The sequence below is a fragment of the Diaphorobacter ruginosibacter genome (genome assembly GCF_014395975.1).
In the GTDB taxonomy this organism is placed as follows: domain Bacteria; phylum Pseudomonadota; class Gammaproteobacteria; order Burkholderiales; family Burkholderiaceae_C; genus Diaphorobacter_A; species Diaphorobacter_A ruginosibacter.
The window spans coordinates 2,275,533-2,735,874 of record NZ_CP060714.1 but is presented as its reverse complement, the minus strand read 5'-3'; the positions used below and the strand labels follow the sequence as shown (position 1 = coordinate 2,735,874).

Annotated in this window: 392 protein-coding genes, 7 tRNA genes, 5 pseudogenes and 3 riboswitches (1 of these 407 running past the window's edge); of the genes and pseudogenes, 205 read left to right on the top strand and 199 right to left on the bottom strand. The window is 64.0% G+C overall.

Annotated elements, in window-relative coordinates; all coding sequences use genetic code 11:
• Positions 1-697, bottom strand: partial view of an ABC transporter ATP-binding protein gene (locus tag H9K76_RS12320; protein ID WP_187595728.1) — the 5' portion only. 680 nt of this gene lie to the left of the window's left edge; only the first 697 of its 1,377 coding nucleotides appear in the window; the start codon lies at positions 695-697; the stop codon falls past the left edge of the window.
• Complete coding sequence (locus H9K76_RS12315; RefSeq protein ID WP_187595727.1) at positions 687-1,514, bottom strand: ABC transporter permease; 828 nt, start codon at positions 1,512-1,514, stop codon at positions 687-689. Before H9K76_RS12315 ends, H9K76_RS12320 begins: the two co-directional genes overlap by 11 nt.
• A gap of 262 nt (positions 1,515-1,776) precedes the next feature.
• Between H9K76_RS12315 and H9K76_RS12310 the strand changes: the two genes are divergently transcribed.
• Positions 1,777-2,664 carry a DNA/RNA non-specific endonuclease gene (locus H9K76_RS12310; RefSeq protein WP_187595726.1) on the top strand — a complete coding sequence of 296 codons (888 nt, stop codon included), beginning with the start codon at positions 1,777-1,779 and terminating at the stop codon, positions 2,662-2,664.
• A 23-nt stretch (positions 2,665-2,687) separates the two neighbouring features.
• Here the strand turns inward: H9K76_RS12310 and H9K76_RS12305 are convergent, their stop codons facing one another.
• Complete coding sequence (locus tag H9K76_RS12305) at positions 2,688-3,695, bottom strand: zinc-dependent alcohol dehydrogenase family protein (protein ID WP_187595725.1); 1,008 nt, start codon at positions 3,693-3,695, stop codon at positions 2,688-2,690.
• A 174-nt stretch (positions 3,696-3,869) separates the two neighbouring features.
• On the opposite strand from H9K76_RS12305, the gene H9K76_RS12300 reads away from it, so the two are divergent.
• Positions 3,870-4,226, top strand: coding sequence for a winged helix-turn-helix transcriptional regulator (locus H9K76_RS12300; RefSeq protein ID WP_187595724.1), 357 nt, complete (start codon positions 3,870-3,872; stop codon positions 4,224-4,226).
• A 263-nt stretch (positions 4,227-4,489) separates the two neighbouring features.
• Here the strand turns inward: H9K76_RS12300 and H9K76_RS12295 are convergent, their stop codons facing one another.
• Positions 4,490-4,999 (bottom strand): flavodoxin family protein, encoded by a 510-nt coding sequence (locus H9K76_RS12295; RefSeq protein ID WP_187595723.1) that lies wholly within the window; start codon positions 4,997-4,999, stop codon positions 4,490-4,492.
• A gap of 79 nt (positions 5,000-5,078) precedes the next feature.
• Positions 5,079-7,421: a 5-methyltetrahydropteroyltriglutamate--homocysteine S-methyltransferase gene (gene metE, locus H9K76_RS12290; protein ID WP_187595722.1), complete on the bottom strand. Its 2,343-nt coding sequence runs from the start codon at positions 7,419-7,421 to the stop codon at positions 5,079-5,081.
• A gap of 75 nt (positions 7,422-7,496) precedes the next feature.
• On the opposite strand from metE, the gene H9K76_RS12285 reads away from it, so the two are divergent.
• On the top strand, positions 7,497-8,423 hold the full coding sequence (locus tag H9K76_RS12285) for a LysR family transcriptional regulator (protein ID WP_187595721.1): 927 nt from the start codon (positions 7,497-7,499) through the stop codon (positions 8,421-8,423).
• Between the two features lie 202 nt (positions 8,424-8,625).
• Here H9K76_RS12285 and H9K76_RS12280 read toward each other — a convergent pair whose 3' ends face one another.
• Positions 8,626-9,462 (bottom strand): SEL1-like repeat protein, encoded by an 837-nt coding sequence (locus tag H9K76_RS12280; protein WP_187595720.1) that lies wholly within the window; start codon positions 9,460-9,462, stop codon positions 8,626-8,628.
• Positions 9,463-9,742: 280 nt separating this feature from the next.
• On the opposite strand from H9K76_RS12280, the gene H9K76_RS12275 reads away from it, so the two are divergent.
• Positions 9,743-11,362: an ABC-F family ATP-binding cassette domain-containing protein gene (locus tag H9K76_RS12275; RefSeq protein WP_187595719.1), complete on the top strand. Its 1,620-nt coding sequence runs from the start codon at positions 9,743-9,745 to the stop codon at positions 11,360-11,362.
• A gap of 51 nt (positions 11,363-11,413) precedes the next feature.
• Here the strand turns inward: H9K76_RS12275 and H9K76_RS12270 are convergent, their stop codons facing one another.
• Positions 11,414-11,941: a P-loop nucleotide/nucleoside kinase family protein gene (locus tag H9K76_RS12270; protein WP_187595718.1), complete on the bottom strand. Its 528-nt coding sequence runs from the start codon at positions 11,939-11,941 to the stop codon at positions 11,414-11,416.
• Positions 11,942-12,269: 328 nt separating this feature from the next.
• Between H9K76_RS12270 and H9K76_RS12265 the strand changes: the two genes are divergently transcribed.
• Positions 12,270-13,391 carry a high-affinity branched-chain amino acid ABC transporter substrate-binding protein gene (locus H9K76_RS12265; RefSeq protein ID WP_187595717.1) on the top strand — a complete coding sequence of 374 codons (1,122 nt, stop codon included), beginning with the start codon at positions 12,270-12,272 and terminating at the stop codon, positions 13,389-13,391.
• 213 nt (positions 13,392-13,604) lie between these two features.
• Here H9K76_RS12265 and H9K76_RS12260 read toward each other — a convergent pair whose 3' ends face one another.
• Both H9K76_RS12260 and H9K76_RS12255 read right to left on the bottom strand, forming a co-directional pair.
• The gene (locus tag H9K76_RS12260) at positions 13,605-15,056 is read right to left on the bottom strand and encodes a TIGR01777 family oxidoreductase (protein ID WP_246474988.1); all 1,452 of its coding nucleotides are present in this window, start codon (positions 15,054-15,056) and stop codon (positions 13,605-13,607) included.
• Positions 15,057-15,063: 7 nt separating this feature from the next.
• A complete protein-coding gene (locus H9K76_RS12255; protein WP_187595715.1) occupies positions 15,064-15,720 on the bottom strand; it encodes a DUF4166 domain-containing protein in 657 nt (218 codons plus the stop codon).
• Positions 15,721-15,846: 126 nt separating this feature from the next.
• Between H9K76_RS12255 and H9K76_RS12250 the strand changes: the two genes are divergently transcribed.
• The gene (locus H9K76_RS12250; protein ID WP_187595714.1) at positions 15,847-17,703 is read left to right on the top strand and encodes a sensor histidine kinase; all 1,857 of its coding nucleotides are present in this window, start codon (positions 15,847-15,849) and stop codon (positions 17,701-17,703) included.
• On the top strand, positions 17,700-19,109 hold the full coding sequence (locus H9K76_RS12245; RefSeq protein ID WP_187595713.1) for a sigma-54-dependent transcriptional regulator: 1,410 nt from the start codon (positions 17,700-17,702) through the stop codon (positions 19,107-19,109). The genes H9K76_RS12250 and H9K76_RS12245 overlap by 4 nt, the downstream gene beginning before the upstream one ends.
• A 35-nt stretch (positions 19,110-19,144) precedes the next feature.
• On the opposite strand, the gene H9K76_RS12240 is transcribed toward H9K76_RS12245, so the two are convergent.
• Positions 19,145-20,350 carry an MFS transporter gene (locus tag H9K76_RS12240; RefSeq protein ID WP_187595712.1) on the bottom strand — a complete coding sequence of 402 codons (1,206 nt, stop codon included), beginning with the start codon at positions 20,348-20,350 and terminating at the stop codon, positions 19,145-19,147.
• Between the two features lie 563 nt (positions 20,351-20,913).
• Here H9K76_RS12240 and H9K76_RS12235 point away from each other — a divergent pair.
• The 3 genes from H9K76_RS12235 to hrpA are packed head-to-tail and all read left to right on the top strand — an operon-like array spanning position 20,914 to position 27,067.
• Entirely contained in the window at positions 20,914-21,753 is an 840-nt protein-coding gene (locus H9K76_RS12235; RefSeq protein ID WP_187595711.1) for an RNA ligase family protein, read from the top strand.
• Positions 21,754-21,788: 35 nt separating this feature from the next.
• A complete protein-coding gene (locus H9K76_RS12230) occupies positions 21,789-22,946 on the top strand; it encodes an AAA family ATPase (RefSeq protein ID WP_187595710.1) in 1,158 nt (385 codons plus the stop codon).
• Positions 22,947-22,993: 47 nt separating this feature from the next.
• A complete protein-coding gene (hrpA, locus tag H9K76_RS12225) occupies positions 22,994-27,067 on the top strand; it encodes an ATP-dependent RNA helicase HrpA (protein WP_187595709.1) in 4,074 nt (1,357 codons plus the stop codon).
• A 132-nt stretch (positions 27,068-27,199) separates the two neighbouring features.
• Here the strand turns inward: hrpA and H9K76_RS12220 are convergent, their stop codons facing one another.
• Positions 27,200-28,111 carry a bestrophin family protein gene (locus H9K76_RS12220; protein WP_187595708.1) on the bottom strand — a complete coding sequence of 304 codons (912 nt, stop codon included), beginning with the start codon at positions 28,109-28,111 and terminating at the stop codon, positions 27,200-27,202.
• Positions 28,112-28,213: 102 nt separating this feature from the next.
• Here H9K76_RS12220 and H9K76_RS12215 point away from each other — a divergent pair, with 102 nt between their 5' ends.
• Positions 28,214-28,726 carry a hypothetical protein gene (locus H9K76_RS12215; protein ID WP_187595707.1) on the top strand — a complete coding sequence of 171 codons (513 nt, stop codon included), beginning with the start codon at positions 28,214-28,216 and terminating at the stop codon, positions 28,724-28,726.
• Between the two features lie 11 nt (positions 28,727-28,737).
• Here H9K76_RS12215 and H9K76_RS12210 read toward each other — a convergent pair whose 3' ends face one another.
• The 3 genes from H9K76_RS12210 to lexA form a co-directional block, all read right to left on the bottom strand.
• On the bottom strand, positions 28,738-29,247 hold the full coding sequence (locus H9K76_RS12210) for a HugZ family pyridoxamine 5'-phosphate oxidase (protein ID WP_187595706.1): 510 nt from the start codon (positions 29,245-29,247) through the stop codon (positions 28,738-28,740).
• Positions 29,248-29,434: 187 nt separating this feature from the next.
• Complete coding sequence (locus tag H9K76_RS12205; protein WP_187600815.1) at positions 29,435-29,869, bottom strand: hypothetical protein; 435 nt, start codon at positions 29,867-29,869, stop codon at positions 29,435-29,437.
• A 144-nt stretch (positions 29,870-30,013) separates the two neighbouring features.
• Entirely contained in the window at positions 30,014-30,700 is a 687-nt protein-coding gene (lexA, locus tag H9K76_RS12200; protein WP_187595705.1) for a transcriptional repressor LexA, read from the bottom strand.
• Between the two features lie 90 nt (positions 30,701-30,790).
• On the opposite strand from lexA, the gene H9K76_RS12195 reads away from it, so the two are divergent.
• Positions 30,791-31,789, top strand: a complete 999-nt coding sequence (locus tag H9K76_RS12195) for an asparaginase (RefSeq protein ID WP_246474986.1) — start codon at positions 30,791-30,793, stop codon at positions 31,787-31,789.
• A gap of 38 nt (positions 31,790-31,827) precedes the next feature.
• Here H9K76_RS12195 and H9K76_RS12190 read toward each other — a convergent pair whose 3' ends face one another.
• The 7 genes from H9K76_RS12190 to H9K76_RS12160 form a co-directional block, all read right to left on the bottom strand.
• Positions 31,828-33,075 carry a DMP19 family protein gene (locus H9K76_RS12190; protein WP_187595704.1) on the bottom strand — a complete coding sequence of 416 codons (1,248 nt, stop codon included), beginning with the start codon at positions 33,073-33,075 and terminating at the stop codon, positions 31,828-31,830.
• A gap of 227 nt (positions 33,076-33,302) precedes the next feature.
• Positions 33,303-33,959, bottom strand: coding sequence for an adenylate kinase (gene adk / locus H9K76_RS12185; RefSeq protein ID WP_187595703.1), 657 nt, complete (start codon positions 33,957-33,959; stop codon positions 33,303-33,305).
• Between the two features lie 152 nt (positions 33,960-34,111).
• A complete protein-coding gene (gene kdsB / locus H9K76_RS12180) occupies positions 34,112-34,915 on the bottom strand; it encodes a 3-deoxy-manno-octulosonate cytidylyltransferase (protein WP_187595702.1) in 804 nt (267 codons plus the stop codon).
• On the bottom strand, positions 34,912-35,094 hold the full coding sequence (locus H9K76_RS12175) for a Trm112 family protein (protein ID WP_187595701.1): 183 nt from the start codon (positions 35,092-35,094) through the stop codon (positions 34,912-34,914). Before H9K76_RS12175 ends, kdsB begins: the two co-directional genes overlap by 4 nt.
• Before the next feature lie 35 nt (positions 35,095-35,129).
• Entirely contained in the window at positions 35,130-36,146 is a 1,017-nt protein-coding gene (gene lpxK, locus H9K76_RS12170) for a tetraacyldisaccharide 4'-kinase (protein ID WP_187595700.1), read from the bottom strand.
• 4 nt (positions 36,147-36,150) lie between these two features.
• On the bottom strand, positions 36,151-36,576 hold the full coding sequence (locus H9K76_RS12165; protein ID WP_187595699.1) for an ExbD/TolR family protein: 426 nt from the start codon (positions 36,574-36,576) through the stop codon (positions 36,151-36,153).
• 26 nt (positions 36,577-36,602) lie between these two features.
• Positions 36,603-37,235: a MotA/TolQ/ExbB proton channel family protein gene (locus H9K76_RS12160; protein ID WP_187595698.1), complete on the bottom strand. Its 633-nt coding sequence runs from the start codon at positions 37,233-37,235 to the stop codon at positions 36,603-36,605.
• A gap of 375 nt (positions 37,236-37,610) precedes the next feature.
• Between H9K76_RS12160 and xseA the strand changes: the two are divergent.
• The 7 genes and pseudogenes from xseA to H9K76_RS12125 all read left to right on the top strand — a co-directional run bounded on the left by xseA (position 37,611) and on the right by H9K76_RS12125 (position 47,273).
• Positions 37,611-38,926: pseudogene (gene xseA / locus H9K76_RS12155) on the top strand (exodeoxyribonuclease VII large subunit).
• Positions 38,927-39,112: 186 nt separating this feature from the next.
• Positions 39,113-39,694 carry a superoxide dismutase gene (locus tag H9K76_RS12150; protein WP_187595697.1) on the top strand — a complete coding sequence of 194 codons (582 nt, stop codon included), beginning with the start codon at positions 39,113-39,115 and terminating at the stop codon, positions 39,692-39,694.
• Between the two features lie 375 nt (positions 39,695-40,069).
• Entirely contained in the window at positions 40,070-41,077 is a 1,008-nt protein-coding gene (locus H9K76_RS12145; RefSeq protein WP_187600612.1) for an aldo/keto reductase, read from the top strand.
• Positions 41,078-41,362: 285 nt separating this feature from the next.
• Positions 41,363-43,591, top strand: coding sequence for an NADP-dependent isocitrate dehydrogenase (locus H9K76_RS12140; RefSeq protein WP_187595696.1), 2,229 nt, complete (start codon positions 41,363-41,365; stop codon positions 43,589-43,591).
• A gap of 367 nt (positions 43,592-43,958) precedes the next feature.
• Positions 43,959-45,029: a zinc ribbon domain-containing protein gene (locus H9K76_RS12135; RefSeq protein ID WP_187595695.1), complete on the top strand. Its 1,071-nt coding sequence runs from the start codon at positions 43,959-43,961 to the stop codon at positions 45,027-45,029.
• A gap of 65 nt (positions 45,030-45,094) precedes the next feature.
• On the top strand, positions 45,095-45,769 hold the full coding sequence (locus H9K76_RS12130; protein ID WP_187595694.1) for a hypothetical protein: 675 nt from the start codon (positions 45,095-45,097) through the stop codon (positions 45,767-45,769).
• Between the two features lie 97 nt (positions 45,770-45,866).
• Positions 45,867-47,273, top strand: a complete 1,407-nt coding sequence (locus H9K76_RS12125) for a zinc ribbon domain-containing protein (RefSeq protein WP_187595693.1) — start codon at positions 45,867-45,869, stop codon at positions 47,271-47,273.
• A gap of 75 nt (positions 47,274-47,348) precedes the next feature.
• Here H9K76_RS12125 and H9K76_RS12120 read toward each other — a convergent pair whose 3' ends face one another.
• Together H9K76_RS12120 and H9K76_RS12115 are read right to left on the bottom strand one after the other, a co-directional pair.
• A complete protein-coding gene (locus H9K76_RS12120) occupies positions 47,349-47,846 on the bottom strand; it encodes a DUF192 domain-containing protein (RefSeq protein ID WP_425489702.1) in 498 nt (165 codons plus the stop codon).
• Between the two features lie 214 nt (positions 47,847-48,060).
• Positions 48,061-48,279, bottom strand: a complete 219-nt coding sequence (locus H9K76_RS12115; RefSeq protein ID WP_187595692.1) for a hypothetical protein — start codon at positions 48,277-48,279, stop codon at positions 48,061-48,063.
• Between the two features lie 358 nt (positions 48,280-48,637).
• On the opposite strand from H9K76_RS12115, the gene icd reads away from it, so the two are divergent.
• On the top strand, positions 48,638-49,897 hold the full coding sequence (gene icd / locus H9K76_RS12110) for an NADP-dependent isocitrate dehydrogenase (protein WP_187595691.1): 1,260 nt from the start codon (positions 48,638-48,640) through the stop codon (positions 49,895-49,897).
• Positions 49,898-50,068: 171 nt separating this feature from the next.
• On the opposite strand, the gene H9K76_RS12105 is transcribed toward icd, so the two are convergent.
• The 6 genes from H9K76_RS12105 to H9K76_RS12080 form a co-directional block, all read right to left on the bottom strand.
• Positions 50,069-50,144, bottom strand: a tRNA-Asn gene (locus H9K76_RS12105).
• Positions 50,145-50,202: 58 nt separating this feature from the next.
• Positions 50,203-50,278 (bottom strand) — tRNA-Asn (locus H9K76_RS12100).
• Between the two features lie 59 nt (positions 50,279-50,337).
• Positions 50,338-50,413: transfer RNA gene (locus tag H9K76_RS12095), tRNA-Asn, on the bottom strand.
• A 58-nt stretch (positions 50,414-50,471) separates the two neighbouring features.
• Positions 50,472-50,547 (bottom strand) — tRNA-Asn (locus H9K76_RS12090).
• A 67-nt stretch (positions 50,548-50,614) separates the two neighbouring features.
• A tRNA-Asn gene (locus tag H9K76_RS12085) sits at positions 50,615-50,690 on the bottom strand.
• Positions 50,691-50,803: 113 nt separating this feature from the next.
• Entirely contained in the window at positions 50,804-51,268 is a 465-nt protein-coding gene (locus tag H9K76_RS12080) for a YbaN family protein (RefSeq protein WP_187595690.1), read from the bottom strand.
• An 85-nt stretch (positions 51,269-51,353) separates the two neighbouring features.
• Between H9K76_RS12080 and def the strand changes: the two genes are divergently transcribed.
• Complete coding sequence (gene def / locus H9K76_RS12075; RefSeq protein ID WP_187595689.1) at positions 51,354-51,893, top strand: peptide deformylase; 540 nt, start codon at positions 51,354-51,356, stop codon at positions 51,891-51,893.
• A gap of 30 nt (positions 51,894-51,923) precedes the next feature.
• Here the strand turns inward: def and H9K76_RS12070 are convergent, their stop codons facing one another.
• Positions 51,924-54,566, bottom strand: coding sequence for a [protein-PII] uridylyltransferase (locus tag H9K76_RS12070; protein WP_187595688.1), 2,643 nt, complete (start codon positions 54,564-54,566; stop codon positions 51,924-51,926).
• 86 nt (positions 54,567-54,652) lie between these two features.
• Positions 54,653-55,471: a type I methionyl aminopeptidase gene (map, locus tag H9K76_RS12065; RefSeq protein ID WP_187595687.1), complete on the bottom strand. Its 819-nt coding sequence runs from the start codon at positions 55,469-55,471 to the stop codon at positions 54,653-54,655.
• 391 nt (positions 55,472-55,862) lie between these two features.
• Here map and H9K76_RS12060 point away from each other — a divergent pair, with 391 nt between their 5' ends.
• The 9 genes from H9K76_RS12060 to egtB all read left to right on the top strand — a co-directional run bounded on the left by H9K76_RS12060 (position 55,863) and on the right by egtB (position 69,792).
• Positions 55,863-57,029 carry an imelysin family protein gene (locus tag H9K76_RS12060; RefSeq protein ID WP_425489575.1) on the top strand — a complete coding sequence of 389 codons (1,167 nt, stop codon included), beginning with the start codon at positions 55,863-55,865 and terminating at the stop codon, positions 57,027-57,029.
• A gap of 5 nt (positions 57,030-57,034) precedes the next feature.
• Positions 57,035-58,546, top strand: a complete 1,512-nt coding sequence (locus H9K76_RS12055) for a di-heme oxidoreductase family protein (RefSeq protein ID WP_246474983.1) — start codon at positions 57,035-57,037, stop codon at positions 58,544-58,546.
• Positions 58,543-59,715 carry an imelysin family protein gene (locus tag H9K76_RS12050; RefSeq protein ID WP_187595685.1) on the top strand — a complete coding sequence of 391 codons (1,173 nt, stop codon included), beginning with the start codon at positions 58,543-58,545 and terminating at the stop codon, positions 59,713-59,715. The genes H9K76_RS12055 and H9K76_RS12050 overlap by 4 nt, the downstream gene beginning before the upstream one ends.
• 2 nt (positions 59,716-59,717) lie before the next feature.
• Complete coding sequence (locus tag H9K76_RS12045) at positions 59,718-60,968, top strand: DUF1513 domain-containing protein (RefSeq protein WP_187595684.1); 1,251 nt, start codon at positions 59,718-59,720, stop codon at positions 60,966-60,968.
• A 134-nt stretch (positions 60,969-61,102) separates the two neighbouring features.
• The gene (gene purL, locus H9K76_RS12040) at positions 61,103-65,098 is read left to right on the top strand and encodes a phosphoribosylformylglycinamidine synthase (RefSeq protein ID WP_187595683.1); all 3,996 of its coding nucleotides are present in this window, start codon (positions 61,103-61,105) and stop codon (positions 65,096-65,098) included.
• 124 nt (positions 65,099-65,222) lie between these two features.
• Positions 65,223-66,233, top strand: a complete 1,011-nt coding sequence (locus tag H9K76_RS12035; protein ID WP_187595682.1) for a DUF808 domain-containing protein — start codon at positions 65,223-65,225, stop codon at positions 66,231-66,233.
• A 148-nt stretch (positions 66,234-66,381) separates the two neighbouring features.
• Entirely contained in the window at positions 66,382-66,999 is a 618-nt protein-coding gene (locus H9K76_RS12030) for an OmpW/AlkL family protein (RefSeq protein WP_187595681.1), read from the top strand.
• A 551-nt stretch (positions 67,000-67,550) separates the two neighbouring features.
• Positions 67,551-68,450, top strand: a complete 900-nt coding sequence (egtD, locus tag H9K76_RS12025; protein ID WP_246475523.1) for an L-histidine N(alpha)-methyltransferase — start codon at positions 67,551-67,553, stop codon at positions 68,448-68,450.
• A 10-nt stretch (positions 68,451-68,460) separates the two neighbouring features.
• On the top strand, positions 68,461-69,792 hold the full coding sequence (gene egtB / locus H9K76_RS12020) for an ergothioneine biosynthesis protein EgtB (protein ID WP_187595679.1): 1,332 nt from the start codon (positions 68,461-68,463) through the stop codon (positions 69,790-69,792).
• 14 nt (positions 69,793-69,806) lie between these two features.
• On the opposite strand, the gene H9K76_RS12015 is transcribed toward egtB, so the two are convergent.
• The 3 genes from H9K76_RS12015 to H9K76_RS12005 all read right to left on the bottom strand — a co-directional run bounded on the left by H9K76_RS12015 (position 69,807) and on the right by H9K76_RS12005 (position 73,962).
• Positions 69,807-71,090, bottom strand: a complete 1,284-nt coding sequence (locus tag H9K76_RS12015; protein WP_187595678.1) for an O-acetylhomoserine aminocarboxypropyltransferase/cysteine synthase family protein — start codon at positions 71,088-71,090, stop codon at positions 69,807-69,809.
• Between the two features lie 171 nt (positions 71,091-71,261).
• Positions 71,262-71,948: a 3'-5' exonuclease gene (locus H9K76_RS12010; protein ID WP_187595677.1), complete on the bottom strand. Its 687-nt coding sequence runs from the start codon at positions 71,946-71,948 to the stop codon at positions 71,262-71,264.
• 10 nt (positions 71,949-71,958) lie between these two features.
• Positions 71,959-73,962, bottom strand: a complete 2,004-nt coding sequence (locus H9K76_RS12005; RefSeq protein WP_187595676.1) for a peptidase U32 family protein — start codon at positions 73,960-73,962, stop codon at positions 71,959-71,961.
• Positions 73,963-74,238: 276 nt separating this feature from the next.
• On the opposite strand from H9K76_RS12005, the gene H9K76_RS12000 reads away from it, so the two are divergent.
• The 21 genes and pseudogenes from H9K76_RS12000 (at position 74,239) to H9K76_RS11900 (ending at position 94,755) form a co-directional block, all read left to right on the top strand.
• Positions 74,239-74,775 carry a cupin domain-containing protein gene (locus H9K76_RS12000; RefSeq protein WP_187595675.1) on the top strand — a complete coding sequence of 179 codons (537 nt, stop codon included), beginning with the start codon at positions 74,239-74,241 and terminating at the stop codon, positions 74,773-74,775.
• Between the two features lie 14 nt (positions 74,776-74,789).
• The gene (locus tag H9K76_RS11995) at positions 74,790-75,659 is read left to right on the top strand and encodes an alpha/beta fold hydrolase (RefSeq protein WP_187595674.1); all 870 of its coding nucleotides are present in this window, start codon (positions 74,790-74,792) and stop codon (positions 75,657-75,659) included.
• Between the two features lie 17 nt (positions 75,660-75,676).
• Positions 75,677-76,483 carry an IclR family transcriptional regulator gene (locus H9K76_RS11990; RefSeq protein ID WP_187595673.1) on the top strand — a complete coding sequence of 269 codons (807 nt, stop codon included), beginning with the start codon at positions 75,677-75,679 and terminating at the stop codon, positions 76,481-76,483.
• Positions 76,484-76,540: 57 nt separating this feature from the next.
• Positions 76,541-77,341, top strand: coding sequence for an aspartate dehydrogenase (locus H9K76_RS11985; protein ID WP_187595672.1), 801 nt, complete (start codon positions 76,541-76,543; stop codon positions 77,339-77,341).
• A 68-nt stretch (positions 77,342-77,409) separates the two neighbouring features.
• Positions 77,410-78,399 carry a Bug family tripartite tricarboxylate transporter substrate binding protein gene (locus H9K76_RS11980; RefSeq protein WP_187595671.1) on the top strand — a complete coding sequence of 330 codons (990 nt, stop codon included), beginning with the start codon at positions 77,410-77,412 and terminating at the stop codon, positions 78,397-78,399.
• A gap of 389 nt (positions 78,400-78,788) precedes the next feature.
• A complete protein-coding gene (locus H9K76_RS11975) occupies positions 78,789-79,565 on the top strand; it encodes an SDR family oxidoreductase (protein WP_187595670.1) in 777 nt (258 codons plus the stop codon).
• Between the two features lie 16 nt (positions 79,566-79,581).
• Positions 79,582-80,118 carry a cupin domain-containing protein gene (locus H9K76_RS11970; RefSeq protein ID WP_187595669.1) on the top strand — a complete coding sequence of 179 codons (537 nt, stop codon included), beginning with the start codon at positions 79,582-79,584 and terminating at the stop codon, positions 80,116-80,118.
• Positions 80,119-80,129: 11 nt separating this feature from the next.
• Positions 80,130-80,990, top strand: a complete 861-nt coding sequence (locus H9K76_RS11965; protein ID WP_187595668.1) for an IclR family transcriptional regulator — start codon at positions 80,130-80,132, stop codon at positions 80,988-80,990.
• On the top strand, positions 80,983-81,783 hold the full coding sequence (locus tag H9K76_RS11960) for an SDR family oxidoreductase (protein WP_187595667.1): 801 nt from the start codon (positions 80,983-80,985) through the stop codon (positions 81,781-81,783). Before H9K76_RS11965 ends, H9K76_RS11960 begins: the two co-directional genes overlap by 8 nt.
• On the top strand, positions 81,776-83,440 hold the full coding sequence (locus tag H9K76_RS11955; protein ID WP_187595666.1) for a thiamine pyrophosphate-binding protein: 1,665 nt from the start codon (positions 81,776-81,778) through the stop codon (positions 83,438-83,440). Before H9K76_RS11960 ends, H9K76_RS11955 begins: the two co-directional genes overlap by 8 nt.
• Before the next feature lie 23 nt (positions 83,441-83,463).
• Entirely contained in the window at positions 83,464-84,954 is a 1,491-nt protein-coding gene (locus tag H9K76_RS11950) for an aldehyde dehydrogenase (RefSeq protein ID WP_187595665.1), read from the top strand.
• 12 nt (positions 84,955-84,966) lie between these two features.
• Positions 84,967-85,928, top strand: a pseudogene (locus H9K76_RS11945) (VOC family protein).
• Positions 85,929-85,946: 18 nt separating this feature from the next.
• Positions 85,947-86,936, top strand: a complete 990-nt coding sequence (locus H9K76_RS11940) for a Bug family tripartite tricarboxylate transporter substrate binding protein (protein ID WP_187595664.1) — start codon at positions 85,947-85,949, stop codon at positions 86,934-86,936.
• A gap of 64 nt (positions 86,937-87,000) precedes the next feature.
• On the top strand, positions 87,001-87,222 hold the full coding sequence (locus H9K76_RS11935) for a recombinase-like helix-turn-helix domain-containing protein (RefSeq protein WP_187595663.1): 222 nt from the start codon (positions 87,001-87,003) through the stop codon (positions 87,220-87,222).
• 51 nt (positions 87,223-87,273) lie between these two features.
• The gene (locus H9K76_RS11930) at positions 87,274-88,302 is read left to right on the top strand and encodes an aromatic ring-hydroxylating oxygenase subunit alpha (RefSeq protein WP_187595662.1); all 1,029 of its coding nucleotides are present in this window, start codon (positions 87,274-87,276) and stop codon (positions 88,300-88,302) included.
• Positions 88,299-89,258: a PDR/VanB family oxidoreductase gene (locus tag H9K76_RS11925; protein WP_187595661.1), complete on the top strand. Its 960-nt coding sequence runs from the start codon at positions 88,299-88,301 to the stop codon at positions 89,256-89,258. The genes H9K76_RS11930 and H9K76_RS11925 overlap by 4 nt, the downstream gene beginning before the upstream one ends.
• Before the next feature lie 54 nt (positions 89,259-89,312).
• Complete coding sequence (locus tag H9K76_RS11920) at positions 89,313-90,353, top strand: porin (protein ID WP_187600609.1); 1,041 nt, start codon at positions 89,313-89,315, stop codon at positions 90,351-90,353.
• Positions 90,354-90,398: 45 nt separating this feature from the next.
• Positions 90,399-91,676 carry an MFS transporter gene (locus H9K76_RS11915; RefSeq protein WP_187595660.1) on the top strand — a complete coding sequence of 426 codons (1,278 nt, stop codon included), beginning with the start codon at positions 90,399-90,401 and terminating at the stop codon, positions 91,674-91,676.
• 182 nt (positions 91,677-91,858) lie between these two features.
• The gene (locus H9K76_RS11910; RefSeq protein WP_343066205.1) at positions 91,859-92,194 is read left to right on the top strand and encodes a hypothetical protein; all 336 of its coding nucleotides are present in this window, start codon (positions 91,859-91,861) and stop codon (positions 92,192-92,194) included.
• Between the two features lie 3 nt (positions 92,195-92,197).
• Positions 92,198-93,610 carry a tRNA adenosine(34) deaminase TadA gene (gene tadA, locus H9K76_RS11905; RefSeq protein ID WP_246474979.1) on the top strand — a complete coding sequence of 471 codons (1,413 nt, stop codon included), beginning with the start codon at positions 92,198-92,200 and terminating at the stop codon, positions 93,608-93,610.
• A 101-nt stretch (positions 93,611-93,711) separates the two neighbouring features.
• Positions 93,712-94,755 (top strand): LD-carboxypeptidase, encoded by a 1,044-nt coding sequence (locus H9K76_RS11900; protein WP_425489701.1) that lies wholly within the window; start codon positions 93,712-93,714, stop codon positions 94,753-94,755.
• A gap of 20 nt (positions 94,756-94,775) precedes the next feature.
• Here H9K76_RS11900 and H9K76_RS11895 read toward each other — a convergent pair whose 3' ends face one another.
• From H9K76_RS11895 to H9K76_RS11870, 6 genes are all read right to left on the bottom strand, one after another.
• Positions 94,776-95,105, bottom strand: a complete 330-nt coding sequence (locus H9K76_RS11895; protein ID WP_187595658.1) for a helix-turn-helix domain-containing protein — start codon at positions 95,103-95,105, stop codon at positions 94,776-94,778.
• Positions 95,089-95,346, bottom strand: a complete 258-nt coding sequence (locus tag H9K76_RS11890) for a type II toxin-antitoxin system RelE family toxin (RefSeq protein ID WP_187595657.1) — start codon at positions 95,344-95,346, stop codon at positions 95,089-95,091. Before H9K76_RS11890 ends, H9K76_RS11895 begins: the two co-directional genes overlap by 17 nt.
• A gap of 177 nt (positions 95,347-95,523) precedes the next feature.
• Positions 95,524-96,825 carry an NCS2 family permease gene (locus H9K76_RS11885; protein ID WP_187595656.1) on the bottom strand — a complete coding sequence of 434 codons (1,302 nt, stop codon included), beginning with the start codon at positions 96,823-96,825 and terminating at the stop codon, positions 95,524-95,526.
• 160 nt (positions 96,826-96,985) lie between these two features.
• Positions 96,986-99,418 carry a xanthine dehydrogenase molybdopterin binding subunit gene (gene xdhB / locus H9K76_RS11880; protein ID WP_187595655.1) on the bottom strand — a complete coding sequence of 811 codons (2,433 nt, stop codon included), beginning with the start codon at positions 99,416-99,418 and terminating at the stop codon, positions 96,986-96,988.
• A 29-nt stretch (positions 99,419-99,447) separates the two neighbouring features.
• Entirely contained in the window at positions 99,448-101,103 is a 1,656-nt protein-coding gene (gene xdhA, locus H9K76_RS11875; RefSeq protein ID WP_187595654.1) for a xanthine dehydrogenase small subunit, read from the bottom strand.
• Between the two features lie 127 nt (positions 101,104-101,230).
• A complete protein-coding gene (locus tag H9K76_RS11870) occupies positions 101,231-102,154 on the bottom strand; it encodes a LysR family transcriptional regulator (protein ID WP_187595653.1) in 924 nt (307 codons plus the stop codon).
• 88 nt (positions 102,155-102,242) lie between these two features.
• Here H9K76_RS11870 and H9K76_RS11865 point away from each other — a divergent pair, with 88 nt between their 5' ends.
• From H9K76_RS11865 to H9K76_RS11845, 5 genes are all read left to right on the top strand, one after another.
• Complete coding sequence (locus tag H9K76_RS11865; protein WP_187595652.1) at positions 102,243-103,118, top strand: HpcH/HpaI aldolase/citrate lyase family protein; 876 nt, start codon at positions 102,243-102,245, stop codon at positions 103,116-103,118.
• Between the two features lie 107 nt (positions 103,119-103,225).
• Positions 103,226-104,230, top strand: coding sequence for a tripartite tricarboxylate transporter substrate binding protein (locus tag H9K76_RS11860; RefSeq protein ID WP_187595651.1), 1,005 nt, complete (start codon positions 103,226-103,228; stop codon positions 104,228-104,230).
• Positions 104,231-104,295: 65 nt separating this feature from the next.
• Positions 104,296-105,453 (top strand): CoA transferase, encoded by a 1,158-nt coding sequence (locus H9K76_RS11855; protein ID WP_187595650.1) that lies wholly within the window; start codon positions 104,296-104,298, stop codon positions 105,451-105,453.
• 88 nt (positions 105,454-105,541) lie between these two features.
• Positions 105,542-106,246 carry a YebC/PmpR family DNA-binding transcriptional regulator gene (locus H9K76_RS11850; RefSeq protein ID WP_187595649.1) on the top strand — a complete coding sequence of 235 codons (705 nt, stop codon included), beginning with the start codon at positions 105,542-105,544 and terminating at the stop codon, positions 106,244-106,246.
• A gap of 20 nt (positions 106,247-106,266) precedes the next feature.
• Positions 106,267-106,716 (top strand): hypothetical protein, encoded by a 450-nt coding sequence (locus H9K76_RS11845; RefSeq protein ID WP_187595648.1) that lies wholly within the window; start codon positions 106,267-106,269, stop codon positions 106,714-106,716.
• A 98-nt stretch (positions 106,717-106,814) separates the two neighbouring features.
• On the opposite strand, the gene H9K76_RS11840 is transcribed toward H9K76_RS11845, so the two are convergent.
• Positions 106,815-107,414, bottom strand: a complete 600-nt coding sequence (locus H9K76_RS11840) for a TetR/AcrR family transcriptional regulator (protein WP_187595647.1) — start codon at positions 107,412-107,414, stop codon at positions 106,815-106,817.
• Between the two features lie 290 nt (positions 107,415-107,704).
• On the opposite strand from H9K76_RS11840, the gene H9K76_RS11835 reads away from it, so the two are divergent.
• From H9K76_RS11835 to H9K76_RS11820, 4 genes are all read left to right on the top strand, one after another.
• On the top strand, positions 107,705-108,640 hold the full coding sequence (locus H9K76_RS11835) for an adenylate/guanylate cyclase domain-containing protein (protein ID WP_187595646.1): 936 nt from the start codon (positions 107,705-107,707) through the stop codon (positions 108,638-108,640).
• Positions 108,641-108,791: 151 nt separating this feature from the next.
• Positions 108,792-109,235, top strand: a complete 444-nt coding sequence (locus H9K76_RS11830; protein ID WP_187595645.1) for a DoxX family protein — start codon at positions 108,792-108,794, stop codon at positions 109,233-109,235.
• Between the two features lie 83 nt (positions 109,236-109,318).
• A complete protein-coding gene (locus H9K76_RS11825) occupies positions 109,319-109,735 on the top strand; it encodes an OsmC family protein (protein WP_187595644.1) in 417 nt (138 codons plus the stop codon).
• A gap of 7 nt (positions 109,736-109,742) precedes the next feature.
• Positions 109,743-110,639, top strand: coding sequence for a pirin family protein (locus H9K76_RS11820; RefSeq protein ID WP_187595643.1), 897 nt, complete (start codon positions 109,743-109,745; stop codon positions 110,637-110,639).
• Between the two features lie 44 nt (positions 110,640-110,683).
• On the opposite strand, the gene H9K76_RS11815 is transcribed toward H9K76_RS11820, so the two are convergent.
• Positions 110,684-111,427: a sulfurtransferase gene (locus H9K76_RS11815; RefSeq protein ID WP_246474977.1), complete on the bottom strand. Its 744-nt coding sequence runs from the start codon at positions 111,425-111,427 to the stop codon at positions 110,684-110,686.
• Between the two features lie 99 nt (positions 111,428-111,526).
• Complete coding sequence (locus H9K76_RS11810; RefSeq protein ID WP_187595641.1) at positions 111,527-113,200, bottom strand: SulP family inorganic anion transporter; 1,674 nt, start codon at positions 113,198-113,200, stop codon at positions 111,527-111,529.
• A 189-nt stretch (positions 113,201-113,389) separates the two neighbouring features.
• On the opposite strand from H9K76_RS11810, the gene H9K76_RS11805 reads away from it, so the two are divergent.
• Positions 113,390-113,896, top strand: coding sequence for a BON domain-containing protein (locus tag H9K76_RS11805; protein ID WP_187595640.1), 507 nt, complete (start codon positions 113,390-113,392; stop codon positions 113,894-113,896).
• 55 nt (positions 113,897-113,951) lie between these two features.
• Entirely contained in the window at positions 113,952-115,190 is a 1,239-nt protein-coding gene (locus H9K76_RS11800; RefSeq protein WP_187595639.1) for a PLP-dependent transferase, read from the top strand.
• A 27-nt stretch (positions 115,191-115,217) separates the two neighbouring features.
• Here the strand turns inward: H9K76_RS11800 and H9K76_RS11795 are convergent, their stop codons facing one another.
• The gene (locus H9K76_RS11795; protein WP_187595638.1) at positions 115,218-115,856 is read right to left on the bottom strand and encodes an arylesterase; all 639 of its coding nucleotides are present in this window, start codon (positions 115,854-115,856) and stop codon (positions 115,218-115,220) included.
• 69 nt (positions 115,857-115,925) lie between these two features.
• Here H9K76_RS11795 and H9K76_RS11790 point away from each other — a divergent pair, with 69 nt between their 5' ends.
• A complete protein-coding gene (locus H9K76_RS11790; RefSeq protein WP_187595637.1) occupies positions 115,926-116,636 on the top strand; it encodes an ABC transporter ATP-binding protein in 711 nt (236 codons plus the stop codon).
• Positions 116,637-116,646: 10 nt separating this feature from the next.
• On the opposite strand, the gene sstT is transcribed toward H9K76_RS11790, so the two are convergent.
• Entirely contained in the window at positions 116,647-117,858 is a 1,212-nt protein-coding gene (gene sstT / locus H9K76_RS11785) for a serine/threonine transporter SstT (RefSeq protein ID WP_187595636.1), read from the bottom strand.
• 215 nt (positions 117,859-118,073) lie between these two features.
• Positions 118,074-118,685, bottom strand: coding sequence for a TetR/AcrR family transcriptional regulator (locus tag H9K76_RS11780; RefSeq protein ID WP_343066203.1), 612 nt, complete (start codon positions 118,683-118,685; stop codon positions 118,074-118,076).
• A gap of 153 nt (positions 118,686-118,838) precedes the next feature.
• Between H9K76_RS11780 and H9K76_RS11775 the strand changes: the two genes are divergently transcribed.
• Genes H9K76_RS11775 through H9K76_RS11765 form a run of 3 tightly spaced genes read left to right on the top strand, consistent with a single transcriptional unit; the run spans position 118,839 to position 122,083 of the window.
• Positions 118,839-120,455, top strand: a complete 1,617-nt coding sequence (locus tag H9K76_RS11775; protein ID WP_187595634.1) for a 4-hydroxyphenylacetate 3-hydroxylase family protein — start codon at positions 118,839-118,841, stop codon at positions 120,453-120,455.
• Between the two features lie 51 nt (positions 120,456-120,506).
• Complete coding sequence (gene rlmB / locus H9K76_RS11770) at positions 120,507-121,256, top strand: 23S rRNA (guanosine(2251)-2'-O)-methyltransferase RlmB (protein ID WP_187595633.1); 750 nt, start codon at positions 120,507-120,509, stop codon at positions 121,254-121,256.
• A gap of 35 nt (positions 121,257-121,291) precedes the next feature.
• The gene (locus H9K76_RS11765; protein ID WP_425489570.1) at positions 121,292-122,083 is read left to right on the top strand and encodes an SIR2 family NAD-dependent protein deacylase; all 792 of its coding nucleotides are present in this window, start codon (positions 121,292-121,294) and stop codon (positions 122,081-122,083) included.
• A gap of 26 nt (positions 122,084-122,109) precedes the next feature.
• On the opposite strand, the gene H9K76_RS11760 is transcribed toward H9K76_RS11765, so the two are convergent.
• The 3 genes from H9K76_RS11760 to H9K76_RS11750 form a co-directional block, all read right to left on the bottom strand.
• Complete coding sequence (locus H9K76_RS11760) at positions 122,110-122,559, bottom strand: DMT family transporter (protein WP_187595632.1); 450 nt, start codon at positions 122,557-122,559, stop codon at positions 122,110-122,112.
• Between the two features lie 97 nt (positions 122,560-122,656).
• A complete protein-coding gene (locus tag H9K76_RS11755) occupies positions 122,657-123,232 on the bottom strand; it encodes a chromate transporter (protein WP_187595631.1) in 576 nt (191 codons plus the stop codon).
• Positions 123,229-123,858 (bottom strand): chromate transporter, encoded by a 630-nt coding sequence (locus H9K76_RS11750; RefSeq protein ID WP_187595630.1) that lies wholly within the window; start codon positions 123,856-123,858, stop codon positions 123,229-123,231. Before H9K76_RS11750 ends, H9K76_RS11755 begins: the two co-directional genes overlap by 4 nt.
• 172 nt (positions 123,859-124,030) lie before the next feature.
• Between H9K76_RS11750 and H9K76_RS11745 the strand changes: the two genes are divergently transcribed.
• Positions 124,031-124,897 carry a fumarylacetoacetate hydrolase family protein gene (locus tag H9K76_RS11745; RefSeq protein ID WP_187595629.1) on the top strand — a complete coding sequence of 289 codons (867 nt, stop codon included), beginning with the start codon at positions 124,031-124,033 and terminating at the stop codon, positions 124,895-124,897.
• A gap of 287 nt (positions 124,898-125,184) precedes the next feature.
• A complete protein-coding gene (locus tag H9K76_RS11740; RefSeq protein ID WP_187595628.1) occupies positions 125,185-125,517 on the top strand; it encodes an SMR family transporter in 333 nt (110 codons plus the stop codon).
• Between the two features lie 30 nt (positions 125,518-125,547).
• On the opposite strand, the gene H9K76_RS11735 is transcribed toward H9K76_RS11740, so the two are convergent.
• From H9K76_RS11735 to H9K76_RS11715, 5 genes are all read right to left on the bottom strand, one after another.
• A complete protein-coding gene (locus H9K76_RS11735; RefSeq protein ID WP_187595627.1) occupies positions 125,548-126,159 on the bottom strand; it encodes a GAF domain-containing protein in 612 nt (203 codons plus the stop codon).
• A gap of 143 nt (positions 126,160-126,302) precedes the next feature.
• Positions 126,303-127,616 carry a type II toxin-antitoxin system HipA family toxin gene (locus H9K76_RS11730; protein WP_187595626.1) on the bottom strand — a complete coding sequence of 438 codons (1,314 nt, stop codon included), beginning with the start codon at positions 127,614-127,616 and terminating at the stop codon, positions 126,303-126,305.
• Positions 127,617-127,643: 27 nt separating this feature from the next.
• A complete protein-coding gene (locus H9K76_RS11725; protein ID WP_187595625.1) occupies positions 127,644-127,943 on the bottom strand; it encodes a helix-turn-helix transcriptional regulator in 300 nt (99 codons plus the stop codon).
• Positions 127,944-127,990: 47 nt separating this feature from the next.
• Positions 127,991-129,415: a dihydrolipoyl dehydrogenase gene (locus H9K76_RS11720; RefSeq protein ID WP_187595624.1), complete on the bottom strand. Its 1,425-nt coding sequence runs from the start codon at positions 129,413-129,415 to the stop codon at positions 127,991-127,993.
• A gap of 116 nt (positions 129,416-129,531) precedes the next feature.
• Complete coding sequence (locus H9K76_RS11715; RefSeq protein ID WP_187595623.1) at positions 129,532-130,137, bottom strand: IMPACT family protein; 606 nt, start codon at positions 130,135-130,137, stop codon at positions 129,532-129,534.
• A gap of 178 nt (positions 130,138-130,315) precedes the next feature.
• Between H9K76_RS11715 and azu the strand changes: the two genes are divergently transcribed.
• The 3 genes from azu (at position 130,316) to H9K76_RS11700 (ending at position 133,906) form a co-directional block, all read left to right on the top strand.
• Complete coding sequence (gene azu / locus H9K76_RS11710) at positions 130,316-130,789, top strand: azurin (protein ID WP_187595622.1); 474 nt, start codon at positions 130,316-130,318, stop codon at positions 130,787-130,789.
• 269 nt (positions 130,790-131,058) lie between these two features.
• The gene (locus H9K76_RS11705) at positions 131,059-131,268 is read left to right on the top strand and encodes a hypothetical protein (RefSeq protein ID WP_187595621.1); all 210 of its coding nucleotides are present in this window, start codon (positions 131,059-131,061) and stop codon (positions 131,266-131,268) included.
• Positions 131,269-131,458: 190 nt separating this feature from the next.
• The gene (locus H9K76_RS11700) at positions 131,459-133,906 is read left to right on the top strand and encodes a YgiQ family radical SAM protein (protein ID WP_187595620.1); all 2,448 of its coding nucleotides are present in this window, start codon (positions 131,459-131,461) and stop codon (positions 133,904-133,906) included.
• A gap of 65 nt (positions 133,907-133,971) precedes the next feature.
• Here H9K76_RS11700 and H9K76_RS11695 read toward each other — a convergent pair whose 3' ends face one another.
• The 6 genes from H9K76_RS11695 to H9K76_RS11670 form a co-directional block, all read right to left on the bottom strand.
• Complete coding sequence (locus tag H9K76_RS11695; RefSeq protein WP_187595619.1) at positions 133,972-134,790, bottom strand: (2Fe-2S) ferredoxin domain-containing protein; 819 nt, start codon at positions 134,788-134,790, stop codon at positions 133,972-133,974.
• On the bottom strand, positions 134,787-135,569 hold the full coding sequence (locus H9K76_RS11690) for an ABC transporter ATP-binding protein (RefSeq protein ID WP_246474973.1): 783 nt from the start codon (positions 135,567-135,569) through the stop codon (positions 134,787-134,789). Before H9K76_RS11690 ends, H9K76_RS11695 begins: the two co-directional genes overlap by 4 nt.
• Complete coding sequence (locus H9K76_RS11685) at positions 135,566-136,651, bottom strand: FecCD family ABC transporter permease (protein ID WP_187595617.1); 1,086 nt, start codon at positions 136,649-136,651, stop codon at positions 135,566-135,568. The genes H9K76_RS11690 and H9K76_RS11685 overlap by 4 nt, the downstream gene beginning before the upstream one ends.
• A complete protein-coding gene (locus H9K76_RS11680; protein ID WP_246474972.1) occupies positions 136,648-137,703 on the bottom strand; it encodes an ABC transporter substrate-binding protein in 1,056 nt (351 codons plus the stop codon). Before H9K76_RS11680 ends, H9K76_RS11685 begins: the two co-directional genes overlap by 4 nt.
• A 71-nt stretch (positions 137,704-137,774) precedes the next feature.
• A complete protein-coding gene (locus tag H9K76_RS11675; protein ID WP_246474971.1) occupies positions 137,775-139,919 on the bottom strand; it encodes a TonB-dependent receptor in 2,145 nt (714 codons plus the stop codon).
• Positions 139,920-140,070: 151 nt separating this feature from the next.
• A riboswitch (cobalamin riboswitch) is annotated at positions 140,071-140,314 on the bottom strand.
• Between the two features lie 105 nt (positions 140,315-140,419).
• Positions 140,420-141,106, bottom strand: a complete 687-nt coding sequence (locus H9K76_RS11670) for a pyridoxamine 5'-phosphate oxidase family protein (protein ID WP_187595616.1) — start codon at positions 141,104-141,106, stop codon at positions 140,420-140,422.
• Between the two features lie 96 nt (positions 141,107-141,202).
• On the opposite strand from H9K76_RS11670, the gene H9K76_RS11665 reads away from it, so the two are divergent.
• Entirely contained in the window at positions 141,203-142,000 is a 798-nt protein-coding gene (locus H9K76_RS11665) for an AraC family transcriptional regulator (RefSeq protein ID WP_187595615.1), read from the top strand.
• Between the two features lie 21 nt (positions 142,001-142,021).
• Here H9K76_RS11665 and H9K76_RS11660 read toward each other — a convergent pair whose 3' ends face one another.
• From H9K76_RS11660 to H9K76_RS11585, 16 genes are all read right to left on the bottom strand, one after another.
• On the bottom strand, positions 142,022-142,315 hold the full coding sequence (locus H9K76_RS11660; protein ID WP_187595614.1) for a DUF1294 domain-containing protein: 294 nt from the start codon (positions 142,313-142,315) through the stop codon (positions 142,022-142,024).
• Between the two features lie 314 nt (positions 142,316-142,629).
• On the bottom strand, positions 142,630-142,821 hold the full coding sequence (locus tag H9K76_RS11655) for a 2-hydroxymuconate tautomerase (protein ID WP_166069436.1): 192 nt from the start codon (positions 142,819-142,821) through the stop codon (positions 142,630-142,632).
• A gap of 93 nt (positions 142,822-142,914) precedes the next feature.
• The gene (gene dmpH, locus H9K76_RS11650; protein ID WP_187595613.1) at positions 142,915-143,703 is read right to left on the bottom strand and encodes a 2-oxo-3-hexenedioate decarboxylase; all 789 of its coding nucleotides are present in this window, start codon (positions 143,701-143,703) and stop codon (positions 142,915-142,917) included.
• 23 nt (positions 143,704-143,726) lie between these two features.
• Positions 143,727-144,512 carry a 2-oxopent-4-enoate hydratase gene (gene dmpE, locus H9K76_RS11645; protein ID WP_187595612.1) on the bottom strand — a complete coding sequence of 262 codons (786 nt, stop codon included), beginning with the start codon at positions 144,510-144,512 and terminating at the stop codon, positions 143,727-143,729.
• Between the two features lie 6 nt (positions 144,513-144,518).
• Positions 144,519-145,400 (bottom strand): alpha/beta fold hydrolase, encoded by an 882-nt coding sequence (locus tag H9K76_RS11640; protein WP_187595611.1) that lies wholly within the window; start codon positions 145,398-145,400, stop codon positions 144,519-144,521.
• Complete coding sequence (locus tag H9K76_RS11635) at positions 145,381-146,835, bottom strand: 2-hydroxymuconic semialdehyde dehydrogenase (RefSeq protein WP_187595610.1); 1,455 nt, start codon at positions 146,833-146,835, stop codon at positions 145,381-145,383. The genes H9K76_RS11640 and H9K76_RS11635 overlap by 20 nt, the downstream gene beginning before the upstream one ends.
• A 30-nt stretch (positions 146,836-146,865) precedes the next feature.
• Positions 146,866-147,327, bottom strand: a complete 462-nt coding sequence (locus H9K76_RS11630) for a GlcG/HbpS family heme-binding protein (protein ID WP_425489568.1) — start codon at positions 147,325-147,327, stop codon at positions 146,866-146,868.
• Between the two features lie 47 nt (positions 147,328-147,374).
• Complete coding sequence (locus H9K76_RS11625) at positions 147,375-148,265, bottom strand: SphA family protein (RefSeq protein ID WP_187595609.1); 891 nt, start codon at positions 148,263-148,265, stop codon at positions 147,375-147,377.
• Positions 148,266-148,312: 47 nt separating this feature from the next.
• Positions 148,313-149,257, bottom strand: a complete 945-nt coding sequence (locus H9K76_RS11620; protein ID WP_187595608.1) for a catechol 2,3-dioxygenase — start codon at positions 149,255-149,257, stop codon at positions 148,313-148,315.
• Between the two features lies 1 nt (position 149,258).
• A complete protein-coding gene (locus H9K76_RS11615) occupies positions 149,259-149,624 on the bottom strand; it encodes a 2Fe-2S iron-sulfur cluster binding domain-containing protein (RefSeq protein ID WP_187595607.1) in 366 nt (121 codons plus the stop codon).
• A gap of 15 nt (positions 149,625-149,639) precedes the next feature.
• Positions 149,640-150,713, bottom strand: coding sequence for an NADH:ubiquinone reductase (Na(+)-transporting) subunit F (locus H9K76_RS11610; RefSeq protein ID WP_187595606.1), 1,074 nt, complete (start codon positions 150,711-150,713; stop codon positions 149,640-149,642).
• Between the two features lie 45 nt (positions 150,714-150,758).
• The gene (locus H9K76_RS11605) at positions 150,759-151,115 is read right to left on the bottom strand and encodes a phenol hydroxylase subunit P4 (RefSeq protein WP_187595605.1); all 357 of its coding nucleotides are present in this window, start codon (positions 151,113-151,115) and stop codon (positions 150,759-150,761) included.
• Entirely contained in the window at positions 151,112-152,695 is a 1,584-nt protein-coding gene (locus H9K76_RS11600) for an aromatic/alkene/methane monooxygenase hydroxylase/oxygenase subunit alpha (protein ID WP_187600375.1), read from the bottom strand. The genes H9K76_RS11605 and H9K76_RS11600 overlap by 4 nt, the downstream gene beginning before the upstream one ends.
• Positions 152,696-152,743: 48 nt before the next feature.
• The gene (locus tag H9K76_RS11595; RefSeq protein WP_187600374.1) at positions 152,744-153,046 is read right to left on the bottom strand and encodes an MmoB/DmpM family protein; all 303 of its coding nucleotides are present in this window, start codon (positions 153,044-153,046) and stop codon (positions 152,744-152,746) included.
• Positions 153,047-153,077: 31 nt separating this feature from the next.
• Complete coding sequence (locus tag H9K76_RS11590; protein ID WP_187600373.1) at positions 153,078-154,073, bottom strand: ferritin family protein; 996 nt, start codon at positions 154,071-154,073, stop codon at positions 153,078-153,080.
• A gap of 50 nt (positions 154,074-154,123) precedes the next feature.
• Positions 154,124-154,336 (bottom strand): phenol hydroxylase subunit, encoded by a 213-nt coding sequence (locus H9K76_RS11585; protein WP_246475480.1) that lies wholly within the window; start codon positions 154,334-154,336, stop codon positions 154,124-154,126.
• 304 nt (positions 154,337-154,640) lie between these two features.
• On the opposite strand from H9K76_RS11585, the gene H9K76_RS11580 reads away from it, so the two are divergent.
• From H9K76_RS11580 to ygiD, 3 genes are all read left to right on the top strand, one after another.
• A complete protein-coding gene (locus tag H9K76_RS11580; protein WP_187600372.1) occupies positions 154,641-156,356 on the top strand; it encodes a sigma-54-dependent Fis family transcriptional regulator in 1,716 nt (571 codons plus the stop codon).
• Between the two features lie 5 nt (positions 156,357-156,361).
• Positions 156,362-157,111, top strand: coding sequence for a GntR family transcriptional regulator (locus tag H9K76_RS11575; RefSeq protein ID WP_187600371.1), 750 nt, complete (start codon positions 156,362-156,364; stop codon positions 157,109-157,111).
• 112 nt (positions 157,112-157,223) lie between these two features.
• Complete coding sequence (ygiD, locus tag H9K76_RS11570; RefSeq protein WP_187600370.1) at positions 157,224-158,156, top strand: 4,5-DOPA-extradiol-dioxygenase; 933 nt, start codon at positions 157,224-157,226, stop codon at positions 158,154-158,156.
• A gap of 140 nt (positions 158,157-158,296) precedes the next feature.
• Here the strand turns inward: ygiD and H9K76_RS11565 are convergent, their stop codons facing one another.
• Positions 158,297-159,493, bottom strand: a complete 1,197-nt coding sequence (locus H9K76_RS11565; RefSeq protein WP_187600369.1) for an amino acid aminotransferase — start codon at positions 159,491-159,493, stop codon at positions 158,297-158,299.
• 180 nt (positions 159,494-159,673) lie between these two features.
• On the opposite strand from H9K76_RS11565, the gene uvrB reads away from it, so the two are divergent.
• The 10 genes and pseudogenes from uvrB to H9K76_RS11515 all read left to right on the top strand — a co-directional run bounded on the left by uvrB (position 159,674) and on the right by H9K76_RS11515 (position 168,778).
• On the top strand, positions 159,674-161,755 hold the full coding sequence (gene uvrB / locus H9K76_RS11560; protein ID WP_187600368.1) for an excinuclease ABC subunit UvrB: 2,082 nt from the start codon (positions 159,674-159,676) through the stop codon (positions 161,753-161,755).
• A 270-nt stretch (positions 161,756-162,025) separates the two neighbouring features.
• Positions 162,026-162,562 (top strand): Fe-S cluster assembly transcriptional regulator IscR, encoded by a 537-nt coding sequence (gene iscR, locus H9K76_RS11555; protein WP_187600367.1) that lies wholly within the window; start codon positions 162,026-162,028, stop codon positions 162,560-162,562.
• Positions 162,563-162,682: 120 nt separating this feature from the next.
• A complete protein-coding gene (locus H9K76_RS11550) occupies positions 162,683-163,903 on the top strand; it encodes an IscS subfamily cysteine desulfurase (RefSeq protein ID WP_187600366.1) in 1,221 nt (406 codons plus the stop codon).
• A gap of 80 nt (positions 163,904-163,983) precedes the next feature.
• Positions 163,984-164,397: a Fe-S cluster assembly scaffold IscU gene (iscU, locus tag H9K76_RS11545; protein ID WP_187600365.1), complete on the top strand. Its 414-nt coding sequence runs from the start codon at positions 163,984-163,986 to the stop codon at positions 164,395-164,397.
• Between the two features lie 5 nt (positions 164,398-164,402).
• Positions 164,403-164,726, top strand: a complete 324-nt coding sequence (gene iscA, locus H9K76_RS11540) for an iron-sulfur cluster assembly protein IscA (RefSeq protein WP_187600364.1) — start codon at positions 164,403-164,405, stop codon at positions 164,724-164,726.
• A gap of 272 nt (positions 164,727-164,998) precedes the next feature.
• Entirely contained in the window at positions 164,999-165,523 is a 525-nt protein-coding gene (hscB, locus tag H9K76_RS11535; protein ID WP_187600363.1) for a Fe-S protein assembly co-chaperone HscB, read from the top strand.
• Positions 165,524-165,658: 135 nt separating this feature from the next.
• Positions 165,659-167,532, top strand: a pseudogene (hscA, locus tag H9K76_RS11530) (Fe-S protein assembly chaperone HscA).
• 61 nt (positions 167,533-167,593) lie between these two features.
• A complete protein-coding gene (gene fdx / locus H9K76_RS11525; RefSeq protein ID WP_187600362.1) occupies positions 167,594-167,932 on the top strand; it encodes an ISC system 2Fe-2S type ferredoxin in 339 nt (112 codons plus the stop codon).
• On the top strand, positions 167,932-168,663 hold the full coding sequence (dnaQ, locus tag H9K76_RS11520) for a DNA polymerase III subunit epsilon (protein ID WP_187600361.1): 732 nt from the start codon (positions 167,932-167,934) through the stop codon (positions 168,661-168,663). Before fdx ends, dnaQ begins: the two co-directional genes overlap by 1 nt.
• A 40-nt stretch (positions 168,664-168,703) precedes the next feature.
• A tRNA-Val gene (locus H9K76_RS11515) sits at positions 168,704-168,778 on the top strand.
• 51 nt (positions 168,779-168,829) lie between these two features.
• On the opposite strand, the gene H9K76_RS11510 is transcribed toward H9K76_RS11515, so the two are convergent.
• From H9K76_RS11510 to potE, 3 genes are all read right to left on the bottom strand, one after another.
• Positions 168,830-171,118: an Orn/Lys/Arg family decarboxylase gene (locus H9K76_RS11510; RefSeq protein WP_187600360.1), complete on the bottom strand. Its 2,289-nt coding sequence runs from the start codon at positions 171,116-171,118 to the stop codon at positions 168,830-168,832.
• A 150-nt stretch (positions 171,119-171,268) separates the two neighbouring features.
• Positions 171,269-171,409 carry a hypothetical protein gene (locus H9K76_RS23670; RefSeq protein ID WP_246475478.1) on the bottom strand — a complete coding sequence of 47 codons (141 nt, stop codon included), beginning with the start codon at positions 171,407-171,409 and terminating at the stop codon, positions 171,269-171,271.
• Entirely contained in the window at positions 171,376-172,602 is a 1,227-nt protein-coding gene (gene potE, locus H9K76_RS11505; RefSeq protein ID WP_246475476.1) for a putrescine-ornithine antiporter, read from the bottom strand. Before potE ends, H9K76_RS23670 begins: the two co-directional genes overlap by 34 nt.
• A 719-nt stretch (positions 172,603-173,321) precedes the next feature.
• Here potE and H9K76_RS11500 point away from each other — a divergent pair.
• A complete protein-coding gene (locus tag H9K76_RS11500) occupies positions 173,322-173,933 on the top strand; it encodes a tetratricopeptide repeat protein (protein WP_187600359.1) in 612 nt (203 codons plus the stop codon).
• 137 nt (positions 173,934-174,070) lie between these two features.
• On the opposite strand, the gene H9K76_RS11495 is transcribed toward H9K76_RS11500, so the two are convergent.
• Positions 174,071-174,144: transfer RNA gene (locus H9K76_RS11495), tRNA-Gly, on the bottom strand.
• Between the two features lie 89 nt (positions 174,145-174,233).
• Here H9K76_RS11495 and H9K76_RS11490 point away from each other — a divergent pair.
• A complete protein-coding gene (locus tag H9K76_RS11490; protein ID WP_246475474.1) occupies positions 174,234-175,493 on the top strand; it encodes a hypothetical protein in 1,260 nt (419 codons plus the stop codon).
• A gap of 367 nt (positions 175,494-175,860) precedes the next feature.
• On the top strand, positions 175,861-177,015 hold the full coding sequence (locus H9K76_RS11485; RefSeq protein WP_187600358.1) for a GGDEF domain-containing protein: 1,155 nt from the start codon (positions 175,861-175,863) through the stop codon (positions 177,013-177,015).
• Between the two features lie 83 nt (positions 177,016-177,098).
• Here the strand turns inward: H9K76_RS11485 and H9K76_RS11480 are convergent, their stop codons facing one another.
• Complete coding sequence (locus H9K76_RS11480) at positions 177,099-178,589, bottom strand: NAD-dependent succinate-semialdehyde dehydrogenase (protein ID WP_187600357.1); 1,491 nt, start codon at positions 178,587-178,589, stop codon at positions 177,099-177,101.
• A gap of 316 nt (positions 178,590-178,905) precedes the next feature.
• Between H9K76_RS11480 and alaS the strand changes: the two genes are divergently transcribed.
• The gene (gene alaS, locus H9K76_RS11475) at positions 178,906-181,530 is read left to right on the top strand and encodes an alanine--tRNA ligase (RefSeq protein WP_187600356.1); all 2,625 of its coding nucleotides are present in this window, start codon (positions 178,906-178,908) and stop codon (positions 181,528-181,530) included.
• Between the two features lie 253 nt (positions 181,531-181,783).
• On the opposite strand, the gene H9K76_RS11470 is transcribed toward alaS, so the two are convergent.
• Positions 181,784-182,863 (bottom strand): YeiH family protein, encoded by a 1,080-nt coding sequence (locus H9K76_RS11470; protein ID WP_187600355.1) that lies wholly within the window; start codon positions 182,861-182,863, stop codon positions 181,784-181,786.
• A gap of 232 nt (positions 182,864-183,095) precedes the next feature.
• On the opposite strand from H9K76_RS11470, the gene H9K76_RS11465 reads away from it, so the two are divergent.
• A complete protein-coding gene (locus H9K76_RS11465; RefSeq protein ID WP_223196290.1) occupies positions 183,096-184,022 on the top strand; it encodes a LysR family transcriptional regulator in 927 nt (308 codons plus the stop codon).
• A gap of 34 nt (positions 184,023-184,056) precedes the next feature.
• Here H9K76_RS11465 and H9K76_RS11460 read toward each other — a convergent pair whose 3' ends face one another.
• The 5 genes from H9K76_RS11460 to H9K76_RS11440 form a co-directional block, all read right to left on the bottom strand.
• On the bottom strand, positions 184,057-185,070 hold the full coding sequence (locus H9K76_RS11460) for a GGDEF domain-containing protein (RefSeq protein ID WP_187600354.1): 1,014 nt from the start codon (positions 185,068-185,070) through the stop codon (positions 184,057-184,059).
• A 51-nt stretch (positions 185,071-185,121) separates the two neighbouring features.
• The gene (gene trmB, locus H9K76_RS11455; protein ID WP_425489700.1) at positions 185,122-185,856 is read right to left on the bottom strand and encodes a tRNA (guanosine(46)-N7)-methyltransferase TrmB; all 735 of its coding nucleotides are present in this window, start codon (positions 185,854-185,856) and stop codon (positions 185,122-185,124) included.
• 40 nt (positions 185,857-185,896) lie between these two features.
• On the bottom strand, positions 185,897-186,874 hold the full coding sequence (gene gluQRS, locus H9K76_RS11450; protein ID WP_187600352.1) for a tRNA glutamyl-Q(34) synthetase GluQRS: 978 nt from the start codon (positions 186,872-186,874) through the stop codon (positions 185,897-185,899).
• Between the two features lie 124 nt (positions 186,875-186,998).
• On the bottom strand, positions 186,999-188,123 hold the full coding sequence (locus H9K76_RS11445; RefSeq protein WP_187600351.1) for an NAD(P)/FAD-dependent oxidoreductase: 1,125 nt from the start codon (positions 188,121-188,123) through the stop codon (positions 186,999-187,001).
• A 183-nt stretch (positions 188,124-188,306) separates the two neighbouring features.
• Entirely contained in the window at positions 188,307-189,251 is a 945-nt protein-coding gene (locus H9K76_RS11440; protein WP_187600350.1) for a LysR family transcriptional regulator, read from the bottom strand.
• Positions 189,252-189,380: 129 nt separating this feature from the next.
• Here H9K76_RS11440 and H9K76_RS11435 point away from each other — a divergent pair, with 129 nt between their 5' ends.
• A complete protein-coding gene (locus H9K76_RS11435; RefSeq protein WP_187600349.1) occupies positions 189,381-190,082 on the top strand; it encodes a pirin family protein in 702 nt (233 codons plus the stop codon).
• A gap of 73 nt (positions 190,083-190,155) precedes the next feature.
• Here the strand turns inward: H9K76_RS11435 and H9K76_RS11430 are convergent, their stop codons facing one another.
• The 12 genes from H9K76_RS11430 to H9K76_RS11375 all read right to left on the bottom strand — a co-directional run bounded on the left by H9K76_RS11430 (position 190,156) and on the right by H9K76_RS11375 (position 199,392).
• Positions 190,156-190,914: an arginyltransferase gene (locus H9K76_RS11430; RefSeq protein WP_187600348.1), complete on the bottom strand. Its 759-nt coding sequence runs from the start codon at positions 190,912-190,914 to the stop codon at positions 190,156-190,158.
• A complete protein-coding gene (gene aat / locus H9K76_RS11425) occupies positions 190,911-191,663 on the bottom strand; it encodes a leucyl/phenylalanyl-tRNA--protein transferase (RefSeq protein ID WP_187600347.1) in 753 nt (250 codons plus the stop codon). The genes H9K76_RS11430 and aat overlap by 4 nt, the downstream gene beginning before the upstream one ends.
• 125 nt (positions 191,664-191,788) lie before the next feature.
• Positions 191,789-192,127, bottom strand: coding sequence for a YggL 50S ribosome-binding family protein (locus H9K76_RS11420; protein WP_187600346.1), 339 nt, complete (start codon positions 192,125-192,127; stop codon positions 191,789-191,791).
• 102 nt (positions 192,128-192,229) lie between these two features.
• Positions 192,230-192,694 (bottom strand): SRPBCC family protein, encoded by a 465-nt coding sequence (locus H9K76_RS11415; RefSeq protein WP_187600345.1) that lies wholly within the window; start codon positions 192,692-192,694, stop codon positions 192,230-192,232.
• A gap of 77 nt (positions 192,695-192,771) precedes the next feature.
• Complete coding sequence (locus H9K76_RS11410; RefSeq protein ID WP_187600344.1) at positions 192,772-193,368, bottom strand: putative pterin-binding protein; 597 nt, start codon at positions 193,366-193,368, stop codon at positions 192,772-192,774.
• 202 nt (positions 193,369-193,570) lie between these two features.
• Positions 193,571-193,954 carry a hypothetical protein gene (locus H9K76_RS11405; protein WP_187600343.1) on the bottom strand — a complete coding sequence of 128 codons (384 nt, stop codon included), beginning with the start codon at positions 193,952-193,954 and terminating at the stop codon, positions 193,571-193,573.
• A gap of 167 nt (positions 193,955-194,121) precedes the next feature.
• Positions 194,122-195,021: a 3-hydroxyisobutyrate dehydrogenase gene (gene mmsB / locus H9K76_RS11400; RefSeq protein ID WP_187600342.1), complete on the bottom strand. Its 900-nt coding sequence runs from the start codon at positions 195,019-195,021 to the stop codon at positions 194,122-194,124.
• 67 nt (positions 195,022-195,088) lie between these two features.
• Complete coding sequence (locus tag H9K76_RS11395) at positions 195,089-195,511, bottom strand: DUF488 domain-containing protein (RefSeq protein ID WP_187600341.1); 423 nt, start codon at positions 195,509-195,511, stop codon at positions 195,089-195,091.
• A 38-nt stretch (positions 195,512-195,549) separates the two neighbouring features.
• Positions 195,550-196,005: a TfoX/Sxy family protein gene (locus H9K76_RS11390; protein WP_187600340.1), complete on the bottom strand. Its 456-nt coding sequence runs from the start codon at positions 196,003-196,005 to the stop codon at positions 195,550-195,552.
• A gap of 17 nt (positions 196,006-196,022) precedes the next feature.
• On the bottom strand, positions 196,023-197,189 hold the full coding sequence (locus H9K76_RS11385) for an acyl-CoA dehydrogenase family protein (protein ID WP_187600339.1): 1,167 nt from the start codon (positions 197,187-197,189) through the stop codon (positions 196,023-196,025).
• Positions 197,190-197,210: 21 nt separating this feature from the next.
• Entirely contained in the window at positions 197,211-197,660 is a 450-nt protein-coding gene (locus tag H9K76_RS11380; protein ID WP_187600338.1) for a lysozyme inhibitor LprI family protein, read from the bottom strand.
• Between the two features lie 208 nt (positions 197,661-197,868).
• On the bottom strand, positions 197,869-199,392 hold the full coding sequence (locus H9K76_RS11375; protein ID WP_187600337.1) for a CoA-acylating methylmalonate-semialdehyde dehydrogenase: 1,524 nt from the start codon (positions 199,390-199,392) through the stop codon (positions 197,869-197,871).
• A gap of 163 nt (positions 199,393-199,555) precedes the next feature.
• Here H9K76_RS11375 and H9K76_RS11370 point away from each other — a divergent pair, with 163 nt between their 5' ends.
• From H9K76_RS11370 to mdtD, 3 genes are all read left to right on the top strand, one after another.
• Positions 199,556-200,458, top strand: coding sequence for a LysR family transcriptional regulator (locus H9K76_RS11370; RefSeq protein ID WP_187600336.1), 903 nt, complete (start codon positions 199,556-199,558; stop codon positions 200,456-200,458).
• Between the two features lie 257 nt (positions 200,459-200,715).
• The gene (cycA, locus tag H9K76_RS11365; protein WP_187600335.1) at positions 200,716-202,179 is read left to right on the top strand and encodes a D-serine/D-alanine/glycine transporter; all 1,464 of its coding nucleotides are present in this window, start codon (positions 200,716-200,718) and stop codon (positions 202,177-202,179) included.
• Positions 202,180-202,296: 117 nt separating this feature from the next.
• Entirely contained in the window at positions 202,297-203,694 is a 1,398-nt protein-coding gene (gene mdtD / locus H9K76_RS11360) for a multidrug transporter subunit MdtD (protein ID WP_246475473.1), read from the top strand.
• A 51-nt stretch (positions 203,695-203,745) separates the two neighbouring features.
• Here mdtD and H9K76_RS11355 read toward each other — a convergent pair whose 3' ends face one another.
• Entirely contained in the window at positions 203,746-205,599 is a 1,854-nt protein-coding gene (locus H9K76_RS11355) for an ABC transporter ATP-binding protein (protein WP_187600599.1), read from the bottom strand.
• Positions 205,600-205,984: 385 nt separating this feature from the next.
• Between H9K76_RS11355 and H9K76_RS11350 the strand changes: the two genes are divergently transcribed.
• The 6 genes from H9K76_RS11350 to H9K76_RS11325 all read left to right on the top strand — a co-directional run bounded on the left by H9K76_RS11350 (position 205,985) and on the right by H9K76_RS11325 (position 219,386).
• Complete coding sequence (locus tag H9K76_RS11350) at positions 205,985-209,146, top strand: bifunctional diguanylate cyclase/phosphodiesterase (protein ID WP_187600333.1); 3,162 nt, start codon at positions 205,985-205,987, stop codon at positions 209,144-209,146.
• Between the two features lie 32 nt (positions 209,147-209,178).
• Positions 209,179-209,502: a YnfA family protein gene (locus H9K76_RS11345; RefSeq protein ID WP_187600332.1), complete on the top strand. Its 324-nt coding sequence runs from the start codon at positions 209,179-209,181 to the stop codon at positions 209,500-209,502.
• Between the two features lie 150 nt (positions 209,503-209,652).
• Positions 209,653-213,180: a chromosome segregation protein SMC gene (gene smc, locus H9K76_RS11340; protein WP_187600331.1), complete on the top strand. Its 3,528-nt coding sequence runs from the start codon at positions 209,653-209,655 to the stop codon at positions 213,178-213,180.
• Positions 213,181-213,234: 54 nt separating this feature from the next.
• Entirely contained in the window at positions 213,235-214,338 is a 1,104-nt protein-coding gene (locus H9K76_RS11335; protein ID WP_187600330.1) for a cell division protein FtsZ, read from the top strand.
• 195 nt (positions 214,339-214,533) lie between these two features.
• Positions 214,534-216,633 carry an NAD-dependent DNA ligase LigA gene (gene ligA / locus H9K76_RS11330; protein ID WP_187600329.1) on the top strand — a complete coding sequence of 700 codons (2,100 nt, stop codon included), beginning with the start codon at positions 214,534-214,536 and terminating at the stop codon, positions 216,631-216,633.
• A 29-nt stretch (positions 216,634-216,662) separates the two neighbouring features.
• Complete coding sequence (locus tag H9K76_RS11325; RefSeq protein ID WP_187600328.1) at positions 216,663-219,386, top strand: penicillin-binding protein 1A; 2,724 nt, start codon at positions 216,663-216,665, stop codon at positions 219,384-219,386.
• A gap of 38 nt (positions 219,387-219,424) precedes the next feature.
• Here the strand turns inward: H9K76_RS11325 and H9K76_RS11320 are convergent, their stop codons facing one another.
• Positions 219,425-219,988: an NUDIX hydrolase gene (locus H9K76_RS11320; protein ID WP_187600327.1), complete on the bottom strand. Its 564-nt coding sequence runs from the start codon at positions 219,986-219,988 to the stop codon at positions 219,425-219,427.
• A gap of 90 nt (positions 219,989-220,078) precedes the next feature.
• Positions 220,079-220,774, bottom strand: a complete 696-nt coding sequence (locus H9K76_RS11315) for a fumarylacetoacetate hydrolase family protein (protein ID WP_187600326.1) — start codon at positions 220,772-220,774, stop codon at positions 220,079-220,081.
• 163 nt (positions 220,775-220,937) lie between these two features.
• Here H9K76_RS11315 and maiA point away from each other — a divergent pair, with 163 nt between their 5' ends.
• Together maiA and pgeF are read left to right on the top strand one after the other, a co-directional pair.
• Positions 220,938-221,606 carry a maleylacetoacetate isomerase gene (gene maiA / locus H9K76_RS11310; RefSeq protein WP_187600325.1) on the top strand — a complete coding sequence of 223 codons (669 nt, stop codon included), beginning with the start codon at positions 220,938-220,940 and terminating at the stop codon, positions 221,604-221,606.
• Between the two features lie 7 nt (positions 221,607-221,613).
• Positions 221,614-222,444, top strand: coding sequence for a peptidoglycan editing factor PgeF (pgeF, locus tag H9K76_RS11305; protein WP_187600324.1), 831 nt, complete (start codon positions 221,614-221,616; stop codon positions 222,442-222,444).
• Here pgeF and H9K76_RS11300 read toward each other — a convergent pair.
• Complete coding sequence (locus H9K76_RS11300) at positions 222,361-222,699, bottom strand: hypothetical protein (protein WP_187600323.1); 339 nt, start codon at positions 222,697-222,699, stop codon at positions 222,361-222,363. The two genes, pgeF and H9K76_RS11300, sit on opposite strands and share 84 nt — an antisense overlap.
• A 130-nt stretch (positions 222,700-222,829) precedes the next feature.
• Between H9K76_RS11300 and H9K76_RS11295 the strand changes: the two genes are divergently transcribed.
• From H9K76_RS11295 to phbB, 3 genes are all read left to right on the top strand, one after another.
• Positions 222,830-224,548: a PHA/PHB synthase family protein gene (locus H9K76_RS11295; protein WP_187600322.1), complete on the top strand. Its 1,719-nt coding sequence runs from the start codon at positions 222,830-222,832 to the stop codon at positions 224,546-224,548.
• Between the two features lie 258 nt (positions 224,549-224,806).
• Positions 224,807-225,988: an acetyl-CoA C-acetyltransferase gene (locus H9K76_RS11290; protein WP_187600321.1), complete on the top strand. Its 1,182-nt coding sequence runs from the start codon at positions 224,807-224,809 to the stop codon at positions 225,986-225,988.
• Positions 225,989-226,150: 162 nt separating this feature from the next.
• A complete protein-coding gene (phbB, locus tag H9K76_RS11285; RefSeq protein ID WP_187600320.1) occupies positions 226,151-226,888 on the top strand; it encodes an acetoacetyl-CoA reductase in 738 nt (245 codons plus the stop codon).
• 1,002 nt (positions 226,889-227,890) lie between these two features.
• Here the strand turns inward: phbB and H9K76_RS11280 are convergent.
• Positions 227,891-229,909, bottom strand: coding sequence for an ABC-F family ATP-binding cassette domain-containing protein (locus tag H9K76_RS11280; RefSeq protein ID WP_187600319.1), 2,019 nt, complete (start codon positions 229,907-229,909; stop codon positions 227,891-227,893).
• 399 nt (positions 229,910-230,308) lie between these two features.
• Here H9K76_RS11280 and H9K76_RS11275 point away from each other — a divergent pair, with 399 nt between their 5' ends.
• A complete protein-coding gene (locus H9K76_RS11275) occupies positions 230,309-231,100 on the top strand; it encodes a ferritin-like domain-containing protein (protein ID WP_246475471.1) in 792 nt (263 codons plus the stop codon).
• A gap of 15 nt (positions 231,101-231,115) precedes the next feature.
• Here H9K76_RS11275 and prmB read toward each other — a convergent pair whose 3' ends face one another.
• The 9 genes from prmB to dusA form a co-directional block, all read right to left on the bottom strand.
• Entirely contained in the window at positions 231,116-232,030 is a 915-nt protein-coding gene (prmB, locus tag H9K76_RS11270) for a 50S ribosomal protein L3 N(5)-glutamine methyltransferase (RefSeq protein ID WP_187600318.1), read from the bottom strand.
• Positions 232,027-233,199 carry a succinyl-diaminopimelate desuccinylase gene (gene dapE, locus H9K76_RS11265; protein WP_187600317.1) on the bottom strand — a complete coding sequence of 391 codons (1,173 nt, stop codon included), beginning with the start codon at positions 233,197-233,199 and terminating at the stop codon, positions 232,027-232,029. Before dapE ends, prmB begins: the two co-directional genes overlap by 4 nt.
• 29 nt (positions 233,200-233,228) lie before the next feature.
• Positions 233,229-234,392 (bottom strand): PilT/PilU family type 4a pilus ATPase, encoded by a 1,164-nt coding sequence (locus tag H9K76_RS11260; RefSeq protein ID WP_187600316.1) that lies wholly within the window; start codon positions 234,390-234,392, stop codon positions 233,229-233,231.
• 76 nt (positions 234,393-234,468) lie between these two features.
• Positions 234,469-235,302, bottom strand: a complete 834-nt coding sequence (dapD, locus tag H9K76_RS11255; protein ID WP_187600315.1) for a 2,3,4,5-tetrahydropyridine-2,6-dicarboxylate N-succinyltransferase — start codon at positions 235,300-235,302, stop codon at positions 234,469-234,471.
• A gap of 22 nt (positions 235,303-235,324) precedes the next feature.
• A complete protein-coding gene (gene dapC, locus H9K76_RS11250) occupies positions 235,325-236,527 on the bottom strand; it encodes a succinyldiaminopimelate transaminase (protein WP_187600314.1) in 1,203 nt (400 codons plus the stop codon).
• A gap of 111 nt (positions 236,528-236,638) precedes the next feature.
• Positions 236,639-237,382 (bottom strand): electron transport complex subunit RsxB, encoded by a 744-nt coding sequence (rsxB, locus tag H9K76_RS11245; protein WP_187600313.1) that lies wholly within the window; start codon positions 237,380-237,382, stop codon positions 236,639-236,641.
• 57 nt (positions 237,383-237,439) lie between these two features.
• Entirely contained in the window at positions 237,440-238,759 is a 1,320-nt protein-coding gene (locus tag H9K76_RS11240; protein ID WP_187600312.1) for a polyhydroxyalkanoate depolymerase, read from the bottom strand.
• Between the two features lie 233 nt (positions 238,760-238,992).
• Positions 238,993-240,096, bottom strand: coding sequence for a GTP pyrophosphokinase (locus tag H9K76_RS11235; protein WP_187600311.1), 1,104 nt, complete (start codon positions 240,094-240,096; stop codon positions 238,993-238,995).
• A 142-nt stretch (positions 240,097-240,238) separates the two neighbouring features.
• Positions 240,239-241,297 carry a tRNA dihydrouridine(20/20a) synthase DusA gene (gene dusA, locus H9K76_RS11230; protein WP_187600310.1) on the bottom strand — a complete coding sequence of 353 codons (1,059 nt, stop codon included), beginning with the start codon at positions 241,295-241,297 and terminating at the stop codon, positions 240,239-240,241.
• Between the two features lie 449 nt (positions 241,298-241,746).
• Here dusA and H9K76_RS11225 point away from each other — a divergent pair, with 449 nt between their 5' ends.
• The 3 genes from H9K76_RS11225 to H9K76_RS11215 all read left to right on the top strand — a co-directional run bounded on the left by H9K76_RS11225 (position 241,747) and on the right by H9K76_RS11215 (position 246,482).
• Positions 241,747-245,439, top strand: a complete 3,693-nt coding sequence (locus H9K76_RS11225; RefSeq protein WP_187600309.1) for a vWA domain-containing protein — start codon at positions 241,747-241,749, stop codon at positions 245,437-245,439.
• 186 nt (positions 245,440-245,625) lie between these two features.
• Positions 245,626-245,955: a GlpM family protein gene (locus tag H9K76_RS11220; protein WP_187600308.1), complete on the top strand. Its 330-nt coding sequence runs from the start codon at positions 245,626-245,628 to the stop codon at positions 245,953-245,955.
• 128 nt (positions 245,956-246,083) lie between these two features.
• Complete coding sequence (locus tag H9K76_RS11215; protein ID WP_187600307.1) at positions 246,084-246,482, top strand: BLUF domain-containing protein; 399 nt, start codon at positions 246,084-246,086, stop codon at positions 246,480-246,482.
• A gap of 56 nt (positions 246,483-246,538) precedes the next feature.
• On the opposite strand, the gene H9K76_RS11210 is transcribed toward H9K76_RS11215, so the two are convergent.
• Positions 246,539-248,389 (bottom strand): AMP-dependent synthetase/ligase, encoded by a 1,851-nt coding sequence (locus tag H9K76_RS11210; RefSeq protein ID WP_187600306.1) that lies wholly within the window; start codon positions 248,387-248,389, stop codon positions 246,539-246,541.
• A gap of 169 nt (positions 248,390-248,558) precedes the next feature.
• On the bottom strand, positions 248,559-249,194 hold the full coding sequence (locus tag H9K76_RS11205) for a GntR family transcriptional regulator (protein WP_187600305.1): 636 nt from the start codon (positions 249,192-249,194) through the stop codon (positions 248,559-248,561).
• Between the two features lie 357 nt (positions 249,195-249,551).
• On the opposite strand from H9K76_RS11205, the gene scpA reads away from it, so the two are divergent.
• The 9 genes and pseudogenes from scpA to H9K76_RS11160 all read left to right on the top strand — a co-directional run bounded on the left by scpA (position 249,552) and on the right by H9K76_RS11160 (position 261,381).
• Positions 249,552-251,720, top strand: a complete 2,169-nt coding sequence (gene scpA, locus H9K76_RS11200) for a methylmalonyl-CoA mutase (protein ID WP_187600304.1) — start codon at positions 249,552-249,554, stop codon at positions 251,718-251,720.
• The gene (meaB, locus tag H9K76_RS11195; protein ID WP_187600303.1) at positions 251,717-252,730 is read left to right on the top strand and encodes a methylmalonyl Co-A mutase-associated GTPase MeaB; all 1,014 of its coding nucleotides are present in this window, start codon (positions 251,717-251,719) and stop codon (positions 252,728-252,730) included. The genes scpA and meaB overlap by 4 nt, the downstream gene beginning before the upstream one ends.
• 55 nt (positions 252,731-252,785) lie before the next feature.
• Positions 252,786-254,318, top strand: a complete 1,533-nt coding sequence (locus tag H9K76_RS11190) for an acyl-CoA carboxylase subunit beta (protein WP_187600302.1) — start codon at positions 252,786-252,788, stop codon at positions 254,316-254,318.
• 29 nt (positions 254,319-254,347) lie between these two features.
• On the top strand, positions 254,348-255,010 hold the full coding sequence (locus H9K76_RS11185; protein ID WP_187600301.1) for a hypothetical protein: 663 nt from the start codon (positions 254,348-254,350) through the stop codon (positions 255,008-255,010).
• A gap of 110 nt (positions 255,011-255,120) precedes the next feature.
• A pseudogene (accC, locus tag H9K76_RS11180) lies at positions 255,121-257,168 on the top strand (acetyl-CoA carboxylase biotin carboxylase subunit).
• 118 nt (positions 257,169-257,286) lie between these two features.
• Positions 257,287-258,186, top strand: coding sequence for a LysR family transcriptional regulator (locus tag H9K76_RS11175; RefSeq protein WP_223196303.1), 900 nt, complete (start codon positions 257,287-257,289; stop codon positions 258,184-258,186).
• Between the two features lie 167 nt (positions 258,187-258,353).
• Positions 258,354-259,340 (top strand): Bug family tripartite tricarboxylate transporter substrate binding protein, encoded by a 987-nt coding sequence (locus tag H9K76_RS11170; protein ID WP_187600299.1) that lies wholly within the window; start codon positions 258,354-258,356, stop codon positions 259,338-259,340.
• Positions 259,341-259,411: 71 nt separating this feature from the next.
• The gene (locus H9K76_RS11165; RefSeq protein WP_187600298.1) at positions 259,412-260,602 is read left to right on the top strand and encodes a CaiB/BaiF CoA transferase family protein; all 1,191 of its coding nucleotides are present in this window, start codon (positions 259,412-259,414) and stop codon (positions 260,600-260,602) included.
• Positions 260,599-261,381 (top strand): enoyl-CoA hydratase, encoded by a 783-nt coding sequence (locus H9K76_RS11160; protein WP_187600297.1) that lies wholly within the window; start codon positions 260,599-260,601, stop codon positions 261,379-261,381. Before H9K76_RS11165 ends, H9K76_RS11160 begins: the two co-directional genes overlap by 4 nt.
• A gap of 38 nt (positions 261,382-261,419) precedes the next feature.
• On the opposite strand, the gene H9K76_RS11155 is transcribed toward H9K76_RS11160, so the two are convergent.
• Entirely contained in the window at positions 261,420-262,688 is a 1,269-nt protein-coding gene (locus tag H9K76_RS11155) for an MFS transporter (RefSeq protein WP_246475468.1), read from the bottom strand.
• Between the two features lie 140 nt (positions 262,689-262,828).
• Here H9K76_RS11155 and H9K76_RS11150 point away from each other — a divergent pair, with 140 nt between their 5' ends.
• The 7 genes from H9K76_RS11150 (at position 262,829) to bioB (ending at position 271,977) form a co-directional block, all read left to right on the top strand.
• Complete coding sequence (locus tag H9K76_RS11150; RefSeq protein WP_187600296.1) at positions 262,829-263,671, top strand: YdcF family protein; 843 nt, start codon at positions 262,829-262,831, stop codon at positions 263,669-263,671.
• A gap of 81 nt (positions 263,672-263,752) precedes the next feature.
• The gene (locus H9K76_RS11145) at positions 263,753-264,223 is read left to right on the top strand and encodes a VOC family protein (protein WP_187600295.1); all 471 of its coding nucleotides are present in this window, start codon (positions 263,753-263,755) and stop codon (positions 264,221-264,223) included.
• A gap of 33 nt (positions 264,224-264,256) precedes the next feature.
• Entirely contained in the window at positions 264,257-264,676 is a 420-nt protein-coding gene (locus H9K76_RS11140; protein WP_187600294.1) for a PaaI family thioesterase, read from the top strand.
• A 189-nt stretch (positions 264,677-264,865) separates the two neighbouring features.
• Entirely contained in the window at positions 264,866-266,788 is a 1,923-nt protein-coding gene (locus H9K76_RS11135) for a PrkA family serine protein kinase (protein ID WP_187600293.1), read from the top strand.
• Positions 266,789-266,845: 57 nt separating this feature from the next.
• Entirely contained in the window at positions 266,846-268,144 is a 1,299-nt protein-coding gene (locus H9K76_RS11130; RefSeq protein ID WP_187600292.1) for a YeaH/YhbH family protein, read from the top strand.
• The gene (locus H9K76_RS11125; RefSeq protein ID WP_187600291.1) at positions 268,141-269,757 is read left to right on the top strand and encodes a SpoVR family protein; all 1,617 of its coding nucleotides are present in this window, start codon (positions 268,141-268,143) and stop codon (positions 269,755-269,757) included. The genes H9K76_RS11130 and H9K76_RS11125 overlap by 4 nt, the downstream gene beginning before the upstream one ends.
• Positions 269,758-270,912: 1,155 nt before the next feature.
• The gene (gene bioB / locus H9K76_RS11120) at positions 270,913-271,977 is read left to right on the top strand and encodes a biotin synthase BioB (RefSeq protein ID WP_187600290.1); all 1,065 of its coding nucleotides are present in this window, start codon (positions 270,913-270,915) and stop codon (positions 271,975-271,977) included.
• Between the two features lie 75 nt (positions 271,978-272,052).
• On the opposite strand, the gene H9K76_RS11115 is transcribed toward bioB, so the two are convergent.
• Genes H9K76_RS11115 through H9K76_RS11105 form a run of 3 tightly spaced genes read right to left on the bottom strand, consistent with a single transcriptional unit; the run spans position 272,053 to position 275,563 of the window.
• On the bottom strand, positions 272,053-272,766 hold the full coding sequence (locus H9K76_RS11115) for a sulfite exporter TauE/SafE family protein (RefSeq protein ID WP_187600289.1): 714 nt from the start codon (positions 272,764-272,766) through the stop codon (positions 272,053-272,055).
• Complete coding sequence (locus H9K76_RS11110; RefSeq protein ID WP_187600288.1) at positions 272,763-274,202, bottom strand: amidohydrolase family protein; 1,440 nt, start codon at positions 274,200-274,202, stop codon at positions 272,763-272,765. The genes H9K76_RS11115 and H9K76_RS11110 overlap by 4 nt, the downstream gene beginning before the upstream one ends.
• 20 nt (positions 274,203-274,222) lie before the next feature.
• Entirely contained in the window at positions 274,223-275,563 is a 1,341-nt protein-coding gene (locus tag H9K76_RS11105; protein ID WP_187600287.1) for a uracil-xanthine permease family protein, read from the bottom strand.
• Positions 275,564-275,585: 22 nt separating this feature from the next.
• Here H9K76_RS11105 and H9K76_RS23585 point away from each other — a divergent pair, with 22 nt between their 5' ends.
• Both H9K76_RS23585 and H9K76_RS11100 read left to right on the top strand, forming a co-directional pair.
• Positions 275,586-275,720, top strand: coding sequence for a hypothetical protein (locus H9K76_RS23585; RefSeq protein WP_281394199.1), 135 nt, complete (start codon positions 275,586-275,588; stop codon positions 275,718-275,720).
• A 117-nt stretch (positions 275,721-275,837) separates the two neighbouring features.
• On the top strand, positions 275,838-276,872 hold the full coding sequence (locus H9K76_RS11100; protein ID WP_187600286.1) for a LacI family DNA-binding transcriptional regulator: 1,035 nt from the start codon (positions 275,838-275,840) through the stop codon (positions 276,870-276,872).
• Positions 276,873-276,898: 26 nt separating this feature from the next.
• On the opposite strand, the gene H9K76_RS11095 is transcribed toward H9K76_RS11100, so the two are convergent.
• Positions 276,899-277,978 (bottom strand): tyrosine-type recombinase/integrase, encoded by a 1,080-nt coding sequence (locus tag H9K76_RS11095; protein ID WP_187600285.1) that lies wholly within the window; start codon positions 277,976-277,978, stop codon positions 276,899-276,901.
• An 89-nt stretch (positions 277,979-278,067) separates the two neighbouring features.
• Here H9K76_RS11095 and H9K76_RS11090 point away from each other — a divergent pair, with 89 nt between their 5' ends.
• From H9K76_RS11090 to H9K76_RS11080, 3 genes are all read left to right on the top strand, one after another.
• A complete protein-coding gene (locus H9K76_RS11090; RefSeq protein WP_187600284.1) occupies positions 278,068-279,072 on the top strand; it encodes a DNA-binding protein in 1,005 nt (334 codons plus the stop codon).
• Positions 279,073-279,265: 193 nt separating this feature from the next.
• Positions 279,266-280,000, top strand: coding sequence for a response regulator transcription factor (locus tag H9K76_RS11085; protein WP_246475467.1), 735 nt, complete (start codon positions 279,266-279,268; stop codon positions 279,998-280,000).
• Between the two features lie 116 nt (positions 280,001-280,116).
• On the top strand, positions 280,117-281,805 hold the full coding sequence (locus tag H9K76_RS11080) for a sensor histidine kinase (protein WP_246475466.1): 1,689 nt from the start codon (positions 280,117-280,119) through the stop codon (positions 281,803-281,805).
• Between the two features lie 30 nt (positions 281,806-281,835).
• Here H9K76_RS11080 and H9K76_RS11075 read toward each other — a convergent pair whose 3' ends face one another.
• The gene (locus H9K76_RS11075; protein WP_187600282.1) at positions 281,836-282,225 is read right to left on the bottom strand and encodes a nuclear transport factor 2 family protein; all 390 of its coding nucleotides are present in this window, start codon (positions 282,223-282,225) and stop codon (positions 281,836-281,838) included.
• Positions 282,226-282,404: 179 nt separating this feature from the next.
• Positions 282,405-283,328: a LysR family transcriptional regulator gene (locus H9K76_RS11070; protein WP_187600281.1), complete on the bottom strand. Its 924-nt coding sequence runs from the start codon at positions 283,326-283,328 to the stop codon at positions 282,405-282,407.
• Between the two features lie 62 nt (positions 283,329-283,390).
• On the opposite strand from H9K76_RS11070, the gene H9K76_RS11065 reads away from it, so the two are divergent.
• From H9K76_RS11065 to gloA, 3 genes are read left to right on the top strand one after another with little or no spacing between them, the layout of a single operon-like run.
• Positions 283,391-284,311 (top strand): EamA family transporter, encoded by a 921-nt coding sequence (locus tag H9K76_RS11065; protein WP_187600280.1) that lies wholly within the window; start codon positions 283,391-283,393, stop codon positions 284,309-284,311.
• A 53-nt stretch (positions 284,312-284,364) separates the two neighbouring features.
• Positions 284,365-285,141 (top strand): SDR family NAD(P)-dependent oxidoreductase, encoded by a 777-nt coding sequence (locus H9K76_RS11060; RefSeq protein ID WP_425489693.1) that lies wholly within the window; start codon positions 284,365-284,367, stop codon positions 285,139-285,141.
• A 51-nt stretch (positions 285,142-285,192) separates the two neighbouring features.
• Positions 285,193-285,609, top strand: a complete 417-nt coding sequence (gene gloA, locus H9K76_RS11055) for a lactoylglutathione lyase (RefSeq protein ID WP_187600278.1) — start codon at positions 285,193-285,195, stop codon at positions 285,607-285,609.
• Between the two features lie 118 nt (positions 285,610-285,727).
• On the opposite strand, the gene eda is transcribed toward gloA, so the two are convergent.
• From eda to H9K76_RS11025, 6 genes are all read right to left on the bottom strand, one after another.
• A complete protein-coding gene (gene eda, locus H9K76_RS11050) occupies positions 285,728-286,372 on the bottom strand; it encodes a bifunctional 4-hydroxy-2-oxoglutarate aldolase/2-dehydro-3-deoxy-phosphogluconate aldolase (RefSeq protein WP_187600277.1) in 645 nt (214 codons plus the stop codon).
• Positions 286,363-288,168 carry a phosphogluconate dehydratase gene (gene edd / locus H9K76_RS11045; protein ID WP_187600276.1) on the bottom strand — a complete coding sequence of 602 codons (1,806 nt, stop codon included), beginning with the start codon at positions 288,166-288,168 and terminating at the stop codon, positions 286,363-286,365. Before edd ends, eda begins: the two co-directional genes overlap by 10 nt.
• Before the next feature lie 142 nt (positions 288,169-288,310).
• On the bottom strand, positions 288,311-289,330 hold the full coding sequence (locus tag H9K76_RS11040) for a TRAP transporter substrate-binding protein (RefSeq protein ID WP_187600275.1): 1,020 nt from the start codon (positions 289,328-289,330) through the stop codon (positions 288,311-288,313).
• 80 nt (positions 289,331-289,410) lie between these two features.
• Entirely contained in the window at positions 289,411-290,691 is a 1,281-nt protein-coding gene (locus H9K76_RS11035; RefSeq protein WP_187600274.1) for a TRAP transporter large permease, read from the bottom strand.
• A 30-nt stretch (positions 290,692-290,721) separates the two neighbouring features.
• Positions 290,722-291,246, bottom strand: coding sequence for a TRAP transporter small permease (locus tag H9K76_RS11030; RefSeq protein ID WP_187600273.1), 525 nt, complete (start codon positions 291,244-291,246; stop codon positions 290,722-290,724).
• A complete protein-coding gene (locus H9K76_RS11025) occupies positions 291,243-291,848 on the bottom strand; it encodes a gluconokinase (protein WP_246475465.1) in 606 nt (201 codons plus the stop codon). The genes H9K76_RS11030 and H9K76_RS11025 overlap by 4 nt, the downstream gene beginning before the upstream one ends.
• A gap of 181 nt (positions 291,849-292,029) precedes the next feature.
• Here H9K76_RS11025 and gntR point away from each other — a divergent pair.
• A pseudogene (gntR, locus tag H9K76_RS11020) lies at positions 292,030-293,057 on the top strand (HTH-type transcriptional regulator GntR).
• Positions 293,058-293,132: 75 nt separating this feature from the next.
• On the opposite strand, the gene H9K76_RS11015 reads toward gntR, so the two are convergent.
• Positions 293,133-293,675: an OmpA family protein gene (locus H9K76_RS11015; RefSeq protein WP_187600272.1), complete on the bottom strand. Its 543-nt coding sequence runs from the start codon at positions 293,673-293,675 to the stop codon at positions 293,133-293,135.
• Positions 293,676-293,748: 73 nt separating this feature from the next.
• On the opposite strand from H9K76_RS11015, the gene H9K76_RS11010 reads away from it, so the two are divergent.
• From H9K76_RS11010 to pdxH, 3 genes are all read left to right on the top strand, one after another.
• Positions 293,749-294,342, top strand: a complete 594-nt coding sequence (locus H9K76_RS11010) for a gamma-glutamylcyclotransferase (protein ID WP_187600271.1) — start codon at positions 293,749-293,751, stop codon at positions 294,340-294,342.
• Between the two features lie 83 nt (positions 294,343-294,425).
• Entirely contained in the window at positions 294,426-294,956 is a 531-nt protein-coding gene (locus H9K76_RS11005; RefSeq protein ID WP_187600270.1) for a superoxide dismutase family protein, read from the top strand.
• An 82-nt stretch (positions 294,957-295,038) separates the two neighbouring features.
• The gene (pdxH, locus tag H9K76_RS11000; protein WP_187600269.1) at positions 295,039-295,689 is read left to right on the top strand and encodes a pyridoxamine 5'-phosphate oxidase; all 651 of its coding nucleotides are present in this window, start codon (positions 295,039-295,041) and stop codon (positions 295,687-295,689) included.
• A gap of 32 nt (positions 295,690-295,721) precedes the next feature.
• Here the strand turns inward: pdxH and H9K76_RS10995 are convergent, their stop codons facing one another.
• The 5 genes from H9K76_RS10995 to msrA all read right to left on the bottom strand — a co-directional run bounded on the left by H9K76_RS10995 (position 295,722) and on the right by msrA (position 301,283).
• On the bottom strand, positions 295,722-296,657 hold the full coding sequence (locus tag H9K76_RS10995; RefSeq protein ID WP_187600268.1) for an AEC family transporter: 936 nt from the start codon (positions 296,655-296,657) through the stop codon (positions 295,722-295,724).
• Between the two features lie 83 nt (positions 296,658-296,740).
• Entirely contained in the window at positions 296,741-297,643 is a 903-nt protein-coding gene (locus tag H9K76_RS10990; protein ID WP_246475464.1) for a hypothetical protein, read from the bottom strand.
• A 359-nt stretch (positions 297,644-298,002) separates the two neighbouring features.
• Positions 298,003-300,078, bottom strand: coding sequence for a TonB-dependent receptor domain-containing protein (locus tag H9K76_RS10985; protein ID WP_187600267.1), 2,076 nt, complete (start codon positions 300,076-300,078; stop codon positions 298,003-298,005).
• Positions 300,079-300,251: 173 nt separating this feature from the next.
• Positions 300,252-300,656 (bottom strand): hypothetical protein, encoded by a 405-nt coding sequence (locus tag H9K76_RS10980; protein ID WP_187600266.1) that lies wholly within the window; start codon positions 300,654-300,656, stop codon positions 300,252-300,254.
• A gap of 81 nt (positions 300,657-300,737) precedes the next feature.
• Positions 300,738-301,283: a peptide-methionine (S)-S-oxide reductase MsrA gene (gene msrA, locus H9K76_RS10975; RefSeq protein WP_187600265.1), complete on the bottom strand. Its 546-nt coding sequence runs from the start codon at positions 301,281-301,283 to the stop codon at positions 300,738-300,740.
• Between the two features lie 116 nt (positions 301,284-301,399).
• Here msrA and H9K76_RS10970 point away from each other — a divergent pair, with 116 nt between their 5' ends.
• The 4 genes from H9K76_RS10970 to H9K76_RS10955 all read left to right on the top strand — a co-directional run bounded on the left by H9K76_RS10970 (position 301,400) and on the right by H9K76_RS10955 (position 304,653).
• Positions 301,400-302,050 carry a TetR/AcrR family transcriptional regulator gene (locus H9K76_RS10970; protein WP_187600264.1) on the top strand — a complete coding sequence of 217 codons (651 nt, stop codon included), beginning with the start codon at positions 301,400-301,402 and terminating at the stop codon, positions 302,048-302,050.
• Between the two features lie 46 nt (positions 302,051-302,096).
• Complete coding sequence (locus tag H9K76_RS10965; RefSeq protein ID WP_187600263.1) at positions 302,097-302,807, top strand: protein-L-isoaspartate O-methyltransferase family protein; 711 nt, start codon at positions 302,097-302,099, stop codon at positions 302,805-302,807.
• Positions 302,808-302,841: 34 nt separating this feature from the next.
• Positions 302,842-303,183, top strand: coding sequence for a rhodanese-like domain-containing protein (locus tag H9K76_RS10960; RefSeq protein ID WP_187600262.1), 342 nt, complete (start codon positions 302,842-302,844; stop codon positions 303,181-303,183).
• Positions 303,184-303,291: 108 nt separating this feature from the next.
• Entirely contained in the window at positions 303,292-304,653 is a 1,362-nt protein-coding gene (locus tag H9K76_RS10955; RefSeq protein ID WP_187600261.1) for a TolC family outer membrane protein, read from the top strand.
• A 38-nt stretch (positions 304,654-304,691) separates the two neighbouring features.
• Here H9K76_RS10955 and H9K76_RS10950 read toward each other — a convergent pair whose 3' ends face one another.
• The 3 genes from H9K76_RS10950 to H9K76_RS10940 form a co-directional block, all read right to left on the bottom strand.
• The gene (locus H9K76_RS10950) at positions 304,692-307,409 is read right to left on the bottom strand and encodes a bifunctional acetate--CoA ligase family protein/GNAT family N-acetyltransferase (RefSeq protein ID WP_187600260.1); all 2,718 of its coding nucleotides are present in this window, start codon (positions 307,407-307,409) and stop codon (positions 304,692-304,694) included.
• A gap of 222 nt (positions 307,410-307,631) precedes the next feature.
• On the bottom strand, positions 307,632-308,939 hold the full coding sequence (locus H9K76_RS10945) for a 3-deoxy-D-manno-octulosonic acid transferase (protein ID WP_246475463.1): 1,308 nt from the start codon (positions 308,937-308,939) through the stop codon (positions 307,632-307,634).
• An 82-nt stretch (positions 308,940-309,021) separates the two neighbouring features.
• Complete coding sequence (locus H9K76_RS10940) at positions 309,022-310,446, bottom strand: phosphomannomutase/phosphoglucomutase (RefSeq protein ID WP_425489692.1); 1,425 nt, start codon at positions 310,444-310,446, stop codon at positions 309,022-309,024.
• A 100-nt stretch (positions 310,447-310,546) separates the two neighbouring features.
• Here H9K76_RS10940 and H9K76_RS10935 point away from each other — a divergent pair, with 100 nt between their 5' ends.
• The 4 genes from H9K76_RS10935 (at position 310,547) to H9K76_RS10920 (ending at position 316,701) form a co-directional block, all read left to right on the top strand.
• The gene (locus H9K76_RS10935; RefSeq protein WP_187600258.1) at positions 310,547-312,079 is read left to right on the top strand and encodes a DNA-3-methyladenine glycosylase 2 family protein; all 1,533 of its coding nucleotides are present in this window, start codon (positions 310,547-310,549) and stop codon (positions 312,077-312,079) included.
• 42 nt (positions 312,080-312,121) lie between these two features.
• The gene (locus H9K76_RS10930) at positions 312,122-312,661 is read left to right on the top strand and encodes a methylated-DNA--[protein]-cysteine S-methyltransferase (RefSeq protein ID WP_187600257.1); all 540 of its coding nucleotides are present in this window, start codon (positions 312,122-312,124) and stop codon (positions 312,659-312,661) included.
• A complete protein-coding gene (locus tag H9K76_RS10925; protein WP_187600256.1) occupies positions 312,658-313,578 on the top strand; it encodes a DMT family transporter in 921 nt (306 codons plus the stop codon). The genes H9K76_RS10930 and H9K76_RS10925 overlap by 4 nt, the downstream gene beginning before the upstream one ends.
• 141 nt (positions 313,579-313,719) lie before the next feature.
• Entirely contained in the window at positions 313,720-316,701 is a 2,982-nt protein-coding gene (locus tag H9K76_RS10920) for a bifunctional diguanylate cyclase/phosphodiesterase (protein WP_187600255.1), read from the top strand.
• A gap of 61 nt (positions 316,702-316,762) precedes the next feature.
• Here H9K76_RS10920 and H9K76_RS10915 read toward each other — a convergent pair whose 3' ends face one another.
• Both H9K76_RS10915 and H9K76_RS10910 read right to left on the bottom strand, forming a co-directional pair.
• Entirely contained in the window at positions 316,763-318,655 is a 1,893-nt protein-coding gene (locus H9K76_RS10915) for a propionate--CoA ligase (RefSeq protein ID WP_187600254.1), read from the bottom strand.
• Between the two features lie 398 nt (positions 318,656-319,053).
• Complete coding sequence (locus H9K76_RS10910; RefSeq protein ID WP_187600253.1) at positions 319,054-319,659, bottom strand: isochorismatase family protein; 606 nt, start codon at positions 319,657-319,659, stop codon at positions 319,054-319,056.
• Between the two features lie 437 nt (positions 319,660-320,096).
• On the opposite strand from H9K76_RS10910, the gene H9K76_RS10905 reads away from it, so the two are divergent.
• From H9K76_RS10905 to H9K76_RS10890, 4 genes are all read left to right on the top strand, one after another.
• Entirely contained in the window at positions 320,097-320,663 is a 567-nt protein-coding gene (locus H9K76_RS10905; protein WP_187600252.1) for a C40 family peptidase, read from the top strand.
• Positions 320,664-320,979: 316 nt separating this feature from the next.
• The gene (locus H9K76_RS10900; protein WP_187600251.1) at positions 320,980-321,231 is read left to right on the top strand and encodes a GlsB/YeaQ/YmgE family stress response membrane protein; all 252 of its coding nucleotides are present in this window, start codon (positions 320,980-320,982) and stop codon (positions 321,229-321,231) included.
• A 221-nt stretch (positions 321,232-321,452) separates the two neighbouring features.
• Complete coding sequence (locus H9K76_RS10895) at positions 321,453-323,975, top strand: DEAD/DEAH box helicase (RefSeq protein WP_187600250.1); 2,523 nt, start codon at positions 321,453-321,455, stop codon at positions 323,973-323,975.
• Between the two features lie 55 nt (positions 323,976-324,030).
• On the top strand, positions 324,031-324,522 hold the full coding sequence (locus tag H9K76_RS10890; protein ID WP_187600249.1) for an EVE domain-containing protein: 492 nt from the start codon (positions 324,031-324,033) through the stop codon (positions 324,520-324,522).
• Positions 324,523-324,588: 66 nt separating this feature from the next.
• On the opposite strand, the gene H9K76_RS10885 is transcribed toward H9K76_RS10890, so the two are convergent.
• The gene (locus H9K76_RS10885) at positions 324,589-326,016 is read right to left on the bottom strand and encodes an aldehyde dehydrogenase family protein (RefSeq protein WP_187600248.1); all 1,428 of its coding nucleotides are present in this window, start codon (positions 326,014-326,016) and stop codon (positions 324,589-324,591) included.
• 61 nt (positions 326,017-326,077) lie between these two features.
• On the bottom strand, positions 326,078-326,962 hold the full coding sequence (locus tag H9K76_RS10880) for an NAD(P)-dependent oxidoreductase (RefSeq protein WP_187600247.1): 885 nt from the start codon (positions 326,960-326,962) through the stop codon (positions 326,078-326,080).
• Between the two features lie 304 nt (positions 326,963-327,266).
• Between H9K76_RS10880 and H9K76_RS10875 the strand changes: the two genes are divergently transcribed.
• Positions 327,267-328,073, top strand: a complete 807-nt coding sequence (locus H9K76_RS10875; RefSeq protein WP_187600246.1) for a hypothetical protein — start codon at positions 327,267-327,269, stop codon at positions 328,071-328,073.
• Positions 328,074-328,165: 92 nt separating this feature from the next.
• Here the strand turns inward: H9K76_RS10875 and H9K76_RS10870 are convergent, their stop codons facing one another.
• Together H9K76_RS10870 and H9K76_RS10865 are read right to left on the bottom strand one after the other, a co-directional pair.
• Positions 328,166-328,804, bottom strand: a complete 639-nt coding sequence (locus tag H9K76_RS10870; RefSeq protein ID WP_187600245.1) for a CoA transferase subunit B — start codon at positions 328,802-328,804, stop codon at positions 328,166-328,168.
• A 2-nt stretch (positions 328,805-328,806) separates the two neighbouring features.
• A complete protein-coding gene (locus H9K76_RS10865; RefSeq protein WP_187600244.1) occupies positions 328,807-329,514 on the bottom strand; it encodes a CoA transferase subunit A in 708 nt (235 codons plus the stop codon).
• Positions 329,515-329,608: 94 nt separating this feature from the next.
• On the opposite strand from H9K76_RS10865, the gene H9K76_RS10860 reads away from it, so the two are divergent.
• Positions 329,609-330,154 carry a LuxR C-terminal-related transcriptional regulator gene (locus tag H9K76_RS10860; protein WP_187600243.1) on the top strand — a complete coding sequence of 182 codons (546 nt, stop codon included), beginning with the start codon at positions 329,609-329,611 and terminating at the stop codon, positions 330,152-330,154.
• A 75-nt stretch (positions 330,155-330,229) separates the two neighbouring features.
• Here the strand turns inward: H9K76_RS10860 and H9K76_RS10855 are convergent, their stop codons facing one another.
• On the bottom strand, positions 330,230-331,510 hold the full coding sequence (locus tag H9K76_RS10855; protein WP_187600242.1) for an NAD(P)/FAD-dependent oxidoreductase: 1,281 nt from the start codon (positions 331,508-331,510) through the stop codon (positions 330,230-330,232).
• Between the two features lie 180 nt (positions 331,511-331,690).
• Here H9K76_RS10855 and H9K76_RS10850 point away from each other — a divergent pair, with 180 nt between their 5' ends.
• Both H9K76_RS10850 and H9K76_RS10845 read left to right on the top strand, forming a co-directional pair.
• Entirely contained in the window at positions 331,691-333,142 is a 1,452-nt protein-coding gene (locus H9K76_RS10850; RefSeq protein ID WP_187600241.1) for a catalase, read from the top strand.
• Between the two features lie 148 nt (positions 333,143-333,290).
• Positions 333,291-333,908, top strand: coding sequence for a tRNA-uridine aminocarboxypropyltransferase (locus H9K76_RS10845; protein ID WP_187600592.1), 618 nt, complete (start codon positions 333,291-333,293; stop codon positions 333,906-333,908).
• A gap of 57 nt (positions 333,909-333,965) precedes the next feature.
• Here H9K76_RS10845 and H9K76_RS10840 read toward each other — a convergent pair whose 3' ends face one another.
• Positions 333,966-334,859: a transporter substrate-binding domain-containing protein gene (locus H9K76_RS10840; RefSeq protein ID WP_187600240.1), complete on the bottom strand. Its 894-nt coding sequence runs from the start codon at positions 334,857-334,859 to the stop codon at positions 333,966-333,968.
• A 110-nt stretch (positions 334,860-334,969) separates the two neighbouring features.
• Positions 334,970-336,025, bottom strand: a complete 1,056-nt coding sequence (locus tag H9K76_RS10835; RefSeq protein ID WP_187600239.1) for a D-cysteine desulfhydrase family protein — start codon at positions 336,023-336,025, stop codon at positions 334,970-334,972.
• A gap of 185 nt (positions 336,026-336,210) precedes the next feature.
• On the opposite strand from H9K76_RS10835, the gene H9K76_RS10830 reads away from it, so the two are divergent.
• On the top strand, positions 336,211-336,804 hold the full coding sequence (locus H9K76_RS10830; RefSeq protein WP_187600238.1) for a peroxidase-related enzyme: 594 nt from the start codon (positions 336,211-336,213) through the stop codon (positions 336,802-336,804).
• A gap of 41 nt (positions 336,805-336,845) precedes the next feature.
• Here the strand turns inward: H9K76_RS10830 and H9K76_RS10825 are convergent, their stop codons facing one another.
• Both H9K76_RS10825 and H9K76_RS10820 read right to left on the bottom strand, forming a co-directional pair.
• On the bottom strand, positions 336,846-338,612 hold the full coding sequence (locus H9K76_RS10825) for a phosphoethanolamine transferase (protein ID WP_187600237.1): 1,767 nt from the start codon (positions 338,610-338,612) through the stop codon (positions 336,846-336,848).
• Positions 338,609-339,322 (bottom strand): phosphatase PAP2 family protein, encoded by a 714-nt coding sequence (locus tag H9K76_RS10820; protein ID WP_187600236.1) that lies wholly within the window; start codon positions 339,320-339,322, stop codon positions 338,609-338,611. Before H9K76_RS10820 ends, H9K76_RS10825 begins: the two co-directional genes overlap by 4 nt.
• A 167-nt stretch (positions 339,323-339,489) precedes the next feature.
• Here H9K76_RS10820 and H9K76_RS10815 point away from each other — a divergent pair, with 167 nt between their 5' ends.
• From H9K76_RS10815 to H9K76_RS10790, 6 genes are all read left to right on the top strand, one after another.
• Positions 339,490-340,167, top strand: a complete 678-nt coding sequence (locus H9K76_RS10815; RefSeq protein WP_187600235.1) for a winged helix-turn-helix domain-containing protein — start codon at positions 339,490-339,492, stop codon at positions 340,165-340,167.
• Positions 340,167-341,525 carry an ATP-binding protein gene (locus H9K76_RS10810; RefSeq protein WP_187600234.1) on the top strand — a complete coding sequence of 453 codons (1,359 nt, stop codon included), beginning with the start codon at positions 340,167-340,169 and terminating at the stop codon, positions 341,523-341,525. Before H9K76_RS10815 ends, H9K76_RS10810 begins: the two co-directional genes overlap by 1 nt.
• A 179-nt stretch (positions 341,526-341,704) precedes the next feature.
• Positions 341,705-343,411: an electron transfer flavoprotein-ubiquinone oxidoreductase gene (locus H9K76_RS10805; protein WP_187600233.1), complete on the top strand. Its 1,707-nt coding sequence runs from the start codon at positions 341,705-341,707 to the stop codon at positions 343,409-343,411.
• 291 nt (positions 343,412-343,702) lie between these two features.
• Positions 343,703-344,671, top strand: coding sequence for an ABC transporter substrate-binding protein (locus H9K76_RS10800; protein ID WP_187600232.1), 969 nt, complete (start codon positions 343,703-343,705; stop codon positions 344,669-344,671).
• A 112-nt stretch (positions 344,672-344,783) separates the two neighbouring features.
• Positions 344,784-345,671: an ABC transporter permease gene (locus tag H9K76_RS10795; protein ID WP_187600231.1), complete on the top strand. Its 888-nt coding sequence runs from the start codon at positions 344,784-344,786 to the stop codon at positions 345,669-345,671.
• 35 nt (positions 345,672-345,706) lie between these two features.
• Positions 345,707-346,501: an ABC transporter ATP-binding protein gene (locus H9K76_RS10790; RefSeq protein WP_187600230.1), complete on the top strand. Its 795-nt coding sequence runs from the start codon at positions 345,707-345,709 to the stop codon at positions 346,499-346,501.
• 125 nt (positions 346,502-346,626) lie between these two features.
• Here H9K76_RS10790 and H9K76_RS10785 read toward each other — a convergent pair whose 3' ends face one another.
• Genes H9K76_RS10785 through H9K76_RS10775 form a run of 3 tightly spaced genes read right to left on the bottom strand, consistent with a single transcriptional unit; the run spans position 346,627 to position 352,512 of the window.
• A complete protein-coding gene (locus tag H9K76_RS10785) occupies positions 346,627-348,096 on the bottom strand; it encodes an efflux transporter outer membrane subunit (RefSeq protein ID WP_246475459.1) in 1,470 nt (489 codons plus the stop codon).
• Positions 348,097-348,145: 49 nt separating this feature from the next.
• Positions 348,146-351,334: an efflux RND transporter permease subunit gene (locus H9K76_RS10780; RefSeq protein ID WP_187600228.1), complete on the bottom strand. Its 3,189-nt coding sequence runs from the start codon at positions 351,332-351,334 to the stop codon at positions 348,146-348,148.
• Between the two features lie 14 nt (positions 351,335-351,348).
• Positions 351,349-352,512 (bottom strand): efflux RND transporter periplasmic adaptor subunit, encoded by a 1,164-nt coding sequence (locus H9K76_RS10775; RefSeq protein WP_187600591.1) that lies wholly within the window; start codon positions 352,510-352,512, stop codon positions 351,349-351,351.
• Positions 352,513-352,872: 360 nt separating this feature from the next.
• Between H9K76_RS10775 and soxR the strand changes: the two genes are divergently transcribed.
• From soxR to H9K76_RS10760, 3 genes are read left to right on the top strand one after another with little or no spacing between them, the layout of a single operon-like run.
• Positions 352,873-353,382: a redox-sensitive transcriptional activator SoxR gene (soxR, locus tag H9K76_RS10770; RefSeq protein WP_187600227.1), complete on the top strand. Its 510-nt coding sequence runs from the start codon at positions 352,873-352,875 to the stop codon at positions 353,380-353,382.
• Positions 353,383-353,429: 47 nt separating this feature from the next.
• Entirely contained in the window at positions 353,430-353,996 is a 567-nt protein-coding gene (locus H9K76_RS10765; protein WP_187600226.1) for a dihydrofolate reductase family protein, read from the top strand.
• A gap of 11 nt (positions 353,997-354,007) precedes the next feature.
• A complete protein-coding gene (locus H9K76_RS10760; protein WP_187600224.1) occupies positions 354,008-354,448 on the top strand; it encodes an acetyltransferase in 441 nt (146 codons plus the stop codon).
• 54 nt (positions 354,449-354,502) lie between these two features.
• Here H9K76_RS10760 and H9K76_RS10755 read toward each other — a convergent pair whose 3' ends face one another.
• Positions 354,503-355,981, bottom strand: a complete 1,479-nt coding sequence (locus H9K76_RS10755) for an MFS transporter (protein WP_187600223.1) — start codon at positions 355,979-355,981, stop codon at positions 354,503-354,505.
• Positions 355,982-356,100: 119 nt separating this feature from the next.
• On the opposite strand from H9K76_RS10755, the gene H9K76_RS10750 reads away from it, so the two are divergent.
• Positions 356,101-356,991 (top strand): LysR family transcriptional regulator, encoded by an 891-nt coding sequence (locus H9K76_RS10750; RefSeq protein WP_187600221.1) that lies wholly within the window; start codon positions 356,101-356,103, stop codon positions 356,989-356,991.
• Between the two features lie 302 nt (positions 356,992-357,293).
• Positions 357,294-358,706 carry an amino acid permease gene (locus H9K76_RS10745; protein ID WP_425489699.1) on the top strand — a complete coding sequence of 471 codons (1,413 nt, stop codon included), beginning with the start codon at positions 357,294-357,296 and terminating at the stop codon, positions 358,704-358,706.
• A gap of 192 nt (positions 358,707-358,898) precedes the next feature.
• Here the strand turns inward: H9K76_RS10745 and H9K76_RS10740 are convergent, their stop codons facing one another.
• Complete coding sequence (locus H9K76_RS10740; protein WP_187600590.1) at positions 358,899-359,363, bottom strand: Lrp/AsnC family transcriptional regulator; 465 nt, start codon at positions 359,361-359,363, stop codon at positions 358,899-358,901.
• A 393-nt stretch (positions 359,364-359,756) separates the two neighbouring features.
• Between H9K76_RS10740 and H9K76_RS10735 the strand changes: the two genes are divergently transcribed.
• The 16 genes from H9K76_RS10735 (at position 359,757) to H9K76_RS10660 (ending at position 377,901) form a co-directional block, all read left to right on the top strand.
• Positions 359,757-360,737, top strand: a complete 981-nt coding sequence (locus H9K76_RS10735; protein ID WP_187600217.1) for a TRAP transporter substrate-binding protein — start codon at positions 359,757-359,759, stop codon at positions 360,735-360,737.
• A gap of 84 nt (positions 360,738-360,821) precedes the next feature.
• Positions 360,822-361,316: a TRAP transporter small permease gene (locus H9K76_RS10730; protein WP_187600216.1), complete on the top strand. Its 495-nt coding sequence runs from the start codon at positions 360,822-360,824 to the stop codon at positions 361,314-361,316.
• Positions 361,313-362,590: a TRAP transporter large permease gene (locus tag H9K76_RS10725; RefSeq protein WP_187600214.1), complete on the top strand. Its 1,278-nt coding sequence runs from the start codon at positions 361,313-361,315 to the stop codon at positions 362,588-362,590. Before H9K76_RS10730 ends, H9K76_RS10725 begins: the two co-directional genes overlap by 4 nt.
• A gap of 13 nt (positions 362,591-362,603) precedes the next feature.
• Positions 362,604-362,711, top strand: a riboswitch (glycine riboswitch).
• Between the two features lie 15 nt (positions 362,712-362,726).
• A riboswitch (glycine riboswitch) is annotated at positions 362,727-362,838 on the top strand.
• Between the two features lie 54 nt (positions 362,839-362,892).
• A complete protein-coding gene (gene gcvT, locus H9K76_RS10720; protein WP_187600212.1) occupies positions 362,893-364,029 on the top strand; it encodes a glycine cleavage system aminomethyltransferase GcvT in 1,137 nt (378 codons plus the stop codon).
• Between the two features lie 118 nt (positions 364,030-364,147).
• Complete coding sequence (gene gcvH / locus H9K76_RS10715; RefSeq protein ID WP_187600210.1) at positions 364,148-364,522, top strand: glycine cleavage system protein GcvH; 375 nt, start codon at positions 364,148-364,150, stop codon at positions 364,520-364,522.
• A gap of 117 nt (positions 364,523-364,639) precedes the next feature.
• The gene (gene gcvP / locus H9K76_RS10710; protein WP_187600208.1) at positions 364,640-367,537 is read left to right on the top strand and encodes an aminomethyl-transferring glycine dehydrogenase; all 2,898 of its coding nucleotides are present in this window, start codon (positions 364,640-364,642) and stop codon (positions 367,535-367,537) included.
• Positions 367,538-367,678: 141 nt separating this feature from the next.
• Positions 367,679-368,392 carry an RluA family pseudouridine synthase gene (locus H9K76_RS10705; protein WP_187600206.1) on the top strand — a complete coding sequence of 238 codons (714 nt, stop codon included), beginning with the start codon at positions 367,679-367,681 and terminating at the stop codon, positions 368,390-368,392.
• 194 nt (positions 368,393-368,586) lie between these two features.
• The gene (locus tag H9K76_RS10700) at positions 368,587-369,711 is read left to right on the top strand and encodes a high-affinity branched-chain amino acid ABC transporter substrate-binding protein (protein ID WP_187600204.1); all 1,125 of its coding nucleotides are present in this window, start codon (positions 368,587-368,589) and stop codon (positions 369,709-369,711) included.
• Positions 369,712-369,892: 181 nt separating this feature from the next.
• Positions 369,893-370,816 (top strand): high-affinity branched-chain amino acid ABC transporter permease LivH, encoded by a 924-nt coding sequence (gene livH / locus H9K76_RS10695; RefSeq protein ID WP_187600202.1) that lies wholly within the window; start codon positions 369,893-369,895, stop codon positions 370,814-370,816.
• Positions 370,816-372,084, top strand: coding sequence for a high-affinity branched-chain amino acid ABC transporter permease LivM (locus tag H9K76_RS10690; RefSeq protein ID WP_187600200.1), 1,269 nt, complete (start codon positions 370,816-370,818; stop codon positions 372,082-372,084). Before livH ends, H9K76_RS10690 begins: the two co-directional genes overlap by 1 nt.
• Positions 372,081-372,845 (top strand): high-affinity branched-chain amino acid ABC transporter ATP-binding protein LivG, encoded by a 765-nt coding sequence (gene livG, locus H9K76_RS10685; protein WP_187600198.1) that lies wholly within the window; start codon positions 372,081-372,083, stop codon positions 372,843-372,845. Before H9K76_RS10690 ends, livG begins: the two co-directional genes overlap by 4 nt.
• A 14-nt stretch (positions 372,846-372,859) precedes the next feature.
• Complete coding sequence (locus tag H9K76_RS10680) at positions 372,860-373,561, top strand: ABC transporter ATP-binding protein (protein ID WP_187600589.1); 702 nt, start codon at positions 372,860-372,862, stop codon at positions 373,559-373,561.
• 399 nt (positions 373,562-373,960) lie between these two features.
• Entirely contained in the window at positions 373,961-374,722 is a 762-nt protein-coding gene (locus H9K76_RS10675; protein WP_187600197.1) for an SDR family NAD(P)-dependent oxidoreductase, read from the top strand.
• 129 nt (positions 374,723-374,851) lie between these two features.
• Positions 374,852-376,036: a beta-ketothiolase BktB gene (gene bktB, locus H9K76_RS10670; RefSeq protein WP_187600195.1), complete on the top strand. Its 1,185-nt coding sequence runs from the start codon at positions 374,852-374,854 to the stop codon at positions 376,034-376,036.
• 174 nt (positions 376,037-376,210) lie between these two features.
• Positions 376,211-377,209, top strand: a complete 999-nt coding sequence (locus H9K76_RS10665; RefSeq protein WP_425489691.1) for a Bug family tripartite tricarboxylate transporter substrate binding protein — start codon at positions 376,211-376,213, stop codon at positions 377,207-377,209.
• A gap of 176 nt (positions 377,210-377,385) precedes the next feature.
• Positions 377,386-377,901: a bacteriohemerythrin gene (locus tag H9K76_RS10660; RefSeq protein WP_187600193.1), complete on the top strand. Its 516-nt coding sequence runs from the start codon at positions 377,386-377,388 to the stop codon at positions 377,899-377,901.
• Positions 377,902-377,972: 71 nt separating this feature from the next.
• Here H9K76_RS10660 and H9K76_RS10655 read toward each other — a convergent pair whose 3' ends face one another.
• From H9K76_RS10655 to H9K76_RS10645, 3 genes are all read right to left on the bottom strand, one after another.
• Positions 377,973-378,413 carry a universal stress protein gene (locus H9K76_RS10655; protein WP_187600191.1) on the bottom strand — a complete coding sequence of 147 codons (441 nt, stop codon included), beginning with the start codon at positions 378,411-378,413 and terminating at the stop codon, positions 377,973-377,975.
• 140 nt (positions 378,414-378,553) lie between these two features.
• Entirely contained in the window at positions 378,554-379,303 is a 750-nt protein-coding gene (locus H9K76_RS10650) for a 2OG-Fe dioxygenase family protein (RefSeq protein WP_187600190.1), read from the bottom strand.
• 113 nt (positions 379,304-379,416) lie between these two features.
• The gene (locus tag H9K76_RS10645) at positions 379,417-379,833 is read right to left on the bottom strand and encodes a hypothetical protein (protein ID WP_246475513.1); all 417 of its coding nucleotides are present in this window, start codon (positions 379,831-379,833) and stop codon (positions 379,417-379,419) included.
• A gap of 533 nt (positions 379,834-380,366) precedes the next feature.
• Here H9K76_RS10645 and H9K76_RS10640 point away from each other — a divergent pair.
• Complete coding sequence (locus H9K76_RS10640; RefSeq protein WP_187600187.1) at positions 380,367-381,374, top strand: D-2-hydroxyacid dehydrogenase family protein; 1,008 nt, start codon at positions 380,367-380,369, stop codon at positions 381,372-381,374.
• A 107-nt stretch (positions 381,375-381,481) separates the two neighbouring features.
• On the opposite strand, the gene H9K76_RS10635 is transcribed toward H9K76_RS10640, so the two are convergent.
• From H9K76_RS10635 to H9K76_RS10620, 4 genes are all read right to left on the bottom strand, one after another.
• Positions 381,482-382,609: a branched-chain amino acid ABC transporter substrate-binding protein gene (locus H9K76_RS10635; protein WP_187600185.1), complete on the bottom strand. Its 1,128-nt coding sequence runs from the start codon at positions 382,607-382,609 to the stop codon at positions 381,482-381,484.
• A 354-nt stretch (positions 382,610-382,963) separates the two neighbouring features.
• Positions 382,964-383,563: a hypothetical protein gene (locus H9K76_RS10630; RefSeq protein WP_187600825.1), complete on the bottom strand. Its 600-nt coding sequence runs from the start codon at positions 383,561-383,563 to the stop codon at positions 382,964-382,966.
• A gap of 2 nt (positions 383,564-383,565) precedes the next feature.
• Positions 383,566-384,003, bottom strand: coding sequence for a DNA polymerase III subunit chi (locus H9K76_RS10625; RefSeq protein ID WP_187600183.1), 438 nt, complete (start codon positions 384,001-384,003; stop codon positions 383,566-383,568).
• A 22-nt stretch (positions 384,004-384,025) separates the two neighbouring features.
• Entirely contained in the window at positions 384,026-385,585 is a 1,560-nt protein-coding gene (locus tag H9K76_RS10620) for a leucyl aminopeptidase (protein WP_187600181.1), read from the bottom strand.
• Between the two features lie 23 nt (positions 385,586-385,608).
• Here H9K76_RS10620 and lptF point away from each other — a divergent pair, with 23 nt between their 5' ends.
• Genes lptF through H9K76_RS10605 form a run of 3 tightly spaced genes read left to right on the top strand, consistent with a single transcriptional unit; the run spans position 385,609 to position 388,213 of the window.
• The gene (gene lptF / locus H9K76_RS10615) at positions 385,609-386,715 is read left to right on the top strand and encodes an LPS export ABC transporter permease LptF (RefSeq protein ID WP_187600179.1); all 1,107 of its coding nucleotides are present in this window, start codon (positions 385,609-385,611) and stop codon (positions 386,713-386,715) included.
• Positions 386,712-387,809, top strand: a complete 1,098-nt coding sequence (gene lptG, locus H9K76_RS10610) for an LPS export ABC transporter permease LptG (RefSeq protein ID WP_187600177.1) — start codon at positions 386,712-386,714, stop codon at positions 387,807-387,809. Before lptF ends, lptG begins: the two co-directional genes overlap by 4 nt.
• Before the next feature lie 17 nt (positions 387,810-387,826).
• Positions 387,827-388,213 carry a sirohydrochlorin chelatase gene (locus tag H9K76_RS10605; RefSeq protein WP_187600175.1) on the top strand — a complete coding sequence of 129 codons (387 nt, stop codon included), beginning with the start codon at positions 387,827-387,829 and terminating at the stop codon, positions 388,211-388,213.
• Between the two features lie 29 nt (positions 388,214-388,242).
• Here the strand turns inward: H9K76_RS10605 and H9K76_RS10600 are convergent, their stop codons facing one another.
• The 5 genes from H9K76_RS10600 to H9K76_RS10580 all read right to left on the bottom strand — a co-directional run bounded on the left by H9K76_RS10600 (position 388,243) and on the right by H9K76_RS10580 (position 392,965).
• Positions 388,243-389,679 carry a sulfite reductase subunit alpha gene (locus H9K76_RS10600; RefSeq protein ID WP_246475455.1) on the bottom strand — a complete coding sequence of 479 codons (1,437 nt, stop codon included), beginning with the start codon at positions 389,677-389,679 and terminating at the stop codon, positions 388,243-388,245.
• Positions 389,655-390,740: an FAD:protein FMN transferase gene (locus H9K76_RS10595; RefSeq protein ID WP_187600174.1), complete on the bottom strand. Its 1,086-nt coding sequence runs from the start codon at positions 390,738-390,740 to the stop codon at positions 389,655-389,657. The genes H9K76_RS10600 and H9K76_RS10595 overlap by 25 nt, the downstream gene beginning before the upstream one ends.
• A 116-nt stretch (positions 390,741-390,856) precedes the next feature.
• Positions 390,857-391,657 (bottom strand): DUF4198 domain-containing protein, encoded by an 801-nt coding sequence (locus tag H9K76_RS10590; protein ID WP_187600172.1) that lies wholly within the window; start codon positions 391,655-391,657, stop codon positions 390,857-390,859.
• A 66-nt stretch (positions 391,658-391,723) separates the two neighbouring features.
• Positions 391,724-392,245, bottom strand: a complete 522-nt coding sequence (locus H9K76_RS10585; protein ID WP_187600170.1) for a DUF2271 domain-containing protein — start codon at positions 392,243-392,245, stop codon at positions 391,724-391,726.
• A gap of 63 nt (positions 392,246-392,308) precedes the next feature.
• Entirely contained in the window at positions 392,309-392,965 is a 657-nt protein-coding gene (locus H9K76_RS10580) for a PepSY-associated TM helix domain-containing protein (RefSeq protein ID WP_187600168.1), read from the bottom strand.
• Between the two features lie 385 nt (positions 392,966-393,350).
• Between H9K76_RS10580 and H9K76_RS10575 the strand changes: the two genes are divergently transcribed.
• A complete protein-coding gene (locus H9K76_RS10575) occupies positions 393,351-394,292 on the top strand; it encodes a CysB family HTH-type transcriptional regulator (RefSeq protein WP_187600166.1) in 942 nt (313 codons plus the stop codon).
• A gap of 61 nt (positions 394,293-394,353) precedes the next feature.
• The gene (locus H9K76_RS10570; protein ID WP_187600164.1) at positions 394,354-395,523 is read left to right on the top strand and encodes a pyridoxal phosphate-dependent aminotransferase; all 1,170 of its coding nucleotides are present in this window, start codon (positions 394,354-394,356) and stop codon (positions 395,521-395,523) included.
• 78 nt (positions 395,524-395,601) lie between these two features.
• On the opposite strand, the gene H9K76_RS10565 is transcribed toward H9K76_RS10570, so the two are convergent.
• From H9K76_RS10565 to H9K76_RS10530, 8 genes are all read right to left on the bottom strand, one after another.
• Entirely contained in the window at positions 395,602-396,237 is a 636-nt protein-coding gene (locus tag H9K76_RS10565; protein ID WP_187600162.1) for a response regulator, read from the bottom strand.
• Between the two features lie 831 nt (positions 396,238-397,068).
• Complete coding sequence (gene rng, locus H9K76_RS10560) at positions 397,069-398,559, bottom strand: ribonuclease G (RefSeq protein ID WP_187600160.1); 1,491 nt, start codon at positions 398,557-398,559, stop codon at positions 397,069-397,071.
• An 83-nt stretch (positions 398,560-398,642) separates the two neighbouring features.
• Positions 398,643-399,260: a Maf family protein gene (locus H9K76_RS10555; protein ID WP_187600158.1), complete on the bottom strand. Its 618-nt coding sequence runs from the start codon at positions 399,258-399,260 to the stop codon at positions 398,643-398,645.
• Between the two features lie 60 nt (positions 399,261-399,320).
• On the bottom strand, positions 399,321-399,788 hold the full coding sequence (gene rlmH, locus H9K76_RS10550) for a 23S rRNA (pseudouridine(1915)-N(3))-methyltransferase RlmH (protein ID WP_187600156.1): 468 nt from the start codon (positions 399,786-399,788) through the stop codon (positions 399,321-399,323).
• 77 nt (positions 399,789-399,865) lie between these two features.
• The gene (rsfS, locus tag H9K76_RS10545) at positions 399,866-400,618 is read right to left on the bottom strand and encodes a ribosome silencing factor (protein WP_187600154.1); all 753 of its coding nucleotides are present in this window, start codon (positions 400,616-400,618) and stop codon (positions 399,866-399,868) included.
• A gap of 228 nt (positions 400,619-400,846) precedes the next feature.
• Positions 400,847-401,803 carry an oxygen-dependent coproporphyrinogen oxidase gene (gene hemF, locus H9K76_RS10540; protein ID WP_187600152.1) on the bottom strand — a complete coding sequence of 319 codons (957 nt, stop codon included), beginning with the start codon at positions 401,801-401,803 and terminating at the stop codon, positions 400,847-400,849.
• Positions 401,803-403,089, bottom strand: coding sequence for a phosphoribosylamine--glycine ligase (gene purD / locus H9K76_RS10535; RefSeq protein WP_187600150.1), 1,287 nt, complete (start codon positions 403,087-403,089; stop codon positions 401,803-401,805). The genes hemF and purD overlap by 1 nt, the downstream gene beginning before the upstream one ends.
• Positions 403,090-403,106: 17 nt before the next feature.
• A complete protein-coding gene (locus H9K76_RS10530) occupies positions 403,107-403,826 on the bottom strand; it encodes a YebC/PmpR family DNA-binding transcriptional regulator (RefSeq protein ID WP_187600148.1) in 720 nt (239 codons plus the stop codon).
• Between the two features lie 79 nt (positions 403,827-403,905).
• On the opposite strand from H9K76_RS10530, the gene H9K76_RS10525 reads away from it, so the two are divergent.
• The 3 genes from H9K76_RS10525 to H9K76_RS10515 all read left to right on the top strand — a co-directional run bounded on the left by H9K76_RS10525 (position 403,906) and on the right by H9K76_RS10515 (position 407,232).
• Positions 403,906-405,417 carry a helicase HerA-like C-terminal domain-containing protein gene (locus H9K76_RS10525; RefSeq protein WP_187600147.1) on the top strand — a complete coding sequence of 504 codons (1,512 nt, stop codon included), beginning with the start codon at positions 403,906-403,908 and terminating at the stop codon, positions 405,415-405,417.
• Between the two features lie 126 nt (positions 405,418-405,543).
• The gene (locus tag H9K76_RS10520; RefSeq protein WP_187600145.1) at positions 405,544-406,248 is read left to right on the top strand and encodes a glutathione binding-like protein; all 705 of its coding nucleotides are present in this window, start codon (positions 405,544-405,546) and stop codon (positions 406,246-406,248) included.
• An 18-nt stretch (positions 406,249-406,266) separates the two neighbouring features.
• The gene (locus H9K76_RS10515; protein WP_187600143.1) at positions 406,267-407,232 is read left to right on the top strand and encodes a threo-3-hydroxy-L-aspartate ammonia-lyase; all 966 of its coding nucleotides are present in this window, start codon (positions 406,267-406,269) and stop codon (positions 407,230-407,232) included.
• A gap of 30 nt (positions 407,233-407,262) precedes the next feature.
• Here the strand turns inward: H9K76_RS10515 and H9K76_RS10510 are convergent, their stop codons facing one another.
• The 3 genes from H9K76_RS10510 to H9K76_RS10500 all read right to left on the bottom strand — a co-directional run bounded on the left by H9K76_RS10510 (position 407,263) and on the right by H9K76_RS10500 (position 410,482).
• Entirely contained in the window at positions 407,263-407,943 is a 681-nt protein-coding gene (locus tag H9K76_RS10510) for an aspartate/glutamate racemase family protein (RefSeq protein ID WP_187600141.1), read from the bottom strand.
• A gap of 36 nt (positions 407,944-407,979) precedes the next feature.
• Complete coding sequence (locus H9K76_RS10505; RefSeq protein ID WP_187600140.1) at positions 407,980-409,440, bottom strand: MFS transporter; 1,461 nt, start codon at positions 409,438-409,440, stop codon at positions 407,980-407,982.
• 166 nt (positions 409,441-409,606) lie between these two features.
• Positions 409,607-410,482 carry a MurR/RpiR family transcriptional regulator gene (locus H9K76_RS10500; RefSeq protein WP_187600138.1) on the bottom strand — a complete coding sequence of 292 codons (876 nt, stop codon included), beginning with the start codon at positions 410,480-410,482 and terminating at the stop codon, positions 409,607-409,609.
• 240 nt (positions 410,483-410,722) lie between these two features.
• On the opposite strand from H9K76_RS10500, the gene upp reads away from it, so the two are divergent.
• Positions 410,723-411,364 carry a uracil phosphoribosyltransferase gene (gene upp / locus H9K76_RS10495; RefSeq protein ID WP_187600136.1) on the top strand — a complete coding sequence of 214 codons (642 nt, stop codon included), beginning with the start codon at positions 410,723-410,725 and terminating at the stop codon, positions 411,362-411,364.
• 82 nt (positions 411,365-411,446) lie between these two features.
• Positions 411,447-412,061, top strand: a complete 615-nt coding sequence (locus H9K76_RS10490) for a GNAT family N-acetyltransferase (RefSeq protein ID WP_187600586.1) — start codon at positions 411,447-411,449, stop codon at positions 412,059-412,061.
• Between the two features lie 103 nt (positions 412,062-412,164).
• On the opposite strand, the gene H9K76_RS10485 is transcribed toward H9K76_RS10490, so the two are convergent.
• The 3 genes from H9K76_RS10485 to sbcB form a co-directional block, all read right to left on the bottom strand.
• Positions 412,165-414,651: an AI-2E family transporter gene (locus H9K76_RS10485; protein ID WP_187600134.1), complete on the bottom strand. Its 2,487-nt coding sequence runs from the start codon at positions 414,649-414,651 to the stop codon at positions 412,165-412,167.
• Positions 414,652-414,800: 149 nt separating this feature from the next.
• The gene (locus H9K76_RS10480) at positions 414,801-415,667 is read right to left on the bottom strand and encodes an NAD-dependent protein deacetylase (protein ID WP_425489698.1); all 867 of its coding nucleotides are present in this window, start codon (positions 415,665-415,667) and stop codon (positions 414,801-414,803) included.
• Between the two features lie 73 nt (positions 415,668-415,740).
• Positions 415,741-417,180, bottom strand: coding sequence for an exodeoxyribonuclease I (gene sbcB, locus H9K76_RS10475; protein ID WP_187600132.1), 1,440 nt, complete (start codon positions 417,178-417,180; stop codon positions 415,741-415,743).
• Between the two features lie 66 nt (positions 417,181-417,246).
• On the opposite strand from sbcB, the gene H9K76_RS10470 reads away from it, so the two are divergent.
• The gene (locus H9K76_RS10470) at positions 417,247-418,677 is read left to right on the top strand and encodes a lytic murein transglycosylase (RefSeq protein ID WP_187600130.1); all 1,431 of its coding nucleotides are present in this window, start codon (positions 417,247-417,249) and stop codon (positions 418,675-418,677) included.
• Between the two features lie 114 nt (positions 418,678-418,791).
• Complete coding sequence (locus H9K76_RS10465; RefSeq protein WP_187600128.1) at positions 418,792-419,658, top strand: hypothetical protein; 867 nt, start codon at positions 418,792-418,794, stop codon at positions 419,656-419,658.
• 144 nt (positions 419,659-419,802) lie between these two features.
• On the opposite strand, the gene clpA is transcribed toward H9K76_RS10465, so the two are convergent.
• The 3 genes from clpA to dnaE all read right to left on the bottom strand — a co-directional run bounded on the left by clpA (position 419,803) and on the right by dnaE (position 426,206).
• Positions 419,803-422,145, bottom strand: a complete 2,343-nt coding sequence (clpA, locus tag H9K76_RS10460; RefSeq protein WP_187600126.1) for an ATP-dependent Clp protease ATP-binding subunit ClpA — start codon at positions 422,143-422,145, stop codon at positions 419,803-419,805.
• A gap of 60 nt (positions 422,146-422,205) precedes the next feature.
• The gene (gene clpS, locus H9K76_RS10455; protein ID WP_425489690.1) at positions 422,206-422,562 is read right to left on the bottom strand and encodes an ATP-dependent Clp protease adapter ClpS; all 357 of its coding nucleotides are present in this window, start codon (positions 422,560-422,562) and stop codon (positions 422,206-422,208) included.
• A 98-nt stretch (positions 422,563-422,660) separates the two neighbouring features.
• Entirely contained in the window at positions 422,661-426,206 is a 3,546-nt protein-coding gene (dnaE, locus tag H9K76_RS10450) for a DNA polymerase III subunit alpha (protein ID WP_187600124.1), read from the bottom strand.
• Positions 426,207-426,381: 175 nt separating this feature from the next.
• Between dnaE and H9K76_RS10445 the strand changes: the two genes are divergently transcribed.
• Entirely contained in the window at positions 426,382-427,179 is a 798-nt protein-coding gene (locus H9K76_RS10445) for an outer membrane protein assembly factor BamD (protein ID WP_187600123.1), read from the top strand.
• Here H9K76_RS10445 and H9K76_RS10440 read toward each other — a convergent pair.
• Entirely contained in the window at positions 427,130-429,283 is a 2,154-nt protein-coding gene (locus H9K76_RS10440; protein WP_246475454.1) for an ATP-dependent DNA helicase, read from the bottom strand. The genes H9K76_RS10445 and H9K76_RS10440 overlap by 50 nt on opposite strands.
• Before the next feature lie 184 nt (positions 429,284-429,467).
• On the opposite strand from H9K76_RS10440, the gene H9K76_RS10435 reads away from it, so the two are divergent.
• The gene (locus H9K76_RS10435; protein ID WP_187600121.1) at positions 429,468-430,274 is read left to right on the top strand and encodes a PP2C family protein-serine/threonine phosphatase; all 807 of its coding nucleotides are present in this window, start codon (positions 429,468-429,470) and stop codon (positions 430,272-430,274) included.
• A 65-nt stretch (positions 430,275-430,339) separates the two neighbouring features.
• Here the strand turns inward: H9K76_RS10435 and H9K76_RS10430 are convergent, their stop codons facing one another.
• The 5 genes from H9K76_RS10430 to H9K76_RS10410 form a co-directional block, all read right to left on the bottom strand.
• Positions 430,340-431,047 (bottom strand): hypothetical protein, encoded by a 708-nt coding sequence (locus H9K76_RS10430; protein ID WP_187600119.1) that lies wholly within the window; start codon positions 431,045-431,047, stop codon positions 430,340-430,342.
• A 1-nt stretch (position 431,048) separates the two neighbouring features.
• Complete coding sequence (gene zapE / locus H9K76_RS10425) at positions 431,049-432,146, bottom strand: cell division protein ZapE (protein WP_187600118.1); 1,098 nt, start codon at positions 432,144-432,146, stop codon at positions 431,049-431,051.
• Between the two features lie 126 nt (positions 432,147-432,272).
• The gene (gene lpdA, locus H9K76_RS10420) at positions 432,273-433,700 is read right to left on the bottom strand and encodes a dihydrolipoyl dehydrogenase (protein ID WP_187600116.1); all 1,428 of its coding nucleotides are present in this window, start codon (positions 433,698-433,700) and stop codon (positions 432,273-432,275) included.
• An 81-nt stretch (positions 433,701-433,781) separates the two neighbouring features.
• Positions 433,782-435,032 carry a 2-oxoglutarate dehydrogenase complex dihydrolipoyllysine-residue succinyltransferase gene (gene odhB / locus H9K76_RS10415; RefSeq protein WP_187600114.1) on the bottom strand — a complete coding sequence of 417 codons (1,251 nt, stop codon included), beginning with the start codon at positions 435,030-435,032 and terminating at the stop codon, positions 433,782-433,784.
• A 54-nt stretch (positions 435,033-435,086) separates the two neighbouring features.
• Positions 435,087-437,966: a 2-oxoglutarate dehydrogenase E1 component gene (locus tag H9K76_RS10410; protein WP_187600112.1), complete on the bottom strand. Its 2,880-nt coding sequence runs from the start codon at positions 437,964-437,966 to the stop codon at positions 435,087-435,089.
• 250 nt (positions 437,967-438,216) lie between these two features.
• Here H9K76_RS10410 and H9K76_RS10405 point away from each other — a divergent pair, with 250 nt between their 5' ends.
• Positions 438,217-439,287, top strand: a complete 1,071-nt coding sequence (locus H9K76_RS10405; protein WP_187600111.1) for an AI-2E family transporter — start codon at positions 438,217-438,219, stop codon at positions 439,285-439,287.
• A 51-nt stretch (positions 439,288-439,338) separates the two neighbouring features.
• Here H9K76_RS10405 and H9K76_RS10400 read toward each other — a convergent pair whose 3' ends face one another.
• From H9K76_RS10400 to H9K76_RS10390, 3 genes are read right to left on the bottom strand one after another with little or no spacing between them, the layout of a single operon-like run.
• Positions 439,339-440,319 carry a Bug family tripartite tricarboxylate transporter substrate binding protein gene (locus tag H9K76_RS10400; protein WP_187600109.1) on the bottom strand — a complete coding sequence of 327 codons (981 nt, stop codon included), beginning with the start codon at positions 440,317-440,319 and terminating at the stop codon, positions 439,339-439,341.
• Positions 440,320-440,374: 55 nt separating this feature from the next.
• Positions 440,375-440,746, bottom strand: coding sequence for an AtuA-related protein (locus H9K76_RS10395; RefSeq protein ID WP_187600107.1), 372 nt, complete (start codon positions 440,744-440,746; stop codon positions 440,375-440,377).
• Between the two features lie 43 nt (positions 440,747-440,789).
• Positions 440,790-442,178, bottom strand: coding sequence for an acyclic terpene utilization AtuA family protein (locus tag H9K76_RS10390; protein WP_187600105.1), 1,389 nt, complete (start codon positions 442,176-442,178; stop codon positions 440,790-440,792).
• Positions 442,179-442,263: 85 nt separating this feature from the next.
• On the opposite strand from H9K76_RS10390, the gene H9K76_RS10385 reads away from it, so the two are divergent.
• Both H9K76_RS10385 and H9K76_RS10380 read left to right on the top strand, forming a co-directional pair.
• Complete coding sequence (locus H9K76_RS10385) at positions 442,264-443,172, top strand: LysR family transcriptional regulator (RefSeq protein ID WP_187600103.1); 909 nt, start codon at positions 442,264-442,266, stop codon at positions 443,170-443,172.
• A gap of 215 nt (positions 443,173-443,387) precedes the next feature.
• Positions 443,388-444,254: a universal stress protein gene (locus H9K76_RS10380; protein ID WP_187600101.1), complete on the top strand. Its 867-nt coding sequence runs from the start codon at positions 443,388-443,390 to the stop codon at positions 444,252-444,254.
• A gap of 32 nt (positions 444,255-444,286) precedes the next feature.
• Here H9K76_RS10380 and H9K76_RS10375 read toward each other — a convergent pair whose 3' ends face one another.
• From H9K76_RS10375 to H9K76_RS10365, 3 genes are all read right to left on the bottom strand, one after another.
• Positions 444,287-445,195, bottom strand: coding sequence for an alpha/beta fold hydrolase (locus H9K76_RS10375; protein WP_187600100.1), 909 nt, complete (start codon positions 445,193-445,195; stop codon positions 444,287-444,289).
• A 347-nt stretch (positions 445,196-445,542) separates the two neighbouring features.
• Positions 445,543-447,186 carry an ABC transporter ATP-binding protein gene (locus H9K76_RS10370; RefSeq protein ID WP_187600098.1) on the bottom strand — a complete coding sequence of 548 codons (1,644 nt, stop codon included), beginning with the start codon at positions 447,184-447,186 and terminating at the stop codon, positions 445,543-445,545.
• Positions 447,187-447,216: 30 nt separating this feature from the next.
• Entirely contained in the window at positions 447,217-448,257 is a 1,041-nt protein-coding gene (locus H9K76_RS10365; protein ID WP_187600582.1) for an ABC transporter permease, read from the bottom strand.
• 214 nt (positions 448,258-448,471) lie between these two features.
• On the opposite strand from H9K76_RS10365, the gene H9K76_RS10360 reads away from it, so the two are divergent.
• Positions 448,472-448,987, top strand: coding sequence for a DUF2127 domain-containing protein (locus tag H9K76_RS10360; RefSeq protein ID WP_246475453.1), 516 nt, complete (start codon positions 448,472-448,474; stop codon positions 448,985-448,987).
• Here the strand turns inward: H9K76_RS10360 and H9K76_RS10355 are convergent.
• The gene (locus H9K76_RS10355; RefSeq protein ID WP_187600095.1) at positions 448,951-449,979 is read right to left on the bottom strand and encodes a microcin C ABC transporter permease YejB; all 1,029 of its coding nucleotides are present in this window, start codon (positions 449,977-449,979) and stop codon (positions 448,951-448,953) included. The two genes, H9K76_RS10360 and H9K76_RS10355, sit on opposite strands and share 37 nt — an antisense overlap.
• 22 nt (positions 449,980-450,001) lie before the next feature.
• A complete protein-coding gene (locus tag H9K76_RS10350; RefSeq protein WP_187600093.1) occupies positions 450,002-451,870 on the bottom strand; it encodes an extracellular solute-binding protein in 1,869 nt (622 codons plus the stop codon).
• 97 nt (positions 451,871-451,967) lie between these two features.
• Between H9K76_RS10350 and fabI the strand changes: the two genes are divergently transcribed.
• Positions 451,968-452,768: an enoyl-ACP reductase FabI gene (gene fabI, locus H9K76_RS10345; protein WP_187600091.1), complete on the top strand. Its 801-nt coding sequence runs from the start codon at positions 451,968-451,970 to the stop codon at positions 452,766-452,768.
• A gap of 114 nt (positions 452,769-452,882) precedes the next feature.
• Here the strand turns inward: fabI and H9K76_RS10340 are convergent, their stop codons facing one another.
• Positions 452,883-453,611, bottom strand: a complete 729-nt coding sequence (locus H9K76_RS10340; protein WP_187600089.1) for an IclR family transcriptional regulator — start codon at positions 453,609-453,611, stop codon at positions 452,883-452,885.
• A gap of 106 nt (positions 453,612-453,717) precedes the next feature.
• Between H9K76_RS10340 and H9K76_RS23435 the strand changes: the two genes are divergently transcribed.
• Positions 453,718-454,656: a hydroxymethylglutaryl-CoA lyase gene (locus H9K76_RS23435; protein WP_246475452.1), complete on the top strand. Its 939-nt coding sequence runs from the start codon at positions 453,718-453,720 to the stop codon at positions 454,654-454,656.
• A 21-nt stretch (positions 454,657-454,677) separates the two neighbouring features.
• Positions 454,678-455,892 carry a CaiB/BaiF CoA transferase family protein gene (locus H9K76_RS23430; protein ID WP_246475451.1) on the top strand — a complete coding sequence of 405 codons (1,215 nt, stop codon included), beginning with the start codon at positions 454,678-454,680 and terminating at the stop codon, positions 455,890-455,892.
• A 74-nt stretch (positions 455,893-455,966) separates the two neighbouring features.
• Here the strand turns inward: H9K76_RS23430 and H9K76_RS10330 are convergent, their stop codons facing one another.
• A complete protein-coding gene (locus H9K76_RS10330; protein ID WP_187600087.1) occupies positions 455,967-458,459 on the bottom strand; it encodes an arginine/lysine/ornithine decarboxylase in 2,493 nt (830 codons plus the stop codon).
• A gap of 203 nt (positions 458,460-458,662) precedes the next feature.
• Between H9K76_RS10330 and H9K76_RS10325 the strand changes: the two genes are divergently transcribed.
• Both H9K76_RS10325 and H9K76_RS10320 read left to right on the top strand, forming a co-directional pair.
• Positions 458,663-459,094 carry an NfeD family protein gene (locus tag H9K76_RS10325; protein ID WP_187600085.1) on the top strand — a complete coding sequence of 144 codons (432 nt, stop codon included), beginning with the start codon at positions 458,663-458,665 and terminating at the stop codon, positions 459,092-459,094.
• A 135-nt stretch (positions 459,095-459,229) separates the two neighbouring features.
• Positions 459,230-460,147 carry an SPFH domain-containing protein gene (locus H9K76_RS10320; protein ID WP_187600581.1) on the top strand — a complete coding sequence of 306 codons (918 nt, stop codon included), beginning with the start codon at positions 459,230-459,232 and terminating at the stop codon, positions 460,145-460,147.
• The last annotated feature ends 195 nt before the right edge of the window (positions 460,148-460,342 follow it).

The following is a 460,342-nucleotide window of genomic DNA, read 5'->3' as shown; positions in this document are numbered from 1 at the left end:
CGCCGTGGCTCAGCAGCACCGCGCGGGGACACAGTGCCTTGACCGTTGCAGCCGAGTGCGAGACGAACAGCACGGTCGTGCCGTTGTCCATCATCGTGCGGATGGCCGCGTAGCACTTGGCCTGGAAGAATTGGTCGCCCACGGACAGGGCTTCGTCGACGATCAGGATCTCGGGATCCAGGTGCATCTGCACGGCGAACGCCAGGCGCACGAACATGCCGCTGGAGTAGGTCTTCACCGGCTGGTCCAGATGGTCCCCGATGTCCGCGAACCGGACGATGCGCTCGAAGACTTGGTCGAGCTGTTCCTTGCCGATGCCCAGGATGGCGCCGTTGAGGTAGACGTTCTCGCGTCCGGTGAACTCGGGGTTGAAGCCCGAGCCCAGTTCCAGCAGCGCGGCGATGCGTCCGCGGGTCTCCACAGTGCCCATGGTGGGCGTGAGCGTGCCGCAGATCAGTTGCAGCAGCGTGGACTTGCCGCTGCCATTGCGCCCGACGATGCCCACGGCCTCGCCGCGCCGGATGTCGAACGAGATGTTCTTCAGCGCCCAGAATTCATCGTAGTAGCGCCGGGGCGTACGCGCTGTCCAGCGCTGCAGGCGAGGCAGCAGCATCTGCTTGAGCCGGTCGCGCGGCTGGCCGTAGATCTGGTAGCACTTGCTCAGCCCCTGAATGCTGATCGCGAGTTCAGACGACATCTGCAAAGGCCTTTCGAGTCTTCTGGAACCATGCGAAGCCGAGCCACGCCACTGCGGCGCCAAGCGCCAGCTGCCGCAGCCATCCGGACCAATCCAGGGGGTGGCCGAAGATCATGGCGTTGCGCACCTGTTCGATGCTGGCGGTCAGAGGATTGAGGTGCATCAAGAATTGATAGTTCTCAGGGAGTGCGGCAACCGGATAGAAGATGGGAGTCACGTACATGAGCACCATGGTCAGCACGCCGATGATCTGCCCGATATCGCGAAGGAACACACCCAGCGACGCGAGCAGCCACGAAAGCCCGAGCGACATCAACACCAGGGGTAGCAGGATCAGCGGCAACTGGAAAATCGTCAGCGGTGGCGCACCCAGCAGCAGGCAGTAGAAAATCAGCCACGCAGCGAAGCTGATGAGAAAATGGAAAAAGGCCGAACCCAGGACGACCACCGGAAGAATTTCCAGCGGGAAAATGACCTTCTTTACATAATTGGCGTTGCCGAGAATCAGGGAAGGGCCGCGCAGCAGGCCCTCCGAAAAGAGGTTGAATGCGGTCAACCCAGCAAACAGAACCATTGCAAATTCGGTCTTGGAACCGATGCCTCCGACCCAGCGGGCCTTGAAAACCACACTGAAAACAAAGGTGTAGACCGCCAGCATGAGCAGCGGGTTGAAAAAGGACCACAGCAGTCCCATGAACGAGCCGCGATAGCGGCCAATGATTTCGCGCTTGACCAACCCTTGAATGAGGGTTCTATTTCTTATTATTGATTTCACCAGTTCTAGTGGTGAAATTGATTTGCTTGCATGAGGGTTCATTCAAGCATTCCTATTATGTGGGGCATTATTTGAAAATTCGATTGGAATAATAATTATTGAAGAAATGCACCATTGAATAATGGCCCGCGCGGGACGCCGATGGTAACGCAGGTTGTGTATGGCGATGATAACCCGTCCGTACCAGGGGGCGGTTTCTGCGTATCCAATACGTAACATGCTGTCAGAAAGGGATCCGCGGTATGAGCGAGATGACTATCTGTTCTATTTTTTGAGGCTCAGCTGGCTATAAACTCGCAGTCGAATGACTGCCAAGAACAAAAAGAAGAAGCCTCGCAAGCGCAACGCTGCTTCCGTTGCGACCCTTTCCTCCAGAATCCGCCGACTGTGCCTGTGGCTGCTGTCCTCGGGTGCGCTCGCCAGCCAGCTCTCCAGCTGCAGCCTGGGGCCGTTGCTCGATGGCTGGCAGCAGCCAGGGCCACCCTCCGGCACGGTGTCCTCGCCGAGCACCTCGCCGCCATCGCACGCCACCGGGTTCCAGGGCTGCCCGCAGTTCTTCGCGGGCGGCATCGCCCCGCGCGTGCAGAGCGCACCTCGGCTCAGGGAACTTTGTTACAAATCATTTGCAATTCTGCACAATGGGAGCACACGCACGCCGGTGTTCGTCGCGGAGCGCCTGAACCGCCAGTCGCTGCAGCAGGCGCAGGGCCTGGCGCGCACCGACCGCTTCTTTGCCGACGCGCGCCTGCCCGGCGCGGAACGTTCGGAACTCTCCGACTACAGCGGCTCGGGCTTCGCACGCGGCCACATGGCACCTGCGGCCGACATGCCGACGGCGGACGCGATGGCGCAGAGCTTCAGCCTTGCCAACATGGTTCCTCAGAATCCCAGGCACAACAGCGGCCCGTGGGCGAGGATCGAGAAGGACACGCGCAGCTACGTGATGCGCGCGCGCGGTGATGTCTACGTGATCACCGGGCCGGTGTATTCGGCCAGAACGCAGAAGATAGGCTCGGGCGGCGTGGCGGTGCCCGCCCATCTGTTCAAGCTGGTGTATGACGCGAGCACACACCGAGCCTGGGCACATTGGCAGGAGAACTCCGAGCAGGGGAAAGCCGGCAGGCCCATCAGCTATGGCGAGCTGGAAGCGCGTCTCGGCATGGAGCTGCTTCCCGGGGTTCAGATAGATTAGGGGCCCCGGTGTGCATGTTCGCGTCAGAAGCTCAGGCAAACCTTGCCGAAATGCCTTCCCGCCTTCTGGTGCTCGAATGCATCGGCGATCTTCTCGAGTGGGTAGCTGCTGTCGATCACGGGCTTCCAGTCGAAGTTCTCGAGCGCGCGCACCATGTCCTGCTGGTCCTGGCGGCTGCCGACGATCAGGCCCTGCAGCGTCTGCTGCTTGCGCATGAGTTCCACGGTGGGAATGTCGCCCTTGAAGCCGGTGAGCACGCCCATCAGCGCGATGTGGCCGCCGATGCGGCACGCGCGGATCGACTGCGGCAGGGTGCTGGGTCCGCCCACTTCCACCACGATGTCGGCCCCGCGTCCGCCGGTGAGCTTCAGCACTTCGTCCCCCCATTGCGGGTTGTCGCGATAGTTGATCACGGCGCTCGCACCCATGTCCCGCAACTGCTGCTCCTTGGCAGCCGACGAGGTGGTGGCGATCACACGGGCACCCATCGACAGTGCCATCTGCAGCGCGAAGATGGAGACACCGCCGGTGCCCAGCACCAGCACCGTGTCGCCCGCCTGCAGGCCCGCGTCGATCACCAGGGCGCGCCAGGCGGTGAGTCCCGCCGTGGTCAGTGTGGCAGCCTCCTCGTGCGTATAGCCCTTGGGAGCCAGCGTGAATGATGTGGTGGGTGCGTTCACCAGTTCGCGCGCGAAGCCGTCGATTCCATCACCCGGAACGGTGACGAAATCCGCCAGCAGCGCACGGCCGGCCTGCCAGGTGGGGAAGAAGCACGAGACCACATGGTCGCCGGGCTGGAACTCCGTCACGCCGCTGCCGACAGCGGTCACCACGCCGGCGCCATCCGCCATCGGCACGAGGCCGTCGGCAACGCCCGGCTTGCCGAGCACCACGCCCAGGTCGTGGTAGTTGAGCGAGCTGGCGTGCACGCGCACCTGGATTTCTCCCACCCCCGGGGCCGCCGGGTCGGGCAGTTGCACCAGCTTGAGCCTGTCGAGTCCGCCGGGGCTTTGCAGTTGAATGGCCTTCATGTTCTGTGTTCCTGTTCTGTGGATGGGGTGAGCGCTCGGAGCGCTCCATGTGCACGGGGCTTTCCGCAGCCGGCGTGCATGCGGGCATCATGCGCAGTAAGCTTGGAAAATCCAAGAACTGACATATTTGTCGGCCAGTATTAAAAATGTAAGTACCTCATTGGAGCAACGTGCATGAAACGTCTGAACAGCAAGAGCGGTTGCTCGGTGGAGGTCACGCTCTCGGTGATGGGCGGCACCTGGAAGCCCATCATCATCTTCAAGCTGATGCAGCGGAAGCTGCGCTTCATGGAGCTCAGCCGCGAGATTCCCTCCGTCACCCAGCGCATGCTCACCCTGCAATTGCGAGAGCTCGAGGCCGACGGCATCGTGCAGCGTACGGTGCATGCCGAGGTACCCCCACGCGTGGACTATGAGCTCACCGAGCTCGGCCTGTCGCTTGCACCCGTGCTCAAGGCGATGCGTGCCTGGGGCATCCGTTATGCGCAGCAGGCAGAGCAGCGAGAGGAAGCATTCGCGGTGTGTGATTGACTGGATTCCTGGTGGAATACCGGGTCTTTTGGGGCGCGTGACGAATGGGGCGCTGTGCTTACGGTGAGAGTTTTCGTGTGGAGGTGCTGATATGGCCCCTCATACTTTGTTGCAAAGGCTTGCCGTACGCTTGTACTGGCTTCGCCTTTGCGTCGTGTCTGAGGGGCCATCTCAGCATTGAAGTGAACAGTTCAAGGTGGGCGCACGCTGCGCAGGCTGTCATCTGGGGACTCGCGATCAATCCCGAGCATTTGTGATGGGTCTCAGAATATGCCGAGCGCAAGTCCCGCCGCCAGCGATGCGGCCAGCGCCCGGCAATTCTGGAGGTCGTCCTCGGCGATCTGCTTGGGCGCGAGGATCGCTTCGGGCGTCTGCGCGTGCGTGCAGATGATCAGCGGCTCGGCGACGGTCCTGAGGCGCCAGCCGGTTGCGATGCGGTCGATCTGGCGGGCGGCATTGCTTCCGTCGCTTCCCGCGCAGATCAGTGTGAGGTAGGGGCGGCCGTTGATCCGGTCGAGCGCGGGGTAGTAGCAGCGGTCGAAGAAGTCCTTCATCTGGCCGCTGATCGCGGCCAGGTTTTCCGGTGTGGCGAAGATATAGCCGTCGGCGGCCAGCACATCACCGGGCTGTGCCTCGGATGCGTGCATCAGGCATACCTGCACCTCGTCTTCTCCCGTGGCCGCATCGCGTGCGGCCTCGGCCATCTGGCGTGTTCCGCCGGTCATGGAGTGGTAGACGATGAGCAGGGTCTTCTTCGGTGTCGATGTGGACATGTGCGAAAGCATAGTCCCTATCGGTGCCATGCACCATGCACACTTGCGTGGAGGCCGCCATCGCGCTCTCAGTCAGGTCTCAGGCCGCCTGTTCTTCCTGCAGCTCGACGCGCAGCGCCTTGGCTGCGGCCACCATGTGCGCCAGCGCCGCCTCGGTCTCGGCCCAGCCGCGCGTCTTGAGGCCGCAGTCCGGATTCACCCAGAGGTGCGCGACTGGCACAACCTCCATCGCCTTGCGCAGCAGCTTTTCCACGGCCTGCTGTGTCGGCACGTTCGGCGAGTGGATGTCGTAGACCCCCGGCCCGATCTCGTTGGGGTAGCGGAACTCGCCGAACCCGCGCAGCAGCTCCATGGCGGAGCGGCTGGTCTCGATCGTGATCACATCGGCATCCAGCGCCGCGATCGCGGGAAGGATGTCGTTGAACTCGGCATAGCACATGTGCGTGTGGATCTGCGTGGCATCCTGTACGCCGCCGGCCGAGATGCGGAAGGCACGCGTGGCGCCGTCGAGATAGCTCTGCCACGCGGCACGGCGCAGCGGCAGGCCTTCGCGCAGGGCGGGCTCGTCGATCTGGATGACCGCGATGCCAGCCTTCTCGAGGTCGACCACTTCGTCGCGGATCGCCCAGGCAATCTGTTCGCAGGTGAGCGCACGCGGCTGGTCGTCGCGCACGAAGGACCATTGCAGGATGGTGACCGGTCCTGTCAGCATGCCCTTCATGGGGCGGTTCGTCAGGCTTTGGGCGTAGCGGGTCCACTCCACCGTCATCGGTGCGGGGCGCTGCACGTCGCCATGGATGATGGGCGGCTTCACGCAGCGGGAGCCATACGACTGGACCCAGCCGTTGCTGGTGAAGCTGAAGCCTTCGAGCTGCTCGCCGAAGTATTCGACCATGTCGTTGCGTTCGGCTTCGCCGTGTACCAGGACATCGATATCGAGTGCCTCCTGCTTGCGTACGGCGAGCTCGATCTCCTTTTGCATCGCAGCGCGGTAACCTGTGGCGTCCAGCTCGCCACGCTTGAAGGCGGCGCGCGCGGCGCGGATATCGGCTGTCTGCGGAAAGGAGCCGATGGTCGTGGTCGGAAGCAGCGGCAGTTGCAGGTGCGCACGCTGGGCCTGCTGGCGCTTGAGGAAGTCTCCGGCCCGCCGGTCGTCCCCCGGCACGCTGGCGGCCAGGCGCTGCGCCACCTGTGGCCTGTGCACGCGGATGCTGCTGCGGCGCGCATGGATGGCGGCGCGCTGCTGGCTGATCTGCCACTGGACGGCCGGCGAAATCTCGCCGCCCAGCTGAGCCTTGAGCAGTGTGATCTCCTTCAGCTTCTCGCAGGCAAACGCGAGCCAGTCCCGCACCTCGGGGTCCAGCCTGGATTCACCGGCCAGGCTGAATGGCACATGCAGCAGCGAGCATGAAGGTGCGATCCATAGCTCCCCGCGGTGCTTCTCGGCCGCTCGGTGCAGCAGGGCAAGCGCCTTGTCCAGATCGCTGCGCCAGACATTGCGCCCGTCGACCACGCCCAGCGACAGCACCTTGTGGGCCGGCAGCCAGTCGAGCACGCCGACGAGGTCTTCCGCCGCACGCACCGCATCGATGTGAAGGCCGGCGCAAGGCAGCTGGCAGGCCGTGCGCAAGTTGTCGCCCAGCGTGGAGAAATAGGTGGCCAGCAAAATCCTGGCACCTGACTGGTTGAGCCTCCAGTAGGTGCTGTCGAATGCGTGGCGCCAGGTGTCGGGCAGATCGAGGCCCAGGATCGGTTCGTCGATCTGCACCCACTCCGCACCCTCCGCTCGCAGGCGTCCCAGGAGATCGGTGTAGACCGGCAGCAGCCTGGGCAACAGCGAGAGCCGGTCGGTTCCGTCGTGCGACTTGCCCAGCCACAGGAAGCTCAGCGGGCCCAGCAGCACGGCCTTGACCTGGTGGCCGGCAGCGCGGGCCTCGCGCACCTGAGCCAGCAGCCGCTCGGCATTCAGCTGAAAGACGGTCTGTGCGTCGAACTCAGGCACGAGATAGTGGTAGTTGGTATCGAACCATTTGGTCATCTCCAGTGCAGCCGCCTTTTTGGGGCTGTGGCCCGCGGCATGGCTGCAGCCGCAGTGCGTGTCTTCGCTGGCCACGCCGCGTGCCATCGTGAAGTGGCGCGCCAGATCATCTTCCTGGCCTGTGAAGCCGAAGCGCGCGGGCTCGCAGCCCAGCAGCTCGATATGGTTCAGGACATGGTCGTAGAGGGCGAAATCGCCGACCGTGACCAGATCCAGCCCAGCATCGCGCTGCAACTGCCAATGGCGCTTGCGCAGGCCGGAGGCCATGGATTCGAGTGCTGCTGCATCGGTCTCGCCGCGCCAGTACTTCTCCAGCGCGAACTTCAGCTCGCGATGCTCGCCCATGCGCGGAAAACCCAGGATGTGTGTCGTTGTCGTGTTCATGGGCTGCGATCTTCGGCGGGGTACGTGTATTATTCAAACGAAAAATATTGCCTATCAACTTGAATATTTTTAATAGTGCTCAGTTCCATCCTTGAAATCCGCCATTTGCGAACCCTGGTCGCATTGCGCGATACCGGCAGCCTGGTGCGCTCGGCGCAACTGCTCAATCTCACGCAATCGGCACTGTCGCACCAGGTCAAGCTGCTGGAGGAACGCTACGGCGCACCGCTGTTCGAGCGCAAATCGGTGCCGCCGCAATTCACAGCCACGGGTCTGCGCCTGCTGGAACTGGCCGATGCAGCCCTGCCGCTGGTGGAGTCGGCCGAGCGTGACGTGGCGCGGCTTGCCTCGGGGGCCGGCGGGCAACTGCGCATCGTTGTCGAATGCCATACCTGCTTCGACTGGCTCATGCCCGCCATGGATGCCTTCCGCGATCGCTGGCCGGAAGTAGAGCTCGACATCGTCTCCGGCTTTCACCCCGATCCGGTCGCGCTGCTGCTGCAGCACCGGGCCGACGTGGCCATCATTGCCGAACCCGAGGACACCGACGAGATCGTGAATCACCCACTGTTCGGCTTCGAGATCGTCGCGCTGCTTGCGCATTCCCATGCGCTGGCCGGGCGTGACTATCTGCGGGCGCGCGATTTTGAAAAGCAGGTGCTGATCTCCTATCCCGTTCCCGACGACATGCTCGACGTGATGCGCCAGTTCCTCCAACCCGCAGGCATCGAGCCCGCAGGCCGGCGCACTACCGAGCTCACCGTGGCCATGCTGCAATTGGTGGCCAGCGGGCGCGGCATAGGCACCTTGCCCCGCTGGGCCGCACAGAGCTACCTGGATCGCGACTACGTGATCGCCAGGCCCATCGGCCGGCAGGGTCTGCAGGGACGCTTGTTCATGGCCACTCGCACGCAAGAGGCGCAGAAGCCCTGGCTCACGGAGTTCGTCCGGATCACGCGGGAGTCGAGTTTCAAGAGCCTGCCGGGGCTGGTGCTGCTTTGATGCTGTCGAGGCTCCGCGTTATTTTGATGAGTCACATTCTTTGGCGTGATTCATTCCTATTCGAGAGCCTATATCGCACTATGCAAGCAAGCAGATTACCCATTGCAGATATTTTCACAACGAAATGGTTCATGCAATGCCGCCCAGGCTGCCGAGAAAAAATACAATGCCATCAATTTTTTTGAATACATTGGGAAATTGGCTACTTCTTGCAGCATTTTTGAAAAATTGATTCACCTTGGTTGATGGCAGAGATCAATTGATTTTCTGTGAGCTGCTCAGCGAGATCTTCCAGAATTTTTTCCCTGTTGGAGAAGAATCCAGATCTGAATGCGGCATATTCATATGAGTATGCTTCACTTAGATTCACATCAACCAGCATTCCTGTTTGGTAAATCCCGGCCAGCATGAGCATGGCATCTTTTTCTCCCTTGAGCGCGGCGCTCTGCAAGAACTCCATTCCCTCGATTGCGTCCTCATGGCGGAGCCCCTTGTCTGGATTGGAGTTCTCTGCATCGAAATCCATAAAAAATGTATTGAAGTACTCAACGGCTGCGCCTGGAACACCTCCCTTGGCGGCGAGATAGAGAAACTGAGCAGCAGGTGAACCAGTCTCATTTCCATACATCTTGCAAATATCTTCGGTTGGCAAGATGTCTTGGGCTTCTTGGTACGAAATTCGGTGATTTGCCTCAGCAATTTGGGAGCATTTCTCATAAACCTTCCAAAGCCGGTATGCATAAAAAGGGTTTTTATTGGCTTGATCAACAATGTTAAATTGGCCAAACGCACGCAATTTTTGCTTTTGTATATTGGGTATCTCTTCGAAAAGTGAGGAATTCTTTTCATCGATTATTCCAGAAAGTCTTCTTGGGGTATCTTCTGTAGGAGTGATCTTCGGTGCCGAATGATTCAAATTGAGCGGATATTGCTCATTTTCTTCCTTGCTTGAATGATTGTGCGATTCCTCTTGATTTTTAGGAGTTGACGTGAAAGCAATCGCGCAAAAAATAAGAAAAACTATCAAAAAATATTTCATGAAATTACTTTCTATTTATTGATAAATTGAATGGCATCAGTCAGTACGATTTTTGATCTAGTTGATTTTTATTTCATTGTATGCAAATGATTCCTATTTGCAAACTGAAATGAATCCCAATGACCTGCGAGAGCAGGGTTGCTCGCATTTCCTATAATGGGAGGAATCACACATCTTGCGAGGTACCAGTCCCATGCGCCATTGATGCGGCCGTCGACGTGACGGCAAATCTCCACTGCCCCCATAACGCGGGGGAGCTCTTTGCATCTCTGGAATATGTATGGCGACTTCTTTTCTCTCACTCGAGGACGTGTCCTGCGTCCTCCCGAACGGTGAGCTGCTTTTCTCCCACCTGAACGAAAGCTTCGACCAGCGGCATACCGGCCTGGTCGGGCGCAACGGCGTGGGCAAGACCGTGCTTGCGCGCATGCTGGCGGGGCAACTGGAGCCATCCAGCGGGCGCTGTGTGCGCTCTGGTGCCTTGGTGCACTACCTCGCTCAGCAGGTTTCGACGCAGGCGGGCGGCACGGTTGCCGATCTGGCGGGCGTTCGCGGTGTGCTCGAGGCCTTGCAGCGTATCGAGGCTGGAAGTGCGGCGCCGCTGGATTTCGATGCGGTGGGTGACCGCTGGGATATCCGTTCGCAACTGCTGCAGGCGCTTGAGCAGCAGGGGCTGCATCATCTGGCTTCCGACACACCCGCCGCCATGCTGAGTGGCGGCGAGGCCATGCGGGTGGCATGGGCCGGCGCGCAGCTGTCCGGTGCCAACTTTCTGATCCTGGACGAGCCGAGCAACCACCTCGACCAGCCCAGCCGCGAGGCCCTGATCAAGGGACTGGCGCGCTGGCCGCATGGACTGCTGGTGATCAGCCACGACCGGCAGTTGCTGGAGTCCATGGAGCGCATCGTCGAGCTATCGTCGCTGGGGCTGCGCAGCTACGGCGGCAACTACTCTTTCTATGCGCAGGCCAAGGCGCAGGAGCAGCAGGGCGCGCTCGCCGAGCTTGACCGAGCCAAGCGGGAGCGTCGGCGCGAGGAGCAGTCGATGCGCGAGCAACGGGCTCGCCAGGAAAAGCGGCAGGCCCAAGGGGATCGCGATGGCAAGCAGGCCAATCAGGCGAAGATATTGCTGGATCTCCAGAAGGAGCGCAGCGACCAGTCGGCGGGAAAGCTGCGCAGGCAGCATGCCGCGGCCGAACTCAAACTGGCGCAGCGCGTGCGTGAAGCGGCCGGACAAGTCGCGAACGAGGCGGACATCCATCTGCACGCACCTGTTCACTCAGGCGCCGCCCAGCGCCATGTGGTGGAACTGGATGACGTGGAACTGCCATTCGTTTCTCCGGGCACCCGGCATGTCAGTTTGCTGGTGACGGGGCAGCAGCGTATCGGCCTGATCGGGCCCAATGGCAGCGGCAAGTCCACCTTGCTCCAGGTTCTTGCCGGTCGGTTATCGCCCGCGGCGGGGCGATGCAGGATCACGCACAGCCTGGCGTATCTTGACCAGAGGCTGGACAGCCTCGATGCCGAACGGACAGTGCTGGAGCAGTTGCAGGCGGCAAGCAGCGGCCTGAGCGAGGGCGAGTTGCGCATGCGGCTTGCGCAACTGGGCCTGGATGCCGGCAAGGTCATGGTGGCCAGTGGCAGGCTCAGCGGAGGCGAGCGGCTCAAGGCGGCTCTCGCCTGTATTCTCTATGCCGATACGCCACCGCCATTGTTGTTGCTCGATGAGCCCAGCAACCACCTCGACCTGCCGTCCCTGCAGGCGTTGGAGACCTTGCTGCGAGGGTACCAGGGCGCGCTGGTGGTGGCCTCGCATGATCAGGCCTTCCTGGATCAGTTGGGCTTGACCCACCTGATGGCGGCCACTCCCGCAGGCTGGCAGCTCAGCCACGCGGGTTGACGACCGGGCCTCGTCGTCCCTGGGGCAAGCCCGATACGCCTTAAAGGCGCGTCAGGCATGGATGACCAGATGGAATCCCTCCTCGGGGGACGGTGCCGCAAAGTGCCGGGTGATCTCGTCGAACTGTGCGTCCGTGGTCTGGAAGGGGTGCTCGCCCGACTGATTGCGGATGCGCAGTCGGGCCTTGCACTGTTCGTCGGATACGTCGATGAAGTGCAGGCAATGGGGCGCGCCAGCCTCCTCGAAGACGCTGCGTGCCCAGGCGCGGGTGGATGGCGTGTTGGAGGGAAAGTCCAACACCACCGAGGTGCCTGCAGCCAGCAGCGCGGCGACGTGCTCCTCCATGGCGCTGCGCAGCCTGCCCGACAGCCGAACATAGTCCGCAATGGTGCGGAGTTCACCGGGATACAGTCGCGCAAGCCACGCATCCTCGCTGACGAGGACCGTTCGGGGACTCGAGGCAAGGTGCTGAGCGAGCGTCGACTTGCCGGAGGCGATCTTGCCGCACACCATGTGGAGTGAGCCGGCCTCGCTGGAGCCGGTCGAGGCGGGCGTTGTGGGGGTAGGATTCATTTCCATCTCCTGTTGAAAGGTGGGCCCCCCGGAGACAGAAAACCCACCTCCAAGGGTGGGTTGCATCACAGTATGGCCGCTGACTATCCCACCTTCGTTTTGAAGATGCGAATAATCGAACGAGAGAAACGACGGACCATGCGGCCATGATAGCAGTCAGAGGAAATATGCGTGCGCAGTTTGATTTGCGGCATATTCATGTTGATCCCTTTGCAAGGGTAATCCCAGATATTGCATCGCAGCAAAAGATTTCAGAATGCGTTGTGCACGACAAAGAGGGGGCCTCATGAGGGTCTGCCCGTGCATGAAACGCCATCATTGAGGACTTTTATAGATGCAACGCAAGACCATGATCCGCCTGAGCATTTCGCTCGCTGTGGCCACGCTGGCCGGTGCTGTCCATGCCCAGAGCAAGGAGCCGATTCTCATTGGTGTTCCAGCGCCCATGACCGGCCCCAACACGCAATACGGCGACGAGCTCAAGGCCGGTGTGCTGACGGCCATCGACGCGATGAATGCAGCAGGAGGTGTCCAGGGCCGCCAGTACAAGCCCGTGCTGATCGACGATGCCTGCGAACCCAAGCAGGCGGTTCCCGCCGCCAACAAGGTGCTCAATTCCGGCGCCAAGTTCGCCGTGGCGCATGTGTGTTCCGGGGTGACCGTTCCTGCGTCGCGCGTATACGAGGACGAGCGCATCGTCGCCATCACGCCGGGCGCGACCGCTCCGCAGATCACGGACAACCTCAAGGGCCACTATTTCTTCCGCACCATCGGGCGTGATGACGAGCAGGGGCCGTTCGCCGCCAAGTTCATCGCGGAAAAGCTCAAGCCCAAGAGCGTCGTGATCCTTCACGACAAGCAGACCTACGGCTCGGGTGTGGCGCAGAACGTGAAGGCCTCGCTCGAGAAGGCGAAGGTGCCGATCCTGTCCTATGAAGGCATCAACGCGGGCGACAGCGACTACTCCGCGGTGATCACCAAGATCAAGACGCTCAAGCCCGAGCTGGTCTATTTCGGTGGTTACCACCCCGAAATGGGCCTGCTGCTGCGCCAGGCGCGCGAGCAGGGCCTGAAGGTGCGCTTCATGGGCCCCGAGGGTGTCTACAACCAGGGCTTGATGGAAATCGCAGGCCCGTCCTCCGAAGGCATGCTGTTCTCATTCCCCGCGGATTTCAGCGAGAACCCGGCCAACAAGACCATCGTGGAGGCTTTCAAGAAGGCGAATCGTCCCTTCAACGGCGCCTACCAGATGCCTTCGTACGCCGCCATGCAGGTGCTGGATGCCTCGATCAAGGCCGTGGGCACCGACCCCAAGAAGGTCGCTGACTACATGCATGCCAACAGCTTCGACACCACCATCGGCAAGGTGGCTTTCGATGCCAAGGGTGACCTGAAGAACTTTGAGTTCGTGGTGTTCGAGATCCAGAAGGATGGGTCGCGCAAAGTGATCAAGTAATCGCTCTGCCACCAGGCCGAAAGAAAGCCCCGCAGCGAAAGTCGTGCGGGGCTTTTTCATCGCCGGGCCGCCCCAAGATGTACGGCAAGCCCTTGCAACAAAGTATGAGGGGCCATATCAGCATCCCAATACGAAGACTCTCAATCCAAGCACTACCTGCCCGTTCGTCACGCGGCTCCAATCACCCCTGTATTCCGTGAAGAACCTTGTGCATCAGCGGGCAAGAGATGCCAGCGCTCCTTCCAAAGTGGCGTGCGTATATCGATACCCACTGGCCTGCGCATGCAGCGGCGCCACGTTCTGGCCGTCCAGCAGCAGTTCCGACATCTCGCCCAGCAGCCTGCGCAACGGCCATGCCGGCATGTGCAGGAAGGCACGGCGTCCGAAGGAGGCTGCGAGCGCTCGCGTGAATGCGGCCTGTGTCACGCGCTCCGGTGCCACCGCGTTGAACGGACCGTGCAGCGCGGGTTCCGAGATGGCGTGGCGGATGAGGCCGGTCACGTCGTCCAGGTGGATCCAGGGCATGGGCTGGGACCCTGTGCCGAGGATGGCTCCGAGCCCCAGGCGCGCGGCGAGAGCCTGCAGGGGGTAGGCGCCGCCATCATGGCCGAGCACGATGCCGGGGCGCAGGCAGGCCACGCGGGTGCCAAGCGCTTCGGCGCGCCGCGCCGCCGTTTCAATGGCAACGCACAGGTCGGACTGAAAGCGTCCTGGATCGGCTGCGGCGATTTCGGTCAGGACCGTGTTGCCGCTGCGAAGGCCGTAGTAGCCGACGGCGGATGCGGCAACCAGCACTTCGGGGCGATGCTCCAATCGTTCGATGAGGCGTTGCACCGAATCCAGAACGCGCAGCCGGCTTTGTACGAGCACGCGGCGGCGTGCCTTGGTCCAGGGCGCGCCGAGAATGCCCGCACCCGCCAGGTTCACGATGGCATCGATGCGGGTTTCGGCGGGAATGTCGTCCAGCTGCTCGACCACCCAGACGCTGCGGCCGAGCAGGGCGCGGGCCTGCACCGGGTCGCGGCTCAGCACGATCACCCGGCGGCCTTCGCGCACCAGTTGCCCCACCAGCGCGGAGCCGACGAAGCCGGTGCCGCCGGTCACCAGCACGGTGGATCGGCCAATGGCCTGCGGCACGGTGGCCGGCGCGTCCTCCGTGGTTTCCGCAAGCCTTGCGAGATGGCGCACGGCCAGGATATTGCGCACGCTCCACATCAGCACGCCCAGCGATGACAGGCTGAAGAACCAGCTCCAGAGCCCGTGGTAGGCGAGGGCAAGCGAGCTTGTCTGCTGCGCGGCGCTCCACAGCCCGGGTGCCAGCAGGCCGAGCAGCAGGCCGTAGCTCACCGTGAGAATCGTGTGCAGCGCGCGCTCGAAAGGCGGCAGCCTGCGGCTCCTGTCTTCTTCCAGGAAATCGGCCAGGGTGATGAAGGCTTCGCCCACCAGCAGTGCCGCAATCAGCACGGCCCAGAGACCCTGGAACGAAAGCCATGCGAAGGCCGCGAACAGCACGCCGTAGATGGCTTCGCGCGCCGCGTGCAGCTGCAACTCGCGCCTGGCTGAAATGCGTTGCGGCAGGCGTGCGTGCAACTCGTGGTGCCAGAAGTTGTCGAAGGCGCCGAGCAGGGTCTGCACGGTCAGCAGGGAAAAGAGCAGGGGAGTCATGGTCATATCAGTCCTTCCGAGGATCAGAAAAAATGCCGGTTTGGTGAAAGGTCTGGCCCCAGAGCGGGTGTGTCATGGTCATCGTGAAGCGAAAGCGGCCGGGGCCGATGCCGTCGTCATGTACATCGCTGTGTTCGACTCGGCAGGTGCCGGGAGTGAACCAGGCGGGAATCGACAAGCGAAGGCCACCAAGGAGCAGGAAGTAGCCGCGGCTCTCGAACACCAGGGCTCCGTTCTGCACGCTGGTGGCCAGGTGCATGGCGAGGCCGCCGGTGGTGCATTCCTCCAGCTGTCCATCCGGCCCCAGGCGCTTGGTGGACTGCACACGCTGGCTGCCGGAGCCCGTGCCCAGTTCGCGTTCCCAGATCACGCCGCCCTGGCCGTCACCGCGAACACTCACGCGGGTATCGACTGCCTCGTGGCGCGCGCCGGCGAGCGGGCTGCCCAGCAACCGCGCAGCCAGGGCAAACAGCCGGCCGATGCGCGAGGTGTGTAGTGCCATCGAGCCTTGGTAGGTGACGTCCGTGTGCGCGGCGGCAAAGCGGCGCTTTATGGCGGGTGACAGCTGGCTCCAGGCGGCCTCGCCAACCAGCGTGGAAATGTCCAGCGCTCTAGGGTGCTGATCTGCGTCGTAGCGGTTGGCGGGGTGGTGCAGGGTGTTCATGCACTCTGTGTTGCAGCATCCATGCCAAAACCCAAGTCATTGATTTCATTGGGTTTGTAATGGCGCCTGTCAACATCGTTTACAGCTCGATTGCGGGTTGCGTCAACGCCGTTTACAGTGCTGCCCATGGCTATTCACGTTGCACTTTTTCTGACCTTGCTGGAAACCTTGGCGCTCGGCATCGTGCTGCTGGTGTGGGCCAAGCAGGTCCAGGGCGCGCGCCTGCTGGTGGTGTTCCTGATGGGCGTGGCGACCTGGATCGTCGGCAACGAGCTGCCCAACTGGTTTGGGATTGCAACCGCGCCTCTTGCGATGGCGCTGCTGTCCACGCTGCCGTTGACCTCGGCGGCGTTTCTGCATTTCTGCCTGATCTTCTGCCACTCTCCGATCGACCGGCGCTGGATCTACGCGGCCTATGCGGGGGCCGGGGTCACAGCACTGCATGCGCTGCTGCGCTCGCCCGGCACGTTCGAGCACTTTGCGCCGTTCACCGGCGTGGAGTGGGTGGTGGTGCCCAACCACGTCGGCTGGATGACGAGTCTGGTCTGGGCCTGCCTTGCGGCGCTGGGCATTCTGGCGCTGCTGATGGCGTTCTTCCATGCGGCCTCGGCGCAGCGCCAGCGGCAGATCGCGGCCGTGGCCATGTCGTGCGGCTGGGGGCTGATGGCGATGTCGGGCTATGCGTTCGCCGCATTGCAGATTCCCATCTATCCATGGCAGGTGCTCGCCGCACCGGCTTATCCGGTGATTCTGGTCTACGGCATTCTTCGCTACCGCGTCTTCGTCGCCAACGTCTGGGCGCGCCGCGCGCTGGCGTCGGCCATTCTGATGGCATCGGGTGTGCTGGTGGTGCCGCTTGCCGTGATGCTGCCGTTCGAGTCCCGCTGGGTGGTGGCGATCGCGGTGGCCGCCGTGTGCCTGGCACTGCGCGGGCCGGTGTGGAGCTTTGCCGCGCGGCTGGTGTATCCGGGCGGAACGCCTTCCGCCGACGATCTGCGCGACTGGCGCGCGGCGCTGAGCCGGACGGCTTCGCTGGACGAGCTGCAGGCGGAGGCGGCCGCTCTGCTGTCGCGGCGCATGGGCCTGGAAGTGCAGGTGCTGGTGGTGCCTCAGATGCCTCGGCCGCCCGAGCCCTCGACCGTGTCCTCTACTGAGCCCGTGGAGCCCATGCCCGCACTGGTGTGTTCCCGCGCGGCGGACAGCGGCTGGGAGACACGGCTCGCTGGCTTTGACGAGGCGCCGCCCGGCCAGCGTCATCTGGCGGAGCTTTTTGGTTCGGTGCTGGCCGACGCAGCATCCCATGTCGAGCATGCGGAGCGGGCCCGTGAGCGCGAGCGCGAACATCAGTTGCAGGCGCGTCTTGCGGAACTGGGCTCGCTCGCGACCACGGTGGCGCATGATCTGCGCAACCCACTCAACATCATCGCCATGGCGGTGGCGCTGTCGCCCGAGGAGACGCGGCAGGAAGTGGGTGAGCAGATCGCGCGCATTTCGCGGCTCACGGAAGACCTGCTGGACTACGCCAAACCCTGGCAGATCCAGCCGCTGGAGATCGACCTTGCAAGCCGCATGCGCACGCTGATCCGGCGCATGCCCGATGTAGAACTGGGCACCAGTCTGCAGGGCGAATTCATCGCCAGCGTGGACCCCGTGCGCTTCGACCAGGCGGTGGTCAACCTGCTCACGAATGCGCGACAGGCAAGGCACGGGGCAGGCCAGCAGCGCGTTCTGGTGGATGCCGAGCGTGTGGATGGCGGCGTGCTGCTTCACGTCTGTGACGATGGCCCCGGTATCGCCGCCGACCTGCGCGAGCGTCTGTTTGAACCCTTTGCCTCGCGCAGCCCGGGCGGCACCGGGCTGGGTCTTGCCATCGTCGCCCGCATCATGGCCGCGCACGGCGGCAGCGCCGCCCTGAGCGAACGCGCGCCCTGGCGCACCTGTTTCACATTGAATTTTCCAATGCATCCCACGGCGGCATCATGAGCAACACCAGTTCCAGCACGACCGGCCATATCCTTCTGGTGGACGATGAGCCGGCCTACCAGCGCCTCGGGGCCTCGTTCCTGCGCCAATTGGGCTACCGCGTCTCGGTGGCCGGCGACGTGGACGAGGCACTGCAGGCCTTCGAAAACGATGCACCGCAGGTCGTGCTGCTGGACCTGGCCATGCCGCCCAGCATGGACCCCGAAGCGGGTCTTTCGCTGATACCGCGCTTCGCCTCGTCGGTAGTTGTCGTGCTCAGCGGCCATGGCGACCGCGAGTTTGCGCTGCGTGCGGTGGAGCTTGGCGTGTGGGACTTTCTGGTCAAGCCCATCGACCCCGACCTGCTGCGCATGGTGGTCATGCGCGCGATGCACAAGGCGCGGCTCGATGCGCAACTGCGCGAGCTGCAATCATCCCGCGCCGACCAGCAGCCCGACGAAATGGGGCTGATCGGGCAGACGGCCTCGATGCAGCAGCTGCGCGCGATGGTGCGGCGCGTGGGTGCGACCTCGGTGAACCTGATCGTGCTGGGCCCCACGGGCACGGGCAAGGAACTGGTGGCGCGCGCACTGCATCATTGCAGTGCGCGGCGCGACGGGCCGTTCGGCATCATCCACTGCGGCGCGCTGTCGGCCGAACTGCTGGAGAGCGAACTCTTCGGCCATCTGAAGGGCAGCTTCACCGGCGCGCACCGCGACCAGCCGGGGCTGGTGGAGATCGCGCACGGCGGCACGCTGTTTCTCGACGAGGTGGGCGAGATGCCGCCGCTCATGCAGGTCAAGCTGCTGCGCTTCCTGCAGGAGGGCACCTTCATGCCGGTCGGCGGACGCCAGGAAAAGCGCGCCGACGTGCGCGTGCTGGCGGCGACGCATCGTGACCTCGATGCCATGGTGCGCGACGGCAGCTTCCGCGAGGACCTGTACTACCGTCTCAAGGGCATGGTGCTGCGCACGCCCGCGCTGTCCGACCGTCGTGCCGACGTTCCGCTGCTGGCTGCGCGCTTCCTGCACGAAGTGGCGCCCGATGCGCGTCTTTCCGCCGATGCGATCACCTGGCTGCAGTCACGCGACTGGCCGGGCAATGTGCGGCAGCTGAAGGCCGTGGTGGAGTCTGCAGGTGCCCTGATCCTGGCAGGAAGCCACCTGGTGGATGCCGAGCTGCTGCGCTTTGCCAGCGGCGAAACCACTGAACTCACCGAACTGCCGGAACCTGCCACCGACGACAAGACCCACGCCGCTGCGCAAGGCGGTGCGGGTTCGCTCGATGCGGCGATCCAGGAGCTCGAGACCCGCATGATCCGCGAGGCGATGGAGCAATCCGGCGGCAATCAGTCCGAGGCCGCGCGCGTGCTGGGCATCTCGCGCGTGGGGCTGATCAAGAAGCTCGGGCGGCTTGGTCTCAAGTAGAAAACAGACACTCAGGCAGGCGCTCGAGCAGGTGCTCAATTCGATGCGTCCCTGAGCTTGCGGCTCTGCAGGCCGAGGAGCACCAGCACCACTGCCACGAGCGGCAGCATGCCCGTGTTGATGCCGTTCCAGCCCACGGTGTGCAGCAACTGGCCCGAGCCGAACGAGGCAATCGCCACCGTGCCGAACACCAGAAAGTCGTTGAGCGCCTGCACCTTGGCGCGCTCGGGCGGCCGGTAGCACTCGGTGACCAGCGATGTGGCGCCGATGAAGCCGAAGTTCCAGCCCACGCCCAGCAGAATCAGCGCGCCCCAGAAATGGAACAGGTCCAGCCCGAGCAGTGCCAGCACGCCGGCTGCGCCAATCATCACGAGGCCCAGCGACGTGATGGCGCGGTTGCCGAAACGGTTGATGAGCCTGCCGGTGAAGAAGCTCGGCACGAACATCGACAGCACGTGCCACTGGATGCCCAGCGCTGCCTCGCCCACCGTGTGGCCGCAGCCGACCATGGCCATGGGCGCGGCCGTCATGAGGAACGACATGAGTCCATAGCTCACCACGCCGGCCGAGGCGGCGACGATGAACTTGGGGGTTCGAACGATCTCGGAGAGCGGCCGCGCCTCTCCCGCAACCACCTTGGTCTGGGCCCTGGGCAGGTGCAGCAAGGCAACGAAAGGCAATGCCAGCAGTGCCAGCACGGCCTGGCTGTAGAAGCTGCCGGCAAACGGCGTGGCCGGCAGCGAGTCGCGCGTCCAGATCACGACCTGCGGACCGATGATGGCGGCGATCAGCCCGCCGATCATGATGCGCGAGATCGCCTGCGCCTGCCGCGCCGAATCACCCCCCGCTGCGTCGGCGGCCGCGAAGCGGTAGCTTTGCACACAGGCTGCATAGAAGCCGGCCAGCGCCGTGCCGATGCAGAACATCTCGAAGCTCGATTGCGCAATCCCCTGGGCCGCAATGGCTCCCGACAGGGCGCCCATCATCGCGCCGACCACATAGGTGATACGCCGCCCCATGCGGTGCATGAGCCATGCGGCGGGCAGGGTGGAGAGCGCCAGGCCCAACTGGTACAGGCTCACCGGCAGCGTGGTGGCCGAAGGGTTGGAGGACAGTTGCTGCCCGACCAGCCCGCCCAGGGAAATGATGATGGGCGGGGAGGCACCGCCAAGGGACTGCGCGGCAACCAGCAGGCCGAGATTGCGGCGCTCTGGCGCAGCGGCGGTGTTCGTATCGTTCATGAGCGAAGGCTGTTGTGTGATGGGCGCCCGCGATCATTTGTCGAGTGGTTTGTCGTGTGTGCCGCGGGCGTATTTATTAGTAGGAGCTTATATCTTTTGCGCGCAGCAGGAAACCGACGGCCCCGGTTCGACCCGATTGATGTGTTTTCGCCACGAAGGAATGGAAATGCAGGCGCTGAGTTCTGCATCCACTTGCCTTGCCTGAGCGTGCCGCACTAAACTCTGCGGCTTCCTTTGAACCCTCACCCTCAAGAGGTGCACCATGTCCCGCCGCACACGTTCCTGCTGAACGACTTCGTCACACGCTGATCCGCCGCCTTCCATCCTCGGGCCGGATTCTCTCTTGCGTGTGCGCTGCGGTGTGTGGTCGATGGATTGCCGGATTCCCTTGCTTCCCGGCGCTCCTGTCAACACGTTCCATTCAAGCTGCCGATGGTTTCCGCACGACGGATTGCGTGTGGTTCATTGCGTTGCCTGACCGTCCTCGCTTCATTGCGGCGCCTGTCGTGAGTCGTTGGCTTTTCTTTTCTCTCGTTCCCTTCGGAACCCACAGAAAGCACAACATGACCTCGAACCATCTTTTCAACTTGGATATCCTGAAATACCCACGCACGCCGCATCTGCAGGGCTCGCGCCTGCAGGCCGGCGATCAGAACGATTGCGTACCCTACGAACGGCTCGCCGGCCGCCACATCGTGGTGGAGGAAAAGCTCGATGGCGCCAACGCCGCCTTGAGTTTCTCTGCCGATGGCAGTCTGCTGCTGCAGTCGCGCGGCCACTATCTGCAATTGGAGCAGATGGGTGGGCGGGAGCGCCAGTTCAATGCCTTCAAGCAATGGGCGCAGGCGCACGAAACGGCGCTGATGCGGCGTCTCGACGACCGCTACGTGATGTATGGCGAATGGCTGTTCGCCAAGCATTCGGTGTTCTACGACGCGCTGCCGCACTGGTTTTGCGAGTTCGACATCTGGGATCGCAGCGCCGGTGGTTTCCTCGATACGCCGATGCGCCACGCGTTGCTGGCCGAGCTGCCCGTTGTATCGGTGCCCGTGCTTTTCAGCGGTGCGGCGCCCAGGCGCCTGCAGGAATTGCTCGCACTCATCGGGCCGTCGCTTGCGCGAAGCGCGCAATGGCGCCATGCGTTCGAGCAGGCCGTGCGGCGTCAGCAACTCGACCGGGAACTGTGCTGGCGGCAGACCGATCCGTCCGATTGCTCCGAAGGCCTCTACATCAAGGTGGAGGAGGGTGGCCGGACGCTCGAACGCTACAAGTTCGTGCGCGCGGACTTTGTCCAGGTGATTTTGAATTCAGGCTCGCATCACAGCGAACGCCCCATCGTGCCCAACGGGTTGCGCGAGGGCGTGGACATCTTTGCGGGCGATATCGACAAGACATGGCGCTGAGCGGCACGGACCGCTCGGGCCTTGAGGAGATTCCCATGTGGAACTGGAAAAACATGCAGACCCTTGCGCCGCCACCCGGCGCCGAGGTCGATTTTGCCGCCTGCCTCGATGCCTTTCCACAACTGGAACTGGCCAAGACCACGCCGCAGGACCCCATCTACCACGCCGAGGGCGACGTGTGGAAGCATACGAAGATGGTGCTGCGCGCACTGCTCGAGGACGAGCACTACGCGCAGCTCGATCCGCACGACCGCGAGACGGTGTTCTTTGCCGCGCTGCTGCACGACGTGGCCAAGTGCTCGACCACGGTCATCGCCGATGATGGCCGCATCTCGCAGCCTGGCCATTCGCGCAAGGGCGCGGTGGATGCGCGCATCGCCCTGTGGGAGGCCGGTGCGCCCGTGCTCCAGCGCGAGGCCATCTGCCGGCTGATCTCGGTCCACCAGGTGCCGTTCTTTGCGTTCGCGGATTCGCGGCGCGGGCAGTCGCCCGAGTTCATCGTGCGTGAGCTGTCGTGGCTCGCGGACCTGCACCTGCTCACCATGCTCGCGCGCGCCGACATCCTGGGCCGCGTCTGTCCGGATGTGGGACAGGTGTTGGTCAACATCGAGCTGGTGCGCGAGATGGCCGGGGAGGAGGACTGCCTGCGCAAGCCGCGTGCGTTCGCTTCGGCCGAGACCGCCGTGCGCTATTTCCGTGGCGCGCAGCTGCATCCGGACTATGCGCTGCACGAAGCACCGGGATCGGAGGTGATCGTGATGTGCGGCCTGCCCGCAAGCGGCAAGAACACCTGGGTCGAGCGCGAGTGCAAGGGCTGGCCCGTGGTGTCCTTTGACGATGCGCGCAGCGAGCTGGGCTTGAAACATGGCGAAAACGACGGTGCGGCAGCGCACCGCGCGATCGACAAGGCCAGGTCCCTGCTGCGCACCCGGGAGCGCTTTGTGTGGAATGCCACGCACCTGTCGCGCCAGATGCGCGGCAAGTCGGTGGACCTGTGCCTGGACTATGGCGCCACGGTGCGCCTGGTGCACCTCGAGGCCACCCGGGGCGAACTGCTCGCGCGCAACCGGGCTCGGGACACCACGCTGACCAACGCGGCGCTGCTCGGCATGCTGCACCGCTGGGAGGCACCCACGCCGACCGAGGCGCATGCGCTCTCGCTGCTGGTGAACAGCGACAGGGAAGGGAAATAGACATGTTCCAACCGGAAATGGGCGACGCTGGGATAATTCGCCCCCTTATGCCTTTGCAGATCACGTTCCCCGAGTCACTCCCCGTATCCGCCCGCCGTGAAGAAATCATGGAGGCCATGGATCGCCACCAGGTCATCATCGTCTGCGGCGAGACGGGCTCCGGCAAGACCACGCAGTTGCCCAAGATTGCGCTGGCACTCGGCCGTGGCAAGGTGAATGCGACGCCGGACGACAAGGGCAACGTGCGCGGCCATCTCATCGGCCACACGCAGCCGCGCCGGATCGCAGCTTCGTCCGTGGCCAAGCGCATTGCCGAGGAACTGAACACGCCCCCGGGCGAGGTGGTCGGCTACAAGGTGCGCTTCCAGGACACGCTGCACAAGGGGGCATCGGTCAAGCTGATGACGGACGGCATCCTGCTGGCCGAGACGCAGACCGACCCGCTGCTCAAGGCCTACGACACGCTGATCATCGACGAGGCGCACGAGCGCAGCCTGAACATCGACTTCCTGCTGGGCTACATCAAGCAGATCCTGCCGAAGCGCCCCGACCTGAAGGTGGTGGTGACCTCGGCCACCATCGACGCGGATCGCTTTGCCAGGCATTTCGCAGGAAAGAGCGGTCCCGCGCCGGTCATCATGGTCTCGGGACGCACCTACCCCGTGGAGATGCGCTACCGACCATTCGAGGACAAGAAGGACTTCGACCTCAACGACGCGATCGCCGAAGGCGTGGACGAGCTCTGGGCAGGAGGCAAGGATGGGGACATCCTGGTGTTCCTGCCGGGCGAGCGCGAGATCCGCGAGGCAGCCGATCACCTGCGCAAGCACCTGCAGCACTCACCCGTGCTGCGCAGCGCCGAGGTGCTTCCGCTGTTCTCGCGCCTGTCGCAGGCCGAGCAGGACCGCATCTTCGACGGCCACACGGGCCGGCGCATCGTGCTGGCCACCAACGTCGCGGAAACCTCGCTCACCGTGCCGGGCATTCGCTACGTGATCGACTCCGGTACGGCGCGCGTGAAGCGGTATTCGTTCCGCAGCAAGGTCGAGCAGTTGCTGGTCGAGCCGATCAGCCAGGCGGCTGCCAATCAGCGTGCGGGCCGCTGCGGCCGTGTGGCCAACGGCATCTGCATCCGCCTGTATGACGAGGCGGCCTTCGATGCGCGCGACCGCTTCACCGATCCCGAAATCCTGCGTTCCTCGCTTGCCGGGGTGATCTTGCGCATGAAGTCGCTCGGGCTCGGTGACGTGGTGCATTTCCCGTTCCTCGAGGCGCCTTCGGGCCGGGCGATTGCCGATGGGTATCAGCTGCTCGCGGAATTGGGCGCGGTGGACGATCAGGGCCAGTTGCTGCCCATGGGCAAGGAGCTCTCGCGCCTGCCGCTCGATCCGCGCGTGGGCCGCATGATTCTTGAAGCGCGCGAGCGCGGTGCGGTCGCCGAGGTGCTCATCATCGCGTCGGCCCTGAGCGTGCAGGATGTGCGCGACCGGCCCCTGGAAGCGCAGCAGCAGGCCGACCAGCAGCATGCCAAGTTCGATGACGAGAAGAGCGAGTTCACCGGCTATCTGAGGCTGTGGAAATGGCTTGACGATGCCCGCGGCGGCAAGGTCGTGGCCAAGACGCGCAAGGAAATGGTAGAGCAGAGTGCGGCGCCGAAGGCACTGGGCCGCAATGCGGCATTCCTGCCGGTCTCGCAGCGCAGCGGCGGTGCGAGTGCACAGGCTCCCGCCGAGGAAAGGCCGGCGGTCTACGATCCCGCCGAAGCACAGCCGGCAAGCCACAAGATCAGCAACCGCCAGTGGGAACAGTTGCTGCGCCAGAATTTCATCAACATCCGCCGCGTGCGCGAGTGGCGCGACATCCATTCGCAACTGCTCACCGTGGTGAAGGAGCAGAAGTGGCTCGTGAACCAGGAGGCGGCGGGCTACGAGGAGGTCCACAAGTCGATGCTGTCCGGACTGCTGGGCAACGTCGGCTACAAGGCCGAGGAGAGCGACTCCTATCTGGGCGCGCACGGCATCAAGTTCTACCCGCACCCGGGCGCGCATCTGTCGAAGAAACCCGGTCGCTGGATCGTGGCGGCCGAGCAGGTGGAAACCTCGCGCCTCTACGGCCGCGGCATTGCCGCGATCGAGCCGCAATGGCTGGAGGAGATCGGCGCGCACCTGCTCAAGAAGCAGTTGCTCGATCCGCACTGGTCCAAGAAGCAGGCCGACGTCGTGGCCTACGAGCGGGCCACGCTGTACGGGCTTGTCGTATACAACGGTCGCCGCGTGAGCTACGGGCGGGTCGATCCTCAGACCGCGCGCGAGCTGTTCATCCGCCAGGCGATGGTGGAGGGCGAGTGGGAGACGCATTGGCAGTTCCTTGCCGCCAATCTCAAGATGGTGCGCAAGGTGGAGGAGCTCGAACATAAGAGCCGCCGCCAGGACGTGCTGGTGGATGACGAGCTCATCTATGCGTTCTACGATCAGCAGCTCCCCAGGGAGGTATTCAGCGGCGCGACCTTCGACAAGTGGTTCCGTAACGCCGGAAAAGGCAACCCCGACCTGTTGCGCCTCTCGCGCGACGAACTCATGCGGCATGAGGCCGCGGGTATCACCACGCAGGCATTTCCCAAGACCGTGAAGCTCGGCGGCGTCGATTGCTCGGCTGCCTATCTGCACAGCCCGGGTGATGCGCGCGATGGCATCACGGTGACCGTGCCGCTGTTCGTGCTCAACCAGGTGAGCGAGGACCGCGCCGAGTGGCTGGTTCCCGGCATGCTCAAGGACAAGATACAGGCACTGCTCAAGAGTCTGCCGCAGCGCCCGCGCAGCCGCTTTGTGCCGCTGGCGGAGAACGCGCAACGCCTGGCGGACCTGTTCCTGGCACCCGAGAAATTCGGCCAGGGCAGCCTGATGGATGCGCTGCTGAAGCAGGCACGGGACGAAACATCGCTGGACATCAAGCGCGCCGATTTCAAGCTCGACATGCTGAGCCCGCATCTGTTCATGAATTTCCGCATCACGGACGAACACGGCCGCCAGATGGGGCAGGGGCGCAACCTGGGGGCGCTCAAGTCCGAGCTCGGCGCCAAGGCACGCGGCGCGTTCCAGGCGCTGGCTTCGTTGCGTGTAGCGGGTAATGAAGCAGGCGGGAAGGCCGACGCTGTGCCAGGCGCCGCGCCGGGTTCCGTGTCCGCGCCTGCTCCTTCAGCGGTACCCTCGGCGAGGGCGCAGAAGCCGGAGGCACCGAAGGCTCAGGCGCCTCACAAACCGCAGCAACAGGCCGATGCGCGCTACAAGGAGTGGTCGTTCGGCGAGCTGCCCGAGCTCATGGAAATCGGCAAGGGCAACCAGACGCTGATCGGCTTCCCGGCACTGATCGATCACGGCGAGGCTGTGGGGCTGGAAGTGTTCGACGAGCCGGAAATCGCGGCCGTGAAGCACCGCGCGGGCCTGCGCCGCCTGTTCGCATTGCAGATCCGGGATGCGCTCAAGTACCTCGAGAAGAACATTCCCGATCTGCAGAAGATGGCCGTGGCCTACATGCCGCTTGGCACGCAGGAGGAACTGCGCGAGCAGATCATCGACGTGGCGATCGATCGCGCGTTCCTGCAGGATCCGTTGCCCACGAGCGAAGCTGCATTCAAGCAGCGCGTGCAGGATGGCCGGGGGCGCCTCACGCTGATCGCCAACGAGGTCGCACGCATGGCGAGCGGCATTCTGGCGGAGTACGCGGCCGCGCAGCGCAAGATCAAGGATACGAAGAACGCGGCTGATGCCACGGCTGACGCGAGTGCACAGCTGCAGCGCCTGATGCCGAAGAACTTCATCGCCATCGCGCCCTGGGCCCAGCTCGGGCACTACGCGCGGTACCTGAAGGCGATCACCATTCGCCTCGACAAGCACCGCACGGATCCCGCGCGCGACGGTGCCAAGTCCGGTGAGCTCAAGCCGCTGGAGCAGCGCTACTGGCGGCTCGTGGCCGAACGCAAGGGGCAGGTGGATGCGCGCATGCAGGAGTACCGCTGGATGCTGGAGGAGCTGCGCGTGAGCTTTTTCGCGCAGGAGCTGCGCACGCCGTATCCGGTGAGTGCCAAGCGCATGGAGAAGGTCTGGGCGCAGCTGCAGAACTGAAGCGCCGCCGGACTCGGGCGGTCTTCGGCGTTGAAAATCCTCGCGATAGCTACGGCTATCCCTGCGGTTTTCGCCTTGCAGCCCATCCCGATCCGCACTAGCTGCTTGTCGATCGATTCGTGCAGAGGATCCCTAGAGCAGCACGAAATCCTTGATTCTGGGCGCCTGTGTGCGAGGCAGCTCGTCCACCATCTCCAGCACGCCGGCCTCGATCGTGTGCGCCATGTGCTCCAGCGGCAGATCGTTGGGGGCGGTGCCGAACGGGTCCTCGATCTGTGCGCCCAAGGCCTCCAGCGCGAAGAACGTGTAGGCGATGAAGCATACGATCACGGGCGTCATCGGGCCGATCGCGTCCAGCAGGCCGAAGGGCAGCCAGAAGCAATACAGGTAGATGCAGCGGTGGATGATCACCGAATAGGTGAACGGAATGGGGGTGTTCGCAATGCGCTCGCAGCCACCCAGGGCAGCCGTCAGGCCGGAGAGCGAGCGGTCAAAGGAGGGAACGATGGCCGGCTCGATGTCGGCATCGCGCACCCGCTCGCCCAGCCACTCGCCGGCCATGACGACCGTCATGTTGGCGGGGGACGGGGACCTGGCCACGCGCTGGGTTTCCTCGGGCGAGAGAAACAGCAGCAGGTCGGCGCGTGGGTCGGTGCGGCGCAACTGGTGTCGCATGGCATGCGCGAATGCGCACAGGCGCGGCGCCAGGGCGTGGGCTGCGTCGGGATTGCGGGACAGCACCCGGGCGTTGCGCATGAGGTTGCGGGTCTCTATGAGCACCACGCCCCAGAGTGTGCGAGCCTCCCAATAGCGCGCATACGAGGTGCTGTTCCTGAACCCCAGGAAGATCGCCAGCGTGAGGCCGATCAGTGAGAACGGCACGAAATTCAGCGAGACCTTCCAGTCGAGAATGAAGCCGTGCAGTGCCGTTACCACCGTTGCGAACCCCGTTGCGGCCAGGAGCTGGGGCGTGATGATGGGCAGCACGGAGCCGCGTAGCACGAACAGCATGCGCAGCCAGTGCAGGGTGGGGCGAACGATCATGGCGGGTATTGTCGATCAAAAAAACCGTGCCCTGCCGCAATGTGCGCCGTCCTGCCATCGCACCTCGCCGCATGTCACGGTAGATCACAGTACATTGCGGGCATGTTCTGGTTCCGCGCACTCACCGATGCAGAGCGTTTGTTCGTGCATCGTTTCTTTGCCGATTCGCTGGGCGCATTGGAGCCGAGGCTGCGCCTGGGGCTGCGGCGCATCGGCGATACGCACCGGGCGCTGTCGATGAATGGCGGCCGCATCTCCATGCCGCGTGCATGCTTCGAGCAGTGCCGGCCGACGCAGCCGCTCAGGCTCGGCCATCCTGCCGTCGCAGGGGTCTTCGCGCACGAGTTGCTGCATCAGTGGCAGCGCCTGCAGGGCTACAGGGTCACGCGGGAGGCCGCCTGGCTGCAGCTGAAGTCGGCTTGCCTTCGATCCGATCCCTATGCCTATGAGCGCTGTTCGGAGGCCGCGCCGATGCTTGAGCGATTCCTCTCTGCCCAGGTCGAGCAGCAGGGCCAGATGTGGCAGGACTATGTGAGCGGCTGTGTTGCAGGGCATGCCGATCCGGCGTTTGCAGGCGTGGCTGCGCATGTCGCGGGGGGCGAGCCGGACGCGTGAGTCCTTCATGCTCACTGCGGCGTGGCATTCATCGCAGCGACAAAATCATTCCCATCCACGTCGCGCGCAGCACCGAACCCGGCCACGTGCCGTGCGCGGGATGGCGTGATGCACACGAAACGGAAGTCCGGCAGCTCACCCATGAACTCCGCCTCGGGGAAGCGCTGCATGTAGCAGGTGCGCAGGGCGCTCCAGAGTGCGCTTTCCCTGGGCGGGGTGGAGGCCACGCCCTGCAGGCTGACGCGTTCGAGCGCATGCACACCTTCGCCCTCGACCTCCGGGGCGCAAAAGAGCAGGGATACGGCCGGATGCAACTCCATGGCCTGCGTGTGGACTGCAAGGGCGCTTACGTGCAGGACGATGCAGCCATATTCGGCGCACCAGGCAAACGGCACCATGGACACCAGCGGTGCACGGTCTTCGCATTCGCCTTCTCCTGGCGACCAAGTGGCAAGCGCCGCAGTGCGTCGTTGCTCGATCAACTCGCGCAGGCTGCGCTGCAGACGGGATTCATGTGGCATGGCGGAGTGCTCTTTCCAGTGAAGGGAAGCTCCGTCGATTGTAGAAACACCGCAGCAGGAAAAGCCAGTGAACCAGATTCCTCGCACGCAATGTGCAGCAGAACCTTTCGTTCACTGGCTTGATGGGGTGTGGCCGGCCAACAGCAACGGGTCATGTGCCACAGGCCGGCGGATATTCGGGCGCTGGTCAGGCGCAGGGCTGCATGTGGCGGCCCAGGCGCTCCTGGCGCGCCAGGCGATCAAGTTCCGCACAGACATCGGCCATGCGGCCCGAGATCACCATGCGGCCCGTGCCGGATGCATCGGGCTTGACGACCACGCGCAGTGCGGGCCGGGAAGGCAGCTGCTGCGCTGAATCTGTTGTTGTCAGCGATGGATTGTGGATGGCCAGTTGCAGGCTGGCCTGCACCGGCGTGTCAGCCATGCGATCGCTGTTGGATGCGCTGGTGGCCAGTCTGCGCACCTTGCCCAGGCGAGGGCGTACCAGCAGCTTCAGCTCCGACAGGTCGATGTCGGTGCGGGTCACGACGACGCTGTCGTTGCCGGCATGCCGGGCGAGCCAGTGTGCGGCGCGGCTGAATGGCTGGGCGAGGGCGGTGAGTTCGATGAGGGCAGAACGCATGTGGGTACTCCGGCATGACGCACGTGGTCATGAAAGGTTGAACACAGGCAGGATTGCCAGATACACGGAAAGCGCGCTGCCGCAGGGTTGACGGAAAACACACTCCGTCAGACGCCCGCCACCTGCGAAAGGCGCTGGGAAAGGCTACATGAGCATGGTGTTGCGGATCAGTCCGACCGCAAGACCCTCGATCTCGAACGGCTCACCAGGCTGAACGGTGATGATCGGATAGTCGGGGTTCTCGGGCAGCAACTCAATCTGGCTGCCTGCACGCCGCAGGCGCTTGACGGTGACCTCTTCGCCCAGGCGCGCGACGACGATCTGGCCATTGCGCACATCGGTGGTGGCCTGCACGGCCAGCAGGTCACCGTCCATGATGCCGGCGTCACGCATGGACATGCCGCGCACCTTGAGCAGGTAATCGGGCTTGCGTGCGAACAGGCTGCCCTCGACCATGTAGCTTTGGTCGACGTGTTCTTGGGCGAGAATGGGTGAGCCCGCAGCGACGCGGCCGATGAGCGGCAGCACGAGCTGGGACAGGCCTGGAATCGGCAGGTTGAATTGCGAACCGAACTGGGAACCACGTGCGGCATTGATGTTGCGCACGGTCTCGGAGCGCAGGCGGATGCCGCGCGAGGTACCGCTGACCAGCTCGATCACGCCCTTGCGTGCCAATGCCTGCAGATGCTCCTCCGCTGCATTGGCGGACTTGAAGCCCAGTTCCGCGGCGATCTCGGCACGGGTGGGCGGCGCGCCGGTGCGCGAAATGGCGTTCTGGATGAGATCCAGAATCTGTTGCTGACGGGCGGTGAGCTTGGGGCTGTCGGACATGGTGCGATCCATCCAATACAGTCGGTTGGGAAAATGTACTGTGTAAAAAACCAGTGCCTGTATTTTTGAACAGTTTTTAAGGAGACGCAAGTGGTTGTTGCAAAAAAAATCGTACTGCTGGGAACGGGCGGGACGATAGCGGGCACTTCTTCGGTCGCAGGAGCCAATACGGGCTACACCGCCGCGCAGATCGGTGTGGCTGACCTGATCGATGCGGTTCCAGCACTGCGGGACGTTGCCACCGGCGGACTGGTGGCCGAGCAGGTCGCCCAGCTGGACAGCAAGGACATGACGCACGACGTGTGGCTCCGGCTTGCGCGGCACTGCGCGCAGCACCTGGCCGATCCGGACGTGCAGGGCGTCGTGGTCACCCATGGCACCGATACGCTGGAGGAGACCGCGTGGTTTCTTCAGCAGGTGCTGAGGCCTGTGAAGCCGCTGGTGCTGTGCAGTGCGATGCGGCCCGCCACGGCCATGGCGCCCGATGGCCCGCAGAACCTGCTGGATGCCGCCGTCGTCGCGATGGAGCCCACGGCCAGCGGCGTGTTGTGCGTTGCCGCAGGCGAGATCCATGGCGCGCGCGAGGTCAGCAAGATCCATCCGCTGCGGCTCCATGCGTTTTCATCGGGCGATCTCGGACCGCTGGGTTTCATCGAGGAGCGCCGCGTGCGCTGGGCGCGCAACCTGCCTCCCGAGCGCCCGCATGACGCGGCTCCCGGCGAGCTGGTACGCACCCTCCCCGAGGCCGACCTGTGGCCCAGTGTCGAGATCGTGATGAGCCATGCAGGCGTGACTGGCGCCCTGGTGAAGGCGCTGGTCGAGCAGGGCGTCGATGGCGTGATCGTGGCCGCTACCGGCAATGGCACCGTGAACGTGGAGCTCGAGAAGGCCCTCGAAGCCGCGGAGGAAGAGGGCGTGGTGGTGCGCATTGCGTCACGCTGCGCACAGGGGCAGATGCTGAGCGATCCGGGCGCCCGCTGGGCCAGCGCCAACGGTCTGAGCCCCGTGAAGGCGCGGATCAGCCTGTTGCTGGACCTGATCGATGACGATCTGGCCGCTCAGGAAGAGGATGCGGCCGGCCCGGGTTGACGGCGGTTGCGCTGGCAGAGCGTACTTTTTGGACGGCGCTATGCGGCACGCCCGTTCTTGTAGAAAGTCCGCTCCGTCTCGCGCGCGCCGCTGCCATCGGGGTGGCTGGCCCAGCGCAGCACGGTGCCGTGCAGGAAGCCGCCCACCAGCTCGCCCTCGCGCCATTGGCGCATGCCATCGTCCAGGCTCAGCATTTCGACGAGGCGGCCGGTGCCTTGGGGAGCCAGGTCGGCGCCTTGTTCGTCCAGGCAGCGCAGATAGCGGTCGCGGCCGTCGCGGTCTTCAATGCTCTCGGTGTTGAGCGCGCCGCCGGGCCAATAGCGCAGCCAGCGCTTGCCGCCCGCATGCGGCGCGATGCGCAATTGGGGTGTGCCGTCCGGGTAGATGTGCTCGCTGCACAGCTCTTCGCCATGCCAATACAGCTGAGCGCTGGTGCGCAGGCCCTGGGCGTTGAAGGTCTCGTGCAAGCCATGGTGTCCCAGGCCTAGCGCCTCCCGGTCGTTGCGCACGGCCTGCAGGGCGCCGCTCATGAAGTCTTCGCCGCTTGTCCAACTGCTGCTGGCCTGGCTGGGGTAGTGGATCCAGTGGCGCTCGCGCTGCGCAGCCCAGCCGGCCACTTCGCATTGCAGCAGGGTGCGGTCGGGCGAGAACCAGACCACGTCGCAGCCGCCGTCCCCGTTCTCGAAAACGTTGGGGCCGATCGGAAACCCGTCCACGAAGCGCAGGCGGTATGCGCCGTCCGCGAGCGCCACATGCTCCACGCCGCTGCCGTGCAGGCCGGGCACGGGTGCCACGGCAAAGTAGCGGTGCGGATCGCGCACGATGTCTTCCTCCAGCCGCTGGCGGATGGCGTGGTGCAGGGCGTAGAACGCGGTGGCGATCGTCTCCATGCGCTCCGCGTGCGGGGTCAGCAGGTCGTCGTCCTCGTCGTCATCTTCCTCACGCTCATCGTCTTCATCGTCTTCGCGGTACGCATCTGCCACCGTGGTCCAGATCGCGTGCGCTTCCTCGATCAGCGGCAGCACGGGCGCGTAGACGGGGTTGGCCGCGATGATGCCGGGCACCATGCTCGCATCGGCAAGGTGCGCGGCCACGTTGCTGAAATACTGGTCGACGCCGCCGTTGGAGACCTGCGCATCGAACAGGTCGAAGTAGTACACCGCGCGCACCAGCGGTGCAAAGTCGTCGGGCTCGGATCCGCACAGCGCATCAACGATGGCGCGGCTGAAGTGCGGGGCACAGCGCAGCAGCGCGGGCCAGTCGGTGGAGGGCAGTCGTTGGCTCATTCAGTGTCCTTTTGATGCTTTTTTCTTCTGTTCTGTATTGCGGCTGTTTGTGCCTGCTGGAGGGGGAGGCTGCCTGGGCTCACGTCACTTGCACGAAGAACAGGCCGCTGCGGGCGATGCCCTCGGAGGCCAACGCGGGCCGGTACAGGTAGCCCACGCCATCGGCCAGCAATAAAAAAACGCCGCAGATGCGGCGTTTTTGCTGTCGTCAAGCAAGGCCGGACGTTTCAGCTCGCGAGCGCAGCCAGGGCCCGCGCCGTGATCTCTTCCACGGTGCCCGTGCCGCTGATGGCGCGGTACTTGGGGGCTGCAACTGCGTCGGCCTTGGCCCAGTTGGAATAGTAGTCCACGAGGGGGCGCGTCTGGGCGTCATAGACATCCAGGCGTTTTTTCACGGTCTCTTCCTTGTCGTCGTCACGCTGAACGAGGTCCTCGCCCGTCACGTCGTCCTTGCCTGCCACCTTGGGAGGGTTGAACTTGACGTGGTAGGTGCGGCCCGAAGCCGGGTGCGAGCGGCGGCCGCTCATGCGTTCGATGATGGCCTCGAACGGCACGTCGATCTCGAGCACGTAGTCAAGCTTCACGCCGGCCGCCTTCATGGCGTCGGCCTGGGGGATGGTGCGGGGGAAGCCGTCGAAGAGGAAACCCTTGGCGCAGTCGGGCTGGGCAATGCGTTCCTTGACCAGGTTGATGATGAGGTCGTCGCTCACCAGCTGGCCTGCGTCCATCACGGCCTTGGCCTGCACGCCCAGCGGCGTGCCAGCCTTGACGGCCGCGCGGAGCATGTCACCGGTGGAGATTTGCGGAATACCGTATTTCTGGCAGATGAACGCGGCTTGCGTGCCCTTTCCGGCACCGGGGGCACCGAGCAAAATGAGTCTCATGGATATCCTCTGTATGTTGAAATCTGCTGGCACGACAGCCGCAGGCGTGCCTGCTCCCGGTCTTGTGCTCTCAATTGTTTAAGGATAGCACGCGTAACCCGCACCAAGCTGACGCATGGCATCAGGAATGTCCTGTAGTTCCAATGGGCGGTTCAGCGAAAAAGAGAGCGAACGCGCTCCAGGTCGGCCGGGGTGTCCACACCGGGGCCGGGCGCATGTTCGGTCACATGGACGGCGATGCGGTGGCCGTGCCAAAGCGCACGCAGCTGCTCAAGCGCCTCCATGGCCTCGGTCGGTGCCGCAGGCAGCTGGGGGAACTGGCGCAGAAAGCCGGCGCGGTAGCTGTAGATGCCGATGTGGCGCAGCGGCTGCATGCCCCGGGCTGCCGCCGGAAGACGGTCCGTGTCTTTCCACCAGGCGGTGCCGGGCGCGGCATCACGGGCAAAGGGAATGGGCGAGCGGCTGAAGTAGTGCGCAAGGCCCTTGGCATCGAGCACGACCTTCACCACATTGGCATTCACATAGTCTTCGTAGGAGTCGATCGCGTGCGCGGCCGTGCCCATGCTGGCATCGGTGCGCTCGCCGAGGATCGTGGCCACGGAATCGATCAGCCGTGGATCGATCAGCGGCTCGTCGCCCTGTACGTTGACCACGATGTCGCTGCCGTCGAGGCCGAGTTGCTCGCAGGCCTCGGCCAGCCGGTCGCTGCCGCTCGGGTGATCGGCCCGCGTAAGGATGGCGTGCACGCCATGGAGTGCGCAGGCATCGACGATGCGCTGGTCATCCGCCGCCACGACGGACCGGCTTGCGCCGCTTTGCATCGTGCGCTGCGCCACCCGCACCACCATGGGCATACCGCCGATGTCGGCGAGCGGCTTGTCGGGCAGGCGCGAAGAGGCCATGCGCGCGGGGATCAGCACCGTGAACGGTGCCTGTGTGGTGCGGGCCGTGTTCATGCTTCGAGTTCGTCGTCGGTCAGTTCGCGGGCTTCGTTCTCGAGCATGACCGGAATGCCGTCACGCACCGGATAGGCCAGCCGCGCGCTGCGCGAGATCAGCTCCTGGCGGTCGCGGTCATAGGTCAGGGGACCTTTGGTGACGGGGCATACCAGCAGTTCAAGCAGTTTGGGGTCCATGGCGGTCCTGTGGCGGCGCGCCACGGGCGCACCGATCATTCATGTGTGTTGACGAGTGGCTGATGATACCGCCTGAGTATCCGGTCCAATGCCTCGAAAAACGCCTGCGGCAACTCCACCAGCAGGGGCACTGCCAGCGCACGCGGTTCGATGGGCCACAGTTTGGTGGCATCCTTTTCGGTGCATAGCAGCGGCAGGGTGCTGTCGCCGGTGCGCTGCCAGTCCGAGAAATCGCTGTGATCAGGCAGAGCGTGCGTGTCGGCGAGAACCAGCCCGCGCGCGCGCAGCATGGCAAAGAATTCCTCGGGGCGGGCGATGCCGGCCAGTGCCGCGACAGGCCGTGCGAGCAGCGCGGACAGCGGCACGCCGCGGCCACCCGCGTCGATGGCCTCGTCGGCGAGCGCACGCCGCAATTCGAACTGGGGCGCGCTGCCGCCCGGCGCCCGGCCGGCGTAGAGCACCAGGTCCACGTTGCGTGGCCAGGGTTCGCGCAGCGGGCCGGCGGGCAGCAGCCAGCCGTTGCCGACGCCCTCGTCGTTGAACACGCAGATCTCCACATCGCGCTGCAGCGCCAGATGCTGCAGGCCGTCATCGCAGAGGATCACATCCACCTCGGGGTGTTCGGCCAGCAGCGCCAGTGCGGCTTGCGCGCGTTGGCGTGCGACGACCACGGGCAGTTGCGTGGCGCGCGCGATCAGCAGGGGCTCGTCGCCGACCTCCCGGGCCGTGCTCGCATCGGTGACCGCGCGGCAATCCTGGGTCTGGCGACCATAGCCGCGCGAGACGATGCCCGGCTTCCAGCCCTGGGCCTTCAGGTGCCTGGCGATGGCGATGGTCACGGGCGTCTTGCCTGCACCACCGGCAATCACATTGCCCACGGTGATCACGGGCACCGGCATGCGCATGCTGGGCAGGATGCCGGTGCGATAGAGACTGCGCCTTGCGGCAACAAGGCCGCGATGCAGCAGGGAGAGGGGCCACAGAAGCCGGCCGACGGCGCCGCGGCGCTGCCAGGCGGTGCGCAGCGCGGTCGAGGCATCCTTGCCGGCCATGGGCTTACTTGCCGGCAGAGGCCGACGTCTGTGTGGCGAAGGTGATCTGCGACAGGCCGACGCGCCGCGCGGCCTCCATGACGGTGACGACGGCCTGGTGCGGCGACGATGCATCGGCGCTGATGATGATCACGCTGTCCTTGCCCGCGACGGCTGCATCGCGCAGGGCCACGGCGACGGTATCGACGCTCTTGCCTTCCAGGGAGCTGCGGTTGACGGCGTAGCGGCCGTCCGCACCCACGGAGACCACGATCTCCTTGGGCCGGTCGCGCATCTGCTCGACGTCCGCCGTGGGCAGCGTGAGCTGCATCTCGGTGAACTTGCTGTAGGTGGTCGACAGCATCAGGAAGATCAGGATCACCAGCAGCACGTCGATGAACGGGATCAGGTTGATCTCCGGCGCTTCCTTGGCGCGTGGACGAAAATTCATGATCTATGTGCCTGCTAAACGTGGGCTCAGCGCGCGGCGTGGCGCTTGAGGTGGCGGGCGAACTGCTCGGAGGCCAGCTCCATCGACAGCAGGAAATCGTCGACGCGGCTGCGGAAGAAGCGCCAGAAGATCAGCGTCGGGATGGCGATCATCAGGCCGAATGCGGTGTTGTACAGGGCGATCGAGATGCCGTGCGCAAGCTGGGCGGGGTTGCCGCCGGACATGGTGTTGCCGCCGCCCTGCGAACCGAAGATCTCGATCATGCCGACCACGGTGCCGAACAGGCCCAGCAGCGGCGCGGCCGAGGCGATGGTGGCCAGTGCGTTCAGGTACTTTTCCAGGCGGTGCGCCGTGGCGCGGCCGGTGCTCTCCATAGCGGCGCGAACATCTTCTTCGGTGGCATCCGGTTCGCTGTTGAGCGTGCGCAGGCCGGACGCGAGCACCTCTCCGAGTGCCGAGTTCTGGGCCAGTTGCGACACCACATCGGGCGCGGGCACGCCCTTGGCCGACACCGTGATGGCTTCGTCCAGGAGCTTGGGCGGCACGACGCGTGCGGTTTTCAGGGCAATGAAGCGCTCCACGATGAGCGCCAGGGCCAGAACGGAACAGGCAATCAATGGCCAGATGGGCCAGCCTGCGGCTTGTATGATCGACAGCAAATCTCTCTCCCGCGAATAGAAAGCAGTGGGCGATTATGTCTCAGTTGACAATGGCGACTCGCCAAACTGCGTTGTCTTTTCTACACGCTTGAGCACGGGCGTTTATCCCTTTGTACTACTCAGGCATTCGCCCACAGTTTCTGTGGATAACTTTGTGGAAAAGTGCGATGGGACGGCGCGCAAAGCGGCGCGGAATGGCGATTTCTTTACATTGATGAAAAAATCGTCATCAAATTTTCCTTTTAAATCAATAACTTGTACGGAGATTGCTGGGCTTTGTAAGTTGGAGGTGCGTGGGACGGTCGAGTGCCGTGTCGACATGCTTCTGTGGACTACTGAGCTTTTGCAATCTCCCCGTAAAACCAGGGCTGGTCTATGTTCGAGCGTCAAAATACAGGGCTGGAGCCGCGCGTATGGGAAGTCGGCGCGCTGTGTCGCGCCATATCGGATGCCCTGCAGGCACGTTTCAATCCTGTGGCCGTCCGGGGGAGCTGACGGGTTTCTCGCGGGCCGCCAGCGGTCATTGTTATTTCTCGATCAAGGACGGCCAGGGACAGATCCGCTGTGCCATGTTCAAGCGTGCGGCCTCGATGATGGATTTTTCCCCTCGCGACGGCGAACTGGTGGAGGTGCGCGGCAAGCTGGGCGTCTATGAAGCCCGCGGCGACCTGCAACTGGTGGTCGACAGCATGCAGCGTGCCGGACAGGGCGCATTGTTCGAGCAGTTCCTGCGGTTGAAGGCGCAGTTGGAATCCGAGGGGCTCTTCGACAGTGCCCGCAAGCGCGAGCTGCCGCTCTTCCCGAGGTCGATCGGCGTGGTCTGCTCGCCCGGGGCCGCCGCCTGGCATGACGTGATGACGGCTCTCAGGCGCCGGGTTCCCCATATTCCGGTGGTGCTGGTTCCCGCGCTCGTGCAGGGCGCGCAGGCGCCAGCCTCGCTCATTCGCGCGCTGGGTGCGCTCTACGGCATGGCGCAGGAGGGTGGTGCACGGGCTGGCGACATGCCGGTGCCGGACGTGATCCTTCTGGTGCGTGGCGGCGGCTCGATCGAGGACCTGTGGGCATTCAATGACGAGCAGCTGGCCCGCACCATCGTGCAAAGCCCGGTGCCGCTGATCAGTGGAGTGGGGCACGAGACGGACTTCACGATCGCCGATTTCTGTGCCGACCTGCGCGCGCCCACTCCGACGGCCGCAGCGGAACTGGTCTCGCAGCCGCGGGACCTGTGGCTGGGAGCGCTCGGGCTCATGCAGGACAGGTTGGGCGAAGCGGTGCAGGGCCAGTTGGACCGGCACGCGCAGCGCCTTGACATCGCGGCCCGGCAGATCGGACGCCCGTCGAGCCTGGTGGCCCGGCAACGCCTTGAACTGATGCAGCGTGCACAGCGCCTGTCGCAGTCGGTGGCGCGGCAGATCCATGTGGGCGACAAGCGGGTGACGCAATGTGCTGCCGCGCTGCCGCGGGCCGTGGAACGCTCGGTCGATCGCCTTCAGCAGCGTCTTGAGCGCGCTGCAACGCGTCTTGAGTTGCTCAATCCCCAGCATGTGCTGGCACGCGGATACGCGCTGCTCTCGGATGATGCCGGGCGCACCATCGCGAGTGTGAACCAGGTCCGGCCCGGCGATGCGCTGCGCGCGGCCGTCTCGGACGGGCAACTGGATCTCGTGGTCACGCCGCCGCGCCTGCTGTAGCAGGCAATGGGTGGAATGGGTGGACCCGGTAGGACGGGCTCGTCCTGTAAGTCGATGTCCCGTACATTTCCATATTCCACTGAAGGGGTGTCTTCCCCTCCTACAATGGTCAAGTATTCACTGCGCTGCAGGGACTCGGACGGCCGGCCTGCAGCGTCTATTCATTTCAACCACGAGGAAAACACTATGGAACGCACCCTGCCACCATTGCCCTATGCCATGGACGCTCTGGCCCCGGCGTATAGCCAGGAAACCCTGGAATACCACTACGGCAAGCACCACAAGGCCTACGTGGACAAGCTCAACGAGCTGCAGAAGGGCACCGAGTTCGAGAACATGGAACTCGAAGACGTGATCAAGAAGGCATCCGGCGGCATGTACAACCAGGCTGCGCAGATCTGGAACCACACCTTCTTCTGGAACTGCATGACCCCGAACGGCGGTGCAGAACCCACGGGCGCCCTGGCTGAAGCCATCAACAAGAAGTGGGGCAGCTATGCCGACTTCAAGAAGGCCTTCGTCGCTTCCGCCGTGGGCAACTTCGGCTCCGGCTGGACGTTCCTGGTGAAGAAGGCCGACGGTTCCGTCGACATCGTCAACATGGGCGCCGCAGGCACCCCCCTGACCACCGGCGACAAGGCCCTGCTGACCGTTGACGTGTGGGAGCATGCCTACTACATCGACTACCGCAACGCCCGTCCGAAGTTTGTCGAGACCTTCTTCGACAAGCTGGTGAACTGGAAGTTCGCCGAGGCGAACTTCGCCTAAGCCTGCGCTCCGACAGGCGTGAACCAGAGCCTCCGAAAGGAGGCTTTGTTGTTTCCGGGTGTCGCTGAGCGTTGGTCAGGCGTCGTTTCCTGGGCGCAGCAGTACGATCAACACCTTGAGAGCCGCGGGCACCAGTCGCCCAGCACGCACTCCAGGGCACCGCTGGCAAGAGTCGCGCCCACCATGTCCTCGTAGACATAGGTCAGCCGGCACGATATCGACGAGGCGGTCATCGGTGACGATGTCGAGCACGACACGGGGGGCAGCGCTCGTGGAAGGCCGCGAGGATGGGCGCCAGTACGATGCGCGCCGCCTGGCGTGGCAGGCGCACACTGGCTCCTTCGAGCAAACCATTCATCGAAAGGACATCGCATGATGAAGACGCGAGCACTGGGATCCCAGGGATTGGCCGTTTCGGCCATCGGCCTGGGCTGCATGGGAATGAGCTTCGCCTATGCGCAGCCGCAGGAGTCCGAGGCCCTGAACACGCTGCACCAGGCCCTGGAACTGGGTTGTAACTTCTGGGATACCGCCGAGGTCTATGGCCCTTATACAAACGAGCTGCTGCTGGGCAAGGCGCTCAAGGGCCGGCGCGACCAGGTGATCGTGGCGACGAAGTTCGGCTTCGACATCGCCCCCGAGACCCCGGACCGCCAGGGAGCTGCGCGCATGGCCGGGCTGGACAGCCGGCCGGGCCACATCCGCGAGGTGGTGCATGCCTCGCTCGAAAGGCTGGGCATCGAGACCATCGACCTGCTGTATCAGCACCGCGTGGATCCCCGGGTGCCGATCGAGGATGTGGTCGGGGTCATGGCCGACCTGGTGCGGGAAGGCAAGGTGCGCTTTCTGGGACTGTCCGAGCCGTCCGCCGCCACTTTGAGGCGAGCCCATGCGGTGCATCCGATCTCCGCCGTGCAGTCCGAGTATTCGCTGTGGAGCCGTGACGTGGAAGAGACCACGCTGCCGACCTGCCGCGAGCTGGGCGTGGGGCTGGTTCCCTACAGCCCGCTGGGCCGCGGCGCACTCACCGGCAAGCTGCCCACGCCCGACCAACTGGGCGATGACGACTTCCGCCGCGGCCTGCCGCGCTTTCAGGGCGAGGCATGGCAGAGCAACCTTGGCCTGATCGCCACGCTTGAGCGCATGGCCATGGAACGCGGTTGCACCGCGGCGCAACTGGCCCTGGCGTGGGTGCTGGCGCAGGGCGAGCAGATCGTGCCGATCCCGGGCGCGAGCCGCGAGCGCCACCTGCGCGAGAACATGGCTGCCGCGGGCATCGAGCTCACGGCGGCGGACCTGCAGGAGATCGGCTCGGCGCAGGATCCCGCACGGGTGCAGGGCGCGCGTTACACACCAGCGTCACTGGCGCTGGTCAATATCTGATCCATTCCGCAGCGGGATTTTCGTCACGCGAAAGCGGTGCCGCATGGGGGAGGCGCCGCTTTCGCGTGCGTCGGGCGAGTCGGTTCAGGGGCTTGAGTCTTGTATAAGACTTGAAAAACAGCGACAATCCGGAAGTGTCATCCCGTATGGTGATATTGCATTGCACAATGAATTTCGCTTACCGGCGAATGTGTGCGGGCGCTCCCTGCGGATCGATTGCATCGCAGCGATCTTCACAAAAGCCCGGCTGCATCCTGATTCCTGTTTCGCCACTTGAAAGAGACAATGACTTCGAAAATCATCTACACCCTGACCGACGAAGCACCACGACTCGCCACAGCGTCGTTCCTGCCCATCGTTCGCGGTTTCGCTTCCAACGCCGGCATTGAAGTTGCCGACAGCGACATCTCGGTGGCCGCCCGTATCCTCGGCGAGTTCCCCGAGAACCTGACCGAAGCGCAACGCGTTCCCAACAACCTGGCCGACCTGGGCAAGCTCACGCTCACGCCCGAAGCCAACATCATCAAGCTGCCCAACATCTCCGCATCGGTGGGCCAGTTGCAGGAAGCCATCAAGGAACTGCAGGGCAAGGGCTACAACATCCCCGACTTTCCTGAAAATCCGCAGACCGATGCCGAGAAGGACATCAAGGCCCGTTACTCGCGCTGCATCGGTTCGGCCGTGAACCCTGTCCTGCGTGAAGGCAATTCGGACCGCCGCGCGCCCGCCGCGGTCAAGAACTACGCCAAGAAGCATCCGCACTCCATGGGCGAGTGGAAGCAGTGGTCGCAGACGCACGTCTCGCACATGGACCATGGCGACTTCTACCACGGCGAAAAGTCGATGACTCTCGACAAGGCGCGCGACGTGAAGATGGAACTGGTCACCAAGAGCGGCAAGACCGTGGTGCTCAAGTCCAAGGTCGCCCTGCAGGCCGGCGAGGTGATCGACTCGATGTTCATGAGCAAGAAGGCTCTGGTCGAGTTCTATGAAAAGGAACTGGAAGACTGCCGCCAGTCCGGCATCCTGTTCTCGCTGCACGTGAAGGCCACGATGATGAAGGTTTCGCACCCCATCGTGTTCGGCCACTGCGTGAAGATCTACTACAAGGACGCGTTCGAGAAGCACGCCAAGCTGTTCGAGGAACTGGGCGTGAACGTGAACAACGGCATGGCCAACCTGTACGAGAAGATCGAGACGCTGCCAGCTTCCGTGCGCGAAGAGATCATCCGTGACCTGCACGCCTGCCAGGAACATCGTCCGGCGCTGGCCATGGTGGATTCCGCCAAGGGCATCACCAACTTCCATTCGCCCAACGACGTGATCGTCGATGCATCGATGCCCGCCATGATCCGCCAGGGCGGCAAGATGTGGGGTGCCGACGGCAAGCCTTACGACTGCAAGGCCGTGATGCCCGAGTCCACCTTCGCCCGCATCTATCAGGAGATGATCAACTTCTGCAAGTGGCATGGCAACTTCGACCCGAAGACCATGGGCACCGTGCCGAACGTGGGCCTGATGGCTCAGAAGGCCGAAGAGTACGGCTCGCACGACAAGACCTTCGAGATCGAGGAAGACGGCGTGGCCAACATCGTCGACCTCGCCACGGGCGAAGTGCTGATGAGCCAGAACGTGGAGCAGGGCGACATCTGGCGCATGTGCCAGGTCAAGGATGCTCCGATCCGCGACTGGGTGAAGCTGGCCGTTACGCGTGCCCGCAACTCGGGCATGCCGGCCGTGTTCTGGCTCGACCCATACCGTCCGCACGAAGCCGAACTGATCAAGAAGGTACAGACCTACCTGAAGGACCACGACACCACCGGCCTCGAAATCCACATCCTGTCGCAGGTGCGTGCGATGCGCTACACGCTCGAGCGCGTGGCCCGCGGCCTGGACACCATCTCGGTGACCGGCAATATCCTGCGCGATTACCTGACCGACCTGTTCCCGATCCTCGAACTGGGTACCTCGGCCAAGATGCTGTCCATCGTGCCCCTGATGGAAGGCGGCGGCCTGTACGAGACCGGTGCGGGCGGCTCGGCTCCCAAGCACGTCGAGCAGCTGGTGGAAGAAAACCACCTGCGCTGGGATTCGCTGGGCGAGTTCCTGGCGCTGGCGGTGTCCCTGGAAGAAGAGGGCATCAAGACCCACAACGCCAAGGCCAAGCTGCTGGCCAAGACGCTGGACCAGGCCACGGGCAAGCTGCTGGACGAGAACAAGTCGCCTTCGCGCCGCACCGGCGAGCTCGACAACCGCGGCAGCCAGTTCTACCTGTCGATGTACTGGGCCCAGGCACTGGCAGCCCAGACGGAAGACAAGGATCTGGCCGCCAAGTTCGCGCCCATCGCCAAGGAACTGGCCGACAACGAACAGAAGATCGTTGGCGAGCTGAAGGCCGTGCAGGGCAAGGCTGCCGACATCGGCGGCTACTACCAGCCTGACCTGGCCAAGATGGATGCCGTGATGCGCCCGAGCGCCACGTTCAATGCCGTGATCGACAAGGTCGCTGCCTGAAACGGTCGCCCGGGCTGACTCCATATGGCCCTGCACGGGGCCGGTGCTGAGTCATTGCTCTCCTCGGGAGCCCGCAGTGTGTGCTGCGGGCTCTTTTGTTTTGGGCAATCAATACGCTGGCCGATTCGAACCGTTGGAGGATATTGACCTGGGTATTAGTTTGGGTGAATGGCCGATGCTTTCGGATAGCTCCGTCTGGCTTGGCGTGGGTCAAGGCTCAGTACACAATGCGCGAAAAACGAAACGCCGCCAATGCGCGCTATCCTTCTTGCCTCTCTTGCCCCGATAGATTTGCATGCAAATGTTGCAGGTCGATCATTGTTGAAATATTTTTAATATTTCTATGGCAGGATAGAACTGAATAGAAGTGGCAAATACCAAACTCATGAATTGTCCTGCCTGTAGTCATTCGCTCTCGCCGGGAGCTCGTTTTTGCAATAAATGCGGCACGCTGGTTTCGCAGCCGGCACCTATTGCGCCCACATCCGCACCCACATCCGCCTTTGGCGAGGCCGTTGAAAACGCCTCGTTCCCCTGCAGCGAGTGCGGCAAGCCCCTGCGGCCGGGTGCACGCTTCTGCACCGGATGCGGCTCCCTGACCGATGTCGTGGCCGATATGCGCTTCGGGTCGCAGCAGGAGGCGGGTGTTTCTGTGGCGGGCTTGGGTCAGAATCATCAAAGCCATCAGGCCGTTGAAGAGCCGGTCGTCCCCGAGGCGGTGTCGTTCGACATGGACCCCGCGCCATCGGGCGTGCTGCCCATCCACCCCGTCAAACGCGGTGACGCTCCCGATTTCGAGCTGCCGGACCTGGTCGTGCCGCAGGAGGTGGCGCCCGTTCGCCCACCCGCACCTGACTTTTCTCCCCGGACGGCACCCGAGTCGGCCCAGATGCCCCAGATGCCTCAAGTGCCCCAGGTGGCCCCTGTCAGCTTTGATCGCATGGACGACTTCGCAGAACTGGAACGCCAGGCCAACGACAGCGGTTCGGGGCTCAAGTGGATGCTTGTGACCGTCGCAGCACTGTTGCTGATTGGTGGCGGCGGATGGTTTGGATACCAGCGATTGATAGCCCCGGGCGGGGATGGCGTGGAGGCCGCGGGCGCGACCGCCGCACGGCCCGCGGTCGATGACGTGGCGGAGGGTGAAAGCGTGGTTCCCGCGCAGATGGAGGGCAGCGATCCGGGCGAGGCTGTTGAGGCATCGGACGCGGCGGCAGCCACGGCGTCCACCGAGCCGGTACCGTCGGATGCCGTCGCCGTGGATGCGGCCGTACCGGCAGGATTGCCGCCTCCGCCGAGCGAGCCTGCGCCCGCGAAGGTCGAGCCCATCCATGTGCTCCAGGATGCACCGGCCACCGTCGTGCCGCCGCCCTCCGTACCCGTGCGCCCCGAACGCCGCAAGAGCGACAAGAGCAGCCTGGACAGCCTTCTGGATTGATGGAAGCCAGGGCATACCATTTCCAACCTCTCGGTCGAACCTTCCTCATTCATCACAGGATAACCATGACGCGTTTCACACTTGCCAGCATTGCCCTCGCCACTGCCGCTCTTGCCGGCTGCGGTACCGCGCCCTCTGCACCACCTAATTGCGATGATCCCAACAATGCCGATCCCGCGTGCGTGCAGGTCCAGGCCGCACAGAAGGCCAAGGCGGATCAGGCGGCCAGGCAGGCCCAGACCGAGGCCGAATCGGTGGCGCGCTTCAATGCGCTGCAACTGCAGCTCGACGAGGAGGTGCGCGACGCCGAGGTGAGCATTGCGGCTGCCGTGGATGCAGGCAACTCGCTGCCCAAGGCCCAGCGCCCGCGCAACAGCTCGGTGCTGACCACGACCGTCCCGGTCACCGACAGCCTGACGCCCCGCGTGGCCGACATGAAGATGCTGGATGCCGTCATCATCGAAATGCCGACGGCCGGCAAGAAAAAGCGCGGCTACACCAATGCCATGAATGCCGTGAAGGCGCTGGCCACCCGTGTCGCGGACAACCGCGGCGGCGCGACCATCCTGGTGGAGCAGTCTTCCGCCGACGTCCGTGGCCGCAAGGTCAATACGAGCGAGGGTGAATCCCTGACCAAGGACGGCAATGCGCTGACGGTGCGCAAGGAGGTGAGCTCCGAGGTACTCAAGGGTATCGAGCGCTACACCATCAAGGCCGGGGATCTCAAGAAGCGTCCCTGAGCGCCCGGGTTCCCCGGGCAGGCCATCGGCCGACTGACTGCTGCGCGCCGGAGGGCGGCGCGCTCTCTTCACTGACTTTGCACGCGAGAAAGAAGCCATGAACGAATCCCGCTATCAATCCATAGACTTCGGGGCCCTGACCAGGGCAGGCGAGGGACTGACCCAATGGCGCGCGCTCGGCATGGGGTTCCTCACGGCGCTGGCCTGCGGTGTGATCTTCTGGTTGATGCAGGTCTCGATGCTGCGCATGGGGGGCGCCATCGGCGGGCTGCTCACGTTCGTGCTGGCCGTCCTGGCGTTCGTGGTCTGGGTGGCTGGCGCATCGGCCGTCGGGGTCCTGCTGATGGACAAGGCGCGCAATGTGCCGCAGCGCAGCCTGTCCGAGGCCGCGATGTTCGGCCTGGGGTCGGTGCCGAAGTTCCTGTTGCTGGGCATTGCCGTGGTGCTGGTGTCGATTGCGTTCATGCTGGTGGCTGCGTTGATCTACTTCATCTGCAAGGTGCCGGTGATCGGTGCAGTGCTGGCATTCGTGGCACACCCGCTGCTGGTGCTGATTGCGTCGGCCTTCATCATTGCCTGCGTGTGGGTGGTGTTTCCGCTGTTTGCGCCGGCGGTCTGGAGCGGGCTCAGCTTTCGCCAGGCCCTTGCCAGCGTCTTTGCCATTGCGCGCAACCGCCTGGTGCAGGTGGTGCTGATGATGATGGTGCTCTACATCATCCTGGCGGTCATCGGCATGCTGATCATGTCGGGCGTGTTTCCTGCCGCGGGCGCGCTCACGGCGGCCGCGACCGGCATTCTCGGTGGCGGAGGTTACTCGGCCTTCGGTGGGCACAGCGCCTTCAGCCCGATGATGGGCATGTTCTCCAATGCCTCGCTGGCGGGTGCCATGCTGGGCATGAGCCTGCTCGGCCTGCTGTTGTTCGCGCTGGTGGCGCTGGTGGCGATCATGGGGATGAACGTGCTGTACCTGCAGGCGTCCTCGGGCCTGGACACCGCCGGAACCGAAAGCGATATCGAAGGCGCCTTTGGCGTGATGCGCGAAAAGGCGCGCGAGGCGGCAGACAAGGCCCGTGCGGCAGCCGATCGCGCCAAGCAGGCAGCCACCGAGCGCGTGGAGGCCGCAGCAGCGGCCCGGGAGGCCGAGGCGGCCGAAGTCGCACAGCGCGAGGAAGAGCAATCGCGCCTGCGCGTGCAGGAGCAGGAAGAGCGCCAGGCCGCAGCCCGTGCCGAGGCCGAGCGCGAAGCACGGGCCCGGGCGGAAGCACAGCGCCAGGCGGCAGCGCGCGAAGTGGCTCAGTCGCAGCCTTCCGCTGCACCCGCATCACCTGCGGCGCCATCGGCATCCGGCCCTGCGGCCGGGATGCTTGGCAGCGTCGCGGCCGCTGCGGCAGCCGCATCATCGGGCGACGTGCCCGCGGCCGATTCGAGCAAGGCCTGCAAGGCCTGCGGTCACCGCATTGGCGCCGATGACCTGTTCTGCGAAAACTGCGGAACGCGTCAGTAGGACTACGGGAGCGGACGGCGCGCGAATTCCGGTTCGCTCGCTGCCGCCTGACGTGTCCTTCGCACGTTGCCGAGGTTACTTGGCCGCGCGGAAGGGCTGCCCCGTCAAGCGGGCTCCGGCCTTCAGGCCGCGCTTGGCAAACCAGCCCTGATTCATCTCCAGCACATACCGCACGGGCTTCTCCGAGCAGTGCGAGTTCTCGGTCATCGGCTTCATGTCGGCCAGGTTCACGATCGTGCCGTCATCGGCGACGAAGGCGGCGGTCAGCGGGAGCAGTGTGTTGCGCATCCAGAAGCACTGCGTGGCCGGTTGCTCGAACACGAACAGCATGCCTTCCTGGGCGGGCATGTCCTTGCGGTGCATGAGCCCGATTTCACGCTCCCGGGGCGATAAGGCGAGTTGGGCATCGATAAGGTACATGCCTGCCGTGATGGTCGTGCGCTGCAGGCCGAGTTGCGGCTGGCCTGCAGCAGGTGCCTGCGCCTGCGCGTGCAGGGCGCAGGCCGTCAATCCGATGGCCAGGACGAAGCGTGAAACGATGTTTTTCATGGATGGGGCGGCCCATGGGGGCATGGTGATCGAGCGGAAAAGAACCGGATTCTGCGGTGCGATATTGGATGCCATGGCCCTAGTTTAGTTTCGTGGCGGCGAGGGCGCGAAAAGCCCTCGCATGCCGTCGAGGCGCCGGAGCCGCGCCGTCCAGGTGCACCGAGAAGCAAACAGCCCGCGCGAGGCGGGCTGTGTCTGTTGGCCTTCAGCGGCCGCTACGGAAGCGGCGCGAGCTGTGTCAGGCCATGGATTTTTGCTTGCGGCTCTTCTTGGCCACCTTGTGTTGCTTGCCGGCGTGCTTGGTCGCCTTCGCATGGTGGTTTTTCGCCTTGGGGGTCTTTGCAGCAGGTGCAGCAGCAGCCGGTTGCACGGCTTCTGGAGCCGTTGCCGGAGCAGGTTGGGCGATAGCGCCCACTGCGAACATGCCCATTGCCAGGATTGCGAGGAGTTTTTTCATATATGCAAATTCCTAATGGAAGGGAGATCTGTCCGTGCATACACCATGTATGCCGCGAGACACGCTTTCAACGCGGCAGATGTCACCGCGTTGACAGGGTTCCACCATTTCTTTTGTAGCTAGAATCATTCGAATCGACGCCAGTGTTTGCCTAGGGAGCCTCTGCAAAACCCTCGCCAATCGGTTGGACGCGGATCGGGATGAGCCGCAAGGCGTCTTTTGAAGGCAATAGCAGTAGCTATTGACGAAAAAGACAACGCCGCGGATCGCCCGAGGCCGCGTTCAGATGATGGCAGGGGGTTTTGCAGAGGCTCCCTAGGGGAGGGTAACTGGTGTGTCCAGTCAACAGGAGACTTGCATGAGCGCATTCCAGCATATCAAGGTGCCCGCCGACGGCCAGAAAATCACCGTCAACCCCGACATGACGCTGAGCGTGCCGGACCTACCCATCATTCCCTTCATCGAAGGCGATGGTACTGGCGCGGACATCACGCCGGTCATGATCAAGGTGGTGGATGCGGCTGTCGCCAAGGCCTATGGCGGCAAGCGCCGGATTCACTGGATGGAGATCTACGCGGGTGAGAAGTCAACCAGGGTGTATGGCCCGGACGTGTGGCTGCCGGAAGAGACGCTGCAGGTGGTGCGCGACTATGTGGTCTCGATCAAGGGCCCGTTGACCACACCGGTCGGAGGCGGCATCCGCTCCCTCAATGTGGCCCTGCGCCAGGAACTTGACCTCTACGTCTGCCTGCGCCCCGTGCAGTATTTCAAGGGCGTGCCTTCACCGGTCAAGGAGCCCGAAAAGGTCAACATGGTGATCTTCCGCGAGAACTCGGAAGACATCTACGCGGGCATCGAGTTTCCCGCCGAATCGGACAAGGCGAAAAAGCTCATCAAGATCCTGCAGGATGAATTCGGCGTCAAGAAGATCCGCTTCCCCGAAACCTCGGGCATCGGCGTGAAGCCGGTTTCGCGCGAGGGCACGCAGCGCCTGGTGCGCAAGGCGATCCAGTACGCCATCGATCATGACAAGCCCAGCGTGACGCTTGTGCACAAGGGCAACATCATGAAGTACACGGAAGGGGCCTTCCGCGACTGGGGCTACGAGCTCGCGGCGCAGGAGTTCGGTGGCGAGCTCATCGACGGCGGTCCATGGATGCGCGTGAAGAACCCGAATACCGGCAAGGACATCACCATCAAGGACAGCATCGCGGATGCATTCCTGCAGCAGATCCTGCTGCGCCCCGCGGAGTACAGCGTGATTGCCACCCTGAACCTGAACGGCGACTACGTCTCCGACGCGCTGGCTGCGCAGGTCGGCGGCATCGGCATTGCTCCCGGCGCGAACATGTCCGACTCGGTCGCCATGTTCGAGGCGACCCATGGCACCGCGCCCAAGTACGCCGGCAAGGACTATGTGAACCCGGGTTCGGAAATCCTTTCCGCCGAGATGATGCTGCGGCACATGGGCTGGAACGAGGCAGCCGACCTCATCATCAAGGCCATGGAAAAGGCCATTGCGAGCAAGAAGGTCACCTATGATTTTGCGCGCCTGATGGATGGTGCGACGCAGGTGAGCTGCTCGGGCTTTGGCCAGGTGATGATCGACGCGATGTAAATCACTTCGGTTCAGCAGAGAAGCGATGTGGGGCATGATCCGGCATTGCTCCATATCCTCTTCGCAGGCTCACTGTATGTTGTAGCCGCCTCCTCCCGAGGGGCGTTTTCATTCTGGGCGGCCCGGCCATGAAAAAAGCCACCAGAGACGAATCTCGGGTGGCTTTTCAAGTGGCTCCTCAACCTGGGCTCGAACCAGGGACCTACGGATTAACAGTCCGGCGCTCTACCGACTGAGCTATTGAGGAATGATCGGTATGTTGTTCTTGCGAACAGGCCCTGTGCGATTGCAAGGCCCTGAAATTTTGGCTCCTCAACCTGGGCTCGAACCAGGGACCTACGGATTAACAGTCCGGCGCTCTACCGACTGAGCTATTGAGGAATGATCGGTACGTTGTTCTTGCGAACAGGCCCTGTGCGATTGCAAGGCCCTGAAATTCTTGGCTCCTCAACCTGGGCTCGAACCAGGGACCTACGGATTAACAGTCCGGCGCTCTACCGACTGAGCTATTGAGGAATGATCGGTACGTTGTTCTTGCGAACAGGCCCTGTGCGATTGCAAGGCCCTGAAATTTTGGCTCCTCAACCTGGGCTCGAACCAGGGACCTACGGATTAACAGTCCGGCGCTCTACCGACTGAGCTATTGAGGAATGATCGGTATGTTGTTCTTGCGAACAGGCCCTGTGCCCTTATGGGGTTGCAAGGCCCTGAAATTCTTGGCTCCTCAACCTGGGCTCGAACCAGGGACCTACGGATTAACAGTCCGGCGCTCTACCGACTGAGCTATTGAGGAACAAGCCTTAGATTATAGCCAAAAAAATGACGGGTTCTTCCCGATTGAAGGTCCGGGCGTCCAATTTGCAAAAAAATGCCGGTTTGCTGCCATCTTGCCTGCTGCGGTGCGTCTCAGCGGGACGTCGTGGAAGGCGGCTCCGGGCGAAACCATAGCCAGGCCAGCACACAGGCCATGCAGGCATTGGCTCCCACCTTCACCCAGAAAGGAGCATGGCTCACGAGCAGCACGCAAGCACACAGCGACATCACGATGCTTGCGCTCCATTTCGTCTTGCGGCTCACCCTGCCGCCATGGCTCCATTCCTGCAGCATCGGGCCGAAGAGCCGGTGATGCCACAGCCACGCATGCAGTCGTGGCGAGCTGCGCGCGGCGGCCCAGCCTGCCATCAGGATGAAGACCGTGGTGGGCAGGCCGGGCACGACGATGCCGATCACCCCCATCACCAGGCAGAACACGGCGAATGTCATGAGCAGCCAGCGCACCAGAAGCGGTCGGGGCGGGTGCTGCGGCATGGGCGGCGTCCCATCGGATGGGAGGGTATCGTCGCTGGGGGAGTCATCGCGCATTTCCGGCATGGCGTGATTGTGCGCGAGTCCGGGGCAACTTATCGCCATCCGCCTCCTGCGCTATCCTGAACCCCATACATTGATGGATTTCGACATGACCGTAAAGACCATACTCAAGATGGGGGACCCCCGGCTGCTGCGCGTGGCGCAGCAGGTCACACGCTTCGACACGCCCGAGCTGCACCAGCTCATCGCCGACCTGCACGACACGATGTGGGAGGCCAATGGGGCCGGCATTGCCGCGCCGCAGATTGGCGTGGACCTGCAGGTGGTGATCTTCGGCTCGACGGAACTCAATCCACGCTACCCCGACCGGCCCCTCGTTCCGCCCACGGTGCTGATCAACCCCGTGATCACGCCGCTGGGTGACGAAGAAGAGGATGACTGGGAGGGCTGCCTTTCCGTGCCCGGCCTGCGCGGCAAGGTGCCGCGTTTCGTGCGCATCCGCTATCAGGGCTTCGATCCGCAGGGCAGGGTGATCGACCGCGAGGCAGAGGGATTCCATGCGCGGGTCGTGCAGCACGAATGCGACCACCTCTGGGGCAAGCTGTATCCGATGCGCGTGCGCGACTTCACTCAGTTCGGATACACCGAGGTCCTGTTCCCCGGCATCAGTGCCGCCGAGGACGACTGACTCCAGGCCGGGGGGAACCGGTGGAATCGATCAGGTCGCGGCCAGTGCCTTGAGCAGCTCGGTCTCGATCTGGATCTGCCGTGCACCATGTTGGAGCTCGCTGCCCTGCACCAGAAAGGTGTCTTCGACGCGCTCGCCCAGCGTGCTGACCTTGGCGAGCTGCACACTGAGCTGGTGATGCGAGAGGATGCGCGCCACGGTGTAGAGCAGGCCCGCGCGGTCGCTGGCGGTGATGCTCAGGATCCAGCGCTGGGCTTTTTCATCAGGCTTCAGCGAGACGCGCGGCGCGAACGGAAAGCTTTTCACGCGGCGGGAGACGCGCCGCTTCGTCGGCTCGGGTAGCGGGCCGGTCGCGGAAATGGCCCGCACCAGCTCGCTCTCGATCAGATTCATCAGCTCGCGGTGGTGGCCTGAAAGAGTTTCAGAGGGCACGACCTGGAAGGTGTCGAGCGCGTGGCCGTTGAGCGCGGTGTGCACGCGCGCGTCCAGGATCGAGAAACCGGCGCGCTCGAAATAGCCGCAGATGCGCGCGAACAGCTCCGGCTGGTCTGGCGAATACACCAGCACCTGCAGGCCTTCGCCCGCGAGCGACTGGCGCACGCGCACCACGGGCGTGCCCGAGCCGACGTGACGCGAGAGGTGGCGGGTATGCCAGGCGATGTCGGCGGCCTCGTGGCGCATGAAATAGCTCACATCGAGCGTATCCCAGAGCTTCTTGTGTGATTCGAAGGGTTGCGAGCTGAGCGCCAGCTGGATCAGCGCCTCGCGCTTGCGGGCCTCGATGTCGGCCGCTGCATCCGGCGCACGGCCGCCCAGCACGCGCAGCGTGGAGCGGTACAGGTCCTCGAGCAGCTTGCCCTTCCAGCCGTTCCAGACCTTGGGCGAGGTGCCGCGGATGTCGGCCACCGTCAGCAGGTACAGCGCTGTGAGATAGCGCTCGGTGCCCACGCGATCGGCAAAGGCACGAATCACGTCCGGGTCGGCCAGATCCTGTTTCTGGGCCACCTGGCTCATGGTCAGGTGCTCTCGTACCAGGAAGTCGAGCAGTGCGGCGTCGTCCCGGTCGATGCCATGCTGCTTGCAGAAACGCCGGATCTCGATGGCTCCGATCTGCGAATGATCGCCCCCGCGTCCCTTGCCGATGTCGTGGAAGAGTGCCGCGAGGTACAGGATCCACGGCTTGTCCCAGCCGCCTGCGAGCTGCGAGCAGAACGGATATTCGTGGGCATGCTCGGGCATGAAGAAGCGGCGTACGTTGCGCAGCACCATGAGGATGTGCTGATCCACCGTATACACATGGAACAGGTCGTGCTGCATCTGCCCGACGATGCGGCGGAATGGCCAGAGATAGCGTCCCAGCACCGAGGTCTGGTTCATCAGCCGCATCGCATGCGTGATGCCGGCGGGCTGTTTCAGGATCTGCATGAACGTGGCGCGGTTCACCGGATCGCGGCGGAATTCGCTGTCCATGATGAAGCGCGAGTCGTACAGCGCGCGCAGTGTCCTGGCCGAGAGATCCTTCAGGCCGACGGTGGTCTCATAGAGCAGGAACGTTTCCAGGATGGCGTGCGGGTTCTTCTTGTAGAGATCGTCCGACGCCACCTCGATCAGGCCGGCCTTCTCGAAGAAGCGCTCGTTGATCGGACGCAGCTCGTGGGAGCTGGGGTAGAAGCGCTCCTGGATGTTCAGGTACAGGATCTGCGTGAGCTGCTGCACGGCCTTGGCGGCCCAGTAGTAGCGGCGCATCAGCGTCTCGCTTGCGCGCATCGCGAGCTTCTTGCCTTCGGGCGTGGTCGAGCGGTAGCCGAAGGCCTCGGCCACGGCGGTCTGCAGGTCGAACACCAGGCGATCCTCGCGCCTTCCTGCCACCGCGTGCAGCTTGGCGCGGACCAGGAACAGCAGGGCTTCGTTGCGCTCGATCTGCTGCACCTCGAAAGGCGTGGCAAGGCCGGTTTCCGCCAGCTCGTCCCAGTTGCGCCCGAAACCCGCAGCGCGCGCCGCCCAGCTGATGAACTGCAGGTCGCGCAGCCCGCCGGGCGATTCCTTGCAATTGGGCTCCAGCGCGTAGGGCGTGTTCTCGTACTTGTTGTGGCGCTGGCGCATCTCGAAGGTCTTGGCGATCAGGAAGGCCTTGGGGTCCATCTGTTCGTCGTAGCGCTGCTGGAACTGCGAGAACAGCTCCCGGCTGCCGCACAACTGCCGTGCCTCGAGCAGCGAGGTCTGCACCGTGACGTCGGCCGCGGATTCGCGCAGGCAGTCGCTTACCGTGCGCACGCTGGAGCCGATCTCCAGTCCCGCGTCCCAGCAACTGCCGATGAAGGCCTCGATCGGCGCTCGCCAGTCGGGCGCCAGCTCGCCTGCCGCGCTCTCGGGCAGCAGCACCAGCACATCCACGTCGGAGTGCGGGAACAGCTGCGCCCGCCCGTAGCCGCCGACGGCCACCAGCGCCGCGGTGCCGGAGAGCCCGGCGCGGTTCCACAGCCGCGTGAGCAGGTGGTCGGTGTTCTGGGACAGCCGGTTCAGCAGCGTGCGGATGCCGCGCGTCGTGGACACCGGCGTGAGCAGCGTCGCGATGGCCGCCGCCTTGGCGGCCTTGTACTGATCGCGCAGCGCGGCCAGATCATCGGTCTGTTCCTGCGCCGCTGCGGAGAGGGTGTTGTGATGCGAGGACATGTGAGAAGACAAGCAAGAACTGTGCACCAATACCTTGCCCCATTGCGACGACCCGCACCGGAACACCCTGTGGGTGCCGGGGCCGATCAGGTACGCGTCGAGGTGACGAACGGCGGAAGGGCGGGCGAACCTTCGGAGAGCGTGAGCACGTCGTAGCCAGTCTCGGTCACGAGGACGGTATGTTCCCACTGCGCCGACAGGCTGTGGTCCTTGGTGATGATGGTCCAGCCGTCCTTGCCCAGCTCCTTGATCTCGCGCTTGCCGAGGTTCAGCATGGGCTCGATCGTGAACGTCATGCCGGGCACGAGCAGTTCGCCCGTGCCGGGGCGGCCATAGTGCAGCACCTGGGGCTCTTCATGGAATTTCTTGCCGATGCCATGGCCGCAGAATTCGCGCACGACCGACAGATGGTTGCTCTCGGCGAAGGTCTGGATCGCGTGGCCCACGTCGCCCAGGCGCGCCCCGGGCTTGACCTGCTGGATGCCGAGCCACATCGCGTCGAATGTCAGGGCGCACAGGCGCTTGGCCGCGATCGAGCATTCCCCGATCAGGTACATGCGGCTGTTGTCGCCGAACCAGCCATCCTTGGTGATGACGGTGACGTCCACGTTGACGATGTCACCCTTCTTCAGGGCCTTGTCGTTGGGAATGCCATGGCAGACCACGTGGTTCGCCGAGGTGCACAGGTGGCCGGGGTAGGGTGGGTAGCCGGGCGGCTGGTAGCCGATGGTGGCCGAGACCGTGCCCTGCTTGTCCATGCATTCCTTGCCCAGGCGGTCAATGTCCAGGGTGGTGATGCCTGGCTTGATATGGGGCGTGATGTAGTCCAGCACTTCGGAGGCGAGGCGGCAGGCCTCGCGCATGCCGGCGATTTCTTCTGCGTTTTTGGTGGAGATGCTGCTCATGGGGCCGATTATCCCATTCCGGGTATCCGGATGCAGGCGATACCGGTTCGTAGGTTCGCTGCCCGGTGGAACGGCTTGCAGAAGATCCGGCGAAGACTGTGCGGATATAGAGCGGTAGGCCATACTCCACCGATCGGCGGGATATCACCTTGCGTGAAAAAATGCCCGGCCGAACCTGATCGAGGCCCTGTCCTCCGATCCCGCAAGCCAGGCCGCGCACAAACATAACTCTCAAAAACGCCTGCAGCCAAGCCAACACTTTGTTGTATTGCCGTGCTCCGTCCGGGCGCTGGTGCATTGACTCATTCATGCAGCAGTTCCGACGGCGGAGGCGCTTTTTGTCGCGAGAGGATTTATGAAGCAGCTAGTCGTACGCCGTGCAGTGTTGGGCATGGCTCTGGGTCTGGGCTTGGGGGGGGGTTCGGGTGGCATGCCGCAGGCTTTGGCGCAGACCGCGGCCCCCAAGGGCCCTGCGGTGGATGCGCGTGCCGTGGCCGTGGGCTATGGAGAGCTGGTGCATGCCAGCTATGGCGACGTGCTGGCGTCCGCGCTCGACATGCAAAAGGCCATTGCGGTGCTGATTGCCACGCCATCGCAGACGGCAATGGATGCGGCCCGCAAGGCCTGGCTGGATGCGCGGGAGTTCTATGGACAGACCGAGGCCTACCGCTTCTATGCCGGCCCCATCGATAACGATGAAGGTCCCGAGGGACAGTTGAACGCCTGGCCCATGGACGAGTCCTATGTGGACTATGTGGAGGGCAAGCCCGACGCGGGGTTTGTCAACGACCCCAAGTTCAAGATCACCAAAGAAAATCTCGTCAAACAGAATGAGCGCGGTGGCGAAGAGAACATCACCACCGGCTGGCATGCCATCGAGTTTCTGCTGTGGGGACAGGATCTGTCGGATACCGGCCCGGGCAATCGTTCGTTCGAGGACTACATGGACGGCAAGCGTCCCCATGCGGATCGCCGTCGCCAGTACCTCCAGGTCGTGACGGAATTGCTCCTCGACGACCTGAATGGTCTGGTGAAGGCATGGACGCCCGGCCCGAAAAGCTACCGCAACAAGTTCGACGCGGGCGGCATGGAGTCGGTGCGCAAGATCATCGTCGGTCTGGGTTCGCTGTCGCGAGGCGAGCTGGCGGGCGAGCGCATGGAGGTGCCGCTCAATTCACAGGATCAGGAGGACGAACATTCCTGCTTCTCCGACAACACGCACAGGGACATGGTGACCAATGCTCTGGGCATCCAGAACGTGTGGCTGGGACGGTACAAACGCCGTGACGGTTCGCTGCTCAAGGTGGCCGGCGTGGCGGACCTCGTGACAGCCAGGAATGCCGCACTGGCCACCAGGACGAGCGAGCAGATTGCCAAGACCGTGGCTGCCACCGAGGCCATCCAGGCGCCGTTTGACCGTGAAATCATCGGTGGCGCGGATGCTCCGGGCCGCAAGCGCATTCAGGCGGCCGTGGACAGTGCAACCGAACAGTCGAAGCTGCTGGTGCAGGCGGCCAATGCCATCGGCATCACCAAGCTGACGCTGGTGCAGCCTTGATGCGCATGGTGTCGCGGCATGCAAGGCCATCGCGCATGGCCTGCGCGATGGCTGCACTGGCTGCTTTGAGCGCGTTGACTGCCCTGGCCGCCAACGCGGTTGGCGAGAGCGCTGAGAAGGCGGACGACCCCAGCGAGTTCACCGGGGGCAACACCACGGTGCATGCGACGGGCAAGAACGCGTTCTCGTTTGCGCTCGCCAATCTGTCCGATGAGGAGCGCACGCGCTTTGTCATCGGCAACTCGTTTTTCAAGCGCAACTGGGTGGAGGCGCCGGCATCGACGCGCTTGCGCGATGGCCTGGGGCCCCACTTCAATGCACGCAGTTGCGGCGCATGCCACATTCTCGATGGACGTGGCGAGCCGCCGGATTTTCACCGTACCCTGGGGCCCGATCCGGAGCCGGCCGTGGCGCTTCTGATGCGTCTGTCCATACCCGGCAAGGCTGATCCCCGCGCGGGCGTGGTCCCCGAGCCGGTGTATGGAAACCAGTTCAACACGGCTGCCGTGCGAGGCGTGAAGCCCGAGGGCATCGTGCGAATTCACGGAGAGAAGATCCAAGGCCGGTTTGCCGATGGCACGACCTACGAGCTGCTCAAGCCGCGTTATGAACTGACGGATCTGGGCTATGGGCCCCTGGCCAGGAATGTGATGATCGGACCGCGCATCGCCCCGCAGGTGATTGGCGTGGGCCTGATCGAGGCCATTCCGGAGTCCGCCATCCTGGCCAATGCCAGGGCGCAGGCGGCATTGGATGGGCCGATCAAGGGCCAGGTGAACAGGGTGTGGGATGCCTACGGCCGGCGCGAGGCGATTGGCCGTTTCGGCTGGAAGGCCAACTCCCCCAGCGTTGCGCACCAGACGGCCAGCGCGTTTCTGGGCGATATCGGGATCACATCGACCGTGTTCCCGCAAGAGGCTTGCACGCCATCGCAAAAAGACTGCCTGGCCGCTGCCCATGGAGGCGGCGCGGGCAAGGGGGTCAAGGGGTTGATCGCTTCGCAGGCGAGCAAGGCGTCACCCGAGATCGACGACAAGACCTTGAATGATGTGATCTTCTATCAGGCGACGTTGGCACCCCCCGCCCGGCGCAACGTGAATGACATGATTGTCAGGCAAGGGCAGGCGCTATTCGCCCGTGCGCAATGCGCGGTGTGCCATACGCCAAGCTATGTGACGGGCGACGGGCCATTTCCGGCGCTCACCGCGAAGGCGATTGGGGGCCAGCGCATCTGGCCCTATACCGACTTGCTGCTGCATGACATGGGGCCGGCGCTTGCCGACGGCAGGCCCGACTTCCAGGCCAGTGGCCAGCAATGGCGCACGCCTCCTCTGTGGGGCGTGGGCTTGCTGCGCGACGTGAACGGGCATCAGCGATTGCTGCATGACGGCCGGGCGCGAGGTGTGCTGGAGGCCATCTTGTGGCATGGCGGCGAGGCGGAGCCGGCCCAGCAGAATGTCCTGAAAATGAGCGCCGAGGAGCGAGCGGCGCTGGTCCAATTTGTGGAATCGCTATGACGAAGACTCCATTCAGTTTTCCATTGCCGGGTGTGCGTGGTCTGGTATGCGCTGGCGTGATGCTGGGCATATTCGGTGCATTGGAGGCCAAGGCCCAGGAGCCGGTACGCGACGCTGCCATGCCTTACTACACGGCGGCCGACATGCTGCAAAGCCTGTACGGAAAGTATCTGCCTGAGCGTGCGGAAGGTTTTGTCAGCGCCTCGAAACTGCAGGAACGCGCCCTGGCGGGTTTCTGCTCCGGTGCCGAAACGAATGCCGGAGCACTGCGCACGCAATGGCGACAAACCCATGCGGCCTGGCTTGCACTCTCCACGCCGAACATCGGTCCTTTGGTGGTGCGGCGTTCGCTGCGGCAAATCGACTTCACACCGATCCGTTCGCAGTTGATCGAGCGGGCCGTCAGGAAGGCGCCTCAAACCGCTGCCGACATGGAACTGATTGGCACGCCAGCCAAGGGCTTTGGCGCGCTCGATTGGCTGCTGCATCAGGGGCTGAAGCCCTCCACCGCCGAGTGTGCCTTCGCATTGCAGGTGGCAAAAGCCATCACCGTGGAAGCCGCAGCACTTGCAAGCGATTTCAAGACGCTCGAATCCAGGAGGTGGAACGAAGGCAGCGAGGAGGGGGGCGAGACGTCGGGCAGACTTGGTGCAACCGCAGAAGAAACTGGCTCGGCCATGGCGGAGTGGGTGAATCAGTGGCTGGGCGGCGTGGAGCGCCTGCGCTGGATCGAAATGGAAAAGCCCATCAAGACGGTCGAGGGAACGGACAAGCCGGCAAGCTTTGCGCGCATGGCGATGGCCGACAACCTGCTTGAATGGCAGGCGCAATGGCAGTCGCTGCTCATGCACGCCTTGCTGACGCCGGCGCAGCGACAGTTGCCGCCCGTGCCCGGCAAGGATCTGATTTCCATTGAGGCGCTTCTGTTGACCAAGGGGCATATCGCGTTGTCGTTGCGCTGGCGCGATGCCTTGGGTGCGGTGACCATGCAGTTGAATGAGATCACGAAGGAGGCTGGCGGTGTGCACGGGCCGCAGGCCGGCGACAGGGCCAACGAACGGATTCTTGCGCTCGCGGCAAGGCTGAAGGCCATCACCGTCATGTTCCAGTCCGACATTGCGCCCGCTCTGGATATTCCGCTGGGCTTCAACGACACCGATGGTGATTGAACGTGAAGAACGCCACGCTCAACCCCCTTCATTGGTCCAGGCGCGAATGGCTGCACTGGCTGAGCACCTCGGCAATGGGGACGGCCGGCCTCGGGGTATCGGGTCTTTCGTTGTCCGGCGAGGTGGATGTGGCCAACGACGCCACGGCAGTTACGGCACGCCTGGCGGCCGTCTGGCAGGATCGCACCGACGGAATGGCGCAAGATTGGGCGGGCGTGCTCAGCGCAGCGGTGGGGCCCGGTGGGCAGGTGGCCTGGAATGTGGCTGCGAAGATGGCGCTGCCGACCCGGGGCCATGGCCTGCAGCGGCTGCCCGATGGCCAGATCGTGTTTGCCGCGCGTCGGCCCGGCGATTGGCTGGTGCGCTGGCAACCCGAGGACGGCAAGGCGCATTGGGCCTGGATGGACGAGGACCGCTGTTTCAATGGCCATGTGGTGCTCGCAGGCGATGCCACTGTGCACGCACACGGCGGCGCCTCCGGTTCGGCGGGTATTCTGCTGACCACGGAAACCGATCTGGAAGACAGCCAGGGCTGCATCGGGCTGCGCGATGCACGCACGCTGGAAAAGCGGGCCGAATGGCGCACGCACGGCATGGACCCCCATGAGCTGATCGTGCTTGCAGAGGCCGTAGGTTCCTATCCCGCAGGTACGCTGATCGTTGCCAACGGCGGCATTCCCACGCAAAGCGAGACGGGGCGCAGCAAGAAGTGGCTGGATGGCATGGATCCGTCACTGGTGGCGCTGGATCCCCGGGACGGCCGCTTGCTCGGCCAGTGGAAACTGCCAGACCCGCGCCTGTCCATTCGCCATCTCGCCTGGGATTCCGAGCGTCAGATCATGGGCATCGCCCTACAGGCCGAACACTCGGATGCGCGGCGCCAGGGGGCGCCTGTGTTTGCCGTGTGGAATGGTCGCGAACTGCGCGCAGCGCAAGATCAGCCTCCGCTCGCGGGCTATGGCGGTAGCGTGGAGTGCGCGCCTGGGCCGCAAGGTGGCTTTGTCGTCAGTTGCCCCAGATCGAACTGCCTGGCTCGGTTTGACACCCAAGGCCGGTACCTGGGCGCAGTGGAGCAGGCCGATGTTTGCCCGCTGGCGCGGGATGGCGAGCGGCTGTGGAGCGGCGGGCAGGGCCGCGTGACGCTGCAGAGCCCTCAGCATGCACGGCTTGCCAGTGACAACGCACCGGGGGTGCAGCTCGACAACCATTGGCGCTTGCTGCGCGAGCCGGGGGAGGGTGTGCAAAGGGCATGACGGAGCGCGGCCATTCACCGGGTAAAATACCGGGTTTTCACGAATCCGACTTTTTCCATCCAGGCCCCATTCAGCGGTCTGGTCGCCGAAATCGTCTTTGCAACGTTTCTCCCTCATCACGACAGGCCGCCACCGTGACCTTGCACCTCACCCAGTTTGACGGCGGGAACGCCATCAGCGCTTTCCGCGTACAGCAACTGCAATCCGAGCTTGAAGCCATCCACCCCAGGATTACCGGCATCGCAGCCCATTTCGTGCATCTGGTGGCGTCGCACGAGCCGCTGAGTGATGCGCAGATCGACCGCTTTGCCGCGCTGCTGACCTACGGCGATCCCTACGAAGGCCCGAACGACGGCACCGTGCTGATCGTTACCCCGCGCCTGGGAACCATTTCGCCCTGGGCGTCGAAGGCCACCGACATCGCGCGCAACTGCGGCCTCGACGTGGTGCGCGTGGAACGCGTGACGGAATACCGCATCAGCCTCAAGTCCGGCCTGCTGGGCGGCAAGGCCGAACTCACGCAGGAGCAGCTTGGCCAGATCGCCGCGCTGCTGCATGACCGCATGACCGAGTCGGTGGTCGCCACGCGTGCCGAAGCCGAAAAGCTGTTCTCCGCACTGGCGGCGCAGCCCATGGAGTTCGTCGACGTCCTCGGCGGCGGCCGTGCGGCCCTCGAGGCGGCCAACAGGCAATGGGGCCTGGCGCTGGCGGACGACGAGATCGACTACCTCGTGAGCGCCTTCCAGGGCCTCAAGCGCAATCCGACCGACGTCGAGCTGATGATGTTCGCGCAGGCCAACTCCGAGCACTGCCGCCACAAGATCTTCAATGCCAGGTTCACCATCGACGGCGTGGACCAGGACAAGTCGCTGTTCGGCATGATCCGCAACACCGAAGCAGTCTCGCCCCAGCACACCATCGTGGCGTATGCCGACAACGCATCGATCATGGAAGGCCATGAGGTCGAGCGTTTCGTCGCCCGGTTCGATGCCGGCAATTCGCCCAGCTACGCCAAGAGCAGCGCCGTGAACCAGGTGCTGATGAAGGTCGAGACGCACAACCACCCCACGGCGATTTCCCCGTTCCCCGGCGCATCGACCGGCGCGGGCGGTGAGATCCGCGACGAGGGCGCGACCGGCCGAGGCTCCAAGCCCAAGGCGGGCCTGACGGGCTTCACGGTCTCCAAGCTCTGGGGAAGCGAAGTGGGCAAGCCCGAGCACATCGCGAGCCCGTTGCAGATCATGATCGAGGGGCCGCTCGGCGGCGCGGCGTTCAACAACGAATTCGGCCGTCCCAACCTGACCGGCTATTTCCGCGAATATGAACAGCAGGTGGGCGACATCACACGCGGCTACCACAAGCCCATCATGATCGCGGGCGGCCTCGGGGTGATCGACGCGCAGCAGGTCAAGAAGGTGGAGTTTCCTGCGGGCTCGCTGCTGATCCAGCTGGGTGGCCCGGGTATGCGCATCGGCATGGGCGGAGGCGCCGCGAGCTCGATGGCGACCGGCACGAACGCGGCCGAGCTCGACTTCGACTCCGTGCAGCGCGGCAACCCCGAGATCGAGCGCCGTGCGCAGGAGGTCATCAACCACTGCTGGGCCCAGGGCGCGAAGAACCCGATCCTCGCGATCCACGACGTGGGCGCGGGTGGCATCTCCAATGCGTTTCCCGAACTGACCAACGACGCAGGCCGTGGGGCGCGCTTCGACCTGCGCGCCGTGAAGCTGGAGGAATCCGGCCTCGCGCCCAAGGAAATCTGGTCCAACGAAAGCCAGGAGCGCTACGTCATGGCGATTGCGCCGGATTCGCTCGACATGTTCACCGCCTTCTGCGAGCGCGAGCGCTGCCCGTTCGCCGTGATCGGCGTGGCGACCGAGGAGCGTCAGCTGGTCCTGGAGGACACGGCCGTGGCGTCGGGCGACCAGAAGTTTCCGGTCGACATGCCCATGGACGTGCTGCTGGGCAAGCCGCCCAAGATGCATCGCGACGTGAAGACCGTCCTGCGCGAACTGGCGCCTGTCGATCTCACCGGCGTTCCGCTGGAGAAGGCCGTGATCGAGGTGCTCGCGCATCCCACGGTGGCTTCCAAGCGCTTCCTGATCACCATCGGCGATCGCGCCGTGGGCGGCCTCACGCACCGCGACCAGATGGTCGGTCCGTGGCAGGTGCCCGTGGCCGACGTGGCCGTGACGCTGGCCGATTTCCAGGGCTTCAAGGGCGAGGCCATGGCCATGGGCGAGCGCACGCCGCTGGCGGCCATCAACGCTCCAGCGTCGGGCCGCATGGCGGTGGCCGAGGCCATCACCAACATGCTGGCCGCGCCGATCGAACTGCCGCGCGTGAAGCTGTCCGCCAACTGGATGGCAGCCTGCGGCGAGGCCGGTGAAGACGCGGCCCTCTACGCCACGGTGAAGGCCGTGGGCATGGAGCTGTGTCCCGAGCTGAATGTGTCCATTCCCGTCGGCAAGGATTCGCTCTCGATGCGCACGCAGTGGAGCGAAGGCGGCGAGATGAAGAAGGTCACGTCACCCGTGAGCCTGATCGTGACCGGCTTTGCATCGATCGACGACGTGCGTGGAACGCTCACGCCACAGCTCGACGCCACGGTGGACGATTCCACCCTGGTGCTGATCGACCTGGGTCGCGGCAAGATGCGCATGGGCGGCTCGATCCTGGGCCAGGTGCTCAACCAGGCGGGCAACGAGACGCCGGACCTGGACGAGGCCAAGGACCTGATCGCCCTGGTCGACGCCGTGAACGCGCTGCGCGCCAAGGGCCTGATCCTGGCCTACCACGACAGGGGTGACGGCGGCCTGCTGGCCACCGCCGCTGAAATGGCGTTTGCGGGCCACGTGGGCGTGGCGCTGAACGTGGACATGCTGATCACCGAAGGCGACGGCATCAGCGACAGCCGCATGGATTCGGGTGAGGGCAAGAACTGGGGTGCGCAGGTCAGCGGCCGCCGCGAGGACATGACGCTGCGCGCGCTGTTCAACGAAGAACTGGGCGCGCTGATCCAGATCCGCACCAGCGACCGCGCCGAGGTCATGCAGATCCTGCGTGATCATGGGCTGTCGCTGTGCTCCAACGTGGTCGGCAAGACCCGTCCCGCATCGTCGCAGCTCGATGATGGCAAGGGCGAACTGCAGGTCTGGCGCGATGCCAAGAAGGTCTTCGGTGCAACGCTGTCCGACCTGCATCAGGTCTGGGACGCCGTGAGCTGGAAGATCGCGCAGCAGCGCGACAACCCGGCTGCAGCCGACAGCGAACACGCGGCAGCAGGCGAGCCGGCAGACCCGGGCATGCACGTGCATCTCACGTTTGACCCCGAGGACAACGTGGCCGCGCCGTTCCTCAGCCTCGCCAAGCCACGCGTGGCCGTGCTGCGTGAGCAGGGCGTGAACTCGCATGTCGAGATGGCCTATGCCTTCACCGAAGCCGGTTTCGAGGCCGTGGACGTGCACATGAGCGATCTGCAGGCGGGTCGCGCGCAGCTCAAGGACTTCGCAGGCGTGGTGGCCTGTGGCGGCTTCAGCTACGGCGACACGCTGGGTGCCGGCATCGGCTGGGCGCGTTCGATCACCTTCAACGACCGCCTCTCGGCGGAGTTCCAGCAGTTCTTCGGCCGAGTCGATACCTTCGGCCTCGGTGTCTGCAACGGCTGCCAGATGTTTGCCGAACTGGCCGACATCATTCCCGGTGCGCAGGACTGGCCGCGCTTCACGCAGAACCAGAGCAACCGCTTCGAGGCGCGCCTGTCGATGGTGGAGGTGCTGGAGTCGCCCAGCCTGTTCCTGCAGGGCATGGCCGGCAGCCGCCTGCCGATCGCGGTGGCGCACGGCGAGGGCTCTGCGAACTTCAACTACCGCGGCAACCAGGCCAAGGCGATCGCCGCCATGCGCTTCGTGGACAACCGTGGCCAGGCGACCGAGCAATATCCGTTCAATCCGAACGGCAGCGCCGGTGGCCTGACCGCCGTGACGACGGCCGACGGCCGCTTCACCGCAATGATGCCGCACCCCGAGCGCGTGTTCCGCAATATCCAGATGAGCTGGACGAATGGCGACAAGAGCCAGTTCAGCCCATGGATGCGCGTGTGGCGCAATGCCCGAAAGTGGCTGGGGTGATTTCACGGTGCCACAGACCAAGTGGCGCTAAATTCCCCCATCCAAAACAGGAAGCCGGGTTGATCCCGGCTTTTTTGTGCATGCGAGACGGTACTCGCGCAACTGATACCACGGGAGTTGGAAGATGGCAGGTGGCGGACTTTTGATGTTGCTGGACGACATCACGGCTTTGCTTGACGATATTGCGGTGATGTCCAAGATGGCTGCGCGCAACAGCACGGCGGCGGTGGACGATGTGGCCACCATGACCAAGGTGGCCATGCAGAAGACGGCGGGTGTGCTGGGAGACGATCTGGCGCTGAATGCGGAAAAGGTCACCGGCGTGAATGCCAATCGCGAACTGCCCGTGGTCTGGGCCGTGGCCAAGGGCTCGCTCTGGAACAAGTTCATCCTTGTGCCGGCCGCGCTGATCATCAGCGCATTCGCGCCCTGGCTGATCAAGCCGCTTTTGATGGTCGGCGGGGCCTTCCTGTGCTTTGAGGGTGTCGAGAAAATCCTGGGCCTGTTCCACAAGCCCGCCAAGCCGGATGCGGCTGAGATTGCCGCCGAATTTGCCGTGGCGGAGCAGAAAGGCGTTGCACCATCGTCAGTGCGTGCGGCCAAGGAGCTTCCGGGTTCGGCGGCGGACTACGAAAAGGACAAGATCAAGGGTGCGATCCGTACCGATTTCATTCTCTCGGCAGAAATCATGGCGATTGCGCTCGGCACGGTCTCCGACAAGCCGATCTGGGAGCAGGGCCTGGTGCTGGTGTCCGTGGCGCTGGCGATCACGGTATTCGTGTATGGACTGGTGGCGGGCATTGTGCGCATGGACGACATGGGCGAGTGGCTCAAGGCCAAGAGCAGCGCCTTCGCCCGCGCCATTGGCCGGGGACTGATCGCCAGCACGCCGTGGCTGATGCGCGGCTTGTCCATTGTCGGCACGGCGGCCATGTTTCTTGTGGGCGGCAGCCTGCTGGTGCATGGCATTCCCTTCATCGAGCATTGGCTCGAAGCCGTCGTCGCGAGCAGCGGCGCCCTGACGGCCTTCGTGTTGCCGCTGCTGGTGCATGCGGGTGTGGGAGCCGCCATCGGCGCGCTGGTGGTGGCCGGCGTGCATGCCTGGAGCGCGATCCGCGGCAAGAGCGCCCACTGAACTGTTTGATTGTCACTTTTTTGCAACATTCGGGATTCCGTCAGGGTAAGCCCTCGGTAGGTTGATGTGAAGCAAATCGCCGGTATGTCGAAATTGATTCAATGGAAGGCATACACAAATTGTTTCCATCACTACCGAGGTAATCCTGATGAAGAAAATCCTGTTGGCCATCGCAGCAGTCGGCGCACTCACTTCCGGCGCGGCATTCGCGCAGACTTCCGAAGCCGCCGGCCCCTTCATGGTGCGCCTGCGCGCTGTGCACCTGGACAGCCGCAACCATGACACCACGGGCCTCGACCTGTCGATCAACAACAAGTGGATCCCCGAGGTCGATGTTTCGTACTTCTTCACCCCCAACTTTGCCGCCGAGCTGATCCTGACCTACCCGCAGAAGCATGACCTGCGCGCGGGCGGCGACAAGATCGGTTCGCTCAAGCACCTGCCGCCCACGCTGCTGGGCCAGTACCACTTCACCGGCATGGGTGCGTTCAAGCCCTACATCGGCGCCGGCATCAACTACACCCGTTTCTCGAGCGTGCGCTTCGCTCCGGCCGTGGCCGATGCGCTGTCGCCTTCCATCAAGAAGAACAGCTGGGGCGGGGCCCTGCAGGTGGGCTTCGACTATGCGATCGACAAGAACTGGTCACTCAACTTCGACGTGAAGAAGGTCTACATCGGCACCGACGTGTATTCCGCGGGCACGAAGGTGGGTACCTTCAAGGTCGATCCCGTGCTGATCGGCGTGGGCGTGGGATATCGCTTCTGAGAATGAAGCCTTGAGACCGCGCGATCCTGCGATCCGGGTTGCGCGATCTATCTCCTTCCCGCGATAGCGGCGAAGAACATGGATCATGGTGGGGGAAGAGTGGCCGGGCTTCATTTGGAAGCACCGGCCTTTTTGTCGCCCGGGTCTGGTTGAGGGCAGAGGAGGACAGCAGAAGTCGAACCAGCCACCCCATTGCAGAGCGCGCAACCAGAGTGCCCCGTCTGGTGGGCGCTTCTGAATTGTCGGGCGGCCTCGTTTCCGGAGGCCGCATGCCGACGAAACAGTATCCACATCAGGGTTTGCACGGAGGATGCATGCGCTTGCATGCTCCATGAAGGGTGATTCCTACGACGGGAGTGCGCCGTTGCTGTCGTGATGTGACTTGCGGGCTCTCTTACGCTCGCCCGATGTCCCTGAATTCGCGCTTTGCGCCTGACGTGCTGGGCGGATTCGACGCCTTGACCTCCTCCGATGCCCTACAGTCCGGACTTGCAGTGCCGGCCAAGGTGCCGGGGCGGACGCGTGCGCACAGAGCGGAAGCCCAGGCCATCATGGATGGCCTGATGCAGGATATCCCCTCCATTTCTCCCAAATATTTCTACGACGAACGGGGTTCGACGCTGTTCGAGGCCATCACCCGGCTGCCCGAGTACTACGTCACCCGTGTCGAGCAATCGATCCTGCGGCGGTATGGTGACGCCATTGCCGATTCGGTGGGGGCGGATCCCATCGTGATCGAGCCCGGCGCCGGCAACTGCGAAAAGGCGCGCTCACTGTGCCTGAGGCTCCAGGCGAGGGAGTTCGTGGGCATCGACATTTCGGCGGATCATCTGCAGGGGGCAGTGCTGCGTCTGCAGGCCAACCTGCCGTGGCTGAAGGCTCGCGCAATTGCGGCAGACATCACGCAGCCGGTCGAGCTGCCAGCGGATCTTCCCGGGTCCCGCAGGCTGGTCTTCTACCCGGGCTCGTCCATCGGCAACTTCGAGCCGGGGCAAGCCGTCAGGATGCTCTCGCAGATGCGAGCTATGCTGGGCGACCCGGACGAGGGCGGAGGGTTGTTGATCGGCATCGACCTGCCCAAGCCGGTGCGTGTGCTCGAAGCGGCCTATGACGATGCCAGCGGGGTGACTGCGGCGTTCAACCGCAACGTGCTGGAGCATGTGAATCAATTGATTGGCAGCGACTTCGTCCCTGACCAATGGGCCCACCGCGCGCTCTTCAATGCACGGGACTCTCGCGTGGAGATGCACCTGGTGGCGCGTCGCGCGCAGAGCGTGCGCTGGCCGGGAGGAGGGCGTGATTTCACCGAGGGGCAGCATATCCATACGGAGAACAGCTACAAGCACACGCTGCAGGCGTTTGCTTCGCTGCTCGAATCCGCCGGCTTCCGGCAGTACCGGAGCTGGACTGACGAGCAGGGCTGGTTTGCGGTGATCCACGCCTGGCAGTGAGTACCTGGCCATGCTGCGTTCGGACCTCCCTGACCTCCAGAACCTCCCGGTGAGCACAACGGCGACCGGCGCCGGATGGAGCGACTTGCCGGGCCGTTACCGCAGGATTCGTGCTGCGACCCGCAGACTGGCGGAACCCCTGTCCGCCGAGGATTGCTGCGCGCAGTCCATGCCCGATGCAAGTCCCGTGAAGTGGCACCTGGCGCACACGACATGGTTCTTCGAAACCTTTGTGCTTGAGCGTTTCGCGCGCGACTTCAAGCCGTTCGACCCGGCGTTCCGCGTACTGTTCAATTCCTATTACAACGGCGTGGGCGAGCGGCACCCCAGGCCCCAGCGCGGCCTGCTCACGCGGCCCGATCTTGATACCGTGATGCGCTATCGAGATGCCGTGGATGGAGCCATGCAGTCGCTTCTCGCAGAAGGGCGCGCGGGCTGGCATGCACTGGTCGAACTGGGGCTGCAGCACGAACAGCAGCACCAGGAACTGATGCTCACGGACATCAAGCACCTGCTGTCGTGCCATCCATCGTGGCCGCTCTACAGGCCCGCAAGCACAGGCACAGGCGATAGGGATCCCTGGGATTCCCCGGCACCGTCGCGCTGGATGGAGCACCAGGGCGGCCTGGTACAGGTCGGGCATGCGGGGGAGGGCTTTTGCTTCGACAACGAGGCGCCACGCCATACGCTGTTCCTGCAGCCGTTTGCACTGGCTGAACGCCTCGTCAGCAACGCCGAATATCTGGCTTTCGTGCGTGATGGCGGCTATCGCAACCCCGAGCACTGGCTCGCGGAAGGCTGGGACTGGCGGACCCAGCTTGCGCTCGAGTCGCCGCTGTATTGGCGGCGTGGGCCGGATGGAGGGGAATGGCAGGAATTCACGCTGCACGGCGCGCAGGCGCTTATGCCTGCGCAGCCTGTTGTACACCTCTCGTACTTCGAGGCCGATGCCTTTGCGCGCTGGTCGGGATCCAGGCTGCCGACGGAAGCGGAGTGGGAGGTGATGGCCGCCCGGTCCGTCCCGGCGGGCGGCCCGGGGCCTGCGAACGGCCATTTTGCCGAGCGTGCCGTACTCCATCCGGAACCCGGCGATGGCGACCGGCAACTGCTTGGCAGTGTCTGGCAGTGGACGTCCTCCAGCTATGCGGCCTATCCGGGTTTTGTTCCTGCCGCCGGCGCCGTGGGCGAATACAACGGCAAGTTCATGGTCAACCAGTATGTGCTGCGCGGTGGCTCGTGTGCCACACCGGCGGAGCACATCCGCGCAAGCTACCGCAACTTTTTTCCGGCGACTGCCCGCTGGCAGTTCACCGGATTGCGCCTGGCCAGGGACCTGCGCTGAAGCGTGCGGCGGGATCAGACCGCTGCCAGCGCCTGATTCAAATCCTCCAGCAGGTCATCGATGTGCTCGATGCCTACCGACAGCCGCACCATGCCCTCGGTCACACCGGCCTTGGCCAGTTCGGCCGCATCCAGCTGGCGGTGGGTGGTGGAGGCCGGGTGGGTGGCAAGCGACTTGGCATCGCCGATGTTCACGAGGCGGGTGAACAACTGCAGCGCATCCAGGAAGCGCGCGCCCGCTGCGCGGGCATCTTCTCCCGATGACTTGAGGCTGAACGACAGAATGCCCGAGGCGCGGCCGCCCGACTGCTTCTGCACGATGGCATGGTCCGGATGGTCCTTGAGGCCCGCATAGCGCACCCATTCCACCTTGGGGTGCTTTTGCAGTGTTTCGGCGATCGTCTGCGTGTTCTCGCAGATGCGGTCCATGCGCAACGCCAGCGTCTCGATGCCCTGCAGGATCTGGAATGCGTTCTGCGGTGACAGGGCGGCGCCCGTGTTGCGAAGCGGCACCACGCGTGCGCGGCCGATGAACGCGGCCGGGCCGAGGGCTTCGGTGTAGACCACGCCGTGGTAGCTCACGTCCGGCTCGTTCAGTCGCTTGAAGCGTGTCTTGTGCTCGGCCCACGGGAACTTGCCGCTATCGACGATCGCGCCACCCACGCTGGTGCCGTGGCCCCCCAGGTATTTGGTGAGCGAGTGCACCACGATGTCGGCACCGTGTTCGATGGGGCGCAGCAGGTACGGGCTGGGCACGGTGTTGTCCACGATCAGCGGCACGCCATGCGCATGTGCCACGTCGGCCAGCGCGCGGATGTCGGTCACATTGCCGAGCGGGTTGCCGATGGATTCGATGAAGATGGCCTTGGTCCGGGCATCGATCAAGGGGCCGAAGCTTGCCGGGTCGCGCGGGTCGGCGAAGCGCACCTCGATGCCCTGCTGTGGGAAGGTGTGCGCGAACAGGTTGTAGGTGCCGCCATAGAGTGTGCTGGCCGAGACGATGTTGTCCCCGGCCTCGGCAATCGTCTGGATCGCATAGGCGATCGCCGCCATGCCCGAGGACACGGCCAATGCCGCGATGCCACCCTCCAGCGCCGCAACGCGCTTCTCGAGCACGTCGTTCGTGGGGTTCATGATGCGCGTGTAGATGTTGCCCGCCACCTTCAGGTCGAACAGGTCGGCGCCATGCTGCGCGCTGTCGAATGCATAGGCGACCGTCTGGTAGATCGGCACGGCCACGGCCTTGGTGGTGGGATCGGGCGAGTAGCCGGCATGGACGGCCAGGGTTTCGATGCGCATGGGCGATGTCTCCAGATAAACAGGTGTCGGGTTGACTCGAATGAGTGACCCATATCCCCGATTGTTGCCGCTTGCCGCGCATGTTCGAACGAACCATTGGCTATGAGCTTATCCGCGTTGGCGAGTCCACACCTGAACGGGTGACCCGAATGGCAGCCAAGGAGTGGAGAACTACATTCTTCGCTCGGAGATGCTGTTGCCCGCATCGACGGCGGGCCTGGGCGGCCTTGGCGGGCGCTGCGCCTGCACCGGTGGCTGCAGGGCTTCCCATGCGGGCAGGTGCGCATGGACCATGGCCGCCGCATGCGCATCGTTGGCGGCATAGCGGCGCTGGCTGTCGGAGAGCCGGGGATTGGCCCAGTTCGACGTGGTCACCTTCTTGGACTTGCGCAGGCTCTGCCCCAGCACCATGGCGATGGCCGCGCGCACGCCGGTGGAGGCGCCGAATCCGTGGCGCTTGAAGACGCGATCCAGATCGAGCACGTTCTGCATCTCTACCTGCAGCCGGCCCTGGAGCTGGTGGCGGTCATTGTCGAGCCCGAAACCCACCTTGAGGATGCGAGGATTGCCCAGGATCTCGCGCGTGATCGCCTGCGCGGCCGCGTGGTGGGTCTGCAGCAGCCAGGCGGCATCGACCGTGGCGAACTGCACGACATGCGGGCCGGTATCCTTGGCGCCCACCTGGAAGAGGGGCTTGCTCTCCGTGTCGAAGCCCAGCACGCTCGCCTGGATCAGGGCCTCTCGCGCCTGCTCGAACTCCGCGTCGCTGGAGGGTACGTGAATGGCCTGATCGGGCAGCGCCGCAAAGGGCGGCAGCAGTGCGGATTCGTCCTTGGTTGGGGCTTTGCGGCGTACCATCGAATGGGGCTCAGAGACCGGGGCGGGCAGGGCGCGTGCGATAGAACTGCATCGGATGCTCCTGCATCTCCTTCATGTGCTGGTTCATCACCGACTTCTTCATCTTGCCCACCACGTGCATCTCGCAGGGCTTGCAGTCGAAGCGCAGCGTGAGCTTTTCCTTGCCGTTGATGAGCTGCAGCGGCTCGGCCTTGATCGTGCCCTTCACGCCGATCACGCCCTTGGCCTGCTTGGGGCACAGGCTCATCGAGAAGCGCACGCAGTGCTTGGTGATCATCAGGCTGACTTCGCCTTCCTCTTCCTTGCTCTCGTAGGCGGCGTCGATCACCTTCACGCCGTGCTTCACATAGAAGTCGTGCGCCTTGGTGTTGAACACATTGGCCAGATAGGTGAGCGTGTCTTCGGGGAAGGGCGCGGGCGGCTCGACCGGCGTGGCGCGCGGCAGGCGCACCAAGCCCGATTCGCGCGCGGCTTCGAGCGAAGCCACGGCGTCGCGGCGCAACTGGTTGAGTACGGAGGCCGGAACGAACCAGGGCTGGGAGAGGTTCAGCGCAATGTCATGCACTCCGAAGATCGTCGTGCCGAAGCGGCCCAGTTGCTCGCGCAGCGTGGCCTCCGCTCTGGCGGCGTCGGTGGCCGGCTGGTGCTCGTTGTCGATCTCCGCGTAGCCGACAAAGCCGTCCTCGTCGGTCAGCGAGAGCGCAAAGCCGTTCGCCGTTTCCTTGAACTCCGCCCACAGGCCGATGCGGCGCTCGCTCGACTTCTTCTCCAGCGTGCGCACCCAGTCCATGTCGCGGTTGCGGTTGATCTCCAGGCCCTTGCGCAGGTCCTTGAACTCGGCGATCTCGTTCTTGGGGAACACGCGCCAGATGCCTTTCCTGGCCTGCACGCACTCGGCGCGGTTGATGTGCACGCCCACGAGTTCCTTCTGCAGGTCGTAGTAGCACAGGCCATCGCCGTTGTGCAGTTCGGTGGACTTGTCGGAGGTTTCGAGCTCGAACCACTTGTCGCCCACCTGGGTGACCCATCCAATTGCCCGGCCCGGGGTCTTGGGTGTGTCGAATGCGCCGATGTCGTCCTGGCGGCCATTCACGAAATAGTCGGTGAACTCGCGGTTGAAGTTCTGGTCGGGATCGGGCTCGAACGTGAACGTGGTGCGGCCCGACGACGAACGTGCCAGCGGCGCATCGGAGAACTCGCGCTCCTCGATGACCTCATCGAGCAGCTTGCGGTAGTGGGCCGTGATGTTCTTCACGTAGCCCATGTCCTTGTAGCGGCCCTCGATCTTGAAGCTGCGCACGCCCGCATCGATCAGTGCGCGCAGGTTGTCGCTCTGGTTGTTGTCCTTCATGGACAGCACATGCTTTTCATGCGCGATGATGCGGCCGCTCTGGTCGGTCACCTCATAGGGCAGGCGGCAGGCCTGGTTGCAGTCGCCGCGATTGGCGCTGCGGCCGGTGTGCGCGTGGCTGATGAAACACTGGCCCGAATAGGCCACGCACAACGCACCGTGCACGAAGAATTCGATGGTGGTGCGGGCGGGATCGGTGGCCTCGCGCACGGCCTTGATCTGCTGGAGATCCAGTTCGCGTGCGAGCACGATCTGCGAAAGGCCCGCATCCTGCAGGAAACGTGCCTTCTCGGGGGTGCGGATGTCGGTCTGCGTGGAGGCGTGCAGCTGAATGGGCGGCAGGTCGATTTCGAGCAGGCCCATGTCCTGAATGATCAGCGCGTCGGCGCCAGCCTCGTAGATCTGCCAGGCCATCTTGCGCGCACCTTCGAGCTCGTCGTCGCGCAGGATGGTGTTCAGCGTGATGAAGATGCGGCTGCCGAAGCGGTGCGCATGCTTGATCAGGCGTTCCAGGTCGCGAATGTCGTTGCCCGCTGTCGCGCGCGCGCCAAAGGCCGGTCCGCCGATGTAGACGGCATCCGCGCCATGGTTGACGGCTTCAATGCCGATATCGGCATCGCGGGCCGGGGAGAGCAGTTCGAGCTGGTGGGGCAGGAGAGACATAAGGGCGCGATTATCTCAGGACACGGTCCCGGTGGTGCGCCGGTGGGGAATTCGGCCAGCCCGCGTCGTTGAGCCCCTGTGCCTCTCGTGTGATGGACGACACAGCTCGGGCACTTGGTGAAGGGCGGGAAGCGGAGCCAAGGCATCGTAAATCCTTAGTGCACTTTCGTGCCTCATTCAGGTAGAATTGTTTTCTATGCAAACCATTGATTCATTAGTGAATCAATCTTGTGAATGAAATGCGCAACCCTGCTTGCGCGTCAAGGAGCCTTCAGGATGAATGATTCGGTACAGAAGCCATCGGAGCCCCGCAGCTGGGACAGGCCGGAGGGAGCGAGCTTCGGTCAATGGATGGAGTCGCGGGTAGCGCGGTTTTCCACGCGCAAGTACGACTTCGATGCACTGAAGTTCCAGGCGGACTTCGATCCGAAGTACCGCCGTGGCCAGATGCGCTACATCGGCACGGGCGGCACGGGGGTTGCGGCGGACAGCAACACGATTGCGGCCGAGCACTTCACGTTCTCCACGATGGTGATTCCGGCGGGCAACGAAGGCCCCTCGCACCTGCACACGGACGTGGAGGAAGTGTTCTTCCTGATCCGGGGCAAGCTCAAGCTGGTGCTGGAGAAGGATGGGGAGCGCTTCGAGACGATCCTGACGGACCGCGATGTGGTCTCGGTGCCGCCCGGGGTGTATCGCGAGGAGATCAACATCGGGGACGAGGACGCCCTGATGTGCGTGATGCTGGGTGCGAAGAAGCCGATCACGCCGACCTATCCGGCCGACCATCCGCTCGCCAGCATCAAGCGCTGAGCACAGGCGGAACCATGTCTTCTTCGTCCTCTTCACCCGGCATCCAGGCGGCGATCGAGCGCATGGAGGCGGTCTTTCCGCAGAGGCTGGTCGCGCTTGGTGCGCAGCGTCAGGTGGCGTGGCGCGAGGCGGGGGATGGCGAATCCGACTTTGCCTATGTCTGCCTGCACGGCATCAGCTCGTCCGCAGCGTCGTGGTTCGGCGTGGCCGAGCGCCTGCTGGCGAATGCGCGTGTTCTGGCTTGGGACGCTCCCGGCTATGGCGAATCCACGCCACTTTCCGTGGATGCCCCGACCGATGCGGACTACGCGCGCGTGCTTGGCGAGTCGCTTGCCGCGCTGGGCGTGCGTCGCTGCGTGCTGGTGGGGCATTCGCTCGGGTGTCTCGTGGCCGCGCGCTGGGCTTGCGATGCGTCTGCCCTGCAGATCCAGATCCGGCAATTGGTGTTGATGAGCCCCGCGGGCGGCTATGGTGCGCCAGCGAAGGCGGAGCAGAGGGCCAGGGTGATGTCCGGGCGCGTCGATGCGCTCAGGGATCAAGGTGTGTCCGGCATTGCTGCCGTGATCGACCAGCGCCTGTGCGCACCCGGTGCGCCCGGGCCTGCGCGTGAGTGGGTGCGCTGGAACGCATCGCGCATGCGCGCCGGAGGCTACCTGCAGGCCGTGCACCTGCTGTGCTCCGGTGATCTGGGGGAGGCATCGGGCCGCTTGACGATGCCGGTTCACGTATGGGTGGGTACCGAGGACGTGGTGACCACTCCGGAAGCGAGTGAGGCCTGGGCCCGGAGACTGGGAGCGCAATACGTTACGCTTGCGAAGGCTGGCCACGCCTGCGTTGTCGAACAACCGGAGAAGATCGCGCAGATGTTGGCCCATTTGAGCTGACTTTTTTGCCGATTCCCATGAGTGACACCACTTCTTCGCCCGACACCGATCGTGATACCGACCGCTACACCGTTCCTGCCCTGGAGCGGGGGCTGCGCCTGATGAACTGCTTCAGTCCCACGCAGCCCGTCTGGAGCGCTCCTGATCTGGCGCGTGAGCTGGAATTGCCGCGTTCCACGGTGTTCCGGATGCTGACCACCCTCGAGAACATGGGCTACCTGCAGCGTTCTGGTACCGAGTACCGCCTGGGGCTTGCCGTGCTGCGGCTGGGGTACGACTACCTCTCCAGCCAGCCGCTGGCGAACCTGGCGCAACCGGTGATGCAGGCGCTGCACGAGCAACTGGGCTTCACCTGCAACCTGGCATTGCTGGACGGGACGTCGATTGTCTATGTGGCGCGCGTGGGCCACAGCAGCGAGTTCCAGAGCGCGGTGCGGGTCGGCTCGCGCCTTCCGGCCCATGCGACGGTGCTGGGGCGCGTGCTGCTGCAGGACATGACGGCCCCGCAATTGCGCAAGCTCTATGGCGGCAACGAGCTGCCGATGTTCACGCCGAGCACGCCGCGCACGGTGGACGACTTGCTGGCGTTGATCGCCCAGGATGTCGAGCGCGGCTACGCGGAGGGCGAGGGCTTCTATGAATCCGGCGTGTCGGGCATCGCGGCCCCGGTGCGCGGTGGCGACGGAAAGATCGTGGCGGGCATCGGCATGGTGGTGCCGTTTGCCGAAGTGGGGCGTGCGCGTTCGGGCCATTGGGTGGACCAGGTCGTGCACGCTACCCGGGAACTGTCGGGATATCTGCGCGCGCAGCATCCCATGTCCTGAGGCTTGACCGGGTCGCCTTGATCGACACCGCAAGCCACAGACAATTTTTTGGAGACGATGATGAAAATTGCTTTGATTGGCTGTGGTGCGATCGGCGCCAGCGTGCTGGAACTGCTCGAGCCTCACACCAACCTGTCGGTGGACTGGGTGCTCGTGCCCGACGTGCCTCCGGTAGTGACCCAGACCGTGAGCCGGTTCGCCCCGCAGGCGCAACTGGCAACCCAGCTGCCGCCGGGCGCGCGGCCCGATCTGATCGTGGAATGTGCAGGTCATGCGGCCATCGAGCAGCATGTGCTGCCTGCCCTGGCACGCGGCATTCCGGCCATTGTGGCCAGCGTCGGTGCCATGAGCGCGCCGGGCATGATGGAAAAGCTCGAGGCCGCCGCCGCCAAGGGCAACACGCAGGTGCAATTGGTTTCGGGCGCGATCGGCGGAATCGATGCGCTCTCCGCCGCAGGGATGGGAGAGCTCGATGCCGTGATCTACACGGGTCGCAAGCCACCGCTTGCCTGGATGGGGACGCCTGCCGAGCAGCGCTGCAACCTCGCCAGCCTCCAGGAGGCGTTCTGCATCTTCGAGGGCAGTGCCCGCGAGGCCGCGCAGCTCTATCCCAAGAACGCCAACGTGGCGGCGACGCTGTCGCTCGCGGGGCTGGGACTCGACCGTACGCAGGTGCGGCTGTTTGCCGATCCCGCCGTGACGGAGAACGTGCACCACTTCTCCGCCAAGGGGGCCTTTGGCGAAATGGAGCTGACGATGCGCGGCAAGCCGCTCGCAGCCAATCCCAAGACCTCCGCGCTGACGGTCTACAGCGTGGTGCGCGCCGTGCTCAACCGGGCGGACCGCGTCAGCATCTGAGCGCCCCCCGTGCGCCTCACGCGCTATGTCCCCGGCCACTACAACAAACCCACGAGTTTTCATTGATCATGCAACGCTCTCGCTTTTTCAAGACCTGCATCGCGCTGGCCGCCTGCTCCGCGCTGCCTTTCGGTTTTTCTTCGGCCCATGCGCAGGAGTCGCTTGGCAGCGGCCAGTTCACCGTGGTCGTGCCGTTCTCGCCGGGCGGACCGGCCGACGCGCTGGCCCGCATTCTCTCCACGGGGCTGAACGAGTTGCACAAGCAGCCCGCCATCGTGGACAACCGTCCGGGCGCGAACGGCAATATCGGGATCGACCTGGTCAAGCGTGCGAAGCCGGATGGGCACACGTTGCTGGTCGTTCCGCAGGGCAATCTCACGATCAACCCGACCCTGATGCCCAAGCTGGACTACAGCGTATTCGGTGATTTCGCGCCTGTTGTCTCCATGGCCCGAACCGCCAATGTCGTTGTGGTGAACCCCTCGGTGCCGGTGCAGAACATGAAGGAGCTGATCGCGCTGTCCAAGTCCAAGCCGGGCACCATCAGCTATGCCTCGCCCGGCGTGGGCTCCAGCCTGCACCTGGCGGGTGAGCTCATCAAGGACCAGAGCGGTGCCGACATACTGCATGTGGCCTACAAGGGGTCGACACAAGGGCTGAACGACGTACTGGGCGGCACGGTGCCGATGATGGTCAGCAACCTGCCCACGGTGTTGCCTCATATCCAGACAGGGAAATTGCGAGCGCTGGCGGTAACGGATGCCGCGCGCTCGCCATTCCTGCCCAATGTGCCGACGCTTGCCGAGTCTGGGGTGAATGGTGTCGCGCTCTCGTCGTGGTACGGCGTGCTGGTGCCGAAAAAGACCCCCGCGCCCGTGGTTGCGCAGTTGCAAAAGGATGTGGAGGGCATCCTGAACAACCCCAAGGTGCAGCAGCAACTCAAGACCCAGGGGCTGAGCCCGTGGGTCGTGAAGGGCGATGCGTTCGGTGACCTGATCCGCAGGGAAACCGACATGTGGGCAGGCATCATCAAGAGCCACCACATCCAGGCGCAGTGACGCCGCCGCCTGGCGGGTTCGGAAGCAGAACTCCGCCAGGCTTGCCCCAGGTCGCAGCCGCTGCATTGCTTGCCGCGCTGGCTGTCACCCTGACTGCGGAGCCGTGGCTGGACCATCGGCTCCGCGCGGCATGGCGCCGCAATCCGCTTCCCCGGTCCCCTTTTTGAATCCCTCGCACATTCTGGAACGGCGCGCTTGTCGCAGGCCGAAGGGAGGCGCTCGTGCGTTGCAAAAGCCATGGCCTACACCCGTTGAACGCCGGGCAAGGCTTCGTTCATCGGAACTAGGGAAAACACTGTATGACCTCGATCAAGTTGGCTTTTAAACTGCCCTCGTTGTTTCAAGAGTCAATCAATGATTCATTAGTGAAACGTTAGGAGTTCAACAGAATGCCCGCTGACACCATCCAATCCAGCCCGTTGCTCGCAGGGCGCCGCATCCTCGTCACCGGCGCCGCGCGCGGCCTGGGATTCGCATTTGCCGAGGCCATGTGCCGCCAGGGCGCACGTGTTGCGCTCGCGGATCTGCGCCGTGAGCAACTGGACGCATCGGTTCGCCAACTGCGCGAGCGCGGCTTTGATGCATCGGGCTTTGAAGTGGATGTATCCAGCCCCGAGGCCATCGAGCGCTGTGCGGACGATGTGGTCAAAACGCTGGGCGGGCTGGACGGCCTGCTCAACAACGCCGCCGTCACCGACTCCGGCGGCAAGGGGATGGACGACATCGCGATCGACAAATGGGACCAGGTGATGACCGTGAACGTGCGCGGGGTCTGGCTCATGACCAAGGCCTGTCGCGCCGCATTGCGCGAGAGCGGGCGGGGCGCAGTGGTGAATCTGGCCTCCGACACGGCGATGTGGGGCGCCCCGAACCTCATGGCCTACGTAGCCAGCAAGGGCGCGGTGATGGCCATGACCCGTTCCATGGCCCGCGAGATGGGGCCGGACAACATCACGGTGAACGCCATCGCTCCCGGCCTGGTGCTGGTGGAGGCGACGCAATACGTGCCCGAGGCGCGCCATCAGCTTTATGTGGACCAGCGTGCCCTGCAGCGCCAGCAGACACCCGAGGACGTGAGCGGGGCAGCGGTCTATGCCATGTCCGATGGTGCCCGTTTCGTCACGGGCCAGGTACTCGCCGTCAACGGCGGTTTTGTCATGAATTGAAAAGGAGCGAACGTCCATGAGCAATGCAGCACAGCAATCATCGGAGCCCCGCAGCTGGGACAGGCCGGAGGGAGCGAGCTTCGGTCAATGGATGGAGTCGCGGGTAGCGCGGTTTTCCACGCGCAAGTACGACTTCGACGCACTGAAGTTCCAGGCGGACTTCGATCCGAAGTACCGCCGTGGCCAGATGCGCTACATCGGCACGGGCGGCACGGGGGTTGCGGCGGACAGCAACACGATTGCGGCCGAGCACTTCACGTTCTCCACGATGGTGATTCCGGCGGGCAACGAAGGCCCCTCGCACCTGCACACGGACGTGGAGGAAGTGTTCTTCCTGATCCGGGGCAAGCTCAAGCTGGTGCTGGAGAAGGATGGGGAGCGCTTCGAGACGATCCTGACGGACCGCGATGTGGTCTCGGTGCCGCCCGGGGTGTATCGCGAGGAGATCAACATCGGGGACGAGGACGCCCTGATGTGCGTGATGCTGGGTGCGAAGAAGCCGATCACGCCGACCTATCCGGCCGACCATCCGCTCGCCAGCATCAAGCGCTGAACGGACGCCCCATGCACCAGCATCCACACGCCGGCGACCCGGTCGAATCCGAGAAGTACATGGTTCCCGCATTGGAGAGGGGCCTGTGCGTACTGCAGGAATTCGGCCGTGGCAACACGACGCTGGGCGCGCCCGAGCTGGCGCGCCGCCTCGGGCTGCCGCGCGCAACGGTGTTCCGCCTGCTGAACACGCTGGAGGCCATGGGGTATCTGCAACCGGCGGGAGAGGGAAGCAAGGACTACCGGCTCGGGCTTTCCGTGCTGCGGCTGGGTTTCGAGTTTCTGGCGTCGATGGATCTCACGGAACTGGGCCAGCCCGTCATCCAGGGGCTGTGCAACGAGCTCAAGGTGCCATGCAACATCGTGGTGCGTGACGGCCGGTCGGTGGTGTACGTTGCCAAGGTGACGCCGCCCACGCCCCTCACGAGCTCGGTGCGTGTCGGAACGCGCCTGCCGGCGCACGCCACGGCATTTGGCCGGGTGCTGCTCTCGGATCTGTCGCACGCCGAACTGGAAGGACTGTACGGACGGGAGAGCCTGCAGAGCTTCTCGCCAGCGACACCCACCAGCGTGGATGCGCTCTTCTCGCTCGTGGATGCGGATCGTCGGCGCGGCTATGTCTTCAGCGAAGGCTTCTACGAAAAGTCGATCTCCACCGTGGCGGCCCCTGTCTTTGACGCCAGCGAGCGCGTGGTGGCCACGCTGGGCTCCACGTTCTCCACTCCCAGCATGGACGGCGCCGATACCGAGGCGCTGATTTCCAGTGTCTGTACCGCGGCCGCCGAATTGTCGACGCGGCTGAACTACCGCGCCGACTACCGGCTGCCCGTTTTTTCCGCGCCCACGGGGCGCACAGGAGTCAAGCATGCGTGAAATCCCACTGGATGCCACGGCTGTCGTCACGGGAGGCACCTCCGGCATCGGCCTGGCAACCGCAGAGTTGCTGCTGGAGCAGGGCGCGCGCGTGGCCATCTGCGGGCGCAGCCAGTCCCGACTGGCGGAAGCCGTGAATCATCTGCACGCGCAGGTTCCGCAGGCACGTGAACGCCTGTTCGCACGCACTTGCGACGTGCTCGAGGCCGCGGAGATGGCGCAGTTCGCCGCCGAGACCGAGAAGGCCCTGGGCCGGATCTCCATCCTGGTGAACAACGCGGGCCAGGGCCGGGTGTCCACGTTCGCGGACACCACGGATGAGGCCTGGACGGAGGAGCTGCACCTGAAGTTCTTCTCCATCCTCAACCCCACGCGGGCCTGTCTGCCGCAGCTCGAGGCGAGCGGCAGCGGCGCCATCGTCTGCGTGAACTCCCTGCTTGCTTCGCAGCCCGAGCCGCACATGGTGGCGACCTCGGCAGCGCGTGCGGGCATCAAGAACCTGGTGCGTTCGATGGCGACCGAGTTCGCCCCCAAGGGAGTCCGCGTCAACGGCATCCTGGTCGGCCTGATCGAGTCGGGCCAATGGCGCCGCCGTTTCGAGGCCCGCGAGGACAGAAGCCAGAGCTGGGAGCAGTGGAGTGGTGCGCTTGCCGCGAAGAAGTCCATTCCTCTTGGCCGGCTCGGCCACCCGGCCGAAGCCGCGCGCGCCATCGTTTTCCTTGCCACCCCCATGTCTTCCTACACAACTGGCAGCCATATCGACGTTTCTGGAGGTCTTTCCCGCCATGCCTAAGCAATCCCAAATCACAGTCGGCGCAGCCATCGCCAAATTTCTCGAGCACTGCGACGTGCGGGCTGCATTCGGAGTGATCTCGATCCATAACATGCCAATCCTGGACGCGATCCACGAGTACGGCAAGATCCGCTTCGTGATGGCGCGCGGCGAGGCCGGTGCGACCAACATGGCCGATTCGTTCGCGCGTTCCACGGCAAGCCTGGGCGTGTCGATCACCAGCACCGGCACCGCCGCGGGCAACGCCGCGGGCGGCATGGTCGAAGCGCTCACTGCAGGGACGCCGCTGCTGCATCTCACAGGCCAGATCGAGACCCCCTACCTGGATCAGGACCTGGCGTACATCCACGAGGCGCCCGACCAGCTTTCCATGCTCAAGGCCGTCTCGAAGGCCGCCTTTCGCGTGCGCAGCGTGCAGACCGCGCTGCCCGTCATCAAGAAGGCCGTGCAGATTGCGCTGACCGCACCGAGCGGCCCTGTGAGCGTGGAGATCCCGATCGACATCCAGGCCGCGCTGATCGACGAGCCCACGGACTGGGCACCGCTGCATGTGCCGCAGGTGCAGGTGGACAAGGAAGCCATTGCCGACCTGGCCAACCAGCTTGCCGGCGCCAGGCGTCCGCTGCTGTGGCTGGGAGGCGGTGCGCGCCGGGCGGGCAAGGCGGTGAAGCGCCTGATGGACATGGGCTTCGGCGTCGTGACCAGCACGCAGGGCCGGGGCATCGTTCCCGAGGATGACGCGCGTTCTCTCGGCTCGTACAACCTGCACAAGCCCGTCGAAAACTTTTATCAGACCTGCGATGCCATGCTGGTGGTGGGATCGCGTCTGCGCGGCAACGAGACGCTGAAATATCAGCTCAAGTTGCCGCGTCCTTTGTTCCGTATCGATGCAGATCCCGCCGCAGACGGCCGCGGCTATGAAACGCAGGGCTTTGTCTGTGCGGACTCCGCGCTGGCGCTCGACGCGCTGGCCGATGCGCTCGAAGGACGGATGAAGGTCGACCCGGCATTCGCGGCCGATCTGGATGCGGCCCACCAGGAAGCGCGCAAGTCGTTGATCGACGGACTCGGCCCCTATGGACAGCTCGTGCAGGCCATTCAGCAGGCTGCCGGGCGCAACTTCAACTGGGTGCGCGACGTCACGGTCTCCAACAGCACCTGGGGCAATCGTGAACTGCGCGTATTCGATGCGCAGGCCGGCGTGCACGCGCTTGGCGGCGGCATCGGCCAGGGCCTGGCCATGGGCATTGGCGCGGCCATCGGCACGGCCACGCATGACAGGAGCCGCAAGACGGTTGCGCTGTCGGGCGATGGCGGCTTCATTCTCAACCTGGGCGAGCTCGCCTGCGCGGTGCAGGAAAAGGCGCCCGTCGTGTATGTGCTGATGAACGACCGCAAGTACGGCGTGATCCAGAACATCCAGGACGCGCAATACGGCGGCCGCCGCTGCTATGTCGACCTGCACACGCCGGACTACGCGCAGCTGTGCAAGTCGATCGCGCTTGCACATGAAAAGGTCAGCGACCTGAGCCAGGTCGGCGACGTGCTCCGGCGCGCGCTGGACAGCAATGGTCCGTTCCTCGTCGAGATCGACATGCCCGCCATCGGCACCTTCAAGACGGCATTCGCAGGCCCGCCGACCAAGGTCGTTTCCTGACAGGCGCACCAAGGAGCAAGAGCATGAGTTTTCTGATCACTGAAAGCGATCAACTGCTTCCGATCATGATCGGTGCCGAGCGCCGCCTGGGGCGCGGCGACGAGTCGCAGACGCTGTACCCCGCCACGCAGGAAGTGGTGGCGCGCCTGCGCGCCCCCAGCCTTGACGACGTGAACGAGGCCATCGAGGCGGCCGACCATGCGTTTCGCACCAGCGGCTGGGCGCAGAGAAAGCCGCACGAACGCGCCCATGTGCTGTTCCGTGTCGCCCAGCTCATTCGTGAGCGGGCCGAGCCGCTCGCGCAGCGCCAGCGCCTGGACAACGGCAAGCCGATCAGCGAAACCCGCGCACTGGTGGCAAGCGCGGCCGGTACTTTCCAGTACTTCGGCAGCGCCCTGGAAACCATGGAAGAGGAGCTCACGCCTTCACGCGGCGCCTACTTCACCATGAGCGTGCATGAGCCCATGGGCGTGGTCGCGGCGATCACGCCATGGAATTCGCCCATCGCAAGCGAGGCGCAGAAGCTCGCCCCCGCGCTGGCTGCCGGCTGTGCCGTGGTCGTGAAACCTGCCGAAGTCACGCCGCTCATGGCGCTGGAGCTGGCCGCCATCTGCGAAGAGGCGGGCGTGCCGCGCGGCATGATCAGCGTGCTGCCGGGCCGTGGCTCCGTGATCGGCGATGCGATCACGCGACACCCGCTGGTGCGCCGCGTCTCCTTCACGGGCGGCACCAGCACCGGCAAGCACATTGCCCGCATCGCTGCGGACAAGATGATGCCGGTGTCGATGGAGCTGGGCGGCAAGTCCGCCACCATGGTGCTCGAAGATGCGGACATCGACCATGCCGTCAACGGTGTGCTCTACGGCATCTTCAGCTCTTCGGGTGAGTCGTGCATCGCAGGCTCGCGCCTCTTCGTGGCGCGCTCGCGCTACGACGAGTTCATGGACCGCCTGGCCGAAAAGGCGCAGGCCCTGCGCGTGGGCGATCCCAGCGACGAGCGCACGCAGATGGGACCGCTGATCACGCCCCGGCACCGCGAGTCCATCGAGCGCTACGTGGCCACGGGTCTTGCCGAAGGCGGCCGGCTGCGCACCGGCGGAAAGCGCCCCGAAGGCAGCGGCCTCGACAAGGGCAACTACTACCTGCCCACCATCATCGAAGGCCTGACCAACCGCGCCACGATCAGCCAGGAGGAAATCTTCGGCCCCGTGCTGGTCGCCATGCCTTTCGACAGCGAAGACGACCTGCTCGCGCAGGCCAACGACAGCATCTACGCACTGGCCGCAGGCATCTGGACCGGTGACTACCGCAAGGCATGGCGCATCGGGCGCGCCGTGCAGGCGGGCACCGTGTGGATCAACACCTACAAGCAATTCTCCATCTCCACGCCGTTCGGCGGCTGGCGCGACAGCGGCCTGGGCCGCGAGAAGGGGCGCCTGGGAATCCAGCAGTACATGGAGCAGAAGAGCATGTACTGGGGCACGAACGAGCAGCCCATCCCCTGGGCGAACTGAAGGAATCGAATCATGAGCGTTCTTGGCATTGACGAAATCACCTACGGCGCGCAGGACCTGCCCAGGTGCCGCGAGTTCTTCCTGGACTGGGGCCTGAAACTGGTGGGCGAGCAGCCCGACGAACTGGTGTTCGAAACCCTCAATGGCTGCCGCGTCATCGTTGCCGATGCCGACAAGCCCGGCCTGCCCGCCGCGATCGAGGAGGGGCCGACGCTGCGCGAGGTGGTGTGGGGCGTGGAGACCGCGGCGGATCTCGCGAAGTATGCGGGGCGCATACAGGGTCTGCCGGGCTTCGCCCAGGCGGATGGCCGCATCGGCTGCACCGACCCGAATGGCCTGTCGGTGCGCTTTCAGGTCACGCGTAAGCGCGACGTCGAACTGCCCAGCGCCGAGTACAACACGTGGAGCCGCAAGGGGCGCATCGATGCCGCCAGCCCGGCCTACGACCGTGCAGAGCCCGTGGAGGTCGGCCACGTGGTGTTCTTCGTGAAGGACGTGGACGCTTGCGAGCGCTTCTACCACGAGCACTTCGACTTCGAGACATCGGATCGCTACCCCGGCCGTGGCGCCTTCATGCGCTGCGCGGCCAACGGGGGCACCACGACATCTTCCTGCTGCAGCGTCCCGCACGCGATGCGGGCCTGAACCATGTGGCCTTCACCGTGCGCGACATCCATGAAGTCTTCGGCGGCGGCATGCATATCTCGCGCCGCGGCTGGGACACGCAACTCGGGCCGGGGCGCCATCCCGTGTCGTCGGCGTACTTCTGGTACTTCAAGAACCCGGCCGGTGCGCTGGTCGAGTACTACGCCGACGAAGACCAGCTCACGGAGCAATGGCAGCCGCGCGAGTTCGAGCCCGGCCCCACGGTATTTGCCGAGTGGGCCATCGATGGAGGCATCGATGGCAATACCCGCCGCCAGAAGGGCGCGGGCGCGCAGGACGGCAAATTCATCACTGACAAACGCCATTGATTTTCGAGGACCACTGAAATGACCAAGCAATCTCGTCGCCAGGTATTTTCTGTCACCGCCGCCGCATTGGCTGCGGCCCTGTGTGGTTCCGCCGCCCACGCGCAGGCCGCATACCCGAGCAAGCCGATCACGCTGATCGTGGCCTATCCGGCTGGAGGAGACACCGACGCCATGGCGCGGCTGTACGCCGACAAGCTCTCCACACGCCTGGGCAAGCCCGTCATCGTCGACAACCGCCCCGGCGCGAGCGGCACCATCGGCACGCACCTCGTCTCGAAGGCCGCGCCCGACGGCTACACGCTGCTGCTCGCACCGAGCACCTTCTCCATTGCCCAGTTCGTGCTCAAGCCCGGTTCGGGCAGCGGCTATGACGTGCTCAATGGCTTCACGCCCATCGTCCAGACCGGCTCGCAGCCGCTGGTGGTTGCGGTGAGCGGTGCAAGCGGGCTCAAGAATGTCAAGCAGATGGTCGAGCAGTCCCGGAAGACCGAGCTGAGCTACGCATCGCCCGGCGCCGGCTCGCCCATGCACATCCTGGGCGAGATGTTCAACAAGGTTTCCGGAGCGAAGCTGCTGCACATCCCCTACAAGGGCGTGGCACCGGCGGTGAACGACCTGATCGGCGGCCACGTGCCTGTGACGTACATGACGCTCGGCCCCATCGAGCCCTATGTGCCCAATGGCAAGGTCGTGATCCTGGGCGTGGCGGACCGGCAGCGTTCGACGCTTGCGCCCAACGTACCCACGCTCGCGGAGCTTGGCTACAAGGGCGTCGAGGTCTCCGCCTGGCAGGGTCTCTTCGGCCCGAAGGGCATGTCGCCGGAACTGGTCAAGCTCATCAATGGCCACATGAACGAGATCCTCAAGATGCCCGACGTGGCCTCCAAGATGGCCACGTTCGGCGCGCTGCCCGCAGGTGGCGAGCCCGCACGCCTTGCGCAGGTGAATGCGGCCGACTACCAGCGTTTCGACGGCGTGATCAAGGAGCTCGGCATCCAGGCCGACTGAGCCTCCATCCGACCCATCCATTCCTAAAAAAATTCTTTGTTTGTACTTGGCGAAGGAGCACCCCATGTCCCAGGAACGATATCTCGAACCCCATCAGGCACGGACCCGCATGCCGACGCTCTTCGAAGACCTGCTGGGCGATTCGATCGAACGCGCATTCGGCGAAGGCGTCACCACCTTGCCGGAGCTGGTGGCCTATCTCAACCGTGTCGGCCCTTCGGGCGAGCGCGGCGAGGCATGGACCGAAGAAGGCTTCCAGGCGCTGATGAAGCGCCTGGGCGATTGAGCGTTCATCCATCGAGCGACCCCACAGCCAACGCCTTAGAGGAACAACATCATGAACTCACGAACCATCCCCATTTCCGTGGATCCCGTGCAGACGGTGCTCGACAACGGGTTGAAAGATCTCTGGTATCCCGTGTGCCCATCGGGTTTCGTCAAGGACCAGCCGGTTTCCATGAAGCGCATGGGCCGCAAGCTCGCGCTGTGGCGCGACGGCGCTGGCCAGGTCCACGCGCTGGAAGACCATTGCCCGCACCGTGGCGCTCCGCTGTCGCAGGGCGTCATCCTGGGCGATCGCATTGCCTGTCCCTACCATGGCGTGGAAGTACGCTGCGACGGCATGGTCACCAAGGTTCCGGGCAGCCCGGGTTGCAAGCTTGAAGGTCAGCATGCGGCCAAGGCCTTCCATGTGAAGGAAGCCTTTGGTGCCATCTTCATCTACAACAGCGATGACTACGCGAAGGAACCCAAGCCGCTGGTGCTGCCCGAGGAGCTCACCTCGGACGCGTATTCCAATTTCCTGTGCTATGCCGAGTGGCGCTCGGACTATCGCTACGCACTCGACAACGTCATGGACCCGATGCATGGCACCTTCCTGCACAAGCAGTCGCACTCCATGTCGGAGGGCGATAGCAAGGCCAGCTTCCAGGTGCGCGAGACCGACAACGGCTTCGTGTTCGAGAAGGTAGGCCAGCGCGGCATCAACTTCGACTGGACGGAGTGGGCCGACACCGGCTGCCACTGGATGCGGCTTGAGATTCCCTATCCGAAGACCGGTGGCCCTGGCGGCAATTTCGCCATCGTGGGCTGCGTCACGCCGATCAACGCCGAACTTTGCGCGGTGTTCTTCTGGCGTTGCCGCAAGGTCTCGGACTGGATGCGCAGCACCTGGCGTTTCCTCTACCGCAACCGCCTGGAGGCACGCCACTGGGCCGTGCTGGAGCAGGACCGCATCATGATGGAGCAGATGGAGCCCGATGCGAATTCGCGCGAGAACCTCTACCAGCATGACATCGGCCTTGTGCGCCTGCGCCGCCACCTGAAGCACCTTGCCGAGGAGCAAGTGGAGGCATCGGGATCATGAGCAACACGTTGTCCGCCTTCGTTCATACCCTCCGGTATGAAGCCAGGGACACGATGAGCGTCGAACTTCGGCCCGTGGAGGGAACGCAGTTTCCCGCGTTCACCCCGGGGTCGCACATCGACCTGCATCTGCCCAACGGGCTGGTGCGCAGCTACTCGCTGTCCAACTCCAGCGACGACGCCAACCGCTACGTGGTCGGCGTGCTCCGCGACCGCGCCAGCCGGGGCGGCTCGCGCAGCGTCCACGAGGACCTGCGCGTGGGCAAGCCCATCACCATCTCGGAGCCGCGCAACCATTTCGTGCTCGACGAGAACGCGAGCCATACCGTGCTGGTCGCGGGCGGCATCGGCATCACGCCGCTGCTCTCGATGGCGCGCAGGCTCACCAGTCTCGGCAAGCCGTTCGAGATGTTCTACTTTGCGCGCGAGCCGGGCTGCGCGGCCTTCCTCGATGAGCTCAAGGCCATGGGCATGCCGCTGCACCTGCACTTCGACAGCGAAGCCGGCGGGCCACCCGATCTGCGCGCGCTGCTCGCCAGGCGTGCGCCGGATGCCGGCACGCATCACTACTCCTGCGGGCCGGCGCCGCTGCTCGATGCGTTCGAGAAATTCTGCGCGGAACTGGGCCATCCCAACGTGCACATCGAACGCTTCACGCCCGTGGAGGTGGCTGCCTCCAGCGACGCACGCGACGAGTTCACCGTGGAACTGCGCAAGAGCGGAAAGTTCATCGAGATCAAACCGGGCAAGTCGATCCTGGACTCGGTTCTCGACGCGGGTGTGGACGTGGACCACAGCTGCTGCGAAGGCGTCTGCGGCTCCTGCGAAACCCGTGTGCTCGAAGGCGTTCCGGACCATCGCGACTCCATGCTCAGTGCCCGCGAACGCGCGAGCAACAAGGTGATGATGATCTGTGTCTCCGGCTGCAAGTCGCCCACGCTGGTGCTCGACCTCTGAACGCTCCCCATTTCAAACCACAACCACTACGACTACTACTCTGGAGACAACATGATGAAGAAGACTTTGATGGCCATGGGCCTGCTGGCGCTTGCCGGATCCGCGGCGGCCCAATCCCAGGTGCAGATTTTCGGTGTCGTCGACATGGCGATCACCCGCCTGTCCGGTTCGGGCGACACGCGTTTCGGCCTGTCCACGGGCGGTGCGAACATCAGCCGCCTCGGTTTTCGCGGCACGGAAGACCTGGGGGGAGGGCTGAAGGCGGGCTTCTGGCTCGAGGCGGGCATGGACCCCGACGTCGGCGGTGGCAAGGGCACGGGCGGCGGGCTCACCTTCAATCGCCGCTCCACCGTGAGCCTGATGGGCAACTTCGGCGAAGTACGCCTGGGCCGCGATGACTCCGCCACGTTCCTGAGCACGCTGATCTTCGACCCGTTTCTCACCAACGGCGTGGGCCAGACCATGGCGTTCACCATGCTCGGCATTCCGGGCGTGGCCACGGCGGCGGGCGGGGCGCCGATCCAGATCAGCAACGCCATCAGCTACTTCCTGCCCAAGGAGATGGGTGGGTTCTACGGCCAGTTGCAGTTCGCTCCGGGCGAGCGTGCATCCGGCCCCCAGCAGGGCAAGTATGCGGGCACGCGCCTCGGTTATCAGAAGGGCGCCTTGAACGTGGCGCTGGCCACGGGCAAGCTCTGGGGGGATCAGCCGGTCAACGACCTCAAGGCCAGCAACGTCGGCGCGTCCTACGACCTGGGCGTGGTCAAGCCCATGCTGCTGTGGGCCACCGAGAAACGCGGCGATCTCAAGGTCACGGCCATCCAGCTCGGTGCCGTCATGCCCATGGGTGCGAGCGAGTTCAAGGCCTCCATCGGCCACTACGACACGGCACACAGCAACGCGGACTGGAACAAGCTGGGGCTGGGCTACGGCTACAACTTCTCCAAGCGCACGCAGGCCTATGTGAATGTGGGCTATGTGAAGAACAAGTCCGGTGCCAACAAATCCATCGGGGTGCAGGGCCTGGCGGCGCCTGGAACCACGCTGGGCGGCAGCTCCAACGGCATTGATCTGGGTGTCCGCCACTTCTTCTGATCGCGCTGATTGCCCCCTCCACCGACAAGCCAATCGATTTCCATCATGAATGAATCACGCAACCTGCGGTGGTGGGGTGTCATCACTCTTTTCATCATCGTCGCCATTTCGTACGTGGACCGCATCAACATTTCTGTGTTGATCGTTGACAAGGACTTTCTCGACCACATCGGCCTTACGGCGGATGACCGCACGCGGCAGGGCCTGCTGGCCACGGCCTTCATGGTGGGGTACGGTGTGTCGTCGGTGCTGCTCACGCCGTTCTACGTGGCGCTGCTCGGCGTGCGGCGCAGCCTGATCATCGGACTCGTCCTGTGGGGCGTGGTCACCTTCGTCTCGCCCGTGTTCCACAGCTACGGCCTGCTGCTGGCATCGCGCATCCTGCTGGGGCTCTCGGAAGGGCCGCTGTTCGCGCTGGCCGCAAGCTACATCAAGGCGCATTTCACCAGCGAGGAAAATGGCAAGCCCAACTCGCTGGTCAACATGGGCACGGGCCTGGGACTGGCGCTGGGATACCCGCTGATCGGCTACCTGCTGGCCGCGCACGACTGGGAAACCTCGTTCCACATCCTGGGCGTGATCAATGTGGCCATCGGCATTCCGCTGGTGCTGGCCTTCGTGCGGATGCCCCGGATCGAGAACGCGGTGAAGCAGGCGCATTCGCCGGGCGAGGTGTTTGCCTCCATCGGCAACATCTTTCGCGGCGCTCTGCAGACACGCCATCTGCTGCTGGTGACGATTCTCACCGCAGCCTTCCTGAGCTATCTCTGGGGCAGCAGCAACTGGCTGCCGGCGTATCTCAAGGAGTCGCGTGGCTTCTCGCTGCGCGAGATGGGATGGCTCGCGTCACTTCCGCAATATGCGACCGTGGTCGCCGTGTTCATCGGTGGCGTGATCATCGACCGGATTCCGCGCGGCAAGGTGCCGCTGATCTTCGTGTGGGGCAGCCTGGGCGTGGCGGCGGCCGTGCTGCTGGCCATCAATGTGCAGGACCGCTACACCGCCGCGATCTGCCTCGTTGCCGCCAATTTCTGCTGGGGCCTGATGAGCCCGGCCATTCCCAGCACCATGCAGCATTTTTCGCGCCCCGAGCACATCGCGAGCGCCTACGGCGTGGTCAACGGCGTGGGCAGCCTGGTGGCGGGCTTCATGCCGGCCATCATGGGCGCGATCATCGGCATGAACTCCAAGACCAGCGGCGGGGGCTTCTTTGCCGGATTCAGCGCGCTGATCGGTGCCATGGCGGTGGTGGCGATCTGCGGCCTGACCCTGTGGCAGCAGGAGAGGGCGCATCCCGCGAAGGTGGTGGAGATCGCACACTGACCAGCGCAGCGCGATAGCGCGTGCCGGGCAGGTCGGAAACGCCGAGGGAATACGCATGGGAAGGGGGTGCATGCGCTACAGTCTGCCTTGCTCTCCACCTTCTGCCGCCAGGAATCCCCGGGCGGCGAGCCCCTCATGCACCTGTCCACAACACTCCGATCCAATGACCATGACAGCATCCCATGCGCCACGTCTGCATCGCATGGGATGCCTCTGCCGGGCTTGAACGCGCCCGACCGGTCGACACGGCACGCCGGGCTGGAGGGGTGAGCGTCATGCGATTCGGACTTGGATTGGTGGGGATCCTGGTGGCCCTGGCGGTCGTGGGCGTGCTTGCCAAGAAACAATTGAGCGCAGCCCGGGTGGCCGTGCCCGCACCGTTGTCGGCGCCATCGGGTGGCGAGGGTGCGTCTCATAGCGTGCGCGATCAGGGGCAGCAGGTGCAGGAGCAATTCCGGCAACAACTCGACTCTGCCTTGCAGCAGCAACAGCAGCGGCTCGACAAGGAGGCCCAGTAATCCATGGCGGGCGGGCAGATGCTGATCGGCATGGTGTGCGAAAGCGACGAGCAGGGCATGCGCCTGGCGCTGGCCCTCGCGCAGGACGCGGCGCAGGCCGGGGAAGTGCCTGTGGGCGCGGTGCTGGTCAAGGACGGCCGCGTGATCGCGGAAGGCCGCAATGCACCGATCGCCCTGCATGATCCCACGGCGCACGCGGAGATCGCCGCGCTGCGGTCGGCCGCGCAGATCCTGGGCAACTACCGGCTCGACGATTGCACACTCTATGTGACGCTGGAGCCATGTCCCATGTGCGCCGGCGCCATGCTCCATGCGCGCCTGCCGCGCGTGGTGTTTGGCGCGGCGGACGCCAAGACGGGCGCGGCGGGATCGGTGGTCGATCTGTTCGCCGAGCCACTGCTCAATCATCAGACCCGGATTCAGGGCGGTGTGCTGGCCGATGAGTGCGGCATGGCTCTGAGCGAGTTCTTCCGGCAAAGGCGCAGCGAACAGAAGGAGGAGCGGCGGCTAGCCCATCCGCTGCGCGAGGACGCGCTGCGAACACCGGACAAGGCATTCGCGGGACTCACGGACTACTCCTGGCAGTCGCACTATGTGAGCGACCTGCCCGCCCTGGATGGCCTGCGCCTGCATTTCATCGACGAAGGCCCCAGGGATGCGGCACGGACCTGGCTGCTGCTGCATGGCCTGCCGAGTTGGAGCCACGAGTTCCGCCACATGATTCCCGCGTTGCTGGCAGCCGGGGATCGCGTGGTTGCCATCGATCTGCCGGGCTTTGGCAAGAGCGACAAGCCCAAGAAGGAGGCGGCGCACAGCGAGCACTGGCATGTGCGCGTGGTCCAGCAGTTGATCGAGCGCCTGGACCTGCACGGCCTGGTACTGGTCACGCATGGGCTCAACGGGCTGGTGGGCCTGGGCGTGCCCTTGGCTGCTCCCGAACGCTTTGTGGGTTTGCTGGCCATCAATGCGTGGCTGCCCGAGCCGTCATTGGAAACGCCCAAGGCGCTCAGGACATGGACCGAGCACATCGCGCGCAAGCCGCGCCTGGCGATCGGCGAGCAGATGGCGCGCGCGGACAAGGTCGTTGCCGGATCCGAGTGGATTGCTTGCGATGCCCCGTTTCCGGACGGGGGCTATCGCGCCGCGCTGCGTGCATTTGCCGACCTTGCACTCGAGCCGCGGGACGCCGCCCAGGCTCGCGAAGTGATGGATTTCTGGCGCGACGAGTGGCTGGGCCGGTCGCTGGTGATCTCGGGCGGCAAGGATCTCCTGGTCGATCACGGCGCAGCCCAGCGGCTGCGTCAGCGCATTCGCGGCGCAGGCGATATTGCAGTGATTCCCGACCTCGGGCATTTCATATCACAACATGGCGCCAGCGTGGCCTTGCGTGCTATGGAATACTTCACCCCATTCTGAGCAACTGAGGCAGTTCCAGCGCTCGTCCCCTGCGGACGCAAGGCTGTGCCATCTGCCGGTCCATCACCTTTCGGAGCGGGCGTCCAACGCGCCCGGGTTTCATCTTGGCTACCAAACAAAAAACAGATCACGATCACGAGCACGACCATGACGCCCATGGTCATGACGAACACGATCATCATGACCATGCCGCCTGCGGCCACAACCACGGCCCGCAGCATATCTATATCTATTCACCCTCCAGCGCCGTGCTCGACAAGGCCGCGTTCCGGCGGGGCGTGGCACGTCTCAAGGCCATGGGGCATGAGGTGGAGATCGACCAGGACGCGCTCGCACGCAGCACCCGCTTCGCGGGCGATGACGAAACCCGCCTTGCCGCCATTCATCGCGCTGCCGCCAGCGGCGCCGACGTTGCGCTGATCTCGCGCGGCGGCTACGGCCTCTCGCGCATTCTCCCGGGCATCAGGTACAAGGCGGTTGCCAAGGCGGTGGAGAAGGGCACGCGTTTCATCGGCCAGAGTGATTTCACGGCCTTCCAGAACGCGCTGCTGGCGCAGACCGGTGCCATGAGCTGGTCCGGCCCCTCGCTCGTGGCCGACCTGGGGGTGGAGGGCGAGCCCGACGACATCATGCTGGACTGCCTCCAGGACCTGTTCACGGGCCACGGCGAGGGCAGCGGCTGGCGCATGAACCACGAGAAGCCGCTCGAAAACGGCAAGCCTGCCGTGCGTGACGTGTACTTCAAGGACGCCACGCTCTGGGGCGGCAACATGGCCATGCTGTGCTCACTGCTGGGCACCCCTTACTTCCCGCAGATCAAGGGCGGCATCCTGTTCCTCGAGGATGTGGCCGAGCATCCCTATCGCGTGGAGCGCATGTTTGCCCAGCTGTTGCAGGCGGGTGTGCTCAAGAACCAGAAGGCCGTGATCATGGGCCAGTTCACGGGGTACCGTCTTGCGCCGCACGACAAGGGCTACAAGCTGCAGACGGCCATCGACTGGGTGCGCTCGCAGATCAAGGCGCCGGTGCTGACCAACCTGCCGTTCGGCCACGTTGCCACCAAGGTGCTGCTGCCGGTGGGCGCCAAGGTGTCGCTGTCGGTGGAAGGGCGTGACGCGCTGGTGTATTGGGGGCACGCACATTGAGCAAGGCCGCTGAGGTCGGCTCAGAAGTCGAGCTGACCGAGGCGGATGCCAAGTGCAGTTGCCATTTTCTCGCGTGAAGTTTTGCGAGGCTTTTCGCTGCGTTCGAGCTGAGCATAGGCACTTTGAGTGATGCCCATGCGCAATGCCATTTCGGCTTGAGTGACTTCAAGGTGGACACGCCACGCCTTTGCAGGCGTCATGTTGTCATCGAATACGAGCTTGACTACTTCGTTGGGCACCAGATCATTGGCTTGGGTGTAGTTCTTGACGAACTCATCGTAGGGCACCACCACGAATGCGGGCCGACCATCCGATCCTCGGATGGTTTGAAAGCTAATAGGTTTGTTCATCGCGTTTTTTCACCTCTTCAATGGTGATGATGCGAATGGCGCCATCCCACTCAAAAAAGACCCGGTAGTTGCCGACTCGCAATCGATAGCCATAAACGTGGTTGATCAGCGTTTTGACATTGCGGGCGGTACTTAAATCGACCAGTTCTTCATCCACTGCAACGCGAATTGCCTTGCCAAGGTGGGCCGGGATCTTGCGCATCTGCTTCAGTGCTTTGGACTGCCAGAAAATGCGGTTCATGAGTATTTTAGAAGGAAAATATTAGATTAATCAAGCTTTGGCTAATATTGCCTCTGTGATTCGGAGAGCGCCTACAAGCACGAATGACAAACGGCAACGGCAGCCCGCAGATTCTCTGCATGGCTGCCGTTGCCGTTTTGTTCTATCTAAAGCGGTACGCGCTTCGTTTCAGAACATTCAGCCTCCGCCGAGGTAGATGAACTTGAAGAGGAACACCCCGCCGATCACCCATACCATCCAGTGCACGTCGCGCACGCGGCCCGTGAGGAGCTTGATGGCTGCGTAGGAGATGAAGCCGAAGGCCAGGCCGTTGGCGATGGAGTAGGTGAAGGGCATCATCAGCGCGGTGATCACGGCCGGGATGGCTTCGGTGGTTTCGCTCCAGTCGATCTCGGTGAGCTCCTTGAGCATCAGGCAGGCGACGAACAGCAGGGCGGGCGCGGTGGCGTAGGCAGGCACGGCGCCGGCCAGCGGGGCGATGAACAGGCAGGCGAGGAACAGCACGGCCACGGTGAGGGCCGTGAGGCCCGTGCGGCCACCGGCCTGGACGCCCGAGGCGCTTTCGACATAGGCGGTGGTGCTGGATGTGCCCAGCAGCGAGCCTGCGAAGATGGCCGAGCTGTCGGCAAGCAGCGAGCGGTTGAAACGCTCCATGCGGCCTGGCACGAGCAGGCCCGCGCGCTTGGCCACGCCCATCAGCGTGCCGGTGGCATCGAACAGTTCGACGAGGAAGAACACCAGGATCACGTTCAGGATGCCGCCCGAGAGTGCGGCCTTGATGTCCAGCTGCAGGAAGGTCGGGGCGATCGACGGCGGGGCGGAGAACACGCCGTGGAATTCATTGCCGCCCCAGATGAACGAGGCCACGGTGACGGCCAGGATGCCAATCAGGATGGCGCCGGGAACCTTGAGGCGGTCCAGCGTCACGATGAGCAGGAAGCCCAGCGAGGACAGCACCACGGGGGCGGAGTGCAGGTCGCCGAGGGTGATGAAGGTGGCGTCCGACTTGGCGACGAGACCCGCGCTCTTGAGCGCGATCAGCGCCAGGAACAGGCCGATGCCCACGGTGATCGAGACCCGTATCGACTGCGGTATCCCCCGGATGATGAGTTCGCGCAGCTTGAATACGGTCACCAGCAGGAACAGGCACCCGGAGACGAAGACCGCGCCGAGCGCTGCCTGCCAGGTGAAGCCCATGTGCAGCACGACCACGTAGGCGAAATAGGCGTTCAGGCCCATGCCCGGTGCGAGCGCGATCGGGTAGTTGGCATACAGCGCCATGATGGTCGATCCCAGCGCCGCGGCAAGGCAGGTGGCCACGAAGACCGCGCCCTTGGGCATGCCCGCGTCGCCGAGGATCGACGGGTTGACGAACATGATGTAGGCCATCGTGAGGAAGGTGGTCAGGCCGGCAATCAGCTCTGTGCGGATGTTGGTGTTGTGCTCGCTGAGCTTGAACACCCGTTCGGTCCAGTTCATGTGGTGTCTCCGTGTTGTTTTCTTCAATGGGGTTTGGGGAACCCCGAGCGGCGCAACGGTTGAAAACGCGCCAAAGGTTGGTCCTGTGCCCCACGCACAGGACCTTGGAAAGTGGTCAGGAATCGATGGATCGGTGAATCAGGGGAGGGCAGCAGGCCGGTCACGCCGCGGCGGCCTGCACTGCCTCGATGGCGTTCAGGATGGCCTCGCTGGTTGCCGGCGCTCGCAGCTGAGGGCTGGCACCATGCTCGCCCGCTGCCGAGACGGCGTCGCGGATGGCGAAGAACACCGAGAAGGGCAGCAGCAGCGGTGGCTCGCCCACGGCCTTGCTCTTGTGGATGGAGTCCTCGGGGTTCTCACCAACGAACAGGCGCACATTGAACACCGGGGGGCAGTCGTTCGCCGTGGGAATCTTGTAGGTGCTCGGCGCATGCGTCATGAGCTTGCCCGACTGCGGGTGCCAGACCAGCTCTTCCGTCGTGAGCCAGCCCATGCCCTGGATGAAGGCGCCTTCGACCTGGCCGACGTCCACGGCGGGGTTCAGCGAGCGGCCCACGTCATGCAGCACGTCGGCGCGCAGCAGCTTCCATTCGCCGGTGAGCGTATCCACCACGACCTCGCTCACGGCCGCGCCGTAGGCGAAGTAGAAGAACGGGTGGCCCTTCATCTTCGCGCCATCCCAGTGCAGGCCGGGCGTGGCGTAGAAACCGTCGGACCACAATTGCACGCGGTCCACGTACGCCTCGCGCACCAGCTGGGCAAATTCGAGGCTCTTGCCGTTCACCGTCACCTGGCCATTGGCAAAGCGCACGCCGGCTGCATCGCCGCCATGGCGGCGCGCGGCGCATTCGGCCAGACGCTCGCGGATCTGGCGGGCGGCATCCTGCGCGGCCTTGCCGTTCAGGTCGGCGCCCGTGGAGGCTGCCGTGGCCGAGGTGTTGGCCACCTTGGTGGTGTCGGTCGCGGTCACGCGCACGCTGTCGAAGCTCACCCCCAGTTCATGGGCGACGACCTGCGCCACCTTGGTGTTCAGGCCCTGGCCCATCTCGGTGCCGCCGTGGTTCACGAGGATGGAGCCGTCGCTGTACACGTGCACGAGGGCGCCAGCCTGGTTGAAGTGCGCCACGTTGAACGAGATGCCGAACTTCAGCGGCGTGAGCGACATGCCGCGCTTGAGCACCGGGCTTGCGGCATTGAATGCGGCGATGGCGGCGCGGCGGGCGCGGTAGTCACTGGTCTGCTCCAGCTCGCCGACCAGCTCGTGGATCACGTTGTCGGTCACCTTCTGCTCGTAGGGCGTGACGTTGTGTTCGGTCGTGCCGTAGAAGTTGGCGCGGCGCACGTCGAGAGCATCGCAGCCGAGTTCGGTGGCAATGGACTCCATGATGTTTTCCATCGCAATCGCCCCTTGCGGGCCGCCGAAGCCGCGGAATGCCGTGTTGCTCTGCGTGTTGGTCTTGCCGCAGAAACCGTGCATGGAGACATCGGGGAGCCAGTAGGCGTTGTCGAAGTGGCAGAGTGCGCGCGTCATCACGGGGCCGGACAGGTCGGCCGAATGCCCGGCGCGGGAGACCATGGTGATCTCCGCGCCGAGAATCCGCCCCTCCTCGTCATACCCCACCTCGTACTCGTACCAGAAGCAATGGCGACGACCCGTGATCATGAAGTCGTCGTCGCGATCCAGCCGCAGCTTCACGGGGCGCTGCAGCTTGCATGCCGCGACCGAGGCCACGCAGGCGAACAGCGCGGACTGTGATTCCTTGCCGCCGAAACCGCCGCCCATGCGGCGGCATTCCACGTGCACCGCGTGGGACTGAATGCCCAGCGCATGCGCCACCAGGTGCTGCATCTCGCTCGGGTGCTGGGTGGAGCAGTGCACGTGCACCGCGCCGCCTTCCTTCGGGATTGCGTAGCTGATCTGGCCTTCCAGGTAGAACTGTTCCTGGCCGCCCACGTCGAGCGTGCCCTTGAGGCGGCGCGGCGCGGCGTCGATGGCCTCGCGGGCACCGCCGTTGGTAGAGCGGTCAAGGTGCATGGGCGGCAGCACGTACTGGCCGCGTGCATGGGCCTCGCGGGGCGTGAGCACCGGGTCGCCCGAAGCCTCGATCACTGCGGCTGCCTTGGCCTGGGCGGCGGCGCGGCGGGCCGCTGCCCGGGTTTTGGCGATCACGGCGAACAGCGGCTGGCCGACATAGCGGATCTCGCCGTCGCACAGAATCGGGTCGTCATGGATGATGGAGCCGCAGTCGTTCACACCGGGGATGTCCGCGGCGGTGATCACGGTCACGACATCGGGCATCTGGCGGATCGCGTCGAGCGACAGGGCGGTGAGACGGCCCGTGGCGACCGGCGAGAGGCCCAGCGCACAGTGCAGCGTGCCGTTGAGCTCAGGGATATCGTCCACATAGGTGGCTTCTCCCGCCACGTGCAGGTAGGCCGATTCGTGCGCGCGGCTGATCCCCACGCGGGCGCCGTTCTGCTGGCGTGCGGCTTCGGCGTTCACGTCGATGCGCGCCGCGGTGTTGGTGGCGTAGTCTGCAAAGGCCTGCGCTGCGCGTGCGATGGCAATTCCGGGTTCGACAGGGTGGTTCATGCAAGTTCTCCTGGCTGCTGCAAGCGCGTTCAGATGGCCGATGCCTCGGCGGATGGCAATACGTCGTGGGGCATGGAGCTCCACACGCTGGACTGTTCGGCGGACAGCGACCCATCGACGCGGGTTTCCAGCCACAGGCGCTGCAGCAGATTCCGGGCCACCTTGAGGCGGTAGGCGGCACTGGCGCGCATGTCGCTCATGGGCTTGAAGTCCTGGGCGAGCGCGGCCTGCGCGTTCTTCACGGCCTGCTGGTCCCAGCGCTGGCCGACGAGCGCGGCCTCTGCATTCGCTGCGCGCTTGACCGTGGCAGCCATGCCGCCGTAGGCCAGGCGCACCGCGCGCACCGTGTCACCCTCCAGTTCCACGGCCATGCCGGCACACAGCGCCGAGATGTCGCAGTCGAAACGCTTGCTGATCTTGTAGGCGCGCAGGTGCAGGCCCGGTGCGGAGAGGGCGGAGAGGGGCAGGGAGAGTCCCTGCACGAATTCGCCCGGCTCCAGGTGATTCTTCATGTAGTCGATGTAGAAGGCCGAGAGCGGCATGCTGCGCACGCGCTCGCCCCGTCGCAACTCGATCTGCGCATCGAGCGCCATCAGCACCGGCGGCGAATCCCCGATGGGCGAGCCATTGGCGACGTTGCCGCCCATGGTGCCCGCATTGCGGATCGGGCGCGAGGCAAAGCGCAGCCAGACGTCGGTGAGCGAGGGGGCACGCGTGGCGAGTGCCTTCCATGCCGATTCCAGCGAGGCGCCCGCGCCGATGTAGAGCTGGTCGCCGCGTGTCTCCACCGCCTTGAGTTCATCCACGTTGCCGATGTAGATGATCTCGCCGAGATCGCGGAACTGCTTGTTGACCCACAGGCCCACATCGGTGGAGCCGGCCAGCACGCGTGCGGCAGGCTTGGCGTCGCGCAGCGCGGCGAGTTCGTCCAGCGTGCGTGGCGAGTAGAAGCGATCCCTGGCCTCTGCTGCGGTCGCCGCGTAGTTCAGCGAAGCGGTCTGCGCTTCGCGCAGGCCCTGCAGCGCGTGCACGACGGGAGCCGCATCGAGGCGCGCAGCGGGCAGGTCGAACATGCGCTGCCCCGCATCGAGAATCGGGCGGTAACCCGTGCAGCGGCAGAGATTGCCCGAAAGCTCATCCGCGAGTTGCTGCCGCGAAGGGCGAGAGCCCGCGGCCTGGTGCTGTTCATAGACCGACCACAGCGACATTGCGAAGCCGGGTGTGCAGAAACCGCATTGCGATGCATGGCACTCCACCATGGCCTGCTGCAGGGGGTGCAGGGGGATGGTTTTGCTTTTTGCACGCGAGTGCGGGTGCGAGTCGCAGGACGCCTTGTCGGCGCCGCTACAGGCTGTGTGAACCTGCTGATTCTTCAGGTCTTCCACCGTGAACAGCGCCTTGCCGTCCAGTGTGGGCAGGAACTGGATGCAGGCATTGACCGTCTGCAGCGTGAGTCCGTCGATCGCATCCGAGACGCCGTCGCCGGCGAGTTCACCGATCACCACGGTGCAGGCGCCGCAATCGCCTTCGTTGCAGCCTTCCTTGGTGCCCGTGCAGTGCGCGTCTTCACGCAGCCAGTCGAGCACGGTGCGGGTGGGATGCACGCCACTGACCTCGACCACTTCACCACGATGGTAGAAGCGGATCGGCTGAGTCGTCGGCTGGAGGGGGGAAGGGGTGTTCATGCCAGGGAAACCAATATGTCGTGGGAGTTGGTTCCGAGGTTAGTCCCAAGGCATGGGGTTCTTCATATGTGGGAGTTCATAGGCGCTATGCGACAGCACATATAAACCCTTGAAAAATCGAGATTTTTCAAGGGTTTACCCGTGTTTTTAGGGCTCCTGCGGGTAATCCCCGTGCGTTGGCTTGCGCCAGCACGCGGCGTGCGCTGTCGACCATGGAGTGGATCAGGGGCAATCGGGCAGAGGATCTCAGCCACATCACGCCGAAGCGTCGCGCCTGGGTGGCTTCCGGCAACGGCAGGCGGACCACGCTCTGGCCGTCCGGCAGATTGAGTGCGGTGTCGGGCACCAGCGCCACGCCCAGGCCTCGGTCGACCATCATGGCAATGGCGACCAGCGAACTGAGCTCGAAGCGCTCGAACGGGGTGATGCGCGCGGCGCGCAGGTAGTGGTCGACCATCTGGCCGCCCCCCAGGTTGCGGTCGTAGCGGATCAGCGGCTGGGTGCGCAGCAGCTCGTGCGGTGGCAGGTGCGCGAGATGGCGCGGTGCGAGCAGCACCAGGGGTTCCTCTCGTAGAAGCGCCCAATCGAAGGTCTTGGCCAGCGCAAAAGTCGGGTAGAGGCAGACCGCGGCGTCGATGTGGCCTTGGAGAATAGCGTCGTAGAGCTGCCGTGTAGCGGCCGACTGCAGGAACACCTTCACCCGGGGGCGCTGCTTGACGAAATCGGCCAGGATGTCCGGCAGCAGGCTGTGCAGTGCGGTGTTGATGGTGCCCACCACCAGTTCGCCACCATCGCCGTCGCTGTTCACCAGCGTGTGTGCGTTGGCAAGCTCGCGCAGCAAGGCCGGCGCGCTCTGGCTCAGCCGGTGGCCTGCGGGTGTTGGCACCACGGTGCGGCCGGCGCGGGTGAGCAGCGGCGCCTTGAACTCTTTCTCCAGCGTGCGCATCTGCTGCGCGATGGCCGCGGCCGTGATGCGCTGGCGGCGTGCGGCCTCCGCCATGGAGCCGGTCTCGACCACGAGCATGAAGCTTTGAAGGTAGCTGGTTTCCATGATGGGGGGTTCAAAAGATAGTTTTTCTTGTGTTTGAACGAATGGTAGCTGTATTTTTCTGAGTTCGTGCTGAATCCACAATGCACGGATGAGAAGCAAATTGTTTGTTCCGGGATCGCGCCCCGAGTTGTTCGCCAAGGCGCTGGCGGGCGCGGCCGACAGCCTGTCCTTCGATCTGGAAGATGCGGTGGCAGAGGCGCGCAAGGACGAGGCGCGCACCGTGCTGCGCGACTTCCTGCTGAGCGGCGCGCTCGAGGCACCCCACGGCAAGACCATCATCGTGCGCGTAAACGCCATGGACACGCCGCATTTCGAGCGGGACATTGCCGAGGTCGTGCGCCAGGGGGTGCACCTGATCAACCTGCCCAAGCCCGAAGGTGTGGCTGAGGTCGTGCGCGCTGCCGAGGCGATCGCCGCCGCAGCGCGCGCAAACGGGGTCGCCAGCGCACCAGGGCTGCTCCTGAACATGGAGACGCCGAAGTCGCTGCGCACCGGCGCCGAGTTGGCATGCGCACATCCTGGTGTGAAAGGCCTGCAGCTGGGATTGGGCGACCTGTTCGAGCCCTATGGCATTCATCGCCGCGAGCCCGCCGCGATTGCGCAAGCGATGTTCGCGGTGCGCATGGCGGCTGCCGAAGCGGACGTTTTCGCCTATGACGGCGCCTTCGCGAACATCCAGGATGCCGAGGGCTTCCGCGCGGAATGCGAGCTCTCGCGCCGCATGGGATTTCTCGGCAAGACCTGCATCCATCCGAGCCAGGTGGCCATTGCGAACGAGGTCTTTCAGCCTTCGCAAAAGGACATCGACGATGCACTCAAGGTGGTCGAGGCCGCGCGCCAGGCGGACGCACGGGCCGTGGGCGCCTATGTGGTCGACGGCAAGATGATCGACCGGCCCTTCGTGCTGCGCGCCCAGGCGATCGTGGCCACGGCGCGTTCGCTCGGACTGATTGCGGACGGCTGACCACGGCTACTACGGCCGCTCCCGCCGAGCACACCTGCACCCAGGCTGCGCGCAGCACATCGTTCCATCGCCATATCACTACAACTCGAACCCATCAGGAGACTTGAATGACACGCACCACCGATTTTTCTTCCACACGTCGCCGCATTGCACTCGCGTCGATGGCACTCACGTTCACGGCCCTGGCCCCGGCGCCCGCCCTGGCGGCGGCCGATGCCTATCCGAGCAAGCCGATCACCTTGATCGTGCCGTATCCGCCGGGCGGATCGAACGATGTGTTCGCGCGCCAGATCGCCAAGGAGATCGGCGACATCCTCAAGCAGCCGGTCATCGTGGACAACCGTCCCGGGGCGAGCGGCAACACCGGAACCGCGTTCGTAACCAAGGCAGCGCCCGACGGCTATACGCTGGTGGCGGTGTCTTCGAGCATGACCACGAATGCCGGCGTGCAGCCCAAGATGCCCTTCGATCCGGTGAAGAACCTCGCACCGGTCGCCATGTTTGCCAAGGGGCCGATGGTGGTCGCGGTCAACAACGACTTTCCGGCCAGCACGCCCGCCGAACTCGTCAAGGCGATCAAGGCCCAGCCCGGCAAGTTCAACTACGCCACGTCGGGCACGGGCAGCGTGAACCACATGGCCACGGAGTACCTGCGCTCGATGGTCCCGGGCTTCGACATCACCCACGTGCCCTACAAGGGACAGGGCCCGGCGGTGACCGACGTGATCGGCAACCAGGTGCAGATGCTGATCTCCAGCGGCCCGTCCATCCTGCCGATGATCCGCAACGGCAAGCTCAAGGCCGTGGGCATCACCAGCCTGCAGCCGAGCCCCATTGCTCCCGAACTGACACCCATGGCCACGGCCGTCCCGGGCTATGAATTCGACCTGTGGTGGGGCATGCTCGCGCCCGCTGGAACACCTGCCGGTGTGGTCAACACACTGAACAAGGCGGTCAACCAGGCGCTGGCCAAACCCGAGCTCAAGGAGCAATTCCTCAGGGAGGGCGCGGTGGTCGCGCCCATCACGCCGGCACAGTTCGGCGATGTGGTGAAGTCGGATGTGGAGCGCTGGAAGAAGCTGGCGAAAGTGCGCAGCATCGTCGCGGATTGACGGCCTGACCCGAGTCGGCACGGTTGAACCTGCCGCGTGAATGACACCAATGGAGTATCTGAAGAATGAGCTTTGCTCCCACTGAACGCAAGGGCCCGAGGGGCCCGCTCAGCAGCGTGCGGGTGCTGGACCTGAGCGCCTACATCGCAGGGCCGTATGGCTGTTCGCTGCTTGCGGACCAAGGGGCGGAAGTGGTCAAGATCGAACCACCCGCGGGTGACAACCTGCGCAAATACCCGTCGACGCTGGAGGCCGAGAGCCGTGCATTCCTGGGGGTGAACCGCAGCAAGTGGGGCATGGTCCTCGACCTGAAGCAGGAGGCGGACCATGCCGTGCTCATGAAGCTGGTCAGGGAGGCGGACGTGCTGGTGCACAACTTCCGTCCCGGAGTGCCCGAGCGACTGGGCATCGGGTTCGGGCAACTGTCGGTGATGAACCCGCGCCTCATCTATTGCAGCGTGACGGGCTACGGCAGCAGCGGGCCGCTCAAGGCCAAGGCGGGCTACGACCAGGTGCTGCAGACCATGACCGGCATGTGCGCAATGCAGGGCAAGGCGGGCGGCCCGCCGGAGATCCTGTACGGCTCGGTCGTTGACTACTACGCTTCAGCGCTGGTTGCGGGCGGGGTGGCCTCCGCGCTGTACGAGCGCGAGAAGAGCGGCCTTGGGCAGCACGTGGGCGTGTCGCTGCTGCGCGCCGCGCTCACCATGCAGTCCGCACGCCTGGTCTGGGCCGAGGGCGAGCCGCGCGAAGTGGGGCGTGACATGCGATCGGGGGGCATCACGGGCCTGCATCCGACGCGGCAGGGCTACATCTATCTCTCGGCCAATACGCAGCATTTCTGGGAGGCGCTGTGCGCCAGGACCGGCCTGCACGACATCGCCGCCAACGAGCGCTACGACTCGGTGCGCAAGCGCGCCCTGCACAAGGACGAGCTCGTTCCCCGGCTGCGCGAGGCGCTGGCCGCGCACACGGCGCTTGAATGGGAGGCCCTCTTCGGCGAGGAAGTCCCTTGCGCGGCAGCACGCGCGGTGGAGGACATGTTCGACCACCCGCAGGTGCAGGCCGAGGACATGATCGCGACGTTCGAGCATCCCGCTCTGGGCAGCTACCGCGGATTCACGCGGGCCGTGGAATTCGACCGCACGCCCGGTCCGCAGCCGTTTGCCGCGCCGGTGTTGGGGCAGCATACGGAGGCACTGAGAACGCGCGCCGAAGGGTGATGGAGGCCTTGAGAGCCAATGCGGGCCTCTCGGGCTTCAAAAACTGCGCGAAAATCAGCGGTTTACTACAAAACCAAGGATCGCAGCCATGGGCGCGCAATGGAAAGCAAAGGGCAAGGCACTGGTGGCCGATGCCAAGGGAAAGCTGTTCGGCAAACTCGTCAAGGAAATCACGGTCGCGGCGCGTGCCGGCGGCGACCCCGCCAGCAATGCTGCATTGCGCATGGCCGTTGAAGCCGCGCGCAAGGCATCCATGCCCAAGGACACGCTCGAGCGTGCGATCAAGAAGGGCTCGGGCGCGGGTGCCGATGCGGTGAACTACGAGCGCGTGGTGTTCGAGGGCTACGCGCCGCATCGCGTTCCCGTGATGGTGGAATGCCTGACCGACAATCCCAATCGCACGGCGCCCAACATGCGCGTGCTGTTCCGCAAGGGCCAGATGAGCGCCGTGGCATGGGATTTCGACCATGTGGGCCTGATCGAGGGTGAAGCCGCGAATGCCGATACCGACATGGAAATGGCCGCCATCGAAGCCGGAGCGCAGGATTTCGAGGCAGGCGACGAAGAGGGCGTGACGCTGTTCATCACCGATGCCACGGACCTGGATGTGGTCAGCAAGGCGCTGCCTGCCCAGGGCGTGAAGGTGCTCTCGGCCAAGCTGGGCTACAAGGCCAAGAACCCGATCAGCGCAGCCTCGCTGAGCGCGGAGGCCATGGAGGAAGTGCAGGCCTTCCTCGCCGGCCTCGAGAACGACGACGACACGCAGCACGTGTACGCCGGCCTGGTCGACTGATACCGTAAACCTCGCTTCGCATGGGCCGCACTGCCATTGAGTGGACGGACGAGATGCTCCGGCTGCTGGGCACGGACAAGGATGCCGTGCTGGCGGAGCGCTGGGGCACCACGGCCAAGACGGTGAGCCTCAAGCGCAAGGCGCTCCATGTGCCTGCGTTCGGCCATGTCCAGTGGACCGAATCGATGCTGGCGCGGCTGGGCAGGGAGGTTGATGCCGACCTCGCCCGGGAATGGGGCATCAGCAAGGCCAGCGTGATTGCCAGGCGCCAGGAACTGGGGATCGCGGCCGCAGGTGCGGCAGCGGGAGCGAAGGGCCAGCCTTTTGACTGGACGGACAGTGCCGTCGCATTGCTGGGCACGGACTCAGATGCCCGTATCGCGGAGCAGCTGGGGCTCTCGCGGCTCAGTGTCTACAACGCCCGCATGGCGCGCGGCATTGCGGCGGCTGCGCGCAGGAAGCCGGCCTGAAGCACGGGCCCGGAGCCAAGGCGAAAGGATTCACGGATGGAACTGCCACGTGGCGATGTGGAAGATCAGCGAATTCGTGAGCAGAAGGTGTACGAGGATCATGAAAGGTCGTTGACCGTGCCGGGCAGGCAACCGCCCGGCGCTGAAGGTGTCAGTCCGCGCTGCACGATGCACAGTGCGCGTCCCACAAGTTGGCGACGCTCTGCATCGGTCTCGCCGCGCAGCCCGGCTGCCAGCATGCTGGCGAGCAGGGGGATGTCGTCCGCGCGCACGTCGGCATGCAGCAGCCCTGCGCGTTGTGCGCGCGCCACGGGGGGCGCAAAGGCATTCAGGACTTCCTGGTACACATCCGAGAACCGCGGGTCGCTCATGCGCGTGGTGCGCCAGTAGTCCGACAACGCGGGCGACCGCACGATGCGCGAAGCCATGTAGTCCAGCAGCCGGAAGAAGGCATCGTCGCGGTGGGCCAGGCGGCGAGCCCTGGTCGCCAGCCATTGGGCCGAGCGTTCCATCAGCGCCAGCAGCAGCATGTGGCGATCGGGAAACTGCCGGTAGAGCGTGGCGCGGCCCACGCCGGCCATCTCCACGATCAGGTCCAGTGGGGCATGGACGCCGTGAGCGGTGAAGACGCGGTCGGCGACGTCGAGCAGCTGCGCCCTGCGGGCAGCGGAATCCAGACGTTTTGCCGAAGTTGTCATAACCCTTCATTATCGGTCAAGGCCGGCAGCGGGGCAGGGCGATGCTGTTCATTCCGACCGTCCATCGAGACAATTGATGCCTTGTCATGAATAAATTGGAATTGACAATTAATGTCATGAAAGCGGGTTGCCTGGGTACCATTTCCTCGGCTAAATCTTCATAATTGGTTTGCAATTGTGATTGTGGGATTAAGATCCACAGACATGCTGCGAAACAATCGCCATGCATTCCCAATAACAAAGAGGGGGTTCCTCCGTGTTTCACGGATTGCCCAAAAGGGGTCGTCAGTGTGACTGAGGCACTGAAAACTGTTGTTTTCGCCGACATCGTGGGCAGCACTTCGCTGTACGAGACGTTGGGCAATGAACGCGCGGCGCTGGCCGTCACCGAGCTTCTGAACTGGATGACTGCCAAGGTCCAGCAGAGGCGGGGTCGCGTCGTGAAAACCCTTGGGGACGGGTTGCTGTGCCTGTTTCCCGAATCCTCGGCGGCCGTGCGTTGCACGCTGGAGATCATGCGCGAGCATCGCGACCATATCCTCTGGCCCACGCGCAACCTGGGGCCCGCCTTGCGCATGGGCCTGGACAGCGGCGAAGTGCTGGATGTGGCGGGCGATTGCTACGGTGATGCGGTCAATACGGCGTCGCGGCTGTGCGACCGATCGGCTCCCGGTGAAATCTGGGCCACCGAAGCGGTGGCAACGGCGGGCGCCGACCTTCCCAATGCCCATCTCGTGCGCCTTGGCCACTTGAGTGTGAAAGGCAAGGCCGAGCCCGTCCTGATGTACCAGATCGAGTGGCGTACGGACGAAAGTCCCGAGCCGATGACGCAGCATGCCGGTCTGACCGACCTCGGGGCACTCGACAGCATGGGGGCCGTGCAGATCCAGTTCGCCTGGGGCCGCACCCGCCACGTGTTCGACAGTACCGATGCACCGGTACAGGTGGGACGCTCATCCGAGGCGCACATGCACATCGATGACCCACGTGTTTCGCGCTTTCACGTACGCATCGACTGGCGCGATGGTTCCTTTGTGTTGACCGACATGAGCAGCTTCGGTACCTGGGTGATGTTCGAGGGCAACGATGCCCCGGTGCAACTGCGCCGTGACAGCTGCATCCTGCATGGTTCGGGCCAGTTCTCGCTGAGCCTGCCGTTCACCGCGCCGGATGCACCGCGCGTGAGCTTCCAGATCACCGGCCAGAGCATGTCCATCGGCCGTTGAACGAGGTGGCGTGCTTCCATGGCGGCCGTGCAAATGTATCGACAGGTGCACGCATGCGAATTGCTCCTACAGAAGTTCGGGGAATAGTGCGGTTAGGGTTGCGCTGCAAGCGCGCCTGAATCGTTGCACCATTCATCCAAAGGAGAATTCCATGGCTACCTCTACCGCACACATCGGTCGTTCGTCCGGTTGCGAATCGGCATTGCTGCTGGCTGGACGCGTGCTCATCGCATGGCTGTTCGTACCCGCGGGGATCGGCAAGATCGTGGGATTTGCGGGAACGGCTGGCTACATTGCCTCCAAGGGCCTGCCGATGCCCAACGTGATGGCCGTGCTGGCGATCCTCGCGGAAGTGGGCTGCGGGCTGGCGGTGTTGTTCGGATTCAGGACCCGGTGGGCGTCGTGGGCACTTGCGCTGTTCACCGTGGTGTCCGCGGTCATCTTCCATGCCTACTGGACGCTGCAGGGTGCCGACGTATCGCCCCAGCAGATCAACTTCAACAAGAACATGGCGATTGCGGGCGGCCTGTTGGCCCTCTCGGTGTGCGGTGCGGGCGCGTGGAGCGTGGATGGATCCATGGCGCGGCGTACCTGAGTTGACAGCGGAGCAGCAAAACGGGGCGGCGAAACAGGCCGTGAACTCCCGCCCGCAGGGGCGGACAAGCAAGGAGGAGTGCCATGACGGTACGGCTTGAACGAGTCAGCGATGCGCCCATGTCGCAGCGCCTGACGATCCGCGATCATGTATGGACGGTGGATGCGCAGCCCGCGGAAGGCGGGCAGGATAGCGGGCCGGATCCGCACGATCTCTACGATTCGGCCCTGGGCGCCTGCAAGGCGCTGACCCTGCTGTGGTATGCGCGGCACAAGGGATGGGCCGTGCAGGATGTGCAGACGGCCGTGGAGCGGGACGCGTCGGGGGAGCGCAGCGGCACCTACCGGCTGTCGGTGCGCCTGCAGGTCAGCGGTGATCTGAGCGATGCGCAATGGTCTGAACTTCAGCGCGTGGTCGACAAATGTCCCGTGCACAAGCTCATGACGCAGGTGACCACGGAAATCAGCACCGCGCTGGAACGCCTGCCGGGCGAAGCGTGAGCCTGCGATGAGCGCGCGCGAGCCATTGCTGCGGCTGACGGGGTTGCACAAGGACCTGGGTGGCGGCATGCAGGTGCGCCGTCTCCTGCCGTCCCTGCCCAGGCGCTCCGTCGGCCCGTTCATCTTCCTGGACCACTTCGGCCCGGTGACCGTGGAGCCCGCTTCGCACATGGACGTGCGCCCGCACCCGCACATCGGCCTTGCGACGGTGAGCTATCTGTTCGAGGGCGCGCTGATGCACCGGGACAGCCTGGGCAGCGAGCAGCAGATCGTGCCCGGCGACATCAACTGGATGACCGCGGGGCGGGGCATCGTCCATTCCGAGCGCCGCCCGCGATCGCATGCCGGCAGCACCTATGTGAACCACGGGTTGCAGCTGTGGGCGGCGTTGCCTCATGCGCATGAACAGGCCGAACCGCAGTTCGCGCACACGCCGGCCGCGCATATCCCGGCCTGGCGCTCGGGCGCGGTGGCGGTGCGGCTGCTCATCGGATCGGCATGGGCCCGCACCTCCCCGGTGGCGACGCTGTGCAACACCCTGCTGGTCGACCTGGAGCTTGATGCCGGCGCGAGCCTGGAACTGCCCGCGCTGGCCGAGGAGGTGGCGATCTACACCGTGACCGCCCCCGTGCAACTGGATCATGAGCCCATCGCGGAACACACGCTGGTGCCATTGCCTTCGGGCAGCGCACCGCACACGCTGAAGGCCGGCCCGGTGCCTGCGCGCGTGATGGTGCTTGGTGGCGCGGCGCTCGACGGCCCGCGCCATCTCTGGTGGAACTTCGTGGCCAGCGACAAGACGCTCATCGAGCAGGCGGCCCAGCGCTGGGAGGACAACGCTTTCGGCAAGGTGCCCGGCGACGATGAGCGCATCCCGCTGCCGGGGCACTACATCAGGCGTTGACGGGCGTTTCCAGGAAGGGGGCGTGGCGCTTCAGGGCTTGAGTTTCAGGGCTTGAGAGGTGCTTCGTCGAGGGCCGTGTCGACCACGCGGCGCTCGTCGAAGACAAAGCAGCCGCCGCTGTAGTGCGCGCCGTCCGTCAATTCGAAGTACTTGAGAATGCCGCCTTCGAGCTGGTAGACGTTCTGCACGCCTTCCTCTTCCATCAGGATGGCCGCCTTCTCGCAGCGGATGCCACCCGTGCAGAAGCTCACCACGGTCTTGCCCTCCAGCTCTGCCTTGTGCTCGCGCAGGGCCGCGGGAAACTCGGTGAACTTGTCGATGCGCCAGTCGATGGCATGGTCGAACGTGCCCTGGTCGACCTCGAAGGCGTTGCGCGTGTCGAGCGTGACCACCGGCCGGCCCTCGTCATCCTGCCCCTGCTCGAGCCAGCGCCGCAGTGTCTCGGGCGACACCGACGGAGCGCGGCCCGCGGACGGACGGATCGCCGGCATGTTCATGCGGATGATCTCGTTCTTCACCTTCACCAGCATCTTGCGGAAGGGCTGGTGGTCGGACCAGCTCTCCTTGGGGTCGAGTGATGCAAACCGTGTGTCCCGCTTCAGCTCGGCAACGAAGCCGCGCACGGCATCGGCATCACCGGCGAGGAACATGTTGATGCCTTCCTCGGCGATCAGGATCGTGCCCTTGAGTCCGGCGGTGGTTGCACGCTCTAGCAGCAGCTCACGCAATGCCGCGGCATCGGGCAGGGGCGTGAACAGATAGGTGGAGATGTTGAGGACCGGATGCACGAAAGGAAGACCCTGGAGTTCGGAAAAAGGCCGACGGGACACCGGGAGCATGGGCTCAAAGGTGCAGGAAAGTGTCTGTCGGCGCGAGAAAGGCCGTAATTATCCTTCAGGCCGGGATTGGAGCGAAGCCAGGGTTTCCGTATCCGTACGGTAGAGCCTGAGATGCGGATCCTCGCCCAGGGCGTCGGCGCGCGACAGCCGCTGCTCCACCGGCAGCTTCAGGCCGCTCAGTGTCAGCGTGCCACCGGTCTTCTTCAAATGCCAGCGCAGGCGCTGAAAGGTCTCGACGCCGGTGATGTCGATGCGGTTGATGGACGAGGCAAAGATGCATACATCACGGATGTCCGCCCTCGATTGCAGCTCGGATGTAATGCGCCGCTCCAGCGACGCGGCGCTCGCGAAGTCGAGCTCGGCGTCCATGCGCACGGCCAGCAGCCCGGGAGCGAGGGGCGGCAGTTGCCAGAGCCTGCGGTCGCGCAGACTGCCGTCGGGGTGCAGGCCCACCTCGATGATGCGAGGGTGCATGCGCTGGTAGATGAACAGGCACAGATTGGCGACCACCCCCGCCAGCACACCCCAGTAGATGCGCGGGGCGGTGGCGATCGTGAGCGCGAAGGTGGCCAGGCCAATCGAGGCCTCCACGCGCGATACCTGCCACAGTCGCAGCATCTCGCGCGGCTTGAACAGCCCGGTCACGGCGGTCACGACCACTGCGGCGAGCACGGCATCGGGAACATGGTAGAGCTCGGGCATCAGCCAGAGCAGGGCCACCAGCACGAGTCCGGTGGCAAACAGGTTGGACCAGCCGGTCTGCGCCCCGGCATACAGGTTCAGTGCCGAGCGCGAGAACGAGGCGCTGGTCGCGAAGCCGCCCGTCAGGCCCGAGCTGATCTTGGCAAGGCCCTGGGCGATCAGGTCCTGGTTCTCGTTCCACTGAGTGCCTTCGCGCTGGTGCTCGATCTTGGCGCTGGAAGCGGTCTCCAGGAAGCTCACGAGCGCCACGACCATGGTGGGCATGAGCAGCGCGCCGAACTCGTCCCAGGTGAGCCACTGCGGCAGGTACAGGCTGGGGAAGCCGGACGGCAGATGCCCGATCACGTCGCCCCCTCTGTCCGCAAAGCCCGTCAGCCAGCTCACCAGGGCCGCGCCCGAGATCACGACGATGGCGCCTGGAAAGGTCGGCCGCAACCGCTTGGAGAGCGTGAGCAGCACAAGGCTCCCGACGCCGAAGGCGAGCGAGCGGAAGTCGAAATGATGGATGGAGGGATTGCTGAAGAGCGCATGCCAGCTCGTGCGCAGTCCCAGCAGCGCGGGCAGTTGCGACAGCAGGATCAGCAGCGCCGCTGCCTGCGTGAACCCCGTGAGGATGGGCGATGTCACGAGGCTGAGCAGCCAGCCGAAGCGCACGACGCCCACGAAGGCCTGCAGCAGCCCGGAGAGTATGGCGAGCCATACGGCGAGCGACACCCAATGCGCGCTGCCGGGCTCGGCCATGCCGGTGAGCGAGGCTCCGATCAGCAGGCTGGTGAGCGCGGTGGGACCCACGCCGAGGCGCGTGGACGAACTGAACAGCACGGCGACGATGGCGGGAATGAGCGAGGCGTAGATGCCCGTGACCAGCGGCATCCCGGCCAGCGCGGCGTAGGCGACGCCCTGCGGCACCAGCATCAGGCCCACGGTCATGCCTGCGATGAATTCTCCCTTGAGCAACGCCTTGGTGGGGCGCGGCCAGTTCAGGAATGGCAGCCAGTGGCGCATGGTGTGCAGGTTCATCACTGCTTGTTGTCTCTTTCTTGTGCGGTTTGGTTTCTAATGCCTCCGATGCGCGCGGCGAAATAAGGAGCGTGTGCAGGAGTCAGATGTCGCGATTGTCCTACACCGATCGTTGCATCAGGCGAAGCGGCGAGCAGATGGGTCGGGAATAGAGTGGGGCCCTTGATTCATGAATGGGGATGCAGATCCATGGCTTTCAATCACAACATCGACAATCCATCGCGCGCACTCTGGCTCAGGGGTTCCTCCGTGGCACTGGCCGTGCTTCTGGCCGCCGGCCTGGCTGCGTGCGACAAGAAGCCCGGCGAGCCGAGCGCGGGCCAGAAGCTGGATGCCGCGGTCGAGAAGACCGAGAACGCGGCGGAGCGCGCCAAGGTGGAGGCCGAGACTGCGGCCAACGACGCCAAGGCCAAGATGGAGAGCGCAGCGCAGGATGCCAGCGCCGCGGCTCGCAGCGCAGCCAGCAACGCGGCTGCCGCACTGGACGATACGGCCATCACCACCAAGGTGAAGGCCGCCTTCGCGGCAGACCCCAACCTGAGCGCCGTGCTGATCAGCGTGGACACCAAGGATGGCGTGGTGAAGCTGTCCGGCCCGGTCAAGACGCCGGATGATGCCGCGCATGCCGAGAGGCTGACACAGGCCGTCGAAGGCGTGAAGAGCGTCGTCAACGAACTGAAGCCATCCAACGGCTGACGGGTTTGCCCGGGCGCGGGCTGCGTGCGGCCGCGCTCGGCGCTAACATGGAAGGATGACTCATCAAGCGCCATCCTCCCAAGACATCGTCACTGATCTGATCCACCACGGCTACGAGGCGCCGGGTGGATTTGCGGCCCCCCAGCCGCCGGTCTGCAAGGCCTCGACCGTGTTCTTCCCGAGTGTCGCCGCCATGCGCGACTTCGACTGGAAGGACAAATCGGCCTATACCTACGGCCTGCACGGAACGCCCACCAGCTATCTCCTGGAGGAGCGCATCGCGACGCTGGAAGGCGCATTGCAGTGCCTGCTGGTGCCGAGCGGCCTGGCCGCGATCGCCACTGTCTCGCTCTCACTGCTCAAGCAGGGCGACGAAGTGCTGATTCCCGATAATGCCTACGGCCCGAACAAGGCACTGTCCGAGGCTGAACTCCGGCGCTATGGCATCACCCATCGCTACTATGACCCGCTGGATCCTCCCGATCTCGAAGCGAAGATTTCTCCCGCCACCCGGCTGATCTGGCTGGAGGCTCCTGGCTCCGTCACGCTGGAGTTCCCCGACCTGCTGCGCCTGGCCCGCATCTGCCGCGAACGCCGGATCACCTCGGTGCTGGACAACACCTGGGGCGCGGGCCTCGCGTTCTCGCCATTCGACCTGCTGCGCGACGGCGGCAGCCTGGGCGTCGATGTGTCGGTGCACGCGCTCACCAAGTATCCCAGCGGAGGCGGAGACGTGCTGATGGGCAGCATCACCACGCGTGACCAGTCGCTGCACATGAAGCTCAAGCTCACGCACATGCGCATCGGCTTTGGCGTGGGCATGAATGACGTCGAGGCCGTGCTGCGCTCGCTGCCCAGCATGGCATTGCGCTACCACGCTCATGACCGGGTGGCGCGCGAGCTGGCGCGGTTCATGGAGCAGCAGCCGGCCGTGGTGCAGGTCCTGCATCCGGCGCTTGCGGGCTCACCGGGGCATGACGACTGGAAGCGCCTGTGCTGCACGCAGGAGAATCCCGATGGTGCGGCCGCAGGGCTTTTCAGCGTGATCATCGACCCGCGATTCACCCAGGAGCAGGTCGACCGTTTCTGCGACGGCCTGAGGCTGTTCAAGATAGGCTACAGCTGGGGCGGCCCGATCAGCCTTGTCGTGCCGTACGAGCTGCCGGACATGCGCAGCCTGCCGTCGTCCGGGTTGAAGCAGGGCACCGTGGTGCGCTTTTCCATTGGTCTCGAAGCCGCGCGCGACCTGCAGGCCGATCTGGCGCAGGCACTGCAGCTGGCGTTCGGCCGCTGATGCGCCAATGGCTCGTCAGGCGCCCCTTCACTTGAGCTGCGGCTTGAGCACCGGCCAGACATTGGCCAGAAGCCTGGGCTGCGCCTGGACGCTCGGGTGAATCCGGTCGGCCTGGAACCACCGGGTCGGGTCGGGATCATCCGCCACGCCCTTGAGCAGGAACGGCACCAGCGCGGTGCCGTACTTCCTGGCGACCGCGGGGAAGACCCCCGCGAACTGCTCGCCGTACCGCGCGCCATAGTTGGGCGGTACCTGCATGCCCACCAGCGTGACCTTGGCTCCGGCCTTCTGCGCCTGCTCGGTCATCCAGGCAAGATTGTCTTCGGTGTTCTTGAGCGCAAGGCCGCGCAGCGCGTCGTTGGCACCCAGTTCCAGGATCACATGGGTGGGTTGGTGCGACTTGAGCAGCGCGGGAAGGCGCGAGCGGCCCCCGGAGGTGGTATCGCCGCTCACGCTGGCGTTGACGACCCGGGCCGGGACCTTGTCGGCGGCGAGCTGCTTTTCAAGCAGCGTGACCCACCCGGTGCCGCGTGCCAGGCCGTATTCGGCGCTGATCGAGTCGCCGACCACCAGGATGGATGGCCCCCCGGCGGGCGTGGCCTGTGCATGCGAAGCCCACGCGGCGCATGTGAGCACGACACTCGCGATACAGTCTCTTCGGTTCATTCGTTGACCTGCCATTCCTTGATCCGCCATTCCTTGCGTACTTGTTCTGCCATTTCACTGAGATTGTCCATGCCTGATTCCAGTTCCGTTCCCAGCACTGCCCATGCAGAACCGATCATCGCCGTCGATCGCGTTCACAAGTCGGTATCGGATTCGACGGGAACGCTGGACATTCTGCGCGATATCGATTTCCGGCTGATGCCCAGGGAAACCGTGGCCATCGTCGGCGCCTCCGGCTCCGGCAAGAGCACGCTGCTGTCGATCATCGCGGGCCTGGACACGCCCACGCGCGGCACGGTGCGGCTTGCGGGCCAGGATCTCTTCGCCCTCGATGAAGACGCCCGAGCGGCCCTGCGTGGCCAGAAAATGGGATTTGTGTTCCAGAGCTTTCAACTCATGGGCAACCTCACCGCGCTGGAGAACGTGATGCTGCCGCTGGAGCTCGCGGGAGACCGCGGTGCGCGGGCCGCGGCGCAGGAGATGCTGGCGCGCGTGGGACTCGGCGCGCGGCTGAACCACTATCCCAAGGTGCTTTCAGGCGGCGAGCAGCAGCGCGTCGCCCTCGCGCGCGCCTTCGTGGTACAGCCGGCCGTGCTGCTGGCCGACGAGCCCACGGGCAGCCTGGACTTCGCGACGGGAGAAACGGTCATGCAGCTCATGTTCGAGCTGAACCGCGAGCAGGGCACGACGCTGGTGATGGTCACGCATGACCGCGCCATCGCGGCGCGCTGCGACCGTCGCATTCTCATCGAGGCCGGAAGCGTATCGGCCATCGATTGAAGAAGGGTGCCTACTTGCGGTCGCCGGCCATGCTGGCCGCGGCCGTGAACAGCACGTCGGTCGATGAGTTCAGAGAGGTTTCCGCCGAGTCCTGCAGGATGCCGATGATGAAGCCGATGCCCACCACCTGCATGGCCACGTCGTTGGAGATGCCGAACAGGCTGCAGGCCAGCGGGATCAACAGCAGCGAGCCACCCGCGACACCGGAGGCTCCGCAGGCGCAGACCGATGCCACCACGCACAGCAGCAGCGCAGTGGGGATGTCCACCACAATGCCCAGCGTATGGGCAGCCGCGAGGGAGAGCACGCTGATCGTGATGGCCGCGCCCGCCATGTTGATGGTGGCGCCCAGCGGGATCGCCACGCTGTAGGTGTCTTCGTGCAGGCCCAGGCGCTTGGCAAGTGCCAGGTTGATGGGGATGTTGGCGGCCGAGCTGCGTGTGAAGAAGGCGGTAACGCCGCTCTCGCGCAGGCAGGTGAGCACCAGCGGGTAAGGATTCCTGCGGATCATGAACCAGACGATGATCGGGTTGACCACGAGCGCCACGAACAGCATGCAGCCCACCAGCACCGCCAGCAGGTGCGCATACCCCTTGAGCGCTGCCAGGCCTGCGTCGGCGAAGGTGGTGGCGACCAGCCCCAGGATGCCCAGCGGCGCGAAGCGGATCACCATCTGGATGATCTGAGTGACGGCCTCGGACAGGTCCTGCAGCGTGCCGCGCGTGCCTTCGCTCGCATGGCGCAGGGCGAGGCCCAGGCCCACCGCCCAGGCCAGGATGCCGATGTAGTTGGCGTCCGCAATCGCCTTCACAGGATTGCTGGTCACATTCATCAGCAGGGACAGCAGCACCTCGCTGATCGAGCCTGGCGCGCTCATGGCTTCGGCGGGAGCCTTCAGCACCAGCCGGCTCGGGAACAGGAAGCTGGCGGCAACACCCGCAGCGGCGGCGGCCAGTGTTCCCGCGGCATACAGCGCGAGGATCGACTTGATCTGCGTGGCCTCTCCCACCTTGTGGTTGCTGATGGCGGCAATCACGAGCACGAACACCAGCACCGGGGCGACCGCCTTGAGCGCGGCGATGAACAGTGTGCCCAGCAGCGACAGCTTCACGGCAAAACCGGGAAAGAGCAGGGCGATGGCAATGCCGAGCACGAGCGCGATGGCAATCTGGGTCACCAGGCTGGTACGCCGGTACAGGTTCACGAGGGGGGAAGGAATCATGGTTTGTCAACCAATGCCGATGCGGCGCGACGCTCGGGTACGCACCTCGGGCGCTTGGGCCGATTTTGCGGTTGGGGTAGCCTCTCGCAAGGCTTCCGGTCAAAGAAAGCACCACGGCGCGATAAGGATGGTCGGCGGGTGCGGGCGATTGGTGCGCGGCGCAAAGGTCTTGCATCGCGCACCGGTGCTGTGTCAGCGGGCGATATTTTAAGCGGTCAGGCTGAACGGCCTTGCGCGCGCTCATCCAGTTGCCGCAGATAGGCGGAGAACAGCTCGCTCGACTTCTGCCGGAACATCCGGATGCGTCCCGTGTGGCTGAGGACCAGCAGTCCGACGGCATGAGCAAACAGCGCCGTCACTTCGGCAAGCGCCTCTGTGTCCGTCATGCCCAATGCCTGCAGTGCCTCCTGGACCGGCGCGAGCGCATCGCGCAGCCGCCGATTCAGTTGTTCGTCGAGCTCGCTGGTCAGTCCGCGCGGCTGCATGCCCTGGAACAGGTAGAAGCCGAGATCGAGGTCGCGCGGGTTGTCCGCGTAGAAGCTGAAGAACGCCTGGGCTGCAAGCTGCAGTTGCCTGCGCGCGTCGTGCCTGTCGTCCGGGTGCGGGGTGGGGGCCAGGGCCTCCTGGACGGCCGCGTTCAGCCGTTCCAGGGACTCGCCAAGCAGGGCGGCGTAGACCTCTTCCTTGCTGGCGAAGTAGCTGTAGATCGCTCCCGGCGTATAGCCTGCACGCTGGGCGATCTCGCGGATGCTGGTGCCCTCGAGGCCCAGCTCGAAGAACACCGCGCGCGCAGCGTCGAGCACATGCTGGCGCCGTGCGTCCGACATGGTTTTCTGGCGGGCAGGGCGGGTGAGCCGGGGTGGCGTTGCGAGAGCTGCAGTTCGGGGCATGCCGAATGATAACGGTTGATCAATTTATTGAACAGTGTTTAAATATTGAACGGTGTTTAATAAATTGATCACGATGAAGGAGACAGGAACATGGAAAGCCCAATCGCCACGCCCGCCTTGCCACCCACCCGGGCCACGCTGATGACCGGCGAGGCGTATCGCGAATCGCTTCGCAGCCTGAACCCTGTCGTCTATGTGGACGGCCGGCGGGTGGAGTGCGTGGCCGACGAGCCTGCGCTGCGCCCCGGCGTGAACGCGCTGGCCTTCACCTACGACTTCGCTCTGCGGCCTGAGATGGAACGCCTGGCGCTGGCCACGCAGTCGAGCCGCAACCGTGTTGTCAATCGCATGCTGCAGGTGAACGAGTCGTCGGGCGACCTGCTCAACAAGCTCGAAGTGGTGCGGGTGCTGTGCCAGGAAACCGGCTGCGCGCAGCGCTACCTGGGCCACGATGCGCTCAACGGCATCGCGCAGGCCGTGGCGCACATCGACGATGCGCGCGGCGGCACGGAACATCGCGCTCGCTTTGCCGCCTACCTGGCCGACGTGCAGGATCGCGACATCGCGCTCGGGGTGGCGATGACCGACGCCAAGGGCGACCGCAGCAAGAAGCCGCACCAGCAGGCCAACCCCGACACCTATGTGCATGTGGTGAGCCGCGATGCCAGGGGCATCGTGATCAGCGGCACCAAGGCCATCGTGACCGGTGCGCCCTACATGCACGAACTGCTGGTCATGCCCAGCCGCAACATGGGGAAGGAGGACGCCGACTTCGCCGTGTGCTGCGCCGTGCCGGTCGATGCGAAGGGCGTGACCATGGTCTCGCGTCCTGCGGGACGCCCGGGTGAGAAGAACGAGCACGGTGCCGCGCTGTTCTCGCGCCGCTACGGGCAGGCCACCGCCGTGGTCATCTTCGACCAGGTCTTCGTGCCGTGGGACCGCGTATTCTTCGAAGGCGAATGGGAACTGAGCCACATGCTCACCTACAGCTATGCCACGCACCATCGCCACAGCTGCATTGCGGCGCGCGCGGGCTTTGGCGACCTGCTGATCGGCGCGGGCGCGCTGATGTGCGAGGCCAACGGCCTGCTGCCCGACGAGAAGAGCAACCTGCGCGAGCCCATGGTGGAACTCATCAAGATCGTCGAGGGTTTCTTCGCCTGCGGCGTGGCCGCAAGCGTCTACGCCACGCAGGACAGGCACAGCGGCAGCTTCATGCCCGATCCGGTGTTCAGCAACATCGGCAAGCTGCTGCTGGCCACGCAGATCTACGACATGCACCGCCTGGCCCACGAGGTGTCGGGTGGCCTCATCGTTGCGCTGCCCGGGCCGGACGAGGACCACAACCCGGCCACCGCCGCCTCGCTGGCCGAAGTGCTGCGCGCGAACCCTGATGTGCCGGCCGACAAGCGCCTCGAGGTGGCGCGCTTCATGGAGGACCTCACGGCCTCGTACCAGGCGGGCTGGTATTCGCTGATCAGCCTGCATGGAGGTGGCTCGCCCGCGGCGCTCAAGCAGGAGATCTGGCGCAACTATCCCCTTGGCAACAAGGTGGATCTGGTGGAGCGCCTGCTTGATCGCGGCGTGCTCGCTGATGACGGTGAACGGTCCATCACCCGCAACCGGCAGCCCGGCCGTTGCTGTGATACCGGCTGCACCACGCCGGGCCAGCCCGTGATGGTTCCGATGAAGAGAGCACCCCTCTGAGGCGCTTTGCGCCTTCTCCCCGCTCCACGCGCTGCGCGCGATAATGGCGGGATGTCATCCACCCCCAAAGTCCTGTTCGGCTTTCACGCCGTCGGCGTGCGCATGAAAACTGCGCCGCAATCGATCATCGAGGTTTATTACGAAGCCACGCGCCGCGATGCGCGCATGCGCCAGTTCATCGAACGTGCCAAGGAGGCGGGGGTGCGACTGATCGAGGCAGACTCGCTGCGCATCGCCAAGCTGGCCGGCAGCCACGGCCACCAGGGCGTGGCCGCGCGCGTGCAGGAAATCGCGCAGGTGAAGTCGCTTGACGACCTGCTCGACCAGCTCGAGGCCGATGGCGTGAAGAACCCGCTCCTGCTGGTGCTCGATGGCGTGACCGATCCCCACAATCTCGGCGCGTGCCTGCGCGTGGCCGATGGCGCGGGCGTGCACGCAGTGATCGCACCCAAGGACAATGCGGCGGGCATCAACGCCACCGTGGCCAAGGTGGCCAGCGGTGCGGCGGAGACCGTGCCGTACTTCATGGTGACCAATCTCGCGCGGACCTTGAACGAGCTGAAGGAGCGCAACATCTGGTGCATCGGTACGAGCGGCGATGCCGACAGGACGATCTACGAAGTCGACCTCAAGGGGGCCGTGGCGCTGGTGCTGGGTGCGGAAGGCGACGGCATGCGCCAGCTCACGCGCAAGACCTGCGACCAACTGGTGAAGATTCCCATGAAGGGCGCGGTCGAGAGCCTGAACGTGTCGGTCGCCAGCGCCGTGTGCCTGTATGAGGCCGTGCGCCAGCGTGGCTGAGCCCGCAGCACCTCGAACCCACGGAATGAGCCGTCATGCATAGCGAAGAACAGGCGACAGGGCAGGCCGAACAAGAAGAGCCCATGGCCGTTGCCGCCCGCTGGGTGGCAACGGCCAGAAACATCGTGGTCCTCACGGGTGCAGGCATCAGCGCCGAATCCGGCGTGCCCACCTTCCGGGATGCCCAGACGGGGTTCTGGGCGCAATACCGGCCCGAGGACATGGCCTCGCGGGAAGGTTATCTCGCCAATCCGGCCATGGTCTGGCGCTGGTACGAGTACCGTCGCGAACTCGTCGCCAAGGTCAGGCCCAATGCGGGCCACGAGGCCCTGGCCACCTTCGAGAAACTCCACGGCGGTGATTTCACGCTGGTCACGCAGAACGTCGACGGCCTGCATCAGCGTGCCGGAAGCGCCGACGTGCTGTGCCTGCACGGCAACCTGAACGCCCAGGCATGGCTCGACACGCCGCGCGATTGCTGCCATCTCGACTGGGCCGTGGCAGGCGATCCGCCGCACTGCGACCGCTGCGGCAATCTCGTCCGGCCCGCCGTGGTGTGGTTTGGGGAAGCCTTGCCCATCAAGATCCTGGGCCGTGCACAGCATGCCGCCGAGCATTGCGACCTGATGCTGGTGGTGGGAACGGCAGGCGCCGTCTACCCCGCTGCCGGTCTGGCCCGCCTGGCATCCCGCGTGGGGGCCAGGGTGGTGATCGTGAATCCCGCACCCAGTGAGCTCGATGATGCGGCGGACCTGATCGTGCGCAGCTCGGCTTCGGTGGCGTTGCCCTGGATCCTGGGCACGGGCGACGGGCGGATTGCCGCCTGAGGAACGTGGGGTTGCTTTTCCAGTGCTCAGGCCCTGACGAGCAGCACCCCCGCTATCAGCAATACCCCGCCAAGGGCTCGGACCAGCGTGATGGGCTGCTGCTGCAGCCCCAGGATGCCGAAGTGATCGAACAGCAGGGAACCCACCATCTGACCCACGACGATCAGGCAGATGACGTAGGCCGCGCCGAGCTTGGGCATCATCAGGATGACCACGGCAATGAAGATTGCACCGAACAGGCCGCCGGTCCATGACATCCATGCCCCGGGGGCCGAAGTCAGTCCGGACAGCGACAGCGTGGGGCCGGACATGATCAGCGCCACGACCAGCATGGCGACGCACCCGACGAAATAGCTCACGAAGCCGGCCCACCAGGGGGAGCCCACCTGTGTGCGCAGGCTGGCATTGAGCACTTGCTGCAGGGCCACGCTGATGCCGGCGCCGACGACGATCAGGGATGAGATAAGGTTTGGCATGGCGGGTCCGATCTCCTTGAATAGTGTGTGTTTCGTGCTTCGGATACCGTCATATCCGCTGCCTGTTCCAAACATCTGCTGCAGCGCCGCATTCCCGTCACACCAGCCCAATGGCCCCCAGCGCGGCCCCGGCGGCCAGCAACCACAGCAGGTGAATGCGGGTGCGCCAGACGATGAGCGCGGTCACCGCGGACAGGCTCCACAGCGGCCACGCCTGCATGATGCCTCCGCTGGATCCGGCGAGCACCCAGCCGGTGGAGCAGATCAGTCCCACGACCAGCGGTGCCAGCCCCAAGCGGAATGCACGCACGGCGCGGCGCTCGCGATGGCGCTGAGCCCAGCGTATGGTCAGCCAGGTGACGGTGCTGCTGGGCAGCAGCACGCCCACCATGCAGACCACCAGTCCGAGCGCGCCCATCAGCCAGCCGTGCGGTGCGCTCCCGGCTGCGTTCATGCCGACGTTCCAGCCGAACAGGCCCACGAACAGTACGTTTGGCCCTGGTGCTGATTGGGCAATGGCGATGGAGTTGTTGAACTGCAGGTCGGTGAGCCAGCCGTGTTCGGACACCAGGAAGCGGTGCATGTCCGGCGCCGTGGCGATGGCCCCGCCGACGGACATGAGGGACAGCAGCAGGTAGTAGAGGAAGAGGTGCAGCCAGTCTGCGGTGGTCATGGGCGCGGCTCCCCGTGGAGGGTCGATGCCGCGGCGAGCCCGAGCCGGAACCAGGTCAGCGTGCAGGCGAAGCCGCCGACCACCAGCAGGACCCAGCCGAGCGGCAGGCGCAGCAGGCCCATGGCGATGAAGGTGACCACGGCGAACGCCATGGCCAGCGGGCCCCCCAGGGGATGCCTTGCAAGCGCGCCAGTCAAGCGGAGGCCCGCGCCCATCACCAGGCCCGCCGCCACGGCCCCCATGCCGCGCAATGCCCCGGCCACCTGCGGGATCGACGAGAAGTGGAGGTAGACCACCGCCAGCCCGACCACGAGAAAGGTCGGGATGGCGAGCATGCCAAGCACGGCGGTGGCTGCTCCACGCAGGCCGAAATAGCGGTCGCCGATCATGATGGAGAGATTCACCACGTTGGGTCCGGGCAGGATCTGGGCGACTGCCCAGTCCTCGATGAACTCCTCGTTGCTCAGCCATCGCCGGCGCGTCACGAGTTCGCGCTGCACCACGGCAAGCACGCCGCCAAACCCCTGCAGGGCTAGCCAGGTGAAGGCCCAGAACAGCGCCTTGAGGTTGGCAGGCCGCTCGGGGGCGGGTTCTGGCGTGGTCGTGGGCGTTGCTGGAGGGGCCATGGTGCTGAGTTTGAGCTGTCGATGGTACCGCCAGCGACGCGCCCCGCACGGTCCCCAGCCATCGCCGAACGAGATGCGGGCATCCGCCTCGGAGATGGTTGCAGCGGCGAAGGGATGGTGGCACCGCGTACGGCACCGCATACCATGGCGGGATCATTGAAGGAGTCCCGTCATGAAATTGGTCAGATATGGTGCGCGCGGTGCGGAGCGCGCGGGTGTGGTGGACGCGCAGGGCCGTGTGCGCGATCTCTCGATGCTGCTGCCCGATATCGGTCCGGCGCAATTGGCTCCGCGCACGCTGGCGGCCCTGTCGGCCATCGACGTGGAGCGCCTGCCCGTGGTCGATGTCGTCGATGCGGGGGAGTCCGGGGTGCGCCTGGGATGCCCGGTGGGCGGCGTGGGCAAGATCGTCTGCGTGGGCCTGAACTACCGCGACCATGCCGAGGAGGCGGGCATGGCCGTGCCGAAGGAGCCGGTACTGTTCATGAAGGCCGTCACCACGCTCAGCGGTCCGCAGGACGCCGTGCAGATTCCTCCCGGCGCACAGAAGGTGGATTGGGAGGTGGAGCTTGGCATCGTGATCGGCTCGCGCCTCAAGCATGTGAAGAAGGAGGATGCGCTGCGGCACGTGGCGGGCTATGTGCTGGCCAACGATGTGTCCGAGCGCGCCTACCAGATCGAGCGCGGCGGCCAGTGGGACAAGGGCAAGAGCTACGACACCTTCGCGCCCGTCGGCCCCTGGCTGGTGACGGCCGACGAGGTGGGCGACCCGCATGCGCTGGCACTCTGGCTGGATGTGAATGGAGAGCGCATGCAGGACGGAAACACCCGGAATTTCATCTTCGATGTGCCTTCGGTGCTTTCCTACATCAGCGACTTCATGACGCTGGAGGCAGGAGACATCGTGCTGACGGGCACGCCGGCGGGCGTGGGACTGGGCCGCAAGCCCGAGCCCAGGTTCCTGAAGGCCGGCGACGAGATGCGGCTGGGGATCACGGGCCTCGGGGAGCAGCGGCTGAGGTGCGTGCAGGCGGGATGAAGAAGGAGCGGGCGCGCAAGGGACCCTCTGCACGAATCGATCGACAAGCAGCTAGTGCGGATCGGGATGGGCTGCAAGGCGAAAACCGCAGGGATAGCCGTAGCTATCGCGAGGATTTTCAACGCCGCAGACCGCCCGAGACCGCGCTGGCATGCGTCGATCTGATTCGTGCAGAGGGTCCCAAGGTGCGCTTGCGCCTATTGCCGGTGCCGCCCCGTGGCTTGTGAATTCCGGTAGGCTTGCCTCGGGCTTCGGCGTCCTGCCGGGGCGGTTACCCTCACATTCCTATGTACGCTTTTCTCATGCTCGGTGGGGCCATCGTGGCCGAGGTCTTTGCCACGACGGCACTCAAGGCATCCAACGGCTTCGAACGTCTCGTGCCCAGTGCCCTGTCCATTCTGGGTTACTGCGTATCGTTCTACCTGCTGTCGCAGGTCATGAAGACCATACCGACGGGCGTCGTGTACGCCATCTGGTCGGGCGTGGGCATTGTCCTGATCTCTCTGGCCGCGTGGCTGCTGCAAGGGCAGAAGCTCGACTTCGCGGCCATGGCAGGCATGGCCCTGATCGTGCTGGGCGTCGTGGTCATCCAGCTGTTTTCCAAGACGTCCGGACATTGATCCCGATGCGCGCGGTGGCGCGCCTTCGGATCACTTGCGGCCGAGCTTGTCGCTCCAGTCCCTCTTGCTGTCGTTGTGCGCTATCGGCTGCAGCTCCCAGCCGGCGATGGCTTCCTCCCGTGCCGCATGAAGGCGTGTGTCGATGCGCTTGGCTGCGACGCGGGCTACGCATTCCAGCTTCTGCAGATCCTTCTGGGTCAGCGAGGGATCGGCCGCGACGCTGAAGGTGCACAGCGTGCCATAGACGTGGCCATCCGCTAGCACGATGGGCGCGCTGATGTGTGCGCCGACGCGAAATGGCGTGTCCGGCAGCTTGGCGCTTTGGCGCAGCGTCTCCGCATCGTGGACCAGCTTGGGCAGGCGCCCCTCCAGCACGCATTGGCAGAACGATTCTTCCAGCCGCGAACCGCCGCCCGTGGTGATCAGGTTGCAGCCAGGCTTGCTGTCGACATGCTTGAACATGCGCTTGCCGTCGCGGATCTCCGAGATGAAGATCACGTCCATGTTCAGGTTCTGGCGCAGGTCATGGAGTACCTGCCTGACGGTGTCGTCCACCAGGATATCGCCCTGGTCGGCGGTGGTGACGATCAATTCGCTGACGCTGACTTCGAGTGCGTCCGGTGCATAGTCCCAGATGTGCATGGCCGATTCAATCCCTTTGCTGGCTTGAGATGCGGAAGGTGGATGGTTGTGGCATCCGAGTTTAGCGAGGGATGAGCGTGATTGTGAGAAGTTGCGCGTTACAGGTGTAGCTATTTCTCACGGGTTTCATGGGTCTCGCGGGTTCAACCGGCTGCAATCGCAACGCCGTCCGCCAGCCGCGCCAGCACGGTGGAGCGCATGGCGGGCGGTGCATCGCGCAGCAGCGCGGGCCATTCGGCCCGGGCCCTGGTGACCAGCTCCTTGAGCAGCGCGATATGGCGGGAGGCCCGCAGCAGTCCGGCCGACTGGATGAGCGCCTGCAGGTCGTCCCAGCCGAGCCGCACCATGGTGTGGTCGATGGCCTTGTTCACGGCATATTGCTGGGCCGACGTTCCCTCGAAGAATGCGGCGACGCACACGCAGTCATAGACCGGTGCCAGCCGAGGCTGGCGGCCGTCGGGGTAGATCAGCGCCCAGTTCTTGAGATGCGCATCGGTGTTGCCCATCAGGATCGCCGCCACTGTGCGCGCGAGGAACTCGCGCGTGTCCTGCACCGGCTGGGGGCTCAGGCGGTCAAGCACGCGCAGCATCGTGGGCCAGTCCTGCTTCAGGCCCTTGCCGTACTTGTGGCGCGGAGCATAGCCCAGCGCCTGGTTGAACTCCTCCATGTGAACACGCGTGCCATCGGGCAGGTGGTCGAAGCGCTGCACGGCCAGGATCTCTTCGAACGGGACATGCTCGGGCAATTCGGCTTGCTCGCGCGAAACGATGCTGGCGTCGGCCGTCTGCAGTCCGAGCGCCTGGCAGAGCCGATAGCAGGTGAATTCGTTGGCCACGAGATCCGGGTGCTGCGTGGTGGGCAGCTTCAGGATCACGCTGCCCGCTGCGCCACGCCGGTGCACCGTGTAGCGGCGACCGTCCTGCACGGCACTGAACTTCGTGACGATGCCGGGCAACGACGCGGCGTCGGCCACCGGGGACTCGACAAAGCCCGGCTCCAGCACGTCAAGCCCCTGCGTGGTGTGCCAGTAGCGCACGACCTCCGGAATGTCTTCCTGCGGCGGGATGGGCTCGACCTCGAGCGCTCCCATCAGATCGTGCCCGGCGGCCGCCAGCAGCTCGAATTCGTCATCGGGCGAGCAGCCGCGCTCGTGCGCCAGCCTCTCGCGGTTATGGCCCTCGGGCAGCAGGTTCTGAAAATACACCGGCCAGCGCCCGTCGGTGCGCACCAGCCGCGCGTCGCGTGCCGACGAAAGAATGCTCTCGGTGTCGCGCTCGTTCGCACCGCGGTAGCTCAGCGAAAGCGTGGGGCGGTCGGCATCCGCGATGTAGTCGCGCTCGAACGAGACACGCAGGATGTCGCCATACTGGGAAAGATAGCCGATCGCCCGCCGGCCGCCCCCCAGCGCTGCGGGCAGGTGCATGTACAGGCGAAGGTAGCGGATGGAGGTGGACATGGCAGCGGGCTTTCGCTGAAGCAGGGGTCAGCGCAGGCTGTCCACGATGGAAGGCGGAGCGTCGGCACCTGCCGGCTGGCCGAGGAACTTGCCGCCAGACTGCACGAACGCCTGCAACGCCGGGACCAGATCGGCCGGCACGGCCATCATCTGTAGCCCCAGCACCCGCGCCATCTCGGCCAGCGTGGAATGGCGCGGATCGACATCGCCGGTCTCGGTGCGCTGCACCGCCATGCGGGAGAGCCCGGCCTGCTCGGCGAGCTCGGCCTGGGTCATCTTCTGCGCCTTGCGCGCAGCTACCAGTGATTGAATCAAAGCATCAGTCATGATGCTAAATATACTCTTTTTCATTGAAAAGAGTATATTTTGAATCTTTAATCCATGACCCCACACCGATTCAGGTCGCAGGCCTCCAGGTCGGAAACCGCCTTGTCACCTCCCTTTGCGCTCCATTGGCTGGCCGCCCGGCGCAGTGCGGTGCGCAGGCCTTCCTCCAGCACGGGATGGTAGATGGGCATGTTCAGCATTTGCTGCACCGTCAGTCCATTGTTGACGGCCAGCGCCAGCAGGTGGGCCAGATGCTCGCCGGCAGGGGCGCACATCTCCGAGCCCAGCAGGCGGCCCGTGGCACGATCGGCATAGACGCGCAGCAGCCCGGCGTTCTCCTGCGCGATGCGCGCACGTCCCTGGCGGGAGAAGTCAATGTGGCCGATCACGATGTCCTCGCCGGAAAGCTCCTTGAACGATCTGCCGACGACTGCGGCGTTGGGCTGGCTGAACGTGATGGCCAGCGCCGTGCGGCGGCGAAACCCTTGCGGTTGTCCGGCAAAGGCGTTCATGCCGGCGATGTGGCCTTCGTCCACGGCCTCGTGGAGCAGGGCGCGTGCGGGGTCGAGATCCCCGGCAATGAAGACCGGCAGGTCCGCCACCTGGCGGGAGTTGCGGTCGAAGGGCGGCAGTCCATGCTCGTCGAGCGTCACGCCCAGCGTGTCGAGGCCCAGGCCCTCCACATTGGGCACACGGCCCGAGGCGACCAGCACCTGGTCGACGACGACGCGGTGATCGCCGCTGATCACCTCGACACCGTGCGCATGCGCGGCGAGCCGGGCGCGCTCGCCCACGTGGATGGCGAATTCCCTCTCCAGCAGCGGCCAGAGGGCGCCCAGCACCTCGGGGTCGCTCAGGCCTGCAGCGGACCGGCGTGTCACGAAGGCGGTCACCTCGATGCCGAGCCGTGCCAGCGCCTGCGCCATCTCGGTGCCCACCGCACCCAGGCCCAGCACGGCCATGCGCCTGCCGAGCGTAGGCTGCTCGAACAGCGAATCGGTGGTGAGCACCCGGTCGCCGAGCGACCTCCAGGCGTTCTCGAAGCGCGGCCGCGTGCCGGTGGCGATGATGATGCGGCGGGCGCGGTACTCCTTCCCATTCACGCTCACGCGATCGGGGCCCAGCAGGTGGGCGCGGCCGCTGATCTGCCGGTCGCCCGCATCGCTGTCCTGGATGGTTCCGGCGACGAAGCCGTCGCGCAGCGAGCGCACCCGATGGAGCACCGCGGGCAGGTCGACATGCAGTTGTCCGGCACCGCGAATGCCGAAGGCTTCGAAGCTATTCCTGCGGTGAAAGGCGTTTGCAGCCTCGATCAGCAGTTTGGAGGGCATGCAGCCGACGCGTGCGCAGGTCGTTCCCCACGGGCCGTCGTTGACGATCAGGAAACTGTCCGTGCGCTTGCGTACTTCACGAAGGGCCGCGAGGCCGGCGGAGCCGGCGCCGATGATGAGGGTGTCGATGTTCTCGTGCATGTGCTGTGGAGGTGGGGGAGTGAAAGTTCCTGCATCCCAAGTGTCGGACAGTCGCTTGCCGGGCGCTGTAGGCTGCGGCCCCGCACACAGGCTGCCAGGATGGGGTCACCTCCACGTCATCGCGCGGGGTTCGATCCGTCGTTCAACCAGCCGATGCGGCCCTGGGTCAGGTCGTTCAGCCGGGCCATGAAGGCGGTGGCATCGGATTGCGGCATCTGCACGCGGGCGACCACCTGGCTTGCGTGCGCGACGTCGACGAGTTGCGCGCCCGCGCTGTCGATCTCGCGGCGCAGCAGGCCTTCCTGCGCGTAGGGCAGGGTGCATTCAAGCTCGACCATCACGCGGCGCTCCACCTTCTCGGCCTGCAGCAGCGCTTGCGCGATGCTGTCGGTGTAGGCGCGCACCAGCCCGCCAGCACCCAGTTTCACGCCGCCGAAATAGCGCACGACGGTGGCGAGCACACCCTCCAGGTCCTGGTGCCGCAGCACGTCGAGCATCGGCCTGCCAGCCGTGCCACTGGGCTCGCCGTCATCCACGGCGGCCGACTGTCCGCCCGCCAGCAGTGCCCAGCAGACATGGGCTGCCCCGGGATGCTGCAGGCGCAGCGCGTCGACCACGGCCTGGGCACTGGCGCGGTCGGCCATCGGTTGCACGCAGCCGATGAAACGGCTTTTCTTGATGATGAGTTCGCTGTGGACGGCTGATTTCAGGGTGTGGGGCATGTCACATGTGAGCTTACCCGAGCTGTGGCCGCTCCCGCCGGTCCTAAGGGCGGTTTCCGGCCCGCGCAGGTTGATCCACGGTCAATTGAGGAGTAGTCAATTGATGAGTATCAAAGGCTAACCCAGGGTCAACCCCTAGCATGCACCTGTCATCTACCAGCCAATGAGTGAGCACACCATGAAAAAACCTTCTTTCCTGAAATTGATCGCTGCTGCCTTCGTGTCGACGGCCGCATGCCTGGCCGCGCCCGCGTTCGCGGCGCCCAATTGCAGCGCCGAGATCGAGAGCAACGACGCCATGCAGTTCAACACCAAGGCCATCAGCGTTCCCGCGGCGTGCAAGCAGTTCACGGTCAAGCTCAAGCACGTGGGCAAGATGCCCAAGAGCGCCATGGGCCACAACTGGGTGCTGTCCCGAACGGCCGACATGCAGGGCATCGCCAACGACGGCATTGCCGCGGGCATCGACAAGGACTACCTGAAGCCGGCGGATGCCCGCGTGATCGCACACACCAAGGTCATTGGCGGCGGCGAGAGCGACTCCGTCACGTTCGCCGTTGGCAAGCTCAAGGCCGGCGAGGACTACACGTTCTTCTGCTCGTTCCCTGGTCACTCGGGCATCATGAAGGGTGCCTTGACGCTCGCGAAGTAGCCCGCACCGACGCGGCCTGTGGTGGCATTGCTGCCCACGGGGCCGCGCAGTTCATTGGGCGGCGTAGCCATCTGGTTACGCCGTCTTACTTTTTCCGTGCGAAAACTGTCGTTTTCCTGTCAGCCAAATTGACTACTGGCGCGTTGATATACATAGGAACTGCTTTGGCCATCCCGAGCTCTGCCCATCGTGGGGCCGGGCAACCAGGCACCTTCCACCCACCAAGGAGTTTTTCCCCGCCGTCCATCCCGCAATCGAGAGGAGTTGCCATGTCGCCAAGCTATATCACCGTTCCCACTGACTACGTCGTGTCGCACGATGCAGCCGGATTGTGGCTCGCCAGTGAGATCCAGCCGGTGACACACTCCCAGCCCTTGCCGGCGCCCGTGCGCCTGCGCAATGGACAATTGCTGCGTTCGGCCTACATCGAGCCGCCGGCCGATCTGGACCAGGTCGTCCGCTCGCTGGGCGAGTGGTGACATAGCCGGCAGGTGCACCGGTTCCCTAGGGATTGGCATCTGGAATGTGAAGAAAGCGGGCCTTGCGCCCGCTTCGTCATTGGGAAATCCTGCCGCAGGTGAGCCCACAGCGTGAAAGGGCACCTGCACCCCGAAAAGCGCAATTGCCGCCCAGGGCCTACAATGCCCGGCCTCCCACGGACCCCGCCCCATGAACGCTCCCATCGATGTTTCCTTCTTCCACCGTGCAGCCAAGCCGCTGACCAGCTACCGACCGTACTGGGCCAAGCGCTTCGGCCCAGCGCCGTTTCTGCCGATGTCCCGTGCAGAGATGGAGCAGCTCGGCTGGGATTCGTGCGACATCATCCTGGTGACGGGTGACGCCTATGTCGATCACCCGAGCTTCGGCATGGCCGTGATCGGCCGCGTGCTGGAAGCGCAGGGCTTTCGCGTCGGCATCATCGCGCAGCCCGACTGGCAGAGCGCCGAGGCCTTCAAGGCGCTGGGCAAGCCCAACCTGTTCTGGGGAGTGACGGCGGGCAACATGGATTCGATGATCAACCGCTATACGGCTGATCGCAAGATTCGCAGCGACGACGCCTATACACCCGGCGACGTCGGCGGCAAGCGCCCGGACCGGGCGGCCATTGTCTACAGCCAGCGCTGTCGCGAGGCCTACAAGGATGTGCCCATCATCCTGGGCGGCATCGAGGGCAGCCTGCGCCGCATCGCGCACTACGACTACTGGAGCGACAAGGTTCGCCGCTCCATCGTGGTGGACAGCAAGTGCGACCTGCTGCTGTACGGCAATGCCGAGCGCGCACTGGTCGAAGTGGCGCACCGCCTTGCAGCGCGCGAGCCCGTCGAGAAGATCACCGACGTGCGCGGCACCGCGTTCTTCCGCCGCGAGTCGGAGGCCGGCTGGTTCGAGCTCGACTCCACCGAGGTGGACGAGCCCGGGGTCGTCGAGGCGCACATCAACCCCTATATGACCACCAGCGAACAGGCCGAGGCCCAGGGCCAGGTCTGTTCCAAGGAAGAGGGTGGCGAGCAGCCGGCGGGCGCAAGCGCCAATGCAGCGGGCGAGCAGACCATCCAGTTCATGCCCAACCCCGCGCTGCGCGGCAAGGGCCGCGGCAAGCTGCCGCCGCGCGATCGCACGGTGCTGCGCCTGCCGAGCTACGAGCAGGTCAAGAGCGACCCCATTCTCTATGCCCACGCCAACCGCGTGCTGCACCTCGAAACCAACCCCGGCAACGCCCGTGCGCTGGTGCAGGCCCACGGCGAAGGCACGACCGCGCGCGATGTGTGGCTCACCCCGCCTCCCATCCCGCTGACCACCGCCGAGATGGACTGGGTGTTCGGCCTGCCCTATGCGCGCGGCCCCCACCCGAGCTACGCCGACGAAAACGGCAGCCACGAGGGCGCCACCAAGATTCCCGCCTGGGAGATGATCCGCACCTCGGTGAATATCATGCGCGGCTGTTTCGGCGGCTGCACCTTCTGCTCGATCACCGAGCATGAGGGCCGCATCATCCAGAGCCGCTCGGAAGACTCCATCATCCAGGAGATCGAGGAAATCCGCGACAAGGTGAAGGGATTCACCGGCACGATCTCCGACCTGGGCGGCCCCACGGCCAACATGTACCGCCTGGGTTGCAAGAGCCCCGAGATCGAGGCCGCCTGCCGCAAGCCGAGCTGCGTGTTCCCCGGCATCTGCCAGAACCTGCATACCGACCACGGTCCGCTCATCAAGATCTACCGCCGCGCGCGCAAGCTCCCCGGCATCAAGAAGATCCTGATCGGCTCCGGCCTGCGCTATGACCTGGCCGTGAAGTCGCCCGAGTATGTGAAGGAGCTGGTGCAGCACCACGTCGGCGGCTATCTCAAGATTGCGCCAGAGCACACCGAAGCCGGTCCGCTCAACAAGATGATGAAGCCCGGCATCGGCAGCTACGACCGCTTCAAGCAGCTTTTCGAGAAATTCAGCGAGGAAGCGGGCAAGAAGCAGTACCTGATCCCGTACTTCATCGCAGCCCACCCCGGCACCAGCGACGAGGACATGATGAACCTCGCCATCTGGCTCAAGAGGAATGGCTTCCGCGCCGACCAGGTGCAGACCTTCTACCCGAGCCCGATGGCCACCGCGACCGCGATGTACCACTCGGGCCGCAACACGCTCACCAAGGTGCGCCGCGAGATGCGCGATGCCGAGGAGGAAAGCGTGGACATCGTGCGCGGTGAAAAGCGCCGCCGCCTGCACAAGGCCTTCCTGCGCTACCACGACCCCAACAACTGGCCGATGCTGCGCGAGGCCCTCAAGGCCATGGGCCGTGCCGATCTGATCGGCAATGGCAAGAACCACCTGATCCCGACCTTCCAGCCGCTGGTGGATGGCGGCTACCAGAGCGCGCGCAAGAAGAACTCCACGCAAGGCACCGGGGTAGCCTCGCGCTCGGTGAACTCGCAGCAGGCCAAGGCCTATGCGATGGGCAAGGCAGCCAAGCCCGCCCGTCCGCAGAAGGAAAAGGAAGTGGACGTGCGTTTTGCCAAGCCCGGCCAGCCAGCGCCAGGGCGCATGCTGACGCAGCATACGGGCCTTCCGCCCCGGGCGGGCGTGGGCGGCAAGAAGCCGGGCGGGGCACGCAAGCCTCGTTGAGCGACAGGCGCCCGTTCTCGGGCGCTTTTTTTTGGTCGTTTGGCGGGATTGCGGGCTGGCGGTGTTCAGTCCTTGCCGCCCAATGTGCGCAGCCCGTGGATGCACCGGTCCTCGTTCACCTCGTCGTGCAGCACATGCTGGGTCAACACGGGCCCTATGTTGGACTGATCCATCGGGCCGTACCACTGGCCACCGGGATAGACGATCATCAAGGGGCCATGGTTGCAGGGGTACTGGCAGCCTGTCTGCAGCAACATCACGCTTTTCTTGAGACCGGGGTTTTCTCGTATCGTGCGTGCCACATCCGGAAGCAGCTTGACGGCCCCCTTGGCCGCGCAGCGCGGGCCCACGCACCACAGCACATGGTGTTGGTGCTCCGGTACGACAGACCACCCCACGGGGTCGTGCTCCCAGGCGTCGGTGCCTACCGTGGCGGGCACATCCTGGGCGCCCGGCCTCGTCAATGCGTCTTCCACGGCGTGCGCGAGCACATCGGCCAGCTGGGGTGTCTGCAGCAGGGGCTCGGCAAAGATCAGGCGAGGACAGTGGCCGGTGTTCACCCGCGCTGCTCGCCAGCGCATGATGAGCTTGTGCAGCCAGCGCCGCAGTGAAGGTTCGTCGGGCACCATCACGGGCAGTATGACGATTGCTTGTGCGCTCGCGCAGAGGTCCAGGGCCTCGGGCAGTGCGGGTTGGGATCGGTCCACGAACGCGGGTTGCACCCGCAGTGGCGGTCTGCCCTGGGCGGTCAGGGCCGCATGCAGGCGGTCTGCCAGCATCGCCAGTTCGGCGGCTCCGTTCGCATAGGCGGCTCCACGGCTCAGGAGAATGATGGCCGGGGCTGCTTCGCCGGTCGTGAGGGTTTCCCGGGGCGGTGGGGTCATAGCAGTTCGTCCGGCAGAAATTCGATCAAGGGCTTGCCGGTGTGCGGGCTGGTGCGCACCAGGGCGCGAACGCTGTACACATCGGCAATGATTTCCGGCGTGAGGACCTGGCTGGGTGTGCCCTGGGCGACCAGCTTGCCGCCCTTGAGCAAGTACAAGCGATCACAGTAGTGAGCCGCCAGGGGAAGCTCGTGCAGCGCGGCCAATGCGGTCAGGCCCAGGCTGCGGATGAGGTTCATCAGCTCGAACTGGTGGCGGACGTCGAGATGGTTGGTGGGCTCGTCCAGCACCAGCAGCGGCGCTTGCTGGGCCAGTGCGCGGGCCATGAGCACGCGCTGTTTCTCTCCGCCCGAGAGCGTGGAGAACATGCGCGCCTCGAGGTCTTTCGCATCCACCCGCTGCAGCGCCTCGGAGACGATGCGGAAGTCCTCGTCGCTGTCGCGAGCAAAGGGAGATTGATGAGGGGTTCGCCCCATCAGGACCACGTCGCGCACCAGCAGTTCGAATTCGCTGGAGTTTTCCTGCGCCAGCACCGCCATCGCGCGGGCGTTGTCGCGGGCTCCTGCCTGCCACACGTCACGGCCCTCGACATGCACGCTGCCACGAGCGGGCTGAAGGATGCGGTAGATCATGCGCAGCAGCGTGGACTTGCCGCTGCCGTTGGGCCCGAGCAGTCCGACCAGCTCGCCCCTCATCACATGCAGGCTGACATCGTCCACGATATGGCTGGCCGCGGCCTGCCAGCTCAGGTTGCGGGCCTGGAGGTGCTCGCCGCTCATGCGATCAGCCTCTCGCGCGCGCTCTTGCGGCACAGCATCCATACAAAGAAGGGCCCGCCCAGCAAGGAGGTGATGACGCCCACCGGCACCTCCGCGGGGGCGAAGGTGATGCGCGAAAACACATCCACCCAGACCAGGAAGATCGCGCCCGCCAGGGCGGAAACGGGCAGCACGCTGCGATGCTCCGCACCCACCAGCATGCGGGTGACATGCGGCACGATCAGGCCCACGAACCCGATCGGGCCGGCGAGCGAGACCAATACGCCCGTGACCAGCGAGACCAGCACGAACAGCCAGCGCCGGGTACGCGTGGTATCCACCCCCAGGGTGGCGGCGCTTTCCTCGCCCGAGAGCAAGGCGTTCAGCGAACGCGCCTGCGTCAGCAGCAAGGCGGCCCCGATGACCAGCAGCACCGCGGGCAGGCCCAGTTCGTCCCAGCGCGTTCCGGCGAGGCTTCCCAGGGTCCATGTCAGAACGGAGTTGGCCAGCTCGCGCTGGTCGGTGGTGAGCACGATGAGGCTGGTGACGCCGCTCAAGGCATACGCGATGGCCACTCCGCCCAGAACCAGGCGGATGGAGATCAGCCTGCCATGGGCATGGGCCAGGAAATACACGGCAATGCAGGCGGCGAGCGCGCCCCCGAAGGCGCCCAGCGGCAAGGCCAGGTCGCCCGCAAACGCCAGTGCGCCAAAGGCAATCACGCTGACCGCGCCCACGGACGCACCGGATGACACGCCCAGCAGGTAAGGGTCGGCCAGGGGGTTGCGCACCATGGCCTGCATGGCGACACCCACCAGTGCCAAACCCGCACCGACAAGTGCCGCGAGCAGTACGCGCGGCATGCGTACACGCCAGACGATCTGGAACTGGGCCGATGTCCAGTCGCCGGGCTGCATCTCCATGCCCAGCCGCACCCCGATCTCGTGGGCCGTGATCAGCCAGGCCTGTTGCGGTGAGATGCGCACGGGGCCGAGCGTGATGGCCAGCGTGAGCGAGACCAGCAGCAGGCTCAGCAGCACTGCCAGGTACATTGCCAGCCGCTGGCGTTGCCGGGCAAAACCCAGTGCCGATTCCGGGCTCATGGCTGCGTGACCTGTTGCGGGTGCAAGGCATGCGCCAGCCGGCGCACGGCATCCACATTGCGCGGGCCGGGCGTTGCCTCGGAGAAATCCATCAGCACAAAGTTCTGCTCCCTTATGGCCTTGACCTGTGATAGCTCGGGTTTGCCGAGCAGGAACTGGCGCTTGCCGTCCGGCGTGGGGCGGTCGTTATCGACGATGACAATCCAGTCGGGATTGCGCGCAATCACGTCCTCCCAGTTGCCGCTCATCCAGCTGCTGTTCAGGTCATCGAAGATGTTGCTGCCGCCGGCCGCTTCGATCATTGCCTGCGGCATGGCGTAGCGTCCCGTGGTGACAGGGATGTCGGTGCCGCTGTCGAACACAAACACCCTGGGCTTTTCCTTCAGGCCTCCGAGCGCATCGGTGATCCGCTGAAGCTCGGCGCGCTGTGCGTTGACGAGGGCTGTTGCGCGTTCCTCGATATCGAAGATGCGGCCCAGGTTGAGCAGGTCGTTGAAGGTGTCTTCCAGCGAAACGCGTTCGCGCGCCACCTGGCGAATGCAGGATTCGCTGAGCACGTAGCTGTCGATGCCCAGTTCTCGCAGGCTGCCCGGGGTGATCTGCCCCTGGCGAAAGCCGTAGGCCCAGCCACTGAAGACGAAATCCGGCTGCGCATTGATCAACGTTTCCAGATTCATGCCCTGGTTGGACAGGTCGGGCACCGATGCCAGCAAGGGCTGCATCGCCTGTGGCAGGCGCTTGACATCGCGCAGGCCACCATAGCCGACAAGACGCTCCTGCAGGCCCAGTGCCAGAAACATCTCGGTGATGTTGATGCCGTGGGTGACGGCACGCTGCGGCACCCGGGCATAGGTGACAGGGTGGCCGCAGACCTCGATGGTGACGGGCGCACGCACCGACCTGCCGGGTGCGGCGGGGGCGGCAGGGGCGCCAGTGGAGGAGGAATGCTCGGAGCAGGCGGCAAGCCCCAGAACCGCCATGAGTGCGACCGCATGGCGTTTCAGGAAGGGCAGGGGCAGGAGGCCGACGGGCATGTATCGACTGGGGTTCATGGTGCTCTGGTGATGAGTTCAGGCCAATGCATGCGTCGGACGCCGTTGTTCCGTGGATTCGGGGTGCGGGATCAGAACGCCAGCTCCGCCGTCAGATCCACGCGGCGGCCTTCGCCTGGATAGGCTTGCGATGCCTTGGCGTTGGAGACAGCCGAGTAGGTGTAGACCTTGTCGGTCAGGTTGCGTACCGTCAGGCGGTAGGTGCTGCGAGGCCCGGGGCGCCAGCTCAGGGCAGCATCCCATACGGTATAGCCTGGGCTGGTTGCGGTGTTGGCGTTGTCGGCAAAGCGCTGGCCCACGGCGCGCGCGCCCAGCGAGGCCTGCCAGCGGCCCAGGTCGCTGTGGGTGGTGTAGTGCGCCCACAGGTTGGCGGTGTTCCGTGCCACATTCGGCGGGCGCTTGCCGGAGCGATCGGCTCCGCCTGCCTCTATCAGTTCGTCATATTTGGCGTCGACCAGGGCATAGTTGCCTTCCAGGCGCCAGTGGGGTGACAGGCGCGTCACCGCGCTCAGCTCCAGGCCCTGGGAGTGCTGCTTGCCGCCTTGCACCGATACCTGGCTGTTGTTCGGGTCGCGGGTGATGATGTCCTTTTTCTCGATACGGTACAGGGCAGCCGTCCATTCGCCGCGGCCCTCGCCGAACTGCTGCTTGATGCCGACCTCGGCCTGGCGTGCCGTGGTGAGCTTGAAGTCGCGGTTGGCCAGATTCAGCGTCAGGACGTTGGTGACCGGGTCGTGGCCTTGCGAGACCTGTCCGTACAGGCTGGTCTGTGCGCTGAGCTTGTGGGTCAGGCCGAGGCGCCAGGCGGTGCCGCCAAGGGTCTTGTCGAATGAACCGCTGCCGATCAGGTCGTTGCGGCTGAAGTCCGTCAGGTCGCGGCGCAACCCCGCCAGCAGCAGCCAGCGGTCGCTGAGCGTCCAGGCGTCTTCGGCATAGAAGTCGTGCGTGGTGGCTTCGGTCGTAAAGCGGGGCACCATGGCGCTTGGGCTGTCCCAGGGCACGATGCCTGTGTCGCCAATGGGGCGCGTGACCGTGCGGCTGTCCGAGTTTCCTGCGTAGCGGAACCGCGCGCGGTTGGCCTCCCAGCCCACCGCCAGCTGATGGGCTCCGGCCTTGATCCTGGATTCCAGGCGGTTGCCGGTCTGCTCCAGATCGTGGGAGAGCTCCAGGTAGTCCCCACGGCTGATGGTCTGTGCCGCAGGGTCGTAGCGGTAGGCCTCGATGTTGCGCCAATAGCGGTCCGCCTTGAAATGATAGAGCTCGTTGCTCAGGCTCAACCAGTCGTTGACCTCGTACAGCATGCGGCCGCGCACGCGCCGGTCCTTGATGCGGATATCGCTGTCGTCGGTGTTGAAGTTGCGCCCCAGCAGTTCGGGAACGATGCGTCCGTTGACTGTGGGCGTGCCAAAGTAGCGCGCGGGCTTCTCGTCGCTCACGTCGGCCAGCAACTCCAGGCGCAGTGCCGACGTGGGCTGCCAGCGCAGCGTGCTCATCAGCTTGCCGCCACTGGCCCGGGCCATGTCATGCTCGCCATCGGTGCGGTGGCCATAGGCATCCAAGCGGTAGGTCAGGGTGTCGCTCAATGCGCCACCCATGCCCAGTCCCAGCTTGGCCGTGCCGTGGGAGCCCGTGCCGAGCAGCACCTCGCGCACTGTCTCGCGCGTGGGCTGCTTGCGCACGACATTGGCGGTGGCGCCCGTGGTACCGGTTCCATAGACGATGGAGGCCGGTCCGCGCAGCACTTCCACGCGTTCATAGCCCCAGCTGTTGGCCGGATACGGCGTGGTGGTGGAGGCCACGCCCAGGCGTATTCCATCCTCGGCAATCCCCACGGAGTTGGTGCCCGTGAAGCCTCGTGTGCTGAAAGACAGGCTGTTGTAGCTGGTGGCGGACAGCGGCGTCATGCCGACCGTGCGGCCAATGATGTCGGCCATGCGGCTGTCCCCGCGTTCCTGCCAGGTCTGTTCATCCACGGAATCCAGGCTTGCCGGCAGATCGAGCGTGGCAAGGCCGGTGCGGCTGCCTGAAACGGTGGCCTTCGACAGGCCCGGGCGGTCTTCGGCGGAGTCCGTCACATGGACGGTCGGCAATTGTGCCGGGGCTTCGGCACGCGACGGGCTCGCCTGCGTGGGTTCGGGGGTGGGCTCTGCGGCCATGGCCAGAGCGGCGGGTGCCAGGCCGATCAGTACGGCGGGCAAGGTGAAATGGTTCATCATCGTCAGTGGTGCTGGCCGCCTGCCTGCTGGTGACGAGATCATGCCGGGACATCGGGCCGACCGTTGGCCGGGACTGTCACTGGCTTGTTGCCGTCACGCTGCTCCCCGCAGACGGTCGTTGCAGATGCTGGCGGGAGAGGATGGAACTCTGCCGCACAGCGCTCAACAGGCCGGTATCCGGGCTGACAGATGGCTTGGAGAAGCCTGCCGCTCGCCTTCCCAGTGCTGCCGCACACCTCGTGAGAGGCCACGTAGAGCACCAGTGGCTGGCTCCTGCACTGCAAGAGCCTTGAGTCGGTTTGATCTGCTTACCGTTGCGGGGGCAGCCAGGGCTTTGCACCCTGTTCCCGTTTAACCCGGACTTCAATCCGGGCACCTGTTGCATGAAATTGAAGGCGGCCTGTCAACGAGCGTGCCGACAATCCACCGTCAATTCGCTACAAAGTATATCGTAGCGATCGCTTGGGCCCGGCCAGCACGGCAGGAGCCGGCCTCCGGTTCTAGTAAAGCTCCTGCCGCACAACGTGCGCGTAGTGCTCATCCGCCTGCGTGACCTGCTCGGGAGCCAGCGAGTCGCCCCGCAGGCGGGCGATGCCTGCCATGACCTGTCCCACTGTCGGAAGCTGGTGGCGGTCCGGATGGCCTTCGCTGTTCCACAGCCCCGCGCGGTGAATGGCGCGGCCGCAGTGGTACAGCACTTCATCGATGCGGACCACGGTGGCGGTCTTGGGCACCTTGGTGCCTTCGTGCAGTTCGTTCAGCAGATCCCTGTCGGTGGAGATCCGGCCGCGACCATTGATGCGCATGAACACGTCGAGACCCGGGAAAAGAAACAGCATCGCCAGGCGGTCGTCCTGCTGCAGGTTGCGCAGCGATGCGATGCGGTTGTTGCCGGGCCAGTCCGCGAAGGCGATGGTCTGCTCGTCCAGGACATGCACAAAGCCGGCAGGGCCGCCACGAGGGGAGGCATCCAGGCCGCTGGCATCCCCGGTAGCAAGACAGAAGAAGGTCGCCTGGGCGAGATAGGCCTTGTGGAAGTCTGCGAGGCGTGGGAGCACACCCTGCTGAATCCGCAGTGTCGGTGGCGCGTACAGGGCGTCCAGGTCGACGAGGTTCGGGTCGGGTATCGGGCGCGTCGCCGGGTGCGAGGAGTTGTTCGAGTTGTTGGAGTCGTTGGAAGAGGGCATGGAAAAATCTTGTCGGAGGTCAGTACGCCCCGAGCGTAAGCCTCGCGGATCTGGCGGATGTAGAATTTTTCAGCCAATGAATATCTCAAATCCGCCATGCCCGACCTGATGCACGTACTGGGGGCCTACATGGATTCCGCCGACGGCCCCAGCGTCATGGCGGCCACTCGCGTGCTGGAACAGGAGCTGTCTTCCGAGACGCACCGGCATGCGCGCGGCCAGCTGTTCGGCTCGATCAAGGGCTTGATCTCCGTTCATCTGGATGAAGGTGTCTGGATCGTTCCGGCCATCCATGCCGTCTGGATTCCGCCGCACCACGCGCATTCGGGGCGATCGTATGGCCCGTACCATGGCTGGAGCGCCTATATCGCCGAGGCCGCCTGTGCCAGCCTGCCCAAGCAGCCGTGCACCATCCGCGTGTCGGGGCTGCTGCGCGAAGCCGTGCTGCGGCTGGCGAGCCTGACGCCGGAGGCCGCCGTGTCACCCAGCGAGGCGCAACTGCACATCTGTGCCGTGGTCCTCGATGAAATACGTGGCCTGCCTGTGGAGGAGTTCGGCTTGCCGTTTCCCCGGGACGCCCGTCTCCAGCGCATTGCCCGGGCGCTGATGGCCAACCCGGCCGACCCACGCGACATGGAGGACTGGGCTGATTTTGGCGCGATCAGTTCGCGTACCCTGAGCCGCAGGTTCGTCACCGAGACTGGCTTCAATTTCACCAGCTGGCGCCAGCGCGTGCGCCTGCTGCGCTCGCTGGAGATGCTGGCCGAGGGCATGAGCGTCACCGCCATTGCGCTGGATCTGGGCTATGCCAGCGTCAGCGCCTACATCGGCCTGTTTCGCCGTACTTTCGGACAGACGCCCGCCAGCTATCGGTTGCGTGCGCGCGCGCTGTAGTCCTCCGCGGACGGCTGTGTCCTAGCGCAGCGACCGCAGCAGCGCCCCCATCCCGCCGCCGGATTCGGGCAGCAGAATCAGCATGCCGAGGAGCACCAGATTGCCGATCACCGTGACCCAGTAGACCACGCGAAATTCTCGCTTGGATGACTTGTGCCGCAGCGTTTGCTGCGCGAACCAGGCCGAAGGCCAGCCGCCGGCCAGCGAAAGCAGGTGCAGGGTGCGCTCGCTGATGCGCCAGCGACCCGTTTCGGCCGCCTTCTTGTCGTGACGGTACACCAGAAAGGTGATGAGATTGAGGAGCGGCACGCCCACGGCGAGGAGGGGGCCATGTCGCCCTGCCACAGGCCGAAGACCATCAGCACCACCCAGGCCGCCAGCAGGATTTTGAAGAGGCCGCTGCCGGCGGCCGGGGCTGCCGATACGTCCCTATGGCGGCGGATCGTTCCCTGTTTGCGCATGAGGATGTTTTCTGGAGGATGACTGACTAACTGGCGGCCGGACCGACAGGTTGGACACTGAGCGGCAGGCAGGCAGAAAGGCCTGCCGCATGCGCCGCCCGAGTATAGGTGCGAAGAACGGGAACAAGGCAGCGTCACGGCAGGATCGGTCCAGGCTCAATCGGAACCTCAGCGGCCGAGCTCCTTGGCGCTTTGACCGGCGATGCCCCAGTTCTCTTTGGGGACGTCGTGGATCCAGACCCGCACATTGGCGGCGGGAGCGCCCACGGCATCCACCAGCGCCTGGGTGACCTTTTCGATCACGGCCTTCTTCTGTTCTTCGGTGCGGCCTTCGATCATGTAGATTTGGGCGAATGGCATGCGGGTGATCCTTGAGTTGAAACGGAGGAGGCCGCGCCCGGCTTGCATGCCGGGGCGGTAGATGGGTACGCCACGGTTGCGCGTGGCGGTGCGTCAGGTGAAGCGCAGCGACACGCTGCCCATGCCCTGCACGCGCAGGCAGACGTTGTCGCCGGCCGCGACGGCCACGGCTTCGGTCACGCCGCCCGACAGGATCAGGCTGCCGGCGGGCAGTTCCTGGCCGCTCTTGCCGAGATGGTTGGCGAGCATCGCAATCGCCGCCGCAGGGTGGCCGAGCACGGCAGCACCCGCGCCCATGGCGACCGGCTCGCCGTTCTTCTCCAGGACGATGCCGACCGTGCGCAGGTCCACCTCGTGCGGGGGCCGTGGGCGGCCGCCGACCACGAATCGCGATGCCGACGTGTTGTCGGCCACCACGCTCTTCAGGTCGAACTTGAAGTCCCGGTAGCGGCTGTCGATGACCTCGATGCCGGGTAGCACGAAGTCGGTCGCGGCCAGCACGTCGCCGATATGGCAGCCCGGACCCTTGAGCGCGCGTTTGAGCACGAAGGCGATTTCCGGCTCGACTTTCGGGTGGATGAGCTCGGAGGTCCTGACCGTGCCGCCCTCGGGCACGCTGAAATAGTCCGCGAGAAAGCCGAACACCGGTGTCTCGACGCCCATCTGCTTCATCTTCGCATGCGAGGTGAGGCCGGCCTTGTAGCCGATCGGGCGGGCGCCGCGGGCCGTCTTGCGCGCGAGGATCCGGTTCTGGATCGCGTAGGCGTCATCCCAGTCCATCGAGGGATGTTCGTCGGTGATCTTGGGTGTGTCGCGCGCTTCGAGCTCGCAGGTCTCGAGGTGTTCCGCGAGACGGTCCAGGGTTTTTGCATCGAGTGCCATGGGTGTTTCTCCAACTGTTCTTTTCAAACGAAGCGCACCGAACAGCCGCCGATGCCGCCGATGGTCACGCGCAGGTTGTCGCCGGCCTTCACGGGCACCATGGCGGCAAGCGAGCCCGAGAGAATGACTTCGCCCGCCTCGAGCGCAATGCCGTGGGCGCCGAGCGTGTTGGCAAGCCAGGCGACCGCGTTCGCGGGGTGGCCGAGCGCTGCGGCTCCTGCGCCGGTGGCGACGATCTCGCCGTTCTTCTCGAGGACCATGCCGCAGGTGCCCAGGTCCACGTCGCGTGGATCGACCAGCCGGTCGCCGAGCACGAACACGCCGCAGCTCGCGTTGTCGGCCACGGTGTCCTGGATCCTGATCTTCCAGTCGCGGATGCGCGAGTCGACGATCTCGAAGCAGGCCATCACGCCCTCGGTCGCGGCCAGCACGTCGGCGGCGGTGATGCCCGGGCCCTTGAGCGTCTTCTTGAGCACGAATGCGATCTCGCCCTCGGCCTTGGGCTGGATGAGGCTGCTTGCGGGAACCGCCTCGCCCTCGTTGTAGACCATGCCGTCGGTGAGCCAGCCGAAGTCGGGCTGGAACACGCCGAGCATGTCCATCACGGCCTTGGAGGTGACGCCTATCTTCTTGCCGATCACGCGCTCGCCCGCAGCAAGCCGGCGTGCCAGCATGTGCTGCTGGATGGCGTAGGCATCGTCGATGGTGATGCCGGGGTGGCGTGTGCTGAGGGGATCGAGCACATGGTTGCCCTTGAGCGCTTCGTACAGTTCGTCGCCCAGGGCTTGCAGGGGAAGGGATGTGGTCATGGTGTATCAGCCGGTGAAGGGCAGGGGTTCGTTGTCCCGGGCTTCGGCGAGGAACTCGCCGACGAGCGTGGCGAAGCGCGCCGCGTGCTCGATCTGGGTCCAGTGGCCGCAGCGGCCATAGACATGCAGCTGCGAGCGCGCGATCCAGTCGGCAAGCGTGATCGAGTTGGAGAGCGGGATCACCCGGTCCTCGCGGCCGTGCACGATCAGTGTCTCGTGCGGGAGGCGGCGGATGTCCTGCTCGCGGCTCGCCAGTGCATCGACCCAGCGCTGGCGCGGGGCGGGGAACATCGCGGAGAACGATTCGTGGAATCCCGGCCGTACGCTGGCCTCATAGCGCAGGCGCGCGAGCTCGTCGTTCACGAGCCCGCGGTCGTACGCGAAGATGTCGAGCAGTCGGCGCATCGCGTCGATCGACGGCTCGTATCCCCACACCGCGTCGAGGCCCGGTGTCAGCGTGAAGGGCACGCCGACGCTGCCCATGAGCACGAGGCGGCGCACGCGCTCGGGATGGCGGATGGCGAGCGCCAGCGCCAACCCGCCGCCGAACGAATTGCCGACGAGGTCGGCGCGCTCGAGGCCCAGCGCGTCGAGCAGCCCCACGGCCTGCCGTACCCACGCATCCATGCCGTAGGGGAAGCCCTGCGGGCGCTCGGTGTAGCCGAAGCCCGCCATGTCGGGGGCGATCACGCGCGCCCGCCGTGCGAGCGCAGGCATCACCAGCCGCCAGTTGGCCCAGGCCGACACGCCGGGGCCGGAGCCGTGGATCAAGAGCACGGGGTCGCCGCTGCCCATGTCGTGGTAATTGGTGCGGATGCCCGCGGCATCGATGCTCGCGGCCACCTCGGGGTTGCGTTCGAGCACGGCGTCAGAGCTTGATGCAGACATTCTTCAGCTCCGTGTAGAACTCCAGCGAATGCACGCCGCCTTCGCGCCCGATGCCCGATTGCTTGGCTCCGCCGAACGGCGTGCGCAGGTCGCGTAGGAACCAGCTGTTCACCCACGAGGTGCCGACATTCATGCGCTGAGCCACGCGGTGGGCGCGGGCCACGTCGCGTGTCCAGATCGCGCAGGCCAGGCCGTAGACGTTGTCGTTGGCCTTCGCGACGACTTCCTCTTCGCTGTCGAACGGCATGATGTGGCAGCAGGGGCCGAAGATTTCCTCGCGCAGCACGCGCGCGTTGTCGGAGAGCCCCGTCCAGATGGTCGGCTGGATCCACGACCCACCTGCGTACCGGGTCCCCATGTCGGGAACGCCGCCGCCGGTGACCACGGTTGCGCCTTCCTCGACGGCGATCTTGTAGTACGACAGCACCTTGTTCTGGTGTTCCTTGCTGATCAGCGGGCCGAGCTTGGTGTCCGCGTCCTCGGGCAGGCCGATCTTCCAGCCCTCGACCTGGTGCTTGAGCTCCGCCACGAAGCGGTCGAAGATCGGGCGCTCGACATAGACGCGCTCGGTGCCCAGGCACACCTGGCCGCTGTTGACGAAGGCCGAGCGCAGCGTGCCCTCGATGGCGGCGTCGAAGTCGCAGTCGGCGAACACGAGCGCAGCGTTCTTGCCGCCCATCTCCATGCTCACGGGGCGGGCGCCCCTGGCGGCAGCCTTCATGATGACCTCGCCGGTACGGGTCTCGCCCGTGAAGGTGATGGCGTCCACGCCAGGATGCGTGGTGACGAATTCACCCGCGGAGTCGGGGCCGAAGCCGTGCACCACGTTGTAGACGCCGGGAGGAATGCCGACCTCGTTCATCACCTCGCCCAGCAGCGCGGCGGTCTGCGGGGTTTCCTCGGAAGGCTTGACGACCACGGTGTCGCCGCAGGCGAGTGCCGGGCCGACTTTCCATGTCATCAGCAGGAGCGGCAGGTTCCACGGGCAGACCACGCCCACCACTCCCACGGGTGTGCGGTAGCCGTAGTTGATGGCGCCGCGGCCGTCGGGCGTGTTCATCTCGAAGAACTCGGTGGGCACGTTCTTCACCACGTCGGCAAAGATCTTGAAGTTGGCCGCGCCGCGTGGAATGTCGATGTGGCTGGCCAGGCTGCGCGGCTTGCCGGTGTCCGCGCACTCGGCCGCGAGGAATTCCTCGAAGCGCCGGTTGATCCCGTCGGCGAGCGCGTAGAGTTTTTCCACGCGCTCGGCAACGCTCATGCGGCTCCAGGGACCTGTAAGGGCTGCGCGTGCGGCGGCCACTGCGGCGTCCACCTGTGCGCGATCCGCCTCGTGCACCTTGGCGATGACCTCGCCGGTCAACGGGGAGTGCTTGTCGAAGGTGCGGCTGGAGGCTACGTACTCGCCGTTGATGAAGTTCTTGATTTCTTTCATTTTCTCTCTCACTTGGTTGTCAACACGCTCTCAGATCGACAGGCCCAGCTCGCTGAGTCCTGCCTGCGCGATTTCCGTGTCCTGCTCCTCGCTGCCACCGGATACGCCGATGCCGCCGATGCGCTCGCCTCGCTCCACGATCGGCAGGCCGCCCCCGAAGGCCACGAAGCGCGGGCGCAGCACCAGGCCTGCGCGCACGGCTTCCGAATGGCTCTGGAGAGCGGCATGCCACCGGCCCGTGGGCAGGCCGAAGCTGGCCGCCGTGTAGGCCTTGTCGACGGCAATATCGATGGAATGCAGCGGCGCACCGGCCATGCGGGCGAACGAGACCGGCACGCTGGCGGTATCCACCACCGAGACATTCACGCGCACGCCCAGCGTGGCTGCATGCCGGATGGCGGCCTGTACGGCGCGCAGCGCTGCGGGGGCGTCGATGACTCTCTGCATCACGCCGCAGGGCTCTGCCTGCACGTTCTGGTTCGGGTTCTGCATGGCGGGCTCCTTTCTTGCGTTTCTCTTCGTGCTTCGTTCGCCCGGCGTCAGAACGACTTCACGATCGTGAAGCGCACCAGCGAGCCCTTGGGATAGGCTCCGGTGCCGGCCTCCGCGCGCACTTCCTTGTAGGCAGCGGCCTTGAGGAACACTGCCGCACTCGGGATCGGGTAGACGACCTCGGCGCCGACGGCGTGGCGCGATGAACGATGGGTGCTTGCACCCGCGCCGCTGTCGTCGCTGACCTGCCACTGGCTGTAGCCGACCAGTCCCGCCTGCACCGTTCCGAAGTTCTTGCCCAGCCCCCATTCCATGGTGATCTGGTTGCCGGGCCTGAAGCCCGCGTCGTTCCGGCCGTTGCGCTCGAAACGCATCAGCGCGGAGCCGGTGACGGTCTTGGCGGCATCGAAGTGGTAGGTGGCGCCCCCCGTCAGCATCGTGCTTTTGAAGCCCTTGCCGGGGGATGCGGGATGGCTGGTGCTCGCGTTGTCCAGCCAGATGCCGGCTGCAGCGACGGCGTCCCACTGCTGGCCGTGCCAGCCGAGCACCAGCGGGCCGACGTAGATGTCGCCCACGCCGGAGCGGCTGTCCGAGATGCCAGCTGCGTTGACCGTCAGCGAGGTGCGCATCACCGGCACGATGGCCTCCATGCCGTAGTCGGCGCCCAGCAGCTTGGTGTTGCTGATCCACACCACGCGGTTGGCCAGGGCCGTCACCGTACCGGTGTTGTGGCCGGGCAGGTTGCTGCTCGAGCCCGGTGCGCGGAAGCTGCCGATGTCGTAGTTGACGAGGTAGCCGAGGTAGTAGAGGCCCGGCGGCGGCACGCTCGCAGCCTGGATTCCCTCCACGCCCGGAACGTAGTGGCCTTCGGCCAGCGCCGCAACGGGGGCGAGCGCGGCCGCTGCCGTCAGCGCGGCAGATGCAATGGTCTTGTTCATGGTCTGTCCTTGGTGGTGTTTCCGTGGGGTTGTCCGGACTTGTCCAATCAGGTGTAGACCTCGGTGAAGGAGGCGACCAGATCACCGGTGTGATAGAAGATCGCGCTGCCGAGCTGGTCCTCCGTCCAGGTGGTGACGGGCCGGTCGCGCTGGGCCAGGTAGCCCAGGCCCGCGAAGGTCTCGTTGCGGTTGCCGCTCGGATCGAAGAAATAGATGGTCTCGCCGCGCGTGATGCCGTGGCGGGTGGGGGCGACGTCGATCCGCACCTTGTTCTTGGCCATCACGTCAGCCGACTTGAGCACGTCGTGCCAGGAGTCGAGGAAGAAGGCGATGTGGTGCAGGCCGCTGCGCGGGCCGCCGACGAAGGCGATGTCGTGCGGCGTGGTGGTGCGGGCCATCCAGGTGGCGGCCTGGATGGAGTGCTCCGGCCCGACCATGACCTGTTCGGTCAGGAAGAAGTCGAGGCACTCGGTCATGAAGCGGGTGTTCTGCTCCACGGTATTGATGCCGGCCTCCGGGTTCATCTCGCACATCAGCAGCGCATGGTCGAGCCAGTGCACGCCCGAGCCACGGATGTCGTCCGGCCAGGGATCGGGATTCGTCGAGCCCACGTCGGTGCCGACGAGCTCCTTGTGCGCATAGAGGCGCATCTCGTGGCCGCTTGGCAGGTGGAACTGCAGCATGCGGCCCGTGGCGGGCAGCGTGCCTTCGGGCAGCATGTGCGTCTTCACGCCCCATTGCTCGATTCGCTGCTGCAGCGCGTCGAGGTCGGAATCCTTCTCCACCTTGTAGGCGAGATGGTTGAGGCCGGCCTGGTCGGACGGCGTGAGGATGAGCGAGAACTTGTCCCATTCATCCCAGCATTTCAGGTAGGCGTTGCCTGCCTTGTCCTGCATGACCATCTTCAGGCCCAGCACCTTTTCATAGTGGTGCAGTGCGGCGGTCATGTCCATCACCTTCAGGCTGGCGTGGCCCAAGCGTAGAACTCCCATGTCATGTCTCCTTAGTGTTTGACGTTGTCGATGAATTGCCAGGGTGGGAAAAGGGTTTGGAAAGCCGTGCGCTCACCTCGAGGCGCACGGTGGCCGTGGGGGCGACGCGGCATGCGAGCGTGTAGCCCTGTGCCTCCTCGTCGCAGCTCACATGGGCGCGGCTCACCGGGCCGAGGGCGCGCACGGCGCCTTCGACGATGCGCACCTTGCACACGCCGCAGCCGCCGTTGACGCAACCCACGGGAATGCCCTTGCGGCCCAGGCGCAGCATCCCCTTGAGCAGGCTCTCGTTCGTGTGGCAGTCGTAGCAGTCGCCGGTCTGCGCGACGTGCACGTTGACCTTGGGGCTCGTGTTCAGGGTCCACATGGCGGGTGCCTCGTCTCAGACGCGCTTGAACAGCGGGCTGCGCGCGCCCTGTGCGTCGGCGGCCGAGATGAACTTCTCGGTATAGATGTCGCGCTCGAACAAGCGGCCCTGCATCAGCGTGGAGATGCAGGCCTCGATCATCGGCGGCGGACCGCACAGGTAGGCCTTGCGACCCGCGAAGTTGCCGCCGAAATGGACCTTGGCGGCCTCGTGCACGAAGCCTCGCGCGCCGCTCCAGCTGGCATCTTCCCCGTCGTTGCCGTCGCCCGAGATGGCAGGCACATAGGTGAAGTGCGGATACTTCGCCGCGAGGGCGCGGAACTCCTCGTCGTAGTACAGCTCGGCGCGGCTGCGCTGGCCGTAGATCAGCGTGATGGGGTGTTCGCAGCGGCGTGCCAGCAGCTCGTGGATCATGGCGCGCGGGCTTGACAGTCCCGAGCCACCGGCCATGAACACCATGGGCTGGGCGGCCGAGTGGCGCACGAAGAAACGGCCGTAGGGACCCGAGATCGCGAGCGTGTCGCCCTGCGAGAGCGACTCATGCAGCCATGCGGTGCCCGCGCCGCCCGGCACCTGGCGCACGTTGAGCTCGATGTCGAGCGCCGTGCCGTCCTCGCCGGGCGCGTTGGCAATGGAGAAGGCCCGCGACTGGCCGAGCCCGGGGATCTGCACCTGCACATACTGCCCGGCCTGGTAGTGGATGGGCGTGTCAAGGCGCAGGTGCAGCGCCTTGATGGTCGGAGTGAGCTGCTCGATGCGCGTGACGGTTGCCGCGAAGTCGCGCACAGGAATCACCAGCGCGTCGGGCTCGTCCTCGATATCGGCCTCGATGGTGGCGTCGGTCTGCAGCGTGGCGCAGCAGGCAAGGGTCTTGCCGTCGTCCCGCTCCATGTCCATCAGCGCGAACGGATTGGCCGCGCCGTGGTCGACCTCGCCCTCGCAGACCTGCACCTTGCAGGTGCCGCACAGGCCGTGGCCACAGGCGTGCGGAATGTAGATACCCTGTCGCAACGCGGCGTCGAGCAGGGTCTGGCCTTCTTCCACCTCGATGGTGGCGCCCAGCGGTTCCAGGGTCAGTTGGTAGCTCATGATGTCAGCTCCGCATTCATGCCGATGTCCATGCGTCCCGCCGGTTCAGGCGAACGATCCCGCGATGCCCGCAAGGCCCGGGGTGCGGAAGCGGATCACGTCCTTGTGCTCGAGGCCGTTGTCGGCCAGCGAGCGCGTGGGATCGGGATGCCAGCGCTCCCCGGACTTGAACCACTGCACCGCGTCCCAGTCGATGCGCGCGAAATCAGGGTGCGCGCCGTAGACGCCCGGGAGCACCGCCTGCGCCAGCGCACCGAACGGCGTTTCGGCCGGAAGCGGCAGGCAGACGGGAGAGCAGAACATGTGGTGGTCTTCCCATCCGATGAAGAGCAGGGGCGCGGGGAAGTTCTCGCGCCGGTCCTTGGCCTCGAAGCTGTACGGGTAGAGGGCGGTCACGCTCATGCTGTATCTCCTGCGGGGTTCTTGCTGTCTGCATTCGCCGTGGCGCTGCCGCGCCAGGCCGCGAAGTTCTTCTGGTCTTCCGATCCTTCGAAGTCGAAGTTGTCGCGCCCCACGTTGATGCCGTACCAGTCGAGCACGGCCGCCAGCGGATCGAAGCCCTCCCGGGTCGGGTCGGTCCCCTCCTTGAAGCAGTGGCCCTGGTAGATCTGGTGCACGGGCAGCCACGACTGCACGTACTTCTCGGGCTCGCCGTCGAACACATGCTTGCAGCCGTCGCTGCAGAAGTGGTACTTGTCGCCGAGATAAGTGGACTGGCGGTAGCAGATGCGCGTCGGGTCGCCGGGCTCGGTGAACACCATCGGGATCTGGCAGGTGGTGCACAGCATGGGCAGCGTGGTGTTGTAGAAGCGCCTGCCATGCTGCTGTTCGGTACGGAAGTGTTCCAGGCGCGGACGGTAGAGCCTGTCGAAGCTGTCCGGATACTTCTGCGAGAGCCAGGTCATCTCGTCGTCGTTCGGCACCCAGGTGTGGAAGGGCGCGGCCGCCGCGTAGTTGTAGAAGGTATTCCAGGCCTGGTGGCTGATGTGGTCCTTGCCCTCGCAAGCCTCCTTCCAGCCCGCGGGCTCGCGGATGCCGTAGCGTGCGAGATCGCGGAAGAGGGCTCCGCCGTTTTCCTCGGCGTACATCTCCCAGGCTTCCTTCCAGCTCATCACGCGCTTGGGCAGCATGTAGTCCTGCATCATCGCCACCAGCGTGAGCAGGCGGTAGCCACGCCAGAACCACTTGTCTATCCAACGCTGCACGATGGGCACGTTGTCCGGGTCCTGCTCCAGCATGAACTTGATGCATTCGATGCCCAGCGTCATGTGGCGCGACTCGTCGCTCTGCGCCGAGAAGCCGAAGGTCACCGTCGAGAGATCACCGTTGTGCGCCGCGCCCGACATGAAGGGCACGAACAGCAGGTTGGTCAACACGTATTCGAACGAGAAGCTGACGGCGGTGAGGAACTCGAACGGCCCGGCGGACATCGCGTCCTCGAAGAACGACTTGGGCACCGAGAGGTACCACACGCGCTGGTACCACTCGGCCGAATTGTGGATGCCGTTGAAGTACTTGTTGTAGTGGCTGATCGCGTGCGTCTCGGTCTGGAAATGGCGCAGCTCGTCGATCGATTGCATCTGGGCGGCCACGCGGGCGCCTGCGCCGGTGAAGTGGCGGCCGACATGTGCGAAGCCCCGGTGCGCGGCATATTCCAGCGGCGTCACGCCCTGGATGAACAGCTTGAGTGCATTGATGTAGCGTGCGTCCGTCACCCCAAGCTGGCCGTTGTTCTGCGCAAAGGCCTCGATGACCGCGTAGAGCTTCTTCTCCTTCTCGCCCTGGTATTTCCAGTAGGCGTCCATGGTCAGGCGGAACGGGTCTTCCCACTTGTCCCAGTCGTGGATCTTGATGCCCTCGTAGCGGTCGTAGGGGAACACCTTGTCCATGGGCTGGTAGGTGGTGTCCCAGGCGAGTCCGCGGGTCATGGCGGTGTAGCGCTCCTTGAGGCCGAGCTTCTTCTTGACTACGGGTGTATCCATGATGTCTGTCTCCGTTGCTGTTGATGCGGGTGATGGGTGGCGGCGCGCTCAGCGGCCCCAGCTCAGCGAGAATTCGTCGTCGTCTTCATTGACGTGGCCCGAGAGCGTCACCAGGTTGATCTGGATTTGCTGCAGGTTGTAGGGCTGGCCGGTGATCTCCTCGATGCTTTCGCGGCGGATCACGAGGCGCCCGGGGCAGTCGATCTTCACGAGCCCCGGTGCATAGGCGGCCGTGGCCTCGGTGTTGTCGGCGAGCACGGCCTCGATCACGGCGCGTGATTCCTCGTTGTCCTGGAACGCAATGAACACCTTGGAGCGAGTGGCTTCGGTGCCGGTGTGGTCTGCTTGCATGTCGTACGTCTCCTTCCGTTCATCCAGTGGTTCAGCCGATGGCCAGGCCAGCCTTGCGCGCGCGGGCGTCAAGGCCCTCGCGCACTTCGGTTTGCAGCGGGGCGGCGTCGTCGCCCAGCGCGAGGCGTGCAACCGGTTCGAGAGCCGCCGTGGCACGGTCGGCCCAGTGCCGGTACCAGCGCGTGAGCAGTTCCTGGTTGTGTCCGGATTCACTCGCGGCCGTCTTGACCACGGCATCGACCCAGCGGTTCGACTCGGCGTGCCACTCCGGGATGAAGGAGGTCAGCATGGCGACGGCCGTGCCGCCCTTGAGCGCCAGGTGGTCGTCCACGTAGTGGCCGAAGACCAGCGGATACAGCTGGCCGTCGAGTGCCAGGTTCTGTGCGACGAACAGCTCCACCGGGTCCTTGAGCACGAAGGTGTCCTCGACCAGTTCGCGCAGCGGCTGCCATGCCTCGGCGCCCAGCCAGTCGTTCTTGCCTGCCTCGAGCGCGCCGGGCTCCTCGAGCGCGAGTCCGAGGCGGGTGATGTACTGCGCCACGCCGAGCTGGTCCATGGCATGGAACATCGCCGGCGCGGTGAAGGGCGTGCCGTAGCCGCGGGAGCAGATGTTGCAGTTGTTCATGTTGCCGCCGAAGGCCACATGGCGCAGCGGCATCAGCACGGTGCAGACCTGCGCACGCATCGCATCGGACATCTTCTGTGCGAGGCCGCGCGACTCGACGAACTGGTAGTTGGCCTCCATGGCGTCCTGCTGGCGCGCGCGGGCCATGGCCCAGGTGGCGTAGTAGAACTGTCGCGGATCGCGCAGCGCATTCCAGTCCTTCAGCTGGATGGCCGTGCGCCGCGTGTCATAGATCTCGAAGCCTTCTTCCCATGTGGGGCGATAGTGGAATTGCTCGGTCGGCTGCGCGCCGAGCGTGGCTTCGAGATAGCGCGATGCCGGCTTGTCGCCCGTGTAGGTGGCGACGCGGTCGAAGGTCTGGCGCAGCGGCTGGATCTCGCGCGCCTGCAATTCAATGTTCATGGTTCTTGTCTCCTGTGGTGCGGTCGGTTGCTATCGGGGGGGCAGGTCGCCTAGAGCGGGTTCACCTGCTGCTCCTTGCAAAAGGACTGGAAGTCGCTCTCCTTCATCGTCAGTTCCACCACCAGCTCGGGCCAGCCGACGGAGAACTCGAACTCCACGAACCCGTTGTCGCGGCGCCGCTGTATGCGCACGCTGCGGCACGAAAGGTCGCAGACGGGAAGCTCGGTGCTGTTCGATGTCGGGGCGGTACGCATGTCTTGCATTGATCACTCCTGGCGGGTTGTTGCCTGCCTGTTTGCACGGCGCGTGCCAACTTTCGTTTGAAATCCAAAAATATCGATAAATTGAGGGTTACTCCCTACCGTTTCCGGTGCGGGGTGTCGTCCGGGTGACGCTTTGCACAGCCTGTGCGGCATCTGTCTCGGATAGAAGGCCCGGGTGCTGCGGTGCAGCATGATGAAATGATCAATCCGCGCGTTGGAAGGTCATCAAATGATCAATTCGCGGGTGCGGGACCTCGGGCAAGACCCGATGGTCTTGTCCTGCTGTTTTATCGATAGTTGGTCCATGCCCAGTCCTGACCGCCCCTTGCCCTCGGATGCCGACCTGCGCCGCCTGATCCGCTTTTCCACCGAGGATGGGCTGATCTGGCTGTCCGGCCAGCGCATGCTGCTCCTGCACTCGGCCTCGCTGACCGCCTTGCGCCAGGAGCTCATGGACACCGTGGGTCCCAAGCACACGCGCCGCCTGCTCATGCGTGCGGGTTATGCCTCGGGCGAGCGCGATGCGTTGCTAGCGCGGCAGATCCGGCCGGAGGCCAGCGTGTTCGACATGTTCGCCGTGGGGCCGCAGTTGCACCGGCTTGAAGGGGCGGTGCGCGCAACGCCGCAGGTGTTCGAGGTGGACGAGGAGGCCGGCCGCTTTCGCTGCGAGGTGCGCTGGGACCACAGCTGGGAGTCCGAGGCCCACCTGCGCGAGTGGGGGCCGCAGGAAGAGCCTGCCTGCTGGATGCTGCTGGGCTATGCGTCCGGCTACAGCAGCGCCTTTTTCCGAAGGCCGGTGATCTTCAAGGAAGTGCAGTGCACGGCCTGCGGCCAGCCATACTGCCTGATCGAGGGGCGCTTCGTACACGAGTGGCCGGAAGGAGAGCAGCTCGCGCGGGACTATGCTCCCGACTCGATGCTCGTTCGGCTCGATGACCTGCACTCGCAGGTCGAGGCGCTGCGCTCGCGTCTCAAGCCGGCGGACGAGCAAGGTCCGCTGCTCGGGCGTTCGCGCGCCTTCAAGGGGGCGGTGGAGCTCCTGCAGAAGGCAGCCCCCACGCAGGTCACGGTGCTGCTCACGGGCGAGACAGGTGTCGGCAAGGAGCGTTTTGCCAGTGCCCTGCACGCGATGAGTGCGCGCGCCGACAAGCCCTTTGTCGCGATCAATTGCGCGGCACTGCCTGCGGAACTGATAGAGAGCGAACTGTTCGGCGCCGAGAAGGGCGCCTATACCGGAGCCTCCAGCATGCGGGTGGGGCGCTTCGAGCGCGCGAACGGCGGCACGCTGCTGCTCGACGAACTGGGCGAGCTGCCGCTGGCGGCGCAGGCCAAGCTGCTGCGCGTGCTGCAAAGTGGCGAGATCGAGCGGCTGGGCGGCACGCGGGCCATCAAGGTGGATGTGCGCGTGATCGCGGCGACCAACGTGGATCTGGAAAAGGCCGTGGAGGCGGGGCATTTCAGGCGTGACCTGCTGTATCGGCTGAATGTCTATCCGGTCCACATCCCGGCGCTGCGCGAGCGGGCCGAGGACATCGAGATGCTGGCCATGCACATGCTGCAGAAGTTCTCTGCATTGCATGGCAAGCAGGTGACCGGCCTGACCGACCGCGCGCTGGCGGCGCTGCGCAGCCATTCCTGGCCCGGCAATGTGCGCGAACTCGAGAATCTCATGGAGCGCGGGTTGATCCTGACCGCATCGGGCGAAATGATCGATGTGCAGGCGCTGTTTCCCCACTGGAGCGAGCGCAGCGATGCCAGCATGGTCGATGAGCAGGGGTTGCTCATCTCGCCTCGGACGGAGGGCGCCGCACCAGCGGAACCCGCAGGCCTCTATGACGCAGTGCTTGCGCAGGGGCTGTCGCTGGACGCCTTCGAGGATGGGCTGCTCCAGGAGGCGGTGCGCCGCGCGGGCGGCAATCTGGCGGCCGCCGCACGCGTGCTGGGCATGACGCGTCCGCAGCTGAGCTATCGCCTGGCGCGTGCCCGGGAGCGCACCGCACCAGGGCATGCGGGAGGCTGAGCACCATGGCCAAGCGCGCTTTCCTGATCCCTTCGCTGATGGACGACACGCTCGACCCGAGCAGCGATGCCACGCGCACTCTCACCGAGAAGACCTACACGGAACTGCGCACCGACATCATCGAAGGCCGGCTGCTGCCCGGCAGCAAGTTGCGCGTGGAGCATCTGCGCCAGCGCTACGCCGTGGGGGCGGGCACGCTGCGCGAGTCGCTGACCCGGCTGGTGAGTGACGCACTGGTTACGGCCGAGGGACAGCGGGGGTTCCGTGTCTCGCCGATCGCCATCGAGGACCTGGAGGACATCACGCGACTGCGCGTGCACATCGAGACCCACGCGCTGCGCGAGTCGATCCGCCATGGCGACGATCATTGGCGCAGCGAGCTCAGGGCGAGCTATGAAGATCTCTCCAGGCTGGAGCAGCCGCTCACGCGCGACAACCGCGGCCGCTGGGAAGCGCTCAATCTGCGCTTCCACGAGATGCTGCTGGCCGGCCGGCCGTCACCGTGGGAATTGAAGATCCTGCGCATGCTGGCACGGCACGGTGAGCGCTACCGCCGCTACGCGATGGACCTGCCCGGAGCCGTGCGCGACGTGCATGCCGAACATGCGGAGATCTACGAGCTCGCCATGTCGGGACAGGACGCACGGGCGGCATTGGCGCTCGAGGCTCACATCTGCGCGACCCCCCAGGTCCTGTCTCGGGCCTTCCGTGAAGGGCGCGTGCGACTGCCTGCGGCGGATGACAGGACAGGGTAGGGGGTGCCGGAAAACGTGGCAGAGCAGAGGATGGAACTTCGATGCCCCGTCGTGCTCCGATACAGCGGTTCGCTGTCCATTCCTTCCTGGCCCCTGTCTTCCTGTTTTATCCATGTTTCAACGTAGAACCTCGCTCGCCGCATTGGCTGGGCTGGCCGCGCTTCCCGTCGCGCTCGGCGGCATTTCCCTGCGTGCGAATGCCGCGCAGGTGCGCACCCTGCTGGATTCCCTGCGGCCGTCACCGCGCATGCCGGTGCTGTTCGTCGGTCACGGCAGTCCGATGAATGCCATCGAGGACAACCTCTGGCGCCGCAGCTGGCAGCAGGTCGGCCAGGCGCTCTCGGCACGCAGCGTCCAGCCGCAGCTCATCCTGTGTATTTCCGCCCACTGGCTGACCAAGGATGGCTGGTATCTCACGGGAATGAGCGATCCGCGCACGATCCACGATTTCAGCGGTTTTCCGCGCGAGCTGCATGAGCAGCAATATCCCGCGCCCGGCGCACCGGCCGTCGCCAGGGCCTTGGCGGGAGAGCTTCGCTCGCCGGCAGACCGGCAGCCGCTCAAGGTCGACGAGGGCGAGTGGGGGCTGGACCATGGAACCTGGTCGGTGCTCAAGCCGATGTTCCCCAAGGCGCAGATCCCGGTGATCCAGTTGAGCATGGACTATGCCCGAAGCCCCGAGGCGCATTTCGCGCTGGGCCGCCAGCTGGGCGCATTGCGCGAGCGCGGCGTGCTGATCGTGGGCAGCGGCAACGCGGTCCACAACCTGCGCAGGACGAAGCGCGGCTCCGCGCCGAACGAGGCCTATGACTGGGCCACGGAGTTCGACGAGCAGGTGCAGGGACACATCAAGCGCGGGGAGCTGGAGTCGCTCGTGCAGTTCCAGAAGCAGGGCGAGCTGGCGCGGCTTGCGCACCCGACGCACGAGCACTACCTGCCGCTGCTCTACGCTGCGGGCGCGGCAAGCGCCAGGGAAATGCCGAGATTCTTCAACACGGGGTTTCAGTCCGCATCGATATCGATGCGGTCCGTGATCTGGGGGTGAACCGCGCGGGGCGCCGGCATGCATGGTCAGCGCCCGGACATCCGGGTTCGCATCCCGAGAGAAGGCAAAAAGGCCGCCTCGAGGGAAGCGGCCTTTGAAGGGTGAGCGAAGAGAAACGCATGGCGCTCCTCCTCGGCGTCTTACATCACGGCGGCGATGGCCTTGCAGACGTACTCGACGTTCTTGCTGTTCAGCGCAGCCACGCACATGCGGCCGGTGTCGGTGCCGTACACGCCAAATTCCGAACGCAGGCGGATCATCTGGTCCTTGGAGAGGCCCGAATACGAGAACATGCCGATCTGGGTGGTGATGAAGCTCATGTCCTGCTTCACGCCGGCAGCCTTCAGACCGTCCACCAGCTTCTGGCGCATGGCCTTGATGCGCACGCGCATTTCGCCCAGCTCTTCTTCCCACTGCGCACGCAGTTCGGGGGTGTTGAGCACGGCGGAAACCACGGCGCCGCCATGTGTCGGCGGGTTGGAGTAGTTGGTGCGGATCACGATCTTCAGTTGCGACAGCACGCGGGCGGCTTCGTCCTTGTCGGTGGCCACCACGGACAGGGCGCCCACGCGCTCGCCATACAGGCTGAAGCTCTTGGAGAACGAGGTCGACACGAAGATGGTCAGGCCGGCGGCAACGAACTTGCCCACGACGGCGCCATCTTCCTTCAGGCCATGGCCGAAGCCCTGGTAGGCCATGTCGAGGAATGCGACCAGGTTGCGGGCCTTGACGGTGGCGATCACCTGGTCCCACTGCTCGGCCGTGATGTCATAGCCGGTGGGGTTGTGGCAGCAGGCGTGCAGCACGACCACGGTGCCGGCAGCGGCAGCGTTCAGGTCGGCCAGCATGCCTTCGAAATTGACCGTGCGAGTGGCCGCGTCGTAGTAGCGGTACGTGCCGACTTCAAAACCGGCATTGGTGAAGATGGCCTTGTGGTTTTCCCAGCTCGGGTCGGAGATCAGCACCTTGGCGTTCGGGCTGAGCTTCTTGAGGAAGTCGGCACCGATCTTCAGGCCACCCGTGCCACCCACGGCTTGCACGGTGGCCACGCGGCCGGCCTTGACCACGTCGGACTCGGCACCAAACACCAGTGCCTTGACGGCGCTGTCATAGCTTGCGATACCGTCGATGGGCAGGTAGCCACGAGCGGACGGCTTGTCCATCATGGCTTTTTCTGCTGCCTGCACGCACTTCAGCAGGGGGAGCTTGCCGTTATCGTCGAAGTACACGCCCACGCCGAGATTCACCTTGTTGGGGTTGGTATCAGCGGCAAATTGTTCGTTCAGACCCAGAATGGGGTCACGCGGGGCCATCTCGACGGCGGTGAAGAGAGACATGAAAAGTCCTTGAAGGGTGGAAATCTGATGCGGTGCCCCCAACTAAACTAGCCAAGGCCGAGAGGCGGTGCCAGCGCTGCATGCAGGGTGCATGCGTGTTGCTCGCAGCCATCCGGTCGATTTGCCTTGAGGGGCAACCCCCGATTTTAACGGCGCAAGCCATCGTTGCGTTTACAAGTCATGCATGAAGTCACCACAGAAGTAGCTGAAGGCGAGTTTGTTTCCTTCCCGGGCTCTCCATTTCAGCTCTACCAGCCCTATCCACCGGCCGGCGACCAGCCGGAGGCCATCGCCCGCCTGGTGGAAGGGGTGAACGATGGCGAGGCCTTCCAGACGCTGCTGGGGGTGACCGGCTCGGGCAAGACCTTCACGATGGCGAACGTGATCGCGCGGCTGGGGCGCCCGGCCATCGTGTTTGCGCCCAACAAGACGCTGGCGGCGCAGCTCTACAGCGAATTCCGCGAGTTCTTCCCGAAGAACGCCGTGGAGTACTTTGTGAGCTACTACGACTATTACCAGCCGGAGGCCTACGTGCCGCAGCGCGACCTCTTCATCGAGAAGGACAGCGCAATCAACGAGCATATCGAGCAGATGCGCCTGTCCTGCACCAAGAGCCTGCTCGAGCGGCGCGACGTGGTGATCGTGGCGACCGTCTCGGCCATCTACGGCATCGGTGAGCCTTCGAGCTACCACCAGATGGTGATGACGCTGCGCCAGGGCGACAAGCTTTCGCAGCGCGACGCGATCGGGCAGCTCATCCGCATGCAGTACCAGCGCAACGAGCAGGATTTCAGCCGCGGGAAGTTCCGCGTGCGCGGCGATACGATCGACGTATTCCCGGCCGAGCACTCCGAGCTGGCGCTGCGCATCGAGCTGTTCGACGACGAGGTCGACAGCCTGCAGCTCTTCGATCCGCTCACCGGGCGCGTGCAGCAGAAGATTCCGCGTTTCACGGTCTATCCGAGCAGCCACTACGTCACGCCGCGTGACAAGGTGCTGGCCGCGGTGGAGACGATCAAGCTCGAACTCGACGAGCGCCTGAAGTTCTTTGTGAAGGAGGGCAAGCTGGTCGAGGCGCAGCGCCTCGAGCAGCGTACGCGTTTCGATGTGGAAATGCTCAGCGAGGTGGGGCACTGCAAGGGAATCGAGAACTACACGCGTCATCTCTCGGGCTCGGCGCCCGGCGATCCTCCAAGCACGCTCACCGACTACATGCCGCGCGACTCGATCATGTTCCTGGACGAGAGCCACCAGATGATCGGCCAGCTCAACGCCATGTACAACGGCGACCGCGCCCGCAAGACGACGCTCGTGGAGTACGGGTTCCGACTGCCTTCGGCGCTGGACAACCGCCCGCTCAAGTTCGAGGAGTTCGAGCAGCGCATGCGCCAGGTGGTGTTCGTCTCCGCGACGCCGGCTGACTACGAAAAACAACATTCGGGCCAGGTCGTCGACCAGGTCGTGCGGCCCACCGGGCTTGTTGATCCGATCGTCGAAGTGCGCCCGGCCACCCATCAGGTGGACGACGTGCTGCAGGAAATACGCATTCGGGTTGAAAAGAATCAACGGGTACTCATTACAACGCTGACCAAGCGCATGGCCGAGCAGCTCACCGAGTATCTGTCCGACAACGGCGTGAAGGTGCGCTACCTGCACTCGGACGTGGACACGGTCGAGCGCGTGGAGATCATCCGCGACCTGCGCCTGGGTGCATTTGACGTGCTGGTCGGCATCAACCTGCTGCGCGAGGGGCTGGACATTCCCGAGGTGTCGCTGGTGGCCATCCTCGATGCTGACAAGGAAGGCTTCCTGCGCGCGGAGCGCAGCCTGATCCAGACGATCGGCCGTGCTGCCCGCAATGCGGAGGGCACGGCGATCCTGTACGCCGACCGTGTAACGGAATCCATGAAAAAAGCCATGGGAGAAACGGAACGACGGCGCGCAAAACAGATCGCATACAACGAGGAAAACGGCATCACGCCGCGAAGCATTGTCAAGCAGGTAAAAGACCTGATTGATGGTGTCTATAGCGAGAAGGCCGGCCAGGAGACGGAACGCCTGCAGCAGCAGGCGGCCCGGGATCTGGAGCTGGAAGAGATGTCCGAGAAGGACATCGCGCGGGAGATCAAGCGCCTGGAGAAGGCCATGATGGATCACGCACGCAATCTGGAGTTCGAGCAGGCCGCCAAGGTGCGCGACCAACTCTCGCGCCTGAAGGATCGCGTGTTCGGCTCGCATGGCGGAAACGAGCGCCTGGCCTGATGCGCGGATGCGGTTTTCAGGGTCTCCGATTCCGGGTTTGGAGGCCCTCGAGCCTGACGAATTCAGTTACCCGACAAAAACAATAGGGATTTGTGTTATACTTGGGCTAATTACTCAAGAAAACAACCCCACAATATTTAGGGCTCTGGCGGGCGAACCTCGTGTTCATGCCGCGTCGGAGAGCGGGCGGAGACGGTGGTGCCCGGGTTGCCGAAAGGCGATCCGTGGCGATTATCAAACGATCAAGCCTGAACCAACAAGGAGCTTGCGATGCGTCTCACAACCAAAGGCCGTTTTGCGGTCACTGCCATGATCGATCTGGCCCTGCGCCAGAACAATGGCCCAGTCACCCTGGCGGCCATCAGCCAGCGTCAGCAGATTTCCCTGTCGTATCTGGAACAACTCTTCGGCAAGCTGCGCCGCCACGAGCTGGTGGAATCCACCCGTGGCCCGGGCGGTGGCTATACGCTGGCCCGCAAGGCCGGCGACATCACCGTGGCCGACATCATCGTGTCCGTGGACGAACCCATCGATGCGACCCAGTGCGGTGGCAAGGAAAACTGCCTGGGCGAAGCAGGTCGCTGCATGACGCACGAGCTGTGGGCTTCGCTGAACCAGCGCATGGTGGAGTTTCTCGATTCCGTCACGCTGCAGAAGCTCGTCGATGACCAACTCGCCAAGGGTGTGCAGATCGAGGACAAGCCAGTGGCTCGCCGTGCGATCTCCACGACCCCGGTGGTCAAGCCGATCCGCGTGAACGCGCCGAACTCGGTGTTCGCACTGGGCAACGTTTTCGCCAAGTCCTGATCAGCAGCGTGGTGGCGCAAGGGCCAGCATGGCTGGCCGCGCTGCTGCATATGCCGGATCTTTTTTTGAACCCTTCTGTTAACTGACATTCGCCAGCCAGATCGCTAAAGCGAGATAGCCATGGACATGACTCCCCATTTCCCCATTTACCTGGACTACGGTGCGACCACCCCGGTGGATCCCCGTGTTGTTGACGCGATGATCCCCTGGTTGCGCGAACATTTCGGCAACGCAGCTTCGCGCAGCCATGCCTGGGGCTGGGAGGCCGAAGAGGCCATCGAGAAGTCGCGCGGCCATGTGGCCGACCTGGTGGGTGCCGATCCACGCGAGATCGTCTGGACCAGCGGCGCCACCGAGTCGATCAACCTGGCACTGAAGGGCGCAGCGCAGTTCTACAAGGGCAAGGGCAAGCACCTCATTACGCTCAAGACTGAGCACAAGGCCGTGCTGGACACCATGCGCGAACTCGAGCGCCAGGGCTTCGAGGTCACCTACATGGACGTGAAGGAAGACGGTCTGCTTGACCTGGAAGCCTTCAAGGCGGCGATCCGCCCGGACACCATCCTCGTGAGCGTGCTGTTCGTGAACAACGAGATCGGCGTGATCCAGGACATTCCTGCGATCGGCACGATCTGCCGCGAGAAGGGCATCATCTTCCACGTCGATGCCGCACAGGCCACGGGCCGTGTCGAGATCGACCTGAACAAGCTGCCCATCGACCTGATGAGCATGACCGCCCACAAGACCTACGGCCCCAAGGGCGTCGGTGCGCTCTACGTGCGCCGCAAGCCGCGCGTGCGCCTGGAGGCTCAGATCCATGGTGGTGGCCATGAGCGCGGCATGCGCTCCGGCACGCTGCCCACGCACCAGATCGTCGGCATGGGTGAGGCGTTCCGCATCATCAAGCTGGAAATGAACGAGGTGAATGCCAAGGCGGCAGCGCTGCAAAAGCGCCTGCTCGACGGCCTGAAGGACATCGAGCAGGTGTTCATCAACGGCAGCATGGAGCACCGCGTTCCGCAGAACCTGAACATGAGCTTCAACTTCGTCGAAGGCGAATCGCTGATCATGGGTATCAAGGGCCTGGCGGTGTCGTCGGGTTCCGCCTGCACCTCCGCAAGCCTGGAGCCGAGCTACGTGCTGCGCGCGCTCGGCCGCAGCGACGAGCTCGCCCACAGCAGCCTGCGCATGACCATCGGCCGCTTCACGACCGAGGAAGAGATCGACTACGCGATCTCCACCATCCGCCACAACGTGGCCAAGCTGCGTGAGTTGAGCCCGCTGTGGGAGATGTTCAAGGATGGCGTCGACCTGAGCACCATCCAGTGGGCTGCGCACTGATTTCATATTGATCGCTGCGCCCCGCTCGCGGTCCTCGCACACCAAGAGGCCGGCGGCAGACGCAGAAAAAGGAGTACACCATGGCTTATTCAGACAAAGTGATCGACCATTACGAGAACCCCCGCAACGTGGGTTCGTTCGACAAGGGCGACGACACAGTGGGCACCGGCATGGTCGGCGCACCGGCATGCGGCGACGTGATGAAGCTGCAGATCAAGGTGAACCCGGAGACCGGGGTCATCGAAGACGCGCGCTTCAAGACCTACGGCTGCGGCTCGGCGATTGCCTCGTCCTCGCTCGTGACCGAGTGGGTCAAGGGCAAGACGCTGGACGAGGCCGCCGCGCTCAAGAACAGCGTGATCGCCGAAGAGCTGGCGCTGCCTCCCGTGAAGATTCACTGCTCCATCCTGGCCGAAGACGCCATCAAGGCAGCCGTGAGCGACTACAAGGCCAAGCGCGGCGAAACCGTCACTGCCGATTCGACAGCGGCCTGAACAACATGGCAGTGACACTGACCGAAGCTGCCGCACGGCACGTGAGCCGCTACCTGTCCCGCCGGGGCAAGGGGCTTGGCGTGCGCCTGGGCGTGAAGACCACCGGCTGCTCGGGACTGGCCTACAAGCTGGAGTATGTGGACGATCAGGCACCCGAGGACATCATCTTCGAGACCCATGGCGTGAAGCTGCTGATCGACCCGAAGAGCCTGGCCTACATTGACGGCACCGAGCTCGACTTCGTGCGCGAAGGTCTGAACGAAGGCTTCAAGTTCAACAACCCCAACGAGCGAGACCGTTGCGGTTGCGGGGAAAGCTTCCGGGTCTAAGGCCCCTGGGGAACCTCTGCAAAACTCCCTGCCATCGTCTGAACGCGGCCGCGGGCGATCCGCAGCGTTGTCTTTTTCGTCAATAGCTACGGCTATTGCCTTCAAAAGACGCCTTGCGGCTCATCCCGATCCGCGTCCAACCGATTGGCGAGGGTTTTGCAGAGGCTCCCTAGAGCGCAAGGGCGCATTCCTGTCCGGGACATTGGGCAGGAACAGCGCACTTTCATGCACCTCAGAGAACCCGCCAACGCTTGCGCACTGGCGGTTTTTTTATGAACCTCCATCTGCAATCTGACGATTTCGAACTGTTTGGCATTCCTCGCCTATTCGCGCAGGATGGCGCCGTGCTCGCGGCGCGCTGGAAGGACTTGCAGCGCGAGGCGCATCCTGACCGCTTCTCGGCGCAGGGCGCCGCGGCGCAGCGCGTGGCCATGCAGTGGTCGGTGCGCATCAACGAGGCCTACCAGCGCCTGAAGGATCCGCTCAAGCGCGCGGCCTATCTTTGCGAACTCCATGGCGTCTCCATTGGTGCAGAGGACAACACGGCCATGCCTGCGGCCTTCCTGATGCAGCAGATGGAGTGGCGCGAGGCGCTCGATGAGGCGGCTTCGGAAGCGGCGCTCGACGACCTGGACGACATGGTCCAGGCGGAGCGCCGGAGCGCGTTGGCGCGATGCGCGGCGCTGATTGACGAGCAGCACGACTATGCGGGCGCGGCGCAGCAGGTGAGAGCCCTCATGTTCATTGCGCGTTTTGCCCACGACGTTGATGTCCGGCGCGAGCAACTGGGACAATAGCCGAACACCCGCCGATGACCTCGCCTGGCCTTGCTGCCAGTGCGCAGGGCGCGTGCCCCCGTCGGTACGCCAGCGAACGCACGAACGATGAATGTGCGGCATGCATGCCGCAATCACCTCCAGAGAAGATAACCCATGGCGCTTTTGCAGATTTCAGAACCCGGTCAGTCCCCCGATCCCCACCAGCGTCGGATCGCGGTCGGCATTGACCTGGGCACCACGCATTCCCTTGTTGCCGCCGTGCGCCACGGCGTTGCGGAATGCCTCCCGGATGCCGAGGGCAGGGTGCTGCTGCCGTCGGTCGTGCGCTACATGGAAGGCGGCGGGCGCCAGATCGGCCATGATGCCGTGGCCGCGCGTCTGGCCGATCCGGTCAACACCATTGCTTCGGTCAAGCGCTTGATGGGGCGTGGCTTGAACGACATTGCCGACCGGGCATCGCTCCCCTATGAACTGCTGGCGCAGAACGATGCATCGGCCCAAGGAATGGTTTCCATTCGGACGGCTGGCGGCACGAAATCGCCTGTCGAGGTGAGCGCTGAAATCCTGGCCACGCTGCGCTTTCGCGCGGAGGACAGCTTCAACGACGACATCTACGGCGCCGTGATCACCGTGCCGGCCTATTTCGATGATGCGCAGCGCCAGGCCACCAAGGATGCGGCCAGGCTTGCCGGGCTGAATCTGCTGCGCCTGATCAACGAGCCGACGGCCGCGGCGATCGCCTATGGCCTCGACAACTCCTCCGAGGGGGTCTACGCGGTCTATGACCTCGGGGCGGCACCTTCGACATTTCGGTGCTGCGCCTCACGCAGGGCGTCTTTGAAGTCATCGCCACCGGCGGTGATTCGGCATTGGGTGGCGACGACTACGATGCAGCGCTTGCCGATTGGGCGCAGGGGCAACTGGGCGTGCAGGCGCAGTCCGCCGCAGAGAAGACGGCCGTGCGCATCGCCGCGCGCGCGTGCAAGGAGGCGCTGACGGGTGCCGAATCCGCGAAGTTTGCGGCAACGATCGGTGGCAAGGAGCAGACCCTTGACGTGGCGCGTGCGGACTTCTTCGAGGCCACGCAGGCGCTCACGCAGCGTACGCTTTCTGTGATGCGCCGCACACTGCGCGATGCGCAGATCGATCGCAGCGAAGTGCAGGGCGTCGTCATGGTGGGAGGCTCCACGCGCATGCCGCAGGTGCAGCAGGCGGTCGAGGAGTTCTTCGGCAAGGAGCCACTCACCAACCTCAACCCGGATGAGGTCGTCGCGCTGGGCGCAGCGATCCAGGCCAACCAGTTGGCCGGCAACAATTCGGCTGGCGATCTGCTGCTGCTCGACGTGATTCCGCTGTCGCTGGGTATCGAGACCATGGGCGGACTGGTCGAGCGCATCGTCGGCCGCAACGAAACCATTCCCACGGCCAAGGCGCAGGACTTCACGACCTACAAGGATGGCCAGACCGCCATGGCCATCCATGTGGTGCAGGGCGAGCGCGACCTGGTGGCGGACTGCCGCAGTCTCGCGCGCTTCGAGTTGCGCGGAATCCCCGCCATGGCCGCCGGCGCGGCGCGTATCCGTGTGACGTTCACGGTCGATGCCGATGGTCTGCTCAGCGTGAGTGCCAAGGAGCAGGGCAGCGGCGTGGAGGCGCATGTCGATGTGAAGCCGTCGTACGGGCTGTCCGACGACCAGATCGCCCGCATGCTGCAAGACGGCTTCGCCACCGCGCAGGCCGACATGAAGGCGCGGGCCGTGGTCGAGGCGCGTGTCGATGCCGACCGCCTGATCATGGCGACGCAGAGCGCGCTGGAAGTCGACGGCGATGTGCTGCAGGCACAGGAGCGCGCGGACATCGATGCACTCGTGCAGTCGCTGCAAGCCCTGCTGGCCAGCAGCCAGGACGCGGGCGAGATCGAGGCCGCGTCGCAGGCGCTGGCCAAGGGAACCGAGCACTTTGCGGCACAGCGCATGAACCGCGGCATCCGCGAGGCGCTGGCGGGCAAGAACATCCAGTCGATCTGAGGCAGCAGGCCCACCCAGACCCACCGGACATCACGAACACATCCAAAGCGAAACCACCTACATGCCAGTCATCAAGATCCTTCCGCATCCAGAGTACTGCCCGCAAGGCGCCGAAATCAGCGCGCCGGCCGGCACGTCGATCTGCGAGGCGCTGCTGGACAACAAGATCAACATCGAGCATGCCTGCGACATGAGCTGTGCATGCACGACGTGCCACGTCATCGTGCGCGAGGGCTTCAACTCGCTCAACGAGGCCGAGGAAGAGGAAGAAGACCTGCTGGACCGTGCATGGGGCCTCGAGCCTCAATCGCGCCTGTCCTGCCAGGCTATCCTTGCGCAGAAGGATGTTACCGTGGAGATCCCCAAGTACTCCATCAACCACGCCAAGGAGAATCACTGATGTCACGCCAGATCGTGCTGGATACGGAAACCACCGGCCTGTCCGCTGAAACGGGTGACCGTATCATCGAACTCGGCTGCGTGGAGTTGGTGAACCGCAAGCTCACCGGCCGCAACCTGCACATCTACTTCAACCCCGAGCGCGACAGCCATGAAGATGCGCTCCGGGTGCACGGCATCAGCAACGAGTTCCTGAAGGACAAGCCCAAGTTCCCGGAACTGGTCGACGAGATCCTCGAATACCTGCAGGGCGCGGAACTGATCATCCACAACGCACCATTCGACATCGGCTTTCTGAACAAGGAACTGCAGATGTGCGGCCACAAGCCGCTGAAGGCGCACATCGAAGGCGTGATCGATACCTTGGTGATGGCCAAGGAACTGTTCCCCGGCAAGCGCAATTCGCTCGATGCGCTGTGTGATCGTCTTGAAGTCGACAACTCGGGCCGCACGCTGCACGGCGCGTTGCTCGACGCCGAGCTGCTCGCAGACGTCTACATCAACATGACGCGCGGCCAGGAAGCCCTCCTGATCGCCGACGACGAAGCGCCCAAGCAGCAGCAGGGCGTTCGCGTGGCTGCCTTCGACCTGAGCAGCCTGCAGCTGCAGGTGATCCGTGCGAGCGACGACGAGATAGCTGCGCACGAGGACGTGCTCAACCAGATCGACAAATCGAGCGGAGGCAAAACTATCTGGCGAGTTTCTCCTGTGGGCGAAAAAGCTGTGTCATAATTGCGGTCTTGATGCAGCAGCGATAGTTGCAGTATCAATCGGGTGATTAGCTCAGCGGTAGAGCACTGCCTTCACACGGCAGGGGTCACATGTTCGATCCATGTATCACCCACCATATAAAAGAAAACCCGGCTTTGCCGGGTTTTTTGTTTGGGAGTGAGGGCGGTCAGGAAACCAGAACCTCCACCAGATAGCGGCGTTTTCCCGACGCATCCACCTCTACCTCCCTGCCATGGATATCGGACTCAAAGCCGGGCACCTGGGTATCCTGGGCTTCGGCAATCTGCAGGTATTTGAAAATGGCATCCGCCTTTTCGTTGTAACGCTCGCCAGGCATGATCAGCGGAATACCTGGGGGATAGGGCACCAGCATGGTCGCAGCAACACGTCCCTTGAGCTTTTTGACCTCGACCTTCTCGACCTTGCCCTGCACCAGCAGGTTGTAGGCATCTGCCGGAATCATGGCCATGTCGGGCTGCTCCACATACATTTCGCGCATGACCCTGGGTACATCGTGACTCACATTGAACTGATGCAGGCGCTCGCACAGGTCGCGCAGCCCGGTGTCGGCGTACACCCGTGGATAGCTCTCCACTAGATCGGGCAGCACCTGCGCCAAGGGGCTATTGGCCTCGTAGTGCTGCTTGAAACTCATCAGCTCCGCCACAAGGGTTCCCCACTTTCCCTTGGTGATGCCCATCGAGAAGAGCACCAGCAGCGAGTAAAGGTTGGTTTTTTCCACGACGATGCCACGCGTCCACAGGAATTTGCTGACTACGCTGGCAGGAATGCCCTGTTTGCCCATGCGCCCATCCATGTCCAGGCCCGGCATGGTGAGCGTGACCTTGATGGGGTCGATCATGACAAAATCATCGCTCAGCTTGTCAAAGCCATGCCACTTGCCATCGGGGCGAAGCTGCCAGTCCCTGGGTTGGGCTGGCGGAATATGGGTCGAGGACTTGCGCAGGTTTTTGGCTACGAGCTCGGGTTGCCAGACCTTGAACCACCAATCCTTCTTGTCCAGATCCGATTCGATTTGCAGCATGGCGCGGCGAAACGCGAGGGACTCGTCGTGCATCTCCTGCACGAGTGATGTGCCCGCTGCTCCTTCCATCATCTTGGAGGCCACATCGCAGGCCGCGATCACCGGGTACAGCGGGCTGGTGGAGGTATGCATCATGAAGGCTTCGTTGAAGCGTCCCATGTCCAGCTTGCGCTTGCGGCTGTCACGCACATGCACCATCGACGCCTGCGAAAACGCAGCCAGGAGCTTATGGGTGGAATGGGTCGTGAAAACAATGGCATCCTGCTCGCGCGGCTTGCCCTTGGCCATGCCGTAGTAGTGCTCATAGAACGGATGGAAGGCGGCGTAGGCGTACCAGGCTTCGTCAAAGTGCAGAAAATCGACCGCGCTGCCAATGTTCTTGGCAATCTTCTCGGCGTTGTAGCAAAGGCCGTCATAGGTGGAGTTGGTCACCACCGCAATACGCAGCTTGGCGCCGTTTTTCATGGCCTGCGCGGCCAGCGGGACCTGTGCGATGTGCGCCTGCATGGTCTTGGGTGAGAACTGGTCTTCGCTGATCGGCCCGATGATGCCGTGCGCATTTCTGCTGGGCGAGAAGTACACGGGAATGGCCCCGGTCATGATCAGCGAGTGCAGCAGTGATTTGTGGCAATTGCGGTCGACAAACACCACATCGCCGCGCGCCACCGTGCCGTGCCAGACAATCTTGTTGGCTGTCGAGGTGCCATTGGTCACGAAGAAGGTGTGGTCGGCGCCGAAATTTCTGGCCGCGTCGGCTTCGGCCTGTCGTATGGGGCCGCTATGGTCGAGCAGGGAGCCCAGTTCAGGCACGGAGATGGAGAGGTCGCTGCGCAGGGTGTTTTCACCATAGTACTGGTGGAAAGCACGGCCCACCGAGGATTTGGTGAACGCAACACCGCCCGCATGCCCCGGCGTGTACCAGGAGTAGTTGGACTTTGCCGTGTGCTTGATCAATGCCTTGAAGAAGGGCGGCAGCAAATGTTCCATGTACTCCTCGGCAGCCCGCATCACCTGCCGTGCAATGAAACTCTTGGTGTCCTCGAACAGGTAAAAGTAGCCACGCGCATATTTCACAAGGTTGGTAGGAACCTTCTCCACGGAGCCTCGTTCGCCATAGAAGAACACTGGCAGATGAGGATGGCGCGCCAGGTTGTCTTCCAGCAAATCCTGGATCTTGCGGAACTGCTCATCCGCATCCTCGTGTGCATCGATGGAGATCAAAACTGCCGACGCTGCCAGATAGGTTCGTGCAGCGACACGCGCATCATCAAGCGTGAGATTGGCCATCACACGCTGGTTGGAGTTTTCCAGCTCTTCGGCCAGGGCTCGGATGATGCTGCCGCGCAGGCGTGGTGAGTCGAACTCGCTGTCGATGATGACGGTAGGATAGTCCAGGGCTTTGAAAAACATCTTCAGGCTCCGTTGTGATGAATTCGAGAAGAGTCAAGGGAGGAACTCCCTTGTGCTTGGCACAGGTCTGCAATGACCTTGGGCAGCTTCACGATCTCTTCGTCTCCGCGTCGGAGTGAAGAGGCCGCCGGCTTCTTCTTGCCACCTTATTCAGGTTGCAGTACCTGCGTTGGTGCGCTCCTGGTCCAGGCGCATCATCCGGGTGCTGACAAAGCCGTAGAGCGTGAAGCCCGCAATGGTGGCCACGCCGCCCAGCATCAGGGCCTCGGTGCCCGAGCTGTACAGCGCCAAGTAGCTATAGGCTGCCGCAACCCAGGAGATGACGTTGACGAGCAGCGCTTTCTTGGGGGCACATTGGCAACCTTCTGGATGCTCATCAAGGCCGCCATGGACAGGATATAGGGCACGATGTTTGTGACTACCGCCAGGTTGACCAGCGTGTCAAACTGCTTGGTCAGGTCGGGGCTGATGGTGAGCAGGGCGAGGCCCGTTTGGGCGGCCAGCAAAATCAGCATCGCTACGATGGGCGTGCCGGCCTTGTTCACCTTGGCAAAAATCGGCAGAAAGTACCCGGTGTCTGCAGAGCTCTTGAACACCTGCGCAATGGTGAACTGCCAGCCGAGCAACGAGCCGATGCATGCCAGCACCATCAGTCCCATGATGATCTGCCCGACCAGGGGAGTGAACATGTGCGCGAACACCAGACCAAAAGGGGCCGTGGACGCTGCCAGTTCCGGATTGGAGACGATGCCTGCCATGACATTGGTCGAGGCGATATAGATCACTGCAGCACCGACCGTGCCACCCAGCACGGCAATCGGTACGTTCCTTTCGGGATTTTCCACGGCATCGGCGTTGGCGCAGGCAGACTCCATGCCCAGAAATGCCCACAACGTGATGGCCACGGAAGAGCTGGCGGCCTGCAGGAAGGACAGTCCATGTGGGTTCCAGGCTTCGGCGTAGGTACTGGGGCTGAACCAGAACCAGCCAAATGTGGAGACGCCAACCACGGGCAGGATCACTCCCCACACAGTCACTCCTCCGATCTTGCCGGTCACGCTGGCCCCGCCAAAATTGGCAAAGGTGGTGATCCACAGCAAGGCAATCGTCATCAAGCCGACGCCCACGGGGCTGAGCTGCAGGGAAAACAGTTCGGTCAGGTAGCCCACGGCGGTGATGCCGATCGCCACGTTGGCGATCAGAAGCGAAGTGCCATAGGTGTAATTCACCAGATAGTTGCCAGCCCGGCCAAACGCGTATTCGGCATAGCCCCCCATGCCGCCAGACTTGCGGCTGAGCATGCCGCATTGGGCGAATGCATAGGCCAGTGCCAGAGAGCCTGTCGCAGTCACCAGCCAGGAAAGGATGGAGATGGCTCCCACCTGCGCCAGCTTGGTAGGTAAGAGAACAATGCCGGATCCAAGCATATTGACCACCGTCAACATGGTTAGTTGCACGACGGTCATTTTTTGGGTTTGAGCCATTCTCTCTCCTTCTTCTGGGTGGAAATTTCTCTTCGCTTATGTGTCTATCAAGAAAATAAATCCGATAGGCCGCTGAAAATAGAGATCACTGCAAGAGGAAACCGATGTCGAAAATATCAGGAATTATTTTTTTCAGGAAATATTCAGGTACCAAGTAGTCGGTGGGGAAGGCAGATCGTTCAGAGCGCTTGATGGACCCATGTTCGCAGAGATCCATGACAGAGCGTTGGACAACATGAGCGGAAGAACCAGGAATTGCAAGCCAGTCAACACATGCAGCAGCATGTCGTAGTCCCGGCTCAGGCAGTTTCGGCAATGCAGTGATTAACGCCTTGGCTAGTCATCTGAGCATCACCAAGTACAGTGTGATAGATCTAGTGGATTTTTTCAAGGCGCATGGCTGATTTGCGTTCCTAAGGTGCAAGATATTCAGCCGGTTCGGTGGGCCTCGGAGGGAAGATTATGAAGACCCGAGGTCCTGTAAAAATCTGGGTTCTGCCGGTTTCGAAGGCACCTTGTAAAGGGGAAAGATGAAACCGGAGGCTGTCGAGCTGGTCATGGATCATTGGGTGCGTGGAGGGCTGAAGATCCAGCCCTTTGCCGATCTGCTTCGATAACATGTCGACCGGGATACGCAGCGCATCGAGCTCAGGTAATGAGGTGAGCCGATCAATTGATGATTGTTTTATTGAAACTTTAAGTCGCAGAGGCGGTTGATCATGTCGGACAACGAGGGTTATTTTTTCAAGGCATTCACGGGGAAGCAGTCTTTCGAGGAGGCAACCGTGGAGATCGCCTATGAGATGGAGGCGCACGGCCATTACTCGGAGGCAGCAGATCTCTGGGCACGCCTTGGTCAGCAGGGCAATGCCGAGGCCCGGTTCAACCTGGGGCTGCTCTATGCGGACGGGTATGGTGTTTCTCGCGATTTCCTTCGTGCCGCAGAGCAATTCAGGCTTGCCGCGGAACAAGGGTATGCACGTGCCCAGGTGGAGTTGGGTAACCTGTACTACTCCGGTGATGGCGTCGAGGAGGATGAGGCGCAGGCAATGCGGTGGTATCGCAAGGCCGCTGAACAGGGTGATCCCGTGGCAATGCATAACATCGGAACGATGTACCGGGATGGGGTCGGTGTGGACGAGGACGACAAGGAGGCTGTCCGCTGGTTTCTGATGGCTGCCGAGAAAAACTATGCACTCTCTCAATACGAGATGGGCTTGATCTGTGCGGACGAGAGGGATGAAGCTCGGGCCATCGAGTGGTTCCGCCTGTCTGCCGCGCAAAACCATGAAGAGGCGCAGGCCGAGTTGAACTCGCGAGGAATTCAATAACAGGTCTTCAGGATTTCCGGGTAAAGGCGTCAAGCAGCTCGATGGCAGCCTGGAAATCCCGGTGCAGTGATTGTCTCGATCGTTTGCCTCGCTCGATTTGTGCGAGTGTTTGAAACGTGGGACAGGGAAGGGATTGCTGGAGCGGGTGAAGGGAATCGAACCCTCGTATGAAGCTTGGGAAGCTGCCGTTCTACCATTGAACTACACCCGCGTTTTGTATCTCGTTGATTTGCAACGACATAAACTCCTATGTGATGGAGGTGCGTCTCCGCGACCTCCATCCAAGGAGATGTTAAGTATATGCTGGATCTGAGGCTCATCATGGCTAGGCTGTCGTTTCTGTCGATGGCCTTCTTCATTGCGGCATCAAGCCCTGCCTGGGCGGCGCCCGTGGAGGTCTACCGCGGTGTCCTGGGCAAGGCCGATGTGGTGATGGAGCTGGGGGCGCCCCAGGCGGACGGCGCGCGCAAAGGACGCTATTTCTATCTGCGCCACGGCGTGGACATTCCGCTTCAAGGCCGTCTGGACCAGTTGGCTGAAGCCCGGCCTTTGACGGGCGAGTTGCTGGAAAAGAAGCTGGATGCCGGAATAGCGGGTGCGCCGATGTTCGAGGACGCCGCGCAGCGGCAGGTCATCTGGCGCGCTCGCCTGCACGGTGAGGCACTGACCGGCGAGTGGGAAGACGGCATCCATGGCGGCAGGTTGCCGTTCCGCCTTGAACGTGTTGCGCAGTACGACCCAGAGAAGATTGCGCCGCGAGGCGTGGAGGCGGTGACCCAGGCCATTGTGCAAGGGGCAGGGAGCGGAGTTGCGGAGGGCGTTGCCATCAGCATGCAGGACACGCCATACGACTATCTGCGCGTGGCCCTGCCGCTGGAGCAGGGCAGGGAGGTCGTGGTGGCACCGAACCTGGCATGGCGTCCGGTGCGCGACGTGCGCACCCGGTTCTGGTATCCGCGCCTGACACGCCACCCGGATGCCCGCATGCTGGCCGTGGCCAATGCCCTTCTGGAGCAGCGTCACTGGGCCATGAGTTTGCAGGCGCTGGCCTGCAAGTCCTCGATCTACGAGAGCACCGGCCCCGAGGCAGGGACATTGGGCTACTTCGACCACGAGCAAATCAAGCTCAGCTATCTTTCTACCACCTTGATGAGCGTGACCGAGTCCGGTTCACCTTCCTGTGGCGGGGCGCACCCCAACAATCACTTCGACCCATTCACGCTGGATCTGCTGCGTGGCGGCTATCTGGATTTTTCGCGCCTTATCAAAGGCTATCGCCATGGCCTGGAGGGGCGCGAGTACAGTCCGCAGTTGGTCGACTTCATCCAGAAAGCGGTTGTCGGCCAGTCCGAACACCGGGATGACAAGGATTGCACCGAGATGCTGCCCGATTACATGGCACTGATGTTTGAAGCGCCCAACCAACTCGGTTTCGTGATCTCGGGCATAGGCCATGCCCGGAGTGTGTGTCTTGGCAGCCGCGTGAGCCTCCCATTTGGCAAGCTCAAGCCGATGCTCAAGCCCGAGGCAACCCGGTATCTGTTCCCCTCGGCCAGATAGCCTGTGGCTCGCTTCGGCGGGCCTTTTGTCCTCGGCGCCCGTTCACCCCAATGGGGTGCTCCTGCATGCCAAGTATGCGGTCAGCGCGCGGAGTTCCACGGCATGCGGATGAGCACCCGCGCCAGCCCGCAGAGGTCCGAGGCTCCTGCAAAAAGGAGTGGCGAGCCTGCCCGCTTGACGTTGGATGCAGCAGAGCAGCGCCACATACGATTTCACACTGACGCCTTGGCGTCGCAATGCGTTACCATGCAAGTTTCGATAAGTTTCTAATGGTTTCCTAACGTTGCGTGGGGTCTGCTAGGCGATGTCTTCCTTCACACTGGATCCACGAACAACCGTTCTGATTGCCAGCATTACGAGCGGGCTGATGGCTGTCGTGCTGAGCCTGCTTGCGCGCGCGACGCCGTTGCCGGTGCCCGGCCTGAGGGCCTGGGTCGGTGGGGCCTGGTTGGTGTTTGTCGCGCTGCTGTTGTTGGGATTGCGTGACTGGATTCCCCCGATTGCGTCCATTACGCTGGGCAATGGTGCATTGGTCCTTGCCTACATCGTGTGGCTCGCCGGGAGTGCATGGCACTTTGGTCAACGCATTGATTTTCGCTTCTGGCTCGCGATCTGGGCCGTTGTCCTGGCCGTGGTGACGTGGTTCGCCTACGGAGCACCGAGCTTTCGCGCAAGGGTTGTCATCGTGGCGGGGCTGTGTGCCTATATTGGCATTTACCATGCCTACTTTCTTCTGCGCCACCCCCGCGCAACGAGTCGCTTCGGGAAATCGATCGGTATCACACTGACCACCAGCTGGCTAGGCCTTCTGGCTGCCGTCTATGGATTGCGGGCCTTGCACGCTTCCATCCTTCCGCAAGGAAACAGCGGCCTTCTCACCCAGGACGCCATTCAAATCATCTATACCAGTTGCTTCACCATCTGCAACCTGATGCTTGTGATCGGTTTTGCAACGATGGCATCCGATTACGTACGGGCGCTCATAGAGGAGCGTTCGATCCGTGACCCGCTGACCGGCGCATTCAATCGGCTTGCCCTGCGGGAGTCCCTTGAGCGGGAGCATTCCCACAGCCTGCGTTCGCAGCAGAAATTTTGTGTGGTGATGGTCGACGTAGACCATTTCAAGAAAATCAATGACGAGCATGGCCATCTCGTGGGTGACCGCGTGCTTGTTCATTTGTGCGAACGCATGCAGACCCTGGTGCGATCGCGCGATGTGGTGGCGCGTTTCGGAGGCGAGGAATTCGTGATCGTGATGCTGGATACGTCTCTCCCGGAGGCGCTGCAGGCGGCTCGGCGCATCCTGAGCGAAGCGACCCATCTTGGCGACACTTCCTTGCCGAGCTTCACGATCAGTCTGGGATTGGCCGAGTGGTCCGTGGAGGACGGCTCGATAGATGCCTTGGTTTCCCGTGCCGACGCCGCGCTCTACGCGGCGAAAGTCAAGGGGCGGAATCGTCTGGAGATTGCCGAAAATCCGGTGCCGAGCGGCCCCCCGCCGGTTGCACTGACACCGACCTGAACGCTCGACGTGCCAACTCCGTTCGGGAGGGGCGCAGGCAGACGAAAAAGCCGCCCCTGGCGGCTTTTGGCTTTCGACTCTCGTTACTTCATCACGTCGCCAATGCACACGTACTTGATTTCGACATAGTCGTCCATGCCGTGGTGCGAGCCTTCGCGGCCAATGCCCGATTGCTTGACGCCACCGAAGGGTACGTGCTCCGTGGCGAGGATGCCGACATTCACGCCCACCATGCCGTACTCCAGGCCCTCGCTCACGCGGAAGATGCGTCCCACGTCGCGGGTATAGACATAGCTTGCCAATCCAAACTCGGTGTCGTTGGCCGCAGCGATGGCTTCCATTTCCGTCTTGAACCTGAAGACCGGTGCCAAGGGGCCGAAGGTTTCCTGCTTGGCCACGAGCATGTCGGGGGAGGCGTCGGCCACCACCGTGGGCTCGAAGAACTGGCCGGAGCCCAGCTGCTTGAGCTGATGGCCGCCGGTCACCACGCGTCCGCCCTTGGAGAGGGCATCGTCCAGGTGGCGCTGCACCTTGGCGATGGCGGCGCCTTCGATGAGGGGGCCCTGGTTGACATCCTGCTCGAAGCCATTGCCCACCTTGGCCGTCTGGACCTTGGCTGCAAACTTGGTGACGAATTCGTCGTACACGCCCTCCTGGACATAGAAGCGGTTGGTGCACACGCAGGTCTGGCCGGCATTGCGGTACTTGCTGGCGAAGGCGCCCTCGACCGCGGAGTCGATGTCGGCGTCGTCAAACACCAGGAACGGTGCGTTGCCGCCCAGTTCAAGTGAGAGCTTCTTCACCGTGGGCGCGCTTTGCGCCATCAGGATGCGGCCCACTTCGGTGGAGCCGGTGAACGACAGGTGGCGCACCGTATCGCTGGCGCACAGCACCTTCCCGACGGCGATGGAGTTGTCGGCATCGGCGGTGATGATGTTGATGACGCCTGCGGGAATGCCGGCGCGGATGGATAGCTCGATGGCGGCCAGCGCCGTCAGTGGCGTGAGTTCGGCAGGCTTGATGACCACGGGGCAGCCTGCCGCGAGTGCGGGTGCGACCTTGCGGGTGATCATGGCGAGCGGGAAATTCCACGGCGTGATGGCCGCGCATACGCCGATCGGTGCCTTCATCACCAGCAGGCGGCGGTTGTTGTCGAACTGCGGCAGCATCTCGCCATTCACGCGCTTGGCTTCTTCTGCGAACCATTCCACGAAGCTCGCGCCATAGGCCACTTCGCCCTTGGCTTCCGGTAGCGGCTTGCCTTGCTCGGCGGTCATGATGCGGCCGAGGTCGTCCTGGTTTGCCATCAGCAGGTCATACCACTTGCGCAGGGTGATGCTGCGTTCCTTGGCGGTCAGCGCACGCCATTGCGGCCAGGCCTTGCTGGCCGCTGCGATGGCGGCCTCGGCATCCTTGGCGCCCAGGTTGGCGACCTGTGCAAGCTCCAGGCCGGTGGCCGGGTCTGTCACCGCGAAGCGCGATGCGCCAGCAACCCACTTGCCGTCGATCAGTGCGTCGGTCTTGAGCAGGGTGGGGTCCTTGAGGGTGGAAAGAGGGGATGTCTTCATGTCCATGGATGTCTCCTGAGGGTGTTTGGGTGGGTTTGGTCGACTGGAAAACGCAAGGGACGAGGCCCGGGCTTCCATGGTGCGCCGCAGGTTTCGAGGATAACGGCAGACGCCTATCTATGTTTCTCTCATGGGTTGAAATTCCGTTAAATGAGACGAAATATTTCATTAAATTGAAATTTCTGAATGATGCAAAAGCGCTCTTGGCCACCGTTTCCTGGTATGCAGGGCTAAAAACCTATAATGCTTGGTTCACTACGGGGATGACCGCCTGAATCGCAGGTTGCGGTCGAAGTCCATGCCCGGAATCCAAGACATCATCATGAGCAAACCCACTTTCTCAGTCGCCGACATTCGCAAGAGCTTCCTGGACTTTTTCGCTTCCAAGGGGCACACCGTGGTGGCATCCAGCTCGCTGGTGCCGGGCAATGACCCGACTCTGATGTTCACCAACTCGGGCATGGTGCAGTTCAAGGACGTGTTCCTCGGCACCGACAAGCGCCCCTACAGCCGCGCGACTTCCGTGCAGGCCTGCCTGCGCGCCGGCGGCAAGCACAACGACCTCGAGAACGTGGGCTATACCGCGCGTCACCACACCTTCTTCGAGATGCTGGGCAACTGGTCGTTTGGCGACTACTTCAAGCTCGAATCCATCCAGTGGGGCTGGGAGCTGCTCACCAAGGTCTACGGCCTACCAGCCGAAAAGCTGCTTGCCACCGTCTACGAAGAGGACGATGAGGCCTACGACATCTGGACCCAGGTCATCGGCCTGCCACCCGAGCGTGTGATCCGCATCGGCGACAACAAGGGTGGCCGCTACAAGAGCGACAACTTCTGGATGATGGCCGACACCGGCCCCTGCGGCCCGTGCTCGGAAATCTTCTACGACCATGGCGAGCACATCGCCGGCGGCCCTCCGGGCAGCCCGGACGAAGACGGTGATCGCTTCATCGAGATCTGGAACCACGTGTTCATGCAGTTCGACATGAAGGAAGACGGCTCCATCGTGAAGCTGCCCGCGCCTTGCGTGGATACCGGCATGGGCCTTGAGCGCCTCGCTGCCATCCTGCAGCATGTGCACAGCAACTACGAGATCGACCTGTTCCAGGCCCTGATCAAGGCGGCTGGCCGCGAAACCCACACCAGCGACCTGAACAACCCGTCGCTCAAGGTGATTGCCGACCACATCCGCGCCACCTCGTTCCTCGTGTCGGACGGCGTGATTCCTTCCAACGAAGGCCGCGGCTATGTGCAGCGCCGCATCATCCGCCGCGCGATCCGCCATGGCTACAAGCTGGGCCAGAAGACGCCGTTCTTCCACAAGCTCGTGCACGAGCTCGTCGTGCAGATGGGCGATGCCTATCCCAAGCTCAAGGAGCAGGAAGCGCACATCACCAGCGTGCTCAAGGCCGAGGAGGAGCGCTTCTTCGAAACGCTGGCCAATGGCATGGAGATTCTGGACAGCGCTCTGGCCGGCGGCGTGAAGCTGCTGTCGGGCGATGTGGCCTTCAAGCTGCACGACACCTATGGCTTCCCGCTCGACCTGACCAACGACGTGGCGCGCGAGCGTGACGTGAAGGTGGACGAGGCCGGTTTCAATGCAGCCATGGAGCACCAGAAGAGCACGGCGCGCGCCGCGGGCAAGTTCAAGATGGACCGCGCGCTTGAATACGCGGGTGCGGCCAACGCCTTCACCGGTTACGAGAAGCTCTCCGAGTCCGCCAAGGTGGTTGCGCTCTATCGCGAAGGCGAGAGCGTGAACGAGCTCAAGGTGGGCGAGAGCGGCGTCGTGGTGCTCGACACCACTCCGTTCTACGCGGAGTCCGGCGGCCAGGTGGGTGACCAGGGTCGCATCACCGTGGGCACCGCCGTGTTCAAGGTGCAGGACACCCTCAAGATCAAGGCCGACGTGTACGGCCACCACGGCATGCTGGAGTCGGGCGCGCTCAAGGTGGGCGATGCGGTGCAGGCGGAAGTCGATACCGAGGTGCGTGCGGCGACCATGCGCAACCACTCGGTCACGCACATCATGCACAAGGCACTGCGCGAAGTGCTGGGCGCGCACGTGCAGCAGAAGGGTTCGCTGGTCAACGCCGAGCGCACGCGCTTCGACTTCGCGCACAACGCGCCGGTCACGGCCGAGCAGATCCGCGACATCGAGGCGCGCGTGAACAAGGAAATCCTGGCCAACACCGACACCCAGGCGCGCGTGATGGACATCGAAAGTGCGCAGAAGACCGGCGCGATGATGCTGTTCGGCGAGAAGTACGGCGACTCCGTGCGCGTGCTCGACATCGGCACCAGCCGTGAACTCTGCGGCGGCACGCACGTGCATCGCACGGGCGATATCGGCCTGTTCAAGGTGGTGGGCGAATCCGGCGTGGCGGCAGGCGTGCGCCGCGTGGAGGCGGTGACGGGCGAGAACGCGCTTGCGTACCTGCAGTCGCTCGAGTCCACCGTCGATCAGGCGGCCGCCACGCTCAAGGCGCCCGTGGCGGAACTCACGAGCCGCATCGGTGGCGCGCTCGACCAGATCAAGGCACTGGAAAAGGAAGTGGCTGCGCTCAAGGGCAAGCTGGCGTCGAGCCAGGGCGATGAGCTGGTCACGCAAGCGGCCGATATCAAGGGCATCAAGGTGCTGGCCGCCAAGCTCGAAGGCGCGGACGCCAAGACCCTGCGCGAGACCATGGACAAGCTCAAGGACAAGCTGGGCGCGGCTGCCATCGTGCTGGCTGCCGTCGATGGCGACAAGGTGCAATTGGCCGCGGGCGTGACCAAGAACGAAACCGCCAAGGTCAAGGCCGGCGAACTCGTCAACTTTGTCGCACAGCAAGTCGGCGGCAAGGGCGGCGGCAAGCCGGACATGGCGATGGCCGGCGGCACGGATGCATCCAAGGTGGATGCGGCGCTGGCATCGGTGCAGTCCTGGGTGGCCGAGCGCGTCTAAATCGCCTTTCCCCCTGATGGACCTCTGAATGCGTCCATCACGCTGTCACGGCAGAACCTCCTGAGGATTTCTTCAGGAGGTTTTTTTCTTGGCTGCGCCAGAGGACAGGAATGGTCGGCTGAGGGCTCGGCAGCCCGCGAAAAAAAACCTCCCTGCCGATGGCGGGAGGTTTTTGAAGACGGGGGGACAGGTGTCCCTCTGCCACTACCTTTCCTTGTTCTTTCCTTGTTCTTTCCTTTGTCTGCGTGGGCAATCAGAGCATGAAGCGGTTCAGCAGGCCACCGCCCACCACCAGCCACACAGCCAGGATGGCTGCGAGCACCAGGGGCTTGGCGCCGGCATTCTTGATGGCGCTGGCGTGTGTCGTCAGACCCAGGCCTGCCATGGCCATCGCCAGCAGCACGTTGGCACCTGTGTTCACGTTGCCCACGACTTCCTTGGGCACGAGGTTCAGGGAGTTGAACAGCACCACTGCGATGAAACCGAACGCGAACCATGGGATGGTCATCTTGGACTTCTGGCCCTGGGCGCCAGCTTCGGCGCGCTCGCTGCGGGCCAGGTAGGCCGAGAGGATCAGCAGGAACGGAGCCAGCATCATCACGCGGACCATCTTGGTCACGACGGCGGTGTCGGCTGCCTCGGGACCCATGGCGCGGGCTGCGGCGACGACCTGGGCCACTTCATGGACAGTGGCGCCGGTGTAGATACCGAATTCGGTGGCACCGCCGGGGATGAAGCCGGCAGCCAGATTCCACTGGTACAGGGCAGGGTAGAGGAAGATGCAGATCGTGCCGAAGACGACCACGGTCGCCACCGCCACGGTGACCTGGTCGGCGCGGGCCTTCACGACGGGTTCGGTACCCAGCACGGCCGCCGCGCCGCAGATGGAGCTGCCCGCACCGATGAGCATGACCTGCTTGCGATCCATGCCCAGCCAGCGCGTGCCGATCAACATGGCCAGCATGAAGGTGCCGCCCACGACGATGGCGTCGATGATCACGCCGTTCAGGCCCACGTGCGCAATGTCGGCAGTGGTCAGGCGAAAGCCGTAGAGCACGATGCCAAGGCGCAGCAGTGTCTGCTTGGTGAATCCGATGCCGGTACCGGCGGTCGGCGCGATGCTGCCGTACACGGTGTTGCCCAGCACCATGCCGATGATGATGGCCAGCGTGAGGACGCTCAGGCCGTGCGAGGCGAACCATTCGATCTGGCCCACGTAGGAGGCCACGCCGGCGATGGCCGCGCACAGCAGAACGCCGGGAAGGCGCTTGGCCCAGATCGAGCCGGACGAAGGTGGCGCATGGTGGTGAGCGGCGGGCTTGGCGGTGGACATTTCGTTGTGGTTTCTTGTGTAGTGCGGTCTGGTCGGGCTCTCGCCCCCTCGTATCAGCGACTTGTTGCGTGCACTGAATGGAACGAAATGTCTCAAAAATCCTTTCACCAATCCAACAGATAGTTTTTCTATAATCTAATAACCAAATCGCTTAATAACCAGCGAATCTAAAGAATTTGATAGCACGGAGACTCCATGGGGTGTTCTTCTGCTGCGTCTGGAGGTACCAACAATGGATGTATTGCGGCTCACGCTGCGGCAGCTGCAGATCTTCATGGCGGTGGCCCGCAGTGGCAGCACCGCGAGCGCGGCCGAGGCGATCGCGCTGTCGCAATCGGCCACGAGTTCGGCCATCAACGAGCTAGAGCGCGTGCTGTCGCTGCAGCTCTTCGATCGCTCGGGGCGTCGGCTGGTACTCAATGACAACGGCCGCGCCTTGCTGCCGCGCGCGCAGGCGCTGCTGGAGGGCGCTGCCGATGTGGAGCGCATGGGACTCGCGCCCGAGGAGCAGTTGCAGATGCTGCGCATTGGGGCCAGTACGACGCTGGGCAACCATGTGCTGCCCGGGTTGCTGGCCGAATACCTCGGGAACCGGCATGAAAAGGCGGCGTCATGGCACGCGCGTCTCGCGATCAACAACAGCGCGGAAATCTGTGCGCGCGTGGCGGCGTTCGAACTCGACATCGGCCTGATCGAAGGCCCGTCGCACGAACCCGCGCTCGAGGTCAATCCCTGGCTGCGTGATGAACTGGTGCTGGTGGCCTCACCGAGACATGAAATGGTGAAGCTGGCCGGATCGCAGGGTCGTATCCTGCCCATGGACGCATTGCGCAAGGCGGTCTGGTTGGTGCGGGAGGAGGGTTCGGGTACGCGCGAGGCATCGGATGCCGCCGTGCTGCCGCACTTGGGGGGCTACCAGCGCAGCATCGAGTTGGGCAGCTCCGAGGCGATCCGCAATGCTGCGGCACTGGGCCTGGGCATGGCGTGCCTGTCGCGGTTCGTGATCGAGGATTTCGTGCGCGACGGCCGCCTGGTCGTGCTCGAATCGGAGATGCCGCCCACGGACCGCCAGTGCTATTGGGTGGTCCATCGGGACAAGCACTTCACCCCGGCGCTCAGGGCGTTCGTGCAGTTGCTGCAGAACGCCCGGGGGCACTGAGCCGGGATTCCCTCCGAGACTGGGTGTCAGGAAGTCAGAACAACTCGATCTCACCGTGTGAGATCTTCGGTTGCAGCGCGCCGCTTTGCAGCAGCTCGTCGAAGAACCGCACCTGGTTGCGTCCATTGGCCTTCGCGTAATAGAGGGCCTGGTCTGCTCGGCCAAGCACTTCGACGGGAGCACCGTCATTCGTCGACGTGAAGCCGACGCTCACGGTGATGCCGCCGATCTGCGGGAACATGTGCTCCTCGACTGTGGCACGGAAGCGCTCGAAAGCCTGCGCGGCATGCTCCAGGGTGGTGGAGCGCAACAGCACGACGAACTCCTCGCCGCCGAAGCGGAACACGCGATCATGCGCCCTGAACGAAGATCGCAGCAGATTGGCCACCAGGATCAGCACCTCGTCGCCATACAGGTGCCCGTACACGTCGTTCACCTGCTTGAAGTGGTCGATATCGATCACTGCAAGCCATTGCTGCAGACCGCTGGAGGGCTCGCTCGAACCAAAGTCGGCCTGGTGCTGGGCGGCGCTGCGGACGAACTGCTCTTCGAAGGTCTTGCGGTTGAGTAGCCCGGTCAAGGCATCGCGCTCGCTGTAATCGAGCAGGTTCTGGTAGTTCTGGTAGACCTGGAACACGCCCATGATCACATCGCGCTGGCGTCTCGAGAACGCCTTGTGCTGTGTGATTTCCAGGCATGCATGCGCCTTGTCGTTGATCCACACCGGCAACCATAGCGTGTGGCTGCCGCTGCTGGAGCGAAGGGCGCTCGTGAACCGGTCGCGGATGCAGGCCGCAAGCTCGGGCATGCTGGCAAGCGCTCCGCGTGCAGGATCGACGGAAGCGTCGCACTCCGAGGAGATGACCTCGCCGCGATGGCTCCAGCTGCGCGGCCTCACCATCACCTGCGTTTCGGCGAAGAAGAACTCCAGCGCGCGCACTTCCATGGATTGCCCCAGCTGCAGCAGCGTGGCCAGCACAGATGCCTCGAGGCGCAGATGGTCCCGGTGGCCGGTCATCTCCACCAGGTGTTGAAGAATGGGGGGCATCACGGATTGTTCCCGGGATTCCATGGATGCTTCTTCTTGACGGGGCACGTCTCAGCGACGGCGGAAAACAAGATCCCACACACCATGGCCGAGGCGCAGGCCGCGATTCTCGAACTTGGTGAGGGGGCGATAGGCAGGCTGTGGAGCGTAAGCGGGAGCCGTGTTCACAAGGTGCGGATCTGCACTCAGCACTTCCAGAATCTGCTCGGCGTAAGGTTCCCAATCGGTGGCGCAATGGATGTAGCCGCCGGGTTTGAGGCGTGCGGCAAGCTTGGCCACCAAGGGTGCCTGGATGAGGCGTCGCTTGTTGTGGCGCTTCTTGTGCCAAGGATCGGGAAAGAAGATGTGCACGCCGTCCAGGCTGCCTTCGGGCAGCATGTGATCGATGACTTCCACGGCGTCGTGTTGCAGGATGCGAATGTTCTCGATGTTCTGTTCGCCCACGCGTTTGAGCAGGGCACCCACGCCGGGTTCATGCACCTCGCAGCACAGGAAATTGTCTTCGGGGCGCACGCTGGCAATGTGGGCTGTGGCATCGCCCATGCCAAAGCCGATCTCCAGGATCAGCGGGGCGGTACGGCCGAAGGCTGCGACAGCATCGAAAGGCTGGGCGGCATAGTCGAGCACGAAGCGGGGGCCCAGCGTCTCCAGCGCCTTGGCCTGGCCAGTGGTGACGCGGCCTGCGCGAATGACGTAGCTGCGGATGGCCTTGGGATGGGCAACGCCAGCCGGAGCCGCCGAAGAATCAGCAGCGGCAGTTGGTGCGTCAATCGCGTCGGAGGCGATAGGGGAAATTGTTGTTGTCACGGGAAAGGATTGTAATTTCTTAATCAAACAGATGCATCCAAACTTGTGTCCAGAACGCTAGCGCATCTGACAAATTTCCCTGCTGTACATGATCTGGAACGGGCAAACCCAGGGCGCGGGCCGCGTTGCACAATGCAGCCAACGGATGGCTGATGTCAATGGGGGGCGCACCATGTTGTTTGGATAGCTTTTCCCCGTCAACACCGCGGACCAGCGTCGTGTGAAGATATTTGGGCGTGGCCCACCCCAGAGCCTTCTGCAGCAGGATTTGGCGCGGAGTATTGTCCGACAAATCTTCTCCGCGCACGACATGGGTTATTTCCTGATCCGCATCGTCGGTGACCACGGCCAATTGGTAGGCCCAGACGCCATCGGCGCGTAGTAGCACGAAATCGCCAACCGAGGCTGCCACGTCCTGGAATTGCGCGCCGAGGCGCCGATCCGTCCAGTGGACGCCCCGGCTTGACAATGCAGGCTCACCGTTGATTGCGTCGGGCAGACGGTGCTGGAACTCGGTGGTGTGAAATCGCCAGGCGCGGGCGGGCCGTCCCTGCAGGCCGCCTCGGCAGGTGCCAGGATAGACATGTTCGCTATTGCGCTCGTGGGATTGGCCTGAGGCGATCAGCGCCTGCTCGATTTCCTTGCGCGTGCAGCTGCAGGGATAGGCCAGGTGTGACTCGATCAGTTGGTCGAGCACCTGGCGATAGCGTGCCGTGCGCTGCGACTGGAAAAGCGGAGGCTCGTCGGGCAGCAAATGCAGCGCGGCCAACTGCCGAAGGATGGTCTCTGCTGCTTCGCTGGAGCAGCGTGGCGTATCGACATCTTCGATACGCACGAGCCAGCGGCCGCCCCGGCCATGACAAGCAGCGCGGGCATCCAGCCAGCTCGCCAGGGCGGCCACCAGCGAGCCGGCATGCAGAGGACCCGTGGGCGAGGGGGCAAAGCGGCCTGCATACCGATCCACATGCCCTTGTCGTGCGAACGCTGGTGCTGTCATCAACTGCCTGGGAGTTCCCGAAACGGAAAGCGCTCCATTCTAGGGATACTCCGCAGGCTTGGATCGGCAGGCACCCCGGTCCAGGCACGGGCGGCGCCTACTGGTCCGGCCGCCCGGCAGCAGGTCAGGAGAATGCCTGGTTCGAATGGGCCGCATCAATGGCGGCCAGTGCCAGTTCGAGGCCCGAGACAAAGGCGTCTTCCAGGCGGTGGCCGAGGCACCAGTCTCCGCACAGGCCGAGTTGCGTCGACTCATCCCACAGCGCGGGCTGGCCGAGCGGCATGATGGTGCGGGCATTGCGCCAGCGACGTATTTCGACCGAGGACGGGGTGGCGCGAATGCCGGTCACTTCCGAGAATGCCCGCAGCAGCTTGGCCTGCACCCGTGCGGGGTCGTCATCGAGATGCTCCTGCGACCATTGCGGGCTGGCCTGTACCGTCCAGCGCTCGACCTGGCTGCGCCCGGGCTTGGATGATTCGCGTGCCAGCCACGCGATGCGGTGGTGGGTGCTGCGCGCTGCGTTCCACTGGGGACCGAGCGTGGTGAGTCCCGGGCGCACGGCCTGTGCAAAGCCCAGCATGAGTGTCCAGCAAGGGGCCATCTCGACCTTGGCCAGGGTGTCTTCCCAATCACCCACGTGCTCGCCCAGGATGGCTTGGGCCACGGGGGCGGGAACGGCCAGCAGGACGGTGTCGAATCCGGCATGGACCTGCTTGGCGCCGTCAGCGCCTTCCGAGCGCAACTGCCATTGCTCCGGGTTGAGCATGTCGCGCTCAATGCCCGCGATGGGCGTGCGGGTGAGCAGGCGTCCGGCGCTTGCCAGTGGCTGCGCCCAGGTCTTCACGAGCGCGTCCATGGCGGGAGTGGCAACCCAATGGCGTTCGCCGGGTGGCGGCGCGGCAGCGACCACGCGGCCGGCTTCATCGAGCACGCGCACGGTGTTCACGCTCCACGCGCGGCACAGGCCGGGGACGGTGTCGAGCGCCTTCTGGAATCGCGAATCGCGGATGGTGAAGTACTGTGCTCCCGAATCAAAGCTGCCGCTGGCCGAGTGGACCACCGCAGTGCGGCCTGAGGCTTCTGCGTGCTGCTCGAACACAGTCACATCGTGACCTGCCTGCAGAAGGGTGCGTGCGCAGGCAATGCCGGCCATGCCGGCGCCGATCACGGCAAATCGCTTGGGTTTGGACCTGATGCCGCCGAAGGGGCGGTGTTCCTGTGCGGAATCCTTGGAAGAACGTGTTTGCATGACGGGCCCAGTCTGGAGAGATGAATGTGCAGTCGACGAAAACCGAGTTGGCAGTGGCATTGCTGTTGCCATTGCCAGCAGTCCTTCACACTCTACACGGCTTCGACGTGCCTTCCACCCTGAGGACAGGAGAACTCGCGTTTTCCCGAGGCGCGCGGCGCAGGGTCCGCGCGTGTTTCCGCGTCAGAAATGATGGTGATTTTCCAGGAGCGAGCGCTGTGTTGCCTCGCTCTTGAGCTGTTCAAGCCACCATGCCAGCGCACGACCCGGTGCGCGCTGGCCGCCGCGCCCCCAGGCATAGCTCAGCCGCACGTTGCGCTGGGGCCGCTGCACGGTGCGCATCACGAGGTGGCCGGCCTCAAGGTACGAGCGCACCATGGGCTCCGGGAGAAAGCCCGCGCCCAGCCCGCGAAGCTGTGCCTGGATCTTGGCTCTCATGGAATCCACCGTCATGACGTCCTGTCCGGGAAGAATGCCCATGCTGACGTTGGTGCGCAGTGCCGAATCGGCAACGGCAATCATGCGGTGCTCGCGCAGTACCGAATCGCTGATCGGCTCGTTCACGGAGGCCAGCGGGTGGTGGGGCGCGACCACGAAGACGAATTGCAGGGTGCCCAGTGGCGCGCTCTGAAGGCCGGCCACGCTGGGCGCATCGACGGCGACACCGATGGCCAGGTCGGCAATGCCCGAAGTGAGCGCCTCGAGCGTGCCGCTCAGCACGCCGTCAGCGAATTTCAGGCGTGTGGGGGGCGTGGGCCGGATGGCGCAGAATGCCTCGGCCAGCTCCAGCACCGTCGCCGTGGAGATGATCTGGTCCACGCTCAGCGTCAACTGCGGTTCCCAGCCCGTCGCAACCCTCCGCACGTGATTGGCGATGGCATCCACGTCCTCCAGCAACCGTGCGCCCTCGCGAAGCAGTTCGGAACCCGCGGCCGTGGGCTGGGCCTGGCGTGAGCTGCGGTCGAACAGCAGCACGTCGAGCGCGTCCTCGATCTGGCGCACGCGATAGGTGAGTGCGCTGGGCACCAGGTGCAGCTCGCGTGCCGCCGCCGCAAAGCTCCCCGTGTCTGCGATCAGTTGCAGCATGGCCAAGTTTTCGGGCGATAGGACAGCACGTGCGTTTTGCATGATGAATCCATTTTATTTCAAAAAAATTGAAGAATGCATTCAACAGGCTTGTGACACAGGACGCCGGGCCCCACCTACAGTGGAGTCATCGGGCAAACGCCCCAACACATCGACCTGAAGGAGCTCCACATGCTGACAATCCGTCATTCCAACGAACGCGGTCTGGCCGACCATGGCTGGCTCAAGTCCCGTCACAGCTTTTCCTTTGCGGACTACTACGACCCCCGCCACATGGGCTGGGGCAACCTGCGCGTGATCAACGAGGATCGCATCGCGCCCGGCACCGGCTTCGGCACACACGGGCATCGCGACATGGAGATCATCAGCTATGTGCTCAGCGGCAACCTGGCGCACAAGGACAGCATGGGCAACATCAAGGGCATTCCGCCCGGAGACGTGCAGCGCATGAGCGCGGGTACTGGCGTGCGCCACAGCGAGTTCAACCACGCCGAAGGCCAGACGACGCATTTTCTGCAGATCTGGATCGAGCCGAACGAGACCGGCGTGCCTCCAAGCTACGAGCAGATCACTGTGCCGCAGGACGAGAAAAAGGGGCGCCTGCGCCTGGTGGCCGCCCCTGGCGGTGATGAGGGCGCTGTGAACATCCACGCTGACGCTCGCCTGTATGCCGGCCTGTTTGATGGGGCGGAGCATGCCGAACTGAAGATGGATCCGGCCCGCAAGGCCTATGTCCACCTTGTGCGCGGCGAACTCAAGGTCAACGGCCAGGCACTCAAGGAAGGCGATGCCGCGCTGATCCAGGATGAGTCTGACATCCGGATCACGGACGGCAAGGACGCCGAGGTACTGGTGTTCGACCTGCAGCCGTGATGTGCAAAAAGCGGGCCGGGAGATGCTTCCCTGGTCCGCTGTCTTCACGTCTCCGGGCAGCGCCTGGAATCGGCTAGCCGCGCTGCAATGACGATGGGCTGCTGCGCTGCCATTGCCCCTGGATGAGCAATTCATGCGGCAGGAAGCGAGCCTTGTAGTTCATCTTGGGGCTCTGCTCGATCCAGTAGCCCAGGTAGACGTGTGGCAGGCCGAGCGATCGTGCCTGCTGGATCTGCCATTGCACGTTGTAGGTGCCGTAGCTGGTCTTTTCCTCGGGCTCGTAGAAGGTGTAGACCGCGGAGATGCCGTCGTCCAGCACGTCAAGGATCGACACCATCTTGAGGTCGCCGGGCGTGCCGTCCTCGTTGGTTTCTCGGAACTCGACGAGACGCGAGTTCACGCGGCTTTGCAGCAGGAACTGGGTGTACTGGTCGATGCTGTCGTGATCCATGCCGCCGCCCGCATGACGGGCGTTCTGGTAGCGCAGGTACAGTTGGTAGTGTTCGGGCAGGAAGCACAGCCGCAGTACGCGTGCCTGCAGGCCTGCATGCTGTGCAAAGGCGCGGCGCTGGCTGCGGTCGGGCTTGAATTCGTTGACCAGCACGCGCAGGGGCGTGCAGGCCTGGCAGCCGTCGCAGTAGGGGCGGTAGGTGAACATGCCGCTGCGCCGGAAGCCGTGGGCAACGAGGTCGGAATACACGTTGTTGTGGATCAGGTGGCTGGGCGTGGCGACCTGCGAGCGCGCCAAGCGTCCGGGCAGGTAACTGCACGAATACGGCGCCGTGGCGTAGAACTGCAGGGATTGCAGTGGCAGGTCGTTTAGCTGAGTCACGCGAACTTCAACGGTGGCAACAATGAATCCCAGTATACGGGCTTGAAGCTCCAATCGAGCGCATCTTCCGTGCGCGCCCGGCTCACCGATTCCAGAAAGCGTGCGCGTGAGATCTCCCGCGCGCCCAGCGACGCCAGATGGCCGGTGTTCTGCTGACAATCGATCATGGAGACTCCCTGCGTGCGGCAGAGGCCTACCAGGGCCGCCAGCGCCACCTTCGAGGCGTCGGTGGCGTGCGCGAACATCGATTCGCCGAACACTGCGCGACCGATGCTGATGCAATAGAGGCCGCCAACCAGCTGACCGTCGACCCAGGTCTCCACGCTGTGGGCATTGCCTGCCTCGTGCAGGTGCTCATAGGCCTCGATCATCGCGGGCACGATCCAGGTTCCGCTCTGACCAGAGCGCGCAGTCTGAGAGCAGTGGCGGATGACGGCGCCGAAATTGCTGTCGATCCGCACCTCGCATGACGGAAGCTGACGGAATTTCTGCAGGGTCCTGCGCAGCGAGCGATGGACCTTGAACTCGTCCACGTGCAGCACCATGCGTGGGTCCGGGCTCCACCAGAGGATGGGCTGTCCCTGGCTGAACCAGGGGAAGATGCCGTTGGCATAGGCTGCCTTCAGGCGCCATACGTCGAGTGTCGCCCCTGCGGCCAGCAGGCCGGGCGCGGGGGATTCGCTGCCCCAGGATTGAGAGACGGGCGGGAAAGCTTCTTCGGGGTCGAGCCAGGGCAGCGATGGGGTCATGGAAAATGGCAACGCGTTTCGTGCCTCCATCGTAGGGCATTGTCGACACGTACGGAGGGTTGATGGCAGCCCCCCGTCGACAGGGGCGGCTCCGGAGCGCCCATGTGCCCCGGGCGCGTTCCTGATCAGTCCTCGACGTACCAGGCGTCCTTGAGTGCGCTGAGCTTGACCTGCGCGCCATTCACGTGGGCCTTGAGCCAGGCTTCCACGGCCTGGCGGTCTTCCTCGGTGGCGGAGCCGCGAGGGAAGGCCGACACGAAGCCGTCGTTCAGCCAGCCGCCCAGCATCAGGCCGCGCGGAAGAATGATCTCTTCGAGGAACTTCTCCATGAGCACTTCCTGCTCCTGGGGGGCGAGCTCTGCGGCGGGAGTCACTTCGTACTCGAAGCCGAGCTCCTGGAATTCGCCGATGTGCATCTTCTTGCGCTGGCGGCGGCTGCGTTGTTTGTTGGCTGGCAATGGCATGGTGATCCGTTCGGAAAGGGGCAAAGGGGTGCTGCGCGGGAAGCCGCGCGGCGACCGGACAAAGGAAATCGGGAACAGGCTCCCGCGAATAGGGGCTCGTCGTCACGGCCCTGTGGCAGGCCGGGCGTCGGGAGCCTTGTCGGCAACCACATGGAGCTGCACGCCAAACTCCAGCCACGCCTTGCAGGCGGCGAGCACCAGATTGAAGCCTTCGGTGTTGTCGAGCGCCTGCCGGACCTGCTCATCGGGCGAGCCAGTGAACCCGGAGGCCGTGATGGTCACCAAAGTGCCGTCATTATCCCGCGCCTTGAAATCCCACTCCGTGCGGGTTGGCCATTCGATGACGAGCCTGCGGCTCGGCTCGAACACGACCACCTTCACGTCGGCGCTGACGCCGTAATGATCCCAGTACCAGGTGGCCGTGCCCTGCGGTGCGAGGCGGCCGCTCGAACGGTCGAACCAGAAGCGCGTGGTGATGGCCGGGTCGACGAAGGCCTCGAACACGTCCGCGGCAGGCTTGCGGATCAGCATCGTGGCCTGGATGGAGGAGGGCGGCGAGAAAGACATGACGGAATCTCCAGTCGATGGATGAACCGGTGCGTTGCCGAGCCGAGCCGAGCCGAGCCGAGGTGCATGGTGATGACTCAGCCCTGCGAGACTTCCACATGGTAGGTTCCCCACGGACACAGGCGGAATCTCTGCTTGAGATCCTCCCGCATCAGCGCGGGAAAGCGGTCGGGCTCGAAGACGCTCCAGAGCGGCCCGATCCCGCCCAGCGCCATGGGCTGGCCGTCCAGATGGGTGGCAAGGATGAAGCGTCGCTCGGCGATCTCCGCCCCCGATATCGCGACGGCATAGCCGTCGAGCGCACGGACCAGAAACGACAGTTTCGGGCCGAAGGCGACGCCACAGGCCTTCATCATGTCGGCGAACAGCGGTCCCTTGAGGGTGTGTTTTTTTGCGTCATATTCAAGCGTTGGCTCGATGGAGGTCGCCGGTAGCGCGGTGAGTGCCGCAAAGTCGAACGCGTGCGCGCTCGAAAACTTGACCTGGTGCTTGGCCATGAGCTGGTCAAGCTGCGGATCGAGGGCACCTCGGTTGCCGGGGCCGATCAGCCCGCTCACTGTGAGCAAGGTCGGCCCGCGCGCAGTGCGGGGCGCATGCTGTGCATGGCCGCCGGTCACGGCTCCGGCACCCAGGCCGAGCGCGGTGGTTTGGATGAAATGTCGTTTGCTGATCATTTTCGGAAAGCGCCTCATCACTGCATTTCAAAGCTCAGGGCTCAGAAGTACTGCCATTCGCGGTAGTGCGTCGAGCGTGCGAAGGGAGCAATGGCTCCCAGTAACTCGCCCCTGGATGGAAAGTTCTTGAGCACGATGTGTATGAGGCGCCATTGTGGCGCACATGCCGCACGCCTTCATCGGGGGGCTCTTGTCCGCCGGCTCAGCGCAGCGGAGTCTTCGAGAGCCTGCGCGAGTTCTGCACGGCCTTGCGATGAATCGGGGCCACGGAGCGCGCTGTGATGCGCTCCAGCGTCTGCGGCATCTGGGTCACCTGCTGTGTGAGCGCCTGCGGGCCACGCAGCATGGACCAGAAGAATGCCTGCTGCGCCTTGGAGATTTCCAGGGAAAGGGTCCACCAGGCCTTGGCAAAGGCGACCTGCTTCTCCTGCACCATGCCGATGAATTCCTTCTGGTCCCGTCGGCTTGGATGAGTCGGCGAAGCCATCGCCATGCGGGTGACGCGATGGGCGATGACATTGGGCGCGGCGATGCTCAACTCGGCCAGTTGGCGAGTGGCGGAAGGGGTTTTCTTGCGAGCAGCCATGTTCTTTAGCCCACCGTGGTTTGTGGGCTATTAAATTTGAATGCTCAATTGTGCACTTCAATAATGACAGCTGTAGCTCGGAGACGAGCGCCGTCTTGTAGGCCAACGTGACGTTTGCAAAGAGACGCCGGACGGGACGACCTCTCTTTGCAGATCGATTGGCTCTCTCAGGCCTTGGGGGACTGCAGCATCTTGATCACGCTGGAGAAGTCTTCAGGGCCGTGTCCGGCAATGCTGTGCGCCGCATAGATCGCACGCGCCATGCCGCCGAGCGGGGTGCTGGCCTTCACGCTCATCGCGCATTCCTGGGCCAGCCCCAGGTCCTTGAGCATCAGGTCGGTACCGAAACCGCCGGTGTAGCCGCGCGTGGCGGCGGAGTTCTCCTGCACGCCGGGGAAGGGGTTGTAGACCTCCAGCGCCCAGTTGCCACCGGAGCTGCGGCGCATGATTTCCGACAGCACCTTGGGATCGAGGCCGTTGGCCACGCCCATGGCAATGGCCTCGCTGGTGCCGATCATCAGGATGCCGAGCAGCATGTTGTTGCAGATCTTGGCGGTCTGGCCCGCGCCCACGTCGCCGGCGTGGAAGATGTTCTTGCCCATCTTCTCGAGCAGTGGGCGGGCACGCTCGAGGTCGGCCTCGCTGCCGCCCACCATGAAGGTCAGCGTACCGGCAATGGCGCCGCCCGTGCCGCCGGAAACGGGCGCATCGATGAAGGCCACACCGGCAGCTTGTGCTGCCTTGGCCACCTTCTGGCTGGTGGCACCGGCGATGGTGGACGAATCGATGATCAGCGCGCCCTTGGCAATCTGCGTGAGCAGCCCCGGCTTGCCGTCACGACCGAGATACAGCCCCTCGACGTGCTGGCTGGCGGGCAGCATGCTCACGATGACCTCGGCACCCTGCACAGCATCTTCGGCGGACGTGGCGATCTGTGCGCCTTCGGCCTTCACGCGTTCGCAGGCGTCCTTCGACAGGTCGAATGCCTTGACGCTGTGGCCGGCCTTCTGCAGGTTGATGGCCATGGGGGCGCCCATGTTTCCGAGGCCGATGAATGCGATTTGCATGGGTTGTCTCCTTCTTCAGTGGAACGTGGTTTGTGGATGAAAGAACCAGTCGATGGTCGAATGAAAATCAGGTGTCCGAAATCAGGGCTCCGCGCTCCTTGAGCAGCGAGCGCAGGATGCCCCGGTGGCAGTGCCGTTCGTCCTCGCAGTAGCAGCCGACGGAAAACGCCGCCGTATGCGAGAGCGCGGCCAGCAGATCGAGCGTGCGGCTGCTGGCGGCCTCGGCCATCTGCTTGCGGAATTGCTTGTCGAACTGCGCCCACTGCCTGGTCGCCTCGGCCGTCTCGCCTTCGGCAAACAGCTTGATGGCGGCCTGCGCCGCATGCATCAGGTCGATCTCGGGGGAGAGCTCCGGGTACCACACGTCGTAATAGTTGCGACTCGCGAATTCGGCCTTGGGCACGCCGCGCGGAGGGCGGCGCACGGTGCCGATGCGCAGGCCTTCGCCTTCGCTGCGAGGGGAGCCAAGTTGGACGATGCGAACAGGCATGTGCGGATCCTTTTGCGTGGTCTTTTGCGTGGCAATGATCAGAGATCGCTCTCGAAGATGCTGTGGCGTTTCCTGCCTGTGCCCTTCGAAGTGGTCTTGGAGGTGGCCTTGGGGTCCGGAGAGGTTTTTGCCGCAGTCGTCCTGCGCCGTGGTGAAGCCTTGGCGCTGGGGTTGTAGGCCAGGGCCGCGATGATCCATTCTTCCCATTGGGCGCGGGTGGCGTAAGCGGAAGGTTCCACGCAGAAGTAGCCCTTCATGCTGCCGCGCGGATCCAGCTCGCGCACACCGGGACGCTCCGCGATGCGGTCATGGTCCTCGGGCGCCAGGCGCACCAGCAGTTCTTCTCGCTTGACGCCAAAGCACCACTTGCCGTCAACGAAGAAGCAGAACCAGCCGAACATGCTGCGCTCTTCCACATCATCGCGATGGGCCAGGGCCTCGCGCACCGCGGCGATGAGCTGCAGGGTTTCGTCGGAGAGCGGGCGGGCAGGCATGGCGGGCAATCCCGGGGTCAGCGGATCACATCCGGTGCATCGCCTTCCAGCATGCGCCGCGCGATGATCACGCGCATGATTTCGTTCGTGCCCTCGAGGATCTGGTGCACGCGTGCGTCGCGCATCAGGCGCTCCAGAGGGTACTCTCGGATGTAGCCGTAGCCGCCATGCAGTTGCAGCGCCTCGTTGCAGACCGTGAAGCCCGCGTCGGTGGCGAAGCGCTTGGCCATGGCGCAGTAGGTGGATGCATCGCGCGCGCCGGCGTCGAGCTTGGATGCGGCGAGGCGCACCATCTGACGTGCCGCGACGAGCTCGGTCGCCATGTCGGCCAGCTTGAACTGCAGTGCCTGGAAGCTGGCGATGGCCTTGCCGAACTGCTTGCGCTCCTGCATGTAGCCCTGTGCCTGCTTCAACGCCCCTTGCGCCGCGCCGACCGAGCAGGTGGCGATGTTGATGCGGCCGCCGTCAAGGCCTTTCATCGCGATCTTGAAGCCTTCGCCTTCGCGCCCGAGCAGGTTCTGCGCGGGAATACGCACGTTGTCGAAGCTGATCACGCGCGTGGGCTGGCTGTTCCAGCCCATTTTTTCTTCCTTCTTGCCGTAGCTGATGCCTTCGGTGTTTGCTGGCACGGCGAAGGCGCTGATGCCCGAGGCACCGGACTGTGCATCGCCCGTGCGGGCCATCAACACCAGCACGTCGGTGGAACCCGCGCCGCTGATGAAGGCCTTGCTGCCGTTGATGACGTATTCGTTGCCGACAAGCTCCGCGCGCGTCTTGAGCGATGCGGCGTCGGAGCCTGCGCCGGGTTCGGTCAGGCAATAGCTTGCGAGTTTCTGGCCGCTGGTCAGTGGCTCGCCCCATTCGTTGCGCACGGCGTCTGTCGCCCAGGTGCCGAGCATCCAGGTCGCCATGTTGTGGATGGTGATGAAGGCCGTGGTCGATGGGTCGACGGCGGCGAGCTCCTCGAACACCAGCGTGGCATCGAGGCGCGGCAGCGCAAGGCCGCCTGCATTCTCCGGGGCATAGAGGCCGCAGAAGCCCAGTTCACCCGCCTTGGCGATGGCTTCACGCGGGAAGATGCCTTCCGCGTCCCAGTGCGCCGCATGCGGCGCGAACTCGGCTTCGGCGAACGCGCGGGCCGTGTCGGCAAAGGCGCGCTGGTCTTCGGTGAGTTCAAAGTCCATGGTGTCAAGTCTCCTCGAAATTCATTGTGTGTCGGGCGGCAGGCTGGCCTCGGGCGGCGGTGGATTGCCGGTGTGCAGCCACTGCGAGAGTGCACTGCGGCGCGCTTGCGTGACCTTTATCAGGCACTCGTGGTAGACGCGACCCCATTCAGGCCTGCCTTCGATGGCGCGATTGCGCTTGTTGCAGTACTCGCGGCGTGTGCGAAACCAGGCGTTCTGGTCCTGGCGCAGCGTTGGCCGCTCGTGCGCGGACAGGGCGGTCATCACGTCGCCGTAGTAGATGTTCAGGGCCGTGTCGGCCTGCTGGAACTTCTGCACGGCACAGGCATTGACTTCTGCCGCGCTACCGCCTTCCACGCAACTCGCACCGGCCTGCGCGTGCACTCCGGCGGCCGCGAACAGGCCGCAGGCCAGGGGCAGGGCGGCATGCGCTGCCGCTCTCCAGGGATTCAGGAATAGAACAAGGAACATGCGCCCGATTTCACCACGCCTTCAAGCCCCGCCGCCAGGAACAACAAAGCCCGCGCGCCATGATCGGTTCACAGCCGGCGAGCCAGTTCTGGGCGCGACCTGGGCCAGGGCAGCCGAGCAAGGGCCGCCCCGCAGCGAGGGCTGCGTCCCTCTGCCCGCGCGCAGCGCGTAGAGCGGGGGGAAGGCGCGAAGCGCCTCAGGGGGGTGATCACTTCAAACTAATCGTAGTGTTCACGCCCTGGCTGGTGGTCGTGTCGTCGAACCAGCGCGCGGTGACGGTCTTGGTCTGCGTGTAGAACAGCACGACCTGCTTGCCGTAGGGGCCCAGGTCGCCGAGCTTGGAGGCACGGCTGCCGGTGAACGAGAACAGCGGGACCGGCACGGGAATTGGCACGTTGATGCCGACCTGGCCCACGTCGATGTCTTCCTGGAACTTGCGGGCCGCGGCGCCCGACTGGGTGAAGATGGCAGTGCCGTTGCCGTTCGGGTTGGCGTTGATGAACTCGATGGCTTCCTCGATGTTCTGCGCACCGGAAATGCCCAGTACGGGGCCGAAGATTTCCTGGTCGTAGATGCTCATGCCGGGCTTCACGCCGGAGAAGATCGTCGGGCCGACGAAGTTGCCCTTCTCATAGCCGGGAACGCTCGGCTTGCGGCCGTCCAGCTCCAGCGTGGCGCCGTCGGCAATGCCGCGCTCGATCAGGCCTTCCACGCGGGAGAGCGCAGCGCAGGAAACCAGGGGACCCACGTCCGTACCCTTTTCTGTGCCGCCGGAAACCTTCAGCGTGTTGGCCTTGGCGATCAGGTCGGGAACCCACTTCTGGGCCTCACCGACCAGCACCACGTGCGACAGGGCCATGCAGCGCTGGCCCGCCGCGCCGAAGGCGGCGCCGGCCAGTGCGTTCAGGGTCTGCTCCTTGTTGGCGTCGGGCATCACGATGGCGTGGTTCTTCGCGCCCATCATGCACTGCACGCGCTTGCCGTTCAGGCTGGCGCGGTTGTAGACGTGCGTGCCGACCTTGGTCGAACCGACGAAGCTGATGGCCTTGATGAGGGGGTGGTCGCAGATGGCATTCACGGCATCTTCGCCACCGTGGATCACGTTGAGCACGCCGGCCGGCACACCGGCTTCGAGCGCCAGTTCGCACAGGCGCATGGTCACCATGGGGTCCTGCTCGGAAGGCTTGAGCACGAAGGTGTTGCCGGTGGCAATCGCCATGGGGAACATCCACAGCGGGATCATGGCGGGGAAATTGAACGGCGTGATGCCGGCGCAGACGCCCAGGGGCTGCAGCACGGAGTACACGTCCACGCCATTGGCCACGTTGTTCGCCAGTTCGCCCAGTTGCAGCGTGCCGATGTTGGCCGCGTGCTCGACCACTTCGAGGCCGCGGAACACGTCGCCTTCGGCATCCGCCAGTGTCTTGCCCTGTTCGGCGGTCAGCAGCGCGGCCAGCTCGCCCATGTTCTCGCGGATCAGCTGCTGCAGCTTCAGGAAGATGCGGGCGCGCGCGCCGATGGGGGTCTTGCGCCAGGTCTTGAACGCAGCCTGGGCCGAGGCGACGGCTTCGTTGATTTCATCGGGCGTGGCGAACGGTACGCGGGCCAGAACTTCCTGGGTGGCAGGGTTCACCACGTCGCGCCACTGCGTGGTCTTCGACTCGACGAGCTTGCCGCCGATGAGCAGCTTCACGGTGGGGGCCAGCACGGCGGAATGGGCGGGTGCGTTCATGGTTGTGTCTCCTTGGAACCCGGTTGGATGAAAACTGAATGCCCGAATGGTATTTGTGCAAATATGTATATGCAATAGACAATATCGCAATCGAGCTTTGCAAATTTGCACATTGAGGTCGATTACGTCGATCAGGCGTCTGTTCGGTATGAGGATTCTCGAAATGGATTGGGATAACTTGCGGTATTTCCTGGAACTGGCGCGTGCCGGCACCCTCGTTGGCGCAGCCAGGCGCGCAGGCGTGGAGCACACCACGGTGGCGCGGCGCATCCAGGCGCTGGAGAAGCAGATGGGAACGCCCCTGTTCTCGCGCGAGGCCTCGGGGCACAGGCTGACCGAAGCAGGGCGGCAGCTATTGCCTGCCATCGAGGCCATGGAGGCGGCCGTTGTCGGCGTGGAGCGCTCGGCGCCCGCCAATGCCGCAGCCAGCGGGCTGTCGGGGCTGGTGCGCGTGGGTGCGACTGAGGGGTTCGGAACGATGATTCTTGCCCCCTACCTGGCGGATTTCACGCGCCAGCACCCCGGGCTGTCGATCGACCTGCTGGCCTTGCCGCGCCTGCTCCATCTCTCGCGGCGCGAGGCCGACATCGTCATTTCCCTGGAGCGGCCCTCCCGCGGCTCGGTGATCGTCACCAAGCTTGCCGATTACACGCTGTGCCTCTACGGGCAGCGCGAGTATCTGGCGCGCAAGCCGCTGGTCTCGACGCGCGAGGACCTGCGCCACCATGCCTTCGTGAACTATGTGGACGACCTGTTGTTCACCAAGGAATTGCAGCTCATCGACAAGCTGCACCAGCCGGAGCGTTTCGCGTTCCGCAGCACCAGCATCACGGCCCAGTACGAGGCCGTGCGCATCGGGGCAGGGCTGGCGGTGCTGCCCGCCTTCCTCGCCGACAGGGACCCGGTGCTGAGCCGGGTGCTGCCCGACGAGGCCGTCTTCACGCGCACGTTCTGGATGAGCATGCCGCAGGAGGCCAAGCACCAGGCGCGCATCCAGGCAGTCTGGGAGTTTCTGAAGCAGGTGAGTGCCAAGGAGCGAGGCCGCCTGCTGAGCGCACGTGCCTGATCGGCTGGGCTGCATCTGAATCCATGGCGCCGCCGATGGAGTGTTCTTTGCGATACTATCCAAATCGAGCAATTTTCTTGCGCTTGGGCCTGTCTGGGTGATGCAAGTCCTCCAGCTGGCATTCCCGGGAGCAATGATTGCCGTTTCATTTCATTTCGCATCCGATGAAGACCGGGCTGCGCCTTGCCTGGCGCGTCGCGCAGTGTGCAGCTGCGGATCCTGTCTTGACGAGATTCGTGATTCCACGAGGAACCTCCATGACACTTGCTTCGCGGCAAGAAAGCCAGAACGATGAGCCGCAAGGCGAACATCTGCAGCGCAATCTCACCAATCGCCACATCCAGCTGATCGCCATCGGCGGCGCCATCGGCACCGGGCTGTTCATGGGCTCGGGCAAGACCATCAGCCTGGCCGGCCCCTCCATCGTCTTCGTCTACGCCATCATCGGCGTCATGCTCTTCTTCGTGATGCGCGCGATGGGCGAACTGCTGCTTTCCAACCTGAACTACCGCTCGTTCATCGACTTCTCGGCCGATCTGCTCGGGCCCTGGGCGGGCTTCTTCACGGGTTGGACCTACTGGTTCTGCTGGATCATCACGGGCATCGCCGATGTGATCGCCATTTCCGCCTATGCGCAGTTCTGGTTCCCGGATATTCCGCAATGGGCGCCTGCCATTCTCTGCGTCGGCCTGCTGCTGTCACTGAATCTCCTGACCGTGAAGCTGTTCGGCGAGATCGAATTCTGGTTCGCGATGATCAAGATCGTGGCCATTGTCACGCTGGTGGGCACGGGCATCTACATGGTCGGCAGCGGCTTCGTATCGCCTTCCGGGCGCCCGGCCAGCCTGTCGAACCTGTGGAACGACGGAGGCATGTTCCCGCACGGGATGATGGGATTCTTCGCGGGCTTCCAGATCGCCGTGTTCGCGTTCGTGGGCATCGAGCTCGTGGGCACGACCGCCGCGGAAGCCAAGGACCCCGAGAAGACGCTTCCGCGCGCCATCAACTCGATCCCGATCCGCATCATCATCTTCTACGTCTGCGCGCTCATCGCGATCATGGCCGTCACGCCCTGGCGGGACGTGGTGCCCAACAAGAGTCCGTTCGTGGAGCTGTTCATGCTGGCGGGTCTGCCGGCTGCGGCCAGCATCATCAATTTCGTGGTGTTGACCTCGGCCGCATCATCCGCCAACAGCGGCGTGTTCTCCACGAGCCGCATGCTGTTCGGGCTGGCGCTCAAGGGTGACGCGCCGCGCTCGTTCGGCGTGCTCTCGCGCGCCAGCGTACCGTCGAGCGGGCTGCTGTTCTCGTGCATCTGCCTGCTGGGTGGCGCGTTCCTGATGTGGGTGATTCCCGATCTCGTGAAGGCCTTCACGCTGGTCACCACGATCTCCGCGATCCTCTTCATGTTCGTCTGGTCGATGATCCTGCTGTCCTACATCCAGTACCGCCGCACGCGAGCCGAACTGCACCGCGCATCGCGCTACCGCATGCCGGGCGGAGTGTTCATGTGCGGAGTCTGCCTTGCGTTCTTCGCCTTCATCCTGGTGCTCCTTACATTCGAGGCGGACACGCGCTCCGCATTGCTGGCAACACCCGCCTGGTTCGCGATCCTGGGAGCTTCCTACCTCTGGCTTGGCGGGCGCCGCCGTGCGGCCCTGTCTCAGGAAAAGATGCCGATGGACCTGGCGGGGCAAGGCGCGGACGGCGTGCGCGGCTGACGGGACAGTGGCAAACTGAAACGGCGCTGGCTTTTCCTGCCTTCGCTGTCTTCATTCTGTCTTTCGTACCACCCGCCGATGCCCGAGTCCTCGACTGCCGCCGCTCCACTATCGCCCATGCGCAACAAGCTGCTCTGGCTGGTCTCGCTGGGCTTTTTCATGCAGACGCTGGACAGCACCATCGTCAACACCGCGCTGCCGGCCATGGCGCGCGACATGGGCGAGAGCCCGCTGCACATGCATTCGGTCATCGTGGCGTACTCGCTGGCGATGGCGGTGCTGATTCCCGCATCGGGCTGGCTGGCCGATCGCTTCGGAACGCGCAGGGTCTTCATGTCGGCCATCGGCCTGTTCGTTCTGGGGTCGGTGCTGTGTGCGCTGTCACCCAACCTGAACCTGCTGGTGGCTGCGCGAGTCATCCAGGGGCTGGGGGGCGCGCTGCTGTTGCCGGTGGGGCGTCTGGCGGTGCTGCGGGCCTTCCCGCGAGAGCAGTTCATCCGGGCCATCAGCTTCGTCGCGATCCCCGGCCTGGTCGGGCCCCTGATCGGGCCGACCCTGGGTGGCTGGATGGTGGAGTTCGCCTCCTGGCACTGGATCTTCTGGGTGAATGTCCCGGTGGGCCTGATTGGTCTGCTGGCCTCCGCCAGGTACATGCCTGCCGGCGAGAACATGCAGCCGCGCAGCTTCGACCTGACCGGGTACGTGATGCTGGCCGGGGGCATGGCCCTGGTGTCGCTGGCGGTGGAGAGCATGGCCAGCGGCGGAGTTCGCAGCGCATCCGCGCTCATCATGATGGTGTTCGGGCTCGCATGCCTGTCAGGGTACTGGCTGCATGCGCTCAGAAAGCCTGAGCCGCTTTTCGCGCCCGAGCTGTTTACCGTCCGCACGCTGCGCGTGGGCCTGCTCGGCAACCTGTTCTCGCGCCTGGGCAGCTCGGCCATGCCGTTCATGACACCGCTGGTGCTGCAGGTCAGCCTGGGCTACTCGCCCATGCATGCGGGCATGATGATGCTGCCCACCGTGATCGGCAGCATGCTGACCAAGCCGCTGGTCACGAGGGTGATCCACCGCTTCGGCTATCGCGAGGTGCTGGTCACCAACACCTGGGTGCTGGCCTTGCTGATCGCCAGCTTCTCCTTCATTTCGCCGGATGTGCCCGTGCCGCTGCTGATCGCGCAGCTGGGTATCTTCGGCGCTGTGAATTCCCTGCAGTTCTCGGCAATGAACACGGTCACGCTCAAGGACCTGCTGCCCCATTTCGCCAGCAGCGGCAACAGCCTGCTGTCGATGGTGCAGATGCTGGCCATGGGCATGGGCGTTGCCGCGGCGGGCGCCGTGCTGGCGGCATTCCAGGCTCATTTCGGCATGGCCACCGCGGGCGACACCCTCTGGGCATTCCGCGGCACCTTCATCATGATGGGCCTGTTGACGCTGGCCGCGACGCTGCTGTTCACGCAACTGCCCCGGCAGGAGCAGGCTGGCGGCAGCACCGCGGGCCCCGAACAGCATGGTTGATGTAGCGAGCCGCCAGGGCGCCTGCGGAGCAGGGCCGATGGTGGCAGCCCGTCAGCTGGCGATCATGTGCTCGCTCGACGATTCTCCCAGGAAGCCGCCGCTCTGATGGGCCCAGAGCTTGGCGTAGATGCCGCCGAATGCCAGCAGTTCCTGGTGTGAACCCTGCTCGACGATCTGGCCGCGATCCATGACGATGAGGCGGTCCATGGCCGCGATGGTGGACAGTCGGTGGGCGATGGCGATCACCGTCTTGCCATGCATGAGGCCGTCCAGGCTCTGCTGGATCGCTGCCTCGACCTCGCTGTCGAGTGCACTGGTGGCCTCGTCGAGCAGCAGGATCGGCGCGTCCTTGAGCATCACGCGGGCGATCGCGACGCGCTGGCGCTGGCCGCCCGACAGCTTCACGCCGCGCTCGCCGACCTGGGCGTCATAGCCGCTGCGGCCCTTGAGGTCGGTGAGCCCGTCGATGAAGTCGGAGGCCTCGGCCTTCAGGGCCGCCGCGCGCATCTCTTCCTCGCTCGCATCGGGGCGTCCATAAAGGATGTTGTCGCGCATGGACCGGTGGAGCAGGGAGGTGTCCTGCGTCACCATGCCGATCGCTCCCCGGAGGCTATCCTGCGTCACCTTGCGGATGTCCTGTCCGTCGATGGTGATGCGGCCGTCCTGCACCTCGTGGAAGCGCAGCAACAGGTTCACGAGCGTCGACTTGCCCGCGCCCGAGCGACCGATCAGGCCGATGCGCTCGCCGGGGCGGATGTTCAGGTCCAGGTGGTCGATGACGCGTTTGCCGCCATCCTTGTAGCCGAAGCTGATGTTCTCGAAATGGATGCCGCCGCGCGTCACGGCCAGCGGCTTGGCGCCGGGTTCGTCGACGATGGTGCGCGGCTTGGTCAGCGTGAGAATGCCGTCCTGGATGGTGCCGATGTTCTCGAACAGGCCGGTCATCTGCCACATCACCCAGTGCGAGTAGCCCGAAATCCGCAGAGCCATGGCGATCACCGCCGCCACCACGCCGGTGCCGATCTGGCCTTGCGTCCACAGGTACAGCGCGGAGCCCGCGCTGCCGAGGATGAGCAGCGTGATCATGACGTGGTTGGTCAGCTCGAACTGGCTCACCAGGCGCATCTGGTCATAGCCGGTCTTCTTGAACGACTCCATCGCGTTGCGTGCATATTCCGCCTCGCGCCGCGTGTGGGCAAACAGCTTGACGGTGGCGATGTTGGTATAGGCATCGGTCACGCGGCCGGTCATGAGCGAGCGGGCATCGGCCTGCTCCTTGCCGATCTGGCCCAGGCGAGGCACGAAATAGAAGCAGGCGGCCGTGTAGCCGCACAGCCAGATGGCAAACGGCACCATCATGCGCCAGTCGAAGCTGGCCGACAGAAGCAGGATGCTCACGAAATACACGCCCACGCCGACCAGTACATCCACCACGATGAACACCACCTCGCGCACCGCGAGCGCGGTCTGCATGATCTTGGTGGTGATGCGGCCGGCGAATTCGTCGGCATAGAACGACATGCTCTGGCCCAGCATCAGCCGGTGAAAGATCCAGCGCATGCGCATCGGGAAGTTGATGGCCAGCACCTGGTGCATGACCAAAGTGTGCACGCCCAGCAGCACGATGCTCATCAGCAGGATGCCCGCGATGCCGACCATTCCGCCCTGGTGCGCCTGCCAGAACTCGGCTGCGGGCGTGGCGGAGAGCCAGTCGACCACGTGGCTCATCACGGCGAAGAGAAACGCCTCGTAGACAGACAGCAGCGCGGAGGTGACGGTCAGCAGCGCGATCCAGCCGCGCATGCCCGCCGTGCAGGCCCACAGAAAGGCAAAGAAGCCCTTGGGCGGCAAGGCGGGTTCATTCAGGGGGTAGGGCGGAATGCGCCGTTCGAAGAAATCAAATATCACAGATGGGAGGCTCCTTGCCGGATGTTACGAGTCTCACCGGCCCTTGTCCGGGCCCCTGCCAGAGACCGTAGAATTTTCGGGGGCGGATCTGTTCAACAATGAACAACCGTCAATTTTCCGGATCCGCGCCCACCTGAAAGCTGGCTGCAAGCTGCGCGGGGGAGCATGCGTCCCCTGTCCGCCATGCGGAATTCTGGTGCACCAGGCGATTTCATTTGCAAATCAAGGCAACGCTGTTTATTCCAGCACCCGATATTGCGTTGATTTGTAAGAATATATATCGATAATTAACTATTGGTTGCAAAGGCTGTATAGCTGGAAACATAATCTCCCCAGCTTTTTTACCTCGCTTCCTTCGTCCAGTTCTCTCGACACATCCTTGATGTTCCAGCCTTCATCATCGCGCTTTCTGCTACGGTTCTGGGTACCGGGCCTGATCGTTGCCGTGCTGGGATTGCTGGGCAGCTATGCACTGTGGCGGCAGCAGCAGAACTCGGCCGAGTCGGTGGCGCAGATGCGCTTCGAGCAGAAGTCGAACCTGTTCGCGCAGTCGATGCAGCGGCGGCTTCAGTCCTACATGGACGTGCTGAGCGGCCTGCAGGGCCTGCTCAAGCTCAATCCCCAGTTGCAGCGGCGCGATTTCGAGCGTCTTGCCAGCAGCATGGAACTGGAGAATCGCCATCCTGGAGCGATCGGCGTGTCCTTCACACGATATGTGCCCGGTACCGACAAGGACAGTTTTCTGTCGCGGACCCGGGCTGAGCCCTCGACCGACGGGCGCTCCAGCAAGGATTTCCAGATTCACCCGGATGAGAGCCGCAACGAGTATTTCGTCCTGGAATATGTGTGGCCCCGGCGCGGGAACGAGCCCATCGAAGGGCTCGAGATCCACTCTCAGCCCTCCAACCTGGCCGCGTTGCTCCGGGCTCGCGACAGTCGCTCGATGGTGGTTTCCGCGCCGTTCGAGCTGCGACAGGTTTCCGAGCACCGCATGGGGGTCGTCATGCGCCTGCCGGTGTTCACCGGGGAAGGGACGGAGGCGAAGGATGTGCGCTTCCTGGGCACCGTCGATATTGCCATCCGTCTGTCCGCTCTTGTGGATGCCGTGCGCGGCGAGGGCCACTGGGACAACCTCGTGCTGAACATGACCGATATGGGCGAGCTGGGCGCTGACGGCGGACTGGTGGCGCCCAGGACACCAGGGACGCTGTTCGATGAGCCGGATCTGGACAGCAGCGACATCCGCATGCACAAGGACGTGATCTTCGGGGGCAGGCTGTGGCGGTTGAATTTCGAGCATGCGACGCCGCTGTTGTCGCCGATCGAGAAGGGTTTGCCCGCCCTGGTGGCCGCGGCCGGGGTGCTTGTCACCTCGCTGCTCACTGCGCTGGTCATGATGATGGGCCTGCGTCGCGCGCAGGCCGTGGACAATGCCGCGCTTGCAGCCTCCGCCCTTGAAGTGAGCGAGGAGCGGTTTCGCACGCTGTTCAGCCAGGCGGCGGTGGGCGTGGTGCAGATCGACAGCCGCACTGGTGAGATTGCACGCGCCAACAAGAAATTCAGCGAGATGCTGGGCTACACCGAGGCCGAGCTGGAAAACATGTGTCTGCAGGACTGCGCGCATCCTGACGATGCGGCAGCGAGCATGCAGGAGTTGCGGCGGATGGCCGCGGGCGAGATCGCCGAGATGCGCATGGAAATGCGTTACCTGCACAGGGACGGCCACGTGGTCTGGGTCGATCTGACGGCAGCGCCCATCACCCTGTCGTCAGGGGAAACCCACCACAATGTGGCGGTCATCCTGGATATCACGCAGCGCAAGAACATGGAGGAAGCGCTGCGCACGAACGAGGAGGGCCTGCGCAGCATCCTCAACCGCCTGCCGATCGGCATTGCCTTGATCAAGGACGGTGCCTTCGATTTCAGCAACGAACGCTACGCCCAGATCTGCGGCTATGACACGCAGGAGATCAGCAGCCTCGACGCATGGTGGGCCACCCTGGTCGTCGACCCGCAAGAGCGCGAGCTGTACCGCACACGCTGGGTCGACGCGTGCAACGAGGCCCGCGAGAGCGGCGGCTACATCCGAGCGCAGGAATGCACCATCACCCGCAAGGGCGGGCACCTGCGTTCGCTCGAGATGGCTGGCGTGGTGCTGGGCGAGAACTACCTGGTCACGCTGGTGGATATCAGCCAGCGCAAGGCCGTGGAGGAGCGCGCGCGCTACCTGGCCTACTACGACCCGCTCACCCAGCTGCCGAATCGCCGCCTGTTGCTCGACCGGCTGCAGCAGGCGCTGGCCATGAGCGCGCGTCACCAGAGCTACGGCGCGGTGCTGATGCTCGACCTGGACAACTTCAAGAGCCTCAACGAGACCCAGGGTCACGACATGGGCGACCGCCTGCTGGGCGTGGTGGCGCAGCGGCTGCGCAGTTGCGTGCATGTCGACGATACGGTGGCACGGCACGGCGGCGACGAGTTCGTCGTGGTGCTGCGGTCCATGGGCGAGAGCGAGCAGGCGGCGGCCGCGGGGGCCGAAGAGGTCGCCCAGAAGATCCTGAACGTGATGCGCGAACCCTTCGAGCTCAATGGCGAACTTCATCACACCACGCTCAGCATCGGCATCACGCTGTTCCACGGCCAGCGCGAGTCGGCGGACGAACTGCTCAAGCGTGGCGACCTGGCCATGTACCGGGCCAAGGCGGAAGGCCGCAACGCCCTGCGGTTCTTCGACCCCGAGATGCAGGCCGTGGTCGAGGCCCGTGTGGCGCTGGAGGCCGACATGCGCGCCGGCATCGCCCAGGGCCAGTTCGAACTGGCCTATCAGCCGCAGATGGCGCTGGGCAGCATCGTCGGGGCGGAAGTGCTGATGCGCTGGCTGCATCCGGAAAAAGGGCCGATCTCGCCTGTGCAGTTCATTCCGCTGGCGGAGGAAAGCGGGCTCATCCATCGCCTGGGCGAATGGGTGCTGCGCACCGCATGCGAGCGGCTGGCCGCATGGGCGGCGGATCCTGTGCTCAGCGAACTGACGCTGTCGGTGAACGTGAGCGCCCAGCAGTTCCACCAGGCGGGCTTCGTGCCCCAGGTGCTTGCCGCGCTGGCGAGCACGGGGGCGGATGCGCGCCGTCTGCGGCTTGAGCTCACGGAGAGCCTGCTGCTGGAGGACATCGACGACACGGTCAAGAAGATGGTAAGGCTCAAGAGCTACGGCGTGGGTTTCTCGCTCGACGACTTCGGCACGGGCTACTCTTCGCTGTCCTACCTGAAGCGCCTGCCGCTTGACGAGCTCAAGATCGACCAGGGCTTTGTTCGTGATGTGCTGACGGACCCGAACGACGCGGCCATCGCCCGCACCATCGTGGCGCTGGGCACCAGCCTGGGCCTGCAGGTGACCGCCGAGGGGGTGGAGACCGAGGCGCAGCGGCAATTCCTCGAGCGCAATCATTGCTATGCATGGCAGGGCTACCTGCTGAGCCCGCCGCTGCCGCTCAAGGAGTTCGAGGCGCTCGTCATGGGGCGTGCCTCTGCCGATCTGATGGTCTAATCACCTGTTCAACGGTTGCTATACAGGCGGGCATGACCACAGTTGCTCTGTTTTTCGTCACCGCGCTTGCGGAAATCATTGGTTGCTACCTGCCATGGCTCTGGCTCAAGAAGGGCGGATCGGCCTGGCTGCTGGTGCCGGCCGCCTTCAGCCTCGCCTTGTTCGCATGGCTGCTCACATTGCATCCCGACGCCTCGGGCCGCATCTACGCGGCCTACGGCGGGGTCTATGTGTGCACGGCGCTGGTCTGGCTGTGGGCGGTGGACGGCATCCGCCCCGGCATGTGGGACGTCGTGGGCGGCGCGATCACGCTGGCCGGCATGGCGGTGATCGCCTTTGGGCCCCGCGCATCCTGAGGCCCCAGATATCCCGAAGAAGCAGCCTGGTGTTGCGGTTCGTTTTTGTCAAAATTCGTAGCAGCTTCACGCGTCGCAGGGGAACAGGGCGCTTGCACGGTATGATTCCGCATTGAACATTCCTGCGCCCTGATCAACATCGCCTGACTCGTGCGTCTCAACTCCATCAAACTCGCCGGCTTCAAGTCGTTCGCCGAACCCACCAACTTCATGCTTCCAGGTCAACTCGTTGGCGTGGTGGGTCCGAACGGCTGCGGTAAATCCAACATCATGGACGCCGTGCGCTGGGTGCTCGGCGAATCGAAGGCGAGCGAGTTGCGCGGCGAATCGATGCAGGACGTGATTTTCAACGGCACGACGCACCGCAAGCCAGCCAGCCGCTCGAGCGTGGAGTTGATTTTCGACAATGCCGACCACCGCGCCGGCGGCCAGTGGAACCAGTTCACCGAAATCGCCGTCAAGCGCGTGCTCACGCGGGACGGCACCAGCAGCTATTTCATCAACAACCAGCCCGTGCGCCGCCGTGACGTGCAGGACGTGTTCCTTGGCACGGGCCTGGGGCCACGCGCGTACGCCATCATCGGGCAGGGCACGATCAGCCGGATCATCGAGTCGCGCCCCGAGGAATTGCGGCTGTTCCTGGAGGAAGCGGCAGGCGTGTCCAAGTACAAGGAACGCCGCCGCGAGACCGAGAACCGGCTCTCGGATACGCGCGAGAACCTCACGCGCGTGGAAGACATCCTGCGCGAGCTGAACGCCAATCTCGACAAGCTCGAAAAGCAGGCCGAGGTGGCTGCCAGGTACAACGCGCTGCAGGGCGACGTGACGCTCAAGCAACACCAACTGTGGTTCCTGAAGCGTGCGGATGCCGAGGCCGACCAGGCCAAGGTCCGTACGGAAGGCCTGCAGGCGGTCAACGACCTCGAGGCACGCATGGCCGACCTGCGTGCCGTGGAGGCCGATCTCGAGACCATCCGTCAGGCCCACTATGCCGCAGGCGACCAGGTCAACCAGGCCCAGGGCCGCCTCTATGAGGCCACGGCCGAGGTTGGCAAGCTCGAGGCCGAGATCCGCTACGTGGTCGAAGGCCGCCAGCGCGTGGAGAACCGCCTGGCACAGCTGTCCGAGCAGATCGCTCAATGGAACGGGCGCAAGGAAGAGGCCGAGATCGAGCTCGAAAACATCTCCGGCGCGGGCATGGATGCCGAGGAGAAGGCCGAACTGCTTGCCGCGCAGGTCGAGGAGCAGGCCATGCAGATGCCCGACCTCGAGGAGGTGCTGCGCCAGAGCCAGCAACGCGCTAGCGAGCAACGCGGCTCGGTTGTGCAGATCCAGCAGCAGATCCAGGTTCTGGCCGCCGAGCAGCGCGGTTTCGGGGAACAGAGCCGCCAGCTTGAATCGCGGCAGGAACGCCTGCGCACCGACCGCAACGCCCTCGCGGCACCCGACGAGGCACGCCTTGCCAACCTGCAGGCGCAGCTCGCGGAAGCCAATGAAACCGCCGAGATGAGCGAGGCACGGCACTTCGAACTGCAGGAAAGCGTTCCGCTGCTCGATGATGATCGTCGCCAGCGCCAGCAGGCCGTCAATACTGAAAGCGCGCGCCAGGCAGACCTGTCTGCGCGCCTCGATGCGCTCAAGGCACTGCAGGAAAAGGTCAAGACCGACGGCAAGCTGCAGCCCTGGCTCGCCAAGCATGGCCTGGACGGCATGCAGGGCCTGTGGAGCCGCATCCACGTCGAAAAGGGGTGGGAGAGCGCGCTCGAGGCTGCCTTGCGCGAGCGCATGAACGCCCTGGAGATCGGCCGCCTCGACATGGTTCGCGGCTTTCTCGGGCACGGCGGTGGCGATGCGCCACCCGCCCGCCTGGCGTTCTACAGCAAGCCCTCGGCGGGCACGGCCGCAGCCGGCGGCAGTGGACAGGCGAATCTCTCCGACCTGCTGCGCGTGACCGATGCGGGCCTCTATGCCGTGCTGGTGGATTGGCTGAGCGGCTGCTTCACCGCCCCGTCGCTTGACGAGGCGCTGAACCGCCGTTCACAGCTCAAGGCGGGCGAGACCATCTATGTGGCCAGCGGCCATGCGGTCACGGCGAACAGCGTAAGCTTCTATGCGCAGGACTCGGAGCAATCCGGCATGCTTGCGCGCGCTCAGGAAATCGAACACCTCGAGAAGGAGCTGCGTGCGCAGGTCCTGATCAGCGAGGAGTCGCGCACGGCTCTGGTGCGTGCCGAGGCGGCCTATGCGGATGCGTCGCAGCGCCTGGTGACGGCGCGCCGCGAGGCCAGCGAGGCGCAGAGCCGGGCCCATGAACTGCAGGTCGAGACCCTGCGCCTCACGCAGATGGCCGAGCAGACGCGGGCGCGCAGCGAGCAGATCGGTGCCGACCTGGCCGAGGTGGAGGCGCAGCTCAATGATCTCCAGGAACGCCGCGTCTCCGCGGAAGCGCGTTTCGAAGAGCTCGACATGCAGCTGGCCGACAGCCAGGAGCGCCATGCGCAGCTGGACGAGCGGGTGATCGAAGCCGAGCGAAAACTCAACGAATGCCGCGAGCAGCAGCGTTCTCTCGAGCGACAGGCGCAGGAAGCCGTGTTCTCGCGGCGCACCATGGAGGCCCGCAAGGCCGAGCTGTCGCGCACCATCGAGACCGCCGCGGCGCAGGCCAAGTCGCTTGCCGAGGAAGACGTCCGGGCTCGCGACGAGATGGGGCGCCTTTCGGCGGCGGCCGCGCAGGGCGGATTGCAGACCGCCCTCGACGAGAAGATGGAGCGCGAGAAGTCGCTTGCTGCCCAGCGCAGCCAGTACGACGACCTGACCGCCAAGCTGCGCGCGAGCGACGAACGCCGCGTGGGCCTGGAGCGCGCGATGGATCCGCTGCGCGCGCGCATCACCGACTTTCAGCTCAAGGAGCAGGCCGCGCGCCTGGGCCTCGAGCAGTACACCACCTTGCTGGACGATGCCGAGGCCGACCTGGCCGCGATTGCGCAGTCCATCACGGAGGGCAATGTGCGGATCGGCGGGCTGCAGGGCGAGATCGATCGCCTGCACCGGGAGATCACGGCGCTTGGCGCGGTGAATCTGGCGGCGCTCGACGAGTTGAACCTCGCGCGCGAGCGCAAGACCTTCCTCGATGCGCAGACCGAGGACCTGACGCTGGCGATGAACACGCTGGAGGACGCAATCCGCAAGATCGATGCCGAGACACGCACCTTGCTCTCGGGGACTTTCGACACGGTCAACGACCATTTCGGCCGCATGTTCCCCGAGCTGTTCGGTGGTGGCCAGGCCAAGCTGGTGATGACCGGTGACGAGATCCTGGACGCCGGCGTGCAGGTGATCGCGCAGCCACCCGGCAAGAAAAACCAGACCATCCACCTGCTCTCGGGCGGCGAGAAGGCGCTCACGGCCATTGCGCTCGTGTTTGCGATCTTCCAGCTCAATCCGGCGCCGTTCTGCCTGCTCGATGAGGTGGACGCGCCGCTGGACGATGCCAATACCGAACGCTATGCCAAACTGGTGGCAAGCATGTCCAAGGGAACGCAGTTCCTCTTCATCAGTCACAACAAGATCGCCATGGAAATGGCCGAGCAATTGATCGGCGTGACCATGCAGGAACAGGGTGTGTCGCGCATCGTGGCCGTGGACATGGAGTCCGCGCTTTCGATGGCCGAGGCATGACGGGCCGGACCACGATGCCGGCCGCCATGGAAAGCACAACGATTTGAATTCACCATGAGCACTTTTCAGATTGCACTCATCATTGCCGGCGGACTCGTGCTGGCGGTTGTCGTCGGCTACAACGCCTGGTCCACGCACCGCAATGCGCCCAAGCGTGCCCGGCCTGCCGAGCCCGAGGCGGCCTCATCGGATGCGTCGGCTGCCCGTCTCGAGCCCGGTTTCGAAGGCGTGGGTGCCAACGGACTCGGCCCGGAACATGGCATCGAGCCCAGCTTCGACGGCCATTCGGTCGACCTGAAGGACGTGCTGCAGATGCCGGTGCCGCAGGCGGAGCGGCGTGGCGGCCTTGACCCGCTGCTGGACGCCATGGCGCCCATCGTCGCCGACCAGCTGGTGTCGGGCGATGCCGCCCTGGCGGCGTTGCCTCCCACCCGCCGCGCGGGCAGCAAGCCTTTTGCGATTGAAGGCCTCAACGAGGCTACCCATCAATGGGAAGGGCCCGTGGCGGGCCAGCGCTACCGGCAGTTCCAGGCGGGTGTGCAACTGGCCAATCGCCTGGGGCCGCTCAACGAGATCGAGTTTTCCGAGTTCGTGATGAAGGCGCAGGGCTTTGTCGACAACATCGGCGCCGCGGTGGACTTCCCCGACATGCTGCACGAGGTGGCGCGTGCCCGCGAGCTTGACCAGTTCGCGAGCGAGCATGATGCGCAGCTCAGCTTCATGCTGCGTGCGCGCCACGCCGCCTGGAGCCCGGGCTATGTGCAGCAGAATGCCGCCACGGTCGGCTTCACGCAGGGCGCCATGCCCGGCCGCCTCGTGCTGCCGGCGGCCGAGGCGGGCCTGCCGCCGATCCTCACGCTGTCCTATGACACCCAGGCGGCGCTGTCGGACGACCCGGAGCAGTCGGCGATCCGCGACCTGCTGCTGAGCCTGGACGTCGCGCAGGTGCACCGCAGCGAGCAGCCTTTCACGCGCCTGCGCGAGGTTGCTGCCCAGTTGTGCAAGACCATGGACGGCGTGCTGTGCGACCAGAATGGCTCGCCACTGCCCGCCATGACGATGGATCCGATCACCGCGGATCTGGAGACGCTCTACGACAAGCTGGATAGCCGCGAGCTGTCGGCAGGCTCGGCGCTTGCCCGCCGCCTCTTCAGCTGACCCGATACGGGGACAACGGGGCTGCGCATCTGCCCGGGACAGGACCGTATTTCATGATGGCGGCCACTCCTGACCGACAGTGCGGGCCATCCGACGGCATCTTGCGTGTGAACCATCTGCCGTCTCAAGTGCGTTTGCGCACATGTGCCGGCGTGAGAGACAGACTCCCGCGCGGCAGAAAGAATGCTACGGGCCATGGCCGAAAGTTTTGACCTTTTCTCTTCTCCGCCGCAGGACGTGCCTTCCAAGGTCGTTGCCAAGGTGAACGCGCTGCGTGACCAGCTCAATGCCTGGGCGCACGAATACTATGTGCTCGATGCGCCAACGGTGCCTGATGGCGAGTATGACCGTGTCTACCAGCAGCTCGAAGCGCTGGAGGCGGCCTATCCCCAGATCGTCACGCCCGACTCGCCGACGCAGCGGGTGATCGGCGCGGTGCTCGATGGCCTGACGCCGGTGCGCCATGCCGTGCCGATGCTCAGCATACAGACCGAGACGGACAACGAGGCCAGCGGTGCCATGGCCTTCGATGCGCGCGTGCGCAGGGAGCTTGAACTGCCCGAGTCCGCGCCAGCGGTCGAATATGTGGCCGAGCCCAAGTTCGACGGCCTCGCGATGAACCTGCGCTACGAGAACCGCGTGCTGGTGCAGGCCGCGACGCGTGGCGATGGCGAGGTCGGCGAGGATGTCACGCACAACATCCGCACCATCCGCCAGATTCCACTGACATTGCCCGAGGGCAGGGGCGTCCCTCCGATCCTGGAGGTACGCGGCGAGGTCTACATGCGACGCGCCGATCTGGAAAAGCTCAATGAACGCCAGGCGGCGGCCGGCGGCAAGCTGTTCGCGAACCCGCGCAATGCGGCGGCCGGCGCGGTGCGCCAGCTTGATTCGAACATCGCGGCCCAGCGGCCGCTGTCGTTCTTCGCCTATGGCCTGGGCGAGATCAGCCCGGCTTCCGAGGGCGGCCCCGATTTCAAGACCCACTACGACATGCTCCGGACCCTGAAGGACTGGGGATTCCCGGTGGCGCCCCAGGTCTGCGTGGCGAGCGGTGCCGATGCGCTGGTTGCCTTTCATCGCCGGATGGGCGAGGAGCGTGCGACGCTTCCCTACGAGATCGATGGCGTGGTCTACAAGGTCAACAGTCTTGCACTGCAGCGCCAGCTGGGCTTCAAGTCGCGCGAGCCGCGCTGGGCCGTGGCGCACAAGTACCCGGCGCAGGAAATGCCTACGCACCTGGACGGCATCGACGTGCAGGTGGGGCGCACGGGCAAGCTCACGCCCGTGGCGCGGCTGGCACCGGTGCAGGTTGGCGGGGTGGTGGTGACGAATGCCACGCTGCACAACATCTTCGAGATCCGCAAGAAGGGCGTGAGGGTCGGCGACACCGTGATCGTGCGCCGGGCGGGCGACGTGATTCCGGAAGTCGTCGGGCGCATTCCGGGCGAGCGGGCGCACTATGTTCCCAACTTCCGCATGCCGGCGCAGTGCCCGATATGCGGCAGCGCGGTGGTGCGTGAGCAAGGGGAGGCCAATCATCGCTGCACGGGCGGCCTGTTCTGCGCCGCGCAGCGCAAGGAGGCCATCCTGCACTTTGCCGCGCGCCGCGCGATGGACATCGAGGGCCTGGGCGACAAGCTGGTCGACCAGCTGGTGGAAGGACAGGTGGTGCGTGTGCTGCCGGATCTCTACCGGCTGGGACTGGTCGCGCTGGCCTCGCTCGACCGCATGGCGGAGAAGTCCGCGCAGAACGTGCTCGATGGTCTTGAGAAATCCAAGCGAACCACGCTGCCGCGTTTCCTGTTCGGCCTGGGCATCCGCCATGTGGGCGAGGCCACGGCCAAGGACCTCGCAAAACACTTCGGCAAGCTGGACGCCATCATGGATGCAAGCGTCGAGGCGCTGCTGCAGGTCAATGATGTGGGGCCGGTCGTGGCGGAGTCGATCCACACCTTTTTCGCACAGCCGCACAACCGCGAGGTGGTCGAGCAACTACGTGCCTGCGGCGTGAGCTGGGAAGAGGGCGAGCCACGGCAGGCCGCATCCCTGCCTCTGGCCGGCATGACCGTGGTGCTCACCGGCACGCTGCCCACCATGGGCCGGGACCAGGCCAAGGACCTGCTCGAGGCCGCGGGCGCCAAGGTGTCGGGCTCGGTGAGCAAGAAGACCAGCTACGTGGTCGCGGGCGCGGAAGCGGGAAGCAAGCTCGAGAAGGCGCAGGAGCTTGGCGTGCCGGTGCTCGACGAGGCCGGCATGCTGGAACTGCTGAGCCGCCCTGCATCGCAGCCGTGATGAACAAGAATAGCCAGAGAGCCGCATCCATGCCCCAGCAAGATAGCCAAGACCCCATTCAGGCCGCCGGGCAGCCCGCGGCGGCAGCGCTAAGGGGCATTCCCTGGCCCGGCAGGCCCTGGAAGTCCAGGCGCAACCTGTGGTGGCTGCTGGCGGCCGGGCCCCTGGCCTTGTTCCTATACGTGCTGATCCTGATTCCGTTCACGCCGTCGATCAGCGACCTGCGCAAGGCCAAGACCGATCAGCCTGCGCAACTGGTGTCCGCCGATGGCCGCTTGCTGGCCGAGTACAAGTGGATCAACCGCGAGTGGGTTCCGCTCGACGGCATCGCGCAGCCGGTGAAAGATGCGCTCATCGCGACCGAGGACCACCGCTTCTACGACCACTTCGGCCTCGACTGGAAGCGCACGGCATCCGCCGTGGTGCATACGCTCGGCGGTGACAAGCAGGGTGGCTCCACCCTCACGCAGCAGCTCGCGCGCAATCTCTATCCCGAGGAGATCGGCCGCGCGCCCACGCTCAACCGCAAGCTCAAGGAAGCGATCACCGCCATCAAGATCGAGATGACGTACTCCAAGGACGAGATCCTGGAGACGTATCTCAATACCGTGCCTTTCCTCTACAACGCCTTCGGCATCGAGATGGCGGCACGTACCTATTTCGACAAGTCGGCCTTCGATCTGACGGTGCTGGAGAGCGCCACGCTGATCGGCATGCTCAAGGGCACGGTCTACTACAACCCGGTGCTGAACCCCGAGCGCGCCCAGGACCGCCGCAACACGGTGCTCGCGCAGATGAAGAAGCGCGGCAAGCTGTCCGATGCCGACTACGAGAAGCTCGTCAAGCGCCCGCTGCGCATCCGTTTCGAGCGCCAGGCGGAAGTCAATGGCCTTGCACCGCATCTCGCGCAGCAGCTGCGCCGCCAGCTCATCGACTGGGCCGACCGCAACGGCTACAGCCTGTACTCGGACGGCCTGGTCATCCGGACCACCATCAACGGCAAGCTGCAGGAGATGGCGAACCAGGCGATCGACAAGCAGGGCAAGGCACTGCAGGCCGTCGCCAACACGGCGTGGGCACCCGGCAGCGTCTGGAGTGCCAAGAGTCCGCTGGTGCAGAAGCTGGTGCGCGAATCCACCCAGTACGAACAGGCCGTGGCCAAGGGCGGCGAGCCGGACGAAGTGGCGAAGGAGCTGCTGGCCGACAGCAATTTCCTGAGCCGTCTCAAGCAGCAGAAGACGCGCGTGCAGGCGGGATTCATGGCGCTTGACCCGCGTGACGGCACGGTGCTGGCGTGGGTCGGCAGCCGCGACTATGCGCAGGACCCGTTCGACCACGTACAGGCCGCGCGCCGCCAGCCGGGCTCCACCTTCAAGCCCTTCGTGTATGGCGCAGCCTTCGCCAAGGGTATGTTGCCGAGCGATACCTTCATGGACGAGCCTGTCGAGATCCCGCTGGGCGGCAAGCAGGTGTGGAAGCCCACCGACGGCTCGGCCCCCAGCTATGCGCCGATGACGCTGTCCGACGGGCTGGCCTATTCCAAGAACATCATCACGGCGCAGGTGATGCAGGCTGTCGGCCCCGAGCGTGTGGCGCAACTCGCGCGCGCCATGGGGGTACGCGAATCGCGACTGGATGAAGTGCCTGCGCTCGCACTCGGTACCAGTCCTGTCACGCTCAAGGAAATGGTGGCGTCCTACGGCACCATCGCGAATGCGGGTACGTATGTGGCACCGACGCTCATCACGCAGATCGAGGACAAGGATGGCAAGGTGCTGGAGGCATTCGCCGCCGCCAAGCCCCAGCGCGCCCTTGCGCTGACGCCCGCACAGGAATTGCGCGACGCCATGCGCGGCGTGATCGACAAGGGAACGGGCGTGGCCATCCGCTCGCGCTACGGCATCACGGCCGATGTGGCGGGCAAGACCGGCACTACACAGGACAACACTGACGGCTGGTTCATCCTGATGCACCCGCAGATGGTGGCCGGCGCGTGGGTGGGCTTCAACGACGGGCGCATCACGCTGCGCAGCGACTACTGGGGACAGGGGGCACACAGTGCGTTGCCCATCGTCGGCCAGGTGTTCCAGCAGGCGCTGCGCGGCAAGGTCATCGATGCCAACCAGAAGTTTGTCGACGAGGAAGAGCGCAGTGTCATCGCCGATGCGATCGGCTCGGTACGCAACTGGGTGGTTGATCTCTTCGGCCGCTCGACCGACCAGATCCAGCCACCGCTTGCAACGACGCCCGAGGTGCAGGGTTCGCAACTGCCGCAGGGGCCTCGCACGCAGGCTCCCGTCACCTACGATTCGGACGACCAGCGCCCCGACATCAGCGAGGCGCCGCTCGCGCCGCTGCAGAACGCCACGCCCGATGCCGATCCGGGGCCACCTCCGGGGGCAGGGGAGTCTCAGGACCCGTTCTGGACTCCGCCGCCTGTGCAGTCGCAGCAGCAGCCCCCATCTCAACCTCAGCAGGGCGCACTGCCATCGCAGGGCCAGCCACCCATGCCTGCCAATGGACAGGTCCGTGCGCCGCAGTCACCCCAGGGCCCGGCGGTTTCCGCAGCGCCAGCCCCTCCGGTGGTGGCGACGCAGCCGTTGCAGCCGCAGCCTGCGCCGCCCATGCCTGCCGGCAACCCGCCCCCCATGCCGGCGAACGGGCAGGTCAATGCGCCCGCGCCCATGCCTGGCGTCGTCACGTCACCGGTTCAACGCGGGACCGTGGTCGATTCCCGGATCGCTCCGAACTGAATCTCCGGCATGCGTCGATCCGCCAGTGCAGAGGACACCTAGGAGCGGGGCGCCTCGAGGTCGACGTTGTGCACCTGTTCGATGCCGGTCTTGCGGTCTTCGAACCAGAGTCTGAGCGTGGTGCTGACGGTGCGGAAGGCGAGTTCATCCCAGGGGATGTCCTCTTCGCGGAAGAGCCGTGCCTCGATGGTTTCGTGGCCGGGATTGAAATGCTCGCTCAGCAGGTCGGCGCAATAGAAAACATGGACCTGGCCCACGTGCGGTACGTTCACCAGGGAGAACAGGCGGCCCATGCGGATCTGCGCGCCAGCCTCCTCGTCGGTCTCGCGCGCCGCGCCCTGTGAGGTGGTTTCGCCCAGTTCCATGAAGCCTGCGGGCAGCGTCCACTTGCCCCAGCGAGGCTCGATGTTGCGCTTGCACAGCAGCACGCGCCCATCGGGCATGACCGGAATGGTGCCGACCACATTGAGCGGATTCTCGTAGTGGATCGTGTTGCATGCCGGGCAGACGGCGCGCTCGCGGGTGTCTCCATCGTCGGGAACGCGGTATTGGACGGCAGTACCGCAATTGCGGCAGAAACGGACAGGGGCACGAAAGGTCATGGGAACTATTGTGGCGCAGGAATCAGGGGCACGGAGCCCGCTCGCGGATGTGGCGAACGGAAGGCCCCGTGCCGAAAACGCATCGGTGGATCAGACCAGCCGTACCTTGAGCGCTGGCAGTCCGGTCACGCCGCCCTCAAGCAGGTCGCCGCGAACCACGGCATTCACGCCTTCCGGTGTTCCCGAGAAGATCAGGTCGCCAGCCTGCAGCTCCCAGGCCTGAGACAGCACTTCGATGGTTTCGGCGATGCTCCAGATCAGCTTGGAGATGTCGCTCGCCTGGCGCCTGGCTCCGTTCACGTCGAGCCAGATGGAGGCGCTGCCGATGCCTGCGGCCTGGTCTGCCGGCACGATGGGCGTGATGGGTGCGCTATGGTCGAACCCCTTCGCGATGTCCCAGGGACGGCCCTGTTTCTTGGCTTCCGCCTGCAGGTCGCGGCGCGTCATGTCCAGGCCCACGGCGTAGCCGAAGATATGGCTTGCGGCGTCTTCGGCCTTGATGTTCCGGCCGCCCTTGCCGAGCGCCACCACCAACTCGATCTCGTGGTGCAGGTCCTGGGTGAGCGTCGGGTAGGGCATTTCACCGGTGGTGCCTTCCTTCACCACCAGCACGGCGTCTGCAGGCTTGGTGAAGAAAAACGGCGCCTCGCGGCCCGAGAACCCCATCTCCTTGGCATGTTCCGCATAGTTGCGGCCGACGCAGTAGATGCGGTGCACGGGGAAAAGGCTGTCGCTGCCCACGACGGGAACGGTGGCAACGGGAGAAGGATTGAAGACGTAGCTCATGGTTGGAGAAATAGTGTCGGGTGTTGTATGTGAAGAGCAGCCCGGCTGCTGAAAGCCAAGGCACCGCACGGGCCGACCACAGTGTGCCACGCGGCCGTTACCCGATGGCACAGTAATGCCCACGATGGCGCGATGCGGTGAGGTTGCGTATGCTTTCGCCTCTATGAAGCTCTACAACTACTTCCGTTCCTCCGCCTCGTTCCGGGTGCGCATCGCGCTGGAGCTCAAGGGCCTGGCATTCGACTATGTGCCGCTGCACCTGGTGCGTGCAGAACATCTCGATGCGAGCTACGCGTCGCGGGTCGGCGATCCCCTGGTTCCCGCGCTTGAAACGGATGACGGCCACCTGCTCACGCAGTCGATGGCGATCATCGAGTATCTGGACGAGACCTGTCCGGAGCCCGCTCTTCTGCCCGCGGATGCACTGGGCCGCGCCCGTGCGCGCGCCCTGGCGGAGATGGTGGCCTGCGAGATCCATCCGCTCAACAACCTGCGCGTGCTCAAGTACCTCAAGCACGACGTGATGCTCGACGAGTCAGGCAAGGATGCCTGGTATCGCCACTGGGCCCGCTCGGGCCTGGAGGCTTACGAGCGCCAGCTCAAGTTGCTGGCGGAGGAACGTGCGGCAGCGGGCCTTGCGGCCTCGGTCTACAGTGTCGGCGACACACCGACCTTGGCCGACTGCTGCCTCGTTCCACAGATTTTCAATGCCCAGCGCTTTCATGTGGATCTGGAGGGGTTGGACCTCGTGATGGCCACCTTCAAGGCCTGTATGGCATTGCCAGCGTTCCAGAGGGCGCAGCCTTCGGCATGTCCTGATGCAGAGGCCTGACACGCCCATGCATTCCGCAGCCTCGCTCCGCAGTGCCTTCACGGTGCCGCATGACTGGATCATTCCCGACTGGCCTGTGCCGGGCCGGGTACGTGCGGTCTGCACCACGCGCACCGGGGGCGTGAGCGAAGGGCCCTATGGCAGCATGAACCTGGGTGATCATGTGGCGGACGATCCCGTGGCCGTGCAGGCCAATCGGGCGCTGCTGGCGCAGTCCCTTGCGATGTCGTCATCGCCCGCAGCGGTGCCCGTGTTCATGAACCAGGTCCATGGCACGCATGTGCAATGGCTGGGCCGGCCCGAGGCAACGGACCCCGTGTTCGAGGCCGATGCCTGCACTACCCTGGAGGCGGGCATAGCCTGCGTGATCATGGTGGCCGATTGCCTGCCTGTGCTCTTCGCCAACGCGGATGGCAGCCAGGTCGCAGCAGCCCACGCCGGCTGGCGCGGACTGGCCGGGCCGGCAGGTGGTGATGGTGTTCTGGAGGCGGTGGTCAAGGCGTTCGGCGGTCCGAAAGGTCTGCGTGCATGGCTCGGTCCCTGTATCGGGCCGACCGCTTTCGAAGTGGGGCCGGAAGTGCGTGCGGCGTTCTGCGAGCCGGATGGCGATGCCGCAGTCTTCTTCAGGCCATACGGCGGCGCCAAATTTTTGGCCGATCTGGCAGGCCTTGCCCGGCATCGCCTGCGGCGCATCGGTGTCACGGACATCCATGGCAACGACAGTACCGAGCGCTGGTGCACGGTGGAAAATCCTTCACGATTCTTTTCGTACCGGCGTGACCAGCGCAGCCTCGGCGGAAGCGGGCGACTGGCTGCAGCCATCTGGATCGACGCCTGATTCCTTCAAAGGCGCCCCTGCTGGCGCCTGCCGGTCCTGCTGCCATTGGCGCTCGGCGAGCGCCTCGCGAGCCTTGCGCGCACGCTTGCGCGCGGGCGTCGAAAAAATGTAGACGACGATGGATATGGGCAACAGGCCATACAGCACGAAGGTGACGATCGCTCCGAGCAGGGTGCCGTTGGCTGCGGATGCTTCCGCCACAGCCATCATCACAGTGACATACAACCACGCTATCACTATCAGAATGAGCACCATATAAGTAAAACTCCGAAACAACAAAAGCACGGTTCGCCGCTCTGAATTGTCGGAAACCGCCGACACATGGCTGTACGATGCATGGACCGGATAGAAAACCAACCGGCATCGCAAGAGAGTAGGAGACACCATGGATTCTGACGCACAATGGGCCGAGGGAGCCCGCCAACTCCAGCAGATGTGGAGCGACAGCTGGAATCGAATGCTGCAGTCAATGCCGGTCCCGCCCGTGGATCTCGGCGCAATCGCAGGTTCCATGGCACCGCAGGCCCCGGTCAGGCTGTCGCCTGAAAAGCTGGGCGAGCTGCAGCAGCGCTATCTCAATGAAATGCAGGCGCTCTTTGCGAGCGGCCTCGCGGAGTCCGGCAAACCGCCGTCCGACAAGCGTTTCTCGGGCGAGGGCTGGGTGCAGAACCCGGTGGCTTCCGCGGTCGCTTCTGCCTATATGCTCCAGGCGCGCACGATGATGGCGATGGCCGATGCGGTCGAGGGCGACGAGAAAACCCGCGCCCGTGTGCGTTTCGGCGTGGAGCAGTGGCTCGCCGCCGTGTCGCCCAGCAACTTCCTGGCATTCAATGCGGAGGCCCAGAAAAAGGCGCTCGACACGCAGGGCGAGAGCATTGCCAAGGGCATTGCCAACATGCTGCACGACATGCGCCAGGGCCACATCTCGATGACCGACGAGAGCCAGTTCGAGGTCGGGCGCAACGTCGCGACCACCGAGGGAGCCGTGGTGTTCGAGAACGAATACTTCCAGCTGCTCGAGTACAAGCCGCTCACCGCCAAGGTCTATGAACGTCCGTTCCTGCTGGTGCCCCCATGCATCAACAAGTTCTACATCCTCGACCTGCAGCCCGAGAACTCCCTGATCCGGCATCTGGTGGCCGAAGGTCATCGCACCTTCGTGGTGAGCTGGCGCAATCCCGATGAGAGCATGGCCACGGCCACCTGGGACGACTACATCGAGAACGCCGTCCTCAAGGCGATCGACACGGTGCAGGAGATCAGCGGTGCGGACCAGATCAACACGCTGGGCTTCTGCGTCGGCGGCACGATGCTCTCCAACGCCCTGGGCGTGCTGAACGCGCGCAAGGAGTCGCCCGTGGCCAGCGCCACGCTGCTGACCGCGCTGGTGGATTTCACCGAGACCGGCATTCTCGACGTGTTCATCGACGAGAACTTCGTGCGCTTTCGCGAGATGCAGATGGGGCAGGGCGGTCTCATGAAGGGGCAGGATCTTGCCTCCACTTTCAGCTTCCTCAGGCCCAATGATCTGGTCTGGAACTATGTGGTGGGCAACTACCTGAAGGGCGAGACACCGCCTCCGTTCGACCTGCTGTACTGGAACAGCGACTCCACCAACCTGCCGGGCCCCTGGTATGCGTGGTACCTGCGCAATTTCTATCTCGAGAACAGGCTCACGCAACCCGGTGGCGTGACGGTCTGCGGCGAGAAGCTTGATCTCGGCAAGGTCGATGTCCCGATGTACATCTACGGTTCGCGCGAGGACCACATCGTGCCGATCGAGGGCGCGTACGCATCGACGCAGGTCTTTCCGGGCAAGAAGCGATTCGTGATGGGGGCCTCGGGCCACATCGCGGGCGTCATCAATCCCCCGGCCAAGAAAAAACGCAGCTACTGGGTGCACAGCGGTGCGAAGTTCCCGGCGTCGTTCGATGGCTGGCTTGAAGGTGCCACCGAACACCCTGGCAGCTGGTGGACCGACTGGACGCAGTGGCTCGCAGGTCACGGCGGCCGCCAGATTGCCGCACCGAAGGCCTATGGCAAAGGGACCAAATACAAGGCGAGCGAACCCGCGCCGGGCAGCTACGTCAAGCAGAAGGCCTGAGAGCCTGTCAATTCCACTGCGCGGATTTACACCATTTTGGACCGTGAATCCGCGCTCGGGAAGACCATGTAAGGGCAAGTCATAAGAGGGTAAATCAGCGCTCGGAACCTGTCGCAAAAGCGCAAGAATCTGACAATCGCTACTCAAACAGTTCTTTTTGGAAGTGCATTGGAGCGTTTCTGTGTGCAAACCGGGATTCCGAGCAAGGCTTTGCCTTGAGTGAACACGCATGAACGGGATATTTGAGAAAGGACCGATATGAGTGAAGAGATCGTCATCGTTTCCGCTGTCCGCACCCCCGTGGGCAAATTTGGCGGAAGTCTGGCCAAAATGGCCGCCACCGAGTTGGGTGCGGTGGTCATCAAGGAAGCGCTTGAGCGCGCCAAGGTGCCCCTCGACCAGGTCGGGGAGGTCATCATGGGCCAGGTGCTCGCCGCAGGCTCCGGCCAGAACCCTGCACGACAGGCCATGATGAAGGCCGGCGTCGCCAAGGAAACCCCCGCACTCACCATCAACGCCGTTTGCGGCTCGGGCCTGAAGGCCGTGATGCTCGCAGCGCAGGCCGTTGCCACGGGTGACAGCGAGATCGTCGTGGCGGGCGGGCAGGAAAACATGAGCATGTCGCCCCACGTCCTGCCGGGCTCGCGCGACGGCATGCGCATGGGCGAATGGAAGATGGTCGACACGATGATCGTGGATGGCCTGCTTGACGCCTACAACCACTACCACATGGGCATCACGGCCGAGAACGTGGCCAAGCAGTTCGACGTGAGCCGCGAGCAGCAGGACGCACTGGCGCTCGCCAGCCAGCGCAAGGCGGCAGCGGCCCAGGATGCCGGCAAGTTCAAGGACGAGATCGTTCCGGTGCCGATTCCGCAGAAGAAGGGCGATCCCGTGCTCTTCGACAGCGACGAGTACATCAACCGCAAGACCGACGAAGCGGCCCTGGAGCGCCTGCGTCCCGCGTTCGACAAGAACGGCAGTGTGACCGCGGGCAATGCCTCGGGCCTGAACGATGGCGCTGCCGCCGTGGTGGTGATGAAGGCCTCCAAGGCCAAGGAACTGGGGCTCAAGCCGTTGGCGCGCATCGTGGCCTATGCCACGAGCGGCCTCGATCCGACCATCATGGGCGTGGGGCCGGTTCCAGCGACGCGCAAGGTGCTCAAGCGAGCCGGCTGGAAGGTGGAGGACGTCGACCTGTTCGAGCTCAACGAAGCATTTGCCGCGCAGGCCTGTGCGGTGAACAGGGAGCTGGGTGTCGATCCAACCAAGGTCAACGTCAACGGCGGCGCCATTGCGCTGGGCCACCCGATCGGTGCTTCAGGTTGCCGTGTGCTGGTGTCGCTGCTGCACGAGATGGAGCGCAGCGGTGCGAAGAAGGGCATCGCCGCACTGTGCATCGGTGGTGGCATGGGGGTTTCGCTGGCCGTGGAACGATAGTTGAAACGGTAGCTTTGCTGGGAAATTGATGGAATTGATCTGCTTCATCAATTAGTGTGTGGAGAATCGTTGCGCCCGGCATTTTCCGGCGGACAGCTGTGAAGATTGCCGGTGGGAATGCAAGCGGATCCGGTTCAATTCATCATCAGACAGGAGATAGAAGTGAGTCAAAAAGTAGCATACGTGACCGGAGGGATGGGCGGCATCGGTACCGCGATCTGCCAACGCCTGCACAAGGACGGCTTCAAGGTGATCGCGGGCTGCGGCCCCACTCGCGACCATGCCAAGTGGCTGGCAGAACAAAAGGCGCTGGGCTTCACCTTCTACGCATCGGTCGGCAATGTGGGCGACTGGAACTCCACGGTCGAGGCCTTCACCAAGGCCAAGGCGGAGCATGGCACCATCGACGTGCTGGTGAACAACGCGGGTATCACGCGTGACCGCATGTTCGTGAAGATGTCCCGCGAAGACTGGGATGCCGTGATCGAAACCAACCTGAACTCCATGTTCAACGTCACCAAGCAGGTGGTGAGCGACATGGTCGAAAAGGGCTGGGGCCGCATCGTCAACATCAGCTCGGTCAATGGTGCCAAGGGCCAGGCGGGCCAGACCAACTACTCGGCTGCCAAGGCGGGCATGCATGGCTTCTCCATGGCGCTCGCGCAGGAGCTGGCCAACAAGGGTGTGACCGTGAACACGGTGAGCCCGGGCTACATCGGTACGGACATGGTCAAGGCCATTCGTCCTGATGTGCTCGAGAAGATCGTGGGCTCCGTACCAGTCAAGCGCCTGGGTGAGCCCAGTGAGATCGCCTCGATCATCTCCTGGCTTGCTTCCGAGGAGGGCGGCTACGCCACTGGTGCCGACTTCTCGGTCAACGGCGGCCTGCACATGCATTGATCGGGCTCCTGACTGCTTGCCTGCGCGATCCCTGGGCAGGCCGGCAGTCAGAAGGAGATCGCAAATGCGCTCCAGGCCCTATCCAAAGGCCACAAAAGCCAAAACCCGCCTAGGCGGGTTTTTTCATGGCTTGGGTTGTCAAAAAAGAGGGGGGAAGGCCTGACGCCAACCCGCTGCGCAGAAGATCGATCTGGTGGCATGCGCCTTCGTGGGCAATGCCGTCGATCCCGTGCTCAAAGACGGGCGGGAGCGCGCTTGCGATCGCGTTCGTCATCGGGCCAGGCAGCGAGGATAGCAGTGGTATTCATACGAGAACTCCTTTGTGCTTGTTCAACGTGGAGCGAGCGCCTTGCGTTGACATCCGAACGAAAGAAAATGCAAGCAGACTGCGGGTTCTCCCTTAGGGATTGGAATTGCCTCAAAGCTTTGATTTTTCTAATGAGAGCAATAGGTTAGCCGGTGAATGTGACGCAAGAAATCAAGTGATGCCGTCCAAAAAGATGCGGCTGGTCAACTACATTTCCGATCATGCGAAACATCATCCTACGTTTTTGCCTAGGGCGGCCAGATCTGAAACCGCATCAACGCGGTGACTGACAAGCACGGCGATATGGCAAGAGTGGGGGGGCGCCAAAACGAAAACCCCGCAATGCGGGGTTTCTGGAATGATCCGGAGCGGTGAAACGGCTGTCAGCTCATCCCGCTGCGTGTCGGATAAAGGGACTGGGGAAGCAATGGCGCCAGTCCAGGCTCCTTACGCTCAGCAGCGGACAGGCGCACGCTTGCGATCGCGTTCGTCATCGGGCCAGGCAGCGAGGATTGCGGTGAAGGTCATTTGAAAAACTCCTTAGATGCGTGTTCAACGCGCACCTGCAGACTTGCGTTGACAGCGATCTCAAAGAAATTCAGTAATTTTTTTGAATCCCGCGTTTGCCTTGCTCAATGTGATATTTTCCATTCAAAACAATATGTTGCGACATTATTCTGAAGGAATATGTGAACTCAAGCCACCGCGCCCATCTCCTGTTGGATGGATTCGATCTGTTCAGAAAGCTCAAGCCAGCGTTCTTCCAATTGGTCGATGGAATCATTCACCTGCTTGAGCTGCTTGCCCGCCTCGGCGATGTCCGTCCCTGAAAGTCCCTGGGTCGAGAGCTTTTCCTCAAGCGCGCCGCGCTCGGCGGTCAGCTGCGGGAGTCGCTTGTCGATCTGCTCCAGCTCCTTGCGGAACGGCTTGGTCTTTTCAGCAACCAGTTGCCGGGCCTGGGCGGCCAGCCGGCGTTGCTCGCGCGGGTCGACATTGCCAGCAGTGGACGATGCCTCCTGCGTACCGCTGCGGGAACCATCGGTAGCAGCCTGCTCGGACGCTTCCTGTGCCTGGCTGAGCCGTGCTTCCTCGCGCAGGCGGCGCGACTCTTCCATCAGGTAGCGCTGATAGTCATCGAGATCGCCGTCGAACGGGTCGACCTTGCCCCGACCCACCAGCCAGAAGTCGTCGCAGACGGCGCGCAGCAGCGCACGGTCGTGGCTGACCAGCATGACCGTGCCGTCGAAACTGTTGAGGGCCATCGACAGCGCCTCGCGCGTGGCGAGGTCCAGGTGATTCGTTGGCTCGTCGAGCAGCAGCAGGTTGGGGCGCTGCCACACGATCATTGCCAGCACCAGGCGTGCCTTCTCGCCGCCGCTCATGGTGCCGACGGCCTGGCCGACCATGTCACCGGTGAAGTTGAAGCTGCCCAGGTAGTTGCGCAGATCCTGCTCGCGCGAGGGCTCCTTCGAGTCCGGCCCCAGGTCCTTGGCAAGGCGGACCATGTGCGCAAGCGGGGAGTCGTCAGGGCGCAGCACGTCCAGTTCCTGCTGCGCGAAATAACCGATGTTCAGGCCCTTGCCCTCGGTGACCTTGCCAGCGAGCTGGGCCATTTCGCGGGCGATGGTCTTCACCAGCGTCGACTTGCCCTGGCCGTTCGCGCCCAGGATACCGATGCGCTGGCCGGCCAGCACCGATCGGTTCACATGGCGCAGGATGGTGGTTTCCTCGCCGCTGTCCTCGTTGCGATAGCCGAAGCTGGCATCGGTGATCGCCAGCATGGGATTGGGCAGGTTGGCGGGTTCCTTGAACTCGAAGGTGAAATCCGCGCTGGCCAGCACGGGGGCGATCTTCTCCATGCGCTCCAGGGCCTTGACACGGCTCTGGGCCTGCTTGGCCTTGCTGGCCTTGGCCTTGAAGCGGTCGATGAACTTCTGCAGGTGGTTGATCTTGTCCTGCTGGCGCTCGTAGGCGGACTGCTGCAGCACAAGTTGCTGGGCGCGCAATTCCTCGAACTTGCTGTAGTTGCCGCCGTAGCGCGTGAGCTTGGCGTGCTCGATGTGCAGGGTGGCATCGGTCACCGCATCGAGGAACTCGCGGTCGTGGCTGATGACCACCAGCGTGCCAGGGTAGCGCTTGAGCCAGGCTTCAAGCCAGACCAGTGCGTCGAGATCCAGGTGGTTGGTGGGCTCGTCCAGCAGCAGGATGTCGCTTGGGCACATCAGCGCGCGCGCCAGTTGCAGGCGCATGCGCCAGCCGCCGGAAAAGCTGTTCACCGGCTTTTCGAGCTCGGCGACCTGAAAGCCCAGTCCCAGGATCAGCGATTGTGCACGGGCGGTGGCATCGTGCACGCCCGCATCCGCGAGATCGGAGTGGGCCTGTGCGATGACCATGCCGTCACCGGCAGTCTCGGCCCTGGCAAGCGCCTCGCCCAGCTCGGTCAGGCGCGAATCGCCTTCCAGCACGAACCGGGTGGCCGATTCGCTGGTTTCGGGCATATTCTGCTCGACCTGGGCCATGCGCCACTGCGCGGGCATGAAGAATTCGCCGCCATCCTCGTGCAGGCTGCCGTTGAGCAATGCGAACAGGGTGGACTTGCCGGCGCCGTTGCGCCCGACCAGGCCCACTTTCTCGCCGGGATTGATGGTGACGGAGGTGCTGTCCAGCAGCACGCGCGCGCTACGGCGCAGGGTGACGTTGCGAAGGGTGATCATGAAGAGGGCGATTATCCCAGCGAATCAGACTTTGGCTCGTTCAGAGGTGCTGTAGGGGTACTGCATGGGCATTTCGGGGCGAAAAAGGAAGGTTCTCGCGATGCCGTGACAGATGTTCGAGGACCGGCGAATATGTTTCAAATGTTGTCGAGGGGGTGATTTTCAGACATGTGCTGACAAGGATTCCCGGTGGTTGTCATCAAGATGAATCATTCATTGGTGTGGATCCCCACGGGCAAGCCCTCGGTGCGAGGCGCGACGACCATTCCGGTCAGGCAGGTGGGGATTCGAACGAGAGTCTCAATGCAGCATTTTTCAAGTGACGCCATCGCAGGAACCTCCAGCGCCTCACTCCGTCAACGGCCCCGGGGGACCGAGGAAGGGTCGCATGGCTGGCATGTGGATGACATCCCATTCGAGCGGATCGAGCGCCGGGCCATCGAGGGCAACGAGGATCTGTTCTATCTGCTGATGAGCGCATCCTTTGTCGAGACGGGGTCCGACACCTACGCGGCCAATCTGGCGGAGCACTATCGTGACTACCCCGAGATCGCGGCCTGGCTACAGGAGCGCTGGGAAAGCGAGGAGCTTCAGCATGGTGCCGCGCTCAGGCGCTACGTGGAGGCAGTCTGGCCGGACTTCCCGTGGCAGGAAGCCTATGACAGCTTCTTCGGCGAGTACTCCAAGCTCTGCACGGTGGAGGAGCTCCATGAGGATCGCCACCTCGAGATGGTGGCGCGCTGCGTCGTGGAAACCGGCACCACGGCCTACTACCATACGCTGCGGGAACTCAGCGATGAGCCGGTGTTGCGCGAGTTGCTGGGCAACATCCGCAATGACGAGGTGGGGCACTTCAAGCACTTCCTCAAGTACTTCAAGCAACTGCAGGAAACGTCGCCGGTGAGCCGCGCGAAGATCGCAGGCGCGCTATATGCCCGCCTCAAGGAGCTCAGGGAGAGTGATTCCGACGTGGCCCTGCGCCATGTGTATGCCCACAGGGGACGCCACTTTTCGGAGAGCCGGCATTCGTTTGCCGACATTGCGCAGCGCGCCTATCAGTTGGTCAGCACGCAACTGCCGGCCGACCTGGCGGTGCGCATGCTGCTCAAGCCGCTGCTGCTGCCCCCGCGCATCGAAGGCTACCTGCATGCACCGATCGCGCGTTTCGCCACACGCGTGATGGCCCCTTGATCGGGAGGGCTGCCGTCAGCAACCTGCCTGCCAGTCCGCCAGGGCCTGCTGCGTGACGAGCAGCACCTGTTCGTCACCCGAACTTGTTGGCAGCCAGAATACAGGCAGGCTAGGGAAGGCCGCCTCGAAATTCGGTTTCTCGTTGCCGATCTCGAGCACCAGCACCGCATCGGAATGGAGCTTGGCGGGCAGATCGCGGAACAGGTCCCGGATGAAGTCCATGCCGTCCTGCCCACCCGCCAGCGCGAGTTCGGGCTCGGCGCGGTACTCTTCCGGCAGCTTGCCCATGCTGTCCGCATTCACATAGGGAGGATTGCACAGCACCAGATCCCAGCCCGGGGGCAGGGCGCTCATGCCGTCGCTCTGCACCAGCGTCACGCGCTGCTGCAGCCCGTGCCTGTCCACATTGATGCGAGCCACCTCCAGCGCATCGGGCGAGATGTCGGCACCCGTCACCACCACATCGGGATAGGCCATGGCCGCGAGGCAGGCCAGGCTTCCGTTGCCGGTACACAGGTCGAGCACGTTGCGCGTCTTCTCGCTGAGCCACTCGTCGATGCTGCCGTCGGCCAGGAGCTCGGCGATGAAGCTGCGCGGCACGATGGCGCGTTCGTCAACGTAGAAGGGGACGCCTTGGAGCCAGGCTTCGCGCGTGAGATAGGCGGCCGGCTTGCGCGTGGCGATGCGCTCGGCGATCAGGGTGTCGACCTGTGCGCGCTGCGCGTCGGAAACGGACTGGTGGGCCACGCTGTCGGGATCCTCCCCGTCCAGCAGGCTGTCCAGGGGCAGGCCGAGCTTCCACAATACCAGCCATGCGGCTTCGTCATATGCGGTCGCCGTGCCATGGCCGAAGGCCACGCCAGAGGCTTCGAGCCGCGCCGCGGCGCTGTCGATCAACCCGCCGATCGTCATGGGGTGCTGCCCGCTCATGCCGTGTCCTTGTTGCCCTGGTCGAGCAGCTCGAGCGTGCGCAGGTAGATGTTCTTGAGCGGCTCCACGTCGGCCACGGCCACGAACTCGTCGATCTTGTGGATGGTGGCGTTCGGGGGGCCGAGTTCGATCACCTGCCGGCAGATCTGGGAGATGAAGCGTCCGTCGCTGGTGCCGCCCGTGGTCGACAGTTCGGTCTCGATGCCGGCGACTTCGCGGATGGCCGCCTGCACCGCATGGACCAGTTCGCCCGGCGTGGTGAGGAAAGGCTGGCCGCCCAGGGTCCAGGTCAGGTCATATTCGAGGCCATGGCGGTCCAGGATGGCATGTACGCGGTGCTTCAGGTCCTCGGCCGACGATTCGGTGCTGAAGCGGAAGTTGAAATCGATCACGACCGAACCGGGAATGATGTTGGTCGCGCCCGTGCCGCCGTGAATGTTGCTCATCTGCCAGCTCGTCGGCGGGAAGAAGGCATTGCCCTGGTCCCATTGGACAGCGGCGAGTTCGGTGAGCGCCGGAACCACCTGGTGGATCGGGTTGCGCGCGAGCTGCGGATAGGCGATGTGGCCCTGCACGCCACGCACGGTGAGCTTGCCGGAGAGCGTGCCACGCCGGCCGTTCTTGATCATGTCGCCGGTCTTCTCGACCGAGGTGGGCTCGCCCACGATGCACCATTCAAGCGGCTCACCGCGCTCGCGCAGGCGCTCCACGACCACCTTGGTGCCGTCGATCGACGGCCCTTCCTCGTCGCTGGTCAAAAGCAGCGACAGGTTGATCGAGGGATCGGGATGGGCAGCGAGAAATTCCTCGACCGCCACGACGAACGCGGCGATCGATGTCTTCATGTCGCTCGCGCCGCGGCCATACAGGCGCCCGTTGCGATACGTGGGCGTGAAGGGCGGGCTGCTCCACTGCTCGAGAGGGCCGGTGGGCACGACGTCGGTGTGGCCTGCAAACACCAGCGTGCGAGCCTGCGCATGTGCCGGAGATGCAGGGCGCCGGGCCCACAGGTTGCTGACGCGGAAATCATCGGGACCGCTGTCGATGCGCTCGCAGACGAAGCCGAGCGGCTCGAGGCGGGCGGCCAGCATTTCCAGGCAGCCTTCATCGTTGGGGGTGACGGATGGGCGGCTGATGAGCTGTTCGCTCAGAAGCAGGGTGGGAGACATGGGTGGAGCGAACTTCTGACACTGCGCTGTCAATGCGGATGCACGTCGAGCACGATTTCGGTGAATGACGGCTGGTCGTCGTCGAGGCGCTGGTGCGTCTCGGCCTGGGCCTGGGCCGCCTTGGACGCCAGCGCAAAGTCGTTTTGCAGGCGCCACAGCAGGTTGGTTGGAGAGTCGGCGTAGGCAAGACCTTCCTTGCGGTCGATCCGGTTGTCGAGAATCATGCTCGCCAACGCTTCCTCGAAAGTCTGCGAGCCTTCGGCCATGGATTTCTCCATGGCTTCGCGCACGCCGGAAAAATCGCCCTTCTCGATCAGGTCGGCCACGAGCTTCGTGTTCAGCATCACCTCGACCGCGGGCAGGCGCGCGCCGGCCGGCGTACGCACGAGGCGCTGCGAAATGATGGCCTTGAGCGCTGAGGCGAGATCGCCCAGCATCGTCGGGCGCACCTCCACGGGGTAGAAAGACAGAATGCGGTTGAGCGCGTGGTAACTGTTGTTGCCGTGCAGCGTGGCAAGGCACAGGTGGCCCGACTGCGCATAGGCGATCGCTGCCGACATGGTCTCGCGATCGCGGATTTCGCCGATCAGGATCACATCGGGTGCCTGGCGCAGCGCATTCTTCAGCGCGGTCTGCAGCGAGTTGGTGTCGGCTCCGATCTCGCGTTGGTTGATGATCGCGCGCTTGTTGGTGAACTGGTACTCGACCGGGTCTTCCACGGTCAGCACGTGGCCGGTCTGCAATCCGTTGCGATGGTCGATCATCGAGGCCAGCGTGGTGCTCTTGCCCGAGCCGGTGGCGCCCACCACGAGGATCAGGCCGCGTTTTTCCATGATGAGCTCGGAGAGCACCTCGGGCAGGCTCAGCGAGCCGATCGGGGGAATGTCGCTCGGGATGAAGCGGATCACCACCGCATAGCTGCCTCGCTGGCGCATGGCGCTCACGCGGAAGCGCCCGATGCCTTCGAGCGGCACGCCCATGTTGAGCTCGCCGGTTTCCTGCAGCTCTTCGATCCGGTGAGGCTCAACGACTTCGGACAGAAGGTTCAGCGGCGCTTCGGCGGAAAGAGTCTGGCTGTTGATCGGCACGCATTCGCCATTGATCTTGATGAGCGCCGGCGCGTAGGCCGACAGATACACATCGGATGCCTTCTTCTCCGCCATGAGTCGCAGAATCTTTTCCATCGTGCCCATGAATCACTCCTCCCGGATGCTGTTTGAATGGCCGGCGGCGCCGCTTCAGCGCTCGCCGGCATGAAGAAGCAGGTGATCAGTCGCGCAGCAGGTCGTTCAGGCTGGTGCTCGAACGTGTCTTGGCATCGACGGTCTTCACGATGACGGCGGCATAGGTGCTGTAGGCCACGCCGGCCTTGGTGGTCTTGGGCAGGCTGCCGCTGATCACCACGGAGCCCGAAGGCACGCGGCCGTAGGTGGTCTCGCCGGTGTCGCGGTTGAAGATGGGGGTGCTCTTGCCGATGTACACGCCCATGCCCAGCACGGAGTTTTCCTCGACGATCACGCCTTCCACGACTTCGGAGCGTGCACCGATGAAGCAGTTGTCCTCGATGATGGTCGGGTTGGCCTGCAGCGGCTCCAGCACGCCGCCGAGGCCCACGCCGCCCGACAGGTGCACGTTCTTGCCGACCTGTGCGCACGAGCCAACGGTGGCCCATGTATCGACCATGGTGCCTTCGTCCACGTAGGCGCCGATGTTGACGTAGGAAGGCATCAGGATGGCACCCTTGGCCACGAAGCTGCCGCGGCGAGCGACGGCTGGAGGCACCACGCGCACGCCGGTGGCGGCGATCTCTGCCTCGGTCATGCCGCCGAACTTGGTGGGCACCTTGTCAAAGAAGCTCAGGTCACCGGACTGCATGAGCACGTTGTCCTTCAGGCGGAACGACAGCAGCACGGCCTTCTTGATCCACTGGTGCACGGTCCACTGGCCTACACCTTCACGGGTGGCCACACGCAGCTTGCCGGTGTTCAGCTCGGCAATCACGTGCTCAACGGCATCGACCACTTCCTTGGGAGCGGCGGCGGGAGACATGCTGGCACGGTCTTCCCAGGCGTTGTCGATCAGGGTTTGCAGTTGTTGAGTCATGGATTTACTTCTGTCTGTCTAGTTAGTTTCTGGATTGGACGAACTTCACGATGCGTTCGGCGGCCTCGCGGCATTCGGCGGTTTCCGCCACCAGTGCCATGCGCACGCGTTGAGCGCCAGGATTGCTGCCGTTAACCTCTCTGGCGAGATAACTGCCGGGCAAAACGGTCACATTGTATTGAGCCAGAAGGGCCCTTGCGAATTCGGTGTCGCTCATTCCGAGCGAATCCGGGACTTTTGCCCAGAGGTAGAAGCTGGCGTCGGGCAGCGCCACGTCCATGACCCGGGAGAGCATGGGTGTGATTTCCGCGAACTTCTGCCGGTACATCGCACGGTTCTCGACGACGTGCTGCTCGTCGTTCCAGGCCGCCATGCTGGCCTTCTGGATGGTCGGGCTCATCGCGCCACCGTGGTAGGTGCGGTACAGGAGGAAGGACTTGATCAACTCCGCATCGCCCGCAACGAAACCGCTTCGCATGCCCGGCACGTTGCTGCGCTTGGACAGGCTGGTGAACATCATCAGGCGCTTGAAGTCGGTGCGGCCGAGCTTCGTGGCGGCCTCGAGGCCGCCCAGGGGCACCTCATCGCGGAAATAGATCTCGCTGTAGCACTCGTCCGAGGCAATCACGAAACCATACTTGTCGGACAGCGCAAACAACTTCTCCCACTCGGACAGCGGCATGACGGCGCCGGTCGGATTGCCGGGCGAGCAGACGAAGACGAGCTGGGTGCGCTGCCAGACGTCCTCGGGCACGCTGTCCCAGTCGACGGCGAAATTGCGCTCGGCCACGCTGGGCGCGAAATACGGCTGCGCGCCCGAAAGCAGCGCCGCGCCCTCATAGATCTGATAGAACGGATTCGGGCTGACGACCGTCGCACCGGGCTTGCTTGGGTCGATGATGGTCTGCGCGAACGCGAACAGCGCCTCGCGCGAACCATTCACGGGCAGGAGCTGACTGGCCGGGCTGACCTTCACGCCATAGCGGCGCTCGAGCCAGCCTGCACAGGCCTCGCGCAGAGGCAGCTCGCCTGCCGTGGCGGGGTAGGCCGCAAGGCCATCCATGCTGCCGGCGAGTGCATCCTTGATGAGCTGGGGCGTAGGGTGCTTGGGCTCACCGATTCCCAGGCTGATCGCGCGATATTCGGGTGCGGGAGTCACGCCCGCGAAGAGTTGGCGCAGGCGCTCGAACGGATACGGCTGCAGAAGGGAGAGCAGGGGGTTCATGAATGCAATTATGGTGGAAGGACGGCGCCACTTTTCTCGCACGGGCAAGTTGGGCGGCACGCCGGATCTTTTTTTACGGCGTGGGGTACCGCACGGAATTCGCGAGCGACATCACGCACCCCGCCGGGCACGTGCACGCGCCAGGGCTGCCGCGATGATGGCCTGCTTCGGGTCGGCGACTTTCGGAGTTTCCGCCGGCTGAGCATTCGGGGCCGGGGCCTCCGGCACGAGGCTGCGCGACAGCGACTCCGCCGCGACGGCAGCAGCCCTTGCGTTGGGTGCGAGCGCAGGCCCATGACGAGTGCGGGAGGCGTGGCGTGCATAGCGCTGGCGTGCGTGATCCGCCAGCGCCGGGGACCATGCGGCCCAGCCGGTGGCATCGCCGCTGATGTTTTCCAGCGAGATGCAATCCACAGGGCACACGGGAATGCACAGCTCGCAGCCCGTGCAGTGTTCGGCCATCACGGTGTGCATGCGCTTGTTGGCCCCGATGATCGCGTCGGTCGGGCAGGCCTTCATGCACAGCGTGCAGCCGATGCACCAGTTCTCGTCGATCACCGCGAGCGTGAGCGGGCCTTCAAAACCGTTGTCGGAATTGAGCGTGGTGATGGGCTGCCCGGTGATGCGGGCCAGGCGCGCAATGCCCTCGTCGCCGCCGGGCGGGCATTGGTTGATGGAGGCCTTGCCGTCGGCGATGGCCCGGGCGTAGGTGGCGCAATCGGGATAGCCGCAGCGGGTGCACTGCGTCTGGGGCAGGGCGGCGTCAATGACAGCGGCCAACCCCTGCAAGGAGTTGGCCGTGGAAGTGGCTTGCTGATTGGAAAGGGCTGACAAGGGATCTGGCTGCTCGGGCATGCCCGATTATCCCTTTCTTGGGCCCTGCGCCGCGATGGTCAGCGGGCTCTTGGCGTGTCAGGCCGCCTGACGCTTGGCGCGGGCGTTGCTCTCTTCCGCGAGGGCTGCCCTGGACGGCTGGTGCGCCAGGATGAAATCACGAACACGCGGATAGACCAGTTCGCGCCAGCGTCGGCCGCTGAAGATGCCATAGTGGCCTGCGCCCGTCACTTCGTAGTGGGAGCGATCCTCGCGGGGAATGCCCGAGCAGATGTCCTGCGCGGCTTCGGTCTGGCCGGATCCGGAGATATCGTCCAGTTCGCCTTCGACAGTCAGCAGGGCGGTGGTCTTGATATCCTGCGGGCGCACGCGCTCGATCTCGCCGTCTGGCGAGCGCACATCCCAGGTGCCGTTCACGAGGCTGAACTTCTGGAACACCGTCTCGATGGTTTCGAGGTAGTAGTCTGCGTCCATGTCGAGCACGGCGTTGTACTCGTCATAGAACTTGCGATGGGCCTCGGCGCTCGCGTCGTCGCCGCGCACCAGGTCCTTGAAGTAGTCGTAGTGGCTCTTGGCATGGCGATCGGGGTTCATCGCCACGAAGCCCGTGTGCTGCATGAAGCCCGGATAGACCATGCGGCCCGAACCGGGGAATTTCTCCGGCACGCGGTAGATCACGTTGTTCTTGAACCACTCGATACTGTGCTGGGTGGCCAGGTTGTTCACGGCGGTGGGCGAGCGGCGGCCATCGATCGGGCCGCCCATCATCGTCATGGTGAGCGGGGTCGTCTCGCCGCGCGATGCCATCAGGGAAATCGCGGCCAGCACGGGAACCGTGGGCTGGCAGACGCTCATCACATGGCAGTTGCCATAGCGCCCCTGCAGGTGGCGGAGGAATTCCTGCACGTAGTTGACATAGTCGTCCAGGTGGAACTCGCCCTCGGACATCGGCACGAGGCGGGCATTCTTCCAGTCGGTGATGTAGACCTTGTGGCCCGAGAGCATGGTCTTGACCGTGTCGCGCAGCAGCGTGGCGTAGTGGCCCGAGAGCGGCGCCACGATCAGCACAACCGGCTGTTCCTTGAGCGTGAGCAAGGTTGGCGGATCGTCGGAGAAGCGCTTGAAGCGGCGCAGCTCGCAAAAGGGCTTGTCGACTTCGACGCGCTCGTGGATGGCAACCTCCACACCATCGACATTCACGGTGGCAATGCCGAACTGCGGCTTCTCGTAGTCCTTGCCAAGGCGGTACAACAGGTCGTAACCCGCCGCCATGCGATGAGCCAGCGTCGACTGGCTGAACGGAGTCTGCGGATTGCTGAACATCTTGGACGTCACCTGGGCCAGTTCGGCGAAGGGTTCCATCAAAGAGCGCTGTGCTTCGTAGAGTGTGTAGAGCATCAGTGGGTCTGCCTTCCGTAATGTTGCACCGCAATATAACAGGGCTTTTCCACGAGCGTCAGAGAGTAGAACCACCTACAGATCGTCGGACAATCGACTTTTACAGGGTGGTGCAGCACAAATCAGTACTGACAAACTGCAAACTTTTGTCATTGATCTACGCTATGGACCGGCGTAACTGCAGGGATGCGTTGTTTTACCGCCAATGGCGGCAGGATAAACGGAGGCCCGCCCTACAGATTCTGAACCGGCATGTTCACCAGCAGCCATGATTCGAAGGCCTCGCGGGAACTGTTGCGCAGCGCGCGCCGGAAAACGGCCTTGTCGCCCAGGTAGAGGCAATGCCGGATCATGGTGTACGGGTTGAAGCTGCCGTCCGGGTTCTGTTCCTCGAAGAACTGGCGATAGCGCTTCACCACCGCAATGTTCTCGCGCATCAGCGCATTGAAATGCGCGCGGGTAATGCCCGGAGACCAGGCGCGAATGTCGTCGACGAACAGGTCCACCTTATGCGCCTCGAACTCGAAATCCTTGAAGAAATGGTTGGCGATCTTCAGGAACGTGAAGGCATTGAGCTCGCTGCCGATGGCCTGGACCTGCCGGCTGGGCTGAGGCTCGGCACCTTCCTGCTCGGCCAGGGCCTCGGCGGTCTCATCGACGGCATGCCGCAGCTCGGCCTCGGTGGCATCCCGGATCTGCCGGAATTCCCGGTCCGCCAGCTCGAACAGGGCCGACAGCACATTGATGCGGCGCTTGAGTTCGGCTGGAATCGACTTCTTGTACTTGATCTTGTGGTCCAGCACGCTCCAGGAGTCCTGGATGATGGTGCGCACCTGCAGCTCGAACGGAATATGCGCATAGGGTGCGTTCTCGGGCAGGGCTGCCTGCTCGGCGTTGAGCCGCAGGTCGAGGTGCAGGCCCTTGTAGCCGAACGAGGCCTCGGTGCTTTCCACGGCCGTGACCTTGTCGGTCACGTCGATCACGTCGAAGTGCGAGCGCACGATGTCCGCGACCTGCTCGAGCTCGTCCTCGTAGAGGCACACCACGCGCAGGCCCACGAGATCGGTGATGTAGTCCTGGATCTCGTAGTCGAGGCCGCCTTCCTCGAGCGTTGCGCGGTACTTGCGGGAAAACTTGCGGATGCATTCCTCGCGATCCTTGACGCGGGCCTCGACCTTGGAGATCTCGATGTTGCCGGCCTTGGCAAGCACACTGTGCAGCAGCGCCATGAAGAAGGCACTGGCGTGCTTGAGCACGGGCAGCTCCCGCGTGTAGAAGTGGCGGAACGCGATTTCCTCGCGTGTCAGGTCGTTTTCGTTGGCCAAGGTGGAAGGCATGCGCAATTACATCCGGATCCAGGCTCGCCGCTCATCCGGGCCAGCCTGATTACAACCCGGAATGCTAGCCGATCGTGCGGATCTCGGCGGGGCCGCGCACGTAGGAGAACGGCGCAACCCGATCACTGCGCCAACCGGTCGTTCAGCCGGCGGCTTCCTGGAGATCCATGGCGCGTGCTTCATTGGGCTTGGTGCGCGCAAGCCGCATCACCTCGCGTGCCGGAAGGGTCTTGAGGCGATGATCGCTCCAGACCTGGCGCCAGCGACGGGCCCCCGGCAGGCCATTGCGCAGCCCCAGCATGTGGCGTGCGATGGCATACCAGTGCGTGCCATGGGCTGCGGCCTCGCGCTCCATGTACTCCACCATCTGCTCCTCGACCCTCTCGCGCGTGAGGCCGTTGGCCGCCGCTCCGAAGAACAGTTCGTCCCAGCGCGCCATCCACCAGGGGTTGTGATAGGCCTCGCGGCCCACCATCACGCCATCCACGGGGCCTGATCCGCCCACCGGGCCCAGTTGGTCGAGCACGGCCTCGTCCGTCGAGAAGCCGCCATTGATGGCGATGGTCAGGTGCGGGAACTCTTCCTTGAGGCGAGCCACCACGCCATAGCGCAGTGGAGGAATCTCGCGGTTCTCCTTGGGTGACAGGCCCTTGAGCCAGGCATTGCGTGCATGGACGATGAACACGTCGCAACCCGCGTCGGCCACGGTACCCACGAAGTCGCGCACGAAGCCGTATTCCTCCACCTTGTCGATGCCGATGCGGTGCTTGACGGTCACAGGCACGTCGACCACGTCCACCATCGCCTTCACGCAGTCGGCCACGAGCTGCGGCTCGTTCATCAGGCAGGCTCCGAAGGCGCCACGCTGCACGCGCTCGCTGGGGCAGCCGCAGTTCAGGTTGATCTCGTCGTAGCCCCACTGGGCCCCCAGCTTGGCGCTGGCGGCCAGGTCTGCGGGCTCGCTGCCGCCGAGCTGCAGCGCCACCGGGTGTTCCTCCACGCCGAAGCGCAGATGGCGCTCCACATCGCCATGGATCAGCGCGCCCGTCGTCACCATCTCGGTGTAGAGCAGGGTGTGGCGGCTCAGCAAGCGGTGAAGATGCCTGCAATGCCTGTCGGTCCAGTCCATCATGGGCGCCACGGACATGCGCCAGGGATGGAGGGATGCGGGCTGCGACGGGTGAAGAGATTCGGTATTCATGCTGGGTTCGAGTGCTGCGCGCAGCACGGCCTGTCTCCCGGCGAACGACGAAATCCCGAACGCTTTGGGAGAAAAGGGTTCGGGCGCATTTGCCTTGGGGAGGAAGGGCTCTATTGTGCACCTGGATGGTTGCACCTGCTGCGGCAAGGCCTTCAGGCGGCCCCGGCCTGGAAGGGGATGCCAAAAGTTGCCGGGTACGACCCGCTGAATCATAAGCATTCGTAACAAGGCAACGAAAAGATCAATCGTTACTTGATCCGTATTTGTAGGCCGCAGACGTCGCCACGCTTTGGATCGAGATGCAGGAACTCTGCAAAACCATGTATCAATTTCCCTACCTTGGTAGGGTGGGGTAAATGTAAACCGCTTGTTAACTTCGTTGACTTCTTGCCGCCCGCATCGCGGGAAATGCCCAGGGGCGGTGACGGATTCAACATATGGGAGCAGGCATGTCCAATCCATTCAACGGTTTGTTGCACCGTTGGTTCATTTATCTGATGGCCGCGCTGGTCGCTGGTCTCGGTGTCGGTGTGGCCCATGCCACGCTGCCCGAGTGGAAGCTGCCGGGTGCGGTCATCCAGGACCTGGCGGAGCAGCCCGGCGTGCCGCTTGGGCAGTTCGAGCTGCCCGTGCAGTTGGTGAACCTGGGCGGCAGAGCGGAAGGCGAGATCCGCTTTGACGTGCTGAGTGCCAGCATGGGCCGGACGAGCGCTCTGCGTCTCCCCGCCACACGCTTCGCGAGCCAGCCCGGCGGAGACACCACCGTGCGTGTGCGTCCGAGCTTTGAAGAAGAGGGCATGTACCGGGTGCGGGCCGATGTGAAGGCCGACAGCTTCCAGGTTGCGGTGTATTTCTGGCTCCTGCTGAAGGACGGCCGCGTCTATTACAGCAGCGACGCGGGCAACATCGTGAGCGCGATGGCCGCCTACCAATTGCGCAATCATGCGCAGTTGCAGGCACTGCAGCGCAAGGCCGCCACTGCAAGCGTGCAGCAGAAGCAGCGCAGCACGGGCGAGACGCCGGTGCTCGAGCGACCGATCAGCGAGTTGTTGTCCGCGGAGGACCTCAAGCAGTACCAGCAGATCTGGCGGAGCGAGGCCGATGCGATCTCCAGCACCATCCCGAGGCGTGCGGAGGCCACCGGAAGCAAGAGCCTTGCCAAGGCCACAGCCCTGGCGCAGGGTGACATCGTGACGCTGAAAATCCGCTGGCCGGTGGACGCGAGCTACACGCAATTCCTTCCGCTGGAAGGAGCGAGGATTGCCGTGGTCAATCTGGCCCAGGTCCAGGACCCCTCGGATCCCGAGCAGGGGAAGTTCACCAGCGGACAGCTCGATGCCAATGGGGAATTCAAGTTCACGGTACCCGTCAACGACCTGAAGTACCGAGTATGGCTGATAGGGGAGCACGAGAAATTCAAGGTTCAGGTGCACAACAGTGCCTCGGGCTTGTCGGAAGCCCTGCGCCTGAGGCTGGATCAGGTCACGGCGGTCGACATCATCCCGGGCCAGCCGCCGTTCGGCTACAGCTCTGAGTATGCGCAGGCGTGGTCGGTGTTCCAGGCGATGTATGAGCTCTCGGAGCACGCCGTGACGGCCACGGGGGCCGGTACCGTTCCACAGCTGAGCGTGGTGCGCACCAATTTCCCGATGCCCGGCAACGGAGCGGCTTACGATCCCAATGACGATTCCATCAACGTAGACGCCCTGCAGTCCTACTACTGGGACGTGATGGCGCACGAGTATGGTCACGCGATCAGCCGTACCAACCAGTCCATCATCGGCGTGGGTGGCGCACACACACTGGGCAACCAATATGACAACGGGGCCAACACCGCCACGTTCCAGAACAAGCAGCAATCCAACCGGTTGGCCCTGGAAGAGGCATTTGCGAGCTGGTTTGCCACGAGCTACTGGAAGTCCAGCAAATACGCTAACCGCGTACCCCATGTGGGTGACGACCGTTTTGACGGAGCCGCCACGGGTGGCGGCACAGGGGGCTTCTCGCTTGAGGACAGCGGCACGCTCAACGGTGTTTCGAATGTCTACGGCGAGGACAGCGAGGCTGCGGTTGCGCGCTTCATGTGGGACATGACGGATGCGGGCGAGGAGCCGAACGCCCGCGCGGGGTGCTCGAAATACTGCAAGGAGTCCATGCAGGTGCCTTTGCAGGCGCTGATGCCAAACGCCATCACCGGCAAGAACCTCGATGGATTCAATGGCTTCTACCAGCGGGCCTACCAGGTGCATGTCGGCTCCGCGGCCGGTGCACTGGACAACGTGGGAGCGGTTTCCGCCGAGAGCGTGGAGAAGGCCCTGCAGATCGGCGCCGTATCGGCGGAGTTCGGCATGGGGGCGAACATCAACACGACCTACAACCCCGACCCGTTCCGCGACATCGATGCACCGACACGACGCAATCTCGACAGCGATCCCGTGGTGCTGCGCTGGGCACAGCACAAGACGGGCAGCATGCCGGGCCTGGATCGATTCGAACTGTTGTTCTACAGCGAGGCGCTGGATCAACTGCTGGTCAAGCTGGATACCGGCACGCTGAACACGGCCAACAACAGCTATCAATATGTGATGCCGCGCGCCCAGGTGCAGGCCATCGTCAACGCGCTGCAAAAGACCGGCTACAAGCCGGAATACAAGGTCGTGCTGGTGGTGAAGGGTACGGCCTCGGGTTCGGGCGCTGCAGGCGGGGTGGTGCAGACCGGTCCGTACTATGGCAATGCGGAGGTGTTCAGCGTGCAACTCGGCGATGAAAAGAAGTTCGCCACCATTGCGGTCGACAGCTCGGGCAGCAACGTGGATACCGATCCAGGCAACCTGCGCATCCAGGCGGCCCACTCCATGCTGGCCAAGATGGCGGCGCGCAACGCCAACATCATGACAGGAGCGGAGCAGGGCAGGCTCCTGTCCGTGGCGGCGCTCGACTTCGATAGCGCGGTGAGCGTGATCGCCGATTTCAGCGATCCGAAGGTACTGGCGGATGGCAATGCCTTCCAGGGGATCGATTCGAACGGCGGAACCGATATTGCAGCGGCGGTGCGCCGCAGCACGGCCATGCTGACGGGCATGCGGCCGACACCCCATCCTCCGGTGCACGACGCGAACACGCCGCGCATGTACATGCTGACCGACATGGACAACAACGACGGCCCTGCAGCCGTCCAGACTGCGATCCGGGAGGCCACGGCCGCCAATGTGCAGGTCCACCTGGGCCATCTGACGCCGGTGACCACCAAGAGTGCGGCGTCGGGTGCTCAGTTGCATGGCGAACCGGCGAAGAAGCTCACCAAGGTGGCCGAGCGACTGGATGGCATGATCGCTGCGATTCTGGAGGGTGGCGGCTCCTACACCTCGTTCGAGAACCCCGCGTCGCAAGCAGCCTGGGTCGACCTGATGGACGAGCTGAGCCAATCGCCGCCGTTCACACGCACACGGGTCAATCTGCCGCTGGACGTCAAGTTCTACGGATTTGCGCAGAACACCGGCACGCCGGAACCCACGTTCGTGTTCACCGCTCCGCGCTCGGGCCAGGTGACCATCACGATGGACGGCAAGGGCAGTTTCGTTCCGGACCTGCAGGTGGGCGGCGTCGGAGGTCAGACCTCGCTGGGTCGTGATCTCTATGCGCTGCCGTTCAATGTGGTGCAGGGGCAGACCTATCAGATCAGCATCAATGAGCCCGGCGCGGCGGCCGGCCTCTACAGCATCGTGCTGCGCCAGACCCTGGTCGCATCACCGAGCATGGTGCTTGCCGCGATTGCCGACGTGGAGGAGGGAAGTGCGCCGCAGGTCAGCGGCACGACGGCGTACGTTGCGGATGGCAGCATCGTCAGGCTGACGTTCACATCGCTCACCAAGGCGGTGACCACCGTCGATGCGACGATCACGGCCAATGCCTTCAGCGCGACCGGCCCTGCCGATCTGCCCAAGGGGGGCGTCACCGTGATGGCGGAGATCGCCGGTTCCGGTATCGCGCCGCAGACGCAGACCTTCACCGTGCAAGCCAAGGCCGCTCCGCCGGCGCAGGCCACGCCGGTGCCCGTGGATCACCCGCTGGCGCTGGGAGCGCTGGCGGTAATGATTGCCGGCTTTGCCGCGCGAGGGCAACGGCGGGTGAAGCAACGCTGATCCCCGGCTGGCTGTGGAAACGATCGCGCCATTTCCCCGGAGGGAGATGGCGCGATTTTTCATCGCCGGGCCGCCCCCAATGAAAAGCGCCCCGTTGGGGGGCCGCGGATCATGCGAAGCTCGGGGATCATTTTTTATGGGCGGGGTTCTCTGCCTATACTGTGCCCGTTTACCCCGGAAGCCGGCATGTCCCTGTTGTTCAAATGCATTCTTGGCGCGCTGGCCGTGCTGGCGATTGCGCTGTTGTCCAAGACCCGCAATTTCTACATTGCGGGCCTGGTTCCTCTCTTTCCCACGTTCGCGCTGATCGCGCACTACATCGTCGGCAGCGAACGGTCCGCAGAGGCCTTGCGCACAACGGCGCTGTTCGGTCTGGCCTCGCTGGTTCCCTATGCCGTGTATCTTGGCGTGGTCTATTGGCTGGCCGTGCGGACGAGCCTTCCTGTCACCCTGACGCTGGCCACCATGGCATGGTGCGCAGCGGCAGGCGTGTTGCTGCTGGTCTGGCCTCGGTGAATGGAAAGAGCGGTAGAGGCTCCGGCTCTGCATAATTCATGCAAGCTTGTCCATCCGTTCGAATCAATCAATCAGCGGAAATCGGCAGTTGCATGTAGGATAGGCGGCATCCAATACGTAGGTGCTCCATGTCCATCACCCAAAGCCGGTTCATGTACTGCAGCCGCATGGCGTCCGAGGGCGTCATCAATCAGGTGGCCAGCATCGTCAAGGTGGCCCGGGAATTCAATGCCTCCCAGGGCATCACGGGCATGCTCGTCTTCGATGGGCAGAACTTCTGCCAGTACATCGAAGGGCCCAGCGAGCCGCTGGCCGGACTGGTGCAGCGCATTCGACAGGATGCGCGCCATACGGATTTTCACGAACTCCTGGCGCTGGAGGAAACGCAGGGCCGGCAGTTCGAGAGCTGGAGCATGGCCTATCAGATCGTCGAGAGCGACAACGACCTGGGCGGTTTCTTTCACCGGCAGGGCACTGCGGCGCTGGAATACCTGCTGAGCCTGGTGCCGGAGCTCGACCGCGCCTGAACCGGCATCTGCGCCCGAAGCAGAGGCGCTTCGGGGCATGCTCGCTGTCTGCGCGCTCAGCGCGGAGCCGGGCGCTGGTACATGGCGTCGATCGCCTCCTGGTAGTAGCCCATCAGGTTGTTGCGCTTGAGCTTGAGCGTGGGCGTCATGAAGGCATTCTCGATGGTCCACTGCTCGCGCACCAGATGCACGGCGCGCGGAACGGCATAGCGTGCAAAACCCATGGTCTGCTTCGCAATGCGCTCCAGCGCGATCTTTTCGGCTGCTGGGCTCGCAAGGCTGGCCGGGTCATCCGGGTCGAGGTTCAGTTTGGCCGCCAGGGCGCGCCACTCTTCTTCCTGGATGGACGCCACGCAGGCGATGAATGGACGGTTCTCGCCCACGACGAAGGCCTGGGCAAACAGCGGATCGGCAGTGATCGCCATTTCCAGGTCGCCCGGCGGCACCTTCTCGCCGGTGGACGTGACGATGATCTCCTTGATGCGTCCCAGGATGCGGATGCGTCCGCCGTCCACCAGCTCCGCCTGGTCACCGGTTCCAAGCCAGCCTTCGGGATTGATGGTTCGTGCGGTGTCCTCGGGGCGTTTCCAGTAGCCGCGCATCACGATGGCTCCGCGCACCTGCAGTTCGCGGTTCTCGCCGATGCGCACCTCGACGCCCGGCAGCGCGCGGCCCACCGTTGACGGATCGTTGTCATCCAGCGTATTGACGGACACGACGGGCGTGGTCTCGGTCATGCCGTAGCCCTGGATCAGCGGCAATCCCAATCCCAGGAAGCACCTGGCGATGCTGGGCGACAGCGGCGCGCCCCCGCTCACGGCCACGCGCACGCGGCCGCCGAATTTCTCGAGCAGCGGCCTGGCGACCAGCGCGCGCAGCACGGACCAGGGAAGCAGGCGCATCCAGCCGCCGTTGCCCTCGGCATCATCCTTGGGCGCGGGCAGCGTCTGTTCGGCGCAGAACCGGGCCCATCCCTTGGATTGGGCGGCCTGGAAGAGCTGCATCTTGAATGGTGAGGCCGAGAGCACCTCCAGCAGCTTGGCATGCACGCGTTCATAGATGCGGGGCACGGACACCAGGATGGTCGGCTTCACGATCAGCATGTCCTGCGACAGCTGCGCCACGGATCGCGCATAGGCCACGCAACTGCCCGACGCAATCGCCAGGTAGTAGCCGCCCGTGCGCTCGAAGGTGTGCGACAGCGGCAGGAACGACAGGAACACGTCTTCGGCCGTGGGCGCGATGCGTTGCATCACGGCACTCACGTCGGCCACCACGTTGGCATGCGTCAGCATCACGCCCTTGGGCTTGCCGGTGGTGCCGCTGGTGTAGACGATGGCGGCAAGGTCCTCCGCCACGGGTTCGGGCGGCAGCGGATGGTCCGCGGGGGCATGCGCCAGCCATTCGTGCAGGGCCGCCACCGGAATGGCGTGCGATGGCTTGTCGCCCATGGCCGGGGTGGCCTCGCCCTCGACGATGACCACGCCGCGCAGGTGGGGAAAGGCTTCTCCCGCATCGGCAATGTGCTGCCACTGCTCGCTGGTGGTGAGCACCAGCAGCGAAACCTCCGCATCCTGCAGGATGTAGGCAATGCTGCCGGGGTTGTCGATGGCATGCAGCGGAACGGGAGCGTAGCCGCAGGCCATGACGGCCTGATCGATGCACATGGCACTGAGGCCATTGGGCAGCAGGATGGCCACATGGGCCTTGTCGGGAAGCCCGGTGGCCGCAATGGCACGTGCATGGCGGGCGACTTCCGCCTGCGTCTCGCGCCAGGTCAGGCTTTTCCATTCGCCTTGCGAGTTGCACTGGCGATAGGCCTCGCCGTCGGGAGTCAGGCTCACGCGCCGGGTGAGCAGGGCTGGAAGGGTGTGTACGTCTTGCAGTTCGTTAACAGGCGAATTCATGCAGCATCCAGTAGGAGCTTAGGAGCAGGTGGAGGCGGGCAGGGCCGCGCCGCACGTTGTGTCGTATGCGTCGCTGCGCCTGCACCAAAACCGGTCATCTTACCCATTGACCCGCATGCAACCTGTGCCGCATGTCGCGGAGGTTTCATTTCGCCTGTGCAGGCTGGATCTATCCGGCTGCGTTAAGCCCCTGCTCGAAGTGGGTCTGCATGGCGCGGCGTGCCGCTTCGGGGTCGTGTGCATCGAATGCGGCCATGATGACCTCGTGTTCGGCCAGCGAGTCGGCGATGCGGCCGGACTTGAGCAGGGAGTTGTGCCGGCTGAGCTTCATCACCCGGCGCAGGTCCTGCACCATCTGGAACAGCCATTTGTTCTGCGTGGCCTCGAGGATCCGCATGTGGAACTGCTCATTGATGCCGAAGAACTTCTTGCGGTCGAGCGTTGCCGCAGCCAGTTCCGCATGCAGTCCGTGCAGTTCCTTGAGCAGGGCGGGGCTGGCGAACTCCGCCACCCAGGCGGCAGCATCGCTTTCGAGCAGCGCGAGCAGGTGATAGACCTGGCGCATATCTTCCTGCGTCACTTCGGTGACCCAGGCGCCACGGCGCACCCGCATGGTGACCAGGCCTTCCGCGGCCAGCACCTTCAGGGCTTCGCGCAGCGGCGTGCGGCTGATGCCGAACTCCTCGGCGATCTTGGTCTCGTCGATCCAGCTGCCGGGCGCGAGCTGGTCGGAGAAGATCCGCTGGCGCAATGCTTCGGCAACTTCTTCGTACAGGGCGCGGGGGGCAAGGGTGGCAATGCTCATAGATCGGGCTGGATTCTAGAAGGTGGCAGGCACGGCAGGAAAAAAGACGGAGAGGGGCGACGAAGTGCATCGCTTCAAGACTTGCGAAGCGAGCATTCCTTCGCAAAAATTGCCCTATCCGGCTGGCGAATGGCTAGAATTGACGTTTACGTAAACGTGATTTCCGGTTTCGCGCTCCCGTTCTGCTCCTCTCGATCTCGTTGGTGACAGGTGAGTGAATGAATTTCCGACAAAGATATGACATTTCTCGCTGAATTCAAAATTTTGGATCAATAATTATGAATTCGATGTCTCTTTTTGCATAATGAAATCCGGCCCAGGCCACTAGAACCTCTAGAACTTTCACAGACCCTTGCTATGACCGAAGACTCCAAACCACGCGACAACTTTGCAGCACCCAGCATGGAAGACTGGCACAAGGCCGCAGCCAAGTCCGCGCCCAACGGCGACGTGTCCGCCCTGAACTGGATCACGCCCGACGGTATCTCGGTCAAGCCGTTGTACACGGCGCAGGACATGCAGGGCCTGCAATACACCAATACGCTGCCGGGCATGGAGCCCTACATTCGTGGCCCGCAGGCCACCATGTATGCGGTGCGTCCGTGGACGATCCGCCAGTACGCGGGCTTTTCCACGGCAGAAGAGTCCAACGCGTTCTATCGCAAGGCTCTGGCCGCGGGCGGCCAGGGCGTGTCGGTGGCGTTCGACCTTGCGACGCACCGCGGCTATGACTCCGACCACCCCCGTGTGACGGGCGACGTGGGCAAGGCCGGCGTGGCGATCGACTCCGTCGAGGACATGAAGATCCTGTTCGACCAGATCCCGCTCGACAAGGTCTCCGTCTCCATGACCATGAACGGCGCCGTGCTGCCGGTGCTTGCCGGATACGTGGTGGCCGCGGAAGAGCAGGGCGTCTCGCAGGACAAGCTCTCCGGAACCATTCAGAACGACATTCTGAAAGAGTTCATGGTGCGCAACACCTACATCTACCCGCCCCAGCCATCGATGAAGATCATCGGCGACATCATCGAGTACACGAGCAAGAACATGCCCAAGTTCAACTCGATCTCGATCTCGGGCTACCACATGCAGGAAGCCGGCGCCAACCAGGCGCTGGAGCTCGCGTTCACGCTGGCCGATGGCAAGGAATACGTGAAGACCGCCATCGCCAAGGGCATGGACGTGGACGATTTCGCGGGCCGCCTCTCGTTCTTCTGGGCGATCGGCATGAACTTCTACCTGGAAATCGCCAAGATGCGCGCCGCGCGCCTGCTGTGGTGCCGCATCATGAAGGGCTTCGATGCCAAGAAGCCCAAGAGCCTGATGCTGCGCACGCACTGCCAGACTTCCGGCTGGTCGCTCACCGAGCAGGACCCGTACAACAACGTGGTGCGTACCACCATCGAGGCCATGGCGGCCGTGTTCGGCGGCACGCAGTCACTGCACACCAACGCGCTGGACGAAGCCATTGCGCTGCCCACCGAGTTCAGCGCGCGCATTGCCCGCAACACGCAGCTCATCATCCAGGAAGAAACCCACATCACCAACGTGATCGATCCCTGGGCTGGGTCCTACATGATGGAAAAGCTCACGCAGGACATGGCCGACGCCGCCTGGAAGATCATCGAGGAAGTCGAAGCCATGGGCGGCATGACCCAGGCGGTGGATTCGGGCTGGGCCAAGCTCAAGATCGAGGCGGCCGCCGCCGAGAAGCAGGCGCGCATCGATTCGGGCAAGGACGTGATCGTCGGCGTGAACAAGTACAAGCTCGCCAAGGAAGACCCTGTTGACATCCTGGAGGTGGACAATGTGAAGGTGCGCGACAACCAGATCAAGCGCCTGAACGACATGAAGTCCAAGCGCGACCAGAAGGCCGTCGATGCGGCCCTGGCAGCACTGACCGAAGCCGCGAAGACCGGCGAAGGCAATCTGCTGGATCTGGCGATCAAGGCGATCCGCCTGCGCGCATCGGTCGGCGAAGTCTCCGACGCGCTCGAAAAGGAATTCGGCCGACATCGTGCCGATACGCAAAAGGTGACCGGTGTGTACGCAGCAGCCTATGACTCCGCGGAAGGTTGGGAAAAGCTCAAGGGCGAAATCAGCGAGGCCGCCGAAGACCTGGGCCGCCGTCCCCGCGTGATGATCGCCAAGCTCGGCCAGGACGGCCACGACCGCGGCGCCAAGGTGGTGGCCACGGCCTTTGCCGACCTGGGCTTCGACGTGGACATGGGGCCCTTGTTCCAGACACCCGAGGAGTGCGCACGCCAGGCCATCGAGAACGACGTGCATGCCGTGGGCGTGTCGACGCTGGCCGCCGGCCACAAGACCCTGGTGCCCGCGATCATCGAGGAGCTCAAGAAGCAGGGCGCGGACGACATCATCGTGTTCGTTGGCGGCGTCGTGCCTGCGCAGGACTACGACTTCCTGTACGGCGCGGGCGTGAAGGGCGTCTACGGCCCCGGCACGCCGATTCCGGCCAGCGCCAAGGATGTGCTGGAACAGATCAAGAAGGCCACCGCACAGTGACACCAGCGCAGTTGTTGGAAGGCATCCTGCAGGGGCACCCTGCAGTGCAGCGGCGCGCGATGGCCAAGGCCATCACGCTGCTGGAATCGACGCGCGCCGACCACCGCGCGCAGGCCGACGAGCTGCTCACCGCCATGCTGCCGCACACGGGCAGGTCGTTCCGCCTGGGCATCAGCGGCGTGCCGGGCGTGGGTAAATCGACCTTCATTGAAACGCTGGGCCTCTACCTGATCGCCAAGGGCCTCAAGGTCGCGGTGCTGGCCATCGATCCCTCGTCCACGGTGTCGGGTGGCTCGATCCTGGGCGACAAGACGCGCATGGAGCATCTCTCCGTCCACCCGAATGCGTACATCCGCCCCAGCCCTTCCAGCGGCACCCTGGGCGGCGTGGCCGAGAAGACGCGCGAGTCCATGCTGGTCTGCGAGGCAGCGGGGTATGACGTGGTGATCGTCGAGACGGTCGGCGTGGGCCAGAGCGAGATTGCGGTGCACGGCATGACGGACATGTTCTGCCTGCTGCAACTACCGAATGCCGGCGACGATCTCCAGGCCATCAAGAAAGGCGTCATGGAAATCGCCGATCTGGTGGTCATCAACAAGGCCGATATCGATCCCCATGCCGCCACGCGTGCGCAGGCACAGATCACATCGAGCCTGCGCCTGCTCGGCATGCATGGCAACCCGGACCATGCGCACCACAACGAGTTGCAGTGGCAGCCGCGCGTGGTGCAGATCAGTGCGTTGAAAGGCGATGGCGTCGAGGGTTTCTGGAACGCCGTCGAGGAATTCAAACGCCTGCAAACCAACAACGGCAAGCTGCAGCTGCGCCGCGAACGGCAGGCGCTGGCGTGGATGTGGGAGCGCATCGACTTCGGACTGAAGCAGGCGTTCCGTCATCATCCACATGTGCGCGAGTTGCTGCCGCAAATGCAATCCGACGTGGCTGCGGGCCGCGTCGCGGCATCCACCGCCGCGCGCGCGCTGCTCGCGGCCCAAGACCACAGCGTCTGACAAACTATCTATCTCAATTGCCATCTCTCACGGTATTTCACTGAAAGAAGCGACCATGCAAGACATCCTGGAGCAACTGGAAAAAAAGCGCGAGCTCGCGCGACTCGGAGGCGGACAGAAGCGCATCGATTCCCAGCACAAGAAGGGCAAGCTCACCGCGCGCGAGCGCATCGAACTGCTGCTGGACGACGGCACCTTTGAGGAATGGGACATGTTCGTGGAGCACCGCTGCACGGACTTCGGCATGGAAGAGACCAAGATCCCGGGCGACGGCGTCGTTACCGGCTACGGCATGATCAACGGCCGCCTGGTGTTCGTTTTCAGCCAGGACTTCACGGTGTTCGGCGGCGCGCTGTCGGAAACCCATGCCGAGAAGATCTGCAAGATCATGGACCAGGCCATGAAGGTCGGCGCTCCTGTGATCGGTCTCAACGACTCGGGCGGCGCGCGCATCCAGGAAGGCGTGGCCTCCCTGGGCGGCTATGCCGACGTGTTCCAGAAGAACGTGATGGCCTCGGGCGTGATCCCGCAGATCTCGATGATCATGGGCCCCTGCGCCGGTGGCGCCGTGTACTCGCCCGCCATGACCGACTTCATCTTCATGGTCAAGGACTCGAGCTACATGTTCGTGACCGGCCCTGAAGTCGTGAAGACCGTGACGCACGAGGAAGTGACCGCCGAGGAACTGGGCGGCGCCGTGACCCACACCTCCAGGAGCGGCGTGGCCGACATGGCCTTCGAGAATGACGTCGAGGCGCTCATGATGCTGCGCCGCCTCTACAACTACCTGCCGCTCAACAACAAGGAAAAACCGCCGGTACGCCCGAGCCGCGACCCGGCCGACCGCGCCGACCTGAGCCTTGACACGCTGGTTCCGGACAATCCGAACAAGCCGTATGACATGAAGGAACTCATCGCCAAGACGGTGGATGACGGCGACTTCTTCGAGCTGCAGCCCGAATACGCCAAGAACATCCTCATCGGCTTCGCGCGCATGGAAGGCCAGACGGTCGGCATCGTCGCGAATCAGCCGCTGGTGCTTGCGGGCTGCCTGGACATCAAGAGCTCCATCAAGGCCGCGCGCTTCGTGCGCTTCTGCGACGCGTTCAATATCCCCGTGGTCACATTCGTGGACGTTCCCGGCTTCATGCCCGGCACGTCGCAGGAGTATGGCGGCATCATCAAGCACGGCGCCAAGCTGCTCTACGCCTATGCCGAGTGCACCGTGCCGAAGATCACCGTCATCACCCGCAAGGCCTACGGCGGCGCGTACGACGTGATGGCCTCCAAGCACCTGCGCGGCGACGTGAACCTCGCCTGGCCCAACGCCGAGATCGCCGTGATGGGCGCCAAGGGTGCCGTGGAAATCATCTTCCGCGAAGACAAGAACGACCCGGTGAAGCTTGCGGCCCGCGAGGCCGAATACAAGCAGCGTTTCGCCAACCCCTTCGTGGCGGGTGCGCGCGGCTTCATCGACGACGTGATCCTGCCGCACGAAACGCGCAAGCGCATCTGCCGTTCGCTCTCGATGCTCAAGAACAAGCAGCTTGAGAATCCGTGGCGCAAGCACGGGAACATCCCGCTGTAAGGCACACGAACCGAACGGATCCGCAAAGCATGCGAACCTTCCTCGTCACCCGTGTCGCTGCGGCAACTCTGGCTTGGGGCCTCTGCGCCAGCCATGCACAGGCACAAGCACCGACACAGGAGCCTGTGCCCGCGCTGCCTGAAATGGCGTCGCGCGGCGTGCAGTGCCAACTGGTGGAGGAGGCCCTGTTCGCCCTGGTGCAGATAGGCCCGCGAGACGGCGCGGATTCGCTGTCGGCCCGGAGCCTTCAGCGCCTGCGTGGCGATATGCAGCCGCAGACCTTGCAGTTGTACGACTCGCTGGCCCGGAGCTACGGCGGCAGCGATGCCTACGAGAATGGCGCACAGGCCTATTCCGCAGCCGTGGGGCGCTATGTGGACCGGGCGCTGCGCGCCTGCGCGGAGGCCTGGTTTGCGGATGCGGATGCCGACCGTGTGAACGCGTGTGCGAAGGCCAATCTGGCCGGCACCGCCATCGCAAACGCGCGGCGGCGAGGAATCGCGGCAGCCGAGGCGCTGCAGATCGCCCAGAAGGCGGCTCCGGTGGGTGCACCGTCCGCACGCGAGATGGTGGAGCACTTCTACCGTTTTCCCGTCAGCGCCTACGAGCAGGCGCAAGGGGCGACCCGCATCGTGGGCGGCGCGAAAGAGCTGTGCCTCGATGGGGCGTGGCAACCGCCCGCGGGCGGCTAGCCGCCAGGAGGGAACGCCGCCATGCCATGCAGCCACCGTGCCGATAACTACTTGATCTTGCGTTGATCGCCCGTCCGCACCGACGATCAACATTTATTAGAAAGCTAACCATGTTCAGCAAAATTCTGATTGCCAACCGCGGTGAAATCGCCTGCCGCGTCATCGCCACCGCCCGCAAGATGGGCATCAAGACCGTGGCGGTCTATTCCGACGCTGACAAGGATGCGCGTCACGTCAAGCTCGCCGACGAGGCCGTGCGCCTCGGCCCGGCCCCGAGCCGCGAGTCCTATCTGCTCGGCGAGAAGATCATCGAGGCCTGCAAGCAGACCGGCGCCCAGGCCGTGCACCCGGGCTACGGCTTTCTGTCCGAAAACGAAGGCTTTGCCAAGCGCTGCGAGGACGAGGGCATCGCCTTCATCGGTCCCAAGTCGCATTCCATCGCGGCGATGGGTGACAAGATCGCGTCCAAGAAGCTCGCGAACGAAGCCAAGGTCAACACCATCCCCGGCTACAACGATGCGATCAGCGGGCCGGACCAGGCCGTCGAAATCGCCAAGAAGATTGGCTACCCCGTGATGATCAAGGCATCGGCCGGCGGCGGTGGCAAGGGCCTGCGCGTGGCGTTCAACGACAAGGAAGCGCATGAAGGCTTTGCAAGCTGCCAGAACGAGGCGCGCAACAGCTTCGGCGACGACCGCATCTTCATCGAGAAGTTCGTGCAGGAGCCGCGCCACATCGAGATCCAGGTGCTGGGTGACTCGCACGGCAACGTGATCTACCTGAACGAGCGCGAGTGCTCCATCCAGCGCCGCCACCAGAAGGTGATCGAAGAGGCGCCGTCGCCCTTCATCAGCGATGCCACGCGCAAGGCCATGGGCGAGCAGGCCGTGCAGTTGGCCAAGGCCGTGAAGTACCAGTCGGCAGGCACGGTGGAATTCGTGGTCGGCAAGGACCAGGACTTCTACTTCCTCGAAATGAATACCCGCCTGCAGGTGGAGCACCCGGTGACGGAATGCATCACGGGCCTGGACCTCGTCGAGCAGATGATCCGCGTGGCCGCGGGCGAAAAGCTCACGCTCGCGCAGGCCGATGTGAAGCGCGAGGGCTGGGCGATCGAGTGCCGCATCAACGCGGAAGACCCGTTCCGCAACTTCCTGCCGTCCACCGGCCGCCTGGTGCGCTTCCAGCCACCGGAGCAGGATATGTTCCAGTCCGAAGCCGGCATCAAGGACGGCGTGCGCGTGGACACCGGCGTGTACGAGGGCGGCGAGATCCCGATGTACTACGACTCGATGATCGCCAAGCTGATCGTGCACGGCAAGGACCGCAATGACGCGATCGCCCGCATGCGTGAGGCGCTCAACGGCTTCGTGATCCGCGGCATCAGCTCCAACATCCCGTTCCAGGCGGCGCTGCTGGCGCATCCGAAGTTCGTGAAGGGTGACTTCAACACCGGCTTCATTGCCGAAAACTACGCTCACGGTTTCCGTGCAGAGGACGTGCCGCACGATGATCCGGATTTCCTCGTGGCATTGGCCGGCTACATGAACCGCCGCTACCGTGCGCGTGCCTCGGGCATCAGCGGGCAGCTCACGGGCCATGAGGTGCAGGTGGGTGCGAAGTTCACCGTCGTCGTGCTGGGTGCCGGCGGCGAGAACAGGTCGTACCCGATTGAAGTCACCGACTACGACCAGGCCAACCGTTCGAGCGCCATCACCGTGAACGGCAAGGCGTACCACATCAGCAGCACGGCGGGCCTCGGCGACATCCGCGTGCAGGGCGAATGCAACGGCAAGCCGTTCACGGCGCAGGTCGAGCGCGGCACGCCCAAGAACCCGCTGATCCTGCGCGTGATCCACAACGGCACGCAGATCGACTCCCTGGTGCTGTCGCCCCGGGGGCAGAGCTGTACCAGCTCATGCCCTTCAAGGCGCCGCCAGACCTGTCGAAGTTCCTGCTCTCGCCCATGCCAGGCCTGCTGGTCGACGTGGCGGTGCAGCCTGGCCAGAAGGTGCAGTCCGGCGAGAAGCTCGCGGTGATCGAGGCAATGAAGATGGAGAACATCCTGTTCGCCGCCCAGGATGGCGTGGTGAGCAAGGTCGTCGCGGGCAAGGGCGAGTCGCTCGCCGTCGATCAGGTGATCATCGAGTTCGAATGATCCCGTCCTGGCGCTGATCCCGGGTGATCAGGCGCGACAATGACGTGCCGCAGGCCATCGTGCCTTCGGCACGTTTTTCTTGGGCACCGATTCCTTTCTTGAGCCGCACCTCCGGATGATGAAGTTCGACACCACCACCGTTCGCCTGATCAGCGCCATCGCCGAGGAGGGCAGCATCTCCCGCGCGGCCGACCGGATGGGCCTGGCCGTGGCGGCGGCCTCGCGGCGCGTCAGCGACCTGGAGTCCCAGCTCGGCGTGCGCCTCTTCAAGCGCCAGCCGCATGGCGTGAAGGTGACCGAGGCGGGAACGCGGCTGCTCTCGCATATCCGCCAGATCGACCACCTGACCCAGCGGCTCGAAGGCGATGCGCGGGCGGTCAATCGCGGGCGGGACGGCAGGGTGATCATCGGCGCGCCCAAATCGGTCGTCATTCCATTCCTGGCGCGCGAGATCGCACGCACGCAGCAGCTGTTTCCGGGCATCGCGCTGCAGATCGTCGAAGAGAACAGCCGCATCGTCCAGCAGCTGCTGCGCGACAGGGTGATCGACATCGGCATCTATGAGAAGACCAGCGGCTTCATCGACCTGCCGCGCTACGCTTATCGGCAGGACCATCTGGTCGTGGTCTACAGCCGGCACCATTTCTCGCTGCCCGCTGCGCCACTGGGCATCGAGGCGCTGATCGAGCTGCCGATCGTGACCCTGGGCAGAGGCTCGGCCATCCTGACCGCGCTGCATCGGGCACACGAAAGCCGCGGCCGCACCTTCCGCAATGACTTCGTCGTGAGCGGCTTCGACTCCATGCTTGCGCTGGTGCGCGAAGGCGTGGGGGTGGGACTCATGCCGCCCGACGTGTTTGGCGCACTGCACCCGGAGGTGGAACTCGCCTGCGTGGAGCTTGAGGGCGACTGGCATCGCCGCAGCTACATGCTGTCGTTCATCGAGTCGGAGGCACAGCAGCAGCGGATGCTGCGCAACGTGCTCTCGCAGCTTCTGCCTGGCGAGTTCGAAGCCTGATCTGCGCATCTCCGTGAAGTTTTTCGGGTACTTGGTTTCGCAAATTGCGAAGTCTGGCTTGCTGCGCTCATTCTTGCCGTCAAGTCTCCCCTTTGCGACATTCGTTCGACAGGACAAACCTGCACAGAACGAACAACAGCGCACAAGGCCAAGGAGACAACCGCACCATGCAACGCCGCCAATTCATCGCATCGACCGCCACCGCACTTGCAGCGGGCTGGGCCGGATCGTCGCTGGCCGCCACCAGCGAATTGCCAAAGGGAACGATCAAGATCTATGTGGGCTGGGCGCCCGGTGGCGGCACCGACGTGTTTGCGCGCATCGTCGGCCAGAAGCTCTCAGAGATCTGGGGTCGGCCGGTCGTCGTGGAGAACAAGCCGGGCGCGACCGGTGCGCTGTGCGCGGATTTCTTCGCCAAGTCGAAGTTCCAGGATGGCCTGAACCTGCTGATGGCCCATGTGAACACGCACGCCATCTCGCCCCAGATCTTCAAGAGCATCACCTATGACCCGCTCAAGGACTACGCGCCCATCGCGCTGATCGGCGTGACGCCGCACATCCTGGTGTCGGGCAGCAAGCAGAAGTTCGCATCGATCAACGACGTCGTCGAACTCTGCCGGAAGAACCCGGGCAAGGTCAGTTTTGGCTCGTCGGGAACGGGCTCAGTGCAGCATCTTGCAGCCGAGATGTTCAACATGGCTGCGGGCGTGAAGACCATCCACGTGCCCTACAAGGGCTCCGGCCCCATGCAGACCGACCTGATCGGCGGCCAGATCGACTTCAGCTTCGACACCATGACGGCCGCAGCGCCGCAGGTGAAATCCGGCAAGGTGCAAGGCATCGTGCAGACCCGCGTGTCGCGAGCCAAGGGCTTCCCGGCCATGCCGACCATGGACGAACAGGGGTTCAAGGGCTTCGACGCATCAAGCTGGTACGGCGTGGTGGGCCCGCGCGACATGCCCAAGGCGCTGGCCGAACACATCAATGCCGACATCAACAAGGTGCTGGCCATGCCGGACGTGATCAGCCGCTTCGACGGCTATGGCGTGGAGGGCGGTGGTGGGTCGGTGGACAAATTCGCTTCCTTCATGGCGGCGGAGTACAGGAAATGGGGCGAGGTCGTGCGCGCCGCCAACATCACCGACGAAAGCTGAAGAGCACGAGACGGGCCCGCAAGCAGACAGGCGTGCGAGCCGACAAACCCCCTCAACGATCCGAACCGCATATGAACCCGAACAATCCCTCCCTGCCACTTGCCGGAATCCGTGTGCTGGACGTCAGCCAGGTCATGGCCGGCCCCTTCGCCTGCATGCTGCTGGCGGACCTGGGCGCTGACGTCATCAAGGTGGAGCCGCCCGGAACCGGCGATCAGACGCGCGGTGCCATGGGCTTCAAGATGAAGGGCCCGGACAGCATGGGCTTCCTGAACATGAACCGCAACAAGCGGTCGCTCACGCTGGACCTCAAGAGCGAGGAGGGCCGGGAGTTTTTCTACAAGCTGGCCACGACGGCCGATGTGATCGTCGAGAACTACCGGCCCGGCGTGGTGCAGCGCCTGAAGATCGACTACGAGGCCATCAAGGCCATCAACCCGAAGATCGTCTATGTCAGCATCTCGGGCTTCGGCCAGAGCGGCCCCTGGGCGAAGCGTCCCGGGTTCGACCTGATGGCCCAGGCCATGTCCGGCGTGATGAGCGTGACCGGCTACAAGGGTGAAAAGCCCGTGAAGGCCGGCGTTCCAGTGGCGGACATCGGTTGCGCGCTGTTCGCGACCTATGGCCTGCTGTCCGCCTACATCGGCGCGCAGCGCACGGGCCAGGGGCAGCACATCGACGCCTCGTTGTTCGACTCGGTGATGGCCTTTTCCATCTGGGACATGTCCGAGTACTGGGGCACGGGCGTGCCGCCGGCGCCGCTGGGCACCAGCAACAAGATGAGCGCACCCTACCAGGCCGTGAAGGCGCGCGATGGCTATTTCGTGATGGGGGCCACCAACCAGAAGCTGTGGGCCCAGCTGTGCGCGCTGATCGAACGTCCCGAGCTGCGCGAACATCCGGATTTCGCCACCGTGCCGCTGCGGCTGAAGAATCGCGAGCTGCTGATCGAGACCCTGGAGCGGGAATTCGCCGGGAAGGACAGCGAGGAATGGGTGGAACTCATGCTCGCGGCCGGTATTCCCGCCGGCCCGATCCTGAGCTACCCGGAAGCCTTCGAGGGCGAGCATGGCACGCATCGCCGCATGTGCATGGAGATCGACCACCCGATCGAGGGCAAGGTCAAGAACATCGGCTTTCCGGTGAAGATGCTCGGAACGCCGCAGCAGGTGCGCCGCCATCCACCGCTCCTGGGCGAGCACAACGAGGAAATCATCGCCGAGATCGATGCCCTCCACGGCGTGAGCAGCGAGGCCGCATGAGCGTGAAGGACACCACGGCAGAGACCGTCACGCTGGCCCGGCTCCCGGGCGGCATCGCGAGGATCAGCGTCCACCGGCCCGAGCGGCACAATGCGATGACCGCTCCCATGTACGAGCGCTTGCTCCAATACTTGGAGGAATGCCTGGGCGAGGCCGGGAGCGTCCCGTCGGTGCGCTGCATTCTTCTGAAAGGGGAAGGCGGCAAGTCGTTCATCTCGGGCACGGACATCACGCACTTCAGGGACTTTCGCTCCGGCTCCGAGGGGATCGCCTATGAGGCGTTCGTGGAGCGCGTGATCGATGCCGTGGAGCGGGTTGCGGTGCCCACCGTGGCCGTCATTGACGGCTGGACCGTGGGCGGGGGCCTTGCCATCGCCAATGCCTGTGATTTCCGCATCTGCACCCCCGGCTCGCGGTTCGGTGCACCCATTGCGAAGACGCTATCGAACACGCTGTCCTCGCGCAACATCGCGCGTCTCGTGGCTGCCTTGGGCGTGCCGAGGGTCAAGCGCATGTTGCTTCTGGCCGACTACCTGGGTGCGGATGAGATGCTGTCATGCGGATATGTACAGCAGAGCGTGGCCGCACCGGAGCTTGACGCCGCCGCCCTCGCGCTGGCGCAGCGGCTGGTGTCACTCTCGGGCGTGACGCAGCAGGCCGTGAAGGAAAGCCTGCGCCGCATCGTGCTCGACCATGACCTGCATGATGATGACCTAGTCGATTCGGTGTATGGGAGCGCGGCGTTCAGGGCAGGAGTTGCCGCGTTCATCAAGCCCTGAGGACGACTCGGCGGCATGGATCGCATCGTGCTTGAGCCTCAGAAGTCGACCGCGGCCCGCCTGCGGGCACCCTCGAAGGCCAAGCCGATGAACACGCCGGCCATGCCGGCTGCCGCAATCTGCATTCCCGCGGAAGTCCAGCCGAAAAGACCCATCAGAGCGCCCAGCAGGATGGGCCCGCTGACCTGGCCGAGGTAATTCCCCTGCATCATCAGGCCCAGTCCGATGGGGGCCAGTTCCGCCCGCGGCACTGCCCGCGGTGCGGTGGTGATGATGGTGGCCGGAATGAATCCCGCCAGGGACGAAAACAGGAAGCTCAGGGGAATCAGCGCGGCCGCAGGCGTTCCCGGAAGGTAGATCAGTGCGCCGATCACGCCCGTGGTGACGAAGGTCAGCGCCATCAGCACGCCCGGCTTCACGCCGCGCTGCAGGCACACGCCTGCCGCGAGGTTGCCGATCATGTTGGACGCGATGATCGTCGCGGCTGCAACGCCCGCCTGGGCGAGGGTGAGGCCGACGCGCTCCATGAGAAAGCTGGGCATGAAGCTCATGAAGGCGAAGAACTGCAGGTTGTAGACACCGAATCCCAGCGCAAGCAATACGGAAGCGCGCGTGGTCAGCACGCTGCGGATGTCGTCGCCCACCGTCGGGGCGTTGGCCTGCGTGCCCGGGCGTCTCGGCGGCGGCGGTGCCGGGCTCACCCGCAGGACCACGCACAGCGCCATCACGATGGCGAGCGCTCCGTCCACGATCCACAGTGCGTGCCAGTTACCCAGCTGGGGCCCCAGCAGCATCGACACCGCGATGCCGGCGCTCATGAAGCAGCTCCAGATACCGAAAATCACGCTGCGGCGCCCGCCGATGACAAGGCGATTGAGCACCGAAGGCGCCGAGACCACGATCAACAGGAACCCCAGCCCTTCGACGATGCGCGTGGCAATCAGCCAGTCATAGCGGGGCAGGGCGATGCCGGCCATGCTGGAAACACCCAGTACCAACAGGCCCAGCACCAGCATGCGCCGGTCGCCCCTGGATTGGACGAGCAGGCCGGCAATCAATCCCCCCAGCAGGCCGACGAACGGGAACACCGACATCACCCAGCTCAGGCCTGCCAGCGTGCGGCCGAAGTCCTGCTGCAGTTCCGGCACCGCAATCGGCGCCTTGCCGACATGCAGTGCGGAAACCACGCCGGCCAGAATGACGAGGGAGATCGCCAGCACATCGAGAGAAGGAGATCGGGAAGGTTCTGCCGAGGCGGTGGTGTGCATGAAAAGGGGTGGATGGTGGGACACGATCTGCAGTCGCAAGGCGGTGGCTCCAAAGGTCGGATTCCGTGCATGGCATGCGCTGCCCTGGTTCATTGTGCACGGATGCCGACGGGCCTGCATGCACGACAATGCGAGGTGTTTTCCCGCACGCGTCTGCACACTCATTCAAGCCCGCTTCCATGACCGCTGCTTTGCCCACGACGACCCGCACGCCAGCCACCTCGTCCCCCCTTGCCATCGAGCGCTGGCCCTGGCTGCGTGGGGTGATGGGTGCCCTCGGGCTGGCGCTGCTCGGCGATGCCGTCGTTCTCATGGGCTATGGCATGTTCAACGTGGGAGTCCTGGTGCCGCTGGCGGTTGGCGCCGCCCTGCTGCTGATCGTGGCCCTGCGCGGGCGGGTGGCCGGCGCGGTGGCGCACAGCGTGAGGTGGAGACGGATGTGGCGCCTGGGCTGGGCCGCGCTCATCCTGTGGCTGGCGAGCCTTGGGCTGCTCTGGGGCCTGATCGCCGATCAGGTGAACGCTGCCGCGGACGCCGGGAGTGTCGATGCCATCATCGTGCTGGGAAGCTCCACCCGTGACGGTCAGCCCTCCGCCACGTTGGCACGGCGGCTGGACGCGGCGGCGCAGATCGCGCGGACCCGGCCCGATGCGCTGGTCGTCACGAGCGGCGGCGTGGATTTCGGCGAGCGCGAGAGCGAGGGCCGCGTCATGGCCAACTATCTGCAGGAGGTGCACGGGCTGCGGGGAGACCGCGTGCTGGCCGAGGAAAAGAGCACCAGCACCGCGCTGAACCTGCAATACAGCCAGGACATGCTGGCAAACCGGGGCGTGGCACGCGATGCGCGTGTCGCCATCGTGACGAGCGACTTCCACACCCTGCGTGCAAGATGGATCGCCCGCAAATCCGGCCTGGTCAATATCACGACCGTCGGCGCCAGCACGCCGCTGTCGATACGATTCAATGCGTGGCTGCGCGAGTATTTCGCCGTGGCGAGCAGCTGGTTGCTGGGTGAGTTCTGATCTGCATTCGGCACCCTTCGCATTCCCGGCATGCGGCAGTCGCCACATGCCAACCATCCCTACAAACAAGGAGTACTTTCAATGGCAAATGATCAACGTCCGTTCCGCGTCCTCGGCATCCAGCAGGTGGCGATCGGCGGTACCGACAAGGCGCGGATGAAGAAACTGTGGGTCGACATGCTCGGCCTCGAGCAGACAGGCACCTTCCAGAGCGAACGCGAGAACGTGGACGAGGACATCCTCGCCATGGGCAAGGGCGCGATGAAGGTGGAAGTGGACATCATGCAGCCCATGGACATCGAGAAGAAGCCGGCCGTGCACACCACGCCGCTCAACCACATCGGCCTGTGGATCGACGACCTTCCCAAGGCGGTTGAGTGGCTCACCGCCAACGGCGTGCGTTTTGCGCCGGGCGGCATCCGCAAGGGCGCGGCGGGATACGACATCACCTTCCTGCACCCCAAGAGCAACGATGAATTCCCGATCGCGGGCGAAGGCGTGCTGATCGAGCTGGTGCAGGCACCCGCCGACGTGCTTGCCGCGCTGGGCTGATCGGCCGGATCGAACCCATTGGAGATGCAAACCATGTCGATTGATATCGTCGAAGCGTTCAACAAGGCCGCCGAAGGCACATTGCCGGGGATGCTCGGAATGCGCATGTTCAAGGTGGAGGGCGACGCCTTTCACCTGGAGATGCCCGTCAGGCCCGAGCTGATGGCGCCCAACGGCTATCTGCACGCGGGCAGCCTGGTGACCCTGGCCGACACCGCCTGCGGGTATGGGTGCCGCGCACGCGTACCCAAGGAAGCGACCGGCTTCACGACCATCGAGCTCAAATCAAACCATCTGGGAACGGCGCGTGACGGCACGGTGGAGTGTGTCGCCACGCCGGTGCATTTGGGACGCAACACGCACGTGTGGGATGCCGTGGTCCGGCATCGCGAAACCGGCAAGACGCTGGTGATGTTCCGCTGCACGCAGATGGTGTTGTACCCCCGTCCGTGACTCCATGCGGACCACCGCACCGCAAGTGCGGTGGAACTGCTGATGATGCAGTCCCCAGGCAGCATGTGGATGTAGGACATATGGTCTGTTCAAAGACCAACGAAGGTGCTACAACAGGCTTGCGCGCCAACCCAATGCCCTGCAACTTTGCGGCACTGTTTTCGTCCCGGGTGCCGTCACGGAGGTCTTATGGATGTCATCAGCAACTCCGCTGCCCGCTACGTTCGCTTGCGCGAGGAGGAGATGTCGCTAGACGACTACCTCAGCCTCTGCCAGCGCGATCCGATGGTCTACGAAAGCGCCGCAGAGCGCATGCTTGCCGCCATCGGCGAGCCGGAGATGGTGGATACGCGCAACGACCCCCATCTCTCGCGGCTGTTCGCGAACAAGATGATTCGCCGCTACCCGGCGTTTGCCGAGTTCTACGGCATGGAGGATGCGATCGAGCAGGTGGTGAGTTTCTTCCGCCATGCGGCGCAGGGCCTGGAGGAGCGAAAGCAGATCCTCTACCTGCTCGGTCCCGTGGGCGGGGGCAAGAGTTCCATTGCCGAGCGACTGAAATACCTCATGCAGAAGGTGCCGTTCTACGCACTCAAGGACTCCCCGGTGAACGAATCGCCGCTGGGCCTCTTCGATCCCATCGAGGACGGCCCGCTGCTCGAGGAGCAGTTCGGCATTCCGCCGCGCTGCCTGAAGCACGTTCTATCGCCGTGGGCCGTGAAGCGGCTGGCCGAGGTGGACGGCGACATCCGCCAGTTCCGCGTCGTCAAGCGTTACCCGAGCATCCTCAAGCAGATCGGCATCGCCAAGACCGAACCCGGGGACGAGAACAACCAGGATATCTCCAGCCTGGTGGGCAAGGTCGACATCCGCAAGCTCGAGAACTTTGCCCAGGACGACACCGACGCCTACAGCTATTCCGGCGGCCTGTGCCTGGCCAACCAGGGCCTGCTCGAATTCGTGGAAATGTTCAAGGCGCCTATCAAGGTGCTGCATCCGCTGCTCACCGCCACACAGGAGGGCAACTACAAGGGCACCGAGGGCTTTGGCGCCATTCCCTTCGAGGGGATGGTGCTGGCCCACAGCAACGAAAGCGAGTGGAAGGCGTTCCGCAACAACCGCAACAACGAGGCGTTCCTGGACCGCATCTACATCGTCAAGGTTCCCTATTGCCTGCGTGTATCGGAGGAGGTGAAGATCTACGAGAAGCTGATCCGCGAATCCTCGCTCGCCAATGCGGTGTGTGCTCCTGGCACGCTCCGGATGATGGCGCAGTTTGCGGTGCTCACGCGCCTGAAGGAGCCCGAGAACTCCAGCATCTTCAGCAAGATGCAGGTCTATGATGGCGAAAGTCTCAAGGACACCGATCCGCGTGCCAAGAGCTACCAGGAGTACCGCGACTACGCAGGGGTGGATGAGGGCATGTCAGGCATCTCCACGCGCTTTGCGTTCAAGATCCTCTCCAAGGTCTTCAACTACGACAGCACGGAGGTGGCGGCCAACCCGGTGCACCTGATGTACGTTCTGGAGCAGCAGATCGAGCGCGAGCAGTTCCCGGCGGAGCTGGAAAACAAGTACACGGGCTACATCAAGGAATATCTCTCGCCGCACTATGCCGAGTTCATCGGCAAGGAAATCCAGACCGCCTACCTGGAGAGCTATAGCGAATACGGCCAGAATATCTTCGATCGCTACGTCACCTATGCCGACTACTGGATCCAGGACAGCGAGTACCGCGACAACGACACCGGCGAGGTGTTCGACCGCAACGCGCTGAATGCCGAGCTGGAGAAGGTGGAGAAGCCCGCAGGCATCGCCAATGCCAAGGACTTCCGCAATGAGATTGTCAACTTCGTGCTGCGCGCGCGTGCCAACAACCAGGGCAAGAACCCGAGCTGGACCAGTTACGAGAAGCTGCGCCTGGTGATCGAGAAGAAGATGTTCTCCAACACGGAGGAGCTGCTGCCCGTCATCAGCTTCAACGCGAAGGCCAGCGCCGAGGACGCACGCAAGCACGAGGACTTCGTCACCCGCATGGAGTCCAAGGGCTACACGCCCAAGCAGGTGCGGTTGCTGTGCGAATGGTACCTGCGGGTGCGAAAGAGCAGTTGAGGGCGCCGCCAACACGATCAGGACGCTCCACCACCACCGGCCCGTGAAGGGGACAAGATGGCACTGCAAATCATCGACCGCAGACTGGCTGGCAAGAACAAGTCCGTGGGCAACCGCGAGCGCTTTGTTCGCCGCTACAAGGCCCAGATCACCGAGGCGGTTCGCCGCGCGGTCGCCAAGCGGGATATTCGCCATATCGAGCAGGCCGAGACCATTACCATTCCGCGCAAGGACATACGCGAGCCGCAGCTCCGCCATGGGCAGGGCGGCATCCGGGACAGCGTGCATCCGGGCAACACGGACCACGTGCGCGGGGACCGCATCCCGCGCCCGGACGGTGGCGCGGGCGGCAGCGGCTCGCAGGCGAGCGACAGCGGGGAGGGGGAGGACGACTTCACTTTCACGCTCAGCAAGGAAGAGTTCATGGAGCTGTTCTTTGAAGACCTGGCCTTGCCGCGCCTGCTGCGCACGCACATCGCCAACACCATGCAGTACAAGTCCCGCCGTGCGGGCTACGCGCACGACGGGACGCCGCACAATCTTGCCGTCCTGCGCACCATGCGCGGCGCGCTGGGGCGGCGCATTGCCCTGACCAAGGCTTCGCATCGCGAGCTTGCCGTGCTGGAGAGGGAACTGGAGGCTCTGCTGGAACGGGCAAGTGACTGCAAAGAAGTCGACGAGTGTGTCAATGAGACGGGTGCTGCTGCGGCGGAACTGCAGCTCGCCATCGAGCAACTGAAGGCCCGCATTGCCAAGGTGGCGTTCCTCGATCCGCTGGATCTGCGCTTTCGCAACCGCATCCGTGTTCCCGCGCCCAGCAGCCAGGCGGTGATGTTCTGCGTGATGGATGTCTCGGGCTCGATGGACGAGCAGCGCAAGGACCTCGCCAAGCGCTTCTTCATCCTGCTGTACCTGTTTCTCACCCGACACTACGAGAAGATCGACATCGTCTTCATCCGGCACCACACCGAAGCGGCGGAAGTGGGGGAGGAGGAGTTCTTCCACTCCAGGGAAAGTGGTGGCACGGTGGTGAGCAGTGCGCTGGCCTTGCTCGACCAGATCATGCATGCGCGCTACCCGGCGGACGAATGGAACATCTATGTGGCGCAGGCGAGCGATGGTGACAACTACGGCAGTGATGGAACGAACTGCCGCAATCTGCTGGTGGACAAGATCCTGCCGCTCGTGCGCTACTTTGCCTATGTGCAGGTGGCCGAGGAGGAGCAGAACCTCTGGCAGGAATACAGCGAATTGCTGCCGATGTTCCCGCATTTCGCGATGCGCAAGGTAGGCCAGCCGAGCGAAATCTACCCCGTATTTCGCGATCTGTTCAAGAAAGAGGGGGTGGTGGTATGAACCTCTCGCAATACCCCGTGCTGGCCCGCACCGAAAGCCCGACGGTGATCCGCCCTGCGCACTTCGCGCAGCCACTGCCGCTCGCGCCCAGGCCCGCGGGCGAACGCCCGGCCGAGCCGCTGCCCGATCCGAGCGACTGGACATTCGAACTCATCGAGCGCTATCACGCGGTCATTGCCGCCACTGCCGAGCGCTTCGGCCTTGACACCTACCCCAATCAGCTGGAGGTGATTTCCGCGGAGCAGATGATGGATGCGTATTCCAGCATCGGCATGCCCGTGGGGTATCGCCACTGGAGCTATGGCAAGGAGTATCTGGCCACCGAACGGCGCTACCGGCGGGGGCACATGGGCCTCGCCTATGAAATCGTCATCAACTCCAACCCCTGCATCAGCTACCTGATGGAGGAAAACACCACGGCCATGCAGGCGCTGGTGATCGCGCATGCCGCCTACGGCCACAACAGCTTCTTCAAGAACAACTACCTGTTCGGCATGTGGACGGATGCGGGCAGCATCATCGACTATCTGGTCTATGCACGTGATTTCATCGCCCAGTGCGAGGAACGGCACGGCTACGACACGGTGGAGCAGTGGCTCGACTCCTGCCATGCGCTCTCCAACCTGGGGGTTGACCGCTACCAGCGTCCGTCCAAGAAAAGCCTGGCGCGCGAACTGGCCGAGCGCGAGCGGCGCGAAGCCTATGCGCAGCAGCAGGTCAACGAACTGTGGCGCACCTTGCCCGTGCGGCCCGACAAGGACAGCACCGTTCCGCAAAACCAGCGTTTCCCGAAGGAGCCGGAAGAGAATCTGCTGTATTTCATCGAAAAGAACGCCCCGCTGCTAGAACCCTGGCAACGCGAGATCATCCGCATCGTGCGCAAGATCGCGCAGTACTTCTATCCCCAGCGCCAGACGCAGGTGATGAACGAGGGCTGGGCCACGTTCTGGCACTACACGCTGCTGAGCACGATGTACGACGAAGGATGGCTTACCGACGGCGTGATGATCGAATGGCTCTCGTCGCACACCAATGTGATCTACCAGCCACCTGCCGGGCACCGCGCGTACAGCGGCATCAACCCCTACGCGCTTGGATTTGCCATGTACCGCGACATCCGGCGCATCTGCGAGTCCCCGACCGAGGAGGATCGGCGCTGGTTCCCCGACGTTGCGGGCGCGCCGTGGCTGCGGACCTTGCACCACGCCATGCAGAACTTCAAGGACGAGAGCTTCATAGGCCAGTTCCTGAGTCCCAAGCTGATCCGCGACATGCGCCTGTTTGCCATCCACGATGACGCGGAAGAGCGTGAACTGCTGGTGAGTGCCATCCACAATGAAGAAGGCTACCGCCAACTGCGCCAGATGCTGTCGCAGCAATACGATCTGGGCGCACGCGAGCCCAATATCCAGGTCTGGAACGTGAACCTGCGCGGAGACCGCTGCCTCACCCTGCGACACACCCAGTACCAGGGACGCCCGCTGTCGGATGACACCGAGGAAGTGCTGCGGCACGCGGCGCGTCTCTGGGGATTTGGTGTGCAACTGGAGAGTGTGAGTGGCGACGGCGAAATGCCGGTGCTGTTGCACTCGGTGCCGGCGCCGCCTTCATGATCATGGAGCCATCGATCCCGCGCCTGCCTTCGCTATCCTATGCAGGAGCAGTGGTGCACGGAGTGCCAAAGTGCTGACTGGCATTGCTCGCTCTGGGCATTTTTTGTTGCCAAGGTGTTTTTTTAGGACAGAGGCCGGGAGTGCCCCCGGCGGGGCAGTAACTTTTTGCGCGCGCAAAAAGTCACCAAAAAGGCGTCTTAATACCCACGGCAAAACTCGCTTTGCGCCTGCGGCGCGCCGCTCAGACAGCCGCCGTGAGTCAGTTGAAGGGGAGGAGCATTCGGCACGTCGCTGCGCTCGTGCTCTGGCATCTCGCGACTTCGCGAGATGTTCAGTGTCCAAATTAGCCCTGCTGTTTAAAAGTGGCGCATTCTGCTCGCCCGAAGTCGGGCGAGCCCAGGCACGAGCGCAGCGACGTGCCGTACACACTTCTTCCCAACTGACTCGCGGTGGCTGTCTGAACGGAGCGCGCAGCGCGAAGTGAGTTTTACCGCGTGCCCCCGCATTCCAAGCGCATTTTTGGTGACTTTTTGGGCAAGACCAAAAAGTTACTGCCCCGCCGGGGGCAGTCCCGGCCCCCGCCCGAAAACATAGAAAACAGAAGTCGAACCAGCCCCCCAACGCAGGCCGCGCAGTCAGAATCCCATTTACCCGCCTTCAGCTTTGCGTGGGCTTATCCGCCTGGCATTGCACCAAAGTGAGCCTTGCCACTGCTACTGGACATTGGCGCAGCAATCGCAAGATCGGCGACGACATCACCATCACCAGCCACCGTATTCGCCGTGGCGGTTATCGAGCACGTCGCCGAGTTACCTCCTGCAGCGAGCATGGCAAGCACCGCTGAGCGTGATCGTGCCCGTAGCGCCCGTGCAGATGGAAGTCTCGCCGCCTTCCGGCCGTTCCGGGGTACTCGCAACTCCCGCGTCGGATGCGTGCAATTCGCCCATGAAGCCCGCGGGTTGCCGGCAAATTGATCACGCATTGGCGAGATGAATCTAAAACGTCATCAAAATTCGGCATTGTGCGCGCAATTTGCCGTCAAATTCGCTGAAGATGCAGGCGCTTGAATTGGGGCATGTATTTTCATGCGGGAGTCACCTGACAGGGAAGTTTGCCCAACACAATGCGGACGTCCCCACAAGGAGCGCAATCCGTATGCAACAAGCAGCACAATCAATCCAGGAGCCCGTGGTTGCAGAGCAACCCCTGCATTTCCACACGTCCGTGGTCAGGAAATCCGAACCGTCGCGGCCAGCGGCCTGGAGCGTCGAACAGGTGCAGGAGCTGTTCGACATGCCATTTCTCGATCTGCTGCATCGCGCGCAGACCGTGCACCGTGAGTATTGGCCGCAAGGCGAGATCGAGCTGGCAACCCTGCTGTCGGTCAAGACCGGTGGCTGCCCGGAAAACTGTGGCTATTGCCCCCAATCTGCCGAGTTCGACACCGGCGTGGCCGCCGACAAGCTGATGAGCGTGGAGGAGGTCAGGGCCGCCGCGCAGGCCGCCAAGGACGCAGGAGCGACACGTTTTTGCATGGGGGCCGCATGGCGCGCGCCCAAGGACCGGGATATCGAGAAGGTCAGCGAGCTCATCGCGACCGTCAAGGGTCTTGGCATGCAGTCGTGCGCCACGCTGGGCATGCTGGCCCCGCACCAGGCGCAGGCGCTCAGGATTGCCGGGCTGGACTACTACAACCACAACCTCGATACCGCGCCAGAGTACTACCGCGATGTGGTGTCCACCCGCCAGTACCAGGATCGACTCGACACGCTGCAGGCCGTGCGCGATGCGGGTATCAGCGTGTGCTGTGGAGGCATCATCGGCATGGGCGAGGAGCCCGTGCACCGTGCCGGACTGATCGCGCAGCTTGCCAATCTCGGCCCGTATCCGGAGTCCGTGCCCATCAACAGCCTGGTGCGTGTTCCAGGCACGCCGCTCGCAGACAGCGATCCGGTCGATCCGCTCGACTTCGTGCGCGTGATCGCCGTGGCACGCATCACCATGCCGAAAGCACGGGTGCGCCTGTCCGCCGGCCGGCAGCAGCTCGGCGAAGCGGTGCAGGCCCTGTGCTTCCTGGCGGGCGCCAACTCGATCTTCTATGGCGACAAGTTGCTCGTCACCGGAAATCCCGAGGCGAGCGATGACGCGAAGCTGCTGAACAAGCTGGGCCTGCGGACAACGAAGTCCCAGGTATCTTCGGAGGATTCTGGCTGTTGCTGATTGCATGCGGAGCGCATTGACGACTTCGGCGACAGGCCGGACCTGTACGCCCGTGCACGCAGAGATCCGCAATGCCTAGAAGGCCTTCACGAGCAGAACCAACCCGGAGACGATCGCAAAGGCCTGCACGAAAAATCGCATGACGCGGGCGCTGATGCGGCTGTGCACGAAACGGCTGGCGAACATGCCGACGAACAGTGCGGGCAACAGGATCAGCGTGGCCTGCAGGTGGCTTGCCTGCACTTTTCCCATGAAGAACAGGAAGACCAGCGAAATCACTTCGCCGACGATGAAACACACGGCAATGGTTGCGCGCATCTCGGCCACCGGACGATGCTGCAGCGTGAGCGCGAGCGGCGGGCCACCGATGCCGGTGGCCGTTTCCGTGATACCGGTGATCAGTCCGGCCGCCACCAACGCCATGATGCCTGGCGCAAACGCCGGAATGAACCAGGTCACCACAGCTGCGGCAATGGTGGAGGCGCCGACGAAGATGGCCATGGCCTGGGCGCTCAGCACGACCAGCACTGCGAGCCCGCCGAATGTCCCCACGAAGCGCCCGAGACTCACCCAGCCCACGCTGCGCATGTTCAAGGCGTGACGCTCGCGCCAGGCGACGTAGGCGTTGAGCGGCAGCATCAGGATCAGCACGCATACCGGCAGAAGGTCGGGCTGCATCAGCATGAGCACCGGCGTGACGATGAGCGCGAAGCCCAAGCCGCTCGCACCCTGAACGAATGCCGCCAGCGCCACCGTCATGGCGGCGATCATCAGTTGTTCGTGGCTCATTGCAGTTCGGGACGTGCCGGGTAGACCGAGGTGCCGGCAACCGTCTGCCGGCGATGCTCCGAAGCGGTGGGGTGCAGGCGCTGAATGGGCGCCTGTGCGATGGCCTCGCGGGCCTTGTCCGAGACCTTGCGCATCAGCGCGCGGGCGTCCCAATCGACGGGCCAGCCATTGAACAGGCGCATGCGGCCATCGACGAAGCTGGCGACGATCTGGTCGCGCTGGGCCAGGCGCACCAGGTCCCAGGTAAGGTCGACACTGGAGCAGAGCTCGGGCGTATCGACGTCCACGATGAGGAAGTCCGCGCGCTTGCCGGTCGCGATCTCTCCGATGCGCGAAGACTGGCCGATGGCCCTGGCGCCTTCGTGCGTCGCGTGGTCGAGCCAGGTCCACCCGCCGCCGCTTGATGTGTCTCCGATTGCCATCGCGAAAGCATACTTCTGTGCTGCCTCGGCAGCATCCACCAGGCGGAAAGCATCCGCGCGAGTGGAGTCCGTGCCGAGCGCGAACCGTATGCCCATGGCCGCCATCATCGTCGCGGGCGCGACCGCATTGCCTTTCCAGGCGCTGGCCACCGGGTTGTAGCTGACGGCGGTGTCGGTGCTCCTGAGCAGCATGAGTTCGGCAGGGGTGACCAGGGTTGCATGCGCGATCAGCGTCTGGGGGCCCAGGGCCTGCACGCTGGCGAGGTGCTCGATAGGCCGCATGCCGCGTGCCACGACCGAACGCTCGACGGAGGCAAGATGTTCGTTCACATGGGTCTGGAAGATCGCACCGGCTTCTGCGCACATCCTTGCCACCTGGTGCAGCATGGCGTCGCTCGCAACTTCGGGAATCGAGATGGCGAGCGAGGGGTGCACGAGCGCATGGTGTTCATAGTCGCTCAGGAACTTGGCGGCTAGGCTGGTCACCTCGTCACGGCGCTGCTGCGTGCTGTCGTTGCCCCCGTCATTGCAGATGATGCCGAGCACGCAGCGCAATCCTGCGTCGGACGTGGCGCGTGCAACGGCACCGATCTCGCCCTTGGCGCGGGTGCCGGCATCGCACACCGTCGTGAAGCCGCCGCGCAACGATTCCAGCGCGGCCAGCTTGGCGCTGTCGTGCACGAACTCGTCGTCGAGGCTCGATTCAAGCGGCACCCAGACACGGCGGAAGATCTCGGACGGCTCTCCATAGGCCAGTGACTTGCCGAACGACTGTGTCAGGTGATGATGCCCGTCGATCATGCCGGGCATGACCAGCTTGCCCGGCAACTCCACGCTTGGCACATGGGCGTGGCGCGCGGCGAGGATGGCCGTCGGCCCGATATCCGTGAACACGCCATCTTCCACCAGCACGGAGTGACCAGGGACGAGGCCGTCGCGTAGCAGCAGATGTTCGGGGTGCAGTAGCAGCGTGCCGCTTTTCAGGGATTCGGCGAGGGAGGGATTCTGAGGCATGGTCTTGGATGTTCCGAAGTTCAATGGGCGGCGGGCGCGCGCTCTTGCGGGGTGTCGCCTGCGCCGTTGAAGACAAGGTTGAGCACGACTGCGGTGATCGAGCCCATGGCGAGGCCATTGCCCAGGATGGGCTGCAGTGCCGCCGGAGCCTGGCTGTAGAAGCCGGGCACGAGGATGGGGAGCAGACCCATGGTGAGGGCACCCGCCAGTACGTACATGTTGGAGCGCGAATGCAGGTCGACGCGGCGCAGGATGTCGATGCCGATGGTGCCGATGATGGCGAACACCATTACCGCGGTTCCGCTCACCACGGCTGCAGGAATGGCATTGGCCAGGCGGCCGAGCGGGGCGAACAGGGCAATCACGATCAGTATGGCGCCCGCCACGGCGGTCACGTGCCGCGAGCGCACCTGTGTGGCGCGCAGGATGCCGATGTTCTCGCCGCTGGTGATGATCATCGACGTGCCGAAGAAGCCACCCATCAACGACATCACGGCATCGCCACGAATGGTGCGCGGAACCAGGGCGCGTGGATTCTCCTTGCTGCCGACGATCTCGGCCACGGCCATGGTCTGGCCCGTGGCTTCCACCATCGAGATCACGCTGAAGACCAGCAGAGGGACAGCCGCAGCCAGATCGAAGCGGGGCATGCCGAAAGGCAGCAGCTGCGGCAGGCTTAGCAACGGGCCGCTCGCCACATCCTGCAGCGGAAGCTGGCCGAGTGCTGCGGCCAGCAATGTGCCGGCCACCAGTCCCAGCAGCACGGCGAGCTGGCCGGGCGTGCCCTTGAGCGTGCGCGCGAACAGCATGGTGAAGCCGATGGTGGCCAGCGCCAGCCCGATATTGAGGGGACTTGCGAAATCCGGTGTTCCGGGCTTGCCCGCCACGATGCCGCCATACACCTTGAGCAGATTCACGGACACCAGCAGGAGCAGGGTGCCGATCACGATCTTCGGAAAGAAACGCAGCAAGCGCTTGAACACCGGCAGGATCAGAAAGTAGAAGAGCGAGGTCAGGATCACCGCGCCGCAGGCGGTCTGCAGGTCATAGTGCTGCGCAATGCCTAGAAACATAACGATCGGTGCGCCACCGGGAACCATCACGAAGGGCAGCCGGGCTCCGAGGCCCAAGGGGCCGAACGACTGCAACAGGGAGCCCAGTCCGCACATGAGGAAGGTGGCGCTGATCAGATTGACGGTCAGGTCGGCCTGGAGACCAAGCGCCTTGGCGACCAGGAAGACCGAAGTGATGGGCACCGCAGCCATGACCAGCACATGCTGTAGTCCGAAGAGCAGCGTCTGTGAGGCGGTCAGGGAGGTGGGCTGAGCGGATTCGGCGTCTGGTGTATCAATGTTCGACATGCGCAATCACCTGAATGGAAGAATGAAACTTTCCCAAAACGATTTGGGTATTGAGCAAAAACAAGCCGCTAGGGATGCGGCGGTGGAACGGATGAGGCTGGCGCGAAAACTGGAGTCGCTTGCAACAGGTCTTGAAGTTCACTTCATTGACTTATAGCAAGTAGGCCAATCTTATACCCAAAACGATTTGGGTTGCAACGAAGTTACACTTTGGACATCGCCGCCTGGGACGGTCCATCCGTTCGCAGGCATCACTGCACAAGGAAAGTTCTGCATGACCAGCACACGCCCGTACCGCATCACCATCTCCGATGTGGCCCGTCGCGCGGGTGTGTCTCCCACCACCGTATCGCATGCGCTCAATGGCCGTGGCCAGGTTGACCCACAGACGCGGCAGCGGGTGATCGAGGCGGCACAGGAACTGGACTACCGCCCCAATCGCCATGCGCAGCGGTTGCGCACCGGCGGCGCCAGCATGATCGCGCTGATGTCGTCCATGCCCTACGCCGTGGCGGGCGGCGCTTCGCGGCTGGGCTTTCTGATGGAAGTGGCATCTGTGGCCGCAACCAGTGCGCTGGAGCGAGGGCTGGCGATGGTGCTGGTGCCGCCGCTGGCATCAGGAGCGTCGCCGCTCGACATGCTGGACATCGACGGCGCACTGCTTGTGGAACCCTCCGCCGATGACCCGCAGCTCGCCTCGATGATTGCCAAGGGCCTGCCCGTGGTGTCGATCGGCAGGCCGGGCAGTCCCGATCTCGATGACGTGCCCTGTGTGGATCTGCGCTCGGCGGAGACGGTCGAACTGCTGCTTGGCCACATGCTGGAGCAGGATGCCCAAAAGATCGCGCTGGTGCTTGGAACGGCGCAGCGCAACTCCTATATGGAGGCCGAGGATGCCTATCTGCGGATGATCTCGCGCACGGGCAGGCCCGACATCCGGCTTAGAGTGGACGAGGCGTGCGGCGAGCACGGCGGAAGGGAGGCGGCCGAACAGCTTCTGAGCACGCACCCCGACATCGATGCCATGCTGATCCTGGTGGATGCCTTCGCCGTCGGGGCCGCCCAATATGTGCAGGAAACCGGCCGCAGGGTCCCCGAGGACATGTTGATTGCCACGCGCTATGACGGCATCCGGGCGCGCACCTGTGAGCCCGCGCTCACGGCGGTCAATATGCATCTGGACGAGGTGGCGCAGCAGGCCACCAGCCTGCTGTTCGAGCGGCTCAGCGGGCCTGTCACCAATACCCGTTTGCTGAGTCCGAGGCCCGAATTGGTCATCCGGGCATCCACGCTGCGCAAGGCGGCGTAAGCACGTTCTCGGGCCTTGGTGGCCTGTCAATCCATCAGCTTGGCGGCCTTGGTGATGCCCGAGGGGCGGTAGTAGCCGACCACGCTGGCGACACTGCGATGTCCCGTCATTGCCATGGTGTCTGCCAGGGGAACATTCTGTGCGGCGGCTTCCGTCACAAAGCCTGAGCGCAATGAGTGCGCGGAAAACGTGTCGGGGAGGCCAGCCAGCTGTGCGCGGTATTTCACGATGTCGCGCACGGCGGAGGGCAGAAGGGCTCCCCCCAGGGTGCCGCTCTTGCGCACGCTCCGGAATACGGGACCATCGGTGATTCCTGCTGCGCTCAGCCAGTCCGTCAGCGCCGCCGCCGCCACGCCAGCGATGGGTTTGTGGTTCTCGGGGCGGTCGGCCGCATTCTGATTGGACTTGGAAAACGCCAGGGTGAACAGGTAGCCGTCGGTTCCGTGACGGCGCAGGTGGCGCATTTCAGCGCTTGTCACTTCCGAGCGTCGCCTGCCACCGGTTGCAAACGCGAAAAGCAGGAGGGCGCGATCCCGCAAACCCCGAAGGGTGCCATCGCAGGTGTCCAGCATGGCCGACAGAGGCTCGCGCGTGAGCGCATCCTTTTTCTGGGGCAGGTCGCCGCGCTTGCCATAGGCGCGGCGCGTACGGGCAAGCAGTTCACGCACCTTGGGGTCCTGGCAAGGATTTTCCATCTGGCGCAGCTGGTGCGCCTTGGAGAGCACGGACACGCGATGGGTGAGGGTGCTCAGCGACATCGGCCCGGGCTTGCCCTTGAATTTCATCCGTACGAGGTATTCATCGACCACCTCCGGCAGCTCGTGCTGGAGGCCTGCCGCGGTCATGCGCTGGGCGTGATCCACCACGAACTGCAGCACCACGCTGGCCGGAACGGGCAGGGCCATCGGCTGCCCATAACGCAATTGAAACCAGGCGGCCCAGTAGCGCAGGGCAGTTCGGTAGCTGGCGAGGGTATTGGCGGATTCGCCATCCCTCAGCAGCTCATCGACAGCTTGCGAGGCGATTTCGGACAGTTTCTGCGGGTTCAGCACCGGGCTGGCGCTCGAATCAAAGGCAAAAGGCTGGATAGGGTAGTTATTTTGCATATTTACTACATATCATGTATTGTTTATTATAATACACACTACAAAATTACGATAATCTTCATTTATCGTAGGTAATTTAGGATGTGCACATGGAAACGCAATTGAGAAGTGTCAGGGGCCCTCGTGGTGTTCAGATCGAGGATGTCTGGGGCGCCGCCGACGTCGTGCTCAACCGCGGAGAACGTCCCACCATCGAGAGAATCCGCCAGCAACTGGGTCGCGGCTCGCCCAATACCGTGGGCCCCATGCTCGACAGCTGGTACGCCACATTGGCCCGGCGCCTGAAACCCGAGGCGGCGTCAGGGACGAACACAGGTGCCGCGATGCACGGCCCGGCGGTGGACGGAGAAGATGCATCGGACCTGCCGGCACCGGTGCTGCGCGCAGCCAAAACACTGTGGGGCAGGGCGCAGCAACTCGCGGAAGATGCCGCGCGCACGGCTTTCGAGGTCCATCAGGCATCCCTGGCCGATGCCCAATCACGCCTGGCCGCGGAAAAAGACGCGTTCGAGGAGGAAAAGCAACGTTTCGCGGAACGTGCCTCCGCCCTGGAAGCCGCCTTGTTCGCCAAGGACCAGCAGATCCTTCAAACAGGTCGCCAGTTGGAGGAACTCAAGCACATGCTGCACGTCAAGACGGAAGAAGCCGAACAGCTGCGCTCCGACCTATCCAAACAACGCATTGCCATGGATGCGATGCGTCAGTTCACACAGGCCAAGGATGAAGAACACCGCAAGGAGCGCGAGCGATTGGAACAACGCGCCACGGCGCAGGAGCACCGCTTGCTCACCGAAATCGACCGCGCCCGTCAGGCGGCGCGACAAGCAGAACTCCAGCTGGAAACATTGCAGAAACAGTCGGCGCGCCTTCTCGCCGATGCCGAGGAGCGCGGCACGCACCTGGAAGAAAAACTGTCCGGCCTTCACGAGGAAAACGCGACCTTGCTCAAGAACTTGCTCCAAACCCGGGAGTTGCTGGAGCAGCAGAAAGCCCAGCCTATCGGGCCGGCGGTGTCGGATTCAGGCGCGACCCGCAGCATTCGCCTGCGTGCAAAGGCGCCCGTGATTCCGAAGAAGACGCGGCTCAGGCGTTGATGACCTTGATGGGCCTCGGGCTTGCACGGTCTCAGAAAGGGACGCGTCTGAGATGCAGTGTTGGAGGGGACGGCTCCAGGGTTGCTGAGCTGCGATTATGTCATTTAACATAATATACATCGTATCTAGTAAAACAAGGACTGCACGTCCATCGTAATGATGTGCAGTTCAATCGACTACCAACATACCTGAAATGCGTGATGGCATCGCGCTCGGCTTGCGCCAGAATATGCCAATGCCCGCTACGCCACTGCCCCCTCTTTTGGTCGACGATGACCCGGCCATGCTTGCTCGGTTGGGCTCGGTGTTGGCGTCCATCGGCATCGCGTCGCACGGACAGTTGCATGCCAACTCGATCGCCCAGGGCCAGGCGTTGGCGACTGCGGTGGGCGGTGGGCTGAAGCCGCTTGCCATGGCTCTGGTCGACCTAGGCCTTCCCGACGGCTGCGGCATTGATCTCATTGCCTGGTTGCGTGAGCAGAGCGAGGGGTTGCCAATCCTGGTTGTCTCGGCCTGGAGCACCGAGGAGATGATTCTCGGTGCGCTGCGCGCCGGCGCCAATGGCTATGTCCTCAAGGAGCGCGACGATCTGGAGATTGCGCTGTCTGTTCGTAATGTGCTCAAGGGCGGCGCACCCATTGATCCCTTCATTGCTCGGAGAATTCTGGACCTGGTGGGCCGCTCGACTGACGAGCGGCCGGTCGCCGCGCGCTCCTCCGACCCGGCGCAGCACTATGCGCTGAGTGAGCGTGAACGACAGATACTCGACCATGTTGCCGCTGGCATGAGCAACCGTGAGATTGCCGAATGTCTGCATTTATCCCGATGGACCATCGACACGCATATCCGACACATCTACGACAAGCTGGCCGTCAGCTCGCGCACCCAGGCGGTGCGGCGCGCGCGCGAACATGGTTTGTTGCGCTGATTTGCCTGGCTTGGCTGTGCATCGCCACGGCCCAGGCCCAAGCTTCACCCTGGCCGGGTACCGCCGAGGCGGCACGCTCGGACTGGAATGCCTTTCAGCCTCCCGAGACGGGCTGGGTGCCAGTTTCCGTGCCCAACGACTGGACCCGGCAATGGCCCGGCCATGACGGCGTGGTCTGGTACCGCTTGCAGTGGGACATCACCGATCCGCCGCAGACCCAGGGGCTGTACATCCACTACCTCATCCATGCGGGTGTCATCTCGGTCAACGGCGTGGAACTGCAGCGTGACCCGAGCCTCGTCGAGCCCCTGTCGCGTACGTGGAACAGGCCGCGCTTTCTGCTGCTGCCAGCGCCGCTGTTGCACACTGGCCGCAATGAGTTGCTGATCCGCGTAAGCGGCTACCACGCCTACCAGCCAGCGCTGGGGCCGGTGGAGATCGGCCCTCCCGAACCTTTGCGGGCAGCCTATCAGCGCAGCTATCTTGTACGGCAAGACCTGAATTGGCTGCATCTGGGCATGGGCGCCACGCTGGGGTGCTTCTTCCTGGTTCTGTGGTTGATGCGCCGGCAGGAAGCCGCCTATGGCTGGTACGCCGCGCGCCAAGCCGCATGGGTTGCCTTCACGCTCAACTTCGTCAACACCAGTCCCTGGCCGTTTGGCAACACCGGCACCTATTCGGCGGTCACTTCGGTCGCCTACGTGCTCTACCATGGCTGCAACGCCATGTTCGTGCTGCGCTTCATGGGGCGCAGCTGGCCGCGTCGAGAGGCAGCCTTGTGGCTGTTGATCGCCCTCGCCTCCGCCGCCATGTTGATGGCACCCCATGAGCAGTTGCGCCTGATGCGCAACGTACTTGCCTGGGCCTCTTCCGCCCTGCTGCTCACCACGGCCTGCGTATTCGGGTACCTGGCCTGGAACGGCGGCAATCTGGTACAGCGCCTGTTGTCACTGACCGCTCTGGCAGGCGCGCTGGCGATGGTGCACGACTTGCTGGTGTTCACACGCATCATGGACGACAACTTCTACCTTGCGCCCTACACCGAACCCCTGGCCACCATTGGCATCGCGCTCACACTGGCCTGGACCTTCGTGACCAACACCCGGCGTATCGAGAGCTTCAACGACGAGATGCACCATAGTGTCACCAAGGCCCGTGCAGAACTCACAGCCTCGCTCGCTCGCCAGCATGAGTTGGAGTTGCAGCACGCCCGCCTGGGCGAGCGCGTCAATCTCGCACACGACCTGCACGATGGTCTGGGCGGCATGTTGATTGGCAACATCACTACGCTGGAACGCACAAATGGCCCGCTGCCTCAGGACCAGGTGCTGGACATGCTGCGCGGCATGCGCGACGACCTGCGGCTCATCATCGACACCGCCTCGGCACAGCACTATGGCGAACTATCACTGGGTGAGCTGTTGGCACCTCTGCGCTATCGCATGAGCCAGCTGTTCGAGCTGCACGACATCGACGTGCACTGGCAGGTCTCGGACATCGACCGGCTGCACCTGGGGGCCACGCGCAGCCTGGATGTGCTGCGCCTCCTGCAGGAGGCATTGACCAACGCCTTCAAGCACAGCCGCGCCACACGGGTCCATGTGACGCTGGCCCGCCAGGCGCGGGAACTGGAGCTTCAGGTGTGGGATAACGGTCAGGGCCTGGCTCCAGGCGCAGCCAGCGGCACCGGCCTGCGCAGCATGCAGGTTCGCGCCCAGCGCCTGGGCGCGCAGCTTTCAGTGGACTCGCAAGGTAGCGCCACCACCATCTCGCTGCGCGTGCCTTTGCCGGATGTGCAGGCGTGACGACGGAGATATAACGGTCACCTGGGGGGATCAAGCCACCTGCGCGTGGAATGCCTTGTTGGCGATCTTCCAGCCTTGCTGGGTCTTGAGCAGCACAAAATAGTCAGTGAAGGTGATGTTGCCGTGAACCAGTGTGACCTTGGCGCTTGCGGCCGTGCCTGCGATGTCCAGCGTGTCGATGGTGCGGCGGCGTGTGGCCTCGTCGGCGGCCGGGGTGTTCTTGAAACGCTGGCAGTAGGTGTCCAGGTCCCACGACGTCAACGGGCCTTCGCGCACGCTCTCCAGTCGCGCTGTGGGCATGAATGCGGCGCGCATGTGCTCCGCATTGTCTTCGGCGTGGCCGCGCATGTATAGCTCCAGCGGCGCGCGCACTGCGGCTTCTTCGGGGTGATCGGTGAGTCGGTTCGGTGTGTTGCTCATGGTGGTGTCTCCGGGAATTTTGCGGGGAGGAAGAATGGAACGGAAGCGCCCGCACGGCAGCGTGTTGTGCTGGCGTGGAAAGCCATGGTAGTGCGCGGCCGGGCGGAGATTAGCGCCACGGTGGTCATCATTGCTTAACGTGGTTCGCCACGCTGCCCCGCCCTGTTACCTTGCAGGTATCAGAGCAGAAGCGTTCCGACCTGCAGCTTCTTGAACATCGTCGAAATCAGGTCGCGCATGGCCAGCAGATCCGCGCGCCGGCTGCCTTCGAAATGCCAGTTCAGGCCGAAGGCATAGCGAGGGAATGCCACGGGGCATGGCGACGACTCGAAGATGCCGAGCCGGCACAGGGCATCCGCTGCGTGGCTTGGGATGGTCGCCAAGTGGGGGCTCCCGCGCAGCAGGAATGGCAGGCCGGCAAAGTGCGTCGTGGCGGCACCCACCGTTCTCTTGAGTCCATGCTCGGCCAGCACGTCGTCGGTGATGCCTGTGATTCCGCTGAACGACACCAGCAGGTGGTCGCAGTCCAGGAACTCCTGCAGCGTGAAAGCCCCCTGCCCGGCTCGCGTCGCGGGATCGAACACGATGCGGTAGTCCGAGCTGCCAAGGGATTGGTGGCGGATGCGTGCGTCCCCCAGGCTGCCGGAGACCAGGGCCAGATCGAACTCGCGGTCATGCAGCGCGGCGGCGGCCATGGCCGCGTTGGTCTGGCGAAAGATCAAACGTGTCCGTGGCAATTGCTCCCGCACAAGACGGAGGATTTCCGCGCCGAAGGCCATCTCGAAGTCATCCGAGAGACCGATGCGGAACAGGTGGGTGGGCTGGCTGCGGGCGTTCTGCGCAGGCTCCAGTGTTTCGCCGACGATGCGAAGCGCCTCGGAAATGGCCGGCTGCAGCAGGATGGCGCGTGGCGTGGCCTGCAGCCCGCGCTGCGTGCGCCGGAACAACGGGTCGCCATACAGCAGGCGCAGGCGCTTGAGCGAAGCACTGACCGCCGCCTGGCTCACCCCGAGGCGCGCGGCGGCACGCGTGGCATTCAGCTCGCTGGCCAGCGCCTGGAAGACCTTCAGCAGATTGAGATCGACGCCCTTCTCATCAATCATATTGATATCTGTAATCTTTGCTATTTGTGCAAATTATGCCAAGTACGTCCTACCATGTTCCCATGAAGCGCCAACACATCGCCCTGGCCGTCATGGTGGCGGCCATCTGGGGAGTCAACTTTTCGGTCATACGCATCGGCCTGGGCTCGTTCCCGCCTATTTTTCTGGTGGCGGTGCGATTCATGATCGTTGCTCTACCGGTGCTGTTCCTGCCGCGGCCCCAGGTGCCGTGGCCGAGGATGGTTGCCATCGCCACCACGCTGTTCATCGGCCAGTTCACGCTGCTGTTCCTGAGCATGAGCCACGGTATGCCGGCAGGCCTGGCCTCCGTGGTGTTGCAGGCGCAGGCATTTCTGACCATGGGCTTTGCCGCACTTCTGTTCAAGGAGCGGCTTCGCGGGCAGCACGTTGCCGGCATGCTGCTCGCCTGTGCCGGGCTTGCACTGATCGCCAGCACGGCCGGTGGCGCGCAACTCAGCCTGCTGGGCTTTGTATTGTGCGTGGCTGCCGCGGCCTGCTGGGCCATGGGCAATGTCTTGCTGCGTGGAACCGGCTCGGCCGACATGATGGCGTTGATGGCCTGGCTGAGCCTGGTGCCTCCGATTCCTTTGTTCGCGCTTTCGCTGGTGATGGAAGGGCCGGGCCGCATCGCACATGCCGTCACCCATATCGATGGTGGCGGAGTCTTTGCCGTTCTGTACCTGTCCATTCTCTCGACCACGGTGGGCTATGGCGTATGGGGCAAGCTGATCCGGCAATACCCTGCGGCCCAGGTCACGCCCTACGCGCTCCTGGTGCCGGTGTTCGGCATGCTGGCTTCGGGAGTACTGCTGGGGGAGCGCTTCAGCGCGCAGCAGTGGGGAGGCGTTGCCATGGTTCTGATGGCACTCGCCGTGCTGCTGGGCTCGCGCGCCTGGCTGGGGCGGCTGATTGCCCGTCTGGTTCAGCTTGTCGACAGATCCACTGACTCCAGGCCCTCCTGATTCTCCTATTGGCATATTCACGCGACTTCGCTAGCCTTGTGCGGATGAACTCCATGAACAAGAATTCCATCAACTTCGGACTGAGTGGCCGGGTCTGCATCGTCACGGGCGGAGCCCAGGGCATTGGCGCCGCATGCGCCCAGCGGTTTGCCTCGGAGCAGGCCCATGTCATCGTCTCGGACGTGAACGATGAGGAAGGCGAGAAATGCGCATCCCGCCTGGGCGCCACCTACCTGCACTGCGATGTGGGCGACAAGCAGCAGGTGCACGCTCTTGTCGCCAGCGTCATGCAGAAGTTCGGCCGCATCGATGTGCTGGTCAACAATGCCGGCATCTTCAAGGTGGCGGACTTTCTCGATATCGAAGAGCACGATTTCGACGCCGTGCTGCGTGTGAACATCAAGGGCGCCTTTCTCATGGGCCAGGCGGTGGCACGTGAAATGGCCCGCCAGGGTTCGGGCAGCATCATCAACATGAGCTCGGTGAACAGCGTGCTCGCCATTCCCAATCTGGCCAGCTACAACGTCAGCAAGGGGGGCATCAACCAACTCACACGCGTGATGGCACTCGCGCTGGCGGACAAGGGGGTGCGCGTGAATGCGGTGGCGCCAGGAACCATCGCCACCGAACTGGCGGCCAAGGCGGTACTCACCAGCGAGGAAGCCAGGAACAAGGTGATGAGCCGTACCCCGATGAAGCGCCTCGGAACCCCCGAGGAGGTGGCGGACGCGGTCGCCTGGCTGGCCAGCGATGCGTCCAGCTATGTGACGGCGGACATCATCACGATCGATGGCGGACGCATGGCGCTGAACTACACGGTATCCGTGTGAGCAAGAAACCCACGTGGCCCATGGATCACCGGTTGGCGGCAAAATAGCGACATGCGACTACTCCACACGATGCTGCGCGTTGGCAATCTCCAGCGCTCTATTGATTTCTATACCAAGGTGCTCGGCATGACGCTGCTGCGTACCTCCGAGAACCCAGAGTACAAGTACTCGCTTGCCTTCGTCGGCTATGAAGGCGGCAACCCGGGCCAGGCCGAGATCGAACTCACCTACAACTGGGGTACCGAGAGCTACGACATGGGCACGGCCTACGGCCATATCGCCCTCGGCGTGCCGGATGCCTATGCCGCCTGCGAGAAGATCAAGGCCAACGGGGGTAACGTCACTCGTGAAGCGGGCCCGGTCAAGGGCGGCACGACCGTGATTGCTTTCGTGACCGATCCTGACGGCTACAAGATCGAGCTCATCGAGCGCAAGGAAGACCAGGGCGCGGGTACCGGCCTGCGTTGAGTGTTCCTTCCGGCTGACGCCGCCAGCCCATGAAGCAACGGAAATAAGAAACGGCGATTCCCGAACCATCGGGAATCGCCGTTCGTCATTTCGGAGCGGCCGGATTCGGATCGCCTCGTCAGGCCACCGATTTCCTGAGCGCGGCCGTATCGCGCGCCAGTTGCGTGATCAGCGCCCAGTTCTTCTGCGCTACGGCCTCGGCCGGTACCAGCCAAGAGCCGCCCACGCAGACCACGTTCTTGAGCGCCAGAAAATCCGCGGCGTTGCTGGGGGAGACGCCACCCGTCGGGCAGAACTGAACATCGAAGAAAGGTCCCTGCCACGCCTTGAGCATGGGGATGCCGCCAGCCTGCAGGGCCGGGAAGAACTTCATCTGACGGAACCCGGCTTCATGGGCCATCATCACCTCGCTGCCGGTGGCAACGCCTGGCAGCAGCGGGAGCTTCACGTCCTGGCAGGCCTGGGCCACCGCGTCGGTGAAGCCCGGGCTCACCGCAAAACGTGCACCGGCATCGACAGCGGCCTTGGCATCGGCCGCGCTGCGGATCGTTCCGGCGCCGGCCACCGCTTCGGGTACCTCGCGCGCAATCGCCTCGATGCAGGCGAGAGCCTGGGGCGTGCGCAGCGTCACCTCGAGCATGCGGATGCCGCCCGCGACGAGCGCCTTGGCCATCGGCACGGCATCGTTGATGTCATCGAGCACGATGACGGGGATTACGGGCGCGTCCGACATCACGTCGAGCGCCGTCAGTTCTAGAGCCATGAACAAGCACCTTCTTCTGCGCTCAGCGCATTGCGGCGAAAGCCTGCGAACAGCTCGCGTCCCCAGCCGTGGCCATTGGCGGCCAGCTCGGCTTCGGGGGCGGCTGCGGTCGCGCGGCCTTGCCATTGTTCGGCGGACACCAGCACATCCAGCGTGCCGGCCACCGCATCAAGGCGAATCATATCGCCGTCCTGCACCTTGGCGATCGGTCCGCCATCGAGTGCTTCCGGGCTCACATGGATCGCCGCCGGGACCTTGCCGGAGGCACCGCTCATGCGGCCATCGGTGACCAGCGCGACGCGGAACCCCTTGTTCTGCAGCACGGCCAGCGGTGGCGTGAGCTTGTGCAGCTCGGGCATGCCGTTGGCCTTGGGGCCCTGCCAGCGCACCACGCAGACCACGTCGCGATCGAGCTCGCCCGCCTGGAATGCCTTCTGCAGGTCGGCCTGGGAGGTGAACACCCTCGCCGGGGCCTCGATGACGTGGCGGTCCTCGGGCACCGCCGAGACCTTGATCACGCTGCGCCCGAGGTTGCCCTTGAGCAGCATGAGGCCCCCGGTGGGCTGGAATGGATCGCTGGCCGGGCGCAGCACCGAGTCGTCGCCCGTCATGCCGAGGTCAAACCAGTGCAGCCGCCCTTCCCGCTCGTCCGGAACCCGTGTGTACTCGCGGATGCCGCCGCTGCGCACCGAGAGCACGTCCTCGTGCATGAAGCCCGCGTCGAGCAGCTCGCGAATCACGTAGCCCGGGCCGCCTGCCGCCTGGAACTGGTTCACGTCGGCGCTGCCATTCGGGTAGACGCGCGCAATCAACGGCACCACCGCCGAGAGCGCAGAGAAATCGTCCCAATCGATCACGATGCCTGCGGCGCGTGCCACGGCCACCCAGTGAATCAGGTGATTGGTGGACCCACCGGTCGCCAGCAGCGCCACCATGGCGTTGACGATGCAGCGCTCGTCCACCAGCCTGCCAATGGGCGTGCAGGTCTTCTGCAGCACCGTGCGCGCCGCTTCGCGGGTGAGCTCGGCGCGCATCTCGTTGCCGGGGTTGATGAATGCGGTTCCCGGCACATGCAGGCCCATGGCCTCGAGCAGCATCTGGTTGCTGTTGGCGGTGCCGTAGAAAGTGCATGTCCCTTCGGCGTGATAGGCATGCATTTCCGCGTTGAGCAAGGTGTCGCGGCCGACCAGGCCCTGGGCCGCCTGTTCGCGCACCTTGGCCTTGGCATTGTTCGAGAGCCCGGAGGTCATCGGCCCGGCCGGTACGAACACGGTCGGCAGGTGGCCGAACTGCAGCGCCCCGATCAGCAGGCCCGGCACGATCTTGTCGCACACGCCCAGCATCAGCGCCGCGTCGAAGACGTCGTGCGACAGCGCCACCGCCGTGCCCATGGCGATCACGTCGCGCGAGAACAGCGACAACTCCATGCCCGGTGTGCCCTGGGTGACGCCGTCGCACATCGCGGGCACGCCGCCCGCCACCTGTGCCGTCGCCCCATGCAATCGCGCCTCGGCCTTGATCAGGTCGGGATAGTGCTGCAGAGGTGCGTGCGCCGACAACATATCGTTGTAGGCGGTGACGATGCCGATGTTGGGTGCCCGCTCGGCCACGACGCGCAATTTGTCGTTGCCCGGCATGGCCGCAAATGCGTGGGCCACATTGGCGCAGCCCAGGCGGTCGGCGCCGCGGTCGCGGCGGGCGTGGAAATCGACCTGTTCCAGATAGGCCTTGCGGGTCGGTGCGCTGCGCTCGCGTATGCGCGCGGTGACTGATTCGATCGTGGGGTGAACTGACATGCTGATCGGCCGTGGGGGCCCACGGCGGTTATGGGGGAAGCCAATGGTCATCGTACTGCGCGATGCCACGCCAGACGACGAAAAGCCTGCATTGGACAGGCAGGCTTTTCGTTTCGTTGCTCAGGGAGTCGACTGGCTGATATTACTTGGCCGCGCGTGCCTTCTGCACAGCCGCGTTCACGTCATCCCAGGTCGATTGGCCGACCGACTTGGCGATATTGGCGTTCACGCTGGTCAGCTTGTCGCGCATGCGCGTCACTTCGGCCGGAGCCAGCTCGTTCACCTGCATGCCCTTGGCCTTGAGGTCAGCCAGGGCCTTGGCGGCTTCCTCGCGCGTGTCCTGGCGCTCGAAGTCGCGGCTCTTCACCGCCGCATCCTGCAGCACCTTCTTTTCGGCCGGCGTGAGCTGGTCCCACCACTTCTTGCTGACGGTGACGATCCAGGGGCTGTAGACGTGGTTGGTGACGGTAAGGTACTTCTGCACCTCGTAGAACTTGCTCGACAGCACCGTGTTGTACGGGTTCTCCTGGCCGTCGACCGCACGGGTCTCGAGGGCTGTGAACAGCTCGGAGAACGGCAGCGGCACGGCATTGGCGCCAAGGGCCTTGAAGCTGTCGAGGAACACGTTGTTCTGCATGACGCGCAGCTTCACGTCGTTCAGGTCTTCCACCTTGGTGACCGGGCGCTTGCTGTTGGTGAGGTTGCGGAAACCGTTTTCCCAGTACACCAGGCCGACCATGCCCTTGGCCTCGAGCTTGGCCTTGACCTTGTCGCCCTCGGCGCCGTCGAGCACGGTGTCCGCTTCCTTGGCGGAAGAGAACAGGAACGGCGTGTCCCAGATGCCCATTTCCGGCACCAGCCCCACCAGCGTGGCGGTCGAACCCACCATCATCTCCTGTGCGCCGCCGATCAGTGCCTGCTGCATCTGCGTGTCGGAGCCCAGCGATGCATTGCCGATGGCGCGCACCTTCATCTTGCCGCCGGTTGCCTTCTCGACTTCCTTGGCGAACATGCGCACGGCACGGCCCTGGTTGGAGTCATCGACCAGGCCGAAGCCGAAGCGCACGATGCGTGGCTTGAAGTCCTGTGCCTGCGCAAGGCCGGCCGTGGTGGAGGCGACAGCGGCAACGGCCAGGGCGCACAGGGTGAATTTGATTCGCATAGGAGTTCTCCTCTTTCGAAAAAATGGGGAAAGCCGACAGGCGTGGGGGTAATGAAGAAAGGACAGGAAACGAAACGGCGTCAATGCATCCACGCCAGGGGCGCGGTCACGATCTGCGGGAACACGATGAACAGGATCAGGAGCAGCACATACATCACGAGGAATGGCGTGGTGCCCATGATCACGGTCTCCATGCGGATGCGGCCCACGCCGGCAACCACGTTCTGCACCGTGCCCACGGGCGGCGTGATGAGGCCGATACAGCCCACGTAGATGAACATGAAGCCGAAGTAGACCGGGTCGATGCCCGCCTTCACCGCGAGCGGTGCACACACGGGGCCGAAGATCAGGATCGTGGGCGTCAGGTCCATTGCGGTGCCGACGACCAGCAGGAAGACCATCATGAGCGCCATGAACCATACGGGGTTGCTCATCACGCCGGCGAAGCTGTCGGCCAGCATGTTGGGCAGGTCGGCCAGGGTGATCATGTAGGCCGTCACGGTGGCCGCGCCGCACAGGAACATCACCACGGCCGTGGTCTTGCCGGCGGCCAGGAACACGTCGTACAACCGCGCCCAGGTGAGCTGGCGGTAGACGAACATCGACACGAAGAGCGCATACACGGCGGCCACCACGGCCGCCTCGGTTGGCGTGAAGATGCCGCCCTTCAGGCCGCCCAGGATGATCACGGGCATCATCATGGCCCAGAAGCTCTCCACCAGCGCCTTCATGCGCTGGCCCCATGGCACGCGCGGCATGGCGGGAAGATGGTTCTTGCGGGCGATCCACCACCAGGCGGCGATCAGGAACACGCCCATCATCAGCCCGGGCACCACGCCCGAGAGGAACAGCTTGCTGATGGAGGTGTTGGTGGTCACGCCGTAGATCACGAACGGCATGGACGGCGGGATGATCGGCGCAATGATGCCGCCGGAGGCGAGCAGGCCCGCGCTATAGCCGGGCGGGTATTTCTGCTCGCGCATCATGGGCAGCAGAATGGTGGCCAGAGCGGCGGTGTCGGCAATCGCGGAGCCGCTCATCGACGCCAGCAGCACGGCCGCGCCAATGGCCACGAAACCGAGGCCGCCACGGATATGGCCGACGAAGGCGCGCGCCAGGTCGATGATGCGGCGCGACAGTCCGCCCGCGTTCATCAGCTCGCCTGCCAGAATGAAGAATGGCACCGCCAGCAGCGGGAAGTTGTCGAACCCCGCCTGCAGGTTCTGAGCGAGCAGCTGGGAGTCAAAGAAGTCCAGGTGCCACATCAGTGCGACACCGGTGAGGATCAGCGCATGCGCAATGGGCATGCCGATGACCATGCCGCCGATCAGCACGGCCAGGAAGATGAAGGTGACGATCATGTTGTCGGTTCCTTTGTGAGCGTCAGGGCATCATTCGACTTCTGCGCCGTCCGTCGCCGGCGGCTCGCCGCGCAGCATGTCGACCACGACGCAGACCAGCAACCCCACGGCCAGCACCAGCGTGGCCGCGGCCCCCAGCGCGAGGGGGTAGCCCAGCACCGTGCTGTAGCTGTCCAGGCCTGCCTTCACCTGTTCCCAGGAACCGATCAGCAGCAGGACCATGCAGCCCGCCACGAGAAGCTGGCTGATCCAGAACAGCACTTTCTTCGGTGCGCCCTTGAGGCGCGACGTGACCATGTCGAAGCCGAGGTGCTTGCCCTCGAATGCGGTGACGATCGCACCCACCGCCACGAGCCAGACGAACAGCAGGCGCGAGACCTCCTCGTACGAGACGATGCTGGTTGCGAACACGTAGCGCAGGACCACGTTCACGAACACCGCGATCACCATGCCAGCCAGGGCCAGCACCATGAAGTGTTCGGCCATGCGCTGGACCAGGGGCTTGCGCCGGGACGCCTCTGCGCCTTTGCTTTCAGGGTTTGCGGAAGTGTTCATGGGTGCGAATCCTTCGATGAGATGGAGGCGGCGGGATCGGCTGCTGCGCCAATCCACCCCTGCTGCCCGGCCCAGGCGACCACCTGCGACTGCAGGGTTGCAATGGGCAGCATGGCATTCAACGCGAGCACGTCGGCCTCGTCAATCGGGCGCTCCAGCGTCGAGAACTGGGTGGCTACCAGCGTGGGCGAAAAGAAGTGGCCCGGGCGCGACTGCACGCGCTGCAGTGCGTCTTCGTAGGACAGGTCGAGAAACGCGAATCCCATCCGGGTATTGGCGGCCCGCAGCCGGTCGCGGTATTTGCGACGCAGCGCCGAACAGGTGAGCACGACACCGGCCGGCCCGCCCTCGCCGGCTGTCACGGGCTGCGGTGCCAGCAGGTCGGCCAGGCGGTCGAGCCATCCTGCCCGGTCTTCGTCGGTCAGCGGAATGCCGGCCGACATCTTCTCGATATTGCTTGCCGGATGGTAGGCATCGCCTTCGAGCAGGCGCCAGCCAAGCGCGGTGGCACAAGCCTGCGCAACGCTGGATTTTCCGCACCCCGACACGCCCATCACGACGATGGCCGGAGTGCTTTGGTATTGGATAGCGCTATCCTGCATAGATAAAACAAAAGTGCGTGAATGCGGAGGCATGTGATCACCCTGCGACGGAGCAACTGGCTCACAAAGCTGTGGTGATGACGTTGGCTACATTCAGCACACTAGAAATAAATTAGACAAAAAGCTTTCGGATAGCGCTATCCTAAGCCACAATCATCAGGAATCCGCTAAGGAGTTACCCTTGATAGATGCCCAGAAAAGAAGCCGGCGCGCCAGCGGTCGCGTCACGCTGGCCGATGTGGCCCGGGCAGCCGAGGTCAGCCCGATCACCGTCTCCCGAGCGCTGCGCGGGGAGCGCAGCGTGGCGCCGGAGCTCATCGAGCGTGTTCGCAAGGCCGTCGAAGAGCTGAACTATGTGCCCGATCCCGCAGCACGCGCCCTCGCCTCCCAGCGCAGCACACAGGTGCTGGTGCTCGTGCCGCTGCTGTCGAACAATCTTTTCGTGGACGTGCTCGAAGCCATCCACCGCTCCCTTTTCCCCCTGGGTTTCCAGCCGCTGATTGGCGTGACCCACTACGACACTGCCGAAGAGGAGTTGCTGCTGCGCACCTATCTCCCGATGCGTCCGGCAGGCCTGCTGGTGACCGGGTTCGATCGCAGCGAGGCCGCTCGGCAGCTGATCGCGCGCAGCGGCGTGCCCTGTGTGCACATGATGGAGATCAGCAAGGCACCCCAGGTCGGCTGCGTGGGCTTTTCACAGGCCGATGCCGGAGCCGCCATCACACAGCACATGCTGGAGCGGGGCTATCGCCGCATTGCATTCGCCGCCGCCCAGCTGGATCCGCGCGTGATGCAGCGTGCCGAAGGCTACCGCCAGGCGCTGCGGCAGGCCGGCCTCTACGACCCGCGCCTGGAACTCCTGAGCCCCGAGCCCTCCTCCATGGCGTTGGGGGCAGGCTGTTCCAGGATGTGCTTGCCCAGCACCCCGACGTCGATGCCGTCTTCTTCTGCAACGACGACCTGGCGCAAGGTGGGTTGCTGGCCGCCAACAGGCTGGGCATCTCCGTGCCCGGGCGCGTTGCGATGGCAGGTTTCAACGACCTTGCGGGAAGCGACCAGATGGTGCCGCCCCTCACCACCGTGCGCACGCCGCGCCGGCAAGTGGGCGAGGCCGCGGCGAAGATGCTGCTGGAGCTGATGCGCGGGCAGATGCCGCGCTCGCATGCCGTGGAACTGGGCTACGAACTCGTGGTGCGGCAGAGCACCTGAGCCTGCCAGAGAGGCGGCCCGGCAATGAAAAAAGCCCGACGAATCGGGCTTTTCAGAGGAAGGAAACCTGCAGCTTCAGGGAACCAGCGTGACTTCCACGCGGCGTGCCTCGGCATTGGTGCCGGATGCCTGCGATTGCTCGGGCTTCTTCAGGCTGATCTTGTCTTCGGCCACACCCAGGGACTTGAGCGCGTCGGCAACGGCCATGGCACGCAGCTTGGCCAATTCCTGGTTCTTGGCCAGATCACCCGTGGCGTCGTGGTAGCCCGAGACTTCGGCCTTCTTGCCGCCCTCAACCACGCCCTTGATCACTTCGACCAGCGCGGTGTTGGCGCCCGGAGCGACCTCTGCCTTGCCGGAGGCGAAGTAGAACTTGACCACGCCGTTGTCCATCACGACCACGGAAGCGGCATCCTCGGCAATCACATTGCCGGACGCGCTGACGGCGGTCAGCTCGACGGTCTTCGCTGCCACCGGCTTGGCAGCAGGAGCGTGGGCAATGCCGCGCTTGTAGACCACCACGCCGACGACGGTCGAAACCACCAGGGCGATCAAGGCAAAGAGAAAACCCAGGGCAAAGCGCTGCTGGCTGTCGTCGTCGGAACTGTTGAAGGACATGAGTTGGACTCCGTTGATGATTGATTCGTGATATGTTGGAAGGACAAAACCCGTCGATTGTAGTTTGCTTGCCATGTCGTTGACTGCCGTTCCTGTTCGTGATCCCGCACCGATGCTTGAAACAGCCTTGCAAGAATGGGGTGGCAAGGATGATTTGTGGGTATTTGGCTACGGTTCGCTGATATGGCGACCTGACTTCGACTTCGTGGAGCGCAGGGATGCCAAGGTCTTCGGCTGGCACCGCGCGCTCAAGATGTGGAGCCGCGTGAACCGTGGGACCCCCGAATGTCCGGGCCTGGTCTTCGGCATGCTGTCGGGCGGCAGCTGCCGCGGCGTGATCTTCCGAGTGGAGAGGTCGCGCGGCGAAGATGTCATGCGCGCGCTGTGGCTGCGCGAGATGACACTGGGCGTGTACGACCCGCGCTGGCTTGAATGCCATACGAGCGAGGGGCCCGTCAAGTCGCTGGCCTTCACGCTGTCAAGGAAAAGCCCGAGCCACACGGGCCTGTTGTGCGACGATGAATACCGCCGCATCTTCAGCGAGGCCAGCGGCAAGTTCGGCACCACGTTCGACTATGCACGCGCAACGCACGAGCAGTTGCTGCAGATGGGCATCGAGGATCGCGCGCTCGCGCGGTTGCTGAGCCTTCCCCACAAGGGAAGCTGATGCCTCATACAGCCGCTGCTCGGGGCTGCGAGCGCGCGCACTGTCACTGTGCTTCCCTTCTTCTAACAAGAGGTGTTTCCATCATGTCCATGCGAATCAGTCTTACCCTTCTCGCCGCCGCTGCCGTGGCAAGCCTTGCGGCATGCTCGTCGGTCTCTCCGACCAAGCCTCAGGCATCGGCCGAGCTGCAGGCAACGCGCGGCAATAACGCCAAGGGCACCGTGCGCTTCATGCAGACCGCCGACAACACCCTGCTGGTGACGGGTGAGATCTCGGGCCTCAAGCCGAACTCGGAGCATGGCTTCCATATCCATGAAAAAGGCGACTGCTCAAGCGGCGATGGCATGAGCGCAGGCGGTCACTTCAATCCCACGGGATCCGCCCATGGGAAGTTCGATGCGGATGCGCACCATGGAGGCGACCTGCCCAGCCTGCGCGCGGATGCCAATGGCGTGGCGCGCTTCAACACCGAACTCAAGGGCATCAGCCTTGCTCAGGGCGCGGCAAACAATGTCGTTGGCCGTGGCCTGATCGTCCACGCGGATCCCGACGACTACAAGACCCAGCCCACGGGCAATGCCGGTGCGCGCCTGGCCTGCGCGGTCATCAAGTAAGTCCTTCGCGAGGAGCCGGGACCACTGCAATCCCGGAGCCACTTTCGCGTCTGGGGAGCGGCAGGCGAGGCACAATAGCCGCATGACCACTCCCCTCTCCTCTCATATCGCCGATCTGCGCAAGAGCTACGAGCGCGCGGAGCTCAGCGAGGACGCATCGCACGGCGATCCACTCCAGCAGTTCGACCAGTGGCTGAACGAGGCTATTGCGAGCCAGGTGCCCGAGCCCAATGCGATGACCGTTGCCACCGTGGGCGGCGATATGCGCCCCAGCACGCGTATCGTGCTGATCAAGGGGTACGACGAGCGTGGCATTGTCTGGTTCACCAACTACGACAGCCGCAAGGGCCAGCAGATCGCTGGCAACCCGTTCGCGGCACTGCAGTTCCATTGGGTCGAGCTCGAGCGCGTGGTGCGCATCGAGGGCCGCGTGGAGAAGGTCAGCGCCGAAGAAAGCGACGCCTACTTCAACAGCCGGCCGCTGGATTCACGCATCGGCGCGTGGGCCAGTCCCCAAAGCCAGGTGATCGCCGGCCGCAGCGTGCTGGTGGCCAATGCGGCCCGGTATGGCGCCAAGTTCATGCTGAACCCTCCTCGCCCACCACATTGGGGTGGCTTCAGGCTGGTGCCCGACCGCTGGGAATTCTGGCAGGGCCGCAAAAGCCGCCTTCATGATCGCCTGAGCTACCGCCTTGATGGCGGCGAATGGCTGCGCGAGCGCCTGGCCCCCTGACCCCTGACCACAAGCCACGCCAGGGTTGCACGTCACAGGTGGTGTGCAATCCAGATTGCAAGCGGCAAGGTCGCAAGTGCGATCAGCGTGGACGCCGCGATGCTGGCCGAGACCTCCTGCTGCATCACGCCATAGCGCTGCGTGAAGTAGAAGACGTTGGCTCCCACGGGCATGGCGGCGATCACGAACATCACGGCCAGCGGCAGGCCCGACACGCCCAGCAGCGGCGCGATCAGCAGCACCAGTCCCGGCATCACCAGGTTTTTCACCATGGCGATCGACAGCGCCGTGCGCATGTTGCGCCCGATGTGCGTGTAGGCCAGCGAGATGCCGACCAGCAGCAGCGCCATCGGGCTCAGTGCGTTGCCCACCATCTGCAGTCCCTTGTCGAGGCCCGACGGCAGCTGAAGGCCCGTCTGGGCAAAGATCAGCCCGGCAAGAATGGGGAGCGGCACAGGATGGATGATGCTCTTGCGCGCCGCCTGGGCGAGCGTCATCCAGAGCGGTGCGGCGGGAGTGGAGCCGCCCGACTGCGCCTCGCGCGCATCGGCGAGCTCGAAGATCAGCGTGGCCGAGGTCAATAGGATCAGCGAGTGCAGTGACACCAGCGTGAACAGCACGATGAGCGCATCGTCACCGAAGACGAACTGGATGATGGGCACGCCGATCATCACCGTGTTGCTGAACACGCAGGCGAGCGCCTCCGCAGCCGCGCGCTTGGAGAAGCCGCGCACCAGCATCGTGCCAACGAAAAGAATGGCGACGGCCGAGAAATACAGAACAACGGGCCGGAAATCGAGGTCCTGCAGCCGCACCTGCCCCATGGTGCGGAACAGCAGCGCGGGGGTCAGCACCAGGAACACCAGGTTGCTCAGGTCCTTGATGGCCGCATCGCGCACCCACCCGATCTTTGCGACGAACCAGCCAAGGGCGATGCAAAGAAGAACGGGGATGAGGGAGGCGAGCATGGGAATCGGCGCAGGGACGCTGCGCGGGTAGCAAGCCGGGAATTCTAGAGATTTCTCCGGCAGTCTTCAGGGCTCCGCGCCGATTACCTTGCCGCCACGCTGTCGAAAGGGCTTGGCCCCGAGAAGAAGCCGCTGCGAAGGCCCTCGGGCGGTTGCTCGGCCCAGACCTGCCCGCAGACGTCCCACGACTGCTCCTGCACGTTGAGGCCCGCGAACACTCCGTAGCCGCTGCCCGCACGGATGTCCTCTCCGGATGACAGGCTCTCGCCCGCCTTGATCGCGCCACTCACATGGATGAACTGACCCGCGCGGATGCCCCAGCCGGCCTCGATGTGCGTGACCCCGTCGATCGTGCCCCCGACATGGATGCCCTGCCCTGCGCGCACGAAGTCAGCGCCCTGCAGATGGCCTCCCACGCGCAAGTTCTTGTCGCATTGCACGGAAAAGCCCGCCAGCAAGTCCTGGCCGACGACGGCGCCGCCGCGCACCTCGATGGTGTCCTTCACTGCCAGGTCCCATGCCACGCGCAGATCGCCGCCGCAGACAAGCGACCTGGCGACATCGACGCCCCAGTCGGTTCGCAGGCTTCCGCCCACGTGCAGGTGTTCGCCACACTGGATGCTGCCGCCCGCGCGGATGTCCTCGCCTGTGGTGATCGAGCCGCCAGCGCGGATGCCTGCGCCGCAACGGATCGAGCGCCCCGCGTGGATCACACCGTCCACGTCGATGCCGGCGCGCACCTCGATCGTGCCTGCGAAGACCACGGCTTCGGCCTCCAGGCTGTCGAGGTGCAGCACGTCGTTGGTCGGGCCGAAGGCCCGTACCAGCCAGAGCGCATCCTCGATGCGGCCTGCCTCGACCAGGGTGTCGAGCGCCTTCTGGTAACCGACGCCGTCATCCAGATTCCGAACAAACCAGCGGTAGCCCATGGCGCACGGATTCTTGGCGCGCAGGAACTGCTTGGTGAACTCCATTGTGTGATCCATGCCATTCCTCACTTGGGGATTGACGCGGGTACCTTCCGGGCGTGGGGGAGTCCACGCGGCAGAGGCACACCGCAACGCAGAGCTGTTCGTGAGCCCGGCGATGCAAGAGTTTCTGCGTGATGAAAAGAAAGGATGGATGCCTATCGCCGGGCGGGGAAATGTGCGACTGGTTCGTATGGCCAGATCTCGCGGGCGATGGGCGCGACGGAGCCTCCGCACAGACTCGGTGGCAGAACCGCAGCGATGGAGATGGAGGCGAGACAGGCCATGAGCGCGCATGGTAGCAGCGCGCTCATGGCATCTCAAGCTTGTCGCACGAAAGCGCGCGGGCTTTCATGCCAGCCCGTTACCGATAGCCTTTAGAACGCGACCCGCATTCCGACAACGATGTTGCGCCCCATGAGCGGAGCCGCGTCCTTGATGAACGAAGTCGCGGAGTAGGCCAGCTTGTCGGTCAGGTTGCGCGCCTTCAGGTAGACCTGCCACTCGTGCGGCGTGCCCTTTCCGCCGTTGTAGGCGACGCCCAGATGCAGCATGCCATAGCCTGGCGTGCGGGTCTCGAACTCGGTGATCCTGTTCTGCGCTGCCACCTGCACCCACTCCACGTTCGCGTCCCACGCCTGCCAGCGCGCATCAAGCCGCACCCCCAGGCGTGCCGGCGCCATGCGCGGCAGGTTCTCGCCGCTGGCGAGACGGGCGCGCACCACGTCGCCGTAGACCGTGGCGCTCAGCGTGTTGCCCAGCTTCTGCCGGAGCTTGGCCTCCAGGCCGGTGAACGTGGCATCACGCTGGCTGTACTGCAGCAACTGCACGCCATCCAGCGCATCCAGCGTGCGGCCATAGATATAGCCCTTGATGCGGTTGCGATAGGCCGTCACGTCGAACGTGGTGTTGCCTGCCGTCCGGCGCAGGGACAGATCGATGTTGTTCGACACCTCGTTGCGCAGGTCTACATTGCCCAGTTCGTAGGTGGCCGTGGCCATGTGCAGGCCGCGCGCATAGAGCTCTTCGGCCGTGGGGGCGCGGCTTGCGCGGGTGAGCGTCAGGCCCGCCGCATACCCTGGCTGGAAGCGCCAGGAGGTACCCAGCGAGAGCGATGTACCGTTGTGGCTGCGCCGCACGCCGCTCTCCTGAGCCGTGGTGGTCTGCCAGTCCTGGCGCAGCGCTCCCTCCCAGCGCCAATCGCCTGTGCGGTATTCCTCCAGCAGGAACAGGCCCGTGCGCTCGGTGACCGTGGGCTGTACGTAGGCCTCTTCTCCGATGGCGCTGAACCGGCGGCGCGAGTTCTGCACGCCGATCAGGCCCTTGAGGCCTGCGATGGGCTCGTGCTGCGCCTCGACGCGCAGGTCGTAGGCCTTGTTCTTGAATGTGGTGCCGACGGCTCCGTCCTCGATCTCGTCGTGGCGATAGTCGGTCAGGCCCGCCCGCAGCCGAAGCACGGAAAAGCCCGCAAACGGGTTGAGCAATTCGCCGCGCACGTCAAGCCGGTTGCTTCGCATGTCGACCACCGGCACGTCCCCCGAGGCCTCGCCTTCGTGGTCATGTCCGTGTTCGTCATGGTCATGCCCGTCGTGACCGCCGCAGTGCAGGTGATCGCCATGGGGATGGCAGCCTTCGATGTCGTGGTTGTGGCCCGGCAGCCCGTAGCGCGCGTTCTGCTGCGTGACGGCAAATCCCAGATAGCCCCGCGAGCCGATCCATGACAGGCCGACACTGCCGCCAGTGGTGCGATTGAAGCTGCCCGGAACCCGCGAGCCGCCGCTCCATCCGTTGCCGACGCCGTAGTCGTTGGCATCGCGGCCCGCGGCTTCCACATGCATGGCAATGTTGCCGCTGCCACCGGTGAGGGAAATCGCTCCTGCCTTCTCGTCGGCACCGCTGCCGATGCGCGCTTCCGCGGCACCTTCATAGCCCTTCTGCGGAATGGCGGTGGGAACGCGGCTGTCCAGGACATTCACCACCCCGCCGATGGCGCCTGCACCATAGAGCAATGCCGATGGTCCGCGCAGCACCTCGATCTGCGAAGCCAGCAAAGGCTCCGATGTGACGGCATGGTCAGGGCTGACGGTGGACGCGTCCTGGATTTCGGATCCGTCCGAAAGCACCTTGACGCGCGGGCCATCCATGCCGCGGATCACCGGGCGACTGGCACCGGCACCGAAGTGCGTGCTGGTGATGCCGGGTTCGCCCTCGAGTGTTTCGCCCAGCGTGGCCTCGCGGCGGCGCACCAGCGTGTCGCCGTCCATCACGCTGACCGGGGTCGTCATCTCGGATACGCCGAGTGCAAGGCCGCTGGACGACACGGTGACTTCTGAAAGCGACTGCTCCTGGGCATCCGCGGCATGCGCATGCGCGCCCGCAAAGAGCAGGACGATGGCGGCGGAAAGTGGGCGAAGGCGCACGCCTGCGCCGCCCGATGTGACATAGGGAATCATGTGAAAACGAAAAGTGTGCTGACAGGCCCGCGCCGTCCGCCGTGCGGGGCGCAGTTCTGCTGTCAGGGAAACGGGGGTATGCGCGGCATGCCGGGGCGGTGTTCCACTACCGCCGGCAACTCATCCGCGCAAATGATCCGGCCGGGCCGGGCAAGTCGGCGTGGCAGCGCGTCTCAATGCGCTGCAGCCTCGGATAAGAGGCGGGGCGGCCCGCGTGCCTGGAATGGAGAGGCATGCTGCGCTCCCCATTCGGAGGCGATCAATGCAACGGGAACCGCTGCAGGTACCACCTGCAGCAATGGCAGGGCCTTCGCCAGCAGCGCATGGCCGAGGGCCATCTGGTCGAGCAGTACGCACTCGGCCTTGCTGTGGCCCGCAAACAGCGCATGAATGGCATCCAGCGCCTGCTTGGTCGCGGGCTGGGCAATGTCCCCGCCCGCGGGCTGCACCACGTGCGGCGCGAGGCCGGGCGTGTGCACCACCTGGTGAACCAGGCCGAGCGCAGGCGACAGCACGAGTGCCAGCATCAGCCAGCACGCGAGCAGTCGTTGCCTGAGCGACAGGAGCGTAGAGTCCATCAGGAGGAAAGAGGTGCGAACGAGGAACAATGGGCGCTGCGTCCGCCAACCGGGACGCGCGCCCAGAGCATAGCGCGGAAATCAGGCGCCGGGTTTCAGCAGCGATGCAAAAGTCTTGCGAAACTTCTCGACCTTGGGACCCACCACGAATGCGCAGTAGCCCTGCTCGGGATGCTGCTGGTAGTAGTCCTGGTGATATGCCTCGGCGGGCCAGTAGCTCCTGAGAGGCTCCACTTCGGTCACCACTGGCGAGCCGAACAGCTTGTCCTGGCCGATCTCGCGCAGCAGGTCGTCGATCACCTGCTTCTGCTGCTCATTGCCGTAGTAGATCGCGCTGCGGTACTGCGTGCCCACATCGTTGCCCTGGCGATTGAGCGTGGTCGGGTCGTGCGTGGCGAAGAAGATCTCCAGAATCTGGCGCAGGCTGATCACCTCCGGGTCGAAGTCCACCTTGAGGACTTCGGCATGGCCTGTGTCGCCATCGCACACGGCCTGGTAACTCGGGTGATCCACGTGGCCGTTGGCATAGCCGCTCTCCACATCGACCACGCCGCGAACACGATCGAACACGGCCTCGGTGCACCAGAAACAGCCTCCGCCCAGGGTGATGGTTTCTTGCTTGCTCATGTTCGTCGCGCCTTTCTGATCTGCATGGTTGTCCCATTATCCGGCCGTGGCATTTGACGGGGCGGTATGGGGTTGTTATATTACTAACCAGTCAGTCATTAACAACCGCAACTTCAATGCCCGAGTCTCCATCCTCTCCACCTGCCAAGCGCGGTCGCCGCAAGGAAGCGCGCCCGGGCGAATTGCTGGAGGCGGCGCTCGATCTGTTTGTCGAGAAAGGCTATGCGGCAACGCGCGTCGAGGAAGTGGCGGCGCGGGCCGGAGTCTCCAAGGGTACGCTGTTCCTCTATTTTCCCAGCAAGGAAGAGTTGTTCAAGGCCGTCGTGCGCGAGAACATCTCGGGACGCTTCAGCGAGTGGCAGGAGACGCTGACCCATTTCGCGGGTAACTGCAGCGAGATGATCGAATATGCCTTCTTCGCCTGGTGGGAGCGCATCGGCTCGACCAAGGTGAACGGCCTGGGCAAGCTGATGGTGTCCGAGGCCAACAATTTTCCCGAGATCGCCCTCTTCTACCGCAACGAGGTGGTGTTGCCCGCGCAGGACCTGATCCGCCAGATACTCAAACGCGGCATGGCCTCGGGCGAGTTCCGCGACATCGATCTCGAGTACGCCATCTACCTGGTCCAGGCCCCCCTCATGCAGTTGGACCTGATGCAATCGTCCAAGGCGATCTGCATCGTCAATCCCGACAATTTCGACCCGCAGAAGTACCTGAAGATGCACGCGGATAACCTATTGGTGGGCTTGCGCCCCCGAGCGGCCTAAAATCAGAGGTTTGTCTGAATCCACAGTCCGCATTTCGGAGTACCCCATGAACATGCCCTTGAACACGTCCGCCGACACCACCAATCTCGTGGAACAGGCTCGCTTCAACATGATCGAGCAGCAGATCCGCCCCTGGCGCCTGCTCGATGAGGACGTGCTCGACCTGCTCACCCAGGTGCGCCGCGAAGAGTTCGCGCCGGCGCCCTATCGTTCCATGGCGTTCATGGATATCGAGATTCCCCTGAATGCCTCGGTCGAAGAGGCGGAGCGCACGGGCCAGGTCATGCTGCCCCCGCGCGTCGAGGCGCGCATGCTGCAGGACGCCAAGGTCATGCCGACAGACCGCGTGCTCGAGATCGGCACGGGCTCCGGCTACATGGCCGCCCTGCTCGGCCGCAGCGCCGCACAGGTCCTGTCCATCGAGATCAACGCCGAACTGGTCGATTTCGCCAAGGACAACCTGCGCGAAGCCGGTATCACCAATGTGGAAGTACGCATGGGCGACGGCTCGCGTGACCTGTCCGCCGATGGTCCGTTCGACGTGATCATCCTGAGCGGCTCGGTTGCCGAGGTACCTCAGGGCCTGCTGCCTCTACTCACCGAAGGCGGTCGTCTCATTGCCGTCGTGGGCCAGGAGCCCATGATGCGTGCCACGATCGTCACCCGCAAGGGCAGCGGCTTCGAGACCACGCAGCCGTGGGACATCATCATTCCGCGCCTCGTGAACTTCGCGGAACCCTCGCCTTTCAAGTTCTGATCGCGAAAAGCTTCAACCTCCTTCAGGAAAACGCATGATTGCCCACATCCGCCCCACCCAGCTTGCCGAATGGATAGCCGCGGCGCCCGAAGGCGCCCGACCGCTGGTGCTGGACGTGCGCGAGACGTGGGAGCTGCAGACCGCAAGCGTCGCGCCGGCCCGGTTCGAGCTGGTCACCATTCCCATGGGCGAGATTCCCGCCCGCCTTGCAGAACTCGATCCCACGCGCCCCGTGGCCTGCCTGTGCCACCACGGCATGCGCAGCCTGCGCGTGGCGGGTTTCCTGGAGCACCAGGGATTCGAGAACGTTGCCAACATCACCGGCGGTATCGACGCCTGGTCCGCGGAGCTGGACCCGGCCGTTCCCCGCTATTGACAGGCAACCCGCCCAGGGATTCGTCAGCCAGACAGATCGATCATCGGCTGCAGCGCCATAAAGGCCTGCCGCATGCATTTTCTCGTGCCATTTTTCCTGAAGGACATCATGAAGCCATCACTGAGAACACTCGCACGGAGCCTCGCGCTGACGGGGCTCATGGGCCTGGGCGCGCTGGGCCCGGCGCATGCACAGAGTCTGCTGGAGCTCGTGGAGCAGGCTCGTGGCTTCGACGCGCCCTGGCAATCCGCTCGGGCTCAGTATGACGCCACGGTCAGCCGCGGCGAGCAGGCGCGCGCCGGACTCCTGCCCAGCGTGGCGGCCCAGGCGGGAGTGACCTACGGTCGAACCGAGTATCGGGTGAAGACCCCGACCCCGCTCGCACAGAACTTCGACCTGCATGCACCGACACAGCAGGCTGCGCTGGTGGCGAGCCAGCCGCTGTACCGCCCCGCCAACCGGATTACCTTCGAGCAGGGCAAGCGCGGAGTCGAGATCGCGCAGGCCCAGCTCGATGCGGCCGACCAGGACTTGCTGATCCGCGTGAGCCAGGCCTATTTCGATGTGCTGGCGGCGCAGGATGCCCTGAACGTGGTGCAGGCCCAGAAAAAGGCCATCGCCGAACAGTTCGCCGCGGCCAGGAGCAACTTTGAGCTGGGCAATGCCACCATCACCGATTCGCGCGAGGCGCAGGCCCGGCACGATCTTGCGGATGCGCAGGAAATTGCTGCAAGCAACGAACTGCAGGTGAAGAAACTGGCACTCGACCAGATCGTGGGGCGCCAGGGTATTACCCCGCGGCCTCTTGCCCAGCCGGTGCAACTGCCCGTGGTCGAGCCCATGGACATCAATCAATGGGTCGACACCGCAGAGAATACGCAGCCTGCGGTCAGGCAAGCCCAGATCGCGCTTGATGTAGCGCGCCTGGAGACCCGCAAGGCCGAAACAGGCCATCTTCCCACCGTCGACCTGCAGGCCAGCTACGGCATCCAGCGCAATCCCAACGGCATGGTGTCCCAGCCGTTCGTGCATTCGCGCGCGACCAGCGCCAGCGTGGGCGTGGCGTTGAACGTGCCGATCTTCGCGGGCTTTGCGGTGCAGAACCGGGTCAAAGAGACGCTGTCCCTCGAAGACAAGGCTCAGGCCGATCTGGACAATGCGCGCCGTACCGTGGCTCAAGGAGCGCGGACCGCATTTCTGGGGGTGCAGTCCGGCATGAGCCAGGTGAAGGCGCTCGAAGCCGCCGTCGTTTCAAGCCAGAGCGCGCTCGATGCCAACCTGCTCGGCTACCAGGTGGGCGTGCGCGTGAACATCGACATCCTCAATGCGCAAAGCCAGCTCTACCAGACCCAGCGCCAGCTCGCCAAGGCACGCTATGACGTGCTGATGGGTGAGCTGCGACTGCGCCAGACGGCCGGCATCCTGGGCGACGAGGACATTGCCAAGGTCGATGGACTGCTTGCCAGGTAAGGCAAGCCTGGCAGGTACCCTGGAACGCGCTGACGATCTCAGAGCTGATGCACCACCAGGCGGAACTCGGGGTCGTCCGGAAAGGCCTTGACCTCGAAGCCGAGACGGCGCATCAGCTTGAGCATGTTGGGGTTGTTGGCCAGCACCAGTCCCTGGATCTCGACCAGGCCACGGTCGCGCGCGACCTCCATGATCGCGAACATCAGGCGCGAACCCAGACCACGCCCCGCAAAATCATCCGCCACCAGCAGCGCGAATTCGCAGCTCGACTGGTCGGGGTTGGTCACATAGCGTGAGACTCCGATGATGCGCTCGGTCTCGTGCGTGTCGCCGTGTTCATCGACCATGCTGTCGCGGTGTACGGCCACCAGGGCCATTTCACGGTCGTAGTCGATCAGCGTGAAGCGTGCGAGCATGGACGTGGGCAGTTCGGCCAGTTGCGACACGAAGCGGAAATATCGGCTTTCGGGCGACAGTTCCCGCACCAGTTTCTGCAGCATCTGCGCATCGTCGGGGCGGATGGGCCGCACATGGTATTCGCCACCGCCGCGCATCGGCCAGACCTGCTCGTAGCGCGCGGGGTACGGCATGATGGCCAGGTGGGCATAGCTGGAGTCGACACCGCCGGAACCCACGACGATGGATCCGGTCGCTCCGTGCGCAGCCTCGCCCACCACGATGCGCGCGTCCACCGCCACCACGCCACTTGCATCGACGATCAGCGGGTTGATGTCCATCTCGCGCAGTTGCGGCAAGGCGCATGCCATTTCGGACACGCGCAGCAGCACCTGCTCGAGCGCCTCGAAGTTCACCGGACTGGCACCGCGCCACTCCCCCAGCGTCTCGGCAACGCGCGATCGCTCGATCAGCCGCCGAGCCAGGAACTGGTTGAGCGGCGGCAGCTCCATCGAGCCATCGTCCATGAGCTCGACCATGGTTCCTCCTGCGCCGAAGGTGACGACCGGGCCGAAATACTCGTCGCTCACCATGCCGATGCAGATCTCCCTTCCGCGCCTGCTGCGCGCCATGTTCTGCACCGTCACGCCGTTGATGCGGGCTCCAGGCTGCTGATGGCCAACGCGCTGAACCATGTCGGCGTAGGCATCGCGCACCGCCGTGCCGGTGTGCACGTTGAGCGCCACGCCGCCAACGTCGGACTTGTGGCTGATGTCGGGCGAATCGATCTTGAGCGCCACCGGGTATCCGAGCTGCGTGGCGATCATCATCGCCTCATGCGCGCTGCGCGCCTGCAGCGTGCGCGTGACGGGGATATGGAAGGCCGCGAGCAGCGACTTGGACTCCATTTCGGTGAGCACATGGCGGCGCTCGGCCAGCACGCTCTCGATGACGAGGCGTGCCCCCTCGATGTCCGGCTTGGCCAGTGCGCTCAGCGATGGCGGTGTCTGTTGCAGCAGTTGCTGGTTTCGATAGAAGGTGGAGATGTTGTTGAAGGCACCGACGGCGGCCTCTGGTGTGCGGAAGCTGGGAATCTGCGCCTTGCGCAGCGTCTGGCGGGCTGGCAGCACCAGCGTATCGCCCAGCCAGCTGGTGAGCAGCGGCTTGTTCATGCCGCGCTTGGCGTCCGACAGTGCCTGCGCGACCGCCGTGGCATCGCGCCCGGGCTTGGGCGAGAAGATCGCGAGCACGCCGTCGATCTGCTTGTCCTTGTTGGCCGCTTCGAGCGCGAGGCGGTAGTGTTCGGGTCCCGCCTCCTCGGACAGGTCGATCAGCTCGCTCAGCGTTGCGAGCGGGGGCAGTTGCGGGGCAAGGGACGCCACCGTCTCCGCCGACAGGTGGCCCAGCTCAAGCCCGCGCTCGTTGATCCAGTCCGCCGCCAGCACGCCGGGCCCGCCGCCATTGGTGATGACGGCCAGCCGCTGGCCCACCGCACGGTAGCGCGAGGCGAGGCACTTGGCCGCCGAGAACAGCTCGACGAAGGTTCGCACGCGCACTGCCCCTGCGCGCCGCAACGCCGCATCGAACACCTCGTCGCTGCCGACGATGGCACCGCTGTGCGTGAGCGCCGCCGCATTGCCCGCCGGCTTGCGGCCGGCCTTGAGCACGATGACCGGCTTGGCGTTGGCCGCGGAGCGCAGCGCGCTCATGAAGCGGCGCGCGTTCTGAATGCCCTCCATGTAGACCACGATGCTCTGTGTGCGGGGATCATGCGCGAGAAAGTCGAGCACTGCGGCAATGCCGAGGTCGGTGTGCGCCCCGAGCGTGACCACGCTGGAGAATCCCACCGCATTGCTGCGCGCCCAGTCCAGGATCGACGCCGTGAGTGCGCCCGACTGGCAGATCAGCCCGAGCGAACCTTCGCTGGCGAGCGGGCCGACTGCGCTGGCATTGAACTGCAGCGAGGGCCGCTGGATGCCCAGGGAATTGGGGCCCAGCAGGAACATGCCTTCGCGCTTGGCGATGCGCCGGAGGTCGGAGGCCTGCTGTGCGCTCATGCCGGTCGACACCACCACCGCCGCCCGGCAGTTCATGCGTCCCGCCACTTCCATGGCCGCAGCGACCTCGTCGGCGGGCAAGGCGATCACCGCCAGGTCCGCCCGAGCCTGGGCCAGGTCGGCCAGCGTGCCGCTCGTATGGATGTCCATGAACGAGAGGCTGCCCGTGAATTTCTGAGCCCTGAGCGCTTCCTGGACATGGCGCGCAAGGGGCGAAAGCGATTCGGGTTTGTCGTGGGGCCCCGCCAGCACCACGACCGAGGTGGGGGCGAACAGGGGCGTCAGATAGTGTTTGTCCAACATGTCGATGATCACCAATGGCTGTCGGCCCACACCCCTTCCGGGCTATTGAGATGGGCTTGACGATTCAGGAAGATGCCGTCGATTGTCTGTCACTTGCCCCAGGCCAACGATGCAAAACGCAGCGCGGCTTGAGTTGCGTCATAGTGACAGATGATGCCCGAGGATACCTGCGCATGGAGCCGCGCGCGCCAATGCAATGCAGTGGCCGTGGCCACGGGTCTCTCAGGCCTCGTGGTGGGGCATGGCGGCCGAGCGCAATTGCTGCACCACGGCCAGCGCCGTGGACAGGGCCGCGCCGCGATGCGCCGCCGTGAATGCGTGGCATCGCGAAGCGAGATCCGCCTGGCGTTCGGGGTCGTTCACAAGGCGCACGGCCTCTTCCACGCCTTCCTGCATGTCGGCCACGCGCAGGGCTACGCCCGCGTCTGCGGCGAGATCGGCAGCCTCCGCGAAATTGAAGGTATGGGGCCCCATGACGACCGGGCAATCGCAGGACAGCGCCTCGATCAGATTCTGTCCGCCCAGCGGCTCGAAACTGCCGCCCAGCAGGGCCGCATGTGCCATGCCGTAGTACTGGGCCATCTCGCCCATCGAATCGCCAAGCCATATGTCGGCCGGCTGCGGATGCTCCTGCCACTGGCTGCGCCGCGATACGCTCAGGCCCGCCGCCGTGCACAACGCGATCACCTCATCGAAGCGTTGCGGATGGCGCGGCACCAGAAGCCACTGCACTTCGCAGTCCCGGGCCCGGCTCGCATCGCGCTGAGCGATCCAGGAGGCAAGCCAGGCGGCTTCTTCGCCCTCGCGGCTGCTGGCGAACAGCACCACGGGCCGCCCTGCCCCCGAACGCCATGCCCTGCCGCGCGCGAGCAGCCCGGCGTCGGGAACGCTGTCGAACTTGAGATTGCCCAGTACGCCGCGCACGGGAGCCCCCACGTCGGACAGGCGCTCTGCATCGACATCGGTCTGGGCCCATACGGCAGAGAGGGCCTGGTAGGCCGGCCGCGCCAGCCATGACCAGCGCCTGGCGCCACGCCATGATTTTTCATTCATGCGCGCGTTGGCGAGTACCAGCGGGATGTGGTGCGCCTTGCATCCGGCGACGAGGTTCGGCCAGATCTCGGTTTCCATCAGCACCCCCACGTCGGGCCTGAAGTGGGTCAGGAAGCGGCGCACGGCCTGCGGAGAATCCCATGGCTGCCAGACCTGCACGTCGCCTTCGCGCACCAGCTTGCTGCCCTCGGCGCGCCCGGTGGCCGTGCCGTTGGTGAGCAGCAGCCGCATGCCGGGCAGCAACTCGCGCAGCTCCTTGAGCAGAATGGCCGCGGCCCGCGTCTCCCCCAGCGATACCGCATGGATCCAGACCAGCGGCGGGGCATCGGGCGTACGCACGGGCGCGGCACCTTCGTAGAAGCCGAACCGCTCGGGTACGGCCTGCGCGTAGCCCGGTTCGGACTGGGCGCGCCGCTTCAGCTTGCGGTGCAGAAGCGGCGTCGCAAGCTGGATGGCCAGTGAATAAAGACCTAGCACGTGTTCATCCCGCTAAGGCCGATCCCGGCACATGGCGACCTGGGTCGCTGCATGGCACTGGTTCTCGCCGCCGCGTGAGTCATCAATGCGCCGCGCCGCCGATCCGTGCGCCCGGCTTCACGCGCTCAAGCAGTGCCAGCATGGCCGACTCGATGCGGTGCATGGCTTCCTGCGTATGGCCCTCGAAACGCAGCACGAGCACAGGCGTGGTGTTGCTTGCGCGGATCAGGCCGAAACCGTCGGCCCAGTCCACGCGCAGGCCGTCGATGGTGCTGATCTGCGCGGGCGCCGGGAACGTCTCCTGCGCCAGCGCCTGCAGCTCGGCGGTCAGGCGGTGTGGCTCACCCTCCTCGCAGCTGACGTTGAGCTCCGGGGTGGAAAAGCTGGTGGGCAGCGCATTGAGCACGGCGCTCGGGTCGCTGCTCCTGCTCAGGATCTCCAGCAGGCGGCAGCCGGCATAGGTGCCGTCGTCGAAACCGAACCAGCGCTCCTTGAAGAAGATGTGGCCGCTCATCTCGCCACCCAGCGGAGCATCCAGCTCCTTCATGCGGGCCTTGATCAGCGAATGGCCGGTCTTGTACATCACGGCACGGCCGCCCGCCGCCTCGATGGCGGGTGCAAGGCGCTGCGTGCACTTCACGTCGAAAAGAATGGGCGCTCCGGGCACGCGCGAGAGCACATCCTGAGCGAACAGCATCATCTGGCGGTCGGGGAAGATGTTCTGGCCATCCTTGGTGACGATGCCCAGGCGGTCGCCGTCGCCATCGAAGGCCAGGCCGAGTTCCGCGTCGCTGTTCTGCAGGGCAGCAATCACGTCCTTCAGGTTGTCGGGCTTGCTCGGATCGGGGTGGTGGTTCGGGAAGTCGCCGTCCACCTCGGAGAACAACTCGATCACCTCGCAGCCCAGTGCGCGGAAGATGCCAGGGGCGGACGCGCCCGCAATGCCGTTGCCCGAATCGACGACGATCTTCATCGGCCTTGCCAGCTTGACGTCGCCCACGATGCGGGTGGTGTAGTCGGCCAGCACGTCGGCAGAGCGGATGCTGCCACCGGGCGCGGCGGTCCAGCGCTGCTCTTCCATCGTGCGGCGCAGGTCCTGGATTTCCTCGCCATAGATGGCCTTGCCTGCCAGCACCATCTTGAAGCCGTTGTAGTCCTTGGGATTGTGGCTGCCCGTGACCTGGATGCCGCTCTGGCACAGGGTCGACGCCGCGAAATACAGTATCGGGGTGGTGACCATGCCGACGTCGATCACCTCGATGCCCACCTCCACGAGCCCCGCCATGAGAGCCGCGGAAAGCGCCGGCCCGGACAGGCGGCCATCGCGGCCCACCGCCACCACGCTCTGCCCCTTGGCACGGGCCGCCATACCGAAGGCACGGCCCAGGTTGCGGGCCACGTCTTCATTCAGTGTGCTCGGAACGATGCCGCGAATATCGTAGGCTTTGAAAATGGCTGGCGAGAAAGGCACGAGGCAACCTGTCAAAAGTGGAAAAACGGCGGTCATTGTAGGGCGGCCGGACGTCGTCCCTTTCGCCAAACGGACTTTCGCAGGGAGATGTCCGGAAACTGCCAGTCTTTTGAACGGCCGTCCCTATCATGAAGGCATGAACTCCACAGAACTCGACGATGCCCATGATCCCCAGGACGCCCGTTACCTGGCCCTGAAGGCCCGGGACGCGCGTTTCGACGGCAGCTTCTTCACCGGCGTGACCAGCACGGGGATCTATTGCCGGCCGGTGTGTGCGGTGCGCACGCCCAAGCGCGAGAACTGCCGTTTCTTCGACCTGGCGGCACAGGCCGAACACGCAGGTTTTCGCCCCTGCCTGCGCTGCCGGCCGGAACTGGCGCCGCAGGCAGTCGTCTGGTCGAGCCAGGATGCCAGCGGCATTCTGCTGCAACAGGCCCTTCGCCTGCTCGACGCCCCGGAAAACTGGTCCGAAACCGAAAGCGGCGCGCTCATCGAGCGGCTGTCCGGACGCCTGGGGGTGACCGACAGGCACCTGCGCAGGATCTTCTCCGCGGCGCTCGGCATTTCGCCATTGCAATACCTGCAGACGCGCCGCCTGCTGGCCGCCAAGCAATTGCTGACGGATACGTCACTGCCCATCACCCAGATCGCGCTGGCCAGCGGTTTCAAGAGCGTGCGCGGGTTCAACGCGGCGTTTCAGCACCACTACACGCTCAATCCGACCCAGTTGCGCAAGGAAGGCGTGCGCCACGGCGCCGCGCAGGCGGGCCAGTCCCGGGTCATCCGGCTGGGCTGGCGTCCACCCTACAACGTGGGCGCCCTGCTCGGCTTCCTGAAAACCCGCGCGATCGGGGGCGTTGAAGCGGTGGATGAGCAACCGACACAGGGCCTGCCCGGGTTGCGGCGCACGCTGCGCATGGCTGACGGCGAGCGTGCCGCCAGTGGATGGATCGACGCGCGATTCGATGCACGCGCCTCCCAGTTGCTGCTCACGGTCAGCGACAGCCTGCTTGGCGTGCTGCCTTCGCTGATCGCCCGCGTGCGCGCCCTTTTCGATCTGGACGCCGATATGGCGGTGATCGATGCGGCGCTGGCCCCCTATTTCGATCAGGCCGACGGCATGCGGGTGCCGGGCGCAGCAGACGGTTTCGAGCTGGCGGTACGTGCCGTGCTCGGCCAGCAGATCACCGTCGCGGCCGCGCGCACCCTGGCGCATCGGCTTGCCGAGCGCTTCGGGGAACCCATCCAAACCCCGTGGCCGGAGCTGAACCGCCTGTTCCCTGCGCCCGCCGTGCTGGCGCAGGCCAGCGGCGATGAACTGGGCTCGATCGGCATTGTTCGCCAGAGGCAGCAGGCCATTCGATCACTCGCCGAGGGCTTTGCCGACGGCCGCCTGCGGCTCCATCCGGGGGACGATCCTGAAACGACGATGGCGGCCTTGCGTGCGCTACCCGGTATCGGTGACTGGACGGCGCAATACATGGCGATGCGTGCACTGCGCTGGCCGGATGCGTTCCCGGCAGGTGACGTGGCGTTGCAGTCCGCGCTGGGTATCTCGCGCGGCAGCAAAGCGGCCCGGCAGGCACTCGACGCCTCGCAGGCATGGCGTCCATGGCGCAGCTACGCCGTGATGCGGACCTGGGCTGGATTGGCCCGCACCCGGCCTTGAACACCCCTTTCACAGAATCTCTCGATACTTGCGGGAACCGACATGACACGCTTCGACACTTCCATCGTCCACACCCGGTTCGACACCCCCATGGGGGCCATGCTCGCTGCCGCCTCCTCCAGGGGGCTGGCGGGCCTGTGGTTCCATGATCAGCGGTATTTTCCGCCGCAACTGGTGCCGGGTGCTCGCGCAGCATGGCCTGAGGACGCAAACCACCCCGTGCTGCAGGCCGCGCGAAGGCAGGTACTCGACTACATGGACGGGGCGAGCGAGGATTTCGATCTGCCGCTCGATCTGCAGTGCGGGACGCCATTCCAGCAAACCGTCTGGAACGCCTTGCTGCTAATTCCCGCCGGTGCCACGACCACCTATGGCGCATTGTCCAGAGGCATCGGCAACGCACAGGCCGTGCGGGCCGTGGGCGCCGCCGTCGGCCGCAATCCGATCAGCATCGTCGTGCCCTGCCACCGTGTGGTAGGCCATGACGGGGCCTTGACCGGATATGCTGGCGGGCTTGAGCGCAAGACTGCCCTGCTGCGGCTGGAGCGCGAAGCAACACAACAATCACTCACAACAAAATGACTACCAGCGCCTCTGCGGGCACCAGTTCCCGGAACTCCCAGCGATCCTGGGTGCCCGAATTCCTTCTTCTTTCCGCCATCTGGGGAGCCTCGTTCCTCTTCATGCGCATGGGCGCAACGGAATTCGGCCCTTTTCCCACGGCGGGCGTGCGCGTGACGCTGGCCGCGCTCGTGCTCTTTCCCGTGATGCTTCATCGAAGGGAATGGCCCGCACTGCGCAAGCACTGGAAACCCGTGCTGCTTGCGGGTGTCATCAACTCGGCCATTCCCTTCGCACTGTTTGCCTGGGCCGTGATGCACATCACGACTGGACTCACCTCCATCCTCAACGCGACCGTTCCCCTGTTCGGGGCGCTGGTAGCCTGGGTGTGGCTCGGAGAGCGTATACAGCGTCTTCGCTGGCTGGGCCTGGCCCTGGGCTTCGTGGGCGTCGCCCTGCTCGCGTGGCGCGCCCCCGGCGGTGCTGGCATGAAGAGCGCCAATGCGCTGTGGGCGATCGCAGCCTGCCTGGGTGCGTCGATTTGCTACGCGATCGCCGCCAACTACGCGAAGCGCTACCTCGTGGGCGTGCCGCCCCTGACGTCGACGACCGGCAGCCTGATCGGGGCGTCGCTGTGCCTTGCCATTCCCACGATCCTCAACTGGCCCGACCAGATGCCCAGCCTGCGCGCCTGGGGCGCCGTGGCAGCCATCGCGGTGCTGTGCACGGGTATCGCCTACATCCTGTACTTCCGCCTGATTGCATCGGCAGGCCCCAGCCAGGCCGTTGCCGTGACGTTCCTGGCACCGGCCTTCGCCGTGATGTACGGCACCGTGTTCCTGCACGAGACCGTGACGCTGTGGATGCTGGGTTGCGCCGTCATCATCGTCTGCGGCACCATGCTGTCCACCGGCCTGATCGGCCCGCGCAAGCGCTGAAGTCACCTCATGGAACGATTTCCCGCTCCGTCTATGCAAAGGAAACGCGCACATTCCGTATTGTTCAATAGGTGGAAATAATTTAAATTCAGGATGGAATAGATATTTAAAAAACACTCGCAGCGCGCTAGCGCCTGACATATGCCCAACGAATTCTTTGTCACGGGATTGATTCTGGTGACGTTGATCATTGGTGCGGTGCTGTGGCTGCGCAGGCTGCTTCTCGGCAACGCCGAGCGCCGCTCGATGGCCGAGGCCATGCGGCTCTCCGAGGCAAAGTACACCACCTTCTATCTGACGCTGCCCGACCCGGCAGGGATCGTCCGCATGCACGACGGGCTTTGCATGGACGCCAACCCGGCCCTCGGCCGCCTGCTGAACATGGCTCCCGCGGACATCGTGGGCCGCACGGGAGAAGCGCTCGGGCTGGCCATCGATCCGGAGGACCTCCAGCGCTTCACGCAGGCGCTGCGGAACGACGAACAACTGCACGGCATGCCGATGGTGCTCAGGCACCACGGCCGCGCCATTCCCGGCCTGCTGTCGGCGCGCGATGCCCATATCGCCGGGGAAAAGTGCATGGTGTTCGTCTACCACGACATGACCCAGGCCCATGCCATCCGCGACAGCCTGAGCACCTCCAACCAGCTTCTGCAACAGGCCAGCCGGCTGGCGCGCCTGGGCGCCTGGGAAGGCGAGCCCCGCCAGGGCGTCACCTACTGGTCGGATGTGACCTGCGAGATCCACGGCATGCCGCACGGCGCGCTGCCGCCGCGGGACTACATCGATCGCTTTGTCGCACCCGAATGGCGTTCGGAGGTGCGAAGGCAAAGCAACGCGGACCACGGCAGGGACAAGGTCTGGGACATGGAGTTCGAGATCATCCGCACCGATGGCCGCCGGATATGGGTTCGGGTGCTGGGCGAGGCCGTTTTCCAGGGAGACCGGCTGGTGAAGGTGCGCGGCGTACTGCAGGACGTGGACAACCTGCACAGGGCGTCGGAGCGGATGCTGGCTTCGCAGGCACGCTTCGAGCACATCTTCCGGATGCTGCCGATCCCCTTGAGCTTCATCGACCAGGAGAAGGGGCGATTTGTCGACGTCAATCCTGCCTGGGAAGCAGTGCTCGGCTACCGCAAGGAGGAATGCATCGGGCGTTCGCTCGTGGATCTCGGCATCTACAGCGCGCAGACACGCGAGCACCTGGTGCAGCAGGCGCGCACTGCCGGCCAACTGGTGGGATACGAGAACGAATTGCGCACGCGCCATGGCGACGTGCTCACCATGCTCCAGTCCATGAGCCCCATCGAAATCGATGGGCGGCCCTGCTGGCTGCTGTCGGTGCTGGACATCACCGAGCGCAAGCGCCAGGAGCACAGGGTTCGCGAGCGGGAGGCCCTGCTCTCGCTGACGCTCTCGGCGGCCGCCATCGGTCTGTGGGATTGGAACCTCCTCACGGGAAAGGTGCGCGGCGATGCACGATGGCATACCCTGCAGGGTGGCCCATCCGGTGCATTGCATGAGCAGGACTGGCAGGATGGCATGAGCCCTCAGCAGGTTGCGCAGGTCGATAGCGCACTGCAGCTGCATCTCATGAACACCTCCGTCCCCTTCGACTGCACCTGGCGGATCGCGCCTGCCACTGGCCCCATCCGGTGGATGCGCAATGTCGGCAAGGTGGTCGCCTTCTCGGCGGAAGGGCAACCGCAACGCATGCTGGGCGTGTCGATGGATGTGACGCTGCAGCATGAACAGCAGGAGTTGCTGCACCACATGACGCACTATGACGCGCTCACCGGGCTGCCCAATCGCGTGCTGCTGCAGCAGCGCCTGCGAGAAGCGGTGCGCGAGGCCGACCGCGCGGAAAATGCACATCTGGCATTGGCATACATCGATCTCGACGCGCTCAAGGCCATCAACGACCGGCTGGGCCATCACACGGGCGACCGCCTGCTCGTGCAGGTCGCGGGCCGATTGCAGCGTGCGCTGCAGCAACCCGCCGATTGCGTTGCACGCCTCGCGGGGGACGAGTTCGCCGTGCTGCTGGGCCAGCTGAGCGACCGAGAAGGATGCGAGCACCGGCTGCGCGCGCTGATGGACGTGGTCTGCGCCCCGTATGAGCTGGACGGCGAGCGCATGGACCTCACGGCCAGCGTTGGCTACACCCTTTTCCCGGAGGACTCCGCCGATACGGACACGCTGCTGCGCCATGCCAGCCAGGCGATGTACGTGGCAAAGCAGGCCGGCGGCAATCGCCTTCGGGCCTTCGACTCGGTGCAAGAGAGCGCACGCCAGAACCTGGTGGAGCAACGTGCGCGCTTCGATGCGGCACTCAACGACGGAGAGCTGGCCCTCTATCTGCAGCCCAAGGTCAACATGCGCACGGGCACCGTCGTGGGCGCGGAAGCTCTGGTCCGCTGGGTACATCCCGACAAGGGGCTGCTGCTGCCCGGGGAGTTCCTCCCTGCGATCGACGGCACTGAAACCGCAGTGGCATTCTCCGAGTGGGTGCTTGATTCTGCGCTGTCCCATATCGACAGCCTGCGGCGGCAGGGTCTCGAGATCCAGGTCAGCATCAACATCCACGCGGACCAGCTGCGCCATCGCGGGTTCGCGGAATGGGTGCTGGCCCATCTGGGGCGCCACCCCGGCGTGCGCCCGAACCAGCTCGACCTGGAGATCACGGAAAACGCCGCGCTGTACGACGTGAACTACGTGGCGGGCGAGCTTGCGCAGTTGCGTGCCATCGGCGTTTCGGTGTCGCTGGACGATTTCGGGACGGGCTACTCGTCTCTCGCCTATCTGCGCCGCCTGCCGATCGACCAACTCAAGCTGGACCAGAGCTACGTGCTCGGCATGATGCAGAACTCTGCCGATCAGGCCATCGTGCAGGGGGTGATCGGACTGGCGCGTTCGTTCGGCTACCGCATCGTCGCAGAGGGCGTGGAGTCGGTGGAGCAAGGCATCCTCCTCGCGCACATGGGCTGCCTCATCGCCCAGGGCCACGGGATTGCCGCCCCCATGCCCGCCGAGCGGTTTGCCGCGTGGGCCGCCGCATGGAGAGCCCCCGCCGACTGGATGGAATCGGCCCGACGCCTCCCGGACGCCGTGCCGTTGATATAAAAAAGACTGCCACCGCCGCTCCAACCGCGATCGCAGCCATAAAACAAACCCGAAGGCCTCGTCAGCCCAGCAACTCCTTGATCTGCTGCAGGGCTGTCGGGTCTTCCATGGTGGTGATATCGCCCGGATCGCGCTTCTCGGCAATGGCCTGCAATGTACGTCGCAGCAGCTTGCCGCTGCGTGTCTTGGGCAGCGCATTCACGAAGAACACGCGTGCCGGGCGCGCCACCGCGCCGAGCTGGCTGTCCACATGCTTCATGATCTCGCCCTCGTACTTCAGCCGCGCGGCATCGTCGGTGAGGCCCGACGCGTCGCGCACCACGGCGAATGCCATGGCCACCTGCCCCTTGAGCGAATCGGCGACGCCCACGACCGCCACCTCGGCAATGTTGGCGCTGCCCGAGATGCACTCCTCTATCTCGCGCGTGCCGAGGCGGTGTCCCGCCACGTTGATCACGTCGTCGGTGCGACCCAGAATGAAGTAGTAGCCGTCCTTGTCACGGATGCCCCAGTCGAAGGTGCTGTAGATCAGCCGGCCTGGAATGCTCTTCCAGTAGGTGTTCACAAAGCGCTCGTCGTTGCGCCACACCGTTTGCAGGCATCCGGGCGGCAGCGGTCCCTCGATGGCGAGCACGCCCTTCTGGTCCGGCCCAAGCAGCTCTTCGCCATTGGTCTCGTCGATCAGCTTGACGTTGTAGCCATACACGGCACGACCCGGGCTGCCGAAGCGCGAGGTCTGCTTCTCCACGCCATTGCACAGCGTGAGGATGGGCCAGCCGGTTTCCGTCTGCCAGTAGTTGTCGATGATGGGCACCTGCAGCGACTGGCTGATCCACTGGGCCGTGGGCTCGTCCAGCGGCTCGCCGGCAAGCCAGAGCCCGCGCAGGCTGGAGATGTCGTAGCGCCTGAGATATTCGGGATCCTGCTTCTTGAGCACGCGTACCGCGGTCGGCGCCGAGAACATGTGCGTGACCTTGTACTTTTCGACGATGCTCCACCAGATGCCAGCATCCGGGCGGATCGGCAGGCCCTCGTACATGACCGTCGCCATGCCGGCAAGCAGCGGGCCATAGATGATGTAGCTGTGCCCCACCACCCAGCCGATGTCGCTGGTGCAGAAATAGGTATCGCCGGGCTTTGCGTCGAAGATGTGCCGCATGCTGGACGCGAGGGCCACGGCATAGCCTCCCGTGTCGCGCTGCACCCCCTTGGGCTTGCCCGTGGTGCCGCTGGTGTAGAGCGTATAGCTGGTGTGGGTGCTGTCCACCCACGCACAGGGAACCTTCGCATCGATGTGCCTGCTGCGCAGCGCCGCCCAGTCGTGGTCGCGCCCTGCTCGCATGGCAGCCGGTGCGAGGCCGCGATCGACCAGCAGCACCGCCTGAGGCTTGTGGGCGGACAACTCGATGGCCTCGTCAAGCAGCGGCTTGTAGGCCACCACCTTGCCGCCGCGCGAGCCCGCGTCGGCCGAAACGATCACGGTGGGCTCGGCATCCTCGATGCGCGAGGCCAGCGATGACGATGCGAAGCCGCCGAACACCACGGAGTGGATGGCACCGATACGGGCGCACGCCAGCATGGCGAAGGCCGCCTCGGCAATCATCGGCATGTAGATCAGGACGCGATCGCCCTGCTTCACTCCCAGGGCCTGCAGGCAGGCAGCCATGCGTTGCACTTCGGCATGCAGCTCGGCATAGCTGTAGGCGCGCTCGGTGTTGGTCTCGGTGGAGATGGCAATCAGCGCGTTCTGCTGGGCGCGATCGGCCAGATGGCGGTCCACGGCGTTGTGGCACAGATTGGTGGTGCCGCCGGCGAACCAGCGTGCAAACGGAGGCTCGCTGTAGTCGCAGATCTGCCGCGGCCGAGTTTGCCATTCGATGCTGTCGGCCTGCTCCGACCAGAAGGCATCTCGATCCTCGATGGAGCGACGATAGAAATCCGAAAAACTCACCATGCTGATAGTCTCCTTATGTTGCCTACGGTAGCGCGTGTGAAGGATGGCAATACCGTTGGTTTCATTATGATCAAGCGAGTTTTCTGCAAACTGACGTATGTGAGACTGGCGGAGCCTTCATGGGCTCGTCGGCTTCTCACTATCGACTTCGCATGGATTGTCGATGCAGCCGCTGCCGTTGGCGAGCAGCCGCACGATGCTATTGATTGGAGATTGCGCTAGATCAATTTCCACGCATGAAGCGGGCAGCGCGTCGCACCGCCACTCCCCCGGGTCAAGGATGGCAGTGGGGGGAATGCGGCGGCAAATGGGAGTGTGCGGGGAATTTCGAGGAGGCGCGGCAGCCTCCCGGGCCAGGCCGCCTGATCGCAGCCTGCTCTGTCATCCGTGGCCGGTGGTTACTTGACCAGCGCCAGCATGTCCTTGAAGTCGGGGTGTTCGCAGGTGCGAAGCCACTCGAACACCACCATCTCCGTGGTCACCAGTTCTGCGCCGGCACCTGCGAGGCGGTCGAACGCCGCATCGCGATTGCGTTCGGTACGCGAGCTGCAGGCATCGGTCACGACCCAGACCTCGAATTCCTCCTCCAGCAGGTCGAGAGCCGTCTGCAGCAGGCACACATGTGCCTCGCAGCCGGCAATCACGATGGTGTTGCGCTCAGGGGCCTGTTGCTGAGGCTTCTGCAGGTGCTTGGGCAGGCTGCGCGCATTGCCGCCTTGCTGCGGCTTGGCTGGCGGACGCAGCCACTCACCAAGGCCTTCCTCGACGGCGCTGAAGTGCATCTTCGACAGCGTCTTGCGGCACAGCTCGCGCAGCGCGGCGTCGTTGGCTCCCAGGCGCGAGGGGTTCTGCTCCGTTCCCCAGACCGGAACATCGATCATCTGGGCCACACGCGCCAGGCGACGCGCGTTCTCGACCACCATCGCCCCTTCGAAGATGACAGGCATCAGGCGTTCCTGGTAGTCCACCAGCACCAATTGGGATTCGGATTCGTCGAGCAGCATGGGATTCTTCTTTCTTGCTGCCAGCGGGCAGCAATGGGCGATTCAAAGGCAGGATTGTCGCAGGATCGGCTGCCCTGCGATCCCATCCCGGACAGATGGCACAGGCCTTGGCATTCCGCTGACGCCTCCTTGAATGCACTCCTGCAGGAAGACGAAGCCGACTGCGGTGGCGGAGAGGACCGCGGCCAATGAGATTGTTATTTCAAAAACGAATCAAACACATTCAGACACACAAAACTCACAAACGCGCTCAATTTAGTGTGACCGTGCGATTTTCGCCGCCATGAGAAGTGGAAATGTCTTTGAAACAGGACTTTTTCTTGTGTTCGATTTAGAGTAACTATATGTCAATACGATGGCAATTTCAGGGATTTACCGGGGTCGTTTTACATATTTCGGGGTAGCCACCGAAGCAAGTCGTGGTACCCTCGCGGCCCATGTCCCGTTGGTTTTGCTTACTGTTACTCGCGTGCGCAAATGCGTCCTTTGCCGCACCAACAAACTCCACCGCTGATGACATGGAGCGCATTCTGGCCGAACGTGGCCTGATTTCCCAGCTTCAGGATGTTCGCCACGATATGGCGGACAGAACGACCGAACTCGTTTCCACCGCCATGGGCTTCATCGGAGTGCCCTATCGCCGCGGTGGCAACAGTGCGGAAACCGGATTCGACTGCAGCGGCTTCGTTCGCAGCATTTTCGAGCAGGTCAAGGGCCTTGCCCTGCCACGCGTCGCCAAGGAACAGGCTGCTGCCACCGAGGTCATCGACAAGAAGGATTTGCGCCCCGGCGATCTGGTGTTCTTCAACACCATGCGTCGTGCGTTCAGCCATGTCGGCATCTACCTCGGAGACGGTAAATTCATCCATGCACCGCGCTCCGGCGCCTCGGTGCGTGTCGAGGATATGAGCATCTCGTACTGGACCAAGCGCTTCAACGGAGCCCGCCGGGTGACCGATGAGGAAGCCCAGGACGACATCTCCAAGCTGATTCAGGCCAAGTAACTGGCCACGTTCACGCAGCACCCGCGTCAAGCCCGTGTCCAGCGACATGGGCTTTTTCTTTTTGTGACTGCGCACTGGATGTCTTTCAATGACGGCGTATTGTCCCTATCTTGCCGGTCCAATTGCAAACATACTTTAGCGTTGACTGATATTGGCGCCCCCGGCGGTTTGAACACTGATTTGCAACCTTGGCTGACACACAATCATGTTTTCGCTGGGGTACATTAACAGCCGTTCATTCCGGCGCAGCCCTGCGCACAAGCGCAATGGCCAACCAGCCGTTCCACCGTTTCACACTCAAGGAGTCATGTCCGTCATGATGAGCATTCTTGGTACTATCTTCGTAGGTCTCATTGTTGGTTTCATCGCTCGTGCAATCAAGCCGGGCGACGACAAGATGGGCTGGATCATGACCTGCCTGCTGGGCGTGGCGGGTTCCTTCCTGGCTACCTACATCGGCGTGGCGATGAACTGGTATCAACAAGGCGAAGCCGCTGGCTGGATCGCCTCCGTCATCGGCGCCATCGTGCTGCTGGTGATCTACGGCCTGGTGCGCCGCAAGGCCTGACCCGGACTGACAGCACGCAGGAAGGCCCGCTCAGCGGGCCTTTTTCATGACTCCTCTTGGGATACCGATTCGGTTCGTTTTCAGGGGGCAAAAACTTTTTCATTCCCCCGCAACGGGGGCGATCCTGTATCACGAGTGCCGTTATTCTTCTGTTTGTGACGCACGCCCTCGACTCCTCTCAGGCTTCGGCCCCATTTCGCTTCCGCCCGCGCATCACGCTCATGACACTGAGCCGTGGAGACGGGCTGCTCGGCATGCGGCCACAAGGGAAGATGGGACCACGCGGGGACGCCGTCACCGTGGCGCAGATCGACTGGACATACAGCGGCACCGATGACCATGGCAATGGTGTCCGATGGCACACCCCGGCCCCCACCTCCGTTCTGCAGCCGCGTGCGCCACGTGAACAGGTTTCCGAGGATGGGCGGCTTCGCATCGAGCGCGACCCGGCTGCGGAACGCGACGCCATGGACCGGGTGTGGACGCTGGGCCTGATTCCGCTGGACGCCTCGCATCTGCAGTGGCGGCACCCGGATGCCGCACAGGAATTCGGGCCGCTTTGGACATTGCCTCAGGAGGCCATGTTCGCGGATTTCTGGTCCGACACCCTGCCGGCACTGCGCGCTGAAGGATGGGACATCGACGTGCGTCCCGGTTTTGCGCATGAGAGCGTCGCAGTGCAGCGCTGGCATCTGCAACTCGACCCGGCGGACGGACAAGTGCTTGCCAGGCGCGTCGCAGGTGACTTCGACCCGAAGGAAGAGCCTGTGCAGCCGCTGGGTCTTGCTCGCCGAGAAGGCGCATGGCTGCTGAGCCTGGGCATCGAGATCGAGGGCGTTCGCATCGATCTGGTCCCCTTGCTCGCCCACCTGATCGCGCGTGATACCCGCTGGCTTTCCGCCGAGCACATCGACAGCGTTGACGACAACACGATGATCCGCCTGCGCGCCCCTGGCGGCCGGCACATCGATGCCCCCGCCGGGCCGCTCAAGGCCATTCTTCGCACCATGGTCGACCTGATCATGGATCCGACCCGCCGGCAGCGCAGCGATGGCGAGCCGATCTCCATTCCCGACTGGGATGTACGCCGCATCGAGGCACTGCGCACCGCGCTGCTGCAGACCGGGCGCGTTGCGCCCGACAACCAGTGGCAACTGGAAGGCGACGCGGGTCTCGCACAGCTCTCCGCGCGGCTGAAGAGGCAAGGCGTGCCGCAGCCCGTGCCCGTGCCGGGCGGCCTGGGCATCACACTGCGCAACTACCAGATCGAAGGGCTGGCATGGCTGCAGTACCTGCGCGCCCAGCACCTGGGCGGCATCCTTGCCGACGAAATGGGCCTTGGCAAGACCGCGCAGGCGCTCGCGCATGTCCTGATCGAGAAGCAGTCGGGCCGCCTGGATCACCCCGCCCTGGTGGTGATGCCTACCTCGCTCGTCTTCAACTGGCTGGCCGAGGCGCGGCATGTCGCGCCGGACCTGCGGGTGCTCGAACTCACCGGCCCGGATCGTGCCCGGCGCATGCTCGACGTGCAGGCGCATGACCTCGTCATCACCACCTATCCACTGGCATGGCGCGACGTCGATGCGCTGGCGGCACAGGCCTGGCATCTGCTGATCCTGGACGAGGCACAGATGGTCAAGAACGCCGGAAGCCGTACCGCCCGTGCGCTGCGCCGCATTCGCGCACCTCATCTGCTGTGCCTGACAGGCACTCCTCTGGAGAACCACCTGGGCGAACTGTGGGCCCAGTTCGATTTCCTCATGCCGGGCTTTCTTGGCGACCCGCATACCTTCGGCCGCCGCTGGCGCAAGCCGATCGAGGAGAACGGCGAGACGCTGCGCGCGCAATTGCTCGCGCAGCGCGTGGCACCCTTCATCCTGCGGCGGCGCAAGAGCGATGTGGCCAAGGAACTGCCGCCACGCACCGACATGACCGTGCGCGTGGAATTGCAGGGTCGCCAGCGCGAGCTGTATGAGGCGGTACGCACCGCATGCGACAAGGAGGTGCGCCGGGTGCTCAAGGCGCAGGACTGGGGCAACGCTGCCCAGATCGCTATTCTTGATGCGCTGCTCAAGTTGCGGCAGGTGTGCTGCGACCCGCGATTGATCAAGGGCACCAGCGTTCACCCCGATACCGAGCGGGCCAAGCTCACGCATCTTGCAGAGATGCTGCCCGAACTGGTCGAGGAGGGTCGGCGCATTCTGGTGTTCTCGCAGTTCACCTCGATGCTGCGGCTTGTGGCCGAAATGCTCGATGCCCATGGCCTGTCCTATCTGATGCTCACGGGACGGACATCACCCGACGAGCGCGAGCATGTCGTTGCACGCTTTCAGCGCGCGGACGGTGACGCCCCGCCGATCCTGCTGGCCAGCCTCAAGGCCGGTGGCACAGGGTTGAATCTCACGGCGGCGGATACCGTGATCCATCTCGATCCCTGGTGGAATCCTGCCGTGCAGGAGCAGGCCACGGCTCGCGCCCACCGGATCGGCCAGACGCAGCCCGTATTCGTCTACCGGCTGGTGGTTCAGGGCAGCATCGAGGAACGCATGCTGGAATTGCAAGAGCGCAAACGCGTTCTCGCGCAGGGCGTGCTGGGGAGCGACGCCGCGGGGGCCATCAAATTCAGCCCCGCTGAACTGGCCGGCCTGCTTGCGCCATTGAGCGAGCCCGCCAACAATCCGCTTGAGATCTTTTCGGCGGACACGAGGCGCTGGGGCGGTACAGGCCGCCGAGGACGCTTCTGATCCACCGGAACCCGGGATTGTCCCCTTCGTCAGACTTCTGGAGGAGAATCTTCGCATGACCACCGCCGCTTCTTCCGCAACACATTCCCGACGGTACTGGCTGATGAAATCGGAGCCCGAGGAATGCTCCATCGACGACGCACTGGCAGCGACCCATTCCACGGTGCAATGGACCGGCGTGCGCAACTACCAGGCGCGCAATTTCATGCGCGACGACATGCGGATCGGCGACGGCGTGCTGTTCTATCACTCGAGCTGTCCTGAACCCGGTATCGCAGGCATCGCGGAAATTGCCTCGGGCACGCGCTCCGACCCCACCCAGTTCAACCCCGAGTCGCCCTACTTCGACCCCAAGGCCGACCCGGACAAGCCGCGTTGGCTGCTGCTGGACGTGAAGGCGCTGCGCAAGACGCGCCTGCTGAGCCTGGCCGAGCTTCGAGAGCACCCCGAGCTGGCCCAGCTCAAGGTGCTGCAGCGCGGCAACCGCCTGTCGATCACCGAGGTGGACGAGGCGGACTGGAAGCGTGTGCTCGACCTGCTGAAGTAGGCGCCATCCGCACTTCGTTTGCCGTAGCACTGCCCGGACAGGCCCAGGCACCCGCTTTCGGCACCCTCAGTCGTGCCGCATCGAGATTGTCTTGAGCTGCGTGAACCCGTAGAGTGCCTCGAAGCCCTTCTCACGCCCATGGCCGCTGGCCTTGTAGCCTCCGAATGGCAGTTCGATGCCGCCGCCCGCGCCATAGTTGTTGATGAACACCTGTCCTGCCCTGACCTTGCGCGCCACGCGCATCTGCCGGCCGCCGTCGCGTGTCCAGACACTGGTCACCAGGCCGAAGGCCGTACCGTTGGCAAGCGCGATCGCCTCCTCCTCGGTATCAAAGGCCGCTGCGGCGATCACCGGGCCAAACACCTCCTCCTGCGCAAGGCGGTGCGTGATCGGCACATCGCGCACCAGCGTGGGAACCTGGTAGAACCCGTTTGCCGGCACACCTGCCGCCAATCGTCCCTGCGCTGCCACCTGCAGCCCGTCCCGGGCAGCTTCGTCGAGGAATGCCTTGACGCGCACCTGCTGGCTCTTGCGGATCAGCGGGCCGCAATCGAGGTCCATCTGCGACGAGCCCACCTGCAGCTGTCCAAAGCGCTCGGACAGAAGCCCGATCACCTTCTCGTAGATGCTGCGCTGCACCAGCAGGCGGCTGCCTGCCGAGCAGGTCTGTCCCGCGTTCTGCACGATGGCATTGACGACCACGGGCAGCATGGCTTCGAGATCCGCATCCTCGAACACGATCTGTGGCGACTTGCCGCCAAGCTCCGTGGTGACGGGCGTGTGGTTCTCGATGGCGGCCTTCACCACCAGCTTGCCGACGTTGGGCGAGCCGGTGAACGAAACATGGTCCACGCCCGGGTGCGCCACGAGTTCGGCACCGGCCTCGTGACCGTAGCCGGTCACGATGTTGAGCGCCCCCGCCGGAAAGCCCACTTCACGCGCCAGTTCCGCCACGCGCAGCAGTGAAAGGCAGGCGTCCTCCGCAGGCTTGACCACGACGGCATTGCCCGCCGCCAGCGCACCGCCCACGCTGCGGCCGAAGATCTGCATCGGGTAGTTCCAGGGCACGATGGCTGCACAGACGCCGTAGGGCTCGCGGACGGTCAGCACGGTGTAGCCGTTCTGGTAGGGAATGGTGTCCCCCATCAGCTTGTCGGCGGCTCCGCCATAGAACTCGAAGTAGCGGGCGATCGCTGCGGCATCCGCGCGCGCCTGCTTGAGCGGCTTGCCGCAGTCGCGTGCCTCGATCTGGGCGAGTTCCTCGGCATGCTCCTGCAGCTTGGCCGAGAGCTTGAGCAGCAAGCGCCCACGCTCGGCTGCGGTGAGCCTGCCGAACTCGCCCTGGAAGGCCTCGCGGGCCGAGCGGACAGCCGCATCGACGTCGGCGCTGGTGCCGCGCAGGATGGCGTCGAAGACTTCTCCGGTGGATGGATCAACCACGTCGATAGTCTCACCCGAGCCTACCCATTGGTTGTGAATGAAATGCTGGCGCATGCGCAGAGTCTCCTGAATGAAGTCGCCTTTGAACTGGCGACGCATCTGTCAATTTACTTGATCACGAATGGCCGCGCTGCAGGGATGTGACCAGTTGCGGAACCAGTGCTTCCATGCCATCGCTGGCCACGGCAGACGCATAGGTGTCATGCACCGCACTGGCGATATCCTGCGCAGCCGCTGCCTCACGCGCCATCGACACGTAGTAGCCCATATCCTTCAGCGCATTGCCCATGAAGAAGCGCAGCCCGCTGGGATCTCCGTCCACGATGTACGGACGCAAGCGTTCAAGCGCCACGCCGCCACCACCGCCCTTGGCAAGCACCTCGACGAATACGTCAGGAGCCACCTTGCCGCCGGCCGCGCACGCCGCCGCCTCGGCGATGAGCGCCACGGTACCCAGCGACACATAGTTGTGGAGCAGTTTCATGCGGTGGCCGGTCCCCACGCCACCGGTATGCGTAACGTTCTCGGCGAAGGTCCGCAGGATCGGCATGCACTCGTCCAGCACAGCCTTGTCGCCGCCCACCAGCAGGTTCAGCCGGCCTTCGGCCGCTTCCTTTGGGGTTCGCGTCATGGGGGCATCAATGAACTTCAGCCCGGCTGCCTGCGCCGCAGCCGCCACGCGCTCCGTCGAATCCGGCAGCGCGGTGGAGCAATCGATGATCACCGCACCGGGCCTGAGCGCAGCCAGGGCGCCCTTCTCTCCCAGCAAAATCGCCTCCACCTGGGGCGATCCGGTGACGCAGAGAACCAGCACGTCGATGCCTGCCGCCAACTCGGGCAGCGTGGCGACCGACTGCACGCCGAGTGCCTTCAGCTGATCGAGCGGCTGGTTGCCCGGATGCTCGAGCACCGTCAATTCAAAACCCTTGCGGGCGATGTTCAGGGCAATGCCATGCCCCATCAAGCCCACGCCTACCAGACCCACGCCAGGTGATTTCATAGTGTAGAAACTTTCGTGAAACATAAAGCGCGCAGAACCACGCATCCCTGCGAACTGCCTGTCCGATCCCTCTCCTTGTGGGGAGCTGCGGCGCAATGGCGTGGGGAGCAATCCTGACGCTTTCTACAAACCATAATACAGATCAACTCCCTGGATTCGGGCAACTTGGCCCATCGTCATCCACAAGTTTTGCCCCGTGGAAACCCGCATCACTCCTACGCCAGCGGGTTCGTGAGGTATGCACAATGGCCTGACGCAGCTTGGTCACCCCCCTCCTCCCACTTCACGGAAACCGCCATCACCCATGCGCTCCATGATCGATTTCAGCTCCTGGCACTCCGTTCTCTCCACGATCGCCGGTTTGCTGCTGGTGACCTGCCTGATGATGGGAATTCGACTGCTGTTCATGCAGACCATCCAGAAGCGCCGTGAGCGCCAGAACCGCCAGATCAACGAGCGGCTCAAGACATTGATGGCTGCCTACAAGACGCTGGGCAGCTCGTTCACCGGCCAGCTCATGGTGCATCCTTTGCACATGCGGGAGATGCGCCTGCAGCAGCCAACCTCTACCAGTCTCTCCGAGTCCGACCAGGACGCGGGGGACGATGAAACCGCAGGCAGCGACCCGATCGCTTCGCCACCCCATGCCGGCAGCGAACGCCAGCGCCGCATACGCGACGCGGTCGAGGCGGCCCTCTCCGACGTCATCCTTCTGGGCACGGAGGAGCAGGTACGCCTGGCAGCGCTGGCCGCACAGGACATGACGGCCGGGCGAAGCATCCACACCAGGGAACTCGTGGTGTCGCTGCGCACCTTCATCCGCGCAGCCCTCGACCTGGAGGCCATCCCCACGGACCTGCGCATTCCCGACCAGGGCCCGTTGCGGCCATCCATATCAGGCGGTGCCGGACGCAAGCCCGGTACGGACAATGCAGGAGGAGGACGCGGGGGAAGTCAAGGCGGAGGAGCAGGCGGCGGAGGTGGAGGAATGGGCGCTGGCATGGGAGCCATGGGGGTGGGCGTAGGCATGGGTGCCGGCACGCGTGGCCTTGGCTGCAATACCGCTTCGTCCGCGGACGTGCTGCAAGCTTCCCAGGATCCGCCTGGGTGAGATATGGCTCACACTCCACAAACCACGGCACGCACAAAAAAGCGGAGCCCGCATCTCTGCAGGGCTCCGCTTTTTTGACTCTCAGCCTCGCCTCAGCGATGCAGCGTCACGCCGGTCTTCGACTGAATCTCTTCAAACGTCACACCAGGAGCCAGTTCCACCAGCTTCAGGCCTTCAGGGGTCACGTCCATCACGCCCAGGTCGGTGATGATGCGGTCCACCACGCCCACGCCGGTCAGTGGCAGTGTGCATTGGGGCAGGATCTTCAGGTCGGTGGTGCCGTCCTTCTTCTTGGCAACGTGCTCCATCAGCACGATCACGCGCTTGACGCCGGCCACGAGATCCATGGCGCCGCCCATGCCCTTGACCATCTTGCCGGGAATCATCCAGTTGGCCAGGTCACCGTGCTCGCTCACCTGCATGGCACCCAGGATCGACAGGTTGATCTTGCCGCCACGGATCATCGCGAACGACTGGTCGCTGCCGAAGATCGATGAGCCGGGAATGGTAGTCACGGTCTGCTTGCCGGCGTTGATCAGGTCGGCGTCCACCTTGTCTTCGGTGGGGAAAGCGCCGATACCGAGCATGCCGTTCTCGGACTGCAACCACACTTCCTTGTCGCCCGTGTGGTTGGCCACCAGCGTCGGAATGCCGATACCCAGGTTCACGTAGAAGCCGTCCTGCAGTTCTTGCGCCGCGCGCGCGGCCATCTGGTCTTGCGTCCACGCCATGATCAGGCTCCTTGCTTTTCTGTGATGGTGCGCTTCTCGATGCGCTTTTCGGGATGGGCGTTGTGCACGATGCGGTGCACGTAGATGCCTGGCAGATGGATCTGGTCCGGCGCAATGGCGCCGGTCTCGACGACTTCTTCCACTTCCACGATGCAGATCTTGCCCGCGGTCGCCGCGGCCGGGTTGAAATTGCGCGCGGTCAGGCGGAACTGCAGGTTGCCGGACTTGTCGGCACGCCATGCCTTCACCAGCGACACTTCGGGCACCAGCGAGCGCTCCATCACGTAGGTCTCACCGTCGAATTCGCGCAGCTCCTTGCCTTCGGCCACCATGGTGCCGACGCCGGTCTTCGTGAAGAAGGCCGGAATGCCTGCGCCGCCGGCACGCAGCTTCTCGGCCAGCGTGCCTTGGGGAGTGAACTCCAACTCCAGTTCGCCCGCGAGGTACTGGCGCTCGAACTCCTTGTTTTCGCCGACGTAGCTGGCGATCATCTTCTTGATCTGGCGAGTCTCCAGCAGCTTGCCGAGACCGAAGCCATCGACGCCTGCGTTGTTGGAAATCACGGTCAGGTTCTTGACGCCGGAATCCTTGAGCGCGTCGATCAGCGCCTCGGGAATGCCGCACAGGCCGAAACCGCCCACGGCCATCAGCTGGCCGTCTGCCACAACGCCCTTGAGCGCGTCGGCTGCGGAGGGATAGAGTTTGTTCACTTCTGTCTCCTATTGGATGAACTCTTGCAAGAATACGCTACGATACTACGTACTGGATTAGGTAGTTTTTCGTAAATACAAATACCCGCACCCTATGGACATCGCAGATTACCGTCTCGCCTTCGAGATGGCTCCGGTAGGTCTGGTGATCTCCCGCAACCGCATCATGGTCGATTGCAATCGCCATGTCTGCGAAATGTTCGGCGCCTCCCGCGAACTGCTGATAGGCCAGTCCTTCAGCGTGCTCTATCCCAGCGTCGATGAGTACGAACGCCTGGGCAAGCGCATGGAGCCGATCCTGAATGCCCGTGGCCACTATGCAGACAACCGCATCATGAAGCGGGCCAACGGAGAGGTTTTCTGGTGCCATGTCGCGGGCCGCGCGCTTGATCGCAACAACCCGCATGCATCGGGCATCTGGAGCTTCGAGGACTTGAGCGAACAGCGGCCGGTGAAGGCCGAGCTGACCGGCCGCGAGCGCGAAGTGGCCGCCCGGCTGCTGGACGGCATGACGTCCAAGGAGATCGGTCGCGCACTGGACATCAGCCACCGCACCGTGGAGATCTACCGCGCCCGCCTGATGCGCAAATATGGCGCATCGACCGCAGCCGACCTGGTGCAGAAGCTGCTGGTCGGCTGACGGCCTGCCCTCCCCCTTCCTCCTTGCCGCACATCCGCGCATCGGCAAGGCAGGAAAGCCGCAAGCGAAGCGTTGTCAGTGCAGCTTCATCCGTCCGGAGACGCGCTGCTGCAGCAGGCGAGCCAGAGCCAGCAGCCCGGTCTTGCCCACACCGAGAATGGCCCGGTGGTGCATGAGGTGCAGCGACATGTACATCCACTTCGCGACCAGTCCCTCGACGAAGAAGTTCTTGCCTGCAAGCCCCCCCATCAGGTTGCCCACGCCCTTGTTGTCCCCGAGGGACACCAGCGAGCCGAAGTCCTTGTAGACAAACGGCGCAGACGCCTCGCGCTCGTTCAGCAGGGCCGAGAACACACCCGACAGGTAGGTGGCCTGCTGGTGCGCGGCCTGCGCACGCGCGGGAACCAGCTTGCCCTCTTCCCATGGGCAGGCGGCGCAGTCACCCATGGCATAGATGTCGGTGGCCGAGGTGCGCAAGTGGTCATCGACCACGAACTGGTTGATGCGGTTGACCTCAAGTCCGAGGCGCGCGTTGGAATCGGCCGCCTTGATGCCTGCGGCCCAGACGATCATGTCGGCCCGGATCTCGCCCGCAGAGGTGAGCAGCTCGCTCTTGCGCAGTTCCTGAACCCGCGTGCCGAGCAGCACCTTGACACCCTTGCGGCGCAGGGCCACGGTCGCCTGCTCGGAGATGCGCTCGGGCAGGCCGCCCAGGATACGCTCGCCGCCCTCCACCAGGGTGATGTCCAGGCGGAACCGCTGGTTGCTGCCCAGGCTCTGCAGCAGTTCGGCATGGGCCTCCAGAAGCTCGGCGGACAACTCGACCCCGGTGGCGCCCGCACCCACGATCGCCACCGACAGCGACCGCTCCGCCGAGAACGACGCCCGCACCGCGGCGCTCAGCCAATCGCTGTGGAAATGCTGGGCATCCACCGCGTTCTCCAACAGGTATGCGTTCTCAATGCCGGGCGTGCCGAACGAATTGGAGCCGCTGCCCATGGCCAGCACGAGATGCTTGTAGCTCACCGTGCGCTGCGGCACGATCTCGTTGCCCTGCCCGTCCTTCATGGCCGCGAGGGTCAGGGTCTTGCGAGCGCTGTCGAGCGCGCACATGTCTCCCATCGAGAAGCTGAAATGGTTGCGCCGCGCGAGCACCGTGTAGGACAAACCCTCCTGGTGAGCGTCCAGCGTTCCCGCAGCAACCTCATGCAGGGTAGGCTTCCAGATGTGGTATGGAAACCGGTCGATGAGAAGCACCTTCTCCCCACCGAGGTTCTTGCCCAAGTGCCTGCCCAGCTGGGCGGCAAGTTCCAGTCCGCCGGCTCCGCCACCGACGACGACAACGTCAAAATGCATTCCACCTCCGGCTGATTGTTGATGTAACTCAGTTTCACAGTTTAGCGCCCCACATGAAACATCAGAAGATTCCTATAGTGAAGTTTTGGATAATCAATTGGTCCAATTTGAGAGGTAATAGCAAAATATCAATCACAAATTGATTTCAATAGCCATCAATCCCAACCCTCAGGAGTTCACATGACGAAACGCCTCACCACGACCGCTGGCGCCCCGGTGCCCAACAACCAGGATTCGATGACTGCCGGGCCGCGCGGCCCCATGCTGCTTCAAGACCTGTGGCATCTGGAAAAGCTCGCCCACTTCAATCGCGAGGTGATTCCAGAGCGCCGCATGCATGCCAAGGGTTCCGGTGCGTTTGGAACATTCACGGTGACCGGTGACATCAGCCAGTACACGCGCGCCAAGCTGTTTTCCCAGGTGGGCAAGAAGACCGAGCTGTTCGCCCGCTTTTCCACGGTGGCAGGTGAGCGCGGCGCGGCCGATGCCGAACGCGACATTCGCGGTTTCGCGGTGAAGTTCTATACCGAGGAAGGCAACTGGGATCTGGTGGGCAACAACACGCCCGTGTTCTTTTTCCGCGATCCGCTGAAATTCCCGGATCTCAACAAGGCCGTGAAGCGCGATCCGTACACCAACCTGCGTTCGGCCGAGAACAACTGGGACTTCTGGACGGGCCTGCCCGAGGCGCTACACCAGATCACCATCGTCATGAGCGACCGCGGCATTCCGCGCGGCTATCGCCATATGCACGGTTTTGGTTCGCACACCTACAGCTTCATCAACAAGGAAGGTGTGCGCCATTATGTGAAGTTCCACTTCGTCAGCCAGCAGGGTATCGAGAACTTCTCGGACGAGGAAGCCGCCGCCGTTGTCGCCAAGGACCGCGAAAGCAGCCAGCGCGATCTGCTGGAAGCCATCGAGCGAGGTGATTTCCCCCGCTGGAAGCTCTGCGTGCAGATCATGACCGAGGAACAGGCACAGACCTACCGCTTCCATCCGTTCGATCTCACCAAGGTGTGGAGCAAGAAGGACTTTCCGCTCATCGAGGTGGGCATCATGGAGCTCAACCGCAATCCGGCCAACTATTACGCCGACGTGGAGCAGGCCTCGTTCGCGCCCAGCAACCTCGTGCCCGGCATCGGCCCCTCGCCCGACCGCATGCTGCAGTCGCGCCTGTTCGCCTACGCCGATGCTGCCCGCTATCGCCTGGGGGTGAACAACTACCAGATCCCGGTGAACGCGCCCAAGTGCCCCTATCACGCCTACCATCGCGATGGCGCCATGCGCGTTGACGGCAACTATGGCGGAACCCTGGCCTATGAACCCAACAGCAAGGGCGAATGGCAGGAGCAGCCCGAGTTCGCCGAACCCGTGGAAAAGCTCTATGGTGACGCCAGCCGCTGGAACTACCGCGAGGACGATAGCGACTACTTCACCCAGCCGGGCGACCTGTTCCGCCTGCTCACGCCCGAGAAGCAGCAGCTGCTGTTCGAGAACACCGCGCGCAACATCGCCGGTGTCTCCGATCACATCGTCCAGCGCCACATCGACCACTGCACCCAGGCCGACCCGGCCTACGGCAAGGGCGTGGCGGATGCGATCGCACGCCAGAAGGCCGGCAAGCTGTAAGCCGGTGCGCGCCCGACCGGCTGCCCCGGCCAATGGCGCGCGGAAACTCCGTTGATTCAGTGCCTGCGATGGGACAATCGCAGGCACTTTTCTTTTTTCCAAAGCATTTCGATAGTGCGTTTTGACGATCCGTCCGCCCGTGCCGCCAATTCCTGTTCTTCCTTCCGTTCCACGCAGGGCGATCTGCCCGCACTGCCTGCGACCCGCCTCGGCCTGCGTGTGCACGGCCATCCGCAGGGTGGCGCATCGGGTGGAGGTGCTGATCCTCATGCACCCGGACGAGGTGGGGCACGCCAAGGGAACGGGACAGCTGCTGCACCTCTGCCTGCCGAACAGCCGGATGGAGGTTGGTGAAACCTTTGACGCCGAGCTGCTCCATGCGCCGTGGAATTCCTCAGGCGAGGCCGTTCGCCCGTGGCTGCTGTATCCAGGAGATGCAGAAGGCCAGCAGGATCCCGGACCCGCGCACTCGCCCGCTGCCTGCACGCGGCTGGTCGTCCTGGATGCCACCTGGCGCCACAGCCGCCAGATGCTCCGCGCCAATCCGTTGCTGGCACGGTTGCCGCGACTGGCGCTGGCCGACGTTCCCGCATCGCGCTATGCGATCCGCAAGGCCCATGCCGAACATCAACTGTCCACGCTGGAGGCTGTCCACCTTGCATTGAAGGCGCTGGATCCGGGCGGCGCGAGCAGACTCGACGCGCTGAGCGAGGCGATGGACGGTTTTCTCGACCTCCAGCGCCCCTACTGGCCACACGCCCGCTGATGACGGACGACACAGAATGGAGCGTGACGGCGCGCTGGACGGCCTGGATGCCCCGGCTCAGCTGTTGTAGGCCTCGACGGGCTTGTCGTTCGGCTCCTTCAGCAACTGCCTGAGCGCGTCACTCATCGGCAGATTCAGCGACGTATTGGAGGGAGGAATGGGTTGCGTGAACCACTTGTCGTAGATTCTTGCGACTTCGCCGGACTTCATCATCGCGGTCAGCGCGGTATCCACGGCCTTCTTGAAATCCGCATCGTCCCGCCGCAGCACCAGTGCGATGGGCTCGGCGCCGAGCACCTCACCAACGATCCGGTAGCCGCCGGGGTTCTTCGAGCCTGCGATCAGGCCTGCCAGCAGGTTGTCATCGATGACGAAGGCGTCGGCACGGCCTGATTCCAGCATAAGAAAGCTCTCGAACTGGTCCTTGCCGAGCTGCGGCGTGAGATTCAGGCCATTCTCGCGGCCGAACTTGCGCAGCAGTTGCACGGACGTGGTGCCTGCCGATGCGGCGATGTTCTTGCCATCCAGCTGCTTGAACGAAGTGATGCCGGAATCCGCACGCACGGCCATGCGCACCTGGTTGACATAGGTGGTCACGGCAAACGAGACCTCTTTCTGGCGCGCCAGATTGTTGGTCTTGGGACCGCAGCCGATATCGACCGTGCCGTTCTGCACCAGAGGCAGGGAGTTCTGCGGCGTCATGGCCATGTACTCGATGCGGGCCTGCGGAGCGATCCGGCCCAGCACTTTCTCGCACAGCTCGACGTGATAGCCCATGTAGCGGCGATCCGCACCGATCGCATACGACATGGGCGGCGAGCTTTCGAGTACGCCCATCACGACCTTGTTGCCGCTCTGGATCTTGCCCAGGGTACCTGCGGCGGTCTGCGCCTGCCCAGGGGAAAGCACAAGCATGCCAGCCAGCGCGATGCCGGCCCTAACGAACTTCATGAATGACAACTCCTGACGGACTACCGTAAAACAGTGGATTGGTGGAAGGGGACGATGGAGTGGAAACTCGAGCGCCTTGCATAGCCCCGCGTGCAGGCCCTGCATTCGCTTCACCCCTGATGGCGTGCAGCGGCGCGCGACTGGAACTCGGGCCCGTAGGCAAACAGCGCCGGCATGCCGCCTGTATGCACGAAGACGACACGGGCGCCTGCGGGCAGGTGGCCCTGCTCTCTCAGGCGTGCCATGCCGGCGAAGGCCTTTCCGGTATAGACGGGGTCTAGCAGCAGGCCGTCGCTGCGTGCCACGTCCAGAAGGAAATCGAGTAGCCGGGCGTCAGGCAGTCCGTAGCTGGTATCCGGGTTGCCGTCGAAGACCTCGACATCCTGCGCTGTGGTCACCGGCGGTACATCCAGCATCCGCGCAAGCGCTGCACAGTGGGACAGCACCCGCTGCCGCTGTGCCGGCACATCGCGCCTCACGCTGACGCCGAGCACGCGTGCGGCGGAGCCGAGAAACCTCAGGCCGAACAGCAGGCCGGCCTGCGTCTGCCCACTCCCCGATGCGAGTACCACATGGCTCACATCCGGCTGCTGCGACAGCAACTCGGCTGCCGCATGCAGATAGCCGACGCTGCCCAGCGGATCGCTGTCGGCCTTCAACGAAATGACGTAGGGGACTTCGCCCCGCTCCCGCAGGCCCTGCGCAATCCCATGGATCGCCGCATCGGCGCCCACCTCGTCGTCAGGATTGTCGAAGCGGCTCACTCTGGCACCGTAGATGTCCGAGAGCAGCACATTGCCCGAATGCTCATAGGCCTCGCTGCGCATCGAAGGCACCCGATTCTCCAGCTGTACATGGCAGCGCAGTCCCAGGCGCGCGGCCACGGCCGCCGTTGCCCGGGTGTAGTTCGACTGGATGGCTCCGCTCACCAGCACCGCAGTGGCGCCCTGCTCGCGCGCCTGCCCGAAGTAGTACTCGAGCTGACGGATCTTGTTGCCGCCAAAGGCCAGGCCGGTCAGGTCATCGCGCTTCACGCTGAGGGCCACCCCCAGCTTGCGCCCCATGTGGGGCTGTGCCTCGAGCGGGGTGGGCACAAGGGCCAGGCTCACGCGTGGCAGCAAGACCTGGAGCTGGCCCTGGTCGTCTTTGGAAAGCAATCCTGGCATGGCGGGGAAAAGTCGGAAATCGAGTGCGGAACAAGCGGTGAATCGTTGCCGGCATTGGATCACGGTTCGATATGCGCTTATCGCTTCTGCATATGCGGAATGGATTGATCACCCGCGCCCCGAAGCATGCTTGGGCGCGCGCTATGCTTGAGGCATCGACAACAACACCAATGGAGACCCATCCCATGTCAGTGCGCTATCCCCTTGCCGATCTCAACACCCTGCCCCAGGACCTCAAGGACAAGATTCTCGAAGTGCAGGAAAAGGCCGGCTTCGTTCCGAACGTCTTTCTCGCGCTGGCGCGCCGCCCCGCGGAATGGCGGGCATTCTTCGCCTACCACGATGCGCTCATGGATCCCGAGAGTGTGGGCCGTACCAGCCACCTCACCAAGGGCGACCGCGAGATGATCGTCACCACCACCAGCGCGGCGAATCAGTGCCTGTACTGCGTGGTCGCGCATGGCGCGCTGCTGCGCATCTACGAGAAGAAGCCGCTGGTGGCCGACCAGGTCGCGGTGAACTATCGCAAGGCGGACATCACGCCGCGCCAGCGGGCCATGCTCGACTTCGCCATGAAGATCTGCGAACGCGCAGCCGAGACCGACGACACCGACTTCGAGGCCCTGCATGCGCATGGTTTCGATGACGAGGACATCTGGGACATTGCCGCGATCACGGCGTTCTTCGGCCTGTCCAACCGCATTGCGAGCTTCTCGAACATGCCACCGAATCCGGAGTTCTTCCTGATGGGGCGTGTGCCGCGCGAGAAGAAGAGCTGAAGCGCCGCCGCAAGGCGGACAGCAGCTTTCTCCTCGATCAACTAGCGGGCGTCCGCGACGCTCGCTCCCGAGCACTTCGCCCACAGGTCCATGTCCGCCCGATAGCTGGGCGACTTCACATCCAGCACGCCCAGCATCGAGTGATAGAGGTTGTCGTGGGTGTAGGCGGTATCGGAGGTGCCCCGCAGGCAGGCCAGCGACAGTTGTTCGCGCTGCGCGAGACCGGGCGACAGCCACGAGATCATCGGCACATGCTTCTGCACATCGGGGGCCACGCTGTACGGAAGGCCGTGCAGGAACTGGCCGTACTCGCCCAGCGATTCACCGTGGTCGCTCAGGTACAGCATGCCTGTGTCATACGTGCCCGATTGGGTTTTCAACCAGTCGATGGTCGCGCCAAGGAAGCGGTCCGTCTCGACGATGGAATTGTCGTAGGCGTTCATCAGCTCGGAGTGGCTGCAGTCGGCCAGCACTTCCGTCGTGCACTCGGGCTTGAACAGCTTGGATGAAGCCGATGAGCGCTTGGAGTATGCCGGGCCATGGCTGCCCATCTGGTGGAAGACCAGCAGGACACCCTTGCTGCGCTGGTCGGCCGGAATGGCATCGAGCCGCTGTGGAAGGTTCTGCAGCATCACAAGGTCGCGGCACTCGCCGCTTGCATCACAGTACTTCTGCTTCTGGTCCGCGCTCAGGCCCTCGGAGGCAACGACATGGGGAACCCGGTCGCACACACCCTTGCAGCCCGACTGGTTGTCGATCCACAGCACATTCATGCCGGCCGCCTTCACCACGTCAAGCAGCGTCTCGTAGTCGTCCTTGCGTGATTCGAAATCCTTCTTTCCAAGGGGAGAGAACATGCAGGGAACGGACGCCAGCGTGCTGGTGCCGCAGGAGCGCACATTCGACCAGTTCAGCACGTCGCGTGCCGCCAGTTGCGGGTTGGTGTTGCGGTCGTAGCCGTTCAACGCAAAGTGGTCCGCCCTGCCCGTCTCGCCCACCACCAGCGCGAACAGCATCGGCTTGCTGCCCGCCGCATGGGTGGCGCCCAACGCGGCACCCGCTCCCATCGGGATGAGCTGCTTCTTGCGAGTGACCAGTGGCCGGATCACCGACACTCCGGCCGAATACAGGCTGGCAATCGGGTTAAGCATATAGCGCAGCTGGGGGTTGTTGCGCATCAGTGGCGCCAGGTCGCGCGACATGGCGGCCACCAGCGCGGCGGCAACCGCCAGTGAGACGACCATCAGCAGCAGGTTGCGCACGATCTGGCGCAGGGGCTTCATGGCCGGGATGCGTACACGCAGCAGCCACCACACCGGCAGCACCATCACGATGCCCACCCCGAACAGCATGTGCCAGCCCAGCAGGTCGGCCACTTCGTGGGCATCGGTCTGCATCACGTTGCCCGCCATGCCGGGGTCCATCACCACGCTGTAGGTCAGCATGTAGTACTGAGACAGTGCGGCGGTAAGCGCGACCGCGAGCCAGACGAAGCGCATGCCGCGCGTCCAGGCCGTGGCGGCCAGCAAGGCCGTTGTGCCACAGGCAATGAGCACGCCCAGAACGACGGCGGAGCGCATGTACAGGCTGGGCGCACCGCCGATGCGGGCCAGCTGGAACCACAGCGGCCAGTTGGTGGCGATGATGAAGTACAGCGAAAGCAGAACGACGATCTTCTGCGCCGACATGGAGCGCGAGAGATATTCGTCGATCCGCTTGATGGGGCCCGGCAACGGGACGTGCCGCTGTGTTGCGCTGCTGCCCGCGGTAGGTGACGGCAGCGGAATGTCGATGGATCGGGTGTTCATGGCTGAAGCTCTTCTTTTGATGCGGTGGCCAGCGAGACCGGTTTCCTCTGCACCCATGCGCGGCAGGCCCATTCCGTGAGCAGCCCGGCCGTCCAGCAGAAGAAGCCGGTCCACAAGGTGTGGCTCATGTAGTGGGCTCCCCTGAGCTGCTGCGCCAATCCAAGGACAAGGCCCAGCGCGATGGTCACGGCCAGCCAGCGCGTGGCCATCTCCGGTGCAGTGCGGCGGATGACGAACCAGCCGGCCAGGAAGCCGAACGCCGACGAGGCATGGCCCGCCGGGAAGCAATGCCCCGGCCCCATGTCGCGAACGCCCAAGGCCCAGTGCGACACGTAGCTGGCAACGCCGCCGAACTCGTTCACGTCCCAGGGACAGCTGGAGGTGTTCATCTTCTTGAGCAGCGTGATCAGCAGCATGGCCCCCAGGACGGAGACCACGAGCTGAACCCGGTCCCTCCTGGCGAGGCGCCTGAGGAAGAGCCACGGCCTGAAGACCCCCACGATCAGCGCCACCACGACCAGGCTGCTGACCGTGCGGGGAATCTCATGAAAGGCCATCACGAAGGCCTTGTTGCCGCGCAGCGGAAACCCCTCGGCGGTTCCGAACAGTCGTGCAAAGGGCAGATCGAGGCCGGAGGCGTCCCAAAGAATGATCAATAACAGTGCGGCGGCAGTCCAGCCGAGCACGCGGCGTGTGGTCCAGGAAGGCATGGGCAGAGAACGAAACCGGGTGCCGGACGCAAACGCTGCAGCCGGAGAATCACTGACGGTCTTCGCAGACTATTGCCGTTACCTGAACAAATGCTGAATGGAGTGTGGAGGCGCTGCGTACGCCAACCTCCCCTACACTTGCCCGGATTGGAATCTTCAGAAAAACCATGCGTGTACTGCTTGTTGAAGACGATCGCGCGCTGTCCGAGGCGGTTTGCAGCTATCTGCATGCGAAGGCCTTCGTGGTCGATGCCGTGCCCACGCTTGCGTTGGCAAGAACCGCGCTCCTGACCACGCCCTATGCGGCCGTGCTGCTCGACCTGCATCTTCCCGACGGCGAGGGCCTCGCGCTCCTGCCCCAGGTACGCGCGATCGCCGATCGCCCCATCGTGATCGTGCTGACCGCGAAGGACCAGGTCAGTGATCGCATCCTGGGCCTTGATGCCGGTGCCGACGACTACCTCGTCAAACCCTACGACCCGGCGGAGCTGCTGGCACGCCTGCGCGCCGTCGAGCGCCGCCGCAATGCCGGTGCGGCCCCGGTCCTCGCGATGGGCGACCTGCAGATCGACCTGTCGCAGGAGCAGGTGTACCGCGCGGGAGTGCAGATTCCCCTCACCCCCAAGGAATGGGCGCTGCTGCGCGTGATGGCGACCCGGCCCGAGCGCACCCACACGCGCGAACGCCTGCTGGATGCGCTCTACAGCTTTGACGACAGCACGGACAGCAACACCCTGGAGGTTTTCATCAGCCGGTTGCGCCGCAAGCTGGGGCGCGACCACATCGAAACCATGCGCGGCCTGGGCTACCGGCTGGCCACGCATACCAGCCAGCCGGAACACTGATGTCCCGCGTCGATACGCTTGCCGGGCGGCTCACGAAGACGCTGATCCTGTGGGTCGGCGGGGTGTGGCTGCTGAGCCTTCTGGCCGTGGTCTGGTACACGAGCCGCGAGATCAACTACAACTTCGACAATGAGCTGGTGGAGGTCTCCCACCGCATGTTCGACATCGCCCTGGACCACCTGGAGGAAGCCGAAGAGAGCGGCAACCGGCAGTATCCCTTGATCATTCCCTCGCCAGGATCGTTCGCCGATGCCGAGGTGCTCTACCGCCTCGTCACACCTGACACCAAGGTACTGGCCCGGGCGGCCGAGGCCCGGGAAGAGATGTTCGATGTGGCCCTGGTGCCCGGCTTCGAGAACAACGGGAAATGGCGGGTCTACACCCAGCGCCACCCCACCCACGGCGTGTTCCTGCAGGTCGCCGATCCGCTGGCCGAGCGCAGCGAGACGGTGAACCGCACGCTGTACGGGCTGATCATCTCGTTCATCGCCGTACTGCCGGCGCTCGCCTTCCTGCTGCGCAACATCGCCCGCAAGGAACTGCGCGTGCTGGAGGACCTCTCGGGCGAGATCGCTCAGCGCGACGGGCGCCAGCTTGACCCGGTCCAGCTCGATGCGCCGCCACGCGAGATCGCCACGGTGCAGGAGCACATGAACCGCATGCTGGAGCGGCTTTCCCAGGCACTGGATGTGGAACGTGCGCTGGCCGCCAACGCCGCGCATGAGCTGCGCACGCCGCTCGCCACCGCCCGCCTGCGGCTGCAGACCGCGCTGGACCACGGGCTGAGCCGCGAGGATGTACAGGCGGCCCTGCAGTCGCTGCAGACGCTGAGCCATCGCACCGAAAAGCTGCTGCAGCTCTCGCGCGCGGAGTCGAGTGTTCCATTCACCCGCGACAGCGTCGACCTGGTGCAGCTCGCCACCACGGTGGCGCGTGAGTTCTGGCTCGATGACCGCGCCGCCGATCGGCTCGAGCTGATCACGCCGCAACCGGCCCCGGAGGCCGCAGCGCCCCAGGCCCTCACCTGCAAGGGCGACTTCGATGCGCTCGCCATCGCCCTGCGCAACCTCGTCGAGAACGCGCTGGCCTATTCGGGCAACGGCAGCGTCGAGATCATCGTGGGGCCGGGTTCCGAGATCGCGGTACGTGACGAAGGCCCCGGTGTTCCGCCGGAATTGCTGGAGCGGCTCAAGCGCCGGCATGTGCGCCAGAGTGCGCAAAGAACCGGCTATGGACTGGGCCTGTCCATCGTTTCGAGCATTGTGCAAAAGCATGACGCCCGGCTCGTTCTGGCCTCCCCTCCGCCCGGTGCGAGCCGCGGGCTGGAAGCCCGGCTCATCCTGCTGCCCACGGACTGAGGCTGTCTGCCGCCAGGCCGCGGCAGGCTTTTTCCGTTCAGCGAGTCTCATTCCCGACACCAAATCGCACGCCCGTGCGAAAGAAGGCTGCTCTCATGAATACAATCTCCTGATTCGCCAAGCTGCGACAGACAGCAAGCGCCAGCAGTTTTTCAATTCCATACGTTTACGAGACACCCATGACGAACGACGAAATCCTCGCCCAGTACGGCCCGCGAGAGGCCATGGAATACGACGTAGTGATCGTCGGCGCAGGCCCTGGGGGCCTGGCCACGGCGATTCGCCTCAAGCAGCTTGCCGCCGAAAAAGGGCAGGACATCTCGGTCGTCGTGCTGGAAAAAGGCTCGGAGCCCGGAGCGCACATCCTCTCGGGCGCCATCATGGACCCGCGCGCGCTCACAGAGCTGATCCCCGACTGGAAGGAAAAGGGAGCGCCGCTGAACCAGCCCGTCACCGACGACGCCATGGTGTTCCTGTCCGAGAAGGGTTCGTTCCGCACACCCAACATGGTGCTGCCGGCCTGCTTCCAGAACCATGGCAACTACATCGTCAGTCTCGGCAACGTCGTGCGCTGGATGTCCGAGCAGGCCGAAGCGCTGGGCGTCGAGATCTTCCCGGGCTTCGCTGCCGCCGAAATCGTCTACAACGAAGACGGCTCGGTCAAGGGCGTGGCCACCGGCAACATGGGCGTGGGCAAGGATGGCGAGCCGACCGGTGAATTCCAGCTCGGCATGGAACTGCACGGCAAGTACACCATCTTCGCCGAGGGCGCGCGCGGCAACCTGGGCAAGCAGCTCATCGCCAGGTACAAGCTCGACGAAGGACGCGACCCGCAGACCTATGGCATCGGCATCAAGGAACTGTGGGAAATCGATCCCAAGCGCCACCAGCCCGGCATGGTGCTGCACACTGCGGGCTGGCCGATGGACAACAACACCTACGGCGGCGCGTTCCTCTACCACCTCGAGGGCAACAAGGTCACGCTGGGCTTCATCACCGGACTTGACTATTCCAACCCGTATCTCTCGCCGTTCGAGGAGATGCAGCGCTGGAAGACCCACCCCAATATCCGGTGGTACCTGGAAGGCGACGAGTCCAAGGGCATCAAGCCTGCCAAGCGCCTGGGCTATGGCGCACGCGCGATTGCGGCCGGTGGCCTGATGAGCCTGCCCAAGTTCGTGTTCCCCGGCGGCGCACTCGTGGGCTGCGATGCAGGCTTCCTCAACGTCAGCCGTATCAAGGGCAGCCATGCCGCGATCAAGACAGGCAAGATGGCCGCAGAGGCAGCCTTCGATGCGGTCACCGCGGGCCGCCAGGGCGACGAGCTGTCGGCCTACCCCGCCGCGTTCGAGAACAGCTGGCTGTACGAGGAACTGAACAAGGCGCGCAACTTCAAGGCCTGGTTCAAGAAGGGCCTGCTCACCGCAACGATCATGAACGGCATCGAGCAGTTTGTGCTGCGCGGCCATATTCCCTGGACGCTGCACCGCGACAAGCCCGACCATGCTTACCTGAAGCCCGCGGCCGAGTGCAAGCCCATCGTCTATCCCAAGCCCGACGGCAAGCTGACGTTCGACCGCCTCTCCAGCGTGTTCATCAGCAACACCAATCACTCGGAAGATCAGCCCGCGCACCTGACGCTCAAGGATGCCAGCGTGCCGGTCAATGTGAATCTGGCGAAATTTGCGGGCCCCGAGCAGCGCTACTGCCCAGCGGGTGTCTATGAATTCGTGCCCGACGAATCCAAGGGCGGCAATGCCGAGCGCCTGCAGATCAACGCGCAGAATTGCGTGCACTGCAAGACCTGCGATATCAAGGACCCCACACAGAACATCGTGTGGGTGACACCGGAAGGCGGCGGCGGCCCGAACTACTCGGGTATGTAAGCAGGCGCTAGGCCTCGCCTGACGCATATTTCCCTGCCGAAAGCACATGCGCCCCGCTCGGGTTCATGTGCTTTGTCGTTTTTGCACGCGTGCAAACGGAAAAATGCGCAGAAAACCTGTTTCGATTGTGCAAATACAGGGTAAATCCACAGTTTCAGCACCACCCTCCTCGGCGCATACTAGCGGCCTGCGTGACAGGTTGTAGACTTTCGCCCGCAGGTGGAGACACAACCCGTCGACAGCTTGTAAAAAACAGGAACTACCAAACCATCCGACTGGAGATTGTTAAGAATGAAAAACTTGTCCTGGGCACCCCTTGGCGCATTGGCTCTGGCCATGGCCTCCCTGTCCTCCGTCGCCGTGGCGCAGACCAAGTCTGTCGCGGTGACCGCCATCGTGGAACATCCCGCGCTGGACGCCATCCGTGACGGCGTGAAGGAAAGCCTGAAGGCCGCCGGCTACGAGGAAGGCAAGAACCTCAAGTGGCAGTACCAGAGCGCCCAGGGCAACACCGGCACCGCCGCACAGATCGCGCGAAAGTTCGTGGGTGACAAGCCCGACGCCATCGTCGCCATCGCAACGCCTTCCGCACAAGCCGTGGTGGCAGCCACCAAGGACGTGCCCGTGGTGTTCTCCGCCGTGACCGATCCGGTGGCCGCCAAGCTGGTCAAGAGCTGGGAGCCGTCGAAGAACAATGTGACCGGCGTGTCCGACCTGCTGGCGCTCGACCCGCAGATCGAGCTGATCAAGAAGGTCGTGCCGAACGCCAAGAAGGTCGGCATGGTGTACAACCCCGGCGAAGCCAACTCCGCCGTGGTCGTCAAGCAGCTCAAGGAACTGCTGCCCAAGCACGGCATGACGCTGGTCGAAGCCTCCGCACCGCGGTCGGTGGACGTGGGCACGGCCGCTCGCAGCCTGGTTGGCAAGGTCGACGTGATCTACACGAACACCGACAACAACGTCGTGTCCGCCTATGAGTCCCTCGTCAAGGTGGGCCAGGACGCCAAGCTGCCGCTGGTCGCCTCCGACACCGACTCCGTCAAGCGCGGCGCGATCGCTGCCCTGGGCGTGAACTACAAGGACCTGGGCCTGCAGACCGGCCAGGTGGTCCTGCGCATCCTCAAGGGCGAGAAGCCCGGCGACATCAAGCCTGAAGTCAGCAACAAGACCGAGCTGTACGTGAACCCGGGCGCCGCCGAGAAGCAAGGCGTCAAGCTCTCCGACGAGCTGGTCAAGTCCGCTGCCCAAGTGGTGCAATAAGCACGGCTTGCAACACAGTCATGACCTACCCCTCGTCATGACTGAGGCAATCCCTCACGCAGGAGCCGTGCACCCCATGGCTCCTGCTTTGTTTTTCTAGTCGCGACTGTCCATGTCACTCTTTTCCCTGCTGGGCGCTCTTGAGATCGGGCTGATTTTCAGCCTGGTCGCGCTGGGTGTCTTCATCTCCTTTCGCCTGCTCCGCTTCCCCGACCTGACGGTGGATGGCAGTTTCCCACTTGGCGGCGCGGTCTGCGCCGTGATGATCGCCTCGGGCTACAACCCCTTCGTCGCGACCGTGGCGGCCGCTGCCGCCGGCGCCGTTGCCGGCACGATCACCGGCTGGCTGAACGTTCGGCTCAAGATCATGGACCTGCTCGCGTCCATCCTGATGATGATCGCGCTGTACTCCATCAACCTGCGCATCATGGGCGGCCCGAACATCCCGCTGATCAACGACGCCACCATCTTCACCATCTTGCAGCCCGAGAGCATTCCCGATTACTGGGCGCGCCCCATCATCCTCATCGTGATCGTCGTTGCAGCGAAGATCGCCATGGACTGGTTCTTCTCCACCGAGCGCGGCCTCGCGATCCGCTCGACCGGCTCCAACGCCCGCATGGCCCGCGCCCAGGGCATCAACACCGGCGGCATGGTGCTGCTCGGCATGGCGATTTCCAATGCGCTCGTGGCCGTGGCCGGTGCGCTGTTCGCACAGACCCAGGGCGGCTCCGACATTTCCATGGGCATCGGCACCATCGTGATCGGCCTCGCCGCGGTGATCGTGGGTGAATCGATCCTGCCTTCGCGCCGCCTGATCTATGCCACGCTGGCCGTCATCATCGGCGCCATCGTCTACCGTTTCTTCATCGCGCTTGCACTCAACAGCGACTTCATCGGCCTCAAGGCTCAGGACCTGAACCTCGTGACAGCCGTGCTCGTGACCATCGCGCTCGTGATCCCGCAGCTCAAGCGCAAGCTGGCCAAGCGCGGCGCCTGATGTGCTCACAACATAACTAAAAGGATTCGCAAAACATGTTGAGCGCAAAAGACCTGTTCATCACCTTCAACCCCGGCACGCCCATCGAAACCCGTGCGCTGCGCGGCATGTCGCTGGACATTCCCGCAGGCCAGTTCGTGGCCGTGATCGGCTCCAACGGCGCTGGCAAGTCCACCTTCCTGAACGCCATCTCCGGCGATCTGGGCGTGGACAGCGGTACCATCAAGATCGACAACGATGATGTCACTCGCCAGCCCGTCTGGTCGCGCGCCACCCGCGTGGCCCGTGTGTTCCAGGACCCGATGGCCGGAACCTGCGAGGACCTGACGATCGAAGAGAACATGGCGCTGGCCCATCAGCGCGGCACCAGCCGCGGCCTGAGCAGCGCCGTGAAGAAGAGCAACCGCGACCTGTACCGCGAAAAGCTCTCGACCCTGGGCCTCGGCCTGGAAAACCGCCTGACCGACCGCATCGGCCTCCTCTCGGGCGGCCAGCGCCAGGCGGTGAGCCTGCTGATGGCGTCGCTGCAGCCCTCGCGCATCCTGCTGCTGGACGAGCACACCGCCGCGCTCGACCCGCGCACGGCCGATTTCGTGCTGCAACTCACGGCGCGCATCGTGGCCGAGAACAAGCTCACCACGATGATGGTCACGCACAGCATGCGCCAGGCCCTCGACGTGGGGCAGCGTACGGTCATGCTGCACCAGGGGCAGGTGGTGCTTGATGTCTCCGGCGAGGAGCGCGCGAAGATGGATGTGCCGGATCTGCTGCAGATGTTCGAGAAGGTTCGGGGGGAAAAGCTGTCGGATGATGCTTTGTTGCTCGGCTGATCTGCTTTGCCTGCTTTCGTGAGCCTGGCCCTCTTCGGCTGTGTGTCGGAGGGGGCTTGTTCTTTTTGGGTTGATGGTTGCTTTGAGGGTGGAGGCCGGGAGTGCCCCCGCCCTCAAAAGCCCCCTTACATACTGAACTGCCCCAACTCCACATAACCCACCGAAGGATCCCCCGCGCCCCATCCCCCCGCCAGCGACTTGTAGAGCGCAAGTGCAGCCTGCAACCCCGCAACCCGGCTCTGCAACGCCGCATCCTGAGCAGCCAGCCGCTGCTTCTGCGCATCCAGCACCTCGTAGAAGCTCACGCTGCCAGCCCGGTACAGACGATCAGCCTGCCATTCCGCCTGCTCCTGCTCGCTGGCGGCCAGGGCGAGCAGATCACCCTGCTCCCGGTTTTTCTGCAGGCGCACCAGTGCGTTTTCCGTTTCTTCCATGGCACCCAGCACCGTTTGCTGGTACTGCGCCAGGGCTTCGTCGGCTCCTGCTTCGCTGGCTGCAATCCGCGCGCGCACGCGGCCTGCGTCGAGGAAGGTCCAATCGATGCCGAGCACCACGTTGCTGTTCGAGCTGGCCGCCTTGAACAAGCTCCCTCCCGCCAGCGTGAAGCTGCCAAGCATGGCGCCAAGCGACACACGCGGGAACAGGTCGGCCGTTGCCACGCCGATGCGTGCCGTGGCTCCGTGAAGCCGGGCTTCTGCTGCCGCGATGTCGGGGCGACGGCGCAGCAGGTCAGCTGGTGTTCCCGGATCGATCAGGGCCGGCGCAGCCGGCAGTGCTGCGGGAGCCACGGAGAGTTGCTCGAGCCATGCGCCAGGCATTTCGCCCGCCAGCGTCGCGATGCGATGCTGAGCAAAGGCGGCCTGCGCCTCCAGGGACGGAATCGTCGCCAGCGTGGCCTGCCACTGCGCACGCGCGCGGCGCAGGTCGAAGTCGGTGCTGAGGCCTGCGCTGAAGCGCTTCTCCGCCAGTTCGACGGTGCGTCGCTGGTTGCGCTCGTTATCCTGCGATAGCGCGAGGCGCATCTGCAGGCCGCGCAACTCGACATAGCTGCCGGCAAGCTGGGCTGCGATCACCAGTTGCATGGCGGCGATGTCCGCCGCGCCGGCCTGCGCATCGGCCTCTCCGGCCTCGATCGCTCTGCGTACCCGCCCGAACAGGTCGGCCTCCCAGCTTGCCGCAACACCCGCCTGGTAGCTGCGGGAAGAGCGCGGCTGGCCCGGGCTGGCCTGGTCGCGTGCGAGGCGCTGCTGGGTTCCGCCGGCGTTCGCGGTGACGGTCGGCAAACGGTCCGCGCGCGTGCCCTCAAGCAGTGCCTGAGCAGCCTGCCAGCGTGCAAAGGCCGCGTGCAGGTCGCGGTTGTTGACAAGCGCCCGGGCCACGAGTTCGTCGAGCAGCGGATCGTTGAAAGCTCGCCAGAACTGCGCATCGGGCTCCTGCGCGGAAGCTGCAGCCGACGATGCTGATGATGACAGCACAGAAGATGGCTGGCGCACAAACTGCGCTCCGGGGTCCATCATCGCGGGCTTCTGGAAGTCCGGCCCCACGGCGCAGCCCGAAAGCACGGCGGCCGCCAGCAGTGTGAAAGTGAATGCCATGGGGAGGCGTCTCCTCCCGCCATGTCGCGCATATCGCGTGTATCGTTGATCAGGCATGACCGCCCTCCATTTGAATCGCCGGCGTGGCGGGTGACGACGCACCGTGCCGCACCAGGCTTCGCCCGCTGAGCTTGCGCAGGGTGACGTAGAAAACAGGCGTGAGAAACAGCCCGAACAAGGTGACGCCCAGCATTCCGGAGAACACCGTCACGCCCGTCGCGAAACGCACTTCGCTGCCCGCACCCGTACCCATCAACAGCGGCACAGCACCCGCGATGAACGCAATCGATGTCATCACGATCGGGCGCAGGCGCAGCCTGCATGCCTCGAGCGCCGCATCGCGGATGCTCTTGCCCTGCATCTCGAGCTCTCGCGCAAACTCGACGATCAGGATCGCGTTCTTGCAGGCCAGACCCATCAGCACCACGAGGCCCACCTGCACGAACACATTGTTGTCGCCACCCGACAGCCATACGCCGAACAGCGCCGCACAGATACAGACCGGCACGATGAGGATCACCGCGAGAGGCATGGTCCAGCTCTCGTAGAGCGCGGCCAGCACCAGGAACACCAGCATGAGCGCGACCGCAAAGACGATCATCGCGGCATGGCTCTGCTCCACCTGCTGGTAGCTCATTTCCGTCCATGACAGCTCGATGCCGCGCGGAAGCACCCGGTCGGCGATTTCCTGCAGCTTGGCCAGCGTCTGCGCGGACGACATCACGCGCGGATCGGCATCGCCGATCAGGTCGGCAGCGGGAAAGCCGTTGTAGCGCATCACCGGGTCGGGGCCGAACGTGGACTTCACGGTCACCATCGACGCGATCGGAACCATCTCGCCGCGGTCGTTGCGCGTGCGCAGCTGGCCGATGTGCTCGGCCTTCTGGCGGTAGTCCGCATCGGCCTGCAGCATCACGCGGTACACGCGTCCGAAGGCGTTGAAATCGTTCACATACACCGAGCCGAGATAGGCCTGGAGCGTCTGGAACAGATCGGTCAATGCCACGCCCTGCGCCTTGGCCTTGGTGCGGTCGACCTGCACTTCCAGCTGCGGTATGTTGGACTGGAATGCGCTCACCGGGTAGTACATGCCAGGCGTCTTCGCGATCTCCGCCTGGAACGTGCTCAGGGCCTGCTGAAGCGCCGCATAGCCCAGGCCGGCGCGGTCCTCCAGGAACAGCGAATAGCCCGAGCCGTTGCCCAGCCCCTGGATCGGTGGCGGCATCAGGGCATAGCCAAATCCTCCCTCCATGCCCGAAAGCTTGGCGTTGAGTTCGGCACTGATTTCCGTGGCGCTGCGTGTGCGTTCGGCAAATGGCTTGAGGATCACGTACGCACTCGTGAGATTCGGCGTGTTCGTGCCCTGCAGGGCGTTCAGGCCCGAGAAAGCGGCCGAAGAGTGGACGCCCTCCACGCTCAGTGCGCGGCGCGAAAGCTCCTTCGTGACCTCGTCGGTGCGCGCCAGCGAAGCGCCCTCGGGAAGCTTGGCACCGGCAAACAGGTAGAGCTTGTCCTGCATGGGAATGAAGCCGCCCGGCACCCTGCCGAAGAGCACCACGACCCCGGCCAGCAGCGCCGCGTAGACCACGAACACCACGCCGCGCCTGTGCAGCGAGCGGCCGACGGTGCGCTCGTAGCCATCCGCGCTGCGATGGAAAACGCGGTTGAACCACCGGAAGAATCCGCCGAATACGGCATCCATCGCGCGCGACAGGCCGTCCTTTCGGGCGCCGTGCCCCTGCAGCAACTTGGCCGCGAGTGCTGGCGAGAGCGTGAGCGAGTTGATCGCCGAGATCACCGTGGAGATGGCGATCGTCACCGCGAACTGCTTGTAGAACTGACCCGTGATCCCGTCGAGGAAGGCCATCGGCACGAACACCGCGCACAGCACCAGCGCGATCGCGATGATCGGCCCGGAGACCTCGCGCATCGCAAGGTGCGCCGCCTCGCTCGGGCTGTGTCCCTGCTCGATGAAGCGCTCGACGTTCTCCACCACCACGATCGCATCGTCCACCACGATGCCGATGGCCAGCACCAGCCCGAACAGCGTCAGCGTGTTGATCGAATAGCCCAGCAGATACAGCCAGGCAAAGGTCCCGATGATCGACACGGGCACCGCCAGGAGCGGGATGATCGAGGCACGCCATGTCTGCAGGAAAACGATTACCACCAGTACCACGAGCACCACCGCCTCGATCAGCGTGTGCTGCACCGATGTGATGGAGTTGCGCACGAACTCGTTCGGATCCCACACATACTCAAAGCGGGCGCCCTCGGGCAACTGGGCCGAGAGCCTCTCGAGCGTGGCATAGACCTTGTCCGCGACACCCAGCGCATTCGCGCCCGGCGTGAGGAAGATACCGACGGCGGCCATCTGCTTGTCGTCGAGCGAGGCGCGCAGCGTGTAGTCGCTGGCGCCCAGTTCCACGCGCCCCACGTCCGACAGACGCACCACCTGCCCGCCACTGCCGGCCTTGAGCACGATGTCCCCGAACTCCTCCACGCTGCGCAGCCGCCCGCGCACGTTGATGGACAGCAGCTTGTCGGCCGGCGTGGCGCTGGGCTCCGCCCCCAGTTGCCCGGCCGACACCTGGATGTTCTGCTCGCGGATGGAGGCGATCACCTGCGACGCTGTGAGCCCGCGCGAGGCCACCTTCTCCGGATCAAGCCAGATGCGCATCGCATAGTCTCCCGCGCCGTAGATGCCCACGTCGCCCACGCCCTGCAGGCGCGAGAGCTCATCCTTCACCTTGAGCGTCAGGTAGTTGCGCAGGTACAGCGTATCGAATTTACCGTCCGTGGAGACCAGTCCCACGTACATCAGCGGGGTCGGCGACTGCTTCTGCGTGGTCACCCCGAATTGGCGCACCTCCTCGGGCAGGCGGCTCTGCGCCTGGCTCACGCGGTTCTGCACGCGCACGGCGGCCGTGTCGGGATCGGTGCCGGGACGGAAGGTGGAGACCACCTGCAGGCTGCCATCCGAAGCCGCGACCGACTTCATGTACATCAGCCCTTCCACCCCGTTGATCGCCTCCTCGAGCGGTACCGCCACCGACTCGGCGATCTCCTTGGGGTTCGCGCCCGGATAGGTGGCGCGCACCACGACGCTCGGGGGGACGACTTCCGGGTATTCGCCCACCGGCAGCAGCGGCATGGCGATCAGGCCCACGGCAAACATGATGACCGACAGCACCACCGCAAAGATGGGCCGGTCGATGAAGAACTTGGAGAAATCCATGCTTGATTCCTCGCTTAACGTCCGGCGGAAGCCGTGGTTTGCGCCTGCGAGGCCTCCTTGGCGTCGAGCTTCATGCCCGGATACCAGATGCGCTGCAGGCCCGAGACCACCAGCCGATCACCCGGTTTCAGACCCTCCTGCACGAGTCGCTTGCCATCCACCATGCGGCCGGGCTTCACGTCACGCCGCTCGGCACGCTCGCCCTCACCCACCACGTAGACATACTGCCGATCCTGGTCGGTCAAAATCGCCTTGTCGTCGATCAGAACCGCGTCCATGCGCACAGGGTTCTGCAACTGGACACGCGCGAACATGCCCGGGGTGAAGCGGTTCTTCGGATTGCGCAGCAAGGCCCTGGCGCGGATCGTGCCGGTGCCGGGGTCAAGCTGGTTGTCGGTGAAGTCGAGCACGCCCGTGTTCGGAAAGTCCGTCTCGTCGGCCAGCGCCACGCGCACCGGCAGGGCCTTGCGCTCCAGTGCCCGCTGCCCTCCCTGGCTATAGCGCAGCAGCGTGTGCTCGTCCGCATCGAAATAGATGTAGACAGGATCCTGGGAGGCCAGCGACGTGAGCACGCTCTGGTCGGCCTGCGCCAAATTACCGACCGTCAGCATCGCGCGTCCCGCACGGCCGTCGATGGGTGAACGCACCTGGGTGAATTCCAGGTTCAGCCTGGCCGCGGCGACGTCGGCCTGGGCTGCACGCACGTTGGCCTGAGCCTGGGCCAGGCTCGCGCTGCGGTTGTCAGCCTCTTCCCTCGACACGGCGTGATCCTTCACCAGGTCCTGGGCCCGGGTGCTCAGTGTCTCGGCGTGCTGAGCCGCCACCTGTGCGCGCTGCAGTTGTGCCTGGGCGCTCTCCAAGGCGGTTTTGTAGGGACGCTGGTCGATGGTGAACAGCACCTGCCCCTTGCGCACGGGCTGGCCTTCGGCGAAGTTCACCTGGTCGATGTAGCCGCTCACGCGAGCTCGCAGCTCCACCATCTGCACAGCGCCGACGCGGCCATTGAATTCATCCCATTGCTGCACCTCGCGGCTCTCGAGCGTGGTCACGCCGACCTGCGCGGTCTGCTCGGGTGCCGCGGCCTTCTCCGCCCCGGCTGCATTGGCGTCCTTTGCTCCCGTCAGGCGGTCGCATCCCGCCAGCATGGCCGAACCGCCCAATGCTGCCACCAGCGCCATGCCGATCGCACTGTACCGGGCGCGCTGGCGAGGCGCCTGCCGCGGACCTGAACCATTGCCGCCGGCATCCTTGCCTGCTTCGTTGCTACCCGCGTCGTCACTCGACGCTCCCTGTTTTTCTCTGAACATGATGTTGTCCTGGCTGCCAAGGGCCCGAGGCCGACCTGCGCGCTTCTTTCGCGCGAAATGTCCGTTCCCGGCCCTCACACAGGCCGGGGTCCGTTGTCGACCCCGGCCCACCACGAATTCGCACCGAATGGGTCCGCATGACTGCGTGGCATTCGGCTTTTGCGAGTTCTTGGTGAAAAATTATTCAAGTTCAAGTAAACTTTAAGTCAAGCAACATCACGGAATGACGCCATGATTCATAAGGATGATCAGCTCATGAGCATCGGTGCGATAGCCCAGCGCAGTGGCGTGAAGGCCTCGGCGCTGCGCTATTACGAATCGCTGGGTCTCATCAGTTCGGTGCGCACCGAGTCGTCGCACCGGCAGTACCTGCGCTCCACCCTGCGCCGTATCGCCTACATCGTCTTCGCGCAGCGCGTGGGCTTTCACCTGGACGAAATCGCACGGCAGCTCGCCGGCCTGAGCGGCGACCACGCGCCGTCAAAGGAAGACTGGCACACCATGTCCGTTGTGTGGATGCAGCGTGTCGATGCCCGTATCGACGAATTGAAGCTGCTGCGCAAGAGCCTGGAGGAATGCATAGGCTGCGGTTGCCTGTCCATGCAGGCGTGCTCGGTGTTCAACGAAGGCGACTGCATGGCCAAGAACGGTCCCGGCCCACGCCGATGGCTGGGCGACAAGATGCATGCCTCCAAGGGCGCGGGCCCTGCCGGCGGCTCATGCTGCGGTCACGCAGAATGAGGAGGGTATCCTTGCCCTCCTCTCATCCACCGGCACCCTGTTCCATCATGAAAACCCAGTACTACACCGCGAGCACCCTCGACGGGTTCATCGCAACGGAAGACGACTCCATCGAATGGCTGTCCACCTTGAGCGACGTCGGCAAGCCGGAAGACGCGAGCTACCCCCGCTTCATTGCGGACGTGGGCGCCATCGCCATGGGATCGTCGACCTACGAGTGGATCGTGCGCCACGCCGAGCAGGTCCGCAGGGAATTGGGCAAGGCATGGCCCTACACGCAACCGGCATGGGTGTTCACCACACGTGTCCTGCCACCTGTCGAGGGAGCCGATCTCCGCTTTGTCCAGGGCGATGTGCGTGAGGTCCACGCAAGGATGCGGCAGGCGGCGGGAGAGAAGAATATCTGGATCATGGGTGGCGGTGACCTGGCCGCGCAGTTCCACGAGGCGGGCCTGCTCGACGAACTCATCGTGGGCGTTGCGTCGGTGACGCTCGGCAAGGGCAAGCCCCTGTTCACGCGTCCACTGACCGGCTCGGAACTCCAACTGACCAGCGTTCAGCAGATGGGCTCAGGCATGGCGGAACTGCGCTATGCGGTGCGCAAGGCGGCATGAGACCGGAAGACATGTTTCATCTCCGCAAGTCCCACACCGCGGACAGCCCCTCCGCCATCGACATCTGGTGCCGCGCCGTCGACGACAGCCACGACTTCCTGAGCCCTGCGGACCGGCAGTCCATCGAGCAGGAAGTCCGCTCATTCCTCCCGCAGGTACCGCTGGACCTCGCGGTAGACGTCGCCAGCGGCCAGACCGCCGCATTCATGTTCCTGCACGATGGCCATCTGGAAGCCTTGTTCGTGCATCCCCAATTCAAGGGACGCGGCGCCGGCGGCCTGCTGGTGCGCCACGCCCTTGCGGTCCATCCCATGCTTACGGTCGATGTGAACGAGCAGAACATGCAGGCCCGGCGCTTCTACGGGCACCAGGGATTCCAGCCCGTCGGCCGCTCCGACGTCGATGGCCAGGGACGACGCTATCCGATCATCCACATGCGATACATGGGCTGAAGGAGGCAATCTGGGTGGGCTGTTTCCCATGAAAGGCCGTGTGGCTTTGAGCGCTCAGTCCGCACAGGTCGCTCCGTCGCCCACCCGAGAAACTACACCCTCGGCGCGTGGCTGAGCATCACCCATCCTCCACGCCACCAGCAACCCGAGTAAGGCGAACGCAGCTGCGCCCCACTCCGCATGCTGCAGGCCGCGAAGCCTGGCAGCCAGCAGGTCGCCGCCTTCCGCCACGCCCATGAGGGGGGCGGTCGAGATCATCACAAGCACGGCCAGGCCGACCGCCGCCCCTACCTGCTGTGCTGTCGCTGCGATGCCCGAGGACACGCCTTGCTGATGCGGCGGAATGTTCTGTCCCGCGACGATCCACATGGCCGTCCAGCTCACGCCCTGGCCCAGGCTTTGAACGATGAGCCCGGGTACGAGCCATGCATAGTTGGCAGCCAAGGGCAGCGTCCATGCAATGCATGCAAGCCCGATGGCCCCCATGGCCCAGCCGGTCAGCAGCACGTGACGGACCGCAGTGCGCGCGAGCATGCGTTCGGCCATGCGGATGCCGGCGGTGCACACGATGGTCGGCATGATGAACGCCAGGCCCGCCTGCAGCGGCGACCAGCCGAACACCTGCTGAAAGCACAGCGCCAGAAAGTAGTACTGCACGCCGTAGCTGCTCATGAAGGCCATGGTGAGTGCCATTGCGGCACGCAGGCCGGGAACCCTGAGCAGCGAAAGCGGCATCAGCGGCTCGCGGGTTGTCAGCTCGATGCGCACAAAGACCGCGAGCAGAACCAACGCAAGCGCCAGCATCCACGCCAACCGGGCGCTGGTCCATCCCCACTCCGGCCCCTGGACCAATGCCGTCACGAGCAGGGTGCTACCAAGTGTGACGGTGACACATCCGCCCAGGTCGAAGCCCGATCCGTGGTGCACGCCTTCGCTGTCCCGGGGCAGATAGCGCGTGGCCAGGAGTGCGCAGGGCAAGGCAACGGGCACCATCACCCACAGCACCCAGTTCCAGCCCAGCCACTGGGTGAGCAACCCACCGAGCAGCGCGCCCGCCGCCAGTCCGCCCGCCGAGGCCATGCTCCAGATCGCGAGCGCGCGGTTGCGCTCCGCTCCCTCGGCATAGATATTGTTGATCAGCGAAAGCGTGGCTGGAAAGAGTATGGCGGCCCCCAGGCCCTGCCCTGCGCGTGCGGCAATCAGTTGCCAGGAATCATGCGCCAGGCCGCCCAGGAATGACGCCAGCGCGAAGACCGACATGCCAGCCACATACATGCGCCGCCGCCCCAGCAGATCTGCGCAGCGCCCGCCCATCAGCAGACAGCCGCCGAAGGCCACGCTATAGGCGCTGATGATCCATTGCAGGTGCTGTGCACTCATCGCCAGATGGGAGCCCATGGCGTCGAGAGCGACAAAAACGATGGTGGCGTCCAGCGCAATCAGCAGTTGGGAGAAGGACAGCAGCGTCAGCGCCGCGTTCGGATATTGCAGGCGCGGCGGAACCAGCGCCGCCTGGTGCACAGAGGTGTTCATTTCGGCAATCAAAGTCAATCGGGACACACGCCGTCTGCAGCCAGCATGGGCTCATCGTAATTAATCCGATTGCAGAGATAAATAACGCACATGGATTTCATTAATGCGAAAATGCATCAATGGATCTCAATGCCGTTCACATGCTCATCAAGGTGGCCGAGTGCAAGAGCTTTACGCTGGCCGCCAATCAGCTGTCCACGAGCCAGTCCCGCATCTCCCGCACGATTGCGCAACTGGAGAGCGAACTGGGAGTGCGGCTGCTGCATCGCAACACGCGCAACGTCTCTCTCACGCCCGATGGTTGCGAACTGGTGGATCGCTGCGCGCCGCTGATTGCGGGCCTGGACGATGCGCGCAAGCTTCTGCTCGACCGGCGCTGCGAGCCCTCAGGCACGCTGCGCCTCTCGGCCCCGTCGATACTGGGGCGCGTCGTGCTCACGCCGCTGCTTGGGCAATTGATGGACAGGCATCCGCAGTTGCAGATCGACGCAAGCTTCACCGACCGGCTGGTCGACATGGTCGACGAAGGCTTCGATGCTGCGGTGCGCATCGGCCCGCTGCAGGACAGCCGCATGATTGCCCGCAGCCTGCCGCCACTGCGTTGGGTGACGGTGGCTTCGCCGGCCTATCTCGCGCAGTTCGGTACACCTCGCACACTCGAGGATCTGGCGCGGCACCGCTGCCTTGCGGTCTACAACCACTATCTGGGCCGGCGCGTGCCATGGCAGTTCCTCAACACCGATGGCGAACCCGAGGACTGGCTGGCGCCGCAATCCGTCACCTTCGACAGTGGAGACCCCTTGGTGGAAGGCTCGGTTTCCGGCCTCGGAGTGGCACAGGTGATGGAGTTCGCGGTCCGCTCGCACATCGAGGCAGGCCGCCTCGTGCGCCTGCTGCCGCAGTGCGAGGGGCGAAGCCGCGAACTGGCGCTGGTGTATCCGCGCTCGCGGCAGGCCTCGCCGAAGGTCAAGGTGCTGGCCCAACTGCTGCTGGCGCAGGACTGCTGGTGACCCATGGCGAGCCCGTCCGCCCCGATCCGCGCCGGGCTGACAGTCAATCCATGCGTACCGCAGTGTCCAAAACCTGTGAGCCGCACGAAATCCGGCCCGGCTGTATCATGCGAGCCCGCGCGGGCCAGGTGCCCGCTTGCCCCATAGGGGCCAAGAAATGGCCACACAGTGGCCAAGTGCCTGCCAAGAACAAGAAAGCCGCTCGTTTCGCGACCGGCCGTTGACTCATGAACGCCAGTTCCTCCCCTGATTCCAGCGCTGACCAGCCTGGTCACCTGCGCCGTACCCTCAAGGCCCGCCACATGTCGATGATCGCCATCGGCGGCTCCATCGGCACGGGCCTTTTCGTCGCCTCGGGCGCAACCATCTCGCAGGCCGGGCCCGGCGGCGCGCTGCTGGCCTATATGGTCATCGGCCTGATGGTCTATTTCCTGATGACCAGCCTGGGCGAAATGGCATCGCACCTGCCCGTCTCGGGTTCCTTTGCCACCTATGGCGCCAGGTACGTGGACGAAGGCTTCGGCTTCGCGCTCGGCTGGAACTACTGGTACAACTGGGCCGTGACGATTGCCGTGGACCTCGTAGCCGCCCAGCTGGTAATGGCCTACTGGTTTCCCGATGTGAACGGCGTACTCTGGAGCGCGCTGTTCCTGGCGTTGATGTTCGGCCTCAATGCCTTGTCGGCACGTGGCTTCGGCGAGTCGGAGTTCTGGTTCGCCACCATCAAGGTGATCACCGTGCTGGTGTTCATCGCCATAGGCCTCCTGATGGTGTTCGGCATTCTCAACGGTGGCGCGCCCGAGGGCATCTGGGGCAACGTGGCCAACTTCACGGCCGGCGATGCGCCGTTCGCCGGTGGATTTGCCGCGCTGATCGGCGTGGCCATGGTGGTGGGCTTCTCGTTCCAGGGCACCGAGCTCATCGGCATCGCCGCCGGTGAATCGGAAGATCCCGCCAGGAACGTGCCGCGTGCCGTGCGCAAGGTGTTCTGGCGCATTCTGCTGTTCTATGTGTTTGCGATCCTGATCATCGGCCTGCTGATTCCCTATACCGATCCCAAGCTGCTCAAGAACGACCTGGGCGACATCGCTGTCAGCCCGTTCACCCTGGTGTTCGAGCGCGCGGGCCTGCTCGGCGCGGCGGCGGTGACGAATGCCGTCGTGCTCACGTCGGTGTTGTCCGCCGGCAACTCGGGCATGTATGCCTCCACACGCATGCTCTACGCGCTGGCGGAGCAAGGCATGGCGCCCCGGATCTTCGCACGCGTGAATCGGCGCGGCGTGCCGGTGCTGGCGCTGATCGCCACCACCGTGATCGCTGCGATGTGTTTTCTGACCAACATCTTCAGCCCGTCAGCCGTCTACATCTGGCTGCTGAATCTCTCGGGCATGTGCGGCTTTGTGGCCTGGCTGGGCATCGCGGTGAGCCACTACCGTTTCCGCAAGGGCTGCGAGGTACAGAACTACCCGCTCGGCAACCTGCCCTACCGCGCGCCTGCATTCCCGGTAGGCCCGGTATTCGCATTCGTGCTGTGCATGATCATCACGCTGGGTCAGAACTACGAGAACTTCCTGGCCGACAAGATCGACTGGGCGGGCGTGGTCGCCACCTACATCGGACTGCCGCTGTTCCTCGCAATCTGGTTCGGCTACAAATGGATCAAGGGTACGCGCATCGTGGCGTACAAGGACATGGACGTCAGCGGCGCGCGCTGACAGACGCCGTTGCCTGAAGGAAAAGCCGCGCAGCGCCTCAGAGATTCCCACATTCAACCGTGGCGCGCCCCATGAAACTGGCGTGGCCTGATGCGCGGGCAGCCGTGCAAGGGCCGCCCCGCAGCACTGGCTGCGTCCCCCTTCCCGGAGCGACGCAGTCGCGTAGAGAGAGGGGGGAAGGCGCGCAGCGCCTCAGGGGGGTGTTCCATGCAACGGCAAATCAGCCTTCTTGAGCGTGCGCAGCACGAAGCTCGAGCGGCTGTGGCGGATGCCCCGGATCTTGTAGAGCTTCTCCCGCAGCAGGCGCTCATAGTCGCGCGTGTCCTTCACGACGATGCGCAGCAGATAGTCGTAGTCGCCCGAGACGAGGTGCGCCTCGACCACCTCGGGGATGGTGGCCAGCACCTCGCCGAACTTCTCGAGCGTGTTGTCGGAATGGCTGTCCAGCGTGACCTGCACCAGCACGGTGTCCGACAGCCCGAGCGCCTGCGGGTTGAGCCGCACCGTATAGCCCTCGATGACCCCCGCCTCCTCCAGCTTCTTGATGCGCCCCCAGCACGGGGAGGCGCTGAGGCCGACGGCCGCGCCTATTTCCTGGAGGCTCGCACGCGAATCCGCCTGCAGGCGAGCGAGAATTTTTCGATCCATGGCATCCAAAAGCATAATTTTTCACCAATCCTTGATTGGTAGATTATTTTTCCGAATTCAGCCGAAAATCAAGAAATATCGAAAGCATTTTCGGACGATGGAAACGCATACTTCTTCCATCGAAACACTTTTACAGAAGCCCCTTTCAAGCAGAGCCCGTTTACCGACAGTCACTCTCGTGCAAGCCCCCCCAGGCGGTTACCGCTGCCTTCCGGGGGCTTGATCATTTGGGGCGTTCATTGGCTCAGGCAGAAACGATCAACTGCGCAACATCATAAAAACCCCAATTCCGCTGCAGTGAGCTTTCTTCACAATGGTCGGCAGAGGCGATGAGCGCCCGAACACCTTTCTCGAACACTCTATCCACTGGAGACAACCTCGGCACCGCCGATGAGGAACGTTATGCGACTGAAGACACTTGCATTGGGAATTGGATTGGCCGTTGGTGCACTGACCATTTCGAGCCATGCCGGCGCGCAGACCACGATGCGCATCAGCATCTCGGTGGCGCAGAACTCACACCAGGGCGTGGCCATCGACACCTTTGCGAAGGAAGTGGAAAAACGCACCGCCGGACGCTACAAGGTGCAGACGTTTTACAACGGTTCCCTCGGCGGCGAGCGCGAATCGATCGAGGCGGTGCAACTGGGCACGCAGGAGCTGGCCTTCAGCTCGTCGGGCCCGATCCCCAACTTCGTGCCCGAGACCAAGATCCTCGACGTGCCCTTCCTGTTCCGCGACAAGGCCCATGCGCGCGCCGTGCTGGACGGCCCCATTGGCCAGGAGTTGCTGGGCAAATTCGACGCCAAGGGTTTCAAGGCGCTGGCATGGGCCGAGAACGGCTTCCGCCACATGACCAACAGCAAGCGTGACGTGAAGTCGCCCGACGACCTCAAGGGCCTGAAGATGCGCACCATGGAGAACCCGGTGCACATCGCTGCCTACAAGGCGTTCGGCATCATCACCACGCCGATGGCCTTCCCGGAAGTGTTCACGGCCTTGCAGCAGGGCACGGTGGACGGCCAGGAGAATCCGCTTCCCGTGATCATTTCCGCCAAGTTCGACCAGGTGCAGAAACACCTCTCGCTCACCGGCCACGTCTACTCGCCCTGCATCCTGGTCATGAACAAGGCGGCGTTCGAGAAACTGTCGGCGGCCGACAAGCAGGCATTCATCGACTCTGCCAAGGAAGCAGCCAAGGTCAATCGCGCTCGCGTGGACGAGGATGATGCCAAGGGCGTGGCCGACCTGCGCGCCAAGGGCATGACGGTGATCGACGACGTGGACAAGTCCAAGTTCGTTGCCTCGCTCACCAAGGTGAACGCACAGTTCGAGAAGGATTTTGGCAAGGCCAATCTCGATCGCATCCGCGACTACAAGTAATCCTCGACACCCCTCGCCCGCAGATCGCTCCATTCACGCGATGCGGGCATTTTGTCTTCAGCGGACCAGCCTGGGCGCACGCGCATGAAATCCCTGTTTCTTTCCTTTGAGCGATGGACCACCGCCATCGCCATGGCCGGCGCCTGCGCCATGCTGGCCATATCCTCTGCACTCGGCATCTTTCAGATCCTGATGCGCTTTGTTCTTGAACAACCCGCCGAGTGGACCGAAGTGCTGATCCGCTTCTGCCTGATCTGGATGGTGTTCCTTGCGATTCCCATGGCGTTCCGCCAGGGAGCCATGGTCAGCGTCGACGTGCTCTACCGCTGGAGCCCGCCGGGCATGCGCCGCGTGCTCGACTGGGTCGTGACGCTCGCCGCGCTCTCTCTCATCGGCGTGCTCATCTGGTGGGGATTCGACTACGCCAACCGCGGCGCAGTGCAGTCCATGGCCGGGCTGGAGTCCGTCTCCATGTTCTGGGCCTATCTGGCCGTGCCGGTGGGGGCGCTGTTCAGCATTCCCGGCATTGTCGGCAATCTTCTCGATCCCAAGCGCCTTGAACTGGAGACCGCACAATGACTCCAGTGATGATCACGACCATGGTGCTGTGCTTCGCGCTCAGCGTCTCGGTGGCCGTCTCGATCGGCCTCGCATCGATCGCGGGCATTCACATGTCCAACGCCAACATGCTCATCTCCGTGAAGGAGATGTTCGCGGCGATCAACAAATTCCCGCTCGCAGCGATCCCCTTCTTCATCCTCGCGGGCAACCTGATGGAGACGGGCGGCATATCGCGCCGCCTCGTCGAATTCGCCAAGAGCATCGTCGGCGGCGTCCAGGGCGGCCTGCCCATGACCTGCGTGCTCACCTGCATGATCTTCGCGGCGGTCTCGGGCTCGTCTGTGGCCACGACGTTCGCGATCGGCGCCATCCTGATTCCCGCGCTCATCAAGCATGGCTACCCCACCAGCTTCGCCGCCGCGCTGCAGGCCACGAGTGCCGAACTGGGCGTGATCATTCCGCCCTCGATCCCGATGATTCTCTATGGAGTGAGCGCCGAGGTGTCGATTGGCGAACTGTTCATCGCCGGCTTCGGCCCCGGCATCCTCATCAGCCTCTCGCTGATGCTGTTCGTATGGGTGTTCTGCAAGTGGAAGGGCTGGGGCAAGAACGACGGCGAGGGCCGCATGTCGTTCGGCCGCGCGCTGCTGCAGGCCGGCTGGGCGTTGCTGATGCCCGTGATCATCCTGGGCGGCATCTACGGCGGCATCTTCACGCCCACCGAGGCTTCCGCCGTGGCGGTGTTCTATGCGCTGGTCGTGGGCATGCTGATCTACCGAGAGATCAAGATCAAGGACCTCTACGCCATCTTCCGCAAGTCGGCGCTGTCCTCGGCCGTGATCATGTTCATCATCGCCAACGCCGGGCTGTTTGCCTTCCTGATCACACGTGCCGGCGTGCCCGATGCCATCGGCCACTGGCTGCAGGAAGTACTCAAGTCGCCCGCGATGTTCCTGCTGGGAGTGAACGCGGCGCTGTTCATCATCGGCATGTTCATCGAAACCAGCGCGGCCATCATCGTGCTCGCGCCGATCCTTGCTCCCGTGGCCCAGCATTTCGGCATCGACCCGGTGCACTTCGGCCTCATCATGGTCGTGAACTTGGCGCTCGGTATGATCACCCCGCCCTTCGGCGTGAACCTGTTCGCCGCCTGCACCGTGGCGCGGATCTCGCTGGACCGCATCGTCACACAGTTGCTGCCGTTCGTGGGCGTGATTCTGTTGTGCCTGATGGTGATCACCTATGTGCCGGGCATCTCCCTGGGGTTGCGCGATCTGGTTTACGCGCGATAGAAAAGTTATACTTCACGACTTGTCAGGAGAGAGCCCGCTCACCCATCACATAGGGATGACGCGGGCCGCCGAAGGCGCAGGCAGACACCGAACGCTCAGGCAAAAGGACTGGCAAGCCGCCCGCAGTGATGCGGGCGTTTCCCCAGCTGGAGAGAGGCGGCCTTCACAGTGAAGATCGCCCACCGAAGGAGCAAGTCGCGGCAGTGCCCGCGATGAATCTCTCAGGTAAAGCGGACAGCAGGGCAATACCGCGACTGGCGTGAGGCCGGTCGTCCGGATCATTTGCCTTGGAGTTCCCACTCATGTCCGCGCCCTCGCCCGCCACGCCGCTGCTCACCACGCCCCTGAACGCACTGCACATCGAACTGGGTGCCAAGATGGTGCCGTTCGCCGGCTATTCCATGCCGGTGCAGTATCCCGCTGGCCTGATGGCCGAGCACAACCATACACGCAGCGCCGCCGGCCTGTTCGATGTATCCCACATGGGCCAGCTGCGCCTGGTCGGCGCCGATGCTGCTGCAGCCTTTGAAACCCTGATGCCCGTCGACGTGATCGGCCTCGGCGTTGGCAAGCAGCGCTACGGGCTGCTGCTGAACGACGAAGGCGGCATCATCGACGACCTGATGTTCTTCAACCGCGGCAAGGACATCTTCGTGATCGTGAATGGTGCCTGCAAGGTGGGCGACATCGCGCACATCATCGAGCGCATCGGGCACCGCTGCGAGGTCATCCCCATGCCGGAACGCGGCCTGCTCGCGCTGCAGGGCCCCCAGGCTGCGGCCGTGCTCTCGCGCCTGGTTCCTGGCGTTGAAAAGCTGGTGTTCATGACCGGCGGCGAGTTCCAGTGGAAGAATGCCGACCTGTTCATCACCCGCAGCGGCTACACGGGCGAAGACGGTTTCGAGATCTCGGTGCATGAAAGCCGTGCCGAGGAATTCGCCCGTGCGCTGCTGGCGCAGGCGGAGGTCAAGCCGATCGGCCTGGGCGCGCGCAACTCGCTGCGTCTCGAAGCCGGCCTGTGCCTCTATGGCAACGACATCGACAACGGCACGACGCCGCCCGAGGCCGCATTGAACTGGGCCATCCAGAAAGTGCGCCGTACCGGAGGCGAGCGCGCCGGTGGCTTCCCTGGCGCGGCCAGGATTCTTGCGCAGATCGACCAGCCGGATACCCTTGCGCGCAAGCGCGTGGGACTGATCGCCAAGGAGCGCATCCCGGTACGCGAACCCGCCGAACTGCAGAACGCGGAAGGCCAGAACATCGGCCGGATCACCAGCGGCCTGCTGAGTCCGACGCTGAACCAGCCGGTTGCGCTGGCCTACGTGCAGACGGCCTATGCCAAGCCCGGCACCGAAATCCTTGCCATCGTGCGGGGCAAGCAGGTGCCGATGGTCGTGAGCGCCACGCCGTTTGTGCCAACCAACTACTTCCGCGGCTGATCCATCGATCCATTCATCCGCAGGGCCGGCCAGGCAAGGAACGACATGAAATCGCGCTACATTGCTGGCTGACCACTCTCAACCGTTTTTTCAATTGACTCAATTTTCCGGAGCATCCATGAGCATCCACTACTCCAAAGACCATGAATGGATCAACGCCGCCGACGCCAACTCCGCCGTCGTCGGTATCACCGTGCACGCGCAGGACGCGCTGGGCGACGTGGTGTTCGTCGACCTGCCCGAAGTCGGCAAGACGTTCTCGCAGGGCGAAGTGGCCGGCGTGGTCGAGTCTGTGAAGGCTGCCGCCGACGTGTACATGCCGGTATCGGGCGAGATCGTCGAGGTCAACGAAGCCCTGCGCGACGACCCGTCGCTTGCCAACAGCGATCCTCTGGGCGCCGGCTGGTTCTTCAAGGTCAAGCTGAGCGATGCATCGCAACTCGCCGGCCTGATGGACGAGACGAGCTACAACGCTTTCGCCGCGAACGCCTGATATATGTAGACAGCAACCGCGCCTTGCATCATTCGTTCGATGAAGTTCGATGACGTTCGATGAATTAAGGCGCGGTTCTTTTTTGCCCCTTGATTTGCTTTTGAGATTGGTCCCTCCATGCAAATGCCCGCCGCACTCCCCCTTTCCGCGCTGGAAAACGCCACAGAGTTCCAGCCACGCCACATCGGCGTCAGCCCCGCAGACGAAGCCCACATGCTCTCCGTGATCGGGGAGGCCTCGCGCTCGGCACTGATCGACTCCATCGTTCCGCGCTCGATCGCACGCGCGAAGCCGATGGATATTCCCGCAGCGATCACCGAAGCGAGCGCGCTCGCCGAGCTCAAGGCCGTTGCATCGAAGAACAAGGTTCTCAAGAGCTTCATTGGCCAGGGCTACTACGGCACCCTCACGCCGGGTGTCATCCTGCGCAACGTGCTCGAGAACCCCGCCTGGTACACGGCCTACACCCCTTACCAGGCCGAAATCTCCCAGGGCCGCATGGAAGCGCTGGTCAACTTCCAGACCATGGTCTGCGACCTGACCGGCATGCCGATCGCCAATGCCTCCATGCTCGACGAAGCGACTGCCGCCGCCGAAGCCATGACGCTGGCAAAGCGCTCGGTGAAGTCCAAGAGCAACACCATCGTGGTCGCGGGCGATGCACATCCCCAGTCCATCGAAGTGATCCAGACGCGCGCCAAGCCGCTGGGCATCGATGTCAAGATCGCCAATTCCAAGGCCGAGTGGGACGCGCTGATGGCTGGCGACTTCTTCGCCGCGCTGATCCAGTACCCTGCCAGCAGCGGCTGGATCGAGGACTGGAAGGCTGATGTGGAGACGATCCACGCCAAGCAGGCCGCGGCCATCGTCGCGACCGATCTGCTCGCCCTCACGCTGCTCACGCCGCCCGGCGAGTGGAACGCCGACATCGTCGTCGGCTCCACGCAGCGCTTCGGCATGCCGATGGGCGCCGGCGGCCCGCACGCCGGCTTCATGGCCTGCCGCGACGAATACAAGCGCTCCCTTCCGGGCCGCCTGGTCGGGGTGAGCGTGGATGCGCATGGCAAGCCCGCCTATCGCCTGGCCCTGCAAACCCGCGAGCAGCACATCCGCCGCGAGAAGGCCACGTCGAACATCTGTACCGCTCAGGTGCTGCCGGCCGTCATCGCCAGCATGTACGCTGTCTATCACGGCCCCGAGGGCCTGACGCGCATTGCCCGTCGCGTGGCGCGCTTCACCGCCATCCTGCGCCGCGGCCTGGCCACACTGGGCTACACCCGCGACCACCACGAGACCGGCTTCGACACCATCAGCCTGCATACCCAGGCCGAGACCGATGCCATCATGGCGCGTGCCGTCGCCAAGGGCGCCAACCTCCGCAAGGCCTGGGACGAGTACATCTGCATCTCGCTCGACGAAACCACCACGCGCGCCGACGTGGAGCTGGTCTGGTCGATCTTCGCGGGCGAAGGCAAGCCACTGCCGACGATCGAGTCCATGGACGAAGGAGCTCCTTCGCTCATTCCCGCATTCGCCGAGCGCAAGAGCAGTTTCCTCACCCACCCGGTATTCAATACGCACCACTCCGAAACAGGCATGTTGCGCTATCTGCGCGGCCTGTCGGACAAGGATCTGGCGCTTGACCGCAGCATGATCCCGCTGGGCTCGTGCACCATGAAGCTCAACGCCACGAGCGAGATGATCCCCATCACCTGGCCCGAGTTCGCGAACATGCATCCCTTCGCGCCACGCGACCAGCTCGCTGGCTACTTCGAGCTCGACCAGCAGTTGCGCGACTGGCTCTGCCAGGCCACCGGCTATGCCGGCGTGAGCCTGCAGCCCAACGCCGGCAGCCAGGGCGAATACGCCGGCCTGCTGGCGATCAAGGGATGGCATGAGTCGCGCGGCGATGCGCACCGCAACGTGTGCCTGATCCCGAGCAGCGCGCACGGCACCAACCCCGCTTCCGCCCAGATGGTGGGCATGCAGGTCGTCGTGACCGCCTGCGACGCCAACGGCAACGTGGACATGGCCGACCTCAAGGCCAAGTGCGAGCAGCACAGCACCAACCTCGCCTGCATCATGATCACCTATCCGTCCACGCACGGCGTGTTCGAGACCCAGGTGAAGGAACTGTGCGAACTCGTGCACCAGCACGGCGGCCGCGTCTACGTGGACGGCGCCAACATGAACGCGCTGGTCGGCGTGGCTGCTCCAGGCGAGTTCGGCGGCGACGTGAGCCACCTGAACCTGCACAAGACCTTCTGCATTCCCCACGGCGGTGGCGGCCCCGGCGTGGGCCCGGTCTGCGTGGTGGAGGACCTCGTGCCGTTCCTGCCCGGCCACAAGACCACCGGCATCGAGAGCGGCACGGGCGCCGTGAGCGCCGCGCCGCTGGGCAATGCGGCCGTGTTGCCGATCAGCTGGATGTATATCCGCATGATGGGCCCGGACGGCCTCAAGCACGCCACGGAAGCCGCGATCCTGAGCGCCAACTACATCAGTGCGCGCCTGAAGGACCACTACCCGACGCTGTACTCCAGCGCGAACGGCCACGTGGCGCATGAGTGCATTCTGGACCTGCGCCATCTCAAGGACAGCTCCGGCGTGATGGCCGAAGACGTCGCCAAGCGCCTGATCGACTACGGCTTCCATGCGCCCACGCTCTCCTTCCCCGTACCCAACACGCTGATGGTGGAACCGACGGAAAGCGAGACGCTGTACGAGATCGACCGTTTCGTCGACGCGATGATCGCCATCCGCGAGGAAATCCGCCAGATCGAGGCCGGCGCCCTGCCACGCGAGGACAATCCGCTCAAGAACGCACCGCACACGGCCGAGCAGGTCACGGCGGACGCATGGCAACACCCCTACGCTCGCGAGCTGGCTGCGTACCCCGTGGCGGCATTGCGCAAGTCCAAGTACTGGTCCCCCGTGGGCCGCGTGGACAACGTCTACGGTGACCGCAACCTGTTCTGCAGCTGCGTGCCAATGGACGCGTTCGAAGACAAGTGATCAAGTGATTGGAAGACGTGCCGGTTGCCTGGTGCCGGCATGTCACCGAGAGCGTGCATGCGCTTTGCTCGGCGAGTGGCTTCGGGGCCACTCGCCTTTTTTCGTGTCTGCATGCCTGTGCCAGCCTACACTTGCGCCTCGATGCAATTCCCTTCCCCGCCCCTGATTCCGCGTACGCCGCTCATCCCCTTGCACGAGGACGAGCATCTCCTGGCGTTCGACAAGCCCTCCGGGCTGCTGTGTGTTCCCGGACGCGGCCCCGACAAGCAGGATTGCCTCAGCAGCCGCGTCCTCGCGCAATGGCCCGATGCGCTCGTCGTCCACCGGCTGGACATGGCCACCTCGGGCATCGTGCTGATGGCCCGGAACCTGCCGGCGCAGCGCGCGATGAGCAGCGCGTTCGCCGAACGCCTGGTTCACAAGACCTATGAGGCGGTGGTCGCTGGCGCACTGCCGTGGGCGAGCGAAGACGACTGGCAGGAGATCGATGCGCCGATTCTGCTGGATTGGCCCAACCGCCCGATCCACATCATCGACCCCGGGGGCAAGCCCAGCGTCACGCTATGGAAAACCCTTTGTCGATCGAGTACAACAAACCTTACAGGTGCTGACGGCGCTGAAGCTTCCTTGGCACTGGAAACCACGCGTGTCTCGCTGCGCCCCGTCACCGGCCGCACGCATCAACTGCGGGTGCACCTCAGGCATCTGGGCCACCCCATCCTCGGGGACGCGCTCTATGCACCTGAATTCATTGGCCTTTCGCCCGACCGCCTGATGCTGCACGCGAAATCGCTCGAGTTCTCCCACCCTGTGACAGGCGAGCACATTGCCATCCGAAGCGCGGTTCCGTTCTGATTTTGTGTCAAATCAAATGTCGCCATAAGGGGCGATAATTGGCACTTACTTATGCAAACCTCCTAGGGTAATCCCCGTTGTGAGGCCAACTCCCCTCGATAAGCTGGGCGACTTGCTAGAAGACACCCCTCACCAGGGGGTGCGCGACTGCATACTATTTATCTCTCTCGTAACTAACAGTGATAGGAAAAACTATGCAAACGACCTTCCGTGCGCGTACGTTGATCGCCGCCTTGGGACTGGCTGGCGCAGCATTTATCGGTACAGCAGCTCAGGCACAAATCAAGATCGCCATGGTGATCCCGACGACCGGTGCTCTGACCCAGTACGGCGATATGGTCAAGGAAGGTGCAACAACGGCTGTCGAGATGACCAATGCAGCAGGTGGCATCAACGGCAAGAAGATCGAGCTGGTGGCCGTGGACGATGCCTGCGAGCCCAAGCAAGGTCCCGTGGCCGCCAACCGCGTGGTGAACAGCAAGATCGGCTATGTGATCGGCCCGGTCTGCTCCGGCGCCTCCATTGCTGCGGCACCGATCTACAACAACGAAGGCGTGGTGGTTGCCACTCCATCGGCCACGTCGCCGGCCCTGACCGACGGCAAGAACTTCCACTTCATCTTCCGCACCATCGGTCGTGACGACCAGCAAGGCCCGTCGGCTGCCAAGTTCATCATCGAACATGCCAAGCCCAAGAAGGTTGCCGTGCTGCACGACAAGCAGTCGTATGGCCAGGGCATCGCCACCGCCGTGCGCGACGACCTGAAGAAGGCCAAGGTCGAGGTGGCCCTGTTCGAAGGCATCAACGCAGGTGATTCCGACTACTCCGCCGTCATCACCAAGCTCAAGAGCGCCGGTGTCGACTTCGTCTATTTCGGCGGCTACCACCCCGAAATGGGCCTGCTGCTGCGCCAGGCCGCTGAACAAGGCCTGAAGGTCAAGATGATGGGCCCCGAAGGTGTTGGCAACCCTGAAGTGAACGCCATCGCCGGCCCCGCCGTGGAAGGCATGCTGGTGACGCTGCCTGCAGACTTCTCCGCCAACGAGAAGAACGCCGCCATCTCCAAGGCCTTCAAGGATGCCAAGCGCAATCCGTCCGGCGCCTTCCAGATGACTTCGTTCGCAGCCGCCCAGGCGATCATCGCCGGCATCAAGGCCGCTGGTGACAATCCTGCCAAGGTGGCTGACTGGCTGCACGCCAACACCGTGGACACCGTGCTCGGCCCGGTTTCCTGGAACAAGCAGGGTGACCTGAAGTCCTTCGACTTCCAGGTGTTCCAGTGGCACAAGGACGGTTCCAAGACTCCGGCGGTCAAGTAACCCACTACGCTCCCCTTTCGGGGCAGGACGTTCGCAAACCGCGTTTGCGACGTTCCTGCCCCGTTCGTTTAACTAGTGCCATCGATCGGCAGCGCCTCCAAGCGGTGCTTTCCCGATGACAAGCGCACGGAGGCCATGCAAGATCGATTGCACCAGCCCTCACAGTGGACGACCAAGCACAATGTCTGACTTATTGCCGCAGCTGATACAGCAGCTATTCAACGGGCTCTCACTAGGAGCCATCTACGCCCTGATTGCCATTGGCTACACCATGGTCTACGGCATCATCGGGATGATCAATTTCGCTCACGGCGACATTTACATGATCGGAGCCTACGTGGGCCTGGTCACTCTTTCTGCCGTCGGCACCACCAGTGGCCTGCCGATCTGGTTCATCATTGCGCTCATGCTGGTCGTGGCCGTGGTGATCACCGGGGTCTACGGTTTCGCCGTGGAGCAGGTTGCCTACAAGCCGCTGCGCAGCAGTCCGCGCCTCGTGGCGCTGATTTCCGCGATCGGTATGTCCATCTTCCTGCAGAACTGGGTTGCGCTCGGCCAGGGGGCCCGCGACATGGCGGTTCCCGCACTGCTGCCCGGAGCGTTCACGTTCCACATGGGCACCTTCGAAGTGTTCATTCCCTATACCCGCATCCTGATCATCGTGGTGGCCGTGGCCCTGATGATCGCACTCACCATGTACATCAAGCACTCCCGCATGGGCCGCGCGTCGCGCGCCTGCGCACAGGACATGCACATGGCGAACCTGCTGGGCATCGACACCAACCGCGTGATCTCCTTCACCTTCATCCTGGGCGCCGTGCTGGCCGCCGTGGGCGGTGTGCTGATCGCACTGGCGGTGGGCAAGCTCAATCCGTTCATCGGCTTCATCGCCGGCATCAAGGCCTTCACGGCCGCGGTGCTGGGAGGCATCGGCAGCATTCCGGGCGCCATGCTCGGCGGCGTCGTGCTCGGCGTGGCCGAAACCTTCGCAGCCGCCTACATCTCGTCGGAATACAAGGACATCGTGGCCTTCGGCCTGCTGGTGCTGATCCTGCTGTTCCGTCCGACCGGCCTGCTGGGCAAGCCTGAAGTGGAGAAGGTCTGATGAACAAAATCCGCTCTCAACTCGGCACCGCCATCTTCGCGACCATCATCGCGGCGCTGCTGATCATTCCGATCTTCGGCCTGCATCTGGAGCGCGCCGGCATCCGCACCTACCTGGTTCCGCAGTGGAACTACGTGATCTGGGGCTGCGTGATCGTCTTCGTGTGGCAACTGCTGCGCCCCGCAGTCAAGACAGCCACCAAGGGCATCTCCTTTCCCGCGCTGCCCAGCCTGTCCGCCAAGAGCCGCCCCGTGGTGATCCTGGTGGTTGCGCTGATCGCCATCTCCTGGCCGTTCTTCGCGGGACGCAACGCGGTCGACATCGCCACGCTGGCCATGATCTACGTGATGCTGGGCCTCGGCCTGAACATCGTGGTGGGTTTTGCGGGTCTGCTGGACCTGGGCTTCGTGGGCTTCTATGCCGTGGGCGCGTACACCTACGCCCTGCTCTATCACTGGGCCGGCTGGAGCTTCTGGGAGGCGCTGCCGCTCGCCGGCCTCGCATCGGCCACGTTCGGCTTCCTGCTGGGCTTTCCGGTGCTGCGCCTGCGCGGTGACTACCTTGCGATCGTGACGCTCGGTTTCGGTGAAATCATTCGTCTGCTGCTGGTGAACCTGAACGACTGGACGGGCGGCCCCGACGGCATCTCGGGCATCCCGAAGCCTACGTTCCTCGGCATCCCGCTGACCCGTTCACCGACGAGCGAAGGCGGCACCACGTTCGCACAGTTCTTCAACATCGAGTTCAGCACCATGCACATGGTGATCTTCCTGTACCTGATGGCCCTGCTGCTGGCCACGGTCACGCTGTTCATCAGCAACCGCCTGATCCGCATGCCGATCGGCCGGGCGTGGGAAGCGCTGCGGGAAGACGAAATCGCCTGCCGCTCGCTGGGCCTGAATCCCACCAAGATCAAGCTCTCGGCGTTCACGCTGGGTGCCATGTTCGCGGGCTTCGGAGGTGCGTTCTTCGCGGCGCGCCAGGGCATTGTGAACCCCGAGTCCTTCACCTTCATCGAGTCGGCGCTGATTCTCGCCATCGTGGTGCTGGGCGGCATGGGCTCGCAGTTGGGTGTGATCATTGCGGCCATTCTGATCACCGTGCTGCCCGAACTGGCGCGCGAGTTCTCCGAATACCGCATGCTGATTTTCGGTCTGGTGATGATTCTGATGATGATCTGGCGTCCGCAGGGCCTCCTGCCGATGAAGCGCCACCATGTGGAAGTTCCGGCTTCCACCGGCAACAACAAGGATGGAGCGCACGCATGAGCCATCTACTTGAAGTCAAGGACCTGAGCATGCGCTTCGGCGGCCTTCTGGCCGTCGATGGGGTGCAACTGGCCATCAAGCCCAAGGAAATCTTCGCCATCATTGGCCCCAACGGTGCCGGCAAGACCACGGTGTTCAACTGCATCAGCGGCTTCTACAAGCCCACCACGGGCGTGATCACGCTCGAGGGCGCTTCGATCGCGGGCCTGGGCAGCCACAGCGTCGCGCAGCGCGGCGTCGTGCGCACCTTCCAGAACGTGCGCCTGTTCAAGAGCATGACGGCACTCGAGAACCTGCTGGTCGCGCAGCACAGCCGCACCAGCAAGTCCGTGCTGGGGGGACTGTTCAACACCAAGGGCTATCGCGCAAGCGAGCGCCTGGCCGTCGAGAACGCAATGAAGTGGCTGCACTTCATGGGCATTGCCGAATTCGCCAATCGCGAGGCCGGCAACCTGGCCTATGGTCACCAGCGTCGGCTGGAAATTGCACGCTGCATGATCACCCAGCCCAAGCTGCTGATGCTGGACGAGCCCGCCGCAGGTCTCAATCCGCAGGAGAAGGTCGAGCTGCAGCACCTGATCGACCGCCTGCGCGCCGAGTTCGACGTGACCGTGCTCCTGATCGAGCACGACATGGGTCTCGTGATGGGCGTGTCCGAGCGCATTCTGTGCATGGAATACGGCAAGCCGATCGCCATGGGAACGCCCGAGGAGGTGCGCAACAACGAGCGGGTCATCAAGGCCTATCTGGGAGAAGCCTGATGAGTGCAAAACACATGTTGCAACTGGAGCAGGTCTCCACCCACTACGGCGCGATCTGTGCGGTCAACAAGGTCAGCCTGCACGTCAACCAGGGCGAGATCGTCACGCTGATCGGCAGCAATGGCGCGGGCAAGACCTCGCTGCTGATGACCGTCTGCGGCAACCCGCGCGCAAGCGGCGGTCGCATCCTGTTCGAGGGCGAGGACATCACCCAGCTGTCGACGCATCACATCATGCGCCGCGGCATCGCCGTCTCACCCGAGGGCCGCCGCGTGTTCAAGGACCTGACCGTCGAGGAAAACCTCAAGATGGGAGGATTCTTCCTGAACAAGTCCGAGATCGCCGACGGCATCGAGCATGTCTTCAAGCTGTTCCCTCGACTGCGTGAACGCGCGAGCCAGCGATCGGGCACCATGTCCGGCGGCGAGCAGCAGATGCTGGCCATCGGGCGCGCCCTCATGAGCAAGCCCCGCCTGCTGCTGCTCGACGAGCCGACGCTCGGACTTGCCCCGCTGATCATTGCGCAGATCTTCGAGATCATCCAGACCATCCGCGCCAACGGCGTGACCGTGTTCCTCGTAGAGCAGAACGCCAATCGCGCCCTGCAGATCGCCGACCGCGGCTATGTGCTGGAAACAGGCAAGGTCGTACTGGAGGACTCCGGCCAGGCCCTGCTGACCAACGCGGACGTGCGAAAGGCCTACCTGGGCGCCTGACAGGCATCCCGATCAATATCGATCGACTCACAAAATCGCGCGGCTTGAATTTCAAGCCGCGCGATTTTTTTGTGCCTCGCGAATGGGGAGCGCGCGGTATTCGGAGTGTCAGGCAGCGGGCCTCCAAAGTGGTCAAGGCGCTCGAATCACCAACCACAACGCCGAGACGGGGCTTGAGACGAGGCGTCGCCGACGCAGACATACCTTTCGGTAGGCAAGGAGGTGCAACGAAGGATCAAGCCCCGTATCGGCGCCTCGGCACGAATAACCCATCGAAGCCACAGGCTTCGTCTCGGTCTCAAAGGCCGCGCAAGGCATGTACTGGTCACAGGGGCTCGTTGGCCTAGACATTCCGGAATGAACCTCTTGTTGTTGCCCGCGTTCCCGTAAGATGGGCTGATGAACACCACCCAACACCTCACCATTCTCACTGGCGGCTCGCGCGGCATGGGCCTCGCCATCGGACAGCAACTGCTGCAGGAAGGCCATGTGCTGGTCAGCATTGCACGCAAGACCAGCGAGGCGCTCGCGCAGGCCGCCACAGGCACCGAGCAGTTGCAGCAATGGGAGCAGGACCTCTCCGATACCGCCGAGGCCGCACGGCGCCTGAATACCCTGCTCTCCTCGCTCAATCCCGATGACTGGGCCAGCATCACGCTGATCAACAACGCAGGCGTGATCCCGCGCATCGCGCCCATCGGCCAGGTCTCGGCATTGGACCTCCAGAACGCGATGCGTGTCGGGCTGGAGGCGCCCATGGCGCTGACCGGTGCCTTTCTCGCCGCCACCGAGAGCTGGAACTGTCCGCGCAAGGTGCTGAACATTTCATCGGGCCTGGGCCGCCGCCCCATGGCATCGCAGGCCGCCTATTGCTCCGCCAAGGCAGGCATGGACCTGTTCACGCGATGCGTGGCGCTCGAGGAGGCGCAGCGCGCCAATGGCGCCAGGCTGTGCTCGCTCGCTCCGGGCGTGATCGACACCGACATGCAGGTGCAGTTGCGCAGCGCGGACCCCACCGATTTCCCGGACATCGCGAACTTCCAGAGCATGAAATCGGACAGCAAACTCACCTCGCCTGCCGACGCCGCCGCCCGCGTGATCGCTTACATCAAAAGAGAGGACTTCGGTACAAACCCTGTCGCGGATGTGCGTGACGCGTGAAATGATGCACTGCACAATACGTATCTGAATACGTGGTTTCGCTCGTGAACGCCATCGCGGCGGCCGGGCGAGGCCGGGTGATCACTTCTTCCCATCATTTCCAACTGAAATCTCGATCAGGAGACCCGCATGTCCCGTGAAGTAGTTGTTGTCAGCGCCGTCCGCACCGCCATTGGCACCTTTGGCGGCAGCCTCAAGGATGTTCCCCCCACCGAACTCGGCGCGACCGTGGTGCGCGAATCGCTGGCCCGTGCGAACGTCGAGGGCAAGGACGTGGGTCACGTCGTGTTCGGCCATGTGGTCAATACCGAACCCAAGGACATGTATCTCTCGCGCGTGGCGGCAATCAATGGCGGCTGCGGTGAAGGTACGCCGGCCTACAACGTGAACCGCCTGTGCGGCTCGGGCCTGCAGGCCATCGTGAGCGCAAGCCAGTCCATCCTTTTGGGCGATACAGACATCGCCATCGGCGCAGGCGCGGAGAACATGAGCCGTGCGCCGTATGCATCGCTCACCAGCCGCTGGGGTGCACGCATGGGTGACTTCAAGATGATCGACATGATGATCGGCGCGCTGCATGACCCGTTCCACAACATCCACATGGGTGTGACGGCCGAGAACATCGCCGCCAAGTGGGGCATCACCCGCGAAGACCAGGACAACCTGGCCGTCGAAAGCCACAACCGTGCCGAGCGCGCCACGGCAGCGGGCTATTTCAAGGACCAGATCGTGCCCGTCACCCTCAAGTCCAAGAAGGGTGATGTGCAGTACGCGACCGACGAGCATTTCCGCGCAGGAGCCACCACGGCCGACATGGCCAAGCTCAAGCCCGTGTTCCTGAAGGAAAACGGCACCGTCACTGCGGGCAATGCGTCCGGCATCAACGACGCCGCAGCAGCAGTCGTGCTGATGGACTCCAAGGCTGCGCAGGCCCGTGGCCTCAAGCCCATGGCTCGCCTGGTGGCCTACGCCCATGCCGGTGTAGATCCGAAGTACATGGGCATCGGCCCCGTGCCAGCCACCAAGCTGGCGCTGGAAAAGGCGGGGCTGAGCGTCAACGATCTGGACGTGATCGAAGCCAACGAAGCCTTTGCCGCCCAGGCCTGCGCGGTGACACGCGATCTGGGTCTCGATCCTGCCAAGGTGAACCCGAACGGCTCCGGAATCTCGCTGGGCCACCCCATCGGCGCGACCGGTGCCGTGATCACCGTGAAGGCGCTGCACGAACTGGAGCGCATCAAGGGCAAGTACGCTCTGGTGACGATGTGCATTGGCGGCGGCCAAGGCATTGCCGCCATCTTCGAGCGCCTGTGATGCGAAGCGCCCCACCAGGGGCGCAACAACGGAAGGCATCGACGCCGGACTGTGGATAGCACGGGTACGACAGATGCCCAACACGCGCTAATATCCGCGATGGTGTCCCACAACAAGGCCCCACTGGCTTGCCAGACGGGGCCTTTTTCCATCTGCAGGAGAGACTTTCACATCATGATGATGCGCCGTACATTCACTATCACAACCGCCGTTGCCGCATACGCCGCACTTGCCCTGGGCAACGCCGCCCACGCCCAGACCGCCCCGGCCGCGAACTACCCCACCAAGCCCGTGCGCCTGGTGATCCCCTTCCCTCCGGGCGGCGGCACGGACATCCTCGCGCGCCTCGTCGCCAACGAACTGGGCAAGACCAACAAGTGGACCGTGGTGGCCGACAACAAGCCCGGCGCGGGTGGAACCATCGGCATCGGTGAAGTCGTCAAGGCACAGCCCACGGGCTACGACATCGTCATGGGCCAGAAGGACAACCTGGTCATCGGCCCGTGGCTCTACAAGAACCTGCCCTGGAATCCCACCAAGGACCTGACCGCCGTTGCGCACGTGGCCTACACGCCCGTGATCATCGCCACGTCCGCCAACTCCAAGTACAAGACCCTGGCCGATGTCGTGGCCGCAGCCAAGGCCAATCCCGGGTCCGTGACCTATGGCTCGCCAGGCAACGGCACATCGATCCATCTGGCCGGCGACCTGTTCGAGAAGGCTGCCGGCATCAAGCTGAGCCACGTCCCCTACAAGGGTTCCAACCCCGCGATGATGGATGCGCTGGCCGGCAATGTGGACCTTCTGGTGTCGTCGGTTCCGTCCGCCATGGCCCAGATCCAGGCAGGCAAGCTGCGCCCGCTCGCCGTCACGTCCGCCAAGCGCAGCTCGTCGCTGCCCGACGTGCCGACGATCGCCGAGTCGGGTTACAAGGGCTTTGACGTGAGCACCTGGTATGGCGTGATGGCTCCGGCTGGCACGCCCGCCAATGTGGTCACCACCCTCAACACCGAGATCAACAAGCTGCTGGCCACCCCCGAAATGAAGGCTGCCATCCACGCCCAGGGCGCGGAGCCGCTCGCCATGTCGCCAGCCGATTTCGGCAAGCTGCTGAGCACCGAATACACCCAGTGGAAGGGCATCGTCGAGGCTTCGGGCGTGAAGATCGAATAATCATCGCGCACCTCTTCCGCGCCAATGTAGCTTGTGCCGGCGCGGAAGAACACAGTCTGTTCGCGGCCCTGGCAGCCCGCGATGCAGGGGCCGCACATCGCTGAGGCATGACTTACATCATGGTGGACTTGACGGCGATTAGGAATACTTCTCCAGACACTGAGATTGGAGAAGATATGGCCTTGCTGGTTTGGTTACCCGAGCTCGATACCGGTATCGATGAAATCGACCGGCAACATCGTCGCATCGTCGAATACATCAACACATTGCATGAACTGCGCTCCACCCACGATCGCGAAGCGCTCGGCAATGTGATCGGCGAAATGGTCGACTACACGATCTCGCACTTCGTGTTCGAGGAAAGCCTGATGGAGAGTGCGGGCTACCTCTTCTCCGGGCCGCACAAGAAAGTGCACGAACTCTTCACCCGCCGCGTTGCAGAGATGCAGACGCGCTTCGAGGCCGGAGAGGACGTCACGGCAGAGCTGCATGGCATGCTTTCGCGCTGGCTGTTCAACCACATCCGCAACGAGGACCACGGATACATCGATACGGCCAAGGCCTATCTGCGCATGGCCCAGCAAGGTGCCGGCCCATCGGCGGAGTCCCGCCGCATCAAGGCCGAGGTGCTGCAGGAGCTCGAGGCACGCCAGAACAAGAAGGGCTGGCTCACGCGCATCTTCGGAGGCTGAAAGCCTCCAGGAAAAACGGCCCCGAGGGGCCGTTCTGCTTCATCAAGGCATGCGCCGCATGCCAGCGATGGTCACTCCCGAACAACCAGCACGGGAATATCGGCCACGCCCAGAACACGCTGGGTGACACTGCCCAGCACCAGCTTTTCAAGGCCGCGCCGACCGTGGGAGCCCATGACGATCAGGTCACTGCCTATTTCCTTGGCCGCACGCATGATGCCTTCATGCACCGCATGACCTTCTCCCACCACTGCGTTGACCTTGTCGACGCCGGCCTCTTCCAGGGCCTTCTTGGCGGTGTCGAGCGCTGTGTTGGCCTCGGTGCTGGCCGCTGTCAGGTATTGCGATTGACCGTAGGCAAAGTCCGCGCCAACGCCTGTGAAGGGATAGGGATCGATCACGTACAGCACGGTGACAGTGCTGCCATAGGTCTTGGCCAGCCCTGCCGCCTTGGAAACCGCGGACAGTGCGGTGGTCGAGCCATCTACCGGGATGAGGATATTGGTGAACATGAATACTCCTTATCTTTGGATCTGATCAACGCAAGCGAAGCTCGCGACACATCAGTGATAGTGTGCTGCTGCAGCTTCTCATATTGCTTGATGCACATCAAATACGCATGGTTCCTCCATGGGCATCCCGGCCAACGGAATCATTCGCTCTGAAAGCCGCCTGCGCGGCAGGTTACCACCAGGGTGTCCCTCCAGCCCTTCTCGCCCGCCGGCTGGATGGGGGTGGTTTCATGGATCATGCGGGCGTCATCCAGCAGCATGACGGACCAGGGCTCCGTGAGCGTGAAGCGCTGGCCATTCGGGCCCGTGGCTTCGAAAATGCGTGTTTCGCCGCCCTTCACGTCCTGCCTGTCCACCAGGAACACCGCGACCAGATCGACGCCATCGCGGTGCGCACCTTCCGGTGTGGGCCGGCCGATGCCGTCCGACGTATCGATGCGGAACTGGTGCGCCTCGATGTGCCAACTCTGGGGTTCGGCGCCGGGGGTGATTACGGCTTGTGAAAGTGCCGCCAGGGCACGCATGGTCTGTGCCCATACGGGCTTGCCGACCGTCTCGTCCCGCATCGGCTCGAACCAGCGCTGCATGCCGCCATGCAGCGCGTTGTATTCCACGGGCTGCCAGTGGGCACGATGGGGCACCTGCTGGTATTCGAGCCCTTCCACCACGAAGCAGGAATGCCGGCGACGCCGGTAGCGCCCGCCATCCTTGAGGAACTCGTCCGGCGGCAGGTCGCTCCATGCGGCCGACAGTTTCTGCAGGTCTTCGAGGGAACAGCCGATCCAGCTGGCTACATCGGCAGGTTGCAAAACAGCGAACCCGCGGTCACGCAGCTGGTTGGCTACCTGATCCGCGGGCGAGTATGGGGGGGAGAATGTGACGTGGGCCATGGCCCTCAAGCTTAAACCCGGTTGGGGTCGATTCGCAGCGGCAAGGCGAACAAATCCTTGCCTGTCACGTCACGAAATCTCCATCGTAGTACCTGTCCCGATCTACCTCAACCTCAGTCGCGATGACGGCCATGATGGCCATGGTCGCGATCACGATCCCGCCAGTGGTCGCGATCATGCCGATCGTGCCGGTCATGACGGTGGCGGTCGCGCCGGTCATGATCCCAGCGATCCCGATCGCCTCCTCCACGCCAGTGCGGTGGCGGGTTCCTCAGGAAATAGACGCGCTGCCCGCAGGCACCATAGCGCGCGCAATGTTTGCCCCAATGCTTGGCATGTCCCGGCGGCACGTACATATAGACAGGTGGAGCAGGCACGGCCACAGGCGGCGGCGCAATGAGCATGGGTTGCTGATAGATCAGAGCAGGCGCCGGTGCGTTCCCGATGTCCACGCGGCCGTAGACGCCCGGTGCGATTTGGCCGCTCACCGAACCGTTCACGTAGGCCTGCGCGCTGGCGGCAGTACCCATCACGGTCAGCACAAGGCCCAGCAGGCCTGCACCAAGCCGGCGGCCAAGGCGACCGGCAACGTGCTGCCCATGCGATAAGGTGGTCATTGAGTTGTGGTGCGACATGTGTCTCTCGAATCCTTGTATGAAGCTGATGGCCCTCACCATGCGCCAACGCAGAACCAGGGGTCCAGACGCCGGATACGCCTCGAACGGCAAGGTCGCCATGGTAAGGCCGCCCTATGTACTGATCTGCATCATGAAACAACAGCTGTAAGAGCCGGTGTGGATGCGCTCGGGCAAATCACTCTTGTTCAACGTCTCTTGATTGGGTAACGTTGACCATCACACACTCGCAGAGCAGCAGAATCTCTGTAACCTTGTGTTTGAAAAGCACCCCAATTCGGTCTGCGACTGGCGCATCCGCGGCTGCATCAACGACAATGAGGCCCCTGCACGCATGCATTCATTCATGCGCTGCACCGAATTGATTGAATCTTCCAAGACACGCCCAGCCGACCGGCTGCGCTCGTCACGTAGTTGCAGCAAACAAGATGAATATTGTCATACTCGACGACTACCAGGACGCTGTACGCAAGCTCCATTGCGCCGAACGGCTTGAACGATACTCCGCCAAGGTTTACACCAATACGGTCAAAGGTCTCGGCCAGCTGTCGGTCCGACTCAAGGATGCCGACGTCATCGTTCTCATCCGCGAGCGCACGCACATCACCCGCCAGCTCGTGGAAAAGCTGCCACGCCTCAAGCTCATCGCACAGACCGGCAAGGTCGGCTCGCACATCGACGTGAATGCCTGTACCGAACGCGGCATTGCCATCGCCGAAGGTGTCGGCTCGCCCGTCGCGCCTGCCGAGCTGACCTGGGCACTCATCATGGCGGCCATGCGCCGCCTGCCCCAGTACATTGCCAACCTCAAGCACGGTGCGTGGCAACAGTCGGGCATGCGTGCCGCCTCCATGCCGCCGAACTTCGGCCTCGGCATGGTGCTGCGCGGCAAGACGCTGGGTATCTGGGGCTACGGCAAGATCGGGCGCATCGTTGCGGGCTACGCCAAGGCCTTCGGGATGAACGTGCGCGTCTGGGGCCGCGAGGCATCGCGTGCACAGGCGCTGAGCGATGGCTTCCAGGTGGCCTCGACCCGTGCCGAGTTCTTTGCGCAGTGCGATGTGATCTCGCTGCACCTGCGCCTCAATGAAGAGACGCGCAATATCGTCACGCTCGAGGACCTGAGCCAGATGAAGCCCACGGCGCTGATCGTCAACACATCACGCGCAGAACTGATCGAACAAGATGCACTGATCGCCGCACTCAATCGCGGCCGTCCCGGCATGGCGGCGGTCGATGTGTTCGAGAGCGAGCCCATCCTGCAAGGACACGCCCTGCTGCGCCTCGAGAACTGCGTGTGCACGCCACACATCGGCTATGTCGAACAGGACAGCTACGAGCTGTACTTCGGTGCAGCCTTCGACAATGTGGTCAACTACATCAAGGGCACGCCCACGAACATCGTGAACCCGGGAGCGCTGCAGGTCCGGCGCTGACCCGCGGTTAGGTGGTCGTTGGACCGCCACAACCCGTGAACCCCAACAAAAAAATGGGCCTTCGAATCCGAAGGCCCATTTTGCTCATGTCTCCAGGAACCGAGGCTTCAGTTCAGTGGAAGCTTCTCACCGTTCTTGTAGTTGAACAGGGTCACGGCAGGATTCTTCATTTCGCCATTCGCCTCGAAGGCGATCTTGGCGGTCACGCCCTGGTAGTTCGACTTCTTGAGTTCGGGGATGTACTTCTTCGGATCGGAAGAGCCGGCACGCACCATCGCATCGGCCAGCAGCATGGCTGCGTCATAGGTGTACGGGCTGTAGACCTGGAACGCGCCCGGGTACTTGGCGTCGTAACGCGCCTTCCAGTCCTTGCCGCCCGGCATCTTCTCGAGGGATGCACCGCCCACGGCGCAGACCACATTGCCAAGCGTCGGAGCATTCGCCGACAGCTTCGCGAGTTCTGTGGTGCAGAAGCCGTCGCCGCCGAAGTACTTCTGCTTGCTCAGGCCCAGTTGCTGCATCTGGCGCAGCATCGGGCCCGCCTGCGCATCCATGCCGCCGTAGAACACCGCATCGGGATTCTTGGCCTTGATGGCGGTCAGGATCGCCATGAAGTCCGTCGACTTGTCGGTCGTGAACTGCTCCTCGACCACCTTCATGCCCTTCTCCAGCGCCACTTTCTTGAACACGCTGGCCAGGCCCTGGCCGTAGGCCGTACGGTCATCGATCACCGCCACCGTCTTGAGCTTGAGCGTATCTGCCGCGTAAGCCGCCAGCGCGGCGCCCAGGGCGTTGTCGTTGGCAATGATGCGGTACGTCGTGTCATAGCCCGGCTTGGTCAGAGCGGGGTTGGTCGCGGCGCCCGTAACCATGGGCGTGCCGCAGTCGTTGTAGATCTTGGCAGCGGGAATGGTCACGCCGGAGTTCAGGTGCCCCACCACGCCGGCGACCTTGGCGTCGCACAGCTTCTGCGCAGCGGCCGTACCCTGCTTAGGATCCGCGGCATCGTCTTCCGCCATCAGTTCGAACTTGACCTTCTTGCCACCGATGGTCACACCCTTGGCATTCAGGTCGTCAATGGCCATGCGGGAGCCATTTTCGTTGTCCTTGCCATAGTGACCCTGGGGCCCGGATACGGGGCCCACGTGACCGATCTTCACCACCTCTTGAGCGGCTGCAATACCGGCCACTGCTGCAACCGCAGCAGCCACAGTCAACTTCAACTTCAATTGCATACGGATCTCCAAAAAATTAAGACGCTGAGATATTTCGTGTTGTCTCAACTCGCTGAAACATATCGCAATTCATATCGCGAAACACTAGGGATTCTCAGAATATGGAGACTGCAAGAAGCAGGCCACAGGGCATGAGCCCGCGCCAGGCCTGGGTTCCCGTGGCATTTGCCACACCGAAGGCCCTGGATTCGTGCTGCCGCAAGGAATACCGGCATGCGCAAGCCCTCGACGGAGGCACCATGCAAGTGCAGACGAGGCTGCGTGCACGTCCACGGCGCGCCACACTGGGGAAACTCCCTGTGGCATCGGTTCGAGCCGCTGCGCGAGCCTGGCGGCCCCATGGTTTTTACAGGTTCATTGGTGGTGGACGGAGGCCAGCTCGTCCGCCACCGCCTCGTAGACCGACTGGCGAACGACCGACTCCACCTCCTCACGCAGGCGAGGAACGATCGAGCGGGTCTGTTCCTGGATCACCGTGGCGATGGCCTCTTTCAAGCGCTGCTCGAGCATGACGTCCACGCGCTGCATCACACGGTGGATGACGATCTCTTCGTAGCCCTCGGGCAGCGGTGACGGGTGGGCTGAGGCGATTGGCTGCGGTGCCTTCTCGGGCCTCGCGTCCTCCACGACCGGCTCCATACCTTCGGTCTCCTCCCGCTCCGCCGACATGTCCTCACCTTCGGGCAGCGGTTCAGTGGCCACCTCGGTCAGTTCGGGCAGGTTGGCCACAAGCTCGGGAGGCAGCGCCTGTGCGTGAGGCACGCCGGGCGGTGCGGCGGCGATGCCCTCCTCCGTAAAGCCGTCGTCCTCTTCCGGTGCACCCGCTGGCAATTCATACCCGCCGGGAATCTCCGCAGGCGCCTCGTCCGCCTCGGCCACCAGGTCGACAGGCAGGCTGACCTCTTCCGTGAGGGTAGGAACGAATTTGGGCGGGGTGGCGGGCGCGGACGACATGGTCAGGCATTCTCTTTCAAAACGAGATCGTGGCGCACGATGTCGTAGCCCTGCGCCGCATACTGCCGCCAGCGGACGCGGGCCGATTGGCGATCCGCCTCGTCGCTTGCACTGACGACCTCCACCACCTTCGCGAACTGCTCAAACCCGCCGGGAACCTGGGCCCCCAGGTTGAGTAGCACGTCGCGCGGCGATACCGACAACGGATCGCCGGCCAGCAGTACCGGTGATGCGCGCACGATGTCTGGATCGGCATCGGCGAGCGCGTGCGCGACGAAATCGGTGGAACCGACGGCCCACATCATGCGATCAAGCGCCTGCAACTCACCGGGGGCACCCGTGATCACCACGCGCATTTCCCGGCGCAGCGCCTTGCGAGCGAAGCGGCATGCGTAGGCCAGCTTGTCCGGCGCATTGAAATGAAAGGCAACTTCCGTCATCGGATATCACGTCCTGTCCACTTCAGGCGGCCTTGGGGGCGCCGGCAGCCTTGCGCGCAGGCTTTGCTGTTGCCGTGCTTGTAGATGCGGAGCCCGTCTTGCCACCTGCCTTGACCGATTTGGCAGCCTTGGCGGGCTTGGATGCAGCGCCAGCCTCGGAGGCCAGATAGTGCAGCAGCAGTCCCACCGGACGACCGGTGGCACCCTTCGCAGCGCCACCCTTCCATGCGGTTCCGGCGATGTCCAGGTGCGCCCAGGGCATGGTGCCCGTGAAGCGCTGCAGGAACTTGGCTGCCGTGATCGCGCCGCCAGCACGTCCTGCCACGTTGGCCACGTCGGCAAAATTGCTGCGCAGGCCTTCACCGTACTCCTCATCGAGCGGCATGCGCCAGCACAGGTCGAGCGAGGCGTCGCCCGCCGCCTGCAACTTGTTCGCGAGGGCCTCATCGGTCGAGAACAGGCCGCTGCGTTGCGCACCGAGCGCAATCACGCAGGCTCCCGTGAGCGTGGCGATATCGACCACGGCGCGCGGCTTGAAGCGCGCAGCATAAGTGAGCGCGTCGCACAGCACGAGGCGGCCTTCCGCGTCGGTGTTCAGGATCTCGATGGTCTGTCCATTCATGCTGGTCACCACATCGCCCGGCTTCACGGCCTTGCCGTCCGGCATGTTCTCGCACGCCGGGATCAGGCCCACCACGTTGACCGCCGGACGCAGCTCAGACAGGGCACTGAACACGCCCAGCACGCTGGCCGCGCCGCCCATGTCGAACTTCATCTCGTCCATTTCGGCGGCTGGCTTGAGCGAAATGCCCCCCGTGTCGAACGTGATGCCCTTGCCGACAAGCACCACGGGCGCCTCGGACTTGGCTGCGCCGTTGTAGCGCAGCTCGATGAACCGCAACTGCTCCGCAGAGCCCTGCGCCACGGCCATGAATGCGCCCATGCCCAGCTTGGCCACCTCCGCCGGACCATGGATCTTGCAGGTGATGCCGCCCACGGCCAGGCCCTTGGCGGCCTGGGCGAGCAGCGTCGGGGTGGCATGGTTGGCGGGACGGTTGGCCCACTCGCGGGCAAAGGCGACGCCCTTGGCAACGCCGCACGCCATCTCAAAGGCCGGCTTCAGGCGCGCTGCTTCCTCGGCCCCGATCACGACGCGGTTGATGGCAAGCGGCTCCGCCTTGCTCTTCGTAGTGGTGTAGGCATAGGCGATTTCGCCGCAGCATTGCACCGCTGCAGCCACCGCCTCGGGCGATGTCTTGCCTGCAAAGACCAGGCATGCTTTCCGGACTTTGGGGGATTTGAGGACATTGGCGACAGCAGTAACCGCCAGACGCACGCTGCGCGCGCTACCATCACCACTTCCGGCAAGAATCACGCGGCGCGCCGAAATCAGGGGCGACGCGTACATTTGCAGGGTCTTTCCCGCCTTGAGTTCCAGATCACCCGACTTGAGCGCCTGGGCCAGAATCGCGGAGACCGCATCTTTTGCGGGTTTGGTTCCCTCAGGAACCAGCACGATCAGTGCATCGCATTTCTGGTTGACGGCGGCAGACAGGGAGAGTGTGGTCAGTTCGAAGTTCATAATCGGCGTTTTCCTTCGAGACAATGTTATTCGATTCATCCATCCGCAAGGAGTTGGCGCGCAGTTTCGGTGCGACGCTGGTGGTTTTGGTCACCATCGTCATGACGATGATGCTCATCCGTACCCTTGGACAAGCCTCGAAAGGCAGTGTCAATCCGTCCGACGTCATGCTCGTGATGGGCTATACCGTGCTCGGCCAGTTGCCCACCATTCTGAGCCTGTGCCTTTTCGTCGCCATTGTGGGCGTGCTCTCGCGCATGTACCGCGACAGCGAAATGGTCATCTGGTTCGCCAGCGGCCGGGGCCTCATGAGCCTGTTGCCCCCGCTGCTGCGATTCGCCTGGCCTGTGATGCTGGCCATCGCCACGCTCTCTCTCGCGATATGGCCCTGGGCCAACACGCAGATCCAGGAACTGAAGACCCAGTACGAGCAGCGCAGCGACGTCGACCGCATTGCTCCGGGCCAGTTCCAGGAGTCCTCCAACGGCTCGCGCGTGTTCTTCATCGACCGCGACTCACCCGATGCCACCTCGGCCAGCAATGTGTTCATCGCCACCAACGAGGAACGGCGCGAGACGGTCACGTCGGCCGAGAACGCGAAGCTTGAGGTGCGCAATGGCGAACGCATCGCCGTGCTCTTCAATGGCCAGCGCCTGGAAATGCAGACCGACAAGCCCGGGCTGCGCGTGAGTGAGTTCGGCGAGTACGGCACGCGCATCGGCGACTCCAAGTCCGGCGGCGTCGACGAAGTGGCGCTCAAGACGCGCAGCACACTCGACCTCGTGGGCTCGAGTGTGCCCGCCTACCGGGCCGAGCTTGGCTGGCGGATCGGGCTCGCCTTCGCGGCGCTCAACTTCGTGGTGCTGGGGCTCGCCGTGGCGGTGGTCAACCCACGCGCGGGGCGCAGCAGCAGCCTGGCATTCGCGCTGTTTGCCTTCATCGTCTACTACAACCTCATGACCGTGGGTCAGAGTTGGGTCACCGCCAACCGCATCGGACTGGTCCAGTTCATGGCCGTGTTGCACGGCGGCACACTGCTCCTGGCCCTGCTGCTGCTCGCCGCACGGCACAACCAATGGTCCGTGCGCTCGCTTTTCCGGCGCCAGACAGCCGAGCGGAGGCCCGCATGAAAACCATTCGTCGATTCATCTACCGCGAGGTCGTGGCGGGCGTGGGCTTTGTCACGCTGGCCTTTCTTGCGCTGTTCTTCTTTTTCGATCTGGTGGATGAACTGCGCTGGATCAACAAGACCTACGAGGTGCAGCATGCCCTGCTCTACGTGGCGCTCAGCATTCCGCAGCACCTGTATGAGCTCCTGCCCATCACGGTGCTGATCGGCACCATCTTCGTGATGGCAAGGCTGGCGCAGACATCCGAATTCACGATCATGCGCACCAGCGGCCTGGGCCCTTGGCGGGCGCTCAGCACGCTGCTGATCCTGGGCGGCGCGTTCGTGGTGCTGACATTCGTGATCGGCGACTACATCTCGCCTGTCAGCGAAAAGGCCGCGCAATTGGTGAAGGCACGCCGGCTGGGACAGATCTCGACCGGCGTGACCGGCGCCTGGCTCAAGGAGCGCCAGGGGGACCATAGCTTCGCCGTGAACGTGCGCGCGATCGCCACCACGGGCGAAATGCGCAACGTGCGCATCTTCGAGTTCGATTCCAAGGGCTTTGCGGCATCGACCACGCAGGCCGAGACCGGCACGTTCAACACGGAGACCGATGCCTGGGATCTGCAGAACGTCAAGCGTAGCGTCTTTGAACGCAATGCCGATGACGAGATGCGGGTCGAGCGCACCGAGGAGCCCGAGTTCAGTTGGAAGACGCGCATCACCTCAAGCATGGTTGCGGCCGCGGTGCTCAAGCCGGATAAGATGTCCACGCTGGAGCTGTTCCAGTACATCCGCCACCTCGAGGCCAACGGACAGACCACGCAGCGCTATGCGATCGAGTTCTGGCGCAAGGTGTTCTATCCGCTCAGTTGCCTCGTGATGGTGGTGCTGTCGCTGCCGTTCGCCTATCTTCACTTCCGCTCCGGAGGCATCGCGGGCTACGTGTTCGGCGGCGTCATGGCCGGTATCAGCTTCTTCCTGCTCAACAACGTGTTCGGTTTCGCCGGCAACCTGCAGAACTGGTCGCCCATGCTGACTGCGGCCGCGCCGGGGTTGATCTACACCATGCTGTCACTGGCGGCCTTCGGCTGGCTGGTGCTCCGGCGTTAGCGAAGCGGCAGGAACCCATGTCAACCCCCGCTGCGACTTCAGGTGTCGTGCTGTTCGCACACGGCTCGCGCGACCCCCAGTGGCGCCAGCCGATCGAGGCCGTCGCACGCATGCTTTCGGCAAGCCGCACTGACATTGCCGTGGCATGCGCCTATCTTGAACTTTGCGATCCCGCCCTGCCCGATGTCGTCGATCAGTGGGCCGCCGCCGGCGTGCAGAGGATCTCCATCGTGCCGATGTTCCTCGGTGCGGGACGGCATGCGCGCGAGGACCTGCCGCGCATGGTCGCTCAACTGCGCGCGCAGCATCCGCTATTGGATCTGCGCCTGTCGTCACCGATCGGCGAGGACGCGCGCATGACGGCGTTGATGTCGCAGATCGCAGCGGACTCCGTCACGGACTGACGCCACGAGCAGCGCCGTGCTGCACGTATTCAGTACACGTCGCGGCGGTATCGCCCCGACTGCACCAGCTCGTGCAGCGCCTCCTCGCCCAGTACCTGCCTGAGCGCCTTGTGCACCCCCTGGCCCATGCCCTGGAGGCTGCCGCAGACGAAGATGGCCGCGCCACGTGCGATCCATGCGCGAATCGCGTCCGCCTGTTCCAGCACCACGTCCTGTACGTACAGGCGCGGGTTGTCGCCGTCACGCGACCAGGCCCGGTCCAGGCGCGCAAGCTGTCCCGACTGTAGCCAGTCCTGGAGTTGTTGATCCAGCAGCGCATCGTGCACCGGGCTGCGCTCGCCGAAGATCAGCCATTGGTCGCCCTGCTGCCGCGCGATCCGTGCGCGCACGTGGCCCAGCAGGCCCGCCAGCCCGGAGCCATTGCCGATCAGGATCAGCGGGCGTCCGGCACTGTCTCCCAAGCGGAAGCTGCTGTGCCGACGAACTGACACCTCCAGCGAGTCGCCTTCGCGGATACCGCCGCACAGCCAGCCCGATGCCATGCCAGGCGTGCCGTCCTCACGCACGCTCAGGCGCACCAGCATCTGCAGGACGTTGTCCTGCGGGATCGAGGCGATCGAGTAGTCCCGAGGATGTGCCGGGTCGGCCGGAATTCGCAGCGATGCAAGATCACCCGACTCCCAGTGCGGCAGCTCGCGGCCGGGCTCGGCCACCCAATCCAGCTGGTACAGCGGTCCGCCCTGGCTCCCCGGGTTGAGCAGCGTGCGCCGCTCGAGCCGCACCAACGTGGTGGCCGGCGGCAGCAGCCATTCCTCTTCGTCGGGAGCGGGAGGCTGCGAGTCCGTCCCGCCCAGCCACTCCAGCTTGCGCTCGTTCATGCGCGCCTGCCACGCGCGCAATGTGTCCCGGTCCATGTTGTCCACGCGGGTCAACTCGCTGCTGGCGCCCTGCGCCTCAAGCCAGCGGTGCACCTGTTCCCCGAATGCGCAGAACTCGCGGTATTCCCGATCGCCCAGCGCGAGCACCTGGCTCTGGTGATTCGGCAGCGACAGGGATTTGGGGAGCAGCGCCTGCACAAAGGGGAGCGCATGGTCGGGCGCGTCGCCCTCGCCTGTGGTGGACAGTACCCACAGGCTGCGCTCGTGCGAGCGCAGCATATCCGCGCCGACCGCGTCCACCGGCATCAGCGTGGCACGCATGCCGCTCGCACGCAGCATGCCTGCCGCCTCCCGTGCGATGCCTTCCGCCTGGCCCGTCTGGCTGGCATAGCAGACAAGCACCGCAGGCCACTGTGAATGACCCGCCGCCTCCTCGTTGCCATGTGAGAGATCAAGCCTCTTGCGCCGGGATACCCACGCCACGCGCGCGCAGAGCGCCGCATAACCCACCACCAGAGTCGCCGCGCCCGCAATACGCTGCGGCGACAGAATCCACTCCAGGCTCATGATGCGAAGCGGGCCTTCCATGCGGGCGTGACGATGGCCTGCGGCAGTGGATTGCCTATCGCCACCCAGCCCTCATCCGCGTGTTCGCGAAAAACGGCAGCTATGTCATTGGCGACGGCAAACTCCATTCCCTCGCGCAACCCCAGCACAGTCAGCACCGTCGCCAATGCGTCGGCATGCATGCATTCGGCATGGTGCACGGTGACGCTCGCCAGCGCATGCTCCACCGGCCGCCCTGTCCGCGGATCGATCGTGTGCGAATACCGTTTCCCGTCGACAAGGAAGTGGTGCCAGAGGTCACCCGAGGTCGCGAGGGCGCCGTCTCGCATGCCCACGACCATGGCCTCCGGGGCGCTGTCCGCTGTGCCGACACGAATCTGCCAATCCTTGCCGTCCGGCTTTTCACCCCAACCACGGAGCTCCCCGCCGATCTCGAACAACCCGCCCGTCCAGCCTTGCAGCGCGAGCGCTTCCGCGACCCGGTCCACGGCAAAGCCCTTGGCAATGCCGCACAGGTCGAGCCGAAGTCCTCCGGGTTGAACCAGATGCCGCTGCCCAGGAGCCCAAGGCATCCGGGCAAAGCCCGCTCCGGCGAGCTGCTCGTCGATCACTGCGGATTCAGGCGGGATGCCCGCATGCGGTGCCATGGGATCGGGTCGCGGGCCGAAACCCCATAGCGACACCAGAGCGCCCATCGTCGGGTCGATGGCCCCGCCCGAGCGCCCGGCCCAATGCATGGCCGCGTCCAGCACCTGCGCAAACTCGCCGGGCAACGCCATCTCGCCTCCGGGCGGCAACCCATTGAAGCGGGATATCAGGGAGTCGCGTTCCCAATTGCTCATCTGCGCGATCACCAGGTCCAGCACGGACTGCACGGATGCCCTGGCACCGTCGAGGGATGCAAATTCCGGATTGGCAAGGCGCAGCGACCAGTTCGTTCCCATGGTCTCGCCCGAAAGCTGGTGAACACGCGCATCGTGTCGGTGCTGCAGGCCGGCAGGTGCCTGCCACCTGCGCGCGGAAAAGTCTGCAGGCGCACCGGCTTCCTCACCCGGGGGCGTGGCCGCCTTCAGTGCCGACATCTGCCAGACGCTTGCAGCGTATCGCACCCTGGGTGTTGCGGGGGAGCCCGCTACCGGCCCTGTCCCCGACTCCATTGCCGACCCGATGGCCGACCCGACTGCCGAATCCATCACTCTCAGGGCAGCACTTCCAGCGTGGCGACATAGCCCAGGCGACGCTCCTTGGCCTGAGGCACCGTGGTCTTGTCGTCCTGCGCATCCGCACTCAGCCAGAACAGGCCGGCGCGCGGGAACTTGACCTTGACCATGCCGTTGGAGTCGGCCCGAAGCTTGATGGCGCTCACACCGTCACGGTAGCGGATGCCATCGGCCACCAGTTCGACTTCCAGATTGGCGGCCGGCTTGCCGTCGAGCAGGAATCCGAACGTGGCCTCCTCGCTGCTCACCAGGTCGTTCGGATGCGTGACCGGCTTCATTTCCAGTCCCTTGCCGGTGTTGGCGATGGCGCTCGGCTTGCCAACCGACACGAAGGTCTCCATGCGGCGCACGTTCTCGGTGATGCGCACATCCTTGGCATCCGCGGGAATCTGCTTGAGGATGTCCTCGGCCGTGCCGCGCACACGCTTGGGCTGGCCATTGGCGTCCTTGTACCCGCCCATCACGCCGTTCGCCAGCATGGTCACGCGGTAGGTCCCTGGCTGCTCCGGCTTGAAGTCGAACACGCTGCGCAGCTCACCCTTGTGGGCGTTCTTCATCTCGACCGTCGCGCCATCGGGTCCGGTGACCTTGACGTTCTCGAGGCCCAGGGGACGATGATTGAAAAAAAACACGTCGTTGGAGACGGCCGCATCGACAGTCACCCAGTCGGACTTCGAGAGCACCGTGCTCGAGGGTTTGAACCACATGTCATGGGCCTGCGCGGACAGTGCGGCCAGCGCCAGGGTCGCGGCCACGATGGCGTGCTTCTTGAGCATCATTGGAGGAATCCTTTCAGACGAGTTGAGATCTTGTTGGGTTCGGGAGCGCAGCGCGCATTGCTGCCATCAGGGCTTGAGGTCGAGCTTGACCTGGCCAAGTTCCGTGCTGCCCTTGGCGGACAGGCTGGTAGCTTGCTTCACGGGCCATTCGAATGGAATCGACACGAGTTCGCGCCCGCCCACCTCGCGCGCGGCCTCCACCATCAGCTTGTACTGCCCCGGCGCCAGCTTGGGCATGGGATTCTTGCCTTCGGCGAACGACAGCGCATGCGCTCCCGCCGGCTTGGTGGGTTGCGTCACGCCATCGACCGGGAACGTGAGTTCGCGGCCGGTGCGACGCCACCACTGGCGCATGTCCTTGAGCCACTTTGTGCCCTCGGCATCGCGCTTCTTCACGTCGTACCAGACCGACAGATTGGCAGCCACGCCACCGTCTGCGTTCTCGAGCCACACAGCCACATAGGGCTTGTGGTACTCGGCCACCTGAAGCTGCGGAATGCCGACATTCACATCCAGGCCCGCTGCAACAGCCGGCAGGCCGACCACAGCGCTCAGCGCCACGGAAAATTTCAGAACCTTTTTCGCCATTTCGTTTCCGTTTCCTTCACTCAATTCGATGCGGCCGGGCATCTGCCCCCGGCCTGTGAAATCTCAATGGATCAGCAGCAGCGCCAGCAGCGCCGGAATCACCAGCCCAAGGCCGACCATCGGCCAGGTGAGCGGCCGGCGCTCCGAATGCATCTTCAGGATCAGCAGGCCCGTGATGCAGAACACCAGGCAGCCGATGGCAAAGATGTCGATGAACAGGCTCCATGCACCGCCTGTGTTGCGGCCCTTGTGCAGATCGTTGAAATAGGAAATCCAGCCACGGTCGGTGGTTTCGTATTCGATGGCGCCTTCCTTCAGATCGATGCGCAACCACGCATCGCCACCCGGACGCGGCATGGGGATGTAGGCTTCGTCATCGCTCCACTCGACTGTTCTCGCACCCGCATCGACCTTCATCTGTGTCTGGATGAAACCCCGTACTTCGCTGGGCAGCGCCACAGCGATCGAGGTACCGGCATCAGCCTTCTTCACGCCTTGGTGTACGGCCTGGAGATGCTGGAGCAACTCCGCAGGCAGTTGGCCATCCCGGGTTTCGACGCGCGGCTTCGCTTCAATCTGGCCCGCATGGTTGAGCGTGAAGCCGGTGACGGCAAACAACAGCATGCCGATCAGGCAGATTGCGGAACTGATCCAGTGCCATTCATGTAGTTTTTTGAGCCAGTACGCCCGCTGCGAAGCACCTGAGATAGCCGCCTTCATTGAAAACCTTGGTAGAAAAGCGCCGTATCGAGAGGGCGCCTGGCCACTGCAACGGCAGCCCGCATTCTAGGGGGAATACATTCTGAATAAGTATCACTTTTATTTACTTTACCTAATTGTAACAATCAACGGTAAGCATCAAGCGATCACATCGAATTAAGAATTCTTTATTTTTCAATAGATTACATCGAAAATTTCAAGTATCACATCATATTTTGGGATCCAGCATTCACCCGTACGTAACGCAAACGTAACGAGATCATGTCGATCCTGGTCGGAGGGCTATTGCGCTTCTCGCAACGACACGCCTATCTTTGCTGCGTTACACATATCCATTTTAAGAAGAATGCAGCATAATAAAAACAGTCTTTAGCTGTATTCAGTTATGAACCTGCACCAATTCCGCTTCGTACAGGAAGCCGCACGCCGCAATCTCAACCTCACCGAAGCCGCCAAGGCACTGCACACCTCGCAGCCTGGCGTGTCCAAGGCCATCATCGAACTGGAGGATGAGTTGGGCGTGGACATCTTCGCTCGCCATGGCAAGCGCCTCAAGCGTGTGACCGAGCCCGGCCAACATGTGCTCAAGAGCATCGAGCTGATCATGCGCGAGGTCACCAACCTCAAGCGTATCGGCGAGCAATACAGCGCGCAGGACAGCGGCACGCTCTCCATCGCCACCACCCACACCCAGGCGCGCTATGTGCTGCCGCTGCCGGTGGCCAAGCTGCGCGAGTCCTATCCCAAGGTGAACATCAGCCTGCACCAGGCCACACCACACGAGGTGGCGCGGATGGTGATCGACGAGGTGGCCGAAATCGGCATGGCCACGGAGTCGCTGGCAGACTACCCCGATCTCGTCACCCTGCCCTGCTATGAATGGCAGCACGTGCTGGTCATGCCCTCCAATCATCCGCTGGCGCAGCGCGAACGCATCGGGCTCGAAGACATCGCGCACGAGCCCCTGGTCACCTACCACCCCTCGTTCACGGGCCGCGGCAAGATCGACGCCGCCTTTGCCACACGCAAGCTGCAACCGCGCATCGTGCTCGAGGCGATTGATTCCGACGTGATCAAGACTTACGTGCGCCTCGGCATGGGCATCGGCATCGTGGCCGAAATGGCGATGCGCGACGACCCCGTCGGCGATCTGGTGGTTCGCCCCATGGGACACCTGTTCGGCCAGAACGTCGCACGCGTGGCTTTCAAGCGCGGCGCCTATCTGCGCAACTTCATCTACAAGTTTGCCGAGTTGCTGAGCGACCGCCTGAGCCGTGACCTGGTGATGCGTGCAATGATCGGCAATGTGAACGACTACGATCTCTGACCTGATTGACCCCGATTCCGCCTGCACCCTCCCAGGCAATGCCAAGACTTCCGCACTGCAAATGAACACCGCCAGCGCCCCTCGCACTCCCTCGTTCCCCAGCCGCCTCCCCAATGTCGGCACCACCATCTTCACCGTCATGTCGGCTCTCGCGCTCGAGCACAAGGCAGTCAACCTCGGCCAGGGATTTCCTGACTTCGCCTGCGATGCCCGGCTGGTCGATGCGGTGAACGGTGCCATGCGTGCAGGCCACAACCAGTACCCGCCGATGGCGGGTGTGCAGGTGCTGCGCGAGGCCATGTCGCAGAAGTATGAAGCGCTGCATGCGCGCAGGTACGACGCGAACACCGAGATCACGGTCACCGCGGGGGCGACCCAGGCCATCCTCACTGCCGTCCTCGCCTGCGTGCAACCGGGCGACGAGGCCATCGTGCTTGAACCCTGCTATGACAGCTATGTGCCCAACATCGAGACGGCTGGCGCGAAGGTCGTGCGCGTTCCACTCACTCCCGGTACCTTCCGCCCCGATTTCGATCTCATCGCGGCCGCCATCAGGCCGCGCACGCGTCTCATGATCATCAACTCGCCGCACAATCCGAGCGGCACGATCTGGACCGACGCGGAAATGCGACAGCTGGAAGCACTGTTGGCCCCTACCGACATCGTGCTGATCAGCGACGAGGTGTACGAGCACATGGTGTTCGATGGCCAGCAGCACCAGAGCGCCGCGCGTTATCCCGGCCTCGCGGCCCGCGCCTTCATCGTTTCGAGCTTTGGCAAGACCTACCATGTCACGGGCTGGAAGATCGGCACGGTGGCGGCACCTGCCTCCCTCACGGCAGAGTTCCGCAAGGTGCACCAGTTCAACGTCTTCACGGTAAACACTCCCATGCAATATGGCATCGCCGAGTACATGAAGGACCCGGCTCCCTATCTGCAGCTTTCCGCGTTCTACCAAGCCAAGCGCGACCTGTTCCGCGAGGGGCTGAAGGACTCACGCCTGAAGCTCCTGCCCAGCCAGGGCAGCTACTTCCAATGCGTCGACATCTCGGACGTCAGCGACCTGAGCGAAGCCGATTTCTGCCAGTGGCTCACCCGCGAAATCGGCGTGGCCGCCATCCCGCTGTCCGCGTTCTACGTGGACAAGTTCGACCAGCGCGTGGTGCGCTTTTGCTTCGCAAAGAAGGATGACACCCTGCGCGAGGCCCTGCAGCGGCTACGCAAGCTGTGACCCTTGGCAGGTCGCTGCTCTCAATGAAAAAAACCGCGCTCTGCGCGGTTTTTTTTTCAGCCCGAAAGACCTGTGCGCTCAGAATAGATTGGAGTTCATGCAGAACTCCATCAGCAACTGATCCGTGGAGATATCCAGCTTGCGCATCACCGAACGCTTTTGCGTGCTCACCGTCTTGATGCTGCGATTCAGGTCGGAAGCGATCTGCTTGAGCGGCAGGCCCCGCGAGAAATGACGCAATACCTCCAGCTCCCGGGGCGATATGGAGTGCAGGTTCCTGGAGAACATGCGCAAGTCCTCCCGATTGATCCCGGGCGGATAGTAGACCGTGCCATCGACGACACAGTTCAGCGCGGCCAGCATCTCGGCCAACTCCTGGTTCTTCAGCACAACGGCGGCCGCCCCGTAGTCGTAAAGGGAGAAGACCAACGACGGATTGACCGACTCGGAGAACACCACAAACCTCTTCTCCGAAAAATTTCGAATCAGATACTTGATGTACCGAACGCCGTCCCCATAAAGCGAGTCATCGGGCATGGTGAAATCCGTCACGACAATATCCACCGGAGTGTCTGCCCGCAGAAAACGTATCAGCTCGGTCGGGCTTTTCATGCTTGCAACAAGAGTGAATCGAGGGTCCCGATGCACGAGGTCAGTCAATGCATACAGCACAGTGGGATGATCGTCGGCAATCGCCACTCGTATCTTATTCATATTGTCCTCCCAACCCCGAAAACTCGTTTCGGCTCAGCAATTCGCCCTGGATGGCCATGCAAGCTTTAATGGGAAAAATAAAATATTTTGCGTCCTTGATCCACCGGTAATGCGAAATATTAACGATATTCTTTTTTTTGTCAGCCTTCTCTATACTAGTTTTCAAAACCATACTCCCCTCTCTTGTTTTCATGCCTACAGACCTTTATTCTTGATCGCAAATTATCGCCCTACCGTCGCATGAAACTCTTGGACTGAATTATTCACAATATTCCCCATCCAAAATTCCAATTGAATCAATTCGAAACGCCGAATCAAGCCATGGAAAAGCAGTTTCACTGCACGCGAGTATTTTGAGCGCCATCGGGACCCGAGGCCACAAGAGATTGAAGAAAAACTGAATTATCACCGTCGTCTAATTTCAAAAAATCTATCTTCCTGTGCATCCATTTTTTAACAAAGCAGTATTCACAAAGCAGAACAATCTCTGTCAATGATGAAAAATTGCTATCAAATTCCACAATCTTGCCAATGCCTCACGCCCCTGGTTTTATAAATTATCAAAATTCAAATCCGCAAGCAATCAGGCAAAAACAATCATGAAGATAGTTATCAAATAATCCATTTAAATAAGAATTATCTCAGGCGGCCACGCAGCCACAAGAGAATTAGACAAATAATTGAAATATTCAATATTAGGAAGACACCAACTCCAGCAGCTCCAAGAGCGGTGAGAGGGTCAAACACCAGCCGCGCGTTGGCATAAAAAAAGGGACCATCAAGGTCCCATTCTTTTCAGAGGTGCGGTGTGCCGCTCAATCAGCCTGCTATTCAAATAAGAACGATATCGTATTGTTCCTGCCCCATGTCGGACTCGGCGTGAAGCGATATGGGCTTGCCTATGAAGTCGGACAATCCAGCCAGATGCTGGCTTTCCTCATCAAGGAACAGTTCCACGACCTTGGGGGAGGCAATGACCTTGAACTCGCGCGGATTGAACTGCCGTGCCTCCCGCAACACCTCGCGCAGAATCTCGTAGCAGACCGTGCGCGAGGTTTTCACCTGCCCCACGCCCATGCATGTCGGACAAGGTTCGCAAAGCATGTGTGCCAGCGATTCGCGCGTGCGCTTGCGTGTCATCTCCACGAGCCCCAATTGCGAGAATCCGCCCACCATGGTCTTGACGCGGTCGCGCGCCAGTTGCTTGCGGAACTCGCTGAGCACTGCGCTCTGATGGTCTTCGCGCACCATGTCAATGAAGTCCACAATCACGATACCGCCCAGGTTGCGCAGCCGAAGCTGGCGTGCGATCGCCCCGGCGGCCTCGAGATTGGTCTTGAAGATGGTGTCGTCGAAGTTGCGGGCCCCGACGTAGCCTCCGGTGTTGACATCGATGGTGGTGAGCGCCTCGGTCTGATCGACGATCAGGTAGCCCCCTGACTTCAGGTCCACGCGCTTGCCGAGTGCCCGCGCGACATCTTCGTCAATCGAGTACAGGTCGAAGATCGGCCGCTCCATCTTGTAGAGCTGCAACTTGGCTGCGGCCGCCGGCATGAACTCCTTGCCGAAGGTCTGCATCACCGCAAACTGCTCCTTCGAGTCGATGCGGATCGACTGCGTGTGTTCGCTCACCAGATCACGCAGCACACGCTGCAGCAGGTTCAGATCCTGGTAGAGCAGCGACTTGGGAGGCTGCCGCAACGCAGCCTCGCGGATGCCCGCCCAGGTCTTGCGCAGGTAGGCGATGTCCTCGCTCAATTCCTCATCGCTTGCATCTTCGCCATTCGTGCGCAGGATGAAGCCCCCGCCCCCGCCCGTGGACTTGTCGCCCACCAGCGTCTGCAGGCGTGTGCGCAGTGCCTCACGTTCATTGAGCGGAATCTTCTGGGAGACGCCGACGTGATCGTCCTGCGGCAGGAACACGAGCAGGCGCCCAGCGATGCTGATCTGGGTGGAAAGACGCGCCCCCTTGGTGCCAATGGGATCCTTGATCACCTGCACCATCAGCGCCTGACCCTCGAATACCTGCTTTTCGATCGGCACCAGCGGCTCGGCCTTGTTTCGCATCGCCATGGGCGGCTCTCCGCCCTCGTTGCGTTGCCAGACGTCGGCCACATGCAGGAACGCCGCGCGTTCCAGCCCGATGTCGATGAACGCTGACTGCATGCCCGGCAGGACGCGCGAGACCTTGCCTAGGTAGATGTTGCCGACGAGTCCGCGCTCCAGCGTTCGTTCGACGTGCAGTTCCTGAACCGCACCGTGCTCCACCACCGCCACGCGGGTTTCCTGTGGGGACCAGTTGATGAGAATATCTTGTTGCATTGGGCTTCGCAGAATGAAGCCTGCATGATGCCTGATTCCCGCTGCCGTGGTGGCGTTCGGCCTTTCGTTGCAGGCTGCAGAAATCAGACCGGCAACACCCCTGCCGCTCGCAACAGCTGCGCGGTCTCGTAGAGAGGTAGGCCCATGATGCCGGTGTAGCTTCCATTCAGGTTGGAGACATACTGCGCCACCGGTCCCTGGATTCCATAGGCGCCGGCCTTGCCCATGGGCTCGCCGCTGGCGACATAGGCGTCGATCTGTGCCTCGGTCATGGCCGCGAACCGCACCCGCGACTCGGAGAGCGCTGCAACGCGCTTGTTGCCCACCTGCAATGCCACTGCTGTCAGCACACGGTGCTCATGGCCCGACAGCTCGGACAACATGCGCTTCGCGTCCCGGGCATCGACAGGCTTTCCATAGATCGCGCGTCCCAATGCCACCGTGGTGTCCGAACAGAGAATCGGGGCCTCGGCAAGCCCTCGCCGCGCCAGGCGCGCAACGGCGGCATCCAGCTTCAGCCCCGTCACCCGCTCCACGTAGTCCACCGGCAACTCGCCCGGAAGCACCTCCTCGATGGCCTCGGCGTCCTCCTGCTGGTCGTCACCCTCATTGGGCAGGAGCAGCGAATGCCGCACCCCCAACTGCTCCAACAACTGGCGGCGGCGAGGACTTTGCGAGGCAAGGTAGATGAAGTCGGGCATGGGCTGTGGCCTGGATATGGGCGGATGACAATGAGCGGACGCGTGTCGCTATGAGGGCGCTCATTCTCGATGATACGGATGGCCGGCGTTGACCGACCAGGCACGGTACAACTGCTCGATGAGCAGCACGCGCACCATGGCGTGGGGCAGCGTCAGATCGGAAAGCCGGATCCTTTCATGGGCCGCCTGCCTGAAGGCCGGATCCAGCCCGTCCGGCCCGCCGATCACCAGCGCCACGTCGTCACCGCTCAGCTGCCAATCCTTCAGGCGCTGCGCCAGAGCCTTGGTGGTGAGGTTGGTCCCGCGTTCGTCCAGCACAACGATACGCGTGCCGCGCGGGATGGCAGCCTCGATGCGCTCGCGCTCGGCCGCGTACAGGGTCTCCAGCGACTTGGAGCCCCGCGGCTCTGTCTTGACGGCCTTGAGCTCCACCTTGATTTCATGTGGGAAGCGCTTGGCGTAGTCGTCATAGGCCGTCTGCGCCCAATCGGGCACACGCTGGCCCACGGCGACAATCAGAATCTTCATGGTCTTTCAGCCTTCCAAAAACAAAGGAGGCCTGCCGCTTGCACGGCAGAACCTCCTCAGGTCACGCAGCCGCGAAATCAGGCCTTGCGCGCGGGTGCCTTGCGTGCAGGAGCCTTCTTGGCAGCGGCAGGCTTGGCTGCGGGAGAAGCCTTCTTGTTGGCGCTTGGCTTGTTCACCACGATGGTCTTCAGGGGCGCTGCCTTTGCTGCCGCTTTCTTGGCGACCGGCTTGCGGGCAGCGGGCTTGGCCGCGGATGCCGAGGAAGCGGTCTTCTTTGGAGCCGCAGCCTTCTTGGCAACTGCTGGCTTGGCCGCTGCCGACTTGCCCGTCGACTTGGCAGCAGGCTTTGGCGCTGCAGTGGTCTTGCGTGCCGGGGCCTTCTTTGCTGCGGGCTTCTTCTTGCCCTCGTCGGATGCATCTTCCGATGCCGTCACGCGGCGCGGCTTGGCCGCACCGATCTTCATGCGCACGGGAGTTTCGCCCCAGATCTCTTCCAGGCGGTAGTACTGGCGGATGGCCGGCTGCATGATGTGTGCCACGGCCTGGCCGCAGTCGACGATGATCCACTCGCCGTTGTCCTCGCCCTCGACGCGAGGCTTGGAGAAACCGGCTTCCTTGACGGCGTCGCGCACGCTGGCCGCCAGCGCCTTGGTCTGCCGGTTGGAGTTGCCGGTGGCGACAATCACGCGCTCGAACAGCGGCGAGAGTTGCTCGGTGTTGAAGACCTGAATATCGACGGCCTTGACGTCCTCCAGGCCATCAACAATGGCGCGCTGGAGCTTGGTAACGTCTTTCTTGGCGGCAGATTCCGATTTGGTGGAAGTGGTCATCAGGTTGGTTCAATCGAATGGAATGAGGAGATCAATATAGCGCGCCCGCGCGGCAAAGGGCAACAGGACTGCAACCCGGGCGTGATCGATGATCTCTGGATATGAGGTATTGGAGATTGCGTGCGATGTGATTCAGCACTGCAAAGAGTTGAAAATTATAGACAAACGGCGTTTTGGGCGTTTTGGGCGTTTTGGGCGTTTTTCGTGCTTCGTAGCGTGTTGACGCTCTCAGAGCCATTCCCGCCGCTGCAGGAAGTACTCTGTCAGCTGGGCCTCGGGAGAGCCCGGCTCGGCCTGCCGCTGATACGACCAGCTCACGAGAGGTGGCATGGACAGGAGAATCGACTCCGTACGCCCGCCGGATTGCAGGCCAAAGTGCGTCCCGCGATCCCATACGAGGTTGAATTCGACATAGCGCCCCCGGCGATAGAGCTGGAAGTCACGCTCGCGCTCGCCGTAAGGCATGTCCACGCGGCGTTCCACGATGGGCAGGTAGGCCTCGAGGAACGCATCGCCCACGCTTTGCAGCATGGCAAAACTCCGCTCCAGGCCGAGCTCCGAGAAGTCGTCGAAGAAGATGCCGCCCACGCCACGCTGCTCGCCGCGATGCTTGTTGCAGAAGTACTCGTCGCACCACTGCTTGAAGCGCGGATAGAGATCTTCACCGAAGGGCTGCAGCGCGTCGCGGCACACGGTGTGAAAGTGCACAGCGTCGTCATCGAAGCCATAGTACGGCGTGAGATCCATGCCGCCGCCAAACCAGCAGACCGGCTCGCCGTCGGGCCTGGCCGCCGCAATCATGCGGACGTTCATGTGCACCGTCGGCATATAGGGGTTGCGCGGATGAAACACCAGGGACACACCCATGGCCTCGAACGGCGCACCGGCCAGTTCGGGTCGGTGCTGCGTGGCGGAAGGTGGCAGTTGCGGCCCCTTCACATGCGAGAAACCGCAGCCGGCGCGCTCGAACACGCGACCGTTTTCCATGATCCGGGTGATGCCGTCGCCCTGCAGGCGCTCCTCGCTGCCCTTATGCCAGGCGTCGGAGAGAAAACGGGCTCCACCCTGATCCGTCGGCCCCTCGATGGCCTCGAGTGCCGCCGTGATGCGGGCCTGCAGGCCAAGGAGGTACTCGCGCACCCGGTGCACAGGGGCATCCGGACTCGGTGCTGAAGATGGCTGCATCAGGCGGGGTGCTTCACGGCGCGATGACCGATATCCCGGCGGTACTGCGCGCCGTCGAAATAAATGCCTCGGGCCACGTCATAGGCTCGCTGCTGGGCTTGCTTCACGTTGTCAGCCAATGCCGTAACGCACAGCACACGTCCGCCGCTGGTACGCAGCACGCCATCGACCAGCTCGGTTCCGGCGTGGAACACCATGGCGTCTTCCACTTCCTGCGGCAGGCCGGTGATCGCATCGCCCTTGCGAGGAGACTCGGGATAGCCGTGCGCAGCCATCACCACGCCCAGCGCAGTACGGCGGTCCCATTGCAGTTCGACCTGGTCGAGCTTGCCATCGACGGCCGCAGCCAGCAAGTCCACCAGATCGCTCTTCAGGCGCATCATGATGGGCTGGGTTTCGGGGTCGCCCATGCGGCAGTTGAATTCCAGCGTCTTGGGATGCCCCTTGGAGTCGATCATCAGCCCCGCATACAGGAAGCCCGTATACGGGATACCGTCCTTTTCCATGCCGCGCACGGTCGGAAGGATGATCTCGCGCATGGCACGCGCATGCACGTCGGCCGTGACCACGGGTGCGGGCGAATAGGCCCCCATGCCACCCGTGTTCGGCCCCTGGTCGCCATCCTTCAGGCGCTTGTGATCCTGGCTGGTGGCCAGCGCGACCACGTTCTTGCCGTCGCTCACCACGATGAACGAGGCCTCCTCGCCATCGAGGAATTCCTCGATCACGACACGTGCACCGCCCTCGTTGTGGGAGACGCCGTACTTGTTGTCGACCAGCATGAAGTCGACCGCGTCATGGGCCTCCTGCACGGTCGTGGCGACCACCACGCCCTTGCCGGCGGCGAGGCCATCGGCCTTCACCACGATCGGCGCGCCGAGCTTGTCGATGAAGGCATGCGCCGCCATCGGATCGGTGAATGTGTCGTACGCCGCCGTGGGGATGCCATGGCGCTTCATGAAATCCTTGGAGAACGCCTTGGAGCTCTCGAGCTGGGCAGCCGCCCGCGTCGGACCGAAGATGCGCATGCCATGGGCGCGGAATTCATCCACCACGCCGGCAGCCAGCGGTGCCTCGGGGCCGACCACGGTCAGGTTGATCTTCTCGTTCTGCGCCCATGCGCGCAGCTCAGCGGGGTTGCTGATCGGCACGTTGACGAAGTCGGGGTGCAAGGCCGTACCACCGTTGCCCGGGGCCACGTAGACCTTGGAGACCTTGGGTGAGCCGTTGAGCTTCCAGGCCATTGCGTGTTCTCGGCCGCCGCCACCAATCACGAGGACTTTCATTTTCTTGTCATTGCCTCTCACAACTCGGCGTTGTGATAGACCTCTTGTACATCGTCCAGATCTTCCAGGACATCCAGCAGTTTCTGCATGCGTGCAGCGTCGTCGCCTTCGAGTGCGATCGACACATCGGGGCGCATGGTCACGTCGGCCAGTTCGGCCTTCAGTCCGGCGGCGTCGAGCGCTTTCTTCACGGCTTCGAAATCACCCGGTGCCGTCAGCACCTCGATCGCGCCCTCCTCGTCGGCGATCACGTCCTCGGCGCCCGCCTCGAGCGCCACGTCCATGACCTTGCCCTCGTCCGTTCCCGGCGCGAAGATCAGCTGACCCACGTGCTTGAACTGGAACGCCACAGAGCCGTTGGTTCCCATGTTGCCACCGTACTTGCTGAAGGCATGACGCACTTCCGCGACGGTTCGCACGTGATTATCGGTCATTGTGTCAACAATGATGGCCGCGCCGCCGATGCCGTAGCCTTCGTAGCGAATTTCCTCGTACGTTACGCCTTCGAGGTTGCCCGTTGCCTTGTCCACGTTGCGCTTGATGTTGTCAGCGGGCATATTGGCAGCCTTGGCCTTGTCAATAGCCAGACGCAGGCGGGGATTCGCATCGGGGTCGCCGCCGCCCTGGCGGGCCGCGACCATGATTTCACGGATGATGCGAGTCCAGATCTTGCCGCGCTTCTCATCCTGGCGACCTTTGCGGTGCTGGATGTTCGCCCATTTACTGTGTCCTGCCACAGGGAGTCCTTCTGATTTAATAATCTACTGCCCGTGATTTTACTTTTGACTTCGAATCCCTACTTTCTCGATCATCGCCATGGCTGAACCTCTACTCATCGCACAGCACGACTCCGTCCAATGCCAATTGTTGCCGGGGCTTGCCAACCGCCACGGCCTGATCACCGGCGCCACCGGCACCGGCAAGTCCGTCACCCTGCAGAAGCTGGCCGAGGAGTTCTCCCGCATCGGCGTTCCGGTGTTCCTGGCCGACGTGAAGGGCGACCTCACCGGCATCAGCCAGACCGGCAGCATCGGGGAGAAGATGGCGGCCACGCTCAAGGAGCGCGGGCTGCCTACTCCGGAACCTCTGGCCTGCCCCACCACGCTGTGGGACGTCTTCGGCGACCAGGGCCACCCCGTGCGCGCCACCATCTCGGACATGGGCCCGCTGCTGCTGGGCCGCATGCTGGACCTGAACGACACCCAGATGGGCGTGCTCAACCTGGTGTTCAAGATCGCCGACGACAACGGCATGCTGCTGCTCGACCTGAAGGATCTGCGCGCCATGCTCACCTACGTGGGCGACAACGCAAAACAGTTCACGACCGAGTACGGCAACATCAGCTCGGCCAGTGTGGGAGCCATCCAGCGCGGGCTGCTTCAGATCGAGCAACAGGGCGGCGACAAGTTCTTCGGCGAGCCGATGCTCAACATCCAGGACTTCATGCAGACAGTGTCCGGCAAGGGGGTGATCAACATCCTGGCGGCCGACAAGCTCATGAACTCGCCCCGCCTGTATGCCACCTTCCTGCTGTGGATGCTGTCCGAGCTGTTCGAGCAGTTGCCCGAAATCGGCGATCCGGAGAAGCCCAAGCTGGTGTTCTTCTTTGATGAAGCCCACCTGCTTTTCAACGAGGCACCCAAGGCGCTGCTCGAGCGCATCGAACTCGTCGTGCGGCTGGTGCGCTCCAAGGGCGTGGGCGTGTATTTCGCCACGCAGAATCCACTCGACATTCCCGACAGCGTGCTCGCACAGCTTGGCAACCGTGTACAGCACGCGCTGCGTGCCTTCACCCCACGCGACCAGAAGGCGGTCAAGGCCACGGCCACGACCATGCGCCCCAACCCCGGACTCGACATCGAGGCTGCGATCACCGAGGTGGGGGTTGGCGAGGCGCTCATCAGCTTCCTGGACCCCAAGGGCCGACCCACGCCAACCGAGCGCGTCTACGTGATTCCGCCGGGAAGCCAGATCGGCCCGATCACACCCGAACAGCGCAAGGCCCTGATGAGCAGTTCGCTGGTCGCGGGCATCTACGACACCACCGTCGACCGTGAATCCGCCTACGAGATGCTGCGCGGTCGCGCCGACGGGCAGGCGGACAACGCCTCCGTCATCAAGGGTCAGGCAGGCCAGGCGGGCGCCGACAGCGGCATCATGGGCGAACTCAGCAATGTGCTGTTCGGCAGCACCGGACCGCGCGGCGGCAAGAAGGAGGGGCTGGTGCAGACCATGGCCAAGTCGGCCGTCCGCACCATGGGCACGAACCTGGGCAAGGAGATCCTGCGCGGAGTGCTGGGCGGGCTGATGGGCGGGCGGAAGAAGTAATCCGACCTGCCACAGATGGCGCCATGAGGCGGGCAAGCAGCCTGTCTTTGCGGGCAGGCGTCCGCGCCTCGTTCGCCGTTGCCTCCTTGCGCCCTCCCCCATCCTATCGATTGGAGACCTGAAAGAATGATCGACCTGTACTACTGGACCACGCCGAACGGCCACAAGATCACCCTCTTCCTCGAAGAGGCCGGGCTGCCGTACACGATCCACCCCGTCAACATCAGCAACGGGGAGCAGTTTGCGCCGGACTTTCTGAAGATCGCGCCCAACAACCGTATCCCGGCCATCGTTGACCAGTCCCCGGGCGATGGCGGCGCCCCGATCTCCCTGTTCGAGTCCGGAGCCATCCTGCTGTATCTGGCGGACAAGACCGGGCGGTTCATTCCCCAGGACCTGCGCGGCCGCAACGACGTCATCCAGTGGCTGTTCTGGCAGATGGGCGGGCTCGGCCCGATGGCCGGCCAGAACCACCACTTCGTACAGTACGCTCCCGAGAAGATTCCTTACGCCATGGAGCGTTACGTCAAGGAAACCAGCCGTCTCTATGGCGTGCTGGACAAGCAACTTTCCGATGGCCGGGACTACATCACGGGCAAGGACTATTCCATTGCCGACATGGCAAGCTACCCGTGGATCGTGCCGCATGAACGCCAGCAACAGGATCTTGCGAAATTTCCGCACCTCAAGGGATGGTTCGAGCGCATTGCCGCCCGGCCGGCCACACGGCGCGCCTATGAACTGGCCAAGACCGTCAATGTCGCGCCCACCGTCGACGAAGCAGCCAAGAAAGTGCTCTTCGGACAGGACGCGTCCACCATCAAGCGCTGAAAAGGACACACAGAGGCTATGAGTACCACGCTTCCCACCTACGATGATGTGCAGGCCGCCGCGGCCCGGCTGAAGGGCGTTGCGCATCGCACGCCCGTGATGCGCTCGGCAACCGCCGACGCACTGCTTGGCGCCGAACTGTTCTTCAAGTGCGAGAACCTGCAGCGCATGGGCGCATTCAAGTTCCGGGGCGGCTACAACACGCTGGCACAGTTCACGCCCGAGCAGAAAAAGCGCGGCGTGCTGGCCTTCTCGTCGGGCAACCACGCCCAGGCCATTGCACTTTCCGCCCGCATCCTGGGCATGCCCGCCGCCATCGTCATGCCCGAGGACGCCCCGGCCGCCAAGCTGGCTGCCACGCGCGGCTATGGTGCGGAGGTCATCACCTATGACCGGTTCACCGAGGACCGCGAAGCCATCAGCCAGCGCATTGCCGGGGAACGCGGCATGACGCTGGTGCCCCCGTTCAACCACCCGCATGTGATCGCGGGCCAGGGCACCGCGGCAATGGAGCTCCTTGAGGAAGTACCCGGCCTCGACTACCTGTTCGCCCCGCTGGGCGGCGGCGGGTTGCTGTCAGGCACCCTGCTGGCCGCCAAGGCCCTGGCACCGCAATGCAGGGTCTACGGGGTCGAGCCCGAAGCCGGCAACGATGCCCAGCAGTCGCTGCGCAAGGGCGAGATCGTGAAGATCGCCACCCCCAAGACCATCGCCGACGGTGCGCAGACCCAGGCCCTGGGGGACATCACCTTCGCCATCATCCGCCGCGACGTGAGCGACATCCTCACCGCCAGCGATGCGCAACTGGGCGAGGCCATGCGCTTCTACGCCGAGCGCATGAAGATCGTGGTCGAGCCCACGGGCGCGCTGTCGTTCGCGGGGGCACGCCATAGCGGCCTGGATCTCAAGGGAAAGCGCGTGGGCTTCATCATCAGCGGAGGCAATGTCGACCTGGCGAGCTACGGGCAATTGCTCGCCGGTTGACCACAACTGCCCGCTGATTGCCCGCGTGCCTCAGCCCGGCGCCAGTGCCTCCAGAGGCGCGGGCTCCATCAAGCTCAGCAGCCGCCGCACCGCGGCCGAAATCGGCGCAATGATGGGCACGTTGAACCGAGGGGCCAGTTGCAGCGCAGCCTGCCCCAGCGGCCCGCCGCCGATGATTACCGCCTCGGCACCATCCTCGTCGATGCACTGCCGGACGGCGTGGGCCAGGGCTTCCTCCAGCGCCTTCGGATCGGAGGTCAGCGCGCGCGGGTCGCCCGGTGTCAAGCGGATCCCCGTGAACAGCCCGGAGAGGCCCAGGTCCCGGGCCTTGCCGTTGATGGCATCGGCCAGATCGGGCGTGACGGTGGCGACCGCGAATCGCCGCCCGCCCTGGGCGGCCTCCAGCATGGACGATTCGCAGATGCCGACAACCGGCACCTTGGCCGAGCTGCGGACCCGATCGAGGCCCGGATCGCCAAATGCACTGACGATAATGCCCGACCAGCTTTCAGCCTCCGCCGTGCGCCAGGTGGCCTCCACTTCCAGCGCCGCCGCATCGAGCTCCTTCTGATTCACGATCATCGAGGGTGCATGCCGGGCGGTCAGCCCGCTGACCGACACGCCGGGCGGAGCTTCCTCGGCGGCAATATGGACCATCATCGACGTGGTGGCCTTGGATGAGTTCGGGTTGATGACCAGAATGTTCCGCATTCGAAAGATTTCCTGAAATCGTGGTGGGCCGCTCGATCAACGAGGGGTTGGCTGGGCCACCGCAGCGGCGGCCGTCGGTTGTTGCTCGGTGTCCCCTTCCAGCGGCATCGCGTCCGGCGACGTGCCATAGGTTTCGGGCACGCTCTGAATGCTGATCACGAAGATCGCGTACATCGCTGCCACCATGGAGAACACACCCGCCAGGCCCACCGAGTCCAGCAGCCTGCCAGCCACCAGCGGCATGAACGCGCCACCGGCCGTGCCCGTGGCGAGGATGAAGGCCGTTCCAAACGCACGAACGCGGGTGGGATAGAGCTCGGGAGCGAAGATCCAGATGGTGGTATTGAGAAGCAGCACGAAGAACTGGAACACGGCACCGGCGGCCAGCAGAACGACGATGTTCTTGGCCAGGAAGCCGATCGACAGCGCGGCAAGGCAGGCACAGACCGCTCCGATGGTCAGCACGCGCTTGCGGGGGAAATGAAAGCCCAGTGCGGATGCAGCGATCGCACCCAGCAGGCTGCCGCACTGCATCACCATCGTGAACATCAGGCTCTTGGAGATGGAGTAGCCCAGCGTCACCAGGATCGTCGGCATCAGCGTGAGCACGGAGATCTGTGCTCCATAGGTCATCCAGATCGTGATGCACAACGGGATCGTTCGGCGAGCAAGGGCCCCGCGGAAGATCTCGGTGACGCGCACCTTGGCCTTGGACTCCGGTGGCACCACGCCATCGTCGGCAATGTAGTCCGTATGCGGGATGTTCTTGCCCGACAGGCGGCCGGCCGCGAGCTTGGAGAGCACCTGATTGGTCTCCTTCACGCGCCCCTGCGACAACAGGAAGCGCGGCGTCTCGGGAATGTACCGGCGATAGAACGCACCCAGGATCGCGGGCACCATCAGGCACACGAACAGCCAGCGCCAGTTGTTGTCTCCCGGGAAAAGCCAGAACACCAGCAAGCCGAAGCCCGGTGCCAGAAAGTTGCCGAGGCCCCCTGCCGCCACGTTGACCGTACCGATGGCCACGCCGCGGGCCTTGGTCGAGCAGAACTCCGCCAGCATGGTCACCGCGATCGCAATCTCGCCGCCCAGGCCGAAGCCGACCACGGCACGTCCGATGGCCATGACCGTGAGATTGGGCGCCATCGCGCAGATGCCCGCGCCCAGCGTGAAGAGCAGCAGGTCGATGCTCAGCATCACCCGGCGCCCATAGCGGTCGGCCACATAGCCCGACACCACCCGTCCGATGGCGGCGGCGGCAAAGGTCACGGTATTGAGCATGCCGATGTGCGCCGCATCCAGCCCCCACTGCTCACGCAGCATCGGGCCCACGATGCCGACCGCGTTCTGCTCGAAGGCATCGAAAAGGCACCCGATCAGGATCAGGAAGATGATGGTGTGGTGCGACCGCGTGACCCCAATCTGGTCCAGCGCGTTGTCGAGCTGGGCCACCTTGGGAGAACTGGGGAGCGATGAGAGCTGAGGTCCGCCTGCCATAAGAGACTCCGATTGCGTTCAGTGTTCTAGGAAAAATGTTTCCAGATAAATTTCAATCTGAAAATCAATTTTCAATCACGACAGAAATTTTCCCCCGAGGGCAAACCCTCGATCCATCGCGTTTGCATTGAAATTGCCTCAGGCTGCGATTTCGCGCAGCAAAGCCTCACAGCTCTTCGAGGTCCTCGTGCAGCAGCTCGATGCCGGCCAGACGCCTGCGCCCCGCCGCACCGGCGCTCTCGACCACCATGGTGGAGATCAGGTCGCACAACGCCATCACCGCTACATGGTTGTCGAGCGAGCCGGGTCCCGCGCACTGGCACTGGATGGACCAGGTGGCCTCGCGGCGATCGGGCGACATGGCGTCGCTGATGAAAAGGATTTTGCAGCCCATCCTGGCGCCGGCCTCCAGCAGGCCAGCCATCTGGCGCGTCTGGCGGCGGATACCGAACACCACGAGGCAATCCTGCGGCGTGAGCCCGGCCAAATGTTCACCCAGCGATTCCCCCGGTCCTGGAATCACCGTCACGGATGCAAGCACCTGCAGCATCTGCCATCTCAGGTAGAGGGCAAAGCCGTGGCTGCCCCGTGTTCCAAAGATCAGCACGCGTGGAGCCCGGACCAGCGTGGTGACGATGTCATGCATCTGCGCGTCGCTCAGTTGCGCAAATGTGCGCGCCAGATTCGACTGTGACTGCTCCAGATGCACCGCGATCAGGCTTGCCTGCACCTTCGCCGGGTTCATGGCGCCTGCGGCACTGCTCTTGGCAGCCTGGAACAGCGGGGAACCTGATTCCTTTTCCCGCCGGACATCGCGCTTGGCTTCGTCATAACTCGCATAGCCGAGCCGCCGGATGAAGCGGCTGACCGTGGCATTCGACACCCCCGCGAGCGATGCCAGTTCGCTGGCCGTGTAGCTCGCCAGTTCACCAGGGAACTCCAGCATGAAATCCGCCAGCTTGCGCTCCGTCGCAGACAATGCCTCCAGTTGGCTGCGAACGCGCCGGACAAAGGAGTTGGCGGAAGGTTTGGATTGGGGCATGGGCCGGTGGCTTACTGGAATGTGGGATGGAGGTCGTATCGTAAGGCAGATGAATGCCTCGGACGCCGATCTACGCACCTCCCCGTCTCTGCCAATCAGCGAGGCCTACAGGCTCTATTGCGATAATCGCTCACGCCGCCGGCCGACCAGGGAAGAGAAATTTCCACCCCGCAGCCAGAGCAGGCATCGCTTTCTGGCAGACTCGGTGCCCAGTTTTCATTTCGCACAACAAAAACATCCATGACCAACAATACCGCCAAAGTCACCGTCATCACCCATCCGCTGGTCCAGCACAAGCTCACGCTCATGCGCAAGAAGGATGCGAGCACCAACAGCTTTCGCCGCCTTCTGGGCGAGCTGAGCACGCTCATGGCCTATGAGATCACGCGTGACATGCCGCTGCAGGACCTCGAGATCGAAACGCCGATGGAAAAGATGACCGGCAAGGTCATCGACGGCAAGAAGCAGGTGCTGGTCTCGATCCTGCGTGCAGGCAACGGCTTTCTCGACGGCATGCTCAACGTGATTCCAGGCGCACGCATCGGCCATATCGGCTTGTACCGCGACCCCGAGACGCTGCAGCCGGTCGAGTATTACTTCAAGATGCCCTCCGAAATGCAGGAGCGTGACATCATCGTGGTGGACCCGATGCTGGCTACCGGCAACTCCGCTGCCGCGGCCGTCGACCGCCTGAAGAAGCTGAACCCGCTGTCCATCAAGTTCGTCTGCCTGCTGGCGGCCCCTGAAGGCATTGCGACCATGCAGAAGGCACATCCCGACGTGCCGATCTTCACCGCCGCCATCGACCGAGAACTCAATGACCACGGCTATATCCTGCCGGGCCTGGGCGATGCGGGTGACCGCATCTTCGGCACGAAGTAATAAGTAATCACCCGGCCAACAGGGCCGCAACCTCCAACTCCCGGGCGTGACACAGCAACCATCCTCACCTCTTCCCTTCGGCATCCGGGCGCACACGGTCGTCCCCGGGGAGAGGCTGTGCTCCGACCGTGTGCGCCTCAGGCAGTGGGGCCGTGATGATTTCGCGCCGTTCGCCACATTGAACTGCGACCCGGAGGTCATGCGGCATTTCCCGGCGCTGTTGTCTCGCGAACAGAGCGATGCGCATGCCGCGCGCATACGCGCGCTCATCGAGGAACGCGGCTGGGGCTTCTGGGCCGTGGATTCGCGGCAGGAAAATGGCGGTCCCCGATTCATGGGCTTCGTGGGCCTGCACATCCCGCAGGCCGACCTGCCCTTTTCCCCTTGCGTGGAAATCGGCTGGCGCCTCGCGCGTCCCTATTGGGGGCGCGGGCTTGCGAGCGAAGCGGCCGCCCTTGCCATGCGCGTCGGCTTCGAAGTCCTGAACCTGCCGGAGATCGTCGCGTTCACCGCCCTCGAAAACCTGCGCTCCAGCAATGTGATGAAGCGCCTGGGCATGCTCAGCGACCCGGCCGAAGACTTCGATCACCCTTCGGTCCCCGAAGGCCACCCGGTGCGCAGACATTGTCTTTACCGCATCACGCGCGATGAATGGGTGGCGCGGGCGGGCCAGTCATTGCGACTGCAACAAGGCTGACGACAACGATTGACAGGTTTGCGCTTCACGCAGCCTCGGCCACAGGCTGCCGGAAGTGTTGACGATAAGTGTTGACGATCTCAGGAAGACGCAGGAACGCCCCTCACCCCGGTACGTCCTGCCCCACCGTCGCAGAATTCTCCTTGGGTGGAGATTGCCTGGCCTCGGGCAGATCGATGCCCTTCCACTCCTGCATCACATCGTTGGCCATGGCCTGCAGCAGGCGCATCTCGCGGTCCCCGAGTTCACGGGGGCGGGAATCAACCAGGCTCAGCACGCCGATCGGGAAACCGGATTTCTCGCGTATCGGTGCGGACGCGTAGAAACGCGCTCCCACCGATTGGATGATCGGATTGCCTGCAAAGCGCGGGTCGTGCAGCAGGTCATGCACCTGCATGGGTTCATCGCTTGCGATGGCAAACGGACCCAGTGCCTGTGCACGCTCGATGGAGGCCTGAAAGCGACGCGGCTTAGCCTCGGGCAGCGACTCGTCGCTTTGCACGCGCAGGCCTCCGTGCATCGCCGTCACATGCTCGGTCGTCGCGTCCACCAGCGACACGTAGGCCAGCGGAATGTCGAAGATGTCCGAGGCGCGCTTGGCCATCTGCTGGCTGAGTTGTCGGAATGGTTCGCTGTCCATGGCCCCGCTGGCGTCAAGTGCCTTGCAGCGCTTCTCGTCGTTGCGGGGAATGGGGGCGGGCTCGAACGACTCCGAATCCCCGTCGCCCAGCCATTCGCGCAGGCACGCCACCACCGTTCCATAGGACAAGGCGACGCGATCCGCGCCGAGGCTCTCGGCCAGGGCCGTCAGCTCTTCCTCCGTGAGAGGCTCTGCGAGATTCCAGAAATGCAGCACGATGCCCACGTCGGGCCACGCGCGGCGGATACGGCGGCACAGTGCCCTGGCGCCCGCCCTCGGCTCGGACGACATCCAGCTCACGCAGACCACGTCACCGCGCGCCAGGTCCGGGCGCGCCACCGCGCTCTGGCTGGACAGCACATCACTGTCTGCAAGCCTCGCTGCGTGGCCCTCGAGCTGCACGCCGTGCGCGACCATGCGCGCAGCCAGCTGGTCGACCTCCGATTTGCCGCCCATGCACAACACGTGCGCGACCGGGGACAGTTTCCCTGCCGGGTATTGCTCCTCCAGTTCATCGAGCACCTCATCCATGCCATCGACTACACGCAGCCGGTGTTCGGCCGTCGCGGAGCGCGCATGGTCTCCCACCGCCATGCGCAGCACCGCCGCGCCGACGTCACTGTAGAAGGCTGCGGGAGAATCGCCGCCGCCCTCCACAATGCGCAGGCTGATGTCTCCCGCCTCGTCGGCGTCGCCGGCCAGCAGGCGCTGGTAGATGCGCGTGGGCTCGTCCAGCACCGGCTGGCTCCCCAGCAACACGTCGAGGAACGAGAGCTGCGGCAGATAGCGCCCGATCACGAGCAGGCACACGGTGAGCGGCGTGGACATGATCAGGCCGATGGGGCCCCACATCGCCGTCCAGAACGTGGCGGCAAAGATGAGCGACATGGCCGACAGGCCGGTGCTCGATCCGTACAGCCAGGGTTCGACGATGTTGTTGCTGATGAGCTCCAGCACCACGATGAGGGCTGCCGTCCACAGCACGAGCTCCCAGCCCGGCGCGACGGCAAACGCCAGCGCGAGCGGGAATACCGCGGAGATCAGCGGGCCCACATAGGGCACGAAACGCATCACCGCCGCCACCGCCCCCCACAGCAGGGCTCCGGGCACGCCGATGAACCAGAGACCGGCCGCCATCGGAATGCCGTAACTCACGTTCACCAGCAACTGCATGCCCAGGTAGCGGGAAATGCGCGCACCCGCCTCGTCCAGTGCGTCGGTGGCCCGGTGCAGGTTCTGCCCCCACAATCGCAGCAGCCGATCACGCAGGTCCTCTCGATCAAGCAGGATGAAGATCACGAACACCAGCACCAGAGCTGCATCCGACAGCGGCCCGCCCAGGCGTGCCAGCGCAGCCCGGGCCTGATCTACCGGGGAGAGCTCAGAGGGAATCACCTGCACCTTCTGCACCGCGGGCTTGCGCTTGCCATTGGCGGATTCGGCTGCGGCTGCTGCCACTTCGCTCTGCACCACGTCGAACGTCTTGCGTGCCCCTTCGAACATGCCGGGGGCCCGAATCTGGGCTCGCAGGCCGCGCAGCTTGCCCCGGATGTTCGACTGATAAGAGGGAAGCTCGGCACTGAGCACGCGTACCTCATTGCCCACAAACAGGCCTGCCACCCCCAACACCAGCAACGCAGCCGCCACCACGCTCACCACCGCAATCACCTTGGGCAGGCCCCAGCGCTTGAGCCTCATGACCACGGGGTTGAGCACAAAGCTCAAGAGCAAGGCCAGTGCCAGCGGCACGAGTACCAGTCGCCCGAAATACAGTGCCGCAATGACCAGCGCGGCGATTCCGAGGCTGACGAACACGCGGATGCCAGTGATGGGAAGATCGAGCGCTCCCACGCGCGCGAGGGCCGAGCGTGCACCAAGCCGCTCGGCCTCCGTGGCGGGCCTGTCGGCCTGGCGGCGCACGCGCGCAGCCGCACCGGAGCCCGTGCTCATGCCCTGGTTTGTGTCCATCCCGGACGATGGAGGTGGATCTGCGGGTGTGTTCTGTTCTGCTGGCATCGTATGGCTGCTCGCCGACTGTTCCTTGTCACTCGATCCCACCGATGCGAGTGACTCGAAGCGAAGCTAACAAGATTCGGGATTCACTGCTGTAGGAGGGAAGCGGCAACCCGCAGAGTCCGTCCGACATCGCCGGTCAGCTTCAGTGCGAAAAGGTCATCGGCACGGGTCACGCCCTGGTTCACTGCCGCTACAGGAATACCGGCATCACGCGCGGCCAGGGTGAAACGGTAACCCGAGTAGACCATCAACGACGAACCCAGCACCAGCATCGCACGCGAGCGAGTCAGCGCCTGCAGTGCCCGCTGAACGCGCTCGCGCGGCACGGACTCGCCATAGAACACGACATCCGGCTTGAGCATCGGGGAGCCGCAACAAGGACATGGCGGGATCACAAAGCGGGAGAAATCCACCGCCTCGAGATCCGCATCGCCATCGGGCGCGCTGAGTGCGGAAAGTGCGCTCCAATCCGGGTTCAGCTCCACCAGTGCATCCTGCCACTGGCCACGCGAAAAGCGGATCTCGCAATCCATGCAGCGCACCACGTCGAGCCGGCCGTGCAGATCGACCACCTCGCGACTGCCTGCAGCACCATGCAGGCCATCGACGTTCTGGGTCACCAGCAGCTCGATCAGCCCCTGTCCCTCCAGGCCGGCCAGCACCTCGTGCGCGAGCCCGGGCGTCGCTCGGCCGAAGGTGCGCCAGCCCACCAGGCTGCGCGCCCAGTAGCGCTGCCGGGTGAGCTCACTGCCCATGAAGGCCTGGTAGGTGACTGGCTGGGGGCGCTTCCATTGCCCCTTCACGTCCCGATAGTCCGGAATACCGCTGGCCGTGCTTACGCCGGCGCCGGTCAGGACCAGCAAGCGAGGATGGTTTGCGATGAACCGTGCAAGCTGCCCCGCGTCCTGCTGCACGCCCGACAGATCCGATACATCGGCCATGCCGGCCATGCTCTGCATGCCCTGCGACACGGCAACAGCCTGCGTATCGCTCATGATGCCCCCAGCCTGCGGTTCAGGACCGTCATGACAGATCCGGCGAGATCGACTCGGCATAGTCATACACCGCCTCCAGCAACGCGGAGGCTCGCTCGTCGGCCTCGCCGCCCAACTCATCCAGCTGGGCAAACAGCATGTCGAACGTGCGCGATCCGCTCACGCCCTCCATGAGAACCTCCTGGCGATGCATTTCCCAGCGCTCCTGATCCTCAGGAGAAAGTGTCGCGGGAAAATTACGCGCCCGGTAACGCCAGAACAGTTCCGCCAAGCGCGGGTCATCAAAGCCCGTGCGTGCCGTAGCCAGGTCCTCGGGCGACAGCGAGCGCAGATGATGGAGACGCCTGCGATCCTCGTTTCCGACAAAGCCGCCGTAGAGGTCCTGGTCCACATCGAGCGGCTCTGCTGCCGGGCGCTTGAAGACCTGGGCCCAGATGGCACTCATGTCGGGTAGCTCGCGCGCCCGTTGAGCGTTCTGCGCCGCGGCCTCCAGGTCGAGACCCCAGCGTTCCGCCATCTGCGCAGACAGGGTGTGCACGTTGCCCACGATCATGGGAGACTTGTTCAGGTGGATGGTCTTGATCGGCAAGCGCGTCATGCCCTCCGGCAGTTCCGCCGCCTTGCTGAACATGCGCAGGCGGATCGTCTCCACGTCGAGATCCACGAGCTCGCATGGATCGTGCGACAGGTCCCAGGCAAGCACCTCGTTCTTGTTAGTGGGATGGCTTGTGAGCGGAAACATCACCGCCAGGCAGCCTCGATCGGCCGGAAACATGCCGGAGACATGCAGGAAAGGCCGCGCCTGGTCGATCGAGGCCGGCAGCCGCAACTCGGCGATCACGCGGTCCTTCTTGTGCAGAGAAAGCGCATAGTCGAACAGCTTGGGCTGGTGCTGCCGAATGAGCCGCGCAAGCGCAATGGTGGCGCGTACGTCAGACAACGCATCGTGCGCGGCCTCGTGCACCAGGCCATTGGCCCTGGTCAGGTGCTCCAGCCTGAAACTGACCTGGCCCTCCTCGTTCAGCGGCCACTCGATGCCTTCCGGTCGCAGCGCGCGCGTCATGCGCACCACGTCCAGCAGATCCCAGCGCCCGCACTGGTTCTGCCATTCGCGCGCATAAGGGTCGATCAGGTTGCGCCAGAACATGTAGCGCGTGATCTCGTCGTCGAACCGGATCGTGTTGTAGCCCACACCAATGGTGCCTGGACGGGCCATCTCGGCTTCGATGCGCGCCGCAAATTCGCTCTCGGGCAGGCCCTTCTCCAAGCACAGCTGCGGCGTGATGCCCGTGATGAGGCAGGAGACCGGATCGGGCAGGTAGTCGTTGGCCGGCCGGCAATAGATCATCACCGGCTCGCCGATCTCGTTGAGTTCGGCATCGGTACGGATGGCGGCAAACTGCGCGGGGCGATCACGGCGGGTATTCGTGCCGAAAGTTTCGTAGTCGTGCCAGAGAAAAGTGTGCATGTAAAAAATTGCAGTCGAGTGCTGGAGCAGTCCCAAGTATGCCTTTGCAGCCCGCACAATAGGCGCATGCACGTCATTTACCCAGAATCCAGCCCATCGAAACCAACGGCCACCCAGCGACGGGCCGGATCGGCCATCAGCGTGCTGGCCCTGAGCATTGTTCTGGGTGCCTGCTCGTCCGCGCCAAAAAGCGCAGCCCCGCAGCCGGGAGCCGCACCTTCCGGCGCGCCGGTTCCTGCGCCAGTGCCCGTGCCCGTGCCTGCACCCACGCAGCCTGCGCAGCCAACGTTGCCCGCCGCACCGGAGCCAGGCGCTCCGGCAGTCGCTGCTCCTGAGACTCCTCTTCCCTCCCCCTCCGGGCCCGCCAGGCGTCAAAGCTTCGCCCAGTGGCTCAAGGCCTTCGAACAACGCGCAGCCGATGCCGGAATCACCGACAAGACCATCCGCCAGTCGCTGAGCAACGCCCAGTTCATCCCGCGCATCGTCGAACTCGACCGCGCCCAGCCCGAATTCACGCGCCCGCCATGGGCCTATATCGATGGAGCGGTCTCGCAGCAGCGCATCGACCAGGGCAAGACGCTGATCCGCAAGTACCAGAACACATTCAAGGCCGCCGAGCAGCGATACGGCGTGCCCGCATCGGTGATCACCGCCATCTGGGGCATGGAGAGCAATTTCGGAAAGAATTTCGGCAGCTTCCGCGCCGTCGATGCACTGGCCACCCTCGCCTATGACGGCCGCCGCTACGAGTGGGCCAGCCGGGAGCTGCTGATCGCGCTGAAAATCATCGACCGCGGCGACATCCCGGCGTCGCAGATGCTGGGCTCCTGGGCCGGGGCTATGGGGCATACGCAGTTCCTACCCTCGGCCTACCAGCGCTTTGCCGTCGATGCCGACGGTGACGGCAGACGTGACATCTGGGGCAGCATCCCCGACGTGATCAACTCCACGGCCAACTTCCTCGCCCAGTCCGGATGGAAGACGGGCGAAATCTGGGGAACCGAAGTCCGCCTCCCAACCGGCTTCGACTTCGCCCGGGCCGAGGTCAAGGTATCCCAGCCGGCATCCGCATGGGCCGCCGAAGGTGTCCGCAGCCTGGATGGAAGCCCGCTGCCCAGCCTGGAAGAGGCATCGATCATCACGCCGGCGGGAGCCCGAGGACCCGCCCTTATGATTGGTAACAATTTTCGAACGCTGCTCAAATACAACAATTCGAACAACTATGCACTCGCTGTGGCGCTCATCGCGCAGCAGATCGATGGCGGCACGGGCCTGGCTTCCAGCTGGCCGCGCGAGCTCGAGCCGCTCTCGCGCAGCGAAGTAAAGGCATTGCAGGAAGCGCTGAACGCCAAGGGCTACGAGACAGGCACCCCCGACGGTGTCGCAGGCCCCGCCACGCGGGTCGGACTGCGCGAGTACCAGAAGAGCGTAGGCCTGCCAGCAGACGGGTATCCGACCAAGGATCTCTTGAAAGCCCTTCTGGGCCAGCCCGGATAAGCCCGTCCGGCGAACAGTTGCCTGCGAGCAACTTCCTTTACCATTGATGATTCAGCGGATACCATCCGCCCGCGACTCATTGTCCCTATTGTTTTAACCCTCAAGGAAATCTGAATGCCTAAATTTGGCCGTCTTCTCGTATCCGCCGCCATTGCCGGCCTCTCTTTGCCCGCACTGGCAGTCCTGCCCCAGGCTGGACTCTGGGCCATCGGAGGAGAACTGAACGGTGGACCAGGACGTGGAATCCAGCTGGACCGCCAGAACGGCCAGACCATTGTCCTGTCGTATTTCGGGTACCGCGAAGATGGTTCGTCCATGTTCCTGCAAGCCGGCGGCAAGATGGCGGACGGCAAGACCTTCACCGGCGACCTCGTTGAGTACAAGAATGGCATCGCACTAGGCGGCAGTGCCAAGAACGCCGAACTCGCCAAGAACTATGGCGCCGTCACTGTGACCTTTGACTCTACGGTCACTGGGACCATCACGCTGCCTGGTGAGAAACAGGCCAGCTTCACCCGCTTCACCTATGAAGACCTCGAAAAGCGCCTGAGCCATGAATTCAATGTGATCTATACGCCACTGTTGGGCAAAAACGGCGCGCAGTTCGTTGGGGACCTGAAGCTGACGGCCAAGGATGGCACGTTGAAGGCGGAGTTCTCCATGATCACGAACCCCGATAAGCCCTACTACCCTTCGGTTTGCACCTACGAAGGCGATCTGACACCAGCGGGTACTTCTTTCCGCTCGGTCGGCACTCGTAGTTGCGTAGACGACCCTAACCCAACCAAGTTCCGTTTCGAAGACTTGACGATCAGCGAGTACGGCACAGTCAGCGCACGCACTTATCTCACCACACCGCGTCAGGGTGAAGTCGCTCAACTGATCAACGGCATGTGCCTGTCAGCAGACCCGGTTGTCATTGCGCGAACCTACTGCACTCCCAAGGAACTCGGCCTGACCGCCGCAGACATCGCAGAGTAAGCAGCCTTTGCCACCTTGCTTGCCTGAGCCGCATGCCGCGGCTCATGTCGAGGAGGCCAACTACCGGCGCCTCTTCAGATAAAAAAAGACCGCTACTCCTTCGAGCAGCGGTCTTTTTTTGCCTGGACTGGCTCGGCTATACCGTCAGTCCGCCGTGGCCTCTTCCGGTTCGGCCGGTTCGGACTTCGTGCGATCCCGCTTCGGCAGCGGCGTGATGTCCAGCTTGACCTCGGAAGTCTCGTTGCCCTTGTCGTCCTTGCCGTGTTCGATATCGACCGTGAGGCGGCCGCCATCGGTCAGCTTGCCGAACAGCAACTCGTCAGCCAGAGCACGACGGATCGTGTCCTGAATCAGGCGCTGCATCGGGCGCGCACCCATCAGCGGGTCAAAGCCCTTCTTCGCCAGGTGCTTGCGCAGCGTGTCGGTGAAGGTGACCTCCACCTTCTTCTCGGCAAGTTGCTGCTCAAGCTGCAGCAGGAACTTGTCCACCACGCGCAGGATGATCTGCTCATCGAGCGGCTTGAAGCTCACGATCGCATCCAGGCGGTTGCGGAATTCCGGCGTGAACAGGCGCTTGATGTCGCCCATCTCGTCGCCAGCCTGGCGCGGATTTGTGAAGCCGATGGTGGCCTTGTTCATGGTCTCGGCGCCCGCGTTCGTCGTCATGATGATGATGACGTTGCGGAAGTCGGCCTTGCGTCCGTTGTTGTCCGTCAGCGTGCCGTGGTCCATCACCTGCAGCAGCACGTTGAAGATGTCCGGATGCGCCTTTTCGATTTCATCGAGCAGCAGCACCGCGTGCGGCTTCTTGCTGATGGCCTCGGTGAGCAGGCCACCCTGGTCGAAGCCGACATAGCCCGGAGGCGCGCCGATCAGGCGGCTCACCGCATGGCGCTCCATGTACTCCGACATGTCGAAGCGGATCAGGTCCACGCCCATGATGTAGGCGAGCTGCTTGGCCGCTTCGGTCTTGCCAACGCCCGTGGGGCCGCTGAACAGGAACGAGCCGATCGGCTTGTCGCCTTTGCCCAGGCCCGAGCGTGCCATCTTCACCGCGGAAGCCAGCACCTCCAGGGCCTTGTCCTGGCCGAACACCACGCTCTTCAGGTCACGTTCGAGCGTCTGCAGCTTGCTGCGGTCGTCGTTCGAGACGTTGGCGGGCGGGATGCGCGCGATCTTGGCCACGATCTCCTCGATCTCGGCCTTGCCGATGGTCTTCTTGCGCTTGCTTGGCACCTGGATGCGCTGGGCAGCGCCGGCCTCGTCAATCACATCGATGGCCTTGTCGGGCAGATGGCGGTCGTTGATGTACTTGGCCGACAGCTCAGCCGCTGCCTGCAGGGCGGCCACGGCGTACTTCACGCTGTGGTGCTCCTCGAAACGCGATTTCAGTCCCTTCAGGATGTCCACGGTCTCGGCCACGGTGGGCTCCACCACATCCACCTTCTGGAAGCGGCGGGACAGCGCGGCATCCTTCTCGAAGATGCCACGGTATTCCGTGAACGTGGTCGCGCCGATGCACTTGAGCTGGCCGCTCGACAGAGCGGGCTTCAAGAGGTTCGATGCGTCCAGCGTGCCGCCCGACGCAGCCCCTGCGCCGATCAGCGTGTGGATCTCGTCGATGAACAGAATGGCGTTGGGCTTGTCCTTGAGCGACTTGAGCACGCCCTTGAGGCGCTGTTCGAAATCACCCCGGTACTTGGTGCCGGCCAGCAGCGCACCCATGTCGAGCGAGTACACGGTCGCCTCGGCGAGGATCTCCGGCACGTCGTTCTGGGTGATGCGCCATGCCAGGCCTTCGGCGATGGCCGTCTTGCCCACGCCGGCCTCACCCACGAGCAGCGGGTTGTTCTTGCGGCGGCGGCAGAGGATCTGGATGGTGCGCTCGACTTCGTACTGGCGGCCGATCAGCGGATCGATCTTGCCTTCCTTCGCGGCCTGGTTCAGGTTGAGCGTGTACTGCTCGAGCGGCGACGCCTTTTCATTGCGCTCCCCGCCACCTTCCTCGGACTCAGGCTGGCCCTCGGGCTTTGCCGGTTCCGGCGGCTCGCCCTTCTTGATGCCATGGGCAATGTAGTTCACCACGTCCAGGCGCGTGACGCCCTGCTGGTGCAGGTAGTACACGGCGTGCGAATCCTTTTCGCCGAAGATCGCGACCAGCACATTGGCGCCGGTGACTTCCTTCTTGCCATTGCCCGTGGATTGCACGTGCATGATGGCGCGCTGGATCACACGCTGGAAGCCCAGCGTGGGCTGTGTGTCGACCTCGTCAGATCCTGCGACCTGCGGGGTGTTGTCCTTGATGAAATTGGTGAGCGAGGCGCGCAGATCATCGATGTTCGCGGCGCATGCACGCAGCACTTCGGCCGCACTTGGATTGTCGAGCAGCGCGAGCAGCAGGTGTTCCACGGTGATGAATTCGTGGCGCTGCTGGCGAGCTTCGACGAAGGCCATGTGCAAGCTGACTTCCAGTTCCTGGGCAATCATGTGAGAACTCCTTTTTCGCTTGCGTTTCAAAGATGAGTGATAGATCGGGGGCCTTGGCGATTATTCAACTGGCTCGCTCACACATTGCAGAGGATGCCCCGCCTTGTGTGCCGCGTCGAGCACCTGCTCGACCTTCGTTGCTGCCACATCACGGGTGTAAACCCCGCAAACGCCTTTTCCATCAAGGTGAATCTTGAGCATGATCTGCGTAGCAGCCTCCCGGTCCTTGTAGAAGAACTCCTGCAGCACCACGACAACGAACTCCATCGGGGTGTAGTCGTCGTTCAGCATGACGACCTGGTACATCCTGGGTGGCTCGGTGCGCAAGGTGCGCCGCTCCAACACCACCGAGCCGCCCTCTTCCTGCAAGGGCCTGGGCGGAGGGGGTTTGGGACTCGAGGGAGGTTTCGTTGCCATGCAGATTATTCTAGCGAGCTTGATTCACTGGTTTGGGATTCAATTGGAGCCATGTTAGTGAATTTCAAGCACCACTGCCGAAGAGCGTATTTATGCGCTCACCCGTGGTCGTAGACCACGGAGACCGCGTCGGAACCCGCCATGCTGCTCCAGGCCGCCAGTGCTGCGTCGGTGGGAAAGAAGCTGCTGGCCTCGCCCAGACTGAGCTCGGCCTTGGCCGCGCCGCGATCCGAGGTGATATGCATGTCGAGGCGCACGCGCAGCCCGCGTCTCAAGGTTTCCCCGTGCTCCGTCTCCTCCACCTTCGCCGGGAACTCCCGCACGATGGAGGCCACGTCCGGCACGCTGCCGTTGCACGCCACGCGCAGGTACTTGCCGTACCGGGCGCGGGCGCCCGCCAGGTCCGAGACCTGCAGCACCTTCACCCGGAGTCCCCCGCTGAAATGGTCCAGTTGCAGGCGACCGGAGACGATGACGAGCTCGTCATCCTTCAGGGGCATGGAGGCGTTGAGAACTCCCTCGTCCGCCGAGGCCTCGATCACCTTGGATTTGTCATCAATCTTGAACAGCGCCAGCTTCCCGCGTTGACCATTGATGACACGATAGTCGGTGACGATGCCGGCGATAGTCTGCACCTCCCGGTTGTCCTGCAGCTCGTCGATGGGCGTGCGGCAGAACTTGCGCACCTCGAGCGCCACCTCGTCGAACAGGTGCCCCGACAGGTAGAACCCGATGGCGGTCTTCTCCTGCGTCAGGCGCTCCTTGATACCCCAGGGCAGCACATCCGCCATCTCGGGTTCCTTGGTGCTGGAGCCCTGCGCATCGTCGCCCATCATGTCGAACAGGCCGCACTGGTTGGCGTTGGCGTGGGTGGCCGCGGCGAACTCGAAGGCCGTGTCCAGCGTGGCGATCAGGGCCGCGCGATTGAGCTGGATCGCATCGAATGCGCCGGCCTTGATGAGCGCCTCGACGGTGCGCTTGTTGATGCGGCTGCGGTCCACGCGCACGCAGAAGTCGAACAGGCTGGTGAACGGCCCCTTCACATGGCCTTGCGGGCCCTCGCCCAGTCCCTCCCGGGCGGCAATGATGGCCTCGATGGCCGCCTGCCCCGTGCCCTTGATGGCGCCCAGCCCATAGCGGATCACCTTGTCCGTAACGGGCTCGAAGCGGTACATGCCCCGGTTCACGTCCGGCGGCTCGAAGGTCATGCCGAAATTCTTCACGGCGTCTTCGTACAACACCTTGAGCTTGTCGGTATCGTCCATTTCCACGGTCATGTTGCCGCAGTAGAACTCCGCCGTGTAGTGCACCTTGAGCCAGCCGGTGTGATAGGCCAGCAGCGAATAGGCGGCAGCGTGCGACTTGTTGAAGCCGTAGCCCGCGAACTTCTCCATCAGGTCGAAGACCTCGTCCGCCTTCGTCTCGTCGATGCCCTGCTTGGCCGCACCCTTGCGAAAGATTTCGCGGTGCATGACCATTTCCTCGAGCTTCTTCTTGCCCATGGCACGGCGCAGCAAGTCGGCGCCGCCGAGGCTGTAGCCGCCCAGCACCTGGGCGGTCTGCATCACCTGCTCCTGGTACACCATGATGCCGTAGGTCTCCGAGAGCACCGTCTCCACCAGCGGATGCGGGTACTCCACCACCTCCTTGCCGTGCTTGCGGTTCACGAAGCTGGGGATCAGATCCATCGGGCCCGGACGGTACAGCGCGTTCAACGCAATCAGGTCCTCGAGACGGCTCGGACGCGCCTCCTTGAGCATGCCCTGCATCCCGCGGGATTCAAACTGGAACACGGCTTCGGTCAATCCGTCGGAGAACAACCGGTAGGTGGGGGCATCGTCGAGCGGAATGTCCTCGAACGCGAAGTTCTCCTTGCCCTTGTGGCGCTTCTGGATGAACTCGCGCGCGATCTCCAGGATGGTCAGGGTGGCCAGACCCAGAAAGTCGAACTTCACGAGGCCGACGGCTTCCACGTCATCCTTGTCGTACATCGCCACCGCGGAGTCGCTGCCGGGCTGCTGGTACAGCGGGCAGAAGTCCGTCAGCTTGCCGGGCGCGATCACCACGCCGCCCGCGTGCATGCCGATGTTGCGCGTCACGCCTTCGAGCTTCTGCGCCATCTCGATCACGGTGCGCACGTCCTCTTCGTTGCGCACCCGGTCATAGAGAATGGGCTCCAGCTCGAGCGCATAGTTGTTCTTGTCGCCGTCCTTCTTCTGCTCGGGTGGATACGCCAGCGTGTAGCTCATGCCCGGCTTTCCGGGCACCAGCTTGGAGATGCCATCGCAGAACGTGTAGCTCATGTCCATCACCCGGCCGACGTCGCGGATCGCGGCCTTGGCCGCCATGGTGCCGAAGGTGGCGATCTGGCTCACGGCGTTCTTGCCGTACTTCTGCTTCACGTAGTCGATCACGCGGTCGCGGTTGCCCTGGCAGAAATCGATGTCGAAGTCAGGCATCGACACGCGTTCCGGGTTCAGGAAGCGCTCGAACAGCAAGGCATATTGCAGCGGATCAAGGTCGGTGATCTTGAGCGCATAAGCCACCAGCGAGCCCGCACCCGAGCCGCGGCCGGGTCCCACCGGACAGCCATTGTTCTTGGCCCACTGAATGAAGTCGCCCACGATGAGGAAGTAGCCCGGAAAGCCCATCTGCAGGATGGTGTGCAGCTCGAACTCCAGCCGCTCGACGTAGCGCGGGCGGTTTCTGTCCCGCTTGGCCTCGTCCGGGAACAGGTAGAGCAGGCGCTCCTCCAGGCCCTGGTAGGACGCATAGCGGAAATAGTCGTCGATCGGCATGCCGTTCGGCGTGGGGAAATCGGGCAGGCGCGGCTTGCCCAGCACCAGTGTCAGGCTGCAGCGCTTTGCGATCTCGAGCGTGTTCTCTACCGCCGACGGAATATCCGCGAACAGAGCCTGCATCTCGGCGCTGGTCTTGAAGTACTGCTCCCGCGTGAAGCGCTTGATGCGGCGCTGGTTGCCGAGGATCTCGCCATCGGCGATGCACACGCGCGCCTCGTGCGCTTCGTACTCTTCGGCGCTCGCAAACTGGATCGGGTGCGTGGCCACCACCGGCAGGTTGAGCCGGCTGGCCAGTTTGGCGGCCTGGATCACGTGCGATTCGTCGTCACTGCGTCCGGCACGCTGTATCTCGATGTAAAAGCGGTGCGGGAAAATCTTGGCCAGACGCAACGCCGTGTCCGTGGCACCGGCCTCGTCGCCGCGCATCAGCGGCTGGCCCACGGGTCCGGCCTGCGCACCGGCCAGCGCGATCAGGCCGTCGTTGAGCTCCTCAAGCCATTCCCACTTCACCAGCGGCACGTTCTTGACCACATTGCTGGTCCAGGCGCGGGCGAGGATTTCCGACAGGCTGAAATACCCCTGGTTGTTCTGAATCAGCAGAACCATTCGGGCGAAGGCACTGCCGTCGGCCTCCGTGGGGACACTGATTTCCGCGCCGATGATCGGCTTGACGCCCTTGCCACGGCCTTCGCGGTAGAACTTGACGGCACCGAACGTGTTGTTCAGATCGGTGAGAGCCATTGCAGGCTGGCCATCCTTGGCGGCCGCCTTGACGATCTCGTCGATACGTGTGGTTCCGTCGACGACGGAGAATTCGGTGTGTAGGCGCAGGTGAACAAACATAGGTGGGTCGATTGTAGAAACTTGCGGGCGTTCCGTTTGGCTCGCAAAGACCGGAAGGGTCCGACGGCGCATACAATGACCGTTTGCCAACGATTTGCCGCTCCGGCGCATATCCCTATGCTCCGGAAGGCCAAACCTGATGCTCCAACCTTCCTCTGCGGGAAATACTGCTGTTATGTCGCGTTTGACTCTGCCCTTGTTCTCTGCGTTGCTGGCTGCCGGCCTTCTGGCAGGCTGCTCCACGTCGGTCGAAGATAAAACCGCAGGCTGGAGTCCCAACAAGATCTATTCGGAGGCCCGCGACGAGGCCAGCAGCGGCAGCTACGACAAGGCCGTCCCACTGTTCGAGAAGCTTGAAGGCCGCGCCGCCGGCACGCCGCTTGCGCAGCAGGCCCAGCTCGAGAAGGCCTACTCGCAATACAAGAACAACGACAAGGCGCAGGCCGTTGCCACGCTGGATCGCTTCATGAAGCTGCACCCTGCGAGCCCGGCGTACGACTATGCGCTGTACCTGAAGGGGCTTGTCAACTTCAACGAGGACCTGGGCATGTTCTCCTGGCTGTCGCGCCAGGACCTGTCCGAGCGCGACCAGAAGGCCGCCAAGGATTCGTTCGAGTCCTTCCGTGAACTGGTCACCCGCTTCCCGGAATCACGCTATACGCCCGACGCGCGCCAGCGCATGACGTACATCGTCAACTCGCTTGCCCAGTATGAGGTGCATGTCGCTCGCTACTACTACGAGCGCGGCGCCTACGTGGCCGCCATCAGCCGCGCGCAATCCGCCATTGCGGACTACAAGGAAGTGCCCGCCATCGAAGAGGCGCTGTACATCCTGATGCGCTCCTATGACGCGCTGGGCCTGGAACAACTGCGCGACGACACCCGCCGCGTGCTCGAGGGCTCCTATCCCTCGAGCGACTACATCAAGTACGGCTTCCGCAAGAAGGATGATCCGTGGTGGAAGTTCTGGTGAGCCGGTCCACCTGCTCCTGACATTCCGCCTCCGACGCCAGCACCCGCATGGGCGGCAGCTGGCGCTGCAACCACTTTCCATAGCCCTTCGCGAGCCTGGCATCGGCCACCACCAGGAGGCCTGAATCGCGCTCGCTGCGGATCAGCCGCCCTGCGCCCTGCCTGAGCGCGAGGGCCGCCTCCTGCAGCGCATGTTCCTTGAATGGATTCCTGCCCTGCTCCTGCAGGTACTCCGAGTAGGCCTCCACCAGCGGGTCGGTGGGCACGGGGAACGGCAGCTTGTCGATCACCACCATCTGCAACGCATCACCCGGCACGTCAAACCCCTGCCAATAGGACTGCGACGCCACCAGCACGCAGCCATTGCCCCTGTGTTGAAAGCGCTCCGCGATCCAGGAGTGCGTGTTCTGTCCCTGTACCAGCAGCTCGATCCGCCCATCCTCGATGGCTGGGGCCAGTGACCTCGCAAGGCGCTCCGCGATGATGTGCATCGCGCGCAGGCTGGTGGTCAGTACCAGCGTCCGGCCGCCCAGGCGCAGGACCGGCTCCGCGAGCCAGTCGGCCAGCGCGCCTGCATGCTGCGGGTCGTTGGCGGAGGGCAGGAACGCGGGAATGTACAGCGATGCCTGGGCCGCATAGTCAAACGGACTGCCGAGCCGAAGCGTGCGTGCGCCCTCCAGGCCCAGCGGCCCGGTGAAACAGTCGAGTGCGTCGTTGGTTCCCAGCGTCGCAGAGGTGAAGATGAAGCTGCGCGGCAACTCGCCTCCCACAGTGGCCGAGTGCGCCTCTTCGGCGGAAACGGGCTCGTCCCACGCGCTGGCGTCCGGCTGTGCCCCGGCCTGCGGCACTGAAGGCATGGCCGTGGCCCAGAGCGCCTGCAGCGAAGGTCCGGCACGAAACGGTGTCTGCTGCAGTCGCACGTCATCGATGCTGCATTCCAGCCAGCGCACCTGCCCGCCCTCCTCGGGCCGACCCAGATTCGACAGCACTTCCAGCAGCGAGACTGCGCGCTGGTGCAGGCGTGCGATGTCGGGCGACTGCTCGGCCACATCGTCCAGCGCGGCAAGCACGTGGCGCAGAGTCGAGACCATCGTCTGCACCACAGACTGCCATGCGGACGGCTCGATGCCGTCGGGGGCCTCACCGCGCCAGGCAATGCGTGCACCCAAGGGAAGGTGCGCACAGGCTCCCATGAGCCTCCGGGAAGCTCCCATCACCTCGTCCCGCAATGCCGCCCAATCCCGCAGCCCGCCGACCAAGTGCCCCCCCACATCATGCAGGTCCTGCGCCAGACCCTGCAATTGGCGGGCACTGCAGGCTTGTCCAAAGGCCTGCTGTCCGACCGCGTTGAGCGAATGCGCCTCGTCGAAGACGATGACCCGGGCATGCGCCAGCAGATCGGATTCACCTTCGCCCACCCCTGCCTGATCGGCCATGAAGAGCGCATGGTTGACCACCGCCACGTCGGCCACTGCCGCTTGCCGCCTGGCGCGGTACACATGACAGTCGCCAAAGCGCGGACAGCGCCCTGCAAGGCAGTTCTCCCGTGTCGACGTCACCTGGGCTTTGGTGTGCGCATCCAGGCTGGGTGACGGCAACTCGGCCAGATCGCCGCTGCGGGTCGATTGGGCCCACCTGCGAACATCGTCCAGGGCAGCCGTATTTGCGCCGGCATCAGTCGCATCCGCCCGATGCGCCCAAGCCTGCTCGAGCCGATGCAGGCACAGGTAGTTCGCCCGTCCCTTGAGCAGGGCCACGCGGCGATGCAGCGACTGGTGGCGGTTCAGGATCTCGACCAGGCGTGGCAGATCCCGGTGCACCAGTTGCTCCTGCAGTGCCTTGGTGGAGGTGGATACCAGCACGCGCGCGCCGCTCAGCAATGCCGGCACCAGATATGCATAGGTCTTGCCGATCCCCGTGCCCGCCTCGACCACCAGGCATCCGCCCGACTCCACCGTTTCGGTCACGGCCCGCGCCATGGTCTCCTGGGCTTCGCGGCGCTGGAACTCCGGCAACTCGCGCCCAAGGGCGCCGCCCTCGCCCAGGAAGGCCATGACGTCGGCCATCAGCACGCTGGAGGCTCTCACAGGAGTCGTTGTCGCCATGGCAAGCCCGCCCCATCGCAAGACTGCGGGTGGAAACCCTTGGATTTCACCCCACAACTGCCATTTTTAAGAAAATTCATTAGCTCTTGAAACACTTTTACCGCAACAATCAGATCGAGTGTCGATAGTGACGGCCAGCCGATTAAACTTGATCGATACCCCATAGAACACAACACGTCCCGCCATGTCCAAAGCCTTTCGACTGACTGCCTCCACCGGGATCCACAAGGGAGATCGCGAGTACCAGCAGGATCGCGTCGCGCTGTTCGCGCACCCCCGTTACAACGGCTGCGTGCTCGGCATTGTGGCAGACGGCATGGGCGGGCGCAGCGGCGGACGCAAGGCATCCGACCAGGTCATGCTGACCGCCCAGCAACTGTTCGAGCGCTTCTCACCTGAAGTGGACGACGCTGCGACGATGCTCAAGCACATCGTGACCGAGGCGCATATCGTTATCCGCCTCACCGCCATCTCCTCCGAGCAGGAACCGCACAGCACGCTGGCGGCCTTCCTCATCACGCCGCGCGGCGAGTGCCACTGGGTGCATGCCGGCGACTCGCGCATCTACCATGTGCAAAACGGTGCGCTGATCCATCGCACCAGCGATCACTCCTATGTCCAGACGCTGGTCGACCGCGGCGAGATCAGCGAAGCCGAGGCCAACACGCATCCCCACGCCAACATCCTGGTGGGGTGCCTTGGAACCGAGAATGACCCCCCCGCCACGCCGCATGCGATTCCCGTGCTGCGTCCCGGCGATGTGATCCTCGCCTGCAGCGACGGGGTCTGGCACTATTTCGCGCCCACCGAGCTCGCATCGGTCGTGAATTCGCTGACGCCGCGCGAGGCCACGGAGTTCCTCATCGACAAGGCCCGCTCGCGCGCACGCGGAGGCGGAGACAACCTCTCGCTGGTGATCGTGAAGATCGAGGCGCTGGAAGAGCAGAAGAAGGTTCCAACGCTCACGCAACTGGCAGGATCTGCCCACTGACTCGCGGGATCCAATGAAAAAGCCGCAGGACCGAACTGCGGCTTTTTTGCGTGCCGTGGCTGCGACTAGCGAGATGCCGGTTCTGGAAGCGGCGCCGCTGGCGTCTTGCCGCTCTTGGCGGCATCCTCCAGGTCCTTTTCATGGCGGACACGGCGCTCTTCGGCCTTGCGCTGCTTGGCCTCGTAGCGCATGCGGGCACGCTCGACGCGACCCGGCTCGCTGGCCTGGCGCTTGGACTCGCTCTGGGCGTGGGCTGCTTCGCGGGACTTCTGCTGAGCGGCACGCTGCCCTGCCTCGGACGCACGCTGGGCGCGCTCCTGCGCATTGGCCTCGGCACGTGCCGCAGGATCGGTCGCCTCTGCCTTGTCTCTGCCGGCTTCGATCTTCTCGCGCTGCTGTTCCTCATTCTGCTCGATGAATGCGCGGCGGTCGGCGGCCTTCTCGCGGCGTTCGGCCTCATTGAGCTTGAGCTCCTGGCCGCGCAGCGTCATATCCTGAGCCCGAGCCTCCGAACGCGCATCGCGCAGACAGGCATCCACGGCGAATTTCTTGTAGCAGGCCGCCTCCTGGGCATGCAGGTGATCCTGGATGACCTTGCGCTCCTTCTGGATACGCGCGCGCTCTGCATCGCGCTCGATCTGCACCTGCTCGGCCTGCGCCTTCGCCACGGGATCACCCGCAGGTTGCGCCGCCGCAGCCCATCCCGCCGCGCAGACCAATGGCAGCGCGAGAAGGGGCGTCATCCAGTGCGGGCGGCTCAGGCAGTTCTTCATATCAAGTCAAGTTCGTGTCAACCATGCGGCGGTCCAGCGCCAGATACTCCTTGGACTGCATCTCGTTCAGGCGCGAGACAGTGCGCGGGAATTCGTGCGCCAGGGGACCCTCAGTATAGAGATCCTCGGGAGCGGTCTGCGCTGAAATGATCAGCTTCACATGACGGTCATACAGCACGTCGATCAGCCAGGTGAAGCGGCGAGCCGGAGAGGCCATGCTCACCGGCATGTGCTTCACGTTGGACAGCAGCACCGTGTGGAACTGCGTGGCGATCTCAAGATAGTCGTTCTGCGAGCGCGGCCCGCCGCAGAGTTCGTTGAACTCGAACCAGACCACGCCACCCGCACGGCGCTTGGCGCGGATTTCACGGGCTTCGATATGCAGGATCGGGCTCTCGTCCTTCACCTCGGCCAGCTGGTTGAACGTGGCCTCCATCGCTGCCTCGGCCTCGGGCCCGAGTGGCGTGTGGTAGAGCTTGGCGTTCTCCAGCGTGCGGCGGCGGTAATCCGTGCCGTTGTCGACGTTCACGACCTCCATGTGCTCGTTGAGCAACGCGATCGCGGGCAGGATGCGGTCGCGATGCAGGCCGTCGGGATACAGGCCGTCCGGCTTGAAGTTGGACGTGGTCACGAACCCCACGCCATTCTTGAACAGCGAATCAAGCAGTCGGTAGAGGATCATCGCATCGGTGATGTCGGCGATGTGGAACTCGTCGAAACATATCAGCTTGTACTTCTTGGCGATCTTCGCGCCCAGCACGTCGAGCGGATTCTGCGTGCCCTGCATCAGGTGCAGCTCATGGTGCACCGAGCGCATGAACTCGTGGAAGTGCAGGCGCACCTTGCGCTTGATCGGCACGGCATTGAAGAAGCAATCCATGAGAAAGCTCTTGCCGCGCCCCACCCCGCCGTACATGTACACGCCCTTGGGCAGGTCCGGGTGGTTGATGAGCTTCTTGAAACTGTTGGAACGCTTGGACTTGTACACCGCCCAGTCGTCCGCACAGCGCTGCAGCGCCTCCACCGCGCGCAATTGCGCCGGGTCGCTCTTGAATCCCTTGGCGGCCAGTTCTGCCTGGTAGGCCTCTTTCACGTTCACCGTCGTCTCTCCCTCACCTCAAAAATGCAAATAGCCGCCAACGCCTGGGATCCCGGGCGTTGGCAGCCATCTTCGGCTCGGATCGTGAGCATGCTCACAGGAACCGATCCGTCCATCGACGTTGGATCAGAAGTTCAGGGTGCGCTTGTCCACCGCCAGAGCCGCTTCCTTCGTGGATTCGGACAGCGATGGGTGGGCGTGGCAGATGCGGGCGATGTCTTCGCTCGATGCCTTGAACTCCATGGCCACCACGGCCTCGGAGATCAGCTCCGAGACCATCGGGCCGACCATGTGCACGCCCAGGATCTCGTCGGTCTCGGCGTCGGCGATGAACTTCACCATGCCGGTCGTGTCGCCCAGGGCGCGTGCACGGCCGTTCGCGAGGAACGGGAACGAGCCGGCCTTGTACTTCACGCCCTGCTCCTTGAGCTGCTGCTCGGTGCGGCCCACCCATGCCACTTCAGGGCTGGTGTAGATCACGAAAGGAATGGTGTCGAAGTTCACGTGGCCGTGCTGGCCGGCAATGCGCTCGGCCACGGCAACAGCCTCTTCCTCGGCCTTGTGCGCCAGCATCGGTCCGCGCACGACGTCGCCCACGGCCCAGACGCCCGGCAGGTTGGTCTTGCAGTCGGCATCGACCACGATCTGGCCGCGCTCATCGAGGGCCAGGCCCACGGCTTCGGGGTTCAGGCCGATGGTGTTGGCGGTGCGGCCGATCGAGACGATCAGCTTTTCGACTTCCAGCGTCTGCGCCTCGCCCTTGGCGTTGGTGTAGGAGACCGTCACGCCCTTCTTGCCGGTCTTGACCTCGCCGACCTTCACGCCGAGCTCGATCTTCAGGCCCTGCTTGTCGAACGCCTTCTTGGCTTCCTTGGCGATCTGCTCGTCCACGGCGGGCAGGAACTTGTCCATGCCTTCGAGCACGGTCACTTCCGAGCCCAGGCGGCGCCACACGGAACCCATTTCGAGGCCGATCACGCCGGAGCCGATCAGACCCAGGGTCTTCGGCGTCTTCTCGAGAGCCAGGGCACCGTCGTTCGACAGGATGAACTCCTCATCGAATGGAACGCCGGGCAGCGCACGCGCATTGGAGCCCGTGGCGATGATGATCTGCTTGCCGGTGATGGTTTCCTCTTCCTTGCCGGCGACCTTGATCTCGTAGCCGCCTTCGGCAGCCTTCACGAACGAGCCACGGCCGTGGAAGAAGGTGACCTTGTTCTTCTTGAACAGGTACAGGATGCCGTCGTTGTTCTGCTTCACGATGCCTTGCTTGCGCGTGATCATCTTGGGCACGTCCATCTCGACCTTGCCGGTCGAGATGCCATGGTCCGCGAAATGCAGCCTGGCGTGTTCGTAGTGCTCGGAAGACTGCAGCAGCGCCTTCGAGGGAATGCAGCCCACGTTGGTGCAGGTGCCGCCCGGAGCCGCGCCGCCCTGTGCGTTCTTCCACTCGTCGATACAGGCGACGTTGAAGCCGAGTTGTGCTGCACGGATTGCAGCGATGTAACCGCCAGGGCCAGCGCCGATGACGACGACGTCGAATTGCTTGCTCATGATTTGAATCTTTCTCTGCTTGATTGGAAAAAAACCCACCGCTTTTGGTGGTGGGTTTCGTCTAATTTCGATCTGCGGCGATTACAGGTCGAACAGCAGGCGGCTTGGGTCTTCCAGCGCGTCCTTCATGGCAACCAGGCTCAGCACGGCTTCGCGGCCGTCGATGATGCGGTGGTCATAGGACATGGCCAGGTAGTTCATCGGGCGGATCACGATCTGGCCGTTCTCCACCACGGCACGGTCCTTGGTGGCGTGCACGCCGAGGATGGCGGACTGAGGCGGGTTGATGATGGGAGTGGACATCATCGAGCCGAAAGTGCCACCGTTGGAGATCGAGAACGTACCGCCGGTCAGCTCTTCGATGCCCAGCTTGCCGTCCTTGGCCTTCTGACCGAATTCGGCGATCTTCTTCTCGATGTCTGCGAAGCTCATCTGGTCGACGTTGCGCAGGATAGGCACCACCAGGCCGCGAGGCGAGCTCACTGCGATGCCGATATCGAAGTAGCCGTGGTAGACGATGTCGTTGCCGTCGATCGAGGCATTCACCGCGGGGAACTTCTTCAGTGCGTGCACTGCAGCCTTCACGAAGAAGGACATGAAGCCCAGCTTCACGCCGTGTTCCTTGACGAACTGGTCCTGGAACTTCTTGCGCATGTCCATCACGGGAGCCATGTTCACTTCGTTGAACGTGGTCAGGATGGCATTGGTGGCTTGCGATTGCAGCAGGCGCTCGGCGATACGGGCACGCAGGCGTGTCATCGGCACGCGCTGCTCAGGGCGATCGCCCAGGTCCTGCTTTCCGGCAGGCGCTGCGACCTGCGGCAGAGCCGCTGTCGGAACACCCGTCGGGATGGCGGCGCCACCCTTGATGGCGGACAGCGCATCGCCCTTGGTCACGCGACCATCCTTGCCCGTGCCAGCCACGTTCGCGGCGGACAGGTTGTTATCGGCCAGGATCTTGGCAGCAGCAGGCATGGCCACGCCAGCCTTGCTGTTGTTGCTTGCTGCAGCAGCTGCCACGGGAGCGGCGGCGGGTGCAGAGGCAGCGGCTGCGGGAGCTGCAGCAGCAGGCGCGGCAGCGCCGGCCACGGCTTCGGTGTCGATCTTGGCGATGACCTGTTCTGCGGTGACGGTTGCACCGTCGCCTTGCAGGATCTCGGTCAGCACGCCGGCCGAGGGAGCAGGCACTTCGAGCACGACCTTGTCGGTTTCGATCTCGATGAGGATTTCATCCACAGCAACTGCCTCACCAGCCTTCTTCTTCCAGTTGAGCATGGTGGCTTCCGTGATGGACTCGGAGAGCTGCGGAACTTTGACGTCAACAATAGCCATTTTTCTTTTCCAATTCGTGTTTTGTACTGATGGGTAATGAGCGGGTTTCCAGCCTTACTTGGTCAGGACAAAACCCTTGAGCTTGCCAAACGCGCCGTCGACCAGCGCCTTCTGCTGCTCCTGGTGCAGGTGCGAGTAGCCCACGGCAGGCGATGCCGAAGCCGCACGGCCGGAGTAGCCCAGCTTCTGGCCATCGAGCATGTTCTCGTGGATGTTGTGCTGGATGAAGAACCAGGCGCCCTGGTTCTGCGGCTCGTCCTGGCACCAAACGATTTCAGTCGCGTTGCTGTACTTCTTCACTTCGGCAGCGAAAGCCTTGTGCGGGAACGGATACAGCTGCTCGACACGGATGATGGCCACATCGTCGATCTTGGCTTCCGTGCGCTTCTTCACGAGGTCGTAGTACACCTTGCCCGAGCAGGCGACGATGCGCTTGACCTTGGCCGCGTTCTTGACCACGGCGTCATCCTGCTCCGGCAGCACCGTGTGGAACGAACCCTTGGTGAATTCGGTGAGCGGCGACGTAGCATCCTTGTTACGCAGCAGCGACTTCGGCGTCATGATCACGAGCGGCTTGCGCAGGTTGCGAACCTGCTGGCGGCGCAGCACGTGGAAGATCTGGCTGGCCGTGGTCGGCTGCACGATCTGCATGTTGGTATCGGCAGCCAGCTGCATGAAGCGCTCGAGGCGCGCAGAGCTGTGCTCCGGGCCCTGGCCTTCATAGCCGTGCGGCAGCATCAGCGTCAGGCCGTTGACACGGCCCCACTTCACTTCGCCGGAAGCAATGAACTGGTCGATCACGACTTGGGCGCCGTTGGCGAAGTCGCCGAACTGGGCTTCCCAGATCACCAGCGTGTTGGGGTCGTTCGACGCGTAGCCGTATTCGAAGGCCAGAACGGCTTCTTCGGACAGGATGGAGTCGATCACGACGAACGGAGCCTGGTTCTCGGCGACGTTCTGCAGCGGAATGTAGGTGCCTTCGCTCCACTTCTCGCGCTTCTGGTCGTGGATCACGGCATGGCGGTGCGTGAACGTGCCACGGCCGCAGTCCTCACCTGACAGGCGCACGGGGTAGCCCGACGCCACCAGCGATGCGAAAGCCATGTGCTCGCCCATGCCCCAGTCGACGTTGATCTCGCCACGGCCCATGGCCGCACGGTCGTCGTAGACCTTCTTCACGAGCGCGTGAGGCGTCACGCCTTCGGGAATCGTGGTGATCTTCTCGGCCAGGCGCTTCCACTCCGTCAGCGGGATCGCCGTGTCGCCGGCGTCCGTCCACTTCTGGTTCAGGAACGGGCTCCAGTCCACCGCGTACTTGCTCTTGAAGTTGGTGAGCACCGGATCCATGGTGTGCTTGCCTTCGTCCATGGCGGCGCGGTAGGCCTTGACCATGTCGTCGCCCAACGTTTCGCCAAGGCCTTGCGTGGCCAGCTTGTCGGCGTACAGCTTGCGGGTGCCGGGGTGGGCGCCAATCTTCTTGTACATCAGCGGCTGGGTCAGCGCAGGAGTGTCCTGCTCGTTGTGGCCCAGCTTGCGGAAGCAGATGATGTCGACGACCACGTCCTTGTCGAACTCCATGCGGAATTCCAGGGCGAGCTGGGTGGCCAGCGCGACCGCTTCCGGATCGTCACCGTTCACGTGCAGCACGGGCGACTCGATCATCTTCACGATGTCGGTGCAGTACAGCGTCGAGCGTGCGTCGCGTGGATCGGAGGTGGTGAAACCGATCTGGTTGTTGATGATGATGTGCACCGTGCCGCCCGTGGAGTAGCCACGGGTCTGGGCCAGTGCCAGGGTTTCCTGGTTCACGCCCTGGCCTGCAAAGGCCGCGTCGCCGTGCACCAGCACCGGCAGCACCTGCTTGCCGCGCGGATCGGCGCGACGGTCCATGCGCGAGCGCACGGAGCCTTCGACCACCGGGTTCACGATTTCCAGGTGCGAGGGATTGAACGCCAGCGACAGGTGAACCGGGCCGCCGGCCGTCGTCACGTCGGAGCTGAAGCCCTGGTGGTACTTCACGTCGCCCGATGGCAGATCTTCGGGAGCGGTGTGGTCGAATTCGGCGAACAGGTCCTTGGGCATCTTGCCCAGCGTGTTCACCAGCACGTTCAGACGGCCGCGGTGGGCCATGCCGATCACGACTTCCTGGATGCCCTTCTGGCCGGCTGCATTGATCAGCTCGTCCATCGCCGCGATGAACGACTCGCCGCCTTCCAGCGAGAAGCGCTTCTGACCGACATACTTGGTGTGCAGGTAGCGCTCGAGGCCTTCGGCTGCGGTCAGGCGATCAAGAATGCGCTTCTTCTTGGCTGCGTCGAAGCTCGGCTTGCTGCGGATCGACTCCAGCTTCTGCTGCCACCAGCGCTTCTGGTTCTGGTCGGTGGCATACATGTACTCGGCGCCGATCGTGCCGCAGTAGGTTTCGCGCAGAGCATTCATCAGCTCGCGCAGGGTCATGGTTTCCTTGCCGAAGAACGTGTTGCTGGTGTTGAACACGGTTTCCTGGTCGGCGTCGGTGAAGCCGTAGAAAGATGGCTCCAGCTCGGGAATTTCGGGGCGCTCGGTGCGCTTGAGCGGGTCGAGATCGGCCCAACGCTGGCCCACATTGCGGTATGCGGCGATCAGCTGCTGTACGGCGGTGCGCTTGCGGCCCAGTTCGGAGTCGGCGCCGGAGGCCACCACGACCTGCGTGCCACCCTGCTTTGCACGCTCGGCAAAGGCATTGATGACGGGCAGATGGGGAACGTCCTTGGCATCGCTGCCGTCGACTGCAGGCACGTGCTGCAGTGCATCGAAGTACTCGCGCCAGTTGTCAGGCACGCTGCCCGGGTTGGCCAGATAGCTCTCATACATCTCTTCCACATACGGCGCGTTGCCGCCAAAGAGATACGTGTTGCCTTGATAGGCTTTGTATACAGATGTGGGTTCGCTCATTGTTCCGCTCACCTCTGCTTCCCTTCAGGAAGCTTTAGCTGGTTAGTAAACCTTCCGCGTCACGGCTGAACCGGTTGGCGGATGCGACTGTGGCAGGGGAAGGGGCCTTTAGTACGGGCGCTATTGTGCCATCGAAGTGCGGAATGCGTATGTCGGCTTGATGTCGGACATGAACTCTTTCGTAACAACGGCCTGTCGCGAGATGCAGCAAGTCGCGTACATTTGCCGAAATCCGGCTCTTTCACGCAATATGAAATCAAATACGCTGCAGCAACGCACTTTTCTGGGGATCCTGGTTCTGGTGACCCTGGCGTTCATGGCCATCCTTTGGCCCTACGCCTTTGCCCTGTTCTGGGGTGTGGTGCTTGCCATCCTGTTCGCGCCAATGCAGCGGTGGCTGCTCGCGCGCATGCCCCGGCGCCCGACCCTGGCAGCCCTCATCACGCTGGGCGTCTGCCTGCTGATCGTGATTCTGCCGTTGCTCGTGATCGTGACATCGCTGGTGAGCGAGGCGGGTGTCATCTACGAGAGGCTGCGCTCCGGACAGCTCAATGTGGGCAGCTATCTGCAGACGCTCATACAGGCCATGCCCGGCTGGGCCATGGGCCTGCTCGATCATTTCCATCTCACGACCGTGGCCGAGGTCGAGGCGCGACTGTCGAGCTTCAGCGCACAGGCCAGCCAGTTCCTCGCCACGAAGGCCGTGGATTTCGGCTCGAATACCCTGCAGTTCGTCGTGGGCTTTGGCGTGATGCTCTACCTGCTGTTCTTCCTGCTGCGCGACGGCGGGCGGCTGGTGGCGCGCATTCGCGACGCCATTCCGCTCGATCCTGAGCACAAGCGCAAGCTGGCGGTCAAGTTCACCACGGTGATCCGCGCCACGGTCAAGGGCAACATCGTGGTGGCCGCGGTGCAAGGCGCCCTTGGCGGAATGATCTTCTGGTTCCTCGGCATCCAGGGCCCCGTGCTGTGGGGCGTGCTGATGGCCTTCCTGTCGCTGCTGCCAGCCGTGGGCGCAGCGCTGATCTGGGGCCCGGTGGCGATCTACTTCTTTGCGACCGGCGACATCACCAAGGGCGTGATCCTCACCCTCTTCTGCGTCTGCATCATCGGGCTGGTCGACAACCTGCTGCGCCCGATCCTGGTCGGCAAGGACACCAAGCTGCCCGACTACGTGGTGCTGATCTCCACCCTGGGCGGCATGGCGATCTTCGGCATCACCGGTTTCGTGATCGGGCCGATGGTGGCTGCGCTGTTCAACGCCGTGTGGGATCTGTTCTCGCCGCCCGAATCCGAACTCGAGGCGCTGGCCGACGACTGAGCCGACATGCTCCTTCCGGACGAAGGCCCCGTTGTCGGGGCCTTTCTTCGTTCACTCCGGCTGAATGCCCGCAGCCTTGATCACCCTGCCCCACTTCAACGTCTCGGCCGCCTGGAAGCGAGCCAGCTCGTCCGGCGTGGTCGTCCATGCCACCGATCCCGCAGTCTCATAGAACGACTTGGCTGCGGCGCTTTGCGTGGCATGCTGCAGCAGCTCGTTGAGGCGCGCAACGACCTCCTTGGGCGTGCCTGCCGGCACATATGCGGCGAACCAGTAGCCCATGTCGTAGCCCTTCACGCCAGCCTCGTCGAGCGTGGGAACATCGGGCAACTGAGCGCTGCGGGCCTGCGTCGAGTAACCAAGCGCCTTGAGCTTGCCCGACTTGATCTGCGGAATACCGGTGGACGTGTCGGTGATCATCATGTCGATCTGGCCGCCCAGCAGGTCCGTGATCGCGAGCGGATTGCTCTTGTAGGGCACGTGCAGGATGTCCACGCCCGCCAGTTGCTTGAGCATTTCGCCGGCCACCCGGCTGGAGGAGCTCCCGCTGCCGAACGACAGCTTGCCCGGGGATTTCTTCGCTGCCGCGAGCAGTTCGCCCACGTTCTTGAACGGCGATGCGGCATTCACGACCAGCACCTGCCCGCCCTTGCCCAGGCCCGTGACCGGTGTGAAATCCTTCACGGGATCGTAGGGCAGCTTCTTGTAGAGATGCTCGTTGGCCGACTGCGTGGTGTTCGTGGTGATCAGCACCGTATAGCCGTCGGCCGCCGCCTTGGCCACGTACTGGGCCGCGATCATGCCGCTCGCACCGGCCTTGTTGTCGACGATGACGGAAGCCTTGGCCTCGGTCGTGACCGACTGCCCCAGGGCTCGCGCCAGCAGGTCAGTGGCGCTGCCTGCCGCGAACGGCACGACGAAAGTGATGGGCTTGGCTGGATATTCAGCGGCCTGCGAACTCATGGCCGTGGCCAGCGCCAGCGCGCCAACGGACAGGGCCAGCATGGTGCGGCGGTTGGTCTGGATCGTCATCTTCTTGTCTCCTTGATATGGAAGTGTTGGAAAGGGGTCTGGCGGATGCGGCGGCTCAAGCCTGCACCGCCCGGCCTGCCAGATACGGATGCAACTCGCCGGGAACGGCGATCGGCATCTCCAGCAGCAGGAATGACAGCGCCTTGCCATGGCTGTCGAGATTGAGCGCGTCGTTCACGCCTCCGTCGAGCACCTCGTCGAGCACGAAGTTCATCGCCTGCAGGTGGGGCAGCAGGTAGCGCGTGACTTGCGACGGATGCCGCGCTGCGAACTGCGCCGCCACGCGTTCCTCGGTCACCTCGCGCACCAGCAGGTCCCAGAGCGCCGGGTGCCAGGCAATCACGCTGATATTGGAGCGGTTGCCCTTGTCGCCGGTTCGGCCATGTGCAAGACGGTGCAAGGGCTTGGAGAGGGATGGATGGGTCATGTCGTTCCTTCTGTTCATTGCGGGGCGTGTTCGGCTCCCCTGCTCAGGCCACCCAGTCGAAACGGGTGCGCACCGCATCCCGCGGAACGAGGCACGACACGGTTCCCAGCCGCGCCCGCACCGCGGAGCGAACGCCGCCGCCGCCGGCGGGACCACAGCAGTACAGTGCATTGACCTCGCGCGTGAGCCGCAGCGCATCGCCACGATCCTGGCGCTGCCATGAAAGCCTGAGCCGCACGTCGCGAGCGTCATGAAGTGCCTGCATCTGCCGTTCGTGCTTGTCGCGATCCTTTCCGGCTGACGGGAGCCACTCGTTGCCATCGTCTCCCAGGACGCTGTTCACGCCGATCAGGTCCACTCGGATCTTCTCTTGCTGGCCGAGACGCTCGCGCACCACGTCCGCGGCGAGCAGCGCCCGCAAGCCTGCACGCGGGCCGGCATAGGAGATCTCCGCCTCTGCAAACCAGCCCGCCTCAAAGCAGACATTCACCTTGAGCGTTGGCGGCCGCTCGTGGCCCAACACGCCTTCAAGGCGCGCGCGATCGACAGCCACCTCGAGCACACGCGCCTGCGTGATGTCCGCCACCACATCAGGCGTGAGATAGGCGGCGGGGTCGTGCAGTTCGTAAAGCAGCTGCTCCTTGACCGTCCGCGCGTCGATGCGTCCGCCGGTTCCAGCGGGCTTGGAGATGGTGCAATGGCCGTCGGCATCGATGTCGGCGATCGGGTAGCCGACATGCGCCAGATCGGGCACGTCCTTGAAGCCCGGATCGGCAAAGTACCCGCCCGTCACCTGCGACCCGCATTCGAGCAAGTGTCCCGCCATCGTCGCGCGGGCAAGGCGATCCCAGTCCTGCATCGACCAGCCGAAATGGGCGATGGCCGGCCCCAGCACCAGCGAAGGGTCTGCCACGCGGCCGCAGACGACGATGTCCGCACCCGCACGCAAGGCCTCTGCGATCGGCTCGGCACCGATATAGGCATTGGCGCTCACGATGGGCGCCTGGGGCAGCCGCTGTCCGAGGGCGCGCTCCAGCATGGGCCGATGCACGTCGCCCAGCAGGTCATCGCCCTCCACCACCGCCACCCGGGGAGTGCGCGTGCCGAGTTCCGCAGCCAGGGTGAGGATGCGCCGCGCCGCGCCGCGCGGGTTGGCCGCGCCAAAGTTGCTCACGATGCGGATGCCATGCTGCAGGCAGAGCGCCAGCACCGGGCGCAGCAACTCGTCCAGCAGCGGCTCGAAGCCCGCATCGGGGTCATCGCGACGCGCGAGCTGCGCCAGCGCCAGCGTGCGTTCGGCCAATGTCTCGAACATCAGCACGGAAGGCCTGCCTGCGGCGATCAAGTCTTCCACGATGGGCAGTGCCGCATCCGTCCGGTCGCCCGAGAAGCCCGCTGCGCAGCCGATGCGCAGCACATTTGCCTGAGTCATGTCCTGTGGTCTCCTGCGACGCACTGTAGATGGCATGGGTTATTCTGTGAAATCGATAATCAGGATCAACTGATCTGAAACTCAAATGAATATCTCGATTCGCCAGATCGATGCATTCCTGGCCCTGGCCGGGCAGCGCCATTTCACGCGCGCCGCGGCGCAGTGCCACCTGTCCCAGCCGGCATTCAGCGCCCTCATCCGCTCCCTCGAGGATGAGCTGCAGGTGCGCCTGTTCGACCGCAGCACGCGGCATGTGGAGCTGACGGCCGAAGGCGTCAACTTCACCGAGTCGGCCCACCGCATCCGTGCGGAGGTCGACCGTGCCATCACCGGCATGCGCGATGCCGTCACGCTCAAGCGCGGAAAGGTCAGCATCGCGCTGCTGCCCTCGCTCGCGGCGGGCTGGCTGCCGCAGCGGCTGGCGGAGTTTCGCAAGCGGTTTCCCGGCATCGAGCTCGAGATTGCCGACGTCCTGTCCGAGCCCTGTATCGAACTGGTGGCTGCGGGCAAGGCCGACTTCGCGCTTGCCGCGATCCGGGCCGACACGCCCGACCTGCAGGCCGAGCCCTTCTGCAGCGATGACTTCCACCTGGTGTGCCGCGCCGACCACCCGCTGGCCAGGCGCCCCCGGTCACGCGCGCAGCAGCCCATCTCGATCGAGCAGCTGGCGCAGTACCCCTTCATCCACATGGCGCGGCACAGCAGCGTGCGCCAGTTTCTCGAGGCGGCCCTGCATCCGCAGCCCATGAACAGCGTGATGGAGGTCGAGCAACTCGCCACCGTCATGGGCATGGTGCGCGCAGGCCTGGGCATCAGCGTGATTCCCGCGCTCACGCTGTTCCACTTCCAGCAGGACGAACTGGTCACCCGCGCGCTCCACTGGCCTGCGCTGCGCCGCCAGATCTACCTGGTGCGCCGGCGCGACCGAAGCCTCTCCGTGGCCGCGCAGGCGATGTACGACACGCTCATGGAAAACCGTCCCGTCATGGGCTGAACCAGCGCCGGCATGCGCCGAACTGATCCATGCAGCGGCCCCCCGGGTAGGTGAATGCCCTGAATTGGACGCCGCACGTGGCCATGCCGTCAAAAGATCGTTTTTAGACGCTAAACTCGATTCGAACTTCCGCGATGCCGTAGCGCCTGCAGCAGCACCGGGAGGTTCGCCGGAGCCACACGCTGGCTGGTTGTGCAACATAGGAGAAACGCCGTATGAACACCCCAGACACCGTATATGCCTGCATCGACGGGCTCGATGCCACCGCATCCGTGATCGACAGCGCCGCATGGGCCGCGAGACGCCTGCATGCTCCGCTCACGCTGCTGCATGCACTCGAGAGACCCGAGCCGCTTCCGCCCGTCGGCGACTACAGCGGCCTGATCGGCGTCGGCGCGCAGGAGGTTTTGCTCCAGCGACTGAACGAGCTGGACGAGGAGCGCTCCAAGGTCGCGCACCAGGCGGCCCAGCAGATGATCCAGGAGGCGCTCAAGCATGTGGATGCAGAAAGTGTTCCGGCCCTGCATACCTACCTGAAGGATGGCAACCTCACCGATGTGTTGCTGGAACAGGAGCCCACGGCGCGCCTGTTCGTGCTGGGCAAGGGCTACCGGGCCACCACTGCGCGCAAGTTGCGCCTGGACCACCGCGTGGAAAGCGTGATCCGCAGTGTCAAGCAGCCCGTGCTGGTGATCACCGCATCCCATTTCGTCACGCCCACCCATTTTGTTGTTGCTTTCGACGGCAGTGCCACCGCGCTGCGTGCGGTGCAGGCCGTGGCGCGCAGTCCCTTGCTGCGCGGCATGGCGGCGCAGCTCGTGATGGCCGGGGAGCCCTCCGTGGAAATGCTGGCGCAGCTCGAAGGCGCGCAGCGCCTGCTGGAGGAGTCAGGCTTCCAGGTGACCACGCAGCTGGTGCGAGGATTGCCCGAGGAGGCCATCCCCGCTTTCCTCTCCTCGCGCAGCGACACCTTCCTGGTGCTGGGTGCCTATGGCCACTCCCGCATCCGCCAGCTGATCGTCGGCAGCACGACGACTGCCCTGCTGCGCCTGAGCTCGGTGCCGGTGCTCGTGCTGCGTTGATGCGTCACCGATTCCAATCGGGCTCGACGGACCTAACCCGCCTTGAGGAACGGTAGCGCCGCCTCCAGCAGTGCCTCGGGCGCTTCCTCTGCGATGTAGTGCCCGCATGGCAGCGTATGTCCGCTCACCTGTGTGCCGATCTTCTGCCATTCCTTGAGCGGCTCGAAACAGCGGTTGACCACGCCCTGCTCGCCCCAGAGCACCAATGTGGGCAGCGTCAGGAAGTGCCCCGCCTCGATATCCTCGCGGTCATGCTCCAGGTCGATGTCGGCCGAGGCGCGATAGTCCTCGCACAACGCATGCGCCGCACCGGGCAGGGCCATGCAGCGCTCGTATTCGGCCAGTGCACGCAGATCGAAAGGCGAGAGTCCCGCCGAGCGGCCGCCCAGAACGTCGCGCACGTAGGCTGCGGGATTCGCCCGGATCAGGCGCTCGGGCATGGGTGACTTCTGGATGAGGAAGAACCAGTGCCAGTAGGCGCGCGCAAAGGCTTCGGTGGTCTGCGAATACATGGCCACGGTCGGTGCGATGTCAAGCAGCACCATGCGCTCGACCACATCCTCGTGATCCAGCGCCAGGCGATGCGCCACGCGCGCGCCGCGATCATGCGCGAGCACCCGGAATGTGGGGTGGCCCAGTTGCTGCATCACCTGCAGCATGTCGCGCGCCATGACGCGCTTGCTGTAGTCCGCGCTGCGCGCACCGCCGTTGGGCTTGGAGGAATCGCCGTAGCCGCGCAGGTCGGCCAGCACCAGAGTGAAATGCCTTGCCAGCTCCGGGGCCACCTTGTGCCAGATGGCCGAAGTCTGGGGATGGCCGTGCAGCATCAGCAGCGCGGGGCCGCTGCCGCCGGTCAACACGCGGATGTGCACTCCACCTTCGACAGGGATCGATCGGCTTTCAAGACCTGGGAACAATTCGCTGAGCTCGCTGCTGTGCATGGATGTGTATTGCCTCTGAGAATTTGTAGGGGCACCGCGACAGCCTGGGGCCTGTGCGCAGGCGCTGCTGCGGAGGCGTTGGATGGGTTGACGGTGCCCGAATGGAAAAATCGATCATAGGATCGAATGCGCCTGGGGTTCATGCGCAACATGGGCACGCAACCCGCTGACTTGAGCAAGATCAGCTCGCAAGCAAGTCACCGCGATTTCGGCACCAGAGAATGCGCGGTGCCAACGACGTAGGTTAACAGTTGAGGCCTGCTGGCACAAATCGTGATCGAAAGCTGCCGATGCGAGAAGGGATGTACGCGGCCTCGAAATACTGAACGGAAGGGCTGGAAATGGATCTAGACCAGCGCCGCCGCCACCAGCTTCTGCGTGTAGGGATGGCGCGGCGCATCCAGCACCTGGACCACGGAGCCGCTCTCGAGCACCTCTCCCTCCTTCATCACGATCACACGATGCGCCATGGCACGCACCACCGCCACGTCGTGCGTGATCAGCAGATAAGAGAGATTGCGCGCCTTCTGCAGCCGCTGCAGCAGGCCCAGCACCTGCTGCTGGATGGTCACATCGAGTGCACTGGTCGGCTCGTCGAGCACCAGCAGGTCCGGATCGACCACCAGCGCCCGCGCAATGGCGATGCGCTGGCGCTGGCCGCCCGAAAACTCGTGCGGATAACGCGACAGGAGTCCGGGGAACTGCGCCTCCGACAACCCCACGTCGGCCAGGATTCGCAGCACCTGCTCACGCCGGGAGTCCGGAGTCATCTGTGGCGCGTGCACCTCGAGGCCTTCGCCGACGATGTCCTCGATCGTCAATCGCGGCGACAGCGATGAGAACGGATCCTGGAACACCACCTGCACCTTGCGCCGCAGCGCCTTGTTGTGGGGCGTATTGTGGGTGGGAGGCTTCTGCCAGCGTTCGCCGGCGAGTGCCATCTCTCCTTCGTACGGCAACAGGCCCAGCATGGCCTGAGCCAGCGTGGACTTGCCTGAGCCCGACTCACCGACCACGCCGAGAGTCTGCCCGCCCGGCAACTCGAAATTCACAAGCCGCACCGCATCGAACCGGCCCTTGCGAAACCACCCCGTGAAGCCCGGCAGCGATACCGCGTAGCCCACGGTCAGGTCCGAAGCCAGCGCGGCCATGGGCGCCTGCGCGATCTCGTCAGCGGCATGCTCGATCACATCGCGCACCGGAATGCTGCCGATGAGCTTGCGCGTATAGGAATGCTGCGGTGCTTCGAAGACCTGCGCCACGGCGCCCTGCTCCACCAGCACGCCATGCTCCATCACGGCCACCCGGTCTGCAAACCTGCGCACCAGCATGAGGTCATGGGTGATCAGCAGCACGGCCATGCCCGTCTGCCGCTGCAGATCATCGAGCAGGTCGAGGATCTGCCCGCGCAGCGAAACATCCAGCGCCGTGGTCGGTTCGTCGGCAAGAAGCAGTTGCGGCTGGCTCGCCAGCGCCATCGCGATCATCGCGCGCTGCCTCTGGCCGCCGGAGAGCTGATGCGGGAAGGCCCCTGCGCGCCGTGCGGGCTCAGGAATGCCCGTGGCGGCCAATAGCTCGATGGCGTGATCGCGTGCCTGCTGCCGCGTGAGAGCCTGCTTGAGCTGAAGCACCTCGGCAATCTGCTCGCCCACGGGCATCAGCGGGTTCAATGCCGTCATCGGCTCCTGGAAGATCATGGCGATGTCGCCACCCCGCACGCCGCGCAGTTCCCGCTCGCTCAGCGCCAGGAGGTCGCGCCCCCGGAACATCGCATGCCCCGAAAGCTCGGCATCGCCCGCGAGGCGCAGCAGCGACAGCGCGGTCACCGTCTTGCCGGAACCCGACTCGCCCACCAGCGCCAGCTTTTCTCCGGGATGGATGTGGAAGTTCACACCGTGCACCACCTCCTTGTCGCCAAAGCGCGCCCGCAGCTCCTGCACGTCCAGCAGTGGGAGACCGGTCTGGGGGGAGTCAACGGGAATATGGGGCATGCGTCTTGAGGGAGATGATTGTCGGTGCGCTCAATGGCCCTGCTTGCGGGGGTCCAGGGCATCGCGCAGCGCATCGCCCATGAAGGTGAGCAGCAGCAGCGTGATCACAAGCGTGAGAAACGTGGAGATCGAGATCCACCACGCATCGATGTTGTTCTTTCCTTGCGAAAGCAGCTCGCCCAGGCTCGGTGTTCCGGGAGGAACACCCAGGCCGAGAAAATCGAGCGATGTCAGCGCCAGGATCGCGGCTCCCATGCGAAACGGCAGGAAGGTCACGACGGGCGTCATGCTGTTGGGCAGAATGTGCCGCCAGATGATCTGCCAGTTGCTCACGCCAAGGGCCCGCGCCGCCTTGACGTAATCGAGCTGACGATTGCGCAGGAACTCGGCCCGCACGTAGTCGGACAGCCCCATCCAGCCGAACAGGGACAGCAGCACCAGCAGCAGCGCCACGCTGGGCGCGAAGACGGCCGAGAAGATGATCAGCAGATACAGCTCCGGCATCGAGCCCCAGATTTCGATGAAGCGCTGGAATGCCAGATCCGTCTTGCCACCAAAAAAGCCCTGGATGGCCCCCGCCAGCACACCAAGTACCACGCCCACCACAGTCAACGCCAGGGCAAACAGCACGCTCACGCGGAATCCGTAGAGCAACTGCGCGAGCATGTCGCGCCCACGGTCATCGGTCCCGAGCCAGTTCACCCGCGTGGGCGCGGAGGGGTTGGGCGACTCGGCAAAGTAGTTCAGCGTTTCGGGGCCATAGCGATTGATGGTGTAGACGGCCCAGTTGCCGTCTGCCGAAAGCTTTTGCTGAATGAAAGGATCGAGGTAGTCCGTGGGCGTATGGAAGTCTCCGCCGAACGTGGTTTCGGGATAGTCATGCACCAAAGGCACGTAGTACCGGCCCTCATACTTCACCAGCAGTGGCTTGTCGTTGGAGATCAGCTCGGCCACCAGGCTCAGCACCACGAGCACGGAAAAGATCACCAGACTCCAATAGCCAAGCCGGTGGCGGCGAAAGCGCCGCCAGGCACGCGCGGTTTGAGATTGCGAATTTCCCACGGAGTTGATTGTTGGCTGTCGAACGGTCAATGAACTGGAATTTCCTGTCGTCCCCACAGGCCGCCTCGTAGCAGGGCCCGGCACTGCGGTTCTCCGAAAACAATAATACCGACATTCACGCAGCCTATCGCAACTTGGCCTCCATTCTGACAAGTTGCGCGCCTGCGGCGGCACGAGAATGCACACACACTATCGACTGCTACCTGCGCAACGCACGAGTACCGTGTCTTCATCCTCCACACCATCCCGGCTGCGCGAGGCCGTCAAGGCCGTGGCAGCCTTCGAGGCCCTGAAGGGACTGGCTGCGCTGCTGGGTCTCCTGGGCCTGCTCGGGCTGCTGCACCATGATCTGCACAGGCTGGCCGTCGAGCTGATCGGCCACTTCGGACTCTCCCCGCAATCGCACTACCCGGAAATCCTGCTGCGTGGGGTCGACAGGCTGGCCGGCACGCCGACGCACACGCTGGTATTGCTGGGCAGTGCCTATGTCTCCCTGCGCTGGATCGAGGCCTGGGGCCTCTGGCACGACAGGGCCTGGGGCGAATGGCTCGGGGCCCTCTCGAGCGGCATCTATGTTCCGCTGGAGGTGCGCCACATCCTGGCAGTGCCACATTGGCAGGGCGTGGCTGTCCTTCTGCTCAATATCGCATTGATGGTGGTGCTGCTCCGGCGCATTGTCGATCGCAGGCGCCATGCCCCACATCAGTCGAACTTGACGCGCGGATCCACCCATACGTAGCACAGGTCGCTGATGAGCTTGGTGAACAGGCCGATCAGGGTGAAGAGGTACAGCGTTCCGAGCACCACCGGATAGTCGCGCCGGATCACGCTCTCGTAGCTCAGCAGGCCCAGCCCGTCCAGGGAGAACAGCGTCTCGATCAGCAGCGAGCCGGCGAAGAAGGCGCCGATGAACGCTGCGGGAAAACCCGTGATGATTGGAATCAGCGCATTGCGGAACACATGCTTCCAGAGCACCTGGCGCTCCGACAGGCCCTTGGCACGCGCCGTCAGCACGTACTGCTTGCGGATTTCCTCGAGGAATGCGTTCTTGGTGAGCATCGCCGTCACCGCGAAACTGCCCGCGACCATCGCGGTCACCGGCAGCGCGATGTGCCACAGGTAGTCGGTCACCTTGCCCATGAAGCTGAGCTCGTCCCAGTTGGCCGACGTCAGCCCTCGCAGGGGAAACCATTGCAGCTGCCCGCCGAAGACCACCAGCAGCAGCACGCCCAGCACGAAGCCCGGAATGGCATAGCCCACCAGGATGACGAGCGTGGTGAAGAAATCGAATCGCGAACCCGACCGGACGGCCTTCGCCACGCCCAGCGGCACGGCCACCAGGTAGCTGATGAAGAATGTCCACAGGCCGAGGCTGATGGACACCGGCAGCTTTTCCTTCACCAGTGTCCAGACATCCTTGTTCTGGAAGAAACTGCGGCCCAGATCGAACTTCGCGAACTGTCCGAGCATCTGGAAGAATCGCTCATGCGGTGGCTTGTCGAAACCATAGAGCTTCTTGATCTCTTCGATCCGCTTCGCATCCACGCCCTGCCCGCCCCGGTATGAAAATGCTGCGCCATCTCCGCCGCCGCCGGGCGCCGCCTTGGCTTCCGCCAGATATTGCTCCACTGGCCCGCCGGGGACGAACTGCACCACGACGAAAGTCAGCAGCAGCACGCCCAGCAAGGTGGGGATCATCAGGAGAATGCGTTTGAGTATGTAGGCGAACATGGATCGTTTGCACTCCTCTTGCTCATCGGCCCTTGTCGGCGGACGCGTTCACATGGGTGACCTGGGGCGGCATCCTGGCCCACCAGACATAGACCGCCCACAGCTCTCCTGGCGAGTATGCGGGCATGGTCTCCGGGAAGGCCACGCGCCACCCGTCGTACACCATCCGATGCTTGGCCGAGTAGAACTGGGGAATCAGGTAATGGCCCTGCACGATGATGCGCTCCAGGGCATGGCAGGCGGCCAGCATCTGCTCTTCCGTCTTCGCGGAAACCATCTTCTGGATCATCGCGTCGACCGCCTTGCTTTTCACCCCGACGAAATTCGATGCGCCCTCCTGGTCGGCTGCCGCGCTGCCAAACAGGTCCGCATACTCCTGCCCCGGATTGTTGGTGCCGGGAACATTGAGCGAAATAATGTCATAGTCGTATTTGTCCAGACGCTGCTGGTACAGCGCGTAGTCGACAATGCGCACCTTCAGGCGAATGCCAAGCTTTTCGAGGTTGCGCATCCAGGGGGACACCCCCTTGATCCCGGTCTCGCTGCTGTCCAGGTATTCGATCTCCATGGGCTCGCCCTTGGCGTTGCGCAGCACACCATCCTGCACTCTCCAGCCCGCGTCTTCCAGCAACTTCTGGGCCCGGCGCAGATTGCCGCGCAGGCTGCCGCCTTCATCGGTGCGCGGCGGCACCGAGATGGGCCCAAGCGTACCGGCCGGCAGGCTGTCCTTGTAGGGTTCGAGCAACTCACGCTCAAGCGCCGAAGGCTCGCCACGGGTTTCGCAGGCCGTGTTCCCGAACAGGCCATGCACACGGGTGTAGGCTCCGTAGAACATCTGCCGGCTCATCCACTCGAAATCGAACGCAAGGCCCAGCGCTTCCCGAACGCGCGCATCGGACAGCTTCTCGCGGCGCGAATTGATGAAGTAGCTTTGGAAGCCCGAGGGAAGCTTGTTGGCGAACTGCCCCTTCTGCAGTTCGCCCGAGTCAAACCGCTTGCCGGTGAGTCGCCGCGCCCAGTCGCCTGCGCTGTTGATGCGCATGAGATCGAACTCGCCGGCCTTCAGGGCTTCAAGCCGGGCTGTGCTGTCGCGGTAGATCTTGATGGAAATCTGGTCGAAATTGCCCATGCCCATGCGCACCGGCAGTTTCGCCCCCCAATAGGCAGGGTCGCGGACATACGTGATGTCCTTACCGAACTTGACAGGGCCGATCCGGTAGGGGCCGCTGCCGATGGGCGTGTCCGTGACCACTTCGTCGAAGGGTTTGGCCTTGCCATCCACCACGCCCCAATCCGCGCTGAAGACCGGGAGCGCGGCGCCCACCGTCAACGGCAATTCCCGGTTGGCTTTCTTGAACCGGAAGCGCACCGTCCTCTGGTCGATCACATCACAGCCCTCCACCTCGGCCATGATGGTCTTGTAGCCCGGCTGCGCAAACTTGCCCATCAGCGTGTCGAAGCTGTGCTTCACGTCCTTGGCAAGCACCGGCTTGCCATTGTGAAAACGCGCCTCGGCCCGCAGCCTGAACGTGGCGCTCATGCCGTCGGGGGGCACGCTCACATCCTCCGCAAGCAGCCCGTATCCGGTGGCGGTTTCATCAAGGCTGCCCGTCAGCAGGGTCTCGAACATCATGTCGGCCAGGTACGCTGGCGGAGAACCCTTGAGCGTGAACGGGTTGTACTTGTCGAAGGTCGAATAGCGCAGGTTGCTCACCAGCCGCAAGGTGCCGCCCTTGGGGGCATCGGGGTTCACATAGTCGAAATGCCGGAAGTCCGCCGGATACTTGGGCTCCCCCCATAGCGCATAGGCGTGGGCCGACCACGCGGGCACTGCCGCCAGCAGGCCTGAGCCCAGCAAAGCCAGGCAAGAAATGCTCTGTGTTAACCGCATGCGACAATTCTGCACTACACGGGCGGCAATCCATGCAAAACGATGATCGCCCACTGTCATCCGATCCTTTCGATTCATTTCCCAGGAGAACAATACAATGGGTTTTCTCGCCGGCAAGAAGCTGCTCATCACGGGCGTGCTGTCCAATCGTTCCATCGCCTACGGCATTGCCCGCGCCTGCCACGAGCAAGGCGCCGAGCTGGCATTCAGCTATGTGGGGGAGCGCTTCAAGGATCGCATCACCGAATTCGCCGCGGAATTCAACTCCACGCTGATCTTCGATTGCGACGTGTCCGATGACGCTCAGATCGAAAAGATGTTCGCCGACCTGGGCGCCGCCTGGGGCCGGTTTGACGGCTTCGTGCACTCCATCGGCTTCGCGCCGCGCGAGGCGATCGCCGGCAATTTCCTCGACGGCCTGACCCGCGAGAATTTCAAGATCGCTCACGACATCAGTGCCTACAGCTTCCCGGCGATGGCCAAGGCGGCGCTGCCGTACCTGAACGACAAGTCATCGCTGCTGACGCTGTCGTACCTGGGCGCGCTGCGTTCCATCCCGAACTACAACACCATGGGCCTGGCCAAGGCGTCGCTCGAAGCGTCCGTGCGCTATCTGGCCGAAGCCGTGGGCCGCACCGCGGACGGCCGCGCGATCCGCGCCAACGGTATTTCCGCCGGCCCGATCAAGACACTGGCCGCCTCGGGCATCAAGGATTTCGGCAAGCTGCTGGGCCGTGTGGCCGACGCCGCCCCGCTGCGCCGCAACGTGACCATCGAGGACGTGGGCAATGTGGCGGCATTCCTGCTGTCCGACCTGGCCAGCGGCGTGACCGCCGAAATCACCTACGTGGATGGCGGCTTCAGCCAGACGGCCGGCCTCTCTGCGGACCAGGTGTAAGCCTCAAACCTGTCTTTCAGCGGGAAGCCGCGTGCTTCCTCGTTGAACAAGCCTCAAAAGCCTCGTCGGCGCGCGCCGGCGAGGCTTTGTCGCTTCAAAGTGCGTCCATACTGCTCAAGGCAGTTCCCGCCCAAGCGCCCTTGCCGCCATCAGCACGTTCCTGACATAGCGCTCGTCATATCGGTGCACCGGCATCGTCAGGGTCAGCGCCGCCGCCAGTTCGCCATTCCTGCGGAACACGGGAACGGATATGCCTGCAATCTCGCTGCGCCGGTCACCCACTACCGCCTCGAAGCCGTCTGCCCGCACCCTGGCGTAGTGAACACGGTCGCGGCGCTCCCACTCCGACAGCTCGGGATCGAACGCCACGAGCACCCGTCCGCCCGCGCCCTTGCCCAGCGGCAGCAGGTCGCCGACGCGCGCATGGTCACGCACGGGATGCGGTGAATCGACACGGTACAGGCACAGCCTGTCCCTGCCCTGCCTCACATGGTAGGCGGCGCTTTCGCCCGTGGCCTTGACCAGCGCGCGCAACGCGGGCATCACCACCTGATCGAGCGAGAAGCTGGCTGCATAAATCGAGTGCAGGCGAGCGACGGCCGCCCCCACCGCGTAGCGCCCCGACTCCTGCCGCACAACCCAGCCCGCATGCTCCAGCGATGCCAGCAGGCGCGATGCCGTGCTCTTGTACATGCGCGTGCGCTCGGCCAGTTCGGCAAGACCCAGCGCCTCGTCGCCATCACGAAAGGCTGCCAGCAGGCTGAGCGCCCGGTCCACGGCCGCCACGCCACCGGGTGCGGCGTTTTCGTCGGCCACCGATTCGACAAGGGATTTTCGCGGCATGGTACGGACTCCGGTCGGGGAGCTTGACACACCATGGGCGTGCGCAGCAATATCTTATAAGACAGTATTCTGTTCTATCTTATAGAACTCCATCAAAGATGAAAACATGCCAGCCCCCAGAATTCACGACGTCCTGATCAGCGAGGTGGGCCCACGCGACGGACTGCAATCCGTTCAGCGGACCATGCCCACGGCCGACAAATGCGCCTGGATAGATGCACTGGTCGCAGCCGGCCTGCAGGAAATCGAGGTGGGCTCCTTCGTCTCCCCAAAACTGCTGCCGCAGATGGCGGACACTGCGGACGTCGTTGCGCATGCGCTGCGCCACCGCGAGGTGACGATCATGGCCCTGGTGCCCAACATGCACGGCGCACAGGCAGCCCTCGAAGCCGGCGTTCACAAGATCACCCTGCCGATTTCCGCCAGCCGCGCCCACTCGCTGGCCAACGTGCGCAAGACACCCGGCGAGATGGTGGAGCTGGTGCGCGACATCATCGCGCTGCGTGACGCTATCGCGCCCCATGTGCACGTCGAGGCCGGTATTTCGACGGCATTCGGCTGCACCATGCAAGGCGCCGTCGACGAAGACGATGTGATCGCCCTGGCGGTCGCCTGCACCCAGGCCGGCGTGGACGAATGCGGCCTGTCCGACACAACGGGCATGGCCAATCCCGCTCAGGTCAGGCGGCTTTTCACGCGGCTGATCTCCGAGCTCGGCGACAAGGCAGGTGCGGCGCACATGCACAACACGCGCGGACTGGGCCTGGCCAACTGCCTTGCAGCGTTCGAGGCAGGCACCCGCACCTTCGATGCGTCGCTCGCCGGACTGGGCGGCTGCCCTTATGCCCCAGGCGCATCCGGCAACGTGGTGACCGAAGACCTGGTCTTCATGTTCGAGGCCATGGGCATACGCACCGGCGTCGACATCGAGCGCCTGATCGCCGCACGCGAACCACTGGGCGCAGCGCTCCCCGGAGAGCCGCTCTACGGCATGACCCCGCTTGCCGGATTGCCCAAGGGCTTCAAGCCGCAACACAGCGCCTGACCCGGCCACCGAAGAAATCGAATGAACCAAGCCTCCTCCTCCACCTCCAGCCCCCTTCCCTATTCCGGCATCCGCGTCGTGGAGTTCGTCCACATGGTCATGGGCCCCAGTTGCGGGCTGATGCTGGCCGACCTCGGCGCCGAGGTCATCAAGGTCGAACCCGTGGGCCATGGCCGCGACGGCGACGCCACGCGCAAGCTGCTGGGCTCGGGCGCGGGCTTCTTTCCCATGTTCAATCGCAACAAGAAGAGCGTCACGCTCGACCTGCAGACGCCCGAGGGCAAGGAAGCCGCGCTCCGGCTGATCGCCACCGCCGATGTGGTCTGCGAGAACTTCAAGCCCGGCACGATGCGCAAGCTCGGCCTCGACTACGACAGCCTCAAGGAACGCTTCCCGCGCCTGATCTACGTGAGCCACAAGGGTTTTCTGCCCGGCCCCTATGAACACCGAACCGCCCTCGACGAGGTGGTCCAGATGATGGGAGGCCTGGCCTACATGACCGGGCGCCCCGGCGATCCGCTGCGTGCCGGCACCAGCGTGAACGACATCATGGGAGGCATGTTCGGCGCGATGGGCGCGATGGCAGCGCTTGCGCAGCGCGAGAAGACCGGCAGGGGCCAGGAGGTGCAGAGTGCCCTGTTCGAGAACAACGTGTTCCTGATCGCACAGCACATGATGCAGTTCGCAGTGACGGGCCAGGCCGCCGCCCCCATGCCGGCGCGCATTTCAGCCTGGGCAATCTACGACGTATTCAAGGTGAAGGACGACGAGCAGATCTTTCTGGCCGTCGTCAGCGATGGCGCATGGCGCGTGTTCTGCGATGCGTTCGGCCTGGGAGAACTGCGTGACGATCCTCGCCTTGGCAGCAACAACGCCCGCGTGCTGGCGCGCGAGTGGCTGATTCCGATGCTGCGGGAGAAAATGGCGAACCACACGTCGGCGCATATCTCGGAAATCTTCGAGGCCAACGGCCTGCCCTTTGCGCCCATCTCCGCCCCGCACGAGCTGCTGGAGGACCGCCACCTCAACGAGAGCGGCGCGCTGCAGCTCATCAACCTGCCCGACGGCCGCCAGGCCAAGACGGTACTGCTGCCCTTCACCATGGACGGCAGGCACCTCGAGGTGCGGCTCTCGCCGCCCAGGCTGGGCGAGCACAGCCTGGAGATCCTCACCCAGTTGGGCTACGACCTGCAGGAAGCACGCGCACTGGCCAAGGGCGAACAGCCGCCTGCATGATGTGTTGAACGAACCCGGGCGCCCCACTGCAACAAGCCATGCAGTGGGCCGCGCGCCCAGGGTTCAGGCAACCATCACACGTTGCGGCCAAAGGGACCGTCGTCGCCCACCTGCACGATGCGCCCGCCCTTCGCAGCCGCCTTGGAGGAAGTGGCCTTTTTGCCCGATGTGGCCGCCTTCACTGCGGCCTTGGCCGTGGCTTTGGGAGCCGCCTTTACCGCGGCCTTGGCCGGTGCCTTCACAGCAGCCTTCTTGGCCGCGGGCTTGGACGCCTTGACCTTGGGTGCGTCGGCCTCGGCCACGCAGTCCGCAAAGTAGCTCACGTTGCCGTCCACATCCTCGATCTCGACGAGGCCATGAATGTCGGTCTCGAAGCCCGGGCACAGTGCCGAGAACTCGCGCGAGAACTTCAGATAGTCCACGATCTTCTTGTTGAAGACCTCGCCGGGGATCAGCAGAGGAATGCCTGGCGGGTAAGGCGTGATCAGGCTGGTCGTGATACGGCCTTCCAGCTCGTCGATCGCCACGCGCTCGGTGCGGCGCTGCGCGATGTGCGCGAATGCGTCGCTCGGCTTCATCGCGGGCGTCAGGTCCGACAGGTACATCTCGGTGGTCAGCCGCGCGATGTCGTACTTGGCGTACAGCTGGTGCACGTGCTGGCACAGATCCTTCAGGCCCATGCGTTCGTAGCGCTTGTGCTGCTGGCAGAACTCGGGAAGGATGCGCCACATCGGCTGGTTCTTCTCGTAGTCGTCCTTGAACTGCTGCAGTGCGGCCAGCAGCGTGTTCCAGCGGCCCTTGGTGATGCCGATGGTGAACATGATGAAGAACGAGTACAGACCCGTCTTCTCCACCACCACGCCGTGCTCGGCAAGGTACTTGGTGACGATGGACGCAGGAATGCCGGTCTTGTCGAACTTGCCGTCCAGGTTCAGGCCCGGCGTGACGATGGTCGACTTGATCGGATCCAGCATGTTGAAACCATCGGCCAGGGGGCCGAAGCCATGCCACTTGGTGTCGTTGCCGTTCTTGCCGCGATTGCGGAAGATCCAGTCCTGCGCCGTGCCCACGCCCTCGTCCGCCAGCTTGTCCGGACCCCAGACCTTGAACCACCAGTCGCCCTTGCCGAACTCCTCCTCCACCTTGCGCATCGCGCGGCGGAAGTCGAGCGCCTCGACCAGCGATTCCTCGACCAGCGCGGTGCCGCCTGGCGGCTCCATCATCGCGGCGGCAACGTCGCAGCTCGCGATGATGCTGTACTGCGGCGAGGTCGATGTGTGCATCAGGTACGACTCGTTGAACAGCGGCCTGTCCAGCGGCACGGTCTGGGAGTCCTGCACGAGCACGTGGCTGGCCTGGCTGATGCCGGCCAGCAGCTTGTGGATCGACTGCGTGGAATACACCACCGAATGCTTGGGGCGTGCGCGCTTCTTGCCCATGGCGTGGTAGCTGCCATAGAACGGATGGAAGGCGGCGTGCGGCAGCCAGGCTTCGTCGAAATGCAGGTTGTCCACGTAGCCATCCAGCATGTTCTTGATGGTCTCGGTGTTGTAGAGCACGCCGTCATAGGTGGACTGCGTGATCGTCAGGATGCGCGGCTTCACGGCCTTCGCGTCCACGCCCTTGAGCAACGGATTGGCCTTGATCTTGGCCTGGATCGAGTCGATCTCGAACTCGTCCTTGGGAATGGGGCCGATGATGCCGAAGTGGTTGCGTGTCGGCTTCAGGAACACGGGCACCGCACCCGTCATGATGATCGAGTGCAGGATCGACTTGTGGCAATTGCGGTCCACCACCACCACGTCGCCCGGCGCCACCGTGTGGTGCCACACCATCTTGTTGGAGGTGGAGGTGCCGTTGGTCACGAAGAAGCAGTGGTCGGCATTGAAGATACGGGCGGCATTGCGCTCGCTCTCGCCGATGGCGCCATTGTGGTCCAGCAGCTGGCCGAGCTCTTCCACCGCGTTGCAGACGTCCGCGCGCAGCATGTTCTCGCCATAGAACTGGTGGTACATCTGGCCGACCGGGCTCTTGAGGAACGCCACGCCGCCGCCGTGCCCCGGGCAGTGCCACGAGTACGAGCCGTCTTCCGCGTAATCGAGCAGCGCCTTGAAGAACGGGGGCTGCACGCCTTCCAGGTAGGCCTTGGCTTCGCGCACGATGTGACGGGCCACGAACTCCGGCGTGTCCTCGAACATATGGATGAAGCCGTGCAACTCGCGCAGGATGTCGTTGGGCAGGTGGCGCGCGGTCTTGGTCTCGCCATGCACGTAGATCGGCACGTCGGCGTTCTTGCGGCGCACTTCGGTGATGAAGCTGCGCAGGCTCAGCACGATGGGATCGATGCCCATGTCCGAGGTGAACTCCTCGTCGTCGATCGACAGGATGAACGCGCTCGCACGGCTTTGCTGCTGGGCGAACTGCGTGAGGTCACCGTAGCTCGTCACGCCCAGGACTTCAAAGCCCTCTTCTTCAATGGCGTGGGCCAGCGCGCGGATTCCCAGACCGGAAGTATTCTCGGAACGGTAGTCCTCGTCGATGATGACAATAGGAAAGCGGAATTTCATGCGCTAACTCCAGCAGGCAAGGGGCGAAAAAAACGAAACAGGCGCGAAGTGTAAGGAATCTGCGTGACCATTCTTCAAACCGGGCGGTATTTCGCCCAAAATGTCTCGGTTAAAAGACAGGATTGCAGACGGAGGCCCGTCGGCTGCTGCCCTTCACGCCTTTTCAAGCCTTCTTCTCATGTCTTCATTTGGGAGTGCTGCTCATGCATTGGGATCACGCTACGCTCTGGTGGATCATGGCCGGAATCACGGTCGCCGCGGAACTGCTCATCGGCTCGTTCTACCTGCTCATGATCGCGCTGGGCCTGGCCGCGGGCGGGCTTGCCGCGTTCGCGGGCCTGGGCGACACGGCCCAGGTGCTGATCGCGGCCTTGGTGGGCGCCATGTCCGTGCTGTGCTGTTATTTCATGCGGCGCACCCGCCCCGGTGACCCGTCGCCGCGCTCGGACCGCAGCGTCAACCTGGATATCGGCGAGACGGTCTACATCGACGCTTGGCAGAGCGACGGCACCGCGCAGGTCAAGTACCGTGGCGCAACCTGGACAGCCATCCATCGCCCGGGCATCACGCCCGCCACGGGCAATCACCGCGTCTCCGAACTGGTGGGAAACCGTCTGCTCGTCGACCCCGTTTGAGTCCCGGCGCCGCAGGCCCATTCCCCACGCCCCACCCGCAGCAGGGATTGTCCCTTGAGGTCAACCACGACCTGCTACGCTTGTCACGGTCATCCATCCATTCACTGCAAAGGACTCAAGTTCATGGACCAGTTCATGGGATTCGCCATTGTTCTCTTCGTCATTGCGGCCATCTTCGTCGCGAAGTCGATCAAGATCGTCCCGCAGCAGCATGCCTGGATCAAGGAGCGGCTGGGCAAGTACGCGGGCACGCTGTCGCCGGGCCTCAAGTTCATCATCCCGTTCGTCGACAGGATCGCCTACAAGCACAGCCTCAAGGAGATTCCGCTCGACGTGCCCAGCCAGGTCTGCATCACGCGCGACAACACGCAGCTGCAGGTGGACGGCATCCTCTACTTCCAGGTGACCGACCCCATGCGCGCAAGCTACGGCTCGAGCAATTACATCACCGCAGTCACGCAACTCGCTCAGACCTCACTGCGCAGCGTGATCGGCAAGCTGGAGCTGGACAAGACCTTCGAGGAACGCGACATGATCAATGCGCAGGTCGTCTCCGCCATCGACGAAGCAGCGCTCAACTGGGGCGTGAAGGTTCTGCGCTACGAGATCAAGGACCTGACCCCGCCGGCGGAAATCCTGCGCGCCATGCAGGCGCAGATCACGGCAGAGCGCGAAAAGCGTGCCCTCATCGCCGCCTCCGAAGGCCGCCGCCAGGAGCAGATCAACATCGCCACCGGCGAGCGCGAGGCCTTCATCGCCCGCTCCGAAGGGGAGAAGCAGGCAGCCATCAACCAGGCCCAGGGCGAAGCCGCGGCCATCACCGCCGTGGCAGATGCCACGGCCCAGGCCATCGAACGCGTTGCGCAGGCCATACAGCATCCTGGCGGCGAACAGGCCGTCCAGCTCAAGGTCGCCGAGCGCGCCGTCGACGCCTACGGCAAGCTCGCCTCCGATGCCACCACCACCCTGGTGGTCCCGAGCAACATGACTGAAGTGTCCGCGCTGATCACCTCGGCCATGAAAATGATCCAGACGGGCCAGCGAGGGCAATAGGAACAATGCGACCAGCAAGGCCAATGAGTCACAGCAGAAGGCAATCAAGCTACAAAATTTGATTGTTTTCGCAATACGAAACGATTCATGCCTTATAGTTCACGTCACGCCGCAGTCGCGCAGTTCCCTAGCCGGAACCGGCTTCCAGGAAGCCAGAAGCGACTGATGTTGAAGAAAGTTTGCACGAAAGTCCAA

Excerpts from the sequence above, each read along its gene's own strand:
- edd (WP_187600276.1), bottom strand. The coding sequence starts at position 288,168 with ATGTCAGTTCACCCCACGATCGAATCAGTCACCGCGCGCATACGCGAG.
- alaS (WP_187600356.1), top strand. The coding sequence starts at position 178,906 with ATGAGCAAACCCACTTTCTCAGTCGCCGACATTCGCAAGAGCTTCCTG.
- upp (WP_187600136.1), top strand. The coding sequence starts at position 410,723 with ATGACCAACAATACCGCCAAAGTCACCGTCATCACCCATCCGCTGGTC.
- H9K76_RS23430 (WP_246475451.1), top strand. The coding sequence starts at position 454,678 with ATGAACCAAGCCTCCTCCTCCACCTCCAGCCCCCTTCCCTATTCCGGC.
- H9K76_RS11060 (WP_425489693.1), top strand. The coding sequence starts at position 284,365 with ATGAACAAGAATTCCATCAACTTCGGACTGAGTGGCCGGGTCTGCATC.
- H9K76_RS11965 (WP_187595668.1), top strand. The coding sequence starts at position 80,130 with ATGCACCAGCATCCACACGCCGGCGACCCGGTCGAATCCGAGAAGTAC.
- H9K76_RS11735 (WP_187595627.1), bottom strand. The coding sequence starts at position 126,159 with ATGCACATCTGGGACTATGCACCGGACGCACTCGAAGTCAGCGTCAGC.
- H9K76_RS10940 (WP_425489692.1), bottom strand. The coding sequence starts at position 310,446 with ATGACCGCCGTTTTTCCACTTTTGACAGGTTGCCTCGTGCCTTTCTCG.
- H9K76_RS10585 (WP_187600170.1), bottom strand. The coding sequence starts at position 392,245 with ATGGCGAAAAAGGTTCTGAAATTTTCCGTGGCGCTGAGCGCTGTGGTC.
- H9K76_RS11910 (WP_343066205.1), top strand. The coding sequence starts at position 91,859 with ATGCGCCACGTCTGCATCGCATGGGATGCCTCTGCCGGGCTTGAACGC.
- H9K76_RS10800 (WP_187600232.1), top strand. The coding sequence starts at position 343,703 with ATGAAAAACTTGTCCTGGGCACCCCTTGGCGCATTGGCTCTGGCCATG.
- H9K76_RS11175 (WP_223196303.1), top strand. The coding sequence starts at position 257,287 with ATGAAGTTCGACACCACCACCGTTCGCCTGATCAGCGCCATCGCCGAG.
- H9K76_RS11930 (WP_187595662.1), top strand. The coding sequence starts at position 87,274 with ATGAACTCACGAACCATCCCCATTTCCGTGGATCCCGTGCAGACGGTG.
- rng (WP_187600160.1), bottom strand. The coding sequence starts at position 398,559 with ATGCAACAAGATATTCTCATCAACTGGTCCCCACAGGAAACCCGCGTG.
- H9K76_RS10625 (WP_187600183.1), bottom strand. The coding sequence starts at position 384,003 with ATGACGGAAGTTGCCTTTCATTTCAATGCGCCGGACAAGCTGGCCTAC.
- H9K76_RS10580 (WP_187600168.1), bottom strand. The coding sequence starts at position 392,965 with ATGAAGGCGGCTATCTCAGGTGCTTCGCAGCGGGCGTACTGGCTCAAA.
- H9K76_RS12080 (WP_187595690.1), bottom strand. The coding sequence starts at position 51,268 with ATGCCGGAAATGCGCGATGACTCCCCCAGCGACGATACCCTCCCATCC.
- rsxB (WP_187600313.1), bottom strand. The coding sequence starts at position 237,382 with ATGCCCGAGCAGCCAGATCCCTTGTCAGCCCTTTCCAATCAGCAAGCC.
- H9K76_RS10855 (WP_187600242.1), bottom strand. The coding sequence starts at position 331,510 with ATGCATTTTGACGTTGTCGTCGTCGGTGGCGGAGCCGGCGGACTGGAA.
- H9K76_RS11235 (WP_187600311.1), bottom strand. The coding sequence starts at position 240,096 with ATGCCTTCCACCTTGGCCAACGAAAACGACCTGACACGCGAGGAAATC.
- xdhA (WP_187595654.1), bottom strand. The coding sequence starts at position 101,103 with ATGAACACCCCTTCCCCCCTCCAGCCGACGACTCAGCCGATCCGCTTC.
- H9K76_RS11110 (WP_187600288.1), bottom strand. The coding sequence starts at position 274,202 with ATGCCTCAGAATCCCTCCCTCGCCGAATCCCTGAAAAGCGGCACGCTG.
- H9K76_RS12035 (WP_187595682.1), top strand. The coding sequence starts at position 65,223 with ATGGCAGGTGGCGGACTTTTGATGTTGCTGGACGACATCACGGCTTTG.
- H9K76_RS11580 (WP_187600372.1), top strand. The coding sequence starts at position 154,641 with ATGCCCAGTCCTGACCGCCCCTTGCCCTCGGATGCCGACCTGCGCCGC.
- fdx (WP_187600362.1), top strand. The coding sequence starts at position 167,594 with ATGCCAGTCATCAAGATCCTTCCGCATCCAGAGTACTGCCCGCAAGGC.
- H9K76_RS11005 (WP_187600270.1), top strand. The coding sequence starts at position 294,426 with ATGTCCATGCGAATCAGTCTTACCCTTCTCGCCGCCGCTGCCGTGGCA.
- H9K76_RS11350 (WP_187600333.1), top strand. The coding sequence starts at position 205,985 with ATGTTCCAGCCTTCATCATCGCGCTTTCTGCTACGGTTCTGGGTACCG.
- icd (WP_187595691.1), top strand. The coding sequence starts at position 48,638 with ATGAGCGCATTCCAGCATATCAAGGTGCCCGCCGACGGCCAGAAAATC.
- H9K76_RS11325 (WP_187600328.1), top strand. The coding sequence starts at position 216,663 with ATGCCCCAGCAAGATAGCCAAGACCCCATTCAGGCCGCCGGGCAGCCC.
- H9K76_RS10510 (WP_187600141.1), bottom strand. The coding sequence starts at position 407,943 with ATGCGGAACATTCTGGTCATCAACCCGAACTCATCCAAGGCCACCACG.
- potE (WP_246475476.1), bottom strand. The coding sequence starts at position 172,602 with ATGGCTCAAACCCAAAAAATGACCGTCGTGCAACTAACCATGTTGACG.
- H9K76_RS10750 (WP_187600221.1), top strand. The coding sequence starts at position 356,101 with ATGGATCTCAATGCCGTTCACATGCTCATCAAGGTGGCCGAGTGCAAG.
- metE (WP_187595722.1), bottom strand. The coding sequence starts at position 7,421 with ATGAACACGACAACGACACACATCCTGGGTTTTCCGCGCATGGGCGAG.
- H9K76_RS11550 (WP_187600366.1), top strand. The coding sequence starts at position 162,683 with ATGGACATGACTCCCCATTTCCCCATTTACCTGGACTACGGTGCGACC.
- H9K76_RS10645 (WP_246475513.1), bottom strand. The coding sequence starts at position 379,833 with ATGGGTACTGCCGCCAGCGCGCAGGCCTACGTGAACGGTTCGGTGAGC.
- H9K76_RS12050 (WP_187595685.1), top strand. The coding sequence starts at position 58,543 with ATGACGAAGACTCCATTCAGTTTTCCATTGCCGGGTGTGCGTGGTCTG.
- iscA (WP_187600364.1), top strand. The coding sequence starts at position 164,403 with ATGGCAGTGACACTGACCGAAGCTGCCGCACGGCACGTGAGCCGCTAC.
- iscU (WP_187600365.1), top strand. The coding sequence starts at position 163,984 with ATGGCTTATTCAGACAAAGTGATCGACCATTACGAGAACCCCCGCAAC.
- lpxK (WP_187595700.1), bottom strand. The coding sequence starts at position 36,146 with ATGGCCGGCAAGGATGCCTCGACCGCGCTGCGCACCGCCTGGCAGCGC.
- H9K76_RS12315 (WP_187595727.1), bottom strand. The coding sequence starts at position 1,514 with ATGAACCCTCATGCAAGCAAATCAATTTCACCACTAGAACTGGTGAAA.
- H9K76_RS11075 (WP_187600282.1), bottom strand. The coding sequence starts at position 282,225 with ATGAGCAACACACCGAACCGACTCACCGATCACCCCGAAGAAGCCGCA.
- H9K76_RS10755 (WP_187600223.1), bottom strand. The coding sequence starts at position 355,981 with ATGAACACCTCTGTGCACCAGGCGGCGCTGGTTCCGCCGCGCCTGCAA.
- H9K76_RS11025 (WP_246475465.1), bottom strand. The coding sequence starts at position 291,848 with ATGCAGGATAGCGCTATCCAATACCAAAGCACTCCGGCCATCGTCGTG.
- H9K76_RS11420 (WP_187600346.1), bottom strand. The coding sequence starts at position 192,127 with ATGCCATTGCCAGCCAACAAACAACGCAGCCGCCGCCAGCGCAAGAAG.
- H9K76_RS11565 (WP_187600369.1), bottom strand. The coding sequence starts at position 159,493 with ATGTCTCTCTTCACCGCCGTCGAGATGGCCCCGCGTGACCCCATTCTG.
- H9K76_RS11810 (WP_187595641.1), bottom strand. The coding sequence starts at position 113,200 with ATGAACCTGCACACCATGCGCCACTGGCTGCCATTCCTGAACTGGCCG.
- H9K76_RS11780 (WP_343066203.1), bottom strand. The coding sequence starts at position 118,685 with ATGTCGGACGCACGGCGCCAGCATGTGCTCGACGCTGCGCGCGCGGTG.
- H9K76_RS11895 (WP_187595658.1), bottom strand. The coding sequence starts at position 95,105 with ATGAACAAACCTATTAGCTTTCAAACCATCCGAGGATCGGATGGTCGG.
- H9K76_RS11605 (WP_187595605.1), bottom strand. The coding sequence starts at position 151,115 with ATGAGCGTGACCGCCCTCTACCCGTACAGCTTCGAGGCCAAGGACCGG.
- H9K76_RS10435 (WP_187600121.1), top strand. The coding sequence starts at position 429,468 with ATGTCCAAAGCCTTTCGACTGACTGCCTCCACCGGGATCCACAAGGGA.
- maiA (WP_187600325.1), top strand. The coding sequence starts at position 220,938 with ATGAAGCTCTACAACTACTTCCGTTCCTCCGCCTCGTTCCGGGTGCGC.
- H9K76_RS10965 (WP_187600263.1), top strand. The coding sequence starts at position 302,097 with ATGAACATGCCCTTGAACACGTCCGCCGACACCACCAATCTCGTGGAA.
- hemF (WP_187600152.1), bottom strand. The coding sequence starts at position 401,803 with ATGCAGCCATCTTCAGCACCGAGTCCGGATGCCCCTGTGCACCGGGTG.
- H9K76_RS11685 (WP_187595617.1), bottom strand. The coding sequence starts at position 136,651 with ATGAGCCCGGAATCGGCACTGGGTTTTGCCCGGCAACGCCAGCGGCTG.
- H9K76_RS11640 (WP_187595611.1), bottom strand. The coding sequence starts at position 145,400 with ATGTCTGCATCAAGCTCTGACGCCGTGCTCGAACGCAACCCCGAGGTG.
- H9K76_RS11030 (WP_187600273.1), bottom strand. The coding sequence starts at position 291,246 with ATGAACACTTCCGCAAACCCTGAAAGCAAAGGCGCAGAGGCGTCCCGG.
- H9K76_RS11220 (WP_187600308.1), top strand. The coding sequence starts at position 245,626 with ATGTCCCTGTTGTTCAAATGCATTCTTGGCGCGCTGGCCGTGCTGGCG.
- H9K76_RS10665 (WP_425489691.1), top strand. The coding sequence starts at position 376,211 with ATGATGATGCGCCGTACATTCACTATCACAACCGCCGTTGCCGCATAC.
- H9K76_RS11630 (WP_425489568.1), bottom strand. The coding sequence starts at position 147,327 with ATGCAGAACCCGAACCAGAACGTGCAGGCAGAGCCCTGCGGCGTGATG.
- H9K76_RS12210 (WP_187595706.1), bottom strand. The coding sequence starts at position 29,247 with ATGCCACATGAATCCCGTCTGCAGCGCAGCCTGCGCGAGTTGATCGAG.
- H9K76_RS11625 (WP_187595609.1), bottom strand. The coding sequence starts at position 148,265 with ATGAACAAGACCATTGCATCTGCCGCGCTGACGGCAGCGGCCGCGCTC.
- H9K76_RS11300 (WP_187600323.1), bottom strand. The coding sequence starts at position 222,699 with ATGGTGCTCATTCTGATAGTGATAGCGTGGTTGTATGTCACTGTGATG.
- H9K76_RS11170 (WP_187600299.1), top strand. The coding sequence starts at position 258,354 with ATGCAACGCCGCCAATTCATCGCATCGACCGCCACCGCACTTGCAGCG.
- H9K76_RS10400 (WP_187600109.1), bottom strand. The coding sequence starts at position 440,319 with ATGACGATCCAGACCAACCGCCGCACCATGCTGGCCCTGTCCGTTGGC.
- H9K76_RS10980 (WP_187600266.1), bottom strand. The coding sequence starts at position 300,656 with ATGGACTCTACGCTCCTGTCGCTCAGGCAACGACTGCTCGCGTGCTGG.
- H9K76_RS11090 (WP_187600284.1), top strand. The coding sequence starts at position 278,068 with ATGGAAACGCAATTGAGAAGTGTCAGGGGCCCTCGTGGTGTTCAGATC.
- H9K76_RS10590 (WP_187600172.1), bottom strand. The coding sequence starts at position 391,657 with ATGATGCTCAAGAAGCACGCCATCGTGGCCGCGACCCTGGCGCTGGCC.
- H9K76_RS11185 (WP_187600301.1), top strand. The coding sequence starts at position 254,348 with ATGCGAACCTTCCTCGTCACCCGTGTCGCTGCGGCAACTCTGGCTTGG.
- H9K76_RS12130 (WP_187595694.1), top strand. The coding sequence starts at position 45,095 with ATGACGCGTTTCACACTTGCCAGCATTGCCCTCGCCACTGCCGCTCTT.
- dapD (WP_187600315.1), bottom strand. The coding sequence starts at position 235,302 with ATGACTCAACAACTGCAAACCCTGATCGACAACGCCTGGGAAGACCGT.
- H9K76_RS11615 (WP_187595607.1), bottom strand. The coding sequence starts at position 149,624 with ATGTGGACCCTGAACACGAGCCCCAAGGTCAACGTGCACGTCGCGCAG.
- gcvH (WP_187600210.1), top strand. The coding sequence starts at position 364,148 with ATGAGCATCCACTACTCCAAAGACCATGAATGGATCAACGCCGCCGAC.
- H9K76_RS11620 (WP_187595608.1), bottom strand. The coding sequence starts at position 149,257 with ATGGGAGTTCTACGCTTGGGCCACGCCAGCCTGAAGGTGATGGACATG.
- pdxH (WP_187600269.1), top strand. The coding sequence starts at position 295,039 with ATGACCACTCCCCTCTCCTCTCATATCGCCGATCTGCGCAAGAGCTAC.
- H9K76_RS11290 (WP_187600321.1), top strand. The coding sequence starts at position 224,807 with ATGAGTGAAGAGATCGTCATCGTTTCCGCTGTCCGCACCCCCGTGGGC.
- H9K76_RS12145 (WP_187600612.1), top strand. The coding sequence starts at position 40,070 with ATGAAGACGCGAGCACTGGGATCCCAGGGATTGGCCGTTTCGGCCATC.
- dusA (WP_187600310.1), bottom strand. The coding sequence starts at position 241,297 with ATGAATACCGAATCTCTTCACCCGTCGCAGCCCGCATCCCTCCATCCC.
- H9K76_RS11795 (WP_187595638.1), bottom strand. The coding sequence starts at position 115,856 with ATGAACCGAAGAGACTGTATCGCGAGTGTCGTGCTCACATGCGCCGCG.
- egtD (WP_246475523.1), top strand. The coding sequence starts at position 67,551 with ATGGATGGCCTGATGCAGGATATCCCCTCCATTTCTCCCAAATATTTC.
- H9K76_RS10955 (WP_187600261.1), top strand. The coding sequence starts at position 303,292 with ATGAAGCCATCACTGAGAACACTCGCACGGAGCCTCGCGCTGACGGGG.
- H9K76_RS11375 (WP_187600337.1), bottom strand. The coding sequence starts at position 199,392 with ATGAACGCACCCGCCCATTCCGCCGTGCTGGCCCCCACCGTGAAGCTG.
- H9K76_RS11740 (WP_187595628.1), top strand. The coding sequence starts at position 125,185 with ATGTACGCTTTTCTCATGCTCGGTGGGGCCATCGTGGCCGAGGTCTTT.
- H9K76_RS10895 (WP_187600250.1), top strand. The coding sequence starts at position 321,453 with ATGACACTGAGCCGTGGAGACGGGCTGCTCGGCATGCGGCCACAAGGG.
- H9K76_RS10995 (WP_187600268.1), bottom strand. The coding sequence starts at position 296,657 with ATGCTCGCCTCCCTCATCCCCGTTCTTCTTTGCATCGCCCTTGGCTGG.
- H9K76_RS11760 (WP_187595632.1), bottom strand. The coding sequence starts at position 122,559 with ATGCCAAACCTTATCTCATCCCTGATCGTCGTCGGCGCCGGCATCAGC.
- H9K76_RS10915 (WP_187600254.1), bottom strand. The coding sequence starts at position 318,655 with ATGGTGAGTTTTTCGGATTTCTATCGTCGCTCCATCGAGGATCGAGAT.
- H9K76_RS12270 (WP_187595718.1), bottom strand. The coding sequence starts at position 11,941 with ATGGAAATGAATCCTACCCCCACAACGCCCGCCTCGACCGGCTCCAGC.
- H9K76_RS11100 (WP_187600286.1), top strand. The coding sequence starts at position 275,838 with ATGACCAGCACACGCCCGTACCGCATCACCATCTCCGATGTGGCCCGT.
- H9K76_RS10900 (WP_187600251.1), top strand. The coding sequence starts at position 320,980 with ATGATGAGCATTCTTGGTACTATCTTCGTAGGTCTCATTGTTGGTTTC.
- H9K76_RS10650 (WP_187600190.1), bottom strand. The coding sequence starts at position 379,303 with ATGGCCCACGTCACATTCTCCCCCCCATACTCGCCCGCGGATCAGGTA.
- H9K76_RS11985 (WP_187595672.1), top strand. The coding sequence starts at position 76,541 with ATGATGAAAATTGCTTTGATTGGCTGTGGTGCGATCGGCGCCAGCGTG.
- H9K76_RS10960 (WP_187600262.1), top strand. The coding sequence starts at position 302,842 with ATGATTGCCCACATCCGCCCCACCCAGCTTGCCGAATGGATAGCCGCG.
- H9K76_RS10485 (WP_187600134.1), bottom strand. The coding sequence starts at position 414,651 with ATGAGCACGGGCTCCGGTGCGGCTGCGCGCGTGCGCCGCCAGGCCGAC.
- H9K76_RS10405 (WP_187600111.1), top strand. The coding sequence starts at position 438,217 with ATGAAATCAAATACGCTGCAGCAACGCACTTTTCTGGGGATCCTGGTT.
- H9K76_RS11700 (WP_187595620.1), top strand. The coding sequence starts at position 131,459 with ATGAACGCTCCCATCGATGTTTCCTTCTTCCACCGTGCAGCCAAGCCG.
- H9K76_RS11950 (WP_187595665.1), top strand. The coding sequence starts at position 83,464 with ATGAGTTTTCTGATCACTGAAAGCGATCAACTGCTTCCGATCATGATC.
- rlmB (WP_187595633.1), top strand. The coding sequence starts at position 120,507 with ATGTCATCCACCCCCAAAGTCCTGTTCGGCTTTCACGCCGTCGGCGTG.
- dnaE (WP_187600124.1), bottom strand. The coding sequence starts at position 426,206 with ATGTTTGTTCACCTGCGCCTACACACCGAATTCTCCGTCGTCGACGGA.
- H9K76_RS10430 (WP_187600119.1), bottom strand. The coding sequence starts at position 431,047 with ATGAAGAACTGCCTGAGCCGCCCGCACTGGATGACGCCCCTTCTCGCG.
- H9K76_RS12260 (WP_246474988.1), bottom strand. The coding sequence starts at position 15,056 with ATGACTCCCCTGCTCTTTTCCCTGCTGACCGTGCAGACCCTGCTCGGC.
- H9K76_RS12000 (WP_187595675.1), top strand. The coding sequence starts at position 74,239 with ATGAATGATTCGGTACAGAAGCCATCGGAGCCCCGCAGCTGGGACAGG.
- H9K76_RS11730 (WP_187595626.1), bottom strand. The coding sequence starts at position 127,616 with ATGTCCACCTCCATCCGCTACCTTCGCCTGTACATGCACCTGCCCGCA.
- H9K76_RS11585 (WP_246475480.1), bottom strand. The coding sequence starts at position 154,336 with ATGCAAGACATGCGTACCGCCCCGACATCGAACAGCACCGAGCTTCCC.
- H9K76_RS11225 (WP_187600309.1), top strand. The coding sequence starts at position 241,747 with ATGTCCAATCCATTCAACGGTTTGTTGCACCGTTGGTTCATTTATCTG.
- H9K76_RS12215 (WP_187595707.1), top strand. The coding sequence starts at position 28,214 with ATGTTCTGGTTCCGCGCACTCACCGATGCAGAGCGTTTGTTCGTGCAT.
- bktB (WP_187600195.1), top strand. The coding sequence starts at position 374,852 with ATGTCCCGTGAAGTAGTTGTTGTCAGCGCCGTCCGCACCGCCATTGGC.
- H9K76_RS11145 (WP_187600295.1), top strand. The coding sequence starts at position 263,753 with ATGGCAAATGATCAACGTCCGTTCCGCGTCCTCGGCATCCAGCAGGTG.
- H9K76_RS11215 (WP_187600307.1), top strand. The coding sequence starts at position 246,084 with ATGTCCATCACCCAAAGCCGGTTCATGTACTGCAGCCGCATGGCGTCC.
- H9K76_RS11840 (WP_187595647.1), bottom strand. The coding sequence starts at position 107,414 with ATGACAACTTCGGCAAAACGTCTGGATTCCGCTGCCCGCAGGGCGCAG.
- H9K76_RS10355 (WP_187600095.1), bottom strand. The coding sequence starts at position 449,979 with ATGTTCGCCTACATACTCAAACGCATTCTCCTGATGATCCCCACCTTG.
- H9K76_RS11920 (WP_187600609.1), top strand. The coding sequence starts at position 89,313 with ATGAAGAAGACTTTGATGGCCATGGGCCTGCTGGCGCTTGCCGGATCC.
- H9K76_RS11825 (WP_187595644.1), top strand. The coding sequence starts at position 109,319 with ATGACGGTACGGCTTGAACGAGTCAGCGATGCGCCCATGTCGCAGCGC.
- H9K76_RS11970 (WP_187595669.1), top strand. The coding sequence starts at position 79,582 with ATGAGCAATGCAGCACAGCAATCATCGGAGCCCCGCAGCTGGGACAGG.
- H9K76_RS11135 (WP_187600293.1), top strand. The coding sequence starts at position 264,866 with ATGGATGTCATCAGCAACTCCGCTGCCCGCTACGTTCGCTTGCGCGAG.
- H9K76_RS11390 (WP_187600340.1), bottom strand. The coding sequence starts at position 196,005 with ATGCCTGCCCGCCCGCTCTCCGACGAAACCCTGCAGCTCATCGCCGCG.
- H9K76_RS11680 (WP_246474972.1), bottom strand. The coding sequence starts at position 137,703 with ATGAACCCCAGTCGATACATGCCCGTCGGCCTCCTGCCCCTGCCCTTC.
- H9K76_RS10875 (WP_187600246.1), top strand. The coding sequence starts at position 327,267 with ATGCGCTCCATGATCGATTTCAGCTCCTGGCACTCCGTTCTCTCCACG.
- H9K76_RS12125 (WP_187595693.1), top strand. The coding sequence starts at position 45,867 with ATGAACGAATCCCGCTATCAATCCATAGACTTCGGGGCCCTGACCAGG.
- H9K76_RS10480 (WP_425489698.1), bottom strand. The coding sequence starts at position 415,667 with ATGGCCGGCATGGCCGATGTATCGGATCTGTCGGGCGTGCAGCAGGAC.
- H9K76_RS10765 (WP_187600226.1), top strand. The coding sequence starts at position 353,430 with ATGAAAACCCAGTACTACACCGCGAGCACCCTCGACGGGTTCATCGCA.
- H9K76_RS12275 (WP_187595719.1), top strand. The coding sequence starts at position 9,743 with ATGGCGACTTCTTTTCTCTCACTCGAGGACGTGTCCTGCGTCCTCCCG.
- H9K76_RS11150 (WP_187600296.1), top strand. The coding sequence starts at position 262,829 with ATGACCGCTGCTTTGCCCACGACGACCCGCACGCCAGCCACCTCGTCC.
- H9K76_RS11790 (WP_187595637.1), top strand. The coding sequence starts at position 115,926 with ATGCCTGATTCCAGTTCCGTTCCCAGCACTGCCCATGCAGAACCGATC.
- H9K76_RS10730 (WP_187600216.1), top strand. The coding sequence starts at position 360,822 with ATGAAATCCCTGTTTCTTTCCTTTGAGCGATGGACCACCGCCATCGCC.
- H9K76_RS11345 (WP_187600332.1), top strand. The coding sequence starts at position 209,179 with ATGACCACAGTTGCTCTGTTTTTCGTCACCGCGCTTGCGGAAATCATT.
- H9K76_RS10525 (WP_187600147.1), top strand. The coding sequence starts at position 403,906 with ATGGCTGAACCTCTACTCATCGCACAGCACGACTCCGTCCAATGCCAA.
- H9K76_RS10320 (WP_187600581.1), top strand. The coding sequence starts at position 459,230 with ATGGGATTCGCCATTGTTCTCTTCGTCATTGCGGCCATCTTCGTCGCG.
- cycA (WP_187600335.1), top strand. The coding sequence starts at position 200,716 with ATGACACTTGCTTCGCGGCAAGAAAGCCAGAACGATGAGCCGCAAGGC.
- H9K76_RS10575 (WP_187600166.1), top strand. The coding sequence starts at position 393,351 with ATGAACCTGCACCAATTCCGCTTCGTACAGGAAGCCGCACGCCGCAAT.
- rsfS (WP_187600154.1), bottom strand. The coding sequence starts at position 400,618 with ATGACCACTTCCACCAAATCGGAATCTGCCGCCAAGAAAGACGTTACC.
- H9K76_RS11610 (WP_187595606.1), bottom strand. The coding sequence starts at position 150,713 with ATGAGCTACCAACTGACCCTGGAACCGCTGGGCGCCACCATCGAGGTG.
- H9K76_RS10390 (WP_187600105.1), bottom strand. The coding sequence starts at position 442,178 with ATGACTCAGGCAAATGTGCTGCGCATCGGCTGCGCAGCGGGCTTCTCG.
- odhB (WP_187600114.1), bottom strand. The coding sequence starts at position 435,032 with ATGGCTATTGTTGACGTCAAAGTTCCGCAGCTCTCCGAGTCCATCACG.
- H9K76_RS12140 (WP_187595696.1), top strand. The coding sequence starts at position 41,363 with ATGACTTCGAAAATCATCTACACCCTGACCGACGAAGCACCACGACTC.
- H9K76_RS12010 (WP_187595677.1), bottom strand. The coding sequence starts at position 71,948 with ATGGTACGCCGCAAAGCCCCAACCAAGGACGAATCCGCACTGCTGCCG.
- H9K76_RS10830 (WP_187600238.1), top strand. The coding sequence starts at position 336,211 with ATGTCAGTGCGCTATCCCCTTGCCGATCTCAACACCCTGCCCCAGGAC.
- mmsB (WP_187600342.1), bottom strand. The coding sequence starts at position 195,021 with ATGCAAATCGCATTCATCGGCCTCGGAAACATGGGCGCCCCCATGGCC.
- H9K76_RS10780 (WP_187600228.1), bottom strand. The coding sequence starts at position 351,334 with ATGGATTTCTCCAAGTTCTTCATCGACCGGCCCATCTTTGCGGTGGTG.
- H9K76_RS12235 (WP_187595711.1), top strand. The coding sequence starts at position 20,914 with ATGACCTCGAACCATCTTTTCAACTTGGATATCCTGAAATACCCACGC.
- H9K76_RS10775 (WP_187600591.1), bottom strand. The coding sequence starts at position 352,512 with ATGGCGCTGGTGGCAGCATTGGGCGGTTCGGCCATGCTGGCGGGATGC.
- H9K76_RS11260 (WP_187600316.1), bottom strand. The coding sequence starts at position 234,392 with ATGGGCACGATGGAAAAGATTCTGCGACTCATGGCGGAGAAGAAGGCA.
- clpS (WP_425489690.1), bottom strand. The coding sequence starts at position 422,562 with ATGGCAACGAAACCTCCCTCGAGTCCCAAACCCCCTCCGCCCAGGCCC.
- H9K76_RS10555 (WP_187600158.1), bottom strand. The coding sequence starts at position 399,260 with ATGCCCGACTTCATCTACCTTGCCTCGCAAAGTCCTCGCCGCCGCCAG.
- H9K76_RS11590 (WP_187600373.1), bottom strand. The coding sequence starts at position 154,073 with ATGAACATTGAATTGCAGGCGCGCGAGATCCAGCCGCTGCGCCAGACC.
- H9K76_RS10805 (WP_187600233.1), top strand. The coding sequence starts at position 341,705 with ATGACGAACGACGAAATCCTCGCCCAGTACGGCCCGCGAGAGGCCATG.
- H9K76_RS11125 (WP_187600291.1), top strand. The coding sequence starts at position 268,141 with ATGAACCTCTCGCAATACCCCGTGCTGGCCCGCACCGAAAGCCCGACG.
- kdsB (WP_187595702.1), bottom strand. The coding sequence starts at position 34,915 with ATGAACACGGCCCGCACCACACAGGCACCGTTCACGGTGCTGATCCCC.
- H9K76_RS11870 (WP_187595653.1), bottom strand. The coding sequence starts at position 102,154 with ATGGAAACCAGCTACCTTCAAAGCTTCATGCTCGTGGTCGAGACCGGC.
- H9K76_RS11370 (WP_187600336.1), top strand. The coding sequence starts at position 199,556 with ATGGATTGGGATAACTTGCGGTATTTCCTGGAACTGGCGCGTGCCGGC.
- H9K76_RS10395 (WP_187600107.1), bottom strand. The coding sequence starts at position 440,746 with ATGACCCATCCATCCCTCTCCAAGCCCTTGCACCGTCTTGCACATGGC.
- tadA (WP_246474979.1), top strand. The coding sequence starts at position 92,198 with ATGGCGGGCGGGCAGATGCTGATCGGCATGGTGTGCGAAAGCGACGAG.
- H9K76_RS10690 (WP_187600200.1), top strand. The coding sequence starts at position 370,816 with ATGAACAAAATCCGCTCTCAACTCGGCACCGCCATCTTCGCGACCATC.
- H9K76_RS11635 (WP_187595610.1), bottom strand. The coding sequence starts at position 146,835 with ATGAAAGAAATCAAGAACTTCATCAACGGCGAGTACGTAGCCTCCAGC.
- H9K76_RS12115 (WP_187595692.1), bottom strand. The coding sequence starts at position 48,279 with ATGAAAAAACTCCTCGCAATCCTGGCAATGGGCATGTTCGCAGTGGGC.
- H9K76_RS10520 (WP_187600145.1), top strand. The coding sequence starts at position 405,544 with ATGATCGACCTGTACTACTGGACCACGCCGAACGGCCACAAGATCACC.
- H9K76_RS10705 (WP_187600206.1), top strand. The coding sequence starts at position 367,679 with ATGCAATTCCCTTCCCCGCCCCTGATTCCGCGTACGCCGCTCATCCCC.
- H9K76_RS10500 (WP_187600138.1), bottom strand. The coding sequence starts at position 410,482 with ATGCCCCAATCCAAACCTTCCGCCAACTCCTTTGTCCGGCGCGTTCGC.
- H9K76_RS12205 (WP_187600815.1), bottom strand. The coding sequence starts at position 29,869 with ATGCGTTCTGCCCTCATCGAACTCACCGCCCTCGCCCAGCCATTCAGC.
- H9K76_RS10970 (WP_187600264.1), top strand. The coding sequence starts at position 301,400 with ATGCCCGAGTCTCCATCCTCTCCACCTGCCAAGCGCGGTCGCCGCAAG.
- H9K76_RS10870 (WP_187600245.1), bottom strand. The coding sequence starts at position 328,804 with ATGGCGTGGACGCAAGACCAGATGGCCGCGCGCGCGGCGCAAGAACTG.
- uvrB (WP_187600368.1), top strand. The coding sequence starts at position 159,674 with ATGCATGAAGTCACCACAGAAGTAGCTGAAGGCGAGTTTGTTTCCTTC.
- H9K76_RS10505 (WP_187600140.1), bottom strand. The coding sequence starts at position 409,440 with ATGGCAGGCGGACCTCAGCTCTCATCGCTCCCCAGTTCTCCCAAGGTG.
- H9K76_RS12005 (WP_187595676.1), bottom strand. The coding sequence starts at position 73,962 with ATGTCTCTCCTGCCCCACCAGCTCGAACTGCTCTCCCCGGCCCGCGAT.
- H9K76_RS10385 (WP_187600103.1), top strand. The coding sequence starts at position 442,264 with ATGAATATCTCGATTCGCCAGATCGATGCATTCCTGGCCCTGGCCGGG.
- H9K76_RS11665 (WP_187595615.1), top strand. The coding sequence starts at position 141,203 with ATGCCCGACCTGATGCACGTACTGGGGGCCTACATGGATTCCGCCGAC.
- H9K76_RS11865 (WP_187595652.1), top strand. The coding sequence starts at position 102,243 with ATGAGAAGCAAATTGTTTGTTCCGGGATCGCGCCCCGAGTTGTTCGCC.
- H9K76_RS11575 (WP_187600371.1), top strand. The coding sequence starts at position 156,362 with ATGGCCAAGCGCGCTTTCCTGATCCCTTCGCTGATGGACGACACGCTC.
- ligA (WP_187600329.1), top strand. The coding sequence starts at position 214,534 with ATGGCCGAAAGTTTTGACCTTTTCTCTTCTCCGCCGCAGGACGTGCCT.
- H9K76_RS11755 (WP_187595631.1), bottom strand. The coding sequence starts at position 123,232 with ATGACCACCGCAGACTGGCTGCACCTCTTCCTCTACTACCTGCTGCTG.
- H9K76_RS10930 (WP_187600257.1), top strand. The coding sequence starts at position 312,122 with ATGACACGCTTCGACACTTCCATCGTCCACACCCGGTTCGACACCCCC.
- H9K76_RS11445 (WP_187600351.1), bottom strand. The coding sequence starts at position 188,123 with ATGCAAACACGTTCTTCCAAGGATTCCGCACAGGAACACCGCCCCTTC.
- H9K76_RS10370 (WP_187600098.1), bottom strand. The coding sequence starts at position 447,186 with ATGCCCCATATTCCCGTTGACTCCCCCCAGACCGGTCTCCCACTGCTG.
- H9K76_RS11470 (WP_187600355.1), bottom strand. The coding sequence starts at position 182,863 with ATGTCCACCGCCAAGCCCGCCGCTCACCACCATGCGCCACCTTCGTCC.
- H9K76_RS11415 (WP_187600345.1), bottom strand. The coding sequence starts at position 192,694 with ATGTCTTTCTCGCCGCCCTCCTCCATCCAGGCCACGATGCTGATCCGC.
- prmB (WP_187600318.1), bottom strand. The coding sequence starts at position 232,030 with ATGAGCGGGCAGCACCCCATGACGATCGGCGGGTTGATCGACAGCGCC.
- H9K76_RS11960 (WP_187595667.1), top strand. The coding sequence starts at position 80,983 with ATGCGTGAAATCCCACTGGATGCCACGGCTGTCGTCACGGGAGGCACC.
- H9K76_RS11240 (WP_187600312.1), bottom strand. The coding sequence starts at position 238,759 with ATGCTCTACACACTCTACGAAGCACAGCGCTCTTTGATGGAACCCTTC.
- scpA (WP_187600304.1), top strand. The coding sequence starts at position 249,552 with ATGACCGAAGACTCCAAACCACGCGACAACTTTGCAGCACCCAGCATG.
- H9K76_RS10515 (WP_187600143.1), top strand. The coding sequence starts at position 406,267 with ATGAGTACCACGCTTCCCACCTACGATGATGTGCAGGCCGCCGCGGCC.
- H9K76_RS10925 (WP_187600256.1), top strand. The coding sequence starts at position 312,658 with ATGACTACCAGCGCCTCTGCGGGCACCAGTTCCCGGAACTCCCAGCGA.
- H9K76_RS11800 (WP_187595639.1), top strand. The coding sequence starts at position 113,952 with ATGACTCATCAAGCGCCATCCTCCCAAGACATCGTCACTGATCTGATC.
- H9K76_RS11280 (WP_187600319.1), bottom strand. The coding sequence starts at position 229,909 with ATGATCACCCTTCGCAACGTCACCCTGCGCCGTAGCGCGCGCGTGCTG.
- H9K76_RS11440 (WP_187600350.1), bottom strand. The coding sequence starts at position 189,251 with ATGCAAAACGCACGTGCTGTCCTATCGCCCGAAAACTTGGCCATGCTG.
- H9K76_RS10920 (WP_187600255.1), top strand. The coding sequence starts at position 313,720 with ATGCCCAACGAATTCTTTGTCACGGGATTGATTCTGGTGACGTTGATC.
- H9K76_RS10840 (WP_187600240.1), bottom strand. The coding sequence starts at position 334,859 with ATGAAGTTCGTTAGGGCCGGCATCGCGCTGGCTGGCATGCTTGTGCTT.
- H9K76_RS10990 (WP_246475464.1), bottom strand. The coding sequence starts at position 297,643 with ATGGATCACACAATGGAGTTCACCAAGCAGTTCCTGCGCGCCAAGAAT.
- dapC (WP_187600314.1), bottom strand. The coding sequence starts at position 236,527 with ATGAACCCCCTGCTCTCCCTTCTGCAGCCGTATCCGTTCGAGCGCCTG.
- H9K76_RS11095 (WP_187600285.1), bottom strand. The coding sequence starts at position 277,978 with ATGCAAAATAACTACCCTATCCAGCCTTTTGCCTTTGATTCGAGCGCC.
- H9K76_RS11490 (WP_246475474.1), top strand. The coding sequence starts at position 174,234 with ATGCTGGATCTGAGGCTCATCATGGCTAGGCTGTCGTTTCTGTCGATG.
- H9K76_RS10380 (WP_187600101.1), top strand. The coding sequence starts at position 443,388 with ATGAACACCCCAGACACCGTATATGCCTGCATCGACGGGCTCGATGCC.
- H9K76_RS11845 (WP_187595648.1), top strand. The coding sequence starts at position 106,267 with ATGGGCCGCACTGCCATTGAGTGGACGGACGAGATGCTCCGGCTGCTG.
- H9K76_RS12165 (WP_187595699.1), bottom strand. The coding sequence starts at position 36,576 with ATGAATTTTCGTCCACGCGCCAAGGAAGCGCCGGAGATCAACCTGATC.
- H9K76_RS10375 (WP_187600100.1), bottom strand. The coding sequence starts at position 445,195 with ATGCACAGCAGCGAGCTCAGCGAATTGTTCCCAGGTCTTGAAAGCCGA.
- iscR (WP_187600367.1), top strand. The coding sequence starts at position 162,026 with ATGCGTCTCACAACCAAAGGCCGTTTTGCGGTCACTGCCATGATCGAT.
- sbcB (WP_187600132.1), bottom strand. The coding sequence starts at position 417,180 with ATGCACACTTTTCTCTGGCACGACTACGAAACTTTCGGCACGAATACC.
- H9K76_RS11720 (WP_187595624.1), bottom strand. The coding sequence starts at position 129,415 with ATGCACGAGAACATCGACACCCTCATCATCGGCGCCGGCTCCGCCGGC.
- H9K76_RS12280 (WP_187595720.1), bottom strand. The coding sequence starts at position 9,462 with ATGAAATATTTTTTGATAGTTTTTCTTATTTTTTGCGCGATTGCTTTC.
- bioB (WP_187600290.1), top strand. The coding sequence starts at position 270,913 with ATGCAACAAGCAGCACAATCAATCCAGGAGCCCGTGGTTGCAGAGCAA.
- H9K76_RS10635 (WP_187600185.1), bottom strand. The coding sequence starts at position 382,609 with ATGCAATTGAAGTTGAAGTTGACTGTGGCTGCTGCGGTTGCAGCAGTG.
- egtB (WP_187595679.1), top strand. The coding sequence starts at position 68,461 with ATGCTGCGTTCGGACCTCCCTGACCTCCAGAACCTCCCGGTGAGCACA.
- H9K76_RS11205 (WP_187600305.1), bottom strand. The coding sequence starts at position 249,194 with ATGAGCATTGCCACCCTTGCCCCCCGCGCCCTGTACGAAGAAGTTGCC.
- H9K76_RS11855 (WP_187595650.1), top strand. The coding sequence starts at position 104,296 with ATGAGCTTTGCTCCCACTGAACGCAAGGGCCCGAGGGGCCCGCTCAGC.
- H9K76_RS10810 (WP_187600234.1), top strand. The coding sequence starts at position 340,167 with ATGTCCCGCGTCGATACGCTTGCCGGGCGGCTCACGAAGACGCTGATC.
- dmpE (WP_187595612.1), bottom strand. The coding sequence starts at position 144,512 with ATGACCACATCCCTTCCCCTGCAAGCCCTGGGCGACGAACTGTACGAA.
- H9K76_RS10825 (WP_187600237.1), bottom strand. The coding sequence starts at position 338,612 with ATGAACACCCGATCCATCGACATTCCGCTGCCGTCACCTACCGCGGGC.
- H9K76_RS11670 (WP_187595616.1), bottom strand. The coding sequence starts at position 141,106 with ATGCCCTCTTCCAACGACTCCAACAACTCGAACAACTCCTCGCACCCG.
- H9K76_RS10735 (WP_187600217.1), top strand. The coding sequence starts at position 359,757 with ATGCGACTGAAGACACTTGCATTGGGAATTGGATTGGCCGTTGGTGCA.
- H9K76_RS12055 (WP_246474983.1), top strand. The coding sequence starts at position 57,035 with ATGGTGTCGCGGCATGCAAGGCCATCGCGCATGGCCTGCGCGATGGCT.
- H9K76_RS12120 (WP_425489702.1), bottom strand. The coding sequence starts at position 47,846 with ATGCCCCCATGGGCCGCCCCATCCATGAAAAACATCGTTTCACGCTTC.
- H9K76_RS11085 (WP_246475467.1), top strand. The coding sequence starts at position 279,266 with ATGCGTGATGGCATCGCGCTCGGCTTGCGCCAGAATATGCCAATGCCC.
- aat (WP_187600347.1), bottom strand. The coding sequence starts at position 191,663 with ATGACCCCATCGCTGCCCTGGCTCGACCCCGAAGAAGCTTTCCCGCCC.
- gcvP (WP_187600208.1), top strand. The coding sequence starts at position 364,640 with ATGCAAATGCCCGCCGCACTCCCCCTTTCCGCGCTGGAAAACGCCACA.
- H9K76_RS11385 (WP_187600339.1), bottom strand. The coding sequence starts at position 197,189 with ATGGACTTTGAACTCACCGAAGACCAGCGCGCCTTTGCCGACACGGCC.
- map (WP_187595687.1), bottom strand. The coding sequence starts at position 55,471 with ATGAGCAGCATCTCCACCAAAAACGCAGAAGAAATCGCCGGCATGCGC.
- H9K76_RS10330 (WP_187600087.1), bottom strand. The coding sequence starts at position 458,459 with ATGAAATTCCGCTTTCCTATTGTCATCATCGACGAGGACTACCGTTCC.
- H9K76_RS10890 (WP_187600249.1), top strand. The coding sequence starts at position 324,031 with ATGACCACCGCCGCTTCTTCCGCAACACATTCCCGACGGTACTGGCTG.
- H9K76_RS10950 (WP_187600260.1), bottom strand. The coding sequence starts at position 307,409 with ATGTTGGACAAACACTATCTGACGCCCCTGTTCGCCCCCACCTCGGTC.
- hrpA (WP_187595709.1), top strand. The coding sequence starts at position 22,994 with ATGCCTTTGCAGATCACGTTCCCCGAGTCACTCCCCGTATCCGCCCGC.
- H9K76_RS10675 (WP_187600197.1), top strand. The coding sequence starts at position 373,961 with ATGAACACCACCCAACACCTCACCATTCTCACTGGCGGCTCGCGCGGC.
- H9K76_RS11065 (WP_187600280.1), top strand. The coding sequence starts at position 283,391 with ATGAAGCGCCAACACATCGCCCTGGCCGTCATGGTGGCGGCCATCTGG.
- adk (WP_187595703.1), bottom strand. The coding sequence starts at position 33,959 with ATGAGACTCATTTTGCTCGGTGCCCCCGGTGCCGGAAAGGGCACGCAA.
- H9K76_RS11860 (WP_187595651.1), top strand. The coding sequence starts at position 103,226 with ATGACACGCACCACCGATTTTTCTTCCACACGTCGCCGCATTGCACTC.
- H9K76_RS11955 (WP_187595666.1), top strand. The coding sequence starts at position 81,776 with ATGCCTAAGCAATCCCAAATCACAGTCGGCGCAGCCATCGCCAAATTT.
- H9K76_RS11485 (WP_187600358.1), top strand. The coding sequence starts at position 175,861 with ATGGCTGTCGTGCTGAGCCTGCTTGCGCGCGCGACGCCGTTGCCGGTG.
- H9K76_RS11975 (WP_187595670.1), top strand. The coding sequence starts at position 78,789 with ATGCCCGCTGACACCATCCAATCCAGCCCGTTGCTCGCAGGGCGCCGC.
- H9K76_RS11980 (WP_187595671.1), top strand. The coding sequence starts at position 77,410 with ATGCAACGCTCTCGCTTTTTCAAGACCTGCATCGCGCTGGCCGCCTGC.
- H9K76_RS12300 (WP_187595724.1), top strand. The coding sequence starts at position 3,870 with ATGAAACGTCTGAACAGCAAGAGCGGTTGCTCGGTGGAGGTCACGCTC.
- H9K76_RS12060 (WP_425489575.1), top strand. The coding sequence starts at position 55,863 with ATGGCTCTGGGTCTGGGCTTGGGGGGGGGTTCGGGTGGCATGCCGCAG.
- H9K76_RS10565 (WP_187600162.1), bottom strand. The coding sequence starts at position 396,237 with ATGAATAAGATACGAGTGGCGATTGCCGACGATCATCCCACTGTGCTG.
- H9K76_RS12245 (WP_187595713.1), top strand. The coding sequence starts at position 17,700 with ATGAGCAACACCAGTTCCAGCACGACCGGCCATATCCTTCTGGTGGAC.
- H9K76_RS23435 (WP_246475452.1), top strand. The coding sequence starts at position 453,718 with ATGCCAGCCCCCAGAATTCACGACGTCCTGATCAGCGAGGTGGGCCCA.
- H9K76_RS11725 (WP_187595625.1), bottom strand. The coding sequence starts at position 127,943 with ATGACTGATGCTTTGATTCAATCACTGGTAGCTGCGCGCAAGGCGCAG.
- H9K76_RS12190 (WP_187595704.1), bottom strand. The coding sequence starts at position 33,075 with ATGAGCCAACGACTGCCCTCCACCGACTGGCCCGCGCTGCTGCGCTGT.
- lptG (WP_187600177.1), top strand. The coding sequence starts at position 386,712 with ATGAAAACCATTCGTCGATTCATCTACCGCGAGGTCGTGGCGGGCGTG.
- dmpH (WP_187595613.1), bottom strand. The coding sequence starts at position 143,703 with ATGGCACTCGATGCAAAAACCCTGGACCGTCTCGCGGAACACCTCGAG.
- H9K76_RS11035 (WP_187600274.1), bottom strand. The coding sequence starts at position 290,691 with ATGATCGTCACCTTCATCTTCCTGGCCGTGCTGATCGGCGGCATGGTC.
- H9K76_RS11460 (WP_187600354.1), bottom strand. The coding sequence starts at position 185,070 with ATGCCCCCCATTCTTCAACACCTGGTGGAGATGACCGGCCACCGGGAC.
- H9K76_RS11805 (WP_187595640.1), top strand. The coding sequence starts at position 113,390 with ATGGCTTTCAATCACAACATCGACAATCCATCGCGCGCACTCTGGCTC.
- H9K76_RS10470 (WP_187600130.1), top strand. The coding sequence starts at position 417,247 with ATGCACGTCATTTACCCAGAATCCAGCCCATCGAAACCAACGGCCACC.
- H9K76_RS12265 (WP_187595717.1), top strand. The coding sequence starts at position 12,270 with ATGCAACGCAAGACCATGATCCGCCTGAGCATTTCGCTCGCTGTGGCC.
- H9K76_RS10680 (WP_187600589.1), top strand. The coding sequence starts at position 372,860 with ATGTTGCAACTGGAGCAGGTCTCCACCCACTACGGCGCGATCTGTGCG.
- H9K76_RS10340 (WP_187600089.1), bottom strand. The coding sequence starts at position 453,611 with ATGCCGCGAAAATCCCTTGTCGAATCGGTGGCCGACGAAAACGCCGCA.
- H9K76_RS10815 (WP_187600235.1), top strand. The coding sequence starts at position 339,490 with ATGCGTGTACTGCTTGTTGAAGACGATCGCGCGCTGTCCGAGGCGGTT.
- H9K76_RS12250 (WP_187595714.1), top strand. The coding sequence starts at position 15,847 with ATGGCTATTCACGTTGCACTTTTTCTGACCTTGCTGGAAACCTTGGCG.
- H9K76_RS11015 (WP_187600272.1), bottom strand. The coding sequence starts at position 293,675 with ATGTCCTTCAACAGTTCCGACGACGACAGCCAGCAGCGCTTTGCCCTG.
- gluQRS (WP_187600352.1), bottom strand. The coding sequence starts at position 186,874 with ATGACAGCACCAGCGTTCGCACGACAAGGGCATGTGGATCGGTATGCA.
- def (WP_187595689.1), top strand. The coding sequence starts at position 51,354 with ATGACCGTAAAGACCATACTCAAGATGGGGGACCCCCGGCTGCTGCGC.
- H9K76_RS11500 (WP_187600359.1), top strand. The coding sequence starts at position 173,322 with ATGTCGGACAACGAGGGTTATTTTTTCAAGGCATTCACGGGGAAGCAG.
- H9K76_RS10905 (WP_187600252.1), top strand. The coding sequence starts at position 320,097 with ATGTCCCGTTGGTTTTGCTTACTGTTACTCGCGTGCGCAAATGCGTCC.
- sstT (WP_187595636.1), bottom strand. The coding sequence starts at position 117,858 with ATGATTCCTTCCCCCCTCGTGAACCTGTACCGGCGTACCAGCCTGGTG.
- H9K76_RS11510 (WP_187600360.1), bottom strand. The coding sequence starts at position 171,118 with ATGTTTTTCAAAGCCCTGGACTATCCTACCGTCATCATCGACAGCGAG.
- dapE (WP_187600317.1), bottom strand. The coding sequence starts at position 233,199 with ATGTCTCCCACCCTGCTTCTGAGCGAACAGCTCATCAGCCGCCCATCC.
- H9K76_RS10600 (WP_246475455.1), bottom strand. The coding sequence starts at position 389,679 with ATGGAAGGCCCGCTTCGCATCATGAGCCTGGAGTGGATTCTGTCGCCG.
- H9K76_RS10910 (WP_187600253.1), bottom strand. The coding sequence starts at position 319,659 with ATGCTGCTCGACGAATCCGAATCCCAATTGGTGCTGGTGGACTACCAG.
- H9K76_RS12310 (WP_187595726.1), top strand. The coding sequence starts at position 1,777 with ATGACTGCCAAGAACAAAAAGAAGAAGCCTCGCAAGCGCAACGCTGCT.
- mdtD (WP_246475473.1), top strand. The coding sequence starts at position 202,297 with ATGCGCAACAAGCTGCTCTGGCTGGTCTCGCTGGGCTTTTTCATGCAG.
- H9K76_RS11295 (WP_187600322.1), top strand. The coding sequence starts at position 222,830 with ATGGATTCTGACGCACAATGGGCCGAGGGAGCCCGCCAACTCCAGCAG.
- H9K76_RS10835 (WP_187600239.1), bottom strand. The coding sequence starts at position 336,025 with ATGCCAGGATTGCTTTCCAAAGACGACCAGGGCCAGCTCCAGGTCTTG.
- H9K76_RS11890 (WP_187595657.1), bottom strand. The coding sequence starts at position 95,346 with ATGAACCGCATTTTCTGGCAGTCCAAAGCACTGAAGCAGATGCGCAAG.
- H9K76_RS10595 (WP_187600174.1), bottom strand. The coding sequence starts at position 390,740 with ATGTCGGCACTGAAGGCGGCCACGCCCCCGGGTGAGGAAGCCGGTGCG.
- H9K76_RS12015 (WP_187595678.1), bottom strand. The coding sequence starts at position 71,090 with ATGCGCATCGAAACCCTGGCCGTCCATGCCGGCTACTCGCCCGATCCC.
- H9K76_RS10465 (WP_187600128.1), top strand. The coding sequence starts at position 418,792 with ATGCCTAAATTTGGCCGTCTTCTCGTATCCGCCGCCATTGCCGGCCTC.
- H9K76_RS10570 (WP_187600164.1), top strand. The coding sequence starts at position 394,354 with ATGAACACCGCCAGCGCCCCTCGCACTCCCTCGTTCCCCAGCCGCCTC.
- H9K76_RS12175 (WP_187595701.1), bottom strand. The coding sequence starts at position 35,094 with ATGGACCCCAAACTGCTTGAACTGCTGGTATGCCCCGTCACCAAAGGT.
- H9K76_RS10790 (WP_187600230.1), top strand. The coding sequence starts at position 345,707 with ATGTTGAGCGCAAAAGACCTGTTCATCACCTTCAACCCCGGCACGCCC.
- azu (WP_187595622.1), top strand. The coding sequence starts at position 130,316 with ATGAAAAAACCTTCTTTCCTGAAATTGATCGCTGCTGCCTTCGTGTCG.
- H9K76_RS11995 (WP_187595674.1), top strand. The coding sequence starts at position 74,790 with ATGTCTTCTTCGTCCTCTTCACCCGGCATCCAGGCGGCGATCGAGCGC.
- H9K76_RS12070 (WP_187595688.1), bottom strand. The coding sequence starts at position 54,566 with ATGTCCTCGCATCACAACACCCTCTCCGCAGCGGCGCAGGAACAGACC.
- H9K76_RS10795 (WP_187600231.1), top strand. The coding sequence starts at position 344,784 with ATGTCACTCTTTTCCCTGCTGGGCGCTCTTGAGATCGGGCTGATTTTC.
- H9K76_RS11915 (WP_187595660.1), top strand. The coding sequence starts at position 90,399 with ATGAATGAATCACGCAACCTGCGGTGGTGGGGTGTCATCACTCTTTTC.
- H9K76_RS11830 (WP_187595645.1), top strand. The coding sequence starts at position 108,792 with ATGGCTACCTCTACCGCACACATCGGTCGTTCGTCCGGTTGCGAATCG.
- H9K76_RS11040 (WP_187600275.1), bottom strand. The coding sequence starts at position 289,330 with ATGCGAATCAAATTCACCCTGTGCGCCCTGGCCGTTGCCGCTGTCGCC.
- H9K76_RS10820 (WP_187600236.1), bottom strand. The coding sequence starts at position 339,322 with ATGCCTTCCTGGACCACACGCCGCGTGCTCGGCTGGACTGCCGCCGCA.
- eda (WP_187600277.1), bottom strand. The coding sequence starts at position 286,372 with ATGGCTCTAGAACTGACGGCGCTCGACGTGATGTCGGACGCGCCCGTA.
- H9K76_RS10935 (WP_187600258.1), top strand. The coding sequence starts at position 310,547 with ATGAACTCCACAGAACTCGACGATGCCCATGATCCCCAGGACGCCCGT.
- H9K76_RS11405 (WP_187600343.1), bottom strand. The coding sequence starts at position 193,954 with ATGGCTGCTCGCAAGAAAACCCCTTCCGCCACTCGCCAACTGGCCGAG.
- H9K76_RS11410 (WP_187600344.1), bottom strand. The coding sequence starts at position 193,368 with ATGATCAGCAAACGACATTTCATCCAAACCACCGCGCTCGGCCTGGGT.
- H9K76_RS10410 (WP_187600112.1), bottom strand. The coding sequence starts at position 437,966 with ATGAGCGAACCCACATCTGTATACAAAGCCTATCAAGGCAACACGTAT.
- H9K76_RS10985 (WP_187600267.1), bottom strand. The coding sequence starts at position 300,078 with ATGATTCCCTATGTCACATCGGGCGGCGCAGGCGTGCGCCTTCGCCCA.
- H9K76_RS11160 (WP_187600297.1), top strand. The coding sequence starts at position 260,599 with ATGAGCGTGAAGGACACCACGGCAGAGACCGTCACGCTGGCCCGGCTC.
- H9K76_RS12220 (WP_187595708.1), bottom strand. The coding sequence starts at position 28,111 with ATGATCGTTCGCCCCACCCTGCACTGGCTGCGCATGCTGTTCGTGCTA.
- H9K76_RS11775 (WP_187595634.1), top strand. The coding sequence starts at position 118,839 with ATGGAAAGCCCAATCGCCACGCCCGCCTTGCCACCCACCCGGGCCACG.
- H9K76_RS11595 (WP_187600374.1), bottom strand. The coding sequence starts at position 153,046 with ATGCAAGCAGACCACACCGGCACCGAAGCCACTCGCTCCAAGGTGTTC.
- H9K76_RS10760 (WP_187600224.1), top strand. The coding sequence starts at position 354,008 with ATGTTTCATCTCCGCAAGTCCCACACCGCGGACAGCCCCTCCGCCATC.
- H9K76_RS10630 (WP_187600825.1), bottom strand. The coding sequence starts at position 383,563 with ATGTCGTCCGCGCCCGCCACCCCGCCCAAATTCGTTCCTACCCTCACG.
- H9K76_RS11675 (WP_246474971.1), bottom strand. The coding sequence starts at position 139,919 with ATGATGAACCATTTCACCTTGCCCGCCGTACTGATCGGCCTGGCACCC.
- H9K76_RS10860 (WP_187600243.1), top strand. The coding sequence starts at position 329,609 with ATGGACATCGCAGATTACCGTCTCGCCTTCGAGATGGCTCCGGTAGGT.
- H9K76_RS11465 (WP_223196290.1), top strand. The coding sequence starts at position 183,096 with ATGGATGTATTGCGGCTCACGCTGCGGCAGCTGCAGATCTTCATGGCG.
- H9K76_RS12255 (WP_187595715.1), bottom strand. The coding sequence starts at position 15,720 with ATGAACACCCTGCACCACCCCGCCAACCGCTACGACGCAGATCAGCAC.
- H9K76_RS11395 (WP_187600341.1), bottom strand. The coding sequence starts at position 195,511 with ATGCCTGTTCGCATCGTCCAACTTGGCTCCCCTCGCAGCGAAGGCGAA.
- H9K76_RS11690 (WP_246474973.1), bottom strand. The coding sequence starts at position 135,569 with ATGAGCGGCGAGCACCTCCAGGCCCGCAACCTGAGCTGGCAGGCCGCG.
- lexA (WP_187595705.1), bottom strand. The coding sequence starts at position 30,700 with ATGTCCGACAGCCCCAAGCTCACCGCCCGTCAGCAACAGATTCTGGAT.
- H9K76_RS11315 (WP_187600326.1), bottom strand. The coding sequence starts at position 220,774 with ATGAGCTACGTCTTCAATCCTTCTCCCGTTGCCACCGTTCCCGTCGTG.
- H9K76_RS10885 (WP_187600248.1), bottom strand. The coding sequence starts at position 326,016 with ATGCGCCAGCATTTCATTCACAACCAATGGGTAGGCTCGGGTGAGACT.
- livH (WP_187600202.1), top strand. The coding sequence starts at position 369,893 with ATGTCTGACTTATTGCCGCAGCTGATACAGCAGCTATTCAACGGGCTC.
- H9K76_RS11105 (WP_187600287.1), bottom strand. The coding sequence starts at position 275,563 with ATGTCGAACATTGATACACCAGACGCCGAATCCGCTCAGCCCACCTCC.
- H9K76_RS11115 (WP_187600289.1), bottom strand. The coding sequence starts at position 272,766 with ATGAGCCACGAACAACTGATGATCGCCGCCATGACGGTGGCGCTGGCG.
- H9K76_RS10655 (WP_187600191.1), bottom strand. The coding sequence starts at position 378,413 with ATGTTCACCAATATCCTCATCCCGGTAGATGGCTCGACCACCGCACTG.
- H9K76_RS11705 (WP_187595621.1), top strand. The coding sequence starts at position 131,059 with ATGTCGCCAAGCTATATCACCGTTCCCACTGACTACGTCGTGTCGCAC.
- H9K76_RS12295 (WP_187595723.1), bottom strand. The coding sequence starts at position 4,999 with ATGTCCACATCGACACCGAAGAAGACCCTGCTCATCGTCTACCACTCC.
- hscB (WP_187600363.1), top strand. The coding sequence starts at position 164,999 with ATGAACCTCCATCTGCAATCTGACGATTTCGAACTGTTTGGCATTCCT.
- H9K76_RS10605 (WP_187600175.1), top strand. The coding sequence starts at position 387,827 with ATGTCAACCCCCGCTGCGACTTCAGGTGTCGTGCTGTTCGCACACGGC.
- H9K76_RS11600 (WP_187600375.1), bottom strand. The coding sequence starts at position 152,695 with ATGGATACACCCGTAGTCAAGAAGAAGCTCGGCCTCAAGGAGCGCTAC.
- H9K76_RS11750 (WP_187595630.1), bottom strand. The coding sequence starts at position 123,858 with ATGGCCCCTCCAGCAACGCCCACGACCACGCCAGAACCCGCCCCCGAG.
- purD (WP_187600150.1), bottom strand. The coding sequence starts at position 403,089 with ATGAAAGTCCTCGTGATTGGTGGCGGCGGCCGAGAACACGCAATGGCC.
- H9K76_RS11765 (WP_425489570.1), top strand. The coding sequence starts at position 121,292 with ATGCATAGCGAAGAACAGGCGACAGGGCAGGCCGAACAAGAAGAGCCC.
- H9K76_RS10700 (WP_187600204.1), top strand. The coding sequence starts at position 368,587 with ATGCAAACGACCTTCCGTGCGCGTACGTTGATCGCCGCCTTGGGACTG.
- fabI (WP_187600091.1), top strand. The coding sequence starts at position 451,968 with ATGGGTTTTCTCGCCGGCAAGAAGCTGCTCATCACGGGCGTGCTGTCC.
- H9K76_RS11940 (WP_187595664.1), top strand. The coding sequence starts at position 85,947 with ATGACCAAGCAATCTCGTCGCCAGGTATTTTCTGTCACCGCCGCCGCA.
- H9K76_RS11140 (WP_187600294.1), top strand. The coding sequence starts at position 264,257 with ATGTCGATTGATATCGTCGAAGCGTTCAACAAGGCCGCCGAAGGCACA.
- H9K76_RS11335 (WP_187600330.1), top strand. The coding sequence starts at position 213,235 with ATGAGCACTTTTCAGATTGCACTCATCATTGCCGGCGGACTCGTGCTG.
- H9K76_RS11715 (WP_187595623.1), bottom strand. The coding sequence starts at position 130,137 with ATGCCCCACACCCTGAAATCAGCCGTCCACAGCGAACTCATCATCAAG.
- H9K76_RS10785 (WP_246475459.1), bottom strand. The coding sequence starts at position 348,096 with ATGGCATTCACTTTCACACTGCTGGCGGCCGCCGTGCTTTCGGGCTGC.
- H9K76_RS11190 (WP_187600302.1), top strand. The coding sequence starts at position 252,786 with ATGCAAGACATCCTGGAGCAACTGGAAAAAAAGCGCGAGCTCGCGCGA.
- gcvT (WP_187600212.1), top strand. The coding sequence starts at position 362,893 with ATGTCCGCGCCCTCGCCCGCCACGCCGCTGCTCACCACGCCCCTGAAC.
- H9K76_RS10850 (WP_187600241.1), top strand. The coding sequence starts at position 331,691 with ATGACGAAACGCCTCACCACGACCGCTGGCGCCCCGGTGCCCAACAAC.
- lptF (WP_187600179.1), top strand. The coding sequence starts at position 385,609 with ATGTTATTCGATTCATCCATCCGCAAGGAGTTGGCGCGCAGTTTCGGT.
- clpA (WP_187600126.1), bottom strand. The coding sequence starts at position 422,145 with ATGATTGCCCAGGAACTGGAAGTCAGCTTGCACATGGCCTTCGTCGAA.
- H9K76_RS11990 (WP_187595673.1), top strand. The coding sequence starts at position 75,677 with ATGAGTGACACCACTTCTTCGCCCGACACCGATCGTGATACCGACCGC.
- H9K76_RS11435 (WP_187600349.1), top strand. The coding sequence starts at position 189,381 with ATGCTGACAATCCGTCATTCCAACGAACGCGGTCTGGCCGACCATGGC.
- H9K76_RS11850 (WP_187595649.1), top strand. The coding sequence starts at position 105,542 with ATGGGCGCGCAATGGAAAGCAAAGGGCAAGGCACTGGTGGCCGATGCC.
- H9K76_RS11935 (WP_187595663.1), top strand. The coding sequence starts at position 87,001 with ATGTCCCAGGAACGATATCTCGAACCCCATCAGGCACGGACCCGCATG.
- H9K76_RS10620 (WP_187600181.1), bottom strand. The coding sequence starts at position 385,585 with ATGAACTTCGAACTGACCACACTCTCCCTGTCTGCCGCCGTCAACCAG.
- rlmH (WP_187600156.1), bottom strand. The coding sequence starts at position 399,788 with ATGAAGATTCTGATTGTCGCCGTGGGCCAGCGTGTGCCCGATTGGGCG.
- H9K76_RS11655 (WP_166069436.1), bottom strand. The coding sequence starts at position 142,821 with ATGCCATTCGCCCAAATCTACATGATCGAAGGCCGCACCGAAGAACAG.
- xdhB (WP_187595655.1), bottom strand. The coding sequence starts at position 99,418 with ATGAACCACCCTGTCGAACCCGGAATTGCCATCGCACGCGCAGCGCAG.
- livG (WP_187600198.1), top strand. The coding sequence starts at position 372,081 with ATGAGCCATCTACTTGAAGTCAAGGACCTGAGCATGCGCTTCGGCGGC.
- H9K76_RS10660 (WP_187600193.1), top strand. The coding sequence starts at position 377,386 with ATGGCCTTGCTGGTTTGGTTACCCGAGCTCGATACCGGTATCGATGAA.
- pgeF (WP_187600324.1), top strand. The coding sequence starts at position 221,614 with ATGCATTCCGCAGCCTCGCTCCGCAGTGCCTTCACGGTGCCGCATGAC.
- H9K76_RS12230 (WP_187595710.1), top strand. The coding sequence starts at position 21,789 with ATGTGGAACTGGAAAAACATGCAGACCCTTGCGCCGCCACCCGGCGCC.
- gloA (WP_187600278.1), top strand. The coding sequence starts at position 285,193 with ATGCGACTACTCCACACGATGCTGCGCGTTGGCAATCTCCAGCGCTCT.
- H9K76_RS12305 (WP_187595725.1), bottom strand. The coding sequence starts at position 3,695 with ATGAAGGCCATTCAACTGCAAAGCCCCGGCGGACTCGACAGGCTCAAG.
- H9K76_RS11210 (WP_187600306.1), bottom strand. The coding sequence starts at position 248,389 with ATGAATTCGCCTGTTAACGAACTGCAAGACGTACACACCCTTCCAGCC.
- H9K76_RS10350 (WP_187600093.1), bottom strand. The coding sequence starts at position 451,870 with ATGCGGTTAACACAGAGCATTTCTTGCCTGGCTTTGCTGGGCTCAGGC.
- H9K76_RS11925 (WP_187595661.1), top strand. The coding sequence starts at position 88,299 with ATGAGCAACACGTTGTCCGCCTTCGTTCATACCCTCCGGTATGAAGCC.
- H9K76_RS10440 (WP_246475454.1), bottom strand. The coding sequence starts at position 429,283 with ATGGCGACAACGACTCCTGTGAGAGCCTCCAGCGTGCTGATGGCCGAC.
- msrA (WP_187600265.1), bottom strand. The coding sequence starts at position 301,283 with ATGAGCAAGCAAGAAACCATCACCCTGGGCGGAGGCTGTTTCTGGTGC.
- H9K76_RS11010 (WP_187600271.1), top strand. The coding sequence starts at position 293,749 with ATGTCGTTGACTGCCGTTCCTGTTCGTGATCCCGCACCGATGCTTGAA.
- H9K76_RS10640 (WP_187600187.1), top strand. The coding sequence starts at position 380,367 with ATGAATATTGTCATACTCGACGACTACCAGGACGCTGTACGCAAGCTC.
- H9K76_RS11320 (WP_187600327.1), bottom strand. The coding sequence starts at position 219,988 with ATGACCTTTCGTGCCCCTGTCCGTTTCTGCCGCAATTGCGGTACTGCC.
- H9K76_RS10725 (WP_187600214.1), top strand. The coding sequence starts at position 361,313 with ATGACTCCAGTGATGATCACGACCATGGTGCTGTGCTTCGCGCTCAGC.
- H9K76_RS11695 (WP_187595619.1), bottom strand. The coding sequence starts at position 134,790 with ATGACCCCACCGCCCCGGGAAACCCTCACGACCGGCGAAGCAGCCCCG.
- H9K76_RS23585 (WP_281394199.1), top strand. The coding sequence starts at position 275,586 with ATGAAACTTTCCCAAAACGATTTGGGTATTGAGCAAAAACAAGCCGCT.
- H9K76_RS11885 (WP_187595656.1), bottom strand. The coding sequence starts at position 96,825 with ATGAACTGGACCGAACGGGTGTTCAAGCTCAGCGAGCACAACACCAAC.
- H9K76_RS11380 (WP_187600338.1), bottom strand. The coding sequence starts at position 197,660 with ATGTTCCTTGTTCTATTCCTGAATCCCTGGAGAGCGGCAGCGCATGCC.
- H9K76_RS12150 (WP_187595697.1), top strand. The coding sequence starts at position 39,113 with ATGGAACGCACCCTGCCACCATTGCCCTATGCCATGGACGCTCTGGCC.
- H9K76_RS12030 (WP_187595681.1), top strand. The coding sequence starts at position 66,382 with ATGAAGAAAATCCTGTTGGCCATCGCAGCAGTCGGCGCACTCACTTCC.
- H9K76_RS11165 (WP_187600298.1), top strand. The coding sequence starts at position 259,412 with ATGAACCCGAACAATCCCTCCCTGCCACTTGCCGGAATCCGTGTGCTG.
- H9K76_RS11130 (WP_187600292.1), top strand. The coding sequence starts at position 266,846 with ATGGCACTGCAAATCATCGACCGCAGACTGGCTGGCAAGAACAAGTCC.
- H9K76_RS10745 (WP_425489699.1), top strand. The coding sequence starts at position 357,294 with ATGTCGATGATCGCCATCGGCGGCTCCATCGGCACGGGCCTTTTCGTC.
- H9K76_RS10325 (WP_187600085.1), top strand. The coding sequence starts at position 458,663 with ATGCATTGGGATCACGCTACGCTCTGGTGGATCATGGCCGGAATCACG.
- ygiD (WP_187600370.1), top strand. The coding sequence starts at position 157,224 with ATGTTTCAACGTAGAACCTCGCTCGCCGCATTGGCTGGGCTGGCCGCG.
- H9K76_RS10880 (WP_187600247.1), bottom strand. The coding sequence starts at position 326,962 with ATGAAATCACCTGGCGTGGGTCTGGTAGGCGTGGGCTTGATGGGGCAT.
- H9K76_RS11745 (WP_187595629.1), top strand. The coding sequence starts at position 124,031 with ATGAAATTGGTCAGATATGGTGCGCGCGGTGCGGAGCGCGCGGGTGTG.
- lpdA (WP_187600116.1), bottom strand. The coding sequence starts at position 433,700 with ATGAGCAAGCAATTCGACGTCGTCGTCATCGGCGCTGGCCCTGGCGGT.
- soxR (WP_187600227.1), top strand. The coding sequence starts at position 352,873 with ATGATTCATAAGGATGATCAGCTCATGAGCATCGGTGCGATAGCCCAG.
- H9K76_RS12240 (WP_187595712.1), bottom strand. The coding sequence starts at position 20,350 with ATGAACGATACGAACACCGCCGCTGCGCCAGAGCGCCGCAATCTCGGC.
- H9K76_RS11070 (WP_187600281.1), bottom strand. The coding sequence starts at position 283,328 with ATGATTGATGAGAAGGGCGTCGATCTCAATCTGCTGAAGGTCTTCCAG.
- H9K76_RS11480 (WP_187600357.1), bottom strand. The coding sequence starts at position 178,589 with ATGGACATGAAGACATCCCCTCTTTCCACCCTCAAGGACCCCACCCTG.
- dnaQ (WP_187600361.1), top strand. The coding sequence starts at position 167,932 with ATGTCACGCCAGATCGTGCTGGATACGGAAACCACCGGCCTGTCCGCT.
- H9K76_RS11820 (WP_187595643.1), top strand. The coding sequence starts at position 109,743 with ATGAGCGCGCGCGAGCCATTGCTGCGGCTGACGGGGTTGCACAAGGAC.
- H9K76_RS10445 (WP_187600123.1), top strand. The coding sequence starts at position 426,382 with ATGTCGCGTTTGACTCTGCCCTTGTTCTCTGCGTTGCTGGCTGCCGGC.